Source organism: Priestia sp. TGN 0903, assembly GCF_050846855.1.
In the GTDB taxonomy this organism is placed as follows: domain Bacteria; phylum Bacillota; class Bacilli; order Bacillales; family Bacillaceae_H; genus Priestia; species Priestia zanthoxyli.
Genome location: NZ_JBOZGL010000004.1, coordinates 115,344 through 576,716, shown reverse-complemented (window position 1 = coordinate 576,716; position 461,373 = coordinate 115,344). Strand labels below are relative to the sequence as shown.

The 461,373-nt window shown below is 38.2% G+C and carries 436 protein-coding genes, 2 pseudogenes and 12 riboswitches (1 of these 450 cut by a window edge); of the genes and pseudogenes, 323 read left to right on the top strand and 115 right to left on the bottom strand.

Annotated features, from left to right (window positions below):
• Positions 1–66 precede the first annotated feature (66 nt).
• The 4 genes from ACRPLY_RS17265 (at position 67) to ACRPLY_RS17250 (ending at position 3,620) form a co-directional block, all read left to right on the top strand.
• Complete coding sequence (locus tag ACRPLY_RS17265) at positions 67–1,656, top strand: ATP-binding protein (RefSeq protein WP_028412125.1); 1,590 nt, start codon at positions 67–69, stop codon at positions 1,654–1,656.
• A 27-nt stretch (positions 1,657–1,683) separates the two neighbouring features.
• A complete protein-coding gene (locus tag ACRPLY_RS17260; RefSeq protein WP_028412126.1) occupies positions 1,684–2,355 on the top strand; it encodes a response regulator in 672 nt (223 codons plus the stop codon).
• Positions 2,356–2,379: 24 nt separating this feature from the next.
• Positions 2,380–3,348 (top strand): tripartite tricarboxylate transporter substrate binding protein, encoded by a 969-nt coding sequence (locus ACRPLY_RS17255; RefSeq protein WP_432232066.1) that lies wholly within the window; start codon positions 2,380–2,382, stop codon positions 3,346–3,348.
• A 134-nt stretch (positions 3,349–3,482) separates the two neighbouring features.
• Entirely contained in the window at positions 3,483–3,620 is a 138-nt protein-coding gene (locus tag ACRPLY_RS17250; protein WP_165573233.1) for a hypothetical protein, read from the top strand.
• Positions 3,621–3,694: 74 nt separating this feature from the next.
• Here ACRPLY_RS17250 and ACRPLY_RS17245 read toward each other — a convergent pair whose 3' ends face one another.
• Positions 3,695–4,567, bottom strand: a complete 873-nt coding sequence (locus tag ACRPLY_RS17245; protein WP_028412128.1) for a LysR family transcriptional regulator — start codon at positions 4,565–4,567, stop codon at positions 3,695–3,697.
• 140 nt (positions 4,568–4,707) lie between these two features.
• On the opposite strand from ACRPLY_RS17245, the gene ACRPLY_RS17240 reads away from it, so the two are divergent.
• Complete coding sequence (locus ACRPLY_RS17240; RefSeq protein WP_028412129.1) at positions 4,708–5,826, top strand: AbrB family transcriptional regulator; 1,119 nt, start codon at positions 4,708–4,710, stop codon at positions 5,824–5,826.
• Between the two features lie 65 nt (positions 5,827–5,891).
• Complete coding sequence (locus ACRPLY_RS17235) at positions 5,892–6,665, top strand: class I SAM-dependent methyltransferase (protein ID WP_049162996.1); 774 nt, start codon at positions 5,892–5,894, stop codon at positions 6,663–6,665.
• 38 nt (positions 6,666–6,703) lie between these two features.
• Here ACRPLY_RS17235 and ACRPLY_RS17230 read toward each other — a convergent pair whose 3' ends face one another.
• The 3 genes from ACRPLY_RS17230 to ACRPLY_RS17220 are packed head-to-tail and all read right to left on the bottom strand — an operon-like array spanning position 6,704 to position 9,646.
• Positions 6,704–7,549, bottom strand: coding sequence for an ABC transporter permease (locus ACRPLY_RS17230; RefSeq protein WP_013081885.1), 846 nt, complete (start codon positions 7,547–7,549; stop codon positions 6,704–6,706).
• Entirely contained in the window at positions 7,542–8,747 is a 1,206-nt protein-coding gene (locus tag ACRPLY_RS17225; RefSeq protein WP_013081886.1) for a quaternary amine ABC transporter ATP-binding protein, read from the bottom strand. The genes ACRPLY_RS17230 and ACRPLY_RS17225 overlap by 8 nt, the downstream gene beginning before the upstream one ends.
• 35 nt (positions 8,748–8,782) lie before the next feature.
• Positions 8,783–9,646: a glycine betaine ABC transporter substrate-binding protein gene (locus tag ACRPLY_RS17220; RefSeq protein WP_432232065.1), complete on the bottom strand. Its 864-nt coding sequence runs from the start codon at positions 9,644–9,646 to the stop codon at positions 8,783–8,785.
• Between the two features lie 595 nt (positions 9,647–10,241).
• Here ACRPLY_RS17220 and ACRPLY_RS17215 point away from each other — a divergent pair.
• The 9 genes from ACRPLY_RS17215 (at position 10,242) to ACRPLY_RS17175 (ending at position 20,642) form a co-directional block, all read left to right on the top strand.
• Entirely contained in the window at positions 10,242–10,829 is a 588-nt protein-coding gene (locus ACRPLY_RS17215; protein ID WP_028412132.1) for a TetR family transcriptional regulator, read from the top strand.
• A 135-nt stretch (positions 10,830–10,964) separates the two neighbouring features.
• Complete coding sequence (locus ACRPLY_RS17210) at positions 10,965–12,452, top strand: aldehyde dehydrogenase family protein (protein WP_432232064.1); 1,488 nt, start codon at positions 10,965–10,967, stop codon at positions 12,450–12,452.
• 25 nt (positions 12,453–12,477) lie between these two features.
• Positions 12,478–13,854: a putrescine aminotransferase gene (locus ACRPLY_RS17205; RefSeq protein WP_033578138.1), complete on the top strand. Its 1,377-nt coding sequence runs from the start codon at positions 12,478–12,480 to the stop codon at positions 13,852–13,854.
• A 122-nt stretch (positions 13,855–13,976) separates the two neighbouring features.
• A complete protein-coding gene (gene speB, locus ACRPLY_RS17200; RefSeq protein ID WP_033578139.1) occupies positions 13,977–14,933 on the top strand; it encodes an agmatinase in 957 nt (318 codons plus the stop codon).
• Between the two features lie 301 nt (positions 14,934–15,234).
• On the top strand, positions 15,235–16,614 hold the full coding sequence (locus ACRPLY_RS17195) for an APC family permease (protein WP_098113712.1): 1,380 nt from the start codon (positions 15,235–15,237) through the stop codon (positions 16,612–16,614).
• Positions 16,615–16,727: 113 nt separating this feature from the next.
• Positions 16,728–17,387: an HAD family hydrolase gene (locus ACRPLY_RS17190; RefSeq protein WP_416225912.1), complete on the top strand. Its 660-nt coding sequence runs from the start codon at positions 16,728–16,730 to the stop codon at positions 17,385–17,387.
• Between the two features lie 173 nt (positions 17,388–17,560).
• Complete coding sequence (locus ACRPLY_RS17185; RefSeq protein ID WP_432232063.1) at positions 17,561–18,505, top strand: ABC transporter substrate-binding protein; 945 nt, start codon at positions 17,561–17,563, stop codon at positions 18,503–18,505.
• A gap of 79 nt (positions 18,506–18,584) precedes the next feature.
• Entirely contained in the window at positions 18,585–19,619 is a 1,035-nt protein-coding gene (locus ACRPLY_RS17180) for a FecCD family ABC transporter permease (protein WP_098999790.1), read from the top strand.
• Positions 19,620–19,625: 6 nt separating this feature from the next.
• Positions 19,626–20,642 (top strand): FecCD family ABC transporter permease, encoded by a 1,017-nt coding sequence (locus tag ACRPLY_RS17175; RefSeq protein ID WP_205663875.1) that lies wholly within the window; start codon positions 19,626–19,628, stop codon positions 20,640–20,642.
• Between the two features lie 26 nt (positions 20,643–20,668).
• Here ACRPLY_RS17175 and ACRPLY_RS17170 read toward each other — a convergent pair whose 3' ends face one another.
• On the bottom strand, positions 20,669–21,670 hold the full coding sequence (locus tag ACRPLY_RS17170) for a DUF3231 family protein (RefSeq protein WP_033578148.1): 1,002 nt from the start codon (positions 21,668–21,670) through the stop codon (positions 20,669–20,671).
• A gap of 247 nt (positions 21,671–21,917) precedes the next feature.
• Here ACRPLY_RS17170 and nei point away from each other — a divergent pair, with 247 nt between their 5' ends.
• The 13 genes from nei (at position 21,918) to ACRPLY_RS17105 (ending at position 34,431) form a co-directional block, all read left to right on the top strand.
• On the top strand, positions 21,918–22,736 hold the full coding sequence (nei, locus tag ACRPLY_RS17165; protein WP_432232062.1) for an endonuclease VIII: 819 nt from the start codon (positions 21,918–21,920) through the stop codon (positions 22,734–22,736).
• 104 nt (positions 22,737–22,840) lie between these two features.
• Entirely contained in the window at positions 22,841–23,218 is a 378-nt protein-coding gene (locus ACRPLY_RS17160) for an FAS1-like dehydratase domain-containing protein (protein WP_013055587.1), read from the top strand.
• Between the two features lie 216 nt (positions 23,219–23,434).
• Positions 23,435–24,814: a DUF6612 family protein gene (locus ACRPLY_RS17155; RefSeq protein WP_432232061.1), complete on the top strand. Its 1,380-nt coding sequence runs from the start codon at positions 23,435–23,437 to the stop codon at positions 24,812–24,814.
• 156 nt (positions 24,815–24,970) lie between these two features.
• Complete coding sequence (gene murQ / locus ACRPLY_RS17150; RefSeq protein WP_028412145.1) at positions 24,971–25,876, top strand: N-acetylmuramic acid 6-phosphate etherase; 906 nt, start codon at positions 24,971–24,973, stop codon at positions 25,874–25,876.
• A gap of 12 nt (positions 25,877–25,888) precedes the next feature.
• Positions 25,889–26,743, top strand: coding sequence for a MurR/RpiR family transcriptional regulator (locus ACRPLY_RS17145; protein ID WP_033578150.1), 855 nt, complete (start codon positions 25,889–25,891; stop codon positions 26,741–26,743).
• Between the two features lie 89 nt (positions 26,744–26,832).
• Complete coding sequence (locus tag ACRPLY_RS17140) at positions 26,833–28,194, top strand: PTS transporter subunit EIIC (RefSeq protein ID WP_033578151.1); 1,362 nt, start codon at positions 26,833–26,835, stop codon at positions 28,192–28,194.
• Positions 28,191–29,201: a MupG family TIM beta-alpha barrel fold protein gene (locus tag ACRPLY_RS17135; protein ID WP_047751584.1), complete on the top strand. Its 1,011-nt coding sequence runs from the start codon at positions 28,191–28,193 to the stop codon at positions 29,199–29,201. The genes ACRPLY_RS17140 and ACRPLY_RS17135 overlap by 4 nt, the downstream gene beginning before the upstream one ends.
• A 222-nt stretch (positions 29,202–29,423) precedes the next feature.
• Positions 29,424–29,526: riboswitch (TPP riboswitch) on the top strand.
• 114 nt (positions 29,527–29,640) lie between these two features.
• Positions 29,641–30,918, top strand: coding sequence for an acetylornithine deacetylase (locus tag ACRPLY_RS17130; RefSeq protein ID WP_432232060.1), 1,278 nt, complete (start codon positions 29,641–29,643; stop codon positions 30,916–30,918).
• 5 nt (positions 30,919–30,923) lie between these two features.
• A complete protein-coding gene (tenA, locus tag ACRPLY_RS17125; protein WP_432232059.1) occupies positions 30,924–31,595 on the top strand; it encodes a thiaminase II in 672 nt (223 codons plus the stop codon).
• The gene (locus tag ACRPLY_RS17120; protein ID WP_028412154.1) at positions 31,588–32,352 is read left to right on the top strand and encodes an ABC transporter ATP-binding protein; all 765 of its coding nucleotides are present in this window, start codon (positions 31,588–31,590) and stop codon (positions 32,350–32,352) included. Before tenA ends, ACRPLY_RS17120 begins: the two co-directional genes overlap by 8 nt.
• On the top strand, positions 32,349–33,092 hold the full coding sequence (locus tag ACRPLY_RS17115; protein WP_028412155.1) for an ABC transporter permease: 744 nt from the start codon (positions 32,349–32,351) through the stop codon (positions 33,090–33,092). The genes ACRPLY_RS17120 and ACRPLY_RS17115 overlap by 4 nt, the downstream gene beginning before the upstream one ends.
• Positions 33,089–34,099, top strand: coding sequence for an ABC transporter substrate-binding protein (locus tag ACRPLY_RS17110; protein WP_033578153.1), 1,011 nt, complete (start codon positions 33,089–33,091; stop codon positions 34,097–34,099). The genes ACRPLY_RS17115 and ACRPLY_RS17110 overlap by 4 nt, the downstream gene beginning before the upstream one ends.
• An 86-nt stretch (positions 34,100–34,185) precedes the next feature.
• Entirely contained in the window at positions 34,186–34,431 is a 246-nt protein-coding gene (locus ACRPLY_RS17105) for a ferredoxin (protein WP_028412157.1), read from the top strand.
• Between the two features lie 113 nt (positions 34,432–34,544).
• Here the strand turns inward: ACRPLY_RS17105 and hxlB are convergent, their stop codons facing one another.
• The 3 genes from hxlB to ACRPLY_RS17090 form a co-directional block, all read right to left on the bottom strand.
• Complete coding sequence (gene hxlB / locus ACRPLY_RS17100; protein WP_013055598.1) at positions 34,545–35,102, bottom strand: 6-phospho-3-hexuloisomerase; 558 nt, start codon at positions 35,100–35,102, stop codon at positions 34,545–34,547.
• A gap of 10 nt (positions 35,103–35,112) precedes the next feature.
• Positions 35,113–35,742: a 3-hexulose-6-phosphate synthase gene (gene hxlA, locus ACRPLY_RS17095; protein ID WP_013055599.1), complete on the bottom strand. Its 630-nt coding sequence runs from the start codon at positions 35,740–35,742 to the stop codon at positions 35,113–35,115.
• Positions 35,743–36,010: 268 nt separating this feature from the next.
• A complete protein-coding gene (locus ACRPLY_RS17090) occupies positions 36,011–36,376 on the bottom strand; it encodes a winged helix-turn-helix transcriptional regulator (RefSeq protein ID WP_432232058.1) in 366 nt (121 codons plus the stop codon).
• Positions 36,377–36,637: 261 nt separating this feature from the next.
• Here ACRPLY_RS17090 and ACRPLY_RS17085 point away from each other — a divergent pair, with 261 nt between their 5' ends.
• On the top strand, positions 36,638–37,222 hold the full coding sequence (locus ACRPLY_RS17085) for a hypothetical protein (protein WP_432232057.1): 585 nt from the start codon (positions 36,638–36,640) through the stop codon (positions 37,220–37,222).
• A 16-nt stretch (positions 37,223–37,238) separates the two neighbouring features.
• A complete protein-coding gene (locus ACRPLY_RS17080; RefSeq protein ID WP_013081917.1) occupies positions 37,239–37,562 on the top strand; it encodes a DUF3243 domain-containing protein in 324 nt (107 codons plus the stop codon).
• Positions 37,563–37,605: 43 nt separating this feature from the next.
• Here the strand turns inward: ACRPLY_RS17080 and ACRPLY_RS17075 are convergent, their stop codons facing one another.
• The 3 genes from ACRPLY_RS17075 to ACRPLY_RS17065 are packed head-to-tail and all read right to left on the bottom strand — an operon-like array spanning position 37,606 to position 40,004.
• Positions 37,606–37,791, bottom strand: a complete 186-nt coding sequence (locus ACRPLY_RS17075) for a FeoB-associated Cys-rich membrane protein (RefSeq protein WP_013081918.1) — start codon at positions 37,789–37,791, stop codon at positions 37,606–37,608.
• 15 nt (positions 37,792–37,806) lie between these two features.
• Positions 37,807–39,777, bottom strand: coding sequence for a ferrous iron transport protein B (feoB, locus tag ACRPLY_RS17070; RefSeq protein ID WP_432232056.1), 1,971 nt, complete (start codon positions 39,775–39,777; stop codon positions 37,807–37,809).
• On the bottom strand, positions 39,774–40,004 hold the full coding sequence (locus ACRPLY_RS17065; protein ID WP_013055605.1) for a FeoA family protein: 231 nt from the start codon (positions 40,002–40,004) through the stop codon (positions 39,774–39,776). Before ACRPLY_RS17065 ends, feoB begins: the two co-directional genes overlap by 4 nt.
• Before the next feature lie 175 nt (positions 40,005–40,179).
• Between ACRPLY_RS17065 and ACRPLY_RS17060 the strand changes: the two genes are divergently transcribed.
• The 3 genes from ACRPLY_RS17060 to ACRPLY_RS17050 all read left to right on the top strand — a co-directional run bounded on the left by ACRPLY_RS17060 (position 40,180) and on the right by ACRPLY_RS17050 (position 44,181).
• Positions 40,180–40,665 carry a GNAT family N-acetyltransferase gene (locus ACRPLY_RS17060; protein WP_080754381.1) on the top strand — a complete coding sequence of 162 codons (486 nt, stop codon included), beginning with the start codon at positions 40,180–40,182 and terminating at the stop codon, positions 40,663–40,665.
• A 191-nt stretch (positions 40,666–40,856) separates the two neighbouring features.
• Positions 40,857–43,232 carry a YhgE/Pip domain-containing protein gene (locus tag ACRPLY_RS17055; protein ID WP_033578157.1) on the top strand — a complete coding sequence of 792 codons (2,376 nt, stop codon included), beginning with the start codon at positions 40,857–40,859 and terminating at the stop codon, positions 43,230–43,232.
• A gap of 97 nt (positions 43,233–43,329) precedes the next feature.
• Positions 43,330–44,181 (top strand): class I SAM-dependent methyltransferase, encoded by an 852-nt coding sequence (locus tag ACRPLY_RS17050; protein ID WP_432232055.1) that lies wholly within the window; start codon positions 43,330–43,332, stop codon positions 44,179–44,181.
• Positions 44,182–44,239: 58 nt separating this feature from the next.
• Here ACRPLY_RS17050 and rpoN read toward each other — a convergent pair whose 3' ends face one another.
• On the bottom strand, positions 44,240–45,574 hold the full coding sequence (gene rpoN, locus ACRPLY_RS17045) for an RNA polymerase factor sigma-54 (protein ID WP_028412164.1): 1,335 nt from the start codon (positions 45,572–45,574) through the stop codon (positions 44,240–44,242).
• Between the two features lie 213 nt (positions 45,575–45,787).
• Positions 45,788–46,135, bottom strand: coding sequence for a winged helix-turn-helix transcriptional regulator (locus tag ACRPLY_RS17040; RefSeq protein WP_014461394.1), 348 nt, complete (start codon positions 46,133–46,135; stop codon positions 45,788–45,790).
• 163 nt (positions 46,136–46,298) lie between these two features.
• Here ACRPLY_RS17040 and ACRPLY_RS17035 point away from each other — a divergent pair, with 163 nt between their 5' ends.
• On the top strand, positions 46,299–47,282 hold the full coding sequence (locus ACRPLY_RS17035) for a zinc-binding dehydrogenase (RefSeq protein ID WP_432232054.1): 984 nt from the start codon (positions 46,299–46,301) through the stop codon (positions 47,280–47,282).
• A 119-nt stretch (positions 47,283–47,401) separates the two neighbouring features.
• Here ACRPLY_RS17035 and ACRPLY_RS17030 read toward each other — a convergent pair whose 3' ends face one another.
• The gene (locus ACRPLY_RS17030) at positions 47,402–49,186 is read right to left on the bottom strand and encodes an ABC transporter ATP-binding protein (protein WP_028412166.1); all 1,785 of its coding nucleotides are present in this window, start codon (positions 49,184–49,186) and stop codon (positions 47,402–47,404) included.
• A gap of 16 nt (positions 49,187–49,202) precedes the next feature.
• Entirely contained in the window at positions 49,203–50,945 is a 1,743-nt protein-coding gene (locus ACRPLY_RS17025) for an ABC transporter ATP-binding protein (protein WP_432232053.1), read from the bottom strand.
• A 126-nt stretch (positions 50,946–51,071) separates the two neighbouring features.
• Here ACRPLY_RS17025 and ACRPLY_RS17020 point away from each other — a divergent pair, with 126 nt between their 5' ends.
• Positions 51,072–51,557 (top strand): DUF6985 domain-containing protein, encoded by a 486-nt coding sequence (locus ACRPLY_RS17020; RefSeq protein WP_028412168.1) that lies wholly within the window; start codon positions 51,072–51,074, stop codon positions 51,555–51,557.
• A gap of 40 nt (positions 51,558–51,597) precedes the next feature.
• Here ACRPLY_RS17020 and ACRPLY_RS17015 read toward each other — a convergent pair whose 3' ends face one another.
• Both ACRPLY_RS17015 and ACRPLY_RS17010 read right to left on the bottom strand, forming a co-directional pair.
• A complete protein-coding gene (locus tag ACRPLY_RS17015; protein WP_028412169.1) occupies positions 51,598–53,148 on the bottom strand; it encodes a solute symporter family protein in 1,551 nt (516 codons plus the stop codon).
• 16 nt (positions 53,149–53,164) lie between these two features.
• The gene (locus ACRPLY_RS17010; protein WP_033579473.1) at positions 53,165–53,500 is read right to left on the bottom strand and encodes a DUF485 domain-containing protein; all 336 of its coding nucleotides are present in this window, start codon (positions 53,498–53,500) and stop codon (positions 53,165–53,167) included.
• Between the two features lie 497 nt (positions 53,501–53,997).
• On the opposite strand from ACRPLY_RS17010, the gene ACRPLY_RS17005 reads away from it, so the two are divergent.
• From ACRPLY_RS17005 to ACRPLY_RS16990, 4 genes are all read left to right on the top strand, one after another.
• Positions 53,998–54,306 carry a hypothetical protein gene (locus ACRPLY_RS17005; RefSeq protein ID WP_034269656.1) on the top strand — a complete coding sequence of 103 codons (309 nt, stop codon included), beginning with the start codon at positions 53,998–54,000 and terminating at the stop codon, positions 54,304–54,306.
• A 217-nt stretch (positions 54,307–54,523) separates the two neighbouring features.
• The gene (locus ACRPLY_RS17000; protein ID WP_028412172.1) at positions 54,524–55,279 is read left to right on the top strand and encodes an IclR family transcriptional regulator; all 756 of its coding nucleotides are present in this window, start codon (positions 54,524–54,526) and stop codon (positions 55,277–55,279) included.
• A 31-nt stretch (positions 55,280–55,310) separates the two neighbouring features.
• Positions 55,311–56,138, top strand: coding sequence for an aldo/keto reductase (locus tag ACRPLY_RS16995; RefSeq protein WP_028412173.1), 828 nt, complete (start codon positions 55,311–55,313; stop codon positions 56,136–56,138).
• Positions 56,139–56,259: 121 nt separating this feature from the next.
• Positions 56,260–57,021, top strand: a complete 762-nt coding sequence (locus tag ACRPLY_RS16990) for an SDR family oxidoreductase (protein ID WP_274863315.1) — start codon at positions 56,260–56,262, stop codon at positions 57,019–57,021.
• Between the two features lie 93 nt (positions 57,022–57,114).
• Here ACRPLY_RS16990 and ACRPLY_RS16985 read toward each other — a convergent pair whose 3' ends face one another.
• Positions 57,115–57,570, bottom strand: coding sequence for a MarR family winged helix-turn-helix transcriptional regulator (locus tag ACRPLY_RS16985; protein ID WP_025749716.1), 456 nt, complete (start codon positions 57,568–57,570; stop codon positions 57,115–57,117).
• 352 nt (positions 57,571–57,922) lie between these two features.
• On the opposite strand from ACRPLY_RS16985, the gene ACRPLY_RS16980 reads away from it, so the two are divergent.
• From ACRPLY_RS16980 to ACRPLY_RS16895, 18 genes are all read left to right on the top strand, one after another.
• Entirely contained in the window at positions 57,923–58,561 is a 639-nt protein-coding gene (locus tag ACRPLY_RS16980; RefSeq protein WP_028412179.1) for an HlyD family efflux transporter periplasmic adaptor subunit, read from the top strand.
• A gap of 42 nt (positions 58,562–58,603) precedes the next feature.
• Positions 58,604–60,229 carry a DHA2 family efflux MFS transporter permease subunit gene (locus ACRPLY_RS16975; RefSeq protein WP_014461383.1) on the top strand — a complete coding sequence of 542 codons (1,626 nt, stop codon included), beginning with the start codon at positions 58,604–58,606 and terminating at the stop codon, positions 60,227–60,229.
• Positions 60,230–60,247: 18 nt separating this feature from the next.
• The gene (locus ACRPLY_RS16970) at positions 60,248–60,778 is read left to right on the top strand and encodes an NAD(P)H-dependent oxidoreductase (protein ID WP_014461382.1); all 531 of its coding nucleotides are present in this window, start codon (positions 60,248–60,250) and stop codon (positions 60,776–60,778) included.
• Positions 60,779–60,786: 8 nt separating this feature from the next.
• Positions 60,787–61,209 carry a hypothetical protein gene (locus tag ACRPLY_RS16965; RefSeq protein WP_034269671.1) on the top strand — a complete coding sequence of 141 codons (423 nt, stop codon included), beginning with the start codon at positions 60,787–60,789 and terminating at the stop codon, positions 61,207–61,209.
• A 162-nt stretch (positions 61,210–61,371) separates the two neighbouring features.
• Positions 61,372–61,797, top strand: coding sequence for a MarR family winged helix-turn-helix transcriptional regulator (locus ACRPLY_RS16960; RefSeq protein ID WP_028412182.1), 426 nt, complete (start codon positions 61,372–61,374; stop codon positions 61,795–61,797).
• Between the two features lie 117 nt (positions 61,798–61,914).
• On the top strand, positions 61,915–62,904 hold the full coding sequence (locus ACRPLY_RS16955) for a LacI family DNA-binding transcriptional regulator (protein WP_028412183.1): 990 nt from the start codon (positions 61,915–61,917) through the stop codon (positions 62,902–62,904).
• Positions 62,897–63,775, top strand: coding sequence for a ribokinase (rbsK, locus tag ACRPLY_RS16950; protein ID WP_028412184.1), 879 nt, complete (start codon positions 62,897–62,899; stop codon positions 63,773–63,775). Before ACRPLY_RS16955 ends, rbsK begins: the two co-directional genes overlap by 8 nt.
• Positions 63,776–64,165, top strand: a complete 390-nt coding sequence (gene rbsD / locus ACRPLY_RS16945) for a D-ribose pyranase (protein ID WP_034269677.1) — start codon at positions 63,776–63,778, stop codon at positions 64,163–64,165.
• A 14-nt stretch (positions 64,166–64,179) separates the two neighbouring features.
• Positions 64,180–65,661, top strand: coding sequence for a sugar ABC transporter ATP-binding protein (locus ACRPLY_RS16940; RefSeq protein ID WP_432232052.1), 1,482 nt, complete (start codon positions 64,180–64,182; stop codon positions 65,659–65,661).
• Position 65,662: 1 nt separating this feature from the next.
• Positions 65,663–66,622 carry a ribose ABC transporter permease RbsC gene (gene rbsC, locus ACRPLY_RS16935; RefSeq protein WP_033578167.1) on the top strand — a complete coding sequence of 320 codons (960 nt, stop codon included), beginning with the start codon at positions 65,663–65,665 and terminating at the stop codon, positions 66,620–66,622.
• Between the two features lie 11 nt (positions 66,623–66,633).
• Entirely contained in the window at positions 66,634–67,554 is a 921-nt protein-coding gene (rbsB, locus tag ACRPLY_RS16930; protein WP_014461376.1) for a ribose ABC transporter substrate-binding protein RbsB, read from the top strand.
• A gap of 439 nt (positions 67,555–67,993) precedes the next feature.
• Positions 67,994–69,262 carry a 3D domain-containing protein gene (locus ACRPLY_RS16925; protein ID WP_033578168.1) on the top strand — a complete coding sequence of 423 codons (1,269 nt, stop codon included), beginning with the start codon at positions 67,994–67,996 and terminating at the stop codon, positions 69,260–69,262.
• Between the two features lie 176 nt (positions 69,263–69,438).
• The gene (locus tag ACRPLY_RS16920; protein ID WP_016763208.1) at positions 69,439–70,050 is read left to right on the top strand and encodes a flavin reductase family protein; all 612 of its coding nucleotides are present in this window, start codon (positions 69,439–69,441) and stop codon (positions 70,048–70,050) included.
• A 351-nt stretch (positions 70,051–70,401) separates the two neighbouring features.
• Entirely contained in the window at positions 70,402–71,679 is a 1,278-nt protein-coding gene (locus ACRPLY_RS16915; protein WP_028412189.1) for an ABC transporter substrate-binding protein, read from the top strand.
• 72 nt (positions 71,680–71,751) lie between these two features.
• Complete coding sequence (locus ACRPLY_RS16910; RefSeq protein ID WP_014461372.1) at positions 71,752–72,606, top strand: carbohydrate ABC transporter permease; 855 nt, start codon at positions 71,752–71,754, stop codon at positions 72,604–72,606.
• Positions 72,607–72,674: 68 nt separating this feature from the next.
• Positions 72,675–73,481 (top strand): carbohydrate ABC transporter permease, encoded by an 807-nt coding sequence (locus ACRPLY_RS16905; protein ID WP_013055640.1) that lies wholly within the window; start codon positions 72,675–72,677, stop codon positions 73,479–73,481.
• A gap of 143 nt (positions 73,482–73,624) precedes the next feature.
• Complete coding sequence (locus ACRPLY_RS16900) at positions 73,625–73,759, top strand: hypothetical protein (protein WP_367071411.1); 135 nt, start codon at positions 73,625–73,627, stop codon at positions 73,757–73,759.
• Positions 73,760–73,852: 93 nt separating this feature from the next.
• Positions 73,853–74,587, top strand: coding sequence for a sugar phosphate isomerase/epimerase family protein (locus ACRPLY_RS16895; RefSeq protein ID WP_432232051.1), 735 nt, complete (start codon positions 73,853–73,855; stop codon positions 74,585–74,587).
• A 31-nt stretch (positions 74,588–74,618) separates the two neighbouring features.
• Here ACRPLY_RS16895 and ACRPLY_RS16890 read toward each other — a convergent pair whose 3' ends face one another.
• Positions 74,619–75,134, bottom strand: coding sequence for a GNAT family N-acetyltransferase (locus tag ACRPLY_RS16890; RefSeq protein WP_165635519.1), 516 nt, complete (start codon positions 75,132–75,134; stop codon positions 74,619–74,621).
• Positions 75,135–75,620: 486 nt separating this feature from the next.
• Here ACRPLY_RS16890 and ACRPLY_RS16885 point away from each other — a divergent pair, with 486 nt between their 5' ends.
• From ACRPLY_RS16885 to ACRPLY_RS16840, 10 genes are all read left to right on the top strand, one after another.
• Entirely contained in the window at positions 75,621–77,228 is a 1,608-nt protein-coding gene (locus tag ACRPLY_RS16885; RefSeq protein WP_028412191.1) for a GGDEF domain-containing response regulator, read from the top strand.
• On the top strand, positions 77,229–78,278 hold the full coding sequence (locus ACRPLY_RS16880; protein ID WP_034269703.1) for a HEAT repeat domain-containing protein: 1,050 nt from the start codon (positions 77,229–77,231) through the stop codon (positions 78,276–78,278). It abuts the gene before it with no gap.
• Positions 78,268–79,677, top strand: a complete 1,410-nt coding sequence (locus ACRPLY_RS16875) for a glycosyltransferase family 2 protein (RefSeq protein WP_033578173.1) — start codon at positions 78,268–78,270, stop codon at positions 79,675–79,677. The genes ACRPLY_RS16880 and ACRPLY_RS16875 overlap by 11 nt, the downstream gene beginning before the upstream one ends.
• A complete protein-coding gene (locus ACRPLY_RS16870) occupies positions 79,674–82,922 on the top strand; it encodes a hypothetical protein (RefSeq protein ID WP_432232050.1) in 3,249 nt (1,082 codons plus the stop codon). The genes ACRPLY_RS16875 and ACRPLY_RS16870 overlap by 4 nt, the downstream gene beginning before the upstream one ends.
• 2 nt (positions 82,923–82,924) lie before the next feature.
• Positions 82,925–83,293 (top strand): response regulator transcription factor, encoded by a 369-nt coding sequence (locus ACRPLY_RS16865; RefSeq protein ID WP_028412195.1) that lies wholly within the window; start codon positions 82,925–82,927, stop codon positions 83,291–83,293.
• The gene (locus ACRPLY_RS16860; protein WP_432232049.1) at positions 83,283–86,159 is read left to right on the top strand and encodes an ATP-binding protein; all 2,877 of its coding nucleotides are present in this window, start codon (positions 83,283–83,285) and stop codon (positions 86,157–86,159) included. Before ACRPLY_RS16865 ends, ACRPLY_RS16860 begins: the two co-directional genes overlap by 11 nt.
• 451 nt (positions 86,160–86,610) lie before the next feature.
• Positions 86,611–86,985 (top strand): DUF1992 domain-containing protein, encoded by a 375-nt coding sequence (locus ACRPLY_RS16855; protein ID WP_014461362.1) that lies wholly within the window; start codon positions 86,611–86,613, stop codon positions 86,983–86,985.
• A 36-nt stretch (positions 86,986–87,021) separates the two neighbouring features.
• A complete protein-coding gene (locus tag ACRPLY_RS16850; protein WP_033578176.1) occupies positions 87,022–87,828 on the top strand; it encodes an alpha/beta fold hydrolase in 807 nt (268 codons plus the stop codon).
• A gap of 12 nt (positions 87,829–87,840) precedes the next feature.
• Positions 87,841–88,428, top strand: coding sequence for a histidine phosphatase family protein (locus ACRPLY_RS16845; RefSeq protein ID WP_034269720.1), 588 nt, complete (start codon positions 87,841–87,843; stop codon positions 88,426–88,428).
• Between the two features lie 360 nt (positions 88,429–88,788).
• On the top strand, positions 88,789–90,108 hold the full coding sequence (locus ACRPLY_RS16840; protein WP_034269726.1) for an aspartate aminotransferase family protein: 1,320 nt from the start codon (positions 88,789–88,791) through the stop codon (positions 90,106–90,108).
• A 169-nt stretch (positions 90,109–90,277) separates the two neighbouring features.
• A riboswitch (SAM riboswitch) is annotated at positions 90,278–90,377 on the top strand.
• Positions 90,378–90,620: 243 nt separating this feature from the next.
• Here the strand turns inward: ACRPLY_RS16840 and ACRPLY_RS16835 are convergent.
• Together ACRPLY_RS16835 and ACRPLY_RS16830 are read right to left on the bottom strand one after the other, a co-directional pair.
• Complete coding sequence (locus ACRPLY_RS16835; RefSeq protein ID WP_034269729.1) at positions 90,621–91,250, bottom strand: hypothetical protein; 630 nt, start codon at positions 91,248–91,250, stop codon at positions 90,621–90,623.
• A gap of 53 nt (positions 91,251–91,303) precedes the next feature.
• Positions 91,304–91,882 (bottom strand): YkoF family thiamine/hydroxymethylpyrimidine-binding protein, encoded by a 579-nt coding sequence (locus ACRPLY_RS16830; protein WP_235907397.1) that lies wholly within the window; start codon positions 91,880–91,882, stop codon positions 91,304–91,306.
• Between the two features lie 513 nt (positions 91,883–92,395).
• On the opposite strand from ACRPLY_RS16830, the gene ACRPLY_RS16825 reads away from it, so the two are divergent.
• The 3 genes from ACRPLY_RS16825 (at position 92,396) to ACRPLY_RS16815 (ending at position 96,737) form a co-directional block, all read left to right on the top strand.
• Entirely contained in the window at positions 92,396–93,739 is a 1,344-nt protein-coding gene (locus tag ACRPLY_RS16825; RefSeq protein ID WP_034269732.1) for a 5'-deoxyadenosine deaminase, read from the top strand.
• Between the two features lie 491 nt (positions 93,740–94,230).
• Positions 94,231–95,556 (top strand): NCS2 family permease, encoded by a 1,326-nt coding sequence (locus ACRPLY_RS16820; protein WP_016763224.1) that lies wholly within the window; start codon positions 94,231–94,233, stop codon positions 95,554–95,556.
• A gap of 149 nt (positions 95,557–95,705) precedes the next feature.
• Entirely contained in the window at positions 95,706–96,737 is a 1,032-nt protein-coding gene (locus ACRPLY_RS16815) for a LacI family DNA-binding transcriptional regulator (RefSeq protein WP_028412203.1), read from the top strand.
• Between the two features lie 24 nt (positions 96,738–96,761).
• On the opposite strand, the gene ACRPLY_RS16810 is transcribed toward ACRPLY_RS16815, so the two are convergent.
• Complete coding sequence (locus ACRPLY_RS16810) at positions 96,762–97,319, bottom strand: shikimate kinase (protein WP_028412204.1); 558 nt, start codon at positions 97,317–97,319, stop codon at positions 96,762–96,764.
• A gap of 533 nt (positions 97,320–97,852) precedes the next feature.
• Between ACRPLY_RS16810 and ACRPLY_RS16805 the strand changes: the two genes are divergently transcribed.
• The 3 genes from ACRPLY_RS16805 to aroD all read left to right on the top strand — a co-directional run bounded on the left by ACRPLY_RS16805 (position 97,853) and on the right by aroD (position 101,944).
• Complete coding sequence (locus ACRPLY_RS16805; RefSeq protein WP_432232048.1) at positions 97,853–99,283, top strand: aldehyde dehydrogenase family protein; 1,431 nt, start codon at positions 97,853–97,855, stop codon at positions 99,281–99,283.
• Positions 99,284–99,334: 51 nt separating this feature from the next.
• Positions 99,335–101,092 (top strand): thiamine pyrophosphate-binding protein, encoded by a 1,758-nt coding sequence (locus ACRPLY_RS16800; RefSeq protein WP_432232047.1) that lies wholly within the window; start codon positions 99,335–99,337, stop codon positions 101,090–101,092.
• 66 nt (positions 101,093–101,158) lie between these two features.
• Positions 101,159–101,944 (top strand): type I 3-dehydroquinate dehydratase, encoded by a 786-nt coding sequence (aroD, locus tag ACRPLY_RS16795; protein WP_048020116.1) that lies wholly within the window; start codon positions 101,159–101,161, stop codon positions 101,942–101,944.
• Positions 101,945–101,982: 38 nt separating this feature from the next.
• On the opposite strand, the gene ACRPLY_RS16790 is transcribed toward aroD, so the two are convergent.
• Positions 101,983–102,159: a YvzF family protein gene (locus ACRPLY_RS16790; RefSeq protein ID WP_081356462.1), complete on the bottom strand. Its 177-nt coding sequence runs from the start codon at positions 102,157–102,159 to the stop codon at positions 101,983–101,985.
• 199 nt (positions 102,160–102,358) lie between these two features.
• Here ACRPLY_RS16790 and treP point away from each other — a divergent pair, with 199 nt between their 5' ends.
• The 7 genes from treP (at position 102,359) to ACRPLY_RS16755 (ending at position 110,357) form a co-directional block, all read left to right on the top strand.
• The gene (gene treP, locus ACRPLY_RS16785) at positions 102,359–103,822 is read left to right on the top strand and encodes a PTS system trehalose-specific EIIBC component (RefSeq protein WP_328153186.1); all 1,464 of its coding nucleotides are present in this window, start codon (positions 102,359–102,361) and stop codon (positions 103,820–103,822) included.
• Between the two features lie 15 nt (positions 103,823–103,837).
• Positions 103,838–105,523 (top strand): alpha,alpha-phosphotrehalase, encoded by a 1,686-nt coding sequence (treC, locus tag ACRPLY_RS16780; RefSeq protein ID WP_063248249.1) that lies wholly within the window; start codon positions 103,838–103,840, stop codon positions 105,521–105,523.
• Positions 105,524–105,610: 87 nt separating this feature from the next.
• Positions 105,611–106,327 carry a trehalose operon repressor gene (gene treR, locus ACRPLY_RS16775; RefSeq protein WP_028412210.1) on the top strand — a complete coding sequence of 239 codons (717 nt, stop codon included), beginning with the start codon at positions 105,611–105,613 and terminating at the stop codon, positions 106,325–106,327.
• A 355-nt stretch (positions 106,328–106,682) separates the two neighbouring features.
• Positions 106,683–107,405: a 5-oxoprolinase subunit PxpB gene (gene pxpB, locus ACRPLY_RS16770; protein ID WP_108674416.1), complete on the top strand. Its 723-nt coding sequence runs from the start codon at positions 106,683–106,685 to the stop codon at positions 107,403–107,405.
• Positions 107,395–108,393, top strand: a complete 999-nt coding sequence (locus ACRPLY_RS16765) for a biotin-dependent carboxyltransferase family protein (protein ID WP_108674417.1) — start codon at positions 107,395–107,397, stop codon at positions 108,391–108,393. Before pxpB ends, ACRPLY_RS16765 begins: the two co-directional genes overlap by 11 nt.
• 11 nt (positions 108,394–108,404) lie before the next feature.
• Positions 108,405–109,160 carry a LamB/YcsF family protein gene (locus ACRPLY_RS16760; RefSeq protein ID WP_432232046.1) on the top strand — a complete coding sequence of 252 codons (756 nt, stop codon included), beginning with the start codon at positions 108,405–108,407 and terminating at the stop codon, positions 109,158–109,160.
• 9 nt (positions 109,161–109,169) lie between these two features.
• On the top strand, positions 109,170–110,357 hold the full coding sequence (locus tag ACRPLY_RS16755; protein WP_098999769.1) for an NRAMP family divalent metal transporter: 1,188 nt from the start codon (positions 109,170–109,172) through the stop codon (positions 110,355–110,357).
• A 42-nt stretch (positions 110,358–110,399) separates the two neighbouring features.
• Here the strand turns inward: ACRPLY_RS16755 and trhA are convergent, their stop codons facing one another.
• Positions 110,400–111,050 carry a PAQR family membrane homeostasis protein TrhA gene (gene trhA / locus ACRPLY_RS16750; protein WP_013055671.1) on the bottom strand — a complete coding sequence of 217 codons (651 nt, stop codon included), beginning with the start codon at positions 111,048–111,050 and terminating at the stop codon, positions 110,400–110,402.
• A 382-nt stretch (positions 111,051–111,432) separates the two neighbouring features.
• Between trhA and ACRPLY_RS16745 the strand changes: the two genes are divergently transcribed.
• The 4 genes from ACRPLY_RS16745 to ACRPLY_RS16730 all read left to right on the top strand — a co-directional run bounded on the left by ACRPLY_RS16745 (position 111,433) and on the right by ACRPLY_RS16730 (position 114,913).
• Positions 111,433–112,071, top strand: coding sequence for a DUF1643 domain-containing protein (locus ACRPLY_RS16745; protein ID WP_432232045.1), 639 nt, complete (start codon positions 111,433–111,435; stop codon positions 112,069–112,071).
• 101 nt (positions 112,072–112,172) lie between these two features.
• Positions 112,173–112,592 (top strand): hypothetical protein, encoded by a 420-nt coding sequence (locus ACRPLY_RS16740; protein ID WP_432232044.1) that lies wholly within the window; start codon positions 112,173–112,175, stop codon positions 112,590–112,592.
• A 464-nt stretch (positions 112,593–113,056) separates the two neighbouring features.
• A complete protein-coding gene (gene bluB, locus ACRPLY_RS16735) occupies positions 113,057–113,710 on the top strand; it encodes a 5,6-dimethylbenzimidazole synthase (RefSeq protein WP_432232043.1) in 654 nt (217 codons plus the stop codon).
• Positions 113,711–113,878: 168 nt separating this feature from the next.
• Entirely contained in the window at positions 113,879–114,913 is a 1,035-nt protein-coding gene (locus ACRPLY_RS16730) for an AI-2E family transporter (RefSeq protein WP_028412216.1), read from the top strand.
• A 43-nt stretch (positions 114,914–114,956) separates the two neighbouring features.
• Here the strand turns inward: ACRPLY_RS16730 and ACRPLY_RS16725 are convergent, their stop codons facing one another.
• Complete coding sequence (locus ACRPLY_RS16725) at positions 114,957–115,832, bottom strand: LysR family transcriptional regulator (RefSeq protein WP_432232042.1); 876 nt, start codon at positions 115,830–115,832, stop codon at positions 114,957–114,959.
• A 160-nt stretch (positions 115,833–115,992) separates the two neighbouring features.
• Here ACRPLY_RS16725 and ACRPLY_RS16720 point away from each other — a divergent pair, with 160 nt between their 5' ends.
• The 8 genes from ACRPLY_RS16720 to ACRPLY_RS16685 all read left to right on the top strand — a co-directional run bounded on the left by ACRPLY_RS16720 (position 115,993) and on the right by ACRPLY_RS16685 (position 125,971).
• Positions 115,993–116,973 carry a zinc-binding dehydrogenase gene (locus ACRPLY_RS16720; protein ID WP_432232041.1) on the top strand — a complete coding sequence of 327 codons (981 nt, stop codon included), beginning with the start codon at positions 115,993–115,995 and terminating at the stop codon, positions 116,971–116,973.
• Between the two features lie 235 nt (positions 116,974–117,208).
• A complete protein-coding gene (locus tag ACRPLY_RS16715; RefSeq protein WP_231503788.1) occupies positions 117,209–117,787 on the top strand; it encodes a DedA family protein in 579 nt (192 codons plus the stop codon).
• 516 nt (positions 117,788–118,303) lie between these two features.
• Positions 118,304–119,200: a shikimate dehydrogenase gene (locus tag ACRPLY_RS16710; protein ID WP_034269767.1), complete on the top strand. Its 897-nt coding sequence runs from the start codon at positions 118,304–118,306 to the stop codon at positions 119,198–119,200.
• Between the two features lie 635 nt (positions 119,201–119,835).
• Positions 119,836–121,140, top strand: a complete 1,305-nt coding sequence (locus ACRPLY_RS16705; protein WP_013081988.1) for an MFS transporter — start codon at positions 119,836–119,838, stop codon at positions 121,138–121,140.
• A 111-nt stretch (positions 121,141–121,251) separates the two neighbouring features.
• Complete coding sequence (locus ACRPLY_RS16700) at positions 121,252–122,460, top strand: CaiB/BaiF CoA transferase family protein (protein WP_028412222.1); 1,209 nt, start codon at positions 121,252–121,254, stop codon at positions 122,458–122,460.
• Positions 122,460–123,416, top strand: coding sequence for a hydroxymethylglutaryl-CoA lyase (locus ACRPLY_RS16695; protein WP_071276607.1), 957 nt, complete (start codon positions 122,460–122,462; stop codon positions 123,414–123,416). The genes ACRPLY_RS16700 and ACRPLY_RS16695 overlap by 1 nt, the downstream gene beginning before the upstream one ends.
• Positions 123,417–123,567: 151 nt before the next feature.
• Positions 123,568–125,016, top strand: coding sequence for an aldehyde dehydrogenase family protein (locus ACRPLY_RS16690; RefSeq protein WP_432232040.1), 1,449 nt, complete (start codon positions 123,568–123,570; stop codon positions 125,014–125,016).
• A 91-nt stretch (positions 125,017–125,107) separates the two neighbouring features.
• On the top strand, positions 125,108–125,971 hold the full coding sequence (locus ACRPLY_RS16685) for a sugar phosphate isomerase/epimerase family protein (RefSeq protein ID WP_328173844.1): 864 nt from the start codon (positions 125,108–125,110) through the stop codon (positions 125,969–125,971).
• 252 nt (positions 125,972–126,223) lie between these two features.
• Here the strand turns inward: ACRPLY_RS16685 and atzF are convergent, their stop codons facing one another.
• The 5 genes from atzF to ACRPLY_RS16660 all read right to left on the bottom strand — a co-directional run bounded on the left by atzF (position 126,224) and on the right by ACRPLY_RS16660 (position 134,655).
• Positions 126,224–127,975, bottom strand: coding sequence for an allophanate hydrolase (gene atzF / locus ACRPLY_RS16680; RefSeq protein ID WP_432232039.1), 1,752 nt, complete (start codon positions 127,973–127,975; stop codon positions 126,224–126,226).
• Positions 127,976–127,989: 14 nt separating this feature from the next.
• A complete protein-coding gene (gene uca / locus ACRPLY_RS16675; protein ID WP_432232038.1) occupies positions 127,990–131,601 on the bottom strand; it encodes an urea carboxylase in 3,612 nt (1,203 codons plus the stop codon).
• 16 nt (positions 131,602–131,617) lie between these two features.
• Positions 131,618–132,271, bottom strand: a complete 654-nt coding sequence (locus ACRPLY_RS16670; protein WP_432232037.1) for an urea amidolyase associated protein UAAP2 — start codon at positions 132,269–132,271, stop codon at positions 131,618–131,620.
• Between the two features lie 20 nt (positions 132,272–132,291).
• Positions 132,292–133,029: an urea amidolyase associated protein UAAP1 gene (locus ACRPLY_RS16665; protein WP_154991675.1), complete on the bottom strand. Its 738-nt coding sequence runs from the start codon at positions 133,027–133,029 to the stop codon at positions 132,292–132,294.
• Between the two features lie 47 nt (positions 133,030–133,076).
• Positions 133,077–133,181, bottom strand: a riboswitch (guanidine-I (ykkC/yxkD leader).
• Positions 133,182–133,305: 124 nt separating this feature from the next.
• Positions 133,306–134,655, bottom strand: a complete 1,350-nt coding sequence (locus ACRPLY_RS16660; protein WP_049163081.1) for an APC family permease — start codon at positions 134,653–134,655, stop codon at positions 133,306–133,308.
• 63 nt (positions 134,656–134,718) lie between these two features.
• Positions 134,719–134,820, bottom strand: a riboswitch (guanidine-I (ykkC/yxkD leader).
• Positions 134,821–135,031: 211 nt separating this feature from the next.
• Positions 135,032–135,133: riboswitch (purine riboswitch) on the top strand.
• Between the two features lie 508 nt (positions 135,134–135,641).
• Here ACRPLY_RS16660 and ACRPLY_RS16655 point away from each other — a divergent pair.
• Positions 135,642–136,967, top strand: coding sequence for an amidohydrolase family protein (locus tag ACRPLY_RS16655; RefSeq protein WP_432232036.1), 1,326 nt, complete (start codon positions 135,642–135,644; stop codon positions 136,965–136,967).
• 29 nt (positions 136,968–136,996) lie between these two features.
• On the opposite strand, the gene ACRPLY_RS16650 is transcribed toward ACRPLY_RS16655, so the two are convergent.
• The 3 genes from ACRPLY_RS16650 to ACRPLY_RS16640 all read right to left on the bottom strand — a co-directional run bounded on the left by ACRPLY_RS16650 (position 136,997) and on the right by ACRPLY_RS16640 (position 139,842).
• On the bottom strand, positions 136,997–138,739 hold the full coding sequence (locus tag ACRPLY_RS16650) for a putative ABC transporter permease subunit (protein ID WP_430158935.1): 1,743 nt from the start codon (positions 138,737–138,739) through the stop codon (positions 136,997–136,999).
• A complete protein-coding gene (locus ACRPLY_RS16645) occupies positions 138,736–139,515 on the bottom strand; it encodes an ABC transporter ATP-binding protein (protein ID WP_249887389.1) in 780 nt (259 codons plus the stop codon). The genes ACRPLY_RS16650 and ACRPLY_RS16645 overlap by 4 nt, the downstream gene beginning before the upstream one ends.
• A gap of 129 nt (positions 139,516–139,644) precedes the next feature.
• A complete protein-coding gene (locus tag ACRPLY_RS16640) occupies positions 139,645–139,842 on the bottom strand; it encodes a cold-shock protein (RefSeq protein ID WP_013055689.1) in 198 nt (65 codons plus the stop codon).
• Positions 139,843–140,265: 423 nt separating this feature from the next.
• On the opposite strand from ACRPLY_RS16640, the gene ACRPLY_RS16635 reads away from it, so the two are divergent.
• The 9 genes from ACRPLY_RS16635 (at position 140,266) to ACRPLY_RS16595 (ending at position 147,151) form a co-directional block, all read left to right on the top strand.
• A complete protein-coding gene (locus ACRPLY_RS16635) occupies positions 140,266–140,898 on the top strand; it encodes an NAD(P)-dependent oxidoreductase (protein WP_033578197.1) in 633 nt (210 codons plus the stop codon).
• A 173-nt stretch (positions 140,899–141,071) separates the two neighbouring features.
• The gene (locus ACRPLY_RS16630) at positions 141,072–142,058 is read left to right on the top strand and encodes a Gfo/Idh/MocA family protein (RefSeq protein ID WP_049163085.1); all 987 of its coding nucleotides are present in this window, start codon (positions 141,072–141,074) and stop codon (positions 142,056–142,058) included.
• 573 nt (positions 142,059–142,631) lie between these two features.
• Complete coding sequence (locus ACRPLY_RS16625; protein WP_014461319.1) at positions 142,632–143,174, top strand: peroxiredoxin; 543 nt, start codon at positions 142,632–142,634, stop codon at positions 143,172–143,174.
• Between the two features lie 116 nt (positions 143,175–143,290).
• The gene (locus ACRPLY_RS16620) at positions 143,291–143,734 is read left to right on the top strand and encodes a TlpA family protein disulfide reductase (protein ID WP_013055693.1); all 444 of its coding nucleotides are present in this window, start codon (positions 143,291–143,293) and stop codon (positions 143,732–143,734) included.
• A 148-nt stretch (positions 143,735–143,882) separates the two neighbouring features.
• The gene (locus ACRPLY_RS16615; RefSeq protein ID WP_255293446.1) at positions 143,883–144,017 is read left to right on the top strand and encodes a hypothetical protein; all 135 of its coding nucleotides are present in this window, start codon (positions 143,883–143,885) and stop codon (positions 144,015–144,017) included.
• A gap of 243 nt (positions 144,018–144,260) precedes the next feature.
• On the top strand, positions 144,261–144,872 hold the full coding sequence (locus ACRPLY_RS16610) for a sigma-70 family RNA polymerase sigma factor (protein WP_048020133.1): 612 nt from the start codon (positions 144,261–144,263) through the stop codon (positions 144,870–144,872).
• On the top strand, positions 144,865–145,011 hold the full coding sequence (locus ACRPLY_RS16605; RefSeq protein ID WP_013055696.1) for a YvrJ family protein: 147 nt from the start codon (positions 144,865–144,867) through the stop codon (positions 145,009–145,011). The genes ACRPLY_RS16610 and ACRPLY_RS16605 overlap by 8 nt, the downstream gene beginning before the upstream one ends.
• A 4-nt stretch (positions 145,012–145,015) precedes the next feature.
• Positions 145,016–145,243: a helix-turn-helix domain-containing protein gene (locus ACRPLY_RS16600; protein WP_014461317.1), complete on the top strand. Its 228-nt coding sequence runs from the start codon at positions 145,016–145,018 to the stop codon at positions 145,241–145,243.
• A 375-nt stretch (positions 145,244–145,618) separates the two neighbouring features.
• On the top strand, positions 145,619–147,151 hold the full coding sequence (locus ACRPLY_RS16595) for a diguanylate cyclase domain-containing protein (RefSeq protein WP_432232035.1): 1,533 nt from the start codon (positions 145,619–145,621) through the stop codon (positions 147,149–147,151).
• 28 nt (positions 147,152–147,179) lie between these two features.
• On the opposite strand, the gene ACRPLY_RS16590 is transcribed toward ACRPLY_RS16595, so the two are convergent.
• From ACRPLY_RS16590 to ACRPLY_RS16570, 5 genes are all read right to left on the bottom strand, one after another.
• Entirely contained in the window at positions 147,180–147,353 is a 174-nt protein-coding gene (locus ACRPLY_RS16590; protein WP_013055701.1) for a twin-arginine translocase TatA/TatE family subunit, read from the bottom strand.
• A gap of 73 nt (positions 147,354–147,426) precedes the next feature.
• Positions 147,427–147,741, bottom strand: a complete 315-nt coding sequence (locus ACRPLY_RS16585; RefSeq protein ID WP_033578200.1) for a DMT family transporter — start codon at positions 147,739–147,741, stop codon at positions 147,427–147,429.
• 1 nt (position 147,742) lies between these two features.
• Complete coding sequence (sugE, locus tag ACRPLY_RS16580) at positions 147,743–148,084, bottom strand: quaternary ammonium compound efflux SMR transporter SugE (RefSeq protein ID WP_028412237.1); 342 nt, start codon at positions 148,082–148,084, stop codon at positions 147,743–147,745.
• Positions 148,085–148,126: 42 nt separating this feature from the next.
• A complete protein-coding gene (locus ACRPLY_RS16575) occupies positions 148,127–148,717 on the bottom strand; it encodes a TetR/AcrR family transcriptional regulator (RefSeq protein ID WP_014461312.1) in 591 nt (196 codons plus the stop codon).
• 84 nt (positions 148,718–148,801) lie between these two features.
• Positions 148,802–149,455, bottom strand: coding sequence for a hypothetical protein (locus ACRPLY_RS16570; protein WP_049163091.1), 654 nt, complete (start codon positions 149,453–149,455; stop codon positions 148,802–148,804).
• Positions 149,456–150,363: 908 nt separating this feature from the next.
• Between ACRPLY_RS16570 and pgsB the strand changes: the two genes are divergently transcribed.
• The 6 genes from pgsB (at position 150,364) to ACRPLY_RS16540 (ending at position 156,750) form a co-directional block, all read left to right on the top strand.
• The gene (pgsB, locus tag ACRPLY_RS16565; RefSeq protein WP_432232034.1) at positions 150,364–151,545 is read left to right on the top strand and encodes a poly-gamma-glutamate synthase PgsB; all 1,182 of its coding nucleotides are present in this window, start codon (positions 150,364–150,366) and stop codon (positions 151,543–151,545) included.
• A gap of 16 nt (positions 151,546–151,561) precedes the next feature.
• Positions 151,562–152,011: a poly-gamma-glutamate biosynthesis protein PgsC gene (pgsC, locus tag ACRPLY_RS16560; RefSeq protein ID WP_013055707.1), complete on the top strand. Its 450-nt coding sequence runs from the start codon at positions 151,562–151,564 to the stop codon at positions 152,009–152,011.
• Between the two features lie 40 nt (positions 152,012–152,051).
• Positions 152,052–153,248 carry a CapA family protein gene (locus ACRPLY_RS16555; RefSeq protein WP_028412240.1) on the top strand — a complete coding sequence of 399 codons (1,197 nt, stop codon included), beginning with the start codon at positions 152,052–152,054 and terminating at the stop codon, positions 153,246–153,248.
• A 29-nt stretch (positions 153,249–153,277) separates the two neighbouring features.
• Positions 153,278–154,840 (top strand): gamma-glutamyltransferase family protein, encoded by a 1,563-nt coding sequence (locus ACRPLY_RS16550; RefSeq protein ID WP_034269812.1) that lies wholly within the window; start codon positions 153,278–153,280, stop codon positions 154,838–154,840.
• A gap of 20 nt (positions 154,841–154,860) precedes the next feature.
• Complete coding sequence (locus ACRPLY_RS16545; protein ID WP_014461308.1) at positions 154,861–155,064, top strand: CapE family protein; 204 nt, start codon at positions 154,861–154,863, stop codon at positions 155,062–155,064.
• Between the two features lie 123 nt (positions 155,065–155,187).
• The gene (locus tag ACRPLY_RS16540) at positions 155,188–156,750 is read left to right on the top strand and encodes a gamma-glutamyltransferase family protein (RefSeq protein ID WP_432232033.1); all 1,563 of its coding nucleotides are present in this window, start codon (positions 155,188–155,190) and stop codon (positions 156,748–156,750) included.
• A 26-nt stretch (positions 156,751–156,776) separates the two neighbouring features.
• Here ACRPLY_RS16540 and ACRPLY_RS16535 read toward each other — a convergent pair whose 3' ends face one another.
• Positions 156,777–157,226, bottom strand: a complete 450-nt coding sequence (locus ACRPLY_RS16535) for a staygreen family protein (RefSeq protein ID WP_028412243.1) — start codon at positions 157,224–157,226, stop codon at positions 156,777–156,779.
• A 148-nt stretch (positions 157,227–157,374) separates the two neighbouring features.
• Here ACRPLY_RS16535 and ACRPLY_RS16530 point away from each other — a divergent pair, with 148 nt between their 5' ends.
• The 3 genes from ACRPLY_RS16530 to ACRPLY_RS16520 all read left to right on the top strand — a co-directional run bounded on the left by ACRPLY_RS16530 (position 157,375) and on the right by ACRPLY_RS16520 (position 159,027).
• Positions 157,375–157,542 (top strand): hypothetical protein, encoded by a 168-nt coding sequence (locus ACRPLY_RS16530; protein ID WP_014461305.1) that lies wholly within the window; start codon positions 157,375–157,377, stop codon positions 157,540–157,542.
• Between the two features lie 222 nt (positions 157,543–157,764).
• Positions 157,765–158,238 carry a hypothetical protein gene (locus ACRPLY_RS16525; protein ID WP_028412244.1) on the top strand — a complete coding sequence of 158 codons (474 nt, stop codon included), beginning with the start codon at positions 157,765–157,767 and terminating at the stop codon, positions 158,236–158,238.
• A gap of 129 nt (positions 158,239–158,367) precedes the next feature.
• On the top strand, positions 158,368–159,027 hold the full coding sequence (locus ACRPLY_RS16520; RefSeq protein ID WP_028412245.1) for a haloacid dehalogenase type II: 660 nt from the start codon (positions 158,368–158,370) through the stop codon (positions 159,025–159,027).
• Positions 159,028–159,057: 30 nt separating this feature from the next.
• Here the strand turns inward: ACRPLY_RS16520 and ACRPLY_RS16515 are convergent, their stop codons facing one another.
• From ACRPLY_RS16515 to ACRPLY_RS16505, 3 genes are all read right to left on the bottom strand, one after another.
• The gene (locus tag ACRPLY_RS16515; protein ID WP_014461302.1) at positions 159,058–159,240 is read right to left on the bottom strand and encodes a CsbD family protein; all 183 of its coding nucleotides are present in this window, start codon (positions 159,238–159,240) and stop codon (positions 159,058–159,060) included.
• 140 nt (positions 159,241–159,380) lie between these two features.
• The gene (locus ACRPLY_RS16510) at positions 159,381–159,872 is read right to left on the bottom strand and encodes an NUDIX hydrolase (RefSeq protein WP_430079771.1); all 492 of its coding nucleotides are present in this window, start codon (positions 159,870–159,872) and stop codon (positions 159,381–159,383) included.
• 90 nt (positions 159,873–159,962) lie between these two features.
• The gene (locus tag ACRPLY_RS16505; RefSeq protein ID WP_432232032.1) at positions 159,963–161,513 is read right to left on the bottom strand and encodes a glycoside hydrolase family 10 protein; all 1,551 of its coding nucleotides are present in this window, start codon (positions 161,511–161,513) and stop codon (positions 159,963–159,965) included.
• A gap of 215 nt (positions 161,514–161,728) precedes the next feature.
• Between ACRPLY_RS16505 and ACRPLY_RS16500 the strand changes: the two genes are divergently transcribed.
• The 12 genes from ACRPLY_RS16500 (at position 161,729) to rpiA (ending at position 172,023) form a co-directional block, all read left to right on the top strand.
• Entirely contained in the window at positions 161,729–162,583 is an 855-nt protein-coding gene (locus tag ACRPLY_RS16500) for a MurR/RpiR family transcriptional regulator (protein WP_325076431.1), read from the top strand.
• A gap of 14 nt (positions 162,584–162,597) precedes the next feature.
• Complete coding sequence (locus ACRPLY_RS16495; protein WP_028412249.1) at positions 162,598–162,903, top strand: PTS sugar transporter subunit IIB; 306 nt, start codon at positions 162,598–162,600, stop codon at positions 162,901–162,903.
• A gap of 80 nt (positions 162,904–162,983) precedes the next feature.
• Positions 162,984–164,285, top strand: a complete 1,302-nt coding sequence (locus ACRPLY_RS16490; RefSeq protein WP_033578207.1) for a PTS sugar transporter subunit IIC — start codon at positions 162,984–162,986, stop codon at positions 164,283–164,285.
• Positions 164,286–164,339: 54 nt separating this feature from the next.
• A complete protein-coding gene (locus ACRPLY_RS16485; RefSeq protein ID WP_033578208.1) occupies positions 164,340–164,606 on the top strand; it encodes a hypothetical protein in 267 nt (88 codons plus the stop codon).
• A gap of 16 nt (positions 164,607–164,622) precedes the next feature.
• A complete protein-coding gene (locus tag ACRPLY_RS16480) occupies positions 164,623–165,939 on the top strand; it encodes a 6-phospho-beta-glucosidase (protein ID WP_311265083.1) in 1,317 nt (438 codons plus the stop codon).
• A gap of 1 nt (position 165,940) precedes the next feature.
• Positions 165,941–167,086, top strand: coding sequence for an anhydro-N-acetylmuramic acid kinase AnmK (gene anmK / locus ACRPLY_RS16475; protein WP_432232072.1), 1,146 nt, complete (start codon positions 165,941–165,943; stop codon positions 167,084–167,086).
• A 17-nt stretch (positions 167,087–167,103) separates the two neighbouring features.
• Positions 167,104–167,439, top strand: coding sequence for a PTS lactose/cellobiose transporter subunit IIA (locus ACRPLY_RS16470; protein WP_013055725.1), 336 nt, complete (start codon positions 167,104–167,106; stop codon positions 167,437–167,439).
• The gene (locus tag ACRPLY_RS16465) at positions 167,436–168,524 is read left to right on the top strand and encodes a DUF871 domain-containing protein (RefSeq protein ID WP_115653193.1); all 1,089 of its coding nucleotides are present in this window, start codon (positions 167,436–167,438) and stop codon (positions 168,522–168,524) included. The genes ACRPLY_RS16470 and ACRPLY_RS16465 overlap by 4 nt, the downstream gene beginning before the upstream one ends.
• Positions 168,481–169,422 carry a BadF/BadG/BcrA/BcrD ATPase family protein gene (locus ACRPLY_RS16460; protein WP_367077517.1) on the top strand — a complete coding sequence of 314 codons (942 nt, stop codon included), beginning with the start codon at positions 168,481–168,483 and terminating at the stop codon, positions 169,420–169,422. Before ACRPLY_RS16465 ends, ACRPLY_RS16460 begins: the two co-directional genes overlap by 44 nt.
• 35 nt (positions 169,423–169,457) lie before the next feature.
• Positions 169,458–170,372 (top strand): N-acetylmuramic acid 6-phosphate etherase, encoded by a 915-nt coding sequence (gene murQ, locus ACRPLY_RS16455; protein ID WP_028412256.1) that lies wholly within the window; start codon positions 169,458–169,460, stop codon positions 170,370–170,372.
• A gap of 309 nt (positions 170,373–170,681) precedes the next feature.
• Entirely contained in the window at positions 170,682–171,272 is a 591-nt protein-coding gene (locus ACRPLY_RS16450; RefSeq protein WP_098113749.1) for a hypothetical protein, read from the top strand.
• 82 nt (positions 171,273–171,354) lie between these two features.
• Complete coding sequence (gene rpiA / locus ACRPLY_RS16445) at positions 171,355–172,023, top strand: ribose-5-phosphate isomerase RpiA (RefSeq protein WP_432232031.1); 669 nt, start codon at positions 171,355–171,357, stop codon at positions 172,021–172,023.
• Positions 172,024–172,055: 32 nt separating this feature from the next.
• Here rpiA and ACRPLY_RS16440 read toward each other — a convergent pair whose 3' ends face one another.
• On the bottom strand, positions 172,056–172,649 hold the full coding sequence (locus ACRPLY_RS16440) for a YdbC family protein (RefSeq protein WP_165635535.1): 594 nt from the start codon (positions 172,647–172,649) through the stop codon (positions 172,056–172,058).
• A gap of 136 nt (positions 172,650–172,785) precedes the next feature.
• Between ACRPLY_RS16440 and ACRPLY_RS16435 the strand changes: the two genes are divergently transcribed.
• A complete protein-coding gene (locus tag ACRPLY_RS16435) occupies positions 172,786–174,717 on the top strand; it encodes a hypothetical protein (RefSeq protein WP_432232030.1) in 1,932 nt (643 codons plus the stop codon).
• 58 nt (positions 174,718–174,775) lie between these two features.
• On the opposite strand, the gene ACRPLY_RS16430 is transcribed toward ACRPLY_RS16435, so the two are convergent.
• Together ACRPLY_RS16430 and ACRPLY_RS16425 are read right to left on the bottom strand one after the other, a co-directional pair.
• Positions 174,776–175,825 carry a L,D-transpeptidase family protein gene (locus ACRPLY_RS16430; protein ID WP_098999746.1) on the bottom strand — a complete coding sequence of 350 codons (1,050 nt, stop codon included), beginning with the start codon at positions 175,823–175,825 and terminating at the stop codon, positions 174,776–174,778.
• A gap of 565 nt (positions 175,826–176,390) precedes the next feature.
• Positions 176,391–177,065 carry a class I SAM-dependent methyltransferase gene (locus tag ACRPLY_RS16425; RefSeq protein WP_432232029.1) on the bottom strand — a complete coding sequence of 225 codons (675 nt, stop codon included), beginning with the start codon at positions 177,063–177,065 and terminating at the stop codon, positions 176,391–176,393.
• A gap of 131 nt (positions 177,066–177,196) precedes the next feature.
• Between ACRPLY_RS16425 and ACRPLY_RS16420 the strand changes: the two genes are divergently transcribed.
• Together ACRPLY_RS16420 and ACRPLY_RS16415 are read left to right on the top strand one after the other, a co-directional pair.
• Positions 177,197–178,066 carry a LysR family transcriptional regulator gene (locus ACRPLY_RS16420; RefSeq protein ID WP_034269863.1) on the top strand — a complete coding sequence of 290 codons (870 nt, stop codon included), beginning with the start codon at positions 177,197–177,199 and terminating at the stop codon, positions 178,064–178,066.
• Positions 178,067–178,098: 32 nt separating this feature from the next.
• The gene (locus tag ACRPLY_RS16415) at positions 178,099–178,452 is read left to right on the top strand and encodes a DUF4181 domain-containing protein (protein WP_224979874.1); all 354 of its coding nucleotides are present in this window, start codon (positions 178,099–178,101) and stop codon (positions 178,450–178,452) included.
• Between the two features lie 37 nt (positions 178,453–178,489).
• Here the strand turns inward: ACRPLY_RS16415 and ACRPLY_RS16410 are convergent, their stop codons facing one another.
• The 3 genes from ACRPLY_RS16410 to ACRPLY_RS16400 all read right to left on the bottom strand — a co-directional run bounded on the left by ACRPLY_RS16410 (position 178,490) and on the right by ACRPLY_RS16400 (position 181,179).
• The gene (locus ACRPLY_RS16410; RefSeq protein ID WP_014461281.1) at positions 178,490–179,422 is read right to left on the bottom strand and encodes an aldo/keto reductase; all 933 of its coding nucleotides are present in this window, start codon (positions 179,420–179,422) and stop codon (positions 178,490–178,492) included.
• A gap of 185 nt (positions 179,423–179,607) precedes the next feature.
• Positions 179,608–180,330 carry a hypothetical protein gene (locus tag ACRPLY_RS16405; protein WP_432232028.1) on the bottom strand — a complete coding sequence of 241 codons (723 nt, stop codon included), beginning with the start codon at positions 180,328–180,330 and terminating at the stop codon, positions 179,608–179,610.
• A gap of 138 nt (positions 180,331–180,468) precedes the next feature.
• The gene (locus ACRPLY_RS16400) at positions 180,469–181,179 is read right to left on the bottom strand and encodes a M50 family metallopeptidase (RefSeq protein ID WP_394513403.1); all 711 of its coding nucleotides are present in this window, start codon (positions 181,177–181,179) and stop codon (positions 180,469–180,471) included.
• A gap of 203 nt (positions 181,180–181,382) precedes the next feature.
• Here ACRPLY_RS16400 and ACRPLY_RS16395 point away from each other — a divergent pair, with 203 nt between their 5' ends.
• From ACRPLY_RS16395 to ACRPLY_RS16305, 19 genes are all read left to right on the top strand, one after another.
• Positions 181,383–182,582, top strand: a complete 1,200-nt coding sequence (locus ACRPLY_RS16395; protein ID WP_432232027.1) for an amidase — start codon at positions 181,383–181,385, stop codon at positions 182,580–182,582.
• The gene (locus ACRPLY_RS16390; protein WP_014461277.1) at positions 182,579–183,463 is read left to right on the top strand and encodes a fumarylacetoacetate hydrolase family protein; all 885 of its coding nucleotides are present in this window, start codon (positions 182,579–182,581) and stop codon (positions 183,461–183,463) included. The genes ACRPLY_RS16395 and ACRPLY_RS16390 overlap by 4 nt, the downstream gene beginning before the upstream one ends.
• A 197-nt stretch (positions 183,464–183,660) precedes the next feature.
• A complete protein-coding gene (gene galE, locus ACRPLY_RS16385) occupies positions 183,661–184,641 on the top strand; it encodes a UDP-glucose 4-epimerase GalE (protein WP_028412269.1) in 981 nt (326 codons plus the stop codon).
• Positions 184,642–184,870: 229 nt separating this feature from the next.
• Positions 184,871–185,053 carry a DUF3973 domain-containing protein gene (locus ACRPLY_RS16380; protein ID WP_013055747.1) on the top strand — a complete coding sequence of 61 codons (183 nt, stop codon included), beginning with the start codon at positions 184,871–184,873 and terminating at the stop codon, positions 185,051–185,053.
• A gap of 205 nt (positions 185,054–185,258) precedes the next feature.
• A complete protein-coding gene (locus tag ACRPLY_RS16375; RefSeq protein ID WP_228307520.1) occupies positions 185,259–185,636 on the top strand; it encodes a PepSY domain-containing protein in 378 nt (125 codons plus the stop codon).
• Between the two features lie 270 nt (positions 185,637–185,906).
• A complete protein-coding gene (locus tag ACRPLY_RS16370) occupies positions 185,907–186,596 on the top strand; it encodes a hypothetical protein (protein WP_098999739.1) in 690 nt (229 codons plus the stop codon).
• Positions 186,589–188,190 (top strand): DUF6792 domain-containing protein, encoded by a 1,602-nt coding sequence (locus ACRPLY_RS16365; protein WP_154991659.1) that lies wholly within the window; start codon positions 186,589–186,591, stop codon positions 188,188–188,190. The genes ACRPLY_RS16370 and ACRPLY_RS16365 overlap by 8 nt, the downstream gene beginning before the upstream one ends.
• On the top strand, positions 188,191–188,553 hold the full coding sequence (locus tag ACRPLY_RS16360) for a hypothetical protein (RefSeq protein WP_098999737.1): 363 nt from the start codon (positions 188,191–188,193) through the stop codon (positions 188,551–188,553). It abuts the gene before it with no gap.
• A 106-nt stretch (positions 188,554–188,659) separates the two neighbouring features.
• Positions 188,660–189,322, top strand: coding sequence for a hypothetical protein (locus ACRPLY_RS16355; RefSeq protein ID WP_432232026.1), 663 nt, complete (start codon positions 188,660–188,662; stop codon positions 189,320–189,322).
• A gap of 106 nt (positions 189,323–189,428) precedes the next feature.
• Positions 189,429–190,115, top strand: coding sequence for a hypothetical protein (locus ACRPLY_RS16350; protein ID WP_047751531.1), 687 nt, complete (start codon positions 189,429–189,431; stop codon positions 190,113–190,115).
• Between the two features lie 166 nt (positions 190,116–190,281).
• Positions 190,282–190,980, top strand: a complete 699-nt coding sequence (locus ACRPLY_RS16345) for a hypothetical protein (RefSeq protein WP_098999735.1) — start codon at positions 190,282–190,284, stop codon at positions 190,978–190,980.
• Positions 190,977–191,675 (top strand): hypothetical protein, encoded by a 699-nt coding sequence (locus tag ACRPLY_RS16340; RefSeq protein ID WP_098999734.1) that lies wholly within the window; start codon positions 190,977–190,979, stop codon positions 191,673–191,675. Before ACRPLY_RS16345 ends, ACRPLY_RS16340 begins: the two co-directional genes overlap by 4 nt.
• Complete coding sequence (locus tag ACRPLY_RS16335) at positions 191,672–192,337, top strand: hypothetical protein (protein ID WP_155010388.1); 666 nt, start codon at positions 191,672–191,674, stop codon at positions 192,335–192,337. The genes ACRPLY_RS16340 and ACRPLY_RS16335 overlap by 4 nt, the downstream gene beginning before the upstream one ends.
• A gap of 97 nt (positions 192,338–192,434) precedes the next feature.
• Positions 192,435–193,121, top strand: a complete 687-nt coding sequence (locus tag ACRPLY_RS16330) for a hypothetical protein (RefSeq protein ID WP_432232025.1) — start codon at positions 192,435–192,437, stop codon at positions 193,119–193,121.
• Between the two features lie 251 nt (positions 193,122–193,372).
• Positions 193,373–194,050 (top strand): hypothetical protein, encoded by a 678-nt coding sequence (locus ACRPLY_RS16325; RefSeq protein WP_034269901.1) that lies wholly within the window; start codon positions 193,373–193,375, stop codon positions 194,048–194,050.
• Between the two features lie 110 nt (positions 194,051–194,160).
• Positions 194,161–194,838, top strand: a complete 678-nt coding sequence (locus ACRPLY_RS16320) for a hypothetical protein (protein WP_432232024.1) — start codon at positions 194,161–194,163, stop codon at positions 194,836–194,838.
• Positions 194,839–195,074: 236 nt separating this feature from the next.
• Positions 195,075–195,239, top strand: a complete 165-nt coding sequence (locus ACRPLY_RS16315; RefSeq protein ID WP_223260278.1) for a hypothetical protein — start codon at positions 195,075–195,077, stop codon at positions 195,237–195,239.
• A gap of 266 nt (positions 195,240–195,505) precedes the next feature.
• A complete protein-coding gene (locus ACRPLY_RS16310) occupies positions 195,506–196,279 on the top strand; it encodes an EAL domain-containing protein (RefSeq protein ID WP_028412281.1) in 774 nt (257 codons plus the stop codon).
• 224 nt (positions 196,280–196,503) lie between these two features.
• Positions 196,504–198,477, top strand: a complete 1,974-nt coding sequence (locus ACRPLY_RS16305; protein WP_028412282.1) for a sensor domain-containing diguanylate cyclase — start codon at positions 196,504–196,506, stop codon at positions 198,475–198,477.
• Between the two features lie 23 nt (positions 198,478–198,500).
• Here the strand turns inward: ACRPLY_RS16305 and ACRPLY_RS16300 are convergent, their stop codons facing one another.
• Positions 198,501–198,815, bottom strand: a complete 315-nt coding sequence (locus tag ACRPLY_RS16300) for a winged helix-turn-helix transcriptional regulator (protein WP_013055757.1) — start codon at positions 198,813–198,815, stop codon at positions 198,501–198,503.
• A gap of 289 nt (positions 198,816–199,104) precedes the next feature.
• On the opposite strand from ACRPLY_RS16300, the gene ACRPLY_RS16295 reads away from it, so the two are divergent.
• Together ACRPLY_RS16295 and gdh are read left to right on the top strand one after the other, a co-directional pair.
• Positions 199,105–199,956: a GRP family sugar transporter gene (locus ACRPLY_RS16295; RefSeq protein WP_028412283.1), complete on the top strand. Its 852-nt coding sequence runs from the start codon at positions 199,105–199,107 to the stop codon at positions 199,954–199,956.
• 62 nt (positions 199,957–200,018) lie between these two features.
• The gene (gene gdh / locus ACRPLY_RS16290; RefSeq protein ID WP_014461262.1) at positions 200,019–200,804 is read left to right on the top strand and encodes a glucose 1-dehydrogenase; all 786 of its coding nucleotides are present in this window, start codon (positions 200,019–200,021) and stop codon (positions 200,802–200,804) included.
• A gap of 188 nt (positions 200,805–200,992) precedes the next feature.
• Here gdh and ACRPLY_RS16285 read toward each other — a convergent pair whose 3' ends face one another.
• The gene (locus tag ACRPLY_RS16285) at positions 200,993–201,955 is read right to left on the bottom strand and encodes a bile acid:sodium symporter family protein (RefSeq protein ID WP_013082056.1); all 963 of its coding nucleotides are present in this window, start codon (positions 201,953–201,955) and stop codon (positions 200,993–200,995) included.
• A 201-nt stretch (positions 201,956–202,156) separates the two neighbouring features.
• On the opposite strand from ACRPLY_RS16285, the gene ACRPLY_RS16280 reads away from it, so the two are divergent.
• From ACRPLY_RS16280 to ACRPLY_RS16210, 15 genes are all read left to right on the top strand, one after another.
• Positions 202,157–202,357 carry a DUF3311 domain-containing protein gene (locus ACRPLY_RS16280; protein ID WP_013055761.1) on the top strand — a complete coding sequence of 67 codons (201 nt, stop codon included), beginning with the start codon at positions 202,157–202,159 and terminating at the stop codon, positions 202,355–202,357.
• Complete coding sequence (locus tag ACRPLY_RS16275) at positions 202,354–203,817, top strand: sodium:solute symporter family protein (RefSeq protein WP_432232023.1); 1,464 nt, start codon at positions 202,354–202,356, stop codon at positions 203,815–203,817. Before ACRPLY_RS16280 ends, ACRPLY_RS16275 begins: the two co-directional genes overlap by 4 nt.
• 85 nt (positions 203,818–203,902) lie before the next feature.
• Positions 203,903–204,082 (top strand): hypothetical protein, encoded by a 180-nt coding sequence (locus ACRPLY_RS16270; protein ID WP_432232022.1) that lies wholly within the window; start codon positions 203,903–203,905, stop codon positions 204,080–204,082.
• A gap of 594 nt (positions 204,083–204,676) precedes the next feature.
• Complete coding sequence (locus ACRPLY_RS16265; protein ID WP_108674454.1) at positions 204,677–205,984, top strand: sensor histidine kinase; 1,308 nt, start codon at positions 204,677–204,679, stop codon at positions 205,982–205,984.
• Between the two features lies 1 nt (position 205,985).
• A complete protein-coding gene (locus tag ACRPLY_RS16260) occupies positions 205,986–206,909 on the top strand; it encodes a response regulator (RefSeq protein ID WP_033578241.1) in 924 nt (307 codons plus the stop codon).
• 216 nt (positions 206,910–207,125) lie between these two features.
• Positions 207,126–208,397 carry a cation:dicarboxylate symporter family transporter gene (locus tag ACRPLY_RS16255; protein WP_028407730.1) on the top strand — a complete coding sequence of 424 codons (1,272 nt, stop codon included), beginning with the start codon at positions 207,126–207,128 and terminating at the stop codon, positions 208,395–208,397.
• A 133-nt stretch (positions 208,398–208,530) separates the two neighbouring features.
• On the top strand, positions 208,531–208,710 hold the full coding sequence (locus tag ACRPLY_RS16250; protein ID WP_013055768.1) for a YfhD family protein: 180 nt from the start codon (positions 208,531–208,533) through the stop codon (positions 208,708–208,710).
• Positions 208,711–208,761: 51 nt separating this feature from the next.
• A complete protein-coding gene (locus ACRPLY_RS16245; RefSeq protein WP_432232021.1) occupies positions 208,762–208,929 on the top strand; it encodes a hypothetical protein in 168 nt (55 codons plus the stop codon).
• 280 nt (positions 208,930–209,209) lie between these two features.
• Positions 209,210–209,674 (top strand): C40 family peptidase, encoded by a 465-nt coding sequence (locus tag ACRPLY_RS16240; RefSeq protein WP_013055770.1) that lies wholly within the window; start codon positions 209,210–209,212, stop codon positions 209,672–209,674.
• A 195-nt stretch (positions 209,675–209,869) separates the two neighbouring features.
• Positions 209,870–210,745: an N-acetylmuramoyl-L-alanine amidase family protein gene (locus ACRPLY_RS16235; RefSeq protein ID WP_432232020.1), complete on the top strand. Its 876-nt coding sequence runs from the start codon at positions 209,870–209,872 to the stop codon at positions 210,743–210,745.
• Positions 210,746–210,962: 217 nt separating this feature from the next.
• Entirely contained in the window at positions 210,963–214,775 is a 3,813-nt protein-coding gene (locus ACRPLY_RS16230; protein ID WP_432232019.1) for an Ig-like domain-containing protein, read from the top strand.
• Between the two features lie 183 nt (positions 214,776–214,958).
• The gene (locus ACRPLY_RS16225; protein ID WP_377563784.1) at positions 214,959–215,801 is read left to right on the top strand and encodes an aldo/keto reductase; all 843 of its coding nucleotides are present in this window, start codon (positions 214,959–214,961) and stop codon (positions 215,799–215,801) included.
• A gap of 94 nt (positions 215,802–215,895) precedes the next feature.
• The gene (locus ACRPLY_RS16220; protein ID WP_432232018.1) at positions 215,896–216,072 is read left to right on the top strand and encodes a hypothetical protein; all 177 of its coding nucleotides are present in this window, start codon (positions 215,896–215,898) and stop codon (positions 216,070–216,072) included.
• Between the two features lie 197 nt (positions 216,073–216,269).
• Positions 216,270–216,437, top strand: a complete 168-nt coding sequence (locus ACRPLY_RS16215) for a Fur-regulated basic protein FbpA (RefSeq protein ID WP_080754385.1) — start codon at positions 216,270–216,272, stop codon at positions 216,435–216,437.
• 49 nt (positions 216,438–216,486) lie between these two features.
• Positions 216,487–216,690, top strand: coding sequence for an IDEAL domain-containing protein (locus tag ACRPLY_RS16210; RefSeq protein WP_016766443.1), 204 nt, complete (start codon positions 216,487–216,489; stop codon positions 216,688–216,690).
• A 528-nt stretch (positions 216,691–217,218) separates the two neighbouring features.
• Here the strand turns inward: ACRPLY_RS16210 and ACRPLY_RS16205 are convergent.
• The 4 genes from ACRPLY_RS16205 to ACRPLY_RS16190 all read right to left on the bottom strand — a co-directional run bounded on the left by ACRPLY_RS16205 (position 217,219) and on the right by ACRPLY_RS16190 (position 221,775).
• Positions 217,219–218,574, bottom strand: coding sequence for an arsenic transporter (locus tag ACRPLY_RS16205; protein WP_108674458.1), 1,356 nt, complete (start codon positions 218,572–218,574; stop codon positions 217,219–217,221).
• A gap of 438 nt (positions 218,575–219,012) precedes the next feature.
• Positions 219,013–220,122 (bottom strand): o-succinylbenzoate synthase, encoded by a 1,110-nt coding sequence (gene menC, locus ACRPLY_RS16200; protein ID WP_432232017.1) that lies wholly within the window; start codon positions 220,120–220,122, stop codon positions 219,013–219,015.
• The gene (locus ACRPLY_RS16195) at positions 220,119–220,946 is read right to left on the bottom strand and encodes a GNAT family N-acetyltransferase (RefSeq protein WP_432232016.1); all 828 of its coding nucleotides are present in this window, start codon (positions 220,944–220,946) and stop codon (positions 220,119–220,121) included. Before ACRPLY_RS16195 ends, menC begins: the two co-directional genes overlap by 4 nt.
• 22 nt (positions 220,947–220,968) lie before the next feature.
• Positions 220,969–221,775, bottom strand: a complete 807-nt coding sequence (locus ACRPLY_RS16190) for a MurR/RpiR family transcriptional regulator (RefSeq protein ID WP_432232015.1) — start codon at positions 221,773–221,775, stop codon at positions 220,969–220,971.
• Between the two features lie 190 nt (positions 221,776–221,965).
• On the opposite strand from ACRPLY_RS16190, the gene ACRPLY_RS16185 reads away from it, so the two are divergent.
• The 8 genes from ACRPLY_RS16185 (at position 221,966) to ACRPLY_RS16150 (ending at position 232,409) form a co-directional block, all read left to right on the top strand.
• On the top strand, positions 221,966–223,336 hold the full coding sequence (locus ACRPLY_RS16185) for a sigma-54 interaction domain-containing protein (protein ID WP_155017038.1): 1,371 nt from the start codon (positions 221,966–221,968) through the stop codon (positions 223,334–223,336).
• Positions 223,337–223,409: 73 nt separating this feature from the next.
• Positions 223,410–224,726 (top strand): aspartate aminotransferase family protein, encoded by a 1,317-nt coding sequence (locus tag ACRPLY_RS16180; RefSeq protein ID WP_155017039.1) that lies wholly within the window; start codon positions 223,410–223,412, stop codon positions 224,724–224,726.
• Between the two features lie 63 nt (positions 224,727–224,789).
• Positions 224,790–226,196, top strand: a complete 1,407-nt coding sequence (locus ACRPLY_RS16175; RefSeq protein WP_033578249.1) for a sodium:solute symporter — start codon at positions 224,790–224,792, stop codon at positions 226,194–226,196.
• A gap of 130 nt (positions 226,197–226,326) precedes the next feature.
• A complete protein-coding gene (locus ACRPLY_RS16170; RefSeq protein ID WP_432232014.1) occupies positions 226,327–227,664 on the top strand; it encodes an MFS transporter in 1,338 nt (445 codons plus the stop codon).
• Between the two features lie 331 nt (positions 227,665–227,995).
• Positions 227,996–231,025, top strand: a complete 3,030-nt coding sequence (locus tag ACRPLY_RS16165) for an efflux RND transporter permease subunit (protein ID WP_374734359.1) — start codon at positions 227,996–227,998, stop codon at positions 231,023–231,025.
• A gap of 206 nt (positions 231,026–231,231) precedes the next feature.
• A complete protein-coding gene (locus ACRPLY_RS16160) occupies positions 231,232–231,405 on the top strand; it encodes a Fe3+ hydroxamate ABC transporter substrate-binding protein (RefSeq protein ID WP_432232013.1) in 174 nt (57 codons plus the stop codon).
• Positions 231,406–231,506: 101 nt separating this feature from the next.
• On the top strand, positions 231,507–231,770 hold the full coding sequence (locus tag ACRPLY_RS16155) for an autorepressor SdpR family transcription factor (protein WP_028407742.1): 264 nt from the start codon (positions 231,507–231,509) through the stop codon (positions 231,768–231,770).
• Positions 231,771–232,409, top strand: a complete 639-nt coding sequence (locus ACRPLY_RS16150) for an SdpI family protein (protein ID WP_432232012.1) — start codon at positions 231,771–231,773, stop codon at positions 232,407–232,409.
• 155 nt (positions 232,410–232,564) lie between these two features.
• On the opposite strand, the gene ACRPLY_RS16145 is transcribed toward ACRPLY_RS16150, so the two are convergent.
• The gene (locus ACRPLY_RS16145) at positions 232,565–233,557 is read right to left on the bottom strand and encodes a DUF3231 family protein (protein ID WP_432232011.1); all 993 of its coding nucleotides are present in this window, start codon (positions 233,555–233,557) and stop codon (positions 232,565–232,567) included.
• Between the two features lie 301 nt (positions 233,558–233,858).
• On the opposite strand from ACRPLY_RS16145, the gene ACRPLY_RS16140 reads away from it, so the two are divergent.
• The 14 genes from ACRPLY_RS16140 (at position 233,859) to ACRPLY_RS16075 (ending at position 249,896) form a co-directional block, all read left to right on the top strand.
• Positions 233,859–234,077 carry a hypothetical protein gene (locus ACRPLY_RS16140; protein WP_028414310.1) on the top strand — a complete coding sequence of 73 codons (219 nt, stop codon included), beginning with the start codon at positions 233,859–233,861 and terminating at the stop codon, positions 234,075–234,077.
• On the top strand, positions 234,074–234,334 hold the full coding sequence (locus tag ACRPLY_RS16135; RefSeq protein WP_394542376.1) for a hypothetical protein: 261 nt from the start codon (positions 234,074–234,076) through the stop codon (positions 234,332–234,334). The genes ACRPLY_RS16140 and ACRPLY_RS16135 overlap by 4 nt, the downstream gene beginning before the upstream one ends.
• Before the next feature lie 584 nt (positions 234,335–234,918).
• Positions 234,919–236,856 (top strand): asparagine synthase-related protein, encoded by a 1,938-nt coding sequence (locus ACRPLY_RS16130; protein ID WP_432232010.1) that lies wholly within the window; start codon positions 234,919–234,921, stop codon positions 236,854–236,856.
• Positions 236,857–236,870: 14 nt separating this feature from the next.
• Positions 236,871–236,996, top strand: a complete 126-nt coding sequence (locus ACRPLY_RS16125) for a paeninodin family lasso peptide (protein WP_014461234.1) — start codon at positions 236,871–236,873, stop codon at positions 236,994–236,996.
• A gap of 93 nt (positions 236,997–237,089) precedes the next feature.
• On the top strand, positions 237,090–238,022 hold the full coding sequence (locus ACRPLY_RS16120) for an HPr kinase/phosphorylase (protein ID WP_425205366.1): 933 nt from the start codon (positions 237,090–237,092) through the stop codon (positions 238,020–238,022).
• Positions 238,015–238,314 carry a lasso peptide biosynthesis PqqD family chaperone gene (locus tag ACRPLY_RS16115; RefSeq protein ID WP_014461232.1) on the top strand — a complete coding sequence of 100 codons (300 nt, stop codon included), beginning with the start codon at positions 238,015–238,017 and terminating at the stop codon, positions 238,312–238,314. Before ACRPLY_RS16120 ends, ACRPLY_RS16115 begins: the two co-directional genes overlap by 8 nt.
• 43 nt (positions 238,315–238,357) lie before the next feature.
• Entirely contained in the window at positions 238,358–238,837 is a 480-nt protein-coding gene (locus ACRPLY_RS16110; RefSeq protein ID WP_432232009.1) for a lasso peptide biosynthesis B2 protein, read from the top strand.
• On the top strand, positions 238,834–240,006 hold the full coding sequence (locus ACRPLY_RS16105; protein ID WP_432232008.1) for a nucleotidyltransferase domain-containing protein: 1,173 nt from the start codon (positions 238,834–238,836) through the stop codon (positions 240,004–240,006). Before ACRPLY_RS16110 ends, ACRPLY_RS16105 begins: the two co-directional genes overlap by 4 nt.
• A 93-nt stretch (positions 240,007–240,099) precedes the next feature.
• Positions 240,100–241,875: an ABC transporter ATP-binding protein gene (locus ACRPLY_RS16100; protein ID WP_432232007.1), complete on the top strand. Its 1,776-nt coding sequence runs from the start codon at positions 240,100–240,102 to the stop codon at positions 241,873–241,875.
• Between the two features lie 154 nt (positions 241,876–242,029).
• Positions 242,030–242,389: a helix-turn-helix domain-containing protein gene (locus tag ACRPLY_RS16095; RefSeq protein WP_014461229.1), complete on the top strand. Its 360-nt coding sequence runs from the start codon at positions 242,030–242,032 to the stop codon at positions 242,387–242,389.
• Positions 242,390–242,716: 327 nt separating this feature from the next.
• Complete coding sequence (locus ACRPLY_RS16090; RefSeq protein ID WP_432232006.1) at positions 242,717–245,266, top strand: EAL domain-containing protein; 2,550 nt, start codon at positions 242,717–242,719, stop codon at positions 245,264–245,266.
• Between the two features lie 39 nt (positions 245,267–245,305).
• Complete coding sequence (gene folE / locus ACRPLY_RS16085; protein ID WP_014461227.1) at positions 245,306–245,950, top strand: GTP cyclohydrolase I FolE; 645 nt, start codon at positions 245,306–245,308, stop codon at positions 245,948–245,950.
• A 36-nt stretch (positions 245,951–245,986) separates the two neighbouring features.
• Complete coding sequence (locus ACRPLY_RS16080) at positions 245,987–246,925, top strand: NAD(P)/FAD-dependent oxidoreductase (RefSeq protein ID WP_432232005.1); 939 nt, start codon at positions 245,987–245,989, stop codon at positions 246,923–246,925.
• 526 nt (positions 246,926–247,451) lie between these two features.
• A complete protein-coding gene (locus ACRPLY_RS16075) occupies positions 247,452–249,896 on the top strand; it encodes a sensor domain-containing protein (protein WP_432232004.1) in 2,445 nt (814 codons plus the stop codon).
• A gap of 33 nt (positions 249,897–249,929) precedes the next feature.
• Here ACRPLY_RS16075 and ACRPLY_RS16070 read toward each other — a convergent pair whose 3' ends face one another.
• Positions 249,930–251,432, bottom strand: a complete 1,503-nt coding sequence (locus ACRPLY_RS16070; protein WP_432232003.1) for a glycosyltransferase family 2 protein — start codon at positions 251,430–251,432, stop codon at positions 249,930–249,932.
• Between the two features lie 23 nt (positions 251,433–251,455).
• Positions 251,456–251,541: riboswitch (cyclic di-GMP riboswitch) on the bottom strand.
• Positions 251,542–252,194: 653 nt separating this feature from the next.
• Positions 252,195–252,509, bottom strand: a complete 315-nt coding sequence (locus ACRPLY_RS16065; protein WP_432232002.1) for a hypothetical protein — start codon at positions 252,507–252,509, stop codon at positions 252,195–252,197.
• A gap of 299 nt (positions 252,510–252,808) precedes the next feature.
• Between ACRPLY_RS16065 and ACRPLY_RS16060 the strand changes: the two genes are divergently transcribed.
• Together ACRPLY_RS16060 and ACRPLY_RS16055 are read left to right on the top strand one after the other, a co-directional pair.
• Entirely contained in the window at positions 252,809–253,633 is an 825-nt protein-coding gene (locus ACRPLY_RS16060; protein ID WP_430051358.1) for a flagellin, read from the top strand.
• An 85-nt stretch (positions 253,634–253,718) separates the two neighbouring features.
• Complete coding sequence (locus ACRPLY_RS16055; protein ID WP_432232001.1) at positions 253,719–256,565, top strand: Ig-like domain-containing protein; 2,847 nt, start codon at positions 253,719–253,721, stop codon at positions 256,563–256,565.
• A 306-nt stretch (positions 256,566–256,871) separates the two neighbouring features.
• Here the strand turns inward: ACRPLY_RS16055 and pcp are convergent, their stop codons facing one another.
• The 3 genes from pcp to ACRPLY_RS16040 are packed head-to-tail and all read right to left on the bottom strand — an operon-like array spanning position 256,872 to position 259,198.
• On the bottom strand, positions 256,872–257,513 hold the full coding sequence (pcp, locus tag ACRPLY_RS16050) for a pyroglutamyl-peptidase I (RefSeq protein WP_432232000.1): 642 nt from the start codon (positions 257,511–257,513) through the stop codon (positions 256,872–256,874).
• A gap of 14 nt (positions 257,514–257,527) precedes the next feature.
• Complete coding sequence (locus tag ACRPLY_RS16045; RefSeq protein WP_432231999.1) at positions 257,528–258,493, bottom strand: DUF979 domain-containing protein; 966 nt, start codon at positions 258,491–258,493, stop codon at positions 257,528–257,530.
• The gene (locus ACRPLY_RS16040) at positions 258,494–259,198 is read right to left on the bottom strand and encodes a DUF969 domain-containing protein (protein WP_205662414.1); all 705 of its coding nucleotides are present in this window, start codon (positions 259,196–259,198) and stop codon (positions 258,494–258,496) included.
• A 376-nt stretch (positions 259,199–259,574) separates the two neighbouring features.
• On the opposite strand from ACRPLY_RS16040, the gene ACRPLY_RS16035 reads away from it, so the two are divergent.
• Positions 259,575–260,480 carry a zinc ribbon domain-containing protein gene (locus ACRPLY_RS16035; protein WP_432231998.1) on the top strand — a complete coding sequence of 302 codons (906 nt, stop codon included), beginning with the start codon at positions 259,575–259,577 and terminating at the stop codon, positions 260,478–260,480.
• A 62-nt stretch (positions 260,481–260,542) separates the two neighbouring features.
• Positions 260,543–262,000, top strand: a complete 1,458-nt coding sequence (locus ACRPLY_RS16030) for a zinc ribbon domain-containing protein (protein ID WP_432231997.1) — start codon at positions 260,543–260,545, stop codon at positions 261,998–262,000.
• 85 nt (positions 262,001–262,085) lie between these two features.
• On the opposite strand, the gene ACRPLY_RS16025 is transcribed toward ACRPLY_RS16030, so the two are convergent.
• Positions 262,086–262,376, bottom strand: a complete 291-nt coding sequence (locus tag ACRPLY_RS16025) for an HPP family protein (RefSeq protein WP_432231996.1) — start codon at positions 262,374–262,376, stop codon at positions 262,086–262,088.
• Entirely contained in the window at positions 262,355–262,645 is a 291-nt protein-coding gene (locus ACRPLY_RS16020; RefSeq protein ID WP_432231995.1) for a hypothetical protein, read from the bottom strand. The genes ACRPLY_RS16025 and ACRPLY_RS16020 overlap by 22 nt, the downstream gene beginning before the upstream one ends.
• A 231-nt stretch (positions 262,646–262,876) precedes the next feature.
• Between ACRPLY_RS16020 and ACRPLY_RS16015 the strand changes: the two genes are divergently transcribed.
• Together ACRPLY_RS16015 and ACRPLY_RS16010 are read left to right on the top strand one after the other, a co-directional pair.
• Entirely contained in the window at positions 262,877–263,668 is a 792-nt protein-coding gene (locus ACRPLY_RS16015) for a histidinol-phosphatase HisJ family protein (RefSeq protein ID WP_432231994.1), read from the top strand.
• Position 263,669: 1 nt separating this feature from the next.
• A complete protein-coding gene (locus ACRPLY_RS16010; protein WP_432231993.1) occupies positions 263,670–264,107 on the top strand; it encodes an SMI1/KNR4 family protein in 438 nt (145 codons plus the stop codon).
• Positions 264,108–264,153: 46 nt separating this feature from the next.
• Here ACRPLY_RS16010 and ACRPLY_RS16005 read toward each other — a convergent pair whose 3' ends face one another.
• Both ACRPLY_RS16005 and ACRPLY_RS16000 read right to left on the bottom strand, forming a co-directional pair.
• Complete coding sequence (locus tag ACRPLY_RS16005) at positions 264,154–264,276, bottom strand: anti-repressor SinI family protein (protein WP_195695136.1); 123 nt, start codon at positions 264,274–264,276, stop codon at positions 264,154–264,156.
• A 20-nt stretch (positions 264,277–264,296) separates the two neighbouring features.
• A riboswitch (cyclic di-GMP riboswitch) is annotated at positions 264,297–264,383 on the bottom strand.
• Between the two features lie 111 nt (positions 264,384–264,494).
• Entirely contained in the window at positions 264,495–264,830 is a 336-nt protein-coding gene (locus ACRPLY_RS16000; RefSeq protein WP_432231992.1) for a helix-turn-helix domain-containing protein, read from the bottom strand.
• A gap of 197 nt (positions 264,831–265,027) precedes the next feature.
• Here ACRPLY_RS16000 and ACRPLY_RS15995 point away from each other — a divergent pair.
• Positions 265,028–266,752, top strand: a pseudogene (locus tag ACRPLY_RS15995) (phospho-sugar mutase).
• 838 nt (positions 266,753–267,590) lie between these two features.
• Here the strand turns inward: ACRPLY_RS15995 and ACRPLY_RS15990 are convergent.
• Both ACRPLY_RS15990 and ACRPLY_RS15985 read right to left on the bottom strand, forming a co-directional pair.
• Positions 267,591–268,904 (bottom strand): cellulase family glycosylhydrolase, encoded by a 1,314-nt coding sequence (locus ACRPLY_RS15990; RefSeq protein ID WP_432231991.1) that lies wholly within the window; start codon positions 268,902–268,904, stop codon positions 267,591–267,593.
• A 41-nt stretch (positions 268,905–268,945) separates the two neighbouring features.
• Entirely contained in the window at positions 268,946–270,232 is a 1,287-nt protein-coding gene (locus tag ACRPLY_RS15985; RefSeq protein WP_432231990.1) for an O-antigen ligase family protein, read from the bottom strand.
• 931 nt (positions 270,233–271,163) lie between these two features.
• Here ACRPLY_RS15985 and ACRPLY_RS15980 point away from each other — a divergent pair.
• On the top strand, positions 271,164–273,206 hold the full coding sequence (locus ACRPLY_RS15980; protein ID WP_432231989.1) for a SpoIID/LytB domain-containing protein: 2,043 nt from the start codon (positions 271,164–271,166) through the stop codon (positions 273,204–273,206).
• A 56-nt stretch (positions 273,207–273,262) separates the two neighbouring features.
• Here the strand turns inward: ACRPLY_RS15980 and ACRPLY_RS15975 are convergent, their stop codons facing one another.
• Positions 273,263–273,715: a VanZ family protein gene (locus ACRPLY_RS15975; RefSeq protein WP_432231988.1), complete on the bottom strand. Its 453-nt coding sequence runs from the start codon at positions 273,713–273,715 to the stop codon at positions 273,263–273,265.
• 542 nt (positions 273,716–274,257) lie between these two features.
• Between ACRPLY_RS15975 and ACRPLY_RS15970 the strand changes: the two genes are divergently transcribed.
• The 26 genes and pseudogenes from ACRPLY_RS15970 to tagH form a co-directional block, all read left to right on the top strand.
• Positions 274,258–275,025 (top strand): tyrosine-protein phosphatase, encoded by a 768-nt coding sequence (locus ACRPLY_RS15970; protein WP_432231987.1) that lies wholly within the window; start codon positions 274,258–274,260, stop codon positions 275,023–275,025.
• A gap of 314 nt (positions 275,026–275,339) precedes the next feature.
• The gene (gene galU / locus ACRPLY_RS15965; RefSeq protein WP_432231986.1) at positions 275,340–276,227 is read left to right on the top strand and encodes a UTP--glucose-1-phosphate uridylyltransferase GalU; all 888 of its coding nucleotides are present in this window, start codon (positions 275,340–275,342) and stop codon (positions 276,225–276,227) included.
• Positions 276,228–276,253: 26 nt separating this feature from the next.
• Complete coding sequence (locus ACRPLY_RS15960) at positions 276,254–276,931, top strand: sugar transferase (RefSeq protein ID WP_432231985.1); 678 nt, start codon at positions 276,254–276,256, stop codon at positions 276,929–276,931.
• 24 nt (positions 276,932–276,955) lie between these two features.
• On the top strand, positions 276,956–278,185 hold the full coding sequence (locus ACRPLY_RS15955) for an oligosaccharide flippase family protein (RefSeq protein WP_432231984.1): 1,230 nt from the start codon (positions 276,956–276,958) through the stop codon (positions 278,183–278,185).
• 47 nt (positions 278,186–278,232) lie between these two features.
• Positions 278,233–279,603: a hypothetical protein gene (locus ACRPLY_RS15950; protein ID WP_432231983.1), complete on the top strand. Its 1,371-nt coding sequence runs from the start codon at positions 278,233–278,235 to the stop codon at positions 279,601–279,603.
• A 59-nt stretch (positions 279,604–279,662) separates the two neighbouring features.
• Positions 279,663–280,823: a glycosyltransferase family 4 protein gene (locus tag ACRPLY_RS15945; protein WP_432231982.1), complete on the top strand. Its 1,161-nt coding sequence runs from the start codon at positions 279,663–279,665 to the stop codon at positions 280,821–280,823.
• Positions 280,820–282,085, top strand: coding sequence for a glycosyltransferase family 4 protein (locus ACRPLY_RS15940; protein ID WP_432231981.1), 1,266 nt, complete (start codon positions 280,820–280,822; stop codon positions 282,083–282,085). The genes ACRPLY_RS15945 and ACRPLY_RS15940 overlap by 4 nt, the downstream gene beginning before the upstream one ends.
• Positions 282,086–282,098: 13 nt before the next feature.
• On the top strand, positions 282,099–282,818 hold the full coding sequence (kdsB, locus tag ACRPLY_RS15935) for a 3-deoxy-manno-octulosonate cytidylyltransferase (protein ID WP_098602395.1): 720 nt from the start codon (positions 282,099–282,101) through the stop codon (positions 282,816–282,818).
• Between the two features lie 4 nt (positions 282,819–282,822).
• Positions 282,823–283,647, top strand: coding sequence for a 3-deoxy-8-phosphooctulonate synthase (gene kdsA, locus ACRPLY_RS15930; RefSeq protein ID WP_098602396.1), 825 nt, complete (start codon positions 282,823–282,825; stop codon positions 283,645–283,647).
• Positions 283,648–283,667: 20 nt separating this feature from the next.
• On the top strand, positions 283,668–284,648 hold the full coding sequence (locus ACRPLY_RS15925) for a KpsF/GutQ family sugar-phosphate isomerase (protein ID WP_305157553.1): 981 nt from the start codon (positions 283,668–283,670) through the stop codon (positions 284,646–284,648).
• Positions 284,649–284,651: 3 nt separating this feature from the next.
• A complete protein-coding gene (locus tag ACRPLY_RS15920; RefSeq protein ID WP_305157552.1) occupies positions 284,652–285,176 on the top strand; it encodes a KdsC family phosphatase in 525 nt (174 codons plus the stop codon).
• Positions 285,177–285,202: 26 nt separating this feature from the next.
• On the top strand, positions 285,203–285,667 hold the full coding sequence (locus tag ACRPLY_RS15915; protein WP_432231980.1) for an HIT family protein: 465 nt from the start codon (positions 285,203–285,205) through the stop codon (positions 285,665–285,667).
• Positions 285,664–287,046, top strand: a complete 1,383-nt coding sequence (locus ACRPLY_RS15910) for a sugar phosphate nucleotidyltransferase (RefSeq protein WP_432231979.1) — start codon at positions 285,664–285,666, stop codon at positions 287,044–287,046. The genes ACRPLY_RS15915 and ACRPLY_RS15910 overlap by 4 nt, the downstream gene beginning before the upstream one ends.
• 90 nt (positions 287,047–287,136) lie before the next feature.
• Entirely contained in the window at positions 287,137–288,144 is a 1,008-nt protein-coding gene (gene manA / locus ACRPLY_RS15905; protein WP_432231978.1) for a mannose-6-phosphate isomerase, class I, read from the top strand.
• On the top strand, positions 288,104–289,846 hold the full coding sequence (locus ACRPLY_RS15900; RefSeq protein WP_432231977.1) for a phospho-sugar mutase: 1,743 nt from the start codon (positions 288,104–288,106) through the stop codon (positions 289,844–289,846). The genes manA and ACRPLY_RS15900 overlap by 41 nt, the downstream gene beginning before the upstream one ends.
• A 130-nt stretch (positions 289,847–289,976) precedes the next feature.
• Positions 289,977–290,729 (top strand): YveK family protein, encoded by a 753-nt coding sequence (locus ACRPLY_RS15895; RefSeq protein WP_432231976.1) that lies wholly within the window; start codon positions 289,977–289,979, stop codon positions 290,727–290,729.
• The gene (locus ACRPLY_RS15890; protein ID WP_432231975.1) at positions 290,719–291,429 is read left to right on the top strand and encodes a CpsD/CapB family tyrosine-protein kinase; all 711 of its coding nucleotides are present in this window, start codon (positions 290,719–290,721) and stop codon (positions 291,427–291,429) included. The genes ACRPLY_RS15895 and ACRPLY_RS15890 overlap by 11 nt, the downstream gene beginning before the upstream one ends.
• A gap of 665 nt (positions 291,430–292,094) precedes the next feature.
• Positions 292,095–292,976 carry a UTP--glucose-1-phosphate uridylyltransferase GalU gene (gene galU, locus ACRPLY_RS15885; protein ID WP_432231974.1) on the top strand — a complete coding sequence of 294 codons (882 nt, stop codon included), beginning with the start codon at positions 292,095–292,097 and terminating at the stop codon, positions 292,974–292,976.
• A 66-nt stretch (positions 292,977–293,042) separates the two neighbouring features.
• Positions 293,043–294,296 (top strand): glycosyltransferase family 4 protein, encoded by a 1,254-nt coding sequence (locus ACRPLY_RS15880; RefSeq protein ID WP_432231973.1) that lies wholly within the window; start codon positions 293,043–293,045, stop codon positions 294,294–294,296.
• Between the two features lie 52 nt (positions 294,297–294,348).
• Positions 294,349–295,632, top strand: a complete 1,284-nt coding sequence (locus tag ACRPLY_RS15875; protein WP_432231972.1) for a glycosyltransferase — start codon at positions 294,349–294,351, stop codon at positions 295,630–295,632.
• A gap of 76 nt (positions 295,633–295,708) precedes the next feature.
• Complete coding sequence (locus tag ACRPLY_RS15870; protein ID WP_432231971.1) at positions 295,709–298,435, top strand: bifunctional glycosyltransferase/CDP-glycerol:glycerophosphate glycerophosphotransferase; 2,727 nt, start codon at positions 295,709–295,711, stop codon at positions 298,433–298,435.
• Positions 298,432–299,619: a glycosyltransferase family 2 protein gene (locus ACRPLY_RS15865; RefSeq protein WP_432231970.1), complete on the top strand. Its 1,188-nt coding sequence runs from the start codon at positions 298,432–298,434 to the stop codon at positions 299,617–299,619. Before ACRPLY_RS15870 ends, ACRPLY_RS15865 begins: the two co-directional genes overlap by 4 nt.
• Positions 299,582–301,744 (top strand): CDP-glycerol glycerophosphotransferase family protein, encoded by a 2,163-nt coding sequence (locus ACRPLY_RS15860; protein WP_432231969.1) that lies wholly within the window; start codon positions 299,582–299,584, stop codon positions 301,742–301,744. The genes ACRPLY_RS15865 and ACRPLY_RS15860 overlap by 38 nt, the downstream gene beginning before the upstream one ends.
• Positions 301,745–301,864: 120 nt before the next feature.
• Positions 301,865–303,430, top strand: coding sequence for a DUF6270 domain-containing protein (locus tag ACRPLY_RS15855; RefSeq protein WP_432231968.1), 1,566 nt, complete (start codon positions 301,865–301,867; stop codon positions 303,428–303,430).
• A gap of 53 nt (positions 303,431–303,483) precedes the next feature.
• Positions 303,484–304,290 (top strand): ABC transporter permease, encoded by an 807-nt coding sequence (locus ACRPLY_RS15850; RefSeq protein WP_432231967.1) that lies wholly within the window; start codon positions 303,484–303,486, stop codon positions 304,288–304,290.
• Between the two features lie 16 nt (positions 304,291–304,306).
• Positions 304,307–305,938, top strand: a pseudogene (gene tagH / locus ACRPLY_RS15845) (teichoic acids export ABC transporter ATP-binding subunit TagH); the annotation flags it as partial.
• A gap of 129 nt (positions 305,939–306,067) precedes the next feature.
• On the opposite strand, the gene ACRPLY_RS15840 reads toward tagH, so the two are convergent.
• Positions 306,068–307,018: a LytR family transcriptional regulator gene (locus ACRPLY_RS15840; protein WP_432232071.1), complete on the bottom strand. Its 951-nt coding sequence runs from the start codon at positions 307,016–307,018 to the stop codon at positions 306,068–306,070.
• 196 nt (positions 307,019–307,214) lie between these two features.
• Between ACRPLY_RS15840 and ACRPLY_RS15835 the strand changes: the two genes are divergently transcribed.
• From ACRPLY_RS15835 to ACRPLY_RS15815, 5 genes are all read left to right on the top strand, one after another.
• Complete coding sequence (locus ACRPLY_RS15835) at positions 307,215–308,003, top strand: SGNH/GDSL hydrolase family protein (RefSeq protein ID WP_432231966.1); 789 nt, start codon at positions 307,215–307,217, stop codon at positions 308,001–308,003.
• A 210-nt stretch (positions 308,004–308,213) separates the two neighbouring features.
• Entirely contained in the window at positions 308,214–308,966 is a 753-nt protein-coding gene (locus ACRPLY_RS15830; RefSeq protein ID WP_430093173.1) for a CpsB/CapC family capsule biosynthesis tyrosine phosphatase, read from the top strand.
• 279 nt (positions 308,967–309,245) lie between these two features.
• Positions 309,246–310,013 (top strand): tyrosine-protein phosphatase, encoded by a 768-nt coding sequence (locus ACRPLY_RS15825; protein WP_432231965.1) that lies wholly within the window; start codon positions 309,246–309,248, stop codon positions 310,011–310,013.
• Between the two features lie 100 nt (positions 310,014–310,113).
• The gene (locus ACRPLY_RS15820; protein ID WP_432231964.1) at positions 310,114–311,835 is read left to right on the top strand and encodes a pyruvate oxidase; all 1,722 of its coding nucleotides are present in this window, start codon (positions 310,114–310,116) and stop codon (positions 311,833–311,835) included.
• Between the two features lie 43 nt (positions 311,836–311,878).
• Positions 311,879–313,459 (top strand): FMN-binding glutamate synthase family protein, encoded by a 1,581-nt coding sequence (locus ACRPLY_RS15815; RefSeq protein ID WP_432231963.1) that lies wholly within the window; start codon positions 311,879–311,881, stop codon positions 313,457–313,459.
• Between the two features lie 25 nt (positions 313,460–313,484).
• Here the strand turns inward: ACRPLY_RS15815 and ACRPLY_RS15810 are convergent, their stop codons facing one another.
• Complete coding sequence (locus tag ACRPLY_RS15810; RefSeq protein ID WP_095379802.1) at positions 313,485–314,111, bottom strand: GntR family transcriptional regulator; 627 nt, start codon at positions 314,109–314,111, stop codon at positions 313,485–313,487.
• A gap of 294 nt (positions 314,112–314,405) precedes the next feature.
• Here ACRPLY_RS15810 and garR point away from each other — a divergent pair, with 294 nt between their 5' ends.
• The 4 genes from garR to ACRPLY_RS15790 all read left to right on the top strand — a co-directional run bounded on the left by garR (position 314,406) and on the right by ACRPLY_RS15790 (position 318,827).
• The gene (gene garR / locus ACRPLY_RS15805) at positions 314,406–315,308 is read left to right on the top strand and encodes a 2-hydroxy-3-oxopropionate reductase (RefSeq protein WP_432231962.1); all 903 of its coding nucleotides are present in this window, start codon (positions 314,406–314,408) and stop codon (positions 315,306–315,308) included.
• Complete coding sequence (locus tag ACRPLY_RS15800) at positions 315,305–316,744, top strand: four-carbon acid sugar kinase family protein (protein WP_432231961.1); 1,440 nt, start codon at positions 315,305–315,307, stop codon at positions 316,742–316,744. The genes garR and ACRPLY_RS15800 overlap by 4 nt, the downstream gene beginning before the upstream one ends.
• Positions 316,745–316,850: 106 nt before the next feature.
• Complete coding sequence (locus ACRPLY_RS15795; RefSeq protein WP_013055857.1) at positions 316,851–318,209, top strand: gluconate:H+ symporter; 1,359 nt, start codon at positions 316,851–316,853, stop codon at positions 318,207–318,209.
• Positions 318,210–318,347: 138 nt separating this feature from the next.
• Entirely contained in the window at positions 318,348–318,827 is a 480-nt protein-coding gene (locus ACRPLY_RS15790) for a competence protein ComK (protein WP_432231960.1), read from the top strand.
• A 106-nt stretch (positions 318,828–318,933) separates the two neighbouring features.
• Here ACRPLY_RS15790 and ACRPLY_RS15785 read toward each other — a convergent pair whose 3' ends face one another.
• Positions 318,934–319,425, bottom strand: a complete 492-nt coding sequence (locus ACRPLY_RS15785) for a sigma-70 family RNA polymerase sigma factor (RefSeq protein ID WP_432231959.1) — start codon at positions 319,423–319,425, stop codon at positions 318,934–318,936.
• A gap of 464 nt (positions 319,426–319,889) precedes the next feature.
• Here ACRPLY_RS15785 and ACRPLY_RS15780 point away from each other — a divergent pair, with 464 nt between their 5' ends.
• The 5 genes from ACRPLY_RS15780 (at position 319,890) to ACRPLY_RS15760 (ending at position 325,801) form a co-directional block, all read left to right on the top strand.
• Entirely contained in the window at positions 319,890–320,636 is a 747-nt protein-coding gene (locus tag ACRPLY_RS15780; protein ID WP_432231958.1) for an SGNH/GDSL hydrolase family protein, read from the top strand.
• A 702-nt stretch (positions 320,637–321,338) separates the two neighbouring features.
• Entirely contained in the window at positions 321,339–323,753 is a 2,415-nt protein-coding gene (gene nirB / locus ACRPLY_RS15775; protein ID WP_432231957.1) for a nitrite reductase large subunit NirB, read from the top strand.
• Positions 323,754–323,771: 18 nt separating this feature from the next.
• On the top strand, positions 323,772–324,098 hold the full coding sequence (gene nirD, locus ACRPLY_RS15770; protein WP_406866705.1) for a nitrite reductase small subunit NirD: 327 nt from the start codon (positions 323,772–323,774) through the stop codon (positions 324,096–324,098).
• 71 nt (positions 324,099–324,169) lie between these two features.
• On the top strand, positions 324,170–324,940 hold the full coding sequence (cobA, locus tag ACRPLY_RS15765; RefSeq protein WP_310876799.1) for a uroporphyrinogen-III C-methyltransferase: 771 nt from the start codon (positions 324,170–324,172) through the stop codon (positions 324,938–324,940).
• A gap of 24 nt (positions 324,941–324,964) precedes the next feature.
• Positions 324,965–325,801, top strand: a complete 837-nt coding sequence (locus ACRPLY_RS15760; RefSeq protein WP_432231956.1) for a formate/nitrite transporter family protein — start codon at positions 324,965–324,967, stop codon at positions 325,799–325,801.
• 216 nt (positions 325,802–326,017) lie between these two features.
• Here the strand turns inward: ACRPLY_RS15760 and ACRPLY_RS15755 are convergent, their stop codons facing one another.
• Positions 326,018–326,344 (bottom strand): cyclic-phosphate processing receiver domain-containing protein, encoded by a 327-nt coding sequence (locus ACRPLY_RS15755; protein WP_014461165.1) that lies wholly within the window; start codon positions 326,342–326,344, stop codon positions 326,018–326,020.
• 454 nt (positions 326,345–326,798) lie between these two features.
• On the opposite strand from ACRPLY_RS15755, the gene ACRPLY_RS15750 reads away from it, so the two are divergent.
• The 6 genes from ACRPLY_RS15750 to ACRPLY_RS15725 all read left to right on the top strand — a co-directional run bounded on the left by ACRPLY_RS15750 (position 326,799) and on the right by ACRPLY_RS15725 (position 333,190).
• Positions 326,799–327,776, top strand: coding sequence for a carbohydrate kinase family protein (locus ACRPLY_RS15750; RefSeq protein WP_432231955.1), 978 nt, complete (start codon positions 326,799–326,801; stop codon positions 327,774–327,776).
• Between the two features lie 455 nt (positions 327,777–328,231).
• Positions 328,232–329,095 (top strand): GRP family sugar transporter, encoded by an 864-nt coding sequence (locus ACRPLY_RS15745; RefSeq protein ID WP_014461163.1) that lies wholly within the window; start codon positions 328,232–328,234, stop codon positions 329,093–329,095.
• Positions 329,096–329,363: 268 nt separating this feature from the next.
• Positions 329,364–329,810 carry a VOC family protein gene (locus tag ACRPLY_RS15740; RefSeq protein ID WP_063247652.1) on the top strand — a complete coding sequence of 149 codons (447 nt, stop codon included), beginning with the start codon at positions 329,364–329,366 and terminating at the stop codon, positions 329,808–329,810.
• A 106-nt stretch (positions 329,811–329,916) separates the two neighbouring features.
• A complete protein-coding gene (locus ACRPLY_RS15735) occupies positions 329,917–331,050 on the top strand; it encodes a DUF2087 domain-containing protein (RefSeq protein WP_432231954.1) in 1,134 nt (377 codons plus the stop codon).
• Between the two features lie 62 nt (positions 331,051–331,112).
• Complete coding sequence (locus ACRPLY_RS15730) at positions 331,113–332,435, top strand: MATE family efflux transporter (RefSeq protein ID WP_432232070.1); 1,323 nt, start codon at positions 331,113–331,115, stop codon at positions 332,433–332,435.
• Positions 332,436–332,545: 110 nt separating this feature from the next.
• Positions 332,546–333,190: a cupin domain-containing protein gene (locus tag ACRPLY_RS15725; protein WP_432231953.1), complete on the top strand. Its 645-nt coding sequence runs from the start codon at positions 332,546–332,548 to the stop codon at positions 333,188–333,190.
• Positions 333,191–333,239: 49 nt separating this feature from the next.
• Here the strand turns inward: ACRPLY_RS15725 and ACRPLY_RS15720 are convergent, their stop codons facing one another.
• Positions 333,240–334,070, bottom strand: a complete 831-nt coding sequence (locus tag ACRPLY_RS15720; RefSeq protein WP_432231952.1) for an LCP family protein — start codon at positions 334,068–334,070, stop codon at positions 333,240–333,242.
• Positions 334,071–334,146: 76 nt separating this feature from the next.
• Positions 334,147–334,518 (bottom strand): PilZ domain-containing protein, encoded by a 372-nt coding sequence (locus ACRPLY_RS15715; protein WP_028407825.1) that lies wholly within the window; start codon positions 334,516–334,518, stop codon positions 334,147–334,149.
• Between the two features lie 559 nt (positions 334,519–335,077).
• Between ACRPLY_RS15715 and corA the strand changes: the two genes are divergently transcribed.
• A complete protein-coding gene (gene corA, locus ACRPLY_RS15710) occupies positions 335,078–336,049 on the top strand; it encodes a magnesium/cobalt transporter CorA (protein ID WP_013055874.1) in 972 nt (323 codons plus the stop codon).
• A gap of 42 nt (positions 336,050–336,091) precedes the next feature.
• On the opposite strand, the gene ACRPLY_RS15705 is transcribed toward corA, so the two are convergent.
• A complete protein-coding gene (locus ACRPLY_RS15705) occupies positions 336,092–339,283 on the bottom strand; it encodes an Ig-like domain-containing protein (protein WP_432231951.1) in 3,192 nt (1,063 codons plus the stop codon).
• Between the two features lie 454 nt (positions 339,284–339,737).
• On the opposite strand from ACRPLY_RS15705, the gene ACRPLY_RS15700 reads away from it, so the two are divergent.
• The 4 genes from ACRPLY_RS15700 to ACRPLY_RS15685 all read left to right on the top strand — a co-directional run bounded on the left by ACRPLY_RS15700 (position 339,738) and on the right by ACRPLY_RS15685 (position 344,265).
• On the top strand, positions 339,738–340,247 hold the full coding sequence (locus ACRPLY_RS15700) for an SUKH-4 family immunity protein (protein WP_223546654.1): 510 nt from the start codon (positions 339,738–339,740) through the stop codon (positions 340,245–340,247).
• Positions 340,248–340,391: 144 nt separating this feature from the next.
• Positions 340,392–340,670 carry a YesK family protein gene (locus ACRPLY_RS15695; RefSeq protein WP_208732602.1) on the top strand — a complete coding sequence of 93 codons (279 nt, stop codon included), beginning with the start codon at positions 340,392–340,394 and terminating at the stop codon, positions 340,668–340,670.
• Between the two features lies 1 nt (position 340,671).
• Positions 340,672–341,133: an N-acetyltransferase family protein gene (locus ACRPLY_RS15690; RefSeq protein ID WP_432231950.1), complete on the top strand. Its 462-nt coding sequence runs from the start codon at positions 340,672–340,674 to the stop codon at positions 341,131–341,133.
• A 753-nt stretch (positions 341,134–341,886) separates the two neighbouring features.
• A complete protein-coding gene (locus ACRPLY_RS15685) occupies positions 341,887–344,265 on the top strand; it encodes a hypothetical protein (RefSeq protein ID WP_432231949.1) in 2,379 nt (792 codons plus the stop codon).
• Positions 344,266–345,467: 1,202 nt separating this feature from the next.
• Here ACRPLY_RS15685 and ACRPLY_RS15680 read toward each other — a convergent pair.
• The 4 genes from ACRPLY_RS15680 to nagA are packed head-to-tail and all read right to left on the bottom strand — an operon-like array spanning position 345,468 to position 348,916.
• Positions 345,468–346,193: an SIS domain-containing protein gene (locus tag ACRPLY_RS15680; protein WP_099330728.1), complete on the bottom strand. Its 726-nt coding sequence runs from the start codon at positions 346,191–346,193 to the stop codon at positions 345,468–345,470.
• 15 nt (positions 346,194–346,208) lie between these two features.
• Positions 346,209–346,934 (bottom strand): GntR family transcriptional regulator, encoded by a 726-nt coding sequence (locus ACRPLY_RS15675; protein ID WP_028414225.1) that lies wholly within the window; start codon positions 346,932–346,934, stop codon positions 346,209–346,211.
• A 57-nt stretch (positions 346,935–346,991) separates the two neighbouring features.
• Positions 346,992–347,729 carry a glucosamine-6-phosphate deaminase gene (gene nagB, locus ACRPLY_RS15670; RefSeq protein ID WP_432231948.1) on the bottom strand — a complete coding sequence of 246 codons (738 nt, stop codon included), beginning with the start codon at positions 347,727–347,729 and terminating at the stop codon, positions 346,992–346,994.
• A gap of 2 nt (positions 347,730–347,731) precedes the next feature.
• Complete coding sequence (gene nagA / locus ACRPLY_RS15665; protein WP_182420777.1) at positions 347,732–348,916, bottom strand: N-acetylglucosamine-6-phosphate deacetylase; 1,185 nt, start codon at positions 348,914–348,916, stop codon at positions 347,732–347,734.
• Between the two features lie 327 nt (positions 348,917–349,243).
• Between nagA and nagE the strand changes: the two genes are divergently transcribed.
• The 4 genes from nagE to ACRPLY_RS15645 all read left to right on the top strand — a co-directional run bounded on the left by nagE (position 349,244) and on the right by ACRPLY_RS15645 (position 352,992).
• Positions 349,244–351,121, top strand: coding sequence for an N-acetylglucosamine-specific PTS transporter subunit IIBC (nagE, locus tag ACRPLY_RS15660; protein WP_115653303.1), 1,878 nt, complete (start codon positions 349,244–349,246; stop codon positions 351,119–351,121).
• Positions 351,122–351,369: 248 nt separating this feature from the next.
• Positions 351,370–352,089, top strand: a complete 720-nt coding sequence (locus tag ACRPLY_RS15655; protein WP_033579488.1) for a DUF554 domain-containing protein — start codon at positions 351,370–351,372, stop codon at positions 352,087–352,089.
• 131 nt (positions 352,090–352,220) lie between these two features.
• A complete protein-coding gene (locus ACRPLY_RS15650; protein ID WP_226555877.1) occupies positions 352,221–352,595 on the top strand; it encodes a VOC family protein in 375 nt (124 codons plus the stop codon).
• A 79-nt stretch (positions 352,596–352,674) separates the two neighbouring features.
• Positions 352,675–352,992, top strand: coding sequence for a hypothetical protein (locus tag ACRPLY_RS15645; RefSeq protein ID WP_140450283.1), 318 nt, complete (start codon positions 352,675–352,677; stop codon positions 352,990–352,992).
• Positions 352,993–353,035: 43 nt separating this feature from the next.
• Here ACRPLY_RS15645 and ACRPLY_RS15640 read toward each other — a convergent pair whose 3' ends face one another.
• Positions 353,036–353,353 carry an iron-sulfur cluster biosynthesis family protein gene (locus tag ACRPLY_RS15640; RefSeq protein ID WP_013055888.1) on the bottom strand — a complete coding sequence of 106 codons (318 nt, stop codon included), beginning with the start codon at positions 353,351–353,353 and terminating at the stop codon, positions 353,036–353,038.
• A gap of 517 nt (positions 353,354–353,870) precedes the next feature.
• On the opposite strand from ACRPLY_RS15640, the gene ACRPLY_RS15635 reads away from it, so the two are divergent.
• Genes ACRPLY_RS15635 through ACRPLY_RS15620 form a run of 4 tightly spaced genes read left to right on the top strand, consistent with a single transcriptional unit; the run spans position 353,871 to position 358,652 of the window.
• Positions 353,871–355,565: a DUF6583 family protein gene (locus tag ACRPLY_RS15635; protein ID WP_014461141.1), complete on the top strand. Its 1,695-nt coding sequence runs from the start codon at positions 353,871–353,873 to the stop codon at positions 355,563–355,565.
• A 14-nt stretch (positions 355,566–355,579) separates the two neighbouring features.
• Positions 355,580–356,803, top strand: a complete 1,224-nt coding sequence (locus tag ACRPLY_RS15630) for an ABC transporter permease (RefSeq protein WP_423145684.1) — start codon at positions 355,580–355,582, stop codon at positions 356,801–356,803.
• Positions 356,800–357,945 (top strand): ABC transporter permease, encoded by a 1,146-nt coding sequence (locus ACRPLY_RS15625; RefSeq protein WP_432231947.1) that lies wholly within the window; start codon positions 356,800–356,802, stop codon positions 357,943–357,945. The genes ACRPLY_RS15630 and ACRPLY_RS15625 overlap by 4 nt, the downstream gene beginning before the upstream one ends.
• The gene (locus ACRPLY_RS15620) at positions 357,942–358,652 is read left to right on the top strand and encodes an ABC transporter ATP-binding protein (protein WP_224979958.1); all 711 of its coding nucleotides are present in this window, start codon (positions 357,942–357,944) and stop codon (positions 358,650–358,652) included. Before ACRPLY_RS15625 ends, ACRPLY_RS15620 begins: the two co-directional genes overlap by 4 nt.
• Positions 358,653–358,704: 52 nt before the next feature.
• Here ACRPLY_RS15620 and ACRPLY_RS15615 read toward each other — a convergent pair whose 3' ends face one another.
• The 3 genes from ACRPLY_RS15615 to ACRPLY_RS15605 all read right to left on the bottom strand — a co-directional run bounded on the left by ACRPLY_RS15615 (position 358,705) and on the right by ACRPLY_RS15605 (position 360,914).
• Positions 358,705–360,060 carry a hemolysin family protein gene (locus tag ACRPLY_RS15615; RefSeq protein WP_033578338.1) on the bottom strand — a complete coding sequence of 452 codons (1,356 nt, stop codon included), beginning with the start codon at positions 360,058–360,060 and terminating at the stop codon, positions 358,705–358,707.
• 59 nt (positions 360,061–360,119) lie between these two features.
• Entirely contained in the window at positions 360,120–360,485 is a 366-nt protein-coding gene (locus ACRPLY_RS15610; RefSeq protein ID WP_033578339.1) for a MerR family transcriptional regulator, read from the bottom strand.
• Positions 360,486–360,713: 228 nt separating this feature from the next.
• Positions 360,714–360,914, bottom strand: coding sequence for a hypothetical protein (locus ACRPLY_RS15605; RefSeq protein WP_028414212.1), 201 nt, complete (start codon positions 360,912–360,914; stop codon positions 360,714–360,716).
• Positions 360,915–361,061: 147 nt separating this feature from the next.
• On the opposite strand from ACRPLY_RS15605, the gene gloA2 reads away from it, so the two are divergent.
• Entirely contained in the window at positions 361,062–361,460 is a 399-nt protein-coding gene (gloA2, locus tag ACRPLY_RS15600; RefSeq protein ID WP_014461134.1) for an SMU1112c/YaeR family gloxylase I-like metalloprotein, read from the top strand.
• 5 nt (positions 361,461–361,465) lie between these two features.
• Positions 361,466–362,332: a gamma-glutamylcyclotransferase gene (locus ACRPLY_RS15595; RefSeq protein ID WP_335426442.1), complete on the top strand. Its 867-nt coding sequence runs from the start codon at positions 361,466–361,468 to the stop codon at positions 362,330–362,332.
• 156 nt (positions 362,333–362,488) lie between these two features.
• Here ACRPLY_RS15595 and ACRPLY_RS15590 read toward each other — a convergent pair whose 3' ends face one another.
• Positions 362,489–363,364, bottom strand: a complete 876-nt coding sequence (locus tag ACRPLY_RS15590) for an aldose 1-epimerase family protein (protein ID WP_099000177.1) — start codon at positions 363,362–363,364, stop codon at positions 362,489–362,491.
• 141 nt (positions 363,365–363,505) lie between these two features.
• On the opposite strand from ACRPLY_RS15590, the gene ACRPLY_RS15585 reads away from it, so the two are divergent.
• Positions 363,506–363,952, top strand: a complete 447-nt coding sequence (locus tag ACRPLY_RS15585; protein WP_016763336.1) for a YndM family protein — start codon at positions 363,506–363,508, stop codon at positions 363,950–363,952.
• Between the two features lie 281 nt (positions 363,953–364,233).
• On the opposite strand, the gene lepB is transcribed toward ACRPLY_RS15585, so the two are convergent.
• From lepB to ACRPLY_RS15570, 3 genes are all read right to left on the bottom strand, one after another.
• Positions 364,234–364,785: a signal peptidase I gene (gene lepB / locus ACRPLY_RS15580; protein ID WP_028414209.1), complete on the bottom strand. Its 552-nt coding sequence runs from the start codon at positions 364,783–364,785 to the stop codon at positions 364,234–364,236.
• A 190-nt stretch (positions 364,786–364,975) separates the two neighbouring features.
• Positions 364,976–365,311 carry a LapA family protein gene (locus tag ACRPLY_RS15575; RefSeq protein ID WP_014461129.1) on the bottom strand — a complete coding sequence of 112 codons (336 nt, stop codon included), beginning with the start codon at positions 365,309–365,311 and terminating at the stop codon, positions 364,976–364,978.
• 280 nt (positions 365,312–365,591) lie between these two features.
• Positions 365,592–366,344 carry a M48 family metallopeptidase gene (locus ACRPLY_RS15570; protein WP_028414208.1) on the bottom strand — a complete coding sequence of 251 codons (753 nt, stop codon included), beginning with the start codon at positions 366,342–366,344 and terminating at the stop codon, positions 365,592–365,594.
• 261 nt (positions 366,345–366,605) lie between these two features.
• On the opposite strand from ACRPLY_RS15570, the gene ACRPLY_RS15565 reads away from it, so the two are divergent.
• The 5 genes from ACRPLY_RS15565 to ACRPLY_RS15545 all read left to right on the top strand — a co-directional run bounded on the left by ACRPLY_RS15565 (position 366,606) and on the right by ACRPLY_RS15545 (position 372,324).
• Positions 366,606–367,850 (top strand): methyl-accepting chemotaxis protein, encoded by a 1,245-nt coding sequence (locus tag ACRPLY_RS15565; RefSeq protein WP_274863462.1) that lies wholly within the window; start codon positions 366,606–366,608, stop codon positions 367,848–367,850.
• A gap of 206 nt (positions 367,851–368,056) precedes the next feature.
• Positions 368,057–368,563: a GNAT family N-acetyltransferase gene (locus ACRPLY_RS15560; protein WP_205664452.1), complete on the top strand. Its 507-nt coding sequence runs from the start codon at positions 368,057–368,059 to the stop codon at positions 368,561–368,563.
• A gap of 47 nt (positions 368,564–368,610) precedes the next feature.
• On the top strand, positions 368,611–369,765 hold the full coding sequence (locus tag ACRPLY_RS15555) for an amidohydrolase (RefSeq protein WP_165635648.1): 1,155 nt from the start codon (positions 368,611–368,613) through the stop codon (positions 369,763–369,765).
• Between the two features lie 63 nt (positions 369,766–369,828).
• A riboswitch (SAM riboswitch) is annotated at positions 369,829–369,930 on the top strand.
• Between the two features lie 68 nt (positions 369,931–369,998).
• Positions 369,999–370,241 (top strand): hypothetical protein, encoded by a 243-nt coding sequence (locus ACRPLY_RS15550; protein WP_028414204.1) that lies wholly within the window; start codon positions 369,999–370,001, stop codon positions 370,239–370,241.
• A 469-nt stretch (positions 370,242–370,710) separates the two neighbouring features.
• Complete coding sequence (locus tag ACRPLY_RS15545) at positions 370,711–372,324, top strand: M20/M25/M40 family metallo-hydrolase (RefSeq protein WP_432231946.1); 1,614 nt, start codon at positions 370,711–370,713, stop codon at positions 372,322–372,324.
• Positions 372,325–372,342: 18 nt separating this feature from the next.
• Here ACRPLY_RS15545 and ACRPLY_RS15540 read toward each other — a convergent pair whose 3' ends face one another.
• Both ACRPLY_RS15540 and ACRPLY_RS15535 read right to left on the bottom strand, forming a co-directional pair.
• Positions 372,343–373,140 (bottom strand): VOC family protein, encoded by a 798-nt coding sequence (locus ACRPLY_RS15540; RefSeq protein ID WP_432231945.1) that lies wholly within the window; start codon positions 373,138–373,140, stop codon positions 372,343–372,345.
• A 160-nt stretch (positions 373,141–373,300) separates the two neighbouring features.
• Positions 373,301–373,672, bottom strand: coding sequence for a CotG/ExsB N-terminal domain-containing protein (locus tag ACRPLY_RS15535; RefSeq protein WP_432231944.1), 372 nt, complete (start codon positions 373,670–373,672; stop codon positions 373,301–373,303).
• A gap of 113 nt (positions 373,673–373,785) precedes the next feature.
• Here ACRPLY_RS15535 and ACRPLY_RS15530 point away from each other — a divergent pair, with 113 nt between their 5' ends.
• Complete coding sequence (locus ACRPLY_RS15530; protein ID WP_432231943.1) at positions 373,786–374,232, top strand: GNAT family N-acetyltransferase; 447 nt, start codon at positions 373,786–373,788, stop codon at positions 374,230–374,232.
• A 256-nt stretch (positions 374,233–374,488) separates the two neighbouring features.
• On the opposite strand, the gene ACRPLY_RS15525 is transcribed toward ACRPLY_RS15530, so the two are convergent.
• Positions 374,489–375,658 carry an MFS transporter gene (locus ACRPLY_RS15525; protein ID WP_289578811.1) on the bottom strand — a complete coding sequence of 390 codons (1,170 nt, stop codon included), beginning with the start codon at positions 375,656–375,658 and terminating at the stop codon, positions 374,489–374,491.
• Between the two features lie 175 nt (positions 375,659–375,833).
• Here ACRPLY_RS15525 and ACRPLY_RS15520 point away from each other — a divergent pair, with 175 nt between their 5' ends.
• A complete protein-coding gene (locus ACRPLY_RS15520; protein ID WP_013082184.1) occupies positions 375,834–376,028 on the top strand; it encodes a hypothetical protein in 195 nt (64 codons plus the stop codon).
• Positions 376,029–376,059: 31 nt separating this feature from the next.
• On the opposite strand, the gene ACRPLY_RS15515 is transcribed toward ACRPLY_RS15520, so the two are convergent.
• The 3 genes from ACRPLY_RS15515 to ACRPLY_RS15505 all read right to left on the bottom strand — a co-directional run bounded on the left by ACRPLY_RS15515 (position 376,060) and on the right by ACRPLY_RS15505 (position 379,246).
• On the bottom strand, positions 376,060–377,361 hold the full coding sequence (locus tag ACRPLY_RS15515) for an NCS2 family permease (protein WP_013055916.1): 1,302 nt from the start codon (positions 377,359–377,361) through the stop codon (positions 376,060–376,062).
• Positions 377,362–377,579: 218 nt separating this feature from the next.
• A complete protein-coding gene (locus ACRPLY_RS15510) occupies positions 377,580–378,530 on the bottom strand; it encodes a sensor histidine kinase (RefSeq protein WP_205664458.1) in 951 nt (316 codons plus the stop codon).
• A gap of 17 nt (positions 378,531–378,547) precedes the next feature.
• Positions 378,548–379,246 carry a LytR/AlgR family response regulator transcription factor gene (locus ACRPLY_RS15505; RefSeq protein WP_016763353.1) on the bottom strand — a complete coding sequence of 233 codons (699 nt, stop codon included), beginning with the start codon at positions 379,244–379,246 and terminating at the stop codon, positions 378,548–378,550.
• Between the two features lie 175 nt (positions 379,247–379,421).
• Between ACRPLY_RS15505 and ACRPLY_RS15500 the strand changes: the two genes are divergently transcribed.
• The 7 genes from ACRPLY_RS15500 (at position 379,422) to msrA (ending at position 384,872) form a co-directional block, all read left to right on the top strand.
• Positions 379,422–380,159 (top strand): ABC transporter ATP-binding protein, encoded by a 738-nt coding sequence (locus ACRPLY_RS15500; RefSeq protein WP_013082187.1) that lies wholly within the window; start codon positions 379,422–379,424, stop codon positions 380,157–380,159.
• A 1-nt stretch (position 380,160) separates the two neighbouring features.
• The gene (locus ACRPLY_RS15495) at positions 380,161–381,327 is read left to right on the top strand and encodes an ABC transporter permease (RefSeq protein ID WP_432231942.1); all 1,167 of its coding nucleotides are present in this window, start codon (positions 380,161–380,163) and stop codon (positions 381,325–381,327) included.
• 114 nt (positions 381,328–381,441) lie between these two features.
• Positions 381,442–381,630 carry a hypothetical protein gene (locus tag ACRPLY_RS15490; RefSeq protein ID WP_080754392.1) on the top strand — a complete coding sequence of 63 codons (189 nt, stop codon included), beginning with the start codon at positions 381,442–381,444 and terminating at the stop codon, positions 381,628–381,630.
• A 75-nt stretch (positions 381,631–381,705) separates the two neighbouring features.
• Positions 381,706–382,488: a phosphotransferase family protein gene (locus tag ACRPLY_RS15485; RefSeq protein WP_432231941.1), complete on the top strand. Its 783-nt coding sequence runs from the start codon at positions 381,706–381,708 to the stop codon at positions 382,486–382,488.
• A 136-nt stretch (positions 382,489–382,624) separates the two neighbouring features.
• A complete protein-coding gene (locus ACRPLY_RS15480; RefSeq protein WP_047751421.1) occupies positions 382,625–383,125 on the top strand; it encodes a MerR family transcriptional regulator in 501 nt (166 codons plus the stop codon).
• Positions 383,126–383,327: 202 nt separating this feature from the next.
• On the top strand, positions 383,328–383,756 hold the full coding sequence (locus ACRPLY_RS15475) for a MarR family winged helix-turn-helix transcriptional regulator (protein WP_028414193.1): 429 nt from the start codon (positions 383,328–383,330) through the stop codon (positions 383,754–383,756).
• Positions 383,757–383,909: 153 nt separating this feature from the next.
• Entirely contained in the window at positions 383,910–384,872 is a 963-nt protein-coding gene (gene msrA, locus ACRPLY_RS15470; RefSeq protein WP_080754393.1) for a peptide-methionine (S)-S-oxide reductase MsrA, read from the top strand.
• A 25-nt stretch (positions 384,873–384,897) separates the two neighbouring features.
• Here msrA and ACRPLY_RS15465 read toward each other — a convergent pair whose 3' ends face one another.
• From ACRPLY_RS15465 to ACRPLY_RS15455, 3 genes are read right to left on the bottom strand one after another with little or no spacing between them, the layout of a single operon-like run.
• Complete coding sequence (locus tag ACRPLY_RS15465; RefSeq protein ID WP_432231940.1) at positions 384,898–386,022, bottom strand: GerAB/ArcD/ProY family transporter; 1,125 nt, start codon at positions 386,020–386,022, stop codon at positions 384,898–384,900.
• A 12-nt stretch (positions 386,023–386,034) separates the two neighbouring features.
• Positions 386,035–387,120, bottom strand: a complete 1,086-nt coding sequence (locus ACRPLY_RS15460; RefSeq protein WP_099330742.1) for a Ger(x)C family spore germination protein — start codon at positions 387,118–387,120, stop codon at positions 386,035–386,037.
• A gap of 14 nt (positions 387,121–387,134) precedes the next feature.
• Positions 387,135–388,646 carry a spore germination protein gene (locus ACRPLY_RS15455; protein ID WP_099330743.1) on the bottom strand — a complete coding sequence of 504 codons (1,512 nt, stop codon included), beginning with the start codon at positions 388,644–388,646 and terminating at the stop codon, positions 387,135–387,137.
• A 202-nt stretch (positions 388,647–388,848) separates the two neighbouring features.
• Between ACRPLY_RS15455 and ACRPLY_RS15450 the strand changes: the two genes are divergently transcribed.
• The 5 genes from ACRPLY_RS15450 to sigI all read left to right on the top strand — a co-directional run bounded on the left by ACRPLY_RS15450 (position 388,849) and on the right by sigI (position 397,349).
• On the top strand, positions 388,849–390,504 hold the full coding sequence (locus tag ACRPLY_RS15450) for an alkaline phosphatase (protein WP_432231939.1): 1,656 nt from the start codon (positions 388,849–388,851) through the stop codon (positions 390,502–390,504).
• A 759-nt stretch (positions 390,505–391,263) separates the two neighbouring features.
• Positions 391,264–392,007: a LytR/AlgR family response regulator transcription factor gene (locus ACRPLY_RS15445; protein WP_028414187.1), complete on the top strand. Its 744-nt coding sequence runs from the start codon at positions 391,264–391,266 to the stop codon at positions 392,005–392,007.
• Positions 392,008–392,166: 159 nt separating this feature from the next.
• Positions 392,167–395,190, top strand: coding sequence for a PAS domain S-box protein (locus ACRPLY_RS15440; protein WP_430077496.1), 3,024 nt, complete (start codon positions 392,167–392,169; stop codon positions 395,188–395,190).
• 76 nt (positions 395,191–395,266) lie between these two features.
• A riboswitch (yybP-ykoY riboswitch) is annotated at positions 395,267–395,362 on the top strand.
• Positions 395,363–395,458: 96 nt separating this feature from the next.
• Positions 395,459–396,274, top strand: a complete 816-nt coding sequence (locus ACRPLY_RS15435; RefSeq protein ID WP_028414185.1) for a TerC family protein — start codon at positions 395,459–395,461, stop codon at positions 396,272–396,274.
• Positions 396,275–396,638: 364 nt separating this feature from the next.
• Positions 396,639–397,349: an RNA polymerase sigma factor SigI gene (gene sigI / locus ACRPLY_RS15430; protein ID WP_432231938.1), complete on the top strand. Its 711-nt coding sequence runs from the start codon at positions 396,639–396,641 to the stop codon at positions 397,347–397,349.
• Positions 397,350–397,401: 52 nt separating this feature from the next.
• Here sigI and ACRPLY_RS15425 read toward each other — a convergent pair whose 3' ends face one another.
• The 3 genes from ACRPLY_RS15425 to phaQ form a co-directional block, all read right to left on the bottom strand.
• Entirely contained in the window at positions 397,402–397,599 is a 198-nt protein-coding gene (locus ACRPLY_RS15425; protein ID WP_013055933.1) for an alpha/beta-type small acid-soluble spore protein, read from the bottom strand.
• A 143-nt stretch (positions 397,600–397,742) separates the two neighbouring features.
• Positions 397,743–398,255: a polyhydroxyalkanoic acid inclusion protein PhaP gene (gene phaP, locus ACRPLY_RS15420; RefSeq protein WP_014461097.1), complete on the bottom strand. Its 513-nt coding sequence runs from the start codon at positions 398,253–398,255 to the stop codon at positions 397,743–397,745.
• A 172-nt stretch (positions 398,256–398,427) separates the two neighbouring features.
• A complete protein-coding gene (phaQ, locus tag ACRPLY_RS15415; protein WP_013055935.1) occupies positions 398,428–398,868 on the bottom strand; it encodes a poly-beta-hydroxybutyrate-responsive repressor in 441 nt (146 codons plus the stop codon).
• Between the two features lie 392 nt (positions 398,869–399,260).
• On the opposite strand from phaQ, the gene phaR reads away from it, so the two are divergent.
• From phaR to ACRPLY_RS15380, 7 genes are all read left to right on the top strand, one after another.
• The gene (gene phaR / locus ACRPLY_RS15410) at positions 399,261–399,860 is read left to right on the top strand and encodes a polyhydroxyalkanoic acid synthase subunit PhaR (protein WP_028414183.1); all 600 of its coding nucleotides are present in this window, start codon (positions 399,261–399,263) and stop codon (positions 399,858–399,860) included.
• A gap of 81 nt (positions 399,861–399,941) precedes the next feature.
• On the top strand, positions 399,942–400,685 hold the full coding sequence (gene phbB, locus ACRPLY_RS15405) for an acetoacetyl-CoA reductase (RefSeq protein ID WP_014461095.1): 744 nt from the start codon (positions 399,942–399,944) through the stop codon (positions 400,683–400,685).
• Positions 400,686–400,761: 76 nt separating this feature from the next.
• Positions 400,762–401,850, top strand: coding sequence for a class III poly(R)-hydroxyalkanoic acid synthase subunit PhaC (locus tag ACRPLY_RS15400; RefSeq protein WP_013055939.1), 1,089 nt, complete (start codon positions 400,762–400,764; stop codon positions 401,848–401,850).
• Between the two features lie 120 nt (positions 401,851–401,970).
• On the top strand, positions 401,971–402,159 hold the full coding sequence (locus ACRPLY_RS15395; RefSeq protein WP_081732889.1) for a hypothetical protein: 189 nt from the start codon (positions 401,971–401,973) through the stop codon (positions 402,157–402,159).
• A 243-nt stretch (positions 402,160–402,402) separates the two neighbouring features.
• On the top strand, positions 402,403–403,758 hold the full coding sequence (locus ACRPLY_RS15390) for a TrkH family potassium uptake protein (protein WP_432231937.1): 1,356 nt from the start codon (positions 402,403–402,405) through the stop codon (positions 403,756–403,758).
• Positions 403,759–404,122: 364 nt separating this feature from the next.
• Positions 404,123–404,281, top strand: a complete 159-nt coding sequence (locus ACRPLY_RS15385) for a hypothetical protein (protein ID WP_025749458.1) — start codon at positions 404,123–404,125, stop codon at positions 404,279–404,281.
• A 2-nt stretch (positions 404,282–404,283) separates the two neighbouring features.
• Positions 404,284–404,457, top strand: coding sequence for a hypothetical protein (locus tag ACRPLY_RS15380; protein ID WP_014461091.1), 174 nt, complete (start codon positions 404,284–404,286; stop codon positions 404,455–404,457).
• Positions 404,458–404,484: 27 nt separating this feature from the next.
• On the opposite strand, the gene ACRPLY_RS15375 is transcribed toward ACRPLY_RS15380, so the two are convergent.
• Complete coding sequence (locus ACRPLY_RS15375) at positions 404,485–406,254, bottom strand: B12-binding domain-containing radical SAM protein (protein ID WP_028414181.1); 1,770 nt, start codon at positions 406,252–406,254, stop codon at positions 404,485–404,487.
• A gap of 193 nt (positions 406,255–406,447) precedes the next feature.
• On the opposite strand from ACRPLY_RS15375, the gene ACRPLY_RS15370 reads away from it, so the two are divergent.
• The 8 genes from ACRPLY_RS15370 to ACRPLY_RS15335 all read left to right on the top strand — a co-directional run bounded on the left by ACRPLY_RS15370 (position 406,448) and on the right by ACRPLY_RS15335 (position 415,807).
• The gene (locus ACRPLY_RS15370; RefSeq protein WP_028414180.1) at positions 406,448–407,167 is read left to right on the top strand and encodes a FadR/GntR family transcriptional regulator; all 720 of its coding nucleotides are present in this window, start codon (positions 406,448–406,450) and stop codon (positions 407,165–407,167) included.
• A 138-nt stretch (positions 407,168–407,305) separates the two neighbouring features.
• Positions 407,306–408,826 carry a nicotinate phosphoribosyltransferase gene (locus ACRPLY_RS15365; RefSeq protein ID WP_154973303.1) on the top strand — a complete coding sequence of 507 codons (1,521 nt, stop codon included), beginning with the start codon at positions 407,306–407,308 and terminating at the stop codon, positions 408,824–408,826.
• A gap of 35 nt (positions 408,827–408,861) precedes the next feature.
• Positions 408,862–409,692 carry an ammonia-dependent NAD(+) synthetase gene (gene nadE, locus ACRPLY_RS15360; protein ID WP_028414178.1) on the top strand — a complete coding sequence of 277 codons (831 nt, stop codon included), beginning with the start codon at positions 408,862–408,864 and terminating at the stop codon, positions 409,690–409,692.
• 282 nt (positions 409,693–409,974) lie between these two features.
• Positions 409,975–410,694, top strand: coding sequence for a (Fe-S)-binding protein (locus ACRPLY_RS15355; protein WP_028414177.1), 720 nt, complete (start codon positions 409,975–409,977; stop codon positions 410,692–410,694).
• A gap of 17 nt (positions 410,695–410,711) precedes the next feature.
• Positions 410,712–412,151 (top strand): LutB/LldF family L-lactate oxidation iron-sulfur protein, encoded by a 1,440-nt coding sequence (locus tag ACRPLY_RS15350; RefSeq protein ID WP_028414176.1) that lies wholly within the window; start codon positions 410,712–410,714, stop codon positions 412,149–412,151.
• A complete protein-coding gene (locus tag ACRPLY_RS15345; RefSeq protein ID WP_289578820.1) occupies positions 412,129–412,842 on the top strand; it encodes a LutC/YkgG family protein in 714 nt (237 codons plus the stop codon). Before ACRPLY_RS15350 ends, ACRPLY_RS15345 begins: the two co-directional genes overlap by 23 nt.
• Before the next feature lie 285 nt (positions 412,843–413,127).
• Entirely contained in the window at positions 413,128–415,284 is a 2,157-nt protein-coding gene (locus ACRPLY_RS15340) for a PAS domain S-box protein (RefSeq protein ID WP_231099213.1), read from the top strand.
• 19 nt (positions 415,285–415,303) lie between these two features.
• Complete coding sequence (locus tag ACRPLY_RS15335; protein ID WP_028414173.1) at positions 415,304–415,807, top strand: methylated-DNA--[protein]-cysteine S-methyltransferase; 504 nt, start codon at positions 415,304–415,306, stop codon at positions 415,805–415,807.
• Here ACRPLY_RS15335 and ACRPLY_RS15330 read toward each other — a convergent pair whose 3' ends face one another.
• The 5 genes from ACRPLY_RS15330 to ACRPLY_RS15310 all read right to left on the bottom strand — a co-directional run bounded on the left by ACRPLY_RS15330 (position 415,808) and on the right by ACRPLY_RS15310 (position 419,838).
• On the bottom strand, positions 415,808–415,972 hold the full coding sequence (locus tag ACRPLY_RS15330) for a hypothetical protein (protein ID WP_014461081.1): 165 nt from the start codon (positions 415,970–415,972) through the stop codon (positions 415,808–415,810).
• 74 nt (positions 415,973–416,046) lie between these two features.
• Complete coding sequence (locus tag ACRPLY_RS15325; protein ID WP_289578821.1) at positions 416,047–416,286, bottom strand: hypothetical protein; 240 nt, start codon at positions 416,284–416,286, stop codon at positions 416,047–416,049.
• Positions 416,287–416,410: 124 nt separating this feature from the next.
• Positions 416,411–417,469: an S-methyl-5-thioribose-1-phosphate isomerase gene (gene mtnA, locus ACRPLY_RS15320; protein ID WP_028414172.1), complete on the bottom strand. Its 1,059-nt coding sequence runs from the start codon at positions 417,467–417,469 to the stop codon at positions 416,411–416,413.
• A 35-nt stretch (positions 417,470–417,504) separates the two neighbouring features.
• Positions 417,505–418,677: an S-methyl-5-thioribose kinase gene (gene mtnK, locus ACRPLY_RS15315; RefSeq protein ID WP_432231936.1), complete on the bottom strand. Its 1,173-nt coding sequence runs from the start codon at positions 418,675–418,677 to the stop codon at positions 417,505–417,507.
• Positions 418,678–418,812: 135 nt separating this feature from the next.
• Positions 418,813–418,964, bottom strand: a riboswitch (SAM riboswitch).
• 91 nt (positions 418,965–419,055) lie between these two features.
• Positions 419,056–419,838, bottom strand: coding sequence for a carbon-nitrogen family hydrolase (locus ACRPLY_RS15310; protein WP_028414170.1), 783 nt, complete (start codon positions 419,836–419,838; stop codon positions 419,056–419,058).
• A 112-nt stretch (positions 419,839–419,950) separates the two neighbouring features.
• On the opposite strand from ACRPLY_RS15310, the gene ACRPLY_RS15305 reads away from it, so the two are divergent.
• The 11 genes from ACRPLY_RS15305 to ACRPLY_RS15255 all read left to right on the top strand — a co-directional run bounded on the left by ACRPLY_RS15305 (position 419,951) and on the right by ACRPLY_RS15255 (position 430,474).
• Entirely contained in the window at positions 419,951–421,123 is a 1,173-nt protein-coding gene (locus tag ACRPLY_RS15305; protein WP_028414169.1) for a pyridoxal phosphate-dependent aminotransferase, read from the top strand.
• Between the two features lie 130 nt (positions 421,124–421,253).
• A riboswitch (SAM riboswitch) is annotated at positions 421,254–421,360 on the top strand.
• 80 nt (positions 421,361–421,440) lie between these two features.
• Complete coding sequence (gene mtnW, locus ACRPLY_RS15300) at positions 421,441–422,685, top strand: 2,3-diketo-5-methylthiopentyl-1-phosphate enolase (protein WP_289578822.1); 1,245 nt, start codon at positions 421,441–421,443, stop codon at positions 422,683–422,685.
• Entirely contained in the window at positions 422,682–423,347 is a 666-nt protein-coding gene (locus ACRPLY_RS15295; protein WP_048020344.1) for a 2-hydroxy-3-keto-5-methylthiopentenyl-1-phosphate phosphatase, read from the top strand. Before mtnW ends, ACRPLY_RS15295 begins: the two co-directional genes overlap by 4 nt.
• Positions 423,344–423,982: a methylthioribulose 1-phosphate dehydratase gene (locus ACRPLY_RS15290; RefSeq protein ID WP_098112864.1), complete on the top strand. Its 639-nt coding sequence runs from the start codon at positions 423,344–423,346 to the stop codon at positions 423,980–423,982. The genes ACRPLY_RS15295 and ACRPLY_RS15290 overlap by 4 nt, the downstream gene beginning before the upstream one ends.
• A gap of 15 nt (positions 423,983–423,997) precedes the next feature.
• Positions 423,998–424,513, top strand: a complete 516-nt coding sequence (locus ACRPLY_RS15285; protein WP_098112865.1) for a cupin domain-containing protein — start codon at positions 423,998–424,000, stop codon at positions 424,511–424,513.
• A 122-nt stretch (positions 424,514–424,635) separates the two neighbouring features.
• Positions 424,636–425,712: a sugar ABC transporter substrate-binding protein gene (locus ACRPLY_RS15280; RefSeq protein ID WP_028414165.1), complete on the top strand. Its 1,077-nt coding sequence runs from the start codon at positions 424,636–424,638 to the stop codon at positions 425,710–425,712.
• A gap of 16 nt (positions 425,713–425,728) precedes the next feature.
• On the top strand, positions 425,729–427,234 hold the full coding sequence (locus ACRPLY_RS15275; RefSeq protein ID WP_028414164.1) for a sugar ABC transporter ATP-binding protein: 1,506 nt from the start codon (positions 425,729–425,731) through the stop codon (positions 427,232–427,234).
• Positions 427,231–428,265: an ABC transporter permease gene (locus ACRPLY_RS15270; protein WP_028414163.1), complete on the top strand. Its 1,035-nt coding sequence runs from the start codon at positions 427,231–427,233 to the stop codon at positions 428,263–428,265. The genes ACRPLY_RS15275 and ACRPLY_RS15270 overlap by 4 nt, the downstream gene beginning before the upstream one ends.
• Positions 428,266–428,351: 86 nt before the next feature.
• Entirely contained in the window at positions 428,352–429,692 is a 1,341-nt protein-coding gene (locus tag ACRPLY_RS15265; RefSeq protein ID WP_432231935.1) for a CoA-disulfide reductase, read from the top strand.
• A gap of 127 nt (positions 429,693–429,819) precedes the next feature.
• Positions 429,820–429,957: a hypothetical protein gene (locus tag ACRPLY_RS15260; protein ID WP_165573317.1), complete on the top strand. Its 138-nt coding sequence runs from the start codon at positions 429,820–429,822 to the stop codon at positions 429,955–429,957.
• Between the two features lie 277 nt (positions 429,958–430,234).
• Positions 430,235–430,474, top strand: coding sequence for an aspartyl-phosphate phosphatase Spo0E family protein (locus ACRPLY_RS15255; protein ID WP_013082228.1), 240 nt, complete (start codon positions 430,235–430,237; stop codon positions 430,472–430,474).
• Positions 430,475–430,538: 64 nt separating this feature from the next.
• On the opposite strand, the gene ACRPLY_RS15250 is transcribed toward ACRPLY_RS15255, so the two are convergent.
• The gene (locus ACRPLY_RS15250) at positions 430,539–431,270 is read right to left on the bottom strand and encodes a ZIP family metal transporter (protein ID WP_028414161.1); all 732 of its coding nucleotides are present in this window, start codon (positions 431,268–431,270) and stop codon (positions 430,539–430,541) included.
• Between the two features lie 156 nt (positions 431,271–431,426).
• Positions 431,427–432,194 carry a DUF4931 domain-containing protein gene (locus ACRPLY_RS15245; RefSeq protein WP_028414160.1) on the bottom strand — a complete coding sequence of 256 codons (768 nt, stop codon included), beginning with the start codon at positions 432,192–432,194 and terminating at the stop codon, positions 431,427–431,429.
• Positions 432,195–432,393: 199 nt separating this feature from the next.
• Between ACRPLY_RS15245 and ACRPLY_RS15240 the strand changes: the two genes are divergently transcribed.
• Positions 432,394–432,864: a MarR family winged helix-turn-helix transcriptional regulator gene (locus tag ACRPLY_RS15240; protein ID WP_014461070.1), complete on the top strand. Its 471-nt coding sequence runs from the start codon at positions 432,394–432,396 to the stop codon at positions 432,862–432,864.
• 170 nt (positions 432,865–433,034) lie between these two features.
• Positions 433,035–434,729: a M3 family oligoendopeptidase gene (locus ACRPLY_RS15235; protein WP_028414159.1), complete on the top strand. Its 1,695-nt coding sequence runs from the start codon at positions 433,035–433,037 to the stop codon at positions 434,727–434,729.
• Between the two features lie 80 nt (positions 434,730–434,809).
• On the opposite strand, the gene ACRPLY_RS15230 is transcribed toward ACRPLY_RS15235, so the two are convergent.
• Complete coding sequence (locus ACRPLY_RS15230; protein ID WP_014461068.1) at positions 434,810–434,944, bottom strand: hypothetical protein; 135 nt, start codon at positions 434,942–434,944, stop codon at positions 434,810–434,812.
• A 134-nt stretch (positions 434,945–435,078) separates the two neighbouring features.
• Complete coding sequence (locus ACRPLY_RS15225) at positions 435,079–436,662, bottom strand: PAS domain S-box protein (RefSeq protein WP_154989303.1); 1,584 nt, start codon at positions 436,660–436,662, stop codon at positions 435,079–435,081.
• A 340-nt stretch (positions 436,663–437,002) separates the two neighbouring features.
• On the opposite strand from ACRPLY_RS15225, the gene ACRPLY_RS15220 reads away from it, so the two are divergent.
• Entirely contained in the window at positions 437,003–437,281 is a 279-nt protein-coding gene (locus tag ACRPLY_RS15220) for a hypothetical protein (RefSeq protein ID WP_033578378.1), read from the top strand.
• A gap of 50 nt (positions 437,282–437,331) precedes the next feature.
• Here ACRPLY_RS15220 and ACRPLY_RS15215 read toward each other — a convergent pair whose 3' ends face one another.
• Positions 437,332–439,446, bottom strand: coding sequence for an ATP-dependent Clp protease ATP-binding subunit (locus ACRPLY_RS15215; RefSeq protein WP_034268219.1), 2,115 nt, complete (start codon positions 439,444–439,446; stop codon positions 437,332–437,334).
• Between the two features lie 419 nt (positions 439,447–439,865).
• Here ACRPLY_RS15215 and nhaC point away from each other — a divergent pair, with 419 nt between their 5' ends.
• From nhaC to ACRPLY_RS15200, 3 genes are all read left to right on the top strand, one after another.
• Entirely contained in the window at positions 439,866–441,248 is a 1,383-nt protein-coding gene (nhaC, locus tag ACRPLY_RS15210; protein ID WP_033578380.1) for a Na+/H+ antiporter NhaC, read from the top strand.
• Positions 441,249–441,541: 293 nt separating this feature from the next.
• Positions 441,542–442,423 (top strand): alpha/beta hydrolase family protein, encoded by an 882-nt coding sequence (locus tag ACRPLY_RS15205; protein WP_028414154.1) that lies wholly within the window; start codon positions 441,542–441,544, stop codon positions 442,421–442,423.
• Between the two features lie 87 nt (positions 442,424–442,510).
• The gene (locus ACRPLY_RS15200) at positions 442,511–442,636 is read left to right on the top strand and encodes a DUF6254 family protein (protein WP_013082238.1); all 126 of its coding nucleotides are present in this window, start codon (positions 442,511–442,513) and stop codon (positions 442,634–442,636) included.
• 65 nt (positions 442,637–442,701) lie between these two features.
• Here the strand turns inward: ACRPLY_RS15200 and ACRPLY_RS15195 are convergent, their stop codons facing one another.
• Complete coding sequence (locus ACRPLY_RS15195; protein WP_028414153.1) at positions 442,702–443,421, bottom strand: 3-ketoacyl-ACP reductase; 720 nt, start codon at positions 443,419–443,421, stop codon at positions 442,702–442,704.
• A gap of 207 nt (positions 443,422–443,628) precedes the next feature.
• Between ACRPLY_RS15195 and ACRPLY_RS15190 the strand changes: the two genes are divergently transcribed.
• The 9 genes from ACRPLY_RS15190 (at position 443,629) to ACRPLY_RS15150 (ending at position 451,385) form a co-directional block, all read left to right on the top strand.
• Positions 443,629–445,227 carry a spore germination protein gene (locus ACRPLY_RS15190; protein WP_028414152.1) on the top strand — a complete coding sequence of 533 codons (1,599 nt, stop codon included), beginning with the start codon at positions 443,629–443,631 and terminating at the stop codon, positions 445,225–445,227.
• Between the two features lie 24 nt (positions 445,228–445,251).
• Positions 445,252–446,451 carry a Ger(x)C family spore germination protein gene (locus tag ACRPLY_RS15185; RefSeq protein WP_028414151.1) on the top strand — a complete coding sequence of 400 codons (1,200 nt, stop codon included), beginning with the start codon at positions 445,252–445,254 and terminating at the stop codon, positions 446,449–446,451.
• A gap of 11 nt (positions 446,452–446,462) precedes the next feature.
• Positions 446,463–446,699: a hypothetical protein gene (locus ACRPLY_RS15180; RefSeq protein ID WP_033578382.1), complete on the top strand. Its 237-nt coding sequence runs from the start codon at positions 446,463–446,465 to the stop codon at positions 446,697–446,699.
• A 22-nt stretch (positions 446,700–446,721) separates the two neighbouring features.
• Entirely contained in the window at positions 446,722–447,843 is a 1,122-nt protein-coding gene (locus ACRPLY_RS15175) for a GerAB/ArcD/ProY family transporter (protein WP_028414149.1), read from the top strand.
• 72 nt (positions 447,844–447,915) lie between these two features.
• Positions 447,916–447,959, top strand: a riboswitch (PreQ1 riboswitch).
• 230 nt (positions 447,960–448,189) lie between these two features.
• Entirely contained in the window at positions 448,190–448,855 is a 666-nt protein-coding gene (queC, locus tag ACRPLY_RS15170) for a 7-cyano-7-deazaguanine synthase QueC (RefSeq protein ID WP_028414148.1), read from the top strand.
• Complete coding sequence (gene queD / locus ACRPLY_RS15165; RefSeq protein ID WP_013055983.1) at positions 448,855–449,295, top strand: 6-carboxytetrahydropterin synthase QueD; 441 nt, start codon at positions 448,855–448,857, stop codon at positions 449,293–449,295. The genes queC and queD overlap by 1 nt, the downstream gene beginning before the upstream one ends.
• Positions 449,288–450,019, top strand: a complete 732-nt coding sequence (gene queE / locus ACRPLY_RS15160; protein ID WP_025749424.1) for a 7-carboxy-7-deazaguanine synthase QueE — start codon at positions 449,288–449,290, stop codon at positions 450,017–450,019. Before queD ends, queE begins: the two co-directional genes overlap by 8 nt.
• 98 nt (positions 450,020–450,117) lie before the next feature.
• Positions 450,118–450,615, top strand: coding sequence for a preQ(1) synthase (gene queF / locus ACRPLY_RS15155; protein ID WP_013055985.1), 498 nt, complete (start codon positions 450,118–450,120; stop codon positions 450,613–450,615).
• 68 nt (positions 450,616–450,683) lie between these two features.
• The gene (locus tag ACRPLY_RS15150) at positions 450,684–451,385 is read left to right on the top strand and encodes an NAD(P)H-binding protein (protein ID WP_028414147.1); all 702 of its coding nucleotides are present in this window, start codon (positions 450,684–450,686) and stop codon (positions 451,383–451,385) included.
• A gap of 31 nt (positions 451,386–451,416) precedes the next feature.
• On the opposite strand, the gene ACRPLY_RS15145 is transcribed toward ACRPLY_RS15150, so the two are convergent.
• Complete coding sequence (locus tag ACRPLY_RS15145; RefSeq protein WP_047751404.1) at positions 451,417–451,638, bottom strand: hypothetical protein; 222 nt, start codon at positions 451,636–451,638, stop codon at positions 451,417–451,419.
• A 316-nt stretch (positions 451,639–451,954) separates the two neighbouring features.
• Positions 451,955–452,140, bottom strand: a complete 186-nt coding sequence (locus tag ACRPLY_RS15140) for a YkvS family protein (RefSeq protein ID WP_013055988.1) — start codon at positions 452,138–452,140, stop codon at positions 451,955–451,957.
• A 308-nt stretch (positions 452,141–452,448) separates the two neighbouring features.
• On the opposite strand from ACRPLY_RS15140, the gene ACRPLY_RS15135 reads away from it, so the two are divergent.
• The 4 genes from ACRPLY_RS15135 (at position 452,449) to ACRPLY_RS15120 (ending at position 455,006) form a co-directional block, all read left to right on the top strand.
• Positions 452,449–453,294: a patatin-like phospholipase family protein gene (locus ACRPLY_RS15135; RefSeq protein ID WP_028414145.1), complete on the top strand. Its 846-nt coding sequence runs from the start codon at positions 452,449–452,451 to the stop codon at positions 453,292–453,294.
• 17 nt (positions 453,295–453,311) lie between these two features.
• Complete coding sequence (locus tag ACRPLY_RS15130) at positions 453,312–453,506, top strand: hypothetical protein (RefSeq protein WP_033578384.1); 195 nt, start codon at positions 453,312–453,314, stop codon at positions 453,504–453,506.
• 147 nt (positions 453,507–453,653) lie between these two features.
• On the top strand, positions 453,654–453,980 hold the full coding sequence (locus ACRPLY_RS15125) for a hypothetical protein (protein ID WP_013082248.1): 327 nt from the start codon (positions 453,654–453,656) through the stop codon (positions 453,978–453,980).
• Between the two features lie 312 nt (positions 453,981–454,292).
• Positions 454,293–455,006 (top strand): cell wall hydrolase, encoded by a 714-nt coding sequence (locus ACRPLY_RS15120; protein ID WP_165635670.1) that lies wholly within the window; start codon positions 454,293–454,295, stop codon positions 455,004–455,006.
• Between the two features lie 163 nt (positions 455,007–455,169).
• On the opposite strand, the gene ACRPLY_RS15115 is transcribed toward ACRPLY_RS15120, so the two are convergent.
• Positions 455,170–455,529, bottom strand: coding sequence for a YueI family protein (locus ACRPLY_RS15115; RefSeq protein ID WP_033578386.1), 360 nt, complete (start codon positions 455,527–455,529; stop codon positions 455,170–455,172).
• Between the two features lie 675 nt (positions 455,530–456,204).
• On the opposite strand from ACRPLY_RS15115, the gene ACRPLY_RS15110 reads away from it, so the two are divergent.
• The 5 genes from ACRPLY_RS15110 (at position 456,205) to ACRPLY_RS15090 (ending at position 459,286) form a co-directional block, all read left to right on the top strand.
• Entirely contained in the window at positions 456,205–456,486 is a 282-nt protein-coding gene (locus ACRPLY_RS15110) for a hypothetical protein (RefSeq protein WP_033578387.1), read from the top strand.
• 230 nt (positions 456,487–456,716) lie between these two features.
• Positions 456,717–458,015 (top strand): NCS2 family permease, encoded by a 1,299-nt coding sequence (locus tag ACRPLY_RS15105; RefSeq protein ID WP_028414142.1) that lies wholly within the window; start codon positions 456,717–456,719, stop codon positions 458,013–458,015.
• 173 nt (positions 458,016–458,188) lie between these two features.
• Complete coding sequence (locus ACRPLY_RS15100; RefSeq protein WP_099000146.1) at positions 458,189–458,563, top strand: cytochrome-c oxidase; 375 nt, start codon at positions 458,189–458,191, stop codon at positions 458,561–458,563.
• Positions 458,564–458,767: 204 nt separating this feature from the next.
• On the top strand, positions 458,768–459,031 hold the full coding sequence (locus ACRPLY_RS15095; protein ID WP_013055998.1) for a hypothetical protein: 264 nt from the start codon (positions 458,768–458,770) through the stop codon (positions 459,029–459,031).
• Positions 459,032–459,079: 48 nt separating this feature from the next.
• Positions 459,080–459,286, top strand: a complete 207-nt coding sequence (locus ACRPLY_RS15090; protein ID WP_014461041.1) for a hypothetical protein — start codon at positions 459,080–459,082, stop codon at positions 459,284–459,286.
• A 57-nt stretch (positions 459,287–459,343) separates the two neighbouring features.
• Here the strand turns inward: ACRPLY_RS15090 and ACRPLY_RS15085 are convergent, their stop codons facing one another.
• The gene (locus ACRPLY_RS15085; protein WP_028414140.1) at positions 459,344–460,141 is read right to left on the bottom strand and encodes a Cof-type HAD-IIB family hydrolase; all 798 of its coding nucleotides are present in this window, start codon (positions 460,139–460,141) and stop codon (positions 459,344–459,346) included.
• Positions 460,142–460,518: 377 nt separating this feature from the next.
• Positions 460,519–461,373, bottom strand: the 3' end of a protein-coding gene (gene metH / locus ACRPLY_RS15080; protein ID WP_098112874.1) for a methionine synthase. 2,589 nt of this gene lie beyond the right edge of the window; 855 of the gene's 3,444 nt are visible here — the last part of the coding sequence; the start codon falls outside the window, past its right edge; the stop codon is at positions 460,519–460,521.

Sequence of the window (461,373 nt, the reverse complement as noted above, 5' to 3'; positions counted from 1 at the left end):
TACAAAAAATTTTGATAAAATAAAAGAAGGATAGAACTATAAGGTAAAGGCTAAAGGTGCGATGAAATGAAAAAATGGTTTCAAGTATCGCTGCAAACAAAAATCGTAGGTTTATCCGCAGCATTAATCATAACTGTTATTGTTCTTTTAGCGAGTATTTTCTCTTACATGCAGTTTGTAGAATCTAAAAGGCAAGCCGAGCAGCTGGCTCTTCAAGCAGCCAAATCAATATCATTTATGCCGGAAGTCAAAGCTGCTTTTCAAAAAAAACAGCCGAGTCGATATATTCAGCCGCTTGCCGAGCAAGTGAGGGAACAAATCGGAGCAGCAAGTATTGTGGTTCAAAACCGTGAGCAAATCATCTATTCTCATTCTAATCAAAAATGGATAGGAAAGAAAAACAAAGAGGCGGTTAACGATAGAGCACTATTATTCGGCGGATATTATACGCTGGACGGAGAGGGAACCACAGGTCCTGCTATTATGGGGAAAGCGCCTATTGTCATCAGTCACGGAAAGTATACGGAAGTCGTGGGAGTGGTGACGGTTGAGTTTTTAAAATCTCATGTTCATGCTCAGCTCATTACGCGTATTCAGCAAATTATCCTATTTTCACTAGCTGTTTTATTGCTTGGTATGATCGGGGGTATTTTTTTAGCTAAAAGTATTAAAAAAGATACTCTTGGTCTTGAACCCCATGAAATCGCTTCTTTGTACCGTGAACGAAATGCGATTTTACTTTCGATAAAAGAAGGAATTATTGCTATTGATCATCAAGGCTTTATTACGATGATGAATACATCAGCTAAAAATATGCTGGGGTTACAGACGGAATATTTACATCATCATATCATTGAAGTATTTCCTTATACGAATATGATTGAAGTGCTAGATACGGGAATAGCCCGAAGCGACCAAGAAATTTTTTTGAATGAAAAAACGTTTATCTTAAACTTAACACCCATTATTGAACATCAGCGAATTGTAGGAGTGGTCGCTAGTTTTCGTGATAAGACAGAATTAAAAAGCTTAATCAATACGATTTCAGAAGTACGAAAGTATTCAGAGGATTTACGAGCTCAAACGCATGAGTTTACGAATAAGTTGTATGTTTTGTCGGGTTTGCTGCAGTTAGGGCAGTACAAAGATGCATTGGAGTTTATTCAAAAAGAATCAGCCGTACACCAAACGCAAAATCGTATTCTATTTGATCAGATATTAGATTCCAAAGTTCAAGCAATATTGCTTGGGAAGATTGGAAAAGCATCTGAAAAGAAAATTCATTTTTCGGTTGATTCGGAGAGTACACTCGATACGCTCCCAGAACATATTGAAATTTCTCATCTCATTATCATTATTGGGAACTTAATTGATAATGCATTTGAAGCCGTGAGTCAGCGGTCTAAAAAAGAAGTGTCGTTTTTTATTACCGATATTGGTCATGATTTAATTATTGAAGTGATGGATAACGGACCCGGTATATCAGAAGAAGTACTAAATCAAATTTTCACAAAAGGGTTTTCAACCAAAGGTACAGACAGAGGGTACGGACTGGCAAATATAAAGAAAATGGTAGATGAACTTGGAGGATCTATTGAAGTGTATAATCAGCCAGAAGGAGGAGCCATTTTTTCAGTTTACCTTCCAAAAAACTGAATCATGAGAAGTAAGGGGAGAGTCGAAATGTTACGAGTCGCAATTGCAGAAGACGATTTTCGAATTGCTCAAGTTCAAGAGCGATTTTTATTAGAAGTAGATGGTGTAGAAGTCGTAGGCAAAGCGTTGAATGCAAAAGAGACGCTTGAAATGCTAAAGGAGAAGAAAGTTGATTTACTTCTTTTAGACATCTATATGCCAGATGAAATGGGAACAGATTTACTCCCAAAAATCAGAGCCCAGTTTCCACAAGTTGACGTTATCGTGGTAACGGCTGCAACAGAAAAAAACATTGTAGAAATCTGTTTGAGAAACGGCGTCGTTAATTATTTGATTAAGCCGGTTATGATGGAATCCTTCATTAATGCTATTAAACAGTATCAAGAGAAAAAGGAACTGTTTAGTACGCATGAAGAAGTTGATCAATCATTTATTGATGCGTACTTTGGACATGTCAGAACAAAGCCAAAAGCGGATAAATCTCTTCCTTCAGGTATTGATGGTATCACATTACAAAAGTCAAAAGACATTTTAAAAAGCATCAAAGGAATTACGATCGAAGAGATGGGGCAACACATGGGAGTATCTAGAACGACAGCTAGACGATATTTAGAGTATCTAGTATCAACCGGTGAATGTCACGTTGAATATGATTATGGGATTATTGGAAGACCGGAGCGCAAGTACTATTTAGCGTAGCATTAGCCTTGAAGGATGGTATATATGATCAAAAAGCTCATGATAGTGTTTATAAGTGCATTGCTTGTTAGCTGTTCTACTCCCTCTAAAAAAGACCGCATCAGTATGGAAAAAATTGGAATTGTGGCAGCCGGTGCAAAAGGCGGAGGAGCAGATGCAACAGTAAGAGCCATTCAACAAGTGCTAACGGAAAAGAAGATTGTGAAGGTACCCGTTTCTGTTAGTAATAAAATAGGTGGGCAAGGTGAAGAAGGATGGAAATATATTAAACAGAGAAAAGAAGGAAATATTGTTTCCGGGAATTCCAGTTTGCTGATTACAAATAATTTGCTAGGGCAAAGTCAATTAACCTATAAAGACTTTACTCCGCTCGCTATTTTAACATCTGAATGGGAGGTCATCGTAGTTCCTGTTAACTCTCCTATATACAATTTAAAACAGCTCATACGCACGTTAAATCAAAGTGAATCCAGTATGAAAGTGGGAATATCACCTCGATTAGGAAACGACGATCATTTATCGTTCATGCAGCTAAATAAAAAAGCAGGCGTAGACTCTTCCAAGCTTGAGTTTTTCGTTTATAACAGCAGTCATAAAGTAATTGATGCGCTCGTTCATCATCAGCTAGATGTAGCACCCATGTCATTATCAGAAGTAAAAAAGCAGTATGAACAAGGGCAGGTAAGGATACTCGCCGTTTCTTCTCCTAAAAGGCTAGAAGAGCTAAAAGAGATACCGACGTGGAAAGAAGCGGGAATTGACGTAACGTTTAGCCATTGGAGAGGTCTAATGGGACCGCCTAATATGACCAAAGAACAGGTAGCATATTGGAATAAGGCTGTGTATGAAATGGTTCATACAAAAGAATGGGAACAGCTTCTTAAAGATAATGATTTAACCTCTTTTTATAAAAATAGCAGCGGTGCTAAAGTCTTTCTTGAGCAGCAAAGCAAGCTGTATTCTGACTTAATGGGCGGAGCAAATGATGAATAAATACAATAGAAAAAGGTTGGGACAAAAGGATTTTAGATGGAGTGAAAAACGAACCATTGATTAAAGTTTTTAATTCTTGGTTCGTTTTTTTGTTGTGGTAAGTGTAGTTTCATCTGTTTCGTTCCTTCTAGCAGTTGATTGGAGAGCAAGACGAAGACTCCTGCGGGAAAAGCGGAACAGGCGAGACCCCACAGGAGCGTGAGCGACGAGGAGGCTCACCGGCCGCCCGCGGAAAGCGAAGTCTTGCACGGAAATCAACTGCGGTGTCTTAAGCAGTTCCGCTCATATATCCCATTTGTTCGTCTTTAGAATTAGATTCATTTCGGTATGTCTCAACCTTTTTCTGTCAGTGTACATCTTTTAAATCCAAGTTTTGAATGAACTCAATAAAAGCTTTTACAATGTTAATTTTTAAGGAGTCCTCATGATAAAACATCCATGTGCTGCGCGTTAAAGGTACTTGATCTTTAGTTTTTAACGTGTATCTGTAAATCTCTGCAGCATCGTCAAGCAGCATACTCGGCAAAATCGCATAGCCCAGTCCGTTTACAACCATCTTTTTACATGTTTCTGCTTTATCTACTTCAATGCTGACAAGGGGAGGCTGAGAGTAATTTTCAGCCCACCAGTTATCAACGGATGTTTTTAAAAAACGATCTTGATGATAATCAATTCGAGGTAGATTGGGAAGATTGTTTATGTCGACAGGCTGTGCAGACGCAATGCAAATTGTTTCTTTAAAAAGCAGCTCTTTTTGATCTTGCCAGTTATAATCACCTTTTACAAACGCAATATGAACATCGTGCTTATAAAGCAGATGAGCCATGTCGCTGCTCCATCCGGTTGTGACTTTGAATTCAACATCAGGAAATCGCTCTTTAAATAAACGCAATAGCCCAGGGAGCTTGTAGTCAGTGAAAAAGTTAGACACGCCTAGACGTAAAGTCCCGGTTAATTGATCATCCATGTTTAACACATTTTCTTTTATTTTTTGAACCGTAAGCAGCATTTCTTCTGCGCACTTCACTAAATATTCTCCCTGCGGTGTAAACTGAACTCCGCGGCGCCCTCTATTTACAATCTGAACATGAAATTCCTTCTCCATCTGCTGCAGTCTATGCGTAAGCGCAGGCTGAGATATAAATAGCTCCTTGGCTGCTTTTGTAATGTTTTTCTCACGGTACAATACTTGTAGAATAAGCCAATCTCGATCGTCCATACTACCCCTCCAGGAATAAAAAAAATGAATGGTTTATAATAAAATTTCGATATTTTAATTATTTCTAAAATTATACTATAGTTAAGAAGAGAAATGTTCGGTGTAAGAAAGAAAAGCCTTGTAGAAGGAAGGAAGTAGGTATGAACGCAAGAGTTGTTTTTTTACAATCTATATTTTTTATTCTATTAACAAGCGTGGGAGGATTTCTTTTATCGTTAACAGGCTTATCCATTGGCTGGATGCTTGGGACTCTCATTTTAGCTGCTATTCTAGCTTTTCGAAAGCCGCGTTTTTTATCTCAAACAAGCAAAAAAGGCATTCCAAAATATTGGCTGTACGCTGGACAGTGCATTTTAGGGATTGAATTAGGTCAAAAGATTAACTTATCTGTGGTGACTACGTTTCAATCTCACTGGTCCACCATTACGATTATGCTTTTGCTGTCCGTTGTTTTTTCTCTTTTATCCGGTTATTTGCTATGGAAGTTCAGTTCCACAGACTTATTAACAAGCTTTTTCGGTACGACTCCGGGTGGAATGAGCGCCATGCCAGGCATGGCTGAAGAAGTAGGAGCCAATACGGCAGTTGTAAGCATCATTCAAACGATGCGCGTGTTTTTAGTTGTGCTTGCTGTTCCTTTATTTGTAGTCTATTGGGGAAGTAATACAGGACGGCATGCAGTGTCCGTTACCCCGAGTGTTTTTGAGTGGGGATCACTGTTGTGGACAGGCGTTTTAATTGTTACAGCAGTAGTCGGCTATTATATAGGGAAAAAACTAAAATTTCCTGCTCCTTGGTTAGTAGGAGGAATGCTTACTGTTGCAATTGTTCAAACAGCTGCTTCATCGTACGTGGGGTATAATCTTCAAGCATACTGGCCTCATTCTGTGATGATTTTATCGCAAATTTTTATTGCTTCAAGCATTGGTTCTCGCTTTCATAAGGAAATGTTCATTGGAGTAAAAAAAATTATGGTTGTGGCGCTTATTAATACAATTGGTTTAATCGCCGCCATGTTTGTATGTGCACTATTCGTTTCCAAAATAACTGGAATTGAGCTTATCACGTCTATTTTAGCGTTTGCTCCTGGAGGCATTGCAGAAATGGCGACTACATCCATTGTACTGCAGGCTGATTCGACGTTAGTAGTAGCGGTCCAAGTGCTTCGTATTTTAACAATTTGGCTGCTTCTGCCTCCGCTGTTTCGCATGTTTCATCAGTGGGGAGAAAGAAAAAGAATACATTCACACGTTTCATAATAAATATGTGAATGCACTAGGTAGAGTAAGAGAGAGTTTTAAAGAGGGAAATGGGGGGAGAATAGATGAGTAATAAAGAAATGGTGGTCAGTCAGTTCGGGGGGAATGCCGGAAAGTATGTCAAAAGTAAAGGTCATGCAAAAGGCAAAGATTTAGCGGTTTTAGCGGAAATTGCTGAAGAAAATAGAGGAGGAAAGCTGCTTGATGTAGCGACAGGAGGAGGACACGTGGCAAATAAGCTAGCACCTGTCTTTCAAGAAGTAACGGCTTTTGACTTAACTCCTCAAATGTTGCAAAGTGCTGAAGGCTTCATTAAAGAAAATGGTCATGAAAATGTATCGTTTGTTCAAGGAGATGCTGAGGATATGCCATTTCAAGATGACAAGTTTGATACGGTAACGTGCAGAATTGCACCGCACCATTTTCCTAATATTAAACAGTTCATCAAAGAGGTATACCGAGTGTTAAAGCCAGGAGGACAGTTCTTGCTCATTGATAATGTAGCACCGGAAGTGAATGCGTATGACGAGTTTTATAATCGAGTTGAAAAGACAAGAGATCCAAGCCATTATCGTGCTTATAAAAAAACAGAGTGGCTTTCTATGCTTGAAATGCAAGGATTCCGTACAGAAGTGCTGACAACTTTTCCAAAGCGCTTTTTATTTGATGACTGGTGTGCGATGATGAATGTTCCCCAAGAGACAAAGCGTGAGCTTACTCAATATATGCTGAATGTACCAAGCGGATTTAAACAGTTTTTCGAAATCAAAACGAATCAACAGGGAATTGAATCGTTTCAAGGAGAAGCAATCTTTGTAGCGTGCTACAAACATAAATAAAAAGAAGCCAACTCCGGTGAGTTGGCTTCTTTTTTTACTTATGCTCGTTGGTTTGAACGATTTCCAAAATATTGCGTAATACGGTCTAAAATAATTGCTAAAATAACGATTGAAATTCCAGCTTCAAAGCCCGTGCCGACTTCAAGTCGAGAAACTGCACGATATACTTCTGCACCAAGTCCCGGAGCACCTACAAGAGAGGCAATAACGACCATTGAAAGAGATAGCATGATGCTTTGGTTAATTCCTGCCATAATTGTTTTTGTAGCTAATGGAAGCTGTACTTTAAATAATTTTTGTTTTGTTGTTGAACCGTAGGCATTTGCTGCTTCTACTAAGTCAGCGGGTACTTCACGAATACCTAGGTTCGTTAAGCGAATCGTTGGAGGCATTGCAAAGATAACAGATGAGATAACACCTGGCACCACACCAATTCCAAAGAAGAAAAGTGCTGGAATCAAATACACAAATGCCGGCATCGTTTGCATAAAGTCTAAGATTGGCGTAATAATCCGAGCTGTCTTTTCGCTTTGAGATGCCCAAATGCCTAGCGGGATTCCTACTATAATTGAAATTAATACGCTTGTTAAAACGAGGGCTAGTGTGTCCATTGTTTCTTGCCAGTAGCCAAGATTAAGAATAAATAATAGACCAATCATCGATAAAATAGTAAATGACCATTTTTTACTTGAAAACCAAGCAATGATTCCGACAATTAAGATTAAAATTAATGCTGGTGGAAAGGTTAGCACTAGTACAATAAAACTTACAATACCATCGACAATAGCTGAAATAACATCAAAAAACCCTTTGATATTATCATTTAAAAACGTGACAAAATGGTCAATCCAATTGCCAACGGGAATTTTAGGAATACTATTCATTTACGTTCACCTCATTACTATCAGTACCGGCAAGTGCTTCAATCACTCGCTCTTTTTTAATGATGCCGCGCAGACGATGGTTTTCATCTACAACCGGTAGCGGGAAACGGCTGATAACCATTTTGTCGTACAAGTTTTCTAGTAGCGTATCTGTCGTAACAGTCGGAATATCCGTATCTAATACGTCTGCTGTCAGTTTATCTTGTTTAATGGCGCGGCTGATATCATCTGCCGTTACAACTCCTAGAAGAGTTTTTTTCTTGTCTACGACGTAGATGCTTGAATAACCAGCTTCTTGCATAATTTTAAGAGCCACGCGCGGACCACGGTCTACGGTAATGGATTCGGCACGATTCATCACGCTTTCAGCTGTGTATACTTTAGCTACATTAACGTCTTCGACAAAGCGCTCTACATAATCATTGGCAGGGTTTGTCATAATTTCTTCAGGTGTTCCTACTTGAACAACACTGCCGTCTTTCATTAAAACGATGCGATCTCCGATTCGAAGAGCTTCATCAAGATCATGGGTAATAAAAATGATTGTTCGCTCCATTTTTTCTTGAAGCTCCAGCAAAAAATCTTGCATGTCTTTACGAATAAGCGGATCTAGTGCACTGAATGCCTCATCCATTAATAAAATGTCAGGGTCATTGGCAAGTGCTCGAGCTAGTCCGACGCGCTGCTGCATACCGCCGCTCAGTTCACCGGGATATTGATTTTCGTATCCTTTTAAACCTACTAATTCAAGCGCTTCTTTTGCTTTCTTTTCGCGTTCGGCTTTTGGTGTACCTTGAACTTCTAATCCGTATTCTGTGTTATCAAGAACCGTACGGTGAGGGAATAAAGCAAAGTTTTGGAAAACCATGCTCATTTTTTTTCGGCGCATGTCGCGAAGTTCCTCTTTGTTCATTTTTACTACATCGTCACCGTCTAAAATAAGAGATCCAGATGTTGGTTCAACAAGGCGGTTAAACATGCGAACTAAAGTGGATTTACCGCTTCCAGACAGGCCCATAATGACGAAGATTTCACCGGATTTGATTTCGAAGTTTGCTTGATTAACTCCAATTGTCATTCCTGTTTCTTCTAGAATTTCTTTTTTTGTTTTTCCTTTTTGAAGTAAATCAATCGCTTTTGACGGATTCTTACCAAACACTTTGGTTATATTTTGTACTTTTAATTTTACGTGTTCCATATGTCCACCTCAATTGTTGTTTTCTTTTACGTTCATTACTTTTTCGTCCAACTATCGATTAACTTTTTATGTTTTTTTACCCATTTCTGTGCTGCTTCTTCAGGGTTTGGAGATTTTTCAACTTGTGACAGAAGAGGACTGATTAATTTATCGTTCATCTGTGCATTATTCATCCATTTTATGACTTGAGGATTTGTCTTTTTAAATTCCTTGCTTGTCATTGTGTAAATGTTGTCAGGGTCTCCAAACGAGTTTTTAGGATCTTCTAAATATTTGATGTCAAAGTCTGCAAAAGCCCAGTGAGGATTCCACATAGTAACAACAATTGGTTTTTTGGCATCATAGGCTTTGCGCAGTTCACTGAGCATAGCTGCCTCAGACGATTTTACAAGCGTATAGCTTTTAAGGTTATAATCTTTTAATGCTTGTTCGGCTAATCCGTTAATGCTGGAGCCTGGGTCAATTCCAATAACTTTGTTATCGACATCAGAAGCAACCTTAGCAAGGTCTTCTGTTGTGTTCACGTCTTTCATATAGGCGGGAACCGCAAATCCTAAGCGCGCATTTTTAAGCCAAGGGTCTTCAATGTTTACTTGATCTTTATACTTTTTGTAAAAAGGCGCATCTGTTGTAGGAAGCCATGGTGCAAACGAAATATCAATGTCGTTATTAGCTGTTCCTACCCAAACACCGGCTTTCTCTAAGAAAACAGTTCTAACCTTATAACCTCGATCTTCTAAAATCTGTTTCCATACGTACGTGTAGGCAATGTTTTCAGTATAGTTATTCATGCCGATGGTAATGGTTTTTTTATCTTTAAAGGCGCCATTACCGTTGCCGCAAGCTGAAGTAATAACTAGAAGAAAACAAATCATGCTGATTAAAAATAGTTTCTTCATGCAATGTAACTCCTTTATAAAGTTTTAAATCAATATGACTGATATGTAGAACGGATGCTAAACACAACGAAGTGTATACCCGGTTTTTTTAGGTGGTAAACATAAAAAATATAAAATGTGAAATAGAGTGGGTGATTTTTCGGCGTTATAAAGTTATTTTTAGCTAAAAATGTACATCGTAGTTAAGAGAAAATATGGGAAATAAATGGATAAAATAAGTGACTGTAGAATCAGTCTTACATGTTATCACTCTTTTTTTTACTCCGTCAACTTCAAGTCAAGAGTAATTCGGCAATTGAGCCGTATAAACCGATACGAAAAAATATCTTTTTAATAAAGTTATTTTTTAGGAAGAATAGGTGATTAAAGAGCTTTGCATCAGCTTTTACCTTGAATTGTAAAAGGAAGAAAGATAACAGTGAGACATATAAGAAACGTGAGAGGAAATTGATAAAATAAAAAAATATTTTTGAAGCCAGCATACGGATAAATTTTTGATTGAATTTAAAGATTCAGAAAATTTCATCTTGCATAATTTCAACTTCTTATAGTAAAATGAATGAAAGTCATTCATTTTATAGGTGGAGGGAAAAAGTTGGTTACAAGCACAAGTGAAAAATACGATAAGATTTTACAGGCAGCGATTGAAGTCATATCTGAAAAAGGACTTGATAAAACATCAATTTCAGACATTGTAAAGCGTGCAGGCGTAGCACAAGGGACTTTTTATCTTTATTTCAGATCTAAAAATGCTCTTGTTCCGGCTATTGCAGAAAACTTACTTTCTTTGTCACTTGAAAAAATCAAAGAACGAGCTAAAACAGCAACGGATTTTTTAAGTACATTAGAGGTAATGATTGACGAAACGTATAAAACAACAGATGAATATAGGGATGTTCTTGTTTTATGCTATTCAGGGCTCGCTTTTGACTATTCATTAGAAACATGGGAAGCTATTTATTTACCTTATTACAACTGGTTTGAAGAGGTATTAAATCAGGCTGTTAGAAAGGAAGAAGTCATCAAGCAGCTTAACGTTAAATGGACAGCTAAGACGATGATTAATTTGATTGAAAATGCTGCTGAACTTTTTTATATCGGGCGAGAGCAAGATGTCACACTTGAGCAATCAAAGGAAGAACTTTTTCAATTCTTAAAGCGTTCTCTTGTGCCATCCGTGTAATATTAGCACTGCTGATATTACATCTACTAAAATGACTGACATTCATTCAAAATATACAATTAATTATCAGAATTATAAGTTTTTTAAGGTTTAAAATGACTGACAATCAGTCGTTATTCGATAAGGAGGTATTTTATGGATCGTACAGCCGTTAAAACTTTAACCTTGAATATGTACATAAACGGAGAGTGGAGAAAAGCAGAGAAGCAGCGCTCTACTGTTAATCCAGCGACAGGTGAAGTGATTGGATATGCTGCAGAAGGCAGCACAGAAGATATGAAAGCAGCAATTGAAGCAGCACGAGAAGCCTTTGACAACGGAATTTGGTCTGAGACTTCTGCATCTGACAGAGCAGCCATCTTATTCAAGATTGCCGATAAGCTTGAGGAAGCGAAAGAAGAACTAGCAGCATTAGAAACAATGGATAACGGAAAGCCCTATCGTGAAGCTGAGGCTGATGTGGAAGATGCAGCTGCTTGTTTTAGGTATTACGCTGGGTTAATTACAAAGCCAGACGGTCAAACGTACAGCGTTCCTGCACCTATGCAAGCAATGGTTATAAAAGAACCAATCGGCGTGTGCGGATTGATTGTACCTTGGAATTATCCGCTATTAATGAGCGTGTGGAAAATTGCACCTGCTTTAGCTGCAGGAAATACGATTGTATTTAAACCTTCTGAAGTGACACCAGTTACTCCTACAAAACTTTTTGAGATCTTAGAAAGCGTAGGATTGCCAAAAGGAGTGGCAAACCTTGTTATGGGAGCCGGAGATACTGTGGGAAATACGCTTATTCAAGATAAGCGTGTTGATAAGATTTCTTTTACAGGCGGAACGGTAACTGGAAAACACATTATGCGTCAAGCAGCAGAAAATGTAACGAAGGTATCTTTAGAACTTGGAGGAAAGTCACCGAACATTATATTTGCTGACGCTGATTTTGAAACAGCTGTAGATTATGCCTTGTTTGGAATTTTTGCAGGGAGCGGCCAAATTTGCGCTGCAGGTTCTCGTATTTTAGTAGAAGAAAGCATTGCTGAGCGATTTATCGAACGTTTTGCAGAACGTGCTCAAAAAATTAAAGTAGGAAATGGAATGGACCAAGAGATTGAAATGGGTCCTCTTGTAAGTGAAGAACATATGAAAAAAGTATTAAAGTACATCGAAATTGGAAAGCAAGAAGGCGCCCGCCTTGTATGTGGAGGCAATCGAATCACCAGCAGTGGATTGGAAAAAGGATTCTTTGTAGAACCTACGGTTTTTAGTAGCGTTACGTCAAATATGAAAATTGTGCAAGATGAAATCTTTGGGCCCGTGGTTGTTATTCAAACGTTTAAAGATGAAAAAGAAGCTATTAAGCTTGCAAATGATACGGAATATGGTTTGGCAGGCAGCGTGTTTACAACTGACGGTGCAAAAGCTCTTCGGGTGATTAAAAAGCTGCGTGCGGGCATCACTTGGGTAAACACGTATCATTTTACGTTTAACGAAGCACCTTGGGGCGGATATAAGCAGAGCGGAATTGGCCGAGGACTGGGCACGTTTGGATTGGAAGAATTTCAAGAAGTAAAACAAATTAATATTAATTTACAAGTAGAGCCAATCGGCTGGTTTAAAAATTAAAAAGTAGAGAAGGAGCGATATTAAAATGAATACAGTGACGAAAAATCAAGAGGTAAACAAAGCATATGGTGAAGTAAACGAATACATCAACAAAGTGCTGGGACTTATTGAAAAAAGCGAAGTGTCAGCTGAAGAAGCACAGTGGATTACGAAAGAAACAGTAGACGGATTTCGCGAGCATGTCAACCCAGGCTTTTTAGAATATCGTAAAACAGTAACGGTGGATACGCAGTTTGCAGCTGTTGAATGGTCAGATGAAGGTTCTTGTTTTACGGATGTAAACGGTAAAAAATACATTGATTGTTTGGGCGGGTTTGGAATTTATAACGTGGGACACCGTCATCCTAAAGTAGTCAAAGCTGTTCAAGATCAGCTTCAGCGTCAAGCCCTTCATAGCCAAGACTTATTAGATCCACTTCGTGCGATGCTTGCTAAAATTTTAGCAGATATTACACCGGGGGATTTGAAGTATTCCTTTTTCACAAACAGCGGAACAGAAAGTGTAGAAGCCGCTTTAAAACTAGCGAAAATGTATAGTGATCGAACAACGTTTATTTCCACAACACGTTCTTTTCATGGAAAAAGTCTAGGTTCTTTATCAGGTACGGCAAAAGGAATGTTCCGTAAACCATTTCTGCCGTTAATTCCAGGTTTCCGTCATGTACCGTTTGGTGATATTGACATGATGCGCAAAACATTTGAAACGTGCGCGCTTGTAGGGGAAGATGTGGCAGCTGTTTTGTTAGAACCAATTCAAGGAGAAGGGGGCATTATTCTTCCTCCTGAAAATTATTTAAAAGAAGTGCGTGCACTATGTGATGAGTACGACGCTATCTTAATTTTTGATGAAGTTCAAACAGGCATGGGACGTACCGGTGAAATGTTTGCATCAGAATTATACGATGTTGTACCCGATATTTTATGTCTTGCTAAAGCGTTTGGAGGAGGAGTTATGCCTGCTGGCGCGGTTGTAGCAAAAGAAAAAGTGTTTTCAAGCTTCTTTGATAATCCGTTTATGCACACAACAACGTTTGGAGGCAACCCGCTTGCCTGCGCAGCGGCTATTGCAACTATTAACGTGTTGATTGAAGAACAGCTGCCAAACCGTGCAAAAGAGCTAGGAGAATATTTCCTTGCTGGTTTAAAGAAAGCTGCTGAAAACCATGGAGATAAAGTACTTGAAATCAGAGGGCAAGGCTTAATGATTGGAATTGAGTTCCACCAAGATGAAATTGGCTACGCGCTTTCTAAGGGAATGTTTGATGAAGGAATTCTAGTAGCTGGGACGCTTGTAAACTCTAAAACAATTCGTATTGAGCCACCGTTGACTATTGCAGCTGAAGAAGTAGATCAAGTCATTTCTACATTTGAAAAAGTATTAAATGAGCTGAACCACCAATAAATGTAACAAGGAGCAATGAATATGAGTCGTCAAACGTTTCTTATTCCTGTATTGCTTTCAATGATTTTAGTAGTGGAAATGCCTAGCGACTAACTGAAATCATTGAAACGGAGGAGTAAATTATGAAATATCCATTGTCCCCAGATGTCAAACCAGAGTTTTGTACAACGGGCTCATTTATGAGGCTGCCAGCGGAAAGAGAAAATGCAAAAGTAGGGCTAGTAGGAATGCCGTTTGATACGGCAGCATCTTTCAGAGTAGGTGCACGCTTTGCACCTCAAGCCATTCGTCAAGCTTCCATGACGCTGTTTCCTTATCACCCGGTACACGACGTATACCCATTTGATGATACAAATGCCATTGATATTGGTGATGTGCCGGTTATTCCGCACAATATTCACAGAAGCTATGAATTGATGGAAGAAGCGGTAGGAGCTCTTATGGATAGAGGAATCGTTCCAATTGGAATCGGAGGAGATCATTCTGTTACTTTAGCAAGCCTTCGTGCTGCTGCTAAAAGATATGGCCCAGTGGCTATGATTCATTTTGATTCTCATACAGATACGTGGGATACGTATTATGATGAAAAATATTGGCACGGATCTCCTTTTATACGCGCATATGAAGAAGGGCTAGTAGATCCGAAGAAAGTTTTTCAAATTGGTATTCGCGGAACATTAAATCATCCGGGAGATGTTCAAGAAAGCAAAGATCTCGGTTACCATGTAGTAACGGCAAGAGAGCTTGAACATCAAGGGTTTTCATTGATTTTGGAGCAAATGAAGACAGCGATTGGAGATACCCCGTGCTTTTTAACATTTGATATTGATTTTGTTGACCCTTCGTGTGCACCGGGAACGGGAACGCTTGAAGTAGGCGGATTCAGCAGCAGAGAAACGCTGCAAATGATCCGTTCTCTGACGGGATTTAACTATGTTGGATTCGACTTGGTAGAAGTGCTGCCCGCTTATGATCCAACGCAGATAACCTCTTTGCTTGCAGCTACAATCATTCATGATTTTGCTAGTTTAGTTGCAGTGAAAACGAAAAGAGAGTCATTGGATACGATGATTAAATAACAGTTTGTAAGCAGAATTCCCTCTTATTCAGAGGGTATTTCTGCGTGGATATAGCAGGAGATTAGGAATATATAGCTATTTAAAATAAAGCGCTTTCATAATATGATAAAAGAAAAAGATAGTTTGTTAGCAACCCTTACCAACTTAAAGAAATAAATCATATATTTGCTTATAGTAAATGTAACAACTCTTTATATAAAAATGAATGAAAGTCATTCATTTTTATATAAAGAAATTAAATCATATGCATTTATGGGTTAAATTGTCAGAATGTTCTTAATAAAGTGAAGGGGGAAGATAAATGAAACATGAAACAGTAACATTAAAAAGGTCGTTGAAATTATGGCAGATTGTATTAATGGGGATCGGATATATGACTCCGATGGTAGTGTTTGATACGTTTGGGATTGCGTCTGATATGACGAATGGACACGTTCCCACATCTTATATCATAGCCCTTGTCGGGATGCTTCTCACGGCAGTAAGCTACAAAAAGATGATTCAAGTGTTTCCAAATGCAGGCTCAGCCTATACATATACGCAAAAGACAATCAATCCACATTTAGGGTTCCTAGTTGGCTGGTCTGCACTAATGGATTATCTCTTTTTACCGATGGTTAACGCACTTATTTTTCAAATTTATTTATCATCTATTTTTCCTTCGGTACCATCGTGGATTTGGGTTGTCAGTTTCGTCATTATCGTTACGCTGCTAAATTTACGAAGCGTTAATTTCACCGCCAATTTCAATACGTTTCTTGTTGTATTTCAAATGACGATTTTAGTATTGTTTGTTGCTGTTTCAATCAAAGCGTTGCTAGGCGGAATGGGGGAAGGAACCCTTTTTTCTATGAAGCCTTTTTTTAATCAGAACATGACGTCATCAGGGCTAATAGCGGGAGCGACACTTATGTGTTTTTCCTATTTAGGGTTTGATGCAGTGGCCATGTTATCAGAAGAAACGCCCAATCCTAAAAAAACGATTCCGCGAGCTATTTTTTTAGTTGCGTTAATTGGAGGAGTCATGTTTACCGTGACATCTTATTTTATCCAAGCGGTTTTTCCAACGTTAGAAGGATTCAAGCATCCAGACGCTGCAGCTCCTGAAATTGCTATGTATGTGAGCGGCACGCTGTTTCAAATTGTCTTTTTAGCTGGAGGAATTGCAGGAACATTATCATCAGGCATGTCATCGCATGCAAGCGTTTCACGTTTATTATACGTAATGGGACGGGATCGAATTTTACCTCAGTCATTTTTTGGTTATGTTCATCCTAAGCTGCGCACTCCCTCGCGAAATATTGTATTGGTCGGAGTTGTATCAGCAACTGCCATTTTCTTCAGTCTGGCAACGGCTACTTCATTTATTAATTTTGGAGCACTCATTGCGTTTTCTTTTGTTAATATTTCGGTTATCGCGCACTATGCTGTTCATCAAAAGCAGCACCGGTCGGCTAAGGGATTTTTGTCATACATTGTTATGCCACTATTAGGAGCAGCAGCGATTGGCGTTTTATGGCTTAACTTGGAGCGCAATTCATTTTTACTTGGGATTGGCTGGGCGATTGCTGGTTTAGTTTATTTGGTGTATGCAACGAAAGGTTTTAGAAGGCAGCTGTCTTCCATTGAGTTTAAGGAAACAGAAGAAATGTCACCTTTGATGAAAGTCGGAGAAAAGTAAGGATAGAAACTACCTGTTTAAGCCTATCTTATTAAGGAAGCCACATTTATGGATTACGTATTTTGAACGTGTTACTATGTAAGAACGATAAGATAGAAAAAGGTAGGTAAATTATGATTAAAGCAGTTGTGTTTGATTTTGATGGATTAATTATTGATACAGAATCAGTGTGGTACGAGGTGTACCGCGAAATGTTAGAAGACAGGGGAGTAGATCTACCGATTGCAACGTTTGCTTCTTATGTGGGAACGGATGCTACGGCACTTTACGATTATTTGCTTCAGCAGTTTAACAATGAGTTCACGAAAGAGGAACTGGCTCAAGAATCGTTAAGACGTCATCAAGAAAAAATGAAATCATTAGTAGCCCGAGAAGGTGTAGCAGAGTACTTGGCAGAAGCAAAAGAACTTGGATTAAAAATTGGTTTAGCAAGCAGCTCATATCGCGACTGGGTAACAGCATTTTTAAAAGAGCTAGATTTGCTGCACTATTTTGAAGTCATTCAAACGCGCGATGATGTAGAAAAAGTGAAGCCAGATCCGGCTCTTTACCGAAATGCAATTGAAAAGCTAGGCGTAGAGCCTTCTGAAGCTTTAGCATTTGAAGATTCTTCTAATGGAGCAAGAGCTGCCATGGCAGCAGGCTTGCGCTGTGTGATTGTACCAAATCCGTTAACTAAACATCTGTCATTCGAAAGATATCACTTACATATCGAATCGATGAAAGAGAAAAGTTTAAAAGAAGTGATTCAGTATCTTTGTATTGAAGATTAAAAAGAAAGGACGCTCCTACTGCGTCCTTTCTTTTTTTATAGAATGGGTATAACTTTTTTAATTAAAAAATAACGAATCAGCTTGTTTAAATAGATAAAACTGATATAATGATAACGATTATCAGTTTCAAGAGTCAATTATCTACATAAAGATACAAGCAGGAGGAATGACATTTGAATAAGAAAAAAATAGGACTGCTGGCTTTTATTACAATGCTGGCAATCGGAATGCTTATCGGCTGCAGCAGTACGAACAAGGAAAATTCAGCCGATGAAAAAAATGAAAAAACAAGAGTGGTTAAACATGAGCTCGGAGAGACAAAAGTAAAAGAAAATCCAAAGCGAGTAGTTGTATTAGAGTTAGGTTTTATTGATGCATTGTTAGATGCTGGTATTAAACCTGTAGGAGTAGCTGATGATGATAAAGCAGAACAGCTTATTGATAAAGATGTACTAAAAGAAATCAAAGGATACAAATCAGTTGGCACGCGAGCACAGCCTAGCTTGGAGTCGATTAAACTGTTGAAGCCAGATTTGATTATCGCTGATTCAGAACGTCATAAAAATGTATATAAAGAATTATCGAAAATTGCGCCAACAATTGAATTAAAAAATTTAAATGCTAATTACGATGATTTACTAAATACGGAGTTAAAAGTAGGAGAAGCGGTTGGCCAGAAGGCAAAAGTTGAAAAAGTTGTAGAAGAGCATAAGCAAAAAATGAAAGATTTAAAAGCAAAAGCGCCAAAAAATCCGGGCAATGTACTTGTTATCGCTGATGCAAATGGTAATATTAATGCTAGAACTTCAAATTTCTTTACAACGGGTGTTCTTGAGCAATTAGGCTTCAAAAATGCATTAACAGATCCTACAAAAGAGTACAGTGTAAAAATGACAATGGAACAGCTCGTAAAAGCAGATCCAGACAAACTCATTGTTATGCGAAATGAAAAAGGTCATACGCCTTTAGCAAAACAGCCATTATGGAAAGAGCTAAAAGCGGTTAAAAATAATCAAGTGTATGAAGTTGATGTATTTAAATGGTCTCTTCGCCGAAGTGTACAAGGTGCAAATGGTATTGCAGATGAAGCAGAAAAGTTATTATTTGAAGGCAAATAATAACGAAGAAAAGAACAATCCAGCGGGGTTGTTTTTTTCTTTTTATTGAACTTTCAAATGGAAGGAGGCGCAGTCTACTATGAAAGCTGTTCACGGTTTATCCAAAAGAAACAAATCTCCACTTCGCATAATAGCTATTTTTCTTGCTGTTATCATTCTTTTACTGATTTCTATGTTTTTATCTATTTCCATCGGTTCTATACATATTTCTTTTGGGACGATTAAGCAAGCTTTACTAGATTTTGACGGATCAAAAGAACAATCAATTATTCAAACTGTCCGCATGCCTCGCTTATTGGTCACGGCATTTGTTGGTGCTAATTTGGCTGTCGCCGGAGCGTTGATGCAAGCATTAACTAGAAACCCATTAGCTTCTCCTGGTATTTTTGGTATTAATGCCGGGGCATCAGCGGCAATGGTATTTTTAACGGTTTTAGTGCCAGGTGTAAGCATGATTGGCGGGGTGTTTGGAGCATTTTTAGGAGGCGCCTTTGCTGCTGTTATTGTCTACGTCATGAGTTCGTTGATTAAAGGAGGAGACAGCGATGTAAAGCTTGCTTTAACGGGTGTCGCTATACAAGGTATGCTTATGTCTCTTACACAAACGCTGCTAATTTTTAATGAAAGCAAAACAGAAGGCGTTATGTTCTGGCTCACCGGCTCAGTTATTGGGCGGGACTGGGGACATGTTCACGTGTTGCTTCCTTTTAGCATTGTAGGTCTGCTTGTTGCGTTTGGTCTGGGAAGAGCGTCTTCTTTGTTATCTTTAGGAGATGATGTAGCTAGAGGACTCGGGCAGCGAGTCTTTGCCATTAGAGCGTTCACTGCAGTTGTTGTGATTGTATTAGCAGGTGTTTCAGTGGCGATTGCGGGTCCCATTGGCTTTGTAGGGCTTGTTGTTCCCCATATGGTGCGTTATTTAATAGGTGTAGATTACCGAGTTGTTTTGCCAATGAGCGCGCTGCTTGGTGCATCTTTATTACTATTAGCAGACGTATTGTCGCGATTTATTACATACCCGTATGAGACCCCTGTAGGTGCAGTGACAGCACTTCTTGGAACACCGTACTTTATTTACTTAGCGAGACGCAAAAAAACAGAAAGGAAGGCATGAGTATATATGCAGACTGTCAATAAAACAAAAAAGCAGCCATCTCGATTCAAGTCTGTCGGCCTGTTTATCATTCTTTCTGTCTTAATTATAGCGCTGAGCGTGATAAGCCTTAGCTTAGGAGACATTAACATACCTCCTTTAGATATTATTACGTCTTTTATTGGCATTGGCGATCCTGACTTGACGTCTATTTTGGTAGAATTTCGCCTGCCTCGTATTTTGCTGGCTATTTTAACCGGGATCGGCCTAGCTGTGTCCGGAGTCGTCGTACAGTCTATTATGAGAAATCCGCTCGCTAGTCCAGATACATTAGGTCTTTCAAGCGGATCAGGGTTAGCTGCTGTTGCAGTCACTATTTTACTGCCTTTAGCAAGTCCGTCTGTTTTATCAGTCGCTGCGTTTGCAGGAGGCTCCTTTGTCTTCGTAATCGTCTATTTGCTTGCTTATAAAAAAGGAGTAGAGCCTATTCGATTTGCATTAATAGGTGTAGCGGTCAGCGCTTTTTGTTCATCCGGTATTCACTTGTTAATTTCAAAAGCAAACCCAAACGTGAATGCGGCACTGATTTGGCTGAGCGGCAGCTTATGGGGAAGAACATGGGATCAATTGATTGGTTTACTTCCTTGGATTGTTATATTACTACCGCTGATTTGGCTGTTAGCTGCCCGATTAGATTTAATTCATTTAGGTGATGAAGTGGCTCGAGGACTAGGGGCTAGAGTAGAGTTAATTCGTCTAGTATTACTAGCAAGCGCAGTGGCAATGACGGCTGCTGTTGTATCGGTTGTTGGCACCATTGGCTTTGTAGGGCTTATTATTCCTCATGTGGCCAAACGGTTAGTGGGACCGAGACATAAACAACTGATTCCTACAGCCGCTTTACTTGGAGCTTTGTTTGTACTAGCAGCAGATTTGATTGGGAGAGGAATTGCTCCTCCGATTGAAATTCCGGCCGGATTAATCATTGGCATTATCGGCGCTCCGTATTTTCTTTATTTACTGTGGAGAGAATCTAAAAAATAAGCTCGCGCTTTAGCGCGAGCTTATTTTTATTCCAAGTGAATTTTGGGAAATGGGATATGCGGAGGCTCTTCTAGCCATCCTTGTTCAATACTTATTCTTGATACTTCTTTGGCATATTCCAAAATTTCAGTCGTGAAGTTTGTATAGTTTAAAGCGAGATCTAAACGGGGGCTTGTTGACATCGCAAGCCCGTAGCCACGTACATTTTCAGTAATCATCGCAGCTAGGTGAAACATCATGAGTTTTTCTGAAAATGGAGGAACAGAAGACTTTTCTACTCCGTAATCCCACTTCATTGTGACCGGTATGTTTTCTACCATTAGCGGTTGTGACAGGGATTCAATATGCTGCTGCACAAGCTCTCTACCCTTTAATAAAAAAGCCTGAATGTCCTGAGAAGGAGCTGTTTGAGCAAACCCTAAAATTAAATCCTTTGCAATTAAGTTCGTCTGTATGCTTGACACGATATGAGAAATTTCAATGACGGTTAACGGCCGCTTTTCATCAAAATAGCTTCCTAAGAAGAGTTCTTTATCGTTCATATCAGACGCATCTGCAATGGGAATGGGAGGCAGTTCTATAAAAATTTGTTTTTCTAACAACAAATCTGTAATCGTTTGATTGAGCTTTTCCGCTTTTAGCAGCAAGCTGCGAAAAAAAGATCGTACATCATTTCTTGCGGCAACATCGACGCCCGTAGTTGCTGACAGCAGAAGGACATTTGAAATATGCTTTAAATAAAGCAAATAAAAAGAATCCGAAAATAATTTTGGAGCTTCAGCGTCAAGGTCTTCTTCTCCGAAACCAAGCGGGATTGGCATATTTTCTTTTAAAAAGATAGCAGTGAGCGCATCACTGTTTTTTGTTGTGATATGCAGTGTACCTTGAATCGCTTTTTGAATCTCTAAATCGTCTACATGACAAAGAAATTGTTTGAGCATACAAGAAATCGCTTTATCGTTCATATATTGCTTCCAAATAACAGCCATCTCAGCGGCTGATAGTGGAGAAAATGATTGATTATTCATAATAAACTCCTCATGCTAAGTAATTAACAAGTTTCTAAAAGGTTACCAACTAGTATAAGTCAAAGGAAGTAAGATAAACACTATAGAAAGTAAAAAAGGTATCAACATTTTACTATAAGAGTAAACGTCATGCATAATTTAAAGGTTCTTTTAGCAAAAGAAGAGCTCAACCGCTTCTTTCTTGCAAAGCAGAAATAAAACCGAAATAATAAATGAAGAAAGTTAGGCAAGAAAGGAGTTTCATTATATGCCAGAAGGTCCAGAAATTAGACGAGCAGCCGACGAAGTGGAAAAAGCGATTATCGGTCTTCCCGTTCGCGAGGTATGGTTTGCTTTTCCATCTTTGCAACATTATGAAGAAGTATTAACAGGAGCTCGTATTGAGAGAGTAGATACAAAAGGAAAAGCTATGCTTATTCGTTTTGACAACGGCTATACCATTTACTCACATAATCAGCTTTATGGAAAATGGTATGTTCGTTCATCTTACAATTATCCATCTACAAACAGACAGCTGCGCCTTGCAATTCATAATGAAAAAAAATCAGCGCTGCTTTATAGCGCTTCTGATATTGAAGTATTGCGTGATGAAGAAGTTCCAGCTCATCCTTTTGTATCAAGGGTTGGTCCTGATATCTTAAGTGAAGAAGTAACGGCAGGTGAGCTTTTAGACCGTTTTTATTCTAAACCATTTTATCGTAGAAAGTGGGCATCGCTGCTGCTAGACCAAAGCTTTATAGCTGGGATTGGCAATTACTTGCGCAGTGAAATCCTATTTGTAGCGGGAATTAACCCTGCAGCTCGTCCCATAGACTGCACGGAAGAACAGCTTAAAAAGGCAGCTGAAGCAACCATTTCTCTTGTAAAACAGTCCTATAAAACAGGTGGCATTACAAATGATGTAAAGCTTGCTGAATCGTTAAAAAAGAAAGGGCAAAAGCGCTCTGCATACCGCCACTGGGTTTTTAACCGTGAAGGAGAAGCTTGTCGAATTGACGGCACGCCTATTCTAAAAGTCCAAGCTGCTTCTAGAAGGCTTTATTACTGTCCTACTTGTCAGAAATAGCAGGATATATTTATTCTGCTATTTTTTTGATGTGAAAATGAATGACTGTTCATTTTTGTGATATAGTTAAAAAGTAAAGTCATAATCTTAAGGGGAGGGATAAGATGGAATGTAAAGCAGGAGATACATTTACGTGGCAAAGAACGTTTCAAGAGGAAGAAATCATGCAGTTTGCGGAGATGACTGGAGACCGGGGCAAACATCATATAGAACGTGACGAAAAAGGGCGGCTAATGGTACATGGGCTTATGACTGCTAGTATTGGGACAAAGATAGGGGGAGACTTAAACTACATTGCAAGAGAAATGGTGAGTGAATTTCTTCGTCCAGTTTTTGCAGGAGATACAGTTACCTGTGAATGCATATTAACTGAAGTAGAAAAAGCAGATGGTTTTCAAAAAGTGAAAATCAAATCAGTGTATCGAAATCAACAAGGTAAAGAAGTACTGATAGGGACAAGTAATGGAATTATAAGAGATTGAAATTAAAGCGCTAACAAAAAATAAGTTATGAAGGTTGTTAGAAAAGTCACGGATTCGTGACTTTTTTTATTGTGCAATTTCCTTCTTTTGTTGGTTACCATTTAAATGTAAATATGGTAATTTAGTAAAGTTGAGTTTCGTAAATGGTAAAAATGTGTATTTACTAAGTACATAGATTCTTATTTTTAGAAAAATATTCAAAAAGGAGTTTCTTAGATGAAAAAAATAATGAATACCGGCTTAGCACTATCATTCGCTCTATTGCTTTCGGCATGTGGGATGCCGTCTTCAGAGGAATTAACGGGTGACGTGAAAGAAGCACAAGAAAAGGTGAAAAATGTTCAAGTGAAAGTCAATGGGAAAGAAGAAGGATCGTCTGGTTACAAAGTCAACGGAGTACAAGAGTTTGATTTTAAAAGTAAAGCAGGTTACATTAACACAAAAATGAACGGCGAAGAATTGAAGATGTATCATGACGGTGATGAAACGTTAGCTGTGGCTGGAGAAGAAAGCACAAAAGTACAGGGAGAAGAAAAAAAGTACGTTAAGGCTTTAATTAATAACGCTAGGGAGCTTCAACAAAATCCAATACGCTACTACCAAAAATATGATGAAAATCTTCCAAATGAATTTGACGTCACCGAAAAAGGCAAAGAGTATGTATTAACATTTAACGGAGACAAAGACAAAAAGCAAAAAATTGTAGCAGGTGATGCTAAAGCTTATTATAAAATAACAAATCAAGGCAGCGATACTGCTGTAGACCTTGACCAAATTAAAGGAAAAGATTTTTCGCTTATTGTGACAATTGATAAAGAAACGAAGCAAATAAAGAAAGTAGTAAAAAATCAGTCGTATTCAGTTAAAGTAGACGGAAAAACAGAAAACTCAAAGTCTAAGCAAACGTATACGTATACATATAACCAATTAGACAATGTAACAAAACCAAAAGTGGAAGCAAAAGCCGCTGCTGCTTCTAATGGTAGCAGCACCGAAACGCCAAGTAAAGAAAAGCAGGCTGCCTATGCCAAGGAAGCGGGACAATACGTGGATGCTTTAATTCAAGCCACTGTTTATCAAAATACAGATCAATTTGTTGCTAAACATCCGAATCAGCAAGATAAGAAACAGGTAAAAGAAAAAGGGGAGTTCCAAAAGAGTTCGTTTGTAGAGTTTTTTGAAACGAATTTTAAAGGGGCTTTATCATCATTGAGCTCAAATATAACCGATGAGCAGTTAAACGAAGTAAGCAGCGCTTTTCTAAAAGCTCTTTCATCTACAAAATATACCATTAAAGATGCAGCGTATAGTGCTGAAGATGGTGCGTACGTCGTACAAGTCGAAATTCAAGGATTTAACGATGCAAGTGTATTAGCGGAAGTCATGACACCACTTGCAGAAAAATATCAGGCGGGTGAGCTGAGTAACGAGCAGTTAGTAAACGAACTTATTGACAGAGTAGCAAAACGCTATCGTGAGCCAGTTGAATTACTTCCGGCAAAAACAGTCCCTGTACACGTCGTAAGAAATGGTGAAAAAGATTACGAAGTTTTAATGCAAGATGAGTATCTGTTAACATTTGCTCAACAATCATAAATACACATAAAAAAGGATTTCAGCTATATGCCTGAAATCTTTTTTTATGTTGTTTTAAAATATAATTTCAAAAAATAAAATAAATTATTGAAATTATATTTTAAACGAATTATAATAACCATAACTTCACTACATGATGAAAAAGGGGCCGAAAAGATGAATGAACAGCTTACGTTATTAACAACAGAGTCTCAAAACGAGCAGACCATGAAGATAGATACGGCTAGTACAAAAGAAATTTTAAACGTAATGAATAAAGAAGATCAAAAAGTGGCGCTGGCTGTGCAAGAGGTACTTCCAGACGTAGAGGTAGCAGTTGAGTTTGTAAGCGAATCGTTTCAAAAGGAAGGGCGGCTTATTTATGTCGGAGCAGGAACAAGCGGACGGCTGGGAGTATTGGATGCTGTTGAATGCCCGCCTACTTTCAGTACCAATCCCAATCAGGTACAGGGACTGATGGCTGGAGGAGAAAAAGCATTTGTGAAAGCAGTTGAAGGTGCAGAAGATAAAGAAGAATTGGGAGCAGCAGATTTACAAAAAATACATTTAAATGAACGAGACACAGTCATTGGAATTGCTGCAAGCGGACGTACGCCTTATGTGATTGGTGCATTGAAATATGCAAAATCTGTAAAAGCTAAAACAGTGGCGCTGTCTTGCAATGGTAATTCACTTATTGGAAAAGAAGCAGATCATAGCATCGAGGTAGTAGTAGGTCCAGAAGTGCTAACAGGTTCCACAAGGTTAAAAGCAGCAAGCGCTCATAAAATGATTCTCAACATGATTTCTACCGCGGCCATGATTAAAGTAGGAAAAGCATATGAAAATTTAATGATAGATGTTCATGTGAGTAATGAAAAGCTTAAGGAACGAGCGATAGGTATTATTTGTAAAATTACAGGTGTTTCTTACGAGCGAGCAAGTCAAACGCTTGAAGAAGCAAATAATGAGGTAAAAACAGCAGTGGTTATGATCAAAACAAATGAAAATTACGACACCGCAAAGATGTTACTGAATAATGCGGGGGGGTATGTGAGAAAAGCGATTGAACATTACGTATAAAGGAGAGAAACGATGTCAACAGGCGGATTAACAATGATTAAAAACACGGTGGCTAAGCTTCCAGATTCGGAGCGGAAAATTGCTGAATATATTTTAAACAACCCGCATACTGTGGTAAACAGTACGGCTGGGGAACTAGGAAGACTAGCGAATGCGAGCAGTGCTGCTGTTATTCGTTTGTGTAAATCTATCGGGGTTAGCGGCTTTCAAGAATTAAAGGTTAGAGTAGCCGGTGATTTAGCTAAAGATACAGAACAAGGATACCGTGATATTGAAACAAATGAAACAATTCAATCTATTGTCAAAAAAACGGCAAGCAACAGCATTCAAAGTCTAAGTGATACGGCTGAGCTTGTGAATTATAAAGAAGTAGAGCGGGCTGTTTTGGCGCTGATTGGAGCAAAAAACATTCATTTTTTCGGAATTGGTGCTTCACATATTATTGCTATAGATGCGCAGCAAAAATTTCTTCGAATTAATAAAAATGCGACGGCTTTTGCGGATAGCCATTTAGCAGCTACACTCATCGCAAATGCAAGTAAAGACGATGTAGTTGTGGGTATTTCTTTTTCAGGAGAGACTCCTGAAGTAAGCAACGTCTTATCTTTAGCTAAAAATCGCGGAGTAAAGACGATTAGCTTAACTAAGTACGGACAGTCTACCGTTTCGTCTTTAGCAGATATTTGTTTGTATACGTCTTATTCTCAAGAAGCGCCGTTTCGAAGCGCAGCAACATCGTCTCGTTTAGCCCAGCTTTATGTGATTGATGTTTTATTTTTAAGTATTGCAGCGCAGCAGTACGACCAGACGATTGAGTATATTGACAAAACAAGAGATGCCATTCAGTTTTTGAAAGATAAGAAATAAAAAAAGAAAACGATTACAAAAAGGGGATTTTGTGGTCTGTTTCCTCAGTGGCGTATCCATCTAAGAGGAAAATACAAAGGGGGATTAACATGTCTTTAGATAATCATCAATTAGCAAAGGCTGTTTTGGAGATGCTTGGGGGAGCATCCAATATTGAAGCGTATACGCATTGTATGACGCGGCTGCGTGTGACTATAAAAGATGATTCAATTGTTAAAAAGGCAGATATACGAAAACTTGAAGGCGTGCTCGGATTAGTGGAAGAAGAAACGCTGCAAATCATTATTGGGCCGGGCAAAGTGAACAAAGTAACAGAAGAATTTGGAAAGTTAATTGATGAATCCGGCGGTATTAACTTAGAAGATCGTGCAGCACAGCGGAAATCGGAGCTGAAAGAAAAAAATGCAACTCCGTTTAAGCTGTTGCTTCGCCGAATTGCAAGTATTTTTATTCCGTTAATACCTGCTCTTGTAGCATCTGGACTTATTACCGGAGTGACAAAAGCAGCTGTGCAGGCGAAGTGGCTTCCGGCAGATTCACAGATTGCTATTCTTTTAACCGTTATCGGAAGCGGTTTATTTGCCTATCTGGGTATTTTAGTAGGTATTAATGCAGCAAAAGAATTTGGTGGTTCGCCAGCTCTAGGAGGCTTAGCGGGCATTTTAGTCATTAATCCTGCCGTAGCTGATATTAAACTTTTTGGTGAAGCACTTTTGCCGGGGCGTGGGGGCTTAATAGGAGTGCTGCTTGCAGCAATCTTTATGGCCGTGTTAGAAAAACGAGTACGTAAATTTGTCCCACAGTCACTGGATATTATTATTACACCAACCGTTACGGTGTTAATTACAGGAATTATTACGTATGTGGTATTCATGCCAATCGGCGGCTTCATTTCAGATGGAATCACAAAAGGTCTTTTAGGAGTTTTAGAGGTTGGAGGAGTTGTAGCAGGCTTTGTTTTAGGGGCAACGTTTTTGCCGCTCGTTATTACAGGACTGCATCAAGGTCTTACTCCGGTCCATTTAGAGCTTATTAATTCGATTGGAGATGATCCGCTTCTTCCTATACTAGCAATGGGCGGAGCCGGTCAGGTTGGTGCAGCTTTTGCTATTTATATCAAAACAAAGAAAAAACGCTTAAAGCGAGCAATTGGAGGCGCACTTCCTTCAGGGCTGCTCGGAATCGGAGAGCCGCTTATTTTTGGAGTCACACTTCCTTTAGGGCGTCCATTCTTAACCGCTTGTCTTGGAGCAGGAATCGGCGGAGCATTTCAGGCGCACTTCCATATTGCAACTGTAGCAGTGGGAGTATCGGGTTTGCCGCTTACGTTTTTAGTTCATGCGCATCAAATTCTTCTTTATTTACTTGGATTAGTTATTGCTTACGCAGCAGGCTTTATTTGTACCTATTTCTTTGGATTTAACGATGAAATGGCGAGGGAGTTTGAATGATTGGCATTTCGTTTTATTTGAACGATAGAGATGCCAAACAAAGATTAGTAGAAGCGAGTGAATGCGGCGTTACACGCGCATTCACTTCACTTCACATTCCAGAGGAAAAAGGAGATTTAGCTGAACGGGCAAAAGAATTGCTTCATGTGGCTAGAGATTGTGGAATAAGCGTGTATGCAGATGTATCTAAGCATACACCGGTTCATTTAGGTATCGAAAGCCTTATGACTCTATCTTCACTTGGCGTATCAGGTATTAGACTAGACGATGGCTTTAGCGTAGAAGAAACGATTTTACTTGCGGATGAGTTTTATATTGCCCTTAATGCAAGTACAGTGTCAAAACTAGAAATAGAAGCGCTATTATCTGCAGGCCTTCATCATCATCAGCTGCTTGCTTGGCATAATTTTTATCCGCGGCCTGAAACAGGGCTTGAAGAAACGTTTTTTCAACAGCAAACAGATTTATTTAATGAACTTCGTATTCCAGTTTGTGCTTATATTCCTGGAGAAGGCGAAAAGAGAGGACCTATTTATCAAGGACTTCCTACTAGAGAAAAAGACCGTAATAAATGTCCTTTTACCTCTGCAGTAGATTTATACGGATGCGGAGTAACGGAGGTTTATATTGGAGATCCATACGCCAGTTCAAATTTATTAAAACGTTTAGTTCAATATCAAGAAAACCGCATTATTCCGCTACGCATTCGTTCACCTCATATACAGGGAACGTACAGCGTGCGTCCGGATGTATCAAGAGACGTTCTGCGTTTGGTTGATACACGATCTGTAAAACCAGTGCTGCCATTTCATACAGTAGAACGCAGAATCGGAGCAATTACAATGGACAATGATGGCTACGGACGTTACAGAGGAGAGGTTCAAATAGCTAAAAGGAATTTGTCTGCAAATGCTAATGTGAATGTGATTGGGTATGTAATAGAAGAAGATCATGAGCTGCTTTCATTAGTGAGACCGGGGCAAAAGCTTGAGCTTATTACTGTCTGAAGGAAAAAACGGCGTATTTTTAAAGAAGCCAATAGCTAACTAGTAATGTCACAAAAACAAAGAGCACACACTGCATGAAAAAGGTGTGTGCTTTTTCTTTTACTACTAAAAAGGAAACTATTTTCATTACCATATCATGAACCTTTCTATTGAATAAAACGCTTTACTATGATAAAACTATTACAGGTAAACATATGATAATAGATTAATTTCATAGAGATACAACACCACTAGGGGTGCTTTCGAAGCTGAGAGAGACGATAAGTCTTAACCCTTATAACCTGAACTAGGTAATACTAGCGTAGGAAAGAGGTATTGTAATGGATGTTTTGTATAGGATTTCCTTACGAACTCGTTATAATAATTTTGTGTACATAAACAAAAACACTTCTTTCCTGCGAAAGAAGTGTTTTTTTATGCGTAAAGGAAGGTGTCATACATGAAAGAAACAATTGATTTGCTTGTCAAACAGGTAGAGGAGCGCAAAGGAGATTTAATCCAGTTATTAACAACGCTTGTTTCGTATAAAACGCCAGCGCCTCCTGCACGAAATTCTCATGAAGCGCAGCTGTACGTAGCAGATTTTCTTAAAAACTGCGGTTTTTCCATTGATATGTGGGACTTATATTCTAACGACCCTATCGTAGTGGGAACGTTAAAAGGACAAAAATCGGCTGACTATCAAAGCTTGATTATTAACGGCCATATGGATGTTGCTGAGGTACAAGAAAATGAAAATTGGGAAACCAATCCGTTTGAAGCTGTTGTAAAAGACAATATGATAATTGGACGCGGAGTTGCTGATATGAAAGGCGGTTTGGCGGGAGCATTATTTGCTGTGCAGCTTTTAACAGAAGCAGGAATCGAGCTGCCAGGAGACTTGATTTTTGAATCCGTTGTAGGAGAAGAAGTAGGAGAGGCAGGTACGCTGCAATGCTGTCAGAAAGGGTATACAGCTGATTTTGCGCTTGTAGTCGATACAAGTGATTTACATATTCAAGGTCAAGGCGGAGTGATCACGGGATGGATTACGATAAAAAGCAGTAAAACCTATCATGACGGTACACGCCGAAGTATGATTCATGCTGGAGGAGGGCTGTTAGCCGCAAGCGCTATTGAAAAGATGGCAAAAGTGATCGGAGGGCTACAAGAATTGGAGCGTCACTGGGCTGTTACAAAGAGCTATCCAGGATTTTTGCCAGGGACAAATACGATTAATCCAGCAGTAATCGAAGGCGGAAGACATGCTGCTTTTATTGCAGATGAATGCAGGCTGTGGATCACCGTTCACTATTATCCTAATGAATCGTACGACCAAGTATCAAAAGAAGTGGAAGAATATATTATAGCTATTGCAAAAGCAGATCCATGGTTAAAAGATAATCTGCCAACCTTTGAATGGGGAGGCACATCAATGATTGAAGACAGAGGAGAAATCTTTCCGTCATTAGAAATTGATGAAAATCATGCAGGAGTGCAGCTGCTTGCAAATACTCATGAACAAATGGAAGGGAAAAAGCCTCCAATTGATGTGTCAACTAGCGTAACAGACGGGGGATGGCTAGCTGATGCGGGAATTCCCGCCGCTATTTACGGTCCGGGAAATTTAGCAAATGCACATGCTGTGAACGAACAATTAGATATTAATCAGCTTGTTCAATATACAAAAGTGATAGTGCAGTTCATTTATACGTGGCTGCATACGCATAAGGAGTGATCATCATGAAATTTAGTGAACGATTATACGAAAAGCTGCAGCCTATTTGGCGTCAAAATCATAATCATCCCTTCGTACAGGGGATGGGAGATGGAACGCTTGAAAAGGAGAAGTTTCGCTTCTACATGATTCAAGATTACCTTTACCTAATTGATTATGCCAAATTATTTGCGATTGGAGCCATGAAAGCTACCGATCTTCAAACGATGGGGAAATTTGCAGCCCTTTTAGATTCTACATTAAACGAAGAAATGAGTCTGCACCGTGAGTATGCCAAGAAATTTGAAATCAGCCAAAAAGAATTAGAAAAAGCGCAGCCATCTCCTACAACGCTTGCATACACGCACTATATGCTGCACGTTGGTCAAAGTGGAACATTAGCTGAATTAGTAGCCGCTCTTTTGCCTTGTATGTGGAGCTACTGGGAAATAGGAAAAGAACTTAGTGAAAAGCCTGGAGCTAACAATGAGTTTTACCGTGAGTGGATTGAAATGTACAGCTCAGAAGAATTTGGAGAACTGGCGACATGGTGTATCAATTTATTTGACTCACTTACTGAAGATAAATCAGAAGTGGAATTAGAAAAGCTTGAAGAAATTTTCTTGAATACGACGCGTTTTGAGTATATGTTCTGGGATATGGCTTATAACGAAGCGATGTGGCCAATTCATGAATAGGTCTGTGTTATCTTTTCAAAACGTCAGTTTTACGTACAAGAACGGTGATCAAGCGATTTTAAAATCATTAAACTTAGACGTGAAAGAAGGCGAGTTTGTCAGTATCGTTGGAGCGAGCGGCTCTGGGAAAAGTACGTTGTTTCGTCTCATTACAGGTCTTGAACAGCAGAGTGAAGGCGATATCGTGATTAACGGAAAGTCTTATGAAAAGCGACTAGGAAAAGTAGGCTATATGCCGCAGCAAGATTTGCTGCTTCCGTGGCGTACGATTCTAGACAATGCAGCACTGCCTCTTGAGCTTCACAATGTATCAAAAGCAAGTGCTCATAAGCAAGTGTCTCAGCTGCTTGAAGAGTTTGGCCTAAAAGGGTATGAAAACCGTTTTCCAAGTGATTTATCCGGAGGGATGAAGCAGCGCGTTTCTTTTCTTCGGACGGTATTAAGCGGTTCTAACGTGCTGCTTTTAGATGAGCCTTTTAGTGCACTTGATGCAATCACACGTTTATCGATGCAGGAATGGCTGCTTGACCAATGGCAAAAGCGTAAGCATAGCATCTTATTTATCACTCATGACGTCAATGAAGCGCTTTTTTTATCAGATCGCATTTTTATCTTTTCAGACAAGCCAGTAAGTTGTCTTGAAGAAATTCAAGTGCCGCTTAGCAGACCTCGAACGCAAAAAGATCTGAATCAACAGCGAGTGCTTGATGTGAAAGATTATTTAATTGAACAGCTAAGATCGAAGGTGAACACATGAAAAAGTACGGGGCTTCAGTGATTTTAGTAGTCATTTTGCTGGCTGCTTGGGAAATTGGAGCACGCATTGTAAACTATCCGTTTATTTTACCAACGCCCAGCGGTATTTTAACGAAGCTTTGGGAGCTGCGAATGGATTTATTGTTTAAGCATTTACCAGCTACGTTATCTATTGTCGTAATTGGGCTTGTAATATCCGTTGTGCTAGGGGTTCTGCTGGCTGTGTGGATGAATTGGAGTCCGCTTATTGAGCGTGCTTTTTATCCGCTTATTATTGCGTCACAAATGATTCCGACCATTGCCATTGCTCCTGTATTTGTGCTGTGGTTTGGCTACTCCATTTGGAGCAAAGTGATTGTGACCGTATTAATTACGTTTTTTCCCATTACCGTTAGCACATTTGACGGGCTTCGTTCTACAAACAAAGAGTTAAAAGAACTCATGTTAACGATGGGAGCAACAAAAAAAGATATTTTCTTTAAGTTGAACATTCCTTCTGCACTGCCTCATTTTTATTCGGGACTCAAAGTAGCGGTTACCTTTAGTATAATAGGTGCTGCCATTGGGGAATGGTTGGGTGCGCAAGCAGGCTTAGGATATTTCAGTCGTCGCATGATGACACAGTTTGATGCAGCTGGTGTATTTGCACCAATTGTGATTTTATCCGCGCTTGGTATTTTATTTTTTATTATTGTAGTAGGTTTCGAAAAACGTTCATTAAAGTGGAGGAAAACAGAATGAAAAAATGGTTTGCGATTAGCTTAAGCCTGCTGCTTGTTTTGATGCTCGCTGCTTGCGGTCAGGACAAGGAAAATAAAGCTGGTGACAGTAAAAAATTAAAAGACGTTACAATTATGCTTGATTGGTATCCAAATGCAGTGCACAGCTTCATTTACGCTGCACAAGAAAAAGGATATTTCAAAAAAGAAGGGCTGAATGTAAAAGTACAATTTCCTGCTAATCCAACAGACTCGCTTAATTTAGCAGCTGCAGGGAAAGTCACGCTCGGCCTTTACTATCAGCCTGATGTAGCAATGGCACGAGCAAATGAAGATGTGCCGGTAAAGTCGGTAGGAGCGATTGTAAGATCTCCGCTAAACCGGGTTGTGGCATTGAAAGATAGCGGTATTAAGCGTCCTAAAGATTTAGAAGGAAAAGTAGTAGGATACAGCGGAACACCATTAAGTGAATCTGTTCTAAAGAAAATGGTGAAAAGCGATGGAGGAGATCCGAATAAAGTAAAACTAGTAGACGTAGGGTTTGAGTTAAATTCATCGCTGATTAGCAAAAAAGTAGATGCTGTAATAGGTGCGTATATTAACCACGAAGTACCATTGCTTCACAAAAAAGGATACAAAACGGTTGACATTGATCCGTCAGATTACGGCGTGCCATCTTATTACGAGCTAGTGGCCGTTACAGGGGATCAAACGTGGGCAAAAGATTCTGATACGATTAAAGCGTTTTGGCGTGCCGCGACAAAAGGGTATGAATACACGGAGAAACATCCAAAAGAATCACTTCAAATTTTGTTAGATAATCAAGATAAATCAAACTTCCCGCTTGAAAAAGATGTGGAAACAAAAAGTTTGAATATCTTACTTCCAAAAATGAAGTCTGAACAAGGATTCGGCAGTCAAACGAAAGAATCATGGCAATCAAATGTTAACTGGTTAAAAGAGTCAGGGTTAATTAAGAAAAAGCCAAATGTAGATGAGATGTTTGAGAATATTGGGGAATCTCAGTAAATAATTTAAGACGAATTTAAAAAAACCTCCTTATACTGAACGTAACTTTCTGAAAGAGAAAGTGAAAAGGTCAAGGAGGTTTTTTTATGGCTTTTACGATAGTAGAGAAGGAAACATGTATTGCTTGCGGAGCATGTGGAGGGAGTGCGCCAGATCTTTATGATTATGATTCAGAAGGTCTTGCTTATGCCGTATTAGATAACAACGAAGGAACAAAAGAAGTTCCTGAACATCAGCAAGATGAGATGATGGAAGCGTACGAAGGGTGTCCAACAGACTCGATTAAAGTTGCAGAGCAGCCGTTTTATGGAGATGCAGCAAAATTCGAATAGGGCTTTTGAAAAAATAAATAATGATAAAGTACATTTAGTTATCTGATAAGTGAATATTTGGTTATATAGAAAGTTCCAAAACAAAAAAGGTCTTGCCTAGGCAAGACCTTTTTCTACTCTAAATTTGCATGCTTTCCGTACATCGTATGAGTATCAAGTTCTTTCTTCTCCATGAAGCGAAGAATCAGCGCATCGTAAAAAAGAAGAAGCGTTTGTTCAAACAGTGACGCCATAGGCTGTACGGTTTGATAACTGCTTTGTTCTTGATCCTTCGGAGCGCCGGGCAGCTTCACGATGAAGTCAGCCAGCTTGCCAAGCGTGGAATCGGGGGAAATCGTGACTACTCCAACTTTTCCTCCAAGTTCTTTTGCTTTTTGAGCAATAGGAATCAAGCTCTTCGTTTCGCCAGAACCTGATCCGATGATTAATAAATCATCCTGCGTGAAAGTGGACGTCACGGTTTCTCCAATGACATAAGCATCAATGCCCATATGCATCATACGCATAGCAAACGACTTGCCCATAAGACCTGAACGGCCTGCTCCTGTGACAAACACTTTTTTAGATGAGATGATGCCATTTACAAGCTGTTCAGCTTCATCGTCAGCGATTAGAGCTGTTGTTTGTAAAAGCTCATTCATAACCGTTTTTAAATGTTCGCTCGTCTGCATAGAAAGCTCCTTAATTTGTAATAAGCTCTTTCATTTGAGAAGCAACTGATTTTTTATCATCTTGGCTCGTGATGCCTCCGCCAACGATAACAAGATCAGGCTGTGCTTTTACTACTTCAGGTAAAGATTCTAATTTAATGCCGCCAGCAACGGCTGTTTTTGCATTTTTTACAACGCTTTTGATTGTTACTAAATCTTCAAAAGAGTTTTGACCAACTGCTTGAAGATCGTATCCTGTGTGTACGCAGATATAGTCAACGCCAAATTCGTCTAGCTCTTTTGCGCGTCCTTTAATATCTTTTACACCAATCATATCGACTAGAATTTTTTTACCTTGTTTTTTCGCTTCTTCAACTGCACCTTTAATTGACATATCTTCAGCCACACCTAAGATGGTAATGATGTCTGCTCCAGCTTGAGAAGCTTGCTGTACTTCATAACCAGCTGCATCCATGATTTTTAGGTCAGCTAATACTTTTAAATTAGGAAATGCTTCTTTAATTTCTTTAACGGCGCGAAGCCCTTCATTGATTACAACAGGTGTACCGATTTCCACGATATCAATATGTTCTTCAACTTCTTTTACTACCTCTTTTGCTTGAGAAATATTAACAAGATCTAATGCTAATTGTAATTCCATTCTACTCCACTCCTTACAGAAATCTATAGATACCTTTTGTGCCTTTTTACATAAAAAGCAGCTGGTGTAGTTATTGTACCCGCAGTTTGAGGTTCTTAAAAGTACGCACTTTTCCCACAAATAGTGTGGGGAATGATAGTATACAGAAGTATACTAATGGACATATCAGTCTTGTAACCGCTTAATTTTCATTAAAAATGCGGATGATATTGAGTAATATCATCCGCATAAAAAAATAAAAACTATGGAATAGAAGGATTCGTTTCCATCATTTAATTAACGTTTCTACCTTTTGTTCTTGATTGACCAGCACTGTATCACGGTAATTTTTACCCCAATCGTACATGGCTGTTAAAATAGGCATTAAACTTTCTCCTTCTTTTGTAAGTGAGTATTCGACTTTAGGTGGTACGACAGGATAAACTTTACGGTTAACAATTAGATCTTCTTCCAGTTCCCGCAGCTGGTTAACCAGCATGCGCGGCGTAATATCAGGAATAAGCGATTTTAGTTCCCCGAACCGTTTTGTTCCTTCACGTCCTAAGTGCCATAGTATCAACATCTTCCATTTTCCGCCGATAATAGCAAGCGTTAATTCTTTTTCACAGTTAAATTCCTTATTAAGCTGGCTCAATTGTTTCACCCCTATGACCAATAGTATAAAATTTCTTTTACAGTACTTCTTATTATACCGGTGCTGACAATCCTTTTACAAAAATCCGGCTTGTATCTTTCCATTAAAAAATTTAGCTTTTTTTACTATATAGTTATTCTTGACTAGTGAGATATAAAAGGTGGCCTTTAGTCATGTTTTTTATTTTTAACGAATTCAATTGTTTAAATATAAAAAAAGATGGGAAATCACTCAATAACGATGCTAAAGGAGGCAGTAAAAATGGAAAGAAACCGATCTGAATTACAAAACCCTGCTTTAAGCAACAGCGCAGGCATCAACAGCGATGTAGGAATTAATAACAATCCACAGACAGCTAATAGCACTGCTGCTGTTAGCACCACGGGGAAAAGCTACAGCAGCAAGCTAGTAAAAGGTGTTGTTGTCGGGGCAGTTGTAGGTGGATGTATAACATTACTTGATAATAAAACTCGCTCATCTGTTAAAAGAAGAGCCGTTACATTAAAGGACTCTTCTGCAAACATGATTAATCAAGTAAAAGAGAACCCTCAAGAAACAAAAGAAAAAATGGTGCAGCAAATGAAAAATGCATCGAATCTTTTAAAAGATGCAATTAATGATGCCAAACATTTGTACGAGCGTGTAAATGAAGATTTCTTTAAGCAAGCAGAAGATGTGAAAAGCGTTACGCATGATGCAAAATCAACGGTAGAAGATGCTAAAAGTGATTTACAGCAAATTGGTGAAAAAGTGAAAGATGCAACTTCTGAAATAAGTAAGGAAAAGATGACGCCGGACGAAAAACCAGAATCTGAGCGTGAAAGAACATATCAGTCTATTCACTAAGAAGGAGATGTTAACTGTGAGTCAAATGAATGAAGGAACTACAAAAGACATGAATAAAATTGAAGAAACGGTAGATAATTTAGGGACGGAGAAAAAAGAAGCAATTTTGCAGAATTTTGATACGTTTACTGATTATTTAACTCAAAAAGTTCATGTCGGTAAAAAGCTCGGGTTAAATGAGGAACAATTAGCAGCTGCTACAAAAAAAGTGGCTAGCTATTTAGCCAAAAATGAGGAGCCTCGAAACCGAGAAGAAAAAGTCCTTCATGAGTTATGGAAAGTCAGCAGTGAAGAGGAAAAGGAAGTCCTTTCTCATCTCATTTTAAAACTAGTTGCGTAACATTAAAAAAGCATCCCGTCTATCAGGATGCTTTTTTAATGTATTAAGATGATTGATTTTGAGCTTCTTGAATCGTTTTATCCCAGTCAATACCGCAATCATCCGTTGCACAAGAAGATTGCTGTGCGCAGCTTGCACATTTTCCCTGAGTACTCTTGCGGAAGAATTTTGTCATATGATAAAGGGCATACCCAAAAATCAAAACCCCAATTAAAATGTTAATAATCAATGTTATTCACTCCTTTTAAGAAAAACCAAGTACTTTTCCAATAGTGTGTACAAGCAAAGCTACGAGATAAGCGACAACCAAAGGGTAGGCCACAGCAAATGCTGTCCATTTTAATGAGCCGGTTTCTCGTCGAATAACAGCGACGGTTGCTAGACACGGAACATAAAGAAGAACAAACACCATAAACGTATAGGCTGTTAGCGGTGTAAAGAATGTCTTCATTGTGTCGCCAAGCTGTCCTTCTTGTACTTTATAAATGATGCTCATAGTTGAAACAACCACTTCTTTCGCTAGGAAGCCTGTAATCAGTGATGCTACAGCTTGCCATGTCGCAAAACCTAAAGGGATAAATAGAGGAGCGATAGCACCTCCAATAATAGCCATAAAGCTATTTTCCATATCTACTCCAAAACCGCCAGGGCCAGCGTAAGATGATAGCCAGATAAATACAGAGCCAGCTAAAATAACCGTACCTGCTTTTCGGACGAAATTTCGGCCTTTTTCCCACGTGCTTCTCCAAAGAGTCTTGGCTTGAGGTACGCGGTAAGGAGGAAGTTCAACAATAAAAGTTGATTGTTCGTCTTTAAGAAGCGTTACTGATAAAATTTTCGTTACAACAAGTGCTAAAATAATGCCAAGCAAGTACATAGAAAACACCACAGCTGCTCCGTTTTGCACAAAAAAAGCACCTACAAACAAAGCGTATACAGGAAGACGTGCTGAGCAGCTCATAAATGGATTGACTAAAATGGTCATAAGGCGCTCTTTTCGCTGTTCAATTGTACGCGCGGCCATAATCCCCGGTACGTTACATCCAAAGCTAATAATCATCGGAATAAATGCTTTTCCGTTCAAACCGAAAAATTCCATTATACGATCCATTACTACAGCGATTCTAGCCATGTATCCTGAATCTTCAAGCAGTGAAATGAAAAAGAACAGGACAAAAATTTGTGGTACAAATACTAGTACGCCGCCTACTCCTGCAATAATGCCATCCACAATTAAATCGTGAATAAATGGAGCAGCACCAGCTGCATTTAAAAGAGAATCAGCGCCTTCACTAAGCGTTCCGCCAAAGAAGCCGTCCAGTTTATCAGAAAGCGGAACGCCAATCCACGTAAACGTAATATTAAAAATCAAATACATTAAGCCAAGAAAAATAGGGAGACCAAGCCACTTATGCGTCACAATTCGATCGATTCGATCCGTGAAAGTTAAAGGTGTTTCGCTGCCCTTTATGATACACTCGCTCGAAATGCGTTCAATAAATGCTGTACGCACGTCGAAGAAATGCTCACTAAGCGGCTTGTTTATTTTTTGTGCAGCGGCTTTTCGAAGCTCAAGCAGCTCTGAGTAACTCGTTTTTTCTTTTAATGTTGATTCGATTACGCTATTTTCCGCTAAGAATTGAATGGCCATCCATCTGCTGACGTCCGCTTTTGTTTGAATCATATGAATTGCTTGTTCAGCGGTTTCCCCATAATTTAATTGAAATGAAGGGGCTTTTAAATCTTGCTTCAAAGTAGAGAGCAGCTCATTAATTCCTTTTCCATTACGGGCAATAATCGCTGAAACCGGAATATGTAATGATTTGCTAAGCTTCTCCAAATTAAAAGTCAATCCGCGTTTTTCCGCTACATCAATCATATTTAAGCCGATTACTAATGGCTTTCCATATTCCAATGCTTGAATAGTGAGATGCATGCTTCTTTCAAACTGAGAAGCGTCTACAATATTCAGCATACTGTTAAATTCTCCGGTTAACAAAAAGTTAGTTACCACTGCTTCATCTGAAGAAAGAGGAGTAAAGTCATACACACCCGGCAAATCAACCAGCTGGCTGTTTTGCTTTTTAATAGATCCAACTTTCTTTTCAACGGTTACACCGCTCCAGTTTCCTACGTATTCATAGGAATCTGTTAATATATTGAATAAAGAAGTTTTTCCTGTGTTTGGATTTCCTAAAAGTGCAATTGTACTCATGCTGTCTCAACCTCAATTTTGGCCGCATCGCGTTTTCGGATGCTAATCATTTGACCTTGACATTCAATAATACAAGGTCCTCCTAAGATGGTTTTTTGCTTCATGCATAGTTCGCAGCCTTTTTTTACTCCAAAAGAAAGAAGGCGGCGTTCTAATGATCTATCTAAAAATTCAATGTTTTTAACTTTTACTTTGTCGCCAATACTCACGGTAGTTAAATTCATCATTCAGCACTCCTGTTAATGATAATCATTTTCAATTTGTATCTATCTCGATTATACATAAGGTTCTAAAATCAATCAATGCTTCTAGAGCGTTACAATTAAAAATATATATTTATAACTATATTTTTCAGGTGAAATTATGTACGATTTTAGCAGTAAATTGTCAGGAGGGATGTGAGTGGAGGTAATCATTCGCAAAATGAGAAAAGAAGATATTACGTCTGTTCAATACGTCGCAAAGATGAGTTGGTATGATACATATGAAGGAATTATTCCTAGAAGCGTTCAGAATCGGTTTCTTTCAGAAGCATACTCCAATAAAAGGCTGCTGTGGCGCTTGCGTAATTCGTTCATTTATGTAGCAACTATTGATGAGAAAATCGTAGGATACGCTAACTTTTTCCGACTACAAAACAGAGGGGAAATAGAACTAGGATCTATCTATATACTGCCTGCTTATCAAGGAAAAGGAATCGGTTCGCAATTGTTAGAAAAAGGAATGAAGCGCTCGAAGGAATTAAAAATCGTTTACATTAACGTAGAAAGGGAAAACGGAATAGGCCGTGCATTTTATCAATCAAAAGGTTTCCAGCTTGTGGATGAATTTGATGATGAATTTGACGGGCATTTATTAAGAACGATACGAATGAAACTCATGATTTAAGCCTGATATTTAGTGTGAACGTTATCTTAAAAAGCTGATTTTAAACTTTCTGCTAAAATCAGCTTTTAATTACAGAATAACGATTGACCTTATTCTTGTGAATATGGTAACATTAATCAGAACTTCATGACCGAAAATGTTTTTCGGTCAAACAGTCAGGCGGAAGTAAGGATTATTGGAGGCTAAAAAACATGAATATGATTAAAGGAGAATGGAAAAAAATCTTTTCCAAACCAATGACTATTGTTGTGATTTGCGGATTGTTATTTGTTCCATTACTTTATAATGTCATCTTTTTATCTGCTTACTGGGATCCATATGGAAAAACAGATCAAATTCCAGTTGCAGTGGTAAATGAAGATAAAGGTGCTACATTAGATGGAAAGAAATTGAATGTTGGTCGTGATTTTGTTGATGATTTAAAGAAAAACGATAAATTTGACTGGAAATTTACGAACAAAGAAAAAGCGTTAGAAGGCTTAAAAAATGAGGACTACTACTTAGTTTTGGAAATTCCAAAGAATTTCTCCAAAAATGCAACAACATTAATGGATGAGAATCCTAAAAAAATGAAATTTATCTACCATACAAATGCCGGAAAGAACTATTCAGGCGCTCAAATTAGCTCAAATGCAGTAGCTAAAATCAATGATCAGATTAAAGAAGCAGTCACAAAGCAGTATGCTGAAACGGTATTTGACAGCTTTAAGCAAGTAGCGGACGGTCTTCAAAAAGCAAGTGACGGTGCAGGAGAGCTAGAAGATGGCTCGAAAACGCTGCGAGATAACATGAAGAAACTAGCAGACAGCACGGTTACGTTTGAAGACGGTACAGCTAAATTAGCAAGCGGGTTAACGGATGCACGAAAAGGAGCAACAGATTTAAATGCTGGTGCAGCTAAGCTACTAAACGGTGCGGACACAATTAATGAAAACTTAGGCAGCCTAAACAGCGGTTTAGGGAAGCTAGAGAATGGAAGCGGGCAGCTGTACGCGGCTTCTAAAGAACTTGAAACAGGTGCAGGAAAGCTTAGCAATGGATTAGGACAACTACAAGACGGAACTGCAAAACTTCAAGGTGCGACACAGCAACTAAATGAAGGAACAAAGACACTTCAAGGGAAATTACCTCAGTTTACAAGCGGCTTAAATCAAGTAGATGCTGAAGTGAGCAATGTTACGCAGCAAATTAATCAAGCAGAGCAGGAAATTACGCAGATTAAACAGCAGGTAGACTCAAAAAAAGCGGAGTTTGAACAGCAGCAGCAAGCTCTCATTGACAGCATTAACAGCAACGAATCTATTCCCGATGAGCAAAAACAAACGCTGATTGCAGGAATTAAAAAGCTGACGTCTCAGCAGTTTATGGACGAACAGCAGCAAAAAGCAGAGCAGCTAAAAGCAAAAGTAGATAAAGTGCAAGAGTTATCAGCGGCGCTTCAAAAGCTGTCTAAAGGCGGAGAAGATATTCAAAGCGCTATTAATAAAATTGCTGACGGACAAAGTCAGCTGTACAATGGCCAAACAAAATTATATAATGCTCAAACTCAATTATATAACGGGGCTGTTAAACTAGCAGACGGTGAAAAGCAGTTCAACAGCAAATTTGCAGAGCTAAACAGCGGTATAGCTGACGCTCATACAGGAGCTGGAAAGCTTGCTGACGGACAGCAGCAACTTGTGGATGGACTTAAAAAGTCTGAACAAGGAAGCGCAGCGCTAGCAAATGGTTTAACGCAGCTAGAAAACGGGGCAACCAAATTAGCAAATGGTTCTAAAGAGTTAACAAATGGTTCATCCAAACTATATGACGGTTCATCTAAATTATCAGATGGAACAAGCGAGCTTCATTCATCTTTAGCGGATGGTGCAAAAGATGCAAAAGATGTTAAAGCAGATGATAAAACATACAGCATGTTTTCAAATCCAACGGATTTAAAATCAGATAAACAAAATAACGTAGATAAGTACGGTGTCGGATTAGCTCCATACATCTTATGTATTGGCTTGTTTGCGGGAACATTAATGTTTTCAGCGGTGTACCCAATGAAAGAGCCATCAATTCGACCGACATCAGGTATTTCGTGGTTCTTAAGTAAGTTTAGTGTCATCACTATTGTAGGTATGCTGCAAGCAGCGATTGCTGTTACAGCTCTTCTTTGGGGCTTGCATTTAAACGTAACAAGCATTTGGCACTTCTATATCTTTACCATGATTACAGGTGTAACGTTCTTTACACTGATCTTGTTCTTAACAACAGGGTTAGGAAAAGTAGGGCAGTATTTAGCCTTTATTATTCTGCTGCTTCAAATTGGCGGCAGTGCAGGTACATTCCCTAAAGCACTTGTGCCGGAATTCTTCCAGGCAATCAATCCATACTTGCCTATGACCTATGCAATTCGCGGTTTCCGTGAAATTATTTCAATTGGTGATGATTTCGGCTATGTATGGCATCAGGCTGGCGTACTTGGAATCTTTGCAGCAATCTTCATCACTCTTTCATTGATAATGTTTTATATCAATGCCAGAAAAGAGAAGCATCACACAGAGGAAGAGGCAGCAGCCTAATTTAACTAATAGAAAAAGAGAGTTCCAGTTTAAAAAGGAACTCTCTTTTTCTTTATGTTAGTATAGGTTTACGTGTAAAAGAGGGGAATGTGAATGCATGCAGCTTACAAAATTTGCGGTGTATGAAAGTGATCGTGTGAAAAAGTGGCAGGAAGGGCTGAAAGAATGGGACGGTTCAATATCGGAACGGATGATAAATGACAAAGCGGAAGATAAATTTTGGCAGCAATATCTAGAAAAAATGTCTTTTGATTCAGAAAACGATCCTGTAGTGAAACAGCTTCAGCAAGAACTTCTTGCTTTTTTGAATCCAAGTGACTCTGTCATGGAAATTGGCCCTGGGTGGGGAAATTATACGTTTTCAATTGCGGATTATGTAAAAGAACTTACGTGTATGGATTGTTCGCCAAGCATCATCCGCTACTTACAAAAACAATCAAATGCCCGCTCTAATCTAAAGTTCATAGAAGGTAAATGGGAGTATGAGCGTCTAACAGATAACTATGACGTGGTAGTAGGAATAAACTGTTTTTACCGTATGCATAACATTGTCGATGGTCTCTTAAATATGAATGATTCGGCTAATCGTTTGGCGGTTATTGGCATGTCAGCGGGTCCAGAAAAGCCTCATTACGTAGAGTTACATAGAAAACTTGGGTACGAGATTAAATGGCGCCGTAAGGAATATATTGACTTACTAAATATTTTATATGAACTGGGCATTTATGCAGATTGTAAGCTGGTTCCTATAACCAAAACGGTAACGTATGAGACGTACGAAGATCTCATCAAGAAGAACTCGACAAAGCTACTTTCGAAAGATGTTGACAAATTAGAAACTGAGAAGATTATTTTACAGCATGTAAAGAAAATAAATGACACATATGAATATACGTATCAATATCATATGGCTTTTATTTATTGGAAACCGATAAAAAGAACCCGTTGATTTTTATTCAACGGGTTCTTTTTAGTAGTGATAAAGCTGTAATTTAGAATAAATAATATTAAAATCGTCGCCGCTTAGAAGAACTTTCAATTCCAGCTTCTTCACGGTATTTAGCTACTGTTCTCCTTGAAATTTGAATTCCTTCGCTGGAAAGAAGAGACATAAGCTTTTGGTCTGAAAGAGGTTTTAATTTATTTTCTTCTGCAATTAATGTTTTAATTTTTTCTTTTATAAAGGCAGTAGAATTGCTTTGTTCGCCATCGGTTCTCTCTAAAGAATTAGTGAAAAAGTATTTTAGTTCAAACAGTCCGCGCGGCGTTTGAATATACTTTCCGTTAGTTGCACGGCTTACCGTTGATTCGTGACAGTCTACTTTTTGAGCAATATCTTTTAAGGTAAGCGGCTTTAGCCCCGAAATACCCATTTCAAAAAAATCTTGCTGATGTTCCACAATGGCTTTAGACACGTTGTAAATCGTCGCATTACGCTGCTCAATACTATTAATTAGCCAAGTAGCTTCATGGATTTTTTCCTGTACGTATCGATCGGTTGTTACGCATGCAGAGCGATGAACCAGTTTTTGGTAGGTGCTGTTAATTTCGATGGGCGGAAGCAGCTCGCTATGAAGAATAACATGATAGCGGCCGTCTATTTTTTGTACCGTTACATCAGGCGAAATGTACTTCGTAAGCGGAACATAGAAATCTCCTGCTGGACGAGGATTCAATGTCCGCAAGCAGTCAACAATTTCTTGTACTTCGCGCATTGAAATAGAGTATTTTTTTGAAATGTTCCGATATTTTTTGTTAGCAATATCTTCAATATCGTGTTTCACCACATCGTATAAAAGAGGAGGCTTTGACTTTTTGGCCTTAATTTGAATAAGCAGTGAATCGACAAAGTTTTGAGCGCCCACTCCGATTGGATCAAAGCTTTGTAAAACGTGAATCATATCGTTGACTTCGTCAATTGAAACGTTAAGCAGTTCGGCTGCCAATTTTGGTTCAATTGCTAAAAAGCCGTTTTTATTTAAGTTTCCAATTAGAAATTGAACGATGTGTTTTTGCTGTGAGTGTAAATGATTTAGCATAGACAGCTGCTCTAATAAATGGCTCTCTAATGTCACAGTTTGATCGGATATATAATTAAACGGATTATACTCGTCATCGGTGTGACCTTTTGAATATGAACGCTGTTCTCGAGTGTTAAATGAATTTTTTTGCTGAGAATCGCCAGCAGACAGTTTAATTACAGGATTTTCATTGACTTGCTCATGAAGATAATGAACTAAATCGGCCGTAGAATAATTTAAAATGTTGATAGACTGACGTAATTCAGGTGTCATGGCCAATTTTAATAGTTGTTTTTGAGATAAATCTAAACCTAATTGCATCATTGAATCACCTATCATTCTTGAGTTTTATTTCGACAATTCTGGCTGCATCGTTCGACATCATCATATATGAAAATGCGAAAGAATTCTATAGTGTTGTCAGATGTTCTTACACAAGGGCGACTCATAAGAAAGAGTAGGGAAATAGATAAAACAACCGAATAGCTCTTCCCAGCAGCTATTCGGTTATTTTAACAAAGCTGCTAGGAGAACTTAGCTGCAATTTGGGGTGTTTCCCATTCTTCTATCTCCCCATGCGCACATCATATTTAAAATTTCTCGTAAGGTTTCGCCTTCTTCACTGAGTGAGTACTCTACTTTAGGAGGAACTTCATTGTATACTTTTCTATTAACTACACCGTCTTTTTCTAATTCTTTTAGCTGTTGAGACAGCATTTTTTTAGTAATAGCAGGCATAGCTCGCTGAAGTTCGCTAAAACGTTTTTCGCCTTCTTTTAAGAGGCATAAAATAACGACTTTCCATTTCCCGCCGATTACTTCAAGTGTTGCTTCAACAGGTACATTATAGTGGGGTGCTTTCACCGCTAATCCTCCATTCATAAACAGATATGAAATATGGATATAATAATTTAATATCCATAGACCTAGGTTACCGGGAAGGTACCTGGTTACATGAAAGTGCCGTCTTTTGTAAACAACATGTATTTATTATACTGAAAAAGAACTTTTAATTGAAGGAAGAAATGTAAAAGGGGAGATCTTGATGAAAGCTTTACTGCTAGAAGGCAAAGGGAAAGTAAGTGAGATGAAAGTCGGAAATATCCAAAAGCCGCATCCAGCTAAAGGTGAAATTTTAGTTAAAATTAAAGCTACTGCCTTGAACCCTGTAGATTATAAAACAGGAAACGGCGGTAATCCCAGTTGGACATACCCTCACGTATTAGGACTTGATTCAGCTGGCGTTGTCGAGGAAGTGGGAGAAGAAGTCACAACTGTCAAAATCGGAGACCGCGTTGTATATCATAGCGATTTATCAAAAAAAGGCGGGTTTGCACAGTACGGAGTGACAACAGCTCATACGGTTTCCCTTATTCCACAAGGAGTTTCATTTGAAGACGCTGCAGCTATTCCATGTGCGGGGTATACAGCATATCAAGCATTGTTTCACAAAATGAACGCTTCAAAAGGACAAACGATTTTAATTCACGCAGGTGCTGGAGGGGTTGGAGGGTTTGCCATTCAGCTTGCTAAAAATGCAGGTCTTACAGTGCTTACAACCACATCTTCTGCCAATCATGAGTTTGTAAAAAGTTTAGGAGCTGACTATGCAATCGACTACCGTAAAGAAGATTTTGTGAAAAAAGTGCTGGAGCTTACCGATGGACTCGGTGTAGGTTTAGTCTTGGATACAGTCGGGCGTAACAATGCAGACGAGTCGGTAAAGGCTCTTGCTTTTAATGGTCAAATTGCATTTATCGCAGGACCTCCTAATGTAAATGATGCGATTTCGTTTGCGCATCCACTATCGTTTCATCAAGTTGCATTAGGAAGCGTACATCAGTCTAACAACGTAAAAGAACAGCAAAAACTTGCGGAGATGGGAAATAAAATGCTTTTGCTTTTACAAGAAAATAAGCTGAATGCTCTTGTGGAAAAAGTCATTTCACTAGACGAAGTGCCGTCAGCTTTAGATGAACTGGCGACTCGTCGAGTAAAAGGGAAAATTGTAGCTGTGATAGATAAATGATAGAACGAAAAAGAGCTTGAGACAAAAGTATTTTAGTTGAAGTAAAAAACGAACTATTGATCAATAGTTCGTTTTCTCGTCTTTAGATTGGATTGGGTTAAGTTATGTTCCAGCCTCTTTTAAATCGTAAACTGCTGCGTATAGAGCTTGTGGTAAAAACCTTGTTTCTCTAATAGCTCGTGATGATTTCCTTTTTCAATAATCTGTCCGTCTTTTAAGACAAGAATTTGATTTGCATTTTCAATCGTTTTGAGGCGGTGGGCAATTACAAAGCTTGTTTTTCCTTTTAATAGATTACTCATTCCTTTTTGAATATCAATTTCTGTTTTTGTATCAATATTGGAAGTAGCTTCGTCTAAAATTAAAATATCACAGTCAGAGAGCATGGCTCGGGCAATCGATAAGAGTTGCTTTTGACCTTCACTTAAATTTCCTCCACCGGCTGAAATCACGGTATCGTATTGCTGCGGCAGGTGCTTGATAAAAGAATGAGCATTTGCCATTTTTGCTGCGCTTTTCACTTCTTCATCGCTGGCATCTAATCGGCCGAATCGAATGTTATCCGCAATCGTACCGGAAAATAAATAGGTATCCTGAAGAACAATGCCAATTCGGTTTCGTAAATCATGGATGTTATAGTCACTGATGGAACGGCCGTCAATTTTAATGTCTCCGTTTGCGATGTCATAAAATCGTGTGAGCAAGTTAATGATTGTTGTTTTACCAGAACCTGTAGGACCGACCAAAGCAACCATTTCACCTTTTTTTGCTGTAAGTGTAACATTTTTTAAAATCATTTTTTCGTCAGTATAGCCAAATGATACGTTCTCAAAAGCAACGTCTCCTGCAAATTTTGTAACAGAAAGAGCGTTTGGCTTGTTTGTGACGTCCGGCTGCTCATCCATAATCGCAAACACGCGCTCTGCGCCGGCAATAGCCGAAAGAATAGTGTTTACTAAGTTTGCCATTTGACTGATTGGGCGAGAGAACTGACGTGAGTAGTTAACAAATGAAGCGATCATCCCAACTGTAACGCTACCTTGAACAGCCATAAATGCTCCTGCTCCAATCACTAGTGCTAAGCCTAAGTTGTTAATAAAGTTTGTGACAGGACCTAAAAAGCCTGAAAATGTTTCTGCTTTTGTTGCTGAACTTCTCAGCTGTTCATTTCGTTCATTAAAAACAGTTAAAAAATCTTTTTCCTTACTAAAAAGCGTAACAACTTCTCCTCCAGAGATTGCTTCTTCTACAAAGCCGTTTAGCTCACCTAAGTCTTTTTGGCGTTTGACAAAATTTTCACTGCTTCGTTTTAATATTTGTCGAACGATTATGACCATTAATGGAATAACAATCAGTGTGATAATGGCAAGAATCCAGTTGAGCGAGAACATCGCAATGGTAATACCGACTAGAGATAAAATAGAGGACAGAGCCTGAATAACGCTTTGACTCAGAGCGTTATTCAGGTTATCAATATCATTCGTAACCCGGCTCATTAACTCTCCGTGAGCTCGCTTATCAAAAAAGCGAAGAGAGAGAGTTTGAAGCTTTGCAAATAAATCTTGGCGGAGCATTCCGATGGTCGTAAACGAAACGTTTACCATTAAATAGGTTTGCAGCCATGTTAACAAAGATGTCGTAATGTAAATTCCTGCAAGAGTGAGTGACATTCGTATCGTTCCGCTGATATCTTTGGGAATAATATGCTCGTCAATAATAACCCCAATTAAATAAGGGCCTAATAAATTAAGCAGGGAAGTCACAATAACTAAGATGATCGCAGCCACAAGCGGAGGCTTTCGTTTTCCCATATATGACCAGATTCTATATAGTGTTTTTTTCGCATTCTTTGGCTTCACTACAGGACCCTTCATCATGCCTCTAGGGCCGCGAATAGAGCTCATTTGATTTTTACCTTGATTATTCACTAGGCAACACCTCTTTTCCGCCTTGTGCTAGATAAATGTCGTAATAAAGAGAGTGGTGACGAAGCAATTCTTCATGAGTCCCTTGTTCAGCAATTTTGCCTTCATCCATGACGGTAATATGATCAGCGTGAAGAAGAGACGAAATTTTAGACGCAATAATAATGACGGTCGCATCGGAAAACTCTTCTTTTAAATGTGTTAGTACCTGCGCTTCTGAGACAGCATCCAACGCGGAAGTTGCATCATCAATGACCAATATAGCAGGCTTTCTAACAAATGCACGCGCGATTGAAAGACGTTGCTTTTGCCCTCCTGATAAGTTGGTTGCTCCTCGCGTTAAAGGATACTCATATTTTTCTGGGAGTTTTTCAATAAACTCCGTTGCGCATGCAAAAGCTGCAGCATCTTCAATTTCTGAGGAAGAAGCATGATCGTTTCCCATTCGAATATTCATATCAATCGTTCCGGTAAACAGTGTAGCTTTTTGAGGAATAAACCCAATGGATGAGCGAAGCTCTTTTACGTCATAGTTTGTCAGATTTTTTCCATCTACAAAAATTTCGCCGCCATCAGGATCATATAAGCGCGAAATAAGTTTTGCAAGCGTCGATTTTCCGCTTCCAGTAGAGCCGATAATGCCAATAGTTTCCCCGTGTTTAGCAGTAAATGAAATATCTTTTAATACGTTTTCTCCATTTTTACTGTAGCTGTATGTAACGTTTTGAAACGATAGATCACCTTTAAGCCTGTTGATTTGAGCAGCAGAGTTTGCTGGAGGAATGTCTATTTTTGTTTTTAAAACAGAATCGATTCGTTCAGCTGAAGGGAATGCACGTGTAATTTGCATCAGCACCATGCTGCTTGACATAAGTCCGTTTAAAATAATCGTTAAGTAATTAATAAAAGCTAAAATCACACCTGCTTCAATTTTTCCTGCTTCAACTTGAAGTCCACCCAGCCATAGAGTAGCTACCATGCCGATATTTACTACAAATAAAATAACGGGCATTAAAAGAGAAATAAGCTGAACAGCACTCATATTAGCTTGCGTCAAGGAGCTGTTTGCTTCTTTAAACTGATTGATTTCATATGATTCTCTTACATACGCTTTTACTACGCGCATCCCTGATAAATTTTCTTGGACTTTTGTGTTTACACGATCAACGCTTCGCTGAACTTTTTTGAAAAGTTTTCCGGCTTTCGTGATCACAAACCAAATGCATAAAAATAAAATAGGGACGACCACGACGATAATAGGAAACAAAGAACGAGCGGTTAATAACACGATCACAATACTTCCTGCAAAAAGTAAAGGTCCTCTAACTAATACTTTTAGCGTCATATTCAATGCGTTTTGAACACTCGTTACATCATTTGTCATGACGGTGATTAAGTGACCAGTCCCTAGTTTATCTCTGTTGCTGTTTGAGAGGTTTTCAATCTTTTCAAAAAGCGATTTTCGAATATCGGTAGAAAAATTTACTGCTGCTTTTGTGCTAAGGATGGCGCAGACGATACCATCAGCTAAGCCAATGATTGCTAACATAAGCATAAGGATACTTCGGGTGATAACATATGTTTGATTGTTGTTTGCAATGCCATAATCAATGATATGCTGCATAATAGTAGGCTGAAGAAGGTCAGCTAACACTTCAATGACCATCAATAGCGGGGCAAACAGCGCGAGCCATTTGTAAGGTTTTAAGTAAGGGTATAAAGATTTAATTGTATTCACACATTGTGGCACTCCTTTCTGTAAAAAATATGGTAACATAGAATAAGTTTAGAAGTTTGTTTCAAGCACCATTTATTATACGCCAATGCAAGCAGAAATCCACTTTTTGAGAGGGTCAGGTATGCAATGAATCAAACATTACGAGTACATCATCCACTTTTTGGATCTTTGTTATATGACTCGGCCTGGGTTGGAGAAAAACAGGTCACTTTCTTTGGACAACAACAACATGTGTTGCTGACAATTGATGGAGATAAAGAGAAGCCATTTCAAAAACGGCAAGAAGAGGCTTTTCAAGCATTTTGGCTTCAAAGCGAATTATTGTTAAAGAGGACGGAAAAAGCTCTTTTTGATTATTATCAACAGGTGCGAGATGAATACAGAACTCAAGTTGAAAAAGACGTGGTAGACTTATTAGTTCCGAATGTAAAAAAGCGAAAAGACATCGGTTTTTTAGTTGAGTGTATTCAAATCTTTGTTCCTGAAGCACCCCATGATACAAGAGAAGTTGGTTTGTTTTTTGAATGTACGTGGGAAGAAGAGCATATGTTAGCTGTAAAGTTTAGAAATGAACAAATTGCCGCTATTGGCTTACAAGAAGATTTATTCTAGTAAAAAGCCTTGAAGCAACCTGCTTCAAGGCTTTTTGGCATTAATGTTTGACAGGCTCTTCGATTCCCATACCTGTATTTGCTTTTACTAAAATCTCATCAAATTTCTTTTCGTCTGCTTTTTTAGACGAAAGAAGTGTTCCTATAAAAGCAGCTAAGAAGCCTAGAGGAATGGAGATAATACCAGGGTTTGTTAATGTGATGAGCGGCTCACCTACAAAGATAGCAGCTCCAGGCTCAGGTGCCCACACGTTTGGACTAATGGCAACTAAAAACAGTGAGCTGAATAGTCCAACCAGCATGCCAGTGACTGCTCCTGCTGTATTAAAACGTTTCCAAAAAATAGTAAGAAGAATAATTGGCAAGTTAGCGCTCGCTGCTACGGCAAATGCAAGTGCAACTAAAAATGCTACGTTCATGTTTTGAGCAAATAATGCAAGAATAATAGATAGAATGGATACCCCAATAGAAGCCCATCGTGCAGCCACTACCTGTTCTTTTTCAGTTGCAGCCCCTTTACGGAGAATATGACTATAAAAGTCGTGAGCGAATGCTGAAGCTGCTGAGAGCACCAGCCCAGCTACAACAGCTAAAATCGTAGCAAAAGCTACAGCTGAGACAAACGCAAAGAGAAAGTCTCCGCCAAGAACTTGAGCGAGCAGGGGAGCTGCCATGTTTCCTGCTGCATTTGCTTTGATAATATCATCGTACCCTACGAATGCAGCAGCACCGAACCCTAAAAAGATTGTCATAATGTAAAAAACGCCAATGATCCACGTTGCATAAATAACAGACTTTCGTGCGGTGATGGCATCTTTTACTGTAAAGAAACGAATAAGGATATGAGGAAGGCCTGCTGTACCAAGAACAAGAGCTAAATTCAACGAAATCATGTCCAGCGGATTTTTGAATTTATTTCCTGGATTTAAAAATCCGTCGCCAAGAGGAGTTGCGGTTTTCATCTCAGAAAACATTTTAGCAAAGCTAAAATCAAATTTTGAAAATACAATAATGGAAATAATGAACGTACCAATCATGAGAAGCAAGGCTTTGACAATCTGCACCCAGCTGGTCGCCGTCATGCCTCCAAATACAACGTAAACCGTCATCAACACGCCGACAATCAAGACAGAATACACGTAATCTAGACCAAGTAATAAATGAATTAATGCTCCTGCTCCAACAAGCTGCGCAATCATATAAAAAATGGAAATGGTGATCGTGTTTAATGCGGCAACTCCCCGCACTTTCTTTTCGTTAAAACGAGCTGCTATCATATCTGCCATCGTGTACTTTCCTAAGTTGCGAAGTGGTTCAGCTACAATGTATAACACGACGAGATAGGCAACTAAAAAGCCGATGCTGTAAAAAAAACCGTCAAATCCAGAAAGCGCTACCATTCCAGCTATGCCTAAAAATGACGCAGCAGACATATAATCTCCGGCAATCGCCATGCCGTTTTGCCAGCCGGTTAAACTTCCATCTGCTGTATAAAAGTCACTGGTCGTTTTTGTCCGCTTGGATGCCGCATACGTAATGATTAGCGTAAGACCTACAATAGCTAAAAAAAGTGAGAAAGCTAGTACGTTCATTCATTTAACCCCCTATTCAATTTGCAGCTTCTTTTTTTATCGTGTCAACAAGTTCATCAAATTTCGAGGCTCTTTTTGTGTATAAAATGCATAGGGCCCAAGTCATCACAAACTGTGCAAAAGCAAATACCCACGCCCAAGTCATAGAAGCAAAAGCTGGTTTGTTTAAGACGGTTGTGTAAGCAGTTAAAATAGGCAAGGTAAAATAAAAAGCAAGAAAAAACAGAGAGAGCGGTAAAATAAAATTGCGTTTTTGTTTCAAAAGCTTTTGAAATGAAGCAGACTGTACAATTTCTGTGTAATCAGGAGAGGAAGAAGCATTGTTTACCTTCTTTAAAGAATTTTCATTCATCGCCAAGCGGAATTCCCCCTTTGATAATAAATAGATGAAGCAAAAAGCTCCATATCACTTGAATTATATTATTTTCGGAATGAAAAGTAAATTCTGTCTTTTTGTGAGAATGGTAACTTTGGAAGTTTTTTAATATACTAAAGCTTCAAACTAAATGCATACTGCCATAATAAAAAACGAACAACATTCAATATAAAGGAGAAATCGTCCACAATAGAAATGTTGAAATTAACCCTTAGTTTCTTTTACATATAAGGCTTTTCTTTATTATTTAAACGTTATTTTTTTGTTGGATCTTTTGAAAAATAAAAGAAGATGATGATAAAATCATAAGCACACAATAATGTTAGATAGGAAACAGGTGAAGAAAGTACGCTATTATTTAGAGATGGTTATAAATAGACAAGATATTATGAAAGATTTCTATATGAATGATATTTTTTCTTTATAGTAAACAAACAATGTGACTACTTATATAAAAGAGAAAAGGTGAAATAATGGCATTTGGAATCAAACGCCCGGAACTAAACGCATGGAAAGCAGCTGTTAAGCGAGGAGAGATCGCATTTTTAACTCATTACTGGCTCGATGAGCGTTTTCCACACGCAACTACCGTAACAAAAGTAGGTTGCAGTGACTTAAATAAGCTGATTAAGTGGGGAGAAAAGTATGGTATTCCCGCTAAGTATATTGATAATCGATCCGGCTATCCTCATTTCGATTTACTAGGCGAGCGTCAGAAAGAAATTATGAAAAAGGAAAATCAGCTAGAGCAGCTGAAGCGATTTGAAGAAGTTAACGAATGAAAAGCAAAGTTAATTTTAAAAAACTGTAAAAAAATTCTATTGTTACGGCTTTTTTTATGTTTAAATAGAAAAAACAGTGGAATAGATTAAGAAGAACAATTACGTTATGTATTCTCTTATATAGGGAAAATAACTTAGTTTAGTTTCCTTATTTGATACGATAAAGAGCTTTGTTTTATAATAAAATTGTTGTTCGGATAAAAGGAGGAAGAAGGGCATGTCCGAGGTTGGAACTTTAAAAAAAGGATTAGATATCTTCTCTTTGCTTTTAAACCGTCCGAATATGACTATTCCGGAAATGATGGAAGCGCTCGGTTTTAATAAGAGTACGATGTATCGTCTTGTGAGCACGCTTGAACAAAACGGATTTATTGTAAGAAACCCGTCTAACCGCTATACGGTTTCACCACAACTGGTGCTGGCACTCGTACAAAATACGATGCATACGAACTATGAAATGAATTGGCTCTCTGTTCCTGCTATGCAGAAGCTGAGTGAAGAGACCAATGAGACCATTTACGCGGGAATTCTCCATCATAAACAGATGGTTACAACTCAGGTGGTGAACGGGCAATATAGCACTCGTACGCATTCCGAAGTAGGAAATAAAAAGCCGCTTCATGCAAATGCTATTGGAAAGTGTATTCTTGCTTATCAAGAGGACAGCGTGCAAAAATCTATTCTTCACGAACTTTCGCTTGAAGCTTATACAGATCGAACGATCACCGAGCTGGACGAGCTGGAAGCTGACTTAGCTTTAAGTAAGGAAAGAGGATATGCTGTCGATGATGAAGAACGGGAGCCTGGCGTTCGCTGTATTGCAGCCCCTATTTTCAGAAAAGGAAAAATAATGGCAGCTATTGCTTTATCAGGTCCATCCGTTCGTATTTCAGAAGAGAAAGACGAAGAACATGCTGCACTTGTTAAACAGTGCGCAGAACAAATTTCACAAGCAATTACTCTTTACGAATAATTCAACAGTAAAAAAGGGGATGAACAGCAACATGGAAAACTTACAGTCAACGACGACCTTAGCAAACGGCGTGAAAATGCCTTGGTTAGGTTTAGGTGTTTATAAAGTAGAAGATGGTCAAGAAGTTGTAGATTCAGTTAAATATGCAATCAAAGCTGGATACAAAAGCATTGATACGGCTAAAATTTATGAAAATGAAGAAGGCGTGGGACAAGCGATCAAAGAATCAGGTGTTTCTCGCGAAGAACTATTTGTTACATCAAAAGTGTGGAATGCAGATCAAGGATATGACACAACTCTTCAAGCGTTTGAAACAAGCTTAAACAAGCTAGGTCTTGAATATTTAGATTTATACTTAATTCACTGGCCGGTTGAAGGTAAGTATAAAGATACGTGGAAAGCACTTGAAAAGCTTTATAAAGACGGGAAGATTCGTGCAATCGGCGTATCGAATTTCCAAGTGCATCATCTAGAAGACTTAATTGCAGATGCAGAAGTTAAGCCGATGGTAAACCAAATCGAATTTCATCCACTTTTAACACAAACAGAAGTGCGTGAATACTGCAAAAAACAAGGAATCCAAGTGGAAGCATGGTCACCGCTTGCACAAGGTGAGCTGCTTGATAACGAAGTGTTAACTCAAATTGCTGAAAAGCACGGAAAATCAACTGCTCAAGTTATCTTACGTTGGGACTTACAAAACGAAGTAGTAACGATTCCTAAGTCAACAAAAGAACATCGTATTATCCAAAATGCAGACGTATTTGATTTTGAATTAAATGCAGAAGAAGTTGAAAAAATTAACGCATTAAATCAAAATCATCGCGTAGGTCCAGATCCAGATAACTTTGACTTTTAATGTTAAATTAAGACTAAAACGTCTTGTAAGATAAATAATAAACAAAGCGCTATTGTCATTCATGCAGTAGCGCTTTGTTTATTAATTAGGAAATGTGATGGTTGAACGAGGAGGAAAAGTAATGAAAATGTCAGGAAACACTATTTTAATTACGGGCGGAGCGTCTGGAATTGGATTGGCGCTTGCAGAACGTTTTTTAAAGGAAGGAAATGAAGTTATTATTTGTGGAAGAAGGGAATCAAAGCTGCAAGAAGCAAAAGAAAGATTCCCTTCGTTACATACAAAAGTGTGCGACGTATCAATAGAAGAAAGCAGAGTAGAGCTGGTAAAATGGGCGACTGAAAGGTTCCCAAAATTAAATGTTATTGTGAATAATGCAGGCATTCAGCAGCGCGTAAATCTTTTACACATGCACGAAGAGTGGCAGTATTACGAAAAAGAACTAATGAGTAATGTAAGTGCTCCTATTCATTTAACTTCGCTATTGATTCCTCATTTCGTTCAACAAGAACGTGCTGCGGTTATTAACGTAACGTCGGGGCTGTCTTTAACACCTGGAGCATGGGTGCCAGTTTACAGCGCAACAAAAGCGGCGTTAAGGTCGTTTACGATTAGTTTAAGACATCAAGTAGAAGAAACAAATACCGAAGTGATAGAAATTCTTCCTCCAGCCGTGAACACGGATTTAGGAGGACCGGGACTTCATACATTTGGAGCACCGCTTGATGACTTTGCTGATTCAATATTTGAAGAACTGAAAAAAGGCAAAATCGAAATTGGCTATGGAGACAGCGCTAAAAGGCTTCAAGCTTCCAAAGAAGAAATTGAGAAAGCTACAGCACAGGCTTGGAGGGGATTTTTAAAGAACAATCCTGAATTTTAAAGGCAGAAAACACAAAGGTTTCTAAAGCCTTCAATGGTAGCGGGTCATAAAAAGCGTGTGTCCATAAAATAAATGAACACACGCTTTTTAGCATTAACGATCCACGGTTTGTCTAATTCGTTTTTCCATTTTCTCAAGCATGCGGAGGTACTCATCCTGTTCTTCTGGAGTTAGAGCAAAAAGCATGTCTTGCCAAAATAAATTTCGCTGCTCAATTACATAGTTCACTAATGTTTCGCCAGCCTCCGTTAAGGATATCCATACAATTCGGCGGTCTTTTTGGTCACGTACGCGCTTAATGAGTGCATCATCTTCTAATTGATTTAATAAAATGGTAGTAGCCCCGGAGGTTAGCTTTAGATTTGAAGAAATTTCGGCTACCATACGTTTAGAGCTGATTCCAATGAATTTTAGAATTAAAAATTTTGTAATGGTCAAATTATAGGGCTGCTCACTGATTTTATCTTCCAAGAGCTTTCGCTTGAGTTCAAATAACGAGGTTTTAACTTGGTCAAGTTTTTCTAGTTTATCTATTAACTGCTGATCCATCATAATCACCTTTTCTTTATCATTATAGGTGTTAAACAATTGCTGCTAGTTACCTATTGTGGTTTATGTATATAGGGAGTTTGTTCCAAAAAAAGGAGCTGTTTTTGTGTATAACCCTATGCTTATATATCTAACTTTAAAGTAAAGTAAAGTACTTGTAAAGAAACCAAAACTTTTAAGTTGTATTTCAGTTAAAGATGTAGTAAAGTATTCAGTCGGGAAAACTTTATGAAACATAAATGTTTAGTTTTAAAAATAAATTAAAATCAAAGTTATTTACAACTAAATATCTTTGTGATAAAGTTATCTAGCGTAATACTTAACTGAATGAAATATTAAGGAGGTAAAATAAATGTCAAGAGGGCGTTTAATTTTAATGAACTTTATCGGAATTATTGTAGTATTAGCTTTAATTATTGGTGGGGGATACTATTATATTCAGAAATCTAATTATGTATCCACAGACAATGCAAAAGTGTCGGGCGATCTTTATACAGTAGTAGCGCCAGCGGCAGGTAAAGTAGCAAGCTGGAATATTGAAGAAGGTAAAGATGTTTCAAAAGACGATGAGGTAGCTAAAATCCAATCAGAAGATGGAGAAAAAACAGTTACAGTACCAGAGGATGGTAAAATCATCAAAACACAGGTAAAAGAAAATCAAATGGTTCAAGCTGGTCAACAAATTGCTAGCGAAGTAGATATGAATAACTTATTCATCATTGCAAACATTAAAGAAGACAAATTAAAAGATATTGAAGCTGGCGATGACGTTGATGTAACAGTTGACGGAGATACTAAAACAACAATCGATGGAAAAGTAGAAGAAATCGGTTATGCAACAAACTCAATTTTCTCATTAATGCCAAGTTCTAATTCAGACGGAAACTATACTAAAGTATCACAAACAGTTCCTGTTAAAATCTCTATTTCTAACTACTCTGAAAACGTACTACCAGGTATGAACGCAGAAGTAAAAATCTCTAAAAACTAAGAACGTACATGATTAAGAAGAGAAGAAAGGAGGAAGGAACTGATGTCAGCAAACACGATACAACCAGAGGAACACTCAGTTAAAAAGCATATTCCGCTGCTAGTCGTACTTATGCTTGGATTGTTCTTAGCAATTTTAAACCAAACGCTGCTAAATGTTGCGATTCCGCATCTGATTACAGAGTTTGGCGTTACGGCTAATACCGCACAGTGGTTGCTTACAGGATATATGCTTGTAAATGGTGCACTTATTCCATTATCAGCCTATTTAATTGAACGTTTTGGCGTTCGTCGCTTATTCTTATTTGCGATGGCTTGCTTTACAATAGGGGCACTTGTCTGCGGAATCGCGCCGACTTTCTCAATTATGCTAATTGGACGTCTTGTTCAAGCAGTCGGCGGCGGCGTACTAGCACCTCTAGTTATGACCATTATCGTATTTATTTTCCCTCCTCATATGCGCGGAAAAGGAATGGGTATCTTTGGTTTAGCCATGATGTTCGCTCCTGCAATTGGACCGACGCTTTCAGGATGGGTTATTCAAAACTATGACTGGCATATTTTATTTACGGGAATGGTGCCATTAGGCGCGCTTGTACTTATTATTGCAGCTTTTAAATTAAAAGATATTAAACCGCCTCAAAATGTAAAAGTAGATCTAATTTCTGTGTTTACATCTCTGGCAGGTATGGCATTGCTTTTATACGGCTTCAGTGAAGCTGGAAATGATGGATGGACGGACTCAGTTGTATTATCAACGATGATTGGTGGTATTGTCTTATTAATTATCTTTGTGGTACAGCAGCTTCGACTTAAAAGTCCATTACTTGATGTGAGAGTATTTAAATACAATATTTTCTCATTATCTAATATCATCAGTATTGCCATTACGATCAGCATGTATGCTGGTATGTTCTTATTACCGATTTATTTGCAAAACATCCGTGGCTATTCAGCGTTTGACTCAGGCTTATTAATCTTGCCTGGTGCACTTGTTATGTTAGTCATGTCACCGATTTCTGGTACGCTGTTTGATAAATTAGGACCGCGTCCACTAGGGATTGTCGGGATGTTGATTACGGTTGTAACAACATTTGAATTTACAAAATTAACGTTAGAAACACCGTTTAGTCATATTGTTATTATTTATATGATTCGTGCATTCGGTATGTCATTATTAATGATGCCAATTATGACGGCTGGTTTAAATCAGCTGCCGGCAAAATTAAGCAGCCATGGTACATCTATGTCGAACACGCTTCGTCAGGTGAGTGGTTCAATCGGTATTAGTTTAATGACTACAATCTTTACAAATCGCACAACATATCATGTGAATGAAATGAGCAGTTCAATGACTACATCTGATCCATTCTTTATGAATAACTTCCAGGTATTTGTTCAAAAGATTGCTCAAACGCTTCACCTTTCTCAAACAGAGGCGCAAAAACAAGCTTTAACAACATTAGCTGGAAAAGTTCAAGCTCAAGCAACTGTACAAGGAATTAACGACGCGTTTTACTGGACAGTTATCATTGCCATTATTGGATTGATTTTAAGTTTCTTCCTACGTGATGTTCGTAAAGATCCAGTAGTGGAAGTGGAAGAAATAGAAAAAGAAACAACAGACGATATTCGTATGTTACCGGCACCAAAAGATATGAACTCATAAGCAACGGAGGGATAAAGGATGAAAATTTGTATCGTATATGATAGTGAAGGCGGACATACAGAGGCATTAGCCAAAGCGATTGCTTCTGGCGCTGAGCTGTCTGGAGAAGCAACTGTATATGTAAAGCATGTAGAAGAAGCAGATGTACGTGAACTGCCTGAAATGGATGCTATTATTTGGGGCTGCCCAGGGCATTTTGGAACAATCAGTTCAGGGTTAAAAACGTGGATCGATAAATTAGGTTATTTATGGGCAGAAGGTAAATTAATTGATAAAGTAGGTGCGGTGTTCTGTACAACAGCTACAACGCACGGTGGCTTAGAAGCAACGCTTTTAAATTTAATTACACCGATGCTTCATCAAGGAATGGTTATCGCTGGCTTACCAGGTAACATTCCAGAAAATGCGCTGTACGGTACTTATTACGGTGTGGGAATTACTTGTCCAATCGAAGGTGACGAATTATTAACAGAGAACGACCAAGCGCTAGGTAAAGCGTTAGGAGAACGTGTTGTTCAAGTGACTAAACGAATGACACAAGGACAGTAGGTGACGGTATGTTAGGTATTTTACTGATCGTTGTAGCTGTGATTCTGGTTGTCCTAATTATTACAATGAATGCTAAAGCATCATCTTCTAAGCGCCAGCGTACAGTTCCACCTAAAAAAGAAGCGGCTGCTTCAAATGCTCCTAAAGAGCCAAAAGTAGAAGAGAAAAAAGTGGCAGAAAAAAAACCTGCAGCACCAAAAGAAACACTAAAAGAAGAGCCAAAAGAACCGCAGGCGAAGACGGAAACAAGAACATCTAGACATAAGAAAGAAAAAGATGTCATGAACGATGATATGTATCGTCAAGTGCTGCAAAAGTTTAGAGAAGGCGAAAAAGACGACACGGTTTTTACAAAAGAAGAACGTGACGTTATGAATGATGACGCTTTTCGTAAGGCTTTAAGATCGTTTAAGAAAAACGATAATGAATGAGTTTCTTCTATTATAATAGTACGGAATAAAACAGATAGAAAATAGGTTATAAGCATTCCGCGAAACCAGCCGCTCTCCCCAGGTTAGGTTTCGCTTGGAGTGCAGCAGGGGGCTGACATGTTAGAATCGACTCCCTGATTATAAGAAAGGGGACGTCAAAACATGGAACAGCTCACATTTATTGAAGAGGTCCAGAGAATTTCGATATCCCTTAACAAAAAGGTAATGACAGAGATAAAAGAAAGGTTACTTTCACAAGGGATTACGCCTTTTCAATATCATATCTTATTAATTATCGGTAAATGCAGTCATATTGGAGTAACCAAGCTGGCAGAGGAGATGCGTGTAAAGCCTAGTGCGATCACTCCTGTTATTACTCGTTTAATAGACTTAGAGTTAGTTTCACGCTATCACTCTAAAGAGGATCGCCGTAAGGTAAACATTGAGTTAACTGCTAAAGGTGAACAAGTGATTGAAGAAGCAAATGAAATTGTGCAAAAGATGATTGCTCATTTCTTTTCTTGCTATGAGCCGAAAGATCAAGAGCAATTTTTGAAATTATTTAAGAAACTAGACGCTAATATCTAATGAAAGAAACATCACTTCTTAATGGAGTGATTTTTTTTTGATAAAAAGATTGTCAACTTCACTTTTCCATGATATTTTTTGTGTAAACGGTTACATATATGGAGGGAGGGAAATAAAGTGGTAACAATTCGTGATGTAGCAAAAGAAGCAGGCGTGTCCGTTGCGACCGTTTCGCGTGTTTTAAACAGTACAGGGTATGTAAAAGAAGACACGCGTGTGCGAGTAATGAATACAATTCAAAGATTAAACTACAGCCCTAACGAAGTAGCCCGTTCGCTTTATACACGTGAATCACGTTTGATTGGTCTATTGCTTCCAGACATCACAAACCCTTTTTTCCCTCAGCTCGCACGAGGAATAGAAGATGAAGTACATAGCCATGGATTTCGTCTAATTCTTGGCAATAGTGATGAGCAGTTAGAGAAAGAATTGACATATCTCCAAACGTTTACGCAAAATCATGTAGTAGGAATGATTACGGCAACAACAAGTTTAGCTCAGAAACTATATGAAGGTCTTACATTTCCCGTCGTGTTTTTAGATAGAAGTTCTGATCAGTATCCATCCGTTTATGCTGATGGTTTTGAAGGCGGGAAAATCGCTGCAGAAGAAATAATCAAAAGAGGAAGTAAAAGAATTACTCTTATCAAAGGTCCAGTAAATGTAAAGCCTGCTCAGGAACGTTTTCAAGGCTCTCTTTCTGTCTTGAGTCAGTCTGATGCAGACTTTTACGTATTAAATACAAATTCTCTAGCATTTGACGATGCGCAGAAATGGGCAAAGGAAATCTTTCAAAAGTACCCTGAAACAGACGGGATTATCGCAAGTAATGACATTGTAGCCACAGCTGTTTTACATGAGGCGTTTCGATTAGAGAAAAGCGTGCCGGATGATCTTCAAGTGATTGGTTTTGATGATATTCCGCAAAGCCGCTTTTCGTTTCCAGCCCTGTCTACAATTCGTCAGCCTGCTTATGAAATGGGCAAGCAAGCAGCAGGTCTGTTAATGAAATGCATTAAGAAAGAACCTTTAATTCAAAAGCAAGTACAACTACCCGTTACGTTTATTGAACGAAATACGACACGAAAGGTTGAGGAACATGGCTAAAGTAACTGTGATTGGAAGTTCATCAATGGATTTAGTAGTAACATCAAATATTCGTCCTGGAGCTGGAGAAACAGTGTTAGGAGAATCATTTAAAACCGTTCCGGGAGGAAAAGGAGCGAACCAAGCTGTTGCAGCAGCCCGGCTTGGAGCGGATGTGAGTATGATTGGATGTGTGGGCGAAGATCATTACGGAAAAGCAATCCTGGAGAATTTCAAATCAAACGGTGTATCTGTGGAAAATGTGAAACCGGTTACAGATTCAGATAGCGGAACAGCTCACATTATACTCGCTGAAGGAGACAACAGCATTGTAGTTGTTAAAGGAGCAAACGATTATATTACTCCAGACTACGTAGAAAAAGCCAAAGAAAAAATTAAAGAAGCTGATATCGTACTTATTCAGCAAGAAATTCCAGAAGAAACGGTTGAATATGTTGCTCAGCTTTGTCAGGAACTTAAAGTACCGCTTTTATTAAATCCAGCGCCTGCAAGACCATTAAAAGCAGAAGTGATTGAACAAGTTTCTTACATCACTCCAAATGAACATGAAGCAGCGCTTTTATTTGAAGGAAAAGAAAAAGAAGAAGTATTAAAACAGTATCCAAATAAATTGTTTATTACAGAAGGAAAACAAGGTGTACGCTATTTTAACGGCGAGAAAGAAGTATTGGTTCCTTCTTATCAAGTAGAAACGATTGATACAACAGGAGCAGGAGATACGTTTAACGCAGCGCTTGCTGTGGCACTTGCCGAAGGAATGGGTTTTGAAAAAGGAATTCAGTTTGCTAATCGCGCAGCTTCGCTATCCGTCACTAAATTTGGTGCGCAAGGCGGCATGCCGACTCGAAAAGAAGTGGAGGAGAGTCTGTAAATGAAACGTCACGGAATGATTAACAGTCATATTACGAAAATACTAACAGATCTAGGTCATACAGACACTATTGTCATTGCAGATGCAGGGTTACCTGTTCCGCGTGATGTGCCTAAAATTGATTTATCTTTAAAGCTAGGAGTGCCTAGCTTTGAAGATGTAGTAGTAGCTGTGTTAGAAGATATGGCTACAGAAAAAATAGTGATTGCTTCTGAGATGAAAGAAAGAAATCAAAAGGCTTACGAGTTGATGGAAAAGCAAAACATCTTAGTAGAAGAAGTATCGCATGAACAATTAAAAATGCTGACAAGCAAAGCGAAAGTTGTGATTCGTACAGGAGAAGCAACTCCTTATGCAAACTGTATTTTACAAGCGGGAGTTATTTTTTAAAAGAGGTGAACAGCATGCATATTGCAATGAGAGGGATTCATAAAGCCTTTGGAGCAAACCGTGTACTAAGAGGCGTGGATTTTGAATTACATGAAGGTGAAGTTCACGCACTAATGGGGGAAAATGGAGCGGGGAAATCTACGCTGATGAATATTTTAACCGGCCTTCATAAAAAAGATGAAGGGCAGATTCTGATTGATGGCAAAGAGACGTATTTTCAAAATCCAAAAGAAGCAGAACAAAACGGAATTACCTTTATTCATCAAGAGCTGAACGTTTGGCCTGAAATGACGGTGCTTGAGAACTTATTTATCGGCAAAGAATTAAAAACGCCTTTAGGTTTTTTAAAAACAAAAGAAATGAAAGCGTTAGCAAAGAAGCAGTTTGAAAAATTAGCTGTCACCATTCCTCTTGATCAAGAAGCAGGACTTTGTTCTGTCGGACAGCAGCAAATGATTGAGATAGCCAAAGCGCTGATGACGAATGCAAAAGTGATTATCATGGATGAGCCGACCGCAGCGCTTACTGAAAGAGAAATTCAAAAGTTATTTGACGTAATTAATGCGCTGCGAAAACAAGATGTATCGATTGTCTATATTTCACATCGTATGGAAGAGATTTTCGCTATTTGTGATTCCATTACGGTCATGCGTGACGGACAGACGGTAGACAAAAAGCCGATTCCAGAAACCAGCTTCGATGATGTTGTTCGCAAAATGGTAGGAAGAGAGCTAACGGATCGATTTCCTGCTAGGACATCTCCTAAGGGAGACGTTGTTTTTGAAGCAAAAGGCTTGGAGAGAAAAGGTGTGTTTCAAGACGTTCATTTTTCAGTGCGATCAGGAGAAATTGTCGGCGTTGCGGGGCTAATGGGAGCTGGAAGAACCGAGATTATGCGCGCTATCTTCGGGCTTGATCCGTTAGAAAAAGGCGAAATTATCTTAAATGGCAAACGGGTCAGTATCACAAAGCCAGACCAAGCCATTAAATTAGGTCTCGGGTTCATTACAGAAGATCGTAAAACAGAAGGGCTCGTTCTGGATTTTTCTATTCGAGAAAATATTGCACTTCCAAGTCTATTCAGCTTTTCGCCAAAAGGCTTTATTGAACAAAAAAGCGAGCAGCAATTTGTAGATTTGCTTATTAAACGTTTAACGATCAAAACCGAGTCGTCTGAGACGAGTGCGGCTAATTTATCGGGAGGAAATCAGCAAAAAGTAGTTATTGCCAAGTGGATTGGCATTGGACCAAAAGTGCTAATTTTAGATGAACCAACTCGAGGAGTTGACGTCGGGGCGAAGCGTGAAATTTATCAGCTTATGAATGAACTGACAGACAGAGGCGTGGCTATTATCATGGTGTCTTCAGAGCTTCCGGAAGTACTCGGCATGAGTGATCGCATTTTGGTTGTGCATGAAGGAAAGATAACAGGTGAACTGACAAGTGAAGAAGCAACTCAAGAAAAAATTATGACATTTGCAACAGGAGGTCAGTAAAATGAAAGCAAACACAGCGATAAAAGAAAATCGCGTTGATAACGTGATGCAAAAGCTAGGTCCGTTACTAGGTTTATTTATTCTTATTGTCATTGTATCGATTTTAAATCCAAGCTTTTTAGAACCTTTAAATATTTTAAACTTGCTGCGTCAAGTAGCCATTAATGCCTTAATTGCATTCGGTATGACATTTGTTATTTTAACAGGGGGAATTGATTTATCCGTGGGCTCTATACTTGCTCTATCAAGTGCGTTAATGGCAGGTATGATTGTGTCAGGTGTAGATCCTATTTTAGCTATTTTAATAGGATGTGTGTTAGGAGCTGTAATGGGTATGGTTAACGGCTTACTTATTACAAAAGGAAAAATGGCGCCGTTTATTGCGACGCTAGCGACGATGACAATTTTTAGAGGATTAACGCTTGTTTATACAGATGGAAATCCGATTACGGGCTTAGGTGAAAACTATTACTTCCAATTATTTGGCCGAGGCTATTTCCTAGGTATTCCTGTTCCAGCGATTACGATGGTATTAGCGTTTGCTGTCCTATGGGTGATTTTGCATAAAACACCGTTTGGCCGTAGAACATATGCAATCGGTGGAAATGAAAAAGCAGCATTTATTTCAGGAATCAAAGTTCCGAAAGTTAAGGTTATGATTTACTCACTAGCAGGATTATTGGCAGCGCTATCAGGAGCGATTTTGACTTCTCGCTTGAATTCTGCTCAGCCAACGGCAGGTACGTCTTACGAGTTAGATGCTATCGCCGCAGTAGTACTGGGTGGCACAAGCCTTTCCGGAGGACGTGGACGCATTGTTGGAACGTTAATTGGTGCGCTGATTATCGGAACATTAAACAACGGTTTGAACTTACTCGGCGTTTCGTCGTTTTACCAAATGGTCGTAAAAGGAATTGTTATTTTAATTGCGGTATTAATTGATCGCAAAAAGTCAGCTTAGGAGGGAAAAACATGAAGAAAATTTGGCTCGTGCTATTATCATTTTCATTATTACTGTTAGGGGCTTGTTCACTTCAGCCTCCTGAGTGGGCGAAACCATCTGAAAGTAAAAATTTAAAAGATATTAAAATTGGTTTATCCGTGTCTACATTAAACAATCCGTTCTTTGTTTCCCTAAAAGAAGGAGTACAAAAAGAAGCAAAAAAACTGGGCATGGAAGTAGTTGTAGTAGATGCTCAAAATGATTCAGCAAAACAAATTAACGATGTAGAAGATTTAATGCAGCAAGGTGTTAACATTCTGCTTATTAACCCAACGGATTCAGCCGCTATTTCAACAGCTGTACAATCGGCTAATAATGTAGGGATTCCAGTTATTACGCTAGATCGTTCAGCAGAAAAAGGAAAAGTGGAAACACTGGTAGCTTCAGATAATGTAAAAGGTGGTCAAATGGCTGCTGATTACATTGTAAAAAAAGTAGGTGAAAAAGCTCAGGTAGCAGAACTTGAAGGCGTGCCCGGAGCTTCAGCAACTCGTGAACGAGGAAAAGGGTTCCACAACGTTGCAGATCAAAAGCTAGATATTACGGCTAAACAGTCAGCTGATTTTGACCGTACAAAAGGCTTAAACGTTATGGAGAACGTTCTTCAAGGAAACCCTGGTATCAAAGCCGTATTTGCTCACAATGATGAAATGGCATTAGGAGCTATTCAAGCGATTAACAGCTCAGGAAAAGATGTATTAGTAGTAGGGTTTGATGGAAACGACGATGCAATTAAAGCAGTAAAAGAAGGAAAACTAGGAGCAACTGTAGCCCAGCAGCCTGTTTTAATTGGTAAACTTGCCGTAAAGTCTGCTAAAAATGTTCTTCAAGGCAAAAAAGTAGATAAGCAAATTCCAGTGCCTTTAAAACTAGTAACCTCTGAAAAATAATGGCTTTATACGTGTGAAGAAAAAAGACGCTCATTTGATTTATGGGCGTCTTTATATATATATAAAGTGTAAAAAAGAAGTGAAAAAGTCACAACTTTATAAATAGTGTAGGAATTATGTAGGTGGAATTTATGTAATAAAAAGTAAAAAACACAGAAAAAAGGCGGTAAAACACATAATTTTCTGTGAAAAATTTGTAATATAGCTGTAATAATAAGCGTTTATTTTGATTTTTAAAGAGTAATTTTGCCCCCTTTGTGACAAAAATATATCTTTTTTAATAAACAGTAAACCTCTCTATCAAGGGATTTTGGTGGTAAATTCCCAGAAAGAGATTCTTGGTTATACAGATTATGGGAAACTTTTAACTGTATTGTAACATAAACAGCTAGTTTTTTATGGTATAACTATGTCTATGAGGAAAGGGGACTATTACTTTATGAAAATTTTTAAGCGTATGACTCTTGCAGCAGTCACAGGAATTTTCTTCATGACCGGCATTACAGAGACTCACGCCCAATCGAATGAAGAAGCGCTCCAGACTACTGAAAATAAAATTAAAGAAACAGAAAAGGCTGTTCAACAAAAAGAGAAAGAGAAACAGTCTATCAATTCAGATGTTCAAAACATACAGTCACAATTAAATTCATTACATACAGTAATCTCTAGCAATAAAAAAGAGTTAGCATCGACTGAAAAGCAGATTTCAGAAGCGAACAAAATGATTGAGAAAAAGAAAAAAGAGATCGTTTTGCTTCAGGAAAAAGTGTTAAGTCGTAAAGATATTATTGAAAATCGATTAGTTGCTTTACAGCAGGACGATAAAACAAGCGTTGTTATTGATACATTAATGAATGCTGATAACTTTGGAGATTTTGTTGCACGTATGGGTGCGGTCACAACTTTATTGTCAGCAGATAATGATATTTTAAAGCAGCATCAAAATGACTTAGATCAAATTGAAAAAGATAAAAAAGAAATTGATAAGCAAGAAAAAGTATTAGAAGCAGCAAAAAGTAGCCTAGCGGCTAAACAAGCTGAATTAGATAAAAACGTTGCGAAACAAACAGCAACGTTAACAACTATGCAAGAAAAATACAGCACGGTCGTAAATGAAATTGATGCAGCTTCTTCAGAAAAAGCAAATCTTCAGTCTGAACTAACAGGCATTCAAGATAAGATTGCAAAAGAAAAAGAAGCAGCTCAAAAGCAAGCTGAGCAAGTGGCAAAACAGCAGGCGGCTGAAAAGGCTGAGGCTGATGCAGAAGCAAAGCGTCAAGCTGAATTAGCAACAGCTAAAAAAGAAGTAAAAACAGAGCCGAAACAAGAAGTAAAAACAGCTGCGGCTACAGAGAAGAAAGCAGCCGTTTCTTCAGAAGAAAAAGAAACGAAAAAAGAAGAAAGCACACAAAAGCATTCTGGAAAAGAAATGTATGTAGAAGCAACAGCTTATACAGCTAATTGTGCAGGCTGCAGCGGCGTAACAGCCACTGGACAAAATGTAAGTTCAGGCACTCATAAAATTATTGCGGTAGATCCATCCGTTATTCCATTAGGTTCAAAAGTATATGTAGAAGGATACGGAGTGGCAACAGCAGGTGATACGGGCGGTGCGATTAAAGGATATCGAATTGACGTATTAGTACCTTCTGAGTCAGCTGCAAAAGCATTTGGACGTCGTACAGTGAAAGTAACGGTGCTAAACTAAAGAGAAGATCCGAACGATTTATCGTTCGGATTTTTTCATTTTGTTGGTTTTCAGATGAGATGGATGCAGCTATGTCTCAGCCTCTTCTTTGCATGTTTAGTGAGCAAGTTGCTAGCTAATCTATGCTCTTTTCGTTACCATACAATAAAGTAAATGGAAGAAAAGGAGTGGGTAAAATGAAGGTAGTTGATCCAGCGGTACAAAGTGCAAAAGATAATTATCATTTGCTAACAGGTGTCGTCATTCCCCGGCCAATTGCGTTTATTACAAGTCAAAATGATGACGGTGTAGTGAATGCCGCGCCGTTTAGTTTTTTTAATGTAGTTGCGGCAGAGCCTCCGCTGATTGCCGTTTCGGTTTCGAGAAGTGAAGGTCAAATGACGAAAGATACGGCCAAAAATATTAGTGCATCTAAAGAATTTGTAGTTCATCTTGTAGACGAAAACTTAGTGGAACAGGTGAATCAAGCGGCATCTTCTTACCCTTCTTCCGTGAGTGAAGTCGAGGAAACAGGGTTAACACTAGCACCGAGCAAAAAAGTGCAGGTTCCCGGAATTCAAGAAGCCAGCATTCGAATGGAATGTAAGCTTCACCAAATTGTTCCATTAGGAACGGATGAGGCATACAGCTCAGATTTGTTTATCGGTGAAGTTGTGATGTTTCATATTAGTGAAAAAGTAATAGAAAACGATCGCGTTTCTGCAGAACGTGTGAAGCCAGTCAGCCGGCTTGCGGGTTCTAACTATAGTAAATTGGGGCAATTATTTTCCTTAGAACGTCCCAAATAAGCAAGAAAGTGTTACTTATGTAGCAAAAAAATAGTATACATTGGATTTTTTTAAATAAGCGATTGTGTTCTGTTTCAACAATAACAGTACATTCGCTTTTTTTTATGAACGAAAAAGTTAATAGAAACCATAATAACAAAATCAATTTACAAAAAGGCAAAAATGTAAGGTTTTTGCCTTTTATATTTACCATTGAGGAAAAGGGTATTCATTCATATAATTTAGATTAAGTAAATTGTATACGCTTTCAATATACAGAATTATTTTTCAATAATTCTATCTAGAAAGAGACGTGAGCGTTTACAAAAAAACTTGCCACACTAGGAGACGAGATCATAGGAGGGGTATTCATTGAAACGTTGGTTTAGTTTAATCAGTTTTGCACTCATTTTAACCCTAGTACTTGCAGGATGCGGAGGAAAGTCCGCTAATGAAACAAGTGGTAGCGGTGGAAAAGAAGTTGTTGCATGGGCTTGGAATATTAACGTACCGGTATTAAAGAAAGCAGCAGCAGAATATCAAAAAGAGAATCCAGGATTTAAATTAAAAGTAGTGGATATGGGACGTGAAGACGTTTATTCAAAACTAACAACAGGATTGCAGGCTGGCGGAAAAGGTCTTCCTGATATTGTATTAGTAGAAGACGATCGTTTCCAAGGATATTTGGATGCATTTCCAAAAGCATTTTTAAACCTATCTAAAAAAGGATTTGATAAGCAAGAAGATAAATTTCCAGAGTTTAAGAAAGCTCTTTTATCAAAGGATGGGGACATGTACGGCTTCCCGTTTGATGCAGGTCCGACAGGCGTTTTCTACCGCACAGATTACTTTGAAAAAGCAGGCGTAGATCCAAACAGTATCAAAACATGGGATGATTATATTGCGGCTGGTAAAAAAATTAAAGAAAAAGTTGGCGTTGATTTACTAGGTTTAGATTTTAATAATGACGATGGCTTATTCCGAATGGCACTAACGCAGCAAGGTACGTTCTATTTTAATAACAAAGGTAAGCTCAATTTAACTTCTAAAGAAGCGAAAAAAGCGATGGAGTTAAATAAGAAGTTAAAAGAAGCAGGCATTGTTAAAAATACAGTGGGCTGGGATGCTTCAATCAGTGCTTTAGCAGAAGGTAAAGTAGCAAGTTCACCATCTGGTGCTTGGCTATCTGGTTCTATTACGCAGCAGGCTCCGGATTTAAAAGGAAAATGGGGAGTATTTTTATTACCTTCGTTTGAAGAAGGAGGCAACCGTGCTTCTAACTTAGGCGGAAGCAACTATGTGATTTCAGCAAATAGCCAAAAAGCAGATGAAGCGTACAAATTTATGGAATATTTCTCAACAACAGATAAAGTTCAAGAAGAAGCGATGAAGGGCGGATTATTCCCATCATTAAATACCGTATATTCTTCAAAATTATTCACTGCACAAGATGAGTACTTTAACAATCAGACGATTTGGAAAACATTCGCAGATGAAATGAAAGATATTAAGCCGGTTAATTTTACAGGCAATTACTCAGTTGCAAACAGTGAAGCAGTCAAAGCTGTGTCAGAGGTAACAAATGGTAAGGGCGTTACAGACTCGCTTGAAGCAGCTCAAAAACGCTTAGAAAACCGAATTCAAAAATAATCAAGAAGCATAGAAGGTGATTTCTAGAAAATTGCCTTCTATCTCTTCTTCTTGCGGTACTAGGAGGTCATCATGAAGACAAATAAATCATTGCCTTACTTATTTATTGCTCCAGCACTTTTGCTGTTCGCGCTGTTTACCATCTATCCTATTTTTTCATCGTTTATTCTAAGCTTTCAGAGTATGGAAGGCGGAAAGTATGTATTTACCGGTTTATCAAACTATACACGTTTGCTCGGAGATGATATTTTCTGGAAAGCGCTTGGAAATACGGGGATTATTTTAATCGTTCAAGTACCCGTCATGATTTTATTAGCGCTTGTACTAGCTAACGCGTTAAACAGTCAGCTTTTAAGACTAAAAGGTTTTTTCCGAGTTTCATTTTTCTTGCCCGCAGTAACGTCGCTAGTTGCCTATTCTATTTTGTTTTCAATCATTCTTCAAGATGAAGGAATTATGAATACTATTTTAGGGTTTTTCGGTATCGATGCCATTCAGTGGCTGGGAGATCCTTTCTGGGCTAAAGTCTCAATCATCGTGGCGATGACTTGGAGATGGACAGGTTATAATATGGTTATTTTTCTAGCAGCTCTTCAAAGTTTATCTCATGAAGTTTACGAAGCAGCTGATTTAGACGGGGCAAATCGTATTCAAAAGTTTTTCCACGTAACGGTTCCACAATTAAAACCCGTTATCTTGTTTGCTACTATTTTATCAACAATTGGCACGCTTCAATTGTTTGACGAACCTTTTAACTTAACAAAAGGCGGCCCTGCTGATTCCACGATGACGCTAGGCTTATATATTTATCAAAATGGCTTTAAATATTTTGATTTTGGGTATGCTTCAGCCATTGCGTACGTTGTTGTATTATTAGTCGGTATTTTAACGTTCTTCCAATTTAAATTTACGGGTGATAAATCATGAGTGTATTAGAGAGAGTAGAAGCAACCGCAGTAGCTACCGTGCCTAAGGTTAAAAAGAAAAGCAACATCATGCGTAAAATAGGATTATACAGCATGCTTGGGCTGTTCACGATTATCTCTATTTTTCCGTTTTACTGGATGATTATCGGCGCTACGAATGAATCGGGAAAAATGTTTACAAACCCTCCAACGCTGAAGCCTGGCGATCAATTTATGACAAATCTACAAAATTTAAATGCTTCAATTGATTTAGGGCGGGTCTTTTTTAACTCAGTATTTGTTTCAGTAGTGTATGTGATTGTAGCTTTAATGGTTTGTTCTACAGCTGCATATGCGCTATCTAAATTTGAATTTAAAGGACGAAACGCAATTTTTACGACGCTTTTATTGTCCATGATGATTCCATATCAAGCAACGCTCATTCCGCTTTTTCAGCTGATGTCGAATTTTAATTTGCTTGATACGTATTTTGCTCTTATTGTTCCGCAGCTGTGCTTTCCGTTCGCTATCTTTTTATTACGTCAGAACTTTTTAGCTTTTCCAACGGAACTGATTGAAGCAGCACGTTTGGACGGTGCTGGAGAGATGAGAATCTTTTTAACCATTGTGCTTCCTTCTATGAAGCCTGCGATGGCTGCAGCAGCTATTTTCTTATTTATGACACAGTGGAATAACTTTATGTGGCCTTTAGTTGCGACTACATCAAACGAAATGGCTACATTGCCAGTTGCTCTTTCAAGCTTAATTGGATTATCGATTATTGATTACGGTCAAGTAATGATGGGGGTAACGATTGCAACCATTCCAATCATTGTCTTCTTCCTAGCACTTCAGCGTCATTTTATTTCAGGAATGCTTGGAAGTGCAGTAAAATAAAAAGCAGCAGATGTTGAGAAAAAAGTATGTTAGTTAAAGAAGGATCCGAAAGAATCTGATTGTTGATCGAGAATCAAATTCTTTCGGATTTTTTCCTTTCTAGGATGAACGTAGATTTAATTGTAGTTAATTGCTTCTAGGTGTTGATTGGAGGGCAAGGCGAAGACTCCTGCGGGAAAAGCGGAACAGGTGAGACCCTGCAGGAGCGTAAGCGACGAGGAGGCTCACCGGCCGCCCGCGGAAAGCGAAGTCTTGCACGGAAATCAACAGCTGTGTAACAAGTAATTCATACTAGTTCAATTTGTTCGTCTTTAGATTGGGTTGATTTAGCCATAGTTCAATCACTTTCTTAATGAACAGGGGGAGAGAAGATGGGAGAGATACCTGTAGGAGTACAGCTTTATACGCTGCATGAAGAAACGAAAAAAGACTTTAAAGGAACTCTTCAAAAAGTAGCTGCTTTAGGATATCAAGGGGTAGAGTTTGCAGGGTACGAAGGATATACAGCGCAAGAAGTAAGAGCATGGTTAACGGATTTACAGCTGAAGGCAGCTTCTAGTCACGTGCCGCTTGAACAATTAGAAGCAAATTTAGAGCAAGTGATTCACTTTGAGCAGCAAGTTGGAAATTCACATATTGTTTGTCCTTATTTAATGCCTGAACGACAAACTGAAAAAGGATATTTCGAACTTATTGATTCTTTAAATTACATTGATGCTTATTGTAAAAAAGAAGGCATGTCGTTTAGCTATCACCATCATGATTTTGAGCTAAAAAAATTGTCAACTGGAAAGTCAGCTCTCCAAACGATTCTAGAAGAAACTGGGGTAAATGTAGAGCTGGACATTTATTGGCTCACTAAAGCAGGCGAAGATCCAGTTGAGTGGATGAAGCACTATCGAAATCGTACGCCTTTTATCCATTTAAAAGATATGACAACAGACGGCGAGCAATTCTTTGCTCCTCTTGGTACCGGAGGGGTAAATGTAAAGGCTGTCATGAAAGAAGGCAATAAAGCAGGCGTAAAATGGTGGATCGTTGAACAAGATCAGTGCATAGAAAGTCCTCTTAGCAGTATTAAAAAAAGCTTAGCATATATCAAATAAAAAAAACGAACAGACGCTGTCTGTTCGTTTTTTATTGATAAGCTGGAGTCCATTCAATTTCTCCGCACTTATTCGTATAATCAATATTTACTTCAAAGTTATGTTTTTCATAAAAATGAATTAATCTTTCGAGATGATCCCAGTCGCGCTCAGCGATATCTCCTTTAATGACATGAACATTTTGATCAACCGCTACTTCTTTTAAATAATTCATACATACAGAGCCATATCCCTTATTAGCGGGACCTTTAATATCACCAATAAAAATCGTGTGAGTATCTTCATATACGCCATCGATGGCAAAATCCCAAGCCCCTCTATAGGCTTTTGTACATTCATTTAGCATAATTTTACATGCGTTTCCGTCATTTTGTGCCGATACAATAACTAACTGATTATCTTCAGGCTGATCGACACCGATAACTTCGTACTTTTTAGCAATTTCTTTTAAATTATCCTGCATGCGAAATAGCTGAAACTCTAAATCATCAAGTGTTTCTTTTAGTTCTTCTGCATTCTGGTTTTTTTCTGTAAGCTGAGTAAACATTTTATACTCCTTTCCGTCTGTTTTCGGTCTAAGTGCGCCTATGACAAAGAGGACACGGTGTATAAAGCGAAACTTTATTTAGCAAAGTATCTGCCTTAGTAAAAATATAAAAAGGAAAGAACCTGATTTGATTGATCGTTCATCAAAACGGCTGCTTTCCTTAACATTCACTTTTAAATTTTTTACAACGTGTATAAGGGTAACAAAGACTCATTAATTTTGTCAATAAGGTTGCAGGTCTATTTGTAAAGAAGATAACAGGACATTTTACTTATCTGGAAAGAAAAATAATGAGTGAAAAAAGAATCATTTTAAAGTAAAATCATTGGAGGAAAAGTATGGTTAAAAAGGAATTGCTTTTCATTTGGAAAAAACATACTTAAAATAAAAGTAAGAAAATATTTCATTTACTTACAAAATATTATAGAAAAATGGATGGAGTAATATGGGGTAAGTGTTAACTATATCGAACAAAGGGTGTATAAGATGGATAAATATCAAATTGCATTATTAGCTAATGTGCGTAAGCAGCTGCAAGAGTGGACTGATCAAAATAAAGAAATACCTCATGAAGAGGTGTACCGCTTTTTGCATTCAATTTCTGGAACGTCTGCGACTATTGGACTGCATTATTTAGGAGATCGTTCCCGCGCGTTAATGGAAGCTGTTGAAAAAAAACAGAAAAAAATCTGGGATTACGCGGAGTTGAATACTTTTTTATTAGATATTATTAAAATTTGTTATCAAGATGAAATTCAATCCGCAGAAGATATAAATAAACCGATAGAAATCAGTGAACAAACAGCTAGCATTTTACTTGTGGACGACGATCTTTCAATGCTGATGTATTTAAAAGAACAGTTTGAAAAGCAGGGATGGTACGTATTAGCAACTGCATCTAAAGAAAAAGCCATTACGGCTTTTTACGAATTAAAGCCGGATTGTTTTGTTGTTGATGTACATATGAAAGACTGTACAGGCTTTGACATTCTTTCATTTTTACGTGATAAAACAAAGCAACTGTTCGTCCCGATTGTCATGATGAGCGTTGATAATCAAAGAGAGACGCGTTTGAAGGCTTTTAAATTAGGGGCCGATGACTTCCTTGTTAAACCTTTCGATCTGGAAGAAAGTCTACTTCGAATTGGTCACCATATTGAACGAAAGCAAATGTTTAACTCCTATTTAATGTTTGATGAATTAACAGGAGCCTATAACCGAACGTATTTAAAAGAAATCTACAGTCAGCAGCTATCCAGCTACGACCGCTTAAAAGATCCTTTTTGTTTAGCGATTTTAGATTTAGATTTCTTTAAAAGAATAAATGATCAGTATGGACATCTTATGGGAGACCGCGTGCTGCAAGCATTTGTAGAGTATATGAAGCATGAAATTCGTCCAACAGATCACATTTTTAGATATGGAGGCGAAGAATTTATTCTTTTACTGCCAAAAACCAATATAAAAGAGGCAGAAACAGTATTAAATAGACTGTTGGATTCCTTTGTGAAAAAAGTGTTCACACATCAAAGCAATTCGTTTTATTGCAGCTTTTCCGGCGGAGTTGTAGAAGTTCATAACAATGAATGGCCGTTAGAAAAAGCGCTTCATCAAGCTGATGAAGCATTATATATAGCGAAGGAATCAGGACGTCAAAAAATTGTAGCTTCTTCTCAAAGCAAGCTGGTTAAAAAGCGAACGCTTCGTATGGCTATTATTGATGATGATTCTATCATTCGAACGATGCTGAAAGAGCTTTTAAGTAAGATTGATGTAGGAGATCGTTATGAAGTGAAAATAGAAGTGTTTAAAGACGGCATCGAGTTTTTTGAGTCCCAATGGATTCACTCTAGCGATCACTACTTTGTTATTTTAGATGGAATGATGCCTAAGATGGATGGCTTAGAAGTGCTGCAAAAATTAAGGCAGCAGAAACGTCACGATCAGTACACGGTTATTATGCTTACATCACGAAACAGCGAACAAGATATTCAAAGAGCATTAGAACTTGGGGCAGACGATTACATGACAAAGCCATTTAAGTTAATGGAGCTTGAAGCGCGCGTACGTCATTTAATGAAGAAGGTGAAATAAATGGGGATGTCAATTCAAGTGGTATATGCCTTATTTGGCGGATTGCTATTGCTGTTGGTTTGTTTTCTAAGTTATTTACTTATTCAAAAAGCGCGTTTAAACGCTTTCCGGGCAAAAGTAGAATCCTATAAAGATAGTATAAAAGAATCTCTTTTTATTTATTTATACAGAAAAGATGAAGAACATCGGATAGAGCCTAAAAATAAAATAGAGCTGGCGGGTGTAGAGGAACTATTGAGCGGTTTTTCTGCAGCTGTGCAAGGTGATGACATTCGAAATAACATCACGCTCTATGCGGAGAAGGTTTTTACACCCAAATATAAAAAAGAGCTGCATCATTCTAGGTGGAGTGTCAGAATGAATGCCCTTTATGCTATTGAAGATTTTGGTCTTACTACGCTAACAGACCAATTAGTAGAAATGTATGAGAAAAAAAATAGTACAGCGGCTGAAAAAAATCAAATTTTAAAGATTTTAGTTAAGCTAAACCGTCCTGAGTTTGTTGTGTATATGACGAATGCCTCTAAACCGCTGTCTGAATTTATGTACCGCTCTTTGTTTGGAACTATGAACAGTGAGCAGTTTCAGCAATTTATTAATAAATTTGAAGACCTGCAAGAAGAAATTCAGCTGCCACTTATCGATATGATCGGTATCAATCATAAGTTAGAGTATATCGATTTCTTAAAAATGCACATGAAAAGTTCATCAGAAGAACTGCGAATTCGTTCGTTGAAATCACTTAACGCTTTATCTTTTCCATTAAAAGTAGAGGAGCTCACGAAACATCTTCAATCAGATATGTGGCAAGAGAGAATGATGGCTACCAAACTAGTAGGCAAAACGAGAGATGAGAAGGGATTGTCACTTCTCGAGCAGTCGCTGAAAGATTCTCATTTTCTTGTGCGTTCGAATGCTGCTCAGTCAATGATGAAAATCCCAACAGGTACGGAATACTTAGTTCATGTATATGAAACGACTGATGACAAGTTTTCGAAAGATATGGCAGCAGAATGGCTTGAAAAGGGAGGAATTACGGTTGTGGAATAGTGTTTGGCATCTTTTTTTGTCCGTTTGCGGATGGGCTGTATTTGCTTATATGATTTTTGTGCTTTGTTTTTATTTTATGATGTTTATCATCTCTGCTTTTCAACTGCGAAAGCAATATCAATTAAATGATGAAGAACCTTATGAAGATTTGCTTGCGGTTAGCTATACAACGCCGTTATCTATATTAGTTCCCGCTTATAACGAATCTGTCGGGATTATTGGAAGCGTGCGTTCGCTGCTTGGAATTGAATATCCGGAATATGAAGTAATTGTAGTAAATGATGGATCTTCAGATGATACGTTAGAAAAGCTCATCGAAGAGTTTTCTCTTGTGAAAATGAATCGAGTTGTGAGAAAGCAAGTGGAGACGAAAGAAGTAAAAGCTGTATATCGTTCTAAATTATACGATTATTTATATGTAGTCGATAAACAAAATGGAGGAAAGTCAGATGCATTAAATGCAGGAATTAATTTATCCAACTATCCTTATTTTTGTTCGATCGATGGTGATTCAGTGTTGGAAAGAGACGCTTTTTTAAAAGTTATGAAGCCAATTATTGATTCAGACGGAGAAGTAATTGCTTCAGGAGGAAGTATTCGAATTGCAAACGGATGTAAAATCGAAAACGGTGCGGTCGTATCGATTGGACTTGATACGCAGCCGCTTGTTGTGATGCAGATTATTGAATATTTACGTGCCTTTCTTATGGGGCGCATTGGTCTCAGTCGCCATAATTTATTACTTATTGTGTCAGGAGCATTTGGCGTATTTTCTAAACGCTGGGTGATTGAAGCTGGGGGTTATTCTCATACAGTCGGCGAAGACATGGAGCTTGTTGTTCGCCTCCACCGACTGATTAAACAGAAAAAAGCCAACAATCAAATTGTTTATATTCCAGATCCCGTATGCTGGACAGAGGCACCTGATGAAATCAAATATTTGCGAAGACAGCGAAACCGCTGGCACCGCGGTTTATTTGATAGTCTTTGGAAGCATAAAGAGATGCTGTTTAATCCGAAATACGGAAGTATCGGAATGATTTCTATGCCTTATTTTGTGTTTATTGAACTAATCGGGCCGGTCATGGAAATGTTAGGCTATTTGTTTATTGTTATTTCTCTAGTTGTAGGCGGGATTTATGTAGAATTTGCGTATTTGCTTTTTCTCTTAATGGTTGTATATGGTTCTCTTTATTCGATGGCGGCTGTTTTGCTAGAAGAGTGGAGCCTTCGCAAATATCCAAAAGTATCTGATATCGCTAAGCTGTTTGTCTTTTCCCTGACTGAATCCTTTTGGTATCGCCCTCTAACTGTTATATGGCGCTGTCATGGATTGTTGGACGTTATTCGCAATAAAAAAGGCTGGGGAGACATGCAGCGAAAAGGAGTTTCACAATGAAAAAATGGTTATTAATCGGCGGCATTATTTTGGTTATGGCAGTAACGGCTTCGCCATTTCTTATTTGGCAGCTACAGAAACCAACTGATTTGAATATGCTTGTCATTGATAAAACAGTGCCAGATCAAACGTTTCGAGAGCATCAGGGCTTAATGTGGATGCTGAATCAAGCGAAAGTACGCAAAGACGGGAAGCCTTATGAAATCTCAAAAGATTATGCAGGGTTTTATCCGAATGGAGATAAAACATACAGCATTAAATCTCTGCCAAAAACAAACTCTGCAGATATGATTTATATCACGGACACGTATGGCGTATACAAAGAAGATTTAGGCGTAAAAGCTAAAAGAGGAGATCGTTCTCAGCTGGTGTATGGCGGCATGACTTCTGAAGACGTGAGCTACGTTAAGAAAGCACTGAATGGACGTACAAAAACGCTGATTGGAGAGTTTAATACATTTGGAAGTCCTACTTCTCTAGACGTTCGCAAAGAACTGTATGAATTGTACAATGTTACGTGGTCCGGCTGGATTGGTCGCTATTTTGATGAATTCGGCAGTGAAGAAGTTCCTGCTTGGGTGAAAAGTGCTTACAAAAAGCAGTACAACAAAGAGTGGAGCCTTACAGGAAAAGGCTTATTATTTGTTAATGAATCCAATAAGCTCGTTATTATAACGGAAAAAGAATTAAAAGAAAATCCAGTATGGTTCCAATATACAAAACAAGGAAAAAAAACATTGAATTTACAGGATGAATCTGCTTATCAATATTGGTTTGACGTAATTACACCCCAGCAAAAAAGTGATGTGCAGGCTCAGTTTGTCTTTCACTTGGATTCTGAAGGAAAAAACAAGCTAAAGGAAAATGGTATTCCTTTGTCCATACCAGCAGTCGTTCATCATAATAAAGAGCGATATGATACTTATTACTTTGCAGGAGATTTTGCAGATCAAGGAGAAGTACCTTCCATTTATCAAACCTCTTTTTACCCGGTGTGGAAGAAATGGACAGAGAAAATCGGAAAAGAAGATGAGTCTTCTTTTTACTGGACTGTTTATCTGCCTCTTATGAATAAGATTATAGATCAACAGCAAAATGCATCGCAGCCTGCTTCTGTTACTTTTAATGAAAATATGGAAATCTATGAAGATGCTGACCGTAAAGTAGCAGGGAAAGTAGGAAAAGATTATTTGCAAGTTTATCAAAACGGCAAGTGGAAAGATTTGCTGATTAAAGGAGTAAATATGGGCATTAGTAAGCCAGGCCATTTCCCTGGTGAGACCGCTATTTCGAAAGAAGAATATTTGCGCTGGTTTAAAGAAATTGGCAAGATGAATGCAAACTCAATCCGCGTATACACCATTCACCCTCCCGGCTTTTATGAAGCGCTTGCTGAGTATAACCAAAAAGCCAAAGAACCCATTTATCTTTTTCATGGAGTATGGGTGAATGAAGAAGTTTTCTATGATTCACAAGATGCTTTTGCAAAGGAAAATACAAAAGAATTTGAAGCTGAAATGAAAAGGATTGTAAACGTTATTCATGGAAATGCAACACTGCCAAAACGGACGGGACATGCAAGCGGAACGTATACAGCAGACGTGTCTCCTTATGTTTTAGGCTGGATTATAGGAGTTGAATGGGATCCCACGGTAGCCCTTTCGACAAATGAAAAACATAAAGGAATGAAAGATTTTAAAGGGAAGTACATCTATACTGAAAAAGGCAATCCCTTTGAAATTTGGCTTGCGCAGCTTATGGAAAAAACAATTTCCTATGAGCAGGATAAATATGATTGGCAGCGGCCTATGAGCTTTACGAACTGGGTGACGACGGATTTATTGACTCATCCATATGAGCCTTCTGAAGACGAAGATAAAGTGTCTGTTAATCCTAATTTAATTCACACAACTAAAAAATTTGAGCCGGGATTATTTGCTTCTTATCATATTTATCCTTACTATCCTGATTTCTTAAACTATGAACCTCGTTATCTCGCTTATCGCGATCATCGAGGAGAGAAAAATAACTACGCAGGTTATTTGCAAAATATGAAAGAAGTTCATCATATGCCCGTGCTTGTTGCTGAATTTGGCATTCCAGCTTCGCGAGGACTCACCCATAGAAACGTATACGGATGGGATCAAGGCTTTCATACGGAACAAGAACAAGGAAAGATTCTGTCACGCTTGTACGAAGATATTGTTGAAGAAAAAATGGCTGGCGGTATGGTCTTTACATGGCAAGATGAATGGTTTAAGCGAACGTGGAATACGATGGAGTACGACAATCCGAACCGCAGGCCATTTTGGACGAATTTGCAAACGGGAGAACAGCATTTTGGCCTGTTGAGTTTTGATCCAGGAACAAAGCTGAAAGTCAAAGTAGACGGCAAATCAGATGATTGGAAAAAGCTGAACAGCAAGTCGGTATATAAGCCGTCTAAGAAGTTAAAAGCATTGAACATTACAAGTGATGAAGGTTATCTATATCTACACGTGAGTGCAAAAGAGCTGGAAGATCAAAAGCTTTATTTCTTGTTTAACACAATTAACAATCAGGGACAGTCAAAGATTCCTCAAATTCCTTCTTTAAAAACAAAAGGAATTGATTTTGTAGCAGAATTAAACGGGAAAGAAGACAGTCACTTGTGGATAGACAGCTATTACGATACGTATTATTTTTCGTATGCCCATCAGCTTCAAATGATTCCATCTGTAAAAGGAACCGATACAAAAGATAACGGCATGTTTAATCCAATCAGGCTCGCCCTTAACAAAGAGTTAGCGATTGGAGAGGGGAAAAACAAGAGAACCATTCCTTTTGACGCCTATGAAACTGGGAAGCTCCAAGAAGGAAACAGCGATCCTAACTCTTCTTCATTTGATTCGCTGGCAGATTTTAAAGTGAATGAATCAAATGGAATTGCTGAACTTCGCATTCCTTGGGCGCTTTTAAATGTAAAAGACCCGAGTCAAAAAGAAATAATGGGAGATATTTGGTCCAAAAAAGGATTAGAATCCAGCGAGAAAATGAAAGGAATTCAAGTGGGAGTCGTAGCTGTTAATAAGAAGAGCAATGACGTGGAAGATACGTTTCCGACTCAGAAAAAAGGAGAACTTTTATTAAAAGATTTTTACTTATACAAGTGGAAAAATTGGGAGTATCCAACTTTTCACGAACGAATAAAGCCGTCCTACTTCATATTGCAAAAAACGTATGGACGACTACAAGCGGAGGAATAACAATGGCAAAAATTTTATTAGCGGAAGATGAAGAAGTGCTTCGTATGTTAGTGGTAGATACGCTTGAAGATGAAGGACATGAAGTGACGGAAGCAGAAAACGGCGAAGAAGCGTTGGAGTTTATTAAAGAACGTGATTTTGACTTAATTATTTTGGATTATATGATGCCCGTGTTCACCGGGCTTGAAGTCATTCAGCAGCTAAAAGAAATGAAAGATAAGCGCCATACAAAAGTATTGATGCTTTCAGCTAAGAATCAAGCTGCTGATCAAAGCCGAGTGTTAGAAGCAGGGGCTGCGTATTTTATGTCTAAACCGTTTAGTCCCCTATTGCTAGCCGAACGTGTTGAGGAAATTTTAGATGAACAATAAACTAAAACGAAAAAGTATCTCAACCCAGTTCATCTTCTTAGCAAGTATCCTTTTACTTGCTTTTGCGGCGGGTTCAACTGTACTTGTTGTACGGCAAAAAGAAATTACAGCTGATTATGCCCAGTACAGGGCACAAGTACGGGAAAAGGCACAGCTGCTATCTACAATTGATAAATCAATGAACAGAGCTTTTTTGCAGGCTCGTGGGTTTATTGCATTTGATTCAGAGGATATGTATAACGAGGCTGCAAGTCAGCAAAAAAGTATCGAAGAAAATCTTGATCGACTTGCAGGTCTAGCGGCAGATAGACGTGAACGTACGTTTGTAAATGAAGCGACGGTGATGCTAAACACGTATTTTAATCAAACGCTTCCTTATTTTAAAGATATTTACGACAAAAAAGGCATTGAAGGAGTCCGCTCTAGTACTGAGCGGAAGGCTGCTTCTAAATCAATAGAACAAATGCAAAAAGAACTTGATGACTACCAAAATGAATTAACTAAAGACTTAAATACACAGTACGATGACACGTCGAGTGACATGCAGAAAAGTCAAACGTTCTTTATTTTATTTTTAGCGTTTACAGTGGTCATTTTATTATTGCTTACACGGGTATTGCTAAATAAGTTTGTAAAGCCGCTGAGTCAGCTAGCATATACGGCAAGCGAAATTGCTGCGGGAAAAGAAATGCCTATGACATTTGATGAACATAGAAGAGATGAAATCGGTATGCTATCTCAGGCCTTTTACAAAATGGTATCGACTTTGCAAAATAACGAACAGGAGTTAACGGCTCAAAATGAAGAGCTGATTGCACAGCAAGATGAGTTGCACAGTCAGCAAGATGAACTTCAGCACGCATTAGAATTGACAAAGGAACGAGAAGGAGAGTTAGAATTGCGCAATTTATTTGTGCATGGACTAACAAATTCTCTTCACAAGCAAGAAGTTCTCACGAGTGCTGTCACAAACATGAGCCGAGTAATGAAAGCTGATCACGGTTTTATTATGCTAACCGATAAAAAGACACATGCTTCATTTGGTCTATCTTCATCAAGTGTTAAACAGATGGTGGCAAATCTTCATAATAATTATGTTGATCATGTGCAAAAGACGAAAAAATGCATGGTAGTAAAAAGAGAGTGTAGAGAACATGAGCGCCTATATCATCAGCAAACGTTTTATTTGTATGATGTTATCGTACCGGTGCTGTCTTCACAGGGAGATATGCTAGCCTATATGTTTTACAGCCGCTACGCGGATGAATACACAGAACATGAATTACAGACATTTGAAATATTGGCCAAACAAATTACGATTGCTCTTGAAAAAATTTATATTTACGAAGAGTCTGAGCATGACAGACTGCTATCTCAAGATATTTTAAATTCGATTCAAGAAGGAATGCAGCTTGTAGATACAAGCGGTACGATTCTACAAGTAAATACGAAGACTAGCGAATTGTTTCAATATGAGCATCAAAGCGGGCTTCTTCAGCTTTCTCGTGATCAATGGCTAGATGCTCTCTCTCAAAAAGTCGAAAATATAGAGGAGCTAAGACAATACGTTAAAGCCATTTGTAAGGGAGAGCAAGTAGAAAAGTCTTTTGTTTATTATCTGCATACGGAAGGTAAGCGAAAAGTTATAAAAGTTTATAGCGAATACGTATATCGAAACCGTCAGATGTTTGGCGTATTGTTCGTTCATCGTGATATTACGAAAGAATTTGAAGTTGATCAGATGAAGTCGGAATTTGTAAGCACTGTGAGTCACGAGCTGCGCACACCTTTAGCAAGTGTATTAGGGTTCACTGAGCTTATGCTAAACAAAACATTAAAAGAAGAAAGACAGAAGAAGTATTTAACTACTATTTATCAGGAAGCACAGCGGTTGACTTCTTTAATCAACGATTTTTTGGATGTCCAAAGAATGGAAGCGGGGAAACAAACCTACGATAAAAAGTATCAAGACATTCTGCCGCTTATTAAGCAGGTGATTGAGGTCCAGAACATACAAACAAGTAAGCATGAATTTGATATGATTTCCGATCAAGAGCATTTTACAGTAATGGGAGATAAAGATAAGCTTCTGCAATTGTTTAATAATGTAATTAGCAATGCAGTAAAATATTCGCCTGATGGAGGGAACGTTACAGTTAAAGTGTATCAAAAGGAACACGCTGTTTATATTGATATTCAAGATGAAGGAATTGGTATACCAAGTGAAGCGCTAGGACATTTGTTTACCAAATTCTACAGAGTAGATAACTCCGATATGCGCAAAATTGGCGGAACGGGTCTAGGGTTAGCAATTGTAAAAGAAATTGTAAAAGCTCATGGTGGAGACATTACTGTACAATCAGAATGGAAAAAAGGAACAACATTCACGGTTGTTCTCCCGCTTCTACATGAAGTTCAGTACGATGAAGAAATGATGATAAGTGCGAATGATAACCGTAAAAGCGTAGTGATTGTAGAAGATGATAAAAGTTTAGCGACGCTTTTACAGGTAGAATTAAAAGAAAGCGGCTTTCACGTTCGGTATTTTAATAACGGAGAAGACGCATTAAACTCTATTCATCAGCAAAAGCCTGAAGTGGTTGTTCTAGATATCATGCTAGGAGAAAATAAGTTAGACGGCTGGGATGTTTTAAGGCATCTCAAAGAAAATACAGAGACAGAAAAAATTCCTATCTTAATCTCATCTGCTTTAGACGAAAGAAGCAAAGGATTAGAGCTTGGAGTGTGTGAGTTTCTGATTAAACCCTATCAGCCTAGTAAATTATCTAAAACCATTCTCCAGCTGCTTTTGAAAAAACAAGAGCATGAAGGAGAAATTATGATTCCATCAGATAAAGAAGAGTAGAAATTTGGTGAGGCTTCGTTATATGTACGGAGTCTCATTAAACGAAAAGAAAATTAGTAAAGTAATAAAAAAACATTGAAAACGCTATCAAAATGTGGTTTTATAGAAAGTAGGCATAACATGATGACCTTAGAATTACCTTTTTCCACCTCCTTACATGCGTAAGGAGGCTTTTTTGTATAAATATAGTAAGATAAGATAACAAAACCTCATGCAGAATCGTTTATTGACTTTCAGCTTGTTAACAAACTGCAGAAAGTTGGATAGTGAAAGGAGTGAAGCTCTAGAAACGATTTCACAAAGGGAGGATAGTCTCTCCAAGAAGTGAAGGTAGTTCAATTTTTATAATCATAGTATAATAAAAAATACGGTTATAAAAGCTGTGTTTTTTATACATCTTTTATATAGAAGGTAAGATTGAATTTTATATTTTCTTAAAGGAGGTCTTTCCTTGGATATTGCGTATATAATTGCTGAAGAAAGAATTAGACAAGCAATAAAAGACGGTGACTTTGATAAGCTGCCTGGGGAAGGAAAACCATTAAAGTTAGAAGATTTATCACATATACCTGAAGAACTGCGCCAAGCGTATAGGATGTTGAAAAATGCAAATATGATAAGTGATGAACAAGAGCTAAAACGAGATATGGCTACAATAGAAGAATTGATTTCTATATGCACGGATGCTAATGAAGAACAAAGGCTAACAGAGATGCTTACGGAAAAGCGTTTGCGCTTTGAGCAGCTCGTTGATAAGAAAAAGATGACAAGTTCTGCAGCTTACAGGACGTATCAGAATAAAATTTACTCCAAATTTTTTTATTAATGAGTGTAATAGACGAGACGATCGGAGGGTGAGAACTTGCGGCTGTTAATTTTATTGATTAGTATCATATTATTTATTTCGCTTTGTTTTTATATTTTTGCCCCACAAATAAAACGAGGCGCCCAATCGAAAAATGTGCCGGTTTTATTTATTCATGGCTATTTAGGCAGTCAAAAAAGCTTAGGAAAAATGATTAAACGATTTGAACAAAACGGATGGGGAACTAAAGTAGCTTACTGCGTCGTTCAAAAAGATGGAGCTATTCAGTGGAAGCACATTATGAAAGCAAAAGAGGGAAAACTCCCGCTTATTCATATCGTCTTTAAAAAGCCAGATGCCAGTATTGCACAGCAGCAAAAATGGATTGAAGCTATTATGCAAGATGTACGTGATACATATAAAGCATCTTCTGTTGATTTAGTTGGACATAGTATGGGAGGAGTAACAGCAGCAGCAGTTAGTTTGGCTAACCCTCAATATATTCAAAAGTTAGTTACGTTAGGATCGCCGATTCAAGGATTAGATTATCAGGAATTAATGGAGATGTATCCTCATGCACGCAATCATATTGAATCTATGGGGGCTCGTGATTTAGCTTTTCACTCTATAGCGTTAAACAAGCTATACGAAAGTCGTCAAGATTTCTCAAAAGAGATCGACGTTTTTTCAGGAGCAGGAGATGTGGGAGATAAGACAGATGGAGTGGTAACAGTAGAAAGTGCATACGGACTGCAAGAGTTTACCGAACACATTCATCTCCAAACGTTTCATGAAGCACATTCGGATTTACATGAAAGCTCAGAGGTTGATAAAGCTGTTTATCAATTTTTAAAACGAGATTAAAGGGGGATTACGATGCTTTACTTAATTAGACACGGCCAAACAGATTGGAATAAAAACAAACTTATTCAAGGGCATGCTGATATTCCGCTCAACGAAACAGGAAAGCAACAAGCCAAACGCGTAGCGGAACGTTTTAAAGATATCCATATTGATGTAGTCTACACAAGCGATTTGCTTCGTGCTCAGGAGACGGCTAGGAAAATTGCCGCAGTCGCTAAAGTAGAGAAAGTCGAGGTTTGTGAGCAGCTGCGCGAGCGCTCTTTTGGAGAATTAGAATCAAAGAACGTAGAAGTTCTGCATGATCTTGTGCCAAACTATGCGACAAATTGGGGAGAAGAACCTTTATATAATATTGAAACACTCGAAGCCGCTCAAGAACGGATGGTTCGGCGTTTAACGGAAATTATGAAGGAGTCTATTGGAAAGAAAGTAGCAGTTGTTAGTCACGGGGCGGCAATTAATACATTCATTCATCATGTAACAAGCGGAGAACAAGGAACAGGGACTACTATTTTACAAAATACATCGATTACAACTTTTGCTTATGAAAGTGGAAAATGGCGTCTTGAAACAATCAATGATGCCAAACATCTTGAATAAATATACTTAAAGAGGCTGTGACAGTAGTATTTTAGTTGAGGGAGGATCCGAACGATTAATCGTTCGGATTTTTTTATGGTTATGGTGAACGCAGGTTTCATATATGTAAGTACTTCTGGCTGTTGATTGGAGGGAAAGGCGAAGACTCCTATGGGAAAAGCGGAAGGGGTGAGACTCCGCATATTAATTATATATATAAATATTTATACAATTGATTTTAATAAAAATGCATAGTAAAATAAGTTTTATTACTATTCTATTAAAGCGTTTAGTATGACTAGATTTCCTAATATTGTTTAATAAGTAACTATATTTCGGAATAAGATTAATTGATTTGTATAATTTCAAGGAGGATGTAGTATGTCTAAAGATTGGAGTCACTTATTTGAAAGAATGCCTGAATTGCTAGCACCGACAATGGCTAAAGATCATCCGAATTTGCCCGTTGTGAAAGAAGAAGGATGCTATTATTATGGATTGGATGGTAAAGAATATCTCGATTTTACTTCCGGAATCGCTACGACAAATGTAGGACACAGACATCCGAAAGTAGTAAAAGCAATCAAAGACGGAGCAGATCAATTATTGCACGGTCCTTCAGGTGTCATTATGTACGAATCGATATTAAAGTTAGCCGATGAGTTAGGAAAAGTAACGCCGGGCAATTTAGACTGCTTTTTCTTTGGAAATAGCGGCACAGAAGCAATTGAAGGAGCCTTAAAATTAGCGAGACATGTCACAAAGCGTCCGTATGTTATTTCTTTTTTAGGGTGTTTTCATGGACGCTCGATGGGAGCTTTAAGTGTTACAACATCGAAAAGCAAATATAGACAATTTCAGCAGCCTTCGGGACTGACGTATCAACTTCCATATGCCAATCCAAAAGAGTGCTCTGCGGAGCTAGACAGCGATGTATACTTTACTGAAAAGCTTGAAAAAGATTTTGAAATACTCTTTAAGCACCAAGTCACGCCTGAAGAAGTGGCTGCCGTTATTTTGGAACCAGTATTAGGCGAAGGCGGCTATATTATTCCTCCGAAAAGTTGGATGAAGAAGTTAAGAGAGATTTGTGATCGTCACGGAATATTACTTATTTTCGATGAAGTGCAAACAGGGTTTGGCCGTACCGGTGAATGGTTTGCTGGCCAAACGTTTGATGTTGTACCAGATATTATGGCTATAGCAAAAGGAATTGCTTCTGGAATTCCGCTTAGCGCAACGGTCGCTTCTCAAGAATTAATGAAGCAGTGGCCTCTTGGCACACATAGTACAACATTTGGAGGGAATCCTATCGGATGTTCAGCAGCTCTTGCAACTCTTGAAGTGATGAAAGAAGAACAGCTGCTGGATAACACGAAAAAAATGGGCGCTTATGCATTAGAAAAGCTGCATCTTTTAAAGGAAAAACATTCAGTTATTGGAGATATCCGTGGTTTAGGACTTATGATTGGAATTGAAATTGTTAATCCGCATACGGGAGAAGGAGATGGAGACGCTTTATTCGAGATTTTGGACTTAGCTTTAGAAAAAGGCGTGTTATTTTATTTTTGCGGAAATGCAAGTGAAGTTATTCGCATGGTACCTCCGCTTACTGTGACAAAAGAACAGATAGATGACGGCATTCGTATGCTAGATGAGGCTATTACTTCTTTTGAGAAAAAGTCAGCTGTAAAAGCGTAATAAAAAAATATAAAAAATTTATATATTTGTAACCTAGTTGTCATAGTAATGGTAGCGATATCATAGTTTTAGAGGGAAAACAATTTTCTGAAAAGTAGTTGACATCTGTTTGTGCAGCATGTAACATAATATTTATCTTATCAACAATTATCAACAAAATTCGACAAACTTCTTATCAAGAGAGGCGGAGGGATAGGCCCTGTGAAACCTCGGCAACGGACTTTATAGAACCGTGCCAACTCCCACAAGCAGTGCTTGAAAGATGAGAAGAGACCAGGCTTACTAACAATTGTGATCCCAACCTCTTCTTACAGGCACTTAGACACTGTAAGTGGAGGTTTTAATTTTATGACAAGAATATAACATTTAGATAAAAAACAGCAGGTGAAATTACCTGCTGTTTTTATATGCTGTAAAATGATAAATAACCTACCAGAATTCCTAGTAAAAGCATCCCGGCCGTAATACCAATAATCCACCACATCATTTTTTTCATCGTTTATTCCTCATTATCAATTGACTGTAGCTGTAGATCCGCCAGAAGCGCCGGAAGCCGTACCATAAGCGGTTTGTCTTTTGATTCCAGCATTTTTAGCTGCAACTTTCCACTGCCAGTCAATTCGCCCGTAGGCTCGATTATTTTGTACCCAAGATTTTGAGCTCTTTTTTGAAATAGACACAAGGGGGTTTACGTTTTTTGTGACCACACCTCGTACACTTTTGACTGAAGTTACTGAGGAGCTTTTTGTGTAATAATCTACATACACCGTTAGTTTTGTTGTTGTAAATCCAGCCGCTTTATAAGAAGCCGTATAAGCTGCTGTTTTGAATAAAGGTGAAGCCGTTTTTGCTCCGTATGCTGCTGTACTTGCAGCTTCGACCGTGCCGCTGCTCTCTTCAATATCCATTTTGAACAGAGATGGATCCCTTAGTGATTGTACAACTTTTTGTTTTTGTTGACGCGACAGTTTTGAAAATTCATACAGTGAACTTTTATCACCTTGCCCTTTCAAGAACTGCGTGTAAGAAGCAACCGTTAAATGAGCAGGTTTTTCACTAGCCTGAACAGAGTTTGGTACGACTAATAGACATAATAATGCACCTATCAGGGAAAAAGCAAAAAACGTTCTTTTTGTAGCCATATTCATATAAATCCTTTCTAGTACTCTATCTTTATAAATAGATAAGAAGTAATTTATCGTTTTGAAGAAGGGCTGTGTGCTGACATATTAACTGTCATCACGACACGAGCTTGCTGTACAGATTTCATAAAGCATTCGTATAGAGAAGCGAATACTTTGTCCACATCTCCTTCTAAAGCTGTTGCAAAAGGCACGGTTTCGGCAAATACTCCCTGTTGTTTAACTGCGCCAATTCCGCTTTTGATGATGTCTACATAATGCGGCGTATCTAATGGATACAAAGAAAATTGAGTGGATACAGGGAACGAAGCACAAAGCTGCTGGTTTAAAGGCATGTTTTCTTTTGAGTTTATTTTTCTTTCTTCGAAATATTCTTCGTGACGCCCTGTTGAAAACGTGGCATTCAGCACAATATGCTTTTCTGATTTTCCAGCACTTTTATAAATGGCCTGTACAACTTCAAATACGTCTTTGGCAGTTCCTTCAATAAACGTACTAACACGGTCCGTTTTTCGCTGAACTTTAGACATATCCACTTCGTTTAGTGCGCTTAAAATAATATCGATGAAGTTATCGCTCATAACGGAAAGCGTAAAACGACAGCCAACATTTATTTTTTCCAAGTTAATCACCCCTAAAATATAGATTTGTAGTTTTTTAATCATACAAATCATAAAATAACTTTTCTGTTTTGTATAGAAACAGAAGATAGATTCTTTATTTTTAGTAAATATTACATAGAAGAAACGAGAATAAATTGCATAACATGAAAATTAAGGGTGTCAAGAAAAGTCACATAGTGAAAAAGAATAAAAAAACAATGTTAGAACTTCTGACAAAAAGCTGGTATATAGACTGAAAACACCATATTATAAATACAAGATCACATTATTCTCCTGCGATTTCGTATAACCTCTTGAAAAAGGGACTTGGGATTTTATCATAAATCCAACCTCCTAGCTGTATAATCAGCTAGGAATTTTTTTTACCCAAAGTCTCTATCGCCCATGAGGTTACCTGCACTTATTCAACTCAGAGCATGCACCATATATATTTAAGACCAGTGTAAGAAAGATTGCTTGAAGATGTTAGTGTTCGGTTTGAGCTAGAAATAGATAGATGTTACGAAAGAGGGGAAAGAAGGTATGACGCACACATTAATTAAAAATGCAGAGATTATTACGATGAATGAGAAGAATGATATTATTTACGGTGACCTTTATATTGTTGGAAATCGTATTGCAGCCATCGGGAAAAATCTGCATCCGGAAAAGGTAGATAAAGTCATTGACGCAGCAAATAAAACGATTGTGCCGGGCTTTATACATACTCATATTCATTTATGTCAAACGCTTTTTAGAGGGCAAGCAGATGATTTAGAGCTGCTAGACTGGCTAAAGAAGAAAATATGGCCGCTTGAAGCTTCGCATGATGAAGAATCTATCTATTATTCAGCACTGTTAGGGATCGGTGAACTCATTCAAAGCGGGACTACAACAATTGTCGATATGGAAACTGTTCATCATACAGACTCTGCTTTTCAAGCTATATCTAAGAGTGGAATCCGAGCTCTTGCAGGAAAAGTAATGATGGATAAAAAAGGCGACGATCTGCCAAAAGCTCTGCAGGAGACAACGGCTGACTCGATTAAAGAAAGCGTAGAGCTGCTTGAAAAATGGCATAATTCAAATAACGGTCGTATTCGATACGCATTCTCCCCAAGATTTGTGCTGTCGTGTACGGAAGATTTGCTGCGTGAAGTGAGCCATTTATCAGCTGCCTATAATGTTCATGTCCATACTCATGCTTCTGAGAATCAAGAAGAAATTCGCATTGTAGAAGCTGAAACGGGTATGAGAAATATCATGTACTTAGACCATTTAGGATTAGCCAATGAGCGCCTTATTTTAGCGCACTGTGTGTGGCTAAACGATCAAGAAAAGCAAATTATTAAGAATCAAGGAGTAAAAGTCAGTCATTGCCCAGGCTCAAACTTAAAACTTGCATCGGGAATCGCAGATGTGCCCAGTTTATTAGAGCAAGGTGTATTTTTAAGCCTTGGCGCTGATGGTGCTCCTTGTAATAATAATTTGGATATGTTCAACGAAATGAGGCTGGCCGCTACGATTCATAAACCCTCTTACGGACCAACAGCCATGAATGCAAAGCACGTGCTCGAAATGGCTACAATCGGAGGAGCGAAAGCAGTTGGGCTTGAAAAAGAAATTGGAAGTTTAGAGGTTGGGAAAAAAGCAGATCTTGCCATTTTAAATTTAAATCAGCTTCATACTTTTCCATCTTACGGCGTAGACCCTATTTCCAGAGTTGTGTATTCAGCAACGCGAGGAGATGTAGAACTAACAATGGTTGACGGTGAAATTGTGATGGAGAATCGCGTGCTAAAAACCATTGACCAGGGAATTGTGCTGAAAGAGGCAAATCATTCGATAGATCGTCTTTTAAAAAGAATTCCACTTTTAATTTCGTAAGATGTAAAACGAAGAAGAGGCCGGGATAAAAGTATTTTAACAAAAGTAAACCTCGAATTATTAATCGGAGTTATTGATTAATAATTCGAGGTTTTTGTTGTCAAGGTGAACGTAGGTTTCATCTGTTTAGTTGCTTCTAGCTGTTGATTGAAGGACATGGCGTAGACTCCTGCGATTATTCCATTTATTTGTCTTTAGAATGGATTTATTTAGTTATGTCTCAATCTCTTTTTTGTATAAATGAGTAAAAAGAGTACTCTTGCAACAGACTAAAAAGATAAGAGAAATAAATTTTCAAAATTCCAAACTAACGGAAGATAAAAATTTTTATAATGATAGCGTTTTCCACCTTTGCATATCTACAAATTAAGACTATAATAGGACAAAAGATTTTACTTTGAAACGTAAAATCCTCCTAAATCGTGTCCTTTTTAGGACATTTGAATAGGTAGGATTTTTTATTTTTTTTTAGAAGTAGGGAGGCGCGCGTGTTGGAGCGTAACGGAATATTAGAGCGCTTGTTTAAACTATCAGAGCGCAACACAACACCAAAACAAGAAATACTAGCAGGACTTACAACTTTTATGACGGTCAGTTATATGGTAATCGTCAATCCCATTATCATGTCTGACGCGGGTATCCCTCGAGAAGCGGCTCTTGCAGCTACCATTTATGCCATTGTATTTAGTACGTTACTGATGGCTCTATGGGCAAACTTCCCGATTGTAACCGGTCCAGGGATGGGTTTAAATGCGTTTTTTACGTATTCAGTAGTATTAGGACAAGGATTGTCATGGCAAACGGCACTTGGAGCAGTTTTTATATCCGGGGTCTTATTTTTTGTTTTAACGGTAACAGGAATACGCGGAAAAATTATTGATGCCATTCCGAACGTATTAAAGTCTTCAATAGCAGTTGGAATTGGTCTTTTTGTTGCGTTTATCGGTTTGAAAAACGCTGGATTAGTTGTGGCAAACGAGTCTACTTTTGTAGGGCTTGGAAATGTCATGGATAAAGGCCCGTTACTTGCTATTTTTGGGCTGATATTAGCAGCTGTACTGATGGCTAAAAATGTAAAAGGTGCTCTTATTATAAGTATTTTTGCTACGACAATATTAGCAATGATTGTAGGAGTACAAGCAGTTCCTCATTCTCTGAAAGACGTCTTTTCAGCTACGCCGCCAAGCGTTGGAGAAACATTCTTTCAAATGGATTTAAAGGGTGCAGTTGCCTACGGCATTTTTTCAGTTGTATTTTCTTTCACCATCGTAGAATTATTTGATACGCTAGCGACATTGATTGGACTATCTAAAAAAGCAAACTTAGTAGATAAAAACGGTAAAATTCCAGGTTTAAATCGCGCGCTTGCAGCAGATTCAATTGGTACAATGGCGAGTGCTATTTTTGGAAGCACTGCGCTAAATACGTATATTGAAAATGCAACAGGTATTGCAGAAGGAGGGCGTACCGGCTTAAAGGCATTAACGGTTGCCATCTTATTTATATTTACCTTGTTTTTTGCACCGCTTATTCAATTTATCCCAAGCGTTGCTACTGCTCCAGCACTCATTATTATTGGTTCGCTTATGCTAAGTGACATTCGAAACGTTAACTTCGACGATTTCACTGAAGTTGTTCCCGCTTTCTTAACAATTGTCATGATGCCGTTAACCTACAGCATTGCAGAAGGGTTAGCATTCGGCTTCATTTCATACACAGCGATTAAACTGTTTACAGGACGCCATCGCGAAATTCATTGGATGATGTATGTAATCACCATTGCCTTTTTTATCAATTTTTATATGAGTTCCCATTAGGGATGAAAAAAGACGTAGCATTAAGCTACGTCTTTTTTTGTTACTGAGTCCTTGTCAGAGAACATCGTGAAAGAATGAAGCTTTTCTTTTATTTTAGATAATTGTAAAATAATTATAAAAGGTGCGTTATAAAGGGTTGGTGGAATAAATTGAAACAAAGTAAACGCAAACGTGTAACCTTACAACAAGTGGCAGAACACGCGGGAGTATCTCGAGCTACTGCTTCGCTTATTGTGCGAAATAGTCCAAGTGTTTCTGAAAAAACAAGGGAAAAAGTTCTAGCTTCGATGAAAGAGTTAGGATACGTGTATGACCGAATTGCGGCAAATTTAAGATCTCAAACTTCATCAACAATCGGAGTTATTATTACGGATATATCTAATACGTTTTTTACAGAATTGTTAATTGGAGTACACGAGGAGCTCGAGAAAGACGGATATACGGTGTTTTTAGGTACGACGTTTGATTCGGATAATCGACAGGATCAGCTGCTTTCTACAATGCTGGAGCACCGGGTAGGAGGCATTATTTTATGTCCTGTTGCGGGTACATCGGAAGATACGATAAGAAAAATTCAGCATCTAGATGTTCCTTCAGTACTAGCAGTAAGGGAATTGCCTGAGGTGGAGTCAGATTATGTAGGGGTAGATTATAGCTTAGGCGTTCAAAAAGCGGTTCAACACTTACTTGAACAGGGACACAAAAGAATTGCATTTTTAGGAGGAACAACCGGTTCTACAACGTGGAAAGAAAGAATGGAAGGTTACCGTTCGGCACTAAAGAACGCAGGAATTTCTATTGATGAAGAGCTTGTTATTCCGAGCGGTCCGACAAGAAGCGGCGGTGTAGAAGCTGCACATCAAGTACTGAACATTTCTGAGCCTCCAACAGCAGTTTTTTGTTTTAGCGACTTAGTTGCATTTGGTGTTATGCAAGGTTTAAAAGAGAAAGGGATTGTTCCCGGAGAAGATATAGCGGTAGTAGGATTTGATAATGTCATGGAATCATCTGTATGTCACCCTACTCTAACAACCGTCTCTTCTTTTGCAAGACAAATAGGAAAAGATGCTGCACGGTGTCTTCATAACCAAATTGTTGATAAAAAAGAACATCATCATCGCATTATTTTAACACCTCAGTTAGTTGTTCGAGAATCGTCATCAAAAAAAAGAAGCAGTTAATGAACTGCTTCTTTTCCTTGTGAATTATTTAGACGGTTCGTAAATATCCCAAGCCATTTTCAAGGAATCAACGATATAATTTGCTACTTCTTCAATATCCAAATTGTCAGTTTCTACTTTGGAGTGGTGGTTGGAATAAATTGCTTGTCGCGTATAAAATAATTTTTCAATATCCTCTAGACTTCTTCCTTGTAAAACAGGGCGACTGTCAATAATGAGGCTGATGCGCTCTTTCCATGAATCCCATGAAAGGTCTAAAAAGAATACAATACAATTTGATAAGCATATTTTTTGAATTTCTTCTTGAAGAAATGCGCCTCCGCCAACGGATATAATTTTTAAACGCTGCTGAGATAACTGGCTAATTACTTCTTTTTCTTTATTTCGGAAAAACTCTTCACCAAACTCTTTAAAGATTTGTGAGGTAGGCATTTGAAACATTTTTTCGATTTCTTGGTCTATATCGACAAAATCTCTGTATAATTTCTTAGCGACTAGTTCGCCGATTGTTGTTTTACCTACGCCCATAAAGCCAATAAATACAATGCTTTTTTCTCTAAGAGACATCTCGCTGTAAGTCATTTTTCAAAGCCTCTTTCTGTTTTTAACAATAAAAAACTTATTATTTTGTATTTGAGTTATTAGAATTATAATACAAATTTTACTGTTTGTAAAAACAGTGAAAGGATATTATGTCCTAAGAAACAAGTATCAGCTTACATTTATAAAATTTCTGTTAGTCAACAGATGGGATTAGCTGTGAGTAAAACAAAAAAGCAATAGTTCAGCTCAATCATGATCATAAACCTTTATTATATTGATAACACTGCTATCTTTGATATTTCTAGAGTGTATGTTAGAAAAAAAGGGAAGTGAATGTGACGCTGCTTAAGAGACTATAATCAATATTAATAAATATTTTTAGAAAATTCTTTAATTTTCTATTGCTAGATTAAAATTTCTGTTGTAGGATTATGATAACGTTTACAAAACGAGTTATTACTTTAAATCAGTAGAATTTATAGAAAACTGCGTCAAATTTTAGATCGATCTAAAATTAAAATTAGATCGATCTAAAAAGGCAGTCAGGTCAATTGTTAAAAGGAGAGATCTCAATGAGCTTTAGACGAGCAAGGCCTTATGTAAATACAGAATGGCTTGAAGGTAATCGATCAGCAGTAAGTATTAAAAGTCCGTATTCGCAGCAAGTAATTGGTGAACAAATTATAGCAACGCCAGAAGATGTGGAACAAGCGCTATCAGCTGCCTATAAAGCCAAAAAAACAATTGCGAGTCTGTCTTCTTATGAAAGGGCCAAAATTTTAAAAGAAGCAGCACGGCTTTTGGAAAAGCAAAAAGAAAAATTTGCTTCTCTCATCTCAAATGAGTTAGGAAAACCGATGAAGAATACGTTGGACGAAGTATCTCGATCTGTAGAAACATTAGAGCAATCTGCGGAAGAAGCAAAAAGGCTTATCGGTGAGACGATACCAGGAGATGCTTCCGAACGAGGAGGAAAAGCGATAGCTTCCACATTTCGTGTACCAGTCGGAGTTGTTGCCGCTATTACTCCTTTTAATGCACCTTTGAATTTAGTATGCCACAAAATTGGACCAGCTTTTGCTGCTGGCAACAGTGTTATTTTAAAACCAGCTCCGCAAACAACTTTAGTTGCTTCAGAGTTTATAGCTCTATTATTAGAAGCTGGAATGCCTGAATGCGCTATTAACATGGTTTTAGGGGGAGTAGAAACAGGGCAGCAAATCGTAAAAGATGACCGTGTAAATATAATTTCTTTTACTGGTGGAACAGTGGCAAGCAGAAATATATGTGAACTGGCTGGAATGAAAAAAGTCCTTCTAGAGTTAGGAGGAAATGCTTCAACAATTGTTCATGAAGATGCTGATATTAAAAAAGCTGCTGAAATGTGTGGGAGAACAGGGTTTAGCAACTCCGGTCAAAGCTGTATTTCGGTTCAGCGTATTTATGTACATGACTCAGTTGTTTCTGAATTTACAGAGCTTCTGAAGAATGAGGTAACGTCTTTAAAAGTTGGTGATCCTCTGCTGCCGCAGACGGATGTTGGATGTTTAGTAGATGAAAAAGCAGCAAACCGAGTTTTGGCTTGGATTGAAGAAGCAGTCGATTTAGGTGCAAAACTGATATGCGGCGGCAAAAAGACAGGGGCTTCTATAGAACCTACTGTTCTATTAAATCCTCCTAAACAAAGCAAAGTAGTATGTCAAGAAGTGTTTGGACCTGTGGTGAGCATCATTCCTTATCAAAATATTGAAGAAGCTATTCGGGAAACAAATGATTCATCATTCGGTTTGCAAGCAGGGCTGTTTACAAATCAAATGGATTTAGCTTACCGTGTGGCTGAATCTCTAGAAGTAGGAGGAGTTGTGATTAATGGAACCTCTAATTTTCGACTCGACCATTGGCCGTACGGTGGAATAAAAGACAGCGGCGTTGGTAGAGAAGGACCTCGATTTGCGATTGAAGATATGACAGAAACAAAAATGATTGTCCTGCAGCTATCGTAGCTGAGTTTATTACCTGACAAAATATACAGTGAATTTAAAGGAGGATATACAATGGAAAAATTAATATCACATCAATTAGTAAATTATCTTGAGGAACGAGGCATCGAGCATATTTTTGGTTTGTGTGGTCATACAAACATAGCGGTATTAACAGCCTTAGAAGAAAGCAAAATTAAATTTATCAACGTTCGACATGAACAAATTGCAGCGCACGCAGCTGATGGCTATGCGCGTGTGACGAAAAAAGCAGCAGTAGTATTAAGTCACTTAGGTCCTGGATTAACAAATGCTGCTACAGGTGTAGCCAATGCAGCGTTAGATTCAATTCCAATGGTTGTCATCGCTGGTGATGTTCCTACTCATTATTATGGAAAGCATCCGCATCAAGAGGTAAATTTACATGCTGATGCTTCGCAATATGAAATTTATCGTCCATTCGTTAAGCGTGCATGGAGAGTTGACCGTCCAGATTTATTTCCGGAAATATTAGAGAAAGCATTTTTACTAGCGGAAAGTGGAAATCCTGGCCCCGTATTAGTATCTGTACCAATGGATATCTTTTCAAAAAAGATCGATGTTTCTTTATTTGATCGACTGCATCGTCAAACGAAATCTTTGCAAAAACCTTCTATCGATGATGAAACGGCAAAGAGTATTGTACAAAAATTAGTTAATGCCAAAAATCCAGTGTTATATGTAGGCGGAGGTATCCTATTAGCAGATGCAGCAAATGAATTAAAAGAGCTTGTGGATCACTTGAACATTCCGGTAGCCCACTCCTTAATGGGCAAAGGAGCACTTTCAGATGATCATGACTTGACTCTAGGGATGACTGGTTTTTGGGGTACGAAGTTTATTAATGAAAAGTGTCGGACTGCCGATTATATTTTAGCATTAGGAACACGATTTGCAGAAGCAGATTCTAGCTCCTGGGAGCCGGAATATACGTTTGATTTTTTACAAACAAAATTAATTCATATTGATATTGATCCTAGTGAGATAGGGCGTAATTATCCTGCCGAAATTGGTGTAGTGGCGGATTTAAAACAAGCCCTTAAAGTCTTGAATCGCGTGGCTAAACAGCTTATTCCGGAAGGAGTAAAAAACGAAGCATTAATAAAAGAGATTGCTTCTTATCGTGAAGAGTTTAAAGCTAGCAATGAAGAGTATATTCACGACAATTCATTTCCAATGCAGCCGCAGCGAATTTTAAATGAAGTTCGTGAAGTCCTGCCGAAAGATGCCTATATTACTACTGATGTAGGCTGGAATAAGAACGGGGTAGGACAACAGTTTCCAATCTATGAAGCTGGAAGTATATTAACTCCAGGAGGTTTTGCTACAATGGGATTTGGAGCGCCGGCAGCTTTAGGAGCAAAGGTAGCTCAGCCTGATAAAGTAGTTGTTTCTCTAGTAGGAGACGGGGGATTCGGCCAAAATCCAGCTGTGCTTGCTACGGCAGCTGAAGAGAATATTCCTGTGGTTTGGATCGTTATGAATAACTTTGCGTTTGGTACGATCGCTGGACTGCAAAAAGCACATTTTGGAACCACTCTAGGCACGGTATTTGAAAAAGATGGAGAGGTTTATTCTCCTGACTTTGCAAGTATCGCTAAAGCTTATGGAGTAGAAGGTATAAAAATTCAATCAGCCGAAGAGTTCAAACCTGCACTGCAAAGAGCTATTGCTTCTAATAAACCAGTTGTAATTGATGTAGCGATGTTAAACAATCCTGTACCAACATCAGGACATTGGAACATCATGGATATTTACTCACCGGATAAGAAAGTACACCATGTATCTGTTTAACAAGTATGGAGCAAATGCTGAAATGAAAACGGAAACATTTAACTTTGATAAAAAGGAGCTGTTTCTATGTTAGAGAGTGTGGAAGGAACTCATTCTCCATCTATTTGTACGCCTCTAGTAGGCAAAAATCACAAAGAGCTTTTAACAGAGCTGGCGGACATTCTATTAAAAAAGCCGGATATAATTGAATGGCGCCTAGATTTTTATGAAGAAATTCAAGATATGAACAGCGTCCTTTCTGCAGCTAAAGATATATATGAAAATAGTGAGCGCACTCCTATTTTGCTTACTGTACGTTCTCAAAAAGAAGGAGGGCAGCCTATTTCTTTATCAGAAAAGGAAGTAGTAGCCATACTTGCAGAGGTATGTAAACACCCGTATGTAGCAATTATTGATTTTGAAGTATCAAATCAACCGGATCACATCCGCTATTTGCGTGAAGTGTCCAAGGAAAATAACAAGAAACTTGTGCTTTCTTATCATAATTTTTCTTTTACGCCTCCTAAAGCGGAAATTTTTAAAAGCTTATTTCTAGCTGAATTTTACGGAGCAGATGCAGCAAAAGCAGCTGTCATGCCTCAGAACAATCAAGATGTTTTAACTTTATTGGAAGCTACAAGAGAGGCTGAAAAAGAGCTTAGCATTCCTCTCATTACCATGTCGATGGGAGGGTTAGGAGCTATTAGCCGAATTGTCGGATGGATGTACGGCTCGTCTGTTACTTTCGCTGTAGGGAAAAGCAGCTCAGCTCCTGGGCAAGTTCCAATTGATGAATTACGAAAAATAATTCAGTTAACAAAAAAAGTTACGGATCCTGAGAGCAACCATTTCCATCAAATTGGTTCGATATAAAATAAAAAGAACAAGAGCATGCTATGCTCTTGTTCTTTTTATTTATCCTTTAAATGCATTGAAAGATAAACGCGAGTATCTTTTTTGTGCTCATATTTTGGATTAGCGCTTCGCGTATATTCTTTTGACTGATGTTCTATATGGTAGTTCTGTTCAAATTGTTTGATTGCTTCATTAATTTCTTCTTGTGTTCCCATTAATCTTACTTGCAGCATTGTAATGTCTCCTTCCATACACCTTGCTTTTTGACTATATCATGAAATGAAAAAGAAGTAATTTTATTTTTGTTGACGAACTTGTATATACAGGTTAGAATAAAAACATAAAACTTGTATATACAGGTTTGTGGTGAGATTTATATGGGGGATAGGAGATATAGGAGTGAAATGAAAGCGGAAACAAGGGGGAAAAGACATGAATCGAGAATCTGTTGAACGCATTGTAGAAGCCGTTGGCGGAAAAGAAAATATCTCTGCTGCAACGCACTGTGTAACGCGCCTTCGACTTGTTTTAAAAGATGAAGGTAAAGTCAATCAACGTATGCTAGATGAGCACGAATTAGTAAAAGGATCTTTTTCTACAAACGGCCAGTTTCAAGTTGTCATTGGTCAAGGCACGGTGGATAAAGTATATAAAGAAATGGTGGCGCTTACAGGTATAGGCGAGCTATCAAAAGAAGAAGTGAAAAACGAAGCGGCTAAAAACTTAAATCCGCTGCAGCGCGCAATAAAAACATTAGCTGACATTTTTATTCCTATTTTACCGGCCATCGTAACCGCGGGTTTATTGATGGGAATCAATAATGTACTAACAGGAGCCGGAATTTTTTACGATGATAAATCAATCGTAGATGTTCATACACAGTGGAAAGACTTCGCAAGCATGATTAATTTAATTGCGAATACGGCTTTTGCCTTTTTGCCAGCTCTTATTGGGTGGTCAGCTGTTACGCGTTTTGGAGGAAGTCCTTTATTTGGAATTGTCCTTGGGCTCATGCTTGTACATCCTGACTTGCTAAATGCTTGGTCTTACGGAGAAGCATTAAAAAAAGGAAGTATCGATACGTGGAATTTATTTGGCCTGCATGTTGAGAAAGTAGGCTATCAAGGACAGGTTTTACCCGTATTAGTCGCTTCATTCGTCTTGGCAAAAATCGAATTATTCTTACGAAAACGCATACCGGATGGATTTCAACTTTTGATTGTAGCACCTGTAGCTCTTTTAGTAACAGGGTTTCTCGCTTTTATTGTAATTGGTCCAATTACATTTGCAATAGGAAATGTTATTACAGATGCAGTTGTATGGCTGTTTAAAACGGCTCCATTTATTGGAGGGCTTGTATATGGAGGTTTATACGCTCCTCTTGTTATTACAGGGATGCACCATACATTTTTGGCCGTAGATTTACAGCTGATTGGAAGCGTAGGGAGTACGTTCTTATGGCCAATGGTAGCATTATCGAATATTGCACAGGGCTCTGCGGCTTTCGCGATAATGGTTCTTTCAAAAGATGATGAGAAATTAAAAGGATTATCTTTAACGTCAGGGGTTTCAGCGTGGCTTGGCATTACGGAACCTGCAATGTTTGGTGTGAATTTGCGTTTTAGATTTGCTTTTATTTCTGCAGTGATTGGTTCAGCTATTGCCGGTGTTGTCATATCTGTAGCCGGAGTGAAAGCAGCGTCGGTGGGAATCGGTGGTATCCCTGCTCCATTATCAATTGTTCCACAGAGCTGGCCGCCTTTTATTATTGGAATGATAATCGTAATTGTTGTGCCGTTTCTTTTAACGTTAACGCTTGGAAAGCTTCAGAAAAGATCAACCGTTACATCAACTGTCGCGGGTACAGACTCGTTTCAACATAATTCTAAGAATTAAATGGTGGTGTTAAAAATGCAAGAACCTTGGTGGAAAAAATCGGTTGTTTATCAAATTTATCCAAAAAGTTTTTATGATACGACTGGAAACGGCGTGGGTGATATAGCTGGCATTATTGAAAAGCTAGATTATTTGAAAAAGCTCGGGGTAGATGTTCTTTGGCTAACGCCAATTTATAAATCACCACAGCGGGATAATGGATACGATATAAGTGATTATTTTGTTATTCAAGAAGAATACGGAACAATGGAGGACTTTGATCGTTTAATAACAGAAGCGCATAAGCGGGATCTTAAAATTATCATGGATATTGTCGTTAATCATACATCAACTGAACATGAATGGTTTCAAGAAGCTAAAAAATCGAAAGATAACCCGTACCGAGATTTTTATATTTGGAAAGATCAAAAAGAAGATGGAAGTGCTCCGACGAATTGGGTTTCAAAATTTGGGGGATCCGCGTGGGAGCATGATAACCTCACAGAACAATCGTATCTGCATTTGTTTGATGTTACGCAAGCGGATTTGAACTGGGAAAACGAGCGTGTGCGCCGCAGCGTGTATGATATGATGACGTTTTGGTTTGAAAAAGGAGTAGATGGATTTCGTCTGGACGTTATTAATTTAATTTCAAAAGATCAGCGTTTTTTAGATGATGACGGTTCCGTTGCACCAGGAGATGGCCGGAAATTCTACACCGACGGTCCTCGCGTGCACGAATATATGCGGGAAATGAATCAAGAAGTTTTTTCAAAATATGATAGTATGACCGTTGGAGAAATGTCGTCCACAACCGTTGACCACTGTATTCAGTACTCTCATCCGGACCGACGCGAGCTTAGTATGACGTTTAATTTTCATCATTTGAAAGTCGATTACCCGAATGGAGAAAAGTGGGCCCTAGCAGATTTTGATTTTATTAAATTAAAAGAGATTCTATCAACTTGGCAAACGGAAATGAATAAAGGTGGGGGATGGAATGCATTATTTTGGTGCAACCATGATCAGCCTCGCGTTGTTTCACGCTATGGAGACGACGAACTCTATCATAATAAATCTGCTAAAATGCTCGCTACAACGATTCATTTGATGCAGGGAACGCCTTATATCTATCAAGGCGAAGAAATAGGTATGACAAACCCGAAGTTTTCCTCTATTGATGAATATAGAGATGTGGAGTCATTAAATGTGTATGAAATAAAACGTGCACAAGGAATGGACGAAAATGAAATTTTGGAAATTTTAAAACATAAATCAAGAGATAATTCCCGTACACCGGTGCAATGGAACGATAAGCCGAATGCAGGTTTTACAAAAGGAAAGCCATGGATTCATCCGGCCGATAACTACCGTAAAATTAATGTAGAAAAAGCGTTAGAGGATAAAGATTCAATCTTTTATTTTTATCAAAAGCTTATTGCACTGCGCAAGCAGTACGAGATTATCACCTATGGAAACTATGAATTGATTCTTGGAGAAGACGAGCAGATTTTCGCTTATATCCGAAATGGAGCAGATGAAAAGCTGCTCGTGATAAACAATTTCTACGGCAGCGAAACAGCCTTTGAACTGCCAGAAAATCTAACTTTTGAAGGATATCATAGTGAAATATTGCTGTCTAACTACGAAGATTCACCAAAGGAATTCAAGCGAGTCTTACTTCGGCCGTATGAATCAATCGTGTATCATTTAAAAAAATAGAGAAAAAGTGAAAAGAACGATGGGTGACAATCTATCGTTCTTTTTATACAATTGGGTATATATAGAAAATAAAATAGGTGATGGCAATTGAAAGAAAATAAATTTATCAGCATTTACGAACAGTTAGTCGATAAAATTAAACGCGGTGACTGGCGTCCTAATACAAAACTTCCTTCTGAAAATGAGCTTGTTGAACAGTATCAAACGTCTCGTGAAACGATACGGAAAGCGTTAAATTTACTCTCGCAAAATGGGTACATTCAAAAAATGAAAGGAAAAGGTTCTTTTGTATTAGACGTATCACGCTTTGATTTTCCAGTATCAGGACTTGTTAGCTTCAAAGAAGTCGCGGAAAAGCTAGGACATACGTCGACTACTATTGTAAAAGAGTTTGAATTAATCAAGGCTGATCAAGATTTGTGCACACAGCTTGGCGCAACGAAAAAAGATCTCATATGGAAAGTAGTTCGAGCACGTGAAATCGATGGAGAAAAAATTATTTTAGATAAAGATTTTTTTCATAAAAAATATGTTCCTCACCTCACAAAAGACATATGCAAAGGCTCTATTTATGAATACTTAGAAAAAGATCTTGGGCTGAAAATCAGCTTTGCTAAAAAAGAAATTTCCGTTGACGAGCTGACGGACGAAGATAAATGTTACTTAGATTTGAAAGATTATGAACATATTGTGGTAGTAAGAAACTATGTGTATCTAGAAGATGCAAGCCTTTTTCAGTATACGGAATCACGTCATCGTCTTGATAAGTTTCGTTTTGTGGATTTTGCTCGCAGAGGTATATAATGGTTCACTGCCCATGAGTTTTTCCTTTTTGTAGATGTTTACAAAAAACTGCTTTGGTATAAAAAACAAAGCAGTTTTCTTATGGGGAAAACTGAAAAAACGTGATCCTTTTGACGATAAAATTCTAAAAAGGTTGAATTTTTATTTAGAGTTTGTTTTAGTAGAACATAAGATTATTTTATATTTGTATAATGTTATTCATACGGTATACAGATTTATTGATCTTTTTTTTATTAGATATATAAGAAAATGTTATTTGAAAATGATAACTTCATTAGTAATTCTAATAAAACTGTCTAACTACAGCATTAAAGGGAGCTGCTCAAACAATACTAAGTAAAAAGGAGGAGACGGAATGAGTAACGATTATCGACTTTATCCTCTTGGTGATAGCGGCATTGTCGTTTCATTTGGAGACGAAATTAATTTCGGTATACATAAACGTATTCAGCAATTTACTGAAGTGCTAGAGCAATCATTATGTAAGGGAATGATTGAATATGTGCCGGCTTTTACGACGGTTACAATCTATTATGATCCTTGGATAATGAGTGAAAAAGGAAGAAGAAATCCTTACACAGCAATATCTACATATATTGAAGAACTGCTTTTCCACCAGGAAGAAAAATCTGAAGCGGTCGCTAGACAAATTGACATTCCGGTGTGTTACGGAGGAAAGTACGGCCCGGACTTAGAGAGAGTAGCTGCTTTTCATTCATTAACGCCTGATGAAGTTATCTCCATTCATACAAACGGAGAATATTTGGTGTATATGATAGGCTTTGCTCCTGGTTTTCCTTATTTAGGAGGGATGAGTGAAAAAATTGCGACTCCAAGGAAAGAATCACCGAGAAACAGCATCCCAAAAGGGTCAGTTGGCATCGCAGGAATGCAAACCGGCGTGTACCCAATTGAAACACCTGGAGGATGGCAGTTAATCGGGCGTACTCCTCTTACACTATTTAACCCAGAAAAAGGCTCGCCAAGCTTACTTCAAGCAGGTGATCGTATCCGATTTGTTTCCATTTCTGAAACGGAATATGAAGCACAAAAGGAGGTGGATGAAGATGAGTATTAAAGTGATGCGTCCTGGTTTATTAACAACGATTCAAGATATCGGCAGACATGGATATCAAAAGGACGGCATGATTGTCAGCGGGGCAATGGACAAAGTTGCTTTAAGGATTGCCAACTTATTAGTAGGAAATCAAGAAAATCAGCCGGTTATTGAAATTACGTTAATGGGACCAAAAATTGAATTTCAGCAAGATGCTTTAATTGCCCTGACAGGAGGGAATTTATCGCCAACTGTTAATGATGAAGCCGTAAAGATGTGGCGGCCTTTATATGTGAAAAAAGGGAGCGTGCTGCAGTTTGGTGTTCCGACTTTAGGTTGCCGTTCTTATTTATCGGTTTCCGGTGCCTTTAACGTTCCTGCAGTTATGGGAAGTACATCTACTTCGCTTCGCGCTCGGATAGGAGGGCTACACGGTAAAGCATTACAGTCAGGAGACGAAGTATTAAGCCATCCTCCTACAGAAATAGGGGAAGCAATTATAAAGAAACTGGTGAAAAAGCAAACGGACCGCTCTTTTCAGCAGGCTTTTTGGACCATTCATCCTAAACTTCTTCCTTCATACGAGACGCCTATTATCCGCACAATGAAAGGTGCGGAATTTGATTGGTTTACGAAAGAAAGTCAACAACATTTCTTTAATCAAGAATTTGACGTTACGCCGCAATCTGACCGAATGGGCTATAGGCTAAAAGGGAAGAAACTAGTCCTTCAGCAGGAAAAGGAACTGCTTTCTAGCGCTGTGACGTTTGGTACAATTCAAGTACCAAAAGAAGGACAGCCCATTGTTTTATTAGCAGATCATCAAACGACAGGAGGATACCCTAGAATCGGGCAGGTAGCAACTGCCGATTTTTCGGCGCTGGCACAAGTTTCTCCAGGGCAAAAGGTTTCTTTTCAATTCGTTTCACTGGATGAAGCGCAGCATTTATATATGGAGCAGGAAAAGAAAATCAATCATATTAAAAGAGCACTTCGAATGAAAATATAAGGGGGAAGAAAATGGCTACCGTTGATTTGAACTGTGACTTAGGGGAGAGCTTTGGGAACTATAGCTTAGGAAATGATAAAGAAATTTTACGCTATGTAACGTCAGCAAACATTGCCTGTGGCTTTCATGCCGGAGATCCTTCTGTTATGAGAGAAACAGTAAAGCTGGCTTTGAGTGAAAATGTGGCGATCGGCGCGCACCCCGGATTGCAAGATTTAGCTGGATTTGGACGTAGATATATGAAAATTACGCCTCGAGAAGCTTATGATTTGATGGTGTATCAAATGGGGGCTCTTTCAGCTTTTATACGTGCAGAAGGAGGGGCCCTTCATCATGTGAAACCTCATGGCGCTTTATATAATATGGCTGCAGGGGATCGAGATATAGCTAAAGCTATTGCTGAAGCTGTTTATAATGTTAGTGAGGAAGCTATTCTATATGGTCTTGCTGGAAGTGAATCGATTAAAGCTGGAAACGAAATCGGCTTGCTTACGTCTCAGGAAGTATTTGCAGATCGAACCTATCAACAGAACGGCATGCTGACGCCGAGAAACGTTGAAAACGCCGTGATTCAAGATGAGGAAGCAGCTATTTCTCAAGTAATTAAAATGGTCAAAGAAAAGAAAGTATTCACTGTGCAAAATGAAGAGATGCCGATTCAGGCAGATACCGTCTGTATTCATGGAGACGGTGCACATGCTGTTGAATTTGCCAAAGCTATTTGTGACAAGCTAAAAGAAGAACAAATCATTATTCAACCACAATGAGGTGACATCATGAAAAAAGAACGCAACTGGAGCGTGCTCCTCGGAGCAGCATTTTTAATGGCTACTTCAGCAGTGGGTCCAGGTTTTTTAACTCAAACAACTGTCTTTACACAAGCTCTCGCCGCAAGTTTTGGTTTTGTCATTTTACTGTCGATTTTATTAGACATTGGCGTTCAGCTAAACGTATGGCGTATTATTGCCGTCTCAGAAAAAAGAGCACAGGATATTGCTAACAGTGTTTTCCCAGGTCTCGGTTTATTTATTGCTATTTTAATTGTAATCGGAGGCTTAGCATTTAATATTGGAAATGTAGGAGGAGCGGGTCTTGGCTTCAATGCGCTATTTGGTATTTCTCCTAAAGTTGGTGCAGTCATTACAGCCATTGTTTCTATTGCCATCTTTTTAGTCAAAGAAGCCGGAAAATTAATGGATCGTTTTGCTCAATTAATGGGCGGAATATTAATTATTTTAATGGTGTATGTTGCGGTTTCTTCCGCTCCGCCAGTAGGAGAAGCGGTATCTAAAACATTTTGGCCGGATCACATTGACGTAATGGCGATTGTTACTCTTGTAGGAGGAACGGTAGGAGGATATATTACATTTGCAGGAGGTCACCGTTTATTAGATGCAGGAATCAAAGGAAAAGCCGCGATTCCGGAAGTAACAAGAGGAGCAGTATCCGGCATTACGATCGCTTCGATCATTCGAATTTTTCTATTTTTGGCGACATTAGGTGTGTTGAGTCAAGGGTTAAAACTGAATCCCGATAATCCACCAGCCTCTGTTTTTCAGTTAGCCGCAGGGGATATTGGCTATAAATTATTCGGTGTCGTCATGGCAGCAGCGGCTATCACTTCAGTTATTGGTTCGGCATATACATCGGTTTCCTTTATTAAATCCTTCAGCAAAAAGATTGAGAAATATGAAAACTGGATTATCATTGCATTTATTACGATTTCAACCCTGGTTTTCTTAACTATTGGTCAGCCGGTCACGCTGCTCATTTTAGCTGGAGCATTAAATGGGTTAATCTTACCTATTACACTCGGTACAATGCTTATAGCGGCGTATAAAAAGAAGATAGTAGGGGATTACAAGCATCCGACTTGGCTTACCGTTTTTGGCAGTTTTGTGGTCGTTATTATGGCTGTGCTAGGAGTCTATACGCTTGTGACTCAAATGGCAAAACTGTGGTAAGAAATTCTATAACCAATTAAAAAAGGGCCTTCTGGCCCTTTTTTAATTGGTTATAGGCAATACATATAAAATGATTGCTAAAAAGTGAAGTACGGTTCCGCCAAGAACAAACATATGCCAAATCATATGGTGAAAACGAAATCCTCGCCATACGTAAAAAACGGCTCCGATTGTATACAACACCCCTCCAACTACAAGAAGGACAATTCCTTGATGGGCAATGTTTTGAGTTAACGAATCCCACGCAAACACAATCATCCATCCCATAAATACGTAAAGAATGGTGGAAATAAAAAGGAATTTCTTCACAAAAAAAGCTTTGAATACAATTCCTGCAAGAGCGATGCCCCATACAATTCCAAAAAGTGTCCAGCCGGTGGTTCCTTTTACTGCGATAAATAAAAATGGAGTGTACGTACCGGCAATAAACAAATAAATAGAAGAGTGGTCAAATATCTCAAAAAGATCTTTTACCTTACCTTCCGGAAAGCTATGGACAAGCGTAGAGGAGACATAGAGAAGCAGCATGGTTACTCCGTAAATAGTAAAACTGATAACATGCCAAGGCGTTCCTTCTAACGAAGAAAGTACGATTAAAAGCGTTAATCCCACAATGCTGAGTACGGCTCCAACGCCGTGTGTAATCGCATTTGCAATTTCTTCTCCTCTTGTAAATGTGTGTGTAGTAGCCATTTACAAAATCCTTTCTTTACACAAATTTATCTTCTATTTTCTCAGAGGATCAGTTTTGAACATACCTGCTGAGAAAAAATCCGTAACGGTCAAAAACATGAGTGAAAAGTTCATTGGTTATTTCTTTATTATAGACCATTCTTTTGATTTTATCTATTTTGACTGGAGGTTCGAAAAGAGGAAAGATATATATGTGAATGTTCACTAGCTGTAAAAAGCATGTATAGAAGAAAAAAATGCTTTTTGAAAAAATGGCAGAAAAGTTGTCATGAAGGCATGATTTTGAAATACATATAAAATAAAACTTTTAACAGTCAAGGTTACGATTACTGCTTAGCTCATTTGCAATAGATAAGTAACAAGATTGTAAGAAGGCAGGGGGATGGAAGCAGTGAAAAAAGAAGTTATTTTTGATGAAACAGGCACATACAAATATTCTCTATTATGCAAATGGAGTGAAGTAAACGAACGTAAACTTACGTTTATCTTGTCCTTTCCAGAAAATACGTATGAATACAGCGATGATACAGCTGTATCCAAATGCATAGAACTGGCGCAAAAGTGGGGATTTGGAGTTTTAGAAATCGTTTATTTATTCAGCTATCAAACCGATCATGTTTCGTTTTTACGCATGCTTTCAAAAGAAGAAGCTGTTGGAACAAGAACAGGTGAATATATTCAAAAGGCTGTGGAAGATGCTGAACTAGTTGTGGTAGCTTGGGGTGATCATGGAAGCATTTATAACCGGCAAGAGGAAGTAGAACGCTTTTTGAAACACAAGCCGGTATACTGTTTTGGAAAAACGAAGCAGCAATTTCCTCGCCATATTTTATCCGTCGTGCACCGTACAGAATTACAGAAATACGAAGTGACGGCCAATCGTGAAGAGTCAGAAGAAGTTTCTTCGTTTATTGAAGACATAGATCAAAGTTTTGGTGGAGAGGATTATTCTCCAATTAAACAACTAACAGAAGAAGAACCGCTTATGTTTATTGAAGACATTGCCAGTATGTATCGATAAAAAGGAAAAGCGAGGTTTATATTCCTCGCTTTTTCGTTAGTATAAAACACCAAGTTTTGTCATATGGTTGTATCAAGAAGCGTGTGTGAAGGGGGAACTTTATGAAGTTGAATGAAGTACTGCACCGCATCACAACTATTTACAATGAGTTAGAAGAAGAGTGCTTTCAATATATAGGGACTGTGATCAATGAAAATGCAGAGCTGGATATTTCTCGTCTAGAAGAATTAAGTACGCTGTTAAACTTCGTATATGAATGCTCGCAGGATGTATTAGTAGGTTCTATTTTAACAAAATTGGATTATGGACAACCCATTTATCAATTTGCTATGTTAAAGCCTATTTCCCTTGAAGGAAATGAAGATAAGTTAGATATTTTATATGAAGAAAAGGTAAAAGTAGAAAGAGCGATTCTAGATGTGTATACAGCTCAGCGAAAGAAGTTATTGACTCAAGCAGCCGAAGACTTAAAAGAACTGCACTACGAGCTGCAAACCTACGTGTATGCTTTCAACATATAAGTGAATCTGTTGAAATGGCAAGGTATATATACAAATAAAAGGGAACATGTTAGGATAAATAAAAAGAACTCCTAATCAAAGAGTTCTTTTTATTGTAAAATATATGATTTTGAACTAGTCAAGCATAAAGACGGTGGTAATGGCAGTTACCCTTTTCTTTGTGCTTTTTTTATCCGATTGTGTTGATGATGCTGCTTACTGCGTTAAAAAAGTTCATAAGTACCTCGTTTAGCATGTAATATGCCTCCTCTCTTACTCAATATGTACAATCAAATTATCCAATTGTGTTAATGATGCTGCTTACCGCGTTAAATAAGTTCATTAAAACGTCGTTGAACATGTTTGCAACCTCCTTTATGATAGATTCATATAGTAATACGAGAAAACATAAAGTTTAGATCACATTTTTTTAATATTTTTTTAGAAAAATAGTTAAAAAAAGAGTTTAATGGAGGTTGAAAAAGATGAATTCGTTTACAAACGACGAAAAGCAAGCGGTATACAAAACGATTTACGGAAGAAGAGATGTACGCACATTTTTGTCTGATGAGATTCCGAATGAAACGGTTTATAACATTCTACAGGCTGCTCACAGCGGACCTTCCGTCGGGTTTATGCAGCCTTGGAATTTTATATTAGTATCTGATACAGAAGTGAAAAATAAACTTGCCTGGGCAGCAGATAAAGAGAGAAGAGCACTGGCTATTCATTATGAAGGTGAAAAGAAAGAAGATTTTTTAGAGCTAAAGATTCAAGGATTAAAAGAAGCGCCGTTAACTATTTGCGTAACGTGTGATCCAACAAGAGGGGGCTCTCATGTTCTCGGAAGAAACTCAATTCCAGAAACTGATATGATGTCAACTGCGTGTGCGATTCAAAATATGTGGCTTGCTTCATATGCAGAAGGACTGGCAATGGGATGGGTAAGTTTTTATAAAAAAAATGATGTACGTGACATTTTACATATTCCTCCTCATATTGATCCTGTAGCGCTCATGTCAATTGGCTATACAGATAAATACCCTGAGAAACCAATCTTAGAACAAGCTAACTGGGAAAAAAGAAGGGATTTAGACAAGCTAATTTATCATAATGTATGGGAAACTGAAAAAGAATAGCGGAGAGAAAATAAAGACATACTAAAAAGCGCCGAAATATAGTAAAATTTGAATATTAAATGATACACTATATATAGCGAAAGCGGATATGAGCGTCTAGCGTATCCGTTTTATTTATATGTATACAAATGACTTGGGAAAAAGAGAGATAGGAGAATTGAAGGTTTCATGAATATTGCAAGAAGTTGGCTTCACAACAAACTTACTGTTCGCATCATTACGCTTATTATTATTACAGTTTTACTTGTCAGCATTAGAAGTATGCTTCAGCTGCTGTTATTTACGTTTATTTTTACCTTTTTAATTGGTCGTCTTCAACAAACGTTAAGAAGAAAGCTTCCGCTTAATTCAACGCTTATACTCATCGTCATCTATATCGCACTGATTGGTGCTCTTGGTATTGTAGGATATGTATATATCCCGGTTATTATGACGCAAGTTACTGAGCTTGTACAGAAGCTGATGTATTTTTACAAGCACCCCCCTGATAATACATTCGTCACCTATATTATCGATAATCTAAAGAGATTTAAATCACCAGAAAATATTCAGCAGAATATTGATTTAGTATACAGCTATTTATCTAATATTGGAAAAGTAAGTGCACAAGTTTTCTTAGCACTCTTGTTAAGCCTATTCTTTTTACTTGAAAAGTCGCGGATTCACCGATTATTTGTCCAACTGGAACAATCTAGGCTGGGCTGGTTTTTCAAAGAAGCTGGCTATTTGGGGAGAAAATTTGTTAATTCCTTCGGCAAGGTAATAGAAGTTCAGTTTATTATCGCTTTTGTGAACAGCATTTTATCCGTTATTGCACTGTGGGTGTTAGGGTTTCCTAATTTGCTTGCGCTTGGTGTTATGGTCTTTCTACTAGGGCTAGTGCCGGTTCTTGGGGTATTTGTTTCACTCATTCCGCTTTGTACAATCGCTTACAGTTTAGGAGGCGGTGTAAAAGTACTATCTGTGTTAATTATGGTGGTAGTACTTCACGCACTTGAAAGCTATGTATTAAATCCAAAGCTTATGTCATCTAAAACAAACTTGCCAACATTCATTACGTTTATCATTTTAGTATTTGGTGAACATTTCTTGGGCGTATGGGGGCTGATTCTTGGTATTCCTATTTTTATTTTCTTTTTAGATCTCGTAGGAGTAGATTCAGCACAGCAGCTGTCAAAAAAAGAAGAGACTGGGACAAAATGATTTTAGACGAGGTGAAAAACGAACCATTAATCAAGATGTTTGATTAGTGGTTCGTTTCTTTTTTTAACGAGCGTATCGTTTTTTGAATGACTGGATGATCTCGATGCTTAAGTTTATAAGCAAGAAAGATCTGATTTTTTACCGCTAAATGTTCAAGTTCGATTTTCACCTTTTTTTCTTGGAGCGCTTCTTGAATCAAATAGCGGGGAAGCAGGCTGATTCCCATGTGATGCTGAATGGCTTTTAACACTGTTTGAAGATTTGGAATCACATGATGAGGCTGAATTTCAGGCCGTTTTTTAAAATGCTGCCGCCAAAAACGCCTGATAATAGGAAGTTCAAGGCCATAGCTAATCCACCGCTGATTGTATAAAAAATCCTCTATGTCTTCATTGGGTGTCATTTCAAAAGAAGGAGGGACGGTTAAGACAAACTCTTCTTCTTCAATGACCGTATATTCGACTCCTGGTATTTGCAATCTTTGGGTTGTAATTGCAATATCAATTTCGTCGTTTTGTATCTTTTCCAGTAAAACAGAAGCAATACCAAACTGGCTGTAGCAGCGGATACCTGCATCTTTTACTCTTTCTAAAGCTCGTTCGGTAAAATACTCTACGGGAGAACCAATTTTTACGACTGGCAGCGCGTCGGGAGATGATGCGCTCATTTTTAATTGAAGTGAAGCAGCTTCTAGACTTTCAATTAACGGGACGATACGCGTGTACAGTTCTTTGCCTTTTTCTGTTGGAATCATCTTTCTTGGTGCACGGATAAATAAACCTTCGCCTATTTCAGCCTCTAAAGCAGCTAAGTGCTGACTCATGGCCGGCTGCGTTAAGATCCTCGCTCTGGCTGCTTCAGAAACGGATCGATATTTGTAAATGCTAATAAAGCTGCGGTACCATTCAAAATCAATCATTCACCCTGTCCTTTCTTATAAATTTATTTATGGATATCTATTTATTTTCTAATTTGTATTATAGACAAGCTCTCTTTAAAATAAAAATAGTAAGCAACGCATTTTTAGATAAAATAATAAAAGTACCGCTAGCCAAATGATGTAAAAGGAGAGTTAAACTGTGAAAGCATTATTATTGCAAGATAAAAATAAATGGACAGAAATGAAAGTAGAAGAAGTGGAAAAACCTCTTCCAAATAAAGGAGAAGTAGTAGTTGAAGTTCACGCAGTGGGACTTAATCCAGTGGATTATAAGACGGCTACTAATGGAAACCCTCATTGGACATATCCTCACATTCTAGGTTTAGATGTAGCTGGGACAATTGATGAAGTTGGAGAAGGAGTAGTTGACTGGAAAAAAGGAGACCGCGTCGTCTATCACGGGGACTTTATGAAAAAGGGCGGATATGCTGAATATGCGGTTACAACTGCTCATTCAATTTCGCGCATTCCTGATGCCGTTCCATTTGAAGAAGCTGCTGCATTGCCTACTGCAGGTTACACGGCGTATGAAGCACTATTTCGTAAACTTCCAATGAACCATATTCAAACCATCTTAATTCACGGAGGAGCTGGAGGCGTAGGGGGCTTTGGCGTGCAGCTTGCTAAAAACGCTGGAAAAACCGTTTTCTCAACAGCTTCAGCACATAATCATGAGTATGTGAAGTCGTTAGGAGCTGATTATGTAATTGATTATCGCGAGGAAAACGTCGTAGAAAAAGTATTGGAGCTGACAAATGGCCGCGGCGTAGATGCTGTGCTTGATACAGTGAGCGCAAAGAACGCAACGGATTCTTTAGATATGATTGCCTATAGAGGACATTTAGCACATATTGCTGGTGCACCTGATTATACAAAAGTAAAGCCTTTTACAAAGGTGATTTCTTATCATGAAGTAGCTTTAAATGCTGCACACCACATTGATGACATGATGGCGCAAGCGGATTTAGCAAAAATGGGCGATGAGCTTTTAGCATTAGTAGCAGAGAAGAAAGTAGCTCCGATGATTGAGCGCATCATCTCGTTAAAAGAAGTGCCAAGTGCATTAGAAGAGCTTTCAAAACGCCATGTGAAAGGGAAAATCATTGCTAAAATTAAATAATAGCAGGACAGAAAAGACTCTTTTATTACAACTAATAAAAGAGTTTTTTTCTGCTATTTTCTTTTTTTGCGCTACTTCACTTATGAACTGCATATGATAGAAGATAATCAAATATAGCAAACCGGTGCATATAAGCTTTTTTTACTAGTAAAATTGCTTTGAAATCGTGAAATTTTGAATAGTTTGAGTTATGATGAAAGAACGTGAAATTTGTATGATTGAAAGGAGAAAAAAGGTGCAAGGGTTTATTGATTTTGTACAAAACTTAGGCATAGTGGGCATCTTTATTGCTACAGCAATCGAAGCTGCGGCAATTCCTTTTCCGTGTACGTTATCGATTTTGCTCATTGGCTCGGTTCTGCAGCTCTCAATATGGAAAATCCTTATGGTTTCAGCTGTCAATACCGTTATTTATATCGCATTCAACTATATTCCGTTCGTGATGGGATACAGGTTTGAATCTATTACCAAGCGCTGGTTTGGTGAAAAAAATATAAAGCGTGCCCAAAAGTGGTTTCATAAATATGGAAAATGGAGTATTACGATTTCTCGGCCCATCAGTATCGCAAACTATATAACCTATTTGGCAGGCCTTAGTAAAATTAAATCTAAGGACTTTGTTTTATACAGCACATTAGGTATTTTTCCGTGGTTTGTTTTTTTGCTCTATGTAGGAGGACTTGGAGATATTGAAAAAATCCAAAAATATTTGCATGATGTAGACCGTTTAATATTTGTTATTCTTATAATCGGAGTGATAGTTGGTGCAGGCTGGTGGATGAAAAAGAGAAGAGAAAGCCACGCTCAAGAATAAAGCTATAATTATGGTTATAGCTTTATTTTAATATAAAGAAATTGTTTAAATAAAAACATTTTTCTGAAAAGTGACAAAAAAACATTTTTCCTTTTTGAAAAATGTGATACTATGATACATAAGGTCGCTAAGAGTTGTCTTGGTTAACCGGGTGTTTACTGCAGTCATGTAATAAAAGAAGCTAGGTATAGGTGAAAGCTTTGTTTCTAGTAATGTTGAGAAATGCTGCCTTGTGAAGGGAGGTAAGACGTACAGTACGTGTCAAACGCATGTTATTAAAACCGTAAGTTTGTAAGCGGTTTCTTGTTTTTTACATGTGAGTAGAGCAGCTTTGTTTTTGAATGCGGCGTGTTAAAGGTTGGTTGAATAATGAGTATCGTTTAAAATTAGATCGATCTAATTATCGGTATTATATGAATGTGAAATGTGTTTGATCGGAAATGAAAATAAGTTGAAAAAGTACAGGTTAGGTACCACAAGTATTTCTGAAATTTTAATAAAACAGGAGGTAAAATCATGAAAAGCGTAGGGCGTATTAATGGCAAAACTCAGCTCATCGGCCTTTTGGCAACTCCAATTGGACATTCACTGTCACCATCTATGCATAATATGGCCTTTAAAAAACTGGGATTGAATTATGCTTATTTAGCTTTTGAGGTAGGAAATGACTCGTTAGAAGATGCAATTAAAGGGCTGAGAGCGTTAAATGTTAAAGGTTTTAATGTATCCATGCCAAATAAAACAAAAATTCTCCCGTTCCTTGATGACTTAGCAGACAGCGCCAAGTTTTCAGGAGCTGTCAATACCGTCGTAAACGATAATGGCGTACTAGTTGGGCATAGCACAGACGGTATGGGCTACATTCGAAATTTAAAAGAGCACGGCGTGGATATCATAGGGAAAAAAATGACGTTGGTCGGTTCGGGTGGAGCAGCGACGCCTATTGCTATTCAAGCGGCTTTAGAAGGACTTGAAGAATTAACAATTTTTGCTCGTCACGATGAATTTTATTCAAAAGCTGTAGAAAACGTAAAAATTATTAATGAAGAGATGAAACATGTTTCATGTAAAGCGAAGCTGTATTCTCTTGAGGATACAGAAAGGTTAAGAGAAGAAATTAGAACGAGCGATATTTTGACAAATGGAACAGGAGTGGGAATGAAACCGTTAGAAGAATTCAGCATTATTGAAGATATATCAATGCTGCGCCCTGATTTAATTGTAACAGATGTCGTGTATATGCCTATGAAATCAAAACTGTTAGAACAAGCTGAATCAATCGGATGTCACACCGTTAATGGAATAGGAATGATGATCTGGCAAGGGGCCATGGCGTTTGAATTGTGGACAGGAAAAGAGATGCCTGTGGAGTATATTAAGGAACAAATGTTTGAACCGAGCTTACAGTATTAAAAACGCGTATTTTTTAACTTTGCTAGAAAGTTGTATGAATGAAGTGGCTATATCTTCTTTTCCCCTAGCACAATAAAAAATGATTCTAGAAGATTAATATCTAAAAGGTTTTGTTATAGTAAAAAAGTATATATTTCAATTTTCTAAAAATTTAAAATATATATTGCGCAGAGAAATGTAATTCAGTATACTAAAACTCAGGTTTGAATTGATTTTATATTAGGCTGTGTCAAAAGACGAAGCTTAGCGAAAAAAAGGCAGGTGTTACAATGAGAAATTAAAAAAGCAGACGTTGATCATCATGTTCGGATATTTGAGTGAATCATAAAATATACGGCACCATTCCGCAATATGTGAAGAGATTCCCGTTGGAATTAGATCGTTCTAATAAAAATTATTAGATCGTTCTAATTAGAATTTTCTATTAATCTTTTTAATTCCACTAATAAAATGTTGTACGGAAAAGATAAAAGAGCAAGTAAATAGCTAGAGGATTAGGTTTTCAGCATTGCCATCTTTCAACTTTAGTTCAGACAGACTTTATGTAAGCAAGCAATTATAAATGGGATCTGAGCAAAGAGATATTTTGTAAAAATGAAAGCGCATACTTAAAATCTTATGAGTGAGGGAAGATAATGAAAAAACATCGTTGGTCGATTGTATTCTTGATTGCGGTTGGTGTAGTTGTAAACTATTTTGATCGAATTAATATGTCCATTGCTATGCCATTGTTACAAAAAGAATTTAACTTGACAGCAGGTCAGATGGGGATTTTCCTATCAGCATTTGCATGGTCTTACGCTTTACTTCAACTTCCTATAGGGCCTTTGCTAGATAAAATAGGCGTAAAATGGGTAACGCGTGTAGCGACCGTGATATGGACAGTAGCTTGTCTTTTAACTGCAGTAGCAAATGGATGGGGGTTAATTATTTTATCTCGGGTGCTGTTAGGAGTTGGAGAAGCACCATTCTTTCCGTCTGCTGCCAAAGCAGTTAGCCATTGGGTTCCGCGTCAGGAACGCGGAAAAGCTATCGCAGCTTATGATTCTCAATCCAAACTTTCCAACGCCATCGGGGCGCCTATATTAGCACTAATTGTAACAGAGTGGGGCTGGCGAGGTGGTTTCTTAGCAACTGCTATTCTTAGTTTCATATATGCTATTGTTTATTGGATCTGGTATCGTGAACCTCATGAAGATGAGCGTTTGACGAAAGAAGAATATGACTACATTGTTCAAGGCGGTTCTCAAAGTTCAGAAGAAGTTAAAGGCAGTGCAATGGAGAACATTCGCTATTTGCTAACTAAAAGAAAAGTCTGGGCAGTATTCATTGGGTTTGCGGCGTACGGCTATTCATGGTTTTTGTTCTTGACTTGGCTTCCCGGATATTTAGCAACAGAAATGAACATGTCTATTTTAAAATCAGGCTGGTACTCGGCTATACCTTGGATTGTAGGTACCATTACTGAAATAGTAATTGGGGGCTGGCTTGTTGATCGTCTTATTAACAAAGGGTATAACCGGACGCGTGTCAGCAAATTTTTTCTAGTAATAGGTATGGTATTTGGTTTGTCAATTATTGGGGCAGCGTTTACTCACAGTGCGAACGTAGCTGTATTTTGGATTTCAACAGCACTTGGAGGTCTTGTTGTCACATCTGCTGTTGCCTACAGCATTCCTACATTTATTGCACCAAAAGGAACGGTAGGAACATTAACGGGACTTTTAACATTTGGAAATAACTCGATGGCTATTGTTGCACCTATTACGACTGGGTTTATTGTTCAGGCCACGGGTTCATTTATGTATGCGTTCCTTTTAGCAGCTGCTTTTTTAGTGATTGGAATTTTAAGCTATACGTTCTTATTAACAGATTTAGACCCGATTGAAAGCAAAGAGTCTATTCTATTAGAAGAAAAAGAGTTAACTTTAGAAAAATAAATAATCTTAATATTTTGACTAATGATATTCGTTTTTAATATATCAAAAGAAATCTACTAATTAATTATCTTAACTAAGCATACAAACAGTTATTACCGGAGGGGATTCAACGTGTTAACCAAAAATTATGGACCTTTAACAGGAGTTCAAATACTAGATATTTCTACTATGATTGCTGCTCCCTTTGGAGCTACTTTATTAGCGGACTTGGGGGCGGAAGTAACCAAAATTGAACTTCCGGGAAAAGGAGATACGCTTCGGACTGTAGGGCCTTGGAAAGGGACTGAACCTTTAAGGTGGCCCGGACTTGCTCGCAATAAAAAGTCTGTTACGCTGGACATTCGATCAGAAGAAGGAGCAGAAATTTTCAAAAAGTTAATTAGTGGAGTAGACATTTTAATTGAAAATTTTCGCCCCGGTACACTGGAAAAATGGAACTTGGGATATGAGGAGCTTAAAAAAGTTAACCCTAAGCTAGTAATGGTGCGCGTATCAGGCTATGGGCAAACAGGTCCTTATCGAGAAAAAGCTGGATTCGGTACACCGGGGACAGCGTTTAGCGGACATACTTATTTACAAGGATATTCAGATCGTCCGCCAGTCAGTCCTTCTTACTCTTTACTAGATTATGTAACGGGCATATATGCTGCGTTCGCTTGTGTAAGCGCTATCTATCATAGAGATGTAAACGAACAGCCGGAAGGTCAAGTAGTAGAAATGGGATTATATGAATCTATTTTTCGAATGATGGAGTTTTTAATCGCTGAGTATGATCAAAACGGAAAAGTAAGAGAGAGAAGCCCTGGACTTGCAGGTCACTCAAGCCCTGCAGGCACATATGAAACAAAAGACGGAAAGTTTGTTGTATTAGTATGCAGTACAGACTCTACATTTGATCGTCTTGCAGAGGCAATGGAAAGAAAAGATATGTTAAAAGATCCGCGATACTATACAAATGTAGAGCGTCTAAAGCATGATCATGAAGTTCAGGAAATTGTGTCAAATTGGATTAAGTCCTTCACTCAAGAGGAGCTGCAGGAAAAGTTAGATTCATTTGGTGTGCCAGTTAGTCCTATCTACAGCATTGAAGATATATTTAATGATCCTCAGTATAGAGAACGAGAAAACATTGTAGAAGTAGAGCATCCCCGCCTAGGAAAAATTAAGGTTCCAGGAGTAGTGCCAAAGTTTTCACATACACCGGGAGCAATTCGGCATCGTGCCCCTGAATTGGGAGAACATAATGAAGAAATTCTAGGCGGAAAACTGGGGTTATCAAGCGAAGACTTAGCGGTGTTAAAAGAAAAGGGGGTTATTTAATGAATGCTATTCAAAAAATAGAATTACCGGAAAAAGTCATAATCTGTGAAGTAGCCCCAAGGGATGGGTTTCAAGCTGAACATGAGTGGATTCCTACAGAAGAAAAAATATCTATTATCCGTCAGCTAGCCAAGACAGGCATTCAATCAATGGAAATTACATCTTTTGTACATCCGAGAGCGATTCCTCAGTTAAAGGATGCCGAGCAGGTCGTAGAAAGTGTTCAAGATTTAACAAATATTAAATTTCGCGCGTTAGTGCCGAATGTAAAAGGTGCACAGAGAGCCATTGACGCCGGAGTGAAAAAGTTAAAGCTTATGCTTTCAGCTACAGATTCTCACAGCTTATCTAACGCAAATTGTTCTGTAGAAGAAGCCCAAAAAGGTTTTTATCCTATTATCGAATTGGCGGAAAAGCATAACGTTAAAGTGGGAGGTTCAATTTCGGTAGCGTTTGGATGTCCTTATGAAGGAAAAGTTGCTATAGAACGCATTTCTTCTATTGTAGAACGATACAGAATGATGGGTGTCGAAGAAATTTCTTTAGCGGATACAACGGGGATGGCAAATCCTCAGCAAGTGTATCGTATGCTAGGGTTTCTTAAACAAAATTATCCCGGCATTATTTTCTCCATGCATTTGCACAATACGAGAGGAATGGCATTTTCTAATGTAGTGGCTGCTTTGCAGCAGGGTGTTATTCATTTTGATAGTTCTATTATCGGTTTAGGAGGGTGTCCCTATGCTCCAGGCGCCACTGGAAATATAGCTACAGAAGATCTGGTTCATGGATTAAGTGAAATGGGAATTCATACGGGCATTGATCTTAACAAGCTTATTGAAGCAGCAAAAGAGGTGAAGCACGTAATTGGTCATGACGGTGGAAGCTATATGCTGCAAGCAGGTCCTTGTTCAGAACTTCATGCCAAGCCAAAGGTTCAAGAGAAATTAGTATAACTAAGCTGTGAGCATGATAGCCTTTTAGGAGGTGATGGGAGCGTTTATATTAAAATAAATTAGATCGATCTATTTACTTCACATGTAAAAACGTTCAGGCCTTGTTTTATATAAAAGTTTGTTTAATAAAAATGAAAAGTTGGTGCTAAATATGATAGAAACTATTGAAAAGAAATCACAGCCTTATATTAACGGGGGATGGATTATTGAAGATCGAGAAGTGGCTTTAATAAAAAACCCCTATTCTGGAGAAGTCATAGGTGAGCAGCTATTAGCGAATGAAGAAGATGTTGAAAAAGCATTAGCATCAGCCTATGAAGCAAAAAAACATGTCGCCGCCCTTTCTTCTTACCAGCGTTCTAAAATTTTAAAGAAAGCGGCTCTATTACTAGAACAAGAGAAAGAAAAATTTGCTCGACTTATTTCTTTAGAATTAGGAAAGCCTTTGAAAAACACGCTGGATGAAGTGGCCCGTTCAATCGAAACATTGGAATTATCAGGGGAAGAGGCAAAAAGATTGATTGGTGAAACATTGCCTGGCGACGTTTCAGAACGAGGTGCACAAGCTATTGCATCTACTTTCCGAGTGCCCATTGGTGTTGTAGCGGCTATCACACCGTTTAACGCCCCTTTAAATCTTGTATGCCATAAAATTGGGCCGGCTTTTGCTGCTGGGAATAGCGTGATTTTAAAGCCGTCTTCGCAAACAACTTTAATTGCAACAGAGCTCTTAAAGCTGCTGCTGCGGGCGGGATTCCCTAAAAATGCTGTAAATATGGTGCTTGGTCGAAGACAGATTGCACAGCAAATTGTAAAAGATGATCGTGTGAATATTATTTCATTTACAGGTGGGACAGTAGCTAGTAAAAACATCTGTGAGCTAGCTGGAATGAAAAAAGTATTGCTCGAGCTAGGAGGAAATGCTGCGACGATCGTTCATAACGACGCAGATTTAAATCGTGCTGCCGCTATGTGTGCGAAAACCGGATTTAGCAATTCTGGGCAGAGCTGTATCTCTGTTCAGAGAATTTATGTACATCAATCTGTGGTCTGTGAGTTTACCAATCTTTTAAAAGACGAGGTGTTGAAACTTAAAATCGGGGATCCTTTATTGCCGGATACGGATGTAGGGTGTGTAGTAGATGTCCATGCAGCTGCACGAGTGACGAGCTGGATTGATGAGGCCGTACAATCGGGGGCACAAGTAATATGCGGAGGAAAGCGCCGGGGAGCTACGGTGGAACCTACCGTTCTACTAAACCCTTCTAAAGAAAGTAAAGTTATTTGTGAAGAAGTATTTGGTCCTATTATTAGTATTGTCCCGTACGGTACGATTGAAGAAGCTATTGAAGAGACAAATGATTCTGCTTTTGGTCTTCAGGCAGGGATTTTTACGAACAAAATGGATTTGGCTTATAAAGTGGCTCATTCTCTTGAAATGGGCGGTGTAGTTATTAATGGAACATCTAACTTTAGATTAGATCATTGGCCATATGGTGGAGTGAAAAACAGCGGTATTGGCAGAGAAGGCCCACGTTACGCCGTTGAAGAAATGACTGAAACGAAGATGATTGTATTAAGACTGCCTACGGAGAATTAAAACTAAATCAATATGTAGGACGCTTATAAATATATACCGTCATCTTAATTAGATCGATCTAATCTGTTTGAATAAAGGAGGAATTTATAAAATGCCTAATCAATTTTCCCTTGCATATCTTACTGTTCTTGGATGTTCACCGCCTGAAATGACGTATATGGCTGCAAAGGCAGGGTATGATTTTGTTAGTTTAAGGCCTATTTACATGGGGTTGCCAGGAGAGCCTAATTATGCGTTAGCTGAAAATAAGCAGCTGATGCGAGAAACAAAATCTGCCATGGCAGAGACAGGAGTGAAGCTCCTTGATATAGAGTTAGCACGTATCTATGAAGGAGTTGATCCAAAACGTTACTTACCTGCAATGGAAGCAGCTGCTGAACTCGGAGGACGTCACGTCCTTAGCAGCATTTGGACGGACGATCGCAATTTTGGTATCGAATGCTTTGCTGAACTCTGCGATCTAGCTAAGCCTTTTGGGTTAACCATTGAATTAGAATTTGTTCCTATTGCAAGCGTATACAACCTTAAAGGCGCAATGGATGTTCTCCATACCGCTAACCGTGAAAATGCAGGTCTTATGATTGATATTCACCATTTTCATCGATCAGGAGATAAGGTGGAAGATTTGGACGACGTGCCTCGTGAGTGGTTTCGCTATCTTCATCTTTGCAATGCTTCTGCGGAAATTCCAAGTTCAAAGGAGGAGATGACGCGAGTTCTTAGAGAAGAACGATTGTATTTAAATGAAGAAGGTATTGATGTTGCAAGTATGATTAATCGTATCCCGCAGGTTCCTTATTCTATAGAGTTACCAAATGTAAAACGTGCCAACGAATTAGGATATGAAGAGTTTGCGCGCCAATGTTTACAAACTGCTAAACAATACTTAGATAAGCATCCGCGCAAGAAGTATGTTTCTCATCAAGATCAGCTGCGTTTCCATTCTACACGATAGGTGCTCTGGAGAGTATTATGCAGATTGCCTTTTGTGTCTATTTAATTGAAGTACCCCCACTTAGCAAGCTTAAAGTGGGGGTATTCTCTGTTGAAACGGTAAACCTAAGAATCAACAATAAATGTAAACGTGTGACAACATACATTCATTTTGTCATAGTTAATGCTGAGTTCTTATTTTTATATACATTGAAAGTTTGATGAAAAAGAGCTGTTGAGAATGTACTCAACAGCTTAGTAAATAATCGATTTATTAGTAAGTTGAGAGAGCCCGCCAGCTTCTATAAGACGTAATATCCTCCGCATCTTCTGTCGCATGAGCTTCACAAAGAAAACCCGCTACTTCACTGCCGTCTTCGAGAGTGATTTTGCCTAGTCCAAGAGGAGAAGGGATAGAATCGGTAAAAGAGCCGAACAGTGATAAAGGCATTTCCCAAAGCTCAACTTCAATTTTTTCTCCTTGTTGATGTGTTCGCAACAGCCCCGGTTTTGCTGGAGAAGTAGGCAGTTTAAAAAGCTGGTAATAAGGAGCGGTTTGGTCTTTTCGTACGAATGAAGCTCCGTGTTCAAGCATTTGAAATTCAAGTGGAAACCCGCGCATATGCAAACCGCAAACAGCTACTAAGGTTGTATCTTTTCTTGAATCAACCGTTCGTTCACCATTTAAAAACACTTCGCTAAGCCCGCAAATGAATTGTTCGCCGTCAAATGTAGAGAAAAATGAAATGCCAAACGGTAAATCAAGATCTGCATCTTGAGATGGAAGAGAGACAGCGCATAAGTCGAGCAAGTTACAATGGTTTGTAAAACGCCCCATGTCACTGTTTGTTTCAATTGGATTTTCTCTTACTTGTTCCCGCGTCCACGTTCCGCCTGCTGTCGGCATAACAAGAACAGCATTTTTAAGCTGATGATATGCTTTATGTTTAAAGGATTGAAGCTTATGTGAAGCTTGAAATAAAGCAGCAGCATCATATTCTGGTTTAGCACCTGAACGAAGGACTTGCTCGGTTACAGGAAAGGCTGTTTCTTCATGAGAAGTAATAAATTCTCCTAAGTCAGCCCAGCGCTCCGCTACGTAAGGGCCGTCATACAATAAAGCAGCTGCTTCGCTTAAATACGAGCCGTCAATGTATTCAATGGGAATAGATAAACCTTCAATCTTTTTCACGGCTTGCTTCCAAGCTTCCTCGTACTGCTCAGCAAACGGTCCGTAAAATGAGCGCGGTTCTTTTACCATACAAATTTTTTCAGGGAGAGCCGAAGAAGCCCGAACAACAGAGCGTGACCATGGATCTTGATCGTCTACTCCTCTAATAATAGAATCTACAAGCAGTACGTCACTCCATTCATGAGCAAAAGCAGTGACGCAGTCTAAGCTTTTACACGCCGGAACTACACCTGCAGATGGCCACGCTCCGAGAGAAGGTTTATAGCCAATTAAACGGTTTAAACCGGCTGGGACGCGCCCTGAACCTGCTGTATCGGTGCCTAAAGAAAAAGCAGCATGCCCGCGAGCTACGGATACAGCTGACCCTGAGCTCGATCCGCCGCTAATGAGCTCAGACTTTAACGCATTGTGCGTTTCGCCGTAAGGGCTTCGTGTACCGACCAGCCCTGTAGCAAATTGGTCCAAGTTGGTCTTTCCAAGAGGAATAGCACCTGCATCAATAAGACGTTGAACAACCGTAGCATGTGCAGAAGGGATATACGTATATTCTTTACATCCGGCTGTCGTCGGTACATGGGCTACATCGATATTATCTTTAACGGCGAATGGAATTCCCCATAAAGGTAACGCTTCAGGGCTTAGGGTAGCTAAGCGATCGAGATAAGGTTTTAACTCACCGAGTGTAGGAGGGGTAATCCAAATATTCATGTCTTTATCAGCTTCTACACGCGTAAGAATTTGATGTACTACATCTTCCGGAGTTAATTCTTTTTTGATATACATATCACGTAACCATTGAACCGAAAATGTTTTAGGCAAGCTCACTGTTTTCATTGTATCCACCGTCCTTAATGAGTAATTGGAGCAAAGGCTTTTATACCGGCAATCAGCTGTCCAGCTTGTACTTCATCGCCGGGTTTTACATGAATAGAACTGATATATCCATCCATAGGTGCTAGCTGTGGAAACTCCATTTTCATACTTTCTTCGATAATTAACGTATCGCCTTTTTCAACTTTTTGTCCTTCTTCAACAAGAACTTTCCATACGCTTCCCGGCATTGTACAGCGCGCGGCTTCCGTACCTTCGGGCAGTTCTTGTTCCGTAATTTCAGCCGTTTCATGTTCAGAGACGTACTCAGCTAAGCCGAGTGCTTTCCAATCTTCTCGCTCTGTTTGAAAAGCAGCCTGCTGGGTGTGACGAAAAGCAGCCGTGCTTTCTTCAATAGATGAAAGAAAATCTAAATATTCTCCAAGTTTAAACGTTGTCTCCGTAATATCTGCTTCAAATCTCCCGCGAAGAAAATCTTCGCGCAGTTTTAAAAGCTCATCTGCTTCTACTGGGTAAAATTGAATTTGATCAAAGAAACGAAGAAGCCACGGTTTTCCTGATTCAAAACTTTCCGTTTGACGAAGTCGGTTCCACATTTGAATCGTGCGTCCCACAAATTGATAGCCCCCAGGACCTTCCATTCCGTATACGCACATATACGCACCGCCAATACCAACTGCATTTTCAGGCGTCCATGTACGAGCGGGATTATATTTCGTTGTCACTAAACGGTGACGAGGGTCTAGAGGCGTAGCAACAGGTGCGCCTAAATATACATCTCCAAGCCCCATTACAAGATAATTAGCGTCAAATACAACTCGTTTAACATCTTCAATGTGATCCAGACCGTTTACTCGGCGAATAAACTCTAGATTGCTTGGACACCAGGGGGCATCTGGGCGAACGTTTTGCTGATAGCGTTCAATAGCTAATTGAGTCGCAGGATCATCCCATGAAAGTGGAAGTTTTACAATACGAGAGGGAACTTCCATTTCTTCAAGTGGAGGAAGCGCACGATCTATAGCTGAAATGTGCTGGCAAAGTTCAAGAATAGACATCTTTGTTGCATCAATATGAATTTGAAGAGAACGGATACCAGGCGTTAAATCTAGAACTGGTAAATCCTTACGCTTTTGAATAGCTTCCATTAAAGCATGCACTTGGAAGCGAAGCAGCAGATCAAGCTCCATTTCTCCGTACTCCACAAGTATATTCGCATCGCCTGAGCAGCGGACGGAAAAAGGGAATCGTCTATTTTCCGTTTCGTTGATCAGAAGCGGATAATCGCTTTTGAGCGGCTGTGCTACTGGATTTGTAAGCACAGGAAGTGATGCAGATGTTCCGATACGCTGTAAAAAGTCTTCCTGCGTACATTTGAGTTTTTCAGCTTGTTCAAGATCAATTAATTTAAACGAAATTTTATCTCCGGGGTGAAGCTGTCCTATTTTCCAAAACTCTGCTGAAGCAGTCGTAACAGGGCAAACAAAGCCCCCAAGGCTCGGGCCGTCTGGGCCAAGTAAAATAGGCATATCTCCAGTTAAGTCTAAGGTGCCGATGGCATAGGCATTATCATGAATATTTGATGGGTGCAAACCGGCTTCTCCTCCATCTTCACGCGTCCAAAAAGGAGCGGGACCTATTAACCTAACACCTGTTCTAGAGCTGTTAAAATGAACTTCCCATTTTGTATTTGTTAGCTGCTGCAAGTACTCTGGCTGCAAAAACTCTTCTGTACAATGAGGGCCGGGAATCACCCCGATTGTCCATTCTTTAGACATGGTCGGCTGATCAGAAAGAGCAAGTTCATTTTCAACGTGAGCGTAGTCAGAAACACGCAGTACATCTCCTGTGCGAAGTGCTCTTCCGCCGTGTCCTCCAAAGCTTCCTAGTGTAAAAGTAGAAGAACTGCCTAATATTTTAGGCATATCAAGTCCGCCGCCAATCAGTAAATACGTGCGCATTCCTTCGGTTGCTTCACCAAATGAAAGAATTTGCCCTGGCTTTGCTTGAATGGTTTTATACATGGGAATTTCAGCGCCGTCTAATGTAGCCTGCATGTTGGCACCTGTAATACAAAAAGATACATTGGCTCTAAATTTATAAGAGCCGCCTCGGAGAGTCATTTCAATTCCCGGGGCATCCGGTGAATTTCCGAGAAGTTTGTTTCCTATGCGAAAAGCAAAAGGATCCATTGGACCGCACGGTGGAACTCCTACATTCCAGTGCCCGGTGCGTCCCGGGTAATCTTGAACAGTGGACTGAACGCCGCCGTCTAATACTTCAATTGCTTGTTCGCTCGGAGTATATGAGTTAAGCATTTGAGTATACACATCGCCTGTTTTACACGCTTTTTCTGCTAACAGTCCCTGCAAGTATTGAAGATTAGTAGTAACGCCGTATAATCTTGTCTCTTTTAAAGCAGCGCTCAATTTTAGAAGAGCTTCTTCTCGTGTTTTTCCATGAACGATAATTTTAGCGAGCATAGGATCATAAAGTGATGTTACAGTAATGCCGTCTCGCATCCATGTTTCAACTCGAGCACTTTTAGAGAAAATGCCTTGGTCGATTTGCCCGCCGCTTGGACGAAAATCATTTAAGCAATCTTCGGCATAAATACGCGCTTGGATACTGTGACCTGAAGGAACAGGAAGCAAAGAAGGAAGGTTTACCAGCTCATCGCATGCTTCTTTAAGCATCCATTCTACTAAATCGATGTTTAACACTTCTTCTGTAACGCCGTGTTCTACTTGAAGACGAGTATTTACTTCTAAAAAATAAAACTTCTCCGCTTCGGCGTCATATAAAAATTCTACTGTTCCTGCACTTCGGTATCCCACTTCTTTAGCTAGTCGAGTAGCTGCTTGCAGCATATTTTCCCGTATATATGAAGGGAAGTTTGGAGCTGGACTTTCTTCAATTACTTTTTGATTTCTTCGCTGAATAGAGCAGTCGCGTTCTCCTAAAGCCACTACTTCTCCAAAAGAATTCCCGAAGATTTGAACTTCCACATGGCGAGCTTTTTGAATGTATTTCTCTAAAAAAACACCGCTGTTTTTAAAGTTTGTTTGTGCTAAATGGCAAACTGAGTCAAAAGCGGCTTGAAGCGCTTTTTCATCCTGGCAAACACGCATTCCAATTCCGCCGCCGCCAGCTGTACTTTTTAACATAACGGGATAGCCAATCTCTTCAGCAGCACGTACAGCTTCTGATACATCTGTAATAAGAGGTGTACCAGGAAGCAAAGGCACGTCCGCTTTTTGCGCAATTTCCCGAGCTGAATGTTTCAATCCGAATATTTCCATTTGCTGAGGTGTAGGACCAATAAATACAATTCCTTCAGCTCGACAGCGACGAGCAAATTCCGCGTTTTCGCTTAAAAAACCGTAGCCTGGATGAATAGCTTCCGCTCCTGTTTTCTTTGCGATATCTAGAATAAGGTCTTCGTTTAAATAACTTTCTTTGACCGGGCCGCTGCCAATTAAAATGGCTTCATCTGCTTCATCAACGTGCAGGCTGTCTTGATCAGCTTCTGTATAAACAGCCACAGATTTCACTCCAAAATGTCGTAATGTTCGCTCAATTCTAACGGCAATTGCTCCTCGGTTCGCAATTAATACTTTTGTAAACATAGATGAACACTCCTTTTTATAATGAATCCCAAATAACTAAGCGAATAGGGGTAGGGTTATAATCGTTGCACGGATTATTAAGCTGAGGGCAGTTGCTGATCAATACAAGTGTAGGATTGATCGCTTCCATTTCTACATAGTATCCAGGTGCAGACACTCCGTCATTAAACGTTAATCCGCCGCTTGGCGTCACAGGTACATTCATAAAAAAGTTTACGTTCGGTGCTAAATCTCTTTTGGTGTAGCGACTATCATATTTTGATAGCTGTAGCATAAATGTATCTCGGCAGTTATGCATTGGAAGCGTGTCATGTGCATAACGTACGGTGTTGCTTTGTGCCGAACAAGCTCCCCCTAAAGTATCGTGGCGTCCGCACGTGTCAGCTACAATTTTGACTAGTTCTTTTCCAGATTGAGAGAGCAGCACCGTGCCGGTGGATAAATAAATATTTCCTTGATTAGCAATCGTAGATACTGCACTGTAATGATCTTCTGGATTTTCTGCATCAAAGAATAACGTATCCGCTGCTTGATTTCCTTTTACATCTATTATTCTAAGCGTTTGTCCTGGTTTAAGTTCGTGCATCCAGCCATCCCCAGCCAGTACCGTTTCATCATAAATTGCGTTCTCTATTTTTCTGCTACTTTCCACTCGATTAAATACAGTCATTATAGAAGCCTCCTTCATTTTTAAATCGTTGATAATGTTTTATTTCCAAGCAATAGGTCATAAGACCATGTGTTTTCAAACGCTCGTTTATTTTCAGGTCTAAAATTTAAACAGTAGTCGTCTGAGCTTACAGGAGCTGCTTCATCTACGGTTATTTCAATCGGAACAGAAGGATACGTTTTACTTGGGTCTAAAGGGTTAGGGGTATTAGACAGTACAAAAAGCAAATCCATTTCTGTTCTAAGCGTAATAAAATCTCCTTTTTTACAATGAGAAGAAACAAAATTCATATTGCCTTCTTCGTCGCAGTATACTTTTGAAAATAAGTTAAGATTAGGGACTAAATCCCGTGTTGTTAAACCGTTGCGCAGAAGCTCCATTGAGAAGTTTTCTTCGCCATTCCTTCTCCATGCGTTTCGGGATTCTTGATAAGTAGATGCACCGTATTTTTGATGAGTTAAGCTGCGCGTAGTATAGCCTGAAATGGTATCATGCCAGCCGGTGGTGTCAGCAGTGATGCTTGCAAATGCTCTGCCGTTGTCACTCATCAGAACGTGTCCTTTTGTTAAATGAGCAGTATGCTGAGCTTTTAAGGTATCAGGCATGTTGTATCGTTCCGTTAAATCATAAGCGTTGTACAATAGTAGGGATGCGTTTGCACCGGATTCTTGTGCGGTAAACGTCACTGATTTTCCTCTCCCAATTCGTCCTGACCATTTTCCGCCCGCTGGGATGGTTTGCTTCCAGATATAACTCATAAAATAACCTCCTTAGAATAAAAAAAGGATAAAAGCTTGGGAGAGTAGTCTCCCAGGCTTTTATCCTTCCGTGTTATACAGCATAGCGCCATATCGCTCTCTCTCGGACCAGTCTTTAACGTATGTTAAACGGAACCCTAGACAGCTTTTTTGTTCTTAACATCTGTAAGAACCTTTATCCATTTGTGGCTTTCGATTAATCGTAGTATAGTATGTTTGAAAATAAGTTGACAAGCAGTTTGTTAGAATACCTGACACAAAAACTGATTTTTCAGTTTATTTTTCAGGGACCGTCACTTTTGAATGATCTCTCTTTACAAAAGGAGCCGATAGTCGAGATTTTACAAATAAATAGAGAAATCCAACCGTAAGCCAGGCGACACCAATCAAAAGAGTGTCTTTGTTTAACAGTGTGAGCAGCCATCCGATAAATGCCGCTCCTATCAAAGGGAAGATTAAATAAAGTATTGTTTCAGTAAACGATCGTTTCTTTAACTTAATATAAAAATGGGCAATGACTGATAGATTAACAAATGTAAAAGCGGTTAAGGCACCGAAACTGACAAAAGTAACGGCTGTGTTTAAATCAATAAACATTCCCAAAAACGAAAAAGCGGTAACAAGCAAGATATTCACCACGGGCGTTTTAAACGTTGGATGAATATATGAAAATACCTTCTGAGGCAGCACGGATTCACGGCCTAAAGCATATAAAAAGCGAGTCACGCTTGTGACTGAAGAAACTCCTTGAGTAAAGGTTGCGATAATTAAGACCGTAATAAATAGACTGCTTAAAAGATTTCCGCCCACTAATTTTACAAGGGTGTAGGCAGCATTATCAGGATTAGTAAATGTGAATCCCGGATAGGCAATCTGTGTAAAATACGAAATAGCGATGTACATAACAGCTGCAATACAAACAATAAGAAAAATGGCTTTTGGAATGGTCCTTTCCGGTTGAATCGTTTCTTCCGCCATTGTTGTCACGGCATCAAATCCTAAAAAGCAAAAGCAAATGAGCGCAGCTCCAGAAAAGATAGTCGTAAACGGTACATCTGAAGCCAAAAAAGGATGAAGTGAAAAAAGAGTAGAAGAACTAGCTTGACCTGTTGCAATATCTTTGATGATAAATAAACAAAACAAACTTATAAATAGAATCTGAACTACAACAGAGATGCCGCTTATACGAGCGACAGATTTAATACCAACAATATTGACTAAAGCTAAGATAATGTTCATGACAATGACCCATACGTATACAGGAATAGAAGGAAATTCCGTATGCATAAAAATACCAAATGTTAAAATAGCGATAATAGGGGAGAAAATATAGTCTAAAAGAAGTGCCCAGCCTACTAAAAAGCCAAGGCGAGGATGTATAGCTTTTTTCGTATACGTATAAGCAGATCCCGCTATTGGATATGCTTTTACCATTCGGCTATAGCTATATGCGGTAAAAAAGATAGCTAAAAAAGCAAGTAAATAAGCAAGGACCATTTGCCCTCCAGCCGCATCGTAGGCTACTCCGTAAACTGTAAAGAAAATCATCGGAGTCATCCAGGCAAGACCCAAAAATACAATTTGATATACCTTTAGCGATTTACTTAACGCTGGTTGGTTGTTCATACAAATCCCTTCTTTCCTCTATTTTATACTAGTAAAAAAGAAAAGCCTGGGAGAATGATGTCATTCTCCCAGGCTTTTATCCTTCCGTGTATACGGACCGTTCCGTACGCTCTCTCTCGGACCAGCCTTTAACATGTGTTAAACGGAACCCTAGATCGCTTTTTGTCTTCAACAGAGCGAAGACCTTTATAGATAATGTAAGTAGTTCGAAGTATAAGCAGGATTATAAGAAGATGCAACTACTGTGTTAGATAGTTTAACAAACTTTTTAAAAAAGTAAACTTTTGTAAAAGGCGAACTATATATAATTTTATTAAAAAGATTATTCGTTTATAGTTGACTTATAGAGAGACCTATAGTATATTTGTAGACAAGAAAAAGCTAAATACGGTTCACTCATATATGTTTGAGAATATGGCTCAGACGTTTCTACCTTATCACCGTAAATGATAGGACTATGAGTAAAAAGTGAATCTAGGTTCCCATTTTTACGTTAGTAGAAAGTTTGGTCCAAGCGATTCACATATTCACTTTTGAAAGGAAGTGGATATGACACCGAAGGGATAAAAGCCCAGGCGGGTAGGTTTTTGCTCATTGTATTTGAGAGACCTGCCTTTGTTTGGGCTTTTTCTTATGTGTCTATTTACAGTATAAGCGAGTAATGAAAATTTCTTGTTTGTATCTGCATTGCTTTCTGGGGAGAATAGCGATGTAAAGCATGAAATCACTCACTGAAGCTTTATCTGTAAGCCCTCATTTAACCATGGGAAGTACATTCTATCTATTTTCTAGCATTTTTTCTTTGATGAGCAGCGTGGGGACGCTGCTCCTTTTTTTGTTCTCGCTTTTTTCTCTGTAAATAAAGGCCTTTAAAGAGAAGGTGATTTGCGAAATTTGGCGAATTAATGCTTTAAACAATAAATAATAGAGAAGATAAAGCGGTCTATGAAAAATGAAGAAGTTGAAAAATTGAGGAGGGAATTATATTGCTTCACTTAATTAATGTTCGCTTGCCAATTATGCACGATCACGCTCTTTTTGAAGTGAAAATTTCAAATGGAATGTATACTTCTATCGTTTTACAAAACGGTTATCTTGAAGGTGACGAGTTTTTTCCGCTACACGCAGCCGTGTTAGGAAAAGAAACGTCACTTGATGCACAGGGTCGTGTGCTATTACCAGGATTTGTAGATATGCATATGCATTTAGACAAAGCTCATTCGCTTCCTCAAGTGCCCAATCTATCTGGAACTCTTCAAGAAGCCATTAAAAATTACAGCAGCAGCCTGCCGACATTTCCAGAAGAAGAAATTAAGCAGCGAATGTTTAAAACTGCTTTGCAGGCATTAGCTAACGGTACGACTACGATTCGAACGCATATTGATTTTGACTGCAGCATGGAAGAAGATAGTTTATTTCGAAGTTTACAAGCGGCTGTCGAAGTGAGAGATGAATTAAGCCCGTATATGGATGTGCAGGTTGTTCCGCTATTCTCTAACTTAGACATTGATGATATGCATAAGATGACTAAAATTGAACGAGCATTCGACCTTGAAATTGATGCGATTGGAGGCTGTCCTCATTTAGCTGGAAATCCAGAAAAAGAGATTGATGCTCTGTTTTCGCTGGCTCAAGCCTATAATAAACCTCTTGACTTACATGTGGATGAAAGCGATGATCCATCTGTTGATACGATAATTAATATTGCTCATAGAACAATTGAATTGAATATGGAAGGAAAAGTGGTAGTGGGGCATCTTTGTTCGCTTGCAGGAATGACTGATGCAAAAGTGAAAGAAATCTTAAACCTTTTGAAACAGGCGAAAATTGGAGTTGTCACATTACCTGCTTCTAATTTATATTTACAGGGAAGAGAAGATAAAGGAATTGTAAGACGAGGCGTAACGCGTATTCGCGACATACAAAAAGCAGCGATTCCGATTGCTACTGCATCTGATAACGTGAACGACCCCTTTCATCCGTTTGGAAAAGCAGACTTGCTGCAAGTAGGGTTACTAACTGCCTATGCTGCACATATGGGAAGTCCAGATGATCAACGGCAGTTGCTCCGAATGATTACAAGTATACCAGCCCGGCTGATTGGAAAAGAAAAGTATGGAGTGGAAGAAGGAAACGAAGCAAACTTTGTTCTGTTAAATGTCCAGTCTGTACAGGAAATATGGACTGAACTTCCTGAAACTCGCTTTGTTTTCAACAAGCATCGCTGGCTTAGCGTAAAAGAGACGCATCAGCGGCTCGCGGATACGAACTTGACTAACCTTTGGCAGGAAAATCAAATTTTAATTGGTTAAAAATAGCTGCCTTTTAAAGGCAGCTATTTTTATAAACTCTTTTTGTAGCTTTGGCGCCCTAAAGTAGAGCCGGAGTGTACTTTTGCCACTCGAATGCCTTTTTTTAAGCGTGTTGTGCTAAGTTTTAACATTAGAAAAGCAATTCCTCCTGAAAAGATAATGATTAGAGCAATGCCTATTAGATAAGCTATAGCAGGATATGCCATTTTAAATGAAAGCAAACTAGAAGCTAGACCAGCTATGAAACCAATAAATCCGCTTCCTGCAAGTTCGTCTGCAAATACTTTAAATGAAGGAGGGAGGTTTAGTAAAGCAAATGGAATAAGCGCTATAAACAAATACACATAGGCTAAAATTGCTAAGAGAATTGAAACTCCAAAAGTAAGACGGTTCTGAGGATTGTTAGGATTGTGTTTAGCTCCAATAGTACCTAACCAAATCCCGATACTGCTAATTCCAACGGTTAAAATTCCTTTTAGCAAAATACCACCAATTATTTGTAAAGCAGACCAATGAATGAACAAGCCTAGAACAATTTCGATGGTTGATAGCAGGATGAAAGGAAGCAGCCAGCTAATCCACAGCTTACCTAGTGCGAGTTGCCAACTTGAAATCGGCAGACTTTTTATAAGTGAAGCTGTTTCTGCTTCACGCGCGATGGAAGAGGCAGACATTGATCCGTTAAAGAGAGCGTAAAAGAAGAGGAAAAAAACTTGTACGCCGAGCCATACGTTATCTTTATAAGAAATTAAATTCTCTAAAGTAGCTCCACTTTTTAAAAAACCAACGGTAGGAAAGATAAGAAAGAATACAAAAGGCATAAAAACGAGCCATTCTCGCAAATCTCTTTTTATGTTTTTCCAGTCTGTCAAACCAATAACCATAATCGGATGATGAACTTTATACTTTTTGCTTGATGAAATTTTAGCTCTCTTTTTTCCTTTTCCTTCACTTAAACGAACCCATCCAGTTCTAAAACCTTTCTCCACTAAAGAAGAAGATAAGAGAATACTTAAAAAAGCTAACACCATAATACTTAACGCCGGTACAAAAGCATGAACAGATCCTTTAGCACTTGAAGTTATCGCTATGCTTGCCCAGTGAAAAGGCGTCCATGTAGGAAATAAGGGAAGGCCTGCTATTGCTTTTTCAAAAGGTGCTCCATTAGAACTGAAATTAGGAAGTTGAAATAATACATACACAATGACACCTGATAAAGCACTCATGGCTGTCATAAGTTCGTTTGCTCTCTGTGCAGGGATGAGTTGAACCAATATAAGGTTAAGTAAATAACAAAGAGAAAGTCCAATTACCACTGTACTTAATAAAACTGCAAATGAAATAATGTAAAATAAAAAGTTAGTATGAACTCGAATACCGTATACGATAAACGGTATATAAAATAGAAAAAACATTATCAACGGTGTAGAAAGAAAACTCTTAATATATTTTACCCAAAAAAGCTGTTTTGTCGGAATGGGCAGTGTAAATAAAAAAGATAGGTCCAAAGAAGAATACAAGTTTTTAAATACCTGTGGGATCCCCATTAAGACCAGCATCCCTATTAATAATAAACAGCTATAAGAAAATAAGCTGCTCATCAACTCAAAAGAGAGAGAGGGTGCGATTCTCCATACGCCTTTTGATAAAAAATACACAATGAGAGCAATAAATAAAGTAGAAAATCCAACCGTGGCGTATGCCTGTTTTTTAGAAGATCTAAAATGATTAAGAAGTAGTTTTCCTTCTGTTTGAAGCAAGAGTTTCATCATTGAATTTCACCGGCTTTTGCAAGTTCTTCTATGATGTTTTGCTGCTCTTCATTCCCTGTTAAATTGAGGAAGATGTCTTCGAGGGTGGACTGATCATTGTTCGCTTGCTCTCTAAGCTCTTTCATGGAACCTAAAGCAATAACTTCTCCATTTAAAATAATGCCAATTCGATCACAAAGCTGTTCAGCAATTTCTAAAATATGAGTAGTGATAAAGACTGTTACGCCGCTATCGCAAAGGCTACGCAATAGATTCTTCAGCGTTCTTGCGCTTTTGGGGTCAAGTCCTACAGTTGGCTCGTCCAAAAAAATAATTTCAGGGTTATGTAAAAGCGCCCCACATAAGGCTATTTTTTGTTTCATACCGTGTGAATATCCCTCAATAAGTTCATTTGCTCGTTCTTCTAGCTGAAAAAGGCTTAGCCATTTATTGGAGCGTGTCTCGAATTCATCAGCAGATAATTTAAAAATAGAGGCAATAAACTGTAAGTATTCCATACCAGTGAGTTTTAAGTAAAGTGTAGGTTGATCAGGAACGTATGCAATTTTTCGTTTTGCTTCAATGGGCGCATCCCATACATTAATCCCACATACATCAATAGAGCCTGAAGAAGGTTCTAAGAGGCCTGTCATCATTTTAATAGTAGTTGTTTTTCCTGCACCGTTAGGACCTAAAAATCCGAATAGTTCGCCACTTTCTACAGTTAAGTTAAGATCTTTGACGGCTTTGTGCGACCCATAGCTTTTAGATACATTTGATAGTGAAATAGAGTGCATCTTCATCCTCCTCGTTTGTTTTTCTACTATCATATACGAATGAAAAAGGATAAAGTTTCATAAAATGTAATAAAAAACAAAAAAGAGCATAAAAAGAAGCTGTCACATTAGTGACAGCTTCTTAATCAATTACTTTTGAACGTTAGCAGCTTGTGGTCCACGAGCTCCATCTTCGATTTCAAATGTAACTTCTTGACCTTCTTCAAGTGATTTGAAACCTTCGCCTTGGATAGCTGAGAAGTGTACGAATACGTCGTCTTGTCCTTCTACTTCGATGAATCCAAAACCTTTTTCTGCATTAAACCATTTTACTTTACCTTGTACCATTGTAGTACCTCCTGTGTGGAAAATCCACGAATATATTACTATCTCTGCTCAATTTCAATAAGAATCACTTTAAAGAAAGTCTTTCTATTTGTTAACACCGAACAAGAAATAATATACCTAGTATAACACTTTTTTATAAAAAAGAAACCTTTTTTCATAAAAAAGTACTCTGAGATAAAAATAAGTTGAAAATATGGGAATATTTTGAAATAGTAAATAAGCTATTGTTTTGTGGATTTTTTAGCGATCCCTAAAATCTTTTATCTCGTAAAAAAATGAATAGTGAGGTTGACAAATTGAATAACGTGTAACTATAATGGTTACAACGAGCTGAAAAGAAATAGCAGTGTTATAAAAGCTCAAATTTTTTTGTGTAATATGTAACTATTGTGGTTACAACAAAAATAAAAGGAGAGAATAAAAATGAAAATTGGCGTTATTGGAGCAACAGGAAAAGCAGGTCAATTAATTATGGAAGAAGCAAAACAGAGAGGACATGAAGTAACAGCCATTGTTCGAAATGCTTCTAAACTAAAAAATCAAACAAACGTAATTGAAAAAGATATTTTTGTCATTACTTCAAAAGACATTGAACAGTTCGATGCTGTGGTAGACGCATTTAATGCACCTCCCGGAAGCGAACAGATGCACGTTGAGTCTATACAATCACTTATTAAAGCATTTCAAGGTGTTCAAACGCGACTCGCAGTAGTGGGCGGAGCAGGAAGTTTATTTGTAGATGAAGAAAAAACAATGCCTTTAATGAGCACAGAAGGTTTTCCAGCAGCTTATTATCCAACGGCTTCAAATATGGGCAAAGGTTTAAAAGAACTAGAAAAATCAACTATAGATTGGACTTATTTAAGCCCAGCTGCTTTTTTTGACCCAGAAGGTGCTCGCACTGGAGCCTATCAATTAGGAAAAGATCACGTGATTACAAATAGTCAAAATGAAAGCTATATTAGCTATGCTGATTATGCGATTGCTTTAATAGATGAGTTAGAGAATAAAAACTATGTAAACGAACGTTTTGCTGTAGTGGGTGAGAAAGCATAAGCTTACGTTTGAGTCATATAAAAAAACAGCTTACATTTGTTGTGAGCTGTTTTTTTATATAGAACAAAATAGATATAAAGCAACGGAAAATGGTATAGATTTTGTATTATTTCTTCGTTTTTCTTTTTAAAAACGATACAATACAACATAGATGATAAAAAGGAGATGAAAAGATGATTCGTTTTGGCGTAATAGGAACAAACTGGATAACAGATCGACTGTTAGAATCAGCTCAGTATGTAGACGACTTTCAGCTTGCAGCTGTTTATTCTCGAACCATTGAAAAAGCAGAAGCATTTGCAGGTAAATATGATATTCCTCATATATTTACTGATTTGGAGGAAATGGCAGCGAGTGCTAAAATTGATGCCGTGTATATTGCTACTCCAAATGCTTATCATGCGGAACAAGCTATCTTATTTTTGAAAAATAACAAGCATGTACTGTGTGAAAAACCGCTCGCAGCCAATGCAGCAGAAGTAACTCGCATGATTCAAGCAGCCAAGAATCACAATGTGTTACTAATGGAAGCGATGAAATCAACCCTTCTTCCTAACTTCAACGTGATTCAAGAGAACTTACATAAAATTGGTCCAATTCGAAAATACGTGGCATCTTACTGTCAGTATTCTTCTCGTTACGATAAATACAAAGAAGGTATCGTGCTTAATGCCTTTAAGCCAGAGCTTGCCAACGGTTCACTGATGGATTTAGGTGTATATTGTCTGTATCCTCTGATTACGTTGTTTGGAGGGCCTCATAAAATAAAGGCAACGGCGTTTATGCTAGAATCTGGAGTAGATGGAGAAGGGTCAGTTGCTTTAGAGTACGAAGATCGCGACGCGGTCATCATGTATTCTAAGATTACAAATTCGCATTTACCAAGTGAAATTCAAGGAGAAAAAGGCAGTATGATTATTGACAAAATACATACTGCTGAAAAGGTAGAAATTCGATACAATGACGGACGGGTAGAAGAGTTAACGGTCGATCAGCCTTACCCTGCTATGTACTACGAAATAAATGAATTCGTAGAGCTGTTAAAGCAAGGAAAGATGGAATCGGACACAAATTCTTATGAAAATTCGTATCTAACAATGCATGTGATGGATAAAGTGCGAGAGCAAATCGGTCTTGTATATCCAAATGATAAGAAATAAATAAAAGAGGCTGGACAAAAGTAGTTTAGTTGAAGGAAGATCCGAACGAGTTTGATTCTTGATGGAGAATCAAACTCGTTCGGATTTTTTTATGGCTAGGGTAAAAGCAGGTTTTAAGTAACAAGTAGTGACCCTTATTAGATGATTTATACCATTTGTTCGTCTCTAAATTGGATTTAGATCGTTATGTCTCATTCTCTTTTATTGTAGTTATAAAGAGCATAATTGAGATTTGAAATCTTGTTGCAGCACACTGCAAAAGCAAATATGTTGAAACAAGGGAAGTTTTTTAGTATCTTCTATGTTCATTCATCCCTGCATACATAGGATTAATCAAAGGAAAGAATAAAAAGAGTGAGAAATATTCGATAATCAATCCTAGATTAAAATGATTATAAAAAAGTATTGACTATAATAATAGCTCGTGTATAATAAAGAATGTAATCAATAGTTATTACTAGTTTATAATGATACTAATAATCGTTATCAAATAGTAAATAGTGCTGATTGCATTAAAAATAATACATACAAGCATAGGCTTGTTAAATACATTGTACAAGGAGAGGTTTTGACATGGCAGAACGTATGGTAGGAAAACAAGCACCACGCTTCGAAATGGAAGCTGTACTTGCAAATAAGGAATTTGGAAAAGTAAGTTTAGAAGAAAATATGAAAAACGGTAAATGGACAGTATTGTTCTTCTATCCAATGGACTTTACATTCGTATGTCCAACAGAAATTACAGCCCTATCAGATCACTACGAAGAGTTTGAGGATCTAGATGCTGAAGTGGTAGGTGTTTCTACAGATACAATTCATACTCACTTAGCTTGGATTAACACAGATCGTAAAGATAATGGGCTTGGAGATTTAAATTATCCATTAGCTGCAGATCCAACTCATGCAGTAGCACGTGATTACGGCGTATTAATTGAAGAAGAAGGCGTAGCGCTTCGCGGATTATTCATTATTAATCCAGAAGGTGAATTACAATATGCAGTTGTAAACCATAACAACATCGGCCGCAGCGTAGAAGAAACATTACGTGTACTTCAAGCACTTCAAACTGGCGGACTTTGCCCAGCTAACTGGAAACCAGGTCAAAAAACACTTTAATAAATAACGGTAGAGTAGAGGAGAACTTCCTCTACTGCTGCCATTAAAATAGAAAAGATAGTTTTCTAATTATAAAAGAAGGAATATTCAGTTTTATTTATGAGGAGGATTTTAACATGAAATTACGTGAACAAATGCCTGAATTAACTGGAGCAACATCTTGGATTAACGACGAAGTGACAAAGGAAGATTTAGTAGGTGATAAAGCAACGCTTATCCACTTTTGGTCAGTAAGCTGCCATTTATGTAAAGAAGCAATGCCTGAAGTTAATGATCTTCGTGATGAGTATGATGATCAATTGAATGTTGTAGCGGTTCATATGCCTCGTTCGGAAGATGACTTAGATATGGGTGTTATTGAGGCAATGGCAATGGGACACGATATTACTCAGCCAATTTATGTAGACAGTGAGCATAAGTTAACAGACGCTTTTGAAAATAAATATGTACCAGCATATTATGTATTTGATAAAGAAGGTCAGCTTCGTCATTTCCAAGCGGGTGGAAATGGAATGCCAATGCTTCGCAAACGTATCAATCGCGTTTTAGGAGAAGAATAATCTATACATGAAGAAGAAATAAAAAGGGCCGGGATAAAAATATTTTAGCCGAAGTGAAAAACGAAACACTGATCAACATGTTTGATTAGTGTTTCGTTTTTTTTGTTATGCAGAACGTAGATTTCATCTGTTTCGTTCCTTCTAGCAGTTGATTAGAGGGCAAGGCGAAGACTCCTGCGGGAAAAGCGGAACAGGTGAGACCCCGCAGGAGCGCCAGCGACGAGGAGGCTCAGCGGCCGCCCGCGGAAAGCGAAGTCTTGCACGGAAATCAACTGCGGTGTAATAAGCAGTCCAGCTCATGTATCCTATTTGTTCGTCTTTAGATTGGATCCATTTCGTTATGTCTCAATCTCTTTTTTTATTTTTACTGAGTCGTTTTGATTATTAATGAGCATTTCATCATATTGACATAAAAAACCTAATATAGTTAAATTTATATAAGAACAAACGTTCGTTTTTGGTGTTGTTATTTTACTCTTTTCTCCCTTTTTAATAAGTATAAGAAAAAAAGGAGGAGATTTGCACAATGACTCAGCTCTATTCGCAGCAAGAAAAGCGGCACGACAAAGAATGTACCTTTCATACATTTCTTACAAACCACAGCGCAACTCTTCAGACTCATATAATGAATACATTTTTGACACCAGAACGCTATGAGCGATTACAAAAAGCGGTTGTTAAAAATGATACAAAAGAACAAAGACTTCTAAACAAAGAATTTCATCAGTTTTATAGTGAAGTTAGATTGCTTCATTATATTAACAAGCTTTGCAGACATTATTCCAGAGATGTTATGCGTGTAAAAGAAAAAGAGCGTTCATATATTCCTCTTCGCCTGCAGCAGCCGGCTGCGCTAGATGGAAATCGAACAGTTGAAGATATGCTAGGAGTACAGGACGGGGCTGTATGGGAGCATGAATTTTTAGGAAATCAACTTGAAAATCGTATTCTTCATCATGCATTTCGCCAATTAACGGCCAAGCAGCAGTGTATGCTGCACTTGATTATTGTCGAACGCTGGACTCATAAAGAAATCGCTGCTTATTTTTCTATTTCTCAGCAAGCGGTTTCTAATCATTATCAACGTGCGCTAAGCAAGTTGAAAAAAATTATGAAGGTGAGTGATAGATATGTTTGATCCTCAGTGGCTTCAACTTGTTGGAAACGTAGGATTTCCCGCTGTCCTTTCTTTTTATTTATTACTGCGTGTAGAAAATAATATAAAGCGACTTGAAGAAAAAGTGGAAGAATTAACAACTGACTTAAGAAAGAAGTGAAGAAATGGAAACTCTATACGAACTTGTAAATAAAGTGAAAGCTGGAGATGAAGAGGCATCAAGGCGTTTATTGAAAAAACTGGAACCCAAAATAAATAAAGCTGTTCAAAGCTTTTCACTGCATGATAGAGACGACGTAAAGCAAGATTTAAAGGTTAAAATTCTTTCCGCTGTTAAGACCTTCGATTTTTCTCAAACGCCAGGTCTTTGGGAATTTTTACATCAAAAATAAAAAAGAGCGCTCGTTTTATCGACGCTCTTTTTTATTTTTGTCGCAGTTCGACTACTTACATTTCAGTGGAACACTCAAAAAACAGAAAATGGATAAATATTTTAAAAAAGGTAAAAGGTGATGTGTACACATAGAGTTTAGTAGTATACTAACAAGTAGAATTTCTTGTAGAAAAGGAAGATAAACACTCTTTATATAGTGAGGATGGTCGGCAACAAATAGAGTGTAGAACAGTTTTATTTAATGAAGGAAAAAAATGATAGTACTGTTCGATAAATCAAACAGTACTAGTTATAAAAAAGCAGCTGTAAACAATATGTAAGCTAAGAAGCCTATTGTTTTTGTTTTAGCTTTTGGAAAGAGGTGAAGAATAAAGTGAGTCAACTTCTCTTTAATATCACGTTAATTATTTCTTTCTTGTTTGCTGCGAGTATAGTTCGAGAGCAAATCATTTATAGAGTAGAAGGAATAAAACGGTATAAAATGTATCGCTTAATTTATTACGGATGTTCTTATGGACTATTAGGCAGCATTTTAATGATATATACAATTAAAATAGATTCTACTATTATTCTTGACCTTCGCTTTTTAGCGGTGACAATTGTTTGTCTTTATGCAGGAATGATACCGGCTATCATTGCAGCTTGTATTATAGGAGTAATGCGTTTGCTTTTATTTGGAATTACGGAAAGCGGAATAATAGGCGCTGCTACAATTATCGTAATGGCTTTACTGTCTGGGTGGACGGTTCGCTTACCTTATCGTCCATTTATTCGTTTTCAATTAATGAATTCTATTAGCTTGCTTTGCGTATTTTTCTCATTGTCCTTTCTTTTTAAAGATATGAAGCACGCCGCTGCGACTATCGTCTATTTACTCCCTGCTTCTTTTATAGGGGGATGTTTAGTGTATCTAGCAGGTAGATATATATATGTATCTCGCGTAACGACAAGTCAGCATAAAAAACTGTCTAAAATGTTTTCGGTTATGGTTCAAAATGCAAAGACAGGTACCATGATTGAAACGCCAAAGCGCGAAGTAGCCGTTATTAATCAAACTTTTTGTGACATGTTTGATATACCCGGGCCTCCTAATCAATACGTTGGACTGGAAAGTAATCAGCTGTTTTTATCTCACGCTCCTATGTTGAAAGATCCTGCTAGGTTTTTAAAAACGGTAGAAAGCACCGTTTATTCAAAAGAGTCAATAGTAGATGAAGAAATTACGTTTATTAACGGTAAAATTTATGCGCGTGACTACATTCCAATCTATGAAGGTCATGTGTATATTGGCCACTATTGGGAATATCGAGATATTACGGAGAAAAAGAAGGCTGAGTGTGATCTTCTCAAAGCTAATAAAAAGCTTGAAATGCTGTCCATGAAAGATGGCTTAACGGGTCTGAACAACCGCCGATCTCTTGATAAACAGCTGGAAATCGAGTGGGAATACGCACGGAAAGAAAAAGAGCCGCTTTCTTTTCTTTTATTTGATATTGATTATTTTAAAGCGTATAACGATACCTATGGCCATATTCAAGGAGACGAATGCTTAAAAGAAGTAGCGAATATCGCTAAAAGCGTTGTCTTTGACGAATCGGTTTTTGTCGCAAGATACGGAGGAGAAGAGTTTGGTATATTGCTTCCTCGAGCTAATCAATATGAAGCGATAAAAATGGCAGAAGCTATTAGACAGCAAGTGGAGGGCCGTGGAATTGTCCATCAAGCTTCTGAAGTGTTTAAGTGCGTCACTATCAGCGTTGGAATAATGACAGTCGTTCCATCCGAAAACATACGGCCCATTTCAATTGTTCATCAAGCAGATCTGGCTTTATATGAAGCAAAGCGTACGGGTCGAAATCGAATTTCAGTATATTCTCACCACAAAGAAGCTGACTCAAACGTTTGAGTCAGCTTTTAAAAGAGATATAAGCCTCTTATTTAGGAGGGGCTTTTTCTTTTTCGTCTTCTTCCATAATTCCTTTTGTAGCGTTTTTAAACTCTTTTAACGTTTTTCCAGCAGCTTTTCCTAATTCCGGCAGTTTCTTTGGACCAAAAAGCAATAGAGCGACAAATACAATTAAGGCAATTTCTCCAAACCCAAGGTTCATTGTCATCGTCTCCTATTTTTTGAAAGTGTTTACAAGTTTAGTATAGCACGAAAAGAGGGGAAGTAGTACACCCTTATCCAGTGATTTTAAGGCCAATTACACCTGCTACAATACAAAAAATAAATAGAATTCGACGCATATCTTTTGCTTCGCGAAAGAAAAGCATGCCGAGAAGTACACTTCCGGCAGCGCCTACTCCCGTCCATATACCGTAAGCTGTTCCAAGAGGTATTTCCTTTAACGCTAAGGAGAGAAGATAAAAACTTCCTGCACCGAAAAGGATAAATCCAATTGAAGGAAGCAATCGCTTAAATCCATCCGAAAGTTTTAAGAAAATCACAAATCCCACTTCGCAGAAACCGGCAGCTATTAATGCAATCCAGGCCATGTTAGGATTCCTCTCTTTCTGTTTCTTCAGTAGAAATTAACTTTAAACCGATAATTCCAAAAATCATTAATCCTAAAAATAAAATCTTTCCAATATTTACGCCTTCGTCTAAAACGGTCATACCGAGTATCGCTGTACCAGCAGCTCCTATACCAGTAAACACTGCATAAGCTGTTCCCACAGCAATTTTTTTTAAGGCATTTGAAAAGAAATAAAAGCTGATGACAATTGTGACGATCGTAATGATTGTTGGAGTTAATTCAGTAAATCCGTGTGAATATTTTAAGCCGATTGCCCATACAATCTCGAGCAAACCAGCGATAATAAGGTAAATCCAAGCCATTTTAATTCCTCCTTACATAATAATAAGCCCTTTTTACAGGGCCTATTTAGCGCGTATGCCTTCCCAAAATATTGTCCAAGCATCGTGGATTTTTTGATCATAATACTCTGGTTCATAGTAAAAGCGCTGAATGAACAGTCCGTCGGTTAAACAATAAAAGCTATTGATATACAAATCAATCGGACGTTCAATTATTTCGCCTTCAGCCATTCCCTGTGTAAAAATAGCATGCAGAATTTGATCAGACAATCGTTCGCTTCTTAAGAAAATAGCTTTTACTTCCGACTGCAAATGCTCAGGTGGAAACAAAATAAGACGACGGTACATCTGGCCAAAAGAATCTTTTTCAATCATCGTGCAGAAATCTACAACAAAGCAGTGAAGCTGTTCTTTAGCAGACTTTGTTTTATGCTGTTCGTATATAACAGATAACTTTGTTAAAAATAAATTCATTAAATCATGCACGGTTAGTAAAAATAAGTCGTCTTTGTTCTTAAAATGAGCGTACAGGGAAGGTTTTTTTATGCCTACTTTTGATGAGATATCAGCAAGCGATGTTTCTGTATAGCCTTTTTCTCCAAAGAGCTCCATTGCGGCAGCTCTAATTTTTTCTACAGTTGATAATTCACTCAAAAAAAGCCCCTCCTCAATCTAACTAACGGTCGTTAGGTAAAAGATATCAAATATAAAAAAAAGAAGCAAGGGAATCGCTTCTTTTTAATGTATTTTTACTAAATGACGCTGAGTTAAAAATAAAGAAAAGATAAAAATAAGCTCAAACGTATTTGTTACGGCTGTGCTTGGTATAGGAATTGACACGGCACTTCCTATAATCATCACGGCTACTCCAATCATCATGCTGCTCCACCTGGTCTTGCGAAATAAAGAAATTCCAACAAAAAGCAAAATAATCGCCACAATAAGAACCATAAGAGGGGGACCGGATGATCCCACTAATGTATAGCGAACAATGCCATATTCACGTACAACTTCCATACGCTGAGTAATCGTCTCGATTATTTCATAGCTAATTAAGGCAAACGTAGTCAGCAAAAAAAGAATGCCGGCAACAGGTTTTTTAGCCCATGTAATCGTCGAGTATTTCGCTACGCCATACGCAAAGAGCACCAAAGTAGGGGTAAATAAAGCGTGAAACCAAAAGCGAAGCATGCTGAGTGAACGTAAAGTATCGCCTTCACCGATAAATGAACCAATCCCAATCATTACATTATCGTAAATTAGTCCAGCTATTACTAAAGGAAGAAATAGCATGTAAAACGGCGAAGTGTTTTTTCGTACTACATATATGCTAAAGAAAAACAGGACAATGTAGCAAAAAGAAAATAGAAAATAAAGGATTGTATCAACCATTTTTTTCCTCCTTTTGATGATACTTCTTCTTTTTATGATAACATCATATGCCAAAAAAGTGAGGAATCATGCATTTTTCTAGGCAATCTTAACGGACAAAAGATGCCTTTATCGGTAGAAAGATTCAGAAAATATTGAAATAAAAATAGGGAAAGAGGCCATAGTCAAGAGATTTAGATTTACTGAATTGATTATTAAATAAAGGAAATCTATAAAATAACAACAAAAGAACTAGGTACATATGGAGTCTAAATGCTTATAAAATTAGAAAAAAATATTTAATGTCCTTTCTATTTAAGTAAGTTAAATGTAAGCAGAAAATGATAAATAAATGTATTTTTCTTACTTTTATATCTATCTATCATCCTCACAAGTACGGTTGTTAGACAAATTCAATTGGTATATCCATAAAAAGGAATTAATGGGATAAAATATTTTTTATTCCACCTTTATATTACAAAACGTTTTCTAAAGTTAAGAAATTTTTAATTACGTAATATTTCCGTGTGTTAATTGTAAGAGTGATGTATAAAATATTCCTGTTATTATGGTAAAAAAAGGTATCGATGGGATTTTTCTAGGTAATTAAACTTTAGACCTATTCTGTAAATTTTAAATAAAACGATGAGTTTTTAATTCTGTAAATAGACAATCGGAATTGTAAGAATATATAACATTTGAGCTATTGACCACTAATGAGCGCAGATGATAGTTTTAGAGCTGTTGAAATTGGTACTCGAGTCCATTTTTCAAAGCAGGTGTTTTAGCAGCATGCTAGCGCTGTTAATTGATTAGCTCCCATACATATATAAAGGGAGTGAAACTATGAAATCGTATATCTATCATTATGAATCAAAAGCATTCATAACGTATCCAACAGGAGAAGTTTGGAAGGAGAAGAATGAAACATGATCTTAATTATCCTATGCTGCCTATTTTTAGTAGGGTATGGCGTTTGGGAGTATCGCAGACATTTACGCAAGCTGCATTCAATTCCTGTACGAGTGAATGTTAATGGTATTCGCGGAAAATCCACCGTTACACGATTGATTACAGGTATTGTAAAAGAAGCAGGTTACAAAACAGTAGGGAAAACGACAGGAACACAAGCGCGTATGATCTACTGGCATACAAGTGAAGAAGAACCAATTATTCGTCGTAAAGAAGGTCCGAACATTGGAGAACAGCGACGAGTGGTAAATGAAGTTGCCGATATTGGCGCGGAAGCTCTTATTTGTGAATGTATGGCGGTACAGCCTGATTATCAAATCACATTCCAAAATCAGCTGATTCAAGCCAAGGTAGGCGTTATTGTAAACGTACTAGAAGATCACATGGATGTAATGGGTCCAACTCTAGATGAAGTTGCTCAAGCGTTCACTGCTACTATTCCTTATGATGGCCACCTTGTTACAATTGAAGGTCCATATTTGGAATACTATAAAAAAATAGCTGCAGAGCGCAACACAAAGGTTATTGTAGCTGACAATGATAAAGTATCTGAAGCGTATTTACGTGAATTTGATTATATGGTTTTCCCTGATAATGCTTCCATCGGTTTAGCAGTAGCAGAAGCACTTGGCATCGATGCTGAAACAGCGATGAGAGGAATGTTAAATGCCCAGCCTGACCCAGGAGCTATGAGAATTACAACGTTTGGCGATGAAAAAAATCCAGCATTTTTAGTGAATGGATTTGCTGCCAACGACGCTTCTTCCACGCTTCGTATTTGGGAACGTGTAGATTCAATGAATTATAGTGAAAAGCTTCCTATTGTCATTATGAACTGCCGTCCGGACCGTGTAGATCGCACGGAGCAATTTGCTGAAGATGTAATGCCATACATTGAAGCGGATGTAATGATTGCAATTGGTCAGACGACCTCACCAATCGCTGCTGCACACCAAAGAGGCGAATTGCCAACAAAAGAATTCTGGGATATGGAAGGCGCTTCTACAGAAGAAATTTTAGATCGCATGAAGCCTTATTTAAAAGATCGTATCGTATACGGTGTCGGAAATATCCACGGTTCAGCCGAGCCGCTTGTTGAAGCTATTATTGAAATGAAAAAGATGAGAAAAGCAGTTTAATCTAGGAGGCCATTTCATGTTCGGATCAGATTTATATATTGCCCTTGTGTTAGGGGTTACACTAAGCTTAATTTTTACAGAAAAAACGGGCGTATTGCCAGCCGGTCTTATCGTACCGGGGTATTTAGCTCTTGTATTTGATCAGCCAATTACCATTTTAATGATTTTCTTAATTAGTATTTTAACGTATGTTATCGTCGTGTACGGAATCTCAAAAGTAGTTATTTTATATGGACGTCGCAAATTTACAGCGATGTTAATTACGGGTATTGTGATTAAAGTTGCATTTGATTATTTCTTCCCGATCTTGCCGTTTGAAGTGTTTGAATTACGCGGAATTGGTATCATTGTACCGGGCTTAATTGCAAATACAATGCAAAAGCAAGGTCTTCCTTTAACAGTTGGAACAACGGTTTTATTAAGTGGTGTAACATTTGGAATTATGCAAGTTTATTATTTATTTTAATACACAAACAAACCGCAGCTGGTAAAGGAAGGTGAAAGCGTTGAAAGAGAAAAAATTAAACTTTCAAGAAAAAGTATTGATGTTTATAAAGAAAACAAAGCCTACAACGGGCAAGCAAGCTCTTATCTTAACGCCAATTTTAATCGTAATTTTAGCTCTTTCAGGATGGATGGAGCGTTCGGACGCTCTTGAAAACCCTGAGACGGCTAATCCAGAGGCCAATAATGATTTAACGATGACTATGGTCGGAGACATTATGATGGGTCGCCATGTAAGAGAAGTAACTGAACGCTACGGAGAAGATTTTGTATTCCGCAACGTGGAGCCGTTCTTTAAAAATTCGGATTACGTAAGCGGGAACTACGAAACGCCGATTTTAACAAACGACGTAGATTCATATAAAGCAATGGAAAAAGGTATTCATTTATATAGTAAGCCTGCTGATCTAGCGACCGTTAAAAATGCAGGTTTCGACGTATTAAACTTAGCGAACAACCATTCAATGGACTACAGTGCAAAAGGGTTAGAAGATACGATCTCTACTTTTGAAGCAAACAAATTAGATTTTGTTGGTGCTGGCCGTAACTCTGAAGAAGCAAAGCATATTTCATATAAAGATGCTGACGGCATCCGCATTGCAACCGTAGGGTTTACGGATGTACATTCAGACGGAATGTCCGCTGGAAAAAACAACCCAGGTATTTTAAAAGCAGATCCGGATCTTATTTTCAGCACGATCCAGCAAGCGAAAGCAAATGCTGATTTAGTTGTAGTAAATGCCCACTGGGGTGAAGAATACGATGCACAGCCAAGTCCTCGTCAAGAAGGACTAGCAAAAGCGATGGTAGACGCTGGTGCGGACATTATCATCGGTCACCATCCGCACGTTCTACAGTCATATGACGTATATAAAGGTTCGGTTATTTTCTATAGCCTAGGAAACTTTATCTTTGACCAAGGGTGGTCAAGTACGAAAAATACAGCGATGGTTCAGTATCATTTAAACAAGCAGGGCCAAGCTAAAATTGATGTTATTCCAATGGTTATTAAAGCAGGTACACCAACTCCAACAGATAACCCTTGGCGCATGAAGCGTATTTATAACGATTTAAACAAGTTTTCTTCAAACCCTGAACTGTTAGAAAAAGAACGAAACAAGTTTGAATTAAACTTAGATCATTCTCGCATTATAAAACATGCAGAGGAGCGCAAAAAGAAAGAAGCACAAGCTAACTAATAGCCCGTCATACACAGAGGAGGTAAAAGATGATAAATAAACGTAATACGATTATTGTTTCCATTGTCATCTTTTCACTCATAGTAGGTGTATGTGTTTATCAATTTATGTTTCCAAAACAAGAATATGCAGTAAGTACTTCAGATCCTCGCGCCACAAAAGTAGGTATGGAAATTCTTAAACAAGGCGGTACAGCAGTTGATGCAGCTATTGCCATTTCCTACACGCTTGGTGTTGTGGAACCGTACGGATCAGGACTTGGGGGAGGCGGCGGAATGCTGATTGATCCAGCAGATGCCTCTCCAACATTTATTGACTACCGAGAAATTGCACCTAAGAATGATAAAGAAGATGAGATTGGCGTACCAGGGTTCGTCGCTGGTATGGATTATATTCAGCACCACTACGGATCTCTGTCGATGAGCAAACTAATCGACCCGGCCATTAACTATGCCGAGAAGGGGTACAAAGTGGACAAAGATTTGCACGATAGGCTGGTTTCATACAAAGGTAATGTGAATGAAGATGAAATTCCTAGCTTTTACCCAGATAAAGACGCCATTAACACAGGTGAAATTGTCAAACAGCATGAATTAGCGAACACGCTGCAAAAGATTAAGGAAGAAGGGCCAAATGCTTTTTATAGAGGGAAAATTGCAGACGATATTACAGAAGAAACGAAAGTAAGTCACAAAGACTTGCGAAAGTATGCGCCTGTTGAGCGCAAACCTCTATCAACTAATTATAAAGGTCATCAAATTATTTCAGCACCTCCTCCTTTTGCTGGTGCTACGCTCATTCAAATGTTAAAAATGACGGATCAAGAAGATATTTGGAAGCTGAAGGAATCGCATCCTAGTCTTTATTATCATTTTCTTGGTCAAATTTCAAAAGTAGCTTATCAAGACCGCTTGAAGAAAATTGCCGATCCGGCTTTTATAAAAGAAACGCCAAATGATTGGATCGACGATCACTACGTGCATTTACTTCGTAATAAATTAAATAATACTGAAACAGATCACACCAAAGTAAGCGACGTCGAAGAACATGAAAGTACCACTCATTTTGTTGTGATGGACGGTGACGGAACCGTTGTATCCACAACGAATACGCTGAGTAATTTCTTCGGCAGCGGTGAATATGTAGATGGATTCTTTTTGAATAATACGCTCAATACGTTTGGACAAGGAATTAACAAGCGTGAACCTGGTAAGCGTCCAAGAACATTTACAGCCCCTACCATTATTCGTGAAGGTGATGAATGGGTAATGTCGATTGGCACACCGGGAGGAAATCGTATTCCGCAAGTGTTAACGCAAGTAATTGGGGATTATTTTGAGGACAAAGATTCCATTAAAAAGGCAGTAGAAAACAAGCGTGTGATTTTTGATTCTCATAAGTTTTATTCAGAAGCTAAGCTTAAACAGTCAACTAAAGATGGTTTAAAAACGTACGGCTATGACTTGAAAAACAATGATAACGCGATGTTTTACGGAGGCGTTCAAGCTCTTGTGAAAGACTTAAAGAAAAATCAAATTCAAGGTGACGCTGATCCGCGCCGCCACGGTTTATGGGAAAAAAGTACAGACTAATTTAATTGGAGGAATAGAAAATGATCGCAAAACGTATCGTAGGGATTGTAGGACCAATTGCTATTGTAGCAGGAGTAGTAGCAGGACTTGGAGCTTTAAAACATCCGGCTACTCTTTCAACGGATGAACAGCAAAAAATCGAAAATAACGTAAAAATGATTGAACAAACAAAATCTGCTGCTACAGATGCAGTAAATGATGCTGCAGCAGCTTCTGGGAAATAAAACATATATAGTAATAAAAAGGCATCGTCCGGGGCGATGTCTTTTTTGTGTGCAATTTAATTTATGGATAAAAATGAAAGCGCTTCACAAAATATACATATGAGTAAAAATGGAGGGGAATGTGTGAATAAAAAATTACTGTTATTTAATATTGTTGCTGTTTTGTTGTTAATCGGGGTTATAGCCGCTTTTTTTATGACTCAATCGAGTACAGATCTTAGTCCTAAAAAGCTGCTTAAAAAAAATAATGATCATTCTTATGGTGCGAGTTCATCGAATTCTCTGGCAGCAAATGTAGGGATGGACGTATTAAAAGAAGGCGGGAATGCAGTAGATGCAGCCATTGCTATTTCGTATGCCCTCAATGTAGTCGAACCTTTTGGATCCGGAATTGGCGGAGGTGGAGGTATGCTGATTGCCAAAAAAGATCAGCCTGCTACCTTTATCGATTACCGGGAAACCGCTCCAACTTCTATGAGCGGTAAAAACGGCGTGCCGGGATTTGTGGCTGGCATGGAATATATTCAGCAGAAGTATGGCACAAAATCAATGAGTGATTTAATTCAGCCGGCCGTTGAATACGCTGAAAAAGGGTTTGAAGTAGACTCTCTTTTATCTTCGCGATTGTATTATTCTAGAGGAAGGATGGATGTGGATGATCTATCTGCTTTTTATCCGAAGGGAGAAGCAATCGAAGAAGGAGAAACGCTGTCCCAGCCAGTGTTGGCTAAAACGTTAATTAAGATTCAGCGAGAAGGTGCATCTGCATTTTATAAAGGAGATTTGGCACAAGATCTTGCTGATGCAACGCCTATTTCTAAAAAAGACCTATCTTCCTATCAAGTGACAGAAACCAAGCCTGTCGTTTCTGCTTACAATGGAACGGAAGTGATTTCAGCGCCTCCGCCTTTTTCCGGGATTACACTGATTCAAATGTTAAAAATGGCAGAGAAAGAAAATCTTGAAACAATGCCTGACAAAGACTATTACGAAACGATGAACAGAATTAAAAAAGCAGCTTACTCCGACCGGTTAAAACAAATCGGCGATCCTGACTTTCATAATCAAAACTCAAGTGAGTTAGTTAGTGATGATTATATAACAAACCTGGTCAATCACCCGACAAGTTCTTCAGGTGAAGGGGATGAAGAACACGAAAGTACAACACATTTTGTAGTTATTGATTCAGAAGGAACCGTCGTATCAACAACCAATACGTTAAGTAACTTCTTTGGTACAGGCGAACAAGTTGACGGTTTTTTTCTTAATAACAATGCTGATACGTTTGGAAGCAAAGAACCGAATAATCGTGAGCCAGGAAAAAGAGCAAGAACCTTTACAGCTCCAACTATTATAAGAGAAAAAGGCGAGTGGGCGATGGGAATAGGTTCTCCTGGCGGAACGCGGATTCCTCAAATTTTAACTCAGGTACTTTCTAAAAATCTTGAAGGAAATGAACCGCTTCAAGAAGCTGTAAATGAACCGCGATTTATTTTTGACGATTCGACTATTTATATAGAGCCTGATTTAGATACAAAAAATATCCCTTCTGCGTTTCGGATAGAAACAAAGGAAAGCGACGTCTTTTATGGAGGTATCCAAGCGTTAACCATTAATTTTCAAGATAAACAAATGGAAGGGGCGGGAGACCCTAGAAGAAATGGAGTTTGGAAAACAGGAGATTAACGAAGTAAAAATCCCTTCTCATATGCTTAGGCATAGTGAGAAGGCGTTTGAAAATATCGAATGGAATGAAATTCTTTGTCACTGGAATGAAAATGTACGTAAATGGGGGAACGATCTAAAGCAGGGTGAGCGTTGAAAAACGTGGCATCACCGTAGCGCAATGCTTTTAGTAAGTAAGGCATTTCTTGTTTGAAAATAGCATACCGTATGGCTTGAACAGACTTTTCCGTGTGTTCATTTCCAATAAATACGTATACATACAGCGTATCAACACCGTCTTTGTGGAGCCATTCGGCAAAAAGCTCATTTCGCTGCTCATTTAATTGATCAACAGCAAACTTTTCGTCGATCCAAAGAAATAAATCGTCTGTTTGTTCAGAATGGGTGAGCGTATAGCGACGCCCAATAAAAGGAAAGGTGGGCGTGCTTCCTTGCCGGTATGTGACGCTAAATTGCTGAGGATTAAAAGCAGACAAAGGGCATCTTCCTTTCACGCTTTTAAGTAGTTTATGCATAAAAAAGAGAAATTTCACACATTCGTCAAGAATTTTAAGCTGCTTTTTTTACATGCATACTTATGAAAAAGTTGTTACACTGAAGAAAAGAAATAGTGGGTGATAGAAGATGGAGCCGCTGTATATTGTTTTAACGATTTTTTTAGCAGCCATGCTATCGTATGATATTGCTAAATTTGTTCGAGGAGACCGGCCAGATTGGAAAGAGGGTCTCGTGACGGGCCTTGTGTTCGTGGGCTTTTTAGCAGCCATGCAAATGGCTTTTCACATTGTATAGCGCAGAAAGAGGCTGGGACAAACGTAGTTTAGTTGAAGGAAGATCCGAACGATGAATTGTTCGGATCTTTTATGGTTAAGGTGAACGTAGATTTCATGTGTGTAGTTATGTCTCAATCTCTTTTTTGAGGATATGTCCGATAAGTTTAGTTCGGCAATACTAAAAAGCCCTGATATCGAATAAGCTGTTGTATACTGCATTTTTGATAAAGGGGCTTTTTACTTGTATCGAAAAAAAACACTGCTTTTGAAGCGAAGTTTAGGAGTAGCTGTGTTTCTTGCTTTGATTGCGCTGGGAATTTGGATGTTTCAATTTACATTCTTTTCTCCGAGTCATCAAGCCAAATCTGCTGTAAAAGAATTTTATACGCTAGAACAGGAAGGGAACTTTTCGGAATCATGGAACCTTTTTCATTCGTCCATGAAAAAGAAGTGGACAAAAGGTGCATACATACAAGATCGAGCACACGTATTTCTCAATCATTTCGGAGTAGACACTTTTACGTATTCCATTGAAGATGTTGAAAAAAGAAAGAGCTGGAAGATGGAAAATGATCGTAAAGCGTTTCCTGTTGTTTACGAAATGACCGTTATCCAAACGTATAAAGGGAAATATGGAAACTTTGATTTGGTGCAGAAAGTGTATGCTGTTCGTGAAAAAGGAGAATGGAAAGTCGTGTGGGATTATAAACAGTAGGAGAGCCTGCTGTTTTTTTATCTTCATAAGAAATGAGCATACTTCAGCTGGTAATATGCCTCTTTTTTAACAGAAAAAACGTTATGTTTTTTTACGAGTGGGTAAAATGAAAGAAGGAGGCGAACACAGATGAAATTTAAAACGATTTTATTTGATGCATATGGAACACTGTTTGATGTACATACCGTTATTGAAACGTGTGATAAGCTGTATCCGGAACGCGGAGAAAGTATTAGCCATTTATGGCGTTTGAAGCAAATTGAATATGCAATGCAATATCAGCTGATGGGACGATACGTTGACTTTTATACATTAACAAATCAATCACTGAAATATGCAGCAGAAGCAAATGATATTGATTTAACGGAACATGAAGAAAAAATGCTGATGAGTGCTTACATGAAGCTGAATGTCTACGATGAGGTCAAAGAGGTGCTCGCCTATTTAAAAGAAAAAGGATATCGTCTGGCTATTTTTACGAATGGTCCTAAGCATATGATTGATCCGCTTGTTTCTTATCACAATATGAATCATTTATTTGAAGACGTTATTTCCATAGACGAAATCAAACAGTACAAGCCTACAATGGCAAGCTATCATTATGCAAAAAATAAAATGAATGCAAAAAGAGAAGAAGTATTGTTTCTGTCATCGAATACATGGGATATTGCCGGTGCTAAAAACTACGGGTTCGCAACGGCTTGGGTTAACCGAAAAGGAAATGTAGCTGAGCATAAAGAGTTGCAGCCAAACGTAATCATTAAAAGCTTAAATCAGCTTATTAAATAAAAAAAGAACGAGCATTAAGCTCGTCCTTTTTTATTTATTGCTAAATGTATCTTTTGTTTCGCCTACTGCTTTTTGAGCATTTCCTTTTGCTTTCTCAGCTTTTCCTTCACGCTGAAGATCGCGGTTATTCGTTGCATTTCCGACTTGATCTTTTACTTCACCTTTAGCTTTTGATACATTTCCTTTAACTTTATCTCCTAAACCTTTACTCATTTTAATCTTCCTTTCTATTAGTGATTAAGTAGTGTTACTTGTCTATTCCACCGTTAGAAAGAAATTAAACATATTTTCTGATTTTGGCCTAAACAGAAGCTAAGCCTGCGATATTTAGAAGTACTGTTTAGTCACTATCATCATTCGGAGGTTTTAAGTTCCCACTCATCATAAATCTGAGATTCATAAGGCCATGATAATAAGCTTAAAGATTCCACTGCTTTTAGAACAAGAGGAGAAGCATTATCGATGTTAAGATCTTGCGGTGCAATCCACAATGCTTCCAAAGAATCTTGTCCTTCAAACTGGACGGGGTTGGAAAGAAGCTCACCGCCGGCAATGTCTACGTAATAAAAAACAGCAATGTGATGTACATGAGTAAATTCTTTCCACTTACAGGGATACTGAAAATCCGTTGTACCGGCTTGAGAAATAATAGTAATTTCAAAGCCAGTTTCTTCACTAAATTCTCTTTTCATCGCAACTGTTAATGTTTCACCGTGTTCTAGCTGTCCGCCTGGCAAATCAAAGCGATGAATATACGGCCCTCTATTTTTTCGAATAACAAGCAGCTTGTCATCTCGCATACAAATTCCATATACGCCAAAGGCGCGATCATAGTTTGGTTCCATCTTTTTTTCACTACTTTCTATAACAGAATGGCTTGATAAAGCATCATTTGATTTCTTTATCCTACCATACATTTTGTTATAGAACCTTTTTTAATGAGGTGCTTTTACAGTAAGCGTACGGGAAACAGCACTTTCGTTATGCAAACGGTCAACAGAGGTTACAACATATGTGTATGTTTGATTTTTGAGTGCGCTTTGATCTACAAATAATTGTGTTTCTCCTGTTTTCCGAACGGTTGTCAGTAAGTTTTCTGCGTTGTTGATGTCACCTCGTTTATTGCCTTGGAAGCGATAAATGGCATAATAGGCGGAATCATTCTGCTGATGATCTCGAATTTCAAACGCCGCTTCTTTTGTATGAGGGCCCGCGTTTTTTAATTTTGGTGCTTTTGGAGCCGTATCATCAAGCCAAGGCATTGCCGGAATAAGAGCAGGATGTTTATAAATATCGTTTTGCAGCTTATCTTTTATTCCTAGTGGGTTTCGGTTCAAATCTTTCAGGCTAAAATGCATGCTCCCGTGTACTTCTGGAAATTGATGATTAAGAGCAATTTGCCTTGGATACTCATCGGGATCAGACCATGCTTCCACGGCGTTGTTATTAATTTTATAAGCAGCTTGTCCAATATAAAGGTGAACTGGCTTTCCGCGAACTTCATCTCTCCACCAGTTGAGCAGCGTATCGTAAGCAGCGGGTTCAAATCCAATATTCCAATAAATTTGCGGAGTGATGTAATCAATATATCCATTTTGAATCCACGTACGCGTATCAGCATACAAATCATCGTAGTTTGTTTGTCCAGCAGTCGTCTCAGAGCCAGTTGGATCATTAGCGATGTTTCGCCACACGCCGAACGGACTGATGCCAAACTTCACGTATGATTTTGTTCTTTTAATAGCCGTATTTAAATCTCGAACAAGCTGGTTAACATTGTCTCGGCGCCAGTCTTCAATATTCGAAAACGTTTGAGCACCGTAGGTTTCATATGTTTTTTGATCTGGAAACGTTTGACCTGCAATTTTGTAAGGATAAAAATAGTCATCCATATGAACAGCATCAATATCATAGTTTCTTACGACTTCGAGCACTTCTTCAATAATAAAGTTTTTTACTTCGGGAATACCTGGGTTGTAGTAGAGTTGTTTTCCATAGGAGACGACCCAATCAGGATGTTGTTTGGCAGGATGATTATCGGCAAGTTTGTTTAAATCAGTATGATTCATGGTAATGCGGTAAGGGTTAAACCATGCGTGGAATTCTAAGTTGCGCTTATGTGCTTCCTCCACCATAAAAGCTAGAGGATCGTAGCCGGGATCTTTACCTTGTGTACCCGTTAAATATTCTGACCACGGGCCATATTTCGACGGATAAAAGGAATCAGCGGTAGGTTTAATTTGAACGACCACAGCATTCATTCCCATCTTTTGTACTTCATCTAGCAAATAGGTAAACTCATTTTTTTGCTGCTCAACCGGAAGACCAGGCTGAGAAGGCCAGTCAATATTGTATACGCTTGCAATCCAAGCCGCTCGAAGCTCCCGTTTTTGATACGTAGTAGGTACGTCTGCTTTAGCAGGTAATGTGCTCGAACAAAACAGCAGCAAAAACAAGATGCCTCCAATCCATTTTTTTATATGCATGTTCGTTCCTCCTTCTTTTTTGGTTGAGATAAAATTTCTTTCATAATATAGCATGCGGTCGTTATATTCACAATAGGTTTTAATAAAATATTCTGAAAAATAAAATAAAGTTTTAAAAATATCAGAAAAATATTGAAATTAAACTTCAGAAAAAATATAATAATGGTAATTTAAAGAATATTTTAGAAATACGTTACTTAACGATGGAGGAATTCATGCGCCAATTTTCCGTACTTACTTTAATCGATGCACAAATGAATCATTACAGTCCTGCTGAAGGAAGAGTAGCTGATTACGTGTTAGAAAATCCTACGACCACGTTGAACTTAACGACCAAACAGCTAGCTAAGCAGTGTCAGTGCAGCGAAGCTACGATTATCCGCTTTTGTCAGCGTGTAGGGATTAATAGTTTTAAAGAATTAAAGATTGAATTAGCAAAAGATGCCCATAAGGTGAATAACGAGCAGCTGCCGAATCTTCCGGTTAATTTTGAAGACGAGACCGAAGCCGTGCTTGAAAAAGTCATGAGCAAAAGTATGAGCGCACTTATGAACACGAGTCGTTTAGTGAGTTCTTCTGCAATTGATGCAGCTGCGGAAGCTATTCATAGAGCGAAGCGAGTGTTTTTATACGGAGCAGGGGGATCATCTGTAGTTGCGCTAGATGCGCAGTATAAACTGCTTCGAATTGATATTTCAGCGCTGTTTTCATTAGATAGTCATGTTCAAATGGTGATGGCTACGAATATGACAAAAGATGACGTGCTGTTTGTAGTATCGACTTCCGGTCAAACAAAAGAAGTGGTGGAGCTGATGCAAATAGCCAAAGATAAAGGGGCAGCGGTTATTTTGCTAACGCAGCACGGATCATCTCCAGCTTCTAGATTAGCTGATATTCTGCTGACTATTTCAGTAGAAGAGCAGCATATTCGAATTGGAACGATGAGCGCTCGTATTGCTCAGCTAGCCATTGTAGATGCGGTGTTTATACGGTTATGTATTCAAAAAGGCAATCAAGTGTTTGAACGCATAATCGATACACATAATGTAATTCAAAAAATCAAGAGGTAGGGGGAAACGAGAAAATGAAGGTATTGTTTGTATGTTCTGGAGGAATGTCAAGTGCGATTGTGGTGAAAGCATTAAAAACAGAAGCACAAAAGCACGGAACGGATATGGAAGTGCTGGCAATTGGGACAAATGAAGTGGCAGAGGAAATTCAAAAGGGCTGGGACGTTGTAATGGTTGCACCGCAGATTCGTCACCGGTTTAACGCAGTGAAAGCGGAAGCGGATAAAGCTTCTGTTCCATGCGGGCCCATTCCGCCGCAGGCTTATACGCCGCTTGGAGGTCCGACGCTTTATAAAACGGTTCAACAGCTCGTTAGCTAAGGAAAGCAGGTTTCTTCCTGCTTTTTAAATAAATAAGGGGTTTATTACACAAGGGGAGAATATAGAGGGGGAAAGGGTATATGAGCAAATTTGTGTCGTTTTTAGAGAACAATTTATCGGGACCCATGGCCAGGTTATCAGAACAGCGGCATCTTCAAGCCATTCGTGATGGTGTTATTTCCGCTTTGCCATTTATCATTATCGGAAGTTTTTTCTTAATTTTAGCATTTCCGCCTGTGCCGCAAGATAGCACAATTGCGAAATGGGCAGCTGATAACAGCGCCAACATTTTAATACCGTATCGCGTAACGATGTTTATTATGTCTTTATATATAGCCTTTGGGATAGGGTATAACTTGTCCAAAAGCTATAATCTCGATCCGCTGTCAGGAGCACAAATTGCAGTTGCTGCACTACTTCTTACGGTGACTCCAAAGCTGATTGAAGAAGAAGGGTTTATGCTTCCAATGACCAACCTTGGAGGACATGGTTTATTTGTGACGATGATTGTATCGATTTTATCAGTCGAGATTCTCAGGTTTTGTAAAGCAAAAAATGTCACCATTAAAATGCCGGAGCAAGTGCCACCTTCGGTATCGAGGTCTTTTGAAGCGCTAATTCCAGTTGCGATTGTTGTTGTACTTATGACCATTATTACAATTGTTTTAGGTATCGATCTTCATCATTTAGTTGATAAACTAGTTGCTCCGCTTGTAGAGGCAGGAGATAGTTTAGCAGGAGTATTAATACCGGTTTTCTTAATTACGTTTTTCTGGTCATTTGGTATTCACGGCGTCTCTGTTGTTGGGACAGTGGCACGGCCTGTATGGGAAGTATATTTAGCCAAAAATGCTGAAGCGGTAGCAGACGGAGCTTCAACGCTCCCGTATATTGCACCCGAAACGTTCTTTCAATGGTTTGTTTGGATCGGAGGATCTGGAGCAACGCTAGGCCTTGCTTTAGCAATGCTGTTTTTCTCAAAATCTAAATATTCGAAAGCGCTTTCTAGGACATCTTTTATTCCAGCGGTTTTTAATATTAACGAACCAATTATTTTCGGTTTGCCAATTGTCTTAAATCCTATTTTAATTATTCCTTTTATTATCATCCCGATTATTACAACGATCATTTCATACGCAGCAACGGCGACAGGCCTTATTACTCCAACATACGTAATGGTTCCTTGGACGCTCCCGGCGCCGATTGGGGCATATCTATCGACCGGAGGAGACTGGCGGGCGGTTGTACTGGTCGTTGTCAATATTGCTATTTCTGTTGTGATTTATCTTCCGTTCTTTAAAATGTACGACCGAAAGATGGTTGAAATGGAAAGAAGCGATGAAGCAACGGTTACACCATCCGATAGCTCAGTTCAAATGTAAAGAAAGAGAAGCCAACTTGTTTGGCTTCTATCTCTTTAATAGGAGTGAAGATCAATGTTTGTTCGATTTCGATATAAAACCGTGTTTTTATTTCTGTTGACCATGGTTCTTTGTAACGTTATTTTTACACCTTTGCTGCAGTATGCTGGTTTGTCAGCGCAGCATAGTTTATTTGCCATTACAAGTCTGTCAGCAGCGTTGCTTACAACATTTATTTCTATTCGGCTTTCAACAGCAGCTTTATCTAAAACCGCTGTTTGTATACGCTTTGTTTTGCTCGGGGCAGGGTGCACAGCCGTTACATATTTAGCCGTTTTTTAACAAGGAGGGGCAAGGAATGAAAGTAGTGACAATAGGGGGAGGATCAAGCTATACGCCTGAATTGGTCGAAGGGTTTATTAAAAGGTACAATGAGCTTCCAATTCGAGAGCTGTGGCTTGTAGATGTTGAAGAAGGAAAAGAGAAGCTTGAAATTGTAGGAGCACTTGCTAGAAGAATGGTCAAAAAAGCAGGTGTTGATATGGAAATTCATTTAACGCTTGATCGAAAAAAAGCGTTAATAAATGCTGATTTTGTAACGACACAGCTTAGAGTAGGCCAGCTTGATGCGCGTATTCAAGATGAACGCATCCCTCTTAAGTACGGAATGATTGGTCAAGAGACAAACGGGGCGGGAGGATTATTTAAGGGCTTGCGAACAATCCCGGTTTTGTTGAAAATTGCCGAGGAAATACACGAAATTTGTCCAAACGCCTGGCTTATTAATTTTACAAACCCTGCCGGTATGGTAACGGAGGCGCTGCTTCGATATGGAAAGCATTCTAAAGTAGTAGGAGTCTGTAACCTGCCTGTACATATGACGAACTCAATCGCCAGCTTGCTTCAAATCGAAAAAGAAGATGTGCACATTGAATTTGCAGGGTTAAATCACTTGGTATATGGGCTGCATGTGTATGCAAAAGGAAAGGAAGTAACGCAAGAAGTCATTCAACTTTTAAGTGATCCAAAGTCTCAAGTAACAATGAGAAACATAGCTCCTATTCCGTGGCAACCGGATTTTTTGGAAGCTCTTGGCGTGATTTTATGTCCTTATCACCGCTACTACTATAAAACAAAAGAAATAGTAGCAGAAGAGCTTTTGGCCTTTCAGTCAGGTACTACGCGCGCTGAAGTGGTCAAAGCATTAGAAGCCGAACTTTTTGAACTCTACAAAAACCCAAATCTAGAAAGTAAGCCTCCGCAGCTGGAAAAACGAGGAGGCGCTTACTACAGCGATGCCGCATGTAATTTAATTTCATCCATTTATAACGATAAAGGTGATATTCAAACATTAAATGTAAGAAATAATGGCGCCATTTCTTCACTGCCAAACGAATCTGCGGTTGAAGTAAACTGTGTTGTAACAAAGCAAGGACCAGTACCACTCGCTGTCGGTGAACTTCCGGTAGAAGTGAATGGACTCGTACAGCAAATTAAATCGTTTGAACGAGTAGGAGCAGAAGCCGCGGTTACAGGATCTTACGAAAAAGCGCTGGTTGCCCTGACCATTAATCCGCTTGTTCCAAGTGACGAACTGGCTAAGGCGGTCTTAGACGAACTGCTTCAAGCTCATCGCAAGTATTTACCCGCTTTTTTTAAGGAAGTGAATGCGTAGTATGTATGCTGTTGGACTTATGTCAGGAACGTCACTGGACGGAATTGATGCAGCTCTTGTGGAGATTGAAGGAAGCGGCTATGGAAGTAAAGTTAAGCTTCTTCAGTTCATTACCATGCCGTTTTCACCGCCGTTAAAAAAAGAAATTGAACAGGCGCTTTCTCTCGAACATTCAAATGTACAGCTGATCTGCAGCTTGAATTTTAAACTTGGCTACGCGTTTGCAGATGCAGTGAAAAGAGTGTGCCAAGAAGCCGGGTTTTCTCTTAAACAAGTAGATGTCATCGGATCGCATGGTCAAACCATTTACCATCAGCCGTATGCTTCAGGAAATACAGCGATGTCTACACTCCAAATTGGAGAGCCCGCTGTTATTGCCTATGAAACTAAAACGAAGGTAGTGGCAAACTTCAGAGTGATGGACATGGCAGCGGGCGGGCAAGGTGCTCCGTTAGTTCCTCACACCGAACGAATTTTGTACAGCCACGCTGACCGTACAAGGCTGCTTCAAAACATTGGAGGTATTGGGAATGTAACGTTGATTCCGCCAAAACACTCTCCTATACCCGTAGTAGCTTTTGATACGGGGCCGGGAAATATGATGATAGATGAAGCGTGTCAGCAGCTTTTTCATGTTTCATTTGATGAAAATGGGTGTTTAGCAGCTGGAGGAACTATTATTTCAGAGCTTTTAGAAGACTGTATGAACCATGATTACATGAATCTTTCTCCTCCTAAATCGACGGGAAGAGAGCTGTTCGGTACACAGTACACAAGGAGACTGCTAGAGAAATATAGCAACCATAAAAAAGAAGATTTGCTAGCTACGATTACCATGTTCACGGCATCATCCATTGTACATCACTATGAAACATTTATTTTTCCTGCCTATTCTATTGACGAAGTGATTATTGGAGGAGGCGGAAGTTATAACAATACGCTGATGAATATGATTAAAGCCAAGCTAGGGAAGCGCTGCAGTGTGTATACACAAGAAGAAATAGGGATGTCTTCAGAAGCAAAAGAAGCCGTAGCTTTTGCGGTGCTCGCAAATGAAACACTTGCAGGTTATCCAAGCAATGTACCAAGTGCAACTGGTGCTTTGTCTCCTGTAATATTAGGAAACATTACGCCTGCACCACTATAAAAAAGGGGATGGAAGAAATGACAGAAGCAGCAAATATGGAAAATGAAATTTTTGAACTTATTGCATACGGAGGAAATGCTAGGTCACTGGCATATGAAGCGTTAGAAGCAGCTGAAGATTATGATTTTAATAAAGCTGACGAACTTTTAAAGCAGTCTCAAGAAGAGCTCAGTCATGCTCATAAAACGCAAACTGCGCTTATTCAACGTGAATTGAACGGAAAAACAATTGAAAAGTCGCTGCTTTTAATTCACGCACAAGATCATTTAATGACGGCTATTTCAGAGCAAAAATTAATTGAACATATGATTAAGCTTATTAAAAAATTTAAAAAAGAAGGCGAAAATCAATGAAAAAGCTAGGTATTGCGATTTATCCGGAACATTCGACTGTGGAAAAAGATAAAGCGTATATAGCACTTGCGCATCAATACGGATTTACCCGCATTTTTACGTGCTTGCTTTCTGTTGAAGGCGATCAGAAAAAAGTAATGGCAAATTTTAAAGAAATCATTGAGTTTGCCAATGAGCTAGAGATGGAAGTAGTAGTTGATATCGCTCCTCGCGTATTTGGAGCGCTTGGCATTTCTTATGATGATCTATCTTTTTTTCAAGAATTAGGGGCTTATGCTATTCGTCTTGATCTAGGCTATACGGGAAATGAAGAGTCCATTATGACCTTTAATCCATACGGCTTAAAAATTGAAATTAATATGAGTAATGCAACAAAGTATGTTGATAATATTTTAAGTTACCAGCCGAATCGAAAACAGCTATTGGGGTCGCACAACTTCTATCCTCATCGATATGCGGGATTGTCGTATGATCACTTTATGAAGTGTTCAGCGTTGTTTAAAGAACATAACCTTGAAACAGCAGCGTTTATTAATTCACCAAGCGCTACTTTTGGACCGTGGCCTGTTACTGAAGGACTTTGTACGCTTGAAATGCATCGCACGCTTCCGATCGACGTGCAGGCTAAGCATCTTTTTAAAACGGGATTAATTGATTGTGCAATCATTGCGAATGCTTATGCATCAGAAGAAGAAATGAAGGCGCTGCGTGATGTTGTTCAGCAAGAGCGCTTTACCTTTAATGTGACCCTGTATGATACGATTACTGAGCTTGAGAAAAAAATTGTGCTGGAAGAGTTTCATTTTTACCGCGGAGACGTATCCGATTATTTAATTCGCTCTACGCAAAGCCGAGTAAAATATAAAAAAGAAGAATTCAAGCCTACGCATACTCCACCAATTCGAAGAGGCGATATTTTAATAGAAAATGAACTCTACGGTCAGTACAAAGGAGAGCTGCAAATTGCGCTGTTAGACATGGAGAACTCAGGTAAAACAAACGTAGTAGGCCGCATTGCGGAAGAGGAAATTTTCTTATTAAATGAACTGCAGCCATGGGATAAATTTGCTTTTTGTGAGCGGTGATGAAATGGACTATATTATTGGTATTGACGGCGGGGGAACAAAAACAGAAGCCGTTGCGTACAGCTTAGACGGCCAACAGCTCGCTGCTTCAAAAAGCGATTACGGCAATTTACTCATTAATTACAACACGGCTATTACTCATATTGATGAATGTATTATGGCGTGCAAAACTGAGCTTGCTGGTCATACATGTAAAGGCATTTCACTAGGACTTGCTGGAAGTAAAGCATTATCCAAAGAAGAAATAAAAAGATATTTTTATAATCGTTATCAAGTAGAAGTAGGTTTATATGATGACGCCATGATTGCACATGAAGCACTACTGCATGGAAAAGACGGGATTTTAACCATTGCAGGAACTGGAGCCGTCAGCATTGGTAAAAAAGATGAAGTGTATGAATACGGTGGAGGGTGGGGACACCTTCTTGGAGATGAAGGAAGCGGATATTGGATTGGTCTTCAAGCACTGATATTGCTGACGAAAGAGCATGATCAAAACCGTCCGTACAGCAGCCTTAGTCAGACAATCTTGCAACATGTAAAAGCAGACACCATACACGACATAAAAAAGTTTGTCTATTCATCTCCTAAATCAGAAGTTGCTTCACTCACTCCGCTTGTTGTAAATCAAGCGAGAAATTATAAACAAGAAGCAAGTGACATTCTTCAACGGGCTGGAAAGAACCTTGCAAACATGACTCTTCATTTGTATAAGAAACAGCGGTTTGAAGGGAGCAGCTTGCTGGCATGCAAAGGCAGCATTTTAACGGAAATTCCAGAAGTGTTTGATGTTTATAAAAAAGCATGTGAGAAAGAAATAAAGCATATCCAGTGGGCAACACAGCGAGTATCATCTGCTAAAGGAGCTTATCAGCTGTTCATGAAAGAGTATAAATAGAGAAAAAATGATCGTGGAAAAGGCAGGGGATCACAGTGAACTTAAATCATATCTTAACAGAAAAACGCAATCCGCAAACGTTAAACATTGATGAATTATCAAGCCTGGAAATTGTAAAAAAAATTAATGAAGAAGATCACCAAGTGCCTCAGGCAATCAATAAGGTGCTGCCTGTTATTGCTCTGTTAGTAGATGAAATTGTCAGTGCTTTTAAACAAGGAGGACGTCTGATTTATATCGGAGCAGGTACAAGCGGGCGGCTAGGCGTGTTAGATGCATCTGAATGTGTACCAACATTCGGTACACCTGCCGAACAAGTAATTGGGATCATAGCCGGGGGAGACAAGGCGCTCCGGCACGCGTTAGAAGGAGCAGAAGATAATAAGAAACAAGCGATAGAAGATTTGAAAGCGATTAATTTATCAAATAAAGATATTCTTGTAGGTATAGCTGCAAGTGGAAGAACGCCTTATACACTCTCAGCGCTTGCGTATGCAAACAGCCTGGGGGCAGTAACGGGCTGCGTTGTAAATTCTCCTCAATCAGCTATGGAACAAGAAGCAAACTATGCAATAGTAGCAGAATCAGGCCCGGAAGTTGTAACAGGTTCTACCAGAATGAAAGCCGGAACTGCTCAAAAGCTTGTTCTTAATATGCTGACGACGGCTTCTATGATTCAAATTGGTAAAGTCTACAGCAATCTAATGGTAGACGTACAGCCGACTAATGATAAACTCGTCCAGCGTGCTAAAAATATTATTGCAGAACTAACAGGCGTCTCATCAGAAGAGGCAGCCGAAAGTTTACAAACATACAAAACGCCAAAAGCCGCTATCCTTGCGCTTCTTACTTCTATAGAAGGTGATGAAGTGCACCGGTTGCTTGCTAAACATGACGGACATTTAAAAAAAGCCATTGCAGAAGCAAAGGAACAGTCGACTAAAGATTAACCCCTAAAAGAAGTGCATACAGCACTTCTTTTTTTGTTGAGTACATTTTTTGCACAATGTATGTGGGTGAATTCGGTCTAATCATTTTGCGAGCAGGAATTAATAACGTATACGATAGAGCCGGGCAAAGCAAACCGGCTGTTAGCTCAGCGTCTGTTATCAAATTTACTATTGTAAAAAAGTTTATTTTCTCTAGTTAAATTAGCATGTGCGCTTTGATAATCCTTTGGTTATTTCTCCTTATGACGATGTAAACATGAATATGGTATTATCGAAAGTTAAAGGGGTATTAAAAGGTGTGTGGAAACAATGGATCGAAAAAAAGCCGCATCAGTAGCTGGAGCATTGGTCATTGCCGTAGGAATTTGGCTGTTTCAAAGCGGGAAATTTAAAAGTGAAGCCCAGGCAGATAAGTTTACGAGTACGTTTTTGGTCGATCATGAACAAACAGACAATGGATTTGAATTATTTACTTCGGATACCAATCAATATAGCATGTGGTTTCCGCTTCAGTATGTTATTCATAAATCTTCTTATAAAAGCAGTGAAGATGAAAGTGAAGTATGGACAGCATCAACGAAGGAAAATGATTCATACAATGCTGGGAAAATAACGGCTTTATTTTCTAAGAAAAAAAGCAAAGCAGCTCAAAAAAAAATGGATGCGTTTCAGCCTGATTACATGTTAAAAGGTAAAAATGCAACGATTTATGTGAAAAAACAAACAAGAGATGGAAAGCATAGCATTTATCATGCTTATGTGAATGATGATTATTCAAGCAGGTATATTTACTATACGTTTGAACTAAAAAGCAGCGAACAGACAAACAGTACAAAACAGCAGTATTGGGTAGAAAAAATTCTTCTAAATACACAGTTTCAAAAAAACTCAGCTGAATAGTCAGCTGAGTTTTTTCGTAAGGATTCATAATGCTTTTGCTTTTTTATGTAAACGGGTACAATATGAGTAAGGAGGCCTTCGTATGATTGAAAAACAAGCAGTTGGTGAAAAAGCAGCACAATTTGTTGAAGATGGAATGATTGTAGGGCTAGGAACAGGTTCAACAGCTTATTATACAATTGTCAAACTAGGTGAACAAGTAAAAAATGGATTAAACATCAAAGCGGTTCCTACTTCTCAAAAAACAGAAGAACTGGCAAGGAAACTAGGTATTCCTATTGTTACCTTAGCGGATGTTGAATATATTGATATAGCAATTGACGGAGCGGATGAAGTGGATAGCGAGCTTTCTTTAATTAAAGGAGGAGGAGGCGCGCTGCTTCGAGAAAAAATGATTGCGTACGCAGCGAAGCGATTTATCGTGATTGCGGATTCTAAGAAAATAGTGAAGACGCTAGGAGCTTTTCCTCTTCCTGTTGAAGTTATACGTTTTGGCTGGGAAATGACGGCGAAGCATATTCGCAGTGCAGGTTGTGTACCGCAGCTTAGGCTTTTAGATGATCATACGCCGTTTATCACCGATAACGGAAATTATATTCTAGACTGCCATTTTTCAGAAATTGAAAATCCTGCTTTGCTGGAAAAACAGCTTACAATGATTCCAGGCGTAGTAGAAAGCGGTTTGTTTGTAGGAATGACGGAGGAAGTCATTACCGTACAAAATCAAGAGGTTCATATCATAAAAAAATAGAAGCTTTGGCGTCGGGCCTAGGCTTCTATTTTTTAATTGGAAAGAACGTTCCAATTTTTCTCTAATTGGTATATGTATTGAGACGCGTTCAGTACATTTGGATGAACGAAGGTATCAATTGTTTTTTGCGGACAAGCAGATCCGTATAATGAAAAAATGACAAGCTTGCTATGCTCGATTGGTGATACAACGTGAGATAAACAGCGATAAGAAGGATTTATCAAGCTTTTTACCATGTCATGGATATCTTCTTTGTCGTAAAAATCGACTTCAATTTCCGTTTTTACTAAATAACAGCTTTCAATGGCACTGCTTCTATAATAATTGTAGCGTGCTCCGATGAAGTAGGACGGATCTGATGTTGAAACGTCCAAATTCGTATATGTTTGATCCTGCTTGCTTTTATAAAAAATAGAATCATGAGTATGCTTCATGAATTCTTGATAAGTTGTTCCATCTTCCCACAGAGCTAGAATACAAGCATCTGTTTCATCTTCCACGTTCCAACCCCCTAATTGGCCAATGAAACCATTCACGTGCGCAAGAGCAGCCCAATGCTGTTGCGTATATGAAAAAGATGCTTTTTTATCAGTCGGTATGCTGCATTTAACAATTTTTGTCAACATTCTCCCATCACCTCAATTAATTACTTCGATAAATGCAGGAAAAATCCTTCTAAAAAGAGGAAAATGATAGACATATCCCCCCTTTAAAAGCCATACATTTCAAATAGGACAATGTTAGGGAAAGAAGGGGAAATGAATGAAAGTTTTTCGTGCAAAAGCCTGTCAGTCTCCTATGCGAAAAGGCTGGTCAATTATGTTTCAGCATCCGTTTAAAAAAGATGAAAGAGGAAGATCGCACCCGTTTGTTAAACGGTTTATGTATACAGAGCAACACGATGAAATTGACATTCTGGTTGAAGAGATGAACGAACTGCTGAGAGTGCAGGATTTTTGGACAAGTACTGCAAAAGGCAGAGCAAAAGCAAGATATGATGAACGAGTAGTGAATGCTTTTTATAACGATATTGAAAAAAAGACGAGCGAACAAATTGACAGCGAGTATGAGTACGTTCATGTAATAGGAGAACAAGGAAGCGGCAAAACATCTTTAATCCGCCAGCTTCTTGGTATAAAAAAGGAGTGCGGCTTTCTAGGAATAGGCAGTAAAGGAGCTTATTCTGCTACGTATAAGGTGAAGGATTCCCAACACTACGAAGCTGCCGTCTCTTTTTTTACGCGAAGTGAAGTGCAAAGGCAATTGGAGAAAATCCTACTAAGAAGCGCTGAAGTGTATGCTGAAGGAGGCACGGATTATGACTTGGTCTTTGAGTTATTACACGGAGATTCCTCTTTTAATCTGCGCGCTCTTTTGGGAGATATCCCATACAAAGCCCGTTATTTTAATGATGATGTTCCTTTAAGAATGAGCGACGAAAATAGTTCATTCAAACAATTTGTAGATGCAATTAAACGAGAAAGTGAAATAGTAAAAGACGCTGTTGATCAAGAAGGAAGAGATTTTGCAGAGGTATGGCATAAGCGGCTTGAATGTAGGAAGATCACTGAGCAAATGCTTCTGGCAATTGAATCTCGGTTGAGAGAATACAAGGAAGGAACGTGGGAAATAGGAGAAGACGACTGGCCAATATCCTGCCGTCTCACAGCAAAAGAGCTGTCTTTCTTTGATCCGCTAACAAATGAAGAAGAAGAAAATAACGGACGCCTTATTTATCCATTGTTTCGTAGAATTGAAGTTTCCGGCCCTTTTTCTTTTAAAAAAGGGGTAGCAATTTGCGAGCATCTATCTGTTGAATATACGGGCACCATCCACGATTCTTTTAAACAAGCAGCTTCTATTTTATACGTACATCATGGGCTTAAAGAATTAGATATTCAATTTCTTCAGCAGCTCATCGTACATGGGCACGGTGCTAAGGTAAACGTTTGTGTTACACACGGAGATTTGCTTACCTCTCCAAGCTGTCGTACGGATTATGCTAAAAAACATGCCATGGCTAAAATGATAGATGGTGCGCTTAAAAGCGTTTCACCTCTTATGAGAAAGCAGCTTCACTACTATTTAACAGTAGGGAATACGTCTATTTTAGAATGTGTACACGAGGAATCCGAAGAGAGTCACTTTCTGTATAAAGACTTAAAGACAGCTTTAGTATCAGAAACGAGAAAAAAGCAGCAAGAGCTGCATCCTATTTATTTAAACTTGACTGTCTCGCAGGCTTTTTATGAAGCAATGGAGTCGCTGAACATTCCTTATATGGACAGAGAAATGTGTTTAAACATTTCCTTAGGAGAGAATGAAGGACCGGTACCAGCTATTGCGTCCGCCGTTATTTCATCTGTGTATGAGCATTTTTTAAGTCAGCCGTCTGGATGGTCAAGTACCTATCATTCGGTCACCGACCGACAGCAGGTTATTCAAGAGTTGGCAGGTGAGTTCGCAACCGTCGTTTATTCCTATTTTAACGAACAGCTGCTTAAAAATGCCCGTAAGGACTGGCTAGCTCTTTATAAAGAAAAAGAAGACGATCAGCCGTATAAATATAGCAGGGTCATAGAAAGTGTAATTCCTGCCAAAAACGATATCTATCAGCAGCAAATTCTTATGAGAACGGTTTATCAATTGATTAAGTATGTGGTAGAAAAGAAAGACGGCGTAATGGTTCATTAAGGAGTCCGTGTAAAAAGAGGTTTATAAATAAAAAAACAGAGCCTGATTTCAGGCTCTATTAGCGTTTAGAAATAGCAGTTAACGTATTAGGTCCGGCAATGCCGTCCACTGCTAGCTTATTGTCTTTTTGAAACTTACGCACAGCAGCTTCAGTATTGGCGCCGAAAATACCGTCCGTGCCTTTTGTATCATAGCCAAGCGCCGTTAATTTCTTTTGAAGAGCTTGAACATTGCTGCCTTTGCTGCCTTTTTTAAGCGTTTGTTTTGTGTTAATTGTTGTATCTGCTGGTGGATTTGTCGGATTTGTTGGATTTGTTGGTGTCGGGTTGGTTCCAGGGTTTCCTAAAGCTTTATACGTCGCTGGCCCGACAATACCGTCAGCCGTTAAGCCGTGGTCTTTTTGGAACTTACGCACAGCTGAATCTGTATTGGCACCGAACACACCGTCCGTACCTTTTGTGTTATAGCCAAGTGAAGTTAGCTTCTGCTGAAGTTCTTTAACTGCATTTCCTTTACTGCCTTTCTTTAAAACAGTTCCTGTAGAAGGAGCTGGAGTAGAACCTGAGTTTCCAGAAACGTTGTACCCGTTTGCTGCTGCAATGTCATTAAATGATTTAGAAGAAGTTGTAATCACAACCGGTGTACCGACGGTCACTTTACTAAATAACCATGCCACTTCTTCATCGTACATACGAACGCATCCGCTGCTTACATATTTGCCAATGGAAGCAGGATTATTATTTCCATGAATAGCATACGTTGTGCCGTATGTACCTCTCGCATTTAGACCCAGCCAGCGGTTCCCAAGAGGATTTCTAGGGTCTCCACCAGGAATGTTCCCTGAGTAATAAGGGCGATTGACAATTTTATTCACTACTTTGAAATGGCCCTCTGGTGTAAGAGACTGCGTGCGTCCTGTTGCTACTGAAAACGTTCGGACAAGTGAACCATTTTGATAATAAGCGAGTTTATTCGTTGCTTTGTTAATGATAATTAAATGAGATGGTGTTGAAGCAGCTTCTGTTTTTGGAACGCCTACAAACAAGCAGGCTAGAGCTAGAATAGCCGCTATGAGTACGATTGTTGTTCTTGATATTCTATTTGCCATGTGCTGCGCCTCCTTAGGCTGCAATAATGAAAAACGTATGGTGCGGCAGTGCTATAAATTCTTCACTAATAAAATAAAAGACGAATAGCTGCATTTTCTATACCTGTATGTATGCGCTTAATAAGGAAATCATTAAGTAGAAAGACTTTACTAGCGGGAATTTATAATAATAAGAATAACTAAGTTTTTCTTGATGCTTTGTACAACTTTAAGAATATAAGTTTATTAATCTAGCGGATTCACATTTACATAAGCATCACATCCTTTCCAGTTCTTTATTTTCATGTAAAGAAATGAAAGCGTTATACAGATTGTTTTGTAATCATATTGTAACATAGTTGTATTTTTTATACCATAAAAAGACATAAAATAGTATAAAAATACTTTATATGGGTTTTATGTACAAAAAATTCAAAAGTTCAGGAGAACGAAGCTATTATTAGATATACGAAACTGGAAAAGAAGTATGCGTAGTTTTGTGGAAATAGATAAATATTCTTATTCGAATATAGGGAGGAAAAGAGTAAAAAAACTACTTGCAAAGAGACAAGTAGTTTTTAAACCGTTATTTTTGAGCATACATTACAACAAAATTAAAAAATTTATAGATGCAATCCACCGTGCTAAACCCGCTTGCTGTTAGCCAATTTAACTGATCATGTAAAGTTGCCATTTTATCTAACTTCGTACGTTCATGAGCAGCCTTAATTTGCTCATGCGTTAATCCGCTTGCGGCAATTCTTTCACTCCAGTCTTTTTTATATAACTCTTCAATAATAGAAGAATGGCCTAATACTTGATCGGCATTAATAAATATTCCTCCTGTATGCAGTAAATTATGAATTTGCCCATACAGCTTTTGCTTTTGTTGGTCTTCTAAATGATGAATAGCAAGTGAAGAAATCACAATGTCGAATGAATGCTCAAATTCGTAGCTTGTTATATCTGATACAAGAAATTCCATATGCTGTTCGTTTTTAAAGCGCTCCTTAGCTTTTTCAAGCATTTGATCTGACACGTCAATCAACGTGAAATGAGCATTTGGGTATTTTTCTTTTACAAAAGAAGAAAACAATCCTGTACCTGCTCCGATATCAAGTACGCGAAGCGGCTTGTTTGAAAAGTGAAGAAGAGAAACGGGAATGGAATAAAAATCAAAAAAACAAGGAATAAGTTTGCGGCGCTGCTCGTCATACTGAGAAGCATGGGCGTTAAATTTTTCTTTCACGTTATTTTTCATTTTTACAGCTCCTTTATTTGGTAATATTGAGATACATATATCGTATAGAAGTTTGGTAGAAAAGAAAATAAACAAAAATAGGCAGTATTGATTCCAGTTTGTTATGAATAGAAAGAGATGGAGAGAAGAAAATGGAGATCAAATGGTTAAAAACATTCATCATAGCGGCTTCTTATGAAAATTTCAGGCAAGCGTCTGAAGATTTATTTTTAACACAGCCTGCTGTATCAAAGCATATTCAGCGACTGCAGCAAGAGCTAGGCGCTGAGCTTTTTGAAAAAAAAGGTAAATATATTACGCTGACTGAGGCAGGACGCTTTTTTTTGCCTCATGCTCAAAAAATGGTGAGGGCATATGAAGAAGGAGTAGGAAATTTTAAGTTATGGAAGCAAGGATATAACCGAAAACTGACTATATCCGCTGCTCCTCAAATAGCAGCATCTGTTTTACCAAGCCTCATCAAACAATTTGTAGAGAGATATCCCCATATTGAAGTAACGGTTAATATCACAAATTCGTTTCAAGTGGGAAAAGACATCAGCGACAGAAGGTCAGATATTGGATTAACAAGGATGCTTCCGGGTCAGGCAGACGTTTTTTATGAGTTAATTCATAAAGAAAAAGCAGTCTTAGTTGCCCCGTTTTCTGCAGAGGCACGTACGGAACAGGAGCTGTTATCTTCCTACCGGCTGCTTACGAATAATCATCCTGTTTATTGGGAAGATTTACTCCTTCAAATCAAGGCTTGTTATCCTCACATTCAGCTGCTTCCTGTGACGCAAGTAGAAATTACAAAGCGCTTTATTGAAGAAGGTTTAGGCGTATCTTATTTGCCATTTTCTATGGTGAAAAAGGAAGTTGAAAATCAAACGTTAAGTGTGATTTCACAGCAGAAAATTATCCGACCTTCTTCACATACATATATCGTAACAAAAGGTGAAACGGAAGAAACAAAGCAGTTTAAGCACTTTGTAGCTGAGACCTTAACAGAAACGAGCTGAAATGATACCATAAAAAGGAAGGGGGGATGGCAATGTATATATTAATAATACTTGTAGCAGCAGCGGTCTTAGCAGACTTTATTTTAAGAAAAGTCCTTGATATCCCTCGCAGCAAATTTTGGGGAAAATATGAGTATGAAAGTCTAGCTTTAGGCCGATGGGATAAATATGTGACGATAGCTTTTGTTCTTTGTCTGTTACTCGATATGGTCTTTATGTTTGTGGAGCCTTATATCGTATCTTTCCTATTTTTAGTCGTGAATATTTTGCTGAAAAGCATAGATGAATGGAAATATAAACAAGAAACAAAAGAATACGTAACAAGCTTTGTACAGCTGGGATTCTTCTTTACGGGATTTGTTTTATTAGCCGGCAGAATTGTATAGAAAAAAGAGCTTTACCTATGGCAAAGCTCTTTTTGTATTATTTAAAAATATGATCAATGTCTTTAATTTCAGAAGAAGTGAGCTGAACATCTAATGTTTTTAAGTTATCAAGTACTTGATCAGCGCGTTTTGCCCCTGGAATTAACACATCAATTGAATCGCGCGTTAAGTACCAAGCCAGAACAAGGTGAGCTACTTCTACGCCTTTCGCGTTAGAGATTTGACGAAGACGCTCTACTTTTTCTAGATTTTGCTGAAATGCTTCCCCGATAAAATGAGGCATATCTTCGCGCAGGTCATTAAACTTTGTATTTTTATCATATTTCCCAGCAAGTAAGCCAGCAGCTAGCGGGAAGTATGGAATAAATGAAATGCGGTTTGCAGCAGTATAAGGTAAAATATCGCTTTCTGCTTCTCGCTGAATTAAGTTATATTGGCCTTGGACCACGTCTACATAACCATCTTTATTTGCTTCTTTTAACTGATCTAACGAGAAGTTTGATACGCCAATAGAACGGATCTTACCTTCATCTTTTAATTCTTTTAACGCACCAACCGCTTCGTCTTTAGGTGTGTTTTTATCTGGAAAGTGAATATAATATAAATCGATATAATCTGTTTGAAGGCGTTTTAAGCTATCTTCAACCGACTGTTTTAAAAATGCAGGAGAATTGTCTAGCAGTACTTCATCTCCAACAATTTTATGTGCTCCTTTTGTAGCGATCACCGCTTCTTCACGATTCCCGCGTTCTTTTAGCACTTCGCCAATTAATTCTTCAGAACGTTTAGGACCATAAATGAACGCTGTATCAAGTAGGTTTATGCCATTATCTAGCGCCTTATGAACAAGGTCTTTGCCGACTTCTTCGTTTAGGTTAGGATATAAGTTATGTCCTCCTACAGCGTTTGTTCCAAGTCCAATAGGATTAACATATAATTCGGATTTTCCAATCTGCACTTTTTCTGCCATGTCTAACGTCCATCTCCTTTTTTTATATCTTCTTTTTTACTATAGCAAAATATACCACGAATCAAAAATAGTACGCTCATATGAAAAGCAGCTTTAAAAAAGTATGTGAACTTGAGTTACACGTAAATAAGGAGTATATTCTACATGGCTCTATTTCAATAGCAGAAATAAAAAAAGAACCTCTTTTAAATAAGAGATTCTCTTTTAGTCATGGTAATATGATAGCTTTTTGACAGCTGAAATGTTTCAGCGAGCTGTCTGCGTCCTTGCGCTCCTTGTTCGCGCACATAATCTAATTCGTTTGGTGTAAGAAGCTTCATGCTAATCAGTTTAATAGATTCGTAAGGTAAAGAGAGGCTAGTTGAAACAGAAGGAGACTGAACTCCTAGCAATACACCAATATCTCCATTTTTATTTACAAAATGAGGCGGTACGTCCAAATCCGTAAATTCAATTGAAAGAACATCATGCTTCATGAATAGTTCTAGCATATTAGGATGAGCGGCGGCATTTTGACTCATTTGATAAAGAAGGTCAAATGCCCAGTGATCCTGAATATCCGATAAAGGCCCGCGCAGAGATTCATCATCGCATTCGATATAGAATTCTAATCCTTTTCCTTGTCTTTGGCTCTTTTCTTCAGGTAGTTGAAACGGATCGGACAAGCCGTCGCTTGCTAGAATAACCGTCTCTGTTTTTTGAACACGAATAAATGTTTGACGTCCAGATGGCCAAGCAGGTCCGCCAAAAAACATGGGATTTAATAAATGAGTTAATACGTCTCCGTCGACATGTCCAATTGTGTTCCAGTAGTCTTTTCTTTTTGAGATTGATTCCCAAAGAACACGCTCTACTTCTTTTTCCTGCTTCTTTTGCTTCCACTTTAAAAATAATGACAAGTATCCCACACCTCTTTACGACTTCATAGTACCCAATATATACCTCATTCAGGGAATTCGTAAACCACTATTAGCGTATAAAAGTAAATTATTCCTTTAAATTATAAAAATCCCAAAGTTTTCTCGGGGCATTACCGAATTTTGTCTTTAATAAATCAGGTGAAAAATCAAATAAGCCACATAAACGGCCTGTGCGAAAAATAAAAAGCCCCAAAAGCGTGCTGAAAGATGGGTAAGCTGCTTTAAACTCGTAGCGTCACCCGCATCGTTTGGGTATTTGATGCTTAACACAAAAATAATAAAGGCAGAAAATAGAGATTCTACAAGTAACAGTGCACCAACAAACATCATGCTGTAACGCATAAGCTGTGGGTCTTGTAAATAATAAATACCACCGAGGATCAAACCGATAGAAAAAAGCCAAACAATTCCGTATCCGTTACGTACCCAAAGCAGTAAATTAATAACAACAACACTTCCTAACCCGTAAAAAAGCCAGTCGTAGTGATGGTGAATGAGCAGGTAGAAAAACAAATAAGCCATTGCTGAGCTGAACGGATAGCCGGCTAAGGCAATAATGACGCGCGGCAGCCATCCACGGGATCCCGCGTAGGTGGCAGTCACAGCTACACCTTCATTATTGGTATAAAGCTCAATGCGATTGACGCCTTTTCCGACAATAAGCCCCATTAACGCGTGGCCATCTTCATGAAACATCGTATTTAAATTTGAAAAATAACGTCCAATATGCCTAAGCAGTGTATTAATGCTAGGAGCAAATGAACCTATAAATGGAATGCCTCTTGTTAGCACAAAAGCTAATAAAATAAATAAGAAAAGCGTAGTAGATTGTTCCATCGCGATAGTCCTTTTCGTAAAATGATATGTTTCTACTTTACTCGCAAACGTGCTAAAAGGGAAATGAAACGGCTAGTTTCTCTAGGGAAAGAGAAGCTGGGAGGTTTACATAATATTAATGTTAACAGACCTGACACATTCATTGACCAACTTATTCCAAATTTTATATTCTAAACAGATATAAGAAATGGGGAGATGGTTGAATGAAAGATACGTGGAACGCATTTGTAGACAGTGACCTTTACGTACCTCCAACGGGAACGGGAATGTTAAATAACTTGAGTTTTGCGTTAAAAGACGTATTTGATGTACAAGGACATATATCAAGTGCAGGAAATCCGGATTGGCTCGCCACGCATCAGGTTGCAAGCGAACATGCAGACGTAGTAGCTGCTCTTTTAAAAGAAGGAGCTGCGCTAAAGGGAGTTACGCATACTGATGAGCTTATGTACGGATTAAATGGAGAAAACGCGCATTACGGAACACCGGTAAACCCAAAAAGCGCAGATCGAATTCCGGGAGGATCTTCGAGCGGCTCAGCGGTTGCTGTGGCAGCGGGAATAACTGATTTTGCAATTGGAACAGATACGGGAGGATCGGTTCGAATTCCATCAAGCTACTGCGGTATTTTCGGGTATCGTCCTTCTCACGGACGCATTTCTACAAACGGCCTGATTCCACTGGCCCCAAGCTTTGATACAGTCGGTGTAATGGCTAGAGACGGACACACCCTGCAAAAAGTTGGATCGGTTTTATTGAACTCAACGTCTCTTGTTAGCGGTTTTACACGACTTTATGTACCAACAGACGTAATGGAACTTGTGGATGAACAAAGCATGCAAGCTCTTGCACCACCTATTAAGCACGTAATGAAGTCTTTTTCTACTACAGAAGAAATAGTAATTGCCCCTCAGGGTTTTTCTACATATATGGAAACTTTTCGTTTGCTGCAAGGAAAAGAAATTTGGCAAACGCACGGAGAATGGATTCAAAAAGAAAATCCAACGTTTGGAGAAGATATCGGAAGCCGCTTTCGATGGGCGAGCACTCTTACCTTATTAAATATGAATTATATAGAAGAAAAGCGTCGTGAACTTCGCTATTTTATGTACTCACAGCTTGGAGAAGACGGAATATTAGTGCTTCCTACAGCTCCAGGACCCGCGCCTGTAAAAGATGCAAAAGGACCGGAGTTAGAAAACAGAAGATTGCGAACACTTCAAATGACGTGTATTGCCGGACTAAGCGGACTTCCGCAAGTTACGATACCTGCAGGAGAACTAGACGGTTTGCCAATCGGCTTATCTTTTATTGCAGGATATAACCAAGATGAAAAATTATTAAATTGGGTAAAAGAAAACAGCGATCGTATCATTCAAGCATCGGTAAGGAGCGTATCATGAAGTTAGTAAATATAATAGAGCAAGGGAAAGAACAAGCAGCTATTTTAGACAATGACAGCATTCTGCTTATAGAAGATATCAATACTAAATATTTAACAAACTGGTCTACAACAATTTGGGATCTTATTCAATATAAAGAACTTCGCCACCTCGAAACATGGTACGCCCATAATAAATTTGGTATGAACAGCTCTTTTCCCGCACTTCACTTGCAGGATAGAAAAACAGCTCCTATCATTAGTAATCCGTCAAAATTGTTAGGCATTGGATTTAATTATGCAGCTTCTGAAGAAAAACTAAAAGACTACGACCGTGCCATTGATCCAGTTAGTTTTTTAAAACCCGCAACCGCCATTATTGGACCAGATGACAGCATTCGTATTCCAAAGCAGTCTTACAAAACAACGGCTGAAGCGGAACTAGCGGTGGTAATCGGCGAAACGTGTAAGGATATAGAGCCAGATGAAGCCATAAACGTAATTGCTGGCTATACGTCAGCCATTGACGTAACCGCAGCTGATATTCATGCGGCGAATCATCGCTACTTAATGCGAGCAAAAAGCTTTGATACATTTTGCAGTATAGGCTCAGAGTTTATCACAAAAGAAAGCATATCAAACGTGAAATCACTTCAAGTGCGCACATTGCTAAACGGAGACATGCAGCATGAAAATACCGTGTCTAATATGATTTACGACATCGCATACTGTGTTTCATTTTTCTCAAAAGTCATGACGCTGCACCCGGGTGATATCATTCTAACCGGAACGCCGGGACCCGCTGTTATTGAAGACGGGGACTGTATTGAATGCCATATTGAAGGCATGCTTCCATTAAAAAATAAAGTGAAAGACATGAAGAAAGTGCCTCAGCAAATCTAAGAAAAAAACCCGTTGCCTACACGCACGGGTTTTTGAGCAGAAACGAATATCTTCACACTCAGTTCACAATTAGTAGATATACTAATTAAAAGAGACAGCTGCGTTATCATATACTGAAAAATGAAATATTTACAAATGGAAAAGAAACGGGTACGATATCTGTAGCGACACTTAATAAAAAGGAGCTGACTGACAGTATGATTTTAGTCATCGGAGGAGCAGGCTATATCGGAAGCCACCTAGTAAAAGAATTAGTGAAAACAAATGAAGTTGTGGTACTTGATAATCTATCAACGGGTCATCGCTGGGCAATCGATGAGAAAGCGGTATTCGTAGAAGGAAATCTAGGTAATGAGAAAGATTTAGAAAGCGTATTCACAAATCATAAAATTGATGCTGTCATGCATTTTGCTGCTAATAGTTTAGTAGGGGAGTCAGTAACAGATCCTCTTAAATATTATCAAAACAACGTAGCTGCGACGTTAACCCTTTTACAAACGATGATGAAGCACAATGTGAAAAAGTTTATTTTTTCATCTACTGCTGCTACATATGGGATTCCTTCTGTAGATATCATTACAGAAGATACGGCAACAAACCCAATTAATCCGTACGGACGTTCAAAGTTAATGATTGAACAGATTTTAGCTGACTTTGCAAGTGCTTACGATATGGAATATGTTGTGCTTCGTTACTTCAACGCAGCGGGTGCTTACGAAACAGCGGAAATTGGTGAGTGCCATGATCCTGAAACGCACTTAATTCCAATCATTCTTCAGCACCTTCTTGGTGAACGTGAAAACATCTCTGTATTCGGCTCAGACTACGATACTGCAGACGGAACGTGCATCCGTGACTACATTCACGTAACGGACCTAGCGAATGCTCACATTTCAGCGCTTCAGGCACTGTTAGACGGCACGAAGAAAACAGCAACGTACAATCTTGGAAACGGCCTTGGCTACTCTGTAAAAGAAGTGATCGAAACGTGTGAAAAAGTAACGGGTAAAAAAGCGAATGTTGTAATGGCAGACCGCCGCGCTGGAGATCCGGCACGCTTGGTCGCATCTTCTGATAAAATTCACGCAGAATTAGGCTGGAAAGCGCAAATTTCATTAGAAAAAATCATCGCATCTGCTTGGAAATGGCATCAAAACAGCGCAAAAGTAACAAATTAACAAAAAGGCCTCTTTTTTCTTTGAAAGAGGCTTTTTTGTTACGATTAAGTTGATTTATGTTCTAAATAATCATTTTTAAAATCCAGTGTTTTAGCCCACGAACAAGCCTTCTTCTTTTTGGACATTTTCGCTAAACAAGCACGACTTTTATTCTTTTCCATATGCTATAGGTAAATATACCACTCACAACTATCCCGGTTTATAAAATAGCACGCAAGGAGGTTATGATATGTATTACTGTGTAAGATGCTCCAAATTTCATGACGAACAGGAAAAAGAAAACATCTTTCAAAATGGTTTTTACATTGATCCCTATTTGCTTCAAAAAGTCCATCTAGGCATGTGCGTCCACAAATCCCCATCAATCAAACAAATGAGAGCCGTAGAACGATTCGAAACGAAAAAAATGTAGAATTCACATTCACCAATAAGAAGCTAGATCTAACCAGGTCTAGTTTTTTCAGTGAATAACAGCTTTCTTCAGCTATCTTTCATGTAATATTAAGAGAAATTTAAGACAAGCCCGCTATACTAGTTAGTAGACGTATACATAGGATATGGTACGTTAAGAAATTGAAACAGCAGTCCGTTTTATAAACTAGAAAGGATGGCGTCAAATGATTTCTGAAAAACAATCACTTTTGTTGAAAGAACAAGCAAAGCTTCTCGCATTAAAAGAATATAAAGGCATTGTCAAATCCATATCGCTGAGTAAAATACTCACTCTTCCTATTTATACAGTAGACATCCTTACGTTAAACGGAGAAGAGCACAAAGTAAAAATTAATGCCCAAACCGGCAGTGTTTTGAAAGAAAAAACGATTCCTTTAACGAAAAGCCGTGCAAAAGCATACGCGTTAAGACAGCATAAAGGTATTATCGAATCGATTGTTCTCACTAACAAGCAATATGAAATTGTGATTCTTGGACTTGATGGGAAAACCCACAGCGTGAAAATTGACGCTGAAATTGATGTGCTGGCACAAGGAGAGTGAAACATTCAGTAAACGTCCTATATTATGTAATCAACCTCACTTTGTTGAAAGTGGGGTTTTCTTTATTGAGAGAAATCATTAATAAAGGTAACAATGATAAAAAAAGAAGTGATTATTTTTTTAATAGAAAGGGTAAGTGATAGTAAAAAATAACCACTTCCTAATTATGGTTCTTTAATTCGTTCTGCTTATGACTCTCCCATTATAAGTATGATAGTATCGAACATGTATAAAACATAGGTTATAACATAACTAAAAGGGTGTGCGACAATGAAAAAACGTACGAAGACCATTATTGCAGTCATTGCAGGAGCTGCTATTTTAATAGGAGGAATATGGATGATAAACGAAAGCCGATACCCAAACGTCCCTGCTTTTGATGATCACTTTACGCGTGAATTCTTAAACAAAGATAAAAAAGTGGATGACGGGTTTTATGAGTTTAAGTCGAAGACAGGGCAGTATACGATGTGGTTTCCGGAGGAGTATCAGCTTATAAAGGAGAACGAGGAAGATTATGTAATAAATGATAATTCTTATGAAAGGTGGATAGCGAAAGATGTTAATGACAAAGCTGGAGATACTGGGGGAGATTATATCGAAGTAACATTTTCAAATGCAAGAAAGGCTGAAAATGAATCATTTACTGTAGAAAATATGTTTAAAGAACAGCTAAATACCACTAAACCTAATAATTTTGAAACTGCTAGTACCAGGATCTACTATGATGCAGCTTATACATACTTTAAAGGAACACAAGAAGTAGTAAAGCATAACAGCAAAGAACATGCTCCAAACACATATATAGCATATATAGTTGATAAAAAATCCAATAATGCAATCGAATTATGGTTTGATAAAAGTAAAGGGGGCCAAAAAAATAATAAAGTAACAGAAAAAAAATGGTTGCTAACAATATTAAAAAATATCAGATTCCGTGAGGGCAATGAAAATGAGTAAAAAACCCGTGTTGGACAATAATTTAAGAAATAAGATTACTCAACTTGAGTATACGGGGTTAGCCGGTAAGGAAAAAGAAATTAAGGAAATATACAAGGAAACTACAGGGAAAGAACCTCCAAATTTTGAGATTTATAGTAGTAAAGAAATGGGTATTGGAGAAAATTCAGGGTTCGATGGTGCCGCTGTCCACTTTTATGACAAAAAAAATCACATTAACGAAGTATATTATATCTTTAGAGGAACGGAACCCTCTAAAGATTTTGGAGATGTGGTGTATGACGCATTAGGAATTGGAAGCGGAGAGAGAAATAATCAAGTTCAAGATGCAAAAGTTATGTATGAGGAAGTTGAGAAAAAAATTAAAAGCTCAAATTCAAAAATAAAAAGGTATGGGGATGGTCATTCTTTAGGGGGACATCTGATAGTGACCCTTGGACTTATAACTAAGAATTTTGTAAACATAAGAGGCTTAAATGATGCTCCAGTTAATGTCAAGCAGTTGCAAAGGTTAGATAGGAAGTTTGCGAATTATGTAGAACAACAAACTGGTAAAAGAAATGGAGTGTCTTCAAAAAAATTAGTAGTTTTAGCCAACTCCTATTATAAAAAGCAGAAAGCTACCATCAGTCATACCTGGGTAAAAGGTGAACCTATGCATGCGCAATCTTTCCCTGGCAGTTGGTATGCAGGTAATAAAGTAACCATGCTTGGAAATATGAATACAGAAGAAATGATTAATATTGGAGAATACCCTCTGAAAAGGTTAGCCAAATGGAACTTGTTTTTAAAACTTGACGAAGTCAGATATAACTCTGGAGTATCCAATATAATTGGAGGATTATCTTTGGCAAACGCCCATGTAGACGACAGTGTTCTTCTCAATATTCCATCATATGTTGATGATGTTAAGGAAAAGCCGCTTAAGCATCTTCCTGGGATTGTGCTAGGAACAGAAGGTGCATTTTTCTTGACGAAACAGGCGATAAAAAGTCCTGGAGTTTTAGTACAAGGGATTAAAGGAATATCTCAAAGAAATCAAGCAAAACTCCACGGAATTAATTACGTTGTCAAATACACAGAAGCTAATGCTATGAAGACGTATTATCAGGTTTTTGATTCAGGATCTCAGGAAGAAATCTTGCTAGATTATGAACAAATGAAGAAGTTTGTTTATTACTGTGCTAATGCCATCAAAGACAAAGAAGCAAACTTAAATGCACTAAAGCAGTATTTACATAGTGAAATTAACGAAGTCTTCGAAGCTAAGAAGAAAAAGTTAAAAATGAAAATATCCAGAGAAGAAGCTTCTCCCCAGTCATTTATGGAAAAGGCAGATAAAGACGGCGCTACCCTCGCATGGTTTGGACAAAAGCGTGTGGCTGAAAAAGTGACGTTTGACAAAACGTTTGACCCGCTAGATGATAGTGTATTTACTCCTGTTGAAGAGATTATTTCTTCTATTCAAGAGGAAGTTACATACTATCAAAAGTTTCTTGAAGCGTTCTTCCAAAATTTCGAGAAGATGATGGAAGCTGACGAATCGGTAGCTTCAGATATTAAAAGCATGAAAGAAGTAGTAGGGGGGATTTAATTGTTTGATTTTGATTTTACACACACAGGAACAACGAGCGGTAAATACACGTTTGAATTTGATAGTGATGACTTCAAAGACGAGCAGGCAAAAAGGATTAAAGAGTTAATCAAAAAGGATCAAGAAGTAAATGAAAAGCTTTGGCATGCTAAAAGCTATTTAGAAAACCAAACGGGTGAGTTTGCGGATGCGGTTAAAAGTAAATTAGAAGCAGCTGAGCGGGGATATACGCTAAGGGCTCAGCAGTATGATACTGGAGCATTTCAGCATATTATGAGTTTTATGCATTCTGTTAAAGATATGCATAAGAGAGAGTACGAACTTCGATATAAAGAATCAATGGATGAAAGTGAATTAACATAAGGGATACTGCTATTCCTCAGACAGTGGTCTGAGGGATTTTTATATGTTGAACAATTTACATTAAGTCCCGTTTATTTCAAAAGAGTAATAAAGGGAGTGTAGGACAATGAAAAAACGTACGAAGACCCTTCCCGCAATCATTACAGGAGTCGCTATTTTAATAGGAGGAATATGGCTGATAAACGAAAGCCGCTACCCAAACGTCCCTGCTTTTGATGATCACTTTACGCGTAAATTCTTAAGCAAAGATAAAAAAGTGGACGATGGGTTTTATGAGTTTAAGTCCAAGACAGGGCAGTATACGATGTGGTTTCCAGAGGAGTATACATTACTGAGTGAAAATGGTGATTACGCTAGAGATAATAAAGATTTTGAACAATGGGAAGCTGTTCCCTCAACAAGTGAAACCAAAGCGTATAGAGGAGCTATATATGTCAGGATGGCTAAAGATAACAAGAGAAATCACCAAGATTATCTTGAAAGCTTTTTTAAAGATCATTTAATTTCTGAACAGCCAAAGCTTATTAAAACAGGTAAAACTGAAATTTATTTTTCAAGTGCTCATTTTGAGATAAATGAAAAGAATCAAGTAGTAGAAGATATTAAGCAAAAACCCAATAGCTTTTATGCATATATTATAGATAAAGCTTCTAACAAAGTAATTGAATTTTCTTTTGAAACGAGCGGATTTAAAAATAAACAATTTGAGGAAGAGAAACAGAGAAAATGGTTAATGAAAATCTTAAGAAATGTTCAATTTTACGGTTAAGTTAGCTATACATCACGAAGCAATTTCGGGTAATAGTATTCGGTAAAAACTATTTAATAAATAGGAAAAGAAGTTTGTTTCAAATAATGAAGAAGGGTGTGCAGCTATGAAACAGCATACAAAGACTATTATCGTAGTAATTACAGGGGCAACTATTTTAATAGGCGGAATATGGATCATAAATGAAAGCCGCTACCCAAATGTTCCAGCTTTTAAAGATCATTTCACTCGTGAGTTTTTGAATAAAGATAAAAAAGTAGACGATGGGTTTTATGAGTTTAAATCAAGGACAGGACAGTATACGATGTGGTTTCCGGAGGAGTATCAGTTGTTACATGAAAATGAACAACAATATGTTAAAAGTGACGATTTTTACGAAAGGTGGAAAGCTTCATCAGTCAAGAAGCATAAAAAAGGAGATCAACTAAATTATTTACAAGTCGAACTATCAGAGAGTAATGCTGATGATGAATCTATTTATGTAGAGAGTCTATTTAAAGGTGAGTTTGGCGCAAATGATCCTGAAAAGTGGGAAACAGCTAATACCCGTATATATTTTGATGCAGCTTATCTTTATTTTAAAGGAACAGAAGAACATGTCATCCATGATAAGAATAAACATGCTCCAAACACATATATAGGATACGTAGCAGATAAGTATTCTAATAAGGTAATTGAATTATGGTTTGATGACAGTTTAAATCATCAAACTAATAAGGGGCTTGAGAAAAGAGAGTGGTTTGTAGAAATATTAAATAGTATTCGTTTTAATCAAGAAAATAGCTCAACTTGAATACAAAGGCTTATTTGGTAAAGAAAAAGAAGTCAGAGAGATTTGTGAGTCTCAATAACTTTTAAAAAAGGTATGTCGAAGAAATAAGAACAGATATAACAATTCTAAACTATTCAATATATACAAAGTGAAGTTTGTTCTAAACGATAAAAAAGGATGGGCGACTATGAAGAATCGCATGAAGACTGTTATTGGAGTAATTGTAGGAGTCGTTATTTTAATAGGAACAATATGGCTGATAAACGAAACACGCTACCCCAACGTGCCAGCTTTTGATGATCACTTCACGCGTAAGTTCTTGAACAAAGATAAAAAAGTGGACGGCGGGTTTTATGAGTTTAAGTCGAAGACAGGACAGTATACGATGTGGTTTCCGGAAGAATTTATAATAGCGAATAACGATGGTCAAGGCTATTCAAAGAACGGACAAAATTATGAAGATTGGAGAGCCTTATCGACTAAAAAATACAAAGGGGAGAATCTGATTGGTCAACTGAACTTGAAATTTTTTGAGCGGGGCACCAAAGATGAAGCTGTGTTTGTAGAGGCTACTTTTAAAAGAAGATTTCATGCTAATAAACCAAAGGTAATAGAAATGAAAGATAAAAAAATCTACTATGATAATGCCTATACTTACTTCAAGGGTACGGAGGAGAAAGTAATTGAAGATAAAAGTAGTTACATACCCAATACGTATGTTGCCTACGTAGTTGATGAACATTCAAATAAGACAATTGAAATATCTTATGACTCTATAGGTAATAACTTATCAAGAAATGAAGGTAACAAAACAAATAAGCAATTTTTAAAAATATTAAAAAGTATTCATTTTAGACCAGAAAACAACGGAGATGTCAGAGGATGAAGAAACGTACGAAGATTATTATTGCAACTATTGCAGGAACGGTTATTTTAACAGGAGCAATATGGCTAATAAACGAAAGCCGCTATCCAAATGTCCCAGCTTTTAAAGATCACTTCACGCGTAAGTTCTTGAACAAAGATAAAAAAGTAGACGATGGTTTTTATGAGTTTAAGTCAAAAACTGGGCAGTATGCGATGTGGTTTCCAGAGGAGTATCAATTAATACATGAAAATGATGAAGATTATGTTGTAAGTGGAAAAATGTACGAAAGATGGGTAGCAGCTTATACCAAAGAGCATAAAAAGGAACATCAAATTAATTCTATCAGTTTAAAGTTTTCAGAAGGAAGAGATCCAGAAGATGAATCTTTTAGCGTAGAAAGTCTTATGAAAAATCGTTTTAATGTAAGTGAACCAAAGGTAATAGAAACTTCTAATACTAGAATTTACTATCAATCTGCTTACATTTATTTTAAAGGACCCGAGAAGCATGTGATAAATGACAGTAAAGAACATGTCCCAAATACATACGTAGCCTATGTGGCTGATAAGGAATCGACAAAGGTCATTCAATTATCAATGGATCAGGTTGGAGATTTTATAGAAGATAGTAGCTTGGAAAAGAATACGTGGGTTTTAAATATGTTAAAGAGTATCCATTTTAAAGCAGAAAATAATGGAGATGCCAGAAGATGAAAAAGCATACGAAAACTATTATTGCAGTCATTATAGGAATAACTATTTTAATAGGCGGGGTATGGATGATAAACGAAAGCCGCTATCCAAATGTCCCAGCTTTTAATGATCACTTCACCCGTAAGTTCTTGAACAAAGATAAAAAAGTGGACGATGGGTTTTATGAGTTTAAGTCGAAGACAGGTCAGTATACGATGTGGTTTCCAGAAGAGTATCAAATTATACATAAGGATGCTTCGGATTATGTTAAAGACGGTACATACTATGAATTCTTGAAAGCTTCTAACAATAGCCACGATGGATATAAAGGATATATTGATATTGAGCTGTCTGAGAAAAAAACTAATAAAGAAAAGATATATGTAGAGGGCTTATTTAAAAAACGTTTTTATATTAATGATCCTCAAAAATTACAGACAGATACAACAAGAATTTATTACGATAGCGCGTATATCTATTTTAAAGGCACAGATAAAAGAGTAATTATGGATTTTAATAAACGTACGCCAAGTACATATGTTGGCTATATTGGGGACAAAAACTCTGAGCGGGTAATTGAATTTTATTTTGATAGTACAGAACACCTTTCTGAAAAATCAGCAGAAAAACGTGAGGAATGGATTATAAAGATATTAAAAAGTATTACTTTTAAAACAGAATAAAAACAAGGTCTACTCATTCTGTTTTAAACAATAGCTGAAGAAAATTTCTTAATTTTAAAGTTTGTACTAGCAATGGCAATAAAGGATGTGTGGAGTGATGAAAAAACGTAAAAAGACTGTTATTGCAGCAATTGTAGGGTCATCTATTCTAATAGGTGGAATATGGCTGATAAACGAAGAACGCTACCCCAACGCCCCAGCTTTTGATGACCACTTTACACGTAAGTTCTTGAACAAAGATAAAAAAGTGGACGATGGTTTTTATGAGTTTAAGTCGAAGACAGGTCAGTATACGATATGGTTTCCAGAGGAGTATCAAATGTTGCATAATGCTTCAGAGTATTACTCTGTAAATGGAAAATCATATGAAAATTGGTCTGCTTCATGTAGCAAGGTCGATGGGGAAAATAAATCAATCTACTATATTAAAGTTGAATTTTCAAAGAATGATAAGAAATCTGAGCCTATTTATGTGAAGGGATTATTTGAAGAGCAATTAAAGAATAATAATCCTAAAGAAATAGAAACTTCACATACTCGCATATATTATGACTATGCTTACGCATATTTCGAGGGAACTGAAAGGCATGTAGTACATAACAGTAAAGTTCATTTACCTAATACCTATACAGCTTATGTAGCAGATAAAAATTCTAATAAGGTTATAGAATTCTCATACGACAGTATAGGTGAAGGTACAGAAACTAGCCAAGAAAAAAGGAAGTTATGGTTTTTGACAATATTAAAAAGTATTAATTTTAGCGAGGGTAAAAGTCGTGAGTGAAAACCTTTATTAAGTAACGATATAAAAAATGAAATAACTCTGCTTGAGTACAGTGGATTATAGGGATGAAAGTGAATGAATATAAAAAGTACTGCTATTGCTCAGACAATGATTTGAGCAATTTTTATATGTTTAATAACTACAAATAGATAAGTAAGCAGTATGTAGCATACATAGCAATAGATTTAAATAAAACTATTCAAATTACATTAAATGTGGTTTATTTCAACCAATGAAGGGAGTGTGTAACCATGAAAAAATGTACCAAGGCCATTATTGCAGTTATTGCAGGAGCCGCTATTTTAATAGGAGTCATATGGCTGATAAACGAAAGCAGCTACCCAAACGCCCCAGCTTTTGATGACCACTTTACACGTAAGTTCTTGAACAAAGATAAAAAAGTGGACGATGGTTTTTATGAGTTTAAGTCAAAGACCGGGCAGTATACGATGTGGTTTCCAGAGGAGTATCAAGTTTTACATAAATATCGCGAAGATTACACTAGAAATGGCGAATCATATGAAAATTGGTCAGCCTCTTATATTAAACCCTACGAAAATGATCAACAAACGTACGCTATCAAGGCTGAATTTTCCGAGAACGACATGAAATCAGAATTAATTTATGTAGAGAGTTTATTTAAAGAACAATTAGACAGTAAAAAACCTAAACAGTTAGAAACCTCTCATACAAGAATTTATTATGATTATGCCTATACATATTTTCGTGGTACTAACCAACATATAGTACATGACAGTAAAGAAAATCCGCCCAACCTTTATGTAGCATATGTAGCAGATAAAAGCTCTGATAAGGTAATCAAATTAATATATGATAGTGTAGGGGAAAATACAGAAACAAATAAAATGGATAGAAAGAAATGGTTTTTAAAAATGTTGCAAAGTATTAAATTTGTTAAGGGAAATTAATTATAAGCAAAAGCTTTTTTTAGCATAAGGGCAACAAATCAAAATGCTAAAGACTATTCAATATATAAGGATTAAAGTTTGTTCCAAACGATAAAGTAGAGGGGACGCCGATGAAAAAACGTTCGAAAGTTATCATGATAGTTATCACAGGAGCCGCTATTTTAATAGGAGTCATATGGCTGATAAACGAAAGCAGCTACCCAAACGTTCCAGCTTTTGATGATCACTTTACGCGCAAGTTCTTAAACAAAGATAAAAAAGCCGATGATGGGTTTTATGAGTTTAAGTCAAAGACCGGGCAGTATACGATGTGGTTTCCAGAAGAGTATCAAGTTTTACATAAAAAGAGAGAGGATTATGCTGTAAATAATGATTCCTACGAGAGCTGGTGGGCTGTCTACAATGAAGAAGTTGAAGGTAAAACACAAGCGAATTATATAAAAACTGAGTTTTTAACCAGTAATCCTGCAGATGAGAGTATTCACGTTGAGGCTTTATTTAAAAGAAGATTTGGATTAAGTGTTACTAATAAGATTGAAAATTCACAGACGAGGATTTACTATCAATCAGCTTATATTTATTTCAAAGGAACAGAAAAGCGTGTAATAGTAGATGAGAAGAAACATATTCCTAATACATACTTGGCATATGTAGCAGATAAGCATTCTAATAAAATAGTACAGATTTCCTTCGATAGCAGCGATAAATATAAAAGCGGTGATGAAGACAAAAGACAAGAATGGTTTTTTAAAATGCTGAAAAATATTCGTTTTAATGAGGGGAAATAGTAGAGAATTTATAGAGAAGAAGAGGTAACAAGTTAGATGAAGAAAGTTATAGGGTTTGCTTAGCTGTAGGTGCAATATTTTTTGTAATGTCTTGAATGGGCTGTTATCCTTGGTTTTCCAACTAGCATCTATTTATCAACATGAGCAACTTGTCTATGATTACAAGCCAATGATAACAGGTTATTGCGCTAAGTATATGATAAACGTAAATTTCACATATTAGGTGTTTCTAGCGGTTGATTGGAGGGCAAGGCGAAGACTCCTGCGGGAAAAGCGGAACAGGTGAGACCCCGCAGGAGCGTAAGCGACGAGGAGGCTCAGCGGCCGCCCGCGGAAAGCGAAGCCATGCACGGAAATCAACCGCGGTGTCACAAGCAATCTATACTAGTCCCTTTATCTAATTTGCTCATCTTTAGATGGGGCTGAGCTGCTTATGTCTCAATCTCTTGTTTGAAACATCCTTTACAGCCTATCTATCAAAAGCATAAAAGTCTCTAAAACACTTCTTTGTTGCTATCATAAGCCTCCAGCAAGTCCCAAAATACTAAATCGCCTAATGGAATATCTTACTTTTAATGGACAATTATCTGTTTTTAGGATATATTTTTATAAGTTTAGGTTATGGAAGAAATAGTATATTGAAAACGAAAGGTGATTAAACGAAAGAATGGATGCTCATGTTTTAAAGGAACTGACGTATGAAGACTTTCAGTTTGTATATCAGCCTATTTATGCGCTGGATTCGTGGGAGACGCTGGGTTTTGAGGCTTTGCTGCGCACGGCTTTCGCAAAAGGGCAAATTGAAGAGTTGTTTTCACTGGCAAGACGCCATAATTATTTGTACAAGCTTGATACGATGGCAATTGAAGGGGCTATAAAGAACTTTCCGTTTGAGGTATTGAAATCTGAGGATTTATTTATCAATGTGTTTCCCTCTACTCTTCTCCACCCGCATTTCCAACGGTTTTTAACATATCTGTTGAACACCTATAAAAATGCGAAACATCGTATTGTATGGGAGTTAAATGAAACGCTTCATGAAAAGATTTTATGGGAATCACCTGCTCTTTTTGCCCGAGTAATGAGTTTGAAAGAGGCCGGTTTCAAAATTGCGATTGATGATTTTGGAGCAGGAGCCGCGGCGATGAGACAGGTAAGCATGTATGAGCCTCACTATATGAAATTGGACCGAAGCTATGCGGAAGGACTAGCCGACTGCAAGCAAAAGAAAGATCTGATTGATTTGCTTGTTAACTATTATCCGCATACGAATCTCATTTTAGAAGGCGTTGAACGAGATAAAGATTTAGCCGCAGCGATTTCGTTAAACCTACATGCTGCTCAAGGCTATTTGCTGGGCATGCCGCAGTCGATCTCTTCCTACTTAACTTATAATAAGTACCGCAGTTTATTCAGACGAGAAAGGCTGCTGAATTCTTAAACTCTACACTTCACTCAATAGATAATTTATCGTGATATAAAAGCGAGTAATTAGATCTATATGAAACATAGATGCCTTGAATTTTTATAAAATTATGTGATTTTGTACGATTGTTAAAATATTTTAAAGGATAAAGAAGACGTGTTGGTTTGGGAGAATGAGTGAATGGCATATCAAAACAAGACGTTTAGTGAAATTCCAAAGGCAGATGGAGGATATTTAGTATGTATAGTGAAGGGGTATTCCAATTTTATTTTATGAATATGCCGCAGCCTGTTATTTTAATTCAGCAAGAAAAACATCAGCTATATTATAAAGAATGTAACAAAGCAGCTCAGCAATTCTTTGACAAAATGGAAGACAAGATAATCAACAAAGAAGAAAATCTGCTTTTTTACACACTTTGTGAAAAAGCCATTGCCACGAAAGAACCGATTCAATATCAGCACATACAGCTTTTTCAGCCCGACCGGCATGCATATGAAGTAACTTTTACTCCTCTTTTTAATCAAGCGACAAACCCTTCACATGTCCTTGTTATGGCTCAAGAAATTCATTATAAAAAAACACAGGAAGAGAGCACGCGTTTACTCGATGCGTTTCTAGAAAACACGGTAGACGCCATTCTAATTGCTGATTGTGATGAGAAGGTCTTAACAGTCAATGGAGCATTTGAAAAGCTATTTCAGTGGAGAAAAGAAGAAGCTATAGGAAAAAGCCGTCAAGAGATGAACATCGTGTCAAAGAAAGAGGAACAAGAAAACCTTAAATTAATCGAAGAATTAAAAAATGGTAAGACGCTGTCTCCTTATGAAACAGTCAGGTACAAAAAAAGCGGCGAAAGCGTGTGTGTATCTGTCAGCTGTTCACCGATTTATGACCATCAAAATCAACTGGTCGCCTATTCAGTGATTTACCGAGATATCACAGCTATTAAAAGATTAGAATTAGAGCTCATAAAAAGCAAACAGTGGTACAAATCGCTATTTACAAACCACCACCACGCAGTTTGTATGCTGAATTTGGACGGTACGATTTTAAATATTAACAGCGCATTCTTAGAAACGCTGCAGCTTTCTGCAAGCGATGTGCTGCACCAAAATTACCGAGACATTGCTAAAAGACTGGGAGCCTGTAATTACAAACGTTGGAATGTATATGAAGAAATTAGTTATAGTACAGAGATAACATTCCGAAGAAGCCAACATTCTATACAACATGTGTATATTACAACGATTCCTGTTAAAGTAAATAATCAAACGGTTGGCGCCTATGCAATCTTACACGATATTACGCCTCAAAAAGAAGCAGAAGAACAGCTGGCGTATACGCTGAAAGAACTTGAAAATATAAAATATGCGCTTGATGAATCAGCTAGCGTTATGATTATAAATGCAAGTGGGACTATTACCTATGTAAATGATATGTATGTACAGTATTCAGGTTACGAAAAAGAAGATTTAGTAGGGAAGTATTATCGAGATGCAGGGCTTAATCATGACCATCATGTGCTGATTGAAACAATAAAAAGCGGAAAAGTATGGCGAGGACAGCTTGAAATGGGGACGAAGCATCATCAGTCATACTGGGTATCGAAAACAATTGTGCCGTTAAAAGATATAGACGGAAATATTACTCATTATGTATCCATTCATAATGATATTACTGAACAAAAAGCGCTAGAAAATAAACTTCATTTTGAAGCCACTCACGATAGTTTAACAGGTCTTCCCAACCGGGCAATGTTATTAAAAGAGTTAAACAAAGTAATTGAAAAAGGGCAGCAAAAAAGCGATGAGTTTTTTGCGCTTTTGTTTCTTGACTGTGATAATTTTAAGCAGATTAACGATGAATATGGCCATCATATAGGCGACGAATTTCTAAAAGCATACACGAAGAGATTAAAAAGCTGTGTACGGAAAGGCGATCGCATTTATCGTTTGGGCGGAGACGAGTTTATCATTATTTTAAACGTAACAAATGGACGAGAAATTGAACAAATTGCTAGGCGAATTCACGTATCTCTTCAGCAAAGCTGGAATGTACGGGGCTATTGTTTGCGCACCACAACTACCATCGGCGTCTCTATTTATCCAGAAGACGGGGAATCGGCGGCTTCATTATTAAAAAGTGCAGATGATGCGTTATATCAAGGAAAAAGAGAAGGGAAAAATAATTATATCCTCTATCAAACGTAAAAAAAGCCTCCAAAGAGGCTTTTTTATTTTATCCATGTTTTTGCCCACTTGCTGACGGGTCCTAAGATCATACCAAGCTCTGATCCTTTTTTAGTTAAGATATATTCAATACGAACCGGACGTTCAGGAATAACGTGCCGGATTACAATTCCTTCTTCTTCTAACTCTTTCATTCGTTCGGTTAACATTCGTTTACTTAAAGAGGGAATGCTGCTGTGAATTTCACTAAAGCGTTTAGGACCGCTCATCAGGACATAAATAATTAATCCATTCCATCTTTTTCCTATTATATCAAACGTTTTCCACACTTTTGGACATAACTCATCAAATTCATTCATTCATGCCACCTACTTTATTGTATATAGGATATTAAAAGTAACCCTTATAATGTTATTATATACTAGCATTTGGATAATGAAAAGGCTATCTTTTTTTATTTTCAAAACTTTCAGTAGCTTGGAAACGCTGTATTGTAAAGTTTTAAAAAAAAGTCACAGAATCGACATATTATTATTGACGTATCAAGAAAAAAGGTCTAAGATTGGTTACATAAAGTTACCTAGTTAAATAAAAGGTACTTTAAATTTACAATTACATCAAGAGTTTGAGAAAGAAGGTTAGTATCAAATGGATATCCTTTTGGCTATTCTTCCTGCGATTTTCTGGGGAAGTATTGTCCTGTTCAACGTTAAATTGGGCGGAGGTCCTTACAGTCAAACGCTTGGAACTACAATTGGTGCGCTGATCTTTTCAGCCGTTATTTATTTCGTAGTTCATCCAGTGTTGACGCCGCTTATTTTTATTGTCGGAATCGTTTCAGGATTATTTTGGGCAGTTGGGCAAAGTAATCAGTTGAAAACGATTGATTATATTGGTGTTTCAAAAACCATGCCAATTTCAACTGGTATGCAGCTTGTGACAACATCACTGTTTGGTGTTATCGTGTTTCACGAGTGGTCAACAACAACAACCGTTATTTTAGGCGTGTTAGCTCTTATTTTTATTGTTATTGGTATCGTGCTAACATCACTAGAAAGCGAAAAAAACCCAGAGCAATCTGGACAATTCAAAAAAGGGATCATTACCCTTATTGTTTCAACAATTGGATACTTAGTGTATGTAGTTGTCGCTCGTTTATTTAATGTAGACGGCTGGTCGGCACTATTCCCACAAGCAATTGGTATGTTAATTGGTGGACTTATACTTACTTATAAACACAAACCGTTTAATAAATACGCAATTCGCAACATTATTCCAGGCCTCATTTGGGCAGCTGGTAACATGTTCTTATTTATTTCTCAACCTAAAGTAGGGGTTGCAACAAGCTTCTCATTATCACAAATGGGAATCGTTATTTCAACGCTTGGCGGTATCTTCTTACTTGGAGAAAAGAAAACAAAGCGTCAGCTTATTTCAATTACGATTGGTATTGTGCTCATCATTTTAGGTGGCGTATTCCTCGGAATGGCTAAAAGTTAACGTTTACGTAAAAGTTAATGATAGTATGTATGAATAAATGAAAACACTAGGAGGATTTTATTATGTATACAGATTTAAAAGATAAAGTAGTTGTAATTACAGGTGGATCAACAGGTTTAGGTCGCGCAATGGCTGTTCGTTTCGGTCAAGAAGAAGCAAAAGTTGTTATTAACTATTACAACAATGAAGAAGAAGCTTTAGATGCGAAAAAAGAAGTAGAAGAAGCAGGCGGACAAGCAATCATCGTTCAAGGCGACGTAACAAAAGAAGAAGACGTTGTAAATCTTGTTCAAACAGCTATTAAAGAATTCGGTACATTAGACGTTATGATTAACAACGCTGGTGTTGAAAACCCAGTTCCTTCTCATGAGCTATCTTTAGACAACTGGAACAAAGTTATTGATACAAACTTAACAGGTGCATTCTTAGGAAGCCGTGAAGCAATTAAATATTTCGTTGAAAACGACATTAAAGGAAACGTTATTAACATGTCTAGTGTTCACGAAATGATTCCTTGGCCATTATTTGTTCACTACGCAGCAAGTAAAGGCGGTATGAAACTAATGACGGAAACATTGGCTCTTGAATATGCGCCAAAAGGTATCCGCGTAAATAACATTGGACCAGGTGCGATGAACACACCAATCAACGCTGAAAAATTCGCAGATCCTGTACAACGTGCAGACGTAGAAAGCATGATTCCAATGGGTTACATCGGTAAACCAGAAGAAGTAGCATCAGTTGCAGCATTCTTAGCATCATCACAAGCAAGCTATGTAACAGGTATTACATTATTTGCTGATGGTGGTATGACGAAATATCCTTCTTTCCAAGCAGGAAGAGGCTAATAGTTTTTAATCGATGTAGAAAAAAGAGACATGGCAAAAGCGCCATGTCTTTTTTTCTATACCTAAGCGAATGCCACCCCCTTGCGGGTTGGTGGCATTCGCCTAGGTAAAACCTTTTAAGAACTTTTTAAAACCTTTTTGGGAAGGTTCATGGGAGCTTTTTGTGCTTCCCTTATAAGTTTATGGTATTAGCCAGCCATTTTTTTATCAGACGATGGCTGGTTTTTGTCTTTTAGTTTGCTGAAGATAAAGGCTAGCACTGAGCCTGAGATGTTGTGCCAGACGCTGAAGATGGCGCTTGGGACAGCGGCTAGCGGCGAAAAGTGAGTGGAAGCAATGGTAACGCCGAGCCCTGAGTTTTGCATGCCCACTTCCATTGCGACCGCTTTTTGTTTGGCTAGGTCCATTCCGCATAAGCGGGCAAAGAAGAAACCGATTGTGAAACCAAGAATGTTGTGAAGCACGACTACGGCAAAAATGATACCGCCCGTTTTAGCAAGCTGCGCTTGGCTTCCTGCCACAACAGCGGATACAATCAAAACAATTGCGACTACTGAAACAAGGGGAAGAGCTTTGGAACTTGCTTCTGCCGCTTTTCCAAAAAACTTTTTGATTGTAAATCCAAGAGCAAGCGGAATGATGACAACTTGTATAATGGAAATAATAAGAGACATGATATCAATATCGACCCACTTGCTTGCAAATAATAAAATGAGAAGCGGTGTAACAATCGGTGCTAAAATGGTTGAAACAGAAGCGATGGCAACTGCGAGCGCAACGTTTCCTCGAGCCAAAAAGACCATTACGTTTGATGATGTGCCGCTTGGACAACAGCCTACTAAAATAACGCCCACTGCTATTTCTTTTGGTAAATCTAAGCCAATCGCCAAACCGAATGCGAGAAGCGGCATAATGATAAAATGCCCCACCACGCCTAGTGCTACTTCTTTCGGTCTTCGAAATACTTCGCTGAAATCAGACGCTGACAGCGTTAATCCCATTCCAAACATGACAATTCCTAAAAGCGGAACGATATACTTTCCAATCCATACAAAGTGCTCCGGGAATGAATAGGCAATAACGGAAATTAAAATAACCCAAAGCGTAAATGTTTTTCCTGCAAATGTACTGATTTTCTCTATTGTTTTCATCTGTACGATACCTCCTGCGAACTATAAGAAGAAATTATACTATTTATTCAGAAAAATGAAAACAGTATTTTTGTAAAATAGTACAGAATATTTTATCTTTTGGAGATTATTTCAGCTTATATGCAAGCATTCCTTCATTGAATACACAGAATATGTGGTAATATAAAGAAGTTAGTTTTAGAAAGTCGGAGGAGTTTAGTCATGAAATTTATCTATATTTTGTCTGTCCTTCCGTTCGTAGGCATATTAGGTTTTCTCCCTTTTGTTAATCGAGTGACTCCGTTTGTTCTCGGTATGCCGTTCAATATGTTTTGGATGGTGATATGGGTGGTGCTTACGTCCATTATTTTAGGGGTTATGTATAAGCTTGATCCCAGAAATCGGGAAGGGGAAGAAGAATGAATAGTGCACTTATTATTATTTTACTATTTTTAGTGGCAGCTATTTTTCTTGGCATACGATCAACCAAAGGCAAGGATATGAACTTGGAGCAGTGGACGGTAGGCGGACGCGGTTTCGGGGCTATTTTAGTGTTTGTGCTGATGGCCGGAGAAATCTATACAACGTTTTCGTTTCTAGGCGGAAGCGGATGGGCTTATGGAAAAGGAGCTCCTGCACTTTATGTCTTAATTTATATTAGCTTATCATATGTCTTATCATACTGGCTTCTTCCTGTTATTTGGAAGTATGCAAGAGATCATAAGCTCGTCTCGCAGCCTGATTTTTTTGTAAGCAAATATAAAAGCCCTTACCTTGGTGTGCTTGTAGCTGCTGTAGGAGTGATTGCGGTCATTCCTGTTATTGTTGTGCAGTTAAAAGGATTGGGGATTATTGTATCACAAGCATCATACGGTGCCATTTCAATGCCGGCAGCCATTTGGATGGGAGCTATCAGTTTAACGCTGTATGTGATGATATCCGGTATCCACGGTTCTGCATGGACGGCCGTTATTAAAGATATTATGATGCTTGCTGTGATTGGATTTTTAGGTATTTATTTACCTTTTCATTATTACGGAGGATACGGTCCAATGTTTGAAGCTGTGAATACAGCGAAGCCAGGATTTTTAAAGTTTCCTGAGCAAGGATTAAGCGTCTCGTGGTTTATTTCGACCGTTATTTTACTAGTACTTGGTTTTTATATGTGGCCGCAGGTGTTTAGCTCAAGCTATACAGCGAAAAATGCAAAGGTATTTCGCAAGAATGCAATCATTAGTCCTCTTTATACCTTAATGCTGCTCTTTGTGTTTTTTGTTGGGTTTGCAGCTATTTTAAAAGTTCCTGGTTTAAGCGGAGGAGACGTGGATCTTGCGCTATTACGTATCTCAATCCAAACTTTTGATCCTTGGTTTATTGGAATTATAGGAGGAGCGGGTTTGCTGACAGCGCTTGTGCCGGGATCGATGCTGTTAATGAGTGCGTCAACGCTGCTGGCGAAAAATATTTATAAACCGTTTGCGCCTCAAGCAAGCGAAGCGCGTATTGCTCGTTTAGCCAAAAGCTTTGTACCGGTTGTGGCTCTTATTTCCGTTTACTTTACACTAAACGGAGGAACGACGCTGTCAACAATTATTTTAATGGGCTATAGTCTAATGACACAGCTGTTTCCATCTCTGCTTTTCAGTTTGAAAAAAAATAACTTTGTAACGAAACAAGGAGCAGCGTGGGGGATTGTTGCTGGAATTATTGTAGTGGCCTATATTACAATCAGCGGCTCTACGATTGGTACGTTGTTCCCGTTACTGCCTCAGCAAATGAAAGATATCAACGTCGGGTTTATTGCGCTGCTTATCAACTTTATCGTAATGTGGGCAGTCAGTATGCTCACAAAGCAAAACAAAGCTGAGACAAAAGTATATTAGACGAAGTGAAAAACGAACCATTGATCAACACGCTTGATTAGTGGTTCGTTTTTTTGTTAGGGTCAACGGTAGACCCTTCTAGCAGTTGATTGGAGGGCAAGACGAAGACTCCTGCTTGAAAAGCGGAACAAGTGAGACCCCACAGGAGCGCAAGCGACGAGGAGGCTCAGCGCCCGCCCGCGGAAAGCGAAGTCTTGCACGGAAATCAACTGCGGTGTCACAAGCAGTTCAGCTCATGTCTCCCGTTTGTTCGTCTTTAGATTAGATTCATCTTATTATATCTCAGCCTCGTTTTTTCTAATCAAACAGCAAAGAGCCAAAGGAATAGGATCATCCTTTGGCTCTTTACGTGGCTTTTAACCGATAATTTGTAAAATTTCCTACATCAACTGATTTACGCTAAAGCGGGAACTCGGTCGTTATAGTAAATAACTTCCGATAGGATCTTACACCCTTTAATCTCCTGAAATGTCTTTTTCGCCTCTACCTCTGATTCAAATTCAAACATAGTCGGACTTTGGTTTTTCGAGTAAACGGTAATGATCCACATTGTAAAATAAGCTCCCCCTGTAAAATAATAGTTTTCCTTTTTAGTGTAGCTATCAGGTGATGTAATAATAATTGAATAGTTGTGATACAGCCTCACATTTTAAAAGGTACTTCTACTATACAACAAAAATTACAAAATAAAACAAGAAAATCTAAAAAACTACAAAGAATAATGAAAGAGAATAAATAACCGTTTATATATGGGCTATATTTATAAATGGAAGTGGGAGTGTAAAAAATATAGGAAGAGCGATTGTCTTTTAGATTGCTAAACTATATACTTATGTTCAAAAAGTGCAGGACGTGAACGATGAAAGTTGATACGGTAGTAAAAAAAGATGTTTTACTCATTTTGGTGATGATAGTTGTTGTGCCGCTAGCAGGAGAGCTTAAATATTATCCTTTTCATGATACGTATAGAGTCAGCTTTGCTGTGCCCATTTTTTTCTTTTCACTGCTGCTTTTAAGAAAGGTATCTCCTGTAATACCAGGTATTTTAGTTGCGAGTGCTATAGTGGGCTTTCGAATGTACCTTGATTGGTATAATTACGAATCATTTGATTTTCTGCATTCTTTGCAGATCCGATGCTCAGCAGGGATTTATTATCTTGTTTATGCCATTGCTTTTTCTTGGTTTAAGATTAACGATTTTCATTCAAAGCCGTGGATTATTGGCATATGGAGCATCATCATCGAAACGGTTTCAGGCGGCATGGAACTGCTTTGTATGTATGTGATGGTTCACCATCATATTGTGTTTCCGGAGTTCATGCAAATTTTTATTGTAGGCGTCTTTCGAAGTTTCTTTGTTTTATGTCTGTTTAGCATGATTAAGCTTTACGAAGGGCAGCTGAGAGAACGGCAAATCTCTCAAAAAAATGATCAGCTGCTTGTTGTGCTTTCAAATTTGTATGAAGAATCCATTCATTTGAAAAAAACGCTGCAAGACGCTGAGAGAATTACGAAAAAGTCGTATGATTTATATGAAGAACTACACGAAGCAGATATCCACCAGCTTACTTCGCTGCACGAATTTAGCCAAAAAGCATTACAAATTGCAGGGGAAGTACATGATATTAAAAAAGACAATCAGCGGATATCAGCAGGGTTGTCCAAGGTCATTACAAAAGAAGAATTTTCTGAGTATATGGAAATCGAAAGTCTGCTTCAAATCGTCATGCGCAGCAATGAAAAATATGCGGCGCTGTTAGCAAAAGATATTCATTTTTCATATTCGGTTCTAGGAGAGCATCCTCGCTATCACGTGTACTTGTTTTTATCATTAATTAATAACTTAGTAACGAATGCAGTCGAAGCGATTGAAAAAGAAGGCGCGATTATTATCGACGTATGCCGAGAAGAAGACCGCATTTTACTATATGTAAGAGACAGCGGTCCCGGTGTGAAAAAAAGGCATGAACGTCTCATTTTTAAAGCGGGATTTACATCCAAATACGCAAAGGACGGGACGCCTTCTACAGGTCTTGGGCTTGTCTACGTTAAGCAAATGACCGAGCAGCTGGGCGGGAGTATTCAATTTATTAATCTGTCTCCAAGCCCCGGTGTTCAATTTACTATAGATTTACCTATGTCTACGTTAATGGGGGATAAGGACTAATATGCGATTTTATATCATAGATGATGACGAAGTCTTTCGTTCAATGTTAGCTGAAATTATTGAAGATAATGATTTAGGAGAGGTTATAGGGGAGGCAGAAGACGGAATTGTCTTAAATGATCAATCTTCTCTATTGCAGCAGATCGATATTTTATTTATTGATTTGTTGATGCCCATTCAAGACGGAATCGAAACCGTGCGCAAAATAAAGGATACTTTTAAAGGCAAAATTATTATGATGTCACAGGTAGAAACAAAAGATTTGATTGGAAAAGCCTACTCGCTTGGCATTGAATACTATATCACGAAGCCGCTTAATCGTATGGAAGTGCTCATGGTCATTCAAAAAGTAATTGAACGAATTCATGTTCAACAATCAATGGAGAAAATTCAAGAATCGTTAAATACCGTACTTAATATAGGAAACCAGCAAAAAACGCCTTCCGTTGATAAAAAAGAAAGCGATCCGGCAGAAGCGTGCAGGTTTCTTTTAAGAGAACTTGGGATTTTAGGAGAAAGCGGAAGTAAAGATTTAATCGAAATCATCAATTACCTGCATCAAACGGAAAAGAGCACGATGTATGAACAGCATTTTCCGTCTCTCAAAGAAATCTTTGAGAAAATTACCGTGAGAAAGCTTGGTTCACCTTTTTCAGAAGAGGTGCTGCAAAAAGAAATGAAAGCAGCCGAACAGCGAGTCAGAAGAGCCATTTATCAGTCTTTAAATCATTTGACCTCCCTTGGCATGGTTGATTTCTTTAATCCTAAATTTGAAAATTACGCTTCTAAGTTTTTCGATTTTTCAATGGTGCATCAGCGCATGAGAGATATAGAAAAAGGCACGGGAAAAAGCAGTACGCCAAGTCGTATAAATGTAAAGAAATTTATTCAAATGCTCTATTATGAAGTCAAACAAACGCTGTAGTAAAAAAACTACAGCGTTTTCATTTTGAAATTTTCTAAAAACTTTTTGTTAGTTTCAGTAGGTTTTTGTTAGATTTTGTGATGCCTATGATAATGTAATCTTATGAATAAAAGAACTACTTAATAAACAGTTCTTAATGGAATTGTATCTGTTGAATACATTAAGTGCAAATAAACAGCTTCGAGCTGTTAGAAAAAAGAAGGAAGGTGCAAAGATATGTTCAAAAAGCTTGGATTAGCAGGACAAATTCTAATTGGTTTGATTGCAGGTATTATTGTAGGGGCCATTTTTTACGGAAATCCTAAAGCAGTTGAAGTACTGCAGCCAATTGGAGACGTATTCATTCATTTAATTAAAATGATCGTGGTGCCGATTGTTATATCTAGTATCATTGTGGGCGTTGCGGGTGTTGGTGATATTAAGAAGCTTGGTAAATTAGGCGGAAAAACAATTCTTTACTTTGAAATCATTACAACGGTTGCCATTGTTGTAGGCTTATTAGCAGCTAACTTGCTTCACCCTGGTACTGGTGTGGACCGCAGCGGTCTTGAAAAATCAGATATCAGCAGCTACACATCAACGGCAGAAGCTACAGAGCAAAAAGGATTTGTAGAAACATTTGTTCACATCGTCCCAACGAATGTATTTGAGTCAATTGCTGCAGGCGACATGCTGCCAATTATTTTCTTCTCGGTCCTATTTGGACTTGGAATTGCATCAATCGGTGAAAAAGGAAAGCCAGTTCTAAGATTTTTTGAAGGCACGGCAGAAGCGATGTTTTGGGTAACGAATTTAGTTATGAAGTTTGCACCGTTTGGCGTATTTGCATTAATCGGTGTAACCGTATCAAAATTTGGACTAGCGTCTCTGATTCCGCTTAGTAAGCTTGTAATTGTTGCTTACGGTACAATGATTTTCTTTGTATTAGTGGTACTAGGACTTGTAGCTAAATGGGCAGGCGTTAACATCTTCCATTTATTAAAAGTGCTAAAAGATGAATTGCTGCTAGCATTTTCAACTGCAAGTTCAGAAACAGTATTACCGCGTATTATTGCAAAAATGGAAAAGTTCGGATGTCCTAAAGCAATTACATCTTTTGTTATTCCGACGGGATATTCGTTTAACTTAGACGGATCTACTCTTTATCAAGCGCTTGCTGCGATCTTTATTGCGCAAATGTACGGTATTGATATGAGCATCACACAGCAAATTTCACTGATATTAATTTTAATGGTTACATCTAAAGGAATTGCAGGAGTTCCGGGCGTATCGTTTGTTGTACTGCTTGCAACGCTTGGATCTGTAGGACTTCCGGTAGAAGGGCTTGCTTTTATCGCTGGAATTGACCGTTTGTTAGATATGGGACGTACAGCGGTAAACGTAATTGGAAACTCACTTGGTGCAATCGTCATTTCAAAGTGGGAAGGTCAATTTAACGACAAAGACAAGGAAGCTTATATTAACGAAGTAACGAAAAAAGTATCGTAATTACAAACGTATTTTAGTTGAAGGAAGATCCGAACGAGTAATCGTTCGGATTTTTTCGTTTGAATTTGCTTTGAAAAGTTGGGAATAGTAACTAAAGATGAAAAACAAATGATTGATACAAGGAGGTCACAACATGGGAAGAGCAAATAATCACAAATCATCACATAACAACAAAGGGTCACTGCCTCAAACACCAAAAGAGTTAAAAATTGCTCCGGATCAAGCAAATGAAGAATTTTCACGCGAGTTAGCGCAGCATCATGATGCTAAAGCGAAACAGGACTTAATTTTGAAACAGCAAAAAGAAAAGTAAAAGAAAAAAAGCTGAGACATAATGAAATGAATCCAGCCTAAAGACGAATAAATGAGATACATGACCTGGACTGCTTGTGACACCGCAGTTGATTTCCGTGCAAGGCTTCGCTTTCCGCGGGCGGGCGCTGAGCCTCCTCGTCGCTTGCGCTCCTGCGGGGTCTCACCTGCTCCGCTTTTCCCGCAGGAGTCTTTGCCTTGTCCTCCAATCAACTGCTAGAAGGAACGAAACAAATAATACTATGTTCACAATCACAAAAAAACGAACCACTAATCAGACATGCTGATTAGTGGTTCGTTTTTCCCTAAGTGAAAAATGCTTTTGTCCCACCCTCTTTTTGATAAACAACTAAAGATAAAAATTCCTAAGTAACCATTTTGTAACATTATTTAATCATAGCGTAATAGTTTTTGAGGCTTTTTTCATTATAATTAAACCGAACACATTGAAAAATAGGTTCATAGAAACGTAACGTTCGGTTACATAATGGAGGAAAAAAATGAAAAAAGCCATCATTGGGTCTATAACGGCAGCTGCAGTTTTATTTAGCGGAGCCAGTCCGTTTATTGCACCTGCTCAAACAGTAGAAGCAGCGTCATATTCATACAAAGATACGGCTATTGCTACTGGTAAAAAATTAATAGGTGTTCCTTATAAATGGGGAGGCACAACAACAAAAGGTTTTGACTGCTCTGGATTTATTCAATACATTTTCAAAAAAGCTGGAAAAACACTTCCGCGCACAACGGAACAAATGTATCGAGTAGGGACAAGCGTTTCAAAAGCAAAGCTTCAAAAAGGAGATTTAGTTTTCTTTCAAACGTATAAAAAAGGTCCTTCACATGTAGGCGTGTACTTAGGGAACAATCAGTTTCTTCAAGCTTCTACGTCTAAAGGCGTGACAATTACATCTCTTAGCAACAGCTACTGGAAAGCACGTTATATTGGTGCAAAACGGATTTAACCATCCGTCATTTTTTTAGAAAACAACACTACATTATGTAGTGTTGTTTTTGTTTGCATATACATAACGTATTGCCAATATTATTTTTAACGTTTTATACAAAAAAAACCATATTCTGTGAGATAATAACGTTAACACATTTTGTACTTTAACATAAGGAATATCCCACTCTATTCGAAAGTTTGGTGAGCGAAGATGAAGCGCTTAGTATGGAGTTATGGAATAGGTATTGTTGCAATAGTAGCAGTACTCTCATTTTTCTTTATGATGAAAGGTCAAACAGAGAAAGCCGTCGTTAGCGGAGATGTACCAAAAGCTCATGCGCAGGGAGAAAGAGTGAAGCAGCCCATCTCACAGTTCCAAGCAGTACAGCCTCATGAAGCAGGTAATGAAGTGAAAAATGTAAAAAACAACATGCCTGAAAAAGCGGATCCTCCTCCGTTTTTAGTCTACATTGACCCTGGTCATCAAGCTCAGGCTAACCTAGAGAAAGAGCCAATCGGGCCGGGAGCAGCAGAAACAAAAATAAAAGTTTCCGGAGGTACATCAGGTGTGGTGACCAAGAAGCCGGAATACAAGCTGACGTTGGAAGCCTCTATGATATTAAAACAGCTTCTCGAAGAAAAAGGCATAACCGTAAAGCTTACTCGCAGTTCTCACGATGTGAATATCAGCAACCGGGAACGAGCGGAGCTTGCGAATAATTCAAAAGCTGACTTACACGTACGTATCCATGCAGATGGTTCTGAAAATACTTCTGTAAAAGGATTTTCTGTGCTCACTCCTGCAGAAGATAATTCTTATACAAAACCTATTTATCAAAGCAGTTTACAAGCATCTCAAGCTATTCTGACAGAGGTGAAAAAAGATCAGTTTGTCGAAGCAGACGGCATTCGCTATCGCAGTGATCTTTCAGGATTTAACTGGTCGACTGTACCCGTAACGCTAGTTGAACTGGGGTATATGACGAATCCAGAAGAAGATCGGAACCTGTCTGATCAGGCTTACCTTACAAAGCTGATGAATCATGTTGCAGATGGTATAGCGGCATATGAGGAAATGACAGAATAAAAGGTGAAAAGACCTATAAAAGCGTGTGACTAAATCAATTGATTTATGTCACACGTTTTTTTTGTCGTTCATATGATATAAAAAAGCGTTTTTTCGACAAAAAAATGGACGAGCAGAAAAGAAAACTAGGTAAAATGCTTTAATTTTTATAAAACTGTGTCGATATAACGAGTGATATTAGAATGCGTTAGACAGTATATGAAAATGGGGGAACCAGATGAGAAAGTTAACGGCATTAGCTTTAGTACTAAGCGTACTGCTGTTTCAATTCACGCCGCTTGCTAGCGTGAAAGCTGAAACGGTAGAACCAGTTGTGTCTGTAAAATTAGTAAATTATTTAGGAGATCAGCATGCAATTACAATTAAGCCGTCTTATTTATACACTATTAAAAACTCGGATTTGGTCTTAAAGGCAAATACAGAGTATACGGTAACGGCAACAACTCAAGGTGTCACTTTAAAACAAGGAAGCACGGTCTTAGGTGATTTTACAAGCTTTGAAATTACACCGTCTCTTTATAAAAATCCCGTATCTATTAACGGCAGACAGTATTTAGGGGACGTGGCGTTTACAAATGAAAAAGGAACTTACGTCAGACCTGTTAATACCCTCCCGATTGAAGACTATTTAAAAGGCGTTGTACCAAATGAAGTCTATACATCTTGGAATCTGCAAGCCTTAAAAACTCAGGCAGTAGCAGCGAGAACATACGCAATGAGCTATGCAGGAAAAGTAATCAATGACACGGTAAGCTATCAAGTGTACGGTGGCTATACGTGGTATGACAGCACAAACCAAGCAGTAGATCAGACATTCGGACAAGTAGTAACCTATAACAATAAATTAATCAACGCCGTTTTCTCATCAAGCAACGGTGGAAGAACGGAATCAAACAGCAATGCCTGGGGAGGAACTCAGCTTTCTTATTTCCCGGTGAAAGAAGATCCATACGATAAGCAGACGCCGTGGACGTTAGCTATTCAAAAAACGCAAATTGATTTAACAGGAAAAGATTTAGCTAACTATAGCGCTTGGTGGAATACGGTTTCTGAAAAAGATAAAACCGTTACAGATAATGTGAAGTCATGGTTAGTAGCCAATAAGCATCCTGGTAAAACGATTAAAATTACGTCTATTCCAAAGGTGAGTTTTTATGCTCCTTCATCAGGAGGTCGTGTGACTAAAGGTGCAATTACAGTGGACTACCTCGTTAAAGGAGATGTAGACAGTTCGCAAAAACTAGTGGTTCATCATTTGGAATTAAAAGATTTAACATCGACGAAGCTAAAATCAATGTTAAACAGCCGTGCGATGCTTAGTCTGCTTGTAACGGAAACAAATGAAACAAGCACATCAACAACTTTTAATGGTAAAGGAAATGGACACGGTGTTGGAATGAGTCAATACGGTGCTCAAAAAATGGCAAGCCTAGGCAAAGACTATCGTGAAATTTTAGATTTTTACTATCCAACGACTACTCTTTTAAGTTTTTATACAACAAAATATCCGCGAAAAGAGCAGGAGCAAGAACCACCGAAAGATACGGTTGCACCTGATGCACCTTCAGTTAATGCATTAGGAGATAACCAAACATCGCTTACGGGCGTGACAGAACCAAATGCTTCTGTTATTGCAAAAGTGGAAAATGAAGTAATTGGAACGGGTCTTGCTGATGAAACTGGAAAATTTGCAATTACGATTGCCAAGCAGCCAGCAGATACAAAAGTGTCTGTAACGTCTAAAGATGCAGCTGAAAATGAAAGCACGGCTACAGTAGTGAGCGTAACGGATCAAACGCCGCCTTCTGTTCCAATTGTAAATGCAGTAAGTGACCAAGATACGACCGTAACAGGCGTAACAGAAGCAAACGCCGTCGTGACGGTAAAAGCAGGCGATGCAACGTTCTCTGCAGTAGCGGATGGTAACGGTACATTTACTGTTTCAATTCCAGTACAAATAGGCGGAACAACAATAGCGGTAAGTGCAAAAGATAAAGCAGGAAACGAAAGCCAAGCGCCTTCTTTTGCGGTTAAATCTACGTTAAAAGCACCGCTTGCACCCAAAGTAAATGAAGTAAGTGATCAAGACACAATGATCAAAGGAACGGCTGAAGCAAATGCGACGGTCATCGTTAAAAACGGAAGTCTTCTGCTTGCAGCAGGCAACGCAGATGCCAAAGGAAATTACAGCATCTCGATTGCGAAACAAAAAGCAGGAAGCACGCTGTACGTGACGGTTCAAAATGCAGGTGGAACAAGTTCAGCCGCTGCGGTGACCGTACAGGATAAAACGGCACCAGCTGCGCCAAAAGTAAATGCAGTAAGTGATCAAGATACAAAAGTTACAGGTGCAGCAGAAGCAAATTCTACAGTTACGGTAAAAGTAGGAACTACAACTGTAGGAACGGCTAAAGCAGGTGCAAATGGAGCGTTTTCTGTTTCCATTTCTCATCAAAAAGCGAATACAAAGCTAAGCGTACAAGCAAAAGATGCAGCAGGAAATAGCAGTACTGTATCGACTGTAACTGTTACGGCAAAGCAAAAAGCTCCGGTAAAACCAACAGTTAATGAAGTGAGTGATCGAAGCACAGCCGTTACGGGTACCGCAGAAACAAATGCAACGGTTGTCATTAAAAACGGAAGTCTTCAGCTTGCAGCTGGTAAAGCAGATGCTAAAGGAAATTACAGCATCTCGATTGCGAAACAAAAAGCAGGAAGCACCCTGTCTGTAACGGCTGGAAACACAGCGGGCGTGAGTCCAGTTGTAACTGTAACCGTGCAGGATAAAACAGCACCCGTTACACCAAAAGTGAACGCTGTAAGCAATCAAGATACAGTCGTAACGGGAAGCACAGAAGCGGGCGCGGAAGTGCATGTGAAAATTGATAAAAAAGTAATTGGCAAAGGAAATGCGAAATCGGATGGAACGTTCAGCATCACCATTCCAAAGCAGCTTGCTGCTACAAAATTAGCTGTTATTGCAAAAGATGCAGCTAATAACTACAGCTCCAACACGTTTGTAACGGTTAGTGCCGTACAGACAAAACCAGCGCTTCCAACCGTTGCTACGCTTACTGAAAAAAGTACAGCTGTAACGGGAACAGGAGAAAAAAATGCGTCTATTTATATTAAAGTAGGCGGAAAGATTATTGCGAGTGGGAAAATTGATGGAAACGGCAAGTTCAGCGTAAAAATTCCTGCTCAAAAAGCAGGAACAGAAGTGACGGCAGTTCTGCAAAATAAAGTAGGATACAGTCCGTATAAAATTGTAAAAGTACAAGACACAACTCCGCCGGCACCTCCGGCAGTAAATGCCGTTACGTCTTTGTCCACGTTTCTCTCTGGAAAAACAGAAGCAAATGCCGTGATTACGATTAAAAGCGGTACAAAGCTAATCGCGTCAGGCAAAGCAGATACTAAAGGGCAATTTAAAGTAACGATTCCAAAACAAACAGCAGGCGTAAAGCTGGCTGTTACAGCAAAAGATGCAGCTAATAACTATAGCTCCAATGCGTTTGTAACGGTTAGTGCCGTACAGACAAAACCAGCGCTTCCAACCGTTAATACGCTTACTGAAAAAAGTACAGCAGTAACGGGAACAGGAGAAAAAAATGCGTCTATTTATATTAAAGTAGGCGGAAAAATTATTGCGAGTGGGAAAATTGATGAAAACGGCAAGTTCAGCGTAAAAATTCCTGCTCAAAAAGCAGGAACGGAAGTGACGGCAGTTCTGCAAAATAAAGTAGGATACAGTCCGTATAAAATTGTAAAAGTGCAAGATACAACCCCGCCGGCACCTCCGGCAGTTGATGCCGTTACGTCTTTGTCCACATTTCTCTCTGGAAAAACGGAAGCAAATGCTGTGATTACGATTAAAAGCGGTACAAAAGTAATCGGATCAGGCAAAGCAGATAGCAAAGGCCAGTTTAAAGTAACGATTCCAAAACAAACAGCAGGCGTAAAACTGGCTGTTACAGCAAAAGATGCCGCTGGAAACACAAGTTCAGCAGTCAATATAAATGTTAAATAAAAACAAAAAAGAATTCTCTGCGGAGGGTTCTTTTTTTAGTGATTTTTAAGAGGGATAGAAGGTTACTAAAAGGTTACCTTAGAACTTTGAAGTGCCTAACTTACTTTAAAGTGGGTTCTATCTTTTTCTTTTTTTCTGTTTCATAATAACAAATGTAAAGAAATTAGCAGGGGGTTTTTTATAATGAGTAATCATTTGCAAGATACAGTAACACTTCACAACGGAGTCAAAATGCCTTGGTTTGGATTAGGTGTATTTAAAGTAGAAGAAGGGCCTGAATTAGTGAGCGCGGTGAAAACAGCTATCGTCAAAGGCTATCGCAGCATTGATACGGCAGCTATTTATGGAAATGAAGAAGGTGTAGGAGAAGGAATTCGCCAAGGTCTGAAAGAAGCAGGTCTTTCACGCGAAGACATTTTTGTTACATCAAAAGTTTGGAACGCAGATTTAGGCTATGAAGAGACGCTAGCTGCTTACGAAACAAGCTTACAAAAGCTTGGCTTAGAATATTTAGATCTATACTTAATTCACTGGCCGGTAGAAGGCAAGTATAAAGCAGCGTGGAAAGCATTAGAAACGCTGTATAAAGAAGAAAAAGTAAGAGCTGTGGGCGTAAGTAATTTTCAAATTCATCATTTAGAAGATTTAATGAAAGATACAGATGTTAAGCCTGTTATTAACCAAGTTGAGTATCATCCTCGTTTGACGCAAAAAGAGCTGCATGCTTTTTGTCAAAAGCACGATATTCAGCTAGAAGCATGGTCTCCGCTTATGCAAGGAGAATTGCTAGATAACGATGTGTTAAAAGAAATTGCTGAAAAACACGGCAAATCAGTTGCTCAAATTATTCTGCGATGGGATCTGCAAAACGGAGTTGTAACGATTCCAAAATCAACAAAAGAGCATCGTATTGTTGAAAATTCATCGCTATTCGATTTTGAATTGGATACTGAAGACGTAAGTAAAATTAATGAATTAAACCAAAATCACCGAGTAGGTCCAGATCCGGACAACTTTGATTTTTAATAGAAGAACTAAGAGGCTGGGAGAAACGTATTTTAGCCCAAGTGAAAAACGAACTATTGATCAACAAGTTTGATTAGTGGTTCGTTTTTTTTTTATGGTGAATACAGCTTCATCTGTTTCGTCCTTCCAGCGGTTGATTGAAGGGCAAGGCGAAGACTCCTGCGGGAAAAGCGGGACAGATGAGACCCCGCAGGAGCGTAAGCGACGAGGAGGCTCAGCGCCCGCCCGCGGAAAGCGAAGCCTTGCATGGAAATCAACGGCGGTGTCATAAGCGGTTCAGCTCATGTATCTCATTTGTTCGTCTTTAGGTTGGATTCAGTTAGTTCTGTCCCGGCCTCTTTTTATGCATTATTACATAAATTTAACATTTTCTTCACAGTAAGCTAAAGGACGGGCCGTATCATAAAGAAAGGTCGTGAAAGATAGAGAAATCATTTCATTTTTAAGCGTAAAATAGGCGGTGTAACGATGACGAAACAAGCTTACTCTCACATACAATGTAAAAAAACATCAATGATTGATTTATTGCTGGATGCAGGGGTTTATAAAAAAGGAAACAAGCAGCTATACGAGCTTACCCTTCAAGAACTAGAATCAGAATACGAAGCTGTTTCACAGCAGCGCATATCTCAATGAAATTTTGATACATTGCTAGAATTTGTTATAATAGAGGAAAGGATAGGAGTTGATTTATATCGAAAAGCACCCGACAGACTCGCAGCCCATCCGTATGGATATCCTCGATTCTATATTTGCTAAAATGGTATTAAATAAGGCTATCCGAGATTTTAGAAGAGACCAAATTTTACGTGAAGTCGATCAAACATTAGAAGAAAGAAACAAAGAAAAATTTTTTCAATTAATTGAAGAATTAAAATCAATTTCGTAAAGGGCGTTCGCGCGATAGAATTTGATTTTATCATTTTAGCATATAAAAACAGGTAAGAAGCGGCATGCTTAGTTACCTGTTTTTTTGTCGTTTTATTGTAAAACAAGGCCTTACATAAGAAGTGCACCTTGCTAGTAAACAGACAAAAAGAGCAAGTCTAATGTACTCACTCTTTTCAGAAAGGTATGGGTGTTAATGAGAAAATGAATGTCACTCTCTAAATGTTGCGTGTGGGGTTTAGAAAGTTCTATGCATCTGCATATTTTCTACTTCATTCGCTCTATGTATTGTTAAAGTAACAATATAACCATATCTTATCACATGAAGGAAATTCGATTCAATATATTTATTGATTTTCTTTTTAAATTGTTCTAAATAATTAGTGAATGTAAAAAAATGTTTTTATTGGGTGAATGTGTATCTATAAAAAACAATAGAAAAATATAGTGGGGTTTTTATGGGAGACATTTGTTTATTTCTGACGGACTGTAAGCTTCAAAAGAGTACAATCCGTCCTGTAAATCAGTATTAAGAAAAAATGAGCTGAACCCAGTAGAATAGGAGGAAAAGAGTAACGATCGTGGTAAGCGGAATAACAATAAGTGATACTTTTAAATAATCTTTCCATTTTATCTTGATATGATTTTCTTTTAAAATATGCATCCAGATAAGAGAAGCTAGTGTTCCAATCGGCAATAAAAGCGAGCCCATATCACTTCCAATAATATTAGCAAGATAAATGGTTTTAAGAGTAATAGGATCGAGCCCCATTTCAGTCAAGGTAATGGTTCCGACCATTAAAGCAGGGTGATTGTTAAACAAGTTAGAGAGAATAGAAACAAGTCCTCCCATGATAAAGCTTGCTTCAAAAAGTCCTCGATTTACGATTGGTTCGCAAACTTTTACAAGCAGCTCCGTCAATCCTACGTTATGCAGTCCGTAAATAATAACGTACATCGAAAAGGCAAAAACGAAAATGTGCCACGGCGTTTTCTTTAAAATATCAATCGGGTTTGTACGTAAGTGATACCATCTCCAAACAAGCAAGATCAGTGAGCCCAGTACAGCAACCAATTCGATTGGTATGCCGAAATAAGAGGCGACAAATAGGAGACAGCGCATAACAAACACAAATAATAAAACTTTCAGCATAAATTGTGTGCGTTTACGTTTTGTTTCAACAGAAATGCTTCCTTTTAAGGGGTGAAACTGTTTCGTAAAGAAACTTTCTTCTATATCTTTTGAAGCATGCGGCAGTTTTTTTGGCAAATGGCGTTTTACGACCGTATACATGAGCCAAGACATAAATAATAAACCAAGTGTCGCCGGTACAAACATCATCGCCGTGTGCATATAAAGCGACATATGAACAATTTTTAAGGCAATCAAATTGACAATATTACTTACACCTATAGGCGCGCTGGAAGCGGTAGCAATAAGCGCTCCACTTAAAAGGTAGGGGATCTGCTGGTGGGGTTTTAGCTGAAGGTTTTTCAAAAGTAGAATTAAAATTGGAGTGGTAATTAAAATACTGCCGTCATTATTAAATAGTAAAGTCATTAAAAAGCAAAGCAGCTGAATGTACCAATATAATCGGTACCCTGAGCCTTTGGATAAACTCACTAGTCGTGCAGCTGCCCAGTGGAAGAATCCAAAACTTTCTAATATGACGGCCATGACAATGGTAGCAATAATGGTGATAGAAGCGCCGCTTATCTTTGCAAAAATATCAACAATGTCTGATTTGGATACAATCCCTGTAAGCAGGATAATGGCTGCTCCTATGGCTGCTGGCCATGCTTCGTTGATGCCGTTTGGCCTCCAAAAAATGACGAGCATTGTCATTGTAAACACGAAAATGGCAATTCCAATTTCAATATTCATCAGTATGCTCCTTTCTTCTAAAATTTGTAATGAATATACCCTTGCATGTCCCTTACACTCTATTTATATTCATTTATTACTAGAAGGATTGTGCATAAGACCATTTTTGCTAATATGTTTGTTTATCTTGCCAAGGCACGTATCATCTCGGGAGAGGAGCCTATAAAAAAGAGGCTGGGACATAACTAAATCCATCCAATCTAAAAAGAAATCAATTGAATAAAGGAGCTAGTATGCGTTGCTTTTTACACCGCTGTTGATTTCCGTGCAAGACTCCGCTTTCCGCAGGCGGTAGAGCCTGGCCCTCCAATCCACCGCTAGAAGCCACTACATACATGAAACCTACGTTCACGTTTATCATCACAATAAAAAGATCCGAACCATTCATCGTTCGGATCTTTCTTCAACTAACATACTTTTGGTCCAGGATCTTCAAGGTTAGCAAGTATAGGTTTTTTCGTGTAAAGTTAGCGCTTTTATCTGATCGTGATCAGGTTCATAGCCAATGCCTGGTGTATCGGGAACGGAAATAATGCCGTTGTCGACCGTGATTTCCGGATGAACAATATCACGCGGCCAGTATTTAGATGATGCGGCCGTATCTCCGGGAAGTGTAAAATTAGCAAGTGTGGTAATGGCAATATTATGTGCTCGTCCGATACCTGATTCCAGCATACCGCCGCACCATACGGGCACACCGTGAGTTTGACAAAGGTCATGAATTTTTTTGGCTTCGGTTAGTCCGCCTACCCGGCCAATTTTAATGTTAATAATTTGCGTGCTTCCAAGTTTAATAGCTTTTCGAACGTCTTCAGCTGAATGAATGCTTTCGTCCAAGCAAATAGGCGTGCGCATGCGGGCCTGCAGTTCAGCGTGATCAATTAAATCATCATGAGCTAACGGCTGTTCAATCATCATTAAATCAAACTCGTCAAGCTGAGCAAGGTGATCAGCATCTGCAAGCGTATAAGCAGAGTTCGCATCAACCATCAGCGGAATAGAAGGGAACGCGTTTCGAACCGCGCGCGTCAAGTTAAGATCCCAGCTCGGCTTAATCTTAATTTTGATCCGCTTATATCCTTCATTCAAGCCGGCTTCAATTTTGCGAAGCGTTTCGTCAATCGTAGGCTGAATGCCAACGCTGAGCCCAACTTCAATTTGATTTTTAATGCCTCCTAGCGCTTTAGATAGAGAAAGGTTTTGCCTGCGCGCATACAAATCCCAAACAGCGCCTTCTAACGCCGCTTTTGCCATGTAATTGCCTCGAATATGAGCAAAGCGTTGAGATACTTCGTCAGGATGCTGAATGCCTTTCTGTTGAAGCAAAGGAATTAAAAAATCCTCCATAATGTGCCAGTTTGTTTTAAGCGTTTCTTCTTTATAAAAAGGGTCCGCGCACGCTACGGATTCGGCCCAGCCGGATCGTCCGTCTTCGTCTTGAATTTCTACTAAAATAAAATCTCGATCCACTTCTTTTCCAAGACTTGTCGTAAACGGATGAAGTAAATCCATTTTTAAATGGCGTAAAATGACGCGTTTGATCTTCATTTTTGCACCTCTTTTTTCGTTAAAATGTAAAAATGAACGGGCGCGCTGCTTTCTGGATGCTTCATAAAACCTGTTACTTGGAATCCTTTTGCAAAACACGTTTGAAATACGTATCTTGTACGCATCCGCCAGTCCAATGCGAGAGAAGGAGAGACTTCTTTCATTTGCTGAAACGCAGACGGAATAGCTACAGACACGACGTCACAATCCAACCATTTTTCATCAATATCTGTAACAGAAGGAAACCCTTCATCCGTTAACGTCCATTGAGTAAGCGATGCCTCCATTATTTGATCTGGCGTATAAAGAGGCTGAGCTCGTGTTGTATCTTCTGCGGATGCCCACTCTACAACGAATCGATCAGAAGGCAAGTCAGCATTTAACGGATCATTCATATCTCCGTAGCAGTTTTCAATATACGTAGAACAAACGGCTCCAAGCTTTCCAATATTTAAATACCCGTTGGCGCTTTCTAAAGGATCATACGTCCAGCTGATATATGAATAGCCCTTTTTTTTACTTTCCTGGCGCTGCGCATGCTTAAGTTTGGCACCGATACCCATGCTGCGATAGGCAGAGTCAACTGCTAATATATGAGAACATAAATACACGCAATTTCCGTCAAACCCGGGAAAACTATATTGAAAGCCAATCAGCTTTTCATCTACAAACGCACCGAGAACAAGACCCCCGTTTTTAACAGCGGTTAAGGTTTGATGAACGGGCGTTGCTTCTTCTTCTCCCCAGACGCGGCTTTCTAATGCGCGTACGTCTTCTAGTTCAGTGGTTGTTGTAAGTGAACGAATCGTTAAGGCTTCAGTCATTTGTTTACTTCCTTTCTATTATCTATTCTAAAAAAATGCCTTGCTCGGTATAGAGCTTTTCCAAGTGTTCTTGTCTTTTTCTAGCCGTTTTTTCATCTCTTTTTTGCATGCTGCTAATGACAATTTGAGACAGGGCAAGAAGCGATAAAATATGTTCGGTTGTGCCGGCTAAAAGCGTGATATCAGCGATTTGACCTACCGGAGACAGACGGCGGTCTGTAATAGCAATGACTTTTGCTCCTTGTTTTTTAGCCTGCTGAGCTACTTCGAGCGCTTCTTTTGTATAGCGCGGCAGTGAAAATACAACAACCGTTGATGCGCTTGTGTGATTGCATAGCGTTTCAAGCAAAAAACCTGTTGGAAAAGATAAAAGAACATGATTGCGAAGTTGATTCATTTTATAATACAGCCAGTACGCTGCCGTATGAGATTCACGGAAACCTGCAATATACACTTGATCACTTTTGATAAGCGCATCTACAGCTTGAGATAAATCCTTTTCGTCAACGGGGGAAAGCCATTCACTAAAAGGTTTCTTTTCTTCCGCTGCCGAATCAGCTGCAGACTTGCTAGCTGATTCTTTTGATTCTGCAGAAGAAAGCCATTCTTTTCGCATTAGCTCCTGCAGATCTGAAAAACCATTTAACCCAAGTGCGTAAGCTAGACGAATAACGGTTGTTTCACTGACACCTGCTTCTTTGCCAATTTGCCCGGCCGTGTACAGCGAGCCTTTTTCCATAAAATTGACGAGAAACTCCGCCACTTTTTTTTGACCGCGAGAAAGGTCAGGGAATTTATGTTTAATTAATTCTTGAAATGATGGATTCATATAGCCTCCTAAAAAAAGAAGTTATAACTTCATAAAAATATATTAATGCATTTTTAACTTCATTTCAATTACTGTTTCAAAATAAAAAGAAGCCTTCGTGATATAATAAATTGATTATTCAAAAATAAATGCCGTTATTCAAAAACGAATTGTATTTTATTCAAAAGTGAATAGAAAGCGGGGAGCATACATGAATTCAGAATGGAATGAAAATCAGTGGATCCTTCATTCGTTAAAAGATGATTTGCTTGTGACGGATGAAAAAGGCATCATTGTCCGAATACATGAAGGAACGGGAAACATTTACGATGTAAAAGCTGAAAAACTGCTCGGAAAGTCTGTGTATGAACTTGAAAAACAAGGACTGTTTACCCCAATCGTTACCCCAATTGTGCTTGAAACAAAGAAGAAAATTACGCTTGTACAAACAACTAAACAAGGCAAGCAAGTGCTCGTTACTGGCATTCCGGTCAAAGATGAAAAAGGCGAGATTAAAAGAATCGTCAGCTATTCTCACGATGTGACGGAGCTGATGGAAATGAAAACATATCTTGATGCGATGGAAGGCGAAATGCAGCGCGTAAAGAGCGAGCTTATGCTGCTGCGGAACCAAAATCTATCAACAGAAGGAATTGTATGCAACAGCGATAAGATGCAGCACGTTCTTCGTACGGCCGTTCACGTTTCGAACGTGGACGTAAATATTTTGCTTTTAGGGCAGTCCGGAGTAGGAAAAACGCATTTAGCAAAGCTGATACATAACAAAAGTACAAGAAGCAAAGGGCCGTTTATTGAAGTGAACTGCGGGGCGATTCCAGATCATTTATTTGAAGCGGAACTGTTCGGATATGAAGCAGGGGCTTTTACCGGTGCATCTAAAAATGGAAAGGTGGGGCTGGTCGAATTAGCAGACGGGGGCACGCTTTTTTTAGATGAAGTGGGAGAGCTGTCACCGGCGCATCAAGTGAAAATTTTAAAGCTCATTCAAGAAAAACAGTTTTATTCCGTTGGAGGAAGAAAGCCCAAAACCGTGGACTTTCGCTTAATTGCAGCGACGAACAAAGATTTAGAAAAAGCCGTTGCTGAAAAAGAATTTCGAGAAGATTTGTATTTTCGTTTAAGCGTTGTACCGATTACCATTCCATCTTTGAACGAGCGTCCTGAAGATATTTTTCCGCTGCTCACACATTTTGCCGAGCAGTTTGAAAAGAAATACAACCGAAAAAGAACGTTTGATAATGCGGTTATTCACGCACTGCTTGCACACGAGTGGAAAGGAAACGTACGAGAATTAATCAATGTGATTGAACACGCGGTGGTTGTGTCTTCACAAACGCTGATTACAATGGAGCATTTGCCGCATTCTCTGCATAGGAAAAAACGGATTCAACACGTTGAAGAACATGGGGAAATGAAGCTTAATGACGCGTTAAACGAGCTGGAAAAAGAGATATTAGTAAAAGCAAAAAAACAGTATAAAACGACAACAGAAATAGGCGAAGCACTCGGAATCAGTCAGCCTTCAGTTGTTAGAAAATTAAAAAAACATTCTGTTTTTTAACGTCTTTGGCACGCTCTTTGCATGTAAAACAAGTACAAACACATTACTTGATAGATTGCGAGGAGGAAGTCAGATGACACAGGCATCACTTACACAGTTAATGAACAGTTTACCGGATTTACTAGCACCAAGCATGGCGAAAGATCACCCTAATTTACCCGTGGTAAAAGCAGAGGGCTGCTACTACTACGGAGCGGACGGAAAAACGTATTTAGATTTTACATCAGGTATTGCAACAGCGAATACAGGTCATCGTCACCCTAAAGTTGTACAAGCGATTAAAGATAGCGTTGATCATCTTATGCACGGCCCGTCAGGTGTGATTATGTACGAATCTATTTTACAGCTTGCTGAAGAATTAAAAACAGTATTGCCAAGAGGCCTGGACTGCTTTTTCTTTGCTAACAGCGGAACTGAAGCAATAGAAGGAGCGTTAAAGCTAGCAAAATACGTGACGCAAAGGCCTTATACGGTTTCGTTTATGGGCTGCTTTCACGGCCGTTCTCTCGGAGCGCTTAGCGTGACAACATCAAAAAGCAAATACCGGAAATTTCTTCAGCCATCGGGCTTAACGTATCAAGTGCCTTATGCAGACGTGACTCAGTGTCCAAAAGGAGAAGATCCGGAAATCTACTGCGTGGAAAAGTTAGAAAAAGATTTTGACACGTTGTTTAAGCATCAAGTAACGCCGGAAGAAGTGGCGTGCATGATTGTAGAGCCGGTTCTTGGAGAAGGCGGCTACGTAATCCCTCCGAAAGCATGGCTGCAAAAAATAAGAGAAGTATGTGATAGACACGGCATTCTGCTTATTTTTGACGAAGTGCAAACAGGGTTTGGACGTACCGGCGAGTGGTTTGCAGCTCAAACGTTTGACGTGACGCCTGACATTATGGCAATCGCAAAAGGCATAGCATCAGGACTTCCGTTAAGTGCTACTGTAGCTTCCAAACAGCTCATGGAAAAGTGGCCGATTGGTACACACGGAACAACTTTTGGAGGCAATCCCATTGCTTGTTCAGCAGCACTTGCGACGCTGGACGTATTAAAAGAAGAAAAGCTGATTGAGAACTCAAAAGCAATGGGGAAATATGCAGCGGATCAGCTTCAGCATTTAAAAGCGAAGCATGAAGTGATCGGAAGCATTCGTTCAGTAGGACTAATGATTGGAATTGAAATTATTAATCCAAAAACAAAGCAAGGCGACGGAAATCTTCTTCTTGAGATTTTAGACAAATGTTTGGAAAAAGGGGTGCTGTTTTACCTTTGCGGAAATAGCGGAGAAGTGATTCGAATGATTCCTCCTTTAACGATTACAAAGGAAGAAATTGATGCCGGGCTTCGCGTGTTAGACGAAGCATTAACAGAAATCACAAGCCTTCACGTGATCTAAAGCTTTAGGAAGCTCTTTGTTTCAATGAAAGATAGATTGACCCATAATAAGGAGGAATCTGTTATGAACGGACTGGATATGACGGTTATGTTTGTCTATTTTGGCGTATTGGTTGTAGCGGGTATTATTGGCTCGTTAAAAGCAAAGTCATCAGAAGATTTTATTTTAGCCGGAAGAAACTTAGGGATGTTTATGTATTTAGGATGTTTATCAGCCGTTATTTTAGGCGGAGCGTCAACGATTGGAACGGCTCAGCTTGGCTACGAGCACGGGCTGTCTGGCATTTGGTTTGTGACGATGATTGGACTTGGAATCATTACGCTTGGCACGATTTTCATTAAGCGGATTTCGTCGTTGAAAGTGACCACTATCAGTGAGCTGCTAGGAAAAAGATATAACGCTCAAGCGCAAATTATCAGCGCGGTTGTTGCCGCTATTTATACACTCATGGTATCAGTCACTCAAGTGATTGGAATGGGAACAATCATTCATGCGTTGCTTGGATGGAACATGACGGCATCGATGTTAATTGGCGGTTCGATTGTTTTGTTCTATACGATTTTAGGCGGAATGTGGAGCGTAACGGTTACTGATATTATTCAATTTGTTGTGATGACGGTAGCGATTTTTGGATTTATGCTTCCAATGAGCGTATCAGAAGCAGGAGGTTTCAAAGCCCTTACCGGAGATTTGCCATCATCTTATTTTGATTTTTCATCGATTGGATACGGTCAAATCTTTCAGTATTTCCTTCTATATACGCTTGGTATGGCAGTATCTCAAGATATTTGGCAGCGAGTATTTACGGCGCGAACAGAAAAAATTGCGCGAAACGGCTCCATTTTTGCAGGGGTGTACAGCATTGCCTACGCGATTGCGGGAAGTGTAATTGGAATGTGTGCATATTTGCTGCTGCCAAACGCAGAAAGCAGTCAAAGCATTTTTGCGACGCTTGCGATTCAAATTCTGCCTCAAGGGTTATTAGGTCTCGTGCTGGCAGGCGTTTGTTCGGCGCTGATGTCAACTGCTTCAGGAACGCTGCTTGCGTCTTCTACGCTGATTAGTAACGATATCATTAAAAAAGTGTGGCTTAAAAATATTTCAGAGAAAAACTATTTAGTTTTAACCCGTGTGAATACACTTATTGTCGGCGTACTTGCTATTATTTTTGCTCTTTGGATTCAAGACGTGCTTGTTGCTTTAGACGTGGCGTATGCGATTTTATCAGGAGCGATTTTTGTTCCGTTTGTTGTGTCCCTGTTTTGGAAAGACATTCATCCAAAAGCAGGAGTTTCAGCGATTGTTGTTAGTACGCTAGTAGTACTTGGAGGTCTATTGATTGAAGGACTTTCTTCTACCACTCCAATTCTATACGGTATTTCAAGCAGCATCATCGTGATGGCTGGATTTGCGGTTATGGCTCGAAACAAAGAACTGTCTGATCAAGAAAAGGTTCAAGAAGATATGTGAATAAGGGGGTAAAAAGCTTCTCATAGTAAAGTGAGAAGCTTTTTAGCATTTTGTGTGCATAAGTATAGACAACAAACGGCAGAGAGGAGTACACTAGACGCTCAGATTATAGAGATAAGGAGATTGTCAAATGAAAAGCAGAACGTCTGTAATGGTTAGTATTGTACTGGCAATGCTAGTGGCTTCGCTTGATTCAACGATTATGAATACGACGATGCCCGTTATTGCAAAAGAGCTTGGAAGATTTGATTTGTACGCGTGGTCGTTTGCTTCGTACATGATTGCAAGTACGATTTTATCTCCGGTAGCGGGAAGATTATCGGATTTATTTGGCCGCAAAAAAGTATTTGGGTTTGGAATTATTGCTTTTTTAATTGGTTCAATGCTTTGCGGCGTGGCAAATACGATGATTCAGCTTGTTCTTTTCCGTGCGGTTCAAGGAATAGGAGCCGGGTTTATGGTGGCCTTTCCCGCTATTATTGCCGGAGACTTATTTCCAGTTGAGAAGCGAGGGAAAATTCAGGCGCTCTTTACAACGATGTGGGGATTATCAGCTGTGTTGGCTCCACTTTTAGGCGCTTTTTTTGTGGATTATTTAACGTGGAGATGGATTTTCTTTATTAATTTACCGGTATGTATCGTTTCATTTCTTACGTTAATGCCGTATCAAGAAAGCTATGAGCCGAAAAGAGCAAAAGTCGATTACATCGGCGCCATTTTGTTTGGAGCTGGCGTTACGTCACTCCTGCTTGTGACGGTAGTGGAACAAAACCGAATTGTGTATGCAGTCGCTGGACTTATTTTATTAGTGATTTTTTATTTGCATGAACGAAAACATGCTTCTCCGATTGTACCGCTGTCTATGTTCCAAAACAAAACGCTGTCATGGATTAATATCAATGCGTTTATTGGAACGGTGGCTTTATTCGGAACGTCAAGCTACATTCCGTTATTTTTACAGCGAGTAGCGCATTTGTCACTGTTTATGAGCGGAGTTGCGCTGTTAGGAACAGCGGTCGGATGGATGTCTGTGTCCGTACCTGCAGGTAAATGGATTTTAAAACATGGCTACAGAAAGCTGTTGTTAATCGGGAATGTGCTGCTCGTTGGCTCAGGAACACTTCTGCTGATGCTAAATGAAAGCCACGGTTTCTTCTACGTGTTTTTCGTCATGATTGTACAAGGGCTATCGTTTGGTCTGCTGTCTACGGTTGGAGTCATTGGTGTACAGCAATTAGTAGGAGGACATGAAAGAGGTATTTCAACGTCATTTTTTATGTTTTGCAGAAACATGGGAACAGCAATCGGCGTTACGATTATGGGTGCGTTGCTGACTTCAGGCGGAAGCTTTATGGCAGGCATTCATCACTTGTTTTTATTTGGCTTTGCCGGAAGTATCGTGGCTTTATTAACGTCGTTAAAGATTCAAAACGATACGGAAACAAAGCACAGTCGAGCTGCTAGTTAAGGGAATTTATGCTAAATATGTTTATTTCATAAAAAAACGGGAAGAAACCAAATAAGGTCATAGAATTGCCTGAGAAATCGTAGGCATATTCTTCTTCTTCTTTCACTTACTACATGTGGGACGCCGGGTATCGGCGTCTTTTTTTTGTGCTGTAAAGAGACTGATTATCTAAGCAAAAGCATATACATAAACGATTTTGTTCAAATAATGGGACTTTTCACAAAAATAAGTCTTTAAATGGTAAGAAACATTAGGTATAATTTAGTGGTTATTTAGCATATTTTAGAAATGTTTGACTGAGTTTGTACGAAAAAGTGAAAGGGGATATTTCATGTCATGGCTCACCAAATGGTCGTTTAAAAACAAAGCGGCTATTACCATTATGTCTATTTTAATTTTAGCTTTAGGAGTCATTAGTTATTTTACACTTCCGATGGAGTTCCTGCCGACCGCTGATCAGCCTCAAGTGTCAGTAGTAGTTATGGGGCAAGGAACGGATGCAGACTCCATGGAAAAACAAGTGACGTCACCGATTGAAGAAGCGGTCGCCGGTGTTAAAGGAAAAAGCAACGTGTATTCAACGACGGGAGACGGCTATTCCAAAATCGATATTTCATTTGAATCCAAAACGGATATGAAAGAAGCAAAAACAAACGTCCAAGAAGCGCTGTCTTCGGTGCAGCTTCCAGCCAGTGTATCAAAGCCTAATGTTATTCAATTAAATACCTCTATGATTCCCATCGCAGATATTTCACTCACATTTAAAGAAGGATTAACAAGAGACAATCTGGATCTTGCAGAGAAAAAACTGATCCCTAAATATAAAGACGTTAAAGGCATTGCGAGTGTTCAAACGTATGGAACAGCGGATTCCTACGTGTCTATTAAAGTTGATAATAAAAAATTGTCACAAAAGAACGTGACTATTGATAAAGTCATCAGCGTGTTAGAAGGAAAAAACACGTCGCTTGCAGTTGGAGAAAAAGTCATTAATAACAAGTCGAGCAATATCAACGTAACTGGTAAAATTGATAGCTTGGACAAAGTGAAAAAGCTGCCGGTTGCACAGGATGTAACGCTAGGCGACCTTGCAAAAGTAGAGGTGAAAAAGCCTGAAGGCGTCGTGACGCATATTAACGGAAAAGATGCACTTTTACTTATTGTTACAAAAGACAGTCACTCAAACGCCGTTAGCATCACAAAAGAAGTAAAAAAACTGTCTCAGCAAATTAACAAAGACTATAACAATGTGAATGCTTCTGTATTTTTTGCAACAGGGGACAGCGTACAAAACTCTGTTCATTCCATGATGAAAGAAGTGTTGCTAGGCGCACTTTTTGCGACCGTTGTCATCATGCTGTTTTTACGCAGCGTTCGCTCTACGTTTATCACAATTGTATCCATTCCGCTATCGCTTTGCTTTACGCTTTTTTTATTATCCAAATCAGGCGTCACGCTCAATATTTTAACGCTTGGAGGAGTAGCGGTAGCGATTGGGAGATTGGTAGATGATAGTATCGTTGTCATTGAAAACATCTTCCGCAAAATGCAAAAAGAAGAGTTTTCGCTTGGACTGATTATTGATGCCACAAAAGAAGTAGGCTCTGCTATTACTGCTTCTACGTTAACGACAGTAGCTGTCTTTTTACCAATCGGCCTTGTAAACGGAGGGCTTCAAGACTTTATGCTTCCGTTCGCTCTAACGCTGACGTATTCACTGCTGTCTTCATTAATTGTGGCGCTTACCGTTGTACCGTTAATGAGTGCCGGGTTATTAAAAAATGAAAAACTTCGCAAGCACAAGCAGCCGGTTCGTTTTACAAAGGTTATAACATGGTCGCTTAATCATAAATGGGTTGTACTGCTGCTTTCGCTGCTTTTATTTGTCGGATCTATTGGCGCCTACACGATGATGCCTAAAGGAGCGGTTGATAACTCTTCATCTGACTTTGTAGGCACAACGTTAAGCTATCCAAATAACACGCCAATTAAAACCGTAGAAGAAAAATCACTGCAGCTTGAACGCTACATTTTAGCTCAAAAAGAAGTAAAAGAGGTATATATGCAGCTAGGTAATACGGATGAAGGAGCCAAGTGGGGAGACGTTGGTTCGCCTACTGAAGCTACGTATACGATTACCGTAAAAGACAGCGGAAACACTGATTCGCTAATGAAACGAATCCAAAATCAAAAGAAACTCTATGACGGAGGAGATCTTAGCGTAAGTGCAGCTTCACTAATGGGAGCGTCCACTACTTCGATTACCGTTGATGTGATTGGAAACGACATGAACAAGTTAGAAAAAACGGCAAGCAGCATTAAGAAAGAAATCAGCGATATAAAAGGAGTAGACAAAGTTTCTACGAACCAAGACGAAAAGAAAACGATTTACTCTTTAGACGTAGATCCAACAAAAGCAAACACGCAGCAAGTAGCGCAGCAGCTTGGCGTTATGCTGAATAAAACGCCGATTGGAGCGATAGATTTAGAAGGCAAGCAAGCAAACGTACTTCTTGAATCTGTCTTAAATCCAACGTCACCAAAAGAGTTAAAAGATATTTCTATTATGACAGAGACAGGACCGTCACCTGTTTCAAAAGTGGCTTCGCTAACGCAAGCTGAAAAGCCAACAAATCAGTTTCATAAAAATGGAGACCCGTATATTCAAGTAACAGCGGATGTCAATCCAGAAAAGCTTTCAGAAATTAATAAAGACATTCAAACAACCATTTTTGGAGACGGTAAGAATAAAGGACTGTCGATTTCAAAAGATGTTGACGTTGTAATCGGCGGAGCAAGCACTCAGCAAGGAGAAGATTTCTCTGACTTGTTTATTACGATGCTCGTGTCGATTGGTATTGTGTTCTTAATTATGGTCATTACGTTTAAAACAATCCGCACGCCGTTTGCAATTTTATTTTCACTTCCGCTTGCTGCGATCGGTGCCGTTTTAGGATTATTAATCAGCCGTATCCCAGTAGACGTAACAGCTTTACTTGGAGCCCTGATGCTGATTGGTATTGTTGTAACGAATGCGATTGTACTATTAGACCGCGTGAAGCAAAATGAAAAGAAAATGATTATGCGCGATGCCATTGTTGAAGCAGCCGCTACGCGTATGCGTCCAATTGTTATGACGTCTGCTGCTACGATTTGTGCGATGCTGCCGCTTTTATTTAAACAAAGCGAAAGCGGAAGCCTCGTTTCTCAAAGTCTTGCAGTCGTTGTAATCGGAGGATTGGCCGTTGCGACTCTGCTTACACTTGTAGTCATTCCAGTTGTATATGAACTGCTTCACTTCAGAAAATCGAAAAAACAAAGAATACAGCAAAAACAGCAGGAAGACGTAACGCCGCTATAATGTTTAAAAGAGGGTAGAACATAAGTATGTTAGGTGAAAAAATCCGAACGATGAATCGTTCGGATTTTTTTATTGGCAGAATGAACGTAGGTTTCATGTCGGTAGTTGCTTCTAGCTAGGGTTGATTTGGTTACGTCCCAGCCTCTTTTTTATGAAACCTTTTGTCTAGTCAAACGTATAGTTAGATAAAGAAATGGAGGGATAATATGTTTGGAATAAAAGAGCGATGTTACGTTTGTCAGAAAAAAATTCAGCCGAATGAAGAGGTATGGATGCGAATGAAGTATCCGAGTAAAAGAGGAATGACCGAAATCAAAGCTTTTTTACATCAAGAGGCGCAGTTTGTATGCATGGACTGCTTTGAAAAAACAAAAAAATGAGTCAAAGTCGTACTCTTTTCAACATATTGACATAGTATACTTTATAGTTTAATATTTAGATAATTATCTAAATACTTAAATGTGATGGAGATGAACTTTAATTGAATGAAACGTTTAAAGCTTTAGCGGATCCTACTCGCAGGAAGATTTTAGAGCTGCTAAAAGAGCGGGACTTAACCGCAGGAGAAATTTCCGAGTATTTTAACATGACCAAACCAAGCATCTCAAATCATTTAAAAATCTTGAAGCAAGCGGACCTCGTTCAAGATGAAAAAAGAGGGCAGTTTGTGATTTATTCGTTAAATACAACCGTTTTTCAAGATTTAATCGGCTGGTTTTTCAGCTTTCAGAAAGGAGAAAAGTAAATGAAAAAACACGTATTTCCTTTAGGCATTACCCTTTTCACACTACTTGCATGGCTGATTGCACTGCCGCATCTTCCAGCTACAATGCCCATTCACTGGGGAGCAAATGGAGAAGCAGACGGATTTGCCACAAAGATAAATGCAATGATTTTAACAGTAGGAATCATGGTACTTATTTATTTTGTCATCGCATTTGTTCCGCGAATTGACCCGCGTAAAGAAAATTATAAGTACTTTTCAAAAACGTATAATATCCTGTTAAACGCCGTACTGCTATTATTCTTTTTTGTAAATATGAGCACTATTTTACAGGGGCTTGGCTATAACGTGCCGATGTCGTACATTGCTCCGATTATGGCTGGACTCGTTTTTATCATTATCGGAAACTACTTGCAGCGCGTGCGCTCTAACTATTTTATGGGGATTCGTACACCGTGGACATTGAGCAATGAAAACGTATGGAAAAAGACGCACCGGTTATCCGGAAAGATCTTTTTTATAGGCGGAATGCTAATTCTTATTAGCGCTTTTTTACCTGATGGATACAAGTCAGTTATCATGTGGGGTAGTATCGTTCTGTGCGTGGCGATTCCTTATCTGTATTCGTACTTGGCGTATAAAAAAGAAATGAATATGTAAGCATACAAAAAAATCCGGTGAACACACCGGATTTTTTTTATGGATAACATAACATATCAGCCGTAACGCCACCGTTCGTGTCACGCCGGCTGATGAGAATAAATATAGCATAAAGTATGAAACGCGTTTCAGGTCAAGAGTTGTTATGAAAAAACTTACATTTGCTTACGATCGCTTGCTTCAGGCGGCTTTTCAATCCACCCGTTTTTAATCATCACTTCGCTGCAGCGCCCCGCTACTTTTAAATCTCTTAAGATACACGCTTCACAGTGCCCGACAATATCAAGCCTCATGCTGGTAGTCATTGCCGTTGCGTAATAGGTAATGGCTACTTTAAACATTGCTCCTGCGTGAAACGTCATCAGCTTTTCTGAAAATGGCGCGTGCGTAGACGTTGTGATTTCATTATCCAAAAGCGGAGGGGTATGAAGGTTTTCTTCGTGCATAATGGAAGAATAAAGCTCAATATGCTTGTGTGCCACATCAAGCCCCGTCTCCATTACTTTCCGCACGTCTTTTCGTTTGCTCACTTGTTTGAAGGCAATCAAAAGCGCTTTGGTTGCCATGCTTTTTCGTAAATTAAAATAAATATTCCCGGCTTCCGTTGCGTTTAAAAGGCGCTGCTTGCCGACAAAATCAAGAGCGTAAGTCAAATCTGTGATCGGCTCTTGTTGTTTCGGATTTAAAAAATAAGGAGCCGGCACATAAAGATTTTTTGCTAAAAGCAGGTCGAGCGACCGATTATATACTTCCATCACGTCCAAATTACACTGATGATAATAATCTCGAAGATCTCGGCGAACGGACACGCTAAATGAAATGCCGTATCCTGCCAAGCCATGAATCGTCATGTCATGAAGATATTTCAGCCAAAACGAGTCTGTAAAAAGCGGAGGTGCGTGCAAGTCCACATCTTCATCTGTAAAACCTTTTGGCAGCGGAAAATGTTCAGCATGAAAAATAGCAGTCAGCAGCTTAATATGCTTTTTGGATAACTCTAGCGAAAAGGCAAACAGCGACCGAATCTCTGCATCCGTTACCGTTGCAAGAACGTGTTTCGCTACACAAACCGCCAGCGTATCCTGCTGATACTGCGTGCATAGACTCGTTATTTCAGGCGAAGTCAAACGCTTGCTTTCTGCGTTCAATTGGCTTTCCTCCTATCTATAAAAATGGTACGTATTTATAAAAAACAGATAAGCATAGTGTGGACAAGGGTGTGTTAAATTATTCCACAAGTGCATTAGAGAAAAGAAAGGAAATAATGGTTAGGGGAGACGTCTAAAGTACAATCACTTTTCCGGTCTATTAGTATAGATAAGAACTCTCAATAAAAATTCTCTCCACTCTATACGCGAAGAGTTTCCTTTATCTATTTTCCAAAACCACCCAATGTGCTAGCATAAATATAGACTCGTTAAATGGATAAGGTGTAAAAGGAGAGTTTTGATGAAATTTTTTAAGGATGCGTCTAAGCGGGAGCATCAAAATTGGAATAAAGCTGTGTCGGCAGGTTTTTATATCCTTTTATTGCTGCTGTTTGTGAACGTAATAATGTATACCTATAATGGCGCCGAGTTAGTGTCGTCATTTTCGATGTTTTGGACAGGGATGATTGTGACGTTTGGCTATCAGTTCATTTTAAATAGAAAAAGTGAGAAAAAATGAAAAAACAGCCTTGGCACCGTTCAGAAAAATTTCTGCTGCTGCTGTGCTTTTTTGCACCACCCATCGGTTATATAGCAGTGGTAGTAAATAAGAAAAAGCTCAGCCGGGAGCAGTGGCTGAGTAACTTAACGGTAGCGACTATTATCATGTCCATATGGCTGCTGAAGTTTTTACCGCATCAGTGGGGAATCATTATTTTGTTAACGGGAGTCGGAATCTATTGGTATCACCGAATTTTGAAGAAGTTTAAGAAGTAGCATAGGGAAAGCAAGTAAAGCGAAATAGCAAACAGTGACTGAATCCTCCCCATCCATCACCGTGGTCAGAACGTGTTTCGCTACACAAACCGTCAGCGTATCCTGCTGATACTGTGCGCATAGACTCGTTATGTCAGGAGAAGCCAATTGAACGCTTGATTTATGCGTTCAATTGGCTTCTCTTCTATTTGTAAAAAGAATACTTATCTACGAAAAACAGATAAGCATAGTGAGGATAAATGTGTTTTAAATTATTCTATAGGCAAACAGCTTATTATTGAGGAACTAGTACAAGGGCTCGCTGATTACTCAATAGTAAATAAATGTAAAATTTAGGTGTTCTTAATTAAGGTCACTATATAGCGAAACGCGACTTATGCACTAAACAGTGGATATTTATCGAAAAATGTTCTTTATTGAGGTTTACTTTTTGTCATTTGTTCTCTATAATAGTCATTACTTGGTGATTATTTAGTAAAAAAGAATTAAAAACAAAGTTTGATTAGATATATATGACAAATAACAGGGTGTAGTGGTTATCCTTGTTCTTAATAAAGAACAAGGAAGTCGTGAGAGGAGAAAATATGAGTGCAATAGCTGGAATTTACCATTTCAATAACAATCCGGTATCTCATGAAGAGGTAGCTAACGTTCTTCAAGCTTTATCCAAATATCCAGCTGATGACATACAGGTATGGAAAAAAGAAAGTGTTGCACTTTTGAGCCATACTCAATGGATTACGTCAGAATCTGTTGGAGAAAAATTACCTTATTATGACTACGAGAAGCAATTAGCTATTACCGCAGATGCGATTATTGATAATCGTGAAGAGTTGGTAGATCAGTTGCAAATCAAGGATATCTATAAAACGAAAATTACAGATAGTGAATTGATTTTGCTTGCGTATCATAAATGGGGAGAAGAAGCCCCAAAATTTCTAGTGGGAGACTTTGCTTTTGTCATTTGGGATGAGAAACAGCAAAAGTTATTTGGAGCAAGGGATTTTTCAGGAAACCGTACTCTATATTTTTTCAAAAATGCTACAACCATGGCTTTTTGCACCGCTATTAATCCGTTATTTTCGCTACCTTATATAAAGAAATCTTTAAATGAAGAGTGGCTTGCAGAATTTTTAGCCATTCCAATAACATTTGAGTCAACGGATGTTGCTTCAACTGTCTATAAAGAAATTCAACAAATACCGCCGTCCCATTCAATAAGCATTTGTCATAATCGGCTTGAAGTAAAAAGGTATTGTATAGTGCAAGAGGAGAAGAAACTAAAGCTAAAGTCAAACAAAGAGTACGAAGAAGCATTTCGCGAAGTGTTTCAGCAAGCTGTAGATTCTAAGCTAAGAACCCGATTACAGGTCGGCGCTCACTTGAGCGGAGGATTAGATTCAGGATCAGTAGCTGGTTTTGCCTCTAAATCTCTTTATAAAGAAAATAAAAAATTACATACATTTAGCTATATCCCAATAAATGAATTTGAAGACTGGTCACCTAAAAGCAGAGTGGCAAATGAAAAGCCCTTTATTAAATCAACGGTTAATTACATAGGTAATATAGAAGATAATTACTTTGATTTTGAAGAAAAAAGTCCTTTTTCCGAAATTGATGAATGGCTTGAAATATTAGAAACACCTTACAAGTTCTTTGAAAACAGCTTTTGGCTTAAAGGTATTTATGAACAAGCCTCTAAAAAAGGAGTAGGAGTTTTGCTAAATGGGCAGAGGGGGAATTGGACAATTTCCTGGGGGCCAGCGCTAGATTATCAGGCACAGCTTTTAAAGAAGGGAAATCTAGCTAAATTCTTGCGAGAGCTACGTTTGTATAGCAGGAATTTAGGAGTAGGAAGATCTCGTGTTCTTCCAGTAGTAGCGAAAAAAGCTTTTCCAAGGTTGCATTCGCTCATCTCATCAGGGCAGGGTATACCATATCCACCTATCATTAATCCTGATTTTGCACAGAGATTTGATGTATATGCCAGACTAAAAGAACATGACATCAATACGGATGGCTTACTTACTAAAAGCGCTTATGAAATAAAGAAAACACAGTTTTTACAGCCATATTACTGGAGTATTAACGGTACATATACGACGAAGCTTTCTTTATATCATTCTTTATGGGATCGTGATCCGACAAACGATTTAAGAGTTATTCGTTTTTGTTTATCAGTTCCTGAAACGCAGTTTGTTCAAAATGGTCAAGATAGATCTCTGATTAGAAGAGCAACTAAGAATGTTCTTCCCGACGATATAAGGCTTAATCAAAGAACAAGGGGCTTACAAGGAGCCGATGGCATTCAGCGTATGATACCAGAATGGAATTTGTTTATAAATGAAATGGAAAAGGTAATAAACTCTGATTTTATAGCTGAATATTTTGATATGAACTTAATAAAGGCCGCTTTGGCAAATTTAAGGGACAATCCTAAGCCGGAATCTGTATTCAGCACTGACTTTAAGCTGTTAATGCGAAGCTTAATAGTATATCGATTTATAAATAAATTTCTTTGAAGGGGGGTGAAACTATGAAAAAAGAGTGGAAGAAGCCAGTACTAGAAGTACTTGATGTAAATATGACGATGGCCGGTCCAGGAACTAGTATTCCTGATGCGGTACAGCCAGATCCAGACGAAACAGTTCACTACAGCTAATTTGAATAAATGATTATAGACAACAATTGCCCTTATACACACTGAGTTGTATGAGGGCTTTTCAAAAAATTAATAACATCTGGAGTGAAATTAATGATTAGTATCAAAAAAAAATATACTTACGATGCTTTTGGGCTAAATATTTTGAGTGAGCTGTCTTTGCCAGAATTAAATCGTCCAGTTTTTCCAGGTGATCATATAGACGTTTCTATTAAACTTTCAGACTTATCAATAGACAAAATTGAATTAGATCAAAAAAACGGCTTCACGGTCCGAAGTCATTACGTAGCCTTTGAAGTTCCCAGTCTAGCTATTTTTTCTATAAAGAACGGAAAAGAAATTGTAGTAGCACCCCTTAATGACTTTGATGAAGCTAAGGCGAGGCTATATATACTGGGAACTTGTATGGGAGTCATTTTAATGCAGCAGCAAACTTTGCCTCTCCACGGCAGTGCAATAGCTATAGATGGAAGAGCTTATGCTATCGTTGGCAATTCTGGAGCCGGAAAGTCTACCTTGGCGTCAGCTTTTATTCAGAAAGGATATAAGCTTATAAGCGATGATGTCATTCCTCTTACGTTTTCAGATGAGCGTATTCCGATGGTTCAACCAACATATCCTCAGCAAAAGCTGTGGGAAGAAAGCTTAAACGAGTTCGGGATTGATTCCAGAAAATATAATCCTTTGTTTGAAAGAGAAACAAAATATTCAGTGCCCGTAAAAGACAGTTTTTATAATCAACCAATTCCTTTAGCTGGCATCTTTGAGCTTGTAAAAGGGAGCGGGGAATCTGTAGAAATTCGTCAAACAAATGGATTAGAAAGCTTTCGGATTTTACTTCACCATACGTTTCGAGGTTCACTTTTGCAGAGGCTAGGGTTAAAGGAGTGGCATTTTATTTATTCTTCAGAGATTCTTAAAAGCGTAAATACGTTTCAAGTAACGCGATCTTCTTCGAACTTTACCCCGTATGAGTCGGTCTCCAAAATACTAAATATAGTGAAAGAAGGGAATTTAATTGATTAAATCAGAGCAGATTCTACCTAAGCATGTTGTAACACAGAGTGAGGGAAATATCGTAAGTGATATGGGAAATGAGAAAGTTATGCTAAATATTGAAAACGGTAAGTACTACAACCTAGGTGAAATTGGAGGAGACATCTGGGAAAGCATTAGTAAACCCACACAAGTAAACGAATTAGTGAATCATATTGTAAAAAAGTACGATGTTCAAACGGATAAATGTGAAGAAGAAGTTATTTCATTTTTAGAGAACATGTATCAAGAAAATTTGATTGAGCTGGTTGTGGAAGGCTAAATTTTTATGTGTATTTTATATGAATAATATTGGAGTAGCTGTGATGAAATTGATAAAAAAAGCTAAACATTTTTTATGCTTAGATACCAGTCAAAAGCTTTTGTTATTAGAAGCATTTTATTATCTTGCTTACGGAAGAATCCTTAAAGCATTGCCATTTTCAAAGGTTACACCTATGTTAGGTGAGCATATGAAAGAGAGCAGCATGGATGAAGATAGCTATGAAACTAAAACGTTAAAGCATATTTCAACAGCTATCTATCAAATGAGTAGATATACTTTTTGGGAAAGCCAGTGCCTCGTGAAAGCCTTCGCAGGTATGAAGATGCTAGAAAGGCGCTGTATTGAAAGTACGCTGTATTTAGGTACAGGAAAAGATGAAAACGGGAATTTTATTGCACATGCCTGGCTGCGAAGCGGCTCAACATACGTAACAGGATCAGAGGGAATGGAAAGGTTTACAGTCGTAGGGAACTTCTCTAAAACCTTGAATAATAAAGGAAATCGAAAGGAAAAACGATGATAGACAAACAACCAATAATTGATACAAGTCAGTCCAAAGAGCTTCATTTTTTATTGACGCTGTTAAGAGAAGAGAACACATCTGAAGAAATCATACCCTTAAAAGAGCTTGATTGGAATCATTTTCTTGAGCTAGTAAAGCATCATCGAGTTTGTCCGTTAATTTATATAAGGTTAAAAGATAAGTCGGATGCTGTTCCACCACATGTGATAGAAGTGCTGTTTCAAGAATATAAAAAAAATACCTTTAAGATGCTTCAGCTAACTGGAGAAATGGAAACCTTAGATAAGGTTTTTAACGAAAATAATATTGAAACTTTGTTTTTAAAAGGGCCCCCGATTGCGAATGATCTTTTTGGAGATATTTCTCTTCGAATGTCCAAAGATCTGGATATTTTAGTGAGAGAGGAAAAACTGGAAAAAGCAGAAAATATTCTTCTCAGTCTAGGCTATGAAAAGGAAGAAATACCAACTGTATTAAATGAAATAAAATGGCGCCATCACCACATTGCCTATTATCATCCAGAAAAAAAGATTCAGGTTGAAGTTCATTGGCGGCTGCACCCTCGTTCAATGAAAAGAACGAGGTTTGAAGAACTGTGGAACGGAAAAAGAGAAAGTCAATTAACCAAGCACCCTATATCTTTTATGGGTACAGAGGATTTGCTGCTGTATTTAATTTCTCATGGTGCTCGTCATGGATGGTTTCGTCTGCGTTGGTTAAAAGATATCGATCAAATGGTAAGAAACAAAAATATCAACTATGTACATTTTAATGAATTGGCAATTAAGCACCAGCAGAAGCACTTAGTAGGGCAGGCTTTTCAATTAGCTACTCTGTTTTTTCAAACGCCGATACATGAAGAGCTTCAGCATATTGTAAATACAAAGAGAGCTAATCAATTAGCGGAAAAAGCAATTCCTTATATAAAGGAAATGGTTCAATTACATCTGCATCCTCAGCCGAAAAATCTAGAAAAGTCCTATAAAAACTATTTATTCTCGATAAAAACCAAACGACAAAAATGTAAATTTTTCATTATTTCATTTTATCCCAACCCTCTAGATGAACGAACCTTTAGGCTGCCGAAAAGTTTGTATTTTTTATATTTCTTACTAAGACCAATTTTGTGGTCGTGGAGAAAACTAAAGAAGCCAGTGTTATTTTAAAGTTTTCTTGCAAAATGGTTAGCATATGTGAATTAAGCGCGGGTGGGATAGATATTTTATAGGTCAAACTGATAGGAGGCAGAAGAACGTATATTGGAACCGTTACTGTATTATATTAAGAAATTGCATTCTTCAGCAGGGAAAATTATATATTTTAATGTTTTTGGTATGGCCATTGCTAGTTTAATGGAGGGATTCGGCATCTTGCTGATTATCCCGTTGTTAAGCATTGGTGGGGTAATAGAAGCAAATACTGCGTCTAGCAAGCTCAGTCAGCTGTTTAATTTCCTTACCGCATTGCCGCCGTCTTTGTATTTACCGTTAATCTTGTGCATGTATGTAGTAATTATTATTGGGCAGAATCTCCTGCAGAGAAGCTTAGCTATTCGAGATGTTAAGATTAGAGAAAAATTCAGCAGAGACTTAAGAATTGAAATTTACAGCTTGCTGCTGCACTCGAAGTGGGCGTTATTTTTAAAAAAACGAAAGTCAACGCTTATTAATCTATTAACTTCGGAGCTGGCACGTGTGATAGGCGGTATTAATTTTGCTCTTCAGCTGCTGTCTAATACTATTTTTATGATTATACAATTAGCTATTGCCCTGTGGCTGTCTGTCAAAATGACTCTTTTTATCGTGCTGTTTGGTTTGATACTAGGGTATCTTTCAAGAAAGTTCGTACAAAAATCTAGACACTTAGGACGGAGAACCTCTCAATTAGGGGAAGACTACATGGCTGGAATCACAGATCAGCTTAGTGGCATTAAAGATATTAAGAGTAATAAATTGGAATACAGCTATATTGATTGGCTGCGTTCTTTAACCTCAAGAATGAATGCAGAACAAATTGAATATGTAAAACTTAAGTCAAGCTCTCAGCTAGTATATAAAGTGAGTGCGGCTCTTCTCGTTGCAGTATTTATATTTATATCTGTAAAAGCTTTTCATGCTCAAGGCGAGCAGCTTTTGTTAATTATTCTTATCTTTTCTCGGTTATGGCCGAGATTTATTGCGATTCAATCAAATTTCGAACAAATAGCAGCTACTCTTCCCGCTTGTCAGGCTGTTAAGAAGCTCATAGAGGACTGCTCTAAAGAACAAGAATTCAAGCAAGCAGACGCGCTTTCGCCAATTACAGAGACGCAAATAGAGTGTAAAGACGTTTATTTCCGCTACAAAAAAGACAGTTATACGTTAAAAGATATTAACTTGACTATTCTTCCTAACCAAATGACCGCTATTGTAGGTCCTTCTGGAGCTGGAAAAAGTACGCTTATTGACTTATTAATGGGACTGAACTCTCCTGAAAGAGGCGAGGTGCTTGTAAATGGTCACCCGCTTAAAGATGAACTCCTACTGTCTTTAAGACAAGCCATCAGCTATGTACCTCAAGACTCGTTCTTATTTAACACTACCGTAAGAGAGAATTTACTGACGGTGAATGCACAAGCTAGTGAAAGAGAATTATGGGAAGCATTAGAATTTGCGATGGCAGATCAGTTTGTAAGAAATTTGCCTCAGGGTCTAGATACTGTTATCGGAGATAGAGGAATGAAGATATCGGGCGGAGAACGTCAAAGGCTTGTTTTGGCAAGAGCAATTCTAAAAAAACCAGCTCTTCTCATTTTAGATGAGGCTACGAGCGCCTTAGATACTAATAATGAGAATAAAATTAAAGAGTCAATTGACCGGTTAAAAGGGAAAGTAACGATTGTTGTTGTAGCTCACAGGCTGTCCACTATACAAGCTGCGGATCAGGTTCTTGTGTTGGAAGAAGGAAAAGTGATTCAAAAAGGGAGCTTTAATCAGCTGGCCTTTGAAGAAGGCGCGTTTCATAAATTATTAGAAGGACAATTTCAAACTGTTTAATAAAGGTAAGCGCTCTTAATTTATCAGCATAATCTATTTGATGTTTAACTCACAATAAAATAAAGGCGCAATATTATTAAAAATTTCACTTATAACTATTAACGGTGTTCCTTAAGCTAAATCTACATTTTAATAAGGAGAGTGCTTAATAATAATGATTGGTCGTCGTGTAAAAGAAATAAGAATGCAAAAAAAGCTGTCGCTTTCACAGCTTGCCGAACGTGCTGACATTGCTAAATCTTACTTAAGCAATATCGAACGTGATATTTGTATTAATCCAACAATTGATGTAGTTGAAAAGCTGGCTCAGGCCCTTAAAGTGCACCCCGCTGTTCTTTTAAGCTGGGAAATAAAAGAGCTGGGTTCTGAGAGTATGGATGATTCTTTCAGCTGTATAAAAAGCCATATCAGTACTTTAGACAGCTTACAGCTTAAGGAACTAAGAGATTCTATTGATATCGTCGTCTGGAAAAGAGAAAAAGTTCCTTTAAGTGACTTAGGTAATTTAATATAAGTGTGTTAAAAAGAAGATAGTGTCACGATACCTTCGTAGCTTAAAAGAAAGTTGATCTTACGAAAAAGACAAATTTTATCCATTGATATTTTTGAAAAAACAGATAGAATATTATAAGAATATAAAATTATTCTATCTGTGTAAATAAAAGTTTTTATATTGAATTATTTTACATATGTTTTTTGAGAGTAACCAACCCCATCGGTTGGTTTTTTGCATGAGTTGATTATTTTGTGAAAATTAAAATAAATACACCGCTACACAAAGAAATTTATTATATATTTAAAAATATAAGAGCGTTTTGGTACCAATGGGAGGCCAGCACTTGTGTCTATAAAGAAAAAAATATCGCTGTTCTTTACTTTGCTAGTGTTGTGTATTTTACTGGCGAATAACACTTTGCATTACATTAGATCTAAAAATAGATTAATAGATTTTAATCAAAAAGAAATTACTCTTGTAACGGAAGAAATTGCATACGAGGTAGAAAACTCTAAAAATAGCGCTTTGTATATGGAAAATAGAATGGCACAGGAATTAAGAACAGCTTCAATTGCTATACAGCGTTCTCTGCCTTCTAAATATCAGGATATAAGTAATGAGCAGCTTAAGGAGTTAGCAAAGCAGCTCAGGGTATCTCATATTACATTATTAGCTCCTAGCGGAGATGACATTATTGGTGTGAGGTCGTCAGACTCAAAAGAAATTAATATGTCTACTAAAGAATGGGGGTATTGGTACACGTCTTTTCAAGAGCTTCTGGCTAATAGACCGGTCACTACAAAAAAAGGTATGGCTCTGCCCAACTTTTGGAGCGGTCCAATTGAAGTAGCTTCTAGTAATCCAAAGCATGTTGATAAATGGGGATATTATTATGATGGTTCGACTAACTATATTATTAACCCATATTTTCGTGATAAGAATGTAATAGATATTGAAAAGCAGTTTGGCCCTACTAATGTTATGAATCGCTTTACGAAGAGTTTAGATGGTGTTCTTGAATTAACAGTGTTTAATCCCAATAATTTTGGGAAACAAAATCAAAGCGTCTATTTGAATGGAAATAGATACGTGAAAATGAAAGATCAGCCAATTTGGTATGGAACATATACATATCAAAATACGAATCGCGATAAAACATTTATTAAAAATGCCTTGAAAACAGGAATGTCGCAAAGCTATATTTCAGAAATCAACAAGAAAAAAGTACTGAAAACATTTGTACCAATCAAGGAAGAAAAATCTGCTTCCTACGTCATAGGGGTTGTCTATAATTATGATTTGATTGAAACAGAGCTTCATGATGAATTAGTGAAGCATCTGCTTTTATCTCTGCCTTTTATCACCCTTGTACTGATCGTCAGCATTATCTTTTCTACGTCTATTACACGCCCTATTAAAAATTTGGTGGAGCACGTGAATTATATTGCAAAAGGGAATTTCGGTGAACTATCGACTGTAAGAAGAAGGGATGAACTGGGAGGTCTTATCGAAAATATTAATCATTTATCACATTTCTTGAAAACGTATTTGGATGATTTGAAAAGCAGTCAAGAAGAAAGTGAATTTCATGCGTATCACGATTTTTTAACAGGACTGCCTAATAGAAGATATTTTAAAGAAGAGCTTAATAAGCGTTTAATGGAATCTGAGCAAAAATCAATTAAACATGTAGCTGTACTGTTTATGGATATAGACCGGTTTAAAGACATTAATGATACGTTGGGGCATTCAAAAGGCGACCAGCTGATACAGCTTGTAGCGAATAGAATTAAAGCTTGCCTGCCTCCATACAATAGCTTTTTGACAAGGCAGGGGGGAGATGAATTTGTAGTTTTATTCAGTGATTTTCCACCTGTAGAGGTCGAAAAGCTGGCCAGGAAAATTATTTTAGATGTTCAGCAGCCTTGCTATATCGAAAGTGATGAAATAGTTGTAAGTATAAGCAGCGGTTTAAGTTTTTATCCGGAGCATTCTGAAAATCTGGATACACTCATTACGTATGCTGACATGGCGATGTATGCTGCTAAAAGACAAGGTGGGAACAAAGTCGTGACCTACCATCAGCTATTAAATAAAGAACAAACTGAAAAAATGCAAATTGAAAAACGTTTGCGTAAAGCTATTCAAAAAGAAACAATTGAGGTATACTACCAGCCGAAAGTAGATGCTAGACATAATACGGTAACAGGAGTAGAGGCTCTTGTTCGCTGGCATGATGAAGAGCTTGGGTTTGTTTCGCCTGAGGTATTTATTGGTATAGCGGAAGAGGCGGGTTTGATTCATTCCTTATGGGGAAGTGTGATGAACATAGCCTGCTGTCAAATCAGCAAGTGGAATAAAATGTTCAATCAAGAATTAACATTGGCAATGAACTTTTCACCACGCCAGTTTCAGGACTCTTCTTTACTAGTTCATGAGGTTAAGGGGGCTCTCTCCTTGTATAACCTTAACCCAGGAAGCTTTGAAATGGAAATCACTGAAAGCACACTGCTTATTAACACTCAGGAAACAATTAAAGCTTTACATGAACTAAAAGAATATGGTATATCAATTTCTATCGACGATTTTGGTACAGGTTACTCTTCGTTGAGTTATTTGAAAAATTTACCTATAAATTGTTTGAAAATCGATCGATCTTTTATTATGGATATGAACGAAGATGACAGCAACCGTAAGATTATACAAGCAATTATCAGCTTATCTGAAAGCTTAAATTTAAATGTAATTGCAGAAGGCGTCGAGCTAGACTACCAAAAAGATTTTCTACTTAAAAATGGCTGTGTGCATATGCAAGGATACTTATTTAGTCGACCGCTATGCGCAGAAGGCTTTGAATCATTTTTTTGTAGAGGCGATAATCAAAGTATCGATTGAGATAGAAAATTAATTAAACAGGAAAGAGGAAATAGAAACATGGCACTTAGTACACAAAATTTAATTGCTCAAAAATTTTTAGAAACAGTAGGAACAGACTCAACTGAAATAGATAAAAAAATAGATCAAGCTGACACATTTATGAACGCGGTGAAAGAACTGATTGATTTATGCGGAGACAATCCGGAAAGAGACGGTCTTGAAGAGACGCCGTACCGCGTGTTAAAGGCATTTTTAGAATACACGGAAGGCTACCGAGAAGATCCGAAAGCTCATTTAGAAAAAACCTTTGACGTGAATCACAATGAATTGGTGCTCATACGAGATATTGAATTTCACTCAATGTGTGAACATCACTTTGCGCCGTTCTTTGGCGTTGCTCACGTGGGGTATATACCGGATAAAAAAATTACAGGTCTATCTAAAATCGCTCGTACGGTAGAAGGATATGCAAAGAGATTTCAAGTTCAAGAGCGTCTAACCAATGAGATTGCAGATGCAATCGAAGAAGTGTTAGAGCCGAAAGGTGTTATGGTGATTATTGAAGCGAAGCATATGTGCATGTGCGGAAGAGGAATTAAAAAATCTTCAGCTTCTACGGCCACTTCATCCGTTCGAGGCACATTTATGGAAAAACCAGAGGTTCGAGGAGAATTTTTATCTCTTTTACAGAGACAAATGTAGTGATAGAAGCTGAGAAGTAGAAGCGAGGTAAGCTTTATGCGACACGTTGATGTACTAATTATTGGTGGAGGACCGGCCGGCATTTCAGCTGCTATATGGTGCAAGAGGCTTGGAATTGACTGTTTGCTTCTTGAAGAACAGTCACAATTAGGAGGTCAGCTGTTTAACATCTTTAATGAAATTATTGACTACCCTGGAATGCGTACAAAGAACGGAATAGAAATGCAGCGTGAAATGGTGAAGCACTTTGTTGAGATGGACTGCCTATATGAAGTAAATACAAAAGTACTTTTCATTGATGAACGTTCCAAAACTGTGAAAGTTAAGAAGCAAGCTAAAGAACAGGAAATCTGCTATACGTATCTCGTTTTAGCTACCGGTTCTAGTCAGCGAAAGCTGGGAGTACCCGGTGAGCAACAGATGATTGACCGAGGAGAAGTATACTCTGCTTCAGCAGACGGCGAACGGTTAAAAGGTAAAACAGTTGCTATTATTGGGGGAGGAGACCGTGCTTTTGAAGGAGCACATCTTTTATCATCACAAGCAAGAGAAGTATATCTTATTCACCGTTCTACGCGTTTTAAAGCAAGAGAGCAGTATGTTGAAAGAGTTGTTTCTAACCCTGGTATCAAAGTCATGACTGATACAGAGGTGACAGCTATCCATGGGGATCGTCATGTTACATCCATCGATTTAGAGAGCAAGAACGAAGAGTATTATAAGAGTAAGAACTTGTTAGTAGATGCGGTCCTAATCAGGCTGGGCGTAGCACCTAACGTTGAGCTCATTAAAGGGAAAGTAGCTACGGCTCAAAATGGGCTTATCGTTACTGACGAGGTGCATCAAAGCAGTAATCCATTTATTTATGCAATCGGAGATGCGTGTACGACTCCTTTGTTTTCAAGTATCAGCTCCTCAGCTGGCCAAGGAACAATCGTAGCCAAGCATATATCAAGTCTATTAACTGAGACTTAACAAATTAAAAAGCATCTATCAGCTTGATAGATGCTTTTTTACGTACAGTAATAATAAAGGCACAAGAGAAGAATATTTATAGGCAGACAAATCGTTTGGAAAAAAGCAATGTAGTTTTTAGGTGCAGCGCTGATTCTTTTTACCAGTATACACTCGGTGATGAAATTAAAAAGAACGATGATGCAAGCCACCATTATATACGCCCAGACGTTCTGCTGAAACAAACGAGTAAAAAGAGGCGAGAAAAGAAGTAGAAAAGTAGCGGTTTGAAAAGAGCCTCTAGAAAATAAATCATGTTTTTTAGCACTGTAAGTCAAATAATCCCTCCTTTACATGTTTTATTTTACCAAACAAAAAAGCCTTAAAAAATACCTTTGGCTATCTTTTCCTTGTATGTTCCTCATTTGGGGAAAATAAAGTAAAACATATCTCAAATATAGCTTATAATGATATAAAAGAAGAAATAGATAAAAGGAGGCAGCATGAGACCTTGCCAGATAAAAACACGGAGAAGGAGCAGTCGATCATGATCATGAAACATCTTGATCGTTTGAATACACAGCTTTTAAAAGAATACAGTGAAGGTATTTTTTTTATCAACTGTGAAGGAGATATCATGTTTAGCAACGAAGCAGCCTTCAAGCTAACAGGAAACGAACACAAACAAAAAAGCCAGGAGCTGACAGCTCTTATACATAAATCGAAACAACAGCAGGCACAAGATCTTTTTCAACGTGCTTTAAAAGGGGAAAAAGTTCAGTTTTCGACGACAATTAATCACAAAATAAAAAAAGAACTTCACTTATATATTACTCTTATCCCTATTGTCGTAAATGATCAAGTAGTGGGTGTCTATGCCGTATGCCGAGATGATTCAAAAGAACAAGAGCGCTCTAATCACATTTCTCAATTAGAGACACATTTGAAAATGGAGCAAAAGCTTGCGAATGTAGGAAGCTGGTATTACGATGTGACGGAAGATAAAAGCTATTGGTCACCTCAGCTGTATAATATTTACGGATTAAACACCAATCAGCTCTTTACTCCTTCTTTTAAAGACGTTCTTCAATTTATTAATGACTGTGATCAAAAAAGGTTAGAAAAAGCCGTTATGGAGGCACTTTCAACCGGGGACAGCTATAAAATTGAATACGTGCTGATGCGGCCGAGCGGTGAAGAACGTACGGTGTTTGAACAAGCGGATGCAGTAGCAGACGAGCAAGGAAACGTTATACAGCTGATTGGCGTTGTTCATGATATTACAGAATCAAAAGTGATTACGAATAAATTAAAGCAAAAAGAACAGCAGTTTCAAACAATTTATAATAATTTGGACGCTGGAATATGGTCCGTTGATGTGCAAAGTAATAAAGCAATTGTATGCTCAAAAGGGGTTAGCAACATTTACGGAGAAGACGCTGCTAGATTTTTTGGGAACAGGGATCTATGGGAAAGCTTTATTCACCCGGAAGATAAACCAGCTGTTGCAAAATCGCAGTATCAATTAGAAAAAGGAAAAACAATTCGCCAGCAGTATCGGATCTACACAAAAGCGGGAGAGATGAAATGGCTAAAAGATCGATGTATTCCGACGCTTGACGAGAACGGTAAGCTAGTGCGCATAGATGGCATTATTGAAGATATCACCGCAGAAAAAAAGTATATGGATCAAATTGAATATCTTGCGACTCATGATTATGTGACGAACTTACCGAATCGAAGAAAGTTTGAAAGAGAATTAAAAACCTTCATTCGACAGATGAAAAAAGATAGAGGTTCATTGGCGGTCTTTCATCTAGGGCTGAATCGTTTTAAACAGATTAACGATACATTAGGCCATGACGTAGGCGATCGCTTGCTGCAGTGTATTGCCAGTCGTTTAAAAAAATTCGTGACGCCCCGTGTGATGCTAGCCAGAGTAGGAGAAGACGAGCTTGCGATTTGTTTTTTATCTCTGGCACATATAAATGAGTGCCAAAAGCTAGCTGCTGCTCTTTTTCAAGAAATCGAAAAAGAAATTACTGTTGACGACTTTTCTCTCTACGTCACAGCCAGTATAGGAATCAGTATTTACCCGCATGACGGTGAAGATGTGAAAACCTTATTGACGAATGCTAACTTTGCTATGCGCCGTGCAAAAGAAATGGGGCGAAGCGACTGGCAGCTCTATTCTCCGTTAATGGACAGCGAGACGTATAAAAGCTATCATCTGGAAAAAGGACTGCGCAATGCACTTCTGCAAGATGAGTTTTTTATTGAATATCAGCCAAAGGTTCATACAAACAGCAGAGAGATTGATAGTATTGAAGCGTTAATTCGCTGGAATCATCCAGAATGGGGGCGCGTATCACCAGGAGACTTTATTCCATTAGCGGAAGAAACTCATTTAATTATTGAACTCGGCGACTGGGTAATCGAGCGTGTCTGCAAGCAGCTGCAGCAGTGGAGGAGTCAAGGGTTACAAACCGTGCCTGTGTCGATTAACGTCTCGTCTAAACATTTGCTGAAACGGGGATTCGTAGAGCACGTTCAACGAACGCTAGCCCGTTACAACATCGATCCTTCATTTATAGAATTTGAAGTAACGGAAAGCTCGATTATTCAGTATGAAGAACACGTGAAAAAAGTCATGGACGAATTAAAAAAATTTGGTGTAACGTTTGCTTTAGATGATTTTGGCACCGGCTTTTCTTCGTTATCACATTTAAAAGACTTTGAATTTAACACGTTAAAAATCGATAAAACGTTTATTCAACACGCGACTGATAAAGGAAAGCAGCAGGATATTACAAAAAGCATTTTGTACTTAGCTCATGCTCTTAATATGAAAGTAATTGCAGAAGGCGTTGAAACAAAAGAGCAGCTCGCCTTTTTACAAAAGCACGAATGTTCCTTTATTCAAGGCTATATCGTCAGTCAGCCGGCTGCTCCTCAAAAAATCGCGGAATATTTAAAGAGGCGATTTCTATAAAAAAAGTGATGTCTCCGTCGAGACATCACTTTTTTACGCTTGAATAGGTTTTCGAAGCGTCCAAATTTGGTAAAACATATAAAGAGACTGATAGATGGTCAAATACGTCAGCAGAATCCAACCGTTCATTAAGTATGGGTAAATAGCTTGCTGTACAGAAGGGCTCGTTAAGTAATCACGGAAATAGATGCACAGCACAACAATCATTCCTGTAAACGCAAAGCCCGTTAAAATCCCTTGCCCTAATTTGCTGCGCGTTTTCCCGTTTTCCGCGTTGTATTGATTCGCCCAGCCGTCTTTTTTATTAGCCGCAAGCCTTTCCATCCATACTTGACCAAACGTAATTAAATTCACCCACAAATAAATTTCCGGACTAATCAAAAGACCGGCCAGTATCACATCAATCGGCCTGTGCATCGGCGTTTTGACAGCGAGCATAATATTTAACACAGAAGCTAAAGCGATTGGAATGATCCAAAGCCACGACCAGTAAAATTGATCGGTCGCAAGCGCAGCCAATAACAATACAATAAACAGCAGGCGAATAAGTAAATCACACAGCGTTTTGATCTGTGAACGCCACAGCTTTCCTTTATGCTTGGTTCTGACGTCCAAGTTTCCGTTTGTCAGTAAATCAACGGTCCCGGACTTCCATTTATTACGCTGTTCACGGTACGTGTGATAGCTTCTCATTGAGTCTACGAAGCATCGAGCACCTGGACTGATTAACGTTTTCCAGTTGGACTTTTGCAGCTGCCACGTCAGCAGCATATCTTCAACATCGCTGTCATTTTGCCAAGGACCGTCAAGTTTATTTTCTTCCACTATATTTTGAAGCGCTTCCGGGCGAAACAGCGTAGCCTGACCGCCAAGTACGTACGTGCTTCCACCGTGGTACTGAAGATCCAAAAGCCAGCTTGCCATATCCTGCTTTTGCTGATGTGTCCACCACCGGGCTATCGGTCCGCCGTACTCGCCGCTTGCCAGCTTTTCCTCATAGTGCACATCATCTTTTGAGAGCGAGCTTTTCTTTTTAGGCATTCTCATCGTATATTTTGCCATCACCCCGCCGATGTTTCGCGACGTCATCAAATCTTCCCATAAATTAATGAGTGCTTTTGGAGCCAAGCGGCTGTCTGCATCCATCCCTAAAATCGCTTTAATCGACTCTTTATACAGCTGCTGATATTTCGTCAGCGTCGTATTATATAAATCCAGTGTATCTCCATATATCTTTTTCCAAGCCGTATTTAACGCGCCGACTTTTCGTTGTTTATTGCCTTCAGTGACCAGTACCTTTACATTTAAATCAAATTCATCTCCGGCCAGCTCCGCTTTTTCTTTTGTGCGGTCCGTACAGTTATCTGCAATCACAAATACATCGAGCTCCACATTATTCGGAAGAAGCTGATCGCCTAAACCTGCCAAGCAGTCGCGAATTGATTTTTCTTCATTGTGTGCCGGAATGAATGCCACAATGCGAGGCCTCATATACGAAGCTCCAATACTTCCAGTAACGACACGCTGATTGTTCATGTTTTCCTTTACCCCCTGATATATCAGGAAACCCAGCTATCCTAGTCCTAAGGACCTTAGACCTGAAGTTTTGCGTCCCAGCCTTTCGACTGGTTTGCCTTTAACTGAACAAGTTAAGTTCACTAATTTTGTTTTTTTTAAAGAACGAAATGTTTGAAATGATACTATATAACGAATATCTTTTTTAGATTTTACCATAAAAATAGGTTGAATTACCCTAAAAAAGATTCGACAAATTTCGATAATATGTTAGAAAAACAATTGTATAAGTAACTTTAATAAAGTCAGGAAGTAGGGATTGATAGTTAAAAGAGGTGGTTTTAGGAACGTGGAGTCTTGTCTATTGTTTTTAACAAAAATATTCCTCATATTATTTTAAACCTGATCCATACTCTAGTAGAAGAAAAACAAGGTTTGCACAATCGTGTCCGCGATATTGACATGCTAATACAGATGTTAGAACCTGATTTAAGCAGCGGGAGGATGGATAAAGACAATTGCCTTTATATCACTGTAACGTATGAATACTAGAAATAATAAATTGAATGATTTATATGATCATGTTCATTCGAAGCTTGATGGCTTGTCAGACAGCGAAAAACAAAGCGAGATGTTTTTCTAGAGGTAGCGCCTTTTTGAACATAATGGGTTGGTTCTTAAATCATAGGTGTTGAGTAAATTATGTCTGTAAAAAACATACTAGTTTTATAGTTAGATAGATTAAAAAGACAGGATAGATGTCTATCCTGTCTTTTTTACTATTTACTTATTTAACGTATGTAAAAATTCACTTAATTCTTTTTCTGTTTGAAACTTAAATGAATAACCAAAAGAAATCGGATGTTTGCCACCATTTAAGCGCTTTGGAAAGTGTTTTAAAGCGGTACTATGAACTTTTCCATCACTTTGACTTAAGTCCACATCAAATGAAAGGGGACTCACTACAAGGTTTATTTCTTTTGTTGGCAATAAATATACAATATCTTCAGTTTCTTGATGTTTGTATTCAAGCCCTTTTGTTGTTTCATTTGTTAGTTCGAAATTATGAGTTTCAAAAATGTGCTGCAAATTGTGCATTAGTAGGACTCCTATCTTTTTATGGATTAAAAATATTATACAAGAATGCAAAGGATTATTGTAAGAAGGTTAACTAATTAAAATCTCGCCCCTGGTAATAGTATCAATAAAATTTTAAAAGAAAATAAACAGAGACTGTAAACAACTTAACCTTAATGTCGATATATAGTATGAACATATTTCTTAAAGGTATATGTTTGATTATTGTCATTCCTCGCTTAATTAATCAGTAAGCGAGAGACTTCTTGAATACAAGGATGTAACTAAGAAGTAAAACAATTATATGGAGGTAAAGGAAAATGAGAATTGGTCACAATATTGCAGCATTAAACACTTATCGTCAGTACAATAATGCAAACAATGCACAAGGTAAATCAATGGAGAAATTGTCTTCAGGTCTTCGTATTAACAGTGCTGCTGACGATGCAGCGGGTCTAGCTATCTCTGAAAAAATGAGAGGACAAGTTCGTGGGTTAGACATCGCTTCACGTAATGCTCAGGACGGCATCTCATTAATTCAAACTGCAGAAGGTGGTTTGAATGAAACTCATGACATACTACAACGTGTGCGTGAATTAGCGGTTCAATCTTCAAATGATACAAATACAGATGCAGACCGAGAAGAGATGCAAAAAGAAGTATCTCAGTTGATTGAAGAAGTAGATCGTATTGGTAAGAACACTCAATTTAATACTAAAGATATCTTAGCAACTGACCAAACATTAGATATTAATATTGGGTCCAATTCTGCTCAAGCATTAACTGTTGAGTGGAAAGCTCAAACCAAAGCAGCTCTAGGAGAAGATGCAGTAGATATTAGCGCAGTATCAATTGCAACTAAAGTTGATGCACAAGCAGCAATTGATACAATGGATGACGCAATCAAATCAGTATCAGCATCACGTGCTCAAATGGGTGCTTACCAAAATCGTTTAGAACATTCTATTAATAACTTAAATACTTCTTCAGAAAATTTAACGGCAGCTGAATCACGTATTAGAGACGTTGATATGGCGAAAGAAATGATGGAACAAACGAAGAATTCAATTCTTTCTCAAGCATCACAAGCAATGTTGGCTCAAGCAAACCAACAACCGCAAGGAGTTCTTCAATTACTTCGTTAATAGAAGAATCTTTAGTTAAAGACTTCACTTTAAATAGTGAGGTCTTTTTTAAGGTAGAAAACAAAAAAATTACAGAGGGAATTATATGAGAAAATTCGCAAAGGTTATTATTGCATTATTACCTTTTCTATTTATTTTAAATATAGGCACTGTGTTTGCTTATTCGGAAATTCAAAAGGTTTCTAATGATTATATTGAGGTAGCAACAAGTGATGATGGTCGTTTTACTATTGGAACTACAGGTGGAAATCCTGAAAATTTGTTAGATGATTATAAAAAGCTTTTATATGGACACCCCTCTCCTCGTACCTCTTATACAACTGTGAGAGTGGACGGAGCAGACTACTATTTTGCCGGTAATGTCCAAAGTCCTGTTTCTAATGATATTTACAAAAATAGTATTACTGAAGGAGTGTTTTCAGATATAAGAGTAAAACAAATACTTTCAATTGTTAAAAATAACACTACTCAGTTAAAAGATACTATTGAAATAAAATATTTAGTTACGAATACAGGGAATGTCCCAAAGAATACAGGTATAAGAGTAATGATGGATACCATGTTAGGGAATAACGATAGTGCTCCCTTCCGAATACCTGGAATCGGTGAAGTTACAACTGAGAGAGAATTCGTAGGAGACAATATCCCTTCCTATTGGCAAGCGTTTGATAATTTAAGTAGCCCTACAGTTATCGCTCATGGTAGTTTATTAAATGTTCCAATAAAACCTGATAAAGTACAGTTTACGAATTGGGGGAGAGCTTCTCAATCACCATGGGATTTTTATACTTTACCAGGTTCTTCTAATGGAGATAGTGCTGTTAATATTTATTGGAATGAAAAAAAATTATTACCTGGAGAGACTAGGGAATATGTAACTTATTATGGATTAAGTAACTTTATTTCAGAAACAAACCCACCGGTGAGTTTAAATATTGCCGGACCTTCTGAAATTAATGTTAATGGGGAATCTTATTCACCTAATCCTTTTACTATTACAAGTTACATACAAAATATCAGTGATGTGCAAGCTGATAACTTACAGATGGAAATAAAACTCCCAGAGGGCGTTTCCATGCTTTCAGGCAATAGGATTCAAGAAGTTGGTAATCTAGCACCAGGAGAAGAAAAAATGACCTCCTGGAATTTTAAAATCGAAGATTTAAAAGAGTTAGAACATTTTAAAATAGAAATAATGCTGAAAGGTACGAATATTGAAGAAAAAAAGATTACTAAGACTATTCATATCAACGATGTTAGTAATCCTGTACTAGAGGACATTCAATTAGCCCCTGATGAAATACGTATGCTAAAGGGTCAAAGCAAAAGTGTCAGCGTATTAGGTTATTACTCAGATCAGAGTTTCAAAGACCTTACATCTGCTGCATCTGGAACAACTTATTCAATAGATAATGAACAAATTGCAACAGTCACAAATGAAGGTGTAATTAAAGTTTTGGATGATTCTCCTGAAGGTTCTGTACAATTAACTGCGTCGAACAGTAATTTTACTACGACTGCTACAGTTGTAGTTGAATCTAATAGTGAAGATATTCCTAGAGAAATTATTGCATGGCCAAGTGAAATAACTCTAGAAAAAGGGCAAAGCTATCAGCTAGAGGCACTTGCCTATTACGAAAATGGAGTGCAACAAAATATTACAGCAGATAAAAATGTTCATTATTCGAGCTTAAATGAAAGTACTGCAAAAGTTAGTAGTTCAGGTTTAGTGACAACTGAAGGATCTACACCGGGTGAAACTAAGCTAAAAATTGAGTACAAGGGTCTTACTAAAGAAATAGTAGTAAAAGTGATTGGAGAGCCTGTGCTTTCAAAAATTGAAGTATCACCTCAAAAAATTGAGTTAGAACGAGGGAAGACACAACAAATAGATGTCAACGCTATAATGTCGAATGGAGAAACAAAAGATGTTACAGCTGAAGAGGAAACAACGTATAAAAGTTATGATCCTAATCGAGCAACGGTGAGTAGTGAGGGATTAATACAAGTATTGCCGAATGCGCCATTAGGGGACGTAGGGGTCCGAGTAACCCATGGAGGGAAATCCGAGACAGTGACGGTAAAAGTATTAAGTGGATCGACATTAGATAGTATAGTGGTAACATCAGAGCAAATGGAATTAGAACGAGGGAAGATGACACAGATAGGTGTGACAGCTGTGATGTCGACCGGAGAAACAAAAGATGTTACAACTGAAGAGGGAACGACATATAAAAGTTATGATCCTAACCGAGTAATGGTGAGCAGTGAGGGATTAATACAAGTATTGCCGAATGCGCCATTAGGAGACGTAGGGGTTCGAGTGACCCATGGAGGAAAATCTCAGACAGTGACGGTAAAAGTAGTAAGTGAGCCCACATTAAATAGTATGACGGTAACACCAGCGCAAATTCAACTAGAGCGAGGGAAGACGACACAGATAGGTGTGACAGCTGTGATGTCGACGGGAGAAACTAAGGACGTTACAAGTGAAGAGGGAACGACGTATAAAAGCTATGATCCTAATCGAGCGACGGTGAGTAATGAGGGATTAATACAAGTATTGCCGAATGCGCCATTAGGGGACGTAGGGATTCGAGTGACTCGTGGGAGGAAGACTCAGACTGTCATGGTAAAAATATTAAGTGGACCGACATTAAATAGTATAGTGGTAACGCCAGCGCAAATGGAACTAGAACGAGGGAAGACGAAACAAATAGCTGTCACCGCTATGATGTCGAATGGAGAAACAAAAGATGTTACAGCTGAAGAGGGACCAACATATAAAAGTTATGATCTTAATCGAGCAACGGTGAGCAGTGAGGGATTAATACAAATTTTGCCGAACGCACCATTAGGAGACGTAGGGATTCGAGTGACTTATGGAGGAAAATCTCAAAATTTATCTATAAAAGTATTAAGTGGATTATAATCATTATGAATTACTGTTAATAAAAACATACAATGCATTATAAGGTTAAGGATTTCTCATTTATTATTGCCATTTCGATAATAACTGCTTCGTTGATGTTAATGAAAAAACACAAAAACCTTAGTTAATGGCTAAGGTTTTTGTGTCTTGAAAATGTCTATTGGCGTAGCATTATCCAGGTAAAAATACTGATTTGAAAGCGTAGGTTGCCCCTTAAAGAAAAAACTTTCATGAATGGTAATACCTCCATTGTACATAGTAAGGCCATTGCTTAAGAGAAACATTACTTGTTTTTTAATCGTATGGTTAATGAGTAGACCCACCCGAAACCACAACATCCTCTTCAACTAAAATCGTCGTCTTCACCACACTCAGCAACCCCTGCACAATCAAATCCAGCGACATACTCGCTTTCCCTGGATGGTTCACAGCTTGTTCAGGAAGATAAGGAATATGCACAAACCCGCCTTTAATACAGCAGTTTTGAATCATGTTCATCAGCCCGTAAAACACGTGGTTACAGACAAAGGTTCCAGCGGTTTGGGAGACGCTGCTTGGAATGCCTGTTTGGCGTAAGTTTTCGACAGCGGCTTTAATTGGCAGTGTCGAAAAGTATGCGGCAGGGCCGTTTTGGATAATAGAGCGGTCAATAGGCTGCTGGCCAATGTTGTCAGGGATTCGTGCGTCGTCTACGTTAATGGCAACGCGTTCGACCGTAATTCCTTCTCGTCCGCCTGCTTGTCCAACGCAAATGACGATAGAGGGGCTAATTTCTTCTATATACGTATGAAGCTTTGCGATTGATTCGCCAAACACAGTAGGGAGGGGTTTGGCAATAATCTTATAATCTTCAACAGCTACGCCGTCTAAAGCTTTTACAGCTTCTAAAGACGGGTTAATACTTTCACCTTCAAACGGTTCAAAGCCAGTTAGTAATACAGTTGTCATTCTACTAGTCTCCTTTAAAAGTGATATACAAGGTAGTACATTAATAATGTGTTAACAACAAAAACGGATAGCGCAATCGGCACTTGAGCTTTAATCACGGCATTTTTGTCTTTTAATTCAAGCAGCATGGCAGGTACGATGTTGAAGTTCGCTGCCATTGGCGTTAACAGCGTGCCGCAGTAGCCAGCAAACATGCCGAGCGCTGCCATAATCGCTGGATTTCCTCCGTGCATGTGTACAATCAGTGGAAGTCCAATACCTCCTGTAATAACGGCAAACGCCGCAAACGCATTTCCCATTACTATTGTAAATAGCAGCATCCCTAAGCAGTAAGCAAGCACAGCCACAAATGCATAGTTCGTTGGCAATATATTACTTACAATATCTGAAACGACTGTTCCAACCCCTGATTTTGAAAAGATGCCGCCAAGAGCTGCGAGCATTTGCGGTAAAATAACCGCCCAGCCCACTGCTTGAAGCAAGCGGCTTCCTTCTTTAACAGGCACGGCCATTTTTGCTTTGGTGACGCCCATTGAAGCAATAAACGCAATGACAGCTGCGATTGCTAGTGAAATTAACGTAACTTTTTCTGGGTCAATTAACGCCCAGTTTCCAAATTTAATTTTTCCAAAAAGAAGGGTACCAATAATCGTAAAAATAGGAATAAATAAAGCCGGTAAAAAGATTTTGTTTTTTAATCGCTGCGCGTGAGCCACTCGTTCTTCCGCAGGCGTTTCTGCTTCATTGGATTTAGTCACCCGGTTAAATGAAGCAAGCAGCACCATAATAATAACCAAACATCCTACATAAAAAGGCGGAATGACGTTGCCAAATAAAAACGTAATGGAAAACAGTGCCCAGAATAGAGATGACCCTAAACGGTTAGGATGGTTGTGATCACGTGCGATTCGAATTGCGATAAAAGCGACAATAATACCGAGTAAATAGTAAATCGTATCAAGCGTTAGGATGCTTTTCATTTAGCTCGCCTCCGTCTTTGAAGATGATGTTGGTTTGTGCTTCGTCATTTTTTTGTGAATTCTTCGGTCTAACTGACGGAAACGAATGGCGCTGATTACGAGCGCTGCGATGGCTGTTGGAATTCCCCAAAGCGCCATATCCCACACGTCAACGTGAATCCCTACAGAGTCAAAAAATCCTTTCATTAAAAGAATTCCACCTGTTGCGATAAAGATATCTTCTCCGAAAAACCACCCTGTATTTTCAGCTGCCGCTGCATGGGCGCGAATATCTTCTTTTACTTTAGGCGGAAGCTCTCCGTATTTGGCACGAGCAGCGCCTTCAGACATAGGTGCTACTAACGGACGCACAGATTGAGCATGTCCGCCAATATTTAAGCCGACTGCGGCTGAGATTTCACGGATAAAAAGATATATAAGTAAAACATTTCCAGAAGAAGCGTTTTTGGCTTTTTTGATTAATACTTCGGCTTGTTCCTTCAATCCGTATTTTTCTAATACGCCAAAGATAGGAAGAGTAAGTAAAATAGCCATAGACATATAGCGGTTATCTACAAAGAACTGACCGAACATTGTAATTACTTCATGCAGTGACAAGCCTGATACAAGGCCCGTCACGATGCCTGCAACAGTTACTACAAGCAGCGTGTTTAAACGAAATAAAAATCCCACTGCCACTAGCAAAACCCCAATTAATTTCAACATAAAAATCCCCCTTGAGTATGTATAGACCGTGCTGCAAATTCACCTCCTTTGTTTTCCTAGAAAAACAAAGATGTTTCGAGTATAAACAATTCTGAAAATTAAAACAAGATGCTTAAGGCATAAAATAGTTTTATTGGTGAAATAAAATTATAGAAGGAAGATTTATATAATGTGCATGGATTCAGAAGTGAAAGAAAGAATTCTGCCAGGGAGTTTGGGTAGTAATTTTTTAAGGTAATCTGTTAAAAACATTTCTCCTAAAATACCAAAAATGGTGTATAATGCTAAAAGGTGTGAATATAGAATTATATAGATTTTAATAAAATGAATCTATATGACTATATGTTAAACAACTTATTGAAGGGGGAAGGAGTATTTGAACTGTTCAAATTGCGGCCATTTTAATGAGGGCGGGAAGTTTTGCGTGAAGTGCGGTCATAAATTACAAGAAGAGGCAGCCGTAAGCCAGGCGGCAGCAGCATCTGAATATCAGCCTCAGCCGCAACCAGCGTATGCGCCTCAACAGCCTAATCAGCGTGTTCGTCAGGCGAAAAAAGTGTCAAAATCCTTTTTTAGTTATTTTGCAGAAGGAATTAAAAATCCAACAGCTACAGCGCAAGCAGCAGGCGAAAGCCAATTCGTTAATGCTCTTATCACAGTCATTCTTTATGCTCTTAGTATACCTATTATGCTATATGTAGGCTGGAAGCTATTGTTGATTCAATTTGTTCGAAGCATGTTCAAGCTTCCTATTATCAGTGAAGAGCTGGCTCCATCGGACATGGAGGATTTTAATACAGGCGCTGATTTGATAAAAGCCACAGATATCAACAGCATCATTCACTTCAATTTTACCGATTTTGTCTTTAAACAAGGTATCTTCATTTTTATTGGACTCGCAATTATTATTGGAGCAACATATGTTGTAGCAAAGTTTGGAAAGGTAGACGTTTCTTTTAAAGAATTTTTCTCACGCTTTGGCACGTTTTTAATTATCCCAACAGCTCTTCTTTTAATTGGGCTTGTGCTTGCATTTCTTCACGTTGAATACTTCTCTTATTTTATGAATTTTGGTTTGCTGAGCATTTTCCTTGTAGTTCCATTTACCATTGCTAGCTTTAAGCAAAGCGGAACAAGTGGGATTGATCGTATCTATAGCACTCTTATTGTGTACGTAGTCATTACGATTGTGCTGACGTTTATTGCGAATGGTTTAGGAGAAGAAGCCAAAACCATTATTACAAGAATGGGAAACAGCAGTGAATTAAATGATCTATTTTAAGTCGGCAGAAAGCATCGTTTACAGCGATGCTTTTTCATAACACTATAAAAGGAGTGTCGAAATTGGGATATTGTAAAGAGTGTGGACATCAGTTAACCAATGAGCATCAATTTTGTCCAGAGTGTGGACATCCCGTCGAAAGAAAAGAGACTTCTAGCCAAGGAGCAAAATCACAGCGTTACGTAGAACCCGCATCAGCTTCAGTAGAGGAAGAGAGAGGATCGGTAAAACCTCCGAATAAAAAAACAAAGATTATTGTGATTTCAGTTATAGCAGCAGCTGCTATACTCGGCGGTGCTTATTACGGAATAGACAAAACAATGATGGCGCCTAAAGCCGTGTCAGAAAAATTTATTGCTTCAGTAAAGGGTAATGATGTTGATAAAGTAAAAAAATATGTAAATGATGGTCAAATTCAACTAGAAGCCAACGATGAGCAAACAAAATCATTTATTACATATCTGCACGAAAATCCAGATGTTATGAAATCGATTTCTGAAGGGTTAGCGGCAGATAGCAGAGCGCTTGAAGCAGGAGTTCCAAGCGAAGATCACTCTTCATACGCTAAGCTAGAACAAGACGGAAAGAAATGGGGAATCTTTGATCATTACACGGTACAAGTAAACCCTGTGTATGCAAAAGTTCAGTCTACAGAAGACGCGACAGCGGTATATATTGACGGTCAAAAAGCTGGAACGGTAAGCAGTGATTCTTCTAAAAAGGTTGGCCCATTTTTACCTGGTACGCATACATTAAAAGGTGAAGTGCAAAATGATTATGGGAAAGTTGAAAACGAACAAGAAATTGACGGTACGGAAGGCCAAGATGTGAACGTTGAGTTTGATTGGTCAGATCATGCGGTATACATCTCTTCAGATTATGATGACGCGACGTTGTACGTTAATGGTAAAGACACAAAAACAGAAATTGGCGATATTGATTATCTAGGTCCACTGCCAATGGACGGTTCAGTAAAACTGTACGCAAAACGTGGAGAAAAGAAAACGGAAGAAGTTTCAATTAAAAAAGGCATGGAAGATGTTGCACTTAATTTTGATGAAGAAAATACGACAGAAGCTACGGCAAAAGCGTCGGCCCCTTCTAAGAATCAAGAGACGACGGACAAAGGTTCAGAAGTTAATTCTGGAGTATCTACTAGTGAAGTTTCTAGTTTTATTGAACAATATATGTACGCTACAATTTCCTCAATTAACAGTGGAGACTTCTCTATTGCAGAGCTTTATATCGATTCTAACGGACCAAAATACAAGGAACAAAAAGATTATACCGCTTACCTAATCAAAAAAGGAATAACAGAAGATTTATTAAGTTTTAACGTAAACAGAGTAACAAAACTAGATGACTCTATGTATAAAGTATATACAACAGAAGAGTATGATATTTCGTATGGAGACGGATCTGTTAAATACAAAAAATTCAACAGTATTCATAAAGTAAAAGAATTATCTGATGGAAGTTTGAGAGTTTATCAGCTTATTAGTTCAACGGAAGTAAAGTAAAAGCTGATAAATAGACCCTGAAACAGAAAAAAACGCAGTAAGGAAAAACAATAAAAAAAGACGTCTTCTATGAGAAGACGTCTTTTTATGTATTAAACCCAATACCTGACTGCCGATCCTGAAATAAATTGTTATACGCAGTAGAAATCAGTACGACCACACACGCACAAATCATAATAATACCTAAATATCCCCAGCCTGCTTGAGTATTAATGGCCACAATCGCGCTAGCCGCCGCGGGAGGATGAACGGTTTTGGTAAGAATCATTAAAATAAGAACAAAAGCGAGCACAATCGCTATGGTGATTAGACTTCGATGAAATAAACTCCAAATAATGAGTGCCGAAACCGTTGCTAGTAAGTGACCTCCAAGCACGTGGCGCGGCTGTGATAAAGGCCCTTTATGAGCACCGAAGACAAGTACGCAGGTGCGCCAATTGGAGCGAGTGCCATTGGATAACCAAGCGCTAGTGCAATCGCGCTGCTGATGATAATCGCAATTAAGCCTCCAATAGAAGAAACGACTGCATCTCTATAATTGATTTTCGGTTCTTCTTTTAATTCTCCTTTCATCTTTTTCGTATAAGAGCTTAAGTAAGACAGAAAGGGGCTTTTTGTTTGTGAAAAACTTTTTTCGAATTCCATTTCTTATTTCCTTTCCCTTGTGTAAGTAAAAGTTGTTTGTCAAGTTGTATGTCAGAACATCTGCTATAATAAGTTAGTTTATAAGAAAAGAAGGATTACTAAAAGAGGAAAAACGACTTTTTTTAGTGGAAACTCTTTTTGTGAACCAAAAAAGGTGTGATAGAGGGGAAAAGGGTCTCCATGTGCAGTAAGTGCAGGAGAGATGTATAATAAACCTAGAGGTGACTAATTATGTATCTAGTAGACTACCATCATCACACAAATAATTCATTTGACTCACAGGCAGTCATGAAAGAAGTGTGCGAGCAAGCTGTAAAAAACGGCATAAACGAAATTTGTTTTACCGAGCACTTTTCATTAAACCCATTAGCGCCAACTTACGGTCATATGGATTTTGATAAATATGAACAAGAACTAGCGGAATGCAGAGATCGGTTTCAAGGTCAGCTAGTGATTAAAAAAGGAATTGAAATTTGTGAGCCGCACTATTTAAAAGAAAAATATCAAAAAACAATGAATCAGGAGAACTTTGATTTTATTTTAGGGTCTGTTCATAACATTAATAACATCAAGCTTCGCAAACATTTAGAACTCAACGACAAAGAAGCGATTTACCGCGCTTATTTTAACGAAATGTATAAGCTAGTAAGCGACGCCGACATTGACGTATTGGCTCATTTAGATTTAATGAAGCGCTATGCGTTTGAGCAATACGGCATTTACGACTTTCATCAATTCAAAGATATTCTTGCAGATATTTTGAAAAAAGCAATCGAGCGCGATATCGGAATTGAAATTAATACTTCAGGTATAAGAGGGAAACTGGGCGAAGCGCTGCCGGCACTTGAAGTTGTTGGGCTATACCGCGATTTAGGTGGAGAAATTTTAACGATTGGATCGGATTCACATTTTGCAGAAACCGTAGGAGCACATATGAAAGAAGCGACTGAAATGGCGAAACAGTGCGGATTTACGGAAATTTATACGTTTGATCAACGTAAGCCAAAAGGAATTCGTATTTAATATGAGCGTATTTCACTTTCTTCATAATGAAAAGCATAGATTTCTTCCGTTGAAAGTAAAAGAAATAGAAGCTGCGGAGCAAAGATTAGGAACGAAATTTCCAGCAGAGCTCCGTCAATTTTATGTAGAAATAGGATATAGCTTTGCAAATAGGAATGAAACAACTGCTTTTCAGCGAATTATAGATCTAGACAGCGCAGTAGACTTGCATTTACGTGAAGACTTTTACGAGCATGATCCTGATTTAGATATGTATGATGAAAGAGAAGGCTTTCTTTTCTTTGAAGTCGTAGAAGGATTGTATTTTGAAGTAAGGTGGGGCACAGTGGATGCTTCGCCACTGTACTTTATGAATACACGAATCTCAGACTCTCTTCAAGCGTTTTTTGAACAGCTTAATTGCGACAGCCATTTCCATGAAAAAATGTTAGAAGAATAATATTTTTTGCAAAAAGCACGCTCTAATATGAGCGTGCTTTTTTAATTTACTGTTGCTTGAACTCCGATAAAAATCTCCGGACTTCTTCGACGGTCAACCCTAGCTTGCGAGCTGATTCCATAAGGCTTATCCATTCTTGATCAATTGACAGTACATTTTCTTTTTTCATTACGACTCATCCACCCTTTGCCAGGGAACCCAGCCGTCGTAGCCAAAAGCGGCCTTAGACCTGAAGCTTTGCGTCACTATTTTTCAATAGTTTTGCCCTTATCTGGATAATTTGTAATAGTGTTCTTAGTATACAGTCATTTTACAAGATAAAATTTGTAAAAGGTGTCGAAACGGGTCGATTGTCATAAAAAAATTAAAAGTCAGATAATAGATGCATCAGTTTGTTCTTCGGAACTTTAAATAGTACTGAAATTCAATAAATTCTTCTTTGGTCATGCCGTCTCGAATAGCTCGTTCAATTAAATAAAGCCATTCTTGGTTGAGACTTGGCTTTGAAGTTAGAGCTGGACGGCTAATATCGCCTTCAATTAATTCATCGATTGTTGTATGAAGAGAAGAAGCAATTTTATCAAGCATTTGAAGAGAAGGGTTATTATTTAACCCTTTTTCTAAATGAGATAAGTACGATTTTGAAATATTAGCTTCTTCAGCTAAGCGTGTAATAGAATAGCCTTTTTTTAATCGCAAATTTTTAATCTTTTCTCCTATCACTTCAGTTCATCCTCTTTTTATTGGTTTTTTGTTCATTATAACGTATAAAAACGTTTTGTGACCGTTTTTATATCAAAAATGTTCTTTATAAAGAATTATTTAATGCTTTTTATTATGAGACATATTAACTAATTCACGCCTAGTTCATATAACCGGTGCACAATAAAAACAGAAAACATTGAACAGGAGAGATAAACATGACTTGGAAAAACGAATGGACAAAGTGGATTACGTACAGCGAGCTGCCAAGCCTATTAAAAAAACAAATGAGTGAAATGACCAAAAGTGAACGAGAAGATGCCTTTTACAAACAGCTTGAATTTGGCACAGGAGGAATGAGAGGCGAGCTTGGTGGGGGGGCCGAATCGTATGAATATCTATACCATTCGAAAAGTCACGGCTGGACTTGCTGCATACATCGAAGAAAACGGAACGGAAGCTAAAAAACGAGGAGTCGTGATTGCGTATGATTCCCGCCATGGTTCAGCAAAATTTGCTTTAGAAGCAGCTAAAACACTAGGAACTTAGGGAATTAAAAGCTATGTATTTCAAGAGATGCGTCTAACACCAGAACTATCATTTGCCATCCGTTATCTTCGTGCTTACGCTGGCATTATGATTACAGCGAGTCACAACCCCGCAGAATACAATGGCTATAAAGTATATGGAGAAGACGGAGCGCAGCTTCCTCCTAGAGGGGGGATATTATCGTCATGCATATGAATAAAATCGAAAATGAACTGCTGCTGGAATTAAAAGACGAACGTGAACTTCTGAGATTAAATCTAGTAAGCTATATCGGCGAAAACCTGGATCAAGTGTATCTTGATTACGTAAAAGGACTTCAGCTAAACAACGATGGGGTAAAAACAAACCTGCATATTGTTTATACGCCGCTTCACGGTACAGGACAAACGCTTGTGCCTCAAGCACTTCAAAACGCCGGGTTTTAGCACATCACAATTGTTAACGAGCAAAAAAATCCCGATCCTAACTTTTCAATTCTTTCATCTACTAATCCAGAAGAAGCACAGGCTTTTCAGCTGGCAATTCAGTATGGAAAAGAAAAAGCTACGGATTTATTGCTTGCTACAGATCCAGATGTTGACCGGTTAGGAGTGGCAGTGAAAAATGACAGCGGTGAATACGTTCTATTAACAGGAAATCAAACGGGCGCTTTATTGCTGCATTATATGCTGTCACAGAAACAAGAAAAGGGAGTACTTCCAGATAACAGCGTAATCCTTAAAACAATTGTCACATTAGAATTAGGACGTGCAATCGCAGAAGATTACGGTGTACAAACAGTTGGTACGCTAACTGGCTTTAAATACATTGCAGAAAAAATAGAAGAATATAAAAGAGAAGGAACGAAAACGTTTCAATTCGGCTACGAAGAAAGCTATGGCTATTTAATCGGTGACTTTGTTCGGGATAAAGATGCCGTGTAGGCAGCGGTGATGATTGCTGAAGCTGCGGCTTATTATAAGCAGCAAGGAATGACGCTTTATGATGGACTAACTCAACTTTATGAAACATACGGCTATTACAAAGAGTCTCTTACTTCTTTCACTTTAAAAGGAAAGGACGGAGCAGAACAAATCAGCGGTATCGTGAACAGGTTCCGTGAGCACTCTCTGACAGAAATAGCAGGTGCGGCAGTCGAGAAAATAGAAGACTATCAAAGCGGAAAAAGAACGAACTTACTTACCGCTCAGCAAGAAACAATGGACTTGCCTTCATCAAATGTACTCAAATTTTGGCTGCAAGACGGCTCCTGGTTTGCGATTCGACCGTCAGGCACAGAGCCGAAAATAAAGTTTTATTTTGGAGTAAGGCAAGGGTCGGAGGGGGAGAGCAAAGAGCGGTTGGAAGAAGTGGAAGTGAATGTAATGAAATTTATGAAAAAGATGGTTAAATAATAAAAAGACAACGATATAAATTAGTGCCTTTAATATAAGTGAGTCATCTCAAAAGATGACTCACTTTAATTCTTTTTGTCTTAAAACTCCCTGTTGTTTCTTTACTTTCTTTTTGATACCATGATGATCTTTATAGATGGACATGAGTATTATGAAAAGAGAAGTAGCCGCTATGATAATATCAATGAAGTTTCAGTAGCTTTTTCTCTTTCAAGTTTTCCATCATTATGTTGTAAGTGATTAATGGCGATACTTGTTTCAGGAGGTTTCTGCCCAATGGCTTGAAGAAGATTCTTAATTGGCAAAATTATTTTGTTTGAGCTCTTTTTCGATCTTACATGTATGTTGGTACGGTTTAATTGCAATTATAAACTCTTTTCTTGTTACCTAATTCAAAGCAATGTTGAAATTTATTCCTGCAAAAAATAAACGGAGAATAGGTGTTGATTTTGTAGGAGAACATATCAAAGGATGCAGTAACATCATATAACGAAGGAAGTAATAACTCTGTCATCCTTGTCGATATAAATAATCTTTTAGGTAATTGTTGATATTCCACAATAATCGCTAGTAAGTAGAAAATGGTTTTTAGACAAAATACAAGTCTCCATAGCTTAATAATTATGAGGTCTTGTATACAGTTTATAGGTCCTTTTATTACTGATTTCGTCACTACTTAAAATATGAAACGTACCTCTTTGATAATTATGCTAAACATAAATGTAATGGGTAAGGTGATTCTTAATTTTTTATCTATGTTTTCCTCTGATATATTTGACAAGAATAGCTTTCATTTAACTAAAATAAGAAAGACGATATAAAATCATCTTTCTAAAACTTACTTACTATTACTGTCTATTATGATATATTTTGGACTACCATTTATATAAAGATTTTTATTAGTTTTTTTATTTAAAAAACTAATTTGTTGTCCCGCAAAAGAAAACACTGGACCTTTTATTTTATTGTCTGAGAATGATATTGTTTCAGGATTATTTGAGCTCCAATAAACAATAATCTCTTCTTTTTTGTCGCTAACAAATCTTAAAACATACTTGTCAGGGTCGCCAACATCGATTCTATTTTTGAATGTATAACCGGATAACCTATAAGTCATGTTGTTGATGGCATTATACGCGGGTTTAGGAAGATTAACGTCATACCTTCTTATCCCAAAATTGTGTTCTTTATTTTTAGGATCGATTCCGTCATTTTTCCAACCATATACAACACTTATCGGAATATCATATAATAAGTTAATTAAATACATCCTTACTAGATAATCAGCTTGTTGCTGTTCAGATATAGATTTACCATACCAACCTTTTGTGTTTGAATATCCCCATTCTCCAGATATGATAGGGATTTCCTTGTCAGAGTATTTATTCATTAAAACCCGAATAGATTTATAGTCTTTGCCCACAGTCTCAGGATTAATACCACGGTACGGATGAACCGATAAGGCATCAATATATCTTAATGTTCCTTCTTTAAAGATCCCATTTAACCATTTCAAAGAATCAGGAGTAATTCCGGCTAAAGCAGGAGCTACAACAATCGCACTAGGGTCATTCTTTTTAATGGTTTTTGAAGCTCTTTTTACCAATTGAGAATATTCTTTATAGTTAGGTTGCGTTTCCCAAAAGTCAGTTAAATTAGGTTCATTCCATATTTCCCAAATGACACCCTTATTTTTATAACGGTAAGATGCTGCATCTACATATCTTATAAATGCATCTTGTCCCTTTTTAGTGTTGACCTCCCTTTCGTATTCGTACAATTCATTATTGTAATCAAGAATATAATAAGGCCTAATCCCTTTTTCAATTAGTGAGTTAGTTAGTAAATCGTACCCTTGTTTTTTGAATTCGTATTTACCGGGCTCTTTTTCGATGGTGTGCCAGAATAAGTCTTCTCTTAGAATCTTAAACCCTGCATCATCCACCATATCTAAATCTATTGGGTTACCGCTAAAATGCACACTAATTCCTAAGCCGTTAGGAACGGTCTTTGATTGAAGAATTGAACGGTAATTTTTTTTCTTTTCGTTCTTTTGAAAGTTGTTTTGGTAAAAGGAATAAAAAGCAACTACAATAAGGATTACCACAATAAATAAAAAAACGGTTAGTTTTTTAGACCTCAATTGATTCATCAATAGTTCCTTTCCATATCTAATAAAAAAGAGAAAACGATTTAGATTGTTTTCTCTTTTAAAACAGTAGTACCTAAAATTCGTTTTCTTTTTTCAGGTGGTACTATTATTTCTTTACTTGCACATCTGTTAAACCATTGTATAAAATGTTCATTATCTATTATGGATATAACCCCCAAGCAAAAGAGGAAGCTAATAAAATTAGTGTACATAATTGGCTCAGAAGCTGATGAGATGACAATAAATATAGTAAATATGAAAGCTGTAAAAACTCTATGTGTAGAAGCTATCTTCTTAAATAAAGTAATTAATGGAACGAGGTAAAATATAGCTCCCGCAATCCCTTGTTGGAAAAGCATAGAGATAAAACCATTTGAATTATTAGGTACACCAACCATATTTTGGTAACCTTCGTTATTTAAGAACCCCCAACCAGTAAAAGGTTTTTGAAGGAATAATTCCCAACCCACTAATAAATCGTCTTGACGAAGGCTATAAGAACGCTGACCCCCACCAGATACCTTCTGATTAAACAAGTAGATAGCTACAAAAAAGCCGACCGCTACTAAAGGTATAAGCAAATAATACTTTAAGAAAAGAGTAGCTTGTGTTTTAGGTTTGAATTTCAGGAATGCTACTAGTAAGATCATAAGGCAAATGATATTACCTGTTGTACTGAACGTTGTAATTAGGTTGATTAATAGTACAGTTAGAATCTTTTTATTTACTTTTTTACTAAAGAACAATTGGTAAATCAATGCATAGTTTAAGTATATTTGCCAAACACCTGGTTCCCAAAATATTGAGTTATTACGGAAAACATTTACACCATACCAACTTGTAATTTGACCGTGAAAATGTAACCCTAACCAAACTCTATACGGCTTGTCATTTATAACCTCTGTACTTGGTGGTAGTATACTTAAAATATCAAAAAATAAATAAGTAAATAACGTATATACTGCGATACCCACAATAAGATTATGAAAAATCTTAAATAGGTTCTTTTCGCCTATCATGCAATATTTAATGATAAGTAAAACCACTACAAATTTGACAATAAACGTTACGTACTGCAGAATGCCAACTGGTACTGTTATAAAGTTAAACCCAATGAACAAAATAGGGATAAGAGATAGGTAGGTTAAATATCTCTTGTATACGAGGACTGTGAGTATAGCTGGGATACTTAGACCTAGTAGTAATGCTTGAGCTACGTTAGGATATTTTTGATCTAATATCGCTCCACTTGAAAATATAATGAGAAATGCTAAAAGATAAAGGTAGATGCTAATAATTATATTTTTTGAGATTTGACCAGTTTTCATACGAGCTCCTTTTCAGTGGGATAGTCTTTTAGTAATTTTATACCATTATCCATTTGCTATCAATACTCTTTATTTACACGTAAGTGGTCAAATCTTCAAATCTAGATTACGTACTAATTCTTTCCGAAAAATAGATAGCCATTTTATCAGCCGCTTGTGATTCCCCTAGTAGGGGCTAAATTAATGGGTTGTATCCTACTGTGGCAATGAACGTTTTGTATACAACGGCAGCGTCAGCGTTTAAGGATTTTAGAAAATCTAATAAATAAGGGAATCTATTACGTGAGGTAATGATTCCTCTCCTCAATACTATACGCTTGTAGGTGTTCGATTAATTTCAAATATTTGAATTTTTCTGTATCAATAGAGGTAATACATTAATTGGTTTCAATACCTTTAAACATTTGATTAATCGTACTACGGGTTCTTTTTTTAAACCATTTTATATGTTTCTCTATCTTATGATTCCTACAAAACTCTTGTTATAAGCCTATAAACTATGATATTTTCCTCGAACTCTAAATACGAATGTAACTTTGTTTTCGCGAAAAGTTAGGAACACCAAAATCAATTTACTCCTTGCGCTTTCCGCAGATATGGTACTATATATGCCTGAATTCGAATCCCTAAAAGTCTTTACATCTGTTGTATTTGTTAAGGTAAACAGGGCAGGATTCTGACTTTAGGTAAACAAAATGCAGGTGTTATACTGTATATGGTATCCCATCCCCTGATTGAATAACAATGTTATTGATAATCTTTTTATCTTCAAGAGGTTTAAGAATAAATATTGCATTTTTAAAATTTAATTTTGTATAAAGAAATGTTTTAAGCGAATTTAACTAAAAAGATTGAAAAATGTCGAAAGTCTGCCGATATAACGAAGGAAAATAGATAAATAGATAAATAGACAAGGAGACAAGTAGACAAGATGAAAAAGATTTTACCTGTTTTACTAATGCTAAGTTTACTAATGATGTTCAGCTATAGCGCTACAATCAAGACTGTACAGGCAGCCGAAACAGAGCCAACGGTATCAGTGAAATTAAAAAATTATTTAGGGAATCAATCCAGTATTAAAATTAAGCCATCGCAGTCCTATACGATTGCAGACAGCAAAATAACGCTTCAAGCTAATGCAGAGTACGAAGTAAAAGTAGCGGGGAGCGAAGTTAAACTACTGCATAACCAAGAAGTACTTGGTGAATTCGATAGCTTCACTGCTAAACCTTCTACATACGAAGCCTTCCTTTCTATTAATAACCGAAACTATCTAGGAAGCATGCAGTTTACAAACGAAAGCAGCAAATATGTCAGACCAATTAATGCCCTCCCTATGGAAGACTATTTAAAAGGCGTTATTCCAAAAGAAGTATATACGTCTTGGCATGGTGACGCATTAAAATCTCAGGCTGTTGCTGCGAGAACATACGCGTTAAGCTATGCAAGTAAAATTATTGATGATACAACAAGTTTTCAAGTATACGGAGGATGTGAATGGTACAACAGCACCAACAGCGCAGTTGATGAAACGTTCGGAAAAGTATTAAAGTACAATGGTGCGCTAATTAACTCTGTGTTTTCTTCAAGTAACGGCGGAATTATTGAATCCGACTACAATGCGTGGGGAAAAGCTTCTAATCCTTACTTTCAAGTGAAAACTGATCCGTACGATCCTCAAACAAAATGGTCAGTAACAATTCAAAAACAGCAAATTGACCTATCTACAAAAGATTTGAAAAATCCAGATGCTTGGTGGAATCAAACAAAAGAAGCAGATGAAAAAATCGCAGGCAAAATTAAAGCGCAAATGCAAACGCAGACTCAATTTAAAGGAAAAGACGTTAAAATTGTGGGCATTTCTAAAGTTAACCTTTATCAAGCCACGTCAGGTCAGCGCATGAGCAAAGGAGATATCAGTGTAACCTACGTGATGAAAGGTGAAGTGGACCAAGACAATAAGCTTGCGGTTAAAACATGGAATCGAATTGGAGACAAAGCAGATAACATTCGATTTATGCTTGACGGAACTCGCTTTAAAAGCCTAATGATCACTAAACAATATCCAGATACTCAAACAATCACTATTGAAGGAAAAGGAAACGGACATGGAGTTGGCTTAAGTCAATTCGGAGCGAATGGAATGGCTGCTCAGGGAAAATCATATACGGATATACTGAACTTTTACTATCCGGGAGTAAGCTTAGTCTCTCACTACACGGATAAATATCCTCGAATAAACGTTCCAATTCCAGCTCAAGTAAATCCAATCAAGGCTGGCGATAGCAAACTATCAGGAACAGCTGAACCTAATTCAATCATCTACGTAAAAGTGTGGCCGGATACGGTTGCGACAGGGAAAACAGACGCTGCAGGAAACTTTTCGTTTGACGTGCCAAAACAACAAGCAGGGACGATGCTTCACGTACTAGTGAAAGGTCAAGGCGGCTACAGTACGTATACTAAAATTTATGTACAGTCTGATACAGCCCCTGAAGCAGCAGAAGTAAATGAGTTAAATGACGGGGATACACAACTAACGGGAACAGCAGAGCCAAACTCAACGATCTACGTAAAAGTGTGGCCGGAAATTATTGCGACAGGAAAAACGGATAATGCAGGAAACTTTTCAATTACGATTCCAAAGCAGCCGGCGGGCAAACAGCTTCACATATTAGTGAAAGGTCAAGGCGGCTACAGCAAATATACCAAAATCTATGTGCAGTCCGATACAGCCCCTAAAGCCTCAAAAGTTAACGCTATTTCCAGTCAGGATACTAAGATTACGGGAAGTGCGGAGCCAAGCTCAACGATCTACATAAAAGTATGGCCAGATATTATTGCGACAGGAAAAACAGATAACGAAGGAAGTTTTTCAATCACCGTGCCAAAGCAAAAATCCGGGACCCTTCTGCATGTGTTAGTGAAAGGTCAAGGCGGCTACAGTACGTATACAAAAGTGACGGTGAAATAAAAGAATACAAGATTTTTAGCATAAGAAAAAAGCATGCAGTTCTGCATGCTTTTTTCTTATGCTTTTACAGACGTTTTTCTCGCTCGATACAACAGATATAAAGCAATGGCTGCACCTAGTGAATCAACAGCTACATCTATAATCCGGCCATCTCGGCCGATAATAAACGCCTGATGCACTTCATCTATAAATGCAAACGCAGCTACACACAGCCATGCTTTTATGTAACGATAGCGCTGCTTTTTTAAATTCCAGTAAAAAAGTAGGCCTAGCATGCCGAAAAAAGAAAGGTGGGCAATTTTTCGCACAATGAACTCAACGTTAAAGCCGTAGCTATAGGCGGTGAAAAATTCACTGCCAGGGTGCAGTACAGACCAAAGCGTGGCGCTGTGATCCCAAACGGATGGATTCGTCCAGCTAGAAGGATCCATTACCTCTAAATGCGGAGTGTGGGAGAACTTTGAAATAGATAATAGCAAAAGAACTAATAATACACGTTTTAAAATCATAAAAAAACTCTTTTCTCTACAAAATTTTCACTTAATGATAAAAAAAGATGGTGAAAAATGCAAGGAATTAGTTAGAGTATATGACTTTATTGAGTCTTATTAACTACATATTAATTAGGTTAAAATGACTATTCATTGAGTTTATTTTCGACGAAAAAGCAACAATGAAGGCAATGGTTGCGTTTTCAATATAACGAACGAAAAATCATATTTTTATCAGAAATTTAAAAATAAATAATTCTCTAGGCTCAATAAATACAAGGGTTTCACTGATAAAATAGGTTTTGTGGAGTAAATTGGAATAAAATTCTTTTAAATGAAAATAGATCTAATTATTATAAAAAATTAGTATATGATTATAACGTTTATCATGATAAGAAAAGACTATTTAAGATACAAAAAACGTCATAATAAGAAGAAATTTGGTCATTTGATAATTTTCGACAAAATAAGACATTGAAGGGTTAATATGCCTATGGTAGTATTTCATAAGTATAAACTAGTTCATATAGCTTATTTGGAGAAGAAGGAGGAAATAAAAAATGATTGATCTTCACTGTCATATTTTGCATGGTATCGACGACGGTGCTAAAACCATAGAAGACAGCTTACAAATGGCAGAGAAAGCAGTAAGTGAAGGAATTCATACAATTGTTGCAACTCCTCACCACCACAATGGCCAATACATAAATGAAAAAAATGAAATTATACAGCGAGTGGAACGATTAAATACTCATCTGCATCAAGAAAATATCCCTCTTACGATATTACCAGGTCAAGAGTCTCGTATATATGGAGAAATTATTGAAGACTATCAAGATGGTAAAATACTCACTTTAAATCAAACAGATAAATACCTGTTTTTAGAACTGCCATCCAGCCAAGTGCCGAAATTCACAGAAAAATTAATCTACGACATCCAGTCGGAAGGGCTAACACCTATTATTGTTCATCCTGAGCGAAACAGCAGGCTTATAGAAGATCCAGATATTTTATATAACCTTGTGAATAAAGGAGTTCTCACTCAAATTACTGCATCCAGCTTAACAGGAAGGTTCGGTAAAAAAATCAAGAAATTTTCTATGGATTTAATTGAGGCAAATTTAACTCATATGATTGCTTCTGACGCACATAATCTTTCGAGAAGGAACTTTTACATGCAAGAAGCAAGCGAGTGGGTTGCTTCTGAATATGGTATGGACACGCTGTACATGTTTTATGAAAATGCAGAAGCTGTTATAAAAGGCTACGTTTGTTTTCAAGATACGCCCCAGCAAGTGAAGAAGAAAAAGTTTTTAGGGATCTTTTAAAAGACAGAATTCCTGACAACTTTCTTCTTTTTTTAGTGAAGGTGGATTAATATTCAATAAAAGTTACAAATATTAAAAAATGGTGATATCTCCTAACCACTATCAAAGGAGATACTCGGCTGTACTGTGGGTGCTCAAACACCTTAGACACGATTGTTGTCAAGAGTATAGTGTGAGGACGGGTTAGATGCCCAAAATTTAATTATGTAAATACTTATGAAAGAGCTGTATATGTACAGCTCTTTCATAAGTATTTACATCTCGTACATACCTAAATCAGTAAATAAAAAGAGAGAATGAGGGATGATGAATTGATGAAAAAAGTAAAAAAAGCAATTATTCCAGCAGCAGGGCTTGGAACACGTTTCCTGCCAGCTACAAAAGCAATGCCAAAAGAAATGCTTCCAATTGTTGATAAGCCAACGATTCAATACATCGTCGAAGAAGCGATTGCTTCAGGGATCGAAGACATCATTATCGTAACTGGTAAAGGCAAACGAGCGATTGAAGATCATTTCGACTTTGCACCTGAGCTGGAAAATAATCTAGTTTCAAAAGAGAAGTTTGATATTTTAGAAAAAGTACAACAATCATCGAACGTAGAAATTCATTACATTCGTCAAAAAGAACCAAAAGGGTTAGGGCATGCGGTATGGTGTGCACGTAAGTTTATTGGAGACGAGCCTTTTGCTGTCTTACTTGGTGATGACATTGTACAAGCGGAAACACCATGTCTTCGCCAGTTGATGAATGAATATGAACAAACGTTGTCTTCAGTAATCGGCGTTCAAACGGTGCCTGATAATCAAACGCACCGCTATGGAATTATTGATCCCGTTTCAAACGACGGCCGTCGCTATCAAGTAAATACGTTTGTCGAAAAACCGGCAGCTGGTACGGCTCCTTCGAATCTAGCAATTATGGGACGCTACGTATTTACACCTGAAATCTTTAAATTTTTAGAAGAACAAGAAGTAGGAGCCGGCGGTGAAATTCAATTAACGGATGCTATTCAAAAGTTAAGCGGAATTCAGCGTGTATTTGCGTATGATTTTGAAGGCACACGTTACGATGTTGGAGAAAAGCTAGGGTTTATTGAAACAACAATTGAATTTGCTTTACAACGTAAAGAATTACGTAGTGATCTACTAAATTTAATGCAAACTCTAATTGAAAATGAAAGAAAAATTCACATTAATTAAAACTATGGAGGGAAGTGAGGAGGAACATGGAACAACAAATAGCAAATTCGAAAAATAATACGCATATTATTAACCCTCAGATAATTGTCAAGGACAATTATATTTATATTCTAAGTAAAAGAATTTTAGATACAGTAGGTGCTCTTATAGGGCTTATAGTTCTTTCCTTAGTATTCATGATTGTCGCTATTGCTATTAAAGTCGAAGATCCACGAGGTCCTATCTTTTTTTCTCAAATAAGGGTTGGAAAAAATGGTGAAGAATTTAAAATGTATAAGTTCCGCTCTATGGTAACAGATGCAGAAGAAAGACTACAGAACTTATTGACATTGAATGAAACAACAGGTGCTATGTTTAAAATGAAAAATGATCCGAGAGTAACAAAGATAGGTCAATTAATTAGAAAAACAAGTATAGACGAATTACCTCAGCTTTGGAATGTAATGAGAGGGGATATGAGTTTAGTAGGCCCTCGACCTCCTTTAGCAAGAGAGGTTGCGGAATACAATGAGGACCATAAGCAAAGATTATTGGTAAAACCTGGATGTACAGGTCTTTGGCAGGTAAGTGGTCGTAGTAATATAGGTTTTGAAGAAATGGTTAAATTAGATATCCATTATATTCAAAATAGAAATTTATTCTTTGATATTAAAATTATATTTAAAACAATAGGACTGTTAACAGGTTCTAAGGATGCTTATTAAACATATTAAGATGGAGAAAATACTTTGCTGAAAATTACTACATTTAACTTGCTATTACGTATTATTACTTTAGGAAGTAAGTTCTTACTTATGTTAGGAATAACTAAATTTTTAACACCTAGTCATGTAGGGATATATGGAATGATAACTACTACTATAGGTTTAGCTATTTACATAGTAGGAATGGATTTCTACGTATTTAACACTAGAGAAATGCTATCAAGTGAAGCACAAAATAGTGCAGTTTTGATTAAAGATCAATTTATAGTACATTTTATAACTTATTGTATTACATTGCCGTTATTGCTTGTAATCTTTGTGATTAATGTACTCCCTTGGGAATATGCAGTAATATTTTATTTACTTTTAATTATGGAGCATATTTCACAAGAATTTAACCGTATATTTATTACATTATCTAAACCGGTTGTTGCTAACGTCACACTCTTTTTCAGAAGTGGAGCGTGGGCATATGTAACTATTGTTATGTTGTATATGAATCCAACTAATCAAACTTTGTGGACTGTATTATTAGCATGGGCCATAGGGGTAGCTATTAGTATTCTCTTAAGCTTATATTATTTGAAAGACTTAGAGTGGTATAGTACAAGTAAAACAAAAGTTAATTGGAAATGGATTAGACGAGGATTAAATGTTGCTTTTCCATTATTTATAGCTAACATTGCTGTTAAATTAACAGAGTTCTTAGATAGATACATTATAAGTTTTCACTACAATAAAGCACTAGTAGGGGTTTATACTTTTTACGGAAGTTTAGCTAACTTACTAGTTATATTCGCTAATACAGGGATTATTATGATTTTGAGTCCTAAAGTAGTTAAAAGTTATCAAGAAGGAAATTATAAGAGTTATAAAATTCATATGAAAAAAATGACCCTAGGGGTAATAAGTTCTACTGTAGCTATAAGTTTAGCTTTAATTGTAGGTATATTTGTGGTTATTGATTTGATAAATAAACCTTTATACTCGGGTTACTTATCTGCCTATTGGCTTTTAATTGTAGCTTATGGATTTTCTGTATTATCTTTACTTCCTCATTACTCTCTTTATGTTCGATTTAGGGATAAAGACATCATTAAATCTAGTTTTATTGCTCTTTCTGTAGCAGTCTTAATGAATTTAACACTGGTCCCTAGGTATGGTTTAGTGGGAGGTTCTTTAAGTACAGCAACAGGATTTTTAACTCTACTTATTTGCAAATTAGTTTATGCATATAAGATTTCTCGTGCTTAATTGTTTTGTGAATTTATACTAATATTTGCGATTAAGAGGTATAGTGTATGACTAAAAATGTTTTATTTATTCAAGCTCATGAAGCAGACAAAGCGGTCTTCTTTAGTAGCATAGCTAATTTTTTACAAGGAAAGGGTATACATACTAAACATCTCACCTTTAGAAGGTTAGAGAAATATGTATATAAAAAAAATGGTGTATTTGACACAGTCTTCTTGCCGCGGGTTTTAAAGGAGTATGATCATATTCTTTCTGTTGAAGATGAAAAAAAATATGATTTGAGCAAGCTACTGTTTTACACCTTAAAGTTGAATAGTTTAAATAATTACTCTTTTGACACAGACAATATTTCCAGTAATGCAAGGAGGTATTTGAATTTCTTAAAGGAATTACACTCCTCCCAAAAAATAGACTTAATTATTATGTGGAATGATACTTTTATGTATGATAGTCTTTCTAAAGCTTTTGCTTCAAATTTTAATATACCAACATTAATATTTGAAGCCGGTATATTTAGGCCTAATACTATTACTATGGATAGCAAAGGTGTTAATTATGGCAACTCTGTACCAGAGGACCAGTCATACTATAGTAATGTAAAATATGAGAAAGATTTTATAAATTCCTTAACAGACATAAAATTTGAAGATAAACTGTATTCATTTGAGTTACCTAAATTAAAGAAATTTTATTTATTAGAACGCTCAAAAGACAAGTTGTTTAGTAAAGTACTGAAACAAGAATTAGATTTGGAAATAATATACGAAAATACTTTACAAAAGGTTAAGAAAAGAATAGAAAAAAGAAAAAAAGTGAATGATTATTCATTGTTTAAAGAGTTACCCAGTAGGTATCTTTTTATTCCATTTCAAGTACATGATGATTCTCAGGTTCTCCTAAATTCTCCTTATATAAATAGTATGGAAGAGCTAGTTGAAATTATTGATTATAATTTGGAACAGTATAATGCGCAATACAATGACGATTTATTTGTAGTCTTCAAAGAACATCCCGCGGATAAAGGGAGAACAAATTATTCGAGTTTATATGATAAGTACAAAGATAATAAACGCTTAATCTTTATGACCGAAGGAGAGACTTCTAAGCTTTTAAAGAATAGTCAAGGTGTAATTACAATAAATTCCACAGTCGGTATAGAAGCTCTACAACAGTATAAGCATGTTATAACCTTAGGGAATGCGTATTACAATATCAATGGTTTAGTACAAATCTGCTCTGACGCCAGCAAACTTTATGAACACATTAACCATATAGTAAATAATGATGTAGATATACATTTAATCAATCAGTTTATTCATTATTTGAGGTTTAACTATCAATTAGAAGGAAATTGGCGTAAAGGAAGTTTTGATGTATTCTACCTTGAATCAACTTTAACCAGATTATTGAATAGTTAAATAAATATTTATAAAGTTTAGTTATAGTATGAAAACTTAAAAAATAAGGATGAATGAAAATGCGAATAGGCATTGATGGTAGAAAACTTTCAGAAAATAAAACGGGTATAGGTAATTATTTAGAAAATATATTAGAGGAAATATTAAATCTAGATCAAGAAAATGAATATGTCATTTTTACAGATAAGCCAGTAAACAAGGAATTTGAAAATCGTAATGTGAATTATGTTGTAATAAATGATTTTAAAAGTATTATACCAATCACTCAAATATACAGACCGATTTGGTTGAATGTTTTGCTAATGAAACACCTAAAAAATATAGATATTTTTTGGGGACCAGATTTCCTAAGTCCCTTGGGTTTTTCAGGAAAAAAAACCTTGATTACAATCCATGACTTGGCATTTATTGATGTGAATGAGCACCATTCTAAATTTCATGCGATGTACTTCAAAACTTTTTTAAAGTTTAATTTAAGAAAAGCCCCTAATGTATTGACAGTTTCTCAGTATTCTAAGAAGAGAATATTAGAACACTATCCTGAGGTTTCAGCAGAAAAAGTTAATATTACTTATTGTTCATACAATAGTAAACAGTTTAACATCGAATTCGATACTCAACATGCAGAGAAAATTAGGGAAATTCATCAATTACCTCGTAACTATATGTTGTTTGTAGGTACTACGACCGCTCGAAAAAACTTAGTTAATGTTGTAAAATCTATTGCTTATCTTAGTGAAAAAAACGTAGATGTATTAGATTTAGTAGTTGTGGGAGCTAGAGGTAATGGTTTAAAAGAATTAATAAAGCTAGTTAAAGAATTAAAAATTGATAGCAAAATTCATTTTTTAGGATATGTGGATGATTGTGATATACCATATATTTACAAATTAGCGGACTTATTTTTATTCCCATCCCTTTATGAGGGATTTGGTATCCCATTACTAGAATCTATGTCTACAAGTACTCCCATTATTACTTCTAGTACAACTTCATTGCCAGAAGTAGCAGGAGATGCAGCAATTATTGTTGACCCTTACTCATATACAGAAATAGGGAATGCAATTGAATTAGTCTTAGATTCTTCAACTTTGAAAGAAGAGCTAAGAGCTAAAATGTCAACTCAAATTAATAAATTCTCTTGGCAGGAAAGTGCCAAACAATTTTTAAAAACTTTAAATAGTTTAAAAAGTATTACTAACACAGGAGATTTTAAATGAGAGTTCTTTTTATTGCGACCCAGTATCCGTACCCTAAAGATAATGGGAAAAAAATAATTTTAGCTAGCATGTTAGAATATTTTATACACAAATATGGTTCCAAGAATGTTGAATATATTTTAGTTGGAAACGAAAAAGGTGAGGAAAAACCTAACATTAAAGTAAAACAATTCATTGGTTCTAATAATATGAATAAAGTCAAGAATATATTAATTTATTCAGGGCTTCTTCAAAAAAAGAGCATTCAAGAATCAGTTTTATACAGTAACTTAATTGCAAAAGATATTAAACAATATATAAATCAAAGTAACTTTGATATCGTAATCTATGACACTATTAGAGTATCTCAAATGTTTGAAAAGGAAAAAAATAACAATACTAGAGAATTTGTTTATTTAGATGATTTATTTTCTGTGAGATACGCCAATATGTTGAGAGTTATGAATGAATTTCCCGGTATGAAAATTAATACATTAGGTAATTTCGCTAAACAACTGCCTAATGTAGCCCAAAAGTTAGTTTCGTTTGAATTAATTAATAAATTATTATTGAAATTCGAAAAGAAAATTATATACAAAAGAGAGATTTATACCGCAAGAAATTTTAAGAATACCTTGCTTATTAGCCAAAATGAAGTAGAAGTTTTAAAGGAAAGAGCAAATGTTTCAACTATAAAGTCCATTCGTCCAATTGTTTCTGGAGAAGAAATTAAATATAGTCGAGATTTTAAAGGTAATCCTTCTTTTATTTTTTTGGGTGCTTTAAATATACCGCATAATAATGTTTCAATTACTTATTTTATTAAAAACAATATTGAAACATTAATAGAGAAAATCCCTGACGTGAAATTACTTATAGTAGGAAAAAATGCTGATCAAGAATTAATAAAACTTTCTAAGAATTACAAAGACAATATAAAAATTATGGGTTATGTAGAAGATTTAGATAAATTATTTAATGAGGCATGTGCTATGATAATACCTTTGCTATTTGGCAGCGGGGTTAAATTAAAAACAATAGAAGCTTTGTCGAGAGGGCTACCTGTAATTTCGACTGACTTTGGTGTTGAAGGCATCGATTTGCCGAATAAAGGCGAATATATAAAGGAGAATGACCTCAATAAATATGCGTATCATATGAAACAGTTATGTGATGAGCAAGTAAATTTAGAAATGTCAAGGTTAGCTTATGACTTTTATGTACGGAACTACTCTAAAGAAGCAGTGTTTGCGCAATATGAAAAAGTCTTTGAAGAAAAATAAGAAGAGGTGCGAAATGAAGATAGTAGCTGTAATACCTGCTAGATATGGATCAAGCAGATTTCCCGGAAAACCATTAGCTTTAATTAATAGCAAACCTATGATTCAACATGTATATGAAAGAGTAAACAAAGTTTCCAACCTTGATAGAGTAGTAGTTGCTACTGACAATGCAAAAATTTATGACGCTGTATTGTCCTTTGGTGGAGAAGTAGTGATGACAAAAGATACACATGAATCAGGCTCAGATCGCATGGCTGAGGTATCAAACTTAATTGATGGAGATATCTTTCTTAATGTTCAAGGAGACGAGCCACTAATAGACGAAAGACTCATTGCAGAAATTGTAGAACAATCTAAACAGCATAGTACTTATGTAATCACTGCTAAAAAAGCTATAGAAACAGAAGAAGATATTGAAAATCCTAACGTTGTAAAAGTAATTACTAATCAAAATAGCGAAGCGATTTATTTTTCTCGCTCGCCTATTCCCTATAACCGATCTGACAAAACCATTACATACTACAAACATTTAGGTATTTATTGTTACCCAAAACATATTTTACAAGAATTTGTAAAGCTATCTAAATCTCAATATGAAGAAGTAGAAATGTTAGAACAGCTCAGATTATTGGAAAATGGATATGAAATGAAAGTTCTAGAAACTACCTATGATTCTGTAGGCGTAGATACACCTGAAGATATTAAAAAAATTGAAAACCTGTTGGAGGTATAATGATATGTCAAATATTGTTAAGTTAAATGAGGAAATTAAATTTGGAGGAAATAATCCATTCGTATTGATCGCTGGACCTTGTATGATTGAAAGTGAAGAATTAGTATTTCAAACTGCTAGTGCTATTCAAGAGATTACCAGCAAATTAAATATTCCTTTTGTATTCAAAGCATCTTTTGACAAAGCAAATCGTTCTTCCATTTACTCAGATCGTGGACCTGGAATTGAGAAAGGTTTAGAAATTTTAGCAAAAGTTAAGGAGACTTTTGGTGTTCCTGTTACATCTGATATTCATGATGCTTCCCAAGCAGAACTTGCTGGTGAAGTACTAGACATTATTCAAATTCCTGCTTTTTTATGCCGTCAAACAGACTTACTAGTAGCTGCAGCTAAGACAGGAAAGATTATTAATGTGAAAAAAGGACAATTTTTAGCTCCTTGGGATATGAAAAATGTAGTGGTTAAACTGAAAGAGTCAGGTTGTGAACAAATCCTTTTAACTGAACGAGGAAGTACATTCGGTTACAATAATTTAGTAGTAGATATGAGATCTCTACCGACAATGAGAGAATTAGGTGCACCAGTAGTATTTGATGCTACGCATAGTGTTCAAATTCCGGGTGGTAATGGCACAAGCACAGGCGGAAAGCGCGAATTCGTTCCATATTTGTCAAGAGCGGCTATGGCTGTAGGTGTAGATGCATTATTTGCAGAAGTGCATCCTGATCCTGATAAAGCTCTTTCAGATGGACCAAATATGATCAAACTTCATGAATTAGAAGAAGTTCTGAAACCTATTAAGGCAATCGATGACATTATTAAAGGATAAAAATTGAGAGGAGTTGCCCAATGTCTTCTACACACCTTAAAGTTAATTTTAAAGATACCATTTCCGAAGTTCTTGAGCTAGAAGCCAAGGTTATTCTTGAAAGAAAAGAATACCTAAGCACTCAAATTAACGAATGCGTAAATTTTATTCTCAAATGCAAAGGAAGAGTTATTATTACAGGTATCGGAAAGTCAGGGTTAGTAGGTAAAAAAATTGCTGCTACTTTGGCAAGTACGGGTACTCCTTCTTTCTTTTTACATCCTGCAGAGGGATTGCATGGTGATTTAGGTATGGTCACAGATAGTGATGTTGTCATAGCTATCTCCAACAGTGGGGAAACTGAAGAAATATTAAAAACTATCCCTTCAATTAAAAGAATAGGGGCTAAAATTGTTGCCTTAGTAGGGAATTCAAATTCTTCTTTGGCAGAACGTGCAGATCTAATCTTAAGTTATGGGATTGTGGAAGAAGCTTGTCCACTAGGACTAGCCCCTACTACAAGTACAACTTTAACATTAGTTATTGGAGATGCTCTTGCTATTTCTTTATTAAAAGCTAGAGACTTCAAACCTGAAAATTTTGCTGTTTTTCATCCAGGTGGATCTTTAGGAAGAAAACTATTATTAACTGTGGAAGATATTATTTCAACAGCAAACCGTAACCCCGTGGCAAATGAAAATAGTAATGTTAATGAAGTTTTGTTTCAAATGACAGAATTTGGCTTAGGAGCTATCAATATCGTTGATAGCCGTGGTAAATTAAAAGGTATTCTAACAGATGGAGATATTCGAAGAGGCCTTGCAAGGGAAATTAATATCTTACAGGAAAAAGTAAATAAATTATATAACGAAAACCCAATTACTATTAGAGCAGAATTGCTAGCAGCAGAAGCACTGAAAATTATGGAAGATAATAAAGTAAACGTCTTGCCTGTCGTAAACGATTATCAAGAGCCGGTGGCTATGATTCATATTCAAGACGTAGTTAAAATGGGGATTTAATAAATGAAAAACATTAAATTAATTGTATTAGACGTTGATGGTGTTTTAACAGATGGAAGCCTGTATATAGGCTCAAATCAAGTAGAATATAAACAGTTTAATACACAAGACGGTATGGGAATTACCCTCGCTCATTATGCTGGTTTAAAGACAGCCATTATTACGGGGCGTAAATCCGAAGCTGTTGCTAAAAGAGCGAAAGAACTAAAGATCAACTATGTGTATCAAGGAATTAGTAACAAATTAGAAGTGCTATCTGAATTGCTTATTGAGTTAGGACTAACAGTAGATGAAATCTGTTATATGGGTGATGACATTAATGATCTTCCTATTTTAAAAACAGCAGGTATATCATTTGCTCCTGATAATGCAGTGGGACTAGTTAAAGAATCTGTAGACATTGTAACGAAACATTCAGGTGGAAATGGTGCTGTAAGGGAAATGGTAGAAGCTATTTTACAACAGCAAACGAATTTTGAAGAACTTGTACAAGAGTTTATTTATGGGAAGAATAAAGTTATTCAGTAGCCATATTATAGAAAGAAGGAAAATACTTGAATAATTGTATTATTTGTAACAAACATATTAAAGATAATTCATATAATGCATATGAAAATGAATATATTGTCGTCAGTCATGGTCCCTTAACTTCTAAAGTTAAGGGATATTTTTATATTGAATTTAAGAGACATATTGAAAGTTGGATGCAACTAACTGAAAGAGAATTAAAAGAATATGTTAATATGCTTCGATCTTTAGAGGAGTTTCTAACTCATCAGATTCAGGCTGAGCGAATTTATACCGTCACTATTAGTGAAGCAGTTCGCCACTTACATATTCACATAATTCCTAGAGTCAAAGATTCTCAACTAAGAGGGGTAGATTTGATTAAGCAAGCAACTCAGCAACTGGATCTTATTGCAGCTAATATAACTGACAAGGAAGTAATAGATTTGGTTGAATATTTTAAAAGTTATATAAAACAGAAACAAAACAAATTATGGGGTGAGCATAAATGAAATTAGTACTATTATCTGGGGGATCTGGTAAACGTCTTTGGCCTTTATCGAATGATTCACGTTCAAAACAATTTCTAAAGGTGTTAGAAGATAAAGAGAATAGCTTAGAATCTATGGTACAGCGAGTATGGAATCAAATTGATAGTGTAAATTTAGCCGAGTCCACAGTCATTGCTACAGGGAAGTCACAAGTAGATATGATTAAAAGCCAACTTCATAATCAAGCTGATTTAATTATTGAACCGGCTCGTCGTGATACCTTTCCAGCGATTGCTTTAGCTGCTTCTTATATTTTTAGTGTAAAACAAGCTAGTTTGGATGAGGTAGTAGCTATATTACCTGTTGACCCTTATGTAGATAACCAATTTTTTAATAGAGTAAAAGATTTAGAAGGAGTGGTGAGAGGTAGCGATGCCCAGCTTGCTTTAATTGGGGTTAATCCTACCTATCCATCATCTAAATACGGGTACATTGTACCTAATAGTACATCAAAGGATAAAGAATATCATACAGTAAATCGTTTTACTGAAAAGCCTTCAGAGAGCCAGGCAAGTTCTTTAATGGCAGAAGGGGCTCTTTGGAATTGTGGGGTATTTGCATTTAAACTTAGTTATTTAATATCAATTCTAGAGGAGAAAGGGTTGCCTACTAAATATGAAGAATTGTTAAAACAATATGCATCGCTTCCAAAAATTAGCTTTGATTACGAAGTAGTAGAAAAAACAGAAAAAATAGTGGTTCTTCCTTATGATGGTTATTGGAAAGACTTGGGTACGTGGAATACCCTTACTGAGGAGATGGCAACTAGTCAAATTGGTAAAGGTGTTATTAGTGAAGATAGTAAAAATGTTCATTTAATTAATGAATTAGACATTCCAGTTACAGTATTAGGTGCTTCTAATTTAGTGGTAGCTGCTAGTCCTGATGGAATATTAGTATCTGATAAAGAAGCTAGTCCAAAAATTAAAGAATTAGTCGGAGAATTTGATAGTCGTCCTATGTATGAGGAAAGGCGCTGGGGATGGTATCGAGTACTTGACTATACTAAATTGGCAGAAGAAAAAGAAGTATTGACAAAAAGAATTTGTATTGCCCATGGAAAAAATTTGAGCTATCAACTTCACGATTATAGGGACGAAATATGGACTGTCATTAAAGGTGAAGGTGAGTTTATTTTAAATGAAGAAGTTCGCTTAATTAAAGCAGGAGATGTGGTGAAAATTCCATCAGGAGAGAAACATGCAGTTAAAGCACTTACTGATTTAGAAATTATTGAGGTGCAGACTGGTTCTCAATTAATTGAAGAGGATATTGTACGCTTGTTCATGACTTGGGAAGAAATTCAAGAGCAAGTATTGAATTTAAAAAAGGTTCAGTAATAGATATATATATATATCTATATATATATATAAGTATATTTTTGAAAATTAAAATAAGTATTACTTAATTTTAGAGGAGATGTAAAATCATTGAAACAACCTATTTTTTTAAGGCCATTATTTCAAGAGCGAATTTGGGGTGGTACCAAACTAAATGAAAAATATGAATATACTATACCATCCTCGCAAACGGGAGAGTGCTGGGCAATTTCTGCTCACCCACATGGTCAAAGTGTTGTAGCATCTGGAGAATTTTCCGAAAAAAGTTTAGGAGAACTATGGGAAGAACAGCCAGAGTTATTTGGCTATTTCGAAAGCAATCGTTTTCCTTTGTTAACTAAAATTCTAGATGCGAATGATGATTTATCTGTTCAAGTTCATCCCGATGATGATTATGCCAATAAATTTGAAAAGGGTGAATTCGGTAAGACAGAATGCTGGTATATTGTCGACTGCGATGAAGGCGCAGATATAATTTTTGGGCATCATGCTCAATCCAAAGAAGAATTTATTCGGCTAGTGGAAGAAGGAAACTGGGAGAGGCTTCTGCAACGAATTAAAATTAAACCAGGTGATTTTTTCTACGTTCCAAGCGGTACGATTCATGCTTTGTGTAAAGGAACGCTTGTATTAGAAACTCAGCAAAGTTCAGATACGACGTATCGCGTATACGACTATAATCGTCGAGGACAAGATGGTAAGCTTCGAGAACTTCATTTGGAAAAAGCAATCGATGTGACTACAGTTCCCCACACTGCGGCTAAAGTTGAACCAGCTATTGTTAAAACAACTGGGGGAAGCATTACAACATTCGTAGAAGAAGATTATTTTACTGTATATAAATGGGAGATTACGAATACCTTATCACTTACTCAGGAAAGCTACTTTACATTAGTAAGTGTGATTAACGGTGAAGGTAAAATGATTTCAGAAGATAATGAATATTATATTAAATATGGTGATCATTTCATTATTCCACATGAAATGAAATCATTTAAAATTGAAGGCCAAGTGCAATTAATTGCTTCGCAACCAAATAGTAAAGGAGAACGTCAACATGAGGTGGCAAGTACAACTAGACAAGTGGCTAACGTTTGATGATTTAGAATATGAACTAAAAAATGAATTAGTAGCAATGAAAGAAAAAGAAGCAGAAGGCGCTTTTTATAAAAATCTTGAATTCGGAACGGGTGGAATGCGCGGAGAGCTTGGCCCTGGTACGAACCGTTTAAATGTATATATGGTGAGAAAAGCAACGGAAGGTCTTGCATGTTACATAGATGAGCGTGGAGAAGAAGCAAAGAAAAAAGGCGTAGTGGTTGCTTATGATTCTCGTCACAAATCACCTGAATTTGCATTAGAAGTAGCAAAAGTATTAGGGCACCACGGAATTAAAACGTATATCTTTGAAGAGTTGCGTCCTACACCTGAGCTATCTTTTGCTGTTCGTTATTTAAATGCATTTGCTGGCATCGTAATTACAGCTAGCCATAACCCTCCAGAATATAATGGATATAAAGTATACGGAGAAGATGGAGGACAGCTTCCTCCTGCTGCTGCAGATACTATTATTTCTTATGTAAATGCAGTGGAAAACGAGTTATTGATACCAGTAAAAGCAGAACAAGAACTTCTTGCTAGTGAATTATTGACGTATATTGGCGACGAAGTTGATGCAGCTTATACGGAACAGTTGAAAACAATTCAGTTGAATCGTGAAGTTGTAGAGCAAGCGGGAAAAGATTTGAAAATTGTTTTTACACCTCTACATGGTACTGCCAATAAGCCTGTTCGTGCCGGATTAAAAGCATTTGGTTTTACAAATGTTACGGTTGTAAAGGAACAAGAGCTTCCGGACCCTAACTTCTCAACCGTTAAATCGCCTAACCCTGAAGAGCATGCAGCTTTCGAATTAGCTATTCAATATGGCAAAGAAATTGACGCTGATATTCTAATGGGAACAGATCCAGATGCTGATCGCTTAGGTGTGGCAGTAAAGAACGAAAAGGGTGAATATGTAGTACTTACAGGGAATCAAATGGGTGCTTTAATGCTTCACTATTTGTTAGAGCAGAAAGAAAAACAAAATATTCTTCCTGAAAAGGGAGTCGTTGTTAAAACGATTGTAACGTCTGAAATTGGGCGTGCTATTGCTGCTAGCTTCGGATTAGAAACAATTGATACATTAACAGGCTTTAAATTTATTGGTGAAAAAATTAATGAATTTGAACAGACAAAAGAGTATCAATTCCAATTTGGCTACGAAGAAAGCTATGGATATTTAATCGGAGACTTTGTCCGTGATAAAGATGCTGTCCAGTCAGCAGTTTTTGCAGCAGAAGTCGCGGCTTATTACAAAGCTCAAGGAAAGTCTCTTTATGATGGCTTGCTTGAAATTTTCAGCAAGTATGGATATTACAAAGAATCGTTGCGGTCTATTACGTTAAAAGGAAAAGACGGAGCGGAGCAAATTCAAAAACTTGTTGATACGTTTCGAGTGAATCCAGTTAGCGAACTGGGAGATATAGCCGTTACATGTATCGAAGACTATCAATCAGGTGAGCGCCTGCATGTAAAAGAAGGTAAGACTGAGTCTATGCCGTTTCCTGTCTCCAATGTACTAAAGTATCATTTTGAAGACGGCACGTGGTTCACAATTCGTCCGTCTGGAACAGAGCCAAAAGCAAAGGTCTATTTTGGTGTGAAGAAAGAATCATTGAGTCAAAGTGAGAATCATTTAAGAAAAATTGAACAAATAGTCATGGAAAGAGTAAATAAATCGATTTCGGTGTCGATATAAAGACTGAAAGTAAAAGTAAGAAATGTAAAGCTTTCATTTAATTGACAAAAGAATATAGTAAATAAGGCTTTTGTCAATTATAATGAAGTAGATTGAATTTTTTAGAAGTTACTAAATTCGGAGGTCAACTATGGAAGAGACTATTAGTTTGCGAGAGTTGTTTGCAGTGCTTCGTAAGCGTCTTTGGCTTATTGTACTCATTACCATTATCGCAGCAACGGTAAGTGCCGTAATTAGCTTTTTTGTTCTAACGCCTGTGTACGAATCGAAAACGCAGATCTTAGTCAATCAAGCAAAAAATGATGAGCAATTATATAGTAATCAAACCGTTCAAACGAACGTACAGCTTATTAACACGTACAATGACATTATTACAAGTCCCGCTATTTTGGACAAAGTGATTAAAGAATTGAATCTTGATAAATCTGCTGCAAGTTTAAGCGGTCAAATTCAAGTAACCAGTGCTCAAAATTCACAAGTAGCACAGATTGTCGTACAAGATACAAGTGCGAAGCGTGCAGCTGACATTGCCAATACAACGGCTTCTGTTTTTCAAAAAGAAGTGCCTAAGCTTATGAACGTGGACAATGTAAAAGTGCTGTCAAAAGCAGCGCTTGGCGAAAACCCAAGCCCTGTAAAACCTCAGCCTCTATTAAACGTAGCAATTGCTATCGTTGTTGGTTTGATGGTAGGTGTGGGTCTATCGTTCTTACTGGAATACTTAGATAATACGTTAAAAACAGAACAGGATATTGAAAATATTTTAGAACTGCCTGTTATGGGAGTTATTACAACGATTAAAGATGTACCAAAAGCAACCAACGTACAGCGTCCGGATTTAACTGCTCGCGTACCGCAAAGAGGTGAGACGTTTGGCTCGTAAAACGAAAGAGCAAAGAAATGATAAAATGCTGACATTAAAAAGACGTCTGCTCGCTCATAACAGCCCGAAAGATCCGGTGGCTGAGCAGTACCGTACAATTCGTACGAACATTCAGTTTTCAGGAACGGACGAAGAGATTAAATCTCTTTTACTGACTTCGAGCGGACCTTCTGAAGGGAAGTCTACAACAGCTGCTAACTTAGCTGCTGTTTATGCACAGCAGGGCTTGAACGTGCTGCTTATCGATGGAGATTTGCGAAAGCCAACGGCACACTACACGTTCCGTCTCGAAAATCATACGGGTCTTACCAACGTGTTGACGAGACAGTCAGCGCTTGGACAAGCGGTTCAAAGTACGGAAGTGCCAAATCTTTACGTTTTAACGAGTGGTCCAATCCCTCCAAACCCTTCTGAACTTCTTGCTTCTAAGCAAATGGGAGAGTTGCTTGATGAAATGAAGGAGCGATTTGATATGGTTATTTTTGATACACCGCCGATTTTAGCCGTAGCGGATGCTCAAATTTTAGCCAACCAAGTAGATGCTTCTCTTTTAATTGTAAGCAGTGCAAAAACAGAAAAAGATGCAGCGTTAAAAGCAAAAGAATTGCTAACTCAGGCAAAGTCGAAATTGCTTGGAGCGGTTCTTAATAATCGTAAAATGGAAGAAGGAAATTATTACTACTATTATGGAAGTAATTAACCTACTTTCTTAAATAACAGGCAGACTTTTTGATAAGGCGTCGAAACCAAAGGGGTTCCGGCGCCTTATTTTTGTTTGCTGTTTTTAGGCTATTTTTAGGTTCTGAAAAGCTTCTTTTTTGGCTTGGAAGGTGTTCTGTTCCTAATTTTCCCTTAGCAATTTATATAAGGAAAGAAAGTGTTACATTTGCTGAGGTAGAAATTTCGACAAAAAAAGACATAGAAATACTTACTGTAATGTGCTAATATGAATATTGCTTTTGTTAGGTCTTAAGGCATACGAAAGAAAGATGGAAATTTCATTATTATTTTAATTTGACACCTTTTTCCTATATGCATTCAGGCTTATTACTTGATAAGATGGATGAAATTATGCTTAAAACAGCTGTGTCAGAAGGTCTGACATAGTGAAGTGTGTTATTTTGCGTTCTAACATGTAATGGCGTGCTGAGTAAAAAGATATATTACTATATGTGTAGAAAAAAAGAACGTTTTGTAAAAGAAAAGATAGCTAGTTTGGACAGATTTACAAGTGCAAACCAGCCCATCCTTCTTTTTTGCTTTTAGTGCAAAATTTATCTAATGAAGTCAACATACGGGTAGCGGACGCGGTTTTTAGCGAAAATGGTCGTATAGACACAACTACATAATAAAGGAGAACATAACATGCAAAAAGTAAGAAAAGCGATTATTCCAGCAGCAGGGTTAGGAACACGTTTTTTACCTGCTACAAAGGCAATGCCAAAGGAAATGCTTCCGATTGTAGACAAGCCTACTATTCAATATATTATTGAAGAAGCAATTGAGTCAGGCATTGAAGATATTATTATCGTAACGGGCAAAGGCAAGCGTGCGATTGAAGACCACTTTGATAACGCGCCTGAGCTAGAACAGAACTTAGCTGAAAAAGGAAAATTTGAGCTATTAGAGAAAGTTCGTCAGTCTTCAAACGTTGAAATTCATTATATTCGTCAAAAAGAACCAAAAGGATTAGGGCATGCGGTATGGTGTGCACGTAATTTTATTGGCAACGAGCCGTTCGCTGTTCTTTTAGGAGACGATATTGTACAGGCAGAAACACCTTGTCTGCGTCAATTAATGAATGAGTATGAGCAAACGTTATCTTCGGTTATTGGTGTTCAGACTGTTCCTGAAAATGAAACGCATCGCTATGGTATCGTAGATCCTTCTTCAAACAAAGGCCGCCGCTACCAAGTAGAGTCATTTGTTGAAAAGCCGACAGCAGGTACAGCACCTTCAAACTTAGCGATTATGGGCCGTTACGTATTCACTCCTGAGATTTTTAAATTTTTAGAAGAGCAAGAAATCGGAGCAGGCGGCGAAATTCAATTAACTGATGCAATTCAAAAGCTAAACGAAATTCAGCGCGTTTTTGCATACGATTTTGAAGGCAAACGTTATGACGTAGGAGAAAAATTAGGCTTTATCCAAACATCGCTGGAGTTTGCTCTTCAGCGCGAAGATTTACGTGAAGATCTTCTTGTATTTATGGAGCAGCTGTTAAAAGAACAGCAAATCAAAGCTTAAACAGAGAAACCTGCCGGTAGCTTATTTGAGTAGGTTACCGGTTAAGTAGTATTGGGGTGAAGCTTAATGACAAAAAAAGTACTTGTGATTTCTCAACATTTTTATCCAGAAATCGGAAGCGCCGGAAACCGGATGAAAAACGTATATAAGCTCTTAAAAGAAAATGATTATGATGTAAATGTTTTGACAACTGAACCAACGTATCCCAATAAGAAAATTTATAGCGATGAGCAGTTTTGGGACGATGATTCATTAGCTGAAGAAAATGATGTTACACGAGTAAAAGTAGCCAATCGCAAATACTCTAGAAGCATTATTAACCGCTTATGGTACTACTTAGAAATTGCGTTTCGAATGATTTTGTTTATTTTACTTGACCGTAAAAAATATGATGTTATTTTTGTGACGTCGCCGCCTATTTTTATTGCGGTAGTGGGGTTAGTAGCGAAGTATCGGTACCGAACAAAAATGATTCTGGATATAAGAGATTTGTGGCCGGAATCACTAAAGGGAGTTGGGGTTTTTAATTATCGGTTTATTATTTATATCTTCAGCAGGTTAGAAAAGCTTCTGTATATAAAAGCCGATAAAATTATCGTAAACAGTCAGCGCTTCAAAGATTTTATCATCGGTAATTACCATATTCCTCTAAAGAAAATCTCTTTTATGCCAAATGCCGCTCGCCAAGAAGAAATCTCTCCGATTGAATCAGGTGACGGGCCGTTTAAAGTCATGTACGCAGGAAATATTGGCTTGGCTCAAGACGTCACTATCTTAATGGAATTAGCGAAAGAACTAAATGAGTATGATATTCAGCTCACGGTGATGGGCTACGGATTTAAAAAGCGGGAGTTCGTGAAGTTTGCGAAAGAACATAATCTTTCTAACGTGGATTTTATGAAGCCTTCTACGCGTAAAGAATGTTTAAAGACGATTTCAACTCATCATATTGGAATTGTTACTCTTAATGGCAAAGAAGTATTTGAAACGGTATTGCCTGGGAAAATTATTGATTATATGACGTGCAGTCTTCCTATTGTTGGAGCCGTATCAGGTTATGCTAAAACGATTATTGAAACAACAGAAGCTGGAATTGTAGCCAACTCTCATGACGCAGAAGAAATGTTAAAACACATTTTATACCTGTATCAGCGTCCTTCTCTGCGAAGTGAAATGGCAGTAAACAGCAGAAAGTATGTTCAAAAACATTTTCTGTGGGAACGAAATATCAATGTGTTAATCAATCTGATTGAAAACAGAGTATCTACATATGAAGAGATGGCTCCTGTAGAAACAAGAGAAAAAGCCGAAGTTTTATAATTACATAGAATCTTCACTATGAATATCTTAAAAGTAACGACGGAGGATAAAGATGTCTAAGAACGTATGTATGTTTGTGTGGAATCATTTTACCAATGATGCCCGCGTCTTAAGAGAATGTTCTTCATTGGTAGAAGCCGGCTATGAAGTGGATCTTATTGCGATTCATGACCGGAAAAATCCGCAGCTTCAAAAGAAGGAAGAGCGCAAGGAAGGATTTACCGTTATTCGTGTAAATAACCAGTTTCCGCTATTGCAAATGCTTCTTGGAGCCGCTCGACGTGTAAAGAAAAGTATTCCTTTGCAGCTGCTTGCCCTAGTTGTACTTGGCCTAGGATTATGGAAATTAACAGTAATAACGTTACTAGTAGCTGTTCTTCTTGGACTGTTTGTGACGCCAAAAGCTCGAACATTTATGGTTAGAGGCTATATTGCAAGTCAAATGGTGAAGTATGGGTTAAAAAAGAAATATGATATTTATCATTCAAATGATTTAAACACGCTTCCCCAAGGCATTACATGTGCAAAAATTTTGCGCCGGAAAAAGCTAGTCTATGATTCTCACGAAGTGCAAACAAGCCGCACTGGGTACAACAGTCCTATTTACGGAATAATGGAAAAACTTTATATTAAGTTTACGGATGTGATGATTGCAGAAAATCATACGCGTGCTAAATATACAGAAGACTTGTACAAGCTGTATCCGCAGGTTGTTCATAATTATCCGTTTGTTGTGAAGCCAGAGCTGAGTCAATCTGTTGATCTTCATCAGCAGTTAAATATTCCTTCCCATGAGCCAATTCTTTTATACCAAGGCGGTGTTCAAGTTGGAAGGGGACTTGATAAGCTAGTAGAAGCAGCACCGCTGTTCAAACGAGGCGTGCTTGTTTTCATCGGTGACGGTCGTATTAAACCTCAGCTTCAAAAAATGGTGAAAGACCAAGGACTTGAAGATCGTGTTAAGTTCCTGGCAAAAGTACCGGTGGAAGATCTTATGCATTATACGAAAAATGCGTATCTTGGTTTCCAAGTATTAAATAACATTTGCTTTAACCATTATTCTGCGTCTTCAAACAAATTATTTGAGTATATGATGAGTGCGGTTCCCGTCATTGCGTGCAGCTTCCCTGAAATTCAAAAAGTAGTAGAAACAGAGGAAGTAGGAGTATGCGTTGACTCGCATGATCCAGTGTCAATTGCAGAGGGCGTGAACTACTTGCTTGATCACCCTGAAGAACGTGAACGAATGAGCCGTAATTGCTACCAGGCTCGCGAGAAATACAACTGGAATAATGAAAAAGAAATTTTTATCGACATCTACAAAAAGCTGGCATAACGTGTCAGCTAGAATTTTAACCTTCTAAATGTGTGCAGCATCATCACTAATTTTTACAAGAATAGGAATGAGCAACTTGAGTAAATATAAAGTCACCGCCGTGATTGTAAACTATAATAAAGAACCCTATATTTCTCAATGTATTGAGTCTGTTATTAACCAGTCTCTGCAGCCAATTGAAATCATCATTGTAGACGATGGGTCAACAGATAAAAGCGGCATCATTTCAAGCCGATATGCTGCAGCACATCCTCATGTTCGCTATCTCACTCAAGAAAATAAAGGAGTAAGCTCAGCCAGGAACAAAGGCTTATCCTATGCACAAGGCGAGTATGTTGCCTTCTTAGATGCAGATGATTATGTACCGGCTGATGCCTACGATAGGCTGTACAAAGCCGCAGTGAAATCAGATGCAGATACCGCCGTAGGAAACTTTGAATGTTTTAATGAGTACCGCACTTGGCATTTGGCTTATATGAAAAAAGTCTTTGCGAAAGGGCTTCCTGCCATACGGCACATTTCTACCCACAAAGAACTGCATCTCACGCCTTCAGCAAGCAATAAATTATTTAAAAAAGAGCTTCTTATTCAGCATAGCATTTCTTTTGATGAAGATTTACATGTTGGTGAAGATCTGTTATTCACTCAAAAAAGTCTCTACTGCTCGCGTAAAACGGTAGTAGAAAATAGTGACGTTTTGTATTACCGAGTTAATGACAATGAAATGACACTATCAAAAAATAGTACTCTTTCATTTTTCAAACAGCTAGTAATGGTACAGCAGAAATTAAAGAGTTTATACGGTACTCTCAATGAACGGTCTCTGCTTCACGAAATCGAAAAGAGACAGGCAGAATTTTTCTTTAGCTCTCTTTTTACAAAGGGTCCTAAGCTACCGAAGAATCATTTGAATGAGCTGTTAGATATAAGCAGCAGCTTTTTAGATACGCTTGTTCATCGTGAAGTAACGTCCAGCTTAGACAGCAAAAGTCAGCTACTCACACAAATGATTGTACAGAGAGATTATGAAGAGTTTATGAACTTAATGTTTTCTTTTTGTAAAGATGAATTTATTAACGAGATTTTTTGGGAAGAAGGTCTGTTTTACAGCTCTTTGGCCAAAACATTTCCTAGATATAAGCAGTACTTAGAAGTGAAGCACGTAGAAGTTGAACAGCGAATTGAGCTTATCGAACTAAAAGACGGACAGCTTACGCTTGGCGGCTATGCGTTTATGAAAGGCTTGTCTGCTAAAGGAATGCAAAAAGACTTGGTGTTTAAACGTGGAGGAAAAGAGAAAGCAGTTCCTTTACAGCAGGATTTACGAACAGACGTGAGTTATTTATTTTCACATAATCAAATTGATTACCAAGACGCTGGCTTTAAAACGATTTCTCTCAACGTATTGGATTTTCTTGAGCAAGGTGAGTGGCAGGTATATATTCGTTTGACTGTAAATGATGCAACAGTGGAAGAACCAATAAAAGTGATGCTAGCTCAGCTGCGAAATCGTACGAAAACCCATGTGGTGAACAATATTCAAATCAAAACAGCATTTAACACACGCTCACAAATGAAAATTAGCTTAAAAAAAGTAAATATGCTAGGGAAATTAAAGTCTTTTGCTGTTCAAGTAAAAAGAGATATCCGATATGATGCAAGCTTCTTAAAGGCTAAGGATTATCATACATTTTTAGCGATTCTATTATATAGAATGTTTCGTTTATTGTATGTTAAAAAACAAATTTGGCTGATTGGTGAGCGAAAAGATACGGCTCAAGATAATTCTTATCATTTGTATCGCTATATTCGCAAGCATCATCCAAACGTCAATATTTATTATGTAATTGATAAGCACTCTCCAGATTATCAATTTATCAAGCATTTAGGAAATATTATTCATTTTAATAGTGTGAAGCACACGTTTTATTTACTCATAGCCCATAAAACTATTAACAGCTACGTTGAAACTTCTAACATGCATACGGAATCGTATAAGAAAATTATGAAGTATTATCCAGAGTGGCAGAAAAATGAAAAGATTTTTATTCAGCATGGTGTAATCGGTGTTAGCCGGGTTAATCATGTTCTTCATAAAAATAGAATGAATTATAGTCAGTTTGTTGTTTCTTCACCGTTCGAAAAAAAACACGTAATGAAAGAATTTGGTTATAGCCAAAAAGAGGTAATTGAGACGGGGCTTGCACGCTGGGACGCGCTTGAAGATACAAGTACAGGCAAAGAAATTCTCATCATGCCGACATGGAGAAGCTGGATTAAAACAGAGCAGCAGCTGTTTACATCTGATTATTGGAGGCGCTATTTGTCTTTGCTTGAAAACGAAGAATTTCACCGTTTTCTTGAACAAAAAGATTTAACAGTTACGTTCTTTCCGCACTATCAAATGCAGAAGTTAATTGGAGAATTTCCTGCTTTCCATCCTAGAATCACGGTCGTGAAGCAAGGAGAACAAACCGTTCAAAATTTATTAAGAAGTCACAGTATGCTGCTTACTGATTATTCGACTGTATCGTTTGATTTTGCTTATATGAATAAACCTGTTTTATTCTATCAGTTCGATTATGATGACTTTTATTCAAAGCATTACAATGAAGGTCCTATTAACCATAAAAAAGATTTATTTGGAGAGAGAGTAGAAACGGAAAAAGAAGTGATTCAGCTATTAAAGCAATTTCCTCACTTTTCTATTCATAAAGCTAATAAAATTCAAAATTATGTTGTAAAAGAACATTCTCATAGCAATTTACTATTCAATCAATTGAGTGGAGGGAATTATGAATGAATAAACCATTAATTACAGTTATTCTACCTATCTACAACGTAGAAAGTTATATCGAAGAGTGCTTAAACTCCTTGTTGAATCAAACAATCGGCCATGAAAAATTGGAAGTTCTTATGGTTAATGATTGTTCTACAGACAACACAGCTGAGATCATGAATCAATATTCTCAGAAATACCCCCATTTTAAATCGATTCACTTAGCGGAAAATACGGGCGCTCCTGGGAAGCCAAGAAATATTGGTATTGAAAAAGCAACTGGTGAATACTTAATCTTTTTAGATCCCGATGATTATATTCCAAATGATGCGTACGAAGCTCTTTATGAAGTCGCTAATGAAAATAAATCAGACTTTGTAATGGGGAAAATGGTGAGCTTTGATGATGAAGACGGCAGAGAGTATGAGCATATTACATTTAAAAATTATTTGTTACATAAGCAGTACTTGAATGTAGATATAAAAAGCGTGCCTTTCTTTCTGCAAGTTAAAACAGCCGTTTATTTAAAGCTTGTTAAAACAGCATTTATTAAAAAGCATAACATTTCATTTGTAGAAGGCATGAAAAACGGCGAAGACAAATACTATGACATGCAGCTTTTCACTAAAGCAGCTAAATTCAGCTATATTCCGAAGGTTATTTATATGTACCGAGCAAGAAATGATGCAAAAAACTTATCATTAACGCAGCGAGATATCGTGAGTACAGTTGAAAATGATGTGAAAGCAGCAAAGCTTGTAAAACCGATGCTTGGCAGCGAAGAATACACCTATTTTCAAATTAACGCGCTGAGATCCCTATTATGGAAGCTGTGTGACCCAGACTTTAACCGTCTGCAAATGGATACAAAACTTTATTTGATTAACTTAGTTAAAGACGTTATTAAAGGGTACGACAAAAAGTTAATCGAAAAATATTTAAAGCTTGAAGGACCTTTTATCAGCTTAATTGATAAAGGATATATAGATGAAGCGCTAGAGTATAATAAAATGCTTGTTTCGAGACGCTGGTGGTACAAGCAAGGTATTGAGCTGCAGGCAGAATACAAAAAACACGCCAAAATCAGAAAAAGCTATTCATGGAAGATGACAAAAATCTTACGCAGCCGTAACTTTAAATTGAAACAACTAATTAAGAGGAGATATGTAAATGAAAGTCAGCATAGTAGCACTCTTGCAGGAAAGTAATCTTACTAATTTTATTGATACTCTTAATAGATTAAGAGAACAAACAATTGGGTTAGAAAACATTGAATTGATAATTCTTGATCAAGCCGTTGAAAAAACGTCTCAAGAAGTAATTGAGCTTTCTAAATTGTCTGAGGAGGCCAATATACATGTACAAAAAGAAAGCGAGGTAAACTTTGCTTCTTTAAAAGGAAAGTATATCAGCTTCTTTGATTTTAATTATAGTATTTCACCTCACTTATACAAGGAGCTATACAATACAGCAGAAAAAAAAGGACTGGATTTTGTATCAGCTAATGCAGATTCAACGGTGAAAACAAATATGGATGCATCAGCTGAGGTTATAAAAAAAGGAGTTAATGCGTTAACGTCTTTAAAATTAATAAAAAAAGATACGCTGCTTCAGCATCCGCAGTTAGTATCTAAATCTGTCACAAGTACAGCCATTGAAGTTTTTCATTTTCTCGTCTATACAAAAGAGCTTTCTTTTAACTACATCGGTAAATTAAAATACAAAAATGGGTTTACTTTTGACGAAGTTTATATCAGCTCATCGATTGGACACATTGGCGAGGTTAACCGGGCGTTGCAAATGCAGGCACCTAAGGAATTAAACGAAGCCATTAAATTTCAACTTTTAACGCATATGCTTTATTTAATTGATAAAAATACGTTTACGAATAACTTAACAGAAGAAAAGCAAACGATTGCTTATAATGAGTTAAGAAGCTTATTAGCTTTATTTAGCTCGCAAGAAATCAAAAGCTGCGGTATAGACGGATATATCCCGATTTTTAAGATGCTCAATAAGAACTTGGACGAAGAAGCTACTGAGTATATTAAATTACTGAGAAGTAAGCGTCATTGGTATGAGCAAACAAATAAATATAAGCAGTATTTTAAAAAAAATCCATACAGCTTAGAAGAGTCTCTTTCATGGAAAGTAACAAAGCCTTTTAGAAAAGCCAGCAGCATGCTTCGCGGCTTAAAACAATCTCTCTATAAAGGGTTTTTAGTAACTGCTGCTAGCCTTGTTAAAGCATCTTTACTTAACCGTAAAGTATGGCTTGTAGGAGAACGTGAAGATCAAGCAGAAGACAATGGTTATTTTTTCTTTAAGTACTGCCGAGAACATTACCCGAATCAAAAAGTCTACTATATTATTAACGAGGATTCTCCTCATCTTGAAAAAGTAAAGAAACATGGAAATGTCATTCATCATTCTTCTTTTAAGCATCAGCTATATATGCTGGTGGCTAGCACTTACATTAGCGCATGGACGTTTGAGGAGTGTTCATATCCAAGGCCGAAAGAAACATTTAAAAAGTTATTTAAAAAGCAACTGGCTAAAAAATACAATATCTGCTTACAGCATGGTGTTATTATTCATAATATCTCTCCTTATTTACATAAAGAGCGATACAATCAAAACCTTATTATTTCCAGCTCTGAATATGAAAAGAAAATTATTCAAAATACGCTGGGTTACAGCGAGAATGAAGTTGCTGTAACAGGTTTAGCTCGCTTTGATAATCTTCATGAACTGGATGTCAAAAAACAAATTTTAATTATGCCAACATGGAGAAGACATTTGTTCAAAATTAATAAAAATAGCTTCTTAAAATCGGATTATTATAAAGCTTACAAAAATCTCATTACCAATCAAGAATTTTTAGAAATGATTGAACGTCATAACATTCCTGTGAAGTTTTACATTCACAGTCAAATGCAAAAATTTATGGATCAGTTTGTCATTGATCATCCGAACATCGAGTTTTTAGTAAAAAGTACGGCTACTGTTTCAGAGCTCTTAAAAGAAAGTTCGCTGTTAATTACGGATTATTCTTCGGTATCAAGCGATTTCTTGTATATGGATAAACCGGTTATTATGTATCAGTTTGATCCGCACAATAACCACCATACACAAGTAAAAGAAATCCAATACAACAATCTGGGAATGATTGTTTCAAATGAAAATCAATTAATGTCAGCTATTGGATCAGTGGTAAACAACGATTTTAAAGCAAACAAGCAATATCTTAAAAATTCACAGCGGATTTTTAAATACAAAGACCAAAATAATTGTCAGCGTATTTATAACGTTATTAAGCAAAAAACATCTTAATGATTTATAAAAGCAAAAGCTCTAATCATGATGAAGAAAATGCAATAGTTATGTTGCATTTTCTTCATATTATAAGCTCTTTTTACACAAAGAGAAGTCATATTTAATTATAGGTGGGTCATGAATATACTAGTAGAAAACATTAAATATAGAGATAATGCTATCATAGAAATAGCCTTGAATATTCCGAAAGAACTCAAGTTAAAGCCAGCTGAGTTATTGTTAACAAGACGTGCTAAACATAGAAATAAAAGCATAACTTATTCGCAAAAAATCTCGTTGGATAACTCAATCACTATTAATTTGAATGATTTATATCACTTAAAAGGCGAGTCAGTATCTGTTGAAGAGATTGTAGATGTTGCTATTAAAGTAGAAGAGCAAGTTTACGAGTTGAGTCTAGCTGACTTTGATGTAACTAAAATCAAATATATGAACGAAAAAGTATGGGGCACTCATTGGATCAAACCGTATAGCACAAATAAAAAAACAGTGGCTATTTACACTAAAACAGACTTTGTTGCAAAAGTTATTGAATGCTCCTTAGAAAAATCAGATTTGATTCTTACTGTAGAAATGAAGGCAACAATTCTTCCCCAGGAGTGCTATGCGACTATAAGCGGAAAAAGATATGCCATTGAGAGCAGGCCAAATTTAAATACAATTGTATTTCGTATACCACTTCAAAATAGTGTACACTTGTATAAGACTATATCTAAAGAAGACGTCTCTATGCAGTACATCATGAACGATACGGTAGTGTCAGCACATCTACATGTGGGAAATCCTGCTCAGCTAAATAATGAATTATATACTATTCAGCTAAACAGCAGCGAACCTTATGCAGCCATGTGGATTGAAAGAAAAAAGAATGACACAGTAAAAGTAGCAGTATTGGGTTCATGTGTTACACGTGATAATTTTAACAGCAAATTTAATCCTGACTACAAAAAAAGTTACGAGTGTGTTTCTTTACAAAATCAATCTTCTATTATCAGTTTAATGGCTTCTCCTTTAGCGTTTCCGCAGGACAAAATTGATAACTTAAATGATTGGGACACCTGGAATGTTAAAACAGATTTTCAGAAGCAGTTTTTAGAGGATTTAAAAAAGCAGCAGCCTGATTATTTAATCATTGATTTATTTGGAGACATCTTCTTTGGATGCCTTCGTGTGACGGATAGTTTTTTAACTAATAATTACTGGAAGTTAGCTAAAACTAGTTATTTCAAGGAATTAAAAAATCATGATGCGATTACCCTGCAAAACAACCAGGACGAATATATGGAGCTTTGGAAAAAAGCGATTAATAAACTATTTGCTTTTCTTCAAGCAGAATTGCCTGCTTGCAAAGTAGTTCTTCATAAAGCGCGCTTTACGGATTCTTATTATGACAATGAAGGCCAGGTCAAAACCATAGCTTCTTCTGTCAATGTTCAGGCATTAAATCAATATTGGGACCTCCTAGATGGTTATATTCAAGAAAACTATCAAGTAGAAGCAATCGATTTAACAAAAGAGAAGTATATCTCTTACGAAGGCCATCCTTGGGGCGTCTTCCACGTTCATTTTGAAATGAACTATTATCAGCAGTTTTTAAAGCAATTACATCGTATTGTAGTAAAGAATTATCTTGAAGCAGAAAACGTCTTTGCAACAATATATCAAGAATTAGAGCAGGCTTAATCATTGAGAAGCAAAGGCTGTTTCTCAATAAATTGTACAAAAGGAATTATGATATGAAATCAATTAAAATCGTAATACAAGAACAAATTCAAAATCTCTACATGATTGGTAGACTATCAGCTTATGAGTTGAAAAAATCGTATGCGGACAACCTATTGGGTGGACTTTGGATTATTTTGAATCCTTTATTTCAAATTGGGGTTTATTGGGTTGTGTTCGGTCTAGGAGTACGCGGAGGTCAAGATGTTGACGGAATCCCTTTCTTTGTTTGGTTAATTTGTGGCTTAATCCCTTGGTTTTTTATTAGTGCTGCCATTCTTCAAGGCTCTAACTCAGTCTATGCGAGGTTAAATTCAGTTTCGAAAATGAATTTTCCTCTGAGTGTTATACCTACATATGTAGTGGTTGCACAGCTTTACACGCACTTAATCCTTGTGGCTATGCTAACGATTATTGTGATTACGTCTCAAGGTATCCACCACATAAATATTATTAGTCTACTGTATTTTATGCTGTCGTCATTTTGCTTTTTGCTTTCTTTATCGTTCGTAACATCTACTTTATCTACAATGATAAGAGATATTCATTTGCTTATCCAAACAGCTACACGTATGTTGTTTTATGTAACTCCTATTTTATGGTTGCCAAGTAATAACACGCCGCAATTGCTGAAAGAGATTTTTGCGATGAATCCTTTTTATTATATTGTAGACGGTTATCGTGAATCTCTGCTAAAAGGCAGCTGGAATTTTATTCACTCTCCATATACGATTATATTTTGGAGTGTCATTCTGTTGTTGCTTATATTAGGTTCGGCGATTCATGTAAAATTCAGAAAGCAGTTTGTTGACTATTTATAAAAGGTGAATCAGGTATATGAGTTATAAAGTCAAGTTTCAGCAAGTAACAAAAAAATACAAAATGTATAATAAGCAAATAGAGAAAGTAAAAGATTTGTTCTGGAATCGCGGCAAAGGAGAGTATCACTATGCGCTAAATAATATCTCCTTTACTGTAGATGAAGGGGAAATCGTAGGCGTTATAGGATTAAACGGATCAGGAAAAAGTACCTTATCTAATTTAATTGCAGGCGTTACAATGCCAAATGAAGGAACGGTTGATATTAAAGGCAGCGCATCGCTGATTGCTATCGGCGCAGGATTAAACAACAAATTAACAGGCCTAGAAAACATCGAACTCAAAGGTCTAATGATGGGGCTGACCAAAAAGCAAATTCAAGAGATTACCCCAAAAGTTATCGAATTTGCTGATATTGGGAAATTTATTAATCAGCCTGTCAAAACCTATTCAAGCGGTATGAAATCCCGTTTAGGTTTTGCTATATCGGTTAATATTGATCCGGATATCCTTGTTATTGACGAAGCGCTGTCTGTTGGAGATCAGACGTTTACAAATAAATGCTTAGAAAAAATGAATGAATTTAAGGAAAATGGCAAAACCATTTTCTTTATCAGTCACTCATTGTCTCAAGTGAAAAGTTTTTGTACAAAGGCTCTTTGGATCCATTACGGACATGTAAAAGAGTATGGGGACATTAATGAAGTAGCGGACCAATATGGTCAGTTTTTAAAAGAATATAATAAGATGTCTAAAGAAGAGCGTGAACAGTTCCGTGAAAAACAGCTCAATGAATTTTCACATGGATTATTGAATAACGGCACCTCGGTTCCAAAAGACACAGGCGAACATTCAAAAGAACAATCTGCTGAATCACTTAGTCTCTCGCGTTCAAAAAGAATAGGAACTAAGCGGAAGAGTGTCTCTGGCAAAAAAAGCTTTGCAAAAAAAGTATTGTTGCCAGCGGCAGCCGTTATTTTACTAGGAAGTGCGGGGTATGCTGTCTATGCAGCACAAAATGCCAACCACTTAGTGAAACAAACAGAGAGTAAAAAACAGTCTTCTGTGAGCGGCACGGCTCAAAAGAAGCAACAAGCTGAGAAAGCAGTCATTAACACGAAAACTGCATTTGTCAGAGAAGAGCCAGATTTAGAGAGCAGCCAAAAAGCAGTTCTATCATTTGGAGAAATATATGAAGTTCTTGAAGAGAAAAAAGATCCTGCTGAAGATATAAAATGGGTGAAGTTGAATGCAGAACATGGGAAGGAAGGCTGGGTTAGTTCAGCTCTTTTAACACCGTATACTGACCAGCAATCAGCGTTAACAGATAAAAATATTGATTCGCTGAACTCGCTTGTGCAACCAAAATATAATATCAGTATGGACAAACTGCTAAGTCCGTTAAGTGGAACTCAGAAAAGCTTAATGGAAAATCAAGCTTTATCTTTAACCAATCAGTATGACTCAAACGATGGAACGTTATTAAATTACGGATCTGTTCAATATGTAGCACTAAATAATGAGATCACAGAAGTATCGTTAAGAAACGTGGATGAAGATACAGAAGAAGTTCTGTCATTATTGAAGAAGAAGCCGTTGTTTATTAATGACAAAGAAGGCCTGTATTTCTATCAATCAACGAATTATTATATTAAGGTGTATACAAATTTAAAAACAAATAGAATTAAGATTATATCTTTTGTAGCACGAGAGAATGCAGAAGGTAAATAAAACAAAAATAAAGCCGTCTTCCTTTAGGAAGACGGCTTTATTTTTGTTTTATTTTAAATTTAAATGATCTTTTAACTTAGTAGATAGCTCTTGGCGCGTTGTATCTGAAACTGCATAGTAGTAAATACCGTTAATTTTCTCACCTTGACCGTCTACTTGAAGCTGTTCTACGTTATGGCGAGCATCTTTATAGTTTGATTGAATTTGCTTCATATCGTCGAATGTAAGGTTTGTTCTAACATTCGTTCCAATGGCGTCTAAGATATTACCATAGTTTGCCAGTGATTGAACGCTTGCTCCTTCTTCAATAACACCTTCAATAATTTGACGCTGGCGCATTTGACGTCCAAAATCTCCGCGAGGATCTTTTTTACGCATACGAGAGTAAGCAAGAGCTTCTTTTCCGTTTAACGTAAGCTTTCCTTTTTTAAAACTGTATCCATCATAATTAAAGTCCAAGTCGTTATTCACTGTCACGCCTCCAACTGCGTCAACAATGTCTTTAAAGCTTTCCATATTAACTTGTACATAATAGTCAACCGGTACATCTAAGAATTTTTCAACTGTATTTACAGCCATATCGACACCGCCGAATGCATAGGCGTGATTGATTTTGTCAGTCGTTCCTTTTCCAACAATTTCTGTGCGCGTATCACGAGGAATGCTGACCATTTTCATCGATTGATCTTTTGGGTTCACCGTCATTAAAATTAATGAGTCAGAACGCCCGCGGTCACCTGCACGCTGGTCTACTCCTAAAAGCAATATTGAAATAGGATCTTTGTCACTGAATGAAACTTTCTCAGATCTTTTCTCCGATACATCACGTTTTAAAGGCTCATGAGTTTGGGTGAACGTTTTTTCAACAGAATGCCAAACACTGTAGGCATAAGCACCTACACCAAGGATTAATAATACAATAATACCCGTAACGATTTTTAATGCTCTTTTTTTCTTCGGCTTTCTCCTTTTACGCTTGCGAGTTTGAGATTCTTCCATATTCATTGTCTCTTCCTTTTCTTAATATATTGATAAAATAAATGAAGTACCTATGTAAGTCATTATTCTTATCTTGAAAAAAACTTCTGCATCAAAATTACTGAAAAAATGACAAATTTAATCATTTTCATGCACTTACTTACAAATTATATTATAATAAGAGCAAAAAAGAAAGATATAGTAAGGGAGACAATTTATGAAAATTTGGATTAATATTCTAGCAGTCATCGTTTTTATTGCCGCACTTTCAGCAGGAAAAATGTATTGGAACAACAAAGTGTCAGAACAGTCTGTTTCCAGACCAACGAAAGTCGAAGCTTCCGGTGATGCAAGTAATATGAAAATTACTTGGAAAGAACATGCTCAAAATCTTCCAGAATCTATTCAAACTAAAATTCAAAAAGCTGAGCAAACAAAAACCCCGTTGAAGCTAGTTATTGTTGGATCAGCACCGCAAGAGGAAGTAAAAGCTACTTGGGCCGAGCTATTGAAGGAAAAAATTGAAGATACATATGGTTCTTCCTTAATCAAGGTTGATGTCCGTGAATATAAGGATATGACAACCTTACAGTTCATTAAAAGCGATACATACAAAGAGATTGCCCAAGCAAGTCCGGATGTTTTGCTGTTTGAACCGTTTCTTTTAAACGATAACGGCGTAGTAGGGATTGAGAATACGTTAGATAATATAGATATTATCTTAACGTATTTAAAACGCCAAAATGAACAGCTGGTTACAATTCTTCAGCCGTCAGCTCCCGTTTATAAAGCAAATAATTACCCATCTGACGCCAAGGCATTAGAAGAGTTTGCAAAAGAAAATGACTATGAATATATCAATCATTGGAAAGCATGGCCGGACTATCAGTCAGAAAAGATTTCAGCTTATTTAACACAAGCGCCTGGCCAGCCTAATGACAAGGGAGAACAGCTGTGGGCACAGCATTTAGAACACTATTTTGCAAACTCTAAATCTATCCAGTAAAGAACAAGCCTAACCATTCCGTTAGGCTTGTTTCTTTTAAAAAAATACTCATAAAATGCATTTCAAGACAAAATAAGAGCTTGTAAGACATAAAACTTATACATAAGAAGCAGTTTCCCTTTATATAGAAAAGTTGGTAAGGGTCTATGATATAATATCATTTATGGAATACTATCCATGATCTGAGGCATAGAAAGAGGAGTAAAAGAAATGATAGATATATATACCAATATCTTGCCAAATGTGAACAGTGGTCCCAAAAGTGTAGAAGAATTTTTAGAAATGGCAAATGTATTAGTGAAACAAGGAGTAACAGAAGCCGTAGCAGCACCTCTTTATGACGGAAAAGATTCCAGCTATAAAGAAGGCGTGGATCTTGCGAATGAATGGTTAAGAAAATCTTCTATTTCGTTAAGCGTTTTACCAGGTCAAAAAGTAATTGCCTCTACCAATATGATTGTATCAAATGAAGAGTATTACACGATGACAATAAATGAAAATGAAAAATATATGTTTTTACACATTCCACAAGACGTGGAAATTGAAGTGTTAGAAAATATTGCTTACGAGCTTCAGCTAAAAGGTATTGTACCGGTTTTAAATGAGCCTGAATGCCATTCATTATTTGTGGAGAACCCTCCGCACTTGTACAAGCTCGTAAAAAATGGAGCAGTCGTTCAGCTGTCTGCACAAAGTGTGCTGGGTGGCAACGGCAGTAAAGCTAAAAAAGCAGCTTATCAGTTCATTGATCACGGATTAGCACACGTTATTGCATCAGGTGTAAATCGTGAAAATTACCAGCAGTACGGCCTGCAAAAAGCCTATTCAGCTGTTTCTAAAAAATACGGCAACAGCAAGCTTTATCATTTCATGGAAAATGCTGAGGCTATTGCGAGCGGGAAGGCTATTTATAAACAAGAGCCTGAGCGCATCAAAAAAACAAAATTTCTAGGGATTTTTTAACTTTTCCCTTTGTACCCTGATTAACTTCTGTTTAATCAGGGTATTTGCATACAAAGACCTATTTCAATCCCTTCTTTTATCATCATTATTTGGAGTTATTTTACAAATTATGTTTGCGTTTTCACATAAAGTGATAGTAAAATATTGTTAGTTAAGTAGATGACAGGAAAGTACGCGGTTTTCCGGGGTTTGTGGTGGTAAATGTCGAGAAGAATACATAGTTTCACATTTAAAATCGTCGTAGAATAGAGCTATACAAAACGCAGGGAGGGAAATAAAGTGATTGATATTCATACGTACATATTGCCTAATATCGATAGCGGACCTGAGGAAGTAGACGGCTTTTTGAAGATGGCACGCTCCTTAGCGGATCAAGGGGTTCAGTCTGTTGTGGCGACGCCGCTTTATGACAGCGATCAAGAGTTTATGAAACACCATTTATTTCTCTATGTAAATGCAGCTAATGAATGGCTTACAAATTCATGTGTTCCTCTACAAGTATTACCAGGCCAGCTTATCCCTTTATCACCTCAACTTCTGCGAAACTATGAGCGAAATCAGCTTCTTACGCTTAATCACACCGATAAATATTTGTTTCTTTCACTGCCTGACTATGATATCTCACCTTATTTTGAAAAAACGCTGTATGATCTTCTCACAAAAGGCGTTGTGCCTATTCTACGTTCACCAGAATGTCATCCGATTTTTCGAGATCACCCTGAGCGTTTGTATGAGCTTGTCAAAAAAGGCGTACTTGTTCAGCTAAGCGCTGCTAGTATTCTCGGTTTAAACGGAAAAAAAGAAAGAAAAGCGGCCTGTACGTTTATTAAATACCGCTTCGCCCACGTGATTGCCTCTGGCGTTCATGCTCGCAATTACCACGACTATTCACTTTCAAAAGCGTATGATTATATTTCCGATATGTACGGTACGTCAGAACTTTATTTTTTTATCGAAAATGCAGAAGCGATTATCGACGGTCGTCCGGTGCATCAATTAGAGCCTGAGCCGATGAAAAAATTTAGTTTATTTAAATTATTTAGCTAAAAACAAGGGACTTTTCCATAAAAACGGGAAAGTCCCTTGTTTTGTCTTTCTTTCATTGTGGTATGGAATAGAAACAAAGTTAAAGAAAGGAAGGCTGAATATGATAAAAACTACAGCTGGAAAAGCAGCTATGTCGGTATTAAAAGAATGGAAGATCGATCACATTTTCGGTATGCCGGGAGATTCCATCAATCATTTTATGGACAATCTGCGAAGTGAAAAAGATGAAATTGAGTTTATTCAAGTCCGTCACGAGGAAGTAGGAGCACTTGCGGCATCGTCTTACGCTAAAATTACAGGCAACATCGGCGTGTGTCTGTCGATTGGAGGGCCGGGTGCGATTCATTTGTTAAACGGCTTATACGATGCGAAAGCAGACGGTGCACCGGTGCTGGTGCTAGCCGGACAGGTGCCTCGTGCGAAGCTTGGCAATGAATCGTTTCAAGAAGTGAATTTAGAACGTGTTTTTGACGATGTGTCGGTGTTTAATCACCGAGTGGACTCACCTGAATCGTTTCCGCATCTGCTTCAGCAAGCGATTCGAACGGCTTACGCGAAAAAAGGTGTAGCGGTTCTAGTTATTCCAGACGATATTCCGTCTTCAACGATTAAAATTGATAAAAAAACGCCAGTTGCCAATGTATCAAAAACCATTTCTCACAGTGATCCAGAAGATGTAGCTAAAGCGCTTCTAGCGATTAAATACGCGAAAAAACCGGTTATTTTAGCAGGAACAGGCGCCAAGCACGCCAAGCTTGAATTAGCACAGTTCGCAGAAAAAATTGCGGCGCCGATTATCTTTACGCTTCCGGGTAAAGGAATACTGCCTGATCATCATCCTTATAACCTAGGGCAGCTCGGGCAAATTGGGACAAAGCCGGCGTATGAAGCGATGGAAGAGACCGACTTATTGATTATGGTGGGCACATCGTTTCCGTACCGTGAGTTTTTACCGGACGGGGTTGAAGCGATTCAGCTGGACTCTGACGCCACACAAATCGGCAGACGCTATCCTGTATCAATTGGATTAGTCGGAGACTCTAAAACGACGCTGTCGCAGCTTGCGCATAATTTAGATTATCAAGAAAACCGCCGTTTCTTAGAAGAGTGTCAAGTTAATATGGAAAACTGGTGGAAGCACGTAGAAAAAGAAGAAAATGAAGTGAGTACGCCAATCAAGCCGCAGCAAGTCATTCCTAAGCTTCAAAAAATCGTTGATGATGATGCGATTGTATCTGTTGATGTCGGAAACGTAACGGTATGGATGGCGAGACATTTCCGCATGACAAATCAAAAATTTGTGATTTCAAGCTGGCTGGCAACGATGGGCTGCGGACTTCCGGCTGCGATCGCAGGAAAGCTTGCTCATCCTGAAAAACAATCAGTAGCCGTTTGCGGTGACGGAGGCTTTACAATGGTCATGCAAGACTTTGTAACGGCTGTGAAGTACAAGCTGCCGATTGTTGTCGTCGTCCTTAATAACAGTGAAATCGGCATGATTAAATATGAACAAGCCATTCAAGGTCACTTGGATTACCAAACGCAGCTTGGTGAAATGAACTTTGCGAAGTTTGCTGAATCGTGCGGAGGAATCGGCTACCGCGTTGAAAAATACGAAGAGCTCGAAACCGCATTTGAAAAAGCGTCTCTTGCGAATGTTCCTGTTGTGATTGATGTCGTTGTTGCGGACGAACCGCCGCTTCCAGGCAAAATTTCATTCGGACAAGCAGCCAATTATTCGAAGCACATCATGAAAAAATTCTTTAAAGAACATGAGCTCGAAATGCCGCCGCTTCGTAAAGGACTAAGCAGAATGCTTTAATCAGTGACTCTCCGTATAGGAGAGTCTTTTTAGGAGGGATATCATGGGAGTGTTTGAAATCATTTTACTTATTTTTGGTGCGGTCATGATGCTTGTGATTGTAGTGCCTGTTATCATTGCTATTATTCTTTGGATGAAAGATGAAAAACAAGAAGAGCATTCGGTTTTGAGAAACTATCCGCTGCTCGGGAAAATGCGCTATATTTTTGAGAAAATGGGGCCTGAACTGCGTCAGTATTTATTTTTAAATAATAATGAAGGCAAGCCGTTTTCTAGAAATCAATACGAGCAAACCGTTAAGTCAGGTAAATACCTCAACCGGATGATGGGGTTTGGCTCAGAGCGTGATTTTAACGAACCGGGCTATTATATTCGAAACGCGGTGTTTCCAAAGCAGCGCGACGAAATGAAAGCCGATAATACGACAAAAGTTAAAACGAAAGTATATAAAATGGACGCCGATAACTTATTCAGCCGAAGAGAGCACCGAGAAGAAAAAGAAGCGGATCCGTTTTATTTGCGAGATGAAGATGCGGTCGTTATAGGTCCTTCATGCAAAAATCCGTTTGTTGTAAAAGGATTAATCGGTCAATCCGGCATGAGCTTTGGAGCGCTTGGTGACCATGCGATTACCGCTTTATCCCTAGGGTTAGGTCGAGCAGGCGGCACGTGGATGAACACGGGAGAAGGCGGACTATCACCGTATCATTTAAAAGGAAACGTCGATATCATTTTTCAAATTGGGCCCGGGCTTTTTGGCGTTCGGACAAAAGAAGGCGAATTTTCCTGGGAAGAATTTAAAAAGAAAAGTGAAATGAAACAAATCAAAGCGTTTGAAATTAAGCTTGCACAAGGTGCCAAAACGCGAGGCGGTCACGTAGACGGTTCAAAAGTAACGGAAGAAATCGCAGAAATCCGTAACTTAAAGCCAGGAGAATCGGTAGACAGCCCTAACCGTTTTAAAGAATTCGCGGCGTATCCTGAAATGTTCCAGTTTATTGAAAAACTTCGAGATGTAGGCGGCAAGCCAGTAGGCATTAAAATGGTTGTCGGCAACACAAATGATCTTGAAGAAATGGCGGTGTATATGAAAGAGACAGGAAGCGGTCCTGACTTTATTACGATTGACGGAGCAGAAGGAGGAACAGGCGCATCGTTTCAAGAATTAGCGGACGGAGCCGGCGTACCTCTATTTTCAGGACTTCCTTTTGTAGATGAACTGCTTAAAAAGTATGGCGTTCGTGATGAAGTGAAGCTTTTTGCATCGGGCAAGCTGCTAACGGCTGATAAAATTGCGACGGCTTTATCACTGGGTGCTGACTGCGTGAATATTGCCAGAGGCTTTATGTTTTCTGTTGGCTGTATTCAAGCGCAGGTTTGTCACAACAACAGGTGCCCCGTCGGCGTAGCCACAACAGATCCAAAGCTGCAAAAAGCGCTTATTATTGAAGAAAAATCATATCGGGTGTGCAACTACGTGCTGTCATTACGTGAAGGGTTGTTTAATTTAGCAGCAGCAGCCGGTATTGATTCGCCAACGAAGTTTTCAAAAAAACACGTGGTGTTCAAAAACAGCAGCGGACAGTTAGCTGATATTGCTACAAAGGAAAAGATGTACGTATAAAAAAAGCTGCCGATCGGCAGCTTTTTTATTGTCTTCTTTGAAGCAAATGCAGGCAAAACTCTAAGTCTTTTTGAAGATGCTCTTGCATGAGCGCTTCAGCTTTTTCAGCATTGCGTTCTTTAATAGCGTTATAAATGTCTTCGTGTTCGTCAATTAAAAATGGGCGGTTGTAAAAAACCACGGTATGACGGAACAAGTAAATGATCGACTGCATGCGGTCGATGATGTTAATCATTACGTCATTGTTGCTTGCGTTCACAATGATGGCGTGAAAACGCTCATTCGCGCTCATAATGTCTTCAAACGAGCCGTTTCTTCCGATGTCTACGCATTCCTTTAACTCTTCTAATTCGTTATCAGATAAAAAAGTTGCCGCAGCTTTAGAAGCTGAGCCTTCTAGCAGCATTCGCACTTCAAACAAGTTGCGTAAGTCTTTTTCTGTTGGTGACACCACTTTTTTTCGGACAATCAGTCCTTCATATTCTAACCGTCTAATAGAATCACGAATCGGCGTTCGGCTGAATCCAAGCTCGCTCGCTAATTTTTCTTCGACGATTTTTGTACCGCCTTCAAGCTCACCGTTTAAAATTTTATCTCGAATCATCTCATAAGAAGGGTGATGAGACGAACGAGAACCTTGATTTCTTAACATACTCTACTTCACCTCTAGCATTCGACACGAGAAAATCTCGTCTCTTTCTCTCTTTATTTTTTATCATTTTGTACGCGTATACCCAAATCATACTATAACTTGTGAAAAGGTGGGACGGAAAGTTTCGCTTTTAGAAATAAATTTCATTTAAAAAAAGGCTAGACAAATAAATAAAATGCGAATATGATGAGTGTATACAAAATTATCAGAAATGTATACAAAAAATATTTTAACGTATACATTCTTTTTTTAAAACGTATTTGAAAACGTATACAACAAGGGGAGGAAACGAAAATGACAAAACGCGTTGGATTTATTGGACTTGGAATTATGGGAAAACCGATGACGCTCAATTTATTAAAAGCAGGCTTTGAGGTAACGGTTTACGATATTAATAAAGCAGCAGTGGAAGAAGTGAAAGCAGCAGGAGGATTCGGAGCAGAAAGCCTTGCTGAAGTTGCAGTGAACAGCGACGTGATGATCACGATGCTTCCGGCTTCACATCATGTAAAAAGCGTAGTTCTTGGAGAAGAAGGGTTGATTCATAGCGCCAAAGAAGGAAGCGTTATCATCGATATGAGTTCCATTTCACCGGTAGCATCAAAAGAAATTGCCGCTGAGCTTGCACAAAAAGGAATTCACATGCTAGACGCTCCCGTTAGCGGCGGAGAACCTAAAGCAATTGACGGTACGCTTGCGATTATGGTCGGAGGAAATGAGCATATCTTTGAAAGCGTTTCACCTATTCTTCATGCGATGGGAGCAGAAATAACGCTTGTTGGAGACAACGGAAGCGGCGTAACGGCTAAGCTTGCAAATCAAGTCATTGTAAACTTAAACATTGCAGCGATGTCTGAAGCACTTGTATTAGCAGCCAAAGCAGGCATTGACGTTGAAAAAATGTATCAAGCGATTCGCGGCGGGTTAGCAGGAAGCGCTGTATTAGATGCAAAAGTGCCGCTGATTTTAGACCGCAACTTTGTAGCAGGCGGACGCATTGATATTAACTTAAAAGATATGACAAACGTGATGGAAACGGCTCATGACATTGGCGTACCGCTTCCGCTTTCAAGTCAGCTTGTGGAAATTTTCCACGCGTTAAAAGTAGACGGAAAAGCAAGCGATGATCACGGTGGAATTGTACAGTACTACGAAAAATTAGCAAGCGTTGAAGTGAAAAAGAAGGTGGAAGCATGATTAAACAACAGGAAAAGCGTCTTGTAAGCGATGTGTTTAAAAACATTCCAGCGGTCGATGAAGCGCTTGTACAAAAAATGCTCGACGAAGAGCTGCTTACGTTTAATCAAAAAATCATTGTCCTAGATGATGATCCAACGGGTGTTCAAACGGTTAACGGCATTTCCGTGTACACAGATTGGAGCAAAGACAGCATCAAGCAAGGGTTTTTAGAAGAAAACTCCATGTTTTTTATTCTAACAAATTCACGCGGATTTACCGCTTCTGAAACGGAAAAAGCCCACGAAGACATTGCCGCTGTTATTACAGAGGTAGCGGCTGAAGTCGATAAAGAGTTTTTAATTATCAGCAGAGGTGATTCCACTCTTCGGGGGCACTACCCGTTAGAAACAGAAGTATTAAAGAAAACCGTTGAACAGCACTCCAATCAAGTGCTCGACGGCGAAGTGATCTTTCCTTTCTTTAAAGAAGGCGGACGATTCACAGTTGATAACATTCACTACGTGCAAGATGAAGACTATTTAGTGCCAGCAGGAGAAACGGAGTTTGCAAAAGACCGTACGTTTGGCTACAGCAAGTCTCATTTAGGAGAGTGGGTAGAAGAAAAGTCAGAAGGAAAATTCAAAGCAAGTCATACGACATATATTTCGCTCGGGAGCATTCGTGCCCTTGATTTAGTGACGATTACAAATCAGTTAATGGAAGTGAAAGACTTTAACAAAGTCGTTGTGAACGCAGTGGATTATGTAGACGTGAAAGTTGTGACGATTGCGCTTCTTCGGGCGATGAAGCTTGGAAAGCACTTTATGTATCGAAGCGCTGCGGCTTTAACAAAAGTGATGGGCGGCGTGAGCGACAAAGACCTTTTAACAAAAGAAGAGCTCATTAAAGAAAAGTCGTCAAACGGCGGATTAATTATGGTTGGTTCACACGTTAAAAAAACAACAGAGCAGTTAGAAGAATTAAAGAAATGCAGCTTCATTGAATTTATTGAATTTGATTGTCATCTTGTCTTAGAACCTGAAAAATTTGAAGCAGAAGTGAACCGTATTATCACTGAAGCAGAAAAGCTTATTTCCAAAGGTCAAACGGTAGCTGTGTATACAAGACGCGAGCGCTTAGATCTTGGTGAAGGCAAAAAAGAAGAAGAACTTAAATTATCGGTAAAAATTTCAGATGCGGTTACAAGCATTGTTCGCCGCTTGAACGTTCGTCCAAACTTTATCGTTGCAAAAGGCGGCATTACGTCAAGCGATATCGGCGTAAACGGCTTATCCGTAAAGCGCGCGACGGTTGCTGGACAAATCAAACCCGGCATTCCGGTATGGGTAACGGGAGAGGAAAGCAAGTTTCCAGGCATTGCGTACATCATTTTCCCTGGAAACGTCGGAGCCAAAACAACGCTTCGTGAAACGGTTGAGTTATTAAGTAAATAAGCAGAAGTGAACGTACGAGGTGCGTTCACTTTAGAAAGTATTTGAAAGCGTATACATTATTTGGATGTACGTACATGAAAAATGGTCACACTAAGGGGATGAACATATGAATTCAGTATTCGGATTAAGTCATGAAGCAAGTCTTTTGCTGTATGCAATTGTATCGATTGTTGGACTTATCTTTTTAATTGCTAAGTTTAAAACAAATCCGTTCGTAGCGCTGATTGTTGCGGCTTTGTTTATGGGTCTTATTTCAGGAATGAAGCTGCCTGATATCGTAACGGCTTTCCAAGAAGGAGTAGCGAGCGTCTTAGGATTTATCGCGATTGTTCTTGGTCTTGGAACGATGTTAGGTAAAATGATGGCAGAGTCAGGCGGAGCCGAGCGTATTGCCCGCACGTTAATTAAAGTATTCGGTGAAAAGAACGTACACTGGGCCATGATGGTTGTAGCCGTTATTTGCGGTATCCCAGTCTTTTTCCAAGTAGGGGTTGTACTATTAATTCCGCTTGTGTTTGTAATTGCCAAGCATACGGGTACGTCACTTATTAAAATTGGTTTATCATTAATTGCCGGCTTAGCCGTTGTTCACAGTTTAGTACCTCCACATCCGGCAGCGATGCTAGCGGTAGATATCTTTAAAGCAGATTTAGGTAAAACGATTTTGTATTCATTAGTTGTGGCATTTCCAGCTGCAGCAGTGGCAGGTCCTATTTACGGATCGTTCATTTCACGCCGTGTTCACGTAGAGCCAACGGGTGAAATTATGGAGCAGTTCACAGAGTCGAAGCATAAAGATCTTCCTGGTTTCGGCATTACGTTATTCACGATTTTACTACCGGTACTATTAATGCTTTTAGCAACAATTACTGGGTTTGTTTATCCAGAAACAAGTACGATTCGCTATGTAACAAACTTTATCGGAAGTCCAATCGTAGCGCTGTTAATTTCGCTAGTGTTTGCTTTTTATTCGTTCGGTTTTGCAAGAGGATACAACAAAGACGATTTATTAAAATTCACAAACGAATGTCTTGGACCCGTTGCTTCGATCATTTTAATCATCGGTGCAGGCGGCGGTTTTAATAAAATTTTAACAGCAAGCGGTGTAGGTGACGCGATTGCAGGATTTGCTCAAGATGCACATCTTTCTCCTATCGTGTTAGCATTTGTGATTGCCGGGTTAATTCGTGCAGCAGTTGGTTCAGCAACAGTAGCCATGACCACAGCAGCAGGTATTGTCGCACCAATTGCAGCAACGATGCCAAACGTAAGCCCAGAGCTATTGGTGCTAGCAACAGGCGCAGGTTCTGTAATGCTATCGCACGTAAATGATTCTGGCTTCTGGTTAATCAAAGAATTCTTCAACATGTCAGTGGCCCAAACGTTAAAAACTTGGACAGTGATGGAAACGATTCTATCATTTGCGGCGTTTGCAATGGTTCTTATTTTAGACATTTTTATTTAAAAGAAAAGCGCTGGCTTCAGCGCTTTTTTCTTTGGATTTGAAATATATTCAAAATATTTCAAATAATGAGAAAAAAGACTAGATTTTTCCCGTTTCGATAGTATAGAATAGTTATAAAGTAGCAAAGGGGGTAGATGTATGACAAATGATGAAAAATATCAAATTGGTTTGACGACAAAAGCATTGATTCCAGTGAACGATCCTATTCACCGCACAAAGGTGCTGGATGAAGCAGGAGAATACATGCTAAGAAAGACGTGTAAGCAATTATTAGAAGAAGCGTGCATTCGAGAGTTAAGTACATTTAAAGGATCCATTGCCGCTGTTCGAAAACTATTTCCCTATAAACAGCTTACGCCTCTTGTCATTAGTCGTTCACAAGCGATTATTGCGTTTCCTACATCTTCGCCCAATGACTATAGCTGCGCTTGGATTTTCTCCTCTCACGTTCATACTTCACATACGCTTGCTACAGTTGATCCAACCTCCATGCTAATTCACTTCAAAGATGGAACGTTCATTCCAGTGAAGCTTTCTTATTATAGTTTAGAAAAAAAGCTGGCCAGAGCAGCTGTTATTCGCAATTATTGTTTAGAAAGTCCGCTTTTTTTAGCGTAGTGCGTTTGATTTATCAAACGCACTTGTCCTACATATGAACAATCGGTTGCATGGGACTACACATATGTACTAAAGGAGGAAGCTTAAAATAAGCTTCCTCCTTTTCTTATTCCTGAAGAAGCGAGGCTTTTAGCTTTTTGCGAGCTGATTTTCCCCAGTTTTTAACGGCTCCTGTGGAGACTCCGTATTTATAGGCAATATCTTTATACGAGTAGCCTTCTAGCAGATGTTCGATTACATAGATTTTTTCTCTCCCCGTTAAGTGTTCGATATGCTGCTTGATGATTTCACTTTCTAGCGGAACGGGAAGAGCGAGATCTTCGTTCAGTGAAAGCAGGTTCTGCTCAGCTGGTGTTTCCCGTTCTTCGTATAAAATGGTGCCTTTTAAATGAGAAAGAATCGTACCGCGCACGGTTGTGTAGGCATAAGCGGAAAAAGAGCCTTTGCGTTCATCAAATTTTTGGTGCGCTCTCCATAAACCAATTAGCGCAATTTGATAATATTCGTCGTAGTCTTTGTAAATATGAAATTTTTTAATCATCGATACAATTAATGGATGAAAAGATGAAGCGATTTGATCAAACGAGCTTTTTTGCATGTAGCATTCCTTTTTCAAAAACGCGTTTTTGCTGTATTCCGCCGGTATCTCTACTGTACAAGGGGAAGATCACATGTGCGAATGAACGTACATTATGTTTTCTTTTTAAGAAACGTGACGTAATTTCCCCGGAAACTTCACGTTTCGCTAGGAAATATGCGAAGTATACGTGTATTTGTAGAGATTTTACGTACGAAAGGTTCCCCATTCCAATTTCTACTAATTTATACTATTTATATATCGATGTAGCAACTCTACCATCACGGAAGAGCGGTGATGGTAGAGTTGCTAGACCTAAGCGGCAGTCACCCTCCCTTGCGGGTTTGCGCCTGCCGCATATGTGAACCTTTTTGGGCAAATTCAGTGAAGTATTTTTGTGGTTGTCCTTTTGTGTTTTCTATTGAATGTAAGTTGGGTGGGCAGAATATAGTTGGTTTTTAAAAAGTGGGTAAAGGGGAGATTGAATGAAGGCGATGGTTGGGGTAAATGTGGCGGCGGCTGTTTTGTGCGGGGCGGTGATGTATGCGGGGACGCAGCACTGGCAAGAGCAAACGGAAGCACAGGCAAGTGAAGTGAAGTCCGCTGTTGTACATAAAGAAAAACAGTTTTCCGATGTATCTGCTTATACAAAAAATCTTCCAGACTTTATCACAAAGCAAATCCAGTCATCTATCGCAAATAAAAAACCTCTGACTCTTGTAATTGCCACATCCGCAAAGGAAGCAGGGTGGCCACAGCAGTTAAAAAAAGAGCTAGCAGCTACATATGGAAGCGATGTATTTACGGTTAAAACCCTTTCATATGGTAACGGGACAACGGATGAGCTTTTATCCTCGCATATTGCCGATCAAATTGATCAACTTCAGCCAAACATTATTCTGTTTGAAGCACCTCTTAAAAATGATTATCAGCACCTTACGCTAGATGAGACGCTTGAAAATACAGACAAGCTGATTCATCAGCTCAAAGACTTGAAAAAAACCCTTATGATTCAGCCGTCACAGCCATATATTTCACAAACGGAGTCCTATGAAGAAGGGGTAGAAGCGATCAGGGGAGTTTCTGAATCAAACTGGGTGTATTATATGAATCACTCGCTCATTTGGCCGTTTCATTTAGGAGAGTATATAAATAAAGACAGCGGCAATTTAACGAAAAAAGGGAATGAAGTGTGGGGAGAGTACGTTGTGAATTGGTTTACGGGAAAATAAAAAACAAGCCTTCTTTCTTTTGAAAGAGGGCTTGTTTTTTTCATAATTTTGCTAGATTGTGACTTTTCTTCGTTTTATAGTAGTAATTTTTGGTATCTCTACACTTATAAAGTTTAAAACCAAAAATCTCTAAAGGAGTCCAAACCTTTTTGATGTTTACGAGTGGCATTACAATCCTCCATTCTGTTCTTTATAGAGTTTATATTAATTCATTATAAAGAACTTAAGGGGGATAGTAAATACTATAAAGAACAGTTTATCTAAAAAATTCTTTATAAAGAATTTTTTGGAATAATTATTCTTGGTACATAAATAGTTAGAAGTGCTTGATCTGCAGTAGCCGCAATAGTCGATTTATCTGCTGATAAAAGGTAGATCACAAGATACTGAAACTATTGATTATTTTTTGTAGAAGTGATTTTTATCATAGCTCAGGTTATTTATTCTTGCTAAATTAATGTTGTGAAAAATATCACAAAATAAAATGAAAAGGCTGATCCAAATTAAAACGTAATTAGACCACTTATTTTTTTGCTTGCTGTTAAAGCAATGGGATCGCATACATACCATAACTATGTTAGATAACCTAACACATAAGTTGAACGATTCAGAAAATTCATATATCTTAAATATATCTTTAAAGATGCATAGAAAATATATCTTTGAAACAAGCAGGTATAGACGCCAGGGGAGGAATGGAAGATGCAAAAAAAGAAACTCGTATTGATTGGAAATGGAATGGCTGGAGTTCGAGCGATTGAAGAAGTATTGAAGGTTTCAAACGAAGCGTTTGAAATTACGATTTTCGGAAGCGAGCCGCATCCGAACTATAATCGTATTTTACTGTCAAAAGTGCTGCAAGGAGATACGAATGTTGAAGATATTACGCTAAACGATTGGAACTGGTATCAAGAAAACAATATTACATTATATACGAACGAAACGGTTACGAGTATCGATTCAGTAAAAAAAGAAGTAGCGACAAATAGCGGCAGAGTAGAATCGTATGATGAGTTAATTTTAGCAACGGGCTCTCTTCCTTTTATTCTTCCGATTCCAGGATCCGATAAAAAAGGAGTTACGGCTTTTCGAGATATAAAAGATACGGATGAAATGCTGCAGGCTTCTCAGCAGTATAAAAAAGCAGCGGTTATTGGAGGCGGACTGCTTGGATTAGAAGCAGCGCGGGGACTGTTAAATCTGGGGATGGACGTATCTGTAATTCATTTAGCTCCGTATTTAATGGAACGTCAGCTCGATCCAACAGCGGGCAAATTGCTTCAAAACGAATTAGAAAAACAAGGTATGAAGTTTTTGCTTGAAAAACAAACGGCAGAAATCGTCGGCGATGAGCGAGTTGAAGGATTATCTTTTAAAGACGGGACGTTTTTAGAAGCTGATTTAGTCGTGATGGCCGTTGGAATTAAACCAAATGTTCAGCTTGCAAAAGAAGCGGGACTTAACGTAAACCGAGGAATTGTTGTGAATGACTATATGCAAACGGATATTCCAAACATCTACGCGGTTGGAGAATGTGCAGAGCATAGAGGACTGGTATACGGACTGGTGGCACCTTTGTATGAACAAGGAAAAGTATTGGCAAAAGCGATTTGCGGGGCAGAAAAAGTGTCTTATGAAGGATCGCTTTTATCCACGCAGCTCAAAGTATCAGGTGTTGAAGTGTTCTCAGCAGGAGACTTCACAGAAGATGAAGAGAAAAAAGCAATCAAAATGTTCGATGAACAAGACGGCATTTATAAAAAACTTGTTCTGCGAGGCAATCAGATCGTAGGAGCCGTTCTTTTTGGAGACAGCAGCGACGGAAATCGACTGTTTTCAATGATTCAAAAGCAAGAAGATGTATCCGATGTCGCAAAAGTGACGATTTTACAGCCATCTGGCGGTAACGCGGGTGAAAGCTTAGTAGCAAGCATGAGTGCCGATGATATTATTTGCGGCTGTAACGGCGTAACAAAAGGTACGATTGTGGAAGCTATCCAAAAACAAGGATGCTCATCGGTTGGTGAAATCAAAGCTTGTACAAGTGCCTCTCGCTCCTGCGGAGGATGTAAACCGCTTGTAGCGGAAGTGCTTCAGCATACTCTTGGCGCTGACTTTGACGCGACGGCTCAAAAAGAAGCGATTTGCGGCTGTACGACTCTTTCAAGAGATGAAGTTGTCGAAGAAATTAAAGCAAAGGGACTTTCGCATACGCGTGAAGTGATGAATGTACTTGGATGGAATAATGAAGAAGGCTGTTCGAAATGCCGTCCGGCGCTGAACTATTATTTAGGTATGGTGAATCCAACCGGATACGTTGATGAACGCGAATCACGATTTGTGAATGAACGCATGCACGCGAATATTCAAAAAGACGGCACGTATTCTGTTGTTCCTCGCATGTACGGAGGCGTCACAAACGCAGAAGATTTACGAAAAATTGCAGATGTTGTTGATAAATATGAAATTCCGCTCGTAAAAGTGACGGGTGGTCAGCGTCTTGATTTGTTTGGTGTTAAAAAAGAAGATTTGCCTAGCGTATGGGAAGAGTTAGATATGCCTTCTGGCTACGCGTACGGCAAGTCGCTGCGCACGGTGAAAACATGCGTCGGCGAACAGTTTTGCCGTTTTGGCACGCAGGATTCAATGGGCGTTGGAATTGCGCTTGAGAAAAAATTTGAAGGACTATGGACGCCTCATAAAGTGAAAATGGCTGTATCTGCTTGTCCAAGAAGCTGTGCTGAGTCAGGCATTAAAGATATCGGCTTTATCGGAATAGACGGCGGCTGGGAAATTTACGTGGGCGGAAATGGAGGTACGCATCTTCGCGGCGGAGATTTGTTGTATAAAGTAAAAACAGACGAAGAATTGATGGATATTACAGGAGCTTATTTGCAGTATTACCGAGAAACGGCTAATTACTTAGAGCGTACGTCTGCATGGATTGAGCGCATGGGACTTTCGCACATTCAGTCAGTGCTTGATGACGCTGAGACGAGAAGAGAGCTGAATATGCGTATGGACGAAGCGTTATCTACGTACCGTGATCCTTGGAAAGAAATCGTCGAAAGCAAAAAGACGAAAAAAGAGCTGTTCGAAACAGTTGTCACATCATAATGCTGGAGGGAAATAAAAATGGTGAATAAAAACATTACAAAAGTATGCGTAGGATCGATTCATGATTTTCCGGTAAGCCTGGGTAAAACAGTGAAAGTAAACGGAAAAGAAATTGCGGTGTTTAAGCTATCAAGCGGAAAAATCCGGGCAATTGAAAATCGCTGTCCGCATAAAGGCGGGGTGCTAAGTGAAGGAATCGTGAGCGGCGACTCGGTGTTCTGTCCGATGCACGACTGGAAGATTTGCTTGCATGACGGTAACGTACAAGAGCCTGACAGCGGATGTGTAGACACGTACGAAGCGTCTGTTGAAGGAGATTTACTGTATCTTTTTATTGAAGAATAAGTACCGTGGCGCGTTGACTTTCAACGCGCCACAAAAATTCAAGGGGACACACTAAAAGGAGCGAAGCAAAAATGAGAACAGGAAAAGTGTACATTGTAGGAGCCGGACCAGGAGATCCAGATTTGCTAACAATAAAAGCAGCCAAATGTTTAGAAAAAGCAGATGTTATTTTATATGACCGATTAGTGAACCCTGTTCTTCTTCAGTATGCCAAAGAAGGAGCAGAACTCGTCTACTGCGGGAAAAAGCCTGGTGATCACTGCGTTTCTCAAGAGGATATTCATGATTTGCTTGTATTCTACGCAAGAAAAGGAAATACCGTCGTGCGGTTAAAAGGCGGAGATCCGTTTATTTTCGGAAGAGGCGGTGAAGAAGCAGAAGTGCTCGCTCAGCATGGAATTCCATTTGAAATCGTTCCAGGTATTACAGCAGGCATCGCGGCACCGGCTTATGCTGGAATTCCTGTGACGCATCGTGAGCTGAGCCGTTCGTTTGCCGTTGTGACGGGACACTGTTTGAGCGGAAAGCCGGAAAGTATTCGCTGGGAGCATTTAGCAAAAGGAGTTGATACGCTTGCGGTTTACATGGGAGTTAAAAACTTGCCTTATATTTGCCGTCAGCTTTTAGACGCCGGAAAAAGCGCGGATACGCCGGTCGCTCTTATTGAACAAGGCACGTCGGTTTATCAGCGCACGGTTACAGGTACGCTTGGTACAATCGTAGACACGGCTGCTGAACAGAAAGTGAGCAATCCCGCGATGATTGTGATTGGTGAAGTGGTGAAGCAAGCTTCTGCTCTTTCTTGGTTTTTGGAAAAAAGAGAAGAAAAAGTATGCGTCTAAGATGAATAAAAGGAGGAAACACTTTTGCTTAAGAATTCACTGCAGTTAATGAATGAGTTAGCCCGTGAAAAAACGAAGCTTGTGAATGATCATTTGCCGAGTTATTTGCTGTTAGCTGTGCTAGCGGGTGCTTACGTAGGACTTGGCGTTATATTAGCTCTATCGGTAGGAGGGCCTTTAGCTTCTTCTTCTTTACCGGTCGTTTCTCTTGTGATGGGGTTATCATTTGCTGTTGCTCTCCTGCTTGTCGTATTTGCAGGAGCTGAATTGTTTACGGGGAATCATATGGTTTATACAGTCAGTACGCTATCAGGAGTCACGACATGGAAAGATACGTTCAAAAACTGGACGTGGTGTTTTATCGGAAATGCGATAGGTGCGTTTGGACTTTGTTTGTTAATTACCGGAACCGGTTTGTTTAAAGGAATTGAACCGAATCATTTACTTATGGCGCTAGCAGCTAAAAAAATGAATTTGCCGCTCAGTGAATTATTTTTCCGCGGCATCCTTTGCAACTGGCTTGTTTGTCTGGCAATTTGGACCGCTTCGCGTACTAAAAGCGATACGGCAAAGATCATGCTTATTTTTTGGATGCTGTTTGCATTTGTTGCTTCAGGATACGAGCACAGCGTGGCAAATATGACGTTTCTTGGTCTAGCCTTATTGCTTCCGCATCCTGATGCGATTTCGGCTGCTGGACTATTGCATAATTTAATTCCTGTTACACTCGGAAACATCGTAGGGGGAGGACTGTTTGTAGGAAGCATTTACTGGTTCGTGAACGCTAGGCAGCTAAAAGAAGCTAAAAAACAGCCGGCTGCTCTCTCAGCTGATTTGGATTCTGCAAAACTGTCTAAATAGCAAAAAAACCGCTCTTTGTACCATATAGTCTGCTTTTAAAGCTATCATAACGGTATTTTAGAGCGGTTTTCTTCTATATAATATAAACTGCTTAAAGCGTATTCACATCTATACGTATCGAACAAGCAGTATTGTTCTTCATTTTATAGAAACAGGATGTCTGTGAGAATTGAATCGGACAGATTCTGTTGAAATGAATGTGTGAGGGTGCAGATATCATCGAAGAGGCAGAGGGCATCTTAGAATTTTAATGTTGTTTGGCATTTTATGCTCTTTTTGAGCTTCCTTAAAGCAGTTGTACATTGCTTTGCTGCCTAAATGATTGGCGGAGTGAATCGTAATTCGATCGGCATATAAATGATGCTTTACCATAAAATGCACGAGCATTAATCCATTCCGTGTCTTGCTGAGTAAATCGTGATCGAGTGACAAATGTTCAACATCGAATGATCTTAGCAGATCAATACATTCATCAATCGTTTCGGCTAAAACATGACCGTCAGGGCACTTGCGATAGTCGTCTAGAAAAACATTGATTTTCATGACTGATTCTCCCTTCCTTGCCTTGTATTTAGTGTAACATACATAATGTCATATACCTACCTAAGTCTATTCGACACGTTTTAAGCTATTCCTTCTTAAATAGGGGTAAAAACACGAAATTTTATCATTATTTGCATATCCGAGGCGAATAAACAGGAAATAAGAGAAGAAATGTCGAACGAAAAATGAGTAGATAAACAGTTAAAACTGGACATTGATTTTTTTATCCCTCTATCTTTATGTAAGAAGGTCATTTTAATCCCAGATTTGACAAGGGATGGAAGGGCATTAACCAATAAAAGGTTGTCAGAAAAAAACGATCATTTACGATTTTTTTAAAATAAATTGGAAATTTCTCTTTACGAAAAAGATGGTTGGGACGTATAATTTGATTTAAGGATTTTTTGGAACATAGTATGACAATATGACAAAAAAGAAAAGTAAGGTGAATAGAATGGGTAAGTTATTTAGTATCGGTGAAGTATTAATTGATATGATTCCAGCTCAAAAAGGTCTTCAATTAAAAGAAGTAGAATCGTTTACGCGTGTGCCAGGCGGAGCGCCGGCAAACGTTGCGGCAGTTGTTGCTACATACGGTAATGAGTCAGCGCTTATTACAAAAGTTGGAGAAGATGCGTTTGGAGACTTTCTAGTAGATACGCTTCGTGAAGTAGGAGTAGGTACTGATATGGTCTATCGTACAGAAGAAGCGAACACAGCTTTAGCTTTTGTTTCTCTGCGTGAAGACGGAGAAAGAGATTTCAGCTTCTATCGTAATCCTTCAGCAGATTTACTGCTAACAGAAGACGAAATTAACCCTGATTGGTTTGCAAGCAACGATCTTCTTCATTTCTGTTCGGTTGATTTAGTCGAAAGTCCTATGAAATACGCTCATATGAAAGCGATTAAAAGCATGAAAGAAAAAGGCGGAGTTATCAGCTTTGATCCAAATGTACGTCTTCCACTGTGGAAAGATCATGAGCTATGCCGTCAAACGATTTTAGAATTTATTCCTCAAGCGCACATTGTCAAAATTTCAGACGACGAGCTAGCGTTTATCACAGGCATTGAAGATGAACAGCAAGCGATTCAGTCTCTATTTACAGGTGACGTTCAAGTAGTTGTGTTCACAAAAGGTTCAGAAGGCGCAACGCTTTATACAAAAGAAGCTGTCTATGAATCAAACGGTTACAAAGTAGCGGTTGTTGATACAACAGGTGCAGGAGATGCGTTTATTGGCGGATTCCTTTATCAGCTATTAAGCCGAGATGTGTCACAAGAAAACTTAACGGCTATTCTTGACTCTGACCACGACGCTATTTTGCGCTTTGCAAATGCAAGCGGTGCCTTAACGACAACTGGAAAAGGTGCAATCAGTTCCATTCCAGCTAAAGAAGTAGTCGAGCAATTTTGTAAGCCTGTAGCTAACTAAAATGAAAAGGCTTTATCTCTTCTTATTTTCAATCAGCAGAGGCGTCCGTTTCTGCTGATTGCAGATCACATAAAAGAGAGAAGCGTGCTGCGGATCAAGAAGAAAAAAATTTTTTCTGTTTTTAAAAAATAATCAAAAAAATTTCTAGCTAAATAATAAATGTTCGTGTTAGTATAATACGAGCAGCAGGAAATAGCAGTTTTACCACCATTTATGAAAACGTTATATATTTTTATCGATGTAGAAAATTTGATAGGACTAAAGAGCAGTCCTATCAAATTTTCTAGACCTAAGCGGTTGATGCCCCCCTTGCGGGGTAGGCATCATCCGCATAGGTGAACCTTTGGGGGAATATTCGAGGGGGAACAAGCTTGTAGCCCTTGGTGAAAGAAAAGCAGTAAGTTATTACGTACTACGTACATAGATTAGAAATAGGAAAGTAGGTTAAGAGAAAGATGGATATTTTGCTAGGTGTTCTTCCTTCCGTTGCGTGGGGAAGCATGATTTTAGTTAGTATGAAGATGGGCGGTGGACCTTACAGTCAAACGCTTGGAACAATTATTGGAGCTTTGATTCTTTCATTTGTTCAGTTTATGATTGTTCAGCCGGTGTTAACGCCAACGCTTGTTATTGTCGGAATTGTTTCAGGTTTGTTTTGGTCAGTAGGTCAAAGTAATCAGTTTAAAAGTGTTCCATACCTTGGGGTTTCAAAGTCAATGCCAATTTCAACGGGTATGCAATTAGTATCAACAGCTCTTTTTGGTGTTATTGTATTTAAAGAATGGTCAACGCTTCAAACGATTGTACTTGGATCTATTGCAATTCTTTTAATACTAGCAGGCGTTGTGCTTTCTTCATTAGACGGTAAAAAAGAAGGAGCACAAGGGACTCCAGGACAAACGAAAAAAGGAGTTATCACTCTTATCATTTCAAGTCTTGGATTCTTAGTTTACGTAGTTATCGCACGTATTTTCAACGTAGACGCATGGGCAGCACTATTCCCGCAAGCAATTGGTATGTTAATTGGCGGTTTAATCATTACATACAAACATAAGCCATTTAACAAATATACGATTCGTAATATCTTACCAGGTCTAATCTGGGCATCTGGAAACATGTTCTTATTCTTATCTCAATCAAGACTAGGCGTAGCAACAAGCTTTTCATTATCGCAAATGGGTATCGTTATTTCTATCTTTGGCGGTATTGTCTTCTTGGGAGAAAAGAAAACAAAGCGTCAATTGTTTTATGTATCTCTTGCGAGTGTACTGATTATTTCAGGCGGTATCTGCATAGGCCTCGCAAAAGCCCACGCTTAATATATCGATGTAGAAAAACCCCCATGGCTAGAGTGCAGCCATGGGGGTTTTTCTAGACCTAAGGTTTTGAGGCACCCCTTGCGGGGTAGCCTCAAAACCTTAGTTAAAGTCAAATTCAAAGTCAAATCCATAGTGCTCTTGGAGATTTCCAAGCTGTACGTTTGTGTGAGTGTTTCTCGTTCTTAAGTATGATTGTTTTTCATTCTTTGTTAGGAAGCTGTTTGGTGTGAAATGGCTTATAGTAGTAGGAAAGGATGGGGGAGAGGCTATGATTAAGAGTATTTATGAGACGCATGTACAGGTTCGGAGTTTGGAGGATTCGATTGAGTTTTATAGACATCTTGGGCTGACGTTTGTTCATAAAATTGAAGAGCGGCGCTGTGCTTTTTTCTTTGTTGGGGAACAAAAGCAAATGCTTGGTCTTTGGGAAACAGACGAAAAAGAGTTGAAAAGAAGTCACTTTGCTTTTGGAATTGAAGCCGCAGATATTCATGAAGCGTTAACGTGGCTGCGTTCAAAAGGTATTGAACCTGAAGAAACGTCGTTTGGAAAGCCGCAGACAGAGCCAATTGTTCATACGTGGATGCCGGCGGCTTGCGTGTACTTTAATGACCCTGACGGTAACAGCTTGGAGTTAATTACGCTTTTGAATGATGAGCCTGTCGTATCTAAGGATTTTCCGTATTTAAGTGAATGGAACATGAAACAGCAGTGAAAACTGCTGTTTTTTTGTGTATCATAAACGTAAGATTGACATAATAATAAACATATAATATATTTGTTTATAAATTAATAAACAAAATAGAAAGGTGTCTATTTAAATGGTAAACGACTTGTTTTGGGAATCATCTTTTGAAGATATGAAGAAAGGGTACGGGGAAAGCGAAGATCACTACCACTGCTTACTGTGCGGTGAAAGTATTGAAAAAGGCATTATTTATCCGGTGGAAGGTGTTTTTTATGAAGCAAAACGCTATATGAAGCTTCATGTTGAACAGCAGCACGGGTCTGTGTTTCATCATTTAATAGAGCTAGATAAAGAGGTAACCGGTCTTTCTGATCATCAAAAAAATTTAGTGAAGTTTTTTAAAGAAGGAAAAAGTGATAGTGATATTCAAAAAGAAATGGGAATCGGCAGTTCATCCACCATTCGGAATCACCGCTTTACGTTAAAGAAAAAAGAGCGTCAGGCAAAAGTGTTTTTAACGCTGATGGAACTGTTAAATGAAGGGGAAGAAGAGAAGGCGGTACCCGTAACAAATAGGGCGCCTAAAAGAAGTCAGCGCTACAGCGTCAGTGATGAAGAGCGTGAAAAGATTTTAGCGAAGAATTTTCCTCAAGGTTTAAACGGACCGCTTCGTACTTTTCATTTGCAAGAAAAACACCGTCTTGTTGTTCTTGAAGAATTAAGCGGGCATTTTGAGTTTGGCGCAACGTATACCGAAAAAGAAGTAAATGATAGGTTAACACCTTTTTATGACGATTATGCGGTGCTGCGACGCTATTTAATTGAGTACGGTTTCTTAGAGCGCAGCGCAGACGGAAGCAGCTACTGGAGAAAAGGAGAGACAGAGATGAGTACTGATTCGAAAGACTACAAAAAACAAATGAAGCAGCTAGCGAAAGAAGTAAAAACAGAAGGCGGCGTGTATCAAATTAAAAACCTTCAAAACGATAAGATTTACATTGGCTCTACGCCTAATATCAAAACGTTAAACGGCGTAAAGTTCACGTTAAAGACGAACACTCATCAAAATAAAGAGCTTCAAGATGAGTGGAATACGTATGGTGCGGATGCTTTTTCAATTGAGATGCTGGAAACGATTAAAAGAGAAGAAGAAAAAGCACTTTCAAAAAAGGATTTGCTAAAACTAGAAGCGAAATGGTTAGAGAAGCTGCAGCCTTACGGCGAAAAAGGCTATCATTCGCCGAAAGCTGATACAAAGGAGAAATAGGTGTGAAGAATCAAGATGTGAAAAGTGAAGTAGTGGAATCAGAAAAATCCGTCAGTAAGCTGATGCTTGTGTTTTTGATTCCGCTCATGTTAAGTAACGCCATGCAGTCCGTTGGGCAGCTGGCAGGAAGTATTATTGTCGGAAGAGCGCTTGGAGTTGATGCGCTAGCCGCTATTTCCGCTTTTTTTCCTCTGTTTTTTCTGCTCGTGTCGTTTTCGATTGGAATTGGGTCAGGAAGTTCCATTTTAATCGGGCAAGCGTACGGGGCACAAAATGAAAAACGAGTGAAAGAAATTATCGGTACCACGCTCACGTTTACCTTTTTAGTCGGAATTGTGCTTGCTGTTTTGGGAAGCATATTTGCTCCGGAGATTCTTCGGATTATGGGAACGCCGGCTAATATTATTGACGTAACGGTTCACTATGCGCGCATTTTGTTTGTGGCGATTCCTGTTTTGTTTTTATACTTTGTTTATACGACGTTTATGCGCGGAACCGGCGACTCTAAAACGCCTTTTTACTTTTTAGTTGTGAGTACAGTCTTAAACCTCATTTTTCTTCCGATTTTAATTTTTGGATGGATCGGAGTGCCAAAGCTTGGCGTGTACGGCGCTGCATACGCAACGGTGTTTTCAACCGTATTAACGTTCATTATTATGATCATTTATTTACGCAAGAAAAATCATCCGCTAAAGTTTGACTCATCTATTTCATTAAAAATGGACGGAACGCTGTTAAAGCTGCTTATGCGTTTAGGAATTCCCGCGAGTATCAATATGATTTTAGTTTCTCTTTCTGAAATTGCGGTTATTACGTTTGTAAACGGATTTGGCTCAGACGCTACAGCGGCGTACGGAGCGGTGAACCAAGTAGCAAGCTATGTACAAATGCCGGCAATCAGCTTAGGAATTGCGGTTTCTATTTTTGCGGCGCAGTCGATTGGTGCCAATAAATTTGAGCGTTTAAAAGAAGTGATTCGCTCTGGAATTATGCTGAATTACGTTATTGGCAGCGTGTTGATTTTACTTATTTATCTCTTTTCCAATCAAATATTAGCACTGTTTTTAACAAATCAGCACACGCTCCATATTGCCGAAGAGCTGTTAGTGATAACGCTTTGGAGCTATTTGATTTTCGGCCATGCGCAAATTATTACCGCTACGATGCGAGCAAGCGGTACGGTGCTGTGGCCTACGGTATTTAGCATTATGGCGATTTGGTGTGTGGAAGTACCCGTAGCCTACGTGTTATCGCAGTTTACGTCTCTTGAAATCAAAGGGATTTGGATCGGATATCCAGCGGCGTTTGTGGTCAGCTTAATCCTGCAGTACAGCTATTATCAATTTGTATGGAAGAAAAAGAAAATTGAACGTCTTGTCGGATAAAAAACGAGCGGAAACGCTCGTTTTTTATTTTTCCTAATTAAAACACCCTTAGCAAAGAGTTTTAATAGGATAGTGCATATAACTTTTTAATGAAAAGAGGGTATGACACTATGAGTAAATCTGGATTTGTGCCGGATAATTCAAATATTAAAAAAAGCTCAGGAACGCCTAATCTGTCAGTGAACTATAAGCAAAACGTCCTGTTCAAACGAAACGATCAAAATATAGCGTATCAGCTAACCTCAACCCAGCTGCCTGCCATGCTCGGAGGTGCGTTTGTTGATTTATATATGACGAAAGGGCATATGAGAGAGCCGCACTGGCATCCAAACGCGTGGGAATTAGATGTCGTCGTTTCAGGTGAAGTGCAGGTGTCTGTGTTGGACCCTGATACAAGCAGCATGCACAATTACCGAATAAAAGAAGGCGAAGTTGTTTTTATACCGATGGGCTGGTGGCATTGGATTGAACCTCTATCGGAAGAAGCGCATCTGCATCTCTTTTTTAACAATGATCAATTTGAGTCTACAGAAGGATCCGACGTGCTGCGCTTAACGCCTCCTATTGTGTTTCAGAAAGCGTATGGAGTAAGTGCAAGCGAAGTAGCAGAAGCCGTCGCTCCGATTACCGATACCGTTGTGATTGGACCGCCTAATAATCATTCTTTTTATCAAAAGAGCTACGTCAAAGATGAACGTGATGAAAGAATTGTGGTTAAAATAAATGAAAAAGTGGTGCCTGCTGAAGGTAAGTAGCATAAAAAACCATTGAACTTGGGGTCAATGGTTTTTTGTGAGAAATTTTTTATAAAAACAGCTCCTCACGTTCTAAGTGCTTGTGTAGACGGGTTGTGACTTGTTTTTGATTCCATTCGTTTTGCGGAAACTGCTGCTTGTCTACGTGAGCAACGGCCGGCTTGTAGGTTTTTTGAATCCGTTTGATATCATTAAAGGTTGCGTTGGTTTCAATGTGATCAGCCAGCGTAAATACAAGAGAATGCAGCTTTGTAACATTGGGAATCGTAGCTGCTTGGCTGAAAATGGCTTTCGCGACGGACAGCTGTCTTTCATGCGCCGTAAAGACGTCTTGTTCATTCCGCTCCTTTAAATAAACAAGTGCTTCTTTTCCGTTAAGGCGAATCGCTCCTTTTGGAAAAACAATGTTGCTGTGTTCAAAAGCACGTTTGTTTGTGACGATAATGCCGCCTAATTTATCTACAGCATCGACGACTGACTGCTGATCCATTTTGACATAATAATCAACAGGAAGCTTTGCATATGTTTCGACTTTTTTTACAACAGCATTCATATTTCCTTGATGATAAATGGTTCGCAGTGTTTCATTGCCGAGCTGAGTTGACCCTGGCAAGTGGGTCATTTTTATTGATTCATGCTGCTTATTAACAGTCATATATACAAATGACGTATTTTGATGGTTTTCTTGAATTAAAAGCAGGGAAAACGGTTGTCCTTTTTTTAAATTGACGTGTGTTTTGTTACCATGCTCAAGCGGTACATACGTTTGATCAACGGCAGCTTTCACCGTATGATAGCCTGCAAACGTGATGCTGACAAAACTGACGAGTAAAAACAGTACGAGACCGCCAATCCATTCTTTTTTTGCTTTGCTGCTCATCGTCTCACCTTTTTCTATCGAAGTCGTTCGTAGTATTGCCATCTTAAAAGGGGAGTAAAACAAATGAGCGCTATTTTTATTGCTTATCTTGCTTTTTCTTGGCGTAGGTTTTGAGCTCTGTAATTAAAATTGCTTGTTCTTCCACATCGTTAAATGCTTCAATGCCATAAAGGTATTCGGTGTGCCGTTTTTCTTTCCACACGCAAAGTCCGGTAATATGGATGGGTTTTTCATTTAAATAAAAGCTGATTTTTAGCTGAATTTGATGGTTGAAAATAGGTAAATCAAGCGGCGTAATTATTTTGATTCCTTTTGGTGAAAGGTCGATAACAGACAAAGGACCTGGCTTAGAATCGATTTCTTTGTTGTCGTATTTAGCAATGGAAAACGTTCCAACAATGGGAGTCTCAAATAAAAAGCGAAACGGTTCTTCACGTTTAAAATGCATGTATCATCAGTCCTTTTCGTAATCTAAGTTTGTTAAGTAAGTATTCGATGAAAGTCTAAAAATTCCTACACGTTTTTCCCCATCACCCATATAATGTTTATCGATGTAGAATATCTACCATGGCCACAGACCGGCCATGGTAGATATTCTAGACCTAATCGTGGGAGGATTCGAGAGGTCTGGGGTAGCGAATACTGTTTGTAAGTACTGTTGCATTATTAAATAGCGGGTATATTAGTAAGGCATTCTTAAGAATTATAATAACTGCTTTTATAGTATCGGAAGTTTTGTTTGAAACTTTAAATAGCGAGGAAAAGGTTTTGAAAAAAGCGCTACGCTAGAGTTGGATTGTATGTTAAAATTAAACTTTGTGAAGTAGCTGTATTACAAGTCAGCGTTCCTTCAACTAATTAGGAGGTGAGATGAATGGGCACTGATGACCCCATTTCAATGAAGGTTACTGCAAAACAAGATAGGGGCAACAAAGGTGTATGTGTTCCTCTCATTTCAACGAAGGAAAATACTCCTTAATGCCTCAATGATGTGAGGTGAAAAATCAATGATTAAAACATACTTATATGATGATGAAACAAAAGAAATGGTAACGAATCTTGATTTAGGAGACGTGCATGAGAAATTGCGCAATCCTGATAATTTGCTGTGGATTGATCTGTATGATGTCCACGGACAAGAGCTTGCTCAAATTGCTAAATTATTCGATTTTCACCCATTGGCGATTGAAGACTGCTTACACGACAGTCCTCGCGCTAAAATGGATGATTACGAAGACTATAAATTTTTCGTTTTTCACGCCCTTCGCTATAACGAAGAAAGTGATGATGAGATTACGACGCTTGAGTTAAATGCCTTTGTCGGATCAAATTACGTAGTGACGATTCATAAACATAAAATGGGCTGGCTTCGCAAAATGGATGCTGTGTGCTCACGCTATCCAAAGTTTATGAACCGCGGCGCCGACTTTTTGCTATATGCTTTGATTGATGGCATTACGGACGAATATTTTCCGATTTTAGACCGAATTGACATGCGTATTGATGAATTAGAAGATGAAATCTACAACAAAGAAGTCCGCGGAGTGACGGAAGAGTTCTTGGCGTTAAAAAGAACGATTATCTTAATCCGTCGCGTTATTCTGCCTCAGCGCCGAATTTTCTTAACGGTTAATGGAAAGTGGAAATTCGACATACGAGAAGAAAATGTTCCTTTCTACATTGACCTGCTTGACCACTTGGAGCGTATTGTAGACTCTGCTGAAACATTTAGAGACCTCGTAAACAGTGCACTTGATACGTATTATTCTATTACCAATGCAACTTCATCTGAAAAGCTGAATGTCTTAACGTTAATTTCAACGATTATGCTTCCGCTAACGTTCGTAACCGGATTTTTTGGAATGAACGTACCGATTCCATATCAAAATTCCCACTGGGCTACTGCTGTTATTATTGTTATGTTAATTGTGTTAACGTGGGGAATGTGGAAATACTTTAAAAACAAACAGCTGTTATAACAAAAAGGCACTTGGCTATAAGCCAAGTGCCTTTTTCTTTCTTTATTTTGTCACCGTTTTTGTTGTTGCTTTACTCGTATTGTTCGCTTTGTCTTTTGCCGTTACGCTTAAAACTGTTTTTTCTTTTTGTTTTTTAATTTTTACTGAGTATTGTCCTTTGCTGTTAGCAGCAGCAGAGCCAATGCTTTTTTTGTTTACTGTTACTGTTACGGTAGCATTTGCTTCTGTTTTACCCGTTACAGCCGTGCTTTTTGTTGTGACAGCATTTACGCTTGGTGCAGCAGGGGGGGTTTTATCGCTTACTTTTACAGTCGTAGCTTTACTTGTGTTGTTGGCTGCGTCTGCTGCTGTTACGCTGATTGCTGTACCTGCTTTTTGTTTTTTAATGGCAATGCTGTACTGACCTTTTGCATTGGCTTTTGCTTTGCCAATTTCTTTATTGTTTACTTTCGCTACAACGGACGCGTTTGCTTCTGTTGATCCTTTAATAGCTGTATCCGCGTCGCTGACTGGATTTACTTTAGGTGCATTTGGAGCAATAACGTCACGCACCGTTACTTTTACTTCTTCACTTTCTTGTTTTTGGCTATTTGTAGCCGTGATGTACAAGACTGTGTTTTCTTTTTGTTTTGGAATTTTTACTTTGAACGCGCCTTTTGCGTCAGCTTTTGCTGAAGCAATCACTTTTTTGGCGCTGTTTTTAACATTTACAGTAAAATTCGCTTTAGACGTTCCTGTTACATACTCATCTTTATTCGTCACAGCTTTTACCGCTGGTTTGGCAGGTGCTTTTTGAACAACTGCACGAATGCTTGTACTTGCTTTTCCGTTTGTGACAATCACTTGCAAAACAGTATCGGCTTTTTGAGCTGGAATGTTCATAGAGAACGTATTTTTTGCATCAGCTTTGGCTGTGCCAAGTGTTTTTGAGCCATTCATTACTTTAACAGTTGAACCGCTTTGAGCTTTACCTGTTACTGTTTTTTGCGTGCTGACAAATGTATTTACCTGCGCTTGCAGCTGCTGTGCACTTACCGCGCTGTACGCATTTAAACGTCCCCATCCTGATACGTAATCGTAGCCTGGAGCAGGAGGTTCTGCTGGACTTTCTTCGTCATCGTATACAGGAGCATCTTTTTCATCGAATTTAATATCTTTAGCTGTATCCGTTAGGCGTTTTTCAACGTCTTTTGGCTTTAAGCCTGGGTTTTGTGATAGCAATAATCCCGCAACGGCTGCCACGTGAGGTGTTGCCATTGATGTTCCGCTTAAATAAGTAACGTTTCCGTCTGGAACAAGACTTGGAATATCAGAGCCTGGAGCTGTAATATCTAATCCTTTTCCGTAGTTTGAGTAGTCAGATACGATATCTAAACGGTTTGATGCGCCTACTGAAATCGCATAGGCAGATGAAGCAGGGTACGAGAGCTCTTCCATACCGTCGTTTCCGCTTGCTGCTACAACCGTTACGTTATGGTCGTATGCATATTTTAATGAATATTCAAGCACGCGGCTGTAAGATCCGCCAAGGCTTAAGTTAATAACTTTTGCACCGTGATCAACCGCGTATTTAATACCGTACGCAATTTGTTCTGTATCTCCGCTTCCAGATGCGTCTAGAATTTTAACCGGTAAAATTTTTGCATGAGAATTAATGCCGGCCATTGAATAGTTATTGTTTGCAGAGGCTGCGATAATACCAGCTACGTGAGTTCCGTGTCCGTTGTCATCAGTTGCATTTGACGAACGATCCACGTAGTTATAGCCTGTCTTTGTATCCACTACGCCTTTTAAATCAGCTAGTGATGAATCGACGCCCGTATCGGCAACGGCAATAACCGTATCTTTTAATTTTTGACCGTTTAGTAATTTTTCAAGCGATTCATATTGAATATCGGCATGTTGAGTGCCATCATTTTTACCCGTGTTGTTTAATGACCATTGATACGGATATTGTGAATCCATCGAAAGAGCGTGGTACTCTTGAACCGGCTCGATAAATTCAGTTTCAGGAAGTGCTTGAATTTGTTTTGCCGTCATTTTACCTTGAGCAGATGACGTGCTGAAGCTTTTTCCATTGCTGTCATCTAATTGAATAACAAACATATTATCAAAAGAAGCGGCTGATTGTTTCAATGGATTAATAGATTCAATGCTTGCTGATTTTGACTGTGCTTTTGTTTTAAATGATTTAGCATTTGCACCATCTTTTAATTTAACAATATAGCGAGTTTCAGCTTTTGTTGAAACGCTGTTTGCGCTGACTAATTTAGCTCTTACTAATACAGACGATACGTTTAAGTCCGTTACGTCTTTTAATTTTGTCTGCGCTGCTACTTTTTCTAAATCTTTCTTTAAAGCAGTCGGAACAGATTTATAAGCGATGCTGTATAAATCATTGATTGCTTTTTGATCAGCACTTGTGATCATATATGTGCTTGATGCGCCGTTTTTCGCCACATCTGTAAATAGACCCTTTAGCTGAACTAAATCTTTGTATACTTGTTCGCGCATCGATTTATCGATAATCATTTTAGAGCTGATAAACGGAGCGGCTTTGTAGTAAAGAGAAGAAAGGTCCTTTCCGCTTGCTGTTTTTGAAAGCACAGCGTCACGAATTGTACGCAAATCTTTTAAAATACCTTTTCCGTTTTCTTTTTGGCTTGTACTTAATTCAGCAGGGCATTCTTCTTCCATCATTTGAGAAGGAGGAAGTGAAGCGCCTTCATAGCTGATTGTGTAAGGAACTTCTGTTTTTAATTCCGGTTGAGGTTCAGAAGGTTTTTTTCCATCTTCTTCTGTATCGTCTTCGATGATGATATCTTCATCTCCGTAATATTCAACCTTTACATAATAAGGACCTGTCCAAGCGATTGGAAAATCTAGCTGAGCAGGCTCATCTTTGTAAGAGTATCCCATATAACGGTCAAATGCCACGTTGTTTTTAGCATCTTCAAGACTAGAGTAAATCGTGATATTTACTTCATCATCACTTTGAAGCTTAATTCTGTAGTGTGAAAACTTTGCTACCTCTTGCTTAGAAGGATTAATTTTGTACCAATGTGTTTGTTCTGGTTCTGTAAATGTTCCTTTTGCTGCTTTACCAATGCTTAATGTTTTTTCATTAGCAGGAGGATTGCCTGCCGCTTGTGTTTTCAGTAAGCCTAATTGGCTAAAACACAAGGTGAACATTAAAGCAAAAGCAATAAAACGATAAATTGACCCTTTTTTCATGTTAAACCTCCAAAAAAATATAGTAAAAAACAGGAATTACATACCTATTAAACCATAAAGTTTAAAAACTTGTAAATAATTACTGTTGCTTATTTTAGTATTTTGTCAAGTTATTAATCTCGTATAAGAAATGGTGAGATAAGTCCTGGTTGCAAAAAGTAGAAAAAATTGGAATAATAAAGATTGAGCCTGTTTATCAGAGGCGAAAGTACGCTGAAAAGGAAAGAAGGGAATGAGAATTATTTTTAAAAGCAGAATCTGTTGGAGAAAATCTGAGCGGTTTCTTTTTACCTGTGTTTATAAAGAGGAAATCGGGCTATATAAATAAAGATTGGAAAAAATTTCAGTCTAATTAAGTTCATTTGTAGCATATAATACGAGCTGGATTTCTTTTATAATAAACAAAAGCAAAGAAAGAGCAAATGGTGAAAAGGAGTGAAAGAAGTTGTCAAATGTGATGCAACGACAAGAAAAACGAATGAAGTTTGATGCCGAACAGCTTGCACCCCTTGATATTGATAAAGAGACAAAGAAGTTGCTAACAGAAAAAGGATTGCCCAAAGAAGCTTCACCATTTCTAGAGTTCGTTTCATCCAAAGGCAAGCTAACAACGCTATGCGAAACATTTGAGTTATCATCTCGCTACCAGCACTATTGGTTTTTAGGAACAACAGGCGCTGGAGATCCAATTTGTCTTCATCAAAAAAACGGTTCGGTTGTGCTGCTCGATACGTCCAACGATGACTGCGAGCGCTTTGTTAATACAACTTTTCCGCAGTTTTTAGCATGCTTAGATGTGTTTGAAGAGCTAGTAGAAGAAACGATTCAAGCTAACGGAGAATCTGCATACTTAGAGAGACACATTCCTGCTGAGGTGCTGCAGCGATGCAAAAAACGTATGAATGAAATTGATGAAGCTTGCTTAGCCCCTTATTCTTTTTGGTTCAAAGAACTTTCTTTTTAATAATATAGTAGAAAAATAGACATGGCCGCTTTGGTCATGTCTATTTAGTTGTGGCTGCAGGGCTATTAATATAGATAGAATAAATAAAAATGATAGTATATAATGGATATAAATTCCTTTTTTTGAAGAGGGAGGAGGGTGTAAATGATTTCTTTATTTGGATTAATGGGTGCTTTCTTTGTGCTGCTTTTTGGTGCGTCGTATTTCTTCTATAGAAAGAACTCCCCCGTCCAGTATGGAATTTCACTTAGCAGCATGCTAATAAGCATATTTCTATTTCTATATAGCATATTTGGAGTTAGCGGCTTTGAAGGAATGGGTCTTGGTGCTTTAGCGGCTGCTTTGTTTTTGGCGTCGGTTCTGAGCTTGTTCGTCAGTGTTCTTTTTAATATCATAAATGGACGAGGGAAAGGTGCTGTATAAAATGGGAGAGATAACCTTTAGAGAAGCAGTGCGGGAAGATTTAGATCAAATTGTTGAAATGCTCGCTGATGATATGCTTGGAAGCAAACGAGAGCGCTATGAATTACCGCTTCCAGACTGTTATGTCCAAGCATTTCAGGCAATTGATGCGGATCCAAACAATGAACTGATTGTCGCATGTAAAGATAGTGAAGTAATAGGTGTTCAACAACTAACCTTTACGCCCCACATTGCAAGACAAGGCGGGTGGAGAGCCACGATTGAAGGAGTTCGAACCGCTTCGTCACAGCGCGGAAAAGGGGTTGGCTATCAGCTGATTACATGGGCGATTGAACGAGCCAAAGAACGTAATTGTCAGTTAGTACAATTAACAACCGACAAGGAACGGTCAGAGGCTTTGCGTTTTTATCAAAAGCTTGGGTTCACAGCTTCTCATGAAGGGTTAAAGCTCCATTTATATTAGGTTGTTGATGGTTATGTTCCTTTAGTGAAAATTTCTTTATTTCACTAAATCGAGACGTGGTGTACAAATAGTACAGATCCAGTAAATATTTTCCCAGTGCTGCTGTGAAAGGTAAATACTTGGCTTAATGAAGGGACTGGTTTAGTTTGGAGTACTTAGAAGCAACTTCAGCAAACTTATTACTTCACACGAAAAGCGCATATTCTAATTTGACGATTGGTCCCCTAGTTATGAACAGATATAGGTAGCGAGAGGGCCTCACAGGGAAAATGAACATGAAATAATGAGTATGATTGGAAAATAAGAACCTGCATCAGTTTTGGTGCAGGTTCTTATTTGTAAGATATAGAAGAAAAGCTTAAGTTATATAGGTTTTCTTCTGTATCTTTAGCTTGTACTATTCTGACGAAGTGAAATACTCTTTAATTGATAGAGATTGTAGAAGAAAGCATTTAGAGTTTATTAAGCAAACCTAAATAAAGCAATAAAAAGATAAATTTATTAACCTTATTTCTAGGAGTTTAGCATGAAAAAGCTCCATTTGTTGATTATTATGTATAAAGAACTGTATTACGCTTCTCATCTCCACCTGAAGATACAATTAAAGTGGAGCATCATTTATTACATAATTGGGAGAATGATTATAAATTAGATTGATTTGTGAATTTTTGGGGTTATAGGGCGAAATAATGGGACAAGATTCTGTTAAATGCATAATATAAATTAAATCAAATTAATTTGGAGGCAATTAATATGTATCAGGCAGGAAATTCAGTGGAACAAGTATTGGATGGTTCGATAATTAAACGCAAGGGTTTTACGTCTTTAGGATTTAAATTTCGAAGAGAAAATGGAGAACTTCTTCATTTAAGAGAATCTACTGTTCATGTTAAAATGATTAGCAATAAGAGTGTGGGCATAGAGAAACAAGCCACGATATTAAATGAATATATAGCACATTTTGAAATTAGTGCTAGTGATGTTGTTGGCTTAGGAGATATGCTTATCGAATTTATTATAGCGTATCCAGATGGTAAGGTAGAGAAATTCCCTATGAATAATGAGCAAAGGATTTTTTTTATTCCTAATTTAGAGAATATTAAAGAAAAATGTATAGGATATATTGCTTTTGAGAAGTGTAAAGGTAAATTTTACAATCAATTCGAAACATTCACCGAAAATGTTGAAATAAAAAAATGTTCTGAAAAAAAAGAAACGAATAATTTTGTTGAATCTACTCCTCCAGCTAGTGAAGTTGTAGATATGGGACTAAATGAAGATGGTATAGTGTGTCCCAGTGCAGGAGAGGAATTCTTAAGCAACCATAAAATAAGCAATAACACACCTAGTAATTCATACATTATTAAACCTGAAAATATAGATAGTACAAACAAACTAAAGAATGAGTTTGAAAATCAAGGGATTAATATTTATTCGTATACCTTCTTAGTTCCAGGTTATCAAACTTTACCTAGGGAGCAATGGGATTGGACAGACGCAATTAATGCAGCTATTGATTATGCTCAAGCTCAAACACATAAAGTAAAGTTCGAATTCCCTACTGGAAAATATAGATATAGTGGTTCTAAAATTATTGATGCTACTAAAGTCTACTTCGTTGCTAATGGTTCGGTAACCTTTGATGTTACAGAAAGCGTTTCTATGAATGCTCCTTATATTTTTAACTTTCAAAATACCAAAGTGAATTCTAATGAAATGAACTGGAATCACCCTGTATTCGATGGTTTTAACTTTGAAACAACTCTATCTGAAGAAGCAGTTAAATCTAAAAATACAGTGCTATTCTTATTCGAAACACCAAAAGAATTAAGTTCTGAAGGAAATAATACTCACAACTCAGCTAATGTTTTACTTAGAAATATTACAGGCAGGTTAATTCCTTATTTCTATTTATTTGGCTCCTCGGCTTTTTTGATAAGAATTGAAAATTTATCTCACAGATTATGTAAGACTGTCATAAAAGTATTACATCCTAACGATGCTGGGGTATTAAATACTGAGCCAGATAGCTCTGGACGTATTAACTATGATTATGGTGAAAATATTACTTTTATTGGAGGTATGATTGGAGGGGCGTGGGAAACTTGTATTTATAATAAATTACAAGCAGGCTCTCTAAACTTTAAGGATATCTCTATTGATTATTGGTATGGTGGAACCTTTCTGACAGTTGGACATAATGGAGTTACTAATTTTGAAACAACTCATATTGAAGCTGCTCATAACAAAGCATCTTTAAATAATGAGTATAATAAAAGTAATCCAGATATTAAATGGTGGATAAGCATGGAAGGATCTCATATGCTGAATTTTTCAAAAGTAGTATTTTATGCTGGGAATGTGGTAGATCGAGATACAACGGATTTAGAGAGTTTGATTAAAAGCACCTCTGGATCTTGTCAGGTAAACTTTAGTAAAGTTACATTCGTCAATTTGAAGTTTACTAGGAGCGAATTGATACAAGGACGAGCAAAATATACCCTAAAGGCTTGTGGATTTACAGATTCCCTACCTTTCTTTATGAATTTATCGGAAAAAAATGATAACTTATTGTTTAATAGGCGATATGAAGATATTCAAAATATTAAAGGACTTCCATCCGTTTCTTGCCCGTATCCAGTTTCAGCTCCACTAACTAATCTAACTGATCAGTGGACAAATAGCACAGTAAAAGTAGAATGGGATAATACTGAGAAAGCTTTTAAAATAACAAAGCTCAATAATAATTTTATCCCTACTGTTACGTTTTCTTATAACGTAACAATTGCTAGTGGGGTCATGCCTATTACACTAGATATTAAAGCTTCGGGGAGTGTGTCTGGAAAGATTACTATTAAATTACGAGGCGGGCAATTGAAAGAACATCTTGTTTTGGATGGTTCCTTAATTAAAAAATATTACGAAAATATAATATCTAATACAGAATATGTAACTGATATCGTTCCTTTGTCGAATGTTCCATTGAAATGGACCTCTTATTTTCAGACAGTTGCTAATGGATATATCAACAAATTGCCTAGGTTAAAGTCTTATATAATTGAGGTAGATGTAAAAAATTTAAATGATGGTGAAGCAATTTATGTAAGGAATCTAATTGTCCAGGCATTTTAAACTATAAGATAGATGTTTCTAGTGAATTATAAGCTTGCCTCTAGCAAGAGGATGATTGTAAGTGGGTAATTATGGCTTGATATAATAATAGATTATAAAGATAAAAATTTGAGTGTAATTTTGTAGCAATAATAAGAGGCGTTTTATTTTAATAAACTTTTATTAACTTCTTTTTCGGTGTAATATTTTCCTCCACCTTTTCTCATTTCTCTACCATACTACGTCATATTCAAAATGCTTATATATTTAAAACTCTTTCAAAATTTGATAATGTCTTAAAGTTTATGTATGGGTGGGAAATTATATAGCAAGACAGTTTTTACGGGTAAACAAATATGTGTTCAGCACTCAATAAACATTGACTGCTGAACACATATTTGACAAAATAATATCTAAGAAATTGCTAGGTATCTTTTTATTGCTATTAATACGTATAAAGTATATCATGCTTTGTATTTTTATAATAAAGGAATTTACCCGTTCTCACGAAAAAGCTACATTTGTAGTATTTTGTTATATTGGTCTATTTTCGCTTATTTAATCAAAGTTTGCTACACAAATACCATAAGACAAAGCTACTGTGAAAGGTAAATACTTAGCTTCATGAAGGAACTGATTTAGTTTTGGAATACTTAACAGCAACTTCAGCAAACGTATTACCTCACATGAAAAGCAGATATTCTGATCTGAATTGGCACTCTCGTTATGAACCGATATACGTAGCGAAAGGGCCTCACAAGGGCAAATGAACATGAAATAATTAGCATGATATGAAGGGAAGAACCTGCATCAGTTTTGATGCAGGTTCTTTTTTGTGAGATGCGGCAAGAAAACTTATACAAAACTTTGGCAGGAATTTATATGTAAAATCTATAAGTTAAGTATGGTAAATTATTTTAACATTACGGATGAAATCATACATACGATAATTATGAAAGAAGCTAAAAGCCAGCTAGAACATTACCGCAAAAAAATCTTCAAATGAATGCACTACGAAATTTCTTATAACTTATTTGACACCTAAGGTATAAAAGAGTATACTTATGTTAAACATAGTAATTATGTCGGATAAGTAGGTTATGGTGCTGTGAACAAGACTTCTACTAATAAAGGGGAGATCTAGTCCAAATCGTACAGTCCGACTTTGATGAGATGCTTTCAAGCATCTTTTTTTTGTGCAAAAAAAACAGCCGCAGAGGCTGTTATAGGGCAGTAATTCTTCCTTTGTAAGCATCAATCAACCGCTGGTTATGTTCATCTGAACCTTCCATGTTTCCGCTTAAAAAGACAGGAGGGGTGATGCCGCGGCTGAGCAGTTTTTGTATGGCTTTAGATAGGACATCATTTAGGATAGCGCCTCCAATTACAGTAGAACCAGAAGCGAAGGAAATGTCTTGCTGATGAAGAAGAACGTCTCCTTTTGGAATATGATTATTAATAACAAGATCCACGACATCATGTAGGTATTTTCCGCTTTTATGTCGCGAAGCCCGGCTCGTGGCATAAGAAGGAGAGGTAAGCCCGATAACAAAGGCGCCTTTTTCTTTTGCAATCAAAGCTACATCAATTGGAACGGGATTTACGCCCGACGTAGAAATGACAATCATGATATCGCCTGGTACGATATCTTCTTTTTCCATAAAGGTGGAGGCATAGTCGTTTTTACGCTCTAGCTGTGAAGAGCGCGAAGCTCCTTTATGAAGCATCAGTTCTTCTACAAAAATAGGATGAATCGGCGCAAGCCCTCCAGAACGGTAAAACACTTCTTCCGTTAAAATATGAGAATGACCGCACCCAAATAAATGAATGAGGTGATGAGAAGCTAATTGCTGTGAGATTTTCTCGGCTGCGGATTCTATTGCCTGCTGTTCATGCGCCTCCACTTTAGCAAGCAGTTTTGTTAGTTCCTGTAGATATAAACTAGACATAAAAAAACTCCTTAGTTAAGATCGTGTCATGTTAATCGTAAACTTATAGCGGTCTGCTCGGTACGAAGACTTTACCACTTCAAGCGGCGTGCCGTCTTGCAAATACGTATTTCGTTGAATCAGTAGAACGGGTGAATATGAGTTGATTCCAAGATGCTTCACTTCGGTTTCAGAAGCTAAAATGGATTCTAACGTTTGATTGGCTTCGCCAATTTTCAGGCCCAACTCTTCTTCTATATAGCGGTAAAGAGAGTCGTTAACAATGGATTCTGTTAACCCTTTGACTAAGTTAGCGGATACATATACGCTTTCGAGCGCCATTGGCACGTCGTCAGCTAAACGAATACGCTTGATTTCATAAACAGGTGCATGAAGAGAAATGTGCAGCTGTTCGGCAATTTTTTCTGAAGCCGCAATGATTTCAAAACTCAGCAATTTACTGCTTGGCACCATTCCGCGCGCTTTCATATCTTCTGTAAAACTCGTTAATCCAACGAGCTGCTGCTCCAGTTTTTTTTCAGATACAAAGGTGCCGCGGCCTTTTTGACGGTATAAATAACCGTCGTTTACTAAATTGTTAATCGCTTGGCGAACGGTCATTCTGCTGATTTCAAATCGTTCTGCAAACTCTCGTTCAGAAGGAAGCGAATCATTTGGTTTTAACTCTCCGTTTTCAATTTGTTTTTTCAACTGTTCTTCAATTTGATAATAAATCGGAAGAGGTGAGCTTTTATCAATCACTTAAGTTCTCTCCTTTATGTAAACCTCCTCATCTAAAAAAGACGAGGAGGCTATAAATTAAACCGTAGTCGATACTTTAGCTAAAGCTTCTTGGTCCGCAATAATTGTAACACAGTGATGCTTCTTTAAAATAGAAGCAGGGAAGTCTTCTGTGATTTCTCCGTTAAGCAGCTGATACATCGCTTCTGCTTTGGCTTCCCCGGAGATAAGCAGTAAAATTTCTTTGCTTTTCATAATCGACTCAATTCCCATTGTAATAGCCTGAGTAGGCACTTCGTCAAGAGAATGAAAGTAGCGCGCGTTGGCTTTTCGCGTTGACTCTTCTAACGTCACAATATGAGTAGGAGAGTTGAATGACGTACCAGGTTCGTTAAAGCCAATATGTCCGTTTTGGCCGATTCCAAGAATCTGAAGGTCAATGCCTCCGTGATTTTGAATCATCTCATCGTAGCGGCGGCATTCTTCTTCAGGCGTATCAGCTAGGCCGTTAGGAACGTGTGTGTTGCTTACGTCAATATCAATGTGATTAAATAACGCATCTGCCATATAGTAGTGGTAGCTGTTTGGATCTTGCGGCTTCATTCCGACATATTCATCTAAGTTAAAGGAAGTCACGTGTTTGTAAGACGTGCCGTGCTCTTTATGATCTTGAATTAAACGATCATATAATCCTTTCGGCGTGCCTCCCGTTGCAAGTCCCAGATTCATATTTGGCTTTTCATGAAGTTTGCTAATCAGCATATCAGCTGCTTTTGCACTCATTTCACTGTAGTTTTTCACTTGGATGATATTCATTGTTAGTCCTCCTTTTGAAAGCTCAATGTGCCTCGGCAAAATGTCATTTCAACATCTAGGTTTTCATTTAACACCACGATATCCGCATCTTTTCCAATTTTGAGGCTTCCTTTTGTATCGAACAGATTAAGCTGTTTTGCTGGGTTTTCAGCAGTCATTTTTACGATGTCTTCTAATGAGCAGTTCGTAAAGCTCATCGTGTTTTTAATTGCATCGTTCATCTTTAAGATGCTTCCCGCTAATGTTCCATCTGCAAGGGTAGCCGTTGTGTCGTTTACGTGAACAGGCTGTCCTCCTAAATCATACGTACCGTTTTTTAGCCATTTGGCACGAAGAGAATCCGTGATAAGAATCATGCGTTCACTTGTGATTTGATCGTACGCAAGCTTGACCATTTCAGGTCGGCAGTGGATGCCGTCTGTAATCAGCTCTACAAATAATTCATTTCTCAAATAAGCGGCGCCCAATACGCCGGGCTCTCTATGGTGAAGACCGCGCATGCCGTTATATAAGTGCGTAATATGAGAAGCTCCTGCTTCAATAGCTTCACGGACTTGATCATATGTGCTGTCGGAGTGGCCGATAGAAGCGACGACGTTTGTTTCTTTTAAATAAGAAGTAAGCGCTAAGCCGTTTGGCTGCTCCGGAGCTAATGTAACAAGTTTAATATGTCCTCCGGCTGCTTTTTGCCACTCTTGAAATAGTGCCACATTCGGATCTTGAATGTGAGTAGGAGGCTGCGCGCCCGCACGTTTCGGTGAAATAAACGGACCTTCTAAGTGAATACCAACTACTTCAGCATCGGTGCTTGTTTGCTCTTCGATATAAGCGCCCGCGTTGCGAAGTGCTTTTTCAACCGCTTCATTCGACTGCGTCATAGTAGTTGCTAAAAAGCTTGTTGTACCTTCTTTTGGCAGCGTGCGCGCCATTGTTTTTAATGCTTCTGCCGTACCGTCCATAGCGTCCGCATTGTTAACGCCATGAATATGCACGTCAATGGCACCAGGAATAACTTTATAGGAAGGAGAAAGTTCAATTACATGGTCTTTCGTTTGACGTACGTATTGATGGATCTCTCCGATTTCAGTAATTTTCTTGTTCGTTAGTTTAATATACCCGTTTTTTAATGTCTGATTTTCACTATAAACGGTTACATTATAAATAATGATGGATGAATGTGTATCCATACATACACTCCTTTGCTCGTTGTATTGATTTAAGTGTAACGCTTTTTGGAATAGTTGTCTAGACCAGTTAACTCTTTTTTGTGAATTAGAAAGTTTTGTAAGGGCTTTTAACGTTGATATAGAAAGGTTTTTAAAAAGAAAATTGGTATAGACAACTATATATTTTGTGTGCTAGTATGAGTCCATGCAGTAAAACCGCCTTTATTTCAGCTGATGATGTAATCATAGGCCGGGGTGAATGCGGTAACTTGTCATCCGATAAATATTGTTACGAAAATCCTTGCTCGTAACATCGGATTAAATACGTTATACAAAGGGGATAGAAACATGCTGAATTTTTTACAACGTATTGGTAAATCGCTTATGCTGCCAATCGCAGTATTACCTGCTGCGGCATTGCTTCTTCGTTTGGGTCAAAAGGACTTATTAGATATTCCATTTATGGCTCAAGCCGGAGATGCGATTTTTGCGAATTTAGCACTACTGTTTGCACTCGGAATTGCTGTAGGGCTTTCAAAAGATGGAAGCGGCGCAGCAGCACTTGCCGGAGTAGTTGGTTATTTTGTTTTAACAAAAGGGACTGTAGCTATTGATAAAGATATTAACATGGGTGTACTCGGAGGGATTGTCTCAGGGGTAACGGCTGGTTTACTATACAATCGTTTCTCAGCGATTAAGCTCCCAGAGTGGCTCGGCTTCTTTGCAGGAAAGCGGTTTGTACCGATTATTACTTCAGTTGTTATGCTTGCGCTCGCAGGAATCTTTGGTGTTATTTGGCCGCCGATTCAAGATCAAATTAACAACTTAGGAACGTGGATTACAGGAGCAGGAGCGCTTGGTGCAGGTATATACGGATTTTTAAACCGTCTACTAATTCCAATTGGACTGCATCACGTGTTAAACAGCTTAGTATGGTTTGTGTTCGGAGACTATCACGGCGTAACTGGAGATTTGAATCGCTTCTTTAAAGGAGATCCAACGGCAGGAACATTCATGTCTGGATTCTTCCCGGTTATGATGTTTGGTTTACCGGCAGCTGCGCTTGCGATGATCGCAGCAGCTAAAAAAGAAAAGCGTAAACAAGTCAGCGGTATGTTAATTGGACTTGCTGTTACATCTTTTTTAACAGGAATTACGGAACCAATTGAATTTTTATTTATGTTCGTAGCACCGCTATTATACGTTATTCATGCCGTTTTAACAGGAATTTCGATGGCTTTAGCCGTTGCACTTGGTATTCACGCTGGATTTGGATTTTCAGCAGGGGCCATTGATTTCTTCTTAAACTATGGAATTTCACAAAAACCGCTGCTGTTAGCGGGAATTGGAATTGTATATGCAGTCATTTACTTTGTCATTTTCTATACGCTGATCAAAGCATTAAATTTAAAAACACCGGGACGTGAAGATGATGAAGAAGTAGACACATCAAACGAAACGGTTGTGGCAACAGGCGATAAATATGTGGATATGGCGTCTTATTTTATTGAAGATTTAGGCGGAAAAGAAAACTTAACCGTAATTGATAACTGTGCGACTCGTCTTCGCTTACAAGTAGCTGATGCCGGCAACATTAACGAATCTGCCTTAAAGCGTCACGGAGCGAGAGGAATCATGAAGCTCAGCAAAACAAATGTTCAAGTCATTGTCGGAACAGAAGTAGAGTTTGTTGCAGACGCAATGAATCAATTAGTTAAATACGGTACAGCGTCAACCGCTGCACCTGTTGAACAACAGGCTGTTCAAACAGATGCACACACAGAGTTTGTGTTACCGTTTGAAGGCGTTGTAAAGCCGCTTAGTGAAGTGGAAGATCAAGTGTTTTCACAAAAGATGATGGGCGACGGCTTTGCGATTGAACCGATTGAAGGAACGCTCGTATCACCGATTAACGGTGAAGTCATGACCGTGTTCCCAACAAAACATGCGATTGGCTTAAAAACAGCAGAAGGAATTGAAATCCTGATTCACGTTGGATTAGATACCGTGAATTTAAAAGGAGAAGGATTCGAAGCGCTTGTTCAAGAAGGTGACAGCGTTCAACAAGGAACACCGCTTTTACAGGTGGATTTAGAGTATGTTAAAAAGCATGCACCGTCTATTGTGACACCGGTTGTATTTACCAACTTGCCAGCGGATAAAGAAGTGAAGCTGTTAAAAACAGGCTACCAAAAGCAAGGTACAAAAGACGTTATTACATTTTAATAAAAAGGCTGGAACAAACCTGTTCTAGTTAAAAGAAGATCCGAACGATGAAGCGTTCGGATCTTTTTATTGTGATGGTGAACGTAGATTTAATCTATTTAGTTACGTTTCAATCTCTTTTTTCTTTTCTTCATAATTGAGAGAATTTTGTGTTAAAATTTAGTGTGTTTGATACAGCTAGTGTGGAGCGGAGAGGAAGTAGAACAAATGAAAAAAGAAACGGCATTATTCGCAGTAAAGGTGACAGCATGTTTATTATAGGAGCCTTGGTAAATGGATTAGCGATTGTTGTAGGAACATTAATGGGCAAGCTTGCTCACCGCATTCCTGAGAAAGTAAGCGTGACGGTGATGCAAGTGATGGGGTTATCCGTTATCACCCTTGGTTTGCAAATGGGCTTTAAAAGTCATCAGTTTTTAATTGTAATTTTGAGCTTAGCCATTGGAGCGGTTATTGGTGAGTTCATTGATTTAGATGAAAAGCTAAACCTTTTAGGCAATATGATTGAACGAAAATTTCAATCTCAGCAAAACGACAAGCAAACATTTAGTATGTCACAGGGCTTTGTGACAGGAACGTTGATCTTTGTTATTGGAGCGATGGCGATTGTCGGGGCATTAGACAGCGGAATACGCGGTGATCACAGCGTATTGTTTACAAAAGCGGTGATGGATGGATTTATCTCATTATTATTAACGACTACGCTTGGAATAGGCGTCATTTTCTCAGCGGTGCCGGTGTTTCTGTACGAAGGCATCATTGCGCTATTTGCCACGCAAATTAATGCGGTTGTGCCGCAAGATTTAATGAATAGTATCATTGCCGAAGTCACAGGAGTAGGCGGCGTGTTAATTTTAGCAATTGGAATTAATCTATTAGAAATTATTAAAATTAAAGTTGCGAATTTACTGCCTTCGATTTTAATTGCGGTTGTGATTGTAGTTGTACAGCATACATATTTTTTATGAAGAAAAAGCTTGTGGATAGCATTCGCAAGCTTTTTTGTATCTATATGAGCAAAAGTTAAGGGAGTAGCAGGTATAAAGTGATACGTGGATAATGGTATAGAATGAACAGAAAAACAAAAAGGAGGGTAAAAATGCCGAGTCCTGTTTTCAACAAAATGAATACGGTATTTATCCACGTATCCAATTTAAAGTCTTCAGTAAAATGGTACAGCGAGTTATTGAATCAAGAATACAAGATGAGCGAGGTGAGGAACCCCGTTCATAATCTTAAAATTGATGGAGAAACAGGGTTAACCCTAGACGCGGGTCCTGAAGGAACAGAAAAACAAATAGCGGTTAGTCTCCATCCAATTTTTAATTTCCATACGGAAGATATTAAAGAAGCGTATGAATTTGTGAAAGAGCTGCACTATACGATTGATTCTCCGATTACTTCTTTTGAGGATTTTTCGTTTTTTACTATAAAAGATCCGGATGGACATGTGGTCATGATTTGTACAGGTTAAGTCGTTAGCGCCAGAAGTTTAAGGTATAGTATACTAATAAGAAAACCCTAACGAGATGAAGTAAGGAGAAATACTGCTTATGAAAGACAATCAACAGATTACAGCTATTATTGCTGCACAAGTGGAGAAGTTAGCACGTCAATTTGGCTATGACTTTTTATCTGAAAAACAAGGGAATCAAACGCTCTGTCAAATTCTTCAGCGAGATGAAGACGGATCTATTTTGGCAACGCCGCTTAGTTTTCATTTACATATGAATGAAGACAAAGGAACGGGAGATATTATTTACTACCACGAACAAGGGGAATTTAAGCGTCAGCAAGTGAATGTATATGAAGAAAATAGCCTTGTGAACGTGTTGTTATTTATCCAAGAACGATTGAAGGTCAATCGATAAAAGACATATGCAAGAAAAAAAGCAGGGAGCTCCCTGCTTTTTTCTATGAATTGATATAGCGTAGTCCTACGCGATTATTAAAAATTTGGTTGTGATTTTTGAAGACAAAAGCACCTGCTGCATGATCGATCACCAGCTCATTGTCGTACACTTCTTCCATGTCATCGTCAACAATAAATTCTAAGTCTTCAACCGTTACAACTTTTTCATAGGGTTGAAGGCTGCGCTTTGAGATGATCTTCATTTCATAAATTGTATTAACAATATCGCAGCTTCCTCGATCAAAAGAAAGCTGAATCATTTGATTTTGTTCCACATTCTGCAACGCTTCTTTTGCAGAAGGAGTGACGCGTATATTCATGATTGTATCCTCCTTTTTCTATCCTCAAATTAAATTGTGTAAAATGTATTTACGAATACTGTATGCGATGTTTACATCATCGGCAAGAAAAAAGCTTTCTTACTATTATTATTTCCCTTTCAAAACGGAACAAAACGCTGATGTTTTTATCATGTTTTCATAAAGACATACATAGATATCACCTGTATGTGATTATAGAAAAAAGAAATCAGCTATAGAAAAACTGTGCTTTGTAATTCTTAGGTGTAAATGCTTAATGATAGGAATATATTGTAAAAATATAAGAAGATAAGTCATTTACCTATTTTAATAGTTATTGAGATAGTTTTGAATAATTGGTTTTATTTTCAATATATTGGGTACTTAAGTAGAGTACTTTGCACACGATATTGCACCGAAAGACATCGGTTTATCGGACTAATTATTGTCTTATTTTGTCGAAGTAGTAGAATTTATGGAAACCATTCCTTATCATGTACAAAGTGACTAACAAAATACATAGGAGGTTCTGGTGTAGATGAGTGAGAAAGATCAAAACAGAACAACAGACGAAACAGCGGCTTCGCTAGAAACAGCGCCCGCTCCCAAAAAAGCGCCGGCTAAATGGATTATCATTTTGGCAGCTTTAATTGTGATTATTGGAGGAGTAATTACATTTGCTACGGTATTTAAAAAATCTCCTAAGCAATTATACTTAATTTCTGAAGTAAATACGTATCAAAAAGCAGCAGATGAATTAGAAACGAAGTACAGTGAAACGATGGCTTATCAGGAAAAAGCGATGAAGCAGCCTTCTACCACAAATGCTACTATCAAAGGCGGCTTTAACATGGATTCACTTTCGTATGATCCAAGCTTTAAAATGATTCAAGATCTTATCAGTAAAGCTGAAATTAAAATTAAAGCGGAACAAGATCCGAAAAAAAGTGAAGCATACGGTTCACTGGCTCTTAATATCGGCGGTTCAAAAGCGCTTGACCTAGAAGGTTTTCAAACGAAAGAAAGAATAGGCTTTAAAGCCCCGATTCTAGCAAATGAATATTTCTATTTAAACTTAGACGAATATGGACAGGTAGCGCGTAAGTTCGATCCTTCTTATTCAGGTCCTGAAACGCTTGATATTAACACAAGCAACGTGAGTTTAGAAGACTTAAAGTTAACGGAAAAAGAAAAAACCTACATTGCAAAAGAGTACGGAACGTTCATTTATGATCAGCTAGACAGCGATTATTTTACAAAAGAAAAAAATGTAGATTATAAAACAAATGGCAAAACGCTTCAGTTAACAAGCGTGACGCTTAACATGTCCGACAAAGAAACAAAACAATTTATGGATAAGCTTATTGCGAAGGTAGCAAAAGATGACAAGCTTCATACCATCTATGCAAATCACGTATCTAAGCTGTTTAAATCTTCGGCAGCAACGAATCCAGAATTGAAAGATATGGCAGATCCAAAAGAATTGAAAAAATCAGTAAAAGAAAGTCTTCAAGACTTCCAAAAAGATGCAAAAGATATCACGTACCCTGGCGGTGTTAAATCAACTGTGTACGTTCAGGACGATGTTGTTGTAGCGCGCGATATGAACATGGGTCTAAAAAATGCTTCTGACGATAAAGGCAAGATTAACGTAGTGACTAAAAATGTTCCGTACGAAGATAACAAAACGGCAAAGCAGTTCAAAACAGTTCTAACGGAGAACAGTACGGATGATGTGTTAACGTTTGATATGAAAAATGACGTAACAACGGAAAGTGAAAAGAGAAAAGAAAATATGTCTATTCACGTGTTAACAAAAGATCCAAAAGATGAAGATACAAATATGACGTTTAAAATGAATTCGGTCATCAATGGTAAAACCGATGCGAAACAAACGGCTGACCGTACTTTCTCATTAGACTTAGGCGATCAAGAAGATCTAGTAATTAATGGGGAAGTAAAGCAAAATCAAGCGATTAGTGCTTCAAAAGGAAAAGCAGATTATTCGTTTGATATTCGTACAAAAATAGGACCAAAAGCAGATCCGGCAAACGTTACGTTAAAAATTGACTCTGCTTCTCAATTAAAAAAATCAGCCGCTATTCCAGAGCTTGACGCATCTAATGCGACAAATGTAAAAGATGTGACGCCTGAAGATATGCTGTCGATTCAAGAAAATTTCGCTAAAAATGTTCAAGGTCTCATGATGAATATGGGAACCGCTGGTTACTAAAAGGTGCAAAGCAGATGAAGATATATTTCTCTTTGACTCTTTTTACATGTAAAGCTCTATTGAAAAATATAAAATCTCTCATACTGCTAATAATGATCCCTGCTCTGTTTTTAATCGGAGCAGGGATCATTATTAGTCAGACCATGCAAGGTGAAGAGAAAGTAAATCGGTTCCCTGTGGCAATTGTGGATAAAGATGATACTGCACAAACGAAGTACGTCATCGAACAGCTGACTGAAGGTAAGCTTCGCAAAATCATGAAGCCTCTTTACACGAATGAACAGAAAGCTAAACAGCTGCTGCAACAAAATAAAGTGGCAGCCATTGTGACGTTGCCAAAAGGTTTTAGTCATGATATTGCTCATGGGAAAAATCAGCCTTTACACGTCATTGGGAATAGCAATAAGCCGCTTCAGTCACAGCTGTTTCGCTACGTGATGGAAAGTGCAGCCGACTACACGTCAGCTGCTCAAAGCGGTATTAATACGGTTGATGCCTTTTTAGAAAAAGAAAATGTTTCCGATGAAAATAGACGCGCAGAATTTAAGAAAAGCTTGGTGACGTTTGGGCTTCACGTGTTAGATCGAGGAAGTTTATTTGATGAACAAATAGAAACGAGTTTCTTTCAGCGGGATATGAAGCAATATTATGTCCTGTCTTTTGCTGCTTTGCTGCTTATGATTTGGAGCTACGGCGGATGGCTGCTTGCTAGTGAAACGCAAACTTCTTCCGTGCTGGCTCGAATGAAAACAAGAGGTGTATCGTTTGTCCACATTTATTTAGCGCAGCTGACGGCTCTGTATGTTCTTTTGCTACCAGTATCTGCCGTTTTGTTTGGAAGCCTCATTAAAGGATTGAAACTTCCTGTAACCGGTACGTACGGAGAGCTTTTTTTAGGGGTAAGCGGAATTTTGTTTGCCTTTTTATGTTTGTTTTTACTGCTGCGGGTTCTTTTTTTATCACAAAAAGCTTATCAACTAACCGGTTTGCTGTTTATTTTGCTGAGTGCGATTTTAAGTGGACATGTTGTGCCGGTCGTCTATTTACCGGACTGGGCGAGTGGTTTTCAGAAATGGTCACTCAATACCCGGGTCTTGGAGCTATTATTTTATGAATTTGATGGATATAACACAAACGAAGCTTTTCTTTACCTTAAGCCTATTCTCATTACGGCAGCGGGAAGTTTTCTTCTTACTGTTGGCTACGTGATGACTTTGCAAAGGCGGTGGAGAAAATGATCAATGAAAAAATAAAGCAGCTGCTGAAGCGTCCTATGCTTATTGTCATGATCTTCTTTTTACCTTTAATAGGAACGGTCATCAGCAGCTCATTTTTAGCAAAAGTACAAAGTGATTCAAAAATACCCGTTGCTCTTGTCGATCAAGACCGCAGCAACATGTCTAAACAAGTGATGGATCGACTGCGGAAAACAACAGAAATTCAGTTTCTTTCTATGAATGAAGAACAAGCGAGAAAGCAGCTGGCAAAAAATAAAATTGACAGCATTTTTGTGTTTCCTAACGGATTTCAGCAAGAAGTAGCAGCGGGGAATTATCAAGGAGTCATTGATTTGCTTACGTTGCCTTCTTCCGTTGCGACAGAAGCGGTTCGAGAAGTCGTTGCGAGTGAAGTGACACGGTTAACGACAAATGTTAAAGCCGCAAATGAAGTGCGTTTTTTATATAAAGTCTATCACATTCATGCAGGACCGGATTTATGGAAAGAAGCGTATCACTATACCGATAACCAGTGGAAGCCAAAGCCGCTGATGACAATTGATTACGAGGCGCAAGGAACGAAGAAGCATAAGAAGCAAGGGAGCGTTCAAATGACCGGATATGTGCCGCTATGGGGATTTTTTACGCTTTTACTTTGCTGCATTACATCAGATTGGATGATTAAAGAACGGAGTCATCTTTTTAAACGAATGAAGACGATGCAAAAAGGACTTTACCGCTATATTCAAAGCGTCACCGCCGCTTATGCTGTGCTATACGTGCTTCAAGCTCTCATCAGTTTTGCTCTATTTAAATGGCTGTATGGAGCAGAGTCTTACGGTGTGCTGCTGTATATGTGTATCTATGTGATCACATGCGTTGCTTTTAGCACGTGGCTTGCAAGTGAAAGTCAGCGAGTTGGCTCTTATTATATGATCAGCGTCGTCATGGTCACAGGACTCAGCATAATAGGAGGGAGCTTTTTCCCGGTAGGAGAGCTTTCTGCAACGATTGAAAGAATAAGTCAGTGGCTTCCACAGCATCTGCTTCTGTATCAGCATACACTGCCGCTTACGTTCATTTGGAAAGAGATAGCTGTTTCCATTGGATGCATATGTTTGTGCACGTTTAAAATAGTGTGGAATGTGAGGAGCATTAAATGATTGAAATTAACAATGTTAGCAAAACATACGGAAAAAAACAATCGTTAGCAAATGTTACGCTGACCGTAGAAAGTGGAGAAGTCATTGGTCTTTTAGGACCAAACGGCGCTGGTAAGTCAACGCTTCTGTCTATTTTGTCTACCATTACGGCTCCTTCAAGCGGGAATGTCACGATTGGAGGCGTATCGCTTAAGAAAAATCAAAAAGCGATACGAGAAGTCATTGGCTACGTTCCACAAGACATAGCGCTGTGGGAAGAGCTTAGCGTAAAAGAAAACATGAAAATGTGGAGCAAAATGACTTCACGCTCTCTGTCGAATGAACAGCTTCAGTCTCTTTGCTCAGCTGTACAGCTCGAAGGAAGATGGAAGGAAAAAGTGAAAAATTTATCAGGAGGCATGAAGCGAAAGCTGAATATAGCCGTTTCACTTATTCATGAACCGTCCGTTTTGTTAATGGATGAGCCAACAGTCGGAATTGATTTGCAGTCAAAGCTTGAGATTATCCGCTATATCAAACAGCTGGCGGCAAAAGGAAAGACTATTATCTATATCACCCATGATTTGAATGAAATTTTAGGCGTGTGTGATCGGTTTGCCGTCTTAAAGGAAGGAAAGCTGGAGTTTGTCGGCACGATGGACCAAGCGAAGGAAAAGACTGGGGAAGACGCAGAAGAGAACGTTGTGTATAAGCTGCTCCATGATTAAGAGTAAACAATCATAAAAAAAGAGCCGCTTCATGAAGAAGCGGCTCTTTCTATTATGCTTGTGTAACTTCTTGTTCTGGTGAATGGCTTTCAGGCTGCACGCGTTCTTCCTCAGGAAGGGCACGTACTTCCACTTCTTTCATTTGGTGACCGTCCATTTCTTTTGCAATAAACTCGTATCCAAAAAGTTTGAACGATTCGCCTTCTTGAATATCGATATTTTGCATCAGCATCCAGCCGCCGATTGTATCGATATCATCGTTTTCAATTTCGATATGAAGCACTTCGTTGACTTCTTCAAGCAGTACTTTTGAGTTAAAGACAAAGTGCTGATCGCTGATTTTTTGAACAAGCGGCTTTTCATCTGTATCAAACTCATCTCGAATTTCTCCAACGATTTCTTCTAAGATATCTTCAACGGTAACGATACCAGCCGTACCGCCGTACTCGTCAATCAACACGGCCATATGCGTACGTTTCTTCTGCATCGAGCGTAGTAGGTCTTGAATCGCTACGGTTTCAATTACTTGAATAATAGGATTCATATAAAGCTTCACGCTTTGCTTTTTTAACGCATCGTTAATTACGACATCGTTTAGAATCTCTTTGACGTTGACTAAGCCGATAATGTTATCTTTGTCTCCGTCAACGGTAACAGGGTAACGGGTGTAGCGATCTTCTACAGCAAGCTTTAAGAAATCTTCAATGCTGTCGTCTTCAGAAACAGCTGAAATTTCTGTTCTTGGTACCATGATTTCGCGAGCAACACGGTTATCGAATTCGAAAATGTTGTTCACGTACTTATATTCAGACTGGTTAATTTCCCCGCCTTTAAAACTTTCTGATAAAATAATGCGCAGCTCTTCTTCACTGTGCGCAAGTTCATGCTCTGAAGCTGGCTTTAATCCAAACATGCCAGTTAACAAACGGGCAGAACCATTTAGTAACCAAATGAAAGGGAACATGATTTTATAGAATAAAATTAACGGACGAGCAAACAATAACGTAACTGTTTCAGCTTTTTGAATCGCAAATGTTTTTGGCGCTAATTCACCAACGACTACGTGAACAAACGTTACAAGCGCAAATGCGATAATGAATGAAAGAATATGTGTTAAAGATGCAGCAACACCCAGTTCTTCAAACAGAGGTTCCAAAATCTTCGCAACAGTCGGTTCTCCTAACCAACCGAGTCCTAAAGCAGTAATCGTAATACCAAGCTGACACGCAGATAAATACTCATCTAAGTGTGTCGTTACGGTTTTAACCGCATTCGCTCCTTTTTTGCCTTCAGCAACAAGTTGATCTACCCGTGAACTACGAAGCTTCACAATTGCAAACTCTGAAGCAACGAAAAAAGCAGTGAGTACAATTAAAATCGCAAAAATAATTAAGTTAATGGTTATCAATGAATATACTTACTTTATAGTGCTATAAAGTAAGTAAACACCTCCTGTAAATAATAAATTTACGACAGCAGCAGCAGTAAAGAGTGCAAAAGAGTGACGCTTTCTGGTGAAAGCCGATTCATCATTACTTTTCGATCTTCTTCGTTAAGCTTTTCCATAAGCGGTGCAACTTCTTTTAAACTGTCGTTTAGTACGTAAAATTTGGATGCTAATTCGTCTTTGGAGTGGCTATTCTCGGATTGCTCTACAGAAAAGAGAGAAGAAATCTCTTCAAGAGAACGGCCTTCGCTTTTTAATTTTTCAATTAAGTAAAGACGTTTCAGCGCCTCTTCGTTATAAAAGCGATAGTTAGAAGCAGAGCGTTCTGCTTTTAACAACCCAATGTTAGTATAATAGTCAACCGTGCGCTTCGTTACATGTGCCATCTCTGCAAGTTCGCCAATTTTGTATGTCGCAACCCCATCAGAATACCACCTCCTTTAACTATGTCAACCATCACGTGATGGTTTTTATCTACGCAACTATTTATCTTTTATCCTATCGTAATTAAGTATACGCACGTAAGATCAAAAAGTTTCATTTTTTTATTAGCATTCAGTATATCTCAAAATAAGGTAGTTTGACAAAGATTTTATAAAAAAAACTCGCTTATATTAAGCGAGTTTTTTAGTAGGATGACGTACGATAATGTGCATGCGTTCATACACATATTGAATACGTTCAGTATATTCTATGAACTCAGAGCTCATTGGAGATAGCTGATCAGCAATACGGTGCATAATAGCAGCTTCTTCTTTTAACGAATCTAAATTTTGAGTTCGGTCAATTCTAGATTTAAATGTTAACGAAATCATGTTATTCACCTCGTTGTTATATTACTTGTTATGAGACACTATGTCCGTGACTTTTATCACTCTAGTCAAAGGTGATAACGTAATTATTTGATGTTTGCCGGCATTTTGTGTAGGATGATTAGAAAAGGGTTTTTATGGGAGAATGAAATGAATTTAAAACGAATGCACCACGTAGCCATTATAGGAAGTAATTATGAACGTTCAAAAGCTTTTTATGTAAATGTTTTAGGATGCAAGATTATAGAAGAAACATATAGAAAAGAAAGAGATTCATATAAGCTAGATTTAGAAGTAGCTCCTGGCTATCAAATTGAGTTGTTCTCGTTTCCAAATCCGCCACAGCGTCCTTCAAGACCTGAAGCGTGCGGCTTACGCCATTTAGCTTTTGCGGTTGAAAGCGTAGAGGATTCCAAGCGTGAACTAGAGCAGCAAGGGATTGATGTGGAACCTATTAGGGTAGATGAACTAACGGGAAAAAAATTCACATTTTTTGCTGATCCGGACGGGTTACCGCTAGAGCTTTATGAAGAGAAAGAGGGGGAATAAGGAGTATGTGCAATTATTTATTTGTATACGGAACGCTTCTTGAAGGAGAAGGTAATCACGGGTTGCTGCATCATGCGCGCCCTATTGCCAAGCAGGCAAAAACGAAAGGGAAATTATATGACACTAAGCACGGCTATCCGATGCTCGATATTGACAGTGAACATATTACGTACGGAGAAGTATATGAAGTGACCGATCAGCTTATGTGGAAGGCGCTTGATGAATTAGAAGGGTACATTCACGAAGGTCATAAAGACAATGAATATGATAAAGTTGTGCAAACGGTTGAAACGGACCAAGGTGAATTTGAAGCCGTTGTGTATGTAGCAAGAGACCGTTCCCTGCTGCAAGAATTTATCCCAGGCGGAAACTGGCGCGTATGGAAAGAAGATTTATTAGAAGGCATGCTGTATTTTGCTTACGGTTCATGTATGGATAACGATCGTTTTATTAAGCACGGCGTTGACCAGCATTTCCAAGACTGTCTTGGCAGAGCTGTTTTTAAAGGCTATACGCTTCGATATAACCACGTTATTCATGACGGAGGACGTGCAGACATGGTTGAAGAAGGCGGAGTTGTTGAAGGCAAACTGTACCGCGTGCCGCCCGAAGCAATTACGTATTTGTATGGCAGAGAAGGGGTAGATAATAACGGCTATCGTCCTGCTATTATTTCTGTCGAGCATGAAGGTAAGATGGTGGATCATGTTCTTACTTTTTTTGTGTTAAATAAAGAAAAAGAAGTCGCACCTCCGGATCACTATTCGACTGAAATTATTCGAGGAGCAACAGGTGTACTCAGCGAAGAATACGTTCAGAAGCTAATAGAGCAAGTCCATGCGCTAAAAAATAGTGATGTTGTAAATAACTAATATAAAAAGACGCAAAGACAAAAGTAGTTTAGCTGAAGAAAGCTCCGAACGAGTAATCGTTCGGAGCTTTTCATTGTTATGGTGAACGCAGTCCAGATCATTGATCCCATTTGTTCGTCTCAAGGTTGGATTGATTTTGTTATGTTCTCTGTTGCATTAGCTAAAGGAAACAGAGAATTCTGTTTGAAATACACCGTCTTTTGATAAACGGTTGATGCCTAATTTTTCTTTGAAATTTCCGTTGTGGTCATGCGTATCTGCAATTCCAAACCAAGGTTCGATGCAAAGAAAAGGAGCGATTGTATGATTTTCTGCATCATACTTTGACCAAATACCGACATAGGGGAAATCATTAAACTGAACGTTAATTTGATTTTCATTAACCGGTGATTTAATTGTAATTCCGTCAATATGGCTAAAAATTAACGCGTCATTTGCAAATAAATCTGCGCTTAGCGGCAGCTTGTGCAAGTTTTCTGCAGCCCCTTTTTCATGAATAAGAGCGTCTTTTAATACAAATTCCTTCGGCGCAGTTTCAGAAGGCTCTATTTCTAAAAAGTAATCAGAAATCTGCTCGTTTTCACGTAGCGGAATACGAAAAGCAGGGTGGGCTCCAATTGAAAAATACATATCCTCTTTATCTTCATTTACTACTTTCCACTGAAACGTTAATCGATTGTTTTCCAGACGGTAGCTAATTTCAACTGAACATTCAAATGGATACACGTCTTTAAACCGGCCGTTTGTGGCAAATTTCAGCCGTGCTGTTTCGTTTGTTTGCTCAATCACGGTGAAAGTAGAATCACGTAAAAAGCCGTGCTGAGGCAAAGAGTATTCGCGCTGATCAACGGTATACTGATCATTTTTTAATCGGCCTACGATTGGAAACAATACGGGCGATACTCGTCCCCAATAAGCGGGGTCTCCGCTCCACATAAACTGCAGGCCTTTTTCTTTATGAAATACTTCTACAACTTCCGCTCCTTTTTCTTCAATGCTGACTTTCATTTCGCTATTTTCTAGTACAATCATTACAACATCTCCCAAATCATTGTTGTACGCTCGAGCAGTCTCAAGCGTACTGGCTTTGCTTATATTATACCCTTCTTGGCAAAAAAGGTATTAATTTCCCTATTTTTGTTCAAATTAATATAGAAAAAGGAGGGTTCAAATATGAATCATGCAACATTATTGCTCATTAAATTTGCAGCGGCACTTATTGCGTTTGGTATAGGCCTTGATTTGTTTTTTGATGCAACCATCGGAGACATTATTTCTTTTAGCTTGTTAACGACAGTTGTGACATATCTAGTAGTGGATCGAATTGTACTGCCTCGAGTGGGCAACCGTGATGCCATTATTGTTGAATTTGTTCTAACATATATGAGCGTATGGATTTTTGGCACATTGTTATTAGACAGTTACGTTCAAATTGCTTGGGGAAGTATTATTTCTGCAGCAATTATTACATTTGCCGAGGTTTTTGTTCACCGCTACTTATTCAACCATATTGAAACAAAGCATACAGCGAGAACGCGCCCGGCTTTTAAGCGAAAACTAGCGTATGACACAGAATTTGCAGAAGAACAGCATGTAGAAAACAAAGAAAATCCAAAATAAAAAGAGGCTGGAACAAAAGTGTTTTAGCTGAAGTGAAAAACGAACCACTAATCAACATGTCTGACTGATTAGTGGTTCGTTTTTGTTTGTTATGGTGAACATAGGTTTCATTTGTTTCGTTCTTTCTAGCAGTTGATTGGAGGGCGAGGCGAAGACTCCCGCGGAAAGCGAAGTCTTGCACGGAAATCGACTGGGGTGTCACAAGCGGTTCAGCTCATGTATCCCATTTGTTTGTCTTTAGGTTGGATTCATTTGGTTATGTCTCAACCTCTTTTTATGTGTTAATGCATAAAAGTCGTTTCGTTTAAAGGCCAATATTTCATGTTGACTTCTCCCATGATTGAAGAAATGGGAGTGAGGCCAAAATGTCTTCCGTCCCGGCTTATGCGTCTGTTGTCACCTAGCACTAATACATATCCATCCGGTATCGTGCCGTCTGGAGACAGTTCGTACGTGGAAAAGTTTTCAGTGAATCGCTCGTAAACGGGCACTTTGGATAAATATTTATGAAGATGCGGCTCTTTTTTGACTTTGTTATTTATATACAGAACATCATCTTTGTATTCGACCGTTTCTCCTGGTAAGCCCACAATCCGCTTTACTAGAAAATCACTGCTATAGGGAGCTTGTAACACGACAATATCAAAGCGCTCCAGCTTGCTGTGTTTGTTAATAATAATTCGATTGCCTTCGTGCAAAATAGGCTTCATAGAATCGCCTTTTACAGTATAGGGCTGAAACCAATAGTGCTGAACGACAACAGAAAGCAAAACGGTGCCGAGGATGACGCTTGTGTATGTAAGAATTTCACGCTTTATTTTTTTATTGACCATAATGGATGAACACCTTCTTAACGGTAAGACTGTCAATTTAAGTTTTTCATAGAGATATAACAGTGTTGATTGTACCATTCAGAACTAAAGTTTTCCATATCTATCTGTTTATGCGTGTATTCCAAAAATATGCGTGGTGGAACAAAAAATGAAAAAAGCCATTATTCTGGAGAATAACGGCTTTTCTTTATTATAACTGAGCGCGCTCAGTTCGAGTAGCTGGTTGATTTGGCTCTTCTTCCACAACAGGCTCAACAGGCTTATGCTGCTTGATTTCTTCTTCTAGTTCAGCAATTCGCTTGTTTTTCTGTTTCACTTGTCCTCTTAGTTGAACAATTTTCACAAAGCTCAATGAAGCAGCAACAACTCCTCCAAACACAGCCGTTGTTAAGATGATTAAAATAAGAGGCCATTTTTGTGAACCAAATACATAGTTAAATTGTACAGGATCGTTGTTAATTACAGCTAAAACAGCAATGATAAGAGCAAATATAAGTCCTAAAATAAAAAAGCTCTGTCCTTTCATAAGCTGCACTTCCTTTCTTTTACAACTTTTATAGCAAAACTGCTTACCTTAAGTGTTTGCCATCTTGCTTATAGGTATACGTATCCACATTTAAACAAAATCAAACATTTTCTTGATTATATATATCTTTCTTTTAAAAGACAATATATCGATTGGTGTAGAAACTTTGACATGTCCAAAGACCTGGTAGAGTGGAATTTCTGAGGGGAGGGAGTGGGTATAATACTTCATTGTCATAAAAAAAGCACGCGTTCGCCGCGTGCTTTTTTTATGTATAAACTTAAAATGCGTTTAGGGTGTTATCGCTTAACCACTGTTTGCGTTCAGCTGCATCTTCGAATAACTCATCTGCATTTGTAAATTGAGAAGCAATGACATATTCAATTGTTGCAAGAGGAGCTGTTAGCAAACGCCAGTTTAATACAATTGTATTATCTTGAGTCGTAGCGTATTCTTCACCTAACTCGTCCCACTTAACAGATTCAGGAGCATTGTCAGCTGCTTTTTTAACAGATTTCAAAGCTTCTTGGAATTTTTCACCTGCGCGGCCTTGGTACCATTCTGTTAATAGTTGTCCAATACCTTCATTTGTTTGCTGCTCGTTCCAGCTTTCAGGTACTGTAGCAATGAATTTTGCACGGAATGTCATTTCAGCCTTTGCTACATCTCCACGAACGATGTTTAAGCGGTATTGACGTCCTAGGTAAGGGAATTTGTCTCCTTCTTCAAAAGAACCAGTTTTAGCTGCAGAAGCTGCTGCTTTAGGAGCCTCTTTTTTAGCTGTTTCTTTTTTTACTGCTTCTTTCTTTGGAGCAGCTGGCTTTTCCTCAGCTGGTTGTGAACCGTTTAGTTGTTTTAAAATCCATGTTGCTTTGCGTGCGATGATTGAACGCACATTGTTTTCATTAAGACCTCTCGGGATAATAACTTTTACCCCTTCTTTGTCACAAATTTGCACCGTGATATCGGTTCTATTTGGAACGACTTCAATTTTGTAGTCAATTGTTTGATTGCCTGTTTGATACGTATACATAAAATTTTTCGTACTCCTTTCTACAAATCTTCATTTTATAAGCAAAGGTAGAGTTTGGTCAAATGAAAGAATAATCAGACAGTTATCAACTGCTGTTGCAGCGCCTTGCAGGAAGATATGTATTCCAATATTTAGTGGAAAAGCGCCAATAATAATTGTTTCAATTCTTCTTTAGTTTTTACAAAAAAATATAAAAATATGCCGATACTACTAATATAGATTAGACATTCTATGTCTTTAGATTGTATAGGGGATGAAAAAATGAAAAAAGCTTTTCAAAGTTTACGCATGAAAATGCTATGTATGATTGCAGCCATGATGGCCATAACATCTACTGTAATTGAAGTAACCAATTATTATCTTATTGTGAAACAAGAGCAAGCAGCTTCGATTACGCTAGTGATTACATTTCTGTTTGTTTCTTTTACAACTACCGTGTTCTATTTTATCATACGTCGCTACATAATTGCGGTTGAAAATTTGTCAAAAACAATGAAAGGGATTTCAAACGGCGATTTATCTGTAGATGTTGTTCCTTTGAAAGGGAAAAATGAGATTAGTACACTCATATCTTCATTTAATGAAATGATGACTCACATGAGAATGCTGGGTCAGAAAATAAGTAAAACAAAGAGCACGGTCAGTCATTCCTCAGAGCAATTGCTTGTAAGCATGAAGGAAACAAAAACAGCTGTGACAGAAGTTACGATGTCTATTCAAGAAATTGCTGCGGGTTCTGATAAGCAGTTGCTAAGTGTGGTTGAAACCGAGCAAGCTATGGTGGATATGGCCAAGCTGCTTCAGAAAATGACTGATCATTCTTCAAAGGTACAACAATCGATGAACAGAGCCTCTGAACATGCTTCTACCGGAAATGTTGCGGTGAAAGATGTGACGAATCAAATGAATAAAATCTATGAAACCGTTAAGATATCGACCAGTGAAGTAAAGGGACTCGAAGATCGTTCCGCAGAGATTGGCCGCATTATTAATACGATTACAAGAATTGCTGAACAAACAAATCTTCTTGCACTTAATGCTGCTATTGAAGCTGCAAGGGCTGGAGAACATGGAAAAGGTTTTGCTGTAGTGGCAGGGGAAGTACGTAAGCTAGCGGAAGAATCTAAAACGTCCGCTATACAAATCAGTCATTTGTTAAAAGAAATTGAAGTACAGGCAAAGCGGGCTTATCAAAACATGGAAGTGAATACGGAAGAAGTCACGCTTGGTATTGCCACTGTCGAAGATGTAACGCAACAGTTTTCGACAATTATGGAAGATGTCTTTGCCGCTCAAGAACAAATGAACAAAATGACAAAAGCAACAGGAGAGATTGATGGGTATTCGTTCAAAGTAATGGAGTCCGTCATGACCCTTTCGGAGGTTGCTAAACAAGCAGCTGCTTACGCTGAAGAAGTAGCTGCGGCTTCACAAGAGGAGTTAGCATCTATAGAAGAACTTGTGATGTTGGCAGCTAATTTAAAAGCTACGGTAAGTGAGTCCTGAAGTCTATCTTGATATGTACGTAATACGCGCAGTTTTCTGCGTGTATTCGTTTTATTTATATCTTTTATAGAAAACGATAAATAGAATTGACACGTTATCAAAGCAGTTGTATAGTGAGTACGCAAGGCGGCAGTCTGTCTTTTTTAATTCTTAGTAAACTTATAAGTTAAATAAAATATTTAAGTACTATATAAGGAGACAAAGAGATGAAAAATGAATTCCGTTTGGCAACAAATGACGACGCGGATAACTTATTGAACTTAACTCTACAAGCATATAAGCCTATTCGAGAGCTAGGCATTCCTTTCTTAGCAGCTACTGCTGATCTTGCCCTCGTTAAGAAAAATATTTCTCAAAACCTTTGCTATGTATACGAAGAAGATAAAAGAATCGCTGCCACTGTATCTATACGAATGCCTTGGGGAGAACATCCAGGTCCGTTTGCTGTTCCACACTTTTGGTGGTTTGCAGTGGACCCGTCGTTTGCCAGGAAAGGCGTTGGATCTAAGCTGCTTCATCTAGTAGAGGAAGAGGTAATAAAAAATACGTTTAAATCGCCAGGTGTGTCTTTAGGAACAGCAAAAGAACATCCTTGGTTAGTTGAGATGTATGAACGAAAAGGATATGTTCAAGCTAAAGAAAAGCACCTTGCAGAAAGCTATACGACCGTATTTCTTTATAAAAAATTCAATGAGGTACACTCTTTGTCGTAAAAGATAGAGAAGTGGTCTAAATTAAGAAATGTGAAAGAGTGATAAATATGACAGATCAATTACTACTAAATACGCTAATAGACATACGCCGTGAGCTGCACCGGTTTCCAGAGCTTTCAATGAAAGAATATGAAACAACTAAACGTATTAAAAAGTGGTTAAAGCACTACGATATTTCTATAGCGGATGCATTCCATTTAGACGTGGGAGCAGTAGCGGAAATTGTGGGAGGAAAGCCGGGACCTACTATCGCTATTCGAGCTGATATTGATGCGCTGCCAATTGAAGAAAAAACCAATCTGCCATTTGCTTCTGAAGTGAACGGTGTTATGCACGCATGCGGCCATGATTTTCATACGGCTTCTATAATCGGAGCAGCCATTCTTCTCAAAGAGCGTCAGCAGGAGCTTTGCGGTACGGTTCGATTTATCTTTCAACCGGCCGAAGAAACGGCTTCTGGGGCAAAAATGCTCGTTGAAAAAGGTGTGCTCGAAGGAGTAGAAGCGATATTTGGGATGCATAACAAACCGAATCTTCCTGTAGGAACCATTGGTGTCAAATCGGGACCTTTAATGGCAAGCGTTGATCGTTTTGAAATTGACGTCAAAGGAGTAGGCGGTCACGCAGGTATTCCAGAAAAAACAGTAGATCCGATTGCTGTTGCTGGTCAAATTGTTACTAGTTTACAAACCATTGTCAGCCGTAATCTCAGCCCATTTCAAAATGTTGTTGTCAGCATAACTCAAATCCACGGAGGGAGCTCGTGGAACGTCATTCCTGACAAAGTAACGCTTGAAGGAACGGTGCGTACCTTTCAAGAAGAAGCGAGAGAAAAAATACCGGCTCTTATGAAACGATCTGCTGAAGGGATTGGAGCAGCTTTCGGGGCTTCAGTAGACGTTAAATGGTATCCGTATCTTCCTGTAGTAAACAATGATGATACGCTGGAAAAATTGGTTATTAACGCTGCAGAGAATCTTAGTTATCAAGTCGTAGAAGCTGAACAATCGCCTGGAGGAGAAGATTTTGCCGTATATCAGCAGCGTGTACCAGGATTTTTTGTATGGATGGGTACGGCTGGAGAATATGAATGGCACCATCCTTCTTTTTCATTAAATGAAGAGGCATTACTTGTAGCAGCTTCTTATTTTGCTAATCTAAGCTTTGACTTTTTGAATTCATTCCATTACCAAAAAAATTAAAATATTTTTATTTTTCTATTTACGCGGATGGAATTGTTTGATAAAATAAATTTTAAATTAAAAAAGTTATCACGAGTGGACGAGAGATCTGGCTCTTTGACTCCACAGCAACCTACGAATGTAAGGTGCTCCTACCAGCAAAGCATGTGCTTTGGGTGATAAAACGGGTGAAAAACTCATTTTGCATCAAAGCAAAATGAGTTTTTTTTATTTTTCTAAAAGGAGAGGGTTTTATGAGTCATACAGCAGTTGCAGCACATACAGGAGAGAAAGCATTAAAGGAAGCCGTAAAATTATTAGGAAAGCATTATCAAGTAGCTTATCGTGAATTAGAAACATTTTATGAAATTGTGGTCGAAAACCATGTTCGTACATATGCTGTAGGCATAGATATTAAAGATGTACAAAAAGCAAATGAACTAGAAATTTATTCATCATGCTGTTCCAAGCTTGAGCGAGTAGGCTGTCTTTTATAGAAGAAGTTTGCTCGCGCCTCTATTTTTTTAGTGTTTTTAAATAGAAAGCATGTTTTTTGACAATTGAAGAATCTGGTGGGTATAATCATTACTCACTAGGTTTTAAAATTAATCATAAATTGTCGAAATTTTTACACAAATTAAAGGTTACATTCGAAATGAATTGTGGTATGTTATAAAACAAGAATATTTTATGAAAGGAGCATTGAAATGGAAATGTCTCTTGAACATGGAAACGATGCAGGAAGCGAACAGCTTATTGATCGTATCCTAGACTTTTTAGAAGATGACGAAAAGTAAAAAAAAGAGTGTGCGGTGCTAGCCCTAGCCGCGCACTCTTTTTTTATCATGTGCGTCAAGGAAGCGCATACTATGATACATAGGGATAGAATGAAAGGGTCTCTGTCAAAGGGATTGACGAATCGTTTTGTTTGATGGAAAATTTAGAAAAAGGAAAGAGATGAAGGGTATGTCGAACAAAACATCTTTGTATCAAACAAAAGAACAGTTAAAGAAGCTTGTAAGCGAATTGGTTTCTATACCTAGCGTGACAGGAACGATGGCAGAAGTGGAAATGGCTGAATCGATAGCGTCGTATTTATTGAAGCTGCCTTACTTTCAAAAAAACGAGCAAGTTGAGCTTCATTCAACAGGAGACGGGCGATCGATTGTCACAGCTTTTGTTGAAGGAAAAAATACGAATAAAACAGTTGTATTAGTCAGTCATTACGACGTAGTGGATGTACAAGATTATGGACAGTGGAAAAAGGATGCTTTTCACGCTGATACGTTAACGAGTACTTTTTATAATGATATGGAACAAGTTCCGGCGCACGTACAAAAAGATATGATAAAAGGAGACTGGCTTTTTGGCCGAGGAACGATGGACATGAAAGCAGGTATTGCTCTGCATATCAGTATGATTGAACGAGCATGCAACGGAGAGTTTGACGGAAACATCCTGCTTCTGTCGGTACCGGATGAAGAAGTAAATTCGCTCGGAATGAGAAAAGCAGTGCCTGTTCTTTTAGAACTTGCGTGCAAACATCAGCTGGATTTTTCTCTCATGCTAAATGCAGAACCAGTGTTCAGCCGCTATCCTGGTGATCAAACGAACTATGTGTACTCAGGATCGATTGGCAAGATCATGCCAAGCTTTTTGTGTTATGGAAAAGAAACTCATGTAGGGGAACCGCTAGCTGGTTTGAATGCTAATTTACTAGCTTCTTATTTAACAACAGAAATAGAACTAAACGTTGATTTTTGCGAAAAAGTAAGAGATGAAACGAGTCCACCTCCTACGGTGCTGATACAAAAAGATTTAAAAGAAGAGTATTCCGTTCAAGTTCCGCACTCTGCCGTTGTATTATTTAATTTATTTATGTTAAACCGCTCTCTTAAAGAAGTAACAGATCTGCTGTTGAAATCGGCTGACAAAGCGGCTTTGAATGTAAAAAAACATTATAATAAAGCTGCTCGGCAGTACGCTGTGGGAATGGAGGGTTCATCCCTTGACGTGAACGTATGGACGTATGAAGAACTTTATACTCATGCAGTCAAACAGCACGGTGAAAAATATGTGCAAGAAATGGAAGCGGCACTTTTGGCACAAGAAGATGATGACAGAAATAAAACCATTAAATTAGTAAACTCTTTAGCTGGTTTATGTAAAGAAGCAGCTCCGATGATAGTCTTATTTTTTACGCCGCCTTTTTACCCGGCCGTTTGTTCACATGATGATCTCTTTGTACAAAGGATTTTGTCAAACGTACAGGCAGCTGCCAAAGAGCAATTCCAAGTGGAGCTAGTTGAACAAAGTTATTTTGGCGGAATTTCGGATTTAAGCTATGCCAGCCTGCAGCACCCGCTTCATACATTTAACACGTTAGTAGCCAATATGCCTCTATGGAATAAAGGATATCATATCCCGCTAGAAGAGCTAGAGGAGCTGAAGATGCCGGTGCTGAACATTGGACCGCTGGGAAGAGATGCGCATCAATGGACCGAAAGATTAGACGTTCAGTATTCCTTTGAGATTTTGCCTCACTTCATTTATCAAGCTATAAAAGAAGCACAGAAATAAACATCCGCCCGCGGATGTTTATTTGTTGAATTTAAAAGAAGCTCCTTGTACGGTAATTTGTTGCGATGTTAGAGCGTGATCCAATTCAACCAAAAATGGACGCTCTCCAACTTTTTTTAATGTATCATGGACAACACCTTGTGTTCCGCTGCAAAAAATAAGGTTTCCTTCATTGACATATAGTTTTTGACAACGTGCATCAAGGAAAGAGTCTTTGTAGCTTTCGCCAGCCTGAACGTCCAGCAGTTTTGTCCATTTGCTGATGGATTCTTCAAGGTTATGTACAGCACAGTAAATGTTTTTTAGCTGCAGCTGACCGGCTTGATGGGAAGAAAGAGCAGCTAGCTTTGGCTTGCGTTTTTCTTCTGGTTCACCCCACTCAATAAAGAAAGGAAAAGGGAGGGCATCATGGTCATCTTCAATAAAACACATTTGCCATTGAAGTCTTTCTCCATCATTAGTTTGACGAGACCCCGCTACAGGGCCTTTTACAGTGTAGCCCTTGTCTTTCAGCTCGGTTATGAGCAAATCCATATCATCTGTACGAAGGGCAAATCGCCCAAAATGACCAAACGGCGTATGTTCGTTAACAAGCTGCTGAATAAGGTCATTATCTGTAACTGTTTGAGCTAATGCGATATCTGTAAGCCCAAGCCACTCAATATAGCTCAGGTGAAAATAAGCCAACGTGTTAAAAGTGCCCCATTTTTCATGGGTACCGCCTTTAATAACGTTGATTCCGTATTCGTTTAGTTCTTTCTGAGCTTTAATAGGATCAGGTGAAAAATGAACAAGGTGATCAAAAGATAGGCGCATGGATAGTCCTCCTTTTAAGAGAGAGTCTTTCCTATTATTATACTTTGTTTTCTCCTTCAAGAAGAATGAAACGAATAATTATGTAAAATAAAATAAAAAACAGAAATCGTTAAAAAAAGCAAGCCGCGTATGTTTTAGACTCGGCTTGCTTTAGAGTTAGTTAGCGACGGCAGCCATGCCCTTTAAAGCAGCAGCCAAATGATTTATTAAACCATGGATATGAGCAGCAAGGTGAACCGCAGCGACAGCGGCGACGGCTAGAACGGCGAGTAGTGCAGCGAGTAGAACGGCGAGTAGTGCGACGAGTAGAACGGCGAGTAGTGCGACGAGTAGTGCGGCGAGTAGTGCGACGAGTAGTGCGGCGAGTAGTGCGGCGAGTAGAACGGCGAGTAGTGCGGCGAGTAGAACGACGAGTAGAACGACGACGAGAGCGTCTGTGAAGAGCAGTTGGCTCTTGGTACATAAATGTTTCAAGCTCAGTAGAAGCAAGTGCTTCTGTTGCTTCTCTAATTCTTTCAGCAGTGATATGCATATAAACACCTCCTGGCTAATTCGGTACATAATACAATATGTACAAGGAAGGTGTTTGGATATAGTGAAAACATGGAATTTGTCTAAATTTGTGAAAGAAATGGAGTGGTTTTCATGCTTCAAATCCTCGAACATCAAAGAGTGGATATCGCTCTTCAAATAGTAGCTGTGCAAGTAGAAGCTTATCAAGAAGAAGCAAGGCTCATTAGCTTTTCAGATATTCCTCAGCTTACAGAAAGCAAAGAAGGTGTTATGAAAAGCAAGGAAGTGTTTATCGGAGAAATAATTGAAGGTAAGCTAGCAGGCGTGCTGTCGTTTGAAAAAGAAAATGAGCGATTAACGATTTGCCGCCTTGTTGTGCGTCCTCGTTACTTTCGAAAAGGAATCGGAAGCCGTCTTTTAACATATGTACTTCAAAGATATTCAGAATGTGAGTGTATGGTTTCCACAGCCGAAAAAAATACACCTGCGATTAAGCTATACGAAGCTCATCGGTTTTCAATTATAAAACACACTGCAGCTGCGGATAATCTTGTGTTAGTAACGATGAAAAGAGATTGAGACATAGCTAGATTAATCCAAAGACTAACAAATTGGCTACATGAGCTAGTAGGAATCGGCTGTTGATTTCCCTACAAGGCTTCGCTTTCCGCAGGAGTCTTCGCCTTGCCCTCCAATCACCAGCTAGAAGTACCTACATACATGAAACTTACGTTTACCATAGCAATAAAAAAATCCGAACGCGTTGGATTCTCCATCAAGAATCTCGATTCATCGTTCGGATCTTCCTTCAGCTAAAATACTTTTGTTTCAGCCTCTATGATGATAGTGTTTGCTCAGAATAATCTAGAGCTGTATGACGCTGAATCAGCAGTAAAGCAGCTAAAGTGACAACTGCTCCGATAATAAAAGGCAGCGTCATATTTAGTTTAAAAGCAAATGCACCAAGCAGAGGGCCAAAAATACGCCCTAAGCTATCCATTGAGGCAGTTAACCCTGAAGCAGAGCCATATCCTACTTTGGTTCTCATCGTAATTAATGAGAGGACACAAGGACGAATAAGGGCATTTCCTGCTGTAAATATGCACAGAAATAAGGTAGCATTAACGGCACTAGAAGATAACAAAATAGACGTAAATCCTATTGCTGAAACCAATAAGCCAATAGCCATCAGTTTTTTTTCATTTCCTTTTTTAAATCGCTGCAGTACACCGCCTTGAATCAGGGCTTGAGTTAAACCGCTCGCCATAAACATCCATCCGATTGTCGTGGGAGTAGCATTGATTTTCGCTATTTGAAAAAATTGAAAAGTAGCTTCTAAACCAGCGAGCGTAAAAGTAGCTAAAAATGAAAGAACATATAAATACTTCATAGCTCCTTGAAAATCTGACGTGAAGTCATGCCATCTGGATGTCTGTATTTTGGCAGCAGGTTCTTTTCGTAACGATTCTTTTAACGTAAAGAATGAGAACGCTGTCATAATCAGTGACAAGATACCAGAGATAACGAAGGGAACAAACAAGCCGAAAGACGAAAGGACACCGCCTAATGCCGGTCCAAAAATAAAGCCTAAGCCAATTGACATCCCTAACAGTCCCATTGCTTTCGTGCGGTTTTCTTCATCTGTACTATCAGAAGCGTATGCAAAAGCACAAGGAATAACAGCTCCTGCAAACAAACCTCCGATGATGCGTGACGTATACATCAGAGTCAGAGAGTTTTCTGCCACCGAAAAAAGAAAAAAGCTTGCGCTAAAGCCAAGTAAGCCCCAAAGTAAGATGGGACGGCGGCCTTTTATATCGGAAAGCTTCCCCCAAAAAGGTGCGGTAATAAAAGATGCGATCGAATAGCTAGCCATTAGTATCCCTAAATTGACCGTGCTTGCACCCGTGGCACTAATAACTTCAGGTACGATGGGGATGATCACTCCAAAGCCGACAAATACCATAAAAATAACAAACATTAACGTTCCAAGCTGTTTGTTCATATGCAATTAAGCCCCTTTCTCTGTAGAACATGCCGTGAGTTTAGTATACCAAATACAAAGACGTTTTTTACGTATATTTGGTAAAAAGCGCTTTATTTATAAGTGAAGAAAACATGTTAATATTTACCTGTTTCGCTGAAGCTGATACAATTAAAAGAAAAGGGACGTGAAGCGATTGCCAATATGGATTGTATTTGCTGGGATTATAGGCGGTCTTTTAGGATTTGGGGCGCTAGTGGATTATATAGCTAAAAAGAGAAGTATCGAGCTAGATCCAGAAGAAGGGATAAAGAACGCTTCTGATGCAGAACAAATCTATGTAGAAAATTATCTTTATCAAACAAAAGAAAATAACAATCACTTTCAATAAAAAAAGCTTGGAGAGAAATCTCCAAGCTTTTTTAATGCGGTAAAAAGATGAGCTGATAGAGAAATAAAACAGCAAAGACATACACAAGCGGATGAACTTGTTTGCCTTTTCCTTTTACCAGCTTCATTAACGGATAAGAAATGAAGCCAAGCGCAATTCCTGTTGCAATACTTGATGTAAGAGGCATTGCTAGAACAACTAAAAAGGCAGGGAACGCTTCATCAAAGTCATTCCAATTAATTTTAGCTACAGCACCCATCATCAAGCTTCCGACAATAATTAATGCAGGTGAAGTAATAGCTGCTACGCCAGAAACCGAGCTTACAACCGGGCTAAAGAACGCTGCCACGATAAATAGAATGGCTACCGTCACGCCCGTTAGACCTGTACGTCCGCCTGCTGCTACACCAGATGAAGATTCAACGTAAGCCGTTGTTGGGCTTGTACCAAATAAAGCGCCAATCGTTGTACCAAATGAGTCAGCAAGCAATGCTTGACGCACGCGAGGCATCTTATTACCTTTCATAAGACCGGCCTGTTGAGCTACGCCTACCATTGTACCTGTTGTATCAAAAATCGTCACAAGTAAGAAAGAAAAAACAACTGTGTACAAATCATGATGAATAACATCTCCAAAAGCAGCAAAAGGATTTGAAATCATTAAGCCATCTGGAAGGTGAGGGGAAGCAAACAAACCTTTATCAAATGAAAGCTGTCCTCTAAAGAAAGCAATTAATCCGGTAATAATCATACCGAAGAATAAAGCGCCGTTTACATTTAGCGTATATAAAATGATTGTAATCGCAAGTCCAATCAGTGTTAAAACTACTTTCTCAGACTGCAAATCACCAAGTCCAATTAAATTTGATTTATTTGCAACAATAATACCGGCTGAACGAAGCCCGATAAAAGCAATAAATAAACCGATACCAGCACTGATCGCGTGCTTTAAATTGTTTGGAATAGCTTCAATTAATTTTTCACGAAACGATGTTAACGATAGGATGATAAAGATAATACCCGCTACGAATACAGCTGAAAAAGCAGTAGCATAGTCGATACTTCCATTTGAACCAACAACTAAAGCAGCAAAGTATGCATTCATTCCCATACCGGGAGCAATAGCGATTGGATAGTTAGCTGCAAGAGCCATCCATAGCGTAGCTACGACTGCTGAAATAATAGTAGCTGTAAATACTTGATCAAAAGGAACGCCGGCGCTGGACAAAATAACTGGGTTCACAATGACGATATAAATCATGGTTAAAAACGTTGTAATACCAGCTAAAATCTCCGTTTTAGCATCCGTGTTATATTCTTTTAACTTAAACATAAGTAACCTCCAAAAATAACGAACATTAAAAGCAACATGATATATAATATTCGTTTTTTACTTGAAATGCAATAGATTTGCATATAAAAAATCAAAAACTAAAAAAGTGACGATAAAAGAGCTAAAACAAGTGTGAAATATTTCTTTTTTTCGGTGCTTTTTATAGTGTGCGCGTATAGAAGAGGCTCATACGAAAAAAGCCGCTTAGGCTATAGCGGCTATGTTGCTTGTTTTGAGGAAACGACTATCGGAAATTTTATTTTAATGGAAAGAGTTAAATCGTGATAGGTATATTCCAAGCGTCCTTGGTAGTTGGAAACAAGTTCAGAAATGATCCACGTGCCAAGGCCTTCGTGGTGTTCTTTCTTTTCTGTCACATGAAAAGAAGTAAACAAGTGATCTTGACGCTCTCGTGATAAAGGAGCGGTAGAATTGCTGACTTCTAAAATGTAAATGCCACTTCGAATCATACTCGAAACGGTTATCTCTTTTTTCTCAGAAGAATGAGCGGCTTCTAAAGCATTATGCAGTAAATTCATGATGAGATTCATTTGGTCAAGGTGCTTTAAAGGCAGCTGTGATAACGGTGAATCTAATTGAACATTCATATGTATTCCCCACGTATGTGCTTGATTCTTGCTTTGATGTACAACAGAAGCAACGTGCGAATGTTCACCTTGAATATATGAATGGGTATCATTCAAAGCTTCAACGTAATCTTGAATATACTCTTGTGCCTGCTGTCTTTGGTTTGTTTCTAGAAGATAGGATACGGCGCTGACATGTTTAATAAAATCATGTCTTTCAGCTCTTAACGCTTGAAAAAGCTCATTGTTTTTTTGAATTTCACGTGAAGCACTGCTTTCCCGGTTAGCGACGAATATGTATTGTTGATAAGACGAAAACATGTCGGTCATGTAACCAATCATTGCGATAACGGTTAGGACAATACTAAGAGGTGAAGATAGGCTAAATAAAAGCAGAAAAAAAGACGTCAGTACGATTGCTTTTTTTATCGTTAGTGAAGGAGCCGTTTGATATTTCTTTCTCCATATAAAAAATGAACCAATTATAAAAGAACTAAGTAGGAGATGTAAACTAACAGGCAGGTCTTTAAAAAAGAGGAGCACGAAAACAGTTAGTAAAACTAGTGTGTAAAATAGTTTCATTTTAGATAGTCCCTCCTTTAAAAGTACTCTTTTTGCAAGATGTCTAAATTTGTTTTCGTGATTAAAGCTGTTTTTTCGGTGCTTTGAAACATCACGGAGTAGGAGTGCTTAGTATACAGGGAGAAATTTTGAATATAGGAAATGTTGATAATAAAAGCTCGATGCGACCTTAGAAAATGACTCGCTGTTAATTCTTTTTCAATTTCGTTTAATGATTGATAGGTACTAAATTCTCCATTTGTCGTTATGATGGTGGTAGAGCGACCCGTTCGCTCTGCAAATATAATATCTTGTTTGTTCAGCACTTGCATTTCGGTTTTTTGTTTTAAAATAAGCTTATCTCTTGTATCAGTTGATTGTTTTTTTTGATGAAAACGCTGAATGCCTTTTAACAGACGCTCTTTAGAATAAGGCTTCATAATGTAGTCCAAAACGTTGAGTTCAAATGCATGAACGGCAAAGCCGCTGTGCCCAGTGACAAAGATGACTTGAATATCAAGTGCGTAAGCATTGATAAAGTCTGCAAGCTCATAACCTGATAGCTTTGGCATTTCAATATCTGTAATTAATAAATCAATTTCATTTTTTTTAATTTCGTTATAAGCTTCCTCCGCGCTGCTAGTCGAAAAAAGTATGTCTATATCATCTTCTCTTTCTAAAGAAATCCTCAATTTTTCTAAATCATATGAATGATCATCCACTAATCCTACCTTCATAAATAAAAACCCTCTTTGTTTTATTCTATTGGATATTACCACACTATTTTACCATGATTTACAAGATGGAAAGGACGTTTCGCGACATTAAAAACCCTCTTTATGACAAGATGGAAGATGCTGTATAAAAAATAAGCTAAGATAGAGTCAATCACAGTAAAAGGGGAGAGCGGATATGATTGAAATCAAAGGTGTGACGAAATATTTTAAAGAGAAAAAGCAAACAATTGCAGCTGTTCAAGATATTCATGTAACCATCGCACAAGGAGAAATTGTAGGACTATTAGGTGAAAATGGAGCGGGGAAAACAACTCTTTTACGTATGCTGTCGACTGTACTTGAACCATCGGAAGGTAATATGTTCATTCACGGAATTAACATTCATAAACAGCCTGATAAAATAAAACAAAAAATCGGCGTCCTTTTTGGCGGTGAAACAGGTTTATACGACCGTTTGACTGCGCGTGAAAACTTAGCTTATTTTGCTAAGTTTTATGGAATGAGCAAACATGAAACAAAGATAAGGATTGAGGAACTGGCCAAACGTTTTGGAATGAAAGACTACTTGGACCGCCGCGTCGGAGGCTTTTCAAAAGGGATGCGTCAAAAAGTAGCCATTGCACGCACTATTCTTCATAACCCGGACGTTATCCTATTTGATGAACCGACTACAGGATTAGACATTACATCAGCAAACATGTTTCGTGAACTTATTAAAAGTCTGCAAAGAGAAGGAAAAACGATTGTTTTTTCCAGTCACATTATGGAAGAAGTGGAGATGCTGTGTCAATCTATCATTATGATTCATAAAGGAAAAATGATTTATCAAGGAACAAATGAACAGCTGTATAAAGAAGAGGAAAGTACAGACTTAAACTACATCTTTATGTCGCGTATCGTGAGGGGGGCTTAATATGATTTGGCATATTTATAAAAAAGAGTTAATAGATTGTTTGCGAGATCGCAAAACGATTATCTTTAGCGTGTTGATTCCGATTCTGTTAAATGTAGGGATGCTGTTTTTTGTAGATAGAATGATGTCTAATAATCAACCTGATGGTATGTCCATAGCTGTTGAGAAAGGCTCAGATACAAGTGTAGTGGAATGGTTAAAGGAAGATAGAAACCTTCAAGTTGTGGAAAGCGAAGATCCACTTCAAACAGTAGAAAAAGGCAAAGCATCAGTAGCTTTAAAGGTTGATAAGGAATTTTCTGATAAAATTCTCCATATGCAATCGCCGGACGTAATGATTTATACAAGTCCAGATAGTGTAGAATCTTCACGTACAACAGAGTACGTTACAGCTATATTAAATAAACAGAGGGACGGTATTATAAAAGAACGTTTAACACAATTAAATATTAATGATCAAACGATTCAGCCCTTCTATGTCAAGGAACAAAGCCTTTCAAATAAAGATAATAGTTCATTAATTATGGTGGCAATTTATGCTCCTATGATTATTGCTTTAGGGGTGTTAGGAGGTATTGTACCTTCTGCTAATGATATTTTTGCAGGAGAAAAAGAGCGAAAAACGATGGAAGCTCTACTCATGGCTCCTATTAAAAGACTACATTTACTAATAGGGAAGTGGTTCACTATTTCTACATTTGGGGTCTTAAGCGGAGTGCTTTCTACTATTTCATTTGTGCTTTTTGTACGCTACTTTACCGTGACTTTAAATGATGCCTTGAACCTAAATAATCACCTCATTGCTTTTAGCGCTTCATTACTAGTGGCAATCACTTTGTTTGCCTTATTAGCAGGGCTGATTCTTTGTATCTTTAGTCTCTTAGCAAGTTCCGTTAAAGAAGCTCAAAGCTACACATCCCAAATTATGATGGTAGCGATACTTCCATACTTTTTACTGATGGGAAAATCCGTACACGAACTGCAACCAAGCGGATTTTTAATTCCTATTTATAACGTATTTGCACTTATGAAACAGCTTCTCTACGGTGTCTACGACATGCAGAGTCTCGTCTATACAATAGGAAGCTTGTCGGTTTGTACGGTTGTTTTATTTACGATTGGTTATACGATGTTTACGAAAAGCCGCTGGGTGCTTGGTAAAGGGTAAGAGACTGGGCAAAAGTAGTTTAGTTGAAGGAAGGTCCGAACGAGTAATCGTTCGGATTTTTTTACTGGAATAGTGAACGTAGGTTTCAAGTATGCAGTTAGTTGCTTTTAGCTGTTGATTGGAGGGAAAGACGGAGACTGCTGCGGGGAAAGCGGAATAGGTGAGACCGAGCAGGAGCGGAAGCGACGAGGAGGCTCACCCGCCGCCCGCGGAAAGCGAAGTCTTGCACGGAAATCAACAGCGGTGTCACAAGCGCTTCATAATAGCTCACTTACTCCATTTGTTTGTATTAAATTGAAGTGATTTCGTTATGTCTCAACTTTTTTGTAGGGAAAGAGCAACAAAAAGAGAATGTAGAAAGAAAGGGGAGTGAGACAGTTGCATCCTATTATAATAGAAGAAATTCCTCATTCGATAAAAAAGTATGTAAAGCAAATCGAAAAAGTGACTTTTCCGAAGCAAGGGTGTACCTCAGATGTTGGTATCCTTCATACGGCTAGAGGGAGATATGTTTTAAAACGGACAAAAAGGGAAAAGTACAGAAAATGGTTATATAAGGAATATTATGTATTAAAAAATATACAGGAACTGGCGGACTTTCAAAGCCCGAGCGCTTACAAGTTTGTTCAAACAGCAGAAGAGAGCTGGATGCTGCTAGAATTTTTTGAAGGAAAGACGGTAAGCGAGTATTTAGAGAAGGAAGATAATGAAAAAAAGCGTGAGCACGTTGTCTATGAAATGGGGCATCTTCTTGCTCGTATTCACAATGCTGAGTGTCCAGAACGATTAGTGAGTAAGCAGCCGTGGATCCACCGAATGCTGCAAGAGGCAGAGTACAATTTAACCCACTATGAGGTATACGGAAATCAACGGCTGCTAAAACAACTGCAGAAGCAAAACATGATATGCAAACAAGAGGTACTTATTCACGGAGACTACACGATTGATAATGTACTTGTACACGACGGTCAGATAACAGCTGTTATTGACTGGAGCGGAGGAACTTTAGGAGACGCTCGTTATGATATGGCGCTGGCTGTTCGTTTTGAAGACGGAATCTTTACAGGTAAAGAGCGCGCGTCTTTTTTTAAGGGATACGGCAAGGGGATTTCACAGAGCGAATTTTGTTATTTTGCAGAAGGTTTATACGAGTTTTTCTAGGGAATAATGACATCATTTTCTTCATTTGTTGAACGTCCACTTTCTTTGACGAATTCATACTAGTTTTGTCACGTATGAAGGGATTTAAAGATTTCTCTCGAAATGGCTAGTAAATGAAAAAATGGAGGGATGGAACATGACGATGAAAACGGTGGATGTGGCAAAGTCGCTGGGAATACATCCAAGTACGGTATTAAAATGGGTTAAAATGGCGGATATCGAGCTAGAGAGAAATGAATCGGGACACTGTGAGTTTACAGAAGAAAATATTGAAGCACTTAGAGACTTTCAAAAAAACCGCAATCGTCAAGCCGTCGTCAAAGTGGTAGAAAAAGTAGTAGAAAAAGAGGAAGTCGTTATATCTGATGAACGTGCACAAGATATGCAAAAGCAGCTTGATCAGCTTTTTTTAAGACTGATTGAAAATGAAAAGCGTACAGAAGAAAAAGCGGGAGAAGTAGTGACCTTTCAAATTTTAGAGCATCGTTCAGAAATCGATCGGTTAAATAAAGTTATTACGAAATTAGAAAATCGAGTAGTAGAACTTGAAAGTCAGTTAAAAAGTGAAGACAGCTTAAAAGGTAAAAAGCCTGTTCCAAGATGGAGAAGCTTTTTAACCGGTATTTTTAGCTACTAGCAGCGATTTACCATAACGGTAAATCGCTTTTTTTATGGAATTTTATGAAAAATACATCAATTCGTACAGAATTGTGGAAAAAAATCTCAATAATAGTTGACGAAACGCTTAGTAATTTGATAAAACTAATTAAGTTAAGAAAGTGAAATACTTTCGTAAATACATATTCGTTATCATGCGATAGCGTTAAGGAGAGTGACAAGTGAAAAAAAGAGAAGAGCTCGTTCAAGAAATGGAGACGCTGTTTCGCTTTGTGTTCAGACAGCTTCGCCAAGAAATTAATGAAGTATACAATTCAGAGCTATCAACAAATGAATTTATGGTGCTTCGTATGCTGGTTGATTCCGGCAGGCAGCGATCAACTGATTTATCTAAGTATCTTCAAGTGTCAGCAAGCCACATTACGGCGGTAACCGACTTGCTTTTGTCAAAAGGCTACATTGCACGCAAACGATCTGAAAATGATCGACGTATTATTGATATTGAACTGACCAAAGAAGGGCAAGATATTTTTAATGTGATTCAAGAAAAAAAACGAGCGTATTTCCTTGAGCGGTTTGAGCACTTTACAGATAAAGAAATTGAAACGATGAATAAACTGTTTCACAAAATTAAAGGTGATCAAAAATAAAGCGCTTTAAATGCGGAAGAATAATCAGTGAAGATGAGCTTCACTGATTATTTTTTTGTCTTAAAACGGAAAGAGTACAAGAAGCAAGTTAGTTGGTGAGAACATCAAATCAGCGTATAATAATAGAAAGAATACATGAAGGAGGTCATCTTTTTGACAGAACAATATGAAGTAGCAACTTTTGCCGGCGGCTGTTTTTGGTGTATGGTGAAGCCCTTTGATGAACAGCCAGGCATTATAAAAGTTGTATCTGGCTATACAGGCGGTCACAAAGAGAACCCGACGTACAAAGAAGTATGCTCAGAAACAACAGGCCACTATGAAGCGGTCCAAATTACATTTGACCCAGAAGTTTTTCCATATGAAAAGCTTTTAGAACTATACTGGCCTCAAATTGATCCAACGGATGCAGGCGGACAATTTGCGGATCGAGGCGATTCATATCGAACAGCTATCTTTTATCACAATGAGCACCAAAAGGCACTAGCTGAAGAATCCAAGCAACAATTAGAAGCAAGCGGTCGTTTTTCTGAACCAATTGCCACACAAATTCTACCGGCAAAACCGTTTTACGAAGCGGAAGAATACCATCAAGGTTATTATAAGAAAAATAAATTCCGCTATGCTATGTATCGACGAGGATCTGGACGTGATCGTTTTATTAAAGAAAACTGGAAAGACTTTGGTCGCGACGAGCAGCTAAAAACGACATTAACGCCTATTCAATATGAAGTTACTCAAAATGACGCAACGGAACCTCCGTTTCGCAATGAATTTTGGGATCATACAGAAGATGGTATTTATGTAGATATCGTATCAGGAGAGCCGTTGTTTAGTTCAACGGATAAATATGATGCCGGATGCGGATGGCCGTCTTTCACCAAAGCGATTAATAAAGATGAAGTAAAAGAAAACATGGACGTTAGTCATAATATGGTTCGTACAGAAGTACGAAGCAAAACGGCTAACTCTCATTTAGGTCATTTATTTGATGATGGTCCGCAAGATGCAGGCGGCTTGCGTTATTGCATCAACTCAGCAGCTCTTCGCTTTGTTCCGAAAGAAGATTTAGAAAAAGAAGGATACGGGGAATACGCTGTTTTATTTAACAAATAAAATAATATGAAAAAAAGAGCGTGATTCAACTTAAAGTTGGCTCACGCTCTTCTTTTTGTGCTTTCTTTTGTTTTATTTTGGCTCGAATGAGGCTATAGAGAAAAAGGAAGGGAATGTAGCCATAAATAAAGTAAAAGCCGGTCATAGATAGTCGTGTATTAAGTTGATCAATCGTTTCTCGATCATCAAAGAAAATAGAAAAGCCAAGAAGAGCAATTAAGGCTAGTATGAGAAAAATAGTAGGCGGTTTATTAAATGTTTTACTAAATCCGCGAATTGTACACCACAAGCTAACAGCAATCGTGGGTAGAACAACTAAAAGCCACAGAGAAATTAAGATATATTCAAAACGCTGCAAAAATGGAATTTCAATAATTTTAGCCATCGTTAAAGTTGGCCAAATGGTATGGCCTAACTGTCCCTGACTAAAATAGACAAACGAGACTAATGCTGTGCAAAAATATAAAAGCGTACTGAACAAAACGCCATATTGAGCCCACTTCTGACTAGTAGCACCATTTTTTATAAACGGATAGAAAAAAAGCACGGATTCAAATCCCAAATTCTCAAAGGTCATCATTTTAGTTGAAATTAAAAATTCCCATACGGTGTGATCGAATAAAGGAAATAGATTGTCCAGATGAGCATATTTTAACGGATAAATGAGCGCAAATAGGAGAGGCAAAGGCATAATGACTCCAAAAAAAGCAACTCCCGTAATGACACGAAATCCACCTGAAACCGTGTAGTAAATAATAGGCAAGTAAACGATTGATACAATCCATGTAGCTAACTGGGGAAACATCCATATTTGCAAAATTTCTACATACGTTCGGTAAATCGTTAGTGCAAAGATAAAATAATAAATGGAAGCGGCAAGAGTTAAAGCTCCTCCAACGTATTTTCCGAAATATAATCGGTGTATATCAATTATATCGCTATTCTCGCGGATTAAGATATTAAAAATCATCGCTAACAAAATACAGACGCTAATTGCAGCAAAAATGATAGATATCCAGGATTCATACCCAGCACCTTTCATAATATAGCGCTGAAATCCTAGTATCCCAACGCCAATCTGCGTAGAGTGCACTAAGAAAAAAAGAAAAGAGGGGGAAACTTGATTTTCTTCTTTAATTGTATTGTGCATCTTTTCTTCCTCCTAGTTGCTGATACCCGTTTGAATAAGGTGAACATGCGCTTTCACTTTAATGTTCATATTAGGATATTTCGCTTTAAATTCTTGACTGTTAAAATGACGTGTTTTACTTCGAGCATAGTCTGTGAAACAAATCGGATCAATTTTTTCTCGCTGAAGTTTTTTTATGAATGTATTACCGTTTTTTTCAATATCATTTTTCAGCTCCTTTTCTACCAGTTTAATACCTGAAGACGTGGTTAGATCAATCCAGCTAGGAAACTCTTTGACAAGACCATCAATTTTTACATGAGTAATGATTGCTGGATTGTGAGGATCTCCTTTTAGTTCATACGTTGTTTTTGTTCGTAAATTTTGGAGTATGACTTTTCCGCGCTGATTATTTTCTTTGATTTTCACGCCATAGCGTCCATGCTTAGTACCTGTTGTTAAAAGTTTGAATAAAAACGTTTCTTTTATTCCAACGGTGGTGGCCAACTCTTTTCCTTTAAACAAGGCGAGTCCTTTTAATTTAATGGCATCTTTGTCCTGCGTTAAGAGCGGAAGATACGCGTCGCGGTCATCACTGAAAAAACTGAATAAAAATATTTGCAAATTGGTATTTGGCAAATTTTCTGTTCGAATGTTTTGTTCGATTAAATTTGAAATAAACTGATAGTCCTTAATTTTCTTTTTCGTCACAGAGCTTAATAACTCATGGGCTTTACCGTCTACAATGCTTAATTTAATGTTACGGCCAAGGTCTGGGTTACGCGCGAGAATATTGACTAATTCATCCACTCCATGTTGGGCGAAATTTTCTCCAATGACTACGCTTCGCAACTGGCCAAAAGCGATAGGAAGTGAAGATTTGTTATTTAGCTGAAGAGGAACATCAAAGGCTGATTTTGCATTGGCCGCAATAATGCTTGGTTCTTCAGTTGGTCCATATTTATAGATAGGATATAAAATAGTGCCACGTACTTTTTTAGTGTCTGGATTATAGTCGTAGCCTAAAGAATTAACCACTTGAATTTCATCAATAACTTCCCGGTCTGCACAGCCGGCTAAACAAATGAGGCAAGCACATAAAATCATCGTTTTTTTCATGTTAGTTCCTCGCTTTATTCAGTATCTAAATTACTTTTTCTTTTCGCTTTTTTAGGATCATAGCGGAAGCGGTCTAATGGCCGTAAGTAGCTTGGACGCTTCGCGGTATGACTATAAGGCAAGCGAAGAAACGTATCTCTATATTCTTTTGGACGAAATGGGAATAAAGGAACAAGGTAAGGTGTTCCTAAAGATTTCAATCGCAGCAAGTGAACTAATAAGAAACAAAAACAAAATGTAATTCCTACTAAACCAAATGCCGTAGCAAACAGAATAAAAGGAAAACGCAGTAAGCGGATGGTGTTAGACATTTTAAAAATAGGCGTTGTAAAAGAAGCTAAAGCCGTCAGTGAAACAATAATAAGCAAAATATTGCTTGTTAACGCAGCTTCTACCGTTGCTTGCCCAATAACAATCCCACCTACGATTCCTAGCGTTTGACCTACTTTTGTTGGAAGTCTGGCTCCCGCTTCTCGAAGCAGTTCAATGGTAATTTCTAAAAAAAGTACTTCGATGACGGGTGGAAAAGGAACGTTTGTCCTTGAAAAAATAATAGGTCCCAGAAGATCTTTGGGCAGCATCTCATAATGATATGTAACAATGGCTACATAAAGAGGCGTAGCAAAAATAGAAAAAAAGACGCCAAAAATACGAATGACTCGGAAAAATGAGCCTAGTACCCACGGCAAATAGTAATCTTCGGGTGAAATAAAAAAATCAAGCAGCGTTGACGGTCCCGTAACCGCGTAAGGTGAACCGCTTGAAAAGAAAGCGACTTGCCCGTTTAACAGGGTAAATAATACCCGATCGATTCGCTCTGTTGTTAAAAACAGAGGAAACGGCGTAGAAGAGTTATCCGAAATTAATTGATCAAGCATCGTACTATCAAAAATAACGTCGAAATCTACATCTTCAAGACGCTGGGTCATAGTCTCTACGTGCTGAGGATTCGTTACGCCTTCTAAATAAACAAGCACGACGCGTGTTTTTGATTTATTTCCTACGGTGAGCTCTTTGAAAATAAGATTTTCGGAAATAACCGTTTTTCTCATTAAATAGAGATTGACATCTAAATCCTCTACAAAACCAATTTTAGGACCGACGACGCTAAACTCATTTTCCGTTTCATTTTCCTTTCGAAACCCTGTATCAAAGCTTTGAACTTTAATAAGAGCTACTAGCTTATCGTCTTTATGCAGTTGAAACATCACGTAGCCGCGCAGCATTTTTTCTAAAATTTCTTTTGTATCTTTTGTAATTGAAATATCTTCAATTGGCAGAACATTTTCGACTTCGTGCACACTGCTTAACGTAAAGTCTAGTTTTTGAAAGGGTTCAAGTATTTTATCTTCAACACTTTGCATGTTTACGAGCTGCTTAAAATAAGTAATGATGTATTTTCGATGCTGCGAACCAATAGCTAATGTTGTGAAATCACTTGATTTTTTAAATTGTTTAATCAGTTCATCCAATGTTTTTTTGGGCTGATCGTCTGCATTCTTTTTTTTAAATAAATGTTTAAACATAACCGTGCCCCTCGCATGACTTTCTATTACTGGTAGTTTGTTCATGTACTTCCTTTTTATTCGACTATTTTTTCTCAAGAAGAAAGGAAGAATATAAAGACAAACTTTACACTCTTTTACAATGGATAAACAGTGGGTTTACGTTTAAATGATAACTTTAGAAATGTCAAAGATAATTACATAAAGGAGCGGGTACATTTATATGAAGAAAAAATTAGCAGGTATTACACTGGCAGGAGCAGTAGCATTGGCCTCGTTTGGTTTAGGAAACTCTCTTATTCAAACGGAAGCAAAAGTGGAGCATAAGTCAGCTAAGAAACCTCAAAATGTCATTATGATGGTAATGGACGGGACGAGCTCAAATGCTACTACACTTGCAAGATGGTACAAAGGAAAACCGTTACATATGGATCAGCTAATGGCCGGGGGAGTACGGGCGTATTCGGCAGAGTCTGCTATTACAGATTCCGCTCCGGCAGCTACTGCTTTAGCAACAGGAAATAAATCAAATTCTGGTTATGTAGGTGTGCTCCCTTCAGTAGTGAATACACCTGGGGTTAAACCCGTAGAAAAAGAAGATCAGTTTCGTCCCGTAGCAAACGTTCTAGAAGGAGCAAAGCTTTCGGGGCGCGCGACAGGAATTGTGGCTACTTCTGAAATCCAGCACGCCACACCAGCTGGTTTTTCAGCCCACAACTACAGCCGTGATGATTTTCAAACGCTAGCGGAGCAGCAAGTGTATCAAAACATCGATGTAGTACTTGGAGGAGGTAAGCAATCTCTTCTTCCAGGAGCAGAAGAAAAAAGCCGAAAAGACGGTGAAAACTTAGTCAATGTATTGAACAAAAGAGGATATGACTTTGTAGAAAATAAAAAGGAATTAGAGCAGTCACGCGCCAAAAAAATCTGGGGGAGCTTCGCTGACCGAGACTTAGCGTATGATATGGATCGACCGCAGACAAAAGCAGAACAGCCAAAGCTGTCCCAGATGACAAATAAAGCAATAACAACACTCTCCAAAGATAAAGACGGTTTCTTCTTATTTGTTGAAGGAAGCAAAACGGATTGGGCAGCTCATGCGAATGATCCAGTAGGCATGATTAGCGATGTATTAGCGTTTGATGAAGCAGTGGGCAAGGCAGTAGAGTTCGCTAAAAAAGATGGAAATACGATGGTTATTGCGATTGCTGATCACGGAAACAGCGGTCTTTCAATCGGTAATGCAAATACAACAAAAGGATATGATACCACACCTGTTTCTGCTTATATTGATCCATTAAAAAAAGCAAAAATGACGTTAGAAGGTGCTACGTCTAACTTAAAAGAAGATTTATCAAATAAAGAAGAAGTAGCTGCTTTGTATGGTTTATCAAACCTAACTTCAGAGGAAAAAGCGCAGCTGACTAAAGCAAGAGATAAAAAAGAAATGAGTGCTACACTATCAAAGCTATTAGCCAACCGAGCAAACCTTGGGTTCACAACGGGCGGTCATACGGGTGAGGATGTATTTCTGTATTCATACGGCGTCAATCGACCAACGGGGCACTTTGATAATACGGATATTGCCAAACATATGGCTAAGTCAATGAATATTAACTTAAACGAGTTAACAAATGAATTATTTATTGAAGCAAATAAAGCTTTTAAAGGCTCAAATGTAGCGGTGGACTCAAAAGATAAAAACAACCCTGTGCTCGTTGTTACAAACAATAAGCGAACGGTACGTTTTCCGGTAAATAAAAATATTGCGATTGTAAATGGAAAAGAGATACAGATGGACAGCGTGGTGGTACAGGATAAAAAGGGTCGCTTCTTTGTATCGAAACAGGCACAGCAAATTGTAAAAAATGCAAAATAAGAAATGAATGTAAAACAGGCCGAAGTATAACTTTAGGCCTGTTTTTTTACAGATAATAGATGGATAATTAGATGTATTAGCCTTTAGAGAGGAATGAATTGATTTATTTTACAAATAAATAGCTTTGAACTCTTAAAGGAATGGAAAGTCTTCACCTTTAAATATATGTGATTTATACTATGAAATGGTATAATAATCATAGTTCTAAAAGGAACTAGTTCGGAATACATATGTAAGTTCATAACGTTATATGCTAAAATTTTTATAATAAAATGAATAAAAAATACATAAATTTCTTCAAGTGAAATTACAAATACAGGGTTATTAAGGGTTGTATGTAAGTAATTACCTTGAATAAAAAGTAAAAAAATGAATAAAAGTATGGGTGGAAGAACGTAGAACATGTTTTAATAGTAAGAGAATAAGAGAAGACAAAATGATTGAAAATAGCGTGTCGCCTTTATTAAAAATATTAAATAAAGATTCTGGCATGCTGATTTGCAGATTATAAAAAGGGTATTAAATCATTGTTAGGAAAATAAATGATAATAGATAAACGGTTTTATTTCTTCTTCTAGAAAACCTACAATTATTGCAATATTCCCCATGAACAATCGTTGTGCGTTCCATTAACGATTAGCGTCCGTGTAGATCATTCATCTCAACATAAAAACACTATAAAGATGTGTAGACATGCATAAAACAGAATGGGCAATAGTTCGTACTATACTTTAACATTGTATCCTAGGGGGAGTCAGGATGAACAAAATCAACTTAATTATTGCCGATGATAACGAAGATTCGGTTGAAATTTTAGATTATTTTATAGAACAGCTTCCGGAATTTGAAGTGATTGGCATCTGCAAAGACGGAGAGCAGCTTGTACAGGAAGTGATGGCTAAGAGTCCAGACCTTTTGCTCGTAGACATTAATATGCCTACGATTAACGGTGTAGATGCCATAAAAAAGTGCCTGCGCATTAAGCCGAATTTAAACTTCATTTTTATCACCGGTTATGATGAATTTGCTGTGAAGGCATTCGAGTTGTCGGCACTGGATTACATTGTAAAACCAATTGAAAAAACCAGACTTTATATGGCGCTAGAGCGGGCAAAAAACTCCATTGGAATTGATAAAAATCAGTCAAAAAAGCCAGGTGAGCAATTAAAAAGACTGCCTGTAAAATTTAATGGATCTACTTATTACATTCCAATTGATCAAATTATTTTTATCGAAAAGTCCGGGAAAAAATGCTTAATCTATACTCAATCACGTGTCTATGAGACATATGAAAATATTAGTGATATCTATATGTATTTGAACCCTTCTGTATTCAGTCAAACACATCGGTCTTATATCGTAAATTTGCAGAAAGTTTCGCACATCACGCCAAAAAACGAAACATATCTTGTTTATTTCTTAGAAATTGATGAATATGCTCATATCTCAAAATTAAAAATCCAAGACGTTCAAAAACAGCTGCATCAGTTAATGACAAATTAAGAGATGCTGCTGCTTCTAAAATAGTTATGTTGATGAAAGGACGAAGCTTATGTAAGTTTCGTCTATTTCATGTGTCTGCTTTCGGAATAAATGATCGTAATATAGTTCTTATAAGGAGAGTTAGATAGAAGAAGTAACGTTAAAGTGAAAGGAAAGAAAATGATTTCAATTACTGGTCACTATAATGAATTTACCGTATTTCTTGCTGTCATTGTAGGGATTCTTGCCTCTTATACAGCACTTGATATTATGAGCAAAATGATAAAAAAACAGCGAAACAATTATTTGTGGCTTACACTGTCAGCAACTTCAATGGGGCTTGGAGTGGGGGCGATGCACTATATTGCGATGCTTGCTTATTATGTTCCTGTTAGCTTTCATTTTGATGCTGTACTTTCTGTTCTTGCTTTAATAATAGCAATTAGCGGGTCATTAGTTGCGTTTTGGACATTCTGGAAATGGCGCACGTCGGTATGGTCAGGGCTTATTTTAGGAAGCAGTATTCTGGGTACGCATTACATTGCAATGGCAGCAATCGAAACAGAAGCACACATTCATTATGCGATGCTATCTGTTTTGCTTTCCATCATCATCGCCCTGGTCGTTGCATTTTATGCGATGCACTTGTTTTTTCGTTCGAAAAGCGTGAAAGCTAATCCATTTCTTAAACTTGTTAGCTCCATTTTGCTAGGCATTGGCATTTCAGCTATGCATTTCATTAGTATGTATGGAATGAAGCTGCATATTGCACATTCAGTTGCTAGAAGGTGGGGCCAGTGGCTGCCGTATCAAGCGCCGTTTTCCAATATTATTGCAAGCATCACAATTACGCTACTGATTGTCTTCCTGCTCGTTGCTGCTTTTAAGCGTCAGGAAGAAGTGAGGGAAAGTCAATTAAAAGAAGAGTATTATCAATCCCTTTTTAACTACAATCCCAATATTGTGTGTGCAGTTGATTTGTACGGCAATATTCAAACGATTAACCCAAAAGGAATCGAGCTAACAGGATACACGTTAAATAAAATGGAGACAATCCCGTTTCCTTCTATGTTCAGAGAAGCTGAAAGAGCTGAAGAATATATGTGGAAATCCCTGAGCGGAGACTCTGTATATTATGAGGCAACGTTGATTCGAAAAGATAATCAGCCTGTATACGTTGAAGTCACGCAAATGCCCATTATTGTTTATGATCAAATTAAAGGAAGTTACGTTATCGCCAAAGATGTGACAGATCGAAAAAGGGCTCAACAGCAGCTTCTGGATTTACAAAAAGATTTAAAACGCACGCTTTCACAGCAAGATGGTACTATTTTTAAATTTGTGAAGAACAGTAAAGGATATGTCTATACGATGTGCGAAGGCAAAATGATTCGTGAAATGGGATATGAGGAAATAGATGTTGTCGGAAAAACACCTGAGGAATTTTTACCTGAATCCTACGCAAGAGATAATAGGAGTTACTATGATAAAGCATGGGCGGGAGAGAAAGTGTCGTATGAAGTACTTTTGAACGACTTTGCTTACTATACGAAATTAACACCTCATATCTACAAAGGAGAAGTACAAGAAGTTATTGGTTCTATAGTAGATATTACTGATCTTCACGAAGCAAGAGAAAAGCTGGCTAAAAGTGAAAGCATGTATCGATCCGTTCTTTCTACAATGTCAGAAGGCGTGGTGTTTCATGACCTTGAAGGTAACTTAATTGCTGCCAATGCATACGCTGCTAAGATTCTAAACGTGCCTTATGACCAAATGTTATCGGTTAACCCGTTTGGTTTAGACTGGGAAATTATTCATCCTGATGGTACAGCTTTTGCACTCGAAGATATTCCATCTGTCCGCTGTCTTCATACAAAAGAGCCTGTGCGAAATACAGTCATGGGCATTTATTTAAATGAGAAAAAGTTGACTTGGCTTTCGGTGAATGCTGAACCTCTGCAAGAAAGCAAATATTATAAAGGCGTAGTTGTCACATTTTATGATATTACAAAGCAGCAGGAACAAGAACAAGACCTGCTTCATTCCAATCAGCAAATGATTATAGCCAAAGAAGAAGCCGAAAAAGCAAATCAGGCTAAGTCAGAATTTTTATCAAAAGTAAGCCATGAACTTCGAACGCCTTTAAACAGTATTTTAGGCTATGCACAGATATTGGAAGAGCAAGGAGAAAAAGATTTAACAGAAAAACAATTGAATCGTATACGAAAAATTTTAAAAGCAGGTAATCATCTTCTTTATTTAATAAATGAAACGCTTGATTTATCGAAAATTGAATCAGGTCACTTAGCGATTAACCTTGAACCAGTGTCGGTAAAAGAAGCAATTGAAGACGCGCTTAAAATTATGAAACCATTAGCAAAAGATAAGCATAGTATATTTTATACTCGCTTTCACGCATACCAAGAAGTGTTTGTTGAAGTAGATGAACTTCGTTTTCAGCAGATCTTATTAAATCTGCTTACAAACGCCATTAAATATTCGCCCGCTTATCGCGATATCATTATCTATACCAATATTACTCAGCATCACGTAACCATATTGATTGAAGATAGGGGCTTTGGAATTCCAGCTTCAGAATTAAATCGGATTTTTGAGCCTTTCTATCGCGTGAATAGACTAGAAAAAGACGGAACAGGGATTGGGCTGGCGCTTGTAAAGCAGCTTGTTGTCTTAATGAATGGAACGTGCGGAGTGCGAAGTGAAGAAGGAAAAGGCAGTACATTTTGGGTTCGTTTTCCCTTAGTACATCCACCTGTTTTTAAACGCTTATCCAATGAAGGGGAAGCCGAGTCATTTTTAGGTTTTTCCATGCCGATCTCAATTGTGTATATTGAGGATAACGATACAAATATTGAGCTTATGCAATCGATTCTTTCTCCATATAAAAACGTTAAGCTCTTAGTTGCCAAAACAGGAGAAAACGGCATCGGGCTAATCAAGTCTATTTCACCGGATATGATCTTAATTGATATTGATCTGCCTGATATGAATGGTTTTGAGGTATGCACACAGCTTCAGCTGGAAAAAGAGTTGAAGAATATTCCGCGAGTTGCCTTGAGTGCAAGCGCAATGCAAAGCGACATCGATCAAGCTTTTTTAGTCGGTTTTAGTGAATACGTAACAAAGCCTATTCATATTGCCACGTTTTTAAACGTATTAAAACGCTTAACAAAAGCTTAACAAAAGTTTAGAGGGCTTTTCATTGACTTATTAGTGGACCTTTTGTAAAATAAAAACAACTTAATACATTTACTTCTTACGGAGTAAAGGGGAGTAGCGTCAGGGAAACCTGAAACAAAGTCGTCATTACATGGAGTATTCCATCGGCTTTGTTGGCATAATGATTATGCTTAGCAAGACCTTTGCCATATTTGGCAAAGGTCTTTTTGTGTTTTATTCCGGTAATGAGAATAAATCAACTTATACAAAGAAACGAGAGGGGATTTTTATGGATGCATCGCTTTTGTTAGAATATGGATGGGTATTGTTGGTGCTGGTTGCATTAGAAGGAATTTTGGCGGCGGATAATGCTCTTGTAATGGCCATTATGGTCAAACATTTACCGGAAGAAAAACGCAAGAAGGCATTGTTTTACGGATTAGCCGGTGCCTTTATTTTTAGATTCGGTTCATTGTTTTTGATTTCATTTTTGGTAGATGTATGGCAGCTTCAAGCAATAGGAGCCATTTACTTATTGTTCATTTCCATTAATCATATTGTGAAGCGATATGTGAAAAAAGGTGATCATGAAAAAGTAAAAGAAGCGGACGGAAAAAAGGGCTCAGGTTTCTGGATGACGGTCTTGAAAGTAGAAGTAGCGGACATTGCTTTTGCGGTTGATTCAATTTTGGCTGCTGTGGCTCTTGCCGTTACGTTGCCAACAACCAATCTTCCTAAAATTGGCGGACTCGATGGCGGACAATTCTTGGTGATCTTTGCCGGAGGAATTATGGGACTAATCATTATGCGTTTTGCTGCAACTTGGTTCGTCAAGCTATTAAATACGCGCCCGGGGCTAGAAACGGCGGCTTTTGCTATCGTAGGCTGGGTAGGGGTTAAGCTAGCAGTTTACACTCTTGCTCATCCGGAGTTAGGTATTATTAATGAACACTTCCCTGAATCAAAAGTATGGAAAATTACGTTTTGGGTTGTGTTACTTGGCATAGCAGCTTCAGGCTGGTTTTTATCTAAAAACAAAGAACAAACTGATCTTGAAGGTTCAGAGAAAGAAAAAGACTCATTAAAGAAAATTGAAAATCAATAATACAAAAAAACGCGCTTTTAATGCGCGTTTTTTTGTATATTAAGATAAAATACCTAGTTTAAATTGTTTTGAGAAAGGGTAAAAGAACTAACTGATGTTTAATTACTGTATATCCGAATGTTTTGCTTTTTCGTTCATATTCTGTAAAGAACGGAAGCAGCGTTGGATAATTCAGTTCAATGAAGTTTATTTCAGTTCATAAACATATATTTCAAATGTATGTTAATTGGTAAAATTGAGCTATTATGGGTTATAATAAAGAGAAATTAAAAGGAGCAGAGCGCTTCTTGACCCTGTTCGTCATCAAAAGAATGGATATTAACATGGTATAAAGCAACTGAGTATAGTAAAAGAGGTGAAGCCAATGCTCACAAAAGTTCAAACGCCTCCATCGCTTGAAACGCTTGTACTGACGATTCAGCAAGGGGATAAACAATTACATAACGAAATGATTCAACAATATAAACCGTTTATTGCTAAAGTTGTTTCAGCTGTATGTAAACGTTATATAAGTGAAGCTGACGATGAATTTAGCATTGGTCTGATTGCGTTTAATGAAGCCATTGAAAATTACACAATCCAAAAAGGAAGATCCCTTCTTGCATTTGCGGAACTGATTATTAAAAGAAGAGTCATCGACTATATTCGAAAAGAAAAGCGAAACCAAACGCTGCTCTATAGCCGAATTGACAATGAAGGTTTTATGCAAGGTAAGGTAGAAAGGGATATATCGCTTTCTAACTATAAAAGGCAAAGTGAAACTTCATATATTCAAGAGGAAATGACTTATTTTTGTCAGACGCTGGAACTGTTTAAATTAACTCTTGAAGACATTATTAACACGTCTCCTAAACATAAGGATGCAAGGGGAAACGCAGTGGAAGTTGCATCTTTTATCGTCAATGAAAAAGAATTAAAAGATAAGCTGTTTTTAAAGCGGCAGCTTCCCATTCGCTTGATTGAAAAAAATGTCAAAGTGAGCCGGAAAACAATTGAAAGAAACCGGAAATATATCATCGCAATGGTTATTATATTAGCGGGGGATTACGTGTATTTAAAAGACTATATTATGTAAGAAAAAGGCACACGCAGGTGCCTTTTTTTTAGCCATGTTATGAAGTTATGTTTTATTTTTGTGTGCTGCCGCTTAAGTGAGCTTGAGCTTGTTGCACCAAGCGTTTTGTGATTTCTCCGCCTACTGAACCGTTGCTGCGTGCAGCAGTGTCAGAACCTAGAGTTACCCCAAATTCTTGAGCGATTTCGTATTTATATTGATCTAAAAATTGTTCTACTCCTGGTGTTAATAGTTTATTTGTTCTAGCCATGATTAGTCATCTCCTTTTTTAGTTGTACAGCAGTTCACTGCTGTACCTGTATTATTTGCTGTTTACTATTTTGCATACTGGTAATGGTTTGCAAGAAAGTATAAAAAAGCCCAGCTTTCAAAGAAGCTGGGCTTTTTTATATATTATTTTACAACTGCATATTGCTCAAGAGACTGAGCAAATGATTTTTGAAGAGATTTTACTTGCTCTACGTATGCATCAGATACGTGTTGGAACTCTTGACGCGTTTTCTTTTGCTCTTCTACTAATTGTGTTACTACTTGATGATATTGTTCTTGAGCTTGCTTTACTAAAGAATAGCTTGATTTGCTTTGGTTAAGAGAAAGCTCTTGTAATTTATTTAATGCTTCATGCGTGCGGTTTGTCCATTCTTCATAAGAATCGGCAACAGCGTTACCAGCTGTTTTACGTAAGTTTTCAACTGTTTTTTGTTGAAGATCTTCTAATTCAGCTTTCCACTGTTTGTCTGTTGCTTGAAGTTGTTCAACTGCTTTTGTTACAAATTCTTGCTGTTGCTCAAGTGCTTTTAACGTCCATTGCTCAATTTGTTTGTTTCCGTCTGCAATGTTTTGTAACCCCTTTGTCCATTGTTCCCACATTGCATCAATTACTGTATCATACTTTACTGTTGACATAATCAAATTCCTCCTTGAATAATTTGGTCTGGCGAACAGTTATCGTAATGAACAAAACGTTAAAGAAGAAATTCGTAGTTGTGTAATAAACCTAACATTCCGCGCTCGCTGGTTGACCGTGAAATTTATTTAACATTATATTAGGAAACGCAGATGTACTGCGTGAATCCCTTTAATCGTTTTCTTCCTCTTTTGATTCTTTTGACTTTTTAGAAGAAGAAGAGCTAAAAGGGAACAACATGTCGGTATACATGTGAAAAAATGAATCTAACATGTTTTGATACTGTTCAAGTGAATTAGCCCACATGCTTAAATATTGTTCACCGGCATCTGTTAATGAGTAAATCCGGCGTGCAGGTCCTTCAGCTGACGTATCCCATTGCGATGTAATCAAGTTGTCTTTTTCAAGCTGTCTCAGCGTGCGGTAGACATTTCCTTGATCAACTGATGTGAATCCAAAGCTCATTAGTTGCTGAATGAGCTTGTAACCATGTAGATTCCAACCTCTTAAACTTAAAAGAAGAAAAGGAACCATCAAGTTTTTTGGTGCACCGCTAATCGATTTTTCTAAGTTGTTTGAATTAGAGGTGTTATCTTTTTCACTTGATCCCAAGGTAATCACCCCTTCGAAAAAAGAGAATTTGTTTTCTATATGTGTAATTTACACCTAGATGAAAAAATTGTCAACACTTTAAAACAGGTCTTTCAAATACAGGAAAAAAGAACGATTTTTTGAATTTCGACAAAAAGCGTCAAAAAAATTCAAAAATAAACAAAGATTTAGAATTGTTTATTTTGGAAAACGAATTTATAATAGTACATGTAGGTAATTTTTATAACATTTATAATTTGTTGGTAAGTGAATTGTGAAAAGATTTACATTATCCAATAAATAAACGCAAAATTGGTTGCGTTTACTTAGAGCTTCTAATATGTCGCTTGTCACATTAAGTGTCCATATTGAAAGCCATCACTTTTAACGTACACAAGAAAGGAGATGGAGTTTTGGAACAGCAAAAAGTATTTGATCCGTTTCAAGCATGGAAAGACGTATATGACAAAACCGAATCTTACTGGGGTAAAGTTATTGGGGACAATATGAATCGTGAAGAATTTTCCCAGCTCATGGGAAATGTGCTAAATATGAACCTTCAATATCAACAAGCAGTAAATGAAGTAACGGGGCGCTATCTGCACCAAGTAAATGTACCCACAAAAGAAGATGTAGCAAACGTTGCGTCATTAGTCATCAATGTGGAAGAAAAAGTAGAATTATTAGAAGAGCAATTTGATGATCGTTTTGATGAATTAGAAGCACAGCAAGAAAGTGCATCCGCTTTGAAAAAAGATGTAACTAAGCTGAAATCTGATGTCAAATCATTAGACAAAAAACTCGACAAAGTTTTATCTCTTCTTGAAGGGCAGCAAAAAACACAAGACGAGTTAAAAGAAACGATTCAACAACAAATTAAAACTCAAGGTGAGCAGCTTCAGGCTCAGCTGTTAGAAAAACAAGAAAAATTAGCTGAAAAGCCAAAGGCAGAAGCTAAAGCTGAAGCAAAACCATCAAACGCTCAAAAAACTGAGCAACCGGCTCGCAAGTAGGGCATAGGGGATTTTAAAACAACATTAACTGCTGTATTTACAGTAAAAATCATCGCTGAAGAAGCAAGGGGGAAATTTTTCATGACAACATTACAAGGTAAAGTAGCAATCGTAACAGGCGGATCTAAAGGTATCGGGGCAGCAATTACACGTGAGCTTGCTTCTAATGGAGTAAAAGTAGCAGTAAACTATAACAGCAGTAAAGAATCTGCAGAAGCAATTGTAAAAGAAATTAAAGACAACGGCGGCGAAGCTATTGCGGTTCAAGCTGACGTGTCTTATGTAGATCAAGCAAAACACCTAATCGAAGAAACAAAAGCTGCGTTTGGTCAATTGGACATTCTAGTAAACAATGCTGGAATTACGCGTGACCGTTCATTCAAGAAGTTAGGCGAAGAAGATTGGAAAAAAGTAATTGATGTAAACTTACATAGCGTATACAACACAACATCAGCTGCGCTAACGCATCTTTTAGAATCTGAAGGCGGTCGTGTTATCAATATTTCATCAATTATTGGTCAAGCGGGCGGATTTGGTCAAACAAACTACTCAGCTGCTAAAGCAGGTATGCTAGGATTCACTAAATCATTAGCTCTTGAACTAGCTAAGTCAGGCGTAACAGTTAATGCAATTTGCCCAGGATTTATTGAAACGGAAATGGTAATGGCAATGCCGGAAGAAGTACGTGCAAAAGTTGTTGCGAAAATTCCAACTCGTCGCTTAGGCCACGCTGAAGAAATTGCACGCGGAGTTGTTTACTTAGCAAAAGACGGCGCGTACATTACAGGACAACAGTTAAACATTAACGGCGGCTTATACATGTAATAGATGCTGGCCCTGACTTTTGTCGGGGCTGTGCTTGTTAACTAACTACTAATGAAATGAAAGGGTGTGTATATTCGTGGCAATTCCTTACGTGCAAGAGTGGGAAAAATTAATCAAATCAATGCCAAGTGAATATAAAAGTTCTGCAAGACGTTTTAAGCGTGCATATGAAATTATGACAACAGAAGCGGAACCGGAAGTTGGATTAACACCAAAAGAGGTTATTTGGAAAAAGAACAAAGCGAAATTATATCGCTATACGCCAGTAAAAGATAACCTTCATAAAACACCAATTTTACTCGTATATGCACTGATCAATAAACCGTATATTTTGGATTTGACACCTGGGAACAGCCTTGTTGAATACTTATTAAACCGCGGTTTTGACGTGTATTTACTTGACTGGGGAACTCCTGGACTTGAAGACAGCAATATGAAGCTAGATGATTATATTGTGGATTATATTCCAAAAGCGGCGAAAAAGGTGCTGCGCACTTCTAAGTCTCCTGATTTGTCTGTTCTTGGTTACTGCATGGGCGGAACTATGACATCTATTTTTGCTGCATTAAATGAAGACTTGCCGATTAAAAACTTAATTTTTATGACAAGTCCATTTGATTTCTCGGATACAGGTTTATACGGGGCATTCCTAGACGACCGCTACTTTAATTTAGATAAAGCAGTAGATACATTCGGAAACATCCCTCCAGAGATGATTGACTTTGGAAACAAGATGCTAAAGCCAATCACAAATTTTTACGGTCCGTATGTAACGCTGGTGGATCGTTCGGAAAATCAGCGCTTTGTTGAAAGCTGGAAGCTCATGCAAAAGTGGGTTGCTGACGGAATCCCATTTGCTGGTGAAGCTTATCGTCAGTGGATTCGCGACTTCTATCAACAAAACAAATTAATCAATGGTGAACTTGAAGTTCGCGGACGCAAAGTAGATTTGAAAAATATTAAAGCTAATATTTTAAACATTGCTGCTAGCCGTGATCATATTGCGATGCCGCATCAAGTGGCAGCTTTAATGGACGCTGTTTCAAGTGAAGATAAAGAATATAAATTACTGCAAACAGGTCACGTATCTGTTGTATTTGGTCCAAAAGCAGTAAAGGAAACATATCCTTCAATCGGCGATTGGCTAGAAAAGCGCTCTAAATAAAATAAAAACGAGGCTGGCACAAAAGTATTTTAGCCGAAGTAAAAAACGAACCACTGATATCAGTGGTTCGTTTTTTGTTATGGTGAACGCAGGTTTCAAGTATGCAGTTGCTTCTAGCTGGTGATTGGAGGGCAAGGCGAAGACTCCTGCGGGAAAAGCGGAACAGGTGAGACCCCGCAGGAGCGTAAGCGACGAGGAGGCTCAGCGTCCGCCCGCGGAAAGCGAAGTCTTGCACGGAAATCACCAGCGGTGTCTCAAGTGTCCATACGAGCTCATGTATCCCATTTATTTGTCTTTAGATTAGATTAATTTAATTATGTCTTGACCTCGCTTTTTTGTATAAACAGACAATATTGAGTGAAGGTTCTTTATGCGGCTGCTTGGATTTATGATATCTAATGACAAGTGAGGTGACTTCTTTTATACTAATGTAGTCACCTTCTTGAACATGGGATTTTTTACATGGATATTGCGATTCGTGTAACAATGAGTATGCTTTGGGAAGAAAGAAGAAAACTATTAGTATTATAACAAAAAAAGGAATGTCAGATTATGCCGCAACCATGGAAACGACGAGTAAGGCAGATGTCTTCAGCTCAAATTATTGTTACATTTTACATAGTGGCTGTTACGCTTGGATTTCTATTGCTTAGTATTCCAGAAGCTTTAAAGCCGGGAGTGAAGTTAGCATTTATTGATCGCTTATTTATTGCCGTTAGTGCGGTAAGTGTAACAGGGCTGACACCTGTTTCTACTCCGGATACATTTAGTACGACGGGCTATTTTTTGCTCGCTTTTATCTTTCAAATCGGTGGTATTGGTGTGATGACACTCAGTACATTCATTTGGATGATTTTAGGTAAAAAAATTGGTTTAAAGGAACGTCAGCTCATTATGACAGATCATAACCAATCCCGTTTATCAGGATTAGTTGACTTGATGAGAAATATTTTATTTATTATTTTTGCTATTGAACTAGTTGGTGCCATTATTTTAGGATTACATTTTCTCCGTTACTATTCGAGCTGGACAGATGCGTTTCTGCATGGTTTCTTTGCTTCTGTCAGCGCTACAACAAATGCCGGCTTCGATATTACAGGAACTTCATTTATTCCTTACGCCCACGATTATTTTGTACAAGTGGTAACCGTTATTTTAATTACGCTTGGAGCGATTGGATTCCCTGTATTAATTGAGATTAAGCACTATTTTTTAACGTTTAAAGAGAAGCGTAAATTTCAATTTTCTCTATTTACGAAGCTGACGAGCATTATGTTTTTTCTGCTGTTAGCAGGGGGAACAATTTTAATTCTTGTGCTAGAGCATTCAGGGTTTTTAGCAGATAAGTCTTGGGATGAATCGTTTTTTTATGCGTTTTTCCAATCCGCTGCCACAAGGAGCGGAGGAGTGGCGACCATGAATATTAATGAGTTTTCCCTTCCTACGTTAATTATGATGAGCGCGATGATGTTTATCGGGGCTTCACCGAGCTCAGTAGGGGGAGGAATTCGTACGACGACGTTTGCATTAAATATTCTTTTCCTGTTTTATTACGTAAGAGGAAATAAGACGATTAAAATCTTTCGCCGCGAAATTCATGAAGATGACATTATCAAATCAGTAGCCGTGTCGATGTTAGCCGTGATCATTTGCTCGATTTCTCTTCTTACTTTAAGTGTTACAGAACATTTTTCTCTCATTGAGCTTATTTTTGAAGTGTGTTCAGCTTTTGGGACAACCGGTTTATCAATGGGAATTACAGGAGGGCTTTCTGATATCGGTAAATGCGTTATTATGATTTTAATGTTCATTGGCCGAATTGGCATGTTTTCATTCATTTTAATGCTTCGCCGTCCAACGTCTGGACCGGATTATCACTATCCGAAAGAACGTATTATTATTGGATAAAAGAGGCTGGGACAAAAATATGTTAGTTGGAAGATCCGAACGAGTTTGTTTCTTGATTAAGAATCTAACTCGTTCGGATCTTTTTATTATGATGGTGAACGTAGGTTTCATGTAGCTGCTTCTAGCTGTTGATGGGAGGGCGAGGCTTATCGACCGCCCGCGGAAAGCGAAGCCTTGCACGGAAATCAACAGCGGTGTCACAAGCGGTTCAACGCATTTATCCTAGTTGTTCGTATTTAGAGTAAAGTGATTTTGTTATGTTTCAACCGCTTTTTTACAGCTTTTTCTGCTTATATTGCTTAGCAAAAGGCGCATTCTAAGAAAAGGAAGTTCAATGGACTTCCAAGCATAGGAGGGATAGATGATGGCAAAGCGTAAAGTAGGGTACAAATCAGCACTAACTAACAACAATACACCAAAAGAGAGCCTTTCAGATGCAGAATTTGCTGCTGAATATGCTGGCGGCGAGGAGCCGGCTAAAGGCGCGAATCGCAATTCTAAAAAAGGAAAGCAAGGTAAGTAACGATGAGCAAACATAAACAAAATAATAAGCACATCGCGAGCACCGAAGCAAAACAAAAACAATTACTGCAAGAAGAGTTTGGAACGGAAATGGGCGATCCGAACGCAGCTAAAATATATGAATCCCTTGGAAAGACAAAGTCTGATAAAGAGCATGAAAAGAAAAAAGAATGCTAAAGAAAAAAACCTCGGATATCCGAGGTTTTAGCTTACAACTGGAAGACCAAATGCTTCTACAGGTGCTGAATAAAGTTTTGTATCATTTGCTTTTTGATCATAATAAGCAAGAAGAACAGATGGTTGTTCATTGATTTGTCCTGTTTGTTTATAATACATATAATCAAATGGAAGAATCTCTAAAACAGTGTGCTTGTATAATTCTTTTTCAGCAAGCTGTTCAGCTTCAAAAGCCTGTCCCATGATAGAAGGATTAGCAAGCATTTGCTGATAGTAATGAGAGCGGACTTGTTTTTCTACTTTATCGTCCCACCAAGGCTTACGAGGCTTATGCTTTTGGTTTTGTAAATAATCAATTTTCATAAACCCTTCAATTACTTCTTCATTTGAAAAACTTTCTGTTTGAATATACTGTTTAAGGCGTCTGAATAAATCTTCAAGCTGATGACCGATTCGAACCCAGCCCATTTCATCCCAATACGTCCCAAAGTTTTGGAAAAAATCAAAAGGCGTATCATAGCAGTGTTCTACTAAAAACTCGATCGTTTCATCCATTCGGTGGTCATTCCAAAACTTTTCTAAAATATCTTCTACATGCTTGATGCGTACGACATCTGAAAATGGCAAGACGTTATTGCTTAAAATTTCATAAGGCGACTGATCCATGTATTGATAATTATAGCGAGGCGCACTTAAACGTAAGCCAGTGCCGCGAAGCATTTTTAAAAAGCCTAGCTGAAGCTCTTCAGGACGAAGTGCAAATACATCATTAAACGTATTTTTAAATGAGTTGTAATCTTCGTCTGGCAGTCCGGCGATTAAATCTAAATGCTGGTCGATCTTTCCGCCTTCTTTTACCATTGTTACGGTACGCGTTAATTTTTTGAAGTTTTGTTTGCGTTTGACTAGCTCATTAACGGCATCATTTGTAGATTGAACGCCAATTTCAAAGCGGAATAATCCTTTTGGCGCGTTATCGTTTAAGAACTGAATAACTTCTGGGCGCATAATATCGGCAGTAATTTCAAACTGAAATACGGTACCTTCACGATGTTCATCAATTAAAAATTGGAACATTTCCATGGCGTAGCTGCGGCTGATGTTGAACGTGCGGTCTACGAACTTAATTGTGCGGGCTCCGTTATCCATCAAATAGCGAATATCTTCTTTTACTTTTTCTCGGTCGAAATAACGAACGCCTACTTCAATAGAAGAGAGACAGAACTGACAGCTAAACGGACAGCCGCGGCTTGTTTCAATATACACAACGCGTTTTGAAAGTTCTTGGCGGTCTTCTTCAAAACGGAAAGGAGAAGGCATTTCGCGCAGATCAATTTTATTGCGCTGTGGGTTAACAACTGGTTTTCCTTCTTTTCGGAAAGCCACGCCGCTTACGTTTTCAAACTGACGCTCGCCGTGAAGTTCATCTAACAGCTGCTTGAATGTTTCTTCACCTTCACCAATAGCGATAAAGTCAGCTTCAGGAATACGCTCTAACCAGTGAGTTACATCATAGGTTACTTCTGGTCCACCGAATATAATGATGAGCTCAGGATTGATCTTTTTAAGCATTTGTGCGACTTTAATCGTTTCTTCAATATTCCAAATGTAACAGCTGAAACCAATAATATCTGGGTTGCGTTTATATAAATCCGTAACAATGTTCATAGCAGGATCTTTAATCGTATATTCGGCCATATCCACTTTATAGTCAGGCTCGGCATAGGCTTTTAAACATCGAAGGGCTAAAGAAGTATGAATATACTTCGCATTCAATGTACTGACAACAATGTTCATTCAAAAAGCTCCTTTTAACTCGTAATATGAAATCAATTTACTATTTTAGCACATTTGAGAAATAAAGTATAAATACCTTTGCACTTTTGTTGTGGCGGGGAAAAGATTTCGGTAAAATGTAACAGAAACGTAAAAGAAGAAAGAGTCTCGGTTAATGTGAACCTTGGTGAACGAAAAAAATGAGGTGGAAAACGTGGAATATAAGCGAATTAAGCCAAAAAAAATATACGAAGAAGTAGCCGAAACGCTTCTTGAGAATATAAAAGAAGGCAGCTTGAAGCCTGGAGACCGTTTGGATTCAGTGCAGCAGCTGGCGGAAAACTTTCAGGTAGGACGCTCAGCTATTCGTGAAGCTCTTAGCGCTTTGCGGGCGATGGGGCTTCTGGAGATGAAGCAAGGAGAAGGCACATTTGTACGCGAATTTAACTCAGATATGCTGTCTTTGCCTGTAACTAGCGCTGTATTAATGAATAAAAACGATATTGAGCATTTGCTTGAAGTGAGAAAAGTATTAGAAATTGGAGCTGTTCGAGCGGCAGCTCAAAAGAGAACGGATGCGGACCTTAAACAACTGTCTAATAGTCTGGAACAAATGAAAGGAGCGTTTGGCAATGAAGAACTGGGAGAGAAAGCAGATTTTGCTTTTCATTTAGCCATTGCCAAAGCCTCACAAAACCCTCTTTTAGTGAAGCTTATGAATAACGTATCAGAAATGATGATTGAAACGATGAAAGAGACAAGACGCATCTGGCTTTATGCAGAAGAGAAAACGGCTGAACGGATTTATAAAGAGCATCAGCAAATTTATGAAGCTATTCTTTCTCAGCATGCAGAAGATGCTCAGCATTTTATGATGAGTCACCTTGATAATGTTGAACATGTACTAATGAAATACATACCGGAAGAAAAATAACGCCATTTCAGGCAGAAAAGTGCGCTCTAAACAACAGAAAAACTAAAATTCAAGCACCTTCCGATAATTTATGCTTGCTCTATTGTGAAAAGATTTACATAATAGAAACTAGGATTGTCAAATGGAGGGTTACAAAGTATGAAAAAGCAATATAGAGATGATAGTCTAGCTTTGCATACAGATCTATACGAGCTGAATATGGCGCATACGTATTTTCAAGACCAGATTCATAAACGTCGTTCTGTATTTGAAGCTTACTTTCGTCGGATGCCGTTTGAAAGCGGTTATGCGGTGTTTGCCGGGCTAGAAAGAGTAATTGATTTTATTGCTAATTTCAGATTTAGCGAAACGGACTTAGATTATTTATATGAAGAATTACATTATGAAGCGGAGTTTATCGACTATCTAAAACAGGTTCGATTTAGCGGTAATATTCGTTCGGTCGTAGAAGGCGAAATGATTTTTGCTAATGAACCGATGCTGCAAATTGACGCTCCTTTAGCAGAAGCGCAGCTTATTGAAACGCCGCTTTTAAATATTTTAAATTTCCATCCGCTGATTGCCACAAAAGCATCGCGTATTCGCTTAGCCGCGGGAGAAGATAATTTATATGAACATACGGGTACAAATCAGCTTATGGAATTTGGTTCAAGAAGAGCACATGAGCTGGATGCTGCTTTTTACGGGGCAAGAGCTGCTTATATTGGAGGCTTTGACGCAACCAGTAATGTAAGAGCGGGAAAAGTGTTTGGAATTCCCGTGTCCGGCACTCACGCCCACGCGCTTGTTCAAGTCTATCGTGATGAATATAGTGCGTTTAAAAAATATGCCGAATCACACCGTAACTGTATCTTTTTAGTAGATACATATAATACGTTAAAATCAGGTATTCCAAATGCTATTAAAGTAGCAAAAGAAATGGGAGAACAAATTAATTTTATCGGTATTCGATTAGACAGCGGAAGACTTCCATATCTTTCTCAAGAGGCAAGAAAAATGCTTGATGAAGCGGGCTATCATGATGTGAAAATTTTCGCTTCGAATGACCTTGATGAGTACAGCATTCTAGATTTGAAAGCGCAAGGTGCCAAAATTGATGGATGGGGAGTTGGAACAAAGCTCATGACGTCCTTTGATCAGCCAGCGCTAGGAGCGGTGTACAAGCTGGTTTCGATTGAAGATGATCATGGAAACATGGTGGATACGATTAAGCTGTCAGAAAACCCGGAGAAAATTTCAACTCCTGGTCTAAAAGAAGTATATCGAATTGTAAATCAAGTGAATCACAAATGGGAAGGCGATTATATTACGATGCAAGACGAAGTTCCGAATGAAGAGCAGCATTTAAAAATGTTTCATCCTATTCATACGCACGTCAGCAAGTTTGTCACGAACTTTAACGCACGTAAAATTCACCAGCCAATCTTTGCACAGGGAAAGCTTGTGTATGAGCAGCCTACCATTGAAGAAATGAGAGCCTACTGCTTACAAAACTTAAAGCATCTATGGGATGACTACAAAGTTATTACAAAATCGAACGAAGATGTATTTCGTCCTACAGAGTATCCAGTAGACTTAAGTACAAACTGCTGGGATAACAAAATGCAAAATATCGAAGAGACTAGAAGCAAGTTACTATCTGATACCGTACTTGTGTAGATTCCGTCGGCTAGTAATGAGAGGAGAGTTTTTTTATGAAAGAGCTACAAAAGCAAATTATTGAAGAAATGCATGTGCAAAAAGAAATTAATCCCGCGGAAGAAATTCGCCGCAGCGTTGATTTTCTGAAATCCTACATGAACAAATATCCTTTTTTACGTTCGTTTGTACTAGGTATTTCCGGCGGCCAAGATTCTACGTTAACTGGAAAGCTGGCGCAGCTAGCGGTTAATGAGTTGAATGAAGAAGCCGAAGAAGAGCGCTATCAGTTTATTGCTGTTCGTCTTCCATACGGTGTGCAGGCAGATGAAGCAGACTGTCAAGATGCACTTGCTTTTATTCAACCAACAAAATCTATTTCTATTAATGTAAAACCAGCAGTAGATGCGATGCTTTCTGCTGTTGAAGAAGCGGCAGATGATAAAGTTTCCGACTTCAACAAAGGAAATGTAAAAGCACGTGAACGAATGATTGCGCAATATACGGTAGCAGGCATGTACAGTGGAGTCGTACTTGGAACGGATCACTCCGCTGAAGCTGTTACAGGATTTTATACAAAATTTGGTGACGGAGGAGCTGACTTAGTGCCTATCTTCCGTCTAAACAAGCGACAAGGGAAACAAATGCTAAAAGAATTAGGCTGTCCCGAGCATCTATATATGAAAAAACCAACGGCTGATTTGGAAGAAGATCGTCCACAGCTTCCGGATGAAGAAGCGCTTGGCGTAACGTATGAGCAAATCGACGATTATTTAGAAGGCAAAGATGTAGGTGAACATGCAAGTAACGTCATTGAAGGTCACTTCTTAAAAACGCAGCATAAACGCCAATTGCCAATCACAGTGTTTGATGATTTTTGGAAATAAATAAGTAAGAAGCTGAGACAAACGTAGTTTAGTTGAAGGAAGATCCGAACGGTTTTGATTCTTGATGGAGAATCAAATTCGTTCGGATTTTTTTAATAATAGGGCAAACGTAGGTTTCACGTGTCTCAATTTCTTATTATTTTGTGGGAAAAATATCAAACAAAGAAATGTATTTTTGAAAAACTAGTGAAATTAGAAAAACATAGGAGTATAATAGCATTAAGTCATCTGATGACCTGTTAACTAAAAGAAGTAAAATGATCAGCTTGGAGGGAGCAAATGATGAAAGTATCTTTATTTGCCACATGTTTGATTGATATGTTTCAAACAAATGTAGGAAAAGCGACGGTAGAATTGTTAGAACGATTAGGATGCGAAGTGGATTTTCCAAAGAGTCAAGTATGCTGCGGGCAGCCTGCGTATAACAGCGGTTACGTAAAAGAATCAAAAGAAGCAATGAAAAACATGATAAAAGCGTTTGAGCATGCAGAGTACGTTGTATCTCCATCAGGCTCGTGTGTGACAATGTTTAAAGAGTATCCTCATCTTTTTAAAGGTGATGCTGCATGGCATGAGTCTGCCGTGAAGCTTGCTGATAAAACGTATGAGCTAACGGATTTTATTGTAAACGTTTTAAAAGTAGAAGACGTGGGAGCCAGCTTAAATGGGAAAGCCACTTATCATTCTTCCTGTCATATGACGCGTTTGCTAAACGTAAAAAAAGAACCTTTTACACTATTAAACAATGTAAAGGGTCTTGAAATGGAGAATCTTGAAAACAGTCATAACTGCTGCGGATTTGGCGGGACGTTTTCGGTTAAGATGGGGCAAATCTCTGAACAAATGGTCGATGAAAAAGTGGGCTGTATAGCTAAAACAAACGCGGAGTACTTAATTGGAGCTGACTGCGGCTGTCTTATGAATATTGGAGGAAGAATTGAACGAAAAGGACAGCCTGTAAAAGTGATGCATATCGCTGAAGTGTTAAATAGCAGAATGTAAAGAAAGGAGAATACCGAATGTCTATGAAAATAGGAAACGATCAGTTTAAAAAACGCGTCGATGACGGAGTCAATAATGCGTTTATGCGCTTTGCGGTTTCAGGTGCTCAAGAGCGCTTAAGAAGCCGTAGATTAGATGCGGCGGAAGAATTAGGGAACTGGGAAGAATGGAGAGCGCTTGGCGAAGAAATTCGTCAGCATACGCTTGAAAATTTAGATTACTATTTAGAGCAGCTCACGGATAATGTAGCTAAACGCGGAGGCCACGTTTTTTTCGCTCAAACAGCTGAAGAAGCGAATGAGTACATAAAAAATGTAGCGAGGCAAAAGCAGGCAAAGAAAGTCGTTAAATCCAAGTCAATGGTTACAGAAGAAATTCATATGAACGCTGCTTTAGAAGAACTGGGCTGTGAAGTTATTGAAACGGATTTAGGAGAATATATCCTGCAAGTAGATGATCACGATCCGCCTTCTCATATCGTAGCTCCTGCACTTCATAAAAATAAAGAACAAATTAGAGATGTATTTCAGGAAAAGCTTTCTTATAAAAAAACGGAAAAACCTGAAGAACTAGCTCTTCACGCCCGGGAAATGCTGCGAAAAGAATTTTTATCAGCTGATATTGGCATCACGGGATGTAATTTTGCGATTGCAGAATCTGGGTCTATTTCACTTGTAACCAATGAAGGAAATGCAAGGTTAACAACTGCCCTTCCTAAAACGCAAATTACGGTTATGGGAATGGAACGAATTGTGCCAACGTTTGAAGAGTTTGAAGTGTTGGTAAGCCTGTTAACTAGAAGTGCAGTAGGTCAGCGGCTTACAAGTTACGTAACAGCGCTTACAGGACCTAGACTTCCAGGAGAAGTAGACGGACCGGAAGAGTTTCACCTAGTGATTGTAGATAACGGACGATCTGCGATTTTAGGAACTGAGTTTCAATCTGTTTTACAGTGTATTCGCTGTGCGGCATGTGTGAATGTATGTCCCGTGTATCGCCATATTGGAGGGCATTCATATGGATCTATTTATTCAGGTCCGATTGGAGCTGTATTATCCCCTTTGCTTGGAGGCTATGAAGATTACAAAGAGCTTCCATATGCTTCAACTCTATGCGCAGCCTGTACGGATGCCTGTCCGGTCAAAATTCCGCTGCATGAGCTATTACACAAGCATCGTCAGCGAATTGTCGAAAAAGAAGGAAAAGCACCTATTTCGGAAAAGCTGGCGATGAAAGCATTTGGCTTGGGAGCAGCTTCTTCTTCTCTATATACAGTGGGCGCTAAAGTAGCACCGGCAGCTCTTACTCCTTTTATGTCAGGAAGCAGTATTTCAAAAGGACCTGGTCCATTAAAAGCGTGGACGGAAAGCAGAGAGTTTCCGGCGCCTACAAAAGAGCGCTTACGAGATTGGTTTGATAAAAGGAGTGATGATGATGAACGGAAGCATTCAAAATAGAGACAGTTTTTTAGATAATATTGCAGCTAATCTTAAGCGAAGCAGGCGAACAAGCGGCGTAGTAAAGCCCCAATGGAAGCATGCTCCTCAGCATGAGGTCTACCGCAGCTATTCGCCGGATCAACTAAAGAAAGAGCTTGAAAACCATTGCGAACGCACTCATACTCGCTATGTAGAAACATCATCACAACACTTGCCAGCTGCGCTTGAAGAAGCCGTAGCGAACTATGGAAATGGTCTTGTGAGCACGTGGGATGATCCTAGGTTTTCCGAATATGGATTGAATCTGCTGATGGAGAAATGGGAAACAAGCAGTAGCCTTCATGTATGGAATTCTGCAAAAGGCGATGAGAATATTAAACTAGCTGAACAAGCAAATGTAGGCATCACATTCAGTGATTTGACGCTAGCGGAATCCGGCACAGTTGTTTTGTTCAGCAGCGGTGCAAAAGGACGATCGGTCAGTTTGCTGCCGGCCACTTATATTGCGATCATTCCTCAAAGCTCCATTGTCCCTCGCATGACACAAGCTGCTGAAATGATTCATGAAAAAGTAGAGCGAGGAGAAACGATTGCTTCTTGCATTAACTTTATTACGGGACCGAGCAATTCAGCTGATATTGAAATGAATCTAGTCGTTGGCGTGCATGGACCTATTCAAGCCACTTATATTGTAGTGAATGATCGATAGAGGCTGGGGAAAACGTATTTTAGCCGAAGTGAAAAACGAACCGTGAATCAAACATGTTGATTCACGGTTCGTTTTCTTTGTTATGTTGAGCATAGGTTTCATTTTGTTATGTCCCAGCCTCTTTTATTCATGCTCCTTTTTTAAATAACGGGAGAATGTGAAGAAATGTCGCATTTTGAATAAACGTGACTAATTTTAAAAAGGTAAAAAGCAAATCTTGTAGAATACTAAGTCTATAGATAAAAGGTGGGGAAATGGGAAGTGCAAAAGAAAGGAGCAATGAGCATGTCACCACACAGAGAATTAACATCTGAAGCTGCGCAAAAGCAGCAAGGTGAATTAGAGCAGCTACGAGCTATTTTTAATGACGTATTAGATGCCATTGTCGTATTTGATGAGTATTTTCAAGTTATAAATGCCAATGAATCAGCCTGCGGGCTGTTTGAAAAAACAAAGGATGAGCTATTAACGTATCAAATGAAAGATTTTCTCATGTATTTTCCGTATGACATGATTGAAGCGTACTATCCAGCGCTTTTAGAAGAAAGCTATTTCAAATATGAAGGCGCGATGACGCTTCAAAGCGGCATGATGAAACATGTTGAATTTACTTCACACAAACATAGTCACATGTCGGGCATTATTGTGTGTACATTTCGAGATATTACACAGCACAAGGTGATGGAAAACGAACGGTTTATTAGTCATCATATGTTTATGGATGTATTTAATGAAGCGGTAGATGGAATTGTTATTTTTGATCGAACTGGTCAGCTTATCGACGCGAACCCTTCATTTTGCGAGCGATTAAATTATACAAGAGCACAGCTTTTAACCAAAACGTTAGAGGAGCTTGTAGAACCTACTTATCATTATAAAGTGAAAAAATTATGGAGAACTCTGCATCAAGAAGGAAAGACAAGCGGCGAGCTGCCGATTAAGCTCGAAAATGGAGACGTTACTTTTTTTGAATTTACCACAACGGCTAATATATACAGTCAATACTATATGTCCATTATGAGAGACGTGACGGAAAAACGGCTGATGGAGCAGCAGCTGTTGAGAAGCGAAAAAAATTTCAGGGCTATTTTTGAAAATGCGATTGAAGCCATTTTGATTTGGAAAGACGATGGGGAAATCTTAAACGCTAATCTTGCTTCGTCCCGTACTTTCGAGCTGCCGTTGAACAAATTGATTGGAAGTAATTTGTATACGTTTATCGATAAGCAAAGCTTTAGTGCATTAAAAATGCTGCAAACATTTCAAAAAGAAGGAGAAATTCGCAATCAGCTTCCTTTTTACATGCCAAATGGAGAAATCAAACAGTTGGAATTCACAGGGAAAAAAGGCATTATAGAAGGAGACCATTTAACCATTTTTCGAAACATTAGTGAACGTACAAAAATCGAACAAGAGCTTCGGAATAACGAAGAGAAATTCAGACAGATTTTTAATGGTTCGATCGATGGGTTAGTTTTATGGGACGGCAAGCGAAATATTATTGATGTGAATTCTTCTCTTTGTGATATTCTCGAACTCAGCAAAGAGGAGATTTGTGCGCATTCCATGGAGGATTTTATTTCTTCAGCGAATTTAGATGCGGTCATTGAGCATAAAGAAACAATTGAGCAAAAAGGGGAAGCTGAAGGAGAGATTACGTACGTTACGGGGAACGAAAAAGTTAAAAACATCGAATTCTCTACGAAAAAAGATATCTTGCCAGGTCTATATATGACGCTTTTAAGAGACGTAACGGAACGAAATCAAATGCAGGAGCAGATTCGGAAATCGGATACCCTTCAAGTAGTCGGACAGTTAGCAGCTGGGATTGCGCATGAAATCCGCAACCCGATGACGGCTTTAAAAGGGTTTGTTCAGCTGCTAGAAAGCAGCATTCAAGAAGATCACTCTCTTTATTTTGATATTATTAAATCCGAATTAAAAAGAATCGAAACCATTATTACAGAGTTTCTAGTACTCGCTAAGCCACAGGCCGTAAAGTTCGAAAAGAAAAATCTAGCTGCGGTTGTTAAAGAAACGATTGATTTATTAAATGCTCAAGCGCTTTTAGAAAATATTCAGTTTGAACTAAGTGTGTCCCCTCAGCTGCCAATGGTATACTGCGAGCCGAACCAAATTAAACAAGTACTAATAAATGTAATTAAAAACGCAATTGAAGTTACGTCAAACGGGGGAAGAATTTTTGTTGAGGTCTATTCTACAGAGCCGCACTACGTGACGGTCTCCATTCGAGATCAAGGAGACGGAATGCCCGAAGAGCGCATCAAGCGCTTAGGAGAACCATTTTATACGACAAAAGAAAAAGGAACGGGGCTCGGTTTGATGGTCTCATATAAAATTATCGAAGAACATAAAGGGCGAATTGAAGTGGAAAGCAAAATAGGAGAAGGAACAGCTTTTCGTGTTATTCTTCCAGCCTAAACAGAAAGGATAAGCGAGTATGTACTATGGAGAAATGAACTTATTTTCTGATTTGAAAATTTATATTGTAGCCTCGGAAAAAGGGGTTCAACATATTTGGTTTGATAGCGATGATCACAACGAGCAGCTTAAAAAACTTGTCCATGACGAGAATTATCACCTTGTGAAAGAAGCGAAGCGGCAGCTTCAGGATTATGCTGAAGGGCGCACGCTAACATTTGATGTGCCTTTGGATATAAAAGGAACAGACTTTCAAAAAGAAGTGTGGTTAACGCTTAAAGGTATACCTTATGGACAAACGTGGTCTTATAGTGATGTAGCGGAGTCTGTTAATCGCTCTAAAGCCGTAAGGGCTGTGGGACAAGCGAATCGTCGAAATCCACTGCCTATTATTTTACCTTGTCACCGTGTTATTGGTAAAAATGGAGCTTTAACAGGTTATGCAGGTTCCCAAACTCATATAAAAGAAAAACTATTAATGCTTGAAAGAAATGTAGCAAAAGGCGCTCTGGAGTTAAAATAACTATTCACCGTCTAATTTCCAGCCTTCTCCCTGCACAAAAACACCGTCAATTTGCTGAGGAGAAGGGAGGGAATTTAGTTCTTCATCTTTGGATAAATCGAATAGCTGATATTGCTGCTTGCGATTCAACGCTTTGTTTTTATCCGTTTTTTGCTCTGCACTCATTTTTACTCCTCCTTATTCAAAAAGAATCCCCTATAATATATGTAGAAAAATCAGAGAGTACTGTTACAATTGTGTTACAAATGCAGCCAAAAAGCGCTGTTTAATAAAAAAGGTTGAGACATAACAAAATCAATGTCATCTAAAGATGAACAACTCGTATAGATGAACTGAACCGCTTGTGACACCGCAGTTGATTTCCGTGCAAGACTTCGCTTTCCGCGGGCGGCCGCTGAGCCTCCTCGTCGCTTGCGCTCCTGCGGGGTCTCACCCCTTCCGTTTTCCCCGCAGGAGTCTTCGCCTTGCCCTCCAATCAACTGCTAGAGGGAACGAAACAGATAAAACGATATTTACCATCACAAAAAAACGAACCACTAATCAACATGTTGATTAGTGGTTCGTTTTGCAGTGGGGCTAAAATACTTTTGTCCCAGCCTCTTGTTATTGAGCAGATTGCAGCAAAACTTTTTGAATGGATTCAAAAGACGGGGAATGGATAACTCCATGCTCTGTAATAATGGCCGTAATCAGTTCGCTTGGCGTCACATCAAAAGCTGGATTGTACACAGAGATTCCGTCTGGAGCAATTTGCGTATCTCCAATGTGCGTTACTTCTTTAGGTGAACGTTCTTCAATAGGGATGCTGCTTCCGTCTTGAATAGATAAATCAAATGTGGACTGCGGCGCTGCTACGTAAAATGGAATACCGAATGCTTTCGCTAAAAGAGCAAGTCCATACGTTCCAATTTTGTTAGCCGTATCGCCATTTGCTGCAATGCGGTCAGCACCTACAATGATCCCATTAATTCCTTTTGTTTTAATGGTATGAGCAGCCATATTATCCGTAATCAGCGTAACGTCTACTCCCGACTGCTGAAGTTCCCATGCTGTTAAGCGAGAACCTTGAAGAACGGGTCTTGTTTCACAAGCAAATACTTCAAGCGGAATATCGCGCTGCTTAGACAAGTGAAAAGGTGCTAATGCTGTTCCATAATAAGCTGTAGCAATTGAACCAGCATTACATATTGTCATGATTTTATCTTTCTTTTTAAATAAAGAAAGGGCATGATCTCCAATTCGGTAGCACGTTTCTTCATCTTCTACTTGAATTTGAATCGCTTCATGAACAACTTTTGTTTTAGCTTCATTAACGGACGAAGCGGATTCAGCGCTTTTCGCTACGCGGTCCAATGCCCAAAATAAATTGACGGCAGTCGGGCGTGAACTAGCTAAATACTGTTGATCTAGAGCTAGCTTTTTGTTAAATTCCTTGACTGAATCCGTGTCATAGCTAAGCGCAGAAAGAGCAAGACCAAAAGCCGCCGTAATGCCAATTGCAGGGGCTCCGCGTACTTTCAAGGTAGTGATAGCATCCCATACGTCTTTAATGGTTTGCAGCTTAATATATTCAACTTTGCCAGGAAGCTGCTGCTGATCTAATAAAGTAATATATGATTCATTCCATTCCACTGAGCGCGGAAGTGATAGTGTATTTGTCATGCTGATACCGATCCTTTCATTGTGTACATTATTCGTTATCGAAGTAAATGTTCAAATTCATTTGGTGAAACGTCTTGTTGGTGCAGAAGTAAATAGCGTCCAATTTTTAACGCAGTACGTTTAGCGTTAATTTTTCTTTCCTCTGAAGAAATTTCGTCTAAGTCCGCCACGTGAGCTAAGCCAATCGTACGTCGAATGATTTCACACCCTGCATATCCAACAGCATCTTGCCACGTTTGCGTTAAAATTTCATGTAACAAGCGCTCATCTTTAGCGAAAGGTTCAGTGTTTTCAGAATGCCAAAGCGCAGTAAAGGTATCTTTAAATACGTTCCATGTGTTCGTAATGTGTGCAAATAACGGTTCGCGATCTGTTTTTCGAGAAAGAGCATTTAAAAATAAATTTGCAACAAATTGGCCTAAATCGAATCCAAACGGACCGTAAAAAGCAAACTCTGGATCAATCACTTTCGTTTCTTGACTGCTAGCAAATATGCTTCCTGTATGTAAATCACCGTGAATTAGCGTTTGGGCATTTGTTAAAAATTTATATTTTAATTTTGCTGCTTGTAACTTTACATCTCCATCGTTCCACAATTCTTCTACATCAGGACGCAGCGCTTTTTCAAATTCATTTGTATCGATATCAAAAAAAGGATCTGTAAAAACTAAATCTTCCGTAATATTGCATAAGTCCGGATTGCTGTACTTGACGACTTCTTCTTTTTTATCCTGAGGCTTTAAGGCAAAATCCGACGTTTTGAACGCAATATGTCCTAGAAAAGAACCGATATGCTGTGAAAGCAGGGGATAACTTTCTCCTTGAATAAGTCCGGCGCGGGAAATCGTTAAATGAGACAGATCTTCCATGACCGTAACAGCAAGCGTTTCATCGTGGTAATACACAGCTGGTACGAGTTCAGGGGTAAATGCACCGAATTGCTTGAGCGCATTGCTTTCAATCGTGGCACGGTTCAAGGATAGAGGCCAGCTCTCGCCTACAACTTTTGCATAAGGAAGTGCTTGTTTGACGATAATGGATTTATTCGTTTGATCATTTATGATGTGAAAGACGAGATTTAAGTTGCCATCACCGATTTCACGGGCAGTCAGTGCTTCTGTGGCATCAAAGAGACCTAGCTTTTTCACAAGTTTGATTGCTGAAATTTCTGTTAAAGGCTGATACTTCTCTGTTTTTGTTGTTGACATTAGAATCCCTCCATAGTTTATTAAACTGATTTGTTTACTAAGTTAATAGGTTTAAGAATGTATGGAGGCTTTTATAATTTTAGAAAATATAAAAGCCTCTTTCGTTGGAAAGAGGCTTGATTGTAGTGTTCAAACCTCTTATCTGCCAGAAAGAATTACTTTCTGTTGGAATTAGCACCGTGCCTTTGTAAAAACATGTTTTACGGGTGTGATCCATCTTAGGATGGAATGACGGTCGGTTGCTGGGCTTCACAGGGCCAAATCCCTCAGCCAACTCTTGATAAGAGTACGATTACTTATTCAATTTTGATTTGTTTGAAAATTTTATGTTATCTGGTGAAAATCGTATCATGCAAAAAAACGGCTGTCAATACATAATTAATAAAATTCTGTGCGGCGATCTGTAAAGACAGGAATTTGTTTACGAATTTCTTTTACAAGTTCCAGGTTAACGTCGGCACTTAAAAGTTCTTCGCTATCGCCAGCTTCAGCGATTATTTCTCCCCACGGATCGATGACTAAGGAATGTCCGGCAAATGTGTTATTAGGATCTTGGCCTACACGATTACACGCGATTACATAGCATTGATTTTCGATTGCGCGGCTAATGAGCAGTGCTTTCCAATGGGCAAGTCTTGGAGCCGGCCACTGAGCAACAACAAATAAGACTTCTGCTCCGCTGCTAGTATGCACGCGAATCCATTCTGGAAAACGAATATCGTAACAAATAACTCCTGCGCATAAAGACTGTTCAAGTGTAAAAAGATTTTTTGCTGTTCCTGCTTCTAGATAGAGGTGCTCATCCATTAATTTAAATAAGTGCAGCTTACTGTATTGTGATACTTCACGACCTTTTCGGTCAAAAATATACATCGTATTTGTGACGCCTTGCTCTGTTTTTTTCGCGATCGAACCTGCCACAATATTTACTTCGTTCGTTTTAGCAAATTGAGAGATTAATTGCTTGGCTTGCTGTCCTTCATCATCGGCAATTTCGTCTAGCCGCGTCAAATCATAAGCTGTATCCCATAGCTCAGGAAGCACAAGGATGTCAGGGTTTTCTTTTAGAGCTTCCGTCATTTTTTGTTGAATATATTTTCGGTTTTTAGTTGGGTTTCCAAACGCAATATCAAGCTGCAAACACGTGATTTTTACACTCACTTTATCATCCGTCCTTTTTTTAGTAGTTGAAAAAAATGACTTTACAAGTTGAGTATTACAATATATTATTTGTGACTAGAATTTCAAGAATTTTTTGAGAAGGTGTGCGATGATGAAACAATTTGAGCAATCGGAACTATTAAAAAGTTTACCAAAACAATTTTTTGCATCACTTGTGGGCAAGGTAGGAAAAGTAATGGCCCAAGGGCACGACGTTATTAACTTAGGGCAGGGAAATCCTGATCAGCCTACTCCTTCACATATTGTAGAAACACTCCAAAAAGCAAGTGCTAATCCTATGCATCATAAATATTCTCCATTTCGGGGGCACCAGTTTTTAAAAGAGGCCGTTGCGACTTTTTATAAACGAGAATATGGCGTTGATGTGGATCCTGAAAAAGAAGTAGCTATTTTATTTGGCGGAAAGGGTGGACTTGTTGAAATCCCGCAGTGCTTGTTAAATCCTGGAGATACGGTGCTGGTTCCGGATCCTGGATATCCTGATTACTGGTCTGGAGTAGAGCTTGCAAAAGCAAAGATGGAAGTGATGCCGCTCACGGCTGAAAATCATTTTCTGCCCGTATACGAAGAGATAGGTGAACGTGCTAAAGAACAGGCAAAGCTCATGTTTTTAAACTATCCGAATAATCCTACCGGTGCAGTGGCAACGGCAGAATTTTTTGAAGACACCGTGGCGTTTGCTGCCAAGCACGATATTTGTGTGGTACACGACTTTGCCTACGGAGCCATTGGATTTGATGGTAAAAAGCCAATCAGCTTTTTACAGACTCCTGGTGCAAAAGAGACGGGAATTGAAATTTATACTCTTTCTAAAACGTATAACATGGCGGGATGGCGAGTTGGATTTGCTGTAGGAAATGAAAGTGTAGTAGAAGCTATTAATCTTCTTCAAGATCATATGTATGTCAGCCTCTTTGGGGCGGTTCAAGAGGCAGCAGCGGCAGCTCTGTTAGAATCTCAACAATGTGTGAATGATTTAGTTAAGCGCTATGAATCTAGACGCAATACCTTTATTCAAGGGCTTCAAGAAATTGGTTGGGACGTTACATCTCCAGCGGGTTCCTTTTTTGCATGGCTAAAAGTTCCTAAAGGATATACTTCTGAACAATTTTCAGATTTACTTCTTGAAAAAGCCCACGTTGTAGTGGCACCTGGAGTAGGCTTCGGAACATATGGTGAAGGCTATGTGCGCGTAGGACTGCTGACGGATGAAGAGCGCATGAGAGAAGCTGTATCTCGAATAAAAAAATTAAATTTATTTTAAAAACGCATTGACAATCCTTTTTGAGTTGGCTTAATATGTAAGAAGTTAACGAGATTAATAACCGATAAATCCTAGCGGTATTTTTTATTTAGTATATAATCTACGAATTCAATTTAAATAAATAGCAACTTTCTTATTAAGAGTAGGTGGAGGGACTAGCCCGATGAAGCCCGGCAACCGACTTAACGCATGTTAAGCACGGTGCTAATTCTTGCAGCAGCAGCTGAGAGATAAGAAGAGCAACGAAAGCCTCTTCTTAATCACAGAAGAGGTTTTTTTTATTAACGATATTAAACAGCAAGGGAGTTTTTAGCATAATGAGTGAAATCGTTGCAAGCTACTTACTACATGACAATAAAGGAAATTTTCATAAAAAAGCGGAAGGAATCGCTTTAGGACTAACCGTCGGCTCATGGACAGATCTGCCGCTTTTAGATCAACAGCAGCTTCAAAAGCATAAAGGGCGCGTCGTATCCGTAACTGAGCTTCAAGACTGCGAACGTGTTAACGGATATTTAGGCGGAGAGGTTAAGCAGGCTATTGTCAAAATTGCTTATCCTACTGCCAACTTTTCAAGAGATTTACCGGCTATTTTAGTTACGGTTTTCGGAAAACTATCACTTGATGGAAAAGTGAAATTATTAGACTTGGATTTTCCTGATGAATTATTAGCTGAATTCCCAGGACCGCGCTTTGGAATAGAAGGTATACGAGAGAAACTAGGCGTTTATGACCGTCCGCTTGTGATGAGTATTTTTAAAGGCGTGATTGGAAGAGACATGACGTACTTAACAACTCAGCTGCGTGAGCAAGCGCTTGGCGGAGTGGATTTGGTTAAAGACGACGAGATTTTGTTTGATAGTGAACGAACACCTTTTGAAACTCGCGTTACAGAAGGAAAAAAAGTACTGAATGACGTATACGAAAAAACGGGACACCGCACGCTGTATGCTGTTAATTTAACGGGACGAACGTTTGAATTAAAAGAAAAAGCGAGAAAAGCAGCTGAGCTAGGAGCCGATGCTCTTTTATTCAACGTATTTGCTTACGGGTTAGACGTACTGCAGGCACTTCGAGAAGATGATGAAATTAACTTGCCGATTATGGCACACCCAGCTGTTAGCGGAGCGCTTACGCCATCAGAGTTTTACGGTTTTTCAAATTCATTACTGCTTGGAAAACTATTGCGCTTAGCCGGAGCAGATTTCTCACTGTTTCCATCACCATACGGAAGCGTAGCGCTTTCTCTTGAAGATACGACAGGCATTGCCTACGAATTAACGCGTCCTGTGTACAAATATAAGCAGACTTTCCCGGTTCCTTCAGCAGGAATTCATCCTGGAATGGTACCGCAGCTTGTGAAAGACTTTGGAATCGACAGCATTATTAATGCAGGAGGCGGAGTTCACGGTCATCCAGACGGCGCTATCGGAGGAGGAAAAGCATTCCGTTCGGCGATAGATGCAGTACTCTCTCATCAAACACTAGCCGAAAAAGCGGAAGAATCAAAAGAGTTGCAAAAAGCTTTGCAACTATGGGGAACAGTAGAGGTGAAAGCATGACATCGTTAAAAATCTTTTGTGACTTTGATGGAACAATCACAAATAGCGATAACATTATTGCTATTATGAAACAATTTGCTCCTCCGGAGTGGGAAAGTATTAAAGACGACGTGCTAGCACAGCGCGTCTCCATTCAAGAAGGAGTAGGGCAAATGTTTGCCTTGCTTCCCGTGGAATTAAAGGAAGATATTATTTCTTATATTTTAGAGACGTCTGCTATTCGAGATGGATTTGATGATTTTATTGCCTATACAAAAGAGCATCATATTCCGCTTTATATTGTAAGCGGAGGAATTGACTTTTTTGTAAAACCGCTTTTGGGAAATCGAGTTGCAGAGGAAATGCTCTACTGCAACGGATCTGATTTTTCCGGTGAGCATATTTCCATTACGTGGCCTCATACATGTGATAAACAGTGTACAAATGACTGCGGCTGCTGTAAGCCAACGATTATTCGCCATCTTGCAGATGAAAGAGATCATACGGTTGTTATTGGCGATTCAATTACAGATTTGCAGGCTGCCAAATTAGCTGACACTGTCATTGCGCGTGACTTTTTAATTAAAAAATGCGAAGAGCTATCTCTACCGTATCGTCCTTTTTCTACTTTTTATGATGTGATTCACCATTTACAAGAATTAACAGAAGAGGTGAAAGCATGAGTATTATGGCTCAGCAAAGATTACACGAGCTTGCAGATATAAAAGATGAGTTGGCAGAGCGCGATTGGTTCTTCGGTACAAGCGGAAACTTAGCGATTAAAGTGGATCAAAATCCGACAACTTTCTTTGTATCAGCAAGTGGAAAAGATAAAAGAAAACGCACAAATGAAGACTTTTTGTTAGTTGATCAATACGGGAAGCCTGCAGAAGAAACGCATTTAAAGCCTTCTGCTGAAACGCTTTTACACGTTAAGATTTACGAGTCAACGAATGCTGGGTGCAGCCTTCATGTACATACAATCGACAACAACGTGATCTCTGAACTGTACGGAGGTGAAGGGTTTATTTCATTCAAAGGCCAAGAAATTATTAAGGCACTGGGTATTTGGGAGGAAGATGCGGAAATTACTGTTCCGATTATTCCGAATTACGCGGATATTCCGACACTAGCAGAAGAATTTTCTCACCATATAAAAGGCGATCAAGGCGCGATTTTAATTCGTAACCACGGGATTACGGTATGGGGGAAAAATGCGTTTGAAACAAAAAAAGCGCTAGAAGCCTATGAATTTCTATTTAGCTACCATGTGAAATTACTATCACTTAAAGGCATTAAGCCAAAGGTGCATTTATAAAAGGAGGAAATAAAAATGGCGCAAATTCGCTTACATGTAAATAATAAAAGGATTGAAACTCAAGAGGAAGTATCAGTTTTTCTGGCAAACAATGAAGTTATTTATGAAAACTGGGATATTACAAAACTTCCAGAAAATCTTCGTGAAAAATATGATTTAACTGATGAAGAAAAAACAGAAATTTTAAACGCTTTTGGTGAGGATATTAAAGATATTTCTGAACGCCGCGGCTATAAAGCTCAAGATGTTATCTCGTTATCGGAATCTACACCAAACATTGATGAATTGTTAAAAAACTTTCAGCGCAAGCATATTCATACAGATGACGAAGTTCGCTTTATCGTAAGCGGTCATGGAATCTTTGTTATTCAAGGAAAAGACGGTGAATTTTTTGATGTTGAATTAGAGCCGGGCGATTTAATTTCAGTACCAGAAAACATTCTTCATTACTTTACACTAATGGAAGATCGTAAAGTAGTCGCTGTGCGAATTTTCGTGACAACTGAAGGATGGGTACCTATTTACGCATAACAACTACTTGTAAAGCATAGGTCATGATCACCCCACTTTTACATCTAAAAGCGGGGTATTCTTTGGATTATTATAAAACTAACTATTTTTATATGAATAATAAGTTTAATAGGAGGAACACCATGAAAAAGAGTAAAAAAATGCTGTGGCCACTTACTTTGCTCGTGCTTCTAGTTTTTGCGCTGGCTGCCTGCACGAAAGAACAGCCAAGTCTAAACGAGAAAGCACAGGCAGCTCCAGCGCAGCAAGCGGCTTCTGCTAAGCCTGTACAGCAAGAAGGAAAAAAGATTACGAAAGATACAAAAATTGCTCTTATTTCTGAATTTACGTCAGGCACTCACGCTGCTCAGTACATAACAGGTGTGACAAAAGCGGCTAAAAAAGCAGGAGTACAGCTATCCGTTTCTGATTCTAATAATGATCAATCTAAAATGGCGGCGTATTTAGACACGGCTATTAACCAAAATGTTGACGGTATTATGATTGACCACGGCCGGGCTGAAACCCTTGAACCTGGCGTGAAGCGCGCGATTGCAAAAGGGATTCCCGTTATTGCAACAGACGTAGAATTAAAAGTAGAAGGCGTTACAACGATTGACCAAGATGATTATATGCTTGCGCTCCAGGGGCTAAAGCAAATGATGCAGGACATTAACGGAAAAGGAAATATTGTATATGCGTTTGTTGGAGGCTTTGCACCGATGGAAAAACGCGACAGCATTTATAAAATTATGATGAATCGCTATCCAGATGTAAAACAAATTGCCACGTTTGGAAGCGCAACAGACAACACCTCTCTAGACACTCAAAATAAAATGGCGGCTGTATTAAAGCAGTATCCAAATAAAGGAGACATTGCAGCCGTTTGGGCACCTTGGGACGAATTTGCAAAAGGAGTCACAAGAGCGATTAAAGAAGCAGGACGAGATGAGATTAAGGTATATGGAGTGGACTTATCTGATGAAGACCTGCAAATGATGCAGGCAAAAAACAGCCCGTGGAAAGCGTCAGCTGCTGTAAACCCAGCTTCAGTAGGAGAAAAGCAGGTTGATCTGCTTCTTAAAAAGATTTCCGGTCAAGAGATCCCTCGTTATTATTCCTTTGATCCGGTTTTAGTCAAACAAACTGACTTGCCTAATCAAACGATTAATATGGACCAGCTTAGTCAGTACGTAGAAGAATGGGGTAAAAAAGAGTAGAAGTGGAGGGACAGACATGACGAACGAGCTTTCAATGAAGAACATTACAAAAAACTTTGGTTCTTTTCAAGCGCTGAACAAAGTTGATTTTACTGTTCAAAAAGGGGAAATTCATGCTTTATTGGGAGCCAATGGTGCCGGTAAAAGTACGTTGATGAAAATATTGTGCGGAGCTTACGACGAGTACGAAGGAAAGATTTACAAAGACGGAGGAGAAATCTCTATTTCTTCTCCTAAAGAAGCGAAGAGCCACGGCATCGGCATTGTACACCAAGAAGTCGATGTAGCGCTGATTCCTTCGCTATCAGTAGCTGAAAACATTGTGTTAGACGTGCAGGTTTCTAAGAAAAGTAAGACATTTGTAAACTGGAAATCTATTTATAAGAAAGCGGAAGAAGCTCTTTCTTTACTTGGTTCTTCTTTATCCGTTAAAAAAAATGTTGTTGATCTAACTCTATCAGAAAAACAGCAGGTGCTTATTGCACGTGCAATTGTACAGAATGTTGATTATTTAATTTTGGATGAACCAACCGCACCTCTTAGTGTGGAAGAGACGAAACAATTGTTTTCTGTGATGAGAGAGCTGAAGAAAAGCGGAGTAGGCATTATTTATATTTCACATCGCCTTCAAGAAGTGGTTGATATTTGCGACCGCTTAACGGTTTTAAAGGACGGACGCTATGTAGCTACAAAAGAAACTTCACATACATCAATTGAAGACGTGATTACGCTCATGTTAGGAACGTCTTCTGTAAAACAGTGGGTCAAAAAATCAGTAGAAGTTGGAAACGAACTTTTACATGTAGAAGCATTATCCCTTCCAGGGCGCCTTTCGAATATCTCTTTTCATGTAAAAGAAGGAGAGGTAGTCGGTATTGCAGGGCTTGTAGGAGCAGGGAAAACGGAGCTTTGCCGAAGTCTATTTGGTTTAGAGCAATATGTCAGCGGCAGCGTTCGGTTAAAAGGCAAGAAACTAAAGTTGAATAAGCAGCCGTATTATTATATTGCACAAGGTCTTTCTCTTGTTCCTGAAGAACGAAGAAAAGAAGGAATTTTTGTTCATGAATCGATTGCCGATAACTTAGTTTTGCCAAGTCTGTCCCGCTTTACAAATTATTCGTTTCTAAAGCGAGGAAAGATCAAAGAAAAAGCGCAGAAAACGACTGGGCAAGTTGGCGTAAAGTCTCATTCTATCGAGCAGTCAGTTGGAACGTTAAGCGGTGGAAATCAGCAGAAAGTAGCAATCGGAAAATGGCTTGTTACGGATTCTGACGTACTGTTGTTCGATGAGCCAACTAAAGGGGTTGATGTGGGCTCTAAGCGAGAGATATTCGACTTAATTACAGGGCTTGTGTCACAGCAAAAAGGCGTTGTTTATGCAACCTGTGAATTCGAGGAGCTGCTAGGGGTAGCGGATCGAATTTATGTTATGTACAACGGGAAAATCGTGAAAGAATTATCCAAAGAAGAAGCAACTAGTGAAAAATTATTTTATTATACAGCAGGAGGAGTAAAAGGATGAGTGCGGAGTATGTAACAGAACCTGTAGCGAAACCAAAGAGAAAAATAAGCGTTTTCGACTTTTTTTACAAATATGGGACAGTCTTAATGATTTTTGTTATTATGATTATTTTTTCCATTGCCACACCTAACTTTTTAACAGGAGAAAACATTAGTGATATTCTGCGCTCTATTTCCATTGTTACCTTAATTGCGCTTGGTGTAACGATATCGTTAACGGTCAACGGACTCGACTTATCTGTAGGATCTACGGCTGGTTTAGCCACTATTTTATCAGCTTCTATGCTCGTTTTACACAGACAAGAAATTGCAGTTGCGATCATTGTTCCGATTATTGCATCGCTTCTCATCGGGTTAGTGAATGCTTTTTTAGTAGTGAAAGTAAAGATTCCTGATATTTTAGCCACGCTTTCAATGATGTTTATCGTACAGGGGATTTTATTAACGTATACAAAAGGCTCAGCTATTTATACCAATATGCCTTTACCAAGCGGAGAAAGAGCTCCGGGAATTTTCATTCCTTCTTTCCTTGCGCTGGGGCAAGGTCACTTTCTAGGTATTCCCGTCCCTGTGATCATTATGCTGCTGACTGTGCTGCTTGTTCATATCGTTTTTTCCTATACAAAGTTTGGTCGTTTTTTCTACGTAACAGGAGGTAACATAGAAGCAGCAAGACTTTCGGGTGTACCGGTTAATCGTTATCGTATGTATGCCTATATGTTTTCAGGTTTGCTTGCTGGAATTGGAGGAGTCGTTTTAGCTGCCCGTATTGGAGTAGGAGAAGTGAACGCAGGCTCACCATTTTTAATGGATGCCGTAGCTGCGACATACATTGGCTTTTCCGTATTTGGAGCAGGGAAACCGAATGTATTCGGGACGCTGATTGGCTCTATTTTAATTGGTGTGCTGTTAAATGGATTAACGATGCTAAATGTTCCGTATTATATGCAAGATATTATTAAAGGAGCTGTATTAGCAGGAGCCTTGGCTTTAACGTATTACCGCTCGAAACAAACATCTACGGCTGTGTAAACAGCCGTTTTTTTTCGTTTGAAATCGGGAAGAATAAGGAAAAACAATAGTATAATCTATTATTTATGTAGAAAGAGGGAGTATAGATGAAACGTGTCGTCATTATAGGAGGAGTAGCCGCCGGAATGAGCGCAGCTTCACAGCTTCGCCGGATGAAAGAAAAAGAAGAAGTGGAAATCCTTGTGTTTGAAAAAGGTGGAGATATCTCTTACAGCGCATGTGGCATGCCTTACTATCTGTCAGGTGTTGTAAAAGAAAAAGACGATTTGATTGCTCGTACGAAACAAGAGTTTGAAGAGCGAAATATCTCCGTCCATCTTTTTCACGAAGTTAAAGAAGTAAACCATACAAAGAAATACATAGTAGCACAAGATGTCAAAACGCACGCTGAAAAAGAGATAACATATGATGAACTCATCATTGCAACTGGAACAATGGCTGTTAAACCTAATTTTATGAGTGATAACATGCCGAATGTATGCACATTAAAGTCATTAGAAGACAGCGAAAGAATCTATACATATCTACAGGCTCACTCCGTAGAAAAAGTCACTATTATTGGTGGAGGATATGTCGGAATGGAAGTAGCTGAAGCAATGAAGGCTTTGGGAAAAGAAGTACGGGTCATTGAACAGGGAAAGCAGATTCTATCTATTTTAGATCAAGACATGGCAGAGCATCTACAAAAGCAGCTAGATGACGATATTTTATTTCATTTCGAAGAAGAAGTGGAAGCATTGCTGCATTCAGATGGTTCCGTCACTCACGTTCAAACAAACCGTCAAACGTACCAAACGGATTTAGTGATTGTAAATGTAGGAGTTCGTCCGAATACGCAATTCTTAGAAAGAAACGGACTAAGAATGCTTGAAAATGGAGCTATTTTAGTAAACGAGAAGTTGGAAACCAACGTGCCTCATATCTACGCAGCGGGAGATTGTGCAACGAGCTATCACCGCGTATTAAAAAAAGATGTTCATATTGCTCTTGGAACCATTGCCAATAAGCAGGGAAGGGTTCTTGGTTACCGATTAGGGGGAGAAAATAGAAAATTTCCGGGTGTTCTAGGTACAAGCATTGTCAAAGTGATGGACTATGAAATCGGAAAAACCGGCATTTCAGAAAGAGAAGCAAGAGAAAATTCTCTTTTATACAAAACCATCACAGCCGGGGCTCCGAGTCATGCTTCTTACTATCCAGGAGCTGAAAAGATTGTGATAAAACTTGTTTATCATCCTGAAACAAAAGAGATTTTGGGGGTTCAAATGATTGGGAAAGAAGGAGTTGCAAAAAGAATCGATGTATTTGCGACAGCTATTACTTGCCGCCTCACAACAGATGAAATAACCATGCTAGATCTTTCGTATGCCCCTCCTTTTGCTACGGTATGGGATGCTGTACAAATCGCTGCTCAAAAAGCTGAATAAAAAAGAGGCTGGGACAAAAGTAGTTGAGTCCAAGTAAAAAAAGAACCATTCATCAACCTGTTTGATGAGTGGTTCTTTTTTTTTTTGATGGTGCACATCGTTTTATTTGTTTCGTTCCTTCTAGCAATTGATTGGAGGGCAAGGAGAAGACTCCTGCGGGAAAAGCGGAACAGGTGAGACCCCGCAGGAGCGAAAGCGACGAGGAGGCTCAGCGGCCGCCCGCGGAAAGCGAAGCCTTGCACGGAAATCAATTGCGGTGTCATAAGCAGTCCAGCTCATGTATCTCATTTGTTCGTCTTTCGTTTGGATTTATTTCGTTATGTCTCAACCTCTTTTTTATTCGACAAGCAGCATCTTTTGTCGAAAAACAACTTGTAAAAAAAAGATAAACGGTATTCCTATAGTAATGTAAGCGTTTATAAATTCCGACAAAATAATTTTTTTGCGAAAAAAATGTCTATTATTGCGACTCTATTTACATATTTAGTAGAATTTGTAATAATGCGTTATAAGCTAATTTCTTTGTCATAGGAGAGGATTTTGTGTTTGGAGTGAGAAATAGAACGAAATCAGAGAGATTATTAGTGGAAATCGTCCAAAAAAGACAAAAGATGGTGCAGCTCGGAGAAGAAAAAGGTCTGACTAATGAAGAAACCGTTACCTGTAGTCAAGAGCTTGATCAGCTCTTACTCGTTTATCAAAAGCAGCGTTTAAAAGAAGAGGAAGAAAAGACATCGTTTGCCACACTGATTAGCCGCTTTTTATCTTTTTCAAAGCTGTAATGCAGGACAAGCATTCGGGATCGGGCAGTGAAACAATTACGCTGCCCGTGGCCTCTCTTCAGCTTTAAAAAATGTTAATTAAAAAAATCATAAACAAAATACCAAAAATAAACGAATAAGTAGCAAATCTTTCGTTTCCATCGCCGTGACTTTCCGGAATTAACTCTTTATAAATAATAAAAAGCATGGCTCCGGCAGCAAACGCTAATCCATATGAAACGAGAGACTCCACAAAATTAGTTAAATAAAACCCGAGTAAAGACGTTACAATTTCAACTGATCCTGTAAGGGTAGCAATTAAAAATGCTTTTATTTTACTGATATTTTGCTGAGCTAAAAATAGCGCGACCAACAGTCCTTCAGGTGCATTTTGAAGACCGATTGCAAGGGCAATTAAGTTCCCTGTATTTTCAACATTTGAAGCGTAGCTCACACCAACAGACAGTCCTTCAGGAAGGTTGTGCAACGTAATAGCGGAAACAATTAAAAGTGCTTTTTCATCAAACTGTATGCCGGTTTTAGAATGCTCAAGATCAATGTGAGGAATATTCTGCTCCAACAGTGTTAATGTTACCACGCCAAGCAGTAAGCCAATCGCTAAGGAAAAAAAACCGCCGCTTTGAAGAGATTCTGGAATTAAGCTCATAGTAGAAGCTGCTGTCATAATGCCTGCAGTGAGCGCAAGAAGTATATCTTTCCAGCGATGAGTGAGTTCTTGATTCAAAAATAGAATAGGCAAAGCGCCTACTCCAGTCGATAGCGCAGAAAGAATGCTTCCAATTAGTACCTCAGTCATAAACCGTCTCCTTTTACGTATTCTTCTTTTTATCCTCAATTCACATCGTTCTTTTAGTGTATGTTTTTTTGTTTTCTATGAGCATGACTATTTTAAAAATGAACAGCTTTATGCAATAATTTTACAAAAAAGTTGAACCAGTGAAGGTTCAACTTTTTAGGTGAAGTACAGCTCCTGAACTTGGTTAGCAATGTGCTCAAGCTTATTGGAAACTTGAGGAATGCCATATCCTACATACAAAGGAGATGTGGCAAAGCGAGGAATGATTTTCGCTGCAATTTTGCCGTTTTTAAGATTATAAAAAAACAAGTTGTAGCTCGTGCAGCTACGATGAAAATGATTTAATAAATAGTGAGCAGCCGTTTGAAGATAATCTGCAAACGTGTGCAGCTCTTTGTCAAGCTGATCTGTTATCACGTTAAATTCAAAAAAGCCCATTCGAGGTTTTACAGATAAATTAAATGTGACGTGTTCATTTTTGGCAATTGTGACTCCTTCAAACTGCTCTAGCTTCACATTTTCATTTACATCCATCTCATTTAAACCAATAATTTGCATATGAGGATGTCGTAATGATCCTCCGGACATGGGGCCGTGATTTTTAAAGAAAAGAACAGAAGCATATTCTCCGCTGTTCATCATCGATATCCATCGTTCAGTAGCAAAACTCAGCAAGGTATACAGATGTTCTTTTGGATAAATAGATAGTTCTGAAGAACACTCATCGGTCTCAATGATAACCGTCTGATAAGCATCTTGCAGAACGGGAAACTTATTTTTTAGCCAAATGATAGGTCCTTGTTTTTCAATGATGCCTGTAAGAGATTCTACGTCGCAAAAGGGACAGGGGTTTTGCCGGTTAACGATTGTTTCAGGCTTTTGCGAACCAATCGCGGAATTAAATAATAAATGGGTTGGTTTCATAATCATTCACCTTTTTATGTAATGTTCATATGTTTATTGTATTAAAAGCATATGTATAAATCCACTTATATACATTTTTTATCAAAAAAATTGTACAAGCAGAGAGAATAACCGATGAAATAAGCCTGCTTTGATTGACTTTGAAGGGAAATTTTAGTATTATCTTGATATCAAGATAATATCAAAGGAACTGATTAAAATGACGAATGATGTAACTAGAGAAGAGTTAGACCAATCTCTTAAATTATTTATTGTACTATCTCGTGCCAATCGTTCAATTAATGATCATGTGCATAAATTTATTCAACAGCATGGAATGAATCCAACCGAATTTGCTGTCCTAGAGTTATTGTACCACAAAGGCCAGCAGCCTCTTCAGCAAATTGGCGGAAAAATTCTGTTGGCAAGCGGCAGTATTACGTATGTAGTAGACAAGCTTGAGAAAAAAGGCTTCTTGGAGCGCGTTGCTTGTCCGAGCGATCGTCGCGTAACCTATGCAGCTATCACCAAGCAAGGCAAGGAAATGATTGAAAGCATGTTTCCGAGTCACGAAAAAAGAATTCATGATATTTTATCCGTTTTATCTAGCGAAGAAAAGGAAGTTGCCATTTCGATGCTTAAGAAACTAGGGCACTATGCAGATGAATTTTTGCCGGAATCGACTAATTAATTAAGGAAAGCTCGTTTGTTTCTGTTGAACAAACGAGTTTTTTCTATGACTTCTTTCATGGCCAATCGACATCAAAAATAAAAAGTGACAAAAAATTGAAATTAACAGGAATACAGCTGGATAAAAACGAATTAGGTTACATACAGACAATAGAGGAAGGGGAACAAATGATGAAATTTGAGAATTATACATATACGCGACCTGATATGAATGAAATTGAAAAGCAGTTTGAAAAGGCCATTACACATTTTACGGAAGCAGCGTCAGTCAGTCAGCAAAATGAGGCAATTCGTCTAGCAAACGATGCGTATTCTCAGTACAGTACAATGGGGAACATCTGCTATATTCGTCATTCTATCGACACAGCCAATGAATTTTATAAAGAAGAACAAGACTATTTTGATGAAACACAGCCGCTTTTAGAAGGATACGTAGAGAAATTTTACAAAGCCTTAATCTCTTCACCTTTTAAACCGGAACTAGAAGAAAAGTGGGGAAAGCAGCTGTTTTCTCTTGCTGAAATGCAGTTAAAAACGTTCTCTCCTGAAATAGTAAAAGAGCTGCAGGAAGAAAATAAGCTATCATCTCAATATACGAAGCTAGTGGCGTCAGCTAAAATTGTATTTGAAGGAGAAGAAAGAACGTTAGCTCAGCTCGATCCGTTTATGGAGTCACCTGATCGAGAAATGAGAAAAAAAGCAGCAGAAGCGAAGTTTCAATTTTTTACTGATCATGAAGAGGAATTTGATGATATTTACGACAAGCTTGTAAAAGTGCGGACTAAGCTTGCTGAAAAATTAGGCTATAAAAATTTCGTAGAAGTGGGCTATGCTCGTATGTCTAGAATAGGGTACGATGCTGAAATGGTTGCCGCTTTTCGCCAACAAGTGAAAGAGTATATTGTTCCCCTTACTGAAAAACTAAAAAAGCGTCAGCAGGAAAGAATTCAAGTAGAGAGCTTAACTTATTATGATGAACCGTTTCAGTTTGAAACAGGAAACGCAGTGCCAAAAGGTGATGAAAAGTGGATTATTGAAAATGGACGGGTTATGTATAAGGAGCTTTCTAAAGAAACGGACGAATTTTTTTCCTTTATGCTTGAAAATAATTTAATGGATTTAGTCGCTAAAAAGGGCAAAGCAGGCGGAGGCTACTGTACGTTTATTGAAGAATACAAAGCGCCGTTTATTTTTTCAAACTTTAATGGAACATCAGGCGATATTGATGTGTTAACGCATGAAGCAGGGCATGCTTTTCAAGTGTATTCCAGCCGAGATATGGAAACCAATGAGTATCACTGGCCTACGCATGAAGGAGCTGAAATTCATTCGATGAGCATGGAGTATTTTACATGGCCTTGGATGGAGTTGTTCTTTAAAGAAGACAAAGATAAATACCAGTTTTCTCATTTAAGCTCAGGCTTAACTTTCTTGCCTTACGGGGTAGCAGTAGATGAATTTCAGCATGCTGTATACGAACGCCCTGAGATGACGCCTTCGGAACGAAAACAAACGTGGCGAGAAATTGAAAAGAAATATATGCCTTCTAAAAACTATGACGGCCATCATTATCTAGAAAGCGGTGGCTTCTGGCAGCGCCAGCTTCATATTTACACGTCTCCGTTTTATTATATTGATTATACGCTCGCTCAAATTTGTGCATTTCAATTTTGGAAAAAGGATCGAGAAAATCATGAACAAGCATGGCAAGATTACGTTCATTTGTGTAAGCTTGGCGGAAGTAAGCCATTTTTAGAATTAGTAGAGGAAGCGAATTTGATCTCTCCATTCGAAGAGGGCTGCGTGCAGTCTGTAGTAGATGAAATTGAAAACTATTTAAATAGTATTGATGATAAAAAGCTATAAAAACAGGGCTTGAGACATAACAAAATCAATCGAATCTAAAGACGAACAAATGTGAGAAACAATCTAGTATGAATCGCTTGTTACACCGCCGTTGATTTCCGTGCAAGGCTTCGCTTTCCGCGGGCGGCTGGTGAGCCTCCTCGGCGCTTATGCTCCTGCGGGGTCTCACCTATTCCGCTTTTCCCGCAGGAGTCTTCGCCTTGCCCTCCAATCAACAGCTAGAAGCACCTAGATTAAACCTACGCTCACCCTCATAATAAAAAAATCCGAATGAGTTTGATTTTTAATTAAAAAATAAACTCGTTCGGATCTTCCTTCAACTAACATACTTTTGTTCTAGCCTCTTTTTTTAATGGTTCACTCCTTGTTCCCATAAAGGAATCGTAAGGGTAACGCTGGTTCCTTCGCCCACAGTGCTTTTAATTTCAAATGTTCCTTTATGCTGATACAGAATGTTTTTAATCACAACAAGTCCAAGACCGGTGCCTGATGGCTTCGTGGTAAAAAAGGGCTTTTGAATGTGCGTAAGCAAATTTGAGGGAATACCCACTCCTGTATCTTTAATGAAAATAGTAAGGCCTTTAGTATGCTGAGTAACGTTTAAATGGATTTCTCCTCCGCTAGGCATAGCTTCGAGCGCATTTTTTAATAAATTGATGAGTACTTGTTTAATTTGATTGGCATCACAGCAGATGTATGTATGCGGAGCTTCCACCTGCGTTTTAACTACGACGTTTTTTAATACACATTCTGATTCATACAGAAGAATAACGTCATTTAAAATAGTAGAGAATGCATGTTTTTTCATAACCGTATCATGAGGTTTAGCGAGCAATAAAAATTCTCCAACGATTGAGTTAATACGATTCAGTTCACTCAGCATGATGGTTGTATAAGAATGATAGCGGCTGCTGTCTTCATGAATAAGCTGAATAAATCCATTCAGGGAAGTAAGCGGATTTCGAATTTCATGAGCGATGCCAGCTGCCATTTCGCCGGCTAAAGATAATTTATCGGTTTGGCGAAGAAATTTTTCTGTTTCCTTTTCTTCTGTAAGATCGCGTGAAATACCAAAAAGCGCAACGACTTGCTGATCACGATTAAAAATAGGTGAAACAGTAATTTCTACGTCAATTATTTTTCCGTCTTTTCGCTTATCTTGGGTTTCAAAGGCTACCAGCTTTTCTCCTTTTTTAACCCTTTCTAATCGGTTTTCAGCGTCGCCTTTTAAGCCAGCAGGAATAAATGGGATGGCTTTTCCGACAATTTCTTCCGCTTTCCATCCGTATATTTGCTCAAAAGCATCGTTTACTTTAATCACTTTGCCGTCTAGACTGAATACGGAAATGGCGTCGCGATTGTATGTGAAAAAAGATTGTAAATACTCTTGAGCTGAGTAAAGTTCATCTTCGGTTTTGTTCATTTTGACCGTCGTAATAGCAATCAATTTTTTAGAGAAATGAGCACAATACAACAAAATAATCATTGTGATCAGCGTAAACAAAATGAAATAAACGATATCTAATTTCACGAAAGTCACAGATGTAAAAAGAGTGTTGCTTACATAAAAGTACAAAACAATTATTATGGACATTAATGTAGAAGTTACAATAGCGATATAGCTATAGTAAATAAAGCTAACAATTATTCCAAGAAACAAAAACAAATAATTAATAACAGCAGGTTCAATAGATGTTATGTACGCAATATAGGCATAATAGCATATAAAAAAAGAATACATAATGATAGCAGGATGAAAATGAAAGTAATACATAGCCGTCACTACCAATAATAAAATTCCTCCGCTTATAAAAACAATCGGATGAGGATCAGCTGCAATAAAGTGATATAACACAATGTGGACAAAATACAGCAGCCAAAAAATAAGTAAAAGAATAAAATTACGTTTTTTTATGAGGTTGTGTGATTCCATAAAAAATCCCTTTCTTAAATGGTGAATAATTTTATAGGAGAATAACTTCATAGTCAGCTAGTCGCACGATACAGTAATATATCACTCATATTAGCATAGTTACAACTATGTGAATAGCCGAATTGAGCACTTAGACCAAGGAAGATAGATCTAGAATGTGGCCGGTCATAAACTATTAAGGAAATATGAGGGGAATATGAACGAAATGAAGGAGATGTAAAGCTTTTGTGATAACCTTGTAAAAGTGAACTTTTTTCCAATTGGATAGGCTATACTGCCAGTAGAGCCATATGAATGGTGACTACATAGAGGCTCAGATGATTCGAAAGGAGACGGTAAAATGAACAAAAGTTTATTAGTCAAGTTATTTGGATCACTTCTAGCAATTATGTTAATCACAGCATGCAACTCACAAACGGATGAAAAAGATGCAACAGAACAGCAAACCGAACAGTCGGATGATACTCAATCGGAGGATACAACGACAGATGATTCACAGGAAACAATGAAGCAAGACGAAGCAGATGACTCATCTGGGGATGAAGCAGCTGATGATCAAGAAGAATCAACGGATAGTGCGGACGAAAAAACAGATGAAAAAACAGATGAAAGTAAATAAACGAAAGTATTTCTATAAAAAAAGCGACTCAAGTAGAGTCGCTTTTTCTATTAGTTTTGTACGGTGATTTCGCTCGCTTCATTTAACGTTACGTTCACTGTTGATACGTCCGCATCATCTAACAGTAAATCTGTAATTCGATCTTCAAGCTGTTCTTGAATTGCTCGGCGGAGTGGTCTAGCACCAAATGCAGGGTGATAGCCAAGTTCAGCCAGTTTTTCTTTTACCTCATCTGCTACGCTCAGCGTGATGTTTTGTTCTTGTAATGTTTCTTTTAATTCAGCAAGCATAAGGTCAACGATTTTAATCAAGTTATCTTTTTCAAGGTGATTAAATTCAATGATTGTATCAAATCGATTTAAAAACTCTGGTTTGAAATAAGATGAAAGTGAATCTAAAACGGATGCCTGCTTAAGCGCATCATTTTCTGCGTCAAACCCAACCGTAATTTTCTTTTCACCTACACCAGCGTTACTTGTCATAATGATAACCGTGTCTTTGAAGCTTACTGTGCGACCTTGACTATCCGTTAGACGTCCATCTTCTAAAATTTGCAAAAACATATGCTGAACGTCTGGATGAGCTTTTTCAATTTCATCTAGTAAGATGATGGAATAAGGGTTACGGCGTACTTTCTCTGTTAATTGTCCTGCCTCTTCATGACCTACGTAGCCAGGAGGTGAGCCGATTAATTTAGACACCGCGTGTTTTTCCATATATTCACTCATATCTAGACGAACCATTGCATCTTTTGAGCCGAACAGTTCTTCAGCTAATGTTTTGGTTAACTCTGTTTTACCGACACCTGTTGGACCGACAAATAAGAATGAACCAATTGGGCGATGCTTCGCTTTTAATCCAGCGCGAGAACGTCGAATTGCTTTTGCTACTTTTTCGACAGCTTCCTGCTGTCCGATTACTTTTTGAGCTAAGTGCTCTGCTAAATGCTTCATTTTTGCTGATTCATTTTCTTGAAGTTTACCAACAGGGATACCCGTTTTCTTTTCAATAATGGCTTGAATGTCAGCAATATCCACATTCATTTTTTGCTGTTCTTCGTTTAGTTGTTTTTCAAGAGCAGCTTCTTCATCGCGCAGTTTTGCCGCTACTTCATATTTTTCATCCTTTAGCGCCTGCTCTTTTTCTTTTGTAATTTCTTTTAAGCGAGCGGCTGCGTCGTCTTTATTTGTAATGCCTGCCTGTAAGTTCATTTTTGAACCTGCTTCATCTAGCAAGTCAATTGCTTTATCAGGCAAGAAACGATCTTGAATGTAGCGGTGTGATAAATTTACACAAGCGCGGATCGCTTCATCTGTATAGCTAACGCCGTGATAATCTTCATATTTACTTTGAATTCCTTTTAGAATTTCAACGGCTTCTTCTACAGACGGTTCGTGAACCATAACCGGCTGGAAACGTCGTTCAAGAGCCGCATCTTTTTCAATGGAACGGTACTCTTTTAAAGTTGTAGCTCCGACTACTTGAAGTTCACCTCGTGCAAGAGCAGGTTTTAAAATATTGCTTGCGTCCATTGAACCTTCCGCTGAACCTGCTCCTACAAGAAGGTGGATTTCATCGATAAATAAAATCACGTTTTTTCGCTGTTGAAGCTCGGAAATTAACTGTTTCATACGCTCTTCAAATTGACCTCGCACGCCCGTATTAGCTACGAGTGATGCTACATCTAACAGATATACATCTTTATTTAGCAGCTTTGCAGGAACTTTTCCTTCCGCAATTTTTAAAGCTAACCCTTCGACTACAGCTGTTTTACCAACACCGGGTTCTCCAATTAGTACCGGGTTGTTTTTGTTTCTTCTATTTAAAATTTCAATGACGCGCTCTACTTCTTCTTCGCGGCCAATAACAGGGTCAATTAATCCCGTTTTCGCAATTTGAGTTAAGTTTCGACCAAATTGATCTAAAAAGCCTCCGCCGCCGTTTCCTTGCTGTGGCTGCTCCGGTGCAGCTTGTTCGTGCGCCATTTGCTTGAATAAATCATCGATGTTCATAAAGCCGCCACCTCCAAAGCCTGATGGGATTTTATGTTCTTTCATTAGTGCTTGATAACATGTATGACATAAACGATATTGAGATTTTTGATTATTTGTTTGTACATTTAATTGAATAGATGCTTCACGTTTATTACAGTTTTGACAAATCATTTAATTAGCCTCCCTAAATGATTTTAATCGAAGATCAGCAGGTGTTTGACCTTTCTTGACCTTTCGTAATCTCATTATACTTTGACCTTTTTTGACTTTCAAGTCTTTTGCTTAAAAATTTTTTGAGGGAAGTTCCTCGCTTATGTACAAAAGGTAGTACATTAAAAAAACGTGTGTTTTGTGTGTACCCGTTTTATATATATAAAAACATTAGAAGCATTTTGTACAATGATTTGCTTAGATAGAGAATAAATATTAATAAGAAGAAAAGTGGAAAAATGAGTGCAGAGCCTGCCGTTGGATAAAATAAGTTATTGACAGCAAGAAGGATAAAAATTATACTCAAGAAGGTTTGCACTTAACTGCGTAAAAGCATAAAAGCGTTTAAGTGAAAAAGAAAGATAGAAAGGGAATACCTCATGAAAAAAGAAATTTCATTTATACAATCAATAGCGGTGGTTTTGGTGCTATTAGCTATTATTTTTGTTTCATTATTTATGTTAAAGCTGCCGCCTCATATTCCGCTAATATTTGGTGTAGCATTTATTAGTGTGATTGGCTTTTTGTTGAAATATAAGTGGACAGAAATGGAGAAAGGCATTTTAGACGGTGTTAGACTTGGCATTAAGCCTATCCTTATTCTAATGCTGATCGGGATGCTCATTGCGATTTGGATGGTAGGAGGAACGATACCGACGATTTTATCCTACGGCTTCCACTGGATTTCACCGCAGTACTTTTTAATTAGTGCTTTGGTTATCACCGTGTTAGTTTCAACATTCACGGGAAGTTCATTAACAACCGTCAGTACGGTAGGAGTCGCTTTATTTGGCGTGGGAACTGCTATTGGTGTACATCCAGGGCTAGCAGCAGGGATGATTGTTTCAGGAGCTGTGTTTGGAGATAAGATGTCTCCATTGTCTGATACAACAAATTTTGCTTCTGGTATCGTTGAAGTACCGCTCCCTAAACATATTCAGCATATTACGTGGACGACGGTTCCAAGTATTGTTATTACAGCAATCATTGCATTGGTAATCGGAATGAACGGAAATCATGAAAGCGTCAATTACGGAGAAATTCAAGGAATTCAAGAAGCATTAAAACATACGTTTAATTTACACGTGTTAACGTTGCTTTCTCCACTCTTAGTTCTTATTTTTTCGATGAGAAGAGTCGATGTATTGCCAACGTTAGTTTTAGGGATTGTAACGGCCATTATTACAGGAATGATTACACAGCATGAATTTACGCTGAGTCAATTGCTAGGGGTTCTTCAAAGCGGGCCGGCAATCGAGTCAGGAAATAAAGTAGTCGATGCGATTGTAAACAAAGGCGGATTACAGTCCATGATGTTTTCTATTTCTCTTATCATGATTGCCTTGTCGCTAGGTGGCTTGATGAGAGCGGTTGGAATTATTGATGCTTTATTAAAAGGATTAGCAAAACAAATCCGCCGCAGCGGAGACGTTATTTTTGCTACGCTTCTATCTTCAATTGGAGTGAACGTTATTACAGGAGAACAGTATTTATCAATTCTTCTGCCTGGGCAAACGTTTAAGCCGCTGTATGAAAAGTGGAACTTAGATCCGAAAAACTTATCACGAACGCTTGAAGACGGTGGAACGGTTATTAATGCTATTATTCCGTGGGGTGTCAGCGGAGCTTTTATTTCAACTGCATTAAATATTCCAGCGGCTGACTATATTCCATTTACATTCTTTAGCATTTTATGTCCGATTTTTTCAATTATTTTAGCATATACAGGCATTGGTATTGCCAAGAAAAAAGCTCAGTCTTAACTGGGCTTTTTTCTTTTTAAAAAAGGACAGGTAAAAAACGACAAAAAAAGTATCATTCCACTTTTCAAATCTATAATTTAATAATACAATTTACTATACGTCTTTCCTGTTCATGTATTTGTATGAATTCTTATTTCTTTATTAATGAAGAAATTTGGGTTTTGCGGTATGATAAATAAGCTGTATTGGCGATGGGATGAATGCCCTTTTTAGCAAACATTTAAGAAGGGTAAAGGCAAATGAAAACACTCATTATAAAAGAGAAAAGATATTTATTGAGGAGAGGGTTTCTGTTGAAAAAATGGGGCATCATTGCATTAATCACTGTAGCTGTGCTCGGTGTGACAGCGGTTTTTAACCGAGCTGAAAGTGATGATGTAAATAAAGAAAAATTGAATTTATTATCGCCTTATTCAAATAAAGTAGACGTATATAGCATTACGTATCCTAGTGATAATTTAAAGATAAAAGGGTTTTTAGTACAGCCTAAAGACATTGCAGACAAACATTATCCGCTTTTAGTATATAATCGCGGAGGAAATCGAGAACATGGCATGATTCGCGCAAAAACACTTCAGTATTTGTCATACTGGGCAAGTAAAGGCTACGTCGTTGTTGCGACTCAATACAGGGGAAATGGCGGAAGTGAAGGAACAGAGACGTACGGCGGTAAAGATATTGACGACGTATTAAATCTTATTAAATGGGGAGAACAGCTTCCTTATGTAAATCACCAGCAAAAGGTAGCGCTAGGATATTCACGCGGCGGTATGATGACGTATTTAACGATGAAAAACGGCGTTAAATTTGATGCTGTTGTCGTACAATCAGGTATTACAGACATGTTTCAATTCTACGACCAAAGAGGGCCTGAAATGAAACAAGTGCTGCGGACAATTGTAGGAGATCCGGCGCAGTATCCAGAGAGGTATAAAACTCGTTCTGTTGTCTACTGGAGCGATAAAGTAAATTCACCTCTTTTAATTTTACAGGGTGATCATGATCGTAAAGTTCACCACACTCAGGCTGAAAAACTTGTGAAACAGCTAGATGAGCAGGGAAAAGAATACAAATATGTACTGTACAAAAATGGAGACCATCCGCTAACTGCTTATTATGATCAATACAACGCGGAAATTGATAAATGGTTTAAAATACATTTAGCTAAGCAGTAAAGAAATTGGAAGCAGTTTTGATGAATGGAAATAAGCAGCTTGTTTTATCCTACTACATGTAAGCATATAAAAAGGGGATGAAGCAAAATGACTCAGTCTAAAAGTCAAAAAGAGCGTCAGTGGAACGTACGAAAGCAATCACAAAACCCATCGCATGGAAAAGTAAAGTCTTTTGAAGAACTATCAGAAGAAATCACGCCTAAACGTAAATAAGCTAACCATCATATAAAAGAAGACACAAAAAAGGAGAGCTGAAGCTCTCCTTTTTCTATGTTTGTTTATGGATTTGTAGACCACATGCCCGCAGATTTGATAAAAATACGCGGATGCAGCTTTAATTGTGCTACCATAATTTCTGCTAGGTCTTCAGGCTGCATCACTTTATCAGGATTGCCATCCGTTAAGTTTTCTTTATATGCTAATTCCGTTGCTACTGTACTTGGTGTTAGAGCTGTTACACGAATATTGTGTTTGCGCACTTCTAGCGCTAAAGATTCAGTTAAGCCAAGCACGCCAAATTTTGAAGCGCTGTAAGCACTTGTAACGGGAGCGCCTTTTTGACCAGCAGTGGATGAAATATTGATGATGTCTCCACCATTTTTTTCGATTAATTGAGGTAGAACGGCGCGCGTTACGTAGTAAACGCCCATTAAATTCACATCAATGATTTGTTTCCACTCAGCTGGGTCTAGCTCTAAAAAGCCTCCGAATTTACCGATTCCCGCATTGTTGATTAAGATATCCGTTGCCCCTAATTTTGTATGTAGATGCTCAACTGCTGCGTTTACTTCTTCCATAGAAGAAACGTCTGCTGTTGCATAAGCAACTTGTACATCAAATGCTTCCAGTTCAGAAGCCACAGCCTTTAAATCTGCCTCTGTACGAGCAATTAAACCGATATTTACGCCTTCTTTTGCTAATTCAATTGCAGTTGAACGACCGATGCCTTTTCCTGCTCCTGTAATAAGAGCTACTTTGCCTTTAAGTGATTGTGCCATGTATAGACTCCTTTCAATGTTCCGTATAAACATTCTTCATAATAACGAAGAATTATCCATTACTATCCTATAGAAATGCACAAATGATGTCAAAAATAAAGATTATTAAAATGGCTTCAAGTATAAATTTCCTTTTCATACAAAAACTATAGAGACTAAAAAGAAGAAATTCCGTTTCTTTTCGTTCAATGTAGTGGAGGATGAACAATGCGTATTAAAAAACTATCGGAGTTAACGAATAAATCCAAACAGCGGAAAGAAAAAGCTGGTGAATCGAAGGACTCTAAGGCAACTAGTGCTTCTTCCACTGAGGAAGAGCAGAAATTGTCGGAGAGAGTGGGAGATAATATATTCCACATGAAAAAAGCATTAGGACAGAGCACGGACTTAGTGACAAGAGAGTTTCGAATTTCAATTGAAGAAAAATTCACTTTAGGTGTTGCTTACATCGACGGATTGGTAAATAAAGATGAAGTTGAACACTATGCGCTGGACTCCATTATGCATTATCACGATGAGCATTTAACTCATGATGACGGTGTCGTTAATATGTACGAATTGATTAAAAGCTATAGTTTGGCGGCCGGTGAAATTATGGAAGCCAAAACATTGGATGATGCTCTTCTTCATGTTTTATCAGGAGATACCGTGCTGTTTTTAGAAGGGTATCAAACGTGTATTGTGGCAAGTACAAGAGGGTGGAGAGACAGGGCTGTTTCTGAACCACAATCTCAGACCGTTGTAAGAGGACCTCGAGACAGTTTTACAGAAACACTGCGAACGAATACCGCATTGATTCGGCGCCGAATAAAATCTCCAAAACTTTGGATTGAATCTCAGCAAATAGGAGAGTTTACAAAAACGGATATTGCGCTCGTTTATATAGACGGCATTGCGGATGAACAGGTCATTCAAGAGGTAAAAGAGCGTCTTTCTAAAATTGATATAGACGGTATTTTGGAGAGCGGATATATCGAAGAGTTGATTCAAGATGAAGATTATACACCTTTTCCTACTATGCATAACACGGAGCGTCCAGACTCCGTGGCAGCAGGTCTTTTAGAGGGGCGGATAGCCATTTTAGTAGACGGTACACCTTTTGTATTGATGGTTCCTGCCCTATTTATTCAATTTTTTCAGGCGGCCGAAGATTATTACCAGCGCGCAGATATTAGTACATTGATTCGCTTAATGCGCTACATGGCATTTTTCTTAGCCCTTTTAACACCTTCTGCTTATATTGCTTTAACTACTTTTCATCAAGAGATGCTTCCTTTTGCTTTGTTAATTAGTATTGCAGCTCAAAGGGAAGGTGTGCCTTTTCCAGCTATTATTGAAGCGTTTATTATGGAAATCACGTTTGAAATTTTGCGAGAAGCGGGAGTCCGATTGCCTCGAGCAGTAGGTTCAGCTATTTCAATCGTGGGAGCACTCGTTTTAGGAGAAGCCGCCGTACAAGCTGGATTAGTATCGCCTGCAATGGTTATCGTTGTATCCATCACCGCTATTAGTAACTTTGTTTCACCGGTGTATGATATGGCCATTGCAGTAAGGATGCTGCGCTTTATTTTAATGGTTTTAGCAGCTACTTTTGGCTTGTTCGGTATTATCCTCGGGCTAATTTTAATGATTTTACATTTATGCAGCTTAAGGTCATTTGGAGTCCCTTATATGACACCTATGGCTCCCTTTGTGAAGCGTGATCAAAAGGATGTTCTAATTAGACGTTCAATCAAAAAAATGAAAACAAGGCCAAAGCTTATTAACGAGAAGAATATTTCACGTCAAAAGACGCAAAAAAACTAAACTGTGCAAAGGTGGCCGGTTACTATGAAAGCATTTCTGATGTTATGTATCTGTTCATTGCTGTTAAGCGGCTGCTGGAGCAGTCGAGAGTTGAATGAGCTAGCCATTACGGTTGCTGTCGGAATTGATAAAGCAGAAGATGGCATTATTGTTACAGTTCAGCTGATTAACCCTGGTGATATTCAGGCCAAAACCCCTACAAACGGGCCTTCTGTTACCACATTCTCTATTAAGGCTTCGTCTGTAATGGAAGGGTTAAGAAAAATAACGACAAAATCCCCGCGGAAAATTTATCTTTCTCATTTACGAATGCTAGTCATTAGCGAAAGCATGGCGGAAGAGGGTATTGCTGAAGTGCTTGATTTCTTTGCTCGGGATCATGAAGTGCGTACCGATTATTTTGTTGTTGTTGCTAAAAACACGAAAGCATCGAGCGTTCTGAACGTATTAACAACAATTGAAAAAATACCAGCTAACCATATGTTTGCTTCATTAGACGTCTCTCAGCGTATTTGGGCACCCACTAGAGGCGTAAAGTTAAATGAACTGATCAGTAACTTAACGAGCGAAGGAAAGCAGGCGGTGTTATCGGGAGTATTGGTCAAAGGCGACGTGAAAAAGGCAGGAGATATGTCGAGCATTTCCCGGACCAATCTGTCCACCCTGCTCAATTTTAAAGGATTAGGTGTCTTTCAAAATGATAAGCTGATCGGCTGGTTCAATGAAGACGAAAGTAAAGGATATAACTATATTACAGGAAATGTAAAAAGTACGTTAATTGTTATTCCATGCGAAGGAAAAGAAAAACAGCACGATATCATCGGAGTAGAAATGCTTCGAACGAACGTGAAGGTAACGGCTTCTATGAAAAACCATAAGCCTCATATTCACGTGGATTTAAAAGGTGAAGCAAACGTGGCAGATGTAGAGTGTCAAGTAAACTTACAGGACCCAGCTGTAATCAATATGCTCGAACGAAAAACAGCAGCGGACGTAAAAGAAAAAATGAATGACGCAGTGGAAAAAGCTCAAAAAGATTATAAAAGTGATATCTTCGGTTTTGGAGAAACGTTTTACAGACAAGATGTAAAGAGATGGTACAAAATGAAAAGAGACTGGAACAGAATTTACGCAGAAGATTTAACCGTCGATTTAGATGCCAAAGTTCAAATCCGTCGCTTAGGCACGTTAAATAACTCATATATGAAGCAAATGAAGCATTAAGGAGAAAGAAAATGGAGGGATTTATCGCCTTACTCGTACTTCTTGCTTATTTGACTAAAAAAATTATGATTAACTTCCGAAAGGAAAAGTATTACCGTGAAATCGTTGTCTATCTTTGTCTTATAGGTATGGGTTTATTCTTTTGGGGAGCCATTACACTCCGTAAAGAAGTACCTACGCCTCTGTACTTTTTAGAGGAACTCATTAAGCCTCTTACTAAAACCGTTCATCATCTGTTATTTACGTAAGCATGTAGGAGAGAAGGGGTGTATGATGCAAATAAAAGAATTTATTACTCCGAAACAACTTCTTTTTCTCATTTATTTTTTTTGTATCGGAAGCGCTATTTTGGCAGTTCCGGCTACGTTATTAGAAACGAATAGACAAAATGCCTGGGTATGTAGTGTGCTTGCTATTGGCTTTGCCCTTTTAATTGTTGCGGTGCTGTTATGGCTGATGCACCGTTACCCTCAGCAAACGTTCATTGAAATAGCTAAAAAAGCGCTAGGTCCTTACGCCGGAGCGTGTATGTCTCTTATTTACATTTTTTTTATGTTCATTCAATCTACGTTTTCCCTTCGAGATATCAGTACATTTATGACGACGCAAATTGTCCCTGAAACGCTGCCTACGTGGATTCATGCTCTTGTGATTTTAGCGGTTATATACGGAGGGTATTTAGGCATTGAAGTGATAGCGAGAACCGCGGAAATCTTTTTACCGTGGATCGTCGTCCCTTTTTTATTGTTAATTTCGTTAAATATTCCTCAGATGAAACTGGATCGTCTTTACCCTTTGTTTGAATTCCGCATGGATGATTTAGTGTTAGGGACCACGTATTTCTTAGGAAATCCGTTTATGGAATTGATTTTTGTGCTAATGATTACGCCTCATATAAAAGATGGCAAAAAGGTAAAAAGAATGATTGTTATCGGCACTGTGGCATCGGGCTTGACGATTACGATTGCAGTTGCGGCTTGTATATTAGCTCTTGGCGCGAATATTGCATCAATGCACAGCTACCCAGTTTATTTATTAGGAAAAATGATTTCGTTAGGTGCAACGATACAGCATGTTGAAGTATTAGTAGCTATTATTTGGATGTTATCTATCTTTTTTAAAGTTGTCATTGTGTTCTATGCTATTCAGTTAAGTATCGCTCAATTATGTAATTTACGGGTGCGCAATTTTTTGAGCTTTCCTTTAGGTCTAATCATTACAGGCGTGGCGTATTACATTATTCCAAATACAGCATACTTCAATTATTTTGAAAAATATTACTGGCCGTTTTATTTATTTGTACTAAGCGTCTGTTTTCCGTTGTTATTTATTGCGCTTTCTTATATAAAGAGAAATAAGGCAGCTAAAGGTGATAGAAGCCAACAAACATAGCATTATTTATACGTATGTGGTATAGTATACGATGACAATTCAAGAAGAAACGCCGTACACGTTTGTATATGTACGGGAGAGGTTCGAAAACTCCCTCTATAAAAAACTAAGATCATCGTTGATGACAAAAGACACGGTTTTAGCGTGTCTTCTTTCACGTGCTTTTCTATCAACACGTCTTTTTGACGTGTATGCTGGCGAGGACGTGTATCTTAGTTGCTTTTTAGGGAGATTGCTGGAAAAGAGCAGTCTCTTTTTTGTGTTATAAAATTAGTCACAAAGGGAACGAACGGTTCAATAAAGTTTCTTCTTCTTTTGATTTCAATCAAAAAGGAGACGAACAATAATGATGAAAAATGAAAAAGCTATTGTTGTATTTAGCGGAGGTCAAGATAGTACAACATGTCTATTTTGGGCTTTGAAAAACTTTAAAGAAGTAGAAACGGTTACTTTCCAATACGGTCAGCGTCATAGTCAAGAGATAGAGGTAGCAAAAGCTATCGCAGCTGATTTAGGTGTGAAGCATACCGTCCTAGATATGTCACTTTTAAATCAATTAGCACCAAATGCCTTAACGCGAGATGATATTGAAATTGAGCAAAAAGAAGGAGAGTTGCCTACAACGTTTGTGGATGGCCGCAATCTGTTATTTTTATCATTTGCTGCCGTACTTGCTAAAAACAGCGGAGGCCGTCATATCGTAACAGGCGTTTGTGAAACTGATTTTTCGGGATATCCAGACTGTCGAGACGTATTTGTGAAATCGTTAAACGTCACGCTTAATTTATCAATGGACTTCGAGTTTGTGATTCATACGCCGCTTATGTGGATTGATAAAGCAGAAACGTGGGCGTTAGCGGATGAGCTAGGAGCGCTTGAATATGTGCGTGAAAAAACATTAACGTGCTACAACGGTATTGTTGCTGATGGGTGCGGCGAATGTCCCGCATGTCAATTGCGAAAACGCGGGTTAGATCAATACTTGCAAACAAAAGAAGGAGGAGAAAAATAATGCTGCAACAAATGTATCCTCAAGTCTTTCATGACTATGAATATGAATTGAACAAAGATATGCAGTTTGCTGCGGCACATTTTGTTCCTCATACAGAAGCAGGAAAATGCCGTCAAGTCCATGGACATACGTATTTTGTAAATTTAACTGTTGCCGGAGATACATTAGACGAAGCGGGCTTTTTAGTAAACTTTGCGCTATTGAAAAAAATTGTTTCTGGTCAATTTGATCATACATTATTGAACGATCATTCTATCTTTAACGAAGAAAATCCAAATGATTTTCCTACAACTGAAGTTGTTGCTCGTAAAATTTATGAGTTGGTTCAAGAATATCTAGACACACTACCAAATAAGCCTTCTTGCGTACAAGTATTCGTGCGGGAAACGCCGACAAGTTACGTAGTTTACCGCCCAAAGAAGGTGAAAAAACGTGGCTAATACAATTCCAGTACTTGAAATATTCGGCCCAACGATTCAAGGGGAAGGAATGGTTGTAGGACGTAAGACGATGTTTGTTCGTACCGCAGGCTGTGATTATTCCTGCAGCTGGTGTGATTCAGCTTTTACATGGGATGGATCAGCTAAAAACGATATTCGTCAACTAACAGCAGAACAAATTTGGACGGAGCTTAAAGAAATTGGAGGAGAGTGCTTTGATCACGTCACCATTTCTGGAGGAAACCCTGCGCTTATCAAGGCGATTGGTTCACTTGTAGAGCTTTTGCACAGTCATGGGGTAAAAGCAGCTCTTGAAACACAGGGAAGCCGTTATCAGGATTGGTTCCTAAAGATCGATGATTTAACGATTTCTCCTAAGCCTCCAAGTTCATTAATGAAAACAAATTTCTCCGTATTAGACGATATTATAGAGACATTAATAAAGGAAAAACGCATGGCGCACATAAGCATAAAAGTCGTTGTATTTAATGATGAGGACTTTGAGTATGCAGCGTCTGTTCATGAACGTTATCCTGAGGTTCCATTTTTTGTTCAAGTAGGCAACGAGGACTTAACGACAATCGATAATGCGTCGTTAACACAAGAATTGCTTAAAAAGTATGAGTGGTTAATCGACAAGGCAGTGGCAGCTAAAAACATGAACGATGTAAGAGTTCTGCCGCAGGTTCACGCCCTTGTTTGGGGAAATAAACGAGGCGTGTAAGCGCATAGCAAAAAATTTACAAAGAAAAATAAAAACAGATATATACAAAATAAAAAAACGCTGTTAGAATGACAATCGTAGAAAGAGAGGAAATGCAAATGAGCGGTCGAAAAGATGAAGAATTAGAAGGTGTATCACTCCTTGGAAATCAAGGAACAAACTATTTGTTTGAATATTCACCAGAGATTCTAGAAGCATTTGATAACAAACATCCAAATCGTGATTATTTTGTGAAATTTAACTGTCCGGAATTTACGAGCTTATGTCCAAAAACGGGTCAGCCGGATTTCGCAACCATTTATATTAGTTACATTCCAGATGAAAAAATGGTGGAAAGCAAGTCGTTAAAGCTTTATTTGTTCAGCTTCCGTAACCATGGAGATTTCCATGAAGACTGTATGAATATTATTATGAATGACTTAATTAAACTGATGAATCCAAGATATATTGAAGTATGGGGAAAATTCACACCACGCGGCGGGATTTCAATTGATCCATATACAAACTATGGCCGTCCTGGTACGAAGTATGAAGAAATGGCTAATTATCGCCTGATGAATCATGATTTATACCCAGAAACAATTGATAATCGTTAATTCGAACAAACAGGTTGTGTATGCAACCTGTTTTCCATTGCAAAAACAACAGATGAGAAGGTGAAAGAATGTCACAGAGATCAGCATTAGTATTAGGTGCAAGCGGACTTGTTGGTCAAGAACTTTTAAAAATGTTATTAAGCAACAGCTTATATAACCATGTGACAGTGTTTGTTCGAAAAAAGCTACCAATCGAACACACAAAGCTACGTCAGCTTGAAATTGATTTTTCAGAGCTTGATAAGCACGAAGAATGCTTTGCAGTTGATGATGTATATTGCTGTTTAGGCACGACAATGAAAAAAGCAAAAACAAAAGCGAAATTCATTAAAGTTGACTACGAATTTCCTTTAAAAGCGGCTAAATGTGCAGAAAAATATCGCTGCAAAAACTTTTTAACGATTACAGCAATTGGTGCTGATCTTCGTTCGCCATTCTTTTACAGTAAAGTAAAGGGGCAAGTAGAAGAAGATATCGCAAGCTTGTATATCCGTTCTACTCACTTTTTCCGCCCATCGTTATTATTAGGCAAGCGCCAAGAGTTTCGCCTATTTGAAAAGCTTGGGGGATACACGTTAAAGTCGTGTTCATTTTGCCTTGTAGGAAAGTGGAGAAAATATCGTCCAATTAAAGCGTATAACGTAGCCAAATCCATGATGAAAGCTGCACTTGAAGATAAATGTGGTGTTCATGTACATGAAAGCCAAGACATCTATACAGGTGAATGCTATTATTCGTTTACCAACGGCAAGCGCGTGTTATCAAAATAAAAAAAGCCTCTTCATAAGAAGAGGCTTTTTTCTATCTTCCGTCAGCATCCGCGTTCCCATCACCATCACCATCGTGATCGTGATTAGAAGCAGATTCACTCCAGCTTGTGTAGGAGTTAGAATCTTCTTCGGCATAATTCATGGGTTCAACGGATGTTTTTTTATTTGAAGTTTGCTTGCGTTTAAAAACGAACTGCACGATGAAAAAAAGAATGACAATAAGTGCAACGATAAACAATACAGTATCAAACATGCTAGTAATTCCTTTCAGTAAGTAGGTAGTAGTAGCTTGTTCTTATTGTCACACGAAAATAAGACCCTTTCAAGAAAAAATGGGGCCTGGTTTTGTTTCTTTAAGGAAACTTTTTTTATCTTAGCCATATATTATTGTATGAAGAAACATTTTAGAAAAGAGGGAGTACAGTGAAAAAAAGTTCGAAGGATGTTAAGGTTCAACAGTATATTTATCTCATGTATAAGCTGGGAATTATTACAGAAGAACAAAAGAATCAGTTCTTTCAAAACCACTAAAAAAGCAACCGTTTTTGCGTTCCGGTTGCTTTTTCCCTTTACATAGCGGGATTAATAATCGTGTAGTTTTTGTGGTTGACAACAGTTCGCTGTTCTAAGTCTAAATCCCGGTAGTTTGTCATGTAAGTCAAATCAACAATCACGGAGTTTTCATTTACTTTTTCGACAATGCCCTGTAAGCCATTTTTAAATTCTATCAAGTTTCCTACCTCTGCTATTTTCATCATTCATCGCTCCTTTGTTTTAAATTAGTTCATTATTAATTTTTTAAATAATTTTAATTTTAAAAATAGTAAAACTAGTTAGCGTTTTCTTTTTTTACAATTTTGCCTTAAAACTGGGAATTAGTAAAGGGTTTTTTGAAAAAATATAAAATAAAATTGAAAAAACAAGTAAAATGTGCTGAGGAATAAAAGGAATTGGTAGCTTTAACGAAAGAGAGAAGCAACACAGTTCCATCTTTGTTCATCTTTCGTTATAATAAACGAGGTATAATCTTGTCATAAATTATAAGAATTAGAAGGTGTAGAAATTGAAAGATACTGGACTCGTGCTCGAAGGAGGCGGTATGAGAGGCCTTTATACAACCGGAGTTTTAGATTACTTTATGGAAAGAAATCTGTACCTTCCGTATGTAATTGGCGTTTCAGCCGGCGCTTGTCATGCCACTTCTTATTTATCTAGACAAATAGGAAGAAGTCGCAAAGCTAATTTAGATTTTTTAGAGGATCCTCGCTACTTGTCGTGGAAAAATTATTTTAAAACAAAAGAGATATTTGGAATGGATTTCGTTTTTGATGAAATTCCTAATCAGCTTCTTCCATTTGACTTTGAGGCATTTGCTGAGCGTACAGAGAAGCTTGTAGTAGGAGCAACGGACTGCGTGACGGGAGAACCCGTTTATTTTGATGAGTATGATCGGGATATTTTGACAGCGGTTCGCGCTTCTAGTTCCCTTCCATTTTTAGCACCTGTCGTTACATATAAAGGAAAAGAGCTGTTAGATGGAGGAATCAGTGATCCGATTCCAATCAAAAAAGCAGTGCAGGATGGATATAGAAAAAATATTGTTGTGCTAACGCGAAACGAAGGATATCGAAAAAAGAAATCAAATATGCTTTGGTTATTGAAGCGCAAATATCGTCATTATGATGGGCTGACTCGTGCGCTTGAGAACCGCTATAAATTGTATAATGAAACATTGTCATATATTGAAGAACAGGAAAGACAGGGGAATATCTTTGTGATTCGTCCGCAATCCCCTCTTGTAGTAGGGCGAATTGAGAAGAATCGTGAGCGTCTCGACGCTCTTTATAACCAAGGATATAAAGAAGCTGAAGCTCAATTTGCGTCTCTGCAAAATTGGCTGAACAGCTAAAAACGAGGTGGAACTGAATGGATGAACAAACAGTAATCAATATGTTAAATGAGTTAAGTGAAGGAAAAGTAACCGAAATTAAAGTTAAAAAAGAAGACTTTCTTGCTTTTCGCCCTTTTTTAGTAAATCGCCCTGATTTCAAACATTTTCGTGGAATCGCCGGACGCGGAGGCGATTTTACCTATACGTATCTAGAAATTCCTAGGAGTTAAACGAAATGATGGCATTATTTGATTATGCCTTATATAATGGATGTATGAGCCTGTACAGTAGAGAATATACTGTTACAAGTGCTTGTGCGTTTATTTAGTAACGTATAGTAAGAGCGAATAAACGTGTTTAGTTATAGGAGGGATATTATGGATGAGTTTCGAAAAAGTACAGCACCTTTTTATTTTGCAGATCATATATGGAAAGATAAAAATGGAATGACGACTTATGGGATGCTGTTAACGAACCGGCCCGAAGATGACGGGGACTATGACCTCCATTCGTTATTAGAAGAAGCATATGTAGATCATAAAAAAATTCTAATTACTACTGTTTACGACAACAGTGAACAGCAGTTGACCGGATACGTGATACATTTATCAGATGATCAAGACGTTTTTACGTTTATGGATGATACGGGTGCTAAACTAGTGATTGATTTCTATGATGTTGTAGAAATTGAGATCGAAGATTAAAAAGAGCTGAATGTTGATTACAACATTCAGCTCTTTTGTGTAAAAGTAGATGAATTTAAATGTTTATCATAAGAATTATAAGGGAAAAACGAATGAAGAAATTTCTGATTAAACTGAAATAAGGCGGGAAAATATACCTGTATTTTAGAAAAATTACCGTGATTATGACAAAAAATAAGGTACAATGTCATATTTGTGTTCCGAACGTAATTTTGTTCATCAAACTTAAAGAAATGTAATTGAATCGTTCGGTGAAACCCCCATATAGCTATGATAGAGTAATACCATACGAAATTTCAGGAGGTATTACCTATGAAACATAGTTATATGAAATCAATGGTAGTAGCTTGTTTAGCTACTCTTTCATTTATAGGTTTTAATGCAACAGCTACGGCTGCAACTAATTATAAAGTAGTCAAAGGCGATAGTCTTTGGAAGTTAGGTAAAAGATATAGTGTAACAATTGACGATATTAAAAAATTAAACAATCGTCAAGGAGATATGATTTATATTGGTGAAACATTAGCTATTCCGAGTAAGACAAAAGTGCTGGCTGCTGAAACAACGGAACCTTCAACGGCAGCACCTGCTAATACGGCTAAGCCAGAACCAAAACCAGAAGCCAAACCTGCGAACCAGGAAACACCTGCAGTTTCGATTTCGGCAAGCGAAAAAGATTTATTAGCTCGCTTAGTAGAAGCCGAAGCAAAAGGCGAATCGTATGAAGGAAAAGTAGGGGTAGCAACAGTAGTGTTAAACCGTGTAGATTCTCCGAAGTTTCCAGATACGGTAACAGGAGTTATTAAACAAGTTGTCGGAAAAGCATACGCTTTTTCACCGGTTCAAAACGGATCAATTAACAAACCTGCTTCAGAAGATTCGAAAAAAGCAGTAGAGCAAGCGTTGACTAGAAAAGATCGTTTAGACGATTCCATTTACTTTTATAATCCAAAAACAGCTACCGATAACTGGATTCGTTCACGTGCTGTAATTAAAACAATTGATCATCACGTGTTTGCTAAATAAAAAAGAGGCTGCAACAAAAGTATTTTAGACGAAGTGAAAAACGAACCATTGATCACATGTTGATCAATGGTTCGTTTTTTTTTTGATGGTGAATATAGTTTTATCTGTCTCGTTCCTTCTAGCAGTTGATTGGGTTCATTTCGTTATGTGTCAACCTCTTTTTTTAGTCTAAAAAGATATCTCGTTCCAAACTGCCTTCAGAACCCGTTAAAACTAGACCAATATCGGTATCAGCTTCTAAGTTCTGAACGATGGTAAAAGGCACTTTATGTTGGTTAGCCACTTGAATATAAGGGGAGAGGTATGAATAAGACAAAGAGCCATTTAAAAACAAATGACCGTCTTTCACTTTTTTTAAAAGAGGCTTTATTTTTGCTGCATCCTTTTTCATGACTTGCCCTTTTTTTAGCGCAATTTCAATATTCTCACGTAGAGCAGTTAAGAAATATCTTCTTTCGTCTCTTTTTGTTTCCTTTGCTCCGTACATTCCTCGTTCTAAGTATTCTTCTAGTTGATCAGACATTATGTCACTTCCTTTCGTTATAAACTATAAACGATTATGGATATAAGTAAAAGGGACAGGAAAAAAGGAAAATCATTGTGCTATATCACCTGTTTTTTTGCTGAGTACAAAGAAAAACAAAAAATGTGTTGAAATTTAGCCTAAAATATTGTTTAATGTAAATAGATAGAAAATCATATCGGTTTTTTATTAAAGGTTTGTAAGCGATTACAGATATACATACATAGCAGCGTTTGGGGAGACGCTCCTATGATTTTATGTTCAAAGCGCATTGTATAAAAAGGGGATTATATAGCTTTAGGGCATATACGGTCAAGCAAAGGGTCAGATAAATTAATAAAAAATCGCTATGTATTTTCATAAGAAGAACGGTCAACATGTTTGTTGAGCGTTCTTTTTATGCGTTCATATTATATTTATTCCTCATTGCAGCAGCTGCTGAAAATTATAAAGGTACATTCCTCCTTTGCTCTCTCTTATTTTACATAAGTTACATGTAGTATGTTTCAAAGCCTTAAAAAATATATGGCTGTACGCTTGTTTGATCCTAACGAGGTGATAGAAAAAGAATATTTTTTAAGAAATCACAAAAAAAGAGGCGATTGCCTATGCAAGAAGTAGGTGAATAACATATGTAATAAAGAGAATGAAATATAATTTGAGGAGGCATGTATCATGCAAGAATTTGATATTAATGACATAAGAAGACCATTTGGTGGTTTTGGAGGCTTTGGCCGTCCAGGATTCGGTTTCGGTCGCCCGGGTTTTGGTTTCGGTCGTCCTGGTTTTGGCTTCGGCCGCCCGGGGTTCGGTTATGGCTTTGGTCGCCCTTGGGGTTGGGGCTTTGGAGCTCCATTTCTTGGAGGATTAGTTCTTGGAAGTGCATTAGGAGGTCCAGGTTATTACGGTTATCCAGCACCATATTATCCGCCGTACCCACCATATTATTATTATTAAAACAGTGAGCGCTGATAAAGCGCTCTTTTATTATGTCCAATTCAAGGTATATATAGAATGCATGCAAGACGCTACGTTTAGAAAATGATAACAGTTTTAAATAAGGAATGAACGCTTAAGCTAAAGGAGACAAGTTTTCCTTGCAACAATTGTTGATTTTGCTATAATAACTTCGGTGGCATTTTTGGTCACTGGGTGGGCGAGGGATAGATGAAAAGAAGGAAATTAGATTGAACGCATTATTTGAAAAGTTGTTTCGTTTAAACGACCACCAAACAACTGTCGGAAAAGAAAGCTTAGCTGGGGTCATTTCATTTCTTTCCATCGTGTATATTATTGCTGTTAATTCAACCATTTTGTCTGATGCTGGTATTCCGCTTGAAGCAGGAATATTCGCAACAGTGGCTTCGGCTTTTGTAGGCTGTGTTATTATGGCTTTTTGGGCAAATGCGCCTCTCATTCTGGTGCCAGGTATGGGGATTAATGCATTGTTTACGTATACGATGGTTCAATCAATGGGGTTATCTTGGCAAGAAGGGTTATTAGCAGTAGTGATATCCGGCTTTCTTTTTATAGCATTAGCTTTTTCACGACTGTCTGCCAAAATTGTTTCTTCGATTCCGCATTCGTTAAAAGAAGCGATAACAGTCGGTGTTGGCTTATTTTTAACATTTATCGGTTTGCAAAAAGGGAAGCTTGTAGTTCCAAGCGAAAACACTTTTGTAGCACTTGGAGACTTGTCAGATCCGTTTGTAATCAGTACGCTGTTGACGTTAATTATCACAATCGTACTGTTTATCCGAAATGTGAAAGGTAACTTTTTGTTAAGCATGATTGCTGGATCCGTCCTTGCCTTCTTACTTGGTGTAAGAAGCAGTGCAGAAAAAGGACATTCCGCTGGGAGCGTGAACGACTTCTTTAGCAGCTTTGGCACATTGTCTTTTGGAGCTATTGGAGACGTTGCGTTTTGGGCAGCTGTCTTTTCATTAACAATGGTATTGATTTTTGAAAATATCGGGTTGCTGCATGGTCAGCTAGGTATGATGAATCAAGATAGCAAATTTCCGCGGGCCTTTCAAGCAACAGCTGCCTCAGCGTTACTAAGCGGCGTGTTTGGAACAAGTCCAACGGTGTCTTCTGTAGAAGGAGCATCTGGTATTGCAGCTGGAGGGCGAACGGGTTTAACATCGCTGATTACAGGAGTTTTATTTTTAAGTTCACTTCTGTTTATTCCATTTATCAAGCTGGTTCCAGATAGTGCTATTGCACCTATTCTTATTGTTATTGGAGCACTAATGATTCAAAATATCAAAAACATCAATTTACAGGACTTAACAGAAGGTTTCCCTGCATTTTTAATTATTGCGCTTATTCCTCTTACGTACAGCATTGCTGATGGAATTGCATTTGGGTTCATTGCGTATCCACTGCTTAAATTATTCCTTGGTAAAATGCGTGAAGTATCGATGTTTATGTATGTAAGCGCGCTATTGTTTTTCTTGAATTTTGTGCTGCATTATATTGCTTAAAATAGACGGCTGAGTACTTTTGCTCAGCTGTTTTTTGTGTTTGCGGTAAAGAATCCTCTTTTTAGATATCATACTCCGTATTTCGTGTCCTTTGGTTAATCAGCCGCTTCTAAAATGATGTTTCCTGCGTAAAGTAGTACAGAAGTCGGAGGGGATATAAGGGGGAGAAAACGATGGGAATTAAATTAATTAAAATATCAGCCGTTTATTTTGGAATTGGCATCATATTGGGGTATTATATGTCAATTGTTCACAGCTACGCTTTGACGCCTGTTCACGTGCACATTAATTTATTAGGATGGACGTCGCTTACGTTAGCGGGACTTATTTATTATTTGTTTCCTGCGTTTAGCGAAAGTAAATTAGCTAAACTGCACGTATGGTTGCATAATATAGGATTACCGGTCATGATGATTGGTTTATTTCTCATGATCGTACTAGAAAACCAAGCTTTTACACCCCTAGTGGCAGTAGGAGCAACACTTACGGCTATTGGCGTTTTAATTTTCGTATATCACACCCTTAAAAATTTGAAACCTGAACGATAAACCAAGAAGGTCGTTGACGATGGCTGCTAATTTCAAAAGGAAAAAGAACCAGCTATAGCGAATATACATGTAAACAAGGTGAAAGTGCGATTTACATAAAGGTGTGCTAGGCATCTTTATAAGGAGGGGTAAGCTGCAGGAATTTCTAGCTCTTATAAAAGCCAATAAAAGGGCTGATTATAAGTTTCTTGCGGCGGAGATACTATGGGAGAACATCAACAATTAGTGCGTGTTAGGGAGCTAGCAAATGAAATTATTCGACTTCGTCTTCAAGACCGTACGACTTATGACGAATTAGAGTTGCAAAATAATGTAGAGTTGTTGTCTCGTTCTGTGGTTGACTTAGTAAACATTATGTTAGCCGAAGATGTGGATTCGTCTACGTCTTTAAAAGCTACAGCTTCTAAAATGAAAATGGTGTATAATAACATGCATCAAGCTGAGAAAAAAGATTATTTGCATTTCTAATTGCTAGGCTCCTTTTCGCCACAAACGAAATGGAGGTGTACGAGGCAGATGCTATCGTCACTAACGACTTCTGAAGCTATTGTAGCATCCGTTCTTGCACTGGTTGTCATTGCCGTTTCCATTATCTTTTTTGCCACTCTTATTATGGTTGTTGTTCGACGAGAAAGAATCAGCAGCTTGGTTAATCATGGAGAGCATGCAGATGGGAAGCAAAAAAGCTTAGGTGATTTTTTTCGTTCTTTACGAAAAAAATAACTACCGTTTTCTTATTAAATAGATAAAAGCGGTCAATTTAAACGTTGACCGCTTTTTTTAGATTGTTTGCTTATTTTTTTCTAAAACAATACGCGCTGCTTCACTAACAGATGACACAACAGCAGAGGCATGGCGCTGAACAGCTTCAGGAGCTGTAGCCATAGCGAAACTGTTCGGTGTTAATTGAAACATAGGAATATCATTAAATGAATCCCCCACACATGCAATTTCCTCTGGTTTTAGCTGAAGATGATTTAATAAAATTTCAATGGCATTTCCTTTGCTGATATGTTTAGGCATAATATCCAAACACTGCTTGGCAGAAATATATGTATCAATATAATCACCAAACTCTTCGTTCACTTCTTTTTGCAGAGCTACCATTTCATCATGATCTCCAAGAACCGTGATTTTAGATGGAGAAAGAGCGTGACCAAATGAATCTGTCATTTCAATTTGTTCTTCGATAGGGAAAAACATGTGAGTTTCAATTGCTTCAATAATTTCATTTCGCTGCTCTACATAATTCGTGTCGTTTGAACAGACAAGCGTAATACGGTTAGGATCTATCGTTTTTTTATAAAGTTGAACCGCTAAATCATCTTCAAACACTTTTCCATGAAGTTCTTGATTTTCTTTGGTCCACACAAATCCTCCGTTTTGGCTAATGCGATGAAATGTATTATTAATATCAGTAGAAATCTTTAAAATTTCCGTATCCATTCGTCCAGAAGCAAGACAAACCTCTACTCCTTGGCGCTGAAGTTCACTAAGTGCGTCTGCATTATGCTGTTCTACGTATTTTTCTTCGTGTAAAAGAGTTCCATCTAAGTCGCTTACAAATAATTTAATCATCTCTTGAAAATTCCTTTCCCTAAAAAAATTACCTTGATAAGAGTGTTACAAATTTATTACATTCCTTATTCTATCAGTGTTTCCCAAGAAACTCATAAAAAAAGCTCAAACCGGCGGTGAATTCAAAGAGATTAAGACATAACTACATCACTTTTTTTCGCAGGAGTCTTCGCCTTGCCCTCTAATCAACAGCTAGAAACAGCTACATGAAATCTAGTTCGCCATCATAATGAAAACAATCCGAACGGAGTTGATTCTCAATTAAGAATTAACTCCGTTCGAATCTTTCTTCAACTAAAATCCATTTGTCGCAGCCTTTTTTTTAGGTTTGTTCACTGTAAAAAAACAGCCGCGGTCTAAAAGACCGCAGCCATGTTTTACAATACGTTAAAATATTTCGCTTCAGGATGTGCAAAAACAAGGGCTGTAACAGAAGCTTCTGGTTCCATCATGAAACCGTCTGTTAACTGAATGCCGATGTCTTCAGGTTTAATTAATTTAAACAGTTTTGCTTGGTCTTCAAGGTCTGGACATGCGGGATATCCGAATGAAAAACGCTGACCTTGGTATTTGGCTGAAAAACGCTCCGCCATTGTAAAGTCAGGCGAATCGGGGAATCCCCAGCGGTCACGAATTTGCTGATGAACACGTTCTGCTAATCCTTCAGCTAGTTCAAGCGCAAGAGCTTGGAACACGTGACTCTTTAAAAACTCGCCGTTTTCTTTGAATTTCGCCGCGCGTTCGCGAATGCCTGTTCCTGCTGTTACAGAGAAGAAACATACATAGTCCATCTCTTTTTCTTTAGGTTTTGCAAAATCAGATAAGCACAGGAACTGTCCTTTTGCTTGTCGAGGGAAGGTAAAGCGTTCAATTTCTGTTTTTTCATCAGCAGGATCATAAATAATTAAATCATTTCCGTCTGCTTGAGCAGGGAAGAACTGATAAATAACCGCTGGTTTAATTAAGTTTTCTTTTAGTGCCAGTTCGAGAAGGTCATCAACGGTTTCTTTTAATTGAACAGCACGCTCGTCTTTTTCAGCAAGCAGCTTATTCACTTTTCCTTTTAGTCCTAAGTGATGGCCTAAAAGCATCTGCCAGTTAATATACGGAAGAACCTGTGCCAAATCGTAGTGTTTGACAACGTGGCGCTTTAAATCAGCCGGTACAAAAACAGGAACATCCGTTGAAATGGCGGATCTTTCTAAAACAGCCGTAGCTGCTTGAGCGGTTTG

What these genes read in the sequence shown, in the direction of transcription:
- ACRPLY_RS17265 (WP_028412125.1), top strand. Translation starts at nt 67, where the DNA reads ATGAAAAAATGGTTTCAAGTATCGCTGCAAACAAAAATCGTAGGTTTA.
- ACRPLY_RS17260 (WP_028412126.1), top strand. Translation starts at nt 1,684, where the DNA reads ATGTTACGAGTCGCAATTGCAGAAGACGATTTTCGAATTGCTCAAGTT.
- ACRPLY_RS17255 (WP_432232066.1), top strand. Translation starts at nt 2,380, where the DNA reads ATGATCAAAAAGCTCATGATAGTGTTTATAAGTGCATTGCTTGTTAGC.
- ACRPLY_RS17245 (WP_028412128.1), bottom strand. Translation starts at nt 4,567, where the DNA reads ATGGACGATCGAGATTGGCTTATTCTACAAGTATTGTACCGTGAGAAA.
- ACRPLY_RS17240 (WP_028412129.1), top strand. Translation starts at nt 4,708, where the DNA reads ATGAACGCAAGAGTTGTTTTTTTACAATCTATATTTTTTATTCTATTA.
- ACRPLY_RS17235 (WP_049162996.1), top strand. Translation starts at nt 5,892, where the DNA reads ATGAGTAATAAAGAAATGGTGGTCAGTCAGTTCGGGGGGAATGCCGGA.
- ACRPLY_RS17230 (WP_013081885.1), bottom strand. Translation starts at nt 7,549, where the DNA reads ATGAATAGTATTCCTAAAATTCCCGTTGGCAATTGGATTGACCATTTT.
- ACRPLY_RS17225 (WP_013081886.1), bottom strand. Translation starts at nt 8,747, where the DNA reads ATGGAACACGTAAAATTAAAAGTACAAAATATAACCAAAGTGTTTGGT.
- ACRPLY_RS17220 (WP_432232065.1), bottom strand. Translation starts at nt 9,646, where the DNA reads ATGAAGAAACTATTTTTAATCAGCATGATTTGTTTTCTTCTAGTTATT.
- ACRPLY_RS17210 (WP_432232064.1), top strand. Translation starts at nt 10,965, where the DNA reads ATGGATCGTACAGCCGTTAAAACTTTAACCTTGAATATGTACATAAAC.
- ACRPLY_RS17205 (WP_033578138.1), top strand. Translation starts at nt 12,478, where the DNA reads ATGAATACAGTGACGAAAAATCAAGAGGTAAACAAAGCATATGGTGAA.
- speB (WP_033578139.1), top strand. Translation starts at nt 13,977, where the DNA reads ATGAAATATCCATTGTCCCCAGATGTCAAACCAGAGTTTTGTACAACG.
- ACRPLY_RS17195 (WP_098113712.1), top strand. Translation starts at nt 15,235, where the DNA reads ATGAAACATGAAACAGTAACATTAAAAAGGTCGTTGAAATTATGGCAG.
- ACRPLY_RS17190 (WP_416225912.1), top strand. Translation starts at nt 16,728, where the DNA reads ATGATTAAAGCAGTTGTGTTTGATTTTGATGGATTAATTATTGATACA.
- ACRPLY_RS17180 (WP_098999790.1), top strand. Translation starts at nt 18,585, where the DNA reads ATGAAAGCTGTTCACGGTTTATCCAAAAGAAACAAATCTCCACTTCGC.
- ACRPLY_RS17175 (WP_205663875.1), top strand. Translation starts at nt 19,626, where the DNA reads ATGCAGACTGTCAATAAAACAAAAAAGCAGCCATCTCGATTCAAGTCT.
- ACRPLY_RS17170 (WP_033578148.1), bottom strand. Translation starts at nt 21,670, where the DNA reads ATGAATAATCAATCATTTTCTCCACTATCAGCCGCTGAGATGGCTGTT.
- nei (WP_432232062.1), top strand. Translation starts at nt 21,918, where the DNA reads ATGCCAGAAGGTCCAGAAATTAGACGAGCAGCCGACGAAGTGGAAAAA.
- ACRPLY_RS17160 (WP_013055587.1), top strand. Translation starts at nt 22,841, where the DNA reads ATGGAATGTAAAGCAGGAGATACATTTACGTGGCAAAGAACGTTTCAA.
- ACRPLY_RS17155 (WP_432232061.1), top strand. Translation starts at nt 23,435, where the DNA reads ATGAAAAAAATAATGAATACCGGCTTAGCACTATCATTCGCTCTATTG.
- murQ (WP_028412145.1), top strand. Translation starts at nt 24,971, where the DNA reads ATGAATGAACAGCTTACGTTATTAACAACAGAGTCTCAAAACGAGCAG.
- ACRPLY_RS17145 (WP_033578150.1), top strand. Translation starts at nt 25,889, where the DNA reads ATGTCAACAGGCGGATTAACAATGATTAAAAACACGGTGGCTAAGCTT.
- ACRPLY_RS17140 (WP_033578151.1), top strand. Translation starts at nt 26,833, where the DNA reads ATGTCTTTAGATAATCATCAATTAGCAAAGGCTGTTTTGGAGATGCTT.
- ACRPLY_RS17135 (WP_047751584.1), top strand. Translation starts at nt 28,191, where the DNA reads ATGATTGGCATTTCGTTTTATTTGAACGATAGAGATGCCAAACAAAGA.
- ACRPLY_RS17130 (WP_432232060.1), top strand. Translation starts at nt 29,641, where the DNA reads ATGAAAGAAACAATTGATTTGCTTGTCAAACAGGTAGAGGAGCGCAAA.
- tenA (WP_432232059.1), top strand. Translation starts at nt 30,924, where the DNA reads ATGAAATTTAGTGAACGATTATACGAAAAGCTGCAGCCTATTTGGCGT.
- ACRPLY_RS17120 (WP_028412154.1), top strand. Translation starts at nt 31,588, where the DNA reads ATGAATAGGTCTGTGTTATCTTTTCAAAACGTCAGTTTTACGTACAAG.
- ACRPLY_RS17115 (WP_028412155.1), top strand. Translation starts at nt 32,349, where the DNA reads ATGAAAAAGTACGGGGCTTCAGTGATTTTAGTAGTCATTTTGCTGGCT.
- ACRPLY_RS17110 (WP_033578153.1), top strand. Translation starts at nt 33,089, where the DNA reads ATGAAAAAATGGTTTGCGATTAGCTTAAGCCTGCTGCTTGTTTTGATG.
- ACRPLY_RS17105 (WP_028412157.1), top strand. Translation starts at nt 34,186, where the DNA reads ATGGCTTTTACGATAGTAGAGAAGGAAACATGTATTGCTTGCGGAGCA.
- hxlB (WP_013055598.1), bottom strand. Translation starts at nt 35,102, where the DNA reads ATGCAGACGAGCGAACATTTAAAAACGGTTATGAATGAGCTTTTACAA.
- hxlA (WP_013055599.1), bottom strand. Translation starts at nt 35,742, where the DNA reads ATGGAATTACAATTAGCATTAGATCTTGTTAATATTTCTCAAGCAAAA.
- ACRPLY_RS17085 (WP_432232057.1), top strand. Translation starts at nt 36,638, where the DNA reads ATGGAAAGAAACCGATCTGAATTACAAAACCCTGCTTTAAGCAACAGC.
- feoB (WP_432232056.1), bottom strand. Translation starts at nt 39,777, where the DNA reads ATGAGTACAATTGCACTTTTAGGAAATCCAAACACAGGAAAAACTTCT.
- ACRPLY_RS17065 (WP_013055605.1), bottom strand. Translation starts at nt 40,004, where the DNA reads ATGATGAATTTAACTACCGTGAGTATTGGCGACAAAGTAAAAGTTAAA.
- ACRPLY_RS17055 (WP_033578157.1), top strand. Translation starts at nt 40,857, where the DNA reads ATGAATATGATTAAAGGAGAATGGAAAAAAATCTTTTCCAAACCAATG.
- ACRPLY_RS17050 (WP_432232055.1), top strand. Translation starts at nt 43,330, where the DNA reads ATGCAGCTTACAAAATTTGCGGTGTATGAAAGTGATCGTGTGAAAAAG.
- rpoN (WP_028412164.1), bottom strand. Translation starts at nt 45,574, where the DNA reads ATGCAATTAGGTTTAGATTTATCTCAAAAACAACTATTAAAATTGGCC.
- ACRPLY_RS17040 (WP_014461394.1), bottom strand. Translation starts at nt 46,135, where the DNA reads ATGAATGGAGGATTAGCGGTGAAAGCACCCCACTATAATGTACCTGTT.
- ACRPLY_RS17035 (WP_432232054.1), top strand. Translation starts at nt 46,299, where the DNA reads ATGAAAGCTTTACTGCTAGAAGGCAAAGGGAAAGTAAGTGAGATGAAA.
- ACRPLY_RS17030 (WP_028412166.1), bottom strand. Translation starts at nt 49,186, where the DNA reads ATGAGCTCTATTCGCGGCCCTAGAGGCATGATGAAGGGTCCTGTAGTG.
- ACRPLY_RS17020 (WP_028412168.1), top strand. Translation starts at nt 51,072, where the DNA reads ATGAATCAAACATTACGAGTACATCATCCACTTTTTGGATCTTTGTTA.
- ACRPLY_RS17015 (WP_028412169.1), bottom strand. Translation starts at nt 53,148, where the DNA reads ATGAACGTACTAGCTTTCTCACTTTTTTTAGCTATTGTAGGTCTTACG.
- ACRPLY_RS17010 (WP_033579473.1), bottom strand. Translation starts at nt 53,500, where the DNA reads ATGAATGAAAATTCTTTAAAGAAGGTAAACAATGCTTCTTCCTCTCCT.
- ACRPLY_RS17005 (WP_034269656.1), top strand. Translation starts at nt 53,998, where the DNA reads ATGGCATTTGGAATCAAACGCCCGGAACTAAACGCATGGAAAGCAGCT.
- ACRPLY_RS17000 (WP_028412172.1), top strand. Translation starts at nt 54,524, where the DNA reads ATGTCCGAGGTTGGAACTTTAAAAAAAGGATTAGATATCTTCTCTTTG.
- ACRPLY_RS16995 (WP_028412173.1), top strand. Translation starts at nt 55,311, where the DNA reads ATGGAAAACTTACAGTCAACGACGACCTTAGCAAACGGCGTGAAAATG.
- ACRPLY_RS16990 (WP_274863315.1), top strand. Translation starts at nt 56,260, where the DNA reads ATGAAAATGTCAGGAAACACTATTTTAATTACGGGCGGAGCGTCTGGA.
- ACRPLY_RS16985 (WP_025749716.1), bottom strand. Translation starts at nt 57,570, where the DNA reads ATGGATCAGCAGTTAATAGATAAACTAGAAAAACTTGACCAAGTTAAA.
- ACRPLY_RS16980 (WP_028412179.1), top strand. Translation starts at nt 57,923, where the DNA reads ATGTCAAGAGGGCGTTTAATTTTAATGAACTTTATCGGAATTATTGTA.
- ACRPLY_RS16975 (WP_014461383.1), top strand. Translation starts at nt 58,604, where the DNA reads ATGTCAGCAAACACGATACAACCAGAGGAACACTCAGTTAAAAAGCAT.
- ACRPLY_RS16970 (WP_014461382.1), top strand. Translation starts at nt 60,248, where the DNA reads ATGAAAATTTGTATCGTATATGATAGTGAAGGCGGACATACAGAGGCA.
- ACRPLY_RS16965 (WP_034269671.1), top strand. Translation starts at nt 60,787, where the DNA reads ATGTTAGGTATTTTACTGATCGTTGTAGCTGTGATTCTGGTTGTCCTA.
- ACRPLY_RS16960 (WP_028412182.1), top strand. Translation starts at nt 61,372, where the DNA reads ATGGAACAGCTCACATTTATTGAAGAGGTCCAGAGAATTTCGATATCC.
- rbsK (WP_028412184.1), top strand. Translation starts at nt 62,897, where the DNA reads ATGGCTAAAGTAACTGTGATTGGAAGTTCATCAATGGATTTAGTAGTA.
- rbsD (WP_034269677.1), top strand. Translation starts at nt 63,776, where the DNA reads ATGAAACGTCACGGAATGATTAACAGTCATATTACGAAAATACTAACA.
- ACRPLY_RS16940 (WP_432232052.1), top strand. Translation starts at nt 64,180, where the DNA reads ATGCATATTGCAATGAGAGGGATTCATAAAGCCTTTGGAGCAAACCGT.
- rbsC (WP_033578167.1), top strand. Translation starts at nt 65,663, where the DNA reads ATGAAAGCAAACACAGCGATAAAAGAAAATCGCGTTGATAACGTGATG.
- rbsB (WP_014461376.1), top strand. Translation starts at nt 66,634, where the DNA reads ATGAAGAAAATTTGGCTCGTGCTATTATCATTTTCATTATTACTGTTA.
- ACRPLY_RS16925 (WP_033578168.1), top strand. Translation starts at nt 67,994, where the DNA reads ATGAAAATTTTTAAGCGTATGACTCTTGCAGCAGTCACAGGAATTTTC.
- ACRPLY_RS16920 (WP_016763208.1), top strand. Translation starts at nt 69,439, where the DNA reads ATGAAGGTAGTTGATCCAGCGGTACAAAGTGCAAAAGATAATTATCAT.
- ACRPLY_RS16910 (WP_014461372.1), top strand. Translation starts at nt 71,752, where the DNA reads ATGAAGACAAATAAATCATTGCCTTACTTATTTATTGCTCCAGCACTT.
- ACRPLY_RS16905 (WP_013055640.1), top strand. Translation starts at nt 72,675, where the DNA reads ATGCGTAAAATAGGATTATACAGCATGCTTGGGCTGTTCACGATTATC.
- ACRPLY_RS16895 (WP_432232051.1), top strand. Translation starts at nt 73,853, where the DNA reads ATGGGAGAGATACCTGTAGGAGTACAGCTTTATACGCTGCATGAAGAA.
- ACRPLY_RS16890 (WP_165635519.1), bottom strand. Translation starts at nt 75,134, where the DNA reads ATGTTTACTCAGCTTACAGAAAAAAACCAGAATGCAGAAGAACTAAAA.
- ACRPLY_RS16885 (WP_028412191.1), top strand. Translation starts at nt 75,621, where the DNA reads ATGGATAAATATCAAATTGCATTATTAGCTAATGTGCGTAAGCAGCTG.
- ACRPLY_RS16880 (WP_034269703.1), top strand. Translation starts at nt 77,229, where the DNA reads ATGGGGATGTCAATTCAAGTGGTATATGCCTTATTTGGCGGATTGCTA.
- ACRPLY_RS16870 (WP_432232050.1), top strand. Translation starts at nt 79,674, where the DNA reads ATGAAAAAATGGTTATTAATCGGCGGCATTATTTTGGTTATGGCAGTA.
- ACRPLY_RS16865 (WP_028412195.1), top strand. Translation starts at nt 82,925, where the DNA reads ATGGCAAAAATTTTATTAGCGGAAGATGAAGAAGTGCTTCGTATGTTA.
- ACRPLY_RS16860 (WP_432232049.1), top strand. Translation starts at nt 83,283, where the DNA reads ATGAACAATAAACTAAAACGAAAAAGTATCTCAACCCAGTTCATCTTC.
- ACRPLY_RS16845 (WP_034269720.1), top strand. Translation starts at nt 87,841, where the DNA reads ATGCTTTACTTAATTAGACACGGCCAAACAGATTGGAATAAAAACAAA.
- ACRPLY_RS16840 (WP_034269726.1), top strand. Translation starts at nt 88,789, where the DNA reads ATGTCTAAAGATTGGAGTCACTTATTTGAAAGAATGCCTGAATTGCTA.
- ACRPLY_RS16835 (WP_034269729.1), bottom strand. Translation starts at nt 91,250, where the DNA reads ATGGCTACAAAAAGAACGTTTTTTGCTTTTTCCCTGATAGGTGCATTA.
- ACRPLY_RS16825 (WP_034269732.1), top strand. Translation starts at nt 92,396, where the DNA reads ATGACGCACACATTAATTAAAAATGCAGAGATTATTACGATGAATGAG.
- ACRPLY_RS16810 (WP_028412204.1), bottom strand. Translation starts at nt 97,319, where the DNA reads ATGACTTACAGCGAGATGTCTCTTAGAGAAAAAAGCATTGTATTTATT.
- ACRPLY_RS16805 (WP_432232048.1), top strand. Translation starts at nt 97,853, where the DNA reads ATGAGCTTTAGACGAGCAAGGCCTTATGTAAATACAGAATGGCTTGAA.
- ACRPLY_RS16800 (WP_432232047.1), top strand. Translation starts at nt 99,335, where the DNA reads ATGGAAAAATTAATATCACATCAATTAGTAAATTATCTTGAGGAACGA.
- aroD (WP_048020116.1), top strand. Translation starts at nt 101,159, where the DNA reads ATGTTAGAGAGTGTGGAAGGAACTCATTCTCCATCTATTTGTACGCCT.
- ACRPLY_RS16790 (WP_081356462.1), bottom strand. Translation starts at nt 102,159, where the DNA reads ATGCTGCAAGTAAGATTAATGGGAACACAAGAAGAAATTAATGAAGCA.
- treP (WP_328153186.1), top strand. Translation starts at nt 102,359, where the DNA reads ATGAATCGAGAATCTGTTGAACGCATTGTAGAAGCCGTTGGCGGAAAA.
- treC (WP_063248249.1), top strand. Translation starts at nt 103,838, where the DNA reads ATGCAAGAACCTTGGTGGAAAAAATCGGTTGTTTATCAAATTTATCCA.
- pxpB (WP_108674416.1), top strand. Translation starts at nt 106,683, where the DNA reads ATGAGTAACGATTATCGACTTTATCCTCTTGGTGATAGCGGCATTGTC.
- ACRPLY_RS16765 (WP_108674417.1), top strand. Translation starts at nt 107,395, where the DNA reads ATGAGTATTAAAGTGATGCGTCCTGGTTTATTAACAACGATTCAAGAT.
- ACRPLY_RS16760 (WP_432232046.1), top strand. Translation starts at nt 108,405, where the DNA reads ATGGCTACCGTTGATTTGAACTGTGACTTAGGGGAGAGCTTTGGGAAC.
- ACRPLY_RS16755 (WP_098999769.1), top strand. Translation starts at nt 109,170, where the DNA reads ATGAAAAAAGAACGCAACTGGAGCGTGCTCCTCGGAGCAGCATTTTTA.
- trhA (WP_013055671.1), bottom strand. Translation starts at nt 111,050, where the DNA reads ATGGCTACTACACACACATTTACAAGAGGAGAAGAAATTGCAAATGCG.
- ACRPLY_RS16745 (WP_432232045.1), top strand. Translation starts at nt 111,433, where the DNA reads ATGGAAGCAGTGAAAAAAGAAGTTATTTTTGATGAAACAGGCACATAC.
- ACRPLY_RS16740 (WP_432232044.1), top strand. Translation starts at nt 112,173, where the DNA reads ATGAAGTTGAATGAAGTACTGCACCGCATCACAACTATTTACAATGAG.
- bluB (WP_432232043.1), top strand. Translation starts at nt 113,057, where the DNA reads ATGAATTCGTTTACAAACGACGAAAAGCAAGCGGTATACAAAACGATT.
- ACRPLY_RS16730 (WP_028412216.1), top strand. Translation starts at nt 113,879, where the DNA reads ATGAATATTGCAAGAAGTTGGCTTCACAACAAACTTACTGTTCGCATC.
- ACRPLY_RS16725 (WP_432232042.1), bottom strand. Translation starts at nt 115,832, where the DNA reads ATGATTGATTTTGAATGGTACCGCAGCTTTATTAGCATTTACAAATAT.
- ACRPLY_RS16710 (WP_034269767.1), top strand. Translation starts at nt 118,304, where the DNA reads ATGAAAAGCGTAGGGCGTATTAATGGCAAAACTCAGCTCATCGGCCTT.
- ACRPLY_RS16705 (WP_013081988.1), top strand. Translation starts at nt 119,836, where the DNA reads ATGAAAAAACATCGTTGGTCGATTGTATTCTTGATTGCGGTTGGTGTA.
- ACRPLY_RS16695 (WP_071276607.1), top strand. Translation starts at nt 122,460, where the DNA reads ATGAATGCTATTCAAAAAATAGAATTACCGGAAAAAGTCATAATCTGT.
- ACRPLY_RS16690 (WP_432232040.1), top strand. Translation starts at nt 123,568, where the DNA reads ATGATAGAAACTATTGAAAAGAAATCACAGCCTTATATTAACGGGGGA.
- ACRPLY_RS16685 (WP_328173844.1), top strand. Translation starts at nt 125,108, where the DNA reads ATGCCTAATCAATTTTCCCTTGCATATCTTACTGTTCTTGGATGTTCA.
- atzF (WP_432232039.1), bottom strand. Translation starts at nt 127,975, where the DNA reads ATGAAAACAGTGAGCTTGCCTAAAACATTTTCGGTTCAATGGTTACGT.
- uca (WP_432232038.1), bottom strand. Translation starts at nt 131,601, where the DNA reads ATGTTTACAAAAGTATTAATTGCGAACCGAGGAGCAATTGCCGTTAGA.
- ACRPLY_RS16670 (WP_432232037.1), bottom strand. Translation starts at nt 132,271, where the DNA reads ATGACTGTATTTAATCGAGTGGAAAGTAGCAGAAAAATAGAGAACGCA.
- ACRPLY_RS16665 (WP_154991675.1), bottom strand. Translation starts at nt 133,029, where the DNA reads ATGAGTTATATCTGGAAGCAAACCATCCCAGCGGGCGGAAAATGGTCA.
- ACRPLY_RS16660 (WP_049163081.1), bottom strand. Translation starts at nt 134,655, where the DNA reads ATGAACAACCAACCAGCGTTAAGTAAATCGCTAAAGGTATATCAAATT.
- ACRPLY_RS16650 (WP_430158935.1), bottom strand. Translation starts at nt 138,739, where the DNA reads ATGATGAAACTCTTGCTTCAAACAGAAGGAAAACTACTTCTTAATCAT.
- ACRPLY_RS16645 (WP_249887389.1), bottom strand. Translation starts at nt 139,515, where the DNA reads ATGCACTCTATTTCACTATCAAATGTATCTAAAAGCTATGGGTCGCAC.
- ACRPLY_RS16640 (WP_013055689.1), bottom strand. Translation starts at nt 139,842, where the DNA reads ATGGTACAAGGTAAAGTAAAATGGTTTAATGCAGAAAAAGGTTTTGGA.
- ACRPLY_RS16635 (WP_033578197.1), top strand. Translation starts at nt 140,266, where the DNA reads ATGAAAATTGGCGTTATTGGAGCAACAGGAAAAGCAGGTCAATTAATT.
- ACRPLY_RS16630 (WP_049163085.1), top strand. Translation starts at nt 141,072, where the DNA reads ATGATTCGTTTTGGCGTAATAGGAACAAACTGGATAACAGATCGACTG.
- ACRPLY_RS16625 (WP_014461319.1), top strand. Translation starts at nt 142,632, where the DNA reads ATGGCAGAACGTATGGTAGGAAAACAAGCACCACGCTTCGAAATGGAA.
- ACRPLY_RS16620 (WP_013055693.1), top strand. Translation starts at nt 143,291, where the DNA reads ATGAAATTACGTGAACAAATGCCTGAATTAACTGGAGCAACATCTTGG.
- ACRPLY_RS16610 (WP_048020133.1), top strand. Translation starts at nt 144,261, where the DNA reads ATGACTCAGCTCTATTCGCAGCAAGAAAAGCGGCACGACAAAGAATGT.
- ACRPLY_RS16605 (WP_013055696.1), top strand. Translation starts at nt 144,865, where the DNA reads ATGTTTGATCCTCAGTGGCTTCAACTTGTTGGAAACGTAGGATTTCCC.
- ACRPLY_RS16600 (WP_014461317.1), top strand. Translation starts at nt 145,016, where the DNA reads ATGGAAACTCTATACGAACTTGTAAATAAAGTGAAAGCTGGAGATGAA.
- ACRPLY_RS16590 (WP_013055701.1), bottom strand. Translation starts at nt 147,353, where the DNA reads ATGAACCTTGGGTTTGGAGAAATTGCCTTAATTGTATTTGTCGCTCTA.
- ACRPLY_RS16585 (WP_033578200.1), bottom strand. Translation starts at nt 147,741, where the DNA reads ATGGCCTGGATTGCATTAATAGCTGCCGGTTTCTGCGAAGTGGGATTT.
- sugE (WP_028412237.1), bottom strand. Translation starts at nt 148,084, where the DNA reads ATGGCTTGGATTTACCTTATTATCGCTGGTTTGCTCGAGATTGTATGG.
- ACRPLY_RS16570 (WP_049163091.1), bottom strand. Translation starts at nt 149,455, where the DNA reads ATGGTTGATACAATCCTTTATTTTCTATTTTCTTTTTGCTACATTGTC.
- pgsB (WP_432232034.1), top strand. Translation starts at nt 150,364, where the DNA reads ATGATCTTAATTATCCTATGCTGCCTATTTTTAGTAGGGTATGGCGTT.
- pgsC (WP_013055707.1), top strand. Translation starts at nt 151,562, where the DNA reads ATGTTCGGATCAGATTTATATATTGCCCTTGTGTTAGGGGTTACACTA.
- ACRPLY_RS16550 (WP_034269812.1), top strand. Translation starts at nt 153,278, where the DNA reads ATGATAAATAAACGTAATACGATTATTGTTTCCATTGTCATCTTTTCA.
- ACRPLY_RS16545 (WP_014461308.1), top strand. Translation starts at nt 154,861, where the DNA reads ATGATCGCAAAACGTATCGTAGGGATTGTAGGACCAATTGCTATTGTA.
- ACRPLY_RS16530 (WP_014461305.1), top strand. Translation starts at nt 157,375, where the DNA reads ATGGAGCCGCTGTATATTGTTTTAACGATTTTTTTAGCAGCCATGCTA.
- ACRPLY_RS16520 (WP_028412245.1), top strand. Translation starts at nt 158,368, where the DNA reads ATGAAATTTAAAACGATTTTATTTGATGCATATGGAACACTGTTTGAT.
- ACRPLY_RS16515 (WP_014461302.1), bottom strand. Translation starts at nt 159,240, where the DNA reads ATGAGTAAAGGTTTAGGAGATAAAGTTAAAGGAAATGTATCAAAAGCT.
- ACRPLY_RS16510 (WP_430079771.1), bottom strand. Translation starts at nt 159,872, where the DNA reads ATGGAACCAAACTATGATCGCGCCTTTGGCGTATATGGAATTTGTATG.
- ACRPLY_RS16505 (WP_432232032.1), bottom strand. Translation starts at nt 161,513, where the DNA reads ATGCATATAAAAAAATGGATTGGAGGCATCTTGTTTTTGCTGCTGTTT.
- ACRPLY_RS16500 (WP_325076431.1), top strand. Translation starts at nt 161,729, where the DNA reads ATGCGCCAATTTTCCGTACTTACTTTAATCGATGCACAAATGAATCAT.
- ACRPLY_RS16495 (WP_028412249.1), top strand. Translation starts at nt 162,598, where the DNA reads ATGAAGGTATTGTTTGTATGTTCTGGAGGAATGTCAAGTGCGATTGTG.
- ACRPLY_RS16490 (WP_033578207.1), top strand. Translation starts at nt 162,984, where the DNA reads ATGAGCAAATTTGTGTCGTTTTTAGAGAACAATTTATCGGGACCCATG.
- ACRPLY_RS16485 (WP_033578208.1), top strand. Translation starts at nt 164,340, where the DNA reads ATGTTTGTTCGATTTCGATATAAAACCGTGTTTTTATTTCTGTTGACC.
- ACRPLY_RS16480 (WP_311265083.1), top strand. Translation starts at nt 164,623, where the DNA reads ATGAAAGTAGTGACAATAGGGGGAGGATCAAGCTATACGCCTGAATTG.
- anmK (WP_432232072.1), top strand. Translation starts at nt 165,941, where the DNA reads ATGTATGCTGTTGGACTTATGTCAGGAACGTCACTGGACGGAATTGAT.
- ACRPLY_RS16470 (WP_013055725.1), top strand. Translation starts at nt 167,104, where the DNA reads ATGACAGAAGCAGCAAATATGGAAAATGAAATTTTTGAACTTATTGCA.
- ACRPLY_RS16465 (WP_115653193.1), top strand. Translation starts at nt 167,436, where the DNA reads ATGAAAAAGCTAGGTATTGCGATTTATCCGGAACATTCGACTGTGGAA.
- ACRPLY_RS16460 (WP_367077517.1), top strand. Translation starts at nt 168,481, where the DNA reads ATGAACTGCAGCCATGGGATAAATTTGCTTTTTGTGAGCGGTGATGAA.
- ACRPLY_RS16450 (WP_098113749.1), top strand. Translation starts at nt 170,682, where the DNA reads ATGGATCGAAAAAAAGCCGCATCAGTAGCTGGAGCATTGGTCATTGCC.
- rpiA (WP_432232031.1), top strand. Translation starts at nt 171,355, where the DNA reads ATGATTGAAAAACAAGCAGTTGGTGAAAAAGCAGCACAATTTGTTGAA.
- ACRPLY_RS16440 (WP_165635535.1), bottom strand. Translation starts at nt 172,649, where the DNA reads ATGTTGACAAAAATTGTTAAATGCAGCATACCGACTGATAAAAAAGCA.
- ACRPLY_RS16435 (WP_432232030.1), top strand. Translation starts at nt 172,786, where the DNA reads ATGAAAGTTTTTCGTGCAAAAGCCTGTCAGTCTCCTATGCGAAAAGGC.
- ACRPLY_RS16430 (WP_098999746.1), bottom strand. Translation starts at nt 175,825, where the DNA reads ATGGCAAATAGAATATCAAGAACAACAATCGTACTCATAGCGGCTATT.
- ACRPLY_RS16425 (WP_432232029.1), bottom strand. Translation starts at nt 177,065, where the DNA reads ATGAAAAATAACGTGAAAGAAAAATTTAACGCCCATGCTTCTCAGTAT.
- ACRPLY_RS16420 (WP_034269863.1), top strand. Translation starts at nt 177,197, where the DNA reads ATGGAGATCAAATGGTTAAAAACATTCATCATAGCGGCTTCTTATGAA.
- ACRPLY_RS16415 (WP_224979874.1), top strand. Translation starts at nt 178,099, where the DNA reads ATGTATATATTAATAATACTTGTAGCAGCAGCGGTCTTAGCAGACTTT.
- ACRPLY_RS16410 (WP_014461281.1), bottom strand. Translation starts at nt 179,422, where the DNA reads ATGGCAGAAAAAGTGCAGATTGGAAAATCCGAATTATATGTTAATCCT.
- ACRPLY_RS16400 (WP_394513403.1), bottom strand. Translation starts at nt 181,179, where the DNA reads ATGGAACAATCTACTACGCTTTTCTTATTTATTTTATTAGCTTTTGTG.
- ACRPLY_RS16395 (WP_432232027.1), top strand. Translation starts at nt 181,383, where the DNA reads ATGAAAGATACGTGGAACGCATTTGTAGACAGTGACCTTTACGTACCT.
- ACRPLY_RS16390 (WP_014461277.1), top strand. Translation starts at nt 182,579, where the DNA reads ATGAAGTTAGTAAATATAATAGAGCAAGGGAAAGAACAAGCAGCTATT.
- galE (WP_028412269.1), top strand. Translation starts at nt 183,661, where the DNA reads ATGATTTTAGTCATCGGAGGAGCAGGCTATATCGGAAGCCACCTAGTA.
- ACRPLY_RS16380 (WP_013055747.1), top strand. Translation starts at nt 184,871, where the DNA reads ATGTATTACTGTGTAAGATGCTCCAAATTTCATGACGAACAGGAAAAA.
- ACRPLY_RS16375 (WP_228307520.1), top strand. Translation starts at nt 185,259, where the DNA reads ATGATTTCTGAAAAACAATCACTTTTGTTGAAAGAACAAGCAAAGCTT.
- ACRPLY_RS16370 (WP_098999739.1), top strand. Translation starts at nt 185,907, where the DNA reads ATGAAAAAACGTACGAAGACCATTATTGCAGTCATTGCAGGAGCTGCT.
- ACRPLY_RS16365 (WP_154991659.1), top strand. Translation starts at nt 186,589, where the DNA reads ATGAGTAAAAAACCCGTGTTGGACAATAATTTAAGAAATAAGATTACT.
- ACRPLY_RS16355 (WP_432232026.1), top strand. Translation starts at nt 188,660, where the DNA reads ATGAAAAAACGTACGAAGACCCTTCCCGCAATCATTACAGGAGTCGCT.
- ACRPLY_RS16350 (WP_047751531.1), top strand. Translation starts at nt 189,429, where the DNA reads ATGAAACAGCATACAAAGACTATTATCGTAGTAATTACAGGGGCAACT.
- ACRPLY_RS16345 (WP_098999735.1), top strand. Translation starts at nt 190,282, where the DNA reads ATGAAGAATCGCATGAAGACTGTTATTGGAGTAATTGTAGGAGTCGTT.
- ACRPLY_RS16340 (WP_098999734.1), top strand. Translation starts at nt 190,977, where the DNA reads ATGAAGAAACGTACGAAGATTATTATTGCAACTATTGCAGGAACGGTT.
- ACRPLY_RS16335 (WP_155010388.1), top strand. Translation starts at nt 191,672, where the DNA reads ATGAAAAAGCATACGAAAACTATTATTGCAGTCATTATAGGAATAACT.
- ACRPLY_RS16330 (WP_432232025.1), top strand. Translation starts at nt 192,435, where the DNA reads ATGAAAAAACGTAAAAAGACTGTTATTGCAGCAATTGTAGGGTCATCT.
- ACRPLY_RS16325 (WP_034269901.1), top strand. Translation starts at nt 193,373, where the DNA reads ATGAAAAAATGTACCAAGGCCATTATTGCAGTTATTGCAGGAGCCGCT.
- ACRPLY_RS16320 (WP_432232024.1), top strand. Translation starts at nt 194,161, where the DNA reads ATGAAAAAACGTTCGAAAGTTATCATGATAGTTATCACAGGAGCCGCT.
- ACRPLY_RS16310 (WP_028412281.1), top strand. Translation starts at nt 195,506, where the DNA reads ATGGATGCTCATGTTTTAAAGGAACTGACGTATGAAGACTTTCAGTTT.
- ACRPLY_RS16305 (WP_028412282.1), top strand. Translation starts at nt 196,504, where the DNA reads ATGTATAGTGAAGGGGTATTCCAATTTTATTTTATGAATATGCCGCAG.
- ACRPLY_RS16300 (WP_013055757.1), bottom strand. Translation starts at nt 198,815, where the DNA reads ATGAATGAATTTGATGAGTTATGTCCAAAAGTGTGGAAAACGTTTGAT.
- ACRPLY_RS16295 (WP_028412283.1), top strand. Translation starts at nt 199,105, where the DNA reads ATGGATATCCTTTTGGCTATTCTTCCTGCGATTTTCTGGGGAAGTATT.
- gdh (WP_014461262.1), top strand. Translation starts at nt 200,019, where the DNA reads ATGTATACAGATTTAAAAGATAAAGTAGTTGTAATTACAGGTGGATCA.
- ACRPLY_RS16285 (WP_013082056.1), bottom strand. Translation starts at nt 201,955, where the DNA reads ATGAAAACAATAGAGAAAATCAGTACATTTGCAGGAAAAACATTTACG.
- ACRPLY_RS16280 (WP_013055761.1), top strand. Translation starts at nt 202,157, where the DNA reads ATGAAATTTATCTATATTTTGTCTGTCCTTCCGTTCGTAGGCATATTA.
- ACRPLY_RS16275 (WP_432232023.1), top strand. Translation starts at nt 202,354, where the DNA reads ATGAATAGTGCACTTATTATTATTTTACTATTTTTAGTGGCAGCTATT.
- ACRPLY_RS16265 (WP_108674454.1), top strand. Translation starts at nt 204,677, where the DNA reads ATGAAAGTTGATACGGTAGTAAAAAAAGATGTTTTACTCATTTTGGTG.
- ACRPLY_RS16260 (WP_033578241.1), top strand. Translation starts at nt 205,986, where the DNA reads ATGCGATTTTATATCATAGATGATGACGAAGTCTTTCGTTCAATGTTA.
- ACRPLY_RS16255 (WP_028407730.1), top strand. Translation starts at nt 207,126, where the DNA reads ATGTTCAAAAAGCTTGGATTAGCAGGACAAATTCTAATTGGTTTGATT.
- ACRPLY_RS16250 (WP_013055768.1), top strand. Translation starts at nt 208,531, where the DNA reads ATGGGAAGAGCAAATAATCACAAATCATCACATAACAACAAAGGGTCA.
- ACRPLY_RS16245 (WP_432232021.1), top strand. Translation starts at nt 208,762, where the DNA reads ATGAGATACATGACCTGGACTGCTTGTGACACCGCAGTTGATTTCCGT.
- ACRPLY_RS16240 (WP_013055770.1), top strand. Translation starts at nt 209,210, where the DNA reads ATGAAAAAAGCCATCATTGGGTCTATAACGGCAGCTGCAGTTTTATTT.
- ACRPLY_RS16235 (WP_432232020.1), top strand. Translation starts at nt 209,870, where the DNA reads ATGAAGCGCTTAGTATGGAGTTATGGAATAGGTATTGTTGCAATAGTA.
- ACRPLY_RS16230 (WP_432232019.1), top strand. Translation starts at nt 210,963, where the DNA reads ATGAGAAAGTTAACGGCATTAGCTTTAGTACTAAGCGTACTGCTGTTT.
- ACRPLY_RS16225 (WP_377563784.1), top strand. Translation starts at nt 214,959, where the DNA reads ATGAGTAATCATTTGCAAGATACAGTAACACTTCACAACGGAGTCAAA.
- ACRPLY_RS16220 (WP_432232018.1), top strand. Translation starts at nt 215,896, where the DNA reads ATGGTGAATACAGCTTCATCTGTTTCGTCCTTCCAGCGGTTGATTGAA.
- ACRPLY_RS16215 (WP_080754385.1), top strand. Translation starts at nt 216,270, where the DNA reads ATGACGAAACAAGCTTACTCTCACATACAATGTAAAAAAACATCAATG.
- ACRPLY_RS16205 (WP_108674458.1), bottom strand. Translation starts at nt 218,574, where the DNA reads ATGAATATTGAAATTGGAATTGCCATTTTCGTGTTTACAATGACAATG.
- menC (WP_432232017.1), bottom strand. Translation starts at nt 220,122, where the DNA reads ATGAAGATCAAACGCGTCATTTTACGCCATTTAAAAATGGATTTACTT.
- ACRPLY_RS16195 (WP_432232016.1), bottom strand. Translation starts at nt 220,946, where the DNA reads ATGACTGAAGCCTTAACGATTCGTTCACTTACAACAACCACTGAACTA.
- ACRPLY_RS16190 (WP_432232015.1), bottom strand. Translation starts at nt 221,775, where the DNA reads ATGAATCCATCATTTCAAGAATTAATTAAACATAAATTCCCTGACCTT.
- ACRPLY_RS16185 (WP_155017038.1), top strand. Translation starts at nt 221,966, where the DNA reads ATGAATTCAGAATGGAATGAAAATCAGTGGATCCTTCATTCGTTAAAA.
- ACRPLY_RS16180 (WP_155017039.1), top strand. Translation starts at nt 223,410, where the DNA reads ATGACACAGGCATCACTTACACAGTTAATGAACAGTTTACCGGATTTA.
- ACRPLY_RS16175 (WP_033578249.1), top strand. Translation starts at nt 224,790, where the DNA reads ATGAACGGACTGGATATGACGGTTATGTTTGTCTATTTTGGCGTATTG.
- ACRPLY_RS16170 (WP_432232014.1), top strand. Translation starts at nt 226,327, where the DNA reads ATGAAAAGCAGAACGTCTGTAATGGTTAGTATTGTACTGGCAATGCTA.
- ACRPLY_RS16165 (WP_374734359.1), top strand. Translation starts at nt 227,996, where the DNA reads ATGTCATGGCTCACCAAATGGTCGTTTAAAAACAAAGCGGCTATTACC.
- ACRPLY_RS16160 (WP_432232013.1), top strand. Translation starts at nt 231,232, where the DNA reads ATGTTTGGAATAAAAGAGCGATGTTACGTTTGTCAGAAAAAAATTCAG.
- ACRPLY_RS16150 (WP_432232012.1), top strand. Translation starts at nt 231,771, where the DNA reads ATGAAAAAACACGTATTTCCTTTAGGCATTACCCTTTTCACACTACTT.
- ACRPLY_RS16140 (WP_028414310.1), top strand. Translation starts at nt 233,859, where the DNA reads ATGAAATTTTTTAAGGATGCGTCTAAGCGGGAGCATCAAAATTGGAAT.
- ACRPLY_RS16135 (WP_394542376.1), top strand. Translation starts at nt 234,074, where the DNA reads ATGAAAAAACAGCCTTGGCACCGTTCAGAAAAATTTCTGCTGCTGCTG.
- ACRPLY_RS16130 (WP_432232010.1), top strand. Translation starts at nt 234,919, where the DNA reads ATGAGTGCAATAGCTGGAATTTACCATTTCAATAACAATCCGGTATCT.
- ACRPLY_RS16125 (WP_014461234.1), top strand. Translation starts at nt 236,871, where the DNA reads ATGAAAAAAGAGTGGAAGAAGCCAGTACTAGAAGTACTTGATGTAAAT.
- ACRPLY_RS16120 (WP_425205366.1), top strand. Translation starts at nt 237,090, where the DNA reads ATGATTAGTATCAAAAAAAAATATACTTACGATGCTTTTGGGCTAAAT.
- ACRPLY_RS16110 (WP_432232009.1), top strand. Translation starts at nt 238,358, where the DNA reads ATGAAATTGATAAAAAAAGCTAAACATTTTTTATGCTTAGATACCAGT.
- ACRPLY_RS16105 (WP_432232008.1), top strand. Translation starts at nt 238,834, where the DNA reads ATGATAGACAAACAACCAATAATTGATACAAGTCAGTCCAAAGAGCTT.
- ACRPLY_RS16095 (WP_014461229.1), top strand. Translation starts at nt 242,030, where the DNA reads ATGATTGGTCGTCGTGTAAAAGAAATAAGAATGCAAAAAAAGCTGTCG.
- folE (WP_014461227.1), top strand. Translation starts at nt 245,306, where the DNA reads ATGGCACTTAGTACACAAAATTTAATTGCTCAAAAATTTTTAGAAACA.
- ACRPLY_RS16080 (WP_432232005.1), top strand. Translation starts at nt 245,987, where the DNA reads ATGCGACACGTTGATGTACTAATTATTGGTGGAGGACCGGCCGGCATT.
- ACRPLY_RS16075 (WP_432232004.1), top strand. Translation starts at nt 247,452, where the DNA reads ATGATCATGAAACATCTTGATCGTTTGAATACACAGCTTTTAAAAGAA.
- ACRPLY_RS16070 (WP_432232003.1), bottom strand. Translation starts at nt 251,432, where the DNA reads ATGAACAATCAGCGTGTCGTTACTGGAAGTATTGGAGCTTCGTATATG.
- ACRPLY_RS16065 (WP_432232002.1), bottom strand. Translation starts at nt 252,509, where the DNA reads ATGCACAATTTGCAGCACATTTTTGAAACTCATAATTTCGAACTAACA.
- ACRPLY_RS16060 (WP_430051358.1), top strand. Translation starts at nt 252,809, where the DNA reads ATGAGAATTGGTCACAATATTGCAGCATTAAACACTTATCGTCAGTAC.
- ACRPLY_RS16055 (WP_432232001.1), top strand. Translation starts at nt 253,719, where the DNA reads ATGAGAAAATTCGCAAAGGTTATTATTGCATTATTACCTTTTCTATTT.
- pcp (WP_432232000.1), bottom strand. Translation starts at nt 257,513, where the DNA reads ATGACAACTGTATTACTAACTGGCTTTGAACCGTTTGAAGGTGAAAGT.
- ACRPLY_RS16045 (WP_432231999.1), bottom strand. Translation starts at nt 258,493, where the DNA reads ATGAAAAGCATCCTAACGCTTGATACGATTTACTATTTACTCGGTATT.
- ACRPLY_RS16040 (WP_205662414.1), bottom strand. Translation starts at nt 259,198, where the DNA reads ATGTTGAAATTAATTGGGGTTTTGCTAGTGGCAGTGGGATTTTTATTT.
- ACRPLY_RS16020 (WP_432231995.1), bottom strand. Translation starts at nt 262,645, where the DNA reads ATGGAATTCGAAAAAAGTTTTTCACAAACAAAAAGCCCCTTTCTGTCT.
- ACRPLY_RS16015 (WP_432231994.1), top strand. Translation starts at nt 262,877, where the DNA reads ATGTATCTAGTAGACTACCATCATCACACAAATAATTCATTTGACTCA.
- ACRPLY_RS16010 (WP_432231993.1), top strand. Translation starts at nt 263,670, where the DNA reads ATGAGCGTATTTCACTTTCTTCATAATGAAAAGCATAGATTTCTTCCG.
- ACRPLY_RS16005 (WP_195695136.1), bottom strand. Translation starts at nt 264,276, where the DNA reads ATGAAAAAAGAAAATGTACTGTCAATTGATCAAGAATGGATAAGCCTT.
- ACRPLY_RS15990 (WP_432231991.1), bottom strand. Translation starts at nt 268,904, where the DNA reads ATGAATCAATTGAGGTCTAAAAAACTAACCGTTTTTTTATTTATTGTG.
- ACRPLY_RS15985 (WP_432231990.1), bottom strand. Translation starts at nt 270,232, where the DNA reads ATGAAAACTGGTCAAATCTCAAAAAATATAATTATTAGCATCTACCTT.
- ACRPLY_RS15980 (WP_432231989.1), top strand. Translation starts at nt 271,164, where the DNA reads ATGAAAAAGATTTTACCTGTTTTACTAATGCTAAGTTTACTAATGATG.
- ACRPLY_RS15975 (WP_432231988.1), bottom strand. Translation starts at nt 273,715, where the DNA reads ATGATTTTAAAACGTGTATTATTAGTTCTTTTGCTATTATCTATTTCA.
- ACRPLY_RS15970 (WP_432231987.1), top strand. Translation starts at nt 274,258, where the DNA reads ATGATTGATCTTCACTGTCATATTTTGCATGGTATCGACGACGGTGCT.
- galU (WP_432231986.1), top strand. Translation starts at nt 275,340, where the DNA reads ATGAAAAAAGTAAAAAAAGCAATTATTCCAGCAGCAGGGCTTGGAACA.
- ACRPLY_RS15960 (WP_432231985.1), top strand. Translation starts at nt 276,254, where the DNA reads ATGGAACAACAAATAGCAAATTCGAAAAATAATACGCATATTATTAAC.
- ACRPLY_RS15950 (WP_432231983.1), top strand. Translation starts at nt 278,233, where the DNA reads ATGACTAAAAATGTTTTATTTATTCAAGCTCATGAAGCAGACAAAGCG.
- ACRPLY_RS15945 (WP_432231982.1), top strand. Translation starts at nt 279,663, where the DNA reads ATGCGAATAGGCATTGATGGTAGAAAACTTTCAGAAAATAAAACGGGT.
- ACRPLY_RS15940 (WP_432231981.1), top strand. Translation starts at nt 280,820, where the DNA reads ATGAGAGTTCTTTTTATTGCGACCCAGTATCCGTACCCTAAAGATAAT.
- kdsB (WP_098602395.1), top strand. Translation starts at nt 282,099, where the DNA reads ATGAAGATAGTAGCTGTAATACCTGCTAGATATGGATCAAGCAGATTT.
- kdsA (WP_098602396.1), top strand. Translation starts at nt 282,823, where the DNA reads ATGTCAAATATTGTTAAGTTAAATGAGGAAATTAAATTTGGAGGAAAT.
- ACRPLY_RS15925 (WP_305157553.1), top strand. Translation starts at nt 283,668, where the DNA reads ATGTCTTCTACACACCTTAAAGTTAATTTTAAAGATACCATTTCCGAA.
- ACRPLY_RS15920 (WP_305157552.1), top strand. Translation starts at nt 284,652, where the DNA reads ATGAAAAACATTAAATTAATTGTATTAGACGTTGATGGTGTTTTAACA.
- ACRPLY_RS15910 (WP_432231979.1), top strand. Translation starts at nt 285,664, where the DNA reads ATGAAATTAGTACTATTATCTGGGGGATCTGGTAAACGTCTTTGGCCT.
- ACRPLY_RS15900 (WP_432231977.1), top strand. Translation starts at nt 288,104, where the DNA reads ATGAGGTGGCAAGTACAACTAGACAAGTGGCTAACGTTTGATGATTTA.
- ACRPLY_RS15895 (WP_432231976.1), top strand. Translation starts at nt 289,977, where the DNA reads ATGGAAGAGACTATTAGTTTGCGAGAGTTGTTTGCAGTGCTTCGTAAG.
- galU (WP_432231974.1), top strand. Translation starts at nt 292,095, where the DNA reads ATGCAAAAAGTAAGAAAAGCGATTATTCCAGCAGCAGGGTTAGGAACA.
- ACRPLY_RS15880 (WP_432231973.1), top strand. Translation starts at nt 293,043, where the DNA reads ATGACAAAAAAAGTACTTGTGATTTCTCAACATTTTTATCCAGAAATC.
- ACRPLY_RS15875 (WP_432231972.1), top strand. Translation starts at nt 294,349, where the DNA reads ATGTCTAAGAACGTATGTATGTTTGTGTGGAATCATTTTACCAATGAT.
- ACRPLY_RS15865 (WP_432231970.1), top strand. Translation starts at nt 298,432, where the DNA reads ATGAATAAACCATTAATTACAGTTATTCTACCTATCTACAACGTAGAA.
- ACRPLY_RS15860 (WP_432231969.1), top strand. Translation starts at nt 299,582, where the DNA reads ATGAAAGTCAGCATAGTAGCACTCTTGCAGGAAAGTAATCTTACTAAT.
- ACRPLY_RS15855 (WP_432231968.1), top strand. Translation starts at nt 301,865, where the DNA reads ATGAATATACTAGTAGAAAACATTAAATATAGAGATAATGCTATCATA.
- ACRPLY_RS15850 (WP_432231967.1), top strand. Translation starts at nt 303,484, where the DNA reads ATGAAATCAATTAAAATCGTAATACAAGAACAAATTCAAAATCTCTAC.
- ACRPLY_RS15840 (WP_432232071.1), bottom strand. Translation starts at nt 307,018, where the DNA reads ATGGAAGAATCTCAAACTCGCAAGCGTAAAAGGAGAAAGCCGAAGAAA.
- ACRPLY_RS15835 (WP_432231966.1), top strand. Translation starts at nt 307,215, where the DNA reads ATGAAAATTTGGATTAATATTCTAGCAGTCATCGTTTTTATTGCCGCA.
- ACRPLY_RS15830 (WP_430093173.1), top strand. Translation starts at nt 308,214, where the DNA reads ATGATAGATATATATACCAATATCTTGCCAAATGTGAACAGTGGTCCC.
- ACRPLY_RS15820 (WP_432231964.1), top strand. Translation starts at nt 310,114, where the DNA reads ATGATAAAAACTACAGCTGGAAAAGCAGCTATGTCGGTATTAAAAGAA.
- ACRPLY_RS15815 (WP_432231963.1), top strand. Translation starts at nt 311,879, where the DNA reads ATGGGAGTGTTTGAAATCATTTTACTTATTTTTGGTGCGGTCATGATG.
- ACRPLY_RS15810 (WP_095379802.1), bottom strand. Translation starts at nt 314,111, where the DNA reads ATGTTAAGAAATCAAGGTTCTCGTTCGTCTCATCACCCTTCTTATGAG.
- garR (WP_432231962.1), top strand. Translation starts at nt 314,406, where the DNA reads ATGACAAAACGCGTTGGATTTATTGGACTTGGAATTATGGGAAAACCG.
- ACRPLY_RS15800 (WP_432231961.1), top strand. Translation starts at nt 315,305, where the DNA reads ATGATTAAACAACAGGAAAAGCGTCTTGTAAGCGATGTGTTTAAAAAC.
- ACRPLY_RS15795 (WP_013055857.1), top strand. Translation starts at nt 316,851, where the DNA reads ATGAATTCAGTATTCGGATTAAGTCATGAAGCAAGTCTTTTGCTGTAT.
- ACRPLY_RS15790 (WP_432231960.1), top strand. Translation starts at nt 318,348, where the DNA reads ATGACAAATGATGAAAAATATCAAATTGGTTTGACGACAAAAGCATTG.
- ACRPLY_RS15785 (WP_432231959.1), bottom strand. Translation starts at nt 319,425, where the DNA reads ATGCAAAAAAGCTCGTTTGATCAAATCGCTTCATCTTTTCATCCATTA.
- ACRPLY_RS15780 (WP_432231958.1), top strand. Translation starts at nt 319,890, where the DNA reads ATGAAGGCGATGGTTGGGGTAAATGTGGCGGCGGCTGTTTTGTGCGGG.
- nirB (WP_432231957.1), top strand. Translation starts at nt 321,339, where the DNA reads ATGCAAAAAAAGAAACTCGTATTGATTGGAAATGGAATGGCTGGAGTT.
- nirD (WP_406866705.1), top strand. Translation starts at nt 323,772, where the DNA reads ATGGTGAATAAAAACATTACAAAAGTATGCGTAGGATCGATTCATGAT.
- cobA (WP_310876799.1), top strand. Translation starts at nt 324,170, where the DNA reads ATGAGAACAGGAAAAGTGTACATTGTAGGAGCCGGACCAGGAGATCCA.
- ACRPLY_RS15755 (WP_014461165.1), bottom strand. Translation starts at nt 326,344, where the DNA reads ATGAAAATCAATGTTTTTCTAGACGACTATCGCAAGTGCCCTGACGGT.
- ACRPLY_RS15750 (WP_432231955.1), top strand. Translation starts at nt 326,799, where the DNA reads ATGGGTAAGTTATTTAGTATCGGTGAAGTATTAATTGATATGATTCCA.
- ACRPLY_RS15745 (WP_014461163.1), top strand. Translation starts at nt 328,232, where the DNA reads ATGGATATTTTGCTAGGTGTTCTTCCTTCCGTTGCGTGGGGAAGCATG.
- ACRPLY_RS15740 (WP_063247652.1), top strand. Translation starts at nt 329,364, where the DNA reads ATGATTAAGAGTATTTATGAGACGCATGTACAGGTTCGGAGTTTGGAG.
- ACRPLY_RS15735 (WP_432231954.1), top strand. Translation starts at nt 329,917, where the DNA reads ATGGTAAACGACTTGTTTTGGGAATCATCTTTTGAAGATATGAAGAAA.
- ACRPLY_RS15730 (WP_432232070.1), top strand. Translation starts at nt 331,113, where the DNA reads ATGCTTGTGTTTTTGATTCCGCTCATGTTAAGTAACGCCATGCAGTCC.
- ACRPLY_RS15725 (WP_432231953.1), top strand. Translation starts at nt 332,546, where the DNA reads ATGAGTAAATCTGGATTTGTGCCGGATAATTCAAATATTAAAAAAAGC.
- ACRPLY_RS15720 (WP_432231952.1), bottom strand. Translation starts at nt 334,070, where the DNA reads ATGAGCAGCAAAGCAAAAAAAGAATGGATTGGCGGTCTCGTACTGTTT.
- ACRPLY_RS15715 (WP_028407825.1), bottom strand. Translation starts at nt 334,518, where the DNA reads ATGCATTTTAAACGTGAAGAACCGTTTCGCTTTTTATTTGAGACTCCC.
- corA (WP_013055874.1), top strand. Translation starts at nt 335,078, where the DNA reads ATGATTAAAACATACTTATATGATGATGAAACAAAAGAAATGGTAACG.
- ACRPLY_RS15705 (WP_432231951.1), bottom strand. Translation starts at nt 339,283, where the DNA reads ATGAAAAAAGGGTCAATTTATCGTTTTATTGCTTTTGCTTTAATGTTC.
- ACRPLY_RS15695 (WP_208732602.1), top strand. Translation starts at nt 340,392, where the DNA reads ATGATTTCTTTATTTGGATTAATGGGTGCTTTCTTTGTGCTGCTTTTT.
- ACRPLY_RS15690 (WP_432231950.1), top strand. Translation starts at nt 340,672, where the DNA reads ATGGGAGAGATAACCTTTAGAGAAGCAGTGCGGGAAGATTTAGATCAA.
- ACRPLY_RS15685 (WP_432231949.1), top strand. Translation starts at nt 341,887, where the DNA reads ATGTATCAGGCAGGAAATTCAGTGGAACAAGTATTGGATGGTTCGATA.
- ACRPLY_RS15680 (WP_099330728.1), bottom strand. Translation starts at nt 346,193, where the DNA reads ATGTCTAGTTTATATCTACAGGAACTAACAAAACTGCTTGCTAAAGTG.
- nagB (WP_432231948.1), bottom strand. Translation starts at nt 347,729, where the DNA reads ATGAATATCATCCAAGTGAAAAACTACAGTGAAATGAGTGCAAAAGCA.
- nagA (WP_182420777.1), bottom strand. Translation starts at nt 348,916, where the DNA reads ATGGATACACATTCATCCATCATTATTTATAATGTAACCGTTTATAGT.
- nagE (WP_115653303.1), top strand. Translation starts at nt 349,244, where the DNA reads ATGCTGAATTTTTTACAACGTATTGGTAAATCGCTTATGCTGCCAATC.
- ACRPLY_RS15655 (WP_033579488.1), top strand. Translation starts at nt 351,370, where the DNA reads ATGTTTATTATAGGAGCCTTGGTAAATGGATTAGCGATTGTTGTAGGA.
- ACRPLY_RS15650 (WP_226555877.1), top strand. Translation starts at nt 352,221, where the DNA reads ATGCCGAGTCCTGTTTTCAACAAAATGAATACGGTATTTATCCACGTA.
- ACRPLY_RS15645 (WP_140450283.1), top strand. Translation starts at nt 352,675, where the DNA reads ATGAAAGACAATCAACAGATTACAGCTATTATTGCTGCACAAGTGGAG.
- ACRPLY_RS15640 (WP_013055888.1), bottom strand. Translation starts at nt 353,353, where the DNA reads ATGAATATACGCGTCACTCCTTCTGCAAAAGAAGCGTTGCAGAATGTG.
- ACRPLY_RS15635 (WP_014461141.1), top strand. Translation starts at nt 353,871, where the DNA reads ATGAGTGAGAAAGATCAAAACAGAACAACAGACGAAACAGCGGCTTCG.
- ACRPLY_RS15630 (WP_423145684.1), top strand. Translation starts at nt 355,580, where the DNA reads ATGAAGATATATTTCTCTTTGACTCTTTTTACATGTAAAGCTCTATTG.
- ACRPLY_RS15625 (WP_432231947.1), top strand. Translation starts at nt 356,800, where the DNA reads ATGATCAATGAAAAAATAAAGCAGCTGCTGAAGCGTCCTATGCTTATT.
- ACRPLY_RS15620 (WP_224979958.1), top strand. Translation starts at nt 357,942, where the DNA reads ATGATTGAAATTAACAATGTTAGCAAAACATACGGAAAAAAACAATCG.
- ACRPLY_RS15610 (WP_033578339.1), bottom strand. Translation starts at nt 360,485, where the DNA reads ATGGCACATGTAACGAAGCGCACGGTTGACTATTATACTAACATTGGG.
- ACRPLY_RS15605 (WP_028414212.1), bottom strand. Translation starts at nt 360,914, where the DNA reads ATGATTTCGTTAACATTTAAATCTAGAATTGACCGAACTCAAAATTTA.
- gloA2 (WP_014461134.1), top strand. Translation starts at nt 361,062, where the DNA reads ATGAATTTAAAACGAATGCACCACGTAGCCATTATAGGAAGTAATTAT.
- ACRPLY_RS15595 (WP_335426442.1), top strand. Translation starts at nt 361,466, where the DNA reads ATGTGCAATTATTTATTTGTATACGGAACGCTTCTTGAAGGAGAAGGT.
- ACRPLY_RS15590 (WP_099000177.1), bottom strand. Translation starts at nt 363,364, where the DNA reads ATGATTGTACTAGAAAATAGCGAAATGAAAGTCAGCATTGAAGAAAAA.
- ACRPLY_RS15585 (WP_016763336.1), top strand. Translation starts at nt 363,506, where the DNA reads ATGAATCATGCAACATTATTGCTCATTAAATTTGCAGCGGCACTTATT.
- lepB (WP_028414209.1), bottom strand. Translation starts at nt 364,785, where the DNA reads ATGGTCAATAAAAAAATAAAGCGTGAAATTCTTACATACACAAGCGTC.
- ACRPLY_RS15575 (WP_014461129.1), bottom strand. Translation starts at nt 365,311, where the DNA reads ATGAAAGGACAGAGCTTTTTTATTTTAGGACTTATATTTGCTCTTATC.
- ACRPLY_RS15570 (WP_028414208.1), bottom strand. Translation starts at nt 366,344, where the DNA reads ATGTATACGTATCAAACAGGCAATCAAACAATTGACTACAAAATTGAA.
- ACRPLY_RS15565 (WP_274863462.1), top strand. Translation starts at nt 366,606, where the DNA reads ATGAAAAAAGCTTTTCAAAGTTTACGCATGAAAATGCTATGTATGATT.
- ACRPLY_RS15560 (WP_205664452.1), top strand. Translation starts at nt 368,057, where the DNA reads ATGAAAAATGAATTCCGTTTGGCAACAAATGACGACGCGGATAACTTA.
- ACRPLY_RS15555 (WP_165635648.1), top strand. Translation starts at nt 368,611, where the DNA reads ATGACAGATCAATTACTACTAAATACGCTAATAGACATACGCCGTGAG.
- ACRPLY_RS15550 (WP_028414204.1), top strand. Translation starts at nt 369,999, where the DNA reads ATGAGTCATACAGCAGTTGCAGCACATACAGGAGAGAAAGCATTAAAG.
- ACRPLY_RS15545 (WP_432231946.1), top strand. Translation starts at nt 370,711, where the DNA reads ATGTCGAACAAAACATCTTTGTATCAAACAAAAGAACAGTTAAAGAAG.
- ACRPLY_RS15540 (WP_432231945.1), bottom strand. Translation starts at nt 373,140, where the DNA reads ATGCGCCTATCTTTTGATCACCTTGTTCATTTTTCACCTGATCCTATT.
- ACRPLY_RS15535 (WP_432231944.1), bottom strand. Translation starts at nt 373,672, where the DNA reads ATGCATATCACTGCTGAAAGAATTAGAGAAGCAACAGAAGCACTTGCT.
- ACRPLY_RS15530 (WP_432231943.1), top strand. Translation starts at nt 373,786, where the DNA reads ATGCTTCAAATCCTCGAACATCAAAGAGTGGATATCGCTCTTCAAATA.
- ACRPLY_RS15525 (WP_289578811.1), bottom strand. Translation starts at nt 375,658, where the DNA reads ATGAACAAACAGCTTGGAACGTTAATGTTTGTTATTTTTATGGTATTT.
- ACRPLY_RS15515 (WP_013055916.1), bottom strand. Translation starts at nt 377,361, where the DNA reads ATGTTTAAGTTAAAAGAATATAACACGGATGCTAAAACGGAGATTTTA.
- ACRPLY_RS15510 (WP_205664458.1), bottom strand. Translation starts at nt 378,530, where the DNA reads ATGAAACTATTTTACACACTAGTTTTACTAACTGTTTTCGTGCTCCTC.
- ACRPLY_RS15505 (WP_016763353.1), bottom strand. Translation starts at nt 379,246, where the DNA reads ATGAAGGTAGGATTAGTGGATGATCATTCATATGATTTAGAAAAATTG.
- ACRPLY_RS15500 (WP_013082187.1), top strand. Translation starts at nt 379,422, where the DNA reads ATGATTGAAATCAAAGGTGTGACGAAATATTTTAAAGAGAAAAAGCAA.
- ACRPLY_RS15495 (WP_432231942.1), top strand. Translation starts at nt 380,161, where the DNA reads ATGATTTGGCATATTTATAAAAAAGAGTTAATAGATTGTTTGCGAGAT.
- ACRPLY_RS15480 (WP_047751421.1), top strand. Translation starts at nt 382,625, where the DNA reads ATGACGATGAAAACGGTGGATGTGGCAAAGTCGCTGGGAATACATCCA.
- ACRPLY_RS15465 (WP_432231940.1), bottom strand. Translation starts at nt 386,022, where the DNA reads ATGCACAATACAATTAAAGAAGAAAATCAAGTTTCCCCCTCTTTTCTT.
- ACRPLY_RS15460 (WP_099330742.1), bottom strand. Translation starts at nt 387,120, where the DNA reads ATGAAAAAAACGATGATTTTATGTGCTTGCCTCATTTGTTTAGCCGGC.
- ACRPLY_RS15455 (WP_099330743.1), bottom strand. Translation starts at nt 388,646, where the DNA reads ATGTTTAAACATTTATTTAAAAAAAAGAATGCAGACGATCAGCCCAAA.
- ACRPLY_RS15450 (WP_432231939.1), top strand. Translation starts at nt 388,849, where the DNA reads ATGAAGAAAAAATTAGCAGGTATTACACTGGCAGGAGCAGTAGCATTG.
- ACRPLY_RS15445 (WP_028414187.1), top strand. Translation starts at nt 391,264, where the DNA reads ATGAACAAAATCAACTTAATTATTGCCGATGATAACGAAGATTCGGTT.
- ACRPLY_RS15440 (WP_430077496.1), top strand. Translation starts at nt 392,167, where the DNA reads ATGATTTCAATTACTGGTCACTATAATGAATTTACCGTATTTCTTGCT.
- ACRPLY_RS15435 (WP_028414185.1), top strand. Translation starts at nt 395,459, where the DNA reads ATGGATGCATCGCTTTTGTTAGAATATGGATGGGTATTGTTGGTGCTG.
- sigI (WP_432231938.1), top strand. Translation starts at nt 396,639, where the DNA reads ATGCTCACAAAAGTTCAAACGCCTCCATCGCTTGAAACGCTTGTACTG.
- ACRPLY_RS15425 (WP_013055933.1), bottom strand. Translation starts at nt 397,599, where the DNA reads ATGGCTAGAACAAATAAACTATTAACACCAGGAGTAGAACAATTTTTA.
- phaP (WP_014461097.1), bottom strand. Translation starts at nt 398,255, where the DNA reads ATGTCAACAGTAAAGTATGATACAGTAATTGATGCAATGTGGGAACAA.
- phbB (WP_014461095.1), top strand. Translation starts at nt 399,942, where the DNA reads ATGACAACATTACAAGGTAAAGTAGCAATCGTAACAGGCGGATCTAAA.
- ACRPLY_RS15390 (WP_432231937.1), top strand. Translation starts at nt 402,403, where the DNA reads ATGCCGCAACCATGGAAACGACGAGTAAGGCAGATGTCTTCAGCTCAA.
- ACRPLY_RS15385 (WP_025749458.1), top strand. Translation starts at nt 404,123, where the DNA reads ATGGCAAAGCGTAAAGTAGGGTACAAATCAGCACTAACTAACAACAAT.
- ACRPLY_RS15380 (WP_014461091.1), top strand. Translation starts at nt 404,284, where the DNA reads ATGAGCAAACATAAACAAAATAATAAGCACATCGCGAGCACCGAAGCA.
- ACRPLY_RS15375 (WP_028414181.1), bottom strand. Translation starts at nt 406,254, where the DNA reads ATGAACATTGTTGTCAGTACATTGAATGCGAAGTATATTCATACTTCT.
- ACRPLY_RS15365 (WP_154973303.1), top strand. Translation starts at nt 407,306, where the DNA reads ATGAAAAAGCAATATAGAGATGATAGTCTAGCTTTGCATACAGATCTA.
- nadE (WP_028414178.1), top strand. Translation starts at nt 408,862, where the DNA reads ATGAAAGAGCTACAAAAGCAAATTATTGAAGAAATGCATGTGCAAAAA.
- ACRPLY_RS15355 (WP_028414177.1), top strand. Translation starts at nt 409,975, where the DNA reads ATGAAAGTATCTTTATTTGCCACATGTTTGATTGATATGTTTCAAACA.
- ACRPLY_RS15350 (WP_028414176.1), top strand. Translation starts at nt 410,712, where the DNA reads ATGTCTATGAAAATAGGAAACGATCAGTTTAAAAAACGCGTCGATGAC.
- ACRPLY_RS15345 (WP_289578820.1), top strand. Translation starts at nt 412,129, where the DNA reads ATGAACGGAAGCATTCAAAATAGAGACAGTTTTTTAGATAATATTGCA.
- ACRPLY_RS15340 (WP_231099213.1), top strand. Translation starts at nt 413,128, where the DNA reads ATGTCACCACACAGAGAATTAACATCTGAAGCTGCGCAAAAGCAGCAA.
- ACRPLY_RS15335 (WP_028414173.1), top strand. Translation starts at nt 415,304, where the DNA reads ATGTACTATGGAGAAATGAACTTATTTTCTGATTTGAAAATTTATATT.
- ACRPLY_RS15330 (WP_014461081.1), bottom strand. Translation starts at nt 415,972, where the DNA reads ATGAGTGCAGAGCAAAAAACGGATAAAAACAAAGCGTTGAATCGCAAG.
- mtnA (WP_028414172.1), bottom strand. Translation starts at nt 417,469, where the DNA reads ATGACAAATACACTATCACTTCCGCGCTCAGTGGAATGGAATGAATCA.
- mtnK (WP_432231936.1), bottom strand. Translation starts at nt 418,677, where the DNA reads ATGTCAACAACAAAAACAGAGAAGTATCAGCCTTTAACAGAAATTTCA.
- ACRPLY_RS15305 (WP_028414169.1), top strand. Translation starts at nt 419,951, where the DNA reads ATGAAACAATTTGAGCAATCGGAACTATTAAAAAGTTTACCAAAACAA.
- mtnW (WP_289578822.1), top strand. Translation starts at nt 421,441, where the DNA reads ATGAGTGAAATCGTTGCAAGCTACTTACTACATGACAATAAAGGAAAT.
- ACRPLY_RS15295 (WP_048020344.1), top strand. Translation starts at nt 422,682, where the DNA reads ATGACATCGTTAAAAATCTTTTGTGACTTTGATGGAACAATCACAAAT.
- ACRPLY_RS15290 (WP_098112864.1), top strand. Translation starts at nt 423,344, where the DNA reads ATGAGTATTATGGCTCAGCAAAGATTACACGAGCTTGCAGATATAAAA.
- ACRPLY_RS15285 (WP_098112865.1), top strand. Translation starts at nt 423,998, where the DNA reads ATGGCGCAAATTCGCTTACATGTAAATAATAAAAGGATTGAAACTCAA.
- ACRPLY_RS15280 (WP_028414165.1), top strand. Translation starts at nt 424,636, where the DNA reads ATGAAAAAGAGTAAAAAAATGCTGTGGCCACTTACTTTGCTCGTGCTT.
- ACRPLY_RS15275 (WP_028414164.1), top strand. Translation starts at nt 425,729, where the DNA reads ATGACGAACGAGCTTTCAATGAAGAACATTACAAAAAACTTTGGTTCT.
- ACRPLY_RS15270 (WP_028414163.1), top strand. Translation starts at nt 427,231, where the DNA reads ATGAGTGCGGAGTATGTAACAGAACCTGTAGCGAAACCAAAGAGAAAA.
- ACRPLY_RS15265 (WP_432231935.1), top strand. Translation starts at nt 428,352, where the DNA reads ATGAAACGTGTCGTCATTATAGGAGGAGTAGCCGCCGGAATGAGCGCA.
- ACRPLY_RS15250 (WP_028414161.1), bottom strand. Translation starts at nt 431,270, where the DNA reads ATGACTGAGGTACTAATTGGAAGCATTCTTTCTGCGCTATCGACTGGA.
- ACRPLY_RS15245 (WP_028414160.1), bottom strand. Translation starts at nt 432,194, where the DNA reads ATGAAACCAACCCATTTATTATTTAATTCCGCGATTGGTTCGCAAAAG.
- ACRPLY_RS15240 (WP_014461070.1), top strand. Translation starts at nt 432,394, where the DNA reads ATGACGAATGATGTAACTAGAGAAGAGTTAGACCAATCTCTTAAATTA.
- ACRPLY_RS15235 (WP_028414159.1), top strand. Translation starts at nt 433,035, where the DNA reads ATGAAATTTGAGAATTATACATATACGCGACCTGATATGAATGAAATT.
- ACRPLY_RS15225 (WP_154989303.1), bottom strand. Translation starts at nt 436,662, where the DNA reads ATGGAATCACACAACCTCATAAAAAAACGTAATTTTATTCTTTTACTT.
- ACRPLY_RS15220 (WP_033578378.1), top strand. Translation starts at nt 437,003, where the DNA reads ATGAACAAAAGTTTATTAGTCAAGTTATTTGGATCACTTCTAGCAATT.
- ACRPLY_RS15215 (WP_034268219.1), bottom strand. Translation starts at nt 439,446, where the DNA reads ATGATTTGTCAAAACTGTAATAAACGTGAAGCATCTATTCAATTAAAT.
- nhaC (WP_033578380.1), top strand. Translation starts at nt 439,866, where the DNA reads ATGAAAAAAGAAATTTCATTTATACAATCAATAGCGGTGGTTTTGGTG.
- ACRPLY_RS15200 (WP_013082238.1), top strand. Translation starts at nt 442,511, where the DNA reads ATGACTCAGTCTAAAAGTCAAAAAGAGCGTCAGTGGAACGTACGAAAG.
- ACRPLY_RS15195 (WP_028414153.1), bottom strand. Translation starts at nt 443,421, where the DNA reads ATGGCACAATCACTTAAAGGCAAAGTAGCTCTTATTACAGGAGCAGGA.
- ACRPLY_RS15190 (WP_028414152.1), top strand. Translation starts at nt 443,629, where the DNA reads ATGCGTATTAAAAAACTATCGGAGTTAACGAATAAATCCAAACAGCGG.
- ACRPLY_RS15185 (WP_028414151.1), top strand. Translation starts at nt 445,252, where the DNA reads ATGAAAGCATTTCTGATGTTATGTATCTGTTCATTGCTGTTAAGCGGC.
- ACRPLY_RS15180 (WP_033578382.1), top strand. Translation starts at nt 446,463, where the DNA reads ATGGAGGGATTTATCGCCTTACTCGTACTTCTTGCTTATTTGACTAAA.
- ACRPLY_RS15175 (WP_028414149.1), top strand. Translation starts at nt 446,722, where the DNA reads ATGATGCAAATAAAAGAATTTATTACTCCGAAACAACTTCTTTTTCTC.
- queC (WP_028414148.1), top strand. Translation starts at nt 448,190, where the DNA reads ATGATGAAAAATGAAAAAGCTATTGTTGTATTTAGCGGAGGTCAAGAT.
- queD (WP_013055983.1), top strand. Translation starts at nt 448,855, where the DNA reads ATGCTGCAACAAATGTATCCTCAAGTCTTTCATGACTATGAATATGAA.
- queF (WP_013055985.1), top strand. Translation starts at nt 450,118, where the DNA reads ATGAGCGGTCGAAAAGATGAAGAATTAGAAGGTGTATCACTCCTTGGA.
- ACRPLY_RS15150 (WP_028414147.1), top strand. Translation starts at nt 450,684, where the DNA reads ATGTCACAGAGATCAGCATTAGTATTAGGTGCAAGCGGACTTGTTGGT.
- ACRPLY_RS15145 (WP_047751404.1), bottom strand. Translation starts at nt 451,638, where the DNA reads ATGTTTGATACTGTATTGTTTATCGTTGCACTTATTGTCATTCTTTTT.
- ACRPLY_RS15140 (WP_013055988.1), bottom strand. Translation starts at nt 452,140, where the DNA reads ATGAAAATAGCAGAGGTAGGAAACTTGATAGAATTTAAAAATGGCTTA.
- ACRPLY_RS15130 (WP_033578384.1), top strand. Translation starts at nt 453,312, where the DNA reads ATGGATGAACAAACAGTAATCAATATGTTAAATGAGTTAAGTGAAGGA.
- ACRPLY_RS15125 (WP_013082248.1), top strand. Translation starts at nt 453,654, where the DNA reads ATGGATGAGTTTCGAAAAAGTACAGCACCTTTTTATTTTGCAGATCAT.
- ACRPLY_RS15120 (WP_165635670.1), top strand. Translation starts at nt 454,293, where the DNA reads ATGAAACATAGTTATATGAAATCAATGGTAGTAGCTTGTTTAGCTACT.
- ACRPLY_RS15115 (WP_033578386.1), bottom strand. Translation starts at nt 455,529, where the DNA reads ATGTCTGATCAACTAGAAGAATACTTAGAACGAGGAATGTACGGAGCA.
- ACRPLY_RS15110 (WP_033578387.1), top strand. Translation starts at nt 456,205, where the DNA reads ATGCAAGAATTTGATATTAATGACATAAGAAGACCATTTGGTGGTTTT.
- ACRPLY_RS15100 (WP_099000146.1), top strand. Translation starts at nt 458,189, where the DNA reads ATGGGAATTAAATTAATTAAAATATCAGCCGTTTATTTTGGAATTGGC.
- ACRPLY_RS15095 (WP_013055998.1), top strand. Translation starts at nt 458,768, where the DNA reads ATGGGAGAACATCAACAATTAGTGCGTGTTAGGGAGCTAGCAAATGAA.
- ACRPLY_RS15090 (WP_014461041.1), top strand. Translation starts at nt 459,080, where the DNA reads ATGCTATCGTCACTAACGACTTCTGAAGCTATTGTAGCATCCGTTCTT.
- ACRPLY_RS15085 (WP_028414140.1), bottom strand. Translation starts at nt 460,141, where the DNA reads ATGATTAAATTATTTGTAAGCGACTTAGATGGAACTCTTTTACACGAA.